Origin of the sequence: Streptomyces sp. NBC_01520, assembly GCF_045040375.1 — a bacterium.
Taxonomy (GTDB): domain Bacteria; phylum Actinomycetota; class Actinomycetes; order Streptomycetales; family Streptomycetaceae; genus Streptomyces.
In genome coordinates this window covers 288,358-749,730 of the sequence record NZ_CP109404.1, presented here as the reverse complement: position 1 = coordinate 749,730, position 461,373 = coordinate 288,358, and the positions used below count along the sequence as shown (strand labels likewise).

The 461,373-nt window shown below is 70.6% G+C and carries 369 protein-coding genes, 31 pseudogenes and 1 riboswitch (1 of these 401 only partly in view); of the genes and pseudogenes, 238 read left to right on the top strand and 162 right to left on the bottom strand.

Features of this window, described 5'->3' with window-relative positions:
• Positions 1-2,025: the 3' portion of a hypothetical protein gene (locus OG524_RS03335; protein ID WP_405393344.1), read on the top strand. The gene continues 249 nt to the left of window position 1, outside the view; only the last 2,025 of its 2,274 coding nucleotides appear in the window; the start codon falls outside the window, past its left edge; the stop codon is at positions 2,023-2,025.
• Here OG524_RS03335 and OG524_RS03330 read toward each other — a convergent pair.
• The 5 genes from OG524_RS03330 to OG524_RS03310 form a co-directional block, all read right to left on the bottom strand.
• Complete coding sequence (locus OG524_RS03330; RefSeq protein ID WP_405808988.1) at positions 1,995-4,430, bottom strand: right-handed parallel beta-helix repeat-containing protein; 2,436 nt, start codon at positions 4,428-4,430, stop codon at positions 1,995-1,997. The two genes, OG524_RS03335 and OG524_RS03330, sit on opposite strands and share 31 nt — an antisense overlap.
• 232 nt (positions 4,431-4,662) lie before the next feature.
• Positions 4,663-5,280 (bottom strand): hypothetical protein, encoded by a 618-nt coding sequence (locus OG524_RS03325; protein WP_405808986.1) that lies wholly within the window; start codon positions 5,278-5,280, stop codon positions 4,663-4,665.
• Positions 5,281-5,413: 133 nt separating this feature from the next.
• The gene (locus OG524_RS03320) at positions 5,414-6,238 is read right to left on the bottom strand and encodes an MOSC domain-containing protein (protein WP_405392481.1); all 825 of its coding nucleotides are present in this window, start codon (positions 6,236-6,238) and stop codon (positions 5,414-5,416) included.
• Positions 6,239-6,285: 47 nt separating this feature from the next.
• Entirely contained in the window at positions 6,286-6,768 is a 483-nt protein-coding gene (locus OG524_RS03315; RefSeq protein ID WP_405392482.1) for a DUF6643 family protein, read from the bottom strand.
• 1,594 nt (positions 6,769-8,362) lie between these two features.
• Positions 8,363-8,800: a recombinase family protein gene (locus OG524_RS03310; protein ID WP_405808984.1), complete on the bottom strand. Its 438-nt coding sequence runs from the start codon at positions 8,798-8,800 to the stop codon at positions 8,363-8,365.
• 577 nt (positions 8,801-9,377) lie between these two features.
• On the opposite strand from OG524_RS03310, the gene OG524_RS03305 reads away from it, so the two are divergent.
• Both OG524_RS03305 and OG524_RS03300 read left to right on the top strand, forming a co-directional pair.
• Complete coding sequence (locus tag OG524_RS03305; RefSeq protein ID WP_405808982.1) at positions 9,378-9,902, top strand: S1 RNA-binding domain-containing protein; 525 nt, start codon at positions 9,378-9,380, stop codon at positions 9,900-9,902.
• Positions 9,903-9,953: 51 nt separating this feature from the next.
• A pseudogene (locus OG524_RS03300) lies at positions 9,954-10,121 on the top strand (ATP/GTP-binding protein); the annotation flags it as partial.
• Positions 10,122-10,301: 180 nt separating this feature from the next.
• On the opposite strand, the gene OG524_RS03295 reads toward OG524_RS03300, so the two are convergent.
• Both OG524_RS03295 and bla read right to left on the bottom strand, forming a co-directional pair.
• The gene (locus OG524_RS03295) at positions 10,302-10,508 is read right to left on the bottom strand and encodes a hypothetical protein (RefSeq protein WP_405808980.1); all 207 of its coding nucleotides are present in this window, start codon (positions 10,506-10,508) and stop codon (positions 10,302-10,304) included.
• Positions 10,509-10,745: 237 nt separating this feature from the next.
• Positions 10,746-11,756: a class A beta-lactamase gene (gene bla, locus OG524_RS03290; protein WP_405808978.1), complete on the bottom strand. Its 1,011-nt coding sequence runs from the start codon at positions 11,754-11,756 to the stop codon at positions 10,746-10,748.
• Between the two features lie 181 nt (positions 11,757-11,937).
• Between bla and OG524_RS03285 the strand changes: the two are divergent.
• Positions 11,938-12,297: pseudogene (locus tag OG524_RS03285) on the top strand (LysR family transcriptional regulator); the annotation flags it as partial.
• A gap of 196 nt (positions 12,298-12,493) precedes the next feature.
• Here the strand turns inward: OG524_RS03285 and OG524_RS03280 are convergent.
• On the bottom strand, positions 12,494-12,964 hold the full coding sequence (locus OG524_RS03280; protein WP_405392486.1) for a MarR family winged helix-turn-helix transcriptional regulator: 471 nt from the start codon (positions 12,962-12,964) through the stop codon (positions 12,494-12,496).
• Positions 12,965-13,097: 133 nt separating this feature from the next.
• Here OG524_RS03280 and OG524_RS03275 point away from each other — a divergent pair, with 133 nt between their 5' ends.
• The 3 genes from OG524_RS03275 to OG524_RS03265 all read left to right on the top strand — a co-directional run bounded on the left by OG524_RS03275 (position 13,098) and on the right by OG524_RS03265 (position 15,045).
• On the top strand, positions 13,098-14,327 hold the full coding sequence (locus OG524_RS03275; RefSeq protein ID WP_405808976.1) for an amidohydrolase family protein: 1,230 nt from the start codon (positions 13,098-13,100) through the stop codon (positions 14,325-14,327).
• Between the two features lie 273 nt (positions 14,328-14,600).
• A complete protein-coding gene (locus OG524_RS03270; RefSeq protein ID WP_405808974.1) occupies positions 14,601-14,831 on the top strand; it encodes a hypothetical protein in 231 nt (76 codons plus the stop codon).
• A gap of 25 nt (positions 14,832-14,856) precedes the next feature.
• Positions 14,857-15,045 carry a hypothetical protein gene (locus tag OG524_RS03265; protein ID WP_405392489.1) on the top strand — a complete coding sequence of 63 codons (189 nt, stop codon included), beginning with the start codon at positions 14,857-14,859 and terminating at the stop codon, positions 15,043-15,045.
• Here the strand turns inward: OG524_RS03265 and OG524_RS03260 are convergent.
• Positions 15,017-15,640 carry a class I SAM-dependent methyltransferase gene (locus OG524_RS03260; RefSeq protein ID WP_405808972.1) on the bottom strand — a complete coding sequence of 208 codons (624 nt, stop codon included), beginning with the start codon at positions 15,638-15,640 and terminating at the stop codon, positions 15,017-15,019. The genes OG524_RS03265 and OG524_RS03260 overlap by 29 nt on opposite strands.
• A gap of 63 nt (positions 15,641-15,703) precedes the next feature.
• On the opposite strand from OG524_RS03260, the gene OG524_RS03255 reads away from it, so the two are divergent.
• The gene (locus tag OG524_RS03255; RefSeq protein WP_405808970.1) at positions 15,704-16,453 is read left to right on the top strand and encodes a TetR/AcrR family transcriptional regulator; all 750 of its coding nucleotides are present in this window, start codon (positions 15,704-15,706) and stop codon (positions 16,451-16,453) included.
• Between the two features lie 35 nt (positions 16,454-16,488).
• On the opposite strand, the gene OG524_RS03250 is transcribed toward OG524_RS03255, so the two are convergent.
• On the bottom strand, positions 16,489-16,728 hold the full coding sequence (locus OG524_RS03250) for a hypothetical protein (protein ID WP_405808968.1): 240 nt from the start codon (positions 16,726-16,728) through the stop codon (positions 16,489-16,491).
• Positions 16,729-17,015: 287 nt separating this feature from the next.
• Between OG524_RS03250 and OG524_RS03245 the strand changes: the two genes are divergently transcribed.
• From OG524_RS03245 to OG524_RS03230, 4 genes and pseudogenes are all read left to right on the top strand, one after another.
• Positions 17,016-18,251 (top strand): IS701 family transposase, encoded by a 1,236-nt coding sequence (locus OG524_RS03245; protein WP_405393345.1) that lies wholly within the window; start codon positions 17,016-17,018, stop codon positions 18,249-18,251.
• A 72-nt stretch (positions 18,252-18,323) separates the two neighbouring features.
• Complete coding sequence (locus tag OG524_RS03240; RefSeq protein ID WP_405392493.1) at positions 18,324-20,063, top strand: serine/threonine-protein kinase; 1,740 nt, start codon at positions 18,324-18,326, stop codon at positions 20,061-20,063.
• A 219-nt stretch (positions 20,064-20,282) separates the two neighbouring features.
• Positions 20,283-21,149 (top strand): LAETG motif-containing sortase-dependent surface protein, encoded by an 867-nt coding sequence (locus OG524_RS03235; RefSeq protein WP_405808966.1) that lies wholly within the window; start codon positions 20,283-20,285, stop codon positions 21,147-21,149.
• 464 nt (positions 21,150-21,613) lie between these two features.
• Positions 21,614-22,299 (top strand): annotated as a pseudogene (locus tag OG524_RS03230) (site-specific integrase); the annotation flags it as partial.
• A 47-nt stretch (positions 22,300-22,346) separates the two neighbouring features.
• Here the strand turns inward: OG524_RS03230 and OG524_RS03225 are convergent.
• Together OG524_RS03225 and OG524_RS03220 are read right to left on the bottom strand one after the other, a co-directional pair.
• On the bottom strand, positions 22,347-23,315 hold the full coding sequence (locus OG524_RS03225) for an alpha/beta hydrolase (protein WP_405808964.1): 969 nt from the start codon (positions 23,313-23,315) through the stop codon (positions 22,347-22,349).
• 105 nt (positions 23,316-23,420) lie between these two features.
• A complete protein-coding gene (locus OG524_RS03220) occupies positions 23,421-23,738 on the bottom strand; it encodes a putative quinol monooxygenase (RefSeq protein WP_405808962.1) in 318 nt (105 codons plus the stop codon).
• 149 nt (positions 23,739-23,887) lie between these two features.
• Here OG524_RS03220 and OG524_RS03215 point away from each other — a divergent pair, with 149 nt between their 5' ends.
• Positions 23,888-24,793, top strand: coding sequence for an AraC family transcriptional regulator N-terminal domain-containing protein (locus OG524_RS03215; RefSeq protein WP_405392497.1), 906 nt, complete (start codon positions 23,888-23,890; stop codon positions 24,791-24,793).
• Positions 24,794-24,952: 159 nt separating this feature from the next.
• Entirely contained in the window at positions 24,953-25,711 is a 759-nt protein-coding gene (locus OG524_RS03210) for an SDR family oxidoreductase (protein ID WP_405808961.1), read from the top strand.
• A gap of 342 nt (positions 25,712-26,053) precedes the next feature.
• Here the strand turns inward: OG524_RS03210 and OG524_RS03205 are convergent.
• A pseudogene (locus tag OG524_RS03205) lies at positions 26,054-28,316 on the bottom strand (Tn3 family transposase); the annotation flags it as partial.
• Between the two features lie 334 nt (positions 28,317-28,650).
• On the opposite strand from OG524_RS03205, the gene OG524_RS03200 reads away from it, so the two are divergent.
• Positions 28,651-29,967, top strand: coding sequence for a TerD family protein (locus OG524_RS03200; protein WP_405812417.1), 1,317 nt, complete (start codon positions 28,651-28,653; stop codon positions 29,965-29,967).
• 25 nt (positions 29,968-29,992) lie between these two features.
• On the opposite strand, the gene OG524_RS03195 is transcribed toward OG524_RS03200, so the two are convergent.
• Positions 29,993-31,174 (bottom strand): glycosyltransferase, encoded by a 1,182-nt coding sequence (locus OG524_RS03195; protein WP_405392500.1) that lies wholly within the window; start codon positions 31,172-31,174, stop codon positions 29,993-29,995.
• 58 nt (positions 31,175-31,232) lie between these two features.
• Here OG524_RS03195 and OG524_RS03190 point away from each other — a divergent pair, with 58 nt between their 5' ends.
• The 4 genes from OG524_RS03190 (at position 31,233) to OG524_RS03175 (ending at position 34,824) form a co-directional block, all read left to right on the top strand.
• Entirely contained in the window at positions 31,233-32,018 is a 786-nt protein-coding gene (locus OG524_RS03190) for a glutamate racemase (RefSeq protein ID WP_405392501.1), read from the top strand.
• A 70-nt stretch (positions 32,019-32,088) separates the two neighbouring features.
• Positions 32,089-32,661 (top strand): hypothetical protein, encoded by a 573-nt coding sequence (locus OG524_RS03185; RefSeq protein ID WP_405392502.1) that lies wholly within the window; start codon positions 32,089-32,091, stop codon positions 32,659-32,661.
• 51 nt (positions 32,662-32,712) lie between these two features.
• Positions 32,713-34,338, top strand: coding sequence for an apolipoprotein N-acyltransferase (gene lnt / locus OG524_RS03180; protein WP_405392503.1), 1,626 nt, complete (start codon positions 32,713-32,715; stop codon positions 34,336-34,338).
• A gap of 9 nt (positions 34,339-34,347) precedes the next feature.
• Positions 34,348-34,824 carry an NUDIX hydrolase gene (locus OG524_RS03175; protein WP_405392504.1) on the top strand — a complete coding sequence of 159 codons (477 nt, stop codon included), beginning with the start codon at positions 34,348-34,350 and terminating at the stop codon, positions 34,822-34,824.
• A gap of 73 nt (positions 34,825-34,897) precedes the next feature.
• On the opposite strand, the gene OG524_RS03170 is transcribed toward OG524_RS03175, so the two are convergent.
• Positions 34,898-36,313 carry an MFS transporter gene (locus OG524_RS03170; protein WP_405808958.1) on the bottom strand — a complete coding sequence of 472 codons (1,416 nt, stop codon included), beginning with the start codon at positions 36,311-36,313 and terminating at the stop codon, positions 34,898-34,900.
• A gap of 654 nt (positions 36,314-36,967) precedes the next feature.
• Entirely contained in the window at positions 36,968-37,531 is a 564-nt protein-coding gene (locus OG524_RS03165; protein WP_405808956.1) for a hypothetical protein, read from the bottom strand.
• Between the two features lie 386 nt (positions 37,532-37,917).
• Here OG524_RS03165 and OG524_RS03160 point away from each other — a divergent pair, with 386 nt between their 5' ends.
• Positions 37,918-39,930, top strand: a complete 2,013-nt coding sequence (locus tag OG524_RS03160) for an APC family permease (RefSeq protein ID WP_405812416.1) — start codon at positions 37,918-37,920, stop codon at positions 39,928-39,930.
• Positions 39,931-40,653: 723 nt separating this feature from the next.
• On the top strand, positions 40,654-41,724 hold the full coding sequence (locus OG524_RS03155; RefSeq protein WP_405808954.1) for an alcohol dehydrogenase catalytic domain-containing protein: 1,071 nt from the start codon (positions 40,654-40,656) through the stop codon (positions 41,722-41,724).
• A 26-nt stretch (positions 41,725-41,750) separates the two neighbouring features.
• Here the strand turns inward: OG524_RS03155 and OG524_RS03150 are convergent, their stop codons facing one another.
• Positions 41,751-42,443 carry a response regulator gene (locus tag OG524_RS03150; protein WP_405392508.1) on the bottom strand — a complete coding sequence of 231 codons (693 nt, stop codon included), beginning with the start codon at positions 42,441-42,443 and terminating at the stop codon, positions 41,751-41,753.
• Positions 42,444-42,648: 205 nt separating this feature from the next.
• Here OG524_RS03150 and OG524_RS03145 point away from each other — a divergent pair, with 205 nt between their 5' ends.
• The 3 genes from OG524_RS03145 (at position 42,649) to OG524_RS03135 (ending at position 46,171) form a co-directional block, all read left to right on the top strand.
• Complete coding sequence (locus OG524_RS03145) at positions 42,649-44,379, top strand: GAF domain-containing protein (RefSeq protein WP_405392509.1); 1,731 nt, start codon at positions 42,649-42,651, stop codon at positions 44,377-44,379.
• Between the two features lie 233 nt (positions 44,380-44,612).
• Complete coding sequence (locus OG524_RS03140) at positions 44,613-45,518, top strand: universal stress protein (RefSeq protein ID WP_405393347.1); 906 nt, start codon at positions 44,613-44,615, stop codon at positions 45,516-45,518.
• Positions 45,515-46,171, top strand: coding sequence for a CBS domain-containing protein (locus tag OG524_RS03135; protein WP_405392510.1), 657 nt, complete (start codon positions 45,515-45,517; stop codon positions 46,169-46,171). The genes OG524_RS03140 and OG524_RS03135 overlap by 4 nt, the downstream gene beginning before the upstream one ends.
• A gap of 64 nt (positions 46,172-46,235) precedes the next feature.
• On the opposite strand, the gene OG524_RS03130 is transcribed toward OG524_RS03135, so the two are convergent.
• The gene (locus OG524_RS03130) at positions 46,236-46,691 is read right to left on the bottom strand and encodes a universal stress protein (protein ID WP_405392511.1); all 456 of its coding nucleotides are present in this window, start codon (positions 46,689-46,691) and stop codon (positions 46,236-46,238) included.
• Between the two features lie 285 nt (positions 46,692-46,976).
• On the opposite strand from OG524_RS03130, the gene OG524_RS03125 reads away from it, so the two are divergent.
• The 3 genes from OG524_RS03125 (at position 46,977) to OG524_RS03115 (ending at position 48,713) form a co-directional block, all read left to right on the top strand.
• Positions 46,977-47,384 (top strand): universal stress protein, encoded by a 408-nt coding sequence (locus tag OG524_RS03125; RefSeq protein ID WP_405392512.1) that lies wholly within the window; start codon positions 46,977-46,979, stop codon positions 47,382-47,384.
• A gap of 275 nt (positions 47,385-47,659) precedes the next feature.
• On the top strand, positions 47,660-47,833 hold the full coding sequence (locus tag OG524_RS03120) for a hypothetical protein (RefSeq protein WP_405392513.1): 174 nt from the start codon (positions 47,660-47,662) through the stop codon (positions 47,831-47,833).
• A 259-nt stretch (positions 47,834-48,092) separates the two neighbouring features.
• Positions 48,093-48,713, top strand: a complete 621-nt coding sequence (locus OG524_RS03115) for a helix-turn-helix domain-containing protein (protein WP_405392514.1) — start codon at positions 48,093-48,095, stop codon at positions 48,711-48,713.
• Between the two features lie 42 nt (positions 48,714-48,755).
• Here OG524_RS03115 and OG524_RS03110 read toward each other — a convergent pair whose 3' ends face one another.
• The 3 genes from OG524_RS03110 to OG524_RS03100 are packed head-to-tail and all read right to left on the bottom strand — an operon-like array spanning position 48,756 to position 51,606.
• Complete coding sequence (locus OG524_RS03110; RefSeq protein WP_405392515.1) at positions 48,756-49,751, bottom strand: Acg family FMN-binding oxidoreductase; 996 nt, start codon at positions 49,749-49,751, stop codon at positions 48,756-48,758.
• Complete coding sequence (locus tag OG524_RS03105; protein ID WP_405808950.1) at positions 49,751-50,101, bottom strand: universal stress protein; 351 nt, start codon at positions 50,099-50,101, stop codon at positions 49,751-49,753. The genes OG524_RS03110 and OG524_RS03105 overlap by 1 nt, the downstream gene beginning before the upstream one ends.
• 44 nt (positions 50,102-50,145) lie before the next feature.
• A complete protein-coding gene (locus tag OG524_RS03100) occupies positions 50,146-51,606 on the bottom strand; it encodes a nicotinate phosphoribosyltransferase (RefSeq protein ID WP_405812415.1) in 1,461 nt (486 codons plus the stop codon).
• Between the two features lie 370 nt (positions 51,607-51,976).
• Here OG524_RS03100 and OG524_RS03095 point away from each other — a divergent pair.
• A pseudogene (locus OG524_RS03095) lies at positions 51,977-52,303 on the top strand (universal stress protein); the annotation flags it as partial.
• A gap of 130 nt (positions 52,304-52,433) precedes the next feature.
• The gene (locus tag OG524_RS03090; RefSeq protein WP_405393351.1) at positions 52,434-52,511 is read left to right on the top strand and encodes a hypothetical protein; all 78 of its coding nucleotides are present in this window, start codon (positions 52,434-52,436) and stop codon (positions 52,509-52,511) included.
• 131 nt (positions 52,512-52,642) lie between these two features.
• Here the strand turns inward: OG524_RS03090 and OG524_RS03085 are convergent, their stop codons facing one another.
• Positions 52,643-53,275, bottom strand: a complete 633-nt coding sequence (locus OG524_RS03085) for a CBS domain-containing protein (protein ID WP_405393352.1) — start codon at positions 53,273-53,275, stop codon at positions 52,643-52,645.
• Positions 53,276-54,373: 1,098 nt separating this feature from the next.
• On the opposite strand from OG524_RS03085, the gene OG524_RS03080 reads away from it, so the two are divergent.
• A complete protein-coding gene (locus tag OG524_RS03080) occupies positions 54,374-55,408 on the top strand; it encodes an alcohol dehydrogenase catalytic domain-containing protein (RefSeq protein WP_405393354.1) in 1,035 nt (344 codons plus the stop codon).
• A gap of 157 nt (positions 55,409-55,565) precedes the next feature.
• Positions 55,566-55,952 (top strand): DUF302 domain-containing protein, encoded by a 387-nt coding sequence (locus OG524_RS03075; protein ID WP_405392516.1) that lies wholly within the window; start codon positions 55,566-55,568, stop codon positions 55,950-55,952.
• Here OG524_RS03075 and OG524_RS03070 read toward each other — a convergent pair.
• From OG524_RS03070 to OG524_RS03060, 3 genes are all read right to left on the bottom strand, one after another.
• Positions 55,945-56,313: a transposase gene (locus OG524_RS03070; protein WP_405808948.1), complete on the bottom strand. Its 369-nt coding sequence runs from the start codon at positions 56,311-56,313 to the stop codon at positions 55,945-55,947. The two genes, OG524_RS03075 and OG524_RS03070, sit on opposite strands and share 8 nt — an antisense overlap.
• A gap of 96 nt (positions 56,314-56,409) precedes the next feature.
• Positions 56,410-57,099 carry a DNA polymerase beta superfamily protein gene (locus OG524_RS03065; RefSeq protein WP_405392518.1) on the bottom strand — a complete coding sequence of 230 codons (690 nt, stop codon included), beginning with the start codon at positions 57,097-57,099 and terminating at the stop codon, positions 56,410-56,412.
• 371 nt (positions 57,100-57,470) lie between these two features.
• Entirely contained in the window at positions 57,471-58,385 is a 915-nt protein-coding gene (locus OG524_RS03060) for a transposase family protein (RefSeq protein WP_405393186.1), read from the bottom strand.
• Between the two features lie 329 nt (positions 58,386-58,714).
• On the opposite strand from OG524_RS03060, the gene OG524_RS03055 reads away from it, so the two are divergent.
• Entirely contained in the window at positions 58,715-61,027 is a 2,313-nt protein-coding gene (locus tag OG524_RS03055; protein WP_405808946.1) for a glycogen debranching protein, read from the top strand.
• Between the two features lie 594 nt (positions 61,028-61,621).
• Here the strand turns inward: OG524_RS03055 and OG524_RS03050 are convergent.
• Entirely contained in the window at positions 61,622-63,184 is a 1,563-nt protein-coding gene (locus tag OG524_RS03050; RefSeq protein ID WP_405392520.1) for an FAD-dependent oxidoreductase, read from the bottom strand.
• Positions 63,185-64,448: 1,264 nt separating this feature from the next.
• Between OG524_RS03050 and OG524_RS03045 the strand changes: the two genes are divergently transcribed.
• Positions 64,449-65,327 (top strand): hypothetical protein, encoded by an 879-nt coding sequence (locus OG524_RS03045; protein WP_405392521.1) that lies wholly within the window; start codon positions 64,449-64,451, stop codon positions 65,325-65,327.
• Between the two features lie 71 nt (positions 65,328-65,398).
• A complete protein-coding gene (locus OG524_RS03040) occupies positions 65,399-65,974 on the top strand; it encodes an adenylate kinase (protein ID WP_405392522.1) in 576 nt (191 codons plus the stop codon).
• 630 nt (positions 65,975-66,604) lie between these two features.
• On the opposite strand, the gene OG524_RS03035 is transcribed toward OG524_RS03040, so the two are convergent.
• A complete protein-coding gene (locus tag OG524_RS03035) occupies positions 66,605-67,723 on the bottom strand; it encodes a fatty acid desaturase family protein (RefSeq protein ID WP_405392523.1) in 1,119 nt (372 codons plus the stop codon).
• Between the two features lie 7 nt (positions 67,724-67,730).
• On the bottom strand, positions 67,731-68,786 hold the full coding sequence (locus tag OG524_RS03030; RefSeq protein WP_405392524.1) for a ferredoxin reductase: 1,056 nt from the start codon (positions 68,784-68,786) through the stop codon (positions 67,731-67,733).
• 86 nt (positions 68,787-68,872) lie between these two features.
• Between OG524_RS03030 and OG524_RS03025 the strand changes: the two genes are divergently transcribed.
• Together OG524_RS03025 and OG524_RS03020 are read left to right on the top strand one after the other, a co-directional pair.
• Complete coding sequence (locus tag OG524_RS03025; RefSeq protein ID WP_405392525.1) at positions 68,873-70,012, top strand: PucR family transcriptional regulator; 1,140 nt, start codon at positions 68,873-68,875, stop codon at positions 70,010-70,012.
• Between the two features lie 565 nt (positions 70,013-70,577).
• Positions 70,578-70,916, top strand: coding sequence for a thioredoxin family protein (locus OG524_RS03020; protein ID WP_405808942.1), 339 nt, complete (start codon positions 70,578-70,580; stop codon positions 70,914-70,916).
• Between the two features lie 95 nt (positions 70,917-71,011).
• Here OG524_RS03020 and OG524_RS03015 read toward each other — a convergent pair whose 3' ends face one another.
• Together OG524_RS03015 and OG524_RS03010 are read right to left on the bottom strand one after the other, a co-directional pair.
• Positions 71,012-71,140, bottom strand: coding sequence for a hypothetical protein (locus tag OG524_RS03015; protein WP_405808941.1), 129 nt, complete (start codon positions 71,138-71,140; stop codon positions 71,012-71,014).
• A gap of 313 nt (positions 71,141-71,453) precedes the next feature.
• Positions 71,454-71,654 (bottom strand): hypothetical protein, encoded by a 201-nt coding sequence (locus OG524_RS03010; RefSeq protein ID WP_405392528.1) that lies wholly within the window; start codon positions 71,652-71,654, stop codon positions 71,454-71,456.
• A gap of 160 nt (positions 71,655-71,814) precedes the next feature.
• Between OG524_RS03010 and OG524_RS03005 the strand changes: the two genes are divergently transcribed.
• Positions 71,815-72,141, top strand: coding sequence for a hypothetical protein (locus tag OG524_RS03005; RefSeq protein WP_405392530.1), 327 nt, complete (start codon positions 71,815-71,817; stop codon positions 72,139-72,141).
• 35 nt (positions 72,142-72,176) lie between these two features.
• Here OG524_RS03005 and OG524_RS03000 read toward each other — a convergent pair whose 3' ends face one another.
• Both OG524_RS03000 and OG524_RS02995 read right to left on the bottom strand, forming a co-directional pair.
• Positions 72,177-73,385 (bottom strand): McrC family protein, encoded by a 1,209-nt coding sequence (locus OG524_RS03000; RefSeq protein WP_405808938.1) that lies wholly within the window; start codon positions 73,383-73,385, stop codon positions 72,177-72,179.
• The gene (locus OG524_RS02995) at positions 73,382-75,556 is read right to left on the bottom strand and encodes an McrB family protein (protein ID WP_405392532.1); all 2,175 of its coding nucleotides are present in this window, start codon (positions 75,554-75,556) and stop codon (positions 73,382-73,384) included. The genes OG524_RS03000 and OG524_RS02995 overlap by 4 nt, the downstream gene beginning before the upstream one ends.
• A 308-nt stretch (positions 75,557-75,864) precedes the next feature.
• Here OG524_RS02995 and OG524_RS02990 point away from each other — a divergent pair, with 308 nt between their 5' ends.
• Complete coding sequence (locus OG524_RS02990) at positions 75,865-76,146, top strand: hypothetical protein (protein ID WP_405392533.1); 282 nt, start codon at positions 75,865-75,867, stop codon at positions 76,144-76,146.
• A gap of 114 nt (positions 76,147-76,260) precedes the next feature.
• Here the strand turns inward: OG524_RS02990 and OG524_RS02985 are convergent, their stop codons facing one another.
• Positions 76,261-76,701: a hypothetical protein gene (locus tag OG524_RS02985; protein ID WP_405392534.1), complete on the bottom strand. Its 441-nt coding sequence runs from the start codon at positions 76,699-76,701 to the stop codon at positions 76,261-76,263.
• A 337-nt stretch (positions 76,702-77,038) separates the two neighbouring features.
• On the opposite strand from OG524_RS02985, the gene OG524_RS02980 reads away from it, so the two are divergent.
• The 3 genes from OG524_RS02980 to OG524_RS02970 all read left to right on the top strand — a co-directional run bounded on the left by OG524_RS02980 (position 77,039) and on the right by OG524_RS02970 (position 79,331).
• The gene (locus OG524_RS02980; protein ID WP_405808935.1) at positions 77,039-77,401 is read left to right on the top strand and encodes a sensor histidine kinase; all 363 of its coding nucleotides are present in this window, start codon (positions 77,039-77,041) and stop codon (positions 77,399-77,401) included.
• 262 nt (positions 77,402-77,663) lie between these two features.
• On the top strand, positions 77,664-78,437 hold the full coding sequence (gene map, locus OG524_RS02975) for a type I methionyl aminopeptidase (protein WP_405392537.1): 774 nt from the start codon (positions 77,664-77,666) through the stop codon (positions 78,435-78,437).
• 85 nt (positions 78,438-78,522) lie between these two features.
• A protein-coding gene (locus tag OG524_RS02970) for an IS5 family transposase (RefSeq protein WP_405808419.1) occupies positions 78,523-79,331 on the top strand; the annotation gives its coding sequence in 2 pieces (ribosomal slippage) (positions 78,523-78,862 and positions 78,862-79,331; 810 coding nt in all).
• A 75-nt stretch (positions 79,332-79,406) separates the two neighbouring features.
• Here the strand turns inward: OG524_RS02970 and OG524_RS02965 are convergent.
• A complete protein-coding gene (locus OG524_RS02965) occupies positions 79,407-79,733 on the bottom strand; it encodes a hypothetical protein (RefSeq protein WP_405808421.1) in 327 nt (108 codons plus the stop codon).
• Between the two features lie 978 nt (positions 79,734-80,711).
• Here OG524_RS02965 and OG524_RS02960 point away from each other — a divergent pair.
• The 3 genes from OG524_RS02960 to OG524_RS02950 all read left to right on the top strand — a co-directional run bounded on the left by OG524_RS02960 (position 80,712) and on the right by OG524_RS02950 (position 82,363).
• On the top strand, positions 80,712-80,981 hold the full coding sequence (locus tag OG524_RS02960) for an Imm21 family immunity protein (protein ID WP_405812414.1): 270 nt from the start codon (positions 80,712-80,714) through the stop codon (positions 80,979-80,981).
• On the top strand, positions 80,900-81,160 hold the full coding sequence (locus OG524_RS02955) for an Imm21 family immunity protein (RefSeq protein ID WP_405808933.1): 261 nt from the start codon (positions 80,900-80,902) through the stop codon (positions 81,158-81,160). Before OG524_RS02960 ends, OG524_RS02955 begins: the two co-directional genes overlap by 82 nt.
• Before the next feature lie 369 nt (positions 81,161-81,529).
• A complete protein-coding gene (locus OG524_RS02950; protein WP_405392538.1) occupies positions 81,530-82,363 on the top strand; it encodes a PIG-L family deacetylase in 834 nt (277 codons plus the stop codon).
• A 179-nt stretch (positions 82,364-82,542) separates the two neighbouring features.
• Here OG524_RS02950 and OG524_RS02945 read toward each other — a convergent pair whose 3' ends face one another.
• Positions 82,543-83,283 carry a hypothetical protein gene (locus OG524_RS02945; RefSeq protein WP_405808930.1) on the bottom strand — a complete coding sequence of 247 codons (741 nt, stop codon included), beginning with the start codon at positions 83,281-83,283 and terminating at the stop codon, positions 82,543-82,545.
• Between the two features lie 405 nt (positions 83,284-83,688).
• Here OG524_RS02945 and OG524_RS02940 point away from each other — a divergent pair, with 405 nt between their 5' ends.
• Both OG524_RS02940 and OG524_RS02935 read left to right on the top strand, forming a co-directional pair.
• Complete coding sequence (locus OG524_RS02940) at positions 83,689-84,879, top strand: hypothetical protein (protein WP_405392540.1); 1,191 nt, start codon at positions 83,689-83,691, stop codon at positions 84,877-84,879.
• A 33-nt stretch (positions 84,880-84,912) separates the two neighbouring features.
• Positions 84,913-85,086, top strand: a complete 174-nt coding sequence (locus tag OG524_RS02935; protein WP_405392541.1) for a hypothetical protein — start codon at positions 84,913-84,915, stop codon at positions 85,084-85,086.
• Positions 85,087-86,224: 1,138 nt separating this feature from the next.
• Here OG524_RS02935 and OG524_RS02930 read toward each other — a convergent pair.
• Positions 86,225-86,839, bottom strand: coding sequence for a GPP34 family phosphoprotein (locus tag OG524_RS02930; protein WP_405392542.1), 615 nt, complete (start codon positions 86,837-86,839; stop codon positions 86,225-86,227).
• Positions 86,836-87,450 carry a recombinase family protein gene (locus tag OG524_RS02925; protein WP_405808925.1) on the bottom strand — a complete coding sequence of 205 codons (615 nt, stop codon included), beginning with the start codon at positions 87,448-87,450 and terminating at the stop codon, positions 86,836-86,838. The genes OG524_RS02930 and OG524_RS02925 overlap by 4 nt, the downstream gene beginning before the upstream one ends.
• A 258-nt stretch (positions 87,451-87,708) precedes the next feature.
• Between OG524_RS02925 and OG524_RS02920 the strand changes: the two genes are divergently transcribed.
• Both OG524_RS02920 and OG524_RS02915 read left to right on the top strand, forming a co-directional pair.
• Positions 87,709-88,248 (top strand): ArsR/SmtB family transcription factor, encoded by a 540-nt coding sequence (locus OG524_RS02920; protein WP_405392543.1) that lies wholly within the window; start codon positions 87,709-87,711, stop codon positions 88,246-88,248.
• Complete coding sequence (locus tag OG524_RS02915) at positions 88,245-89,540, top strand: MFS transporter (protein WP_405808923.1); 1,296 nt, start codon at positions 88,245-88,247, stop codon at positions 89,538-89,540. The genes OG524_RS02920 and OG524_RS02915 overlap by 4 nt, the downstream gene beginning before the upstream one ends.
• An 86-nt stretch (positions 89,541-89,626) precedes the next feature.
• On the opposite strand, the pseudogene OG524_RS02910 reads toward OG524_RS02915, so the two are convergent.
• Both OG524_RS02910 and OG524_RS02905 read right to left on the bottom strand, forming a co-directional pair.
• A pseudogene (locus OG524_RS02910) lies at positions 89,627-90,073 on the bottom strand (Tn3 family transposase); the annotation flags it as partial.
• 46 nt (positions 90,074-90,119) lie between these two features.
• Positions 90,120-91,103, bottom strand: a complete 984-nt coding sequence (locus OG524_RS02905) for a LuxR family transcriptional regulator (protein WP_405392545.1) — start codon at positions 91,101-91,103, stop codon at positions 90,120-90,122.
• 214 nt (positions 91,104-91,317) lie between these two features.
• Between OG524_RS02905 and OG524_RS02900 the strand changes: the two genes are divergently transcribed.
• From OG524_RS02900 to OG524_RS02880, 5 genes and pseudogenes are all read left to right on the top strand, one after another.
• Positions 91,318-92,730 (top strand): aminopeptidase P family protein, encoded by a 1,413-nt coding sequence (locus tag OG524_RS02900; protein WP_405808921.1) that lies wholly within the window; start codon positions 91,318-91,320, stop codon positions 92,728-92,730.
• A gap of 58 nt (positions 92,731-92,788) precedes the next feature.
• Positions 92,789-93,100 (top strand): annotated as a pseudogene (locus OG524_RS02895) (transposase); the annotation flags it as partial.
• Between the two features lie 614 nt (positions 93,101-93,714).
• Positions 93,715-94,590, top strand: a complete 876-nt coding sequence (locus OG524_RS02890; RefSeq protein WP_405392547.1) for an SGNH/GDSL hydrolase family protein — start codon at positions 93,715-93,717, stop codon at positions 94,588-94,590.
• 162 nt (positions 94,591-94,752) lie between these two features.
• On the top strand, positions 94,753-95,337 hold the full coding sequence (locus OG524_RS02885; RefSeq protein ID WP_405808918.1) for a sigma-70 family RNA polymerase sigma factor: 585 nt from the start codon (positions 94,753-94,755) through the stop codon (positions 95,335-95,337).
• Between the two features lie 705 nt (positions 95,338-96,042).
• A complete protein-coding gene (locus OG524_RS02880) occupies positions 96,043-96,963 on the top strand; it encodes a glycoside hydrolase family 2 protein (protein WP_405808917.1) in 921 nt (306 codons plus the stop codon).
• Between the two features lie 68 nt (positions 96,964-97,031).
• Here OG524_RS02880 and OG524_RS02875 read toward each other — a convergent pair whose 3' ends face one another.
• Positions 97,032-97,889: an SDR family NAD(P)-dependent oxidoreductase gene (locus OG524_RS02875; RefSeq protein ID WP_405808915.1), complete on the bottom strand. Its 858-nt coding sequence runs from the start codon at positions 97,887-97,889 to the stop codon at positions 97,032-97,034.
• A gap of 184 nt (positions 97,890-98,073) precedes the next feature.
• On the opposite strand from OG524_RS02875, the gene OG524_RS02870 reads away from it, so the two are divergent.
• Positions 98,074-98,931 (top strand): helix-turn-helix transcriptional regulator, encoded by an 858-nt coding sequence (locus tag OG524_RS02870; RefSeq protein WP_351365037.1) that lies wholly within the window; start codon positions 98,074-98,076, stop codon positions 98,929-98,931.
• Between the two features lie 571 nt (positions 98,932-99,502).
• Positions 99,503-99,853: a hypothetical protein gene (locus OG524_RS02865; protein ID WP_405392552.1), complete on the top strand. Its 351-nt coding sequence runs from the start codon at positions 99,503-99,505 to the stop codon at positions 99,851-99,853.
• Here the strand turns inward: OG524_RS02865 and OG524_RS02860 are convergent.
• The 5 genes from OG524_RS02860 to OG524_RS02840 all read right to left on the bottom strand — a co-directional run bounded on the left by OG524_RS02860 (position 99,810) and on the right by OG524_RS02840 (position 104,122).
• A complete protein-coding gene (locus OG524_RS02860) occupies positions 99,810-100,259 on the bottom strand; it encodes a hypothetical protein (protein WP_405808912.1) in 450 nt (149 codons plus the stop codon). The two genes, OG524_RS02865 and OG524_RS02860, sit on opposite strands and share 44 nt — an antisense overlap.
• 510 nt (positions 100,260-100,769) lie before the next feature.
• Entirely contained in the window at positions 100,770-101,921 is a 1,152-nt protein-coding gene (locus tag OG524_RS02855; protein ID WP_405808910.1) for a hypothetical protein, read from the bottom strand.
• 255 nt (positions 101,922-102,176) lie between these two features.
• On the bottom strand, positions 102,177-102,515 hold the full coding sequence (locus OG524_RS02850; protein WP_405392555.1) for a helix-turn-helix domain-containing protein: 339 nt from the start codon (positions 102,513-102,515) through the stop codon (positions 102,177-102,179).
• Entirely contained in the window at positions 102,512-103,564 is a 1,053-nt protein-coding gene (locus tag OG524_RS02845) for a tyrosine-type recombinase/integrase (RefSeq protein ID WP_405393361.1), read from the bottom strand. The genes OG524_RS02850 and OG524_RS02845 overlap by 4 nt, the downstream gene beginning before the upstream one ends.
• Before the next feature lie 276 nt (positions 103,565-103,840).
• Positions 103,841-104,122, bottom strand: a complete 282-nt coding sequence (locus OG524_RS02840; RefSeq protein WP_405392556.1) for a TetR/AcrR family transcriptional regulator — start codon at positions 104,120-104,122, stop codon at positions 103,841-103,843.
• A 351-nt stretch (positions 104,123-104,473) separates the two neighbouring features.
• Here OG524_RS02840 and OG524_RS02835 point away from each other — a divergent pair, with 351 nt between their 5' ends.
• On the top strand, positions 104,474-104,947 hold the full coding sequence (locus OG524_RS02835) for a Dps family protein (RefSeq protein ID WP_405808908.1): 474 nt from the start codon (positions 104,474-104,476) through the stop codon (positions 104,945-104,947).
• Between the two features lie 149 nt (positions 104,948-105,096).
• On the opposite strand, the gene OG524_RS02830 is transcribed toward OG524_RS02835, so the two are convergent.
• A complete protein-coding gene (locus OG524_RS02830) occupies positions 105,097-106,167 on the bottom strand; it encodes an RICIN domain-containing protein (protein ID WP_405808906.1) in 1,071 nt (356 codons plus the stop codon).
• Between the two features lie 662 nt (positions 106,168-106,829).
• Between OG524_RS02830 and OG524_RS02825 the strand changes: the two genes are divergently transcribed.
• Positions 106,830-107,132 (top strand): peptidase inhibitor family I36 protein, encoded by a 303-nt coding sequence (locus OG524_RS02825; protein WP_405392559.1) that lies wholly within the window; start codon positions 106,830-106,832, stop codon positions 107,130-107,132.
• Between the two features lie 153 nt (positions 107,133-107,285).
• Here OG524_RS02825 and OG524_RS02820 read toward each other — a convergent pair whose 3' ends face one another.
• Positions 107,286-110,387: an AfsR/SARP family transcriptional regulator gene (locus OG524_RS02820; protein ID WP_405808904.1), complete on the bottom strand. Its 3,102-nt coding sequence runs from the start codon at positions 110,385-110,387 to the stop codon at positions 107,286-107,288.
• Positions 110,388-110,627: 240 nt separating this feature from the next.
• Positions 110,628-111,091 (bottom strand): annotated as a pseudogene (locus OG524_RS02815) (DUF5707 domain-containing protein).
• A gap of 540 nt (positions 111,092-111,631) precedes the next feature.
• On the opposite strand from OG524_RS02815, the gene OG524_RS02810 reads away from it, so the two are divergent.
• The 4 genes from OG524_RS02810 to OG524_RS02795 all read left to right on the top strand — a co-directional run bounded on the left by OG524_RS02810 (position 111,632) and on the right by OG524_RS02795 (position 115,974).
• The gene (locus OG524_RS02810) at positions 111,632-112,801 is read left to right on the top strand and encodes a serine hydrolase domain-containing protein (protein ID WP_405392561.1); all 1,170 of its coding nucleotides are present in this window, start codon (positions 111,632-111,634) and stop codon (positions 112,799-112,801) included.
• Positions 112,802-113,405: 604 nt separating this feature from the next.
• On the top strand, positions 113,406-114,245 hold the full coding sequence (locus OG524_RS02805) for an alpha/beta fold hydrolase (RefSeq protein ID WP_405392562.1): 840 nt from the start codon (positions 113,406-113,408) through the stop codon (positions 114,243-114,245).
• Positions 114,246-114,346: 101 nt separating this feature from the next.
• On the top strand, positions 114,347-115,180 hold the full coding sequence (locus tag OG524_RS02800; protein ID WP_405392563.1) for an alpha/beta fold hydrolase: 834 nt from the start codon (positions 114,347-114,349) through the stop codon (positions 115,178-115,180).
• Between the two features lie 446 nt (positions 115,181-115,626).
• Positions 115,627-115,974 carry a MerR family transcriptional regulator gene (locus OG524_RS02795; RefSeq protein WP_405808902.1) on the top strand — a complete coding sequence of 116 codons (348 nt, stop codon included), beginning with the start codon at positions 115,627-115,629 and terminating at the stop codon, positions 115,972-115,974.
• Between the two features lie 363 nt (positions 115,975-116,337).
• Here the strand turns inward: OG524_RS02795 and OG524_RS02790 are convergent, their stop codons facing one another.
• The gene (locus tag OG524_RS02790; protein ID WP_405808900.1) at positions 116,338-117,606 is read right to left on the bottom strand and encodes an MFS transporter; all 1,269 of its coding nucleotides are present in this window, start codon (positions 117,604-117,606) and stop codon (positions 116,338-116,340) included.
• Between the two features lie 89 nt (positions 117,607-117,695).
• Between OG524_RS02790 and OG524_RS02785 the strand changes: the two genes are divergently transcribed.
• Positions 117,696-118,673, top strand: coding sequence for a winged helix-turn-helix domain-containing protein (locus OG524_RS02785; protein ID WP_405808899.1), 978 nt, complete (start codon positions 117,696-117,698; stop codon positions 118,671-118,673).
• Between the two features lie 9 nt (positions 118,674-118,682).
• On the opposite strand, the pseudogene OG524_RS02780 reads toward OG524_RS02785, so the two are convergent.
• Both OG524_RS02780 and OG524_RS02775 read right to left on the bottom strand, forming a co-directional pair.
• Positions 118,683-118,955: pseudogene (locus tag OG524_RS02780) on the bottom strand (IS5/IS1182 family transposase); the annotation flags it as partial.
• A gap of 102 nt (positions 118,956-119,057) precedes the next feature.
• Positions 119,058-119,180 (bottom strand): annotated as a pseudogene (locus tag OG524_RS02775) (IS256 family transposase); the annotation flags it as partial.
• A gap of 2 nt (positions 119,181-119,182) precedes the next feature.
• Between OG524_RS02775 and OG524_RS02770 the strand changes: the two are divergent.
• Positions 119,183-119,941: pseudogene (locus tag OG524_RS02770) on the top strand (sensor histidine kinase); the annotation flags it as partial.
• 165 nt (positions 119,942-120,106) lie between these two features.
• On the opposite strand, the pseudogene OG524_RS02765 reads toward OG524_RS02770, so the two are convergent.
• A pseudogene (locus OG524_RS02765) lies at positions 120,107-120,649 on the bottom strand (MerR family transcriptional regulator); the annotation flags it as partial.
• Positions 120,650-120,737: 88 nt separating this feature from the next.
• Here OG524_RS02765 and OG524_RS02760 point away from each other — a divergent pair.
• The 3 genes from OG524_RS02760 (at position 120,738) to OG524_RS02750 (ending at position 123,235) form a co-directional block, all read left to right on the top strand.
• Positions 120,738-121,355 (top strand): putative immunity protein, encoded by a 618-nt coding sequence (locus OG524_RS02760; protein ID WP_405808897.1) that lies wholly within the window; start codon positions 120,738-120,740, stop codon positions 121,353-121,355.
• Positions 121,352-121,867: a putative immunity protein gene (locus OG524_RS02755; RefSeq protein ID WP_405808896.1), complete on the top strand. Its 516-nt coding sequence runs from the start codon at positions 121,352-121,354 to the stop codon at positions 121,865-121,867. The genes OG524_RS02760 and OG524_RS02755 overlap by 4 nt, the downstream gene beginning before the upstream one ends.
• Before the next feature lie 1,014 nt (positions 121,868-122,881).
• Entirely contained in the window at positions 122,882-123,235 is a 354-nt protein-coding gene (locus OG524_RS02750) for a hypothetical protein (protein ID WP_405392569.1), read from the top strand.
• 278 nt (positions 123,236-123,513) lie between these two features.
• Here OG524_RS02750 and OG524_RS02745 read toward each other — a convergent pair.
• Both OG524_RS02745 and OG524_RS02740 read right to left on the bottom strand, forming a co-directional pair.
• Positions 123,514-123,705: pseudogene (locus OG524_RS02745) on the bottom strand (PaaI family thioesterase); the annotation flags it as partial.
• Positions 123,706-123,792: 87 nt separating this feature from the next.
• Positions 123,793-124,014 (bottom strand): hypothetical protein, encoded by a 222-nt coding sequence (locus OG524_RS02740; RefSeq protein WP_405808880.1) that lies wholly within the window; start codon positions 124,012-124,014, stop codon positions 123,793-123,795.
• Between the two features lie 663 nt (positions 124,015-124,677).
• Here OG524_RS02740 and OG524_RS02735 point away from each other — a divergent pair.
• From OG524_RS02735 to OG524_RS02720, 4 genes are all read left to right on the top strand, one after another.
• Positions 124,678-125,700 carry a helix-turn-helix domain-containing protein gene (locus OG524_RS02735; RefSeq protein WP_405808878.1) on the top strand — a complete coding sequence of 341 codons (1,023 nt, stop codon included), beginning with the start codon at positions 124,678-124,680 and terminating at the stop codon, positions 125,698-125,700.
• 96 nt (positions 125,701-125,796) lie between these two features.
• Positions 125,797-126,270 carry a rhodanese-like domain-containing protein gene (locus OG524_RS02730; protein ID WP_405808877.1) on the top strand — a complete coding sequence of 158 codons (474 nt, stop codon included), beginning with the start codon at positions 125,797-125,799 and terminating at the stop codon, positions 126,268-126,270.
• Positions 126,267-127,460 (top strand): trans-sulfuration enzyme family protein, encoded by a 1,194-nt coding sequence (locus tag OG524_RS02725; RefSeq protein ID WP_405808876.1) that lies wholly within the window; start codon positions 126,267-126,269, stop codon positions 127,458-127,460. Before OG524_RS02730 ends, OG524_RS02725 begins: the two co-directional genes overlap by 4 nt.
• On the top strand, positions 127,457-128,389 hold the full coding sequence (locus tag OG524_RS02720) for a GlxA family transcriptional regulator (RefSeq protein ID WP_405808874.1): 933 nt from the start codon (positions 127,457-127,459) through the stop codon (positions 128,387-128,389). Before OG524_RS02725 ends, OG524_RS02720 begins: the two co-directional genes overlap by 4 nt.
• A gap of 429 nt (positions 128,390-128,818) precedes the next feature.
• Here the strand turns inward: OG524_RS02720 and OG524_RS02715 are convergent, their stop codons facing one another.
• Together OG524_RS02715 and OG524_RS02710 are read right to left on the bottom strand one after the other, a co-directional pair.
• The gene (locus tag OG524_RS02715) at positions 128,819-129,070 is read right to left on the bottom strand and encodes a transposase (protein ID WP_405808872.1); all 252 of its coding nucleotides are present in this window, start codon (positions 129,068-129,070) and stop codon (positions 128,819-128,821) included.
• Positions 129,071-129,151: 81 nt separating this feature from the next.
• A complete protein-coding gene (locus OG524_RS02710; protein ID WP_405392576.1) occupies positions 129,152-129,823 on the bottom strand; it encodes a pyridoxal 5'-phosphate synthase in 672 nt (223 codons plus the stop codon).
• A 342-nt stretch (positions 129,824-130,165) separates the two neighbouring features.
• Here OG524_RS02710 and OG524_RS02705 point away from each other — a divergent pair, with 342 nt between their 5' ends.
• Positions 130,166-130,759 carry a DUF402 domain-containing protein gene (locus OG524_RS02705; RefSeq protein WP_405808870.1) on the top strand — a complete coding sequence of 198 codons (594 nt, stop codon included), beginning with the start codon at positions 130,166-130,168 and terminating at the stop codon, positions 130,757-130,759.
• A 14-nt stretch (positions 130,760-130,773) separates the two neighbouring features.
• Here OG524_RS02705 and OG524_RS02700 read toward each other — a convergent pair whose 3' ends face one another.
• Complete coding sequence (locus OG524_RS02700) at positions 130,774-130,950, bottom strand: hypothetical protein (protein ID WP_405808869.1); 177 nt, start codon at positions 130,948-130,950, stop codon at positions 130,774-130,776.
• Between OG524_RS02700 and OG524_RS02695 the strand changes: the two are divergent.
• Positions 130,939-131,388, top strand: a pseudogene (locus tag OG524_RS02695) (IS30 family transposase); the annotation flags it as partial. The gene OG524_RS02700 and the pseudogene OG524_RS02695 sit on opposite strands and share 12 nt — an antisense overlap.
• Positions 131,385-131,705 (top strand): integrase core domain-containing protein, encoded by a 321-nt coding sequence (locus tag OG524_RS02690; RefSeq protein WP_405808867.1) that lies wholly within the window; start codon positions 131,385-131,387, stop codon positions 131,703-131,705. The pseudogene OG524_RS02695 and the gene OG524_RS02690, both read left to right, overlap by 4 nt.
• Positions 131,706-131,838: 133 nt before the next feature.
• Here the strand turns inward: OG524_RS02690 and OG524_RS02685 are convergent, their stop codons facing one another.
• The 4 genes and pseudogenes from OG524_RS02685 to OG524_RS02670 all read right to left on the bottom strand — a co-directional run.
• On the bottom strand, positions 131,839-131,994 hold the full coding sequence (locus OG524_RS02685; protein ID WP_405808865.1) for a hypothetical protein: 156 nt from the start codon (positions 131,992-131,994) through the stop codon (positions 131,839-131,841).
• Complete coding sequence (locus tag OG524_RS02680) at positions 131,994-132,131, bottom strand: hypothetical protein (RefSeq protein WP_405808863.1); 138 nt, start codon at positions 132,129-132,131, stop codon at positions 131,994-131,996. Before OG524_RS02680 ends, OG524_RS02685 begins: the two co-directional genes overlap by 1 nt.
• A gap of 198 nt (positions 132,132-132,329) precedes the next feature.
• Positions 132,330-132,725, bottom strand: coding sequence for a GNAT family N-acetyltransferase (locus OG524_RS02675; protein WP_405808862.1), 396 nt, complete (start codon positions 132,723-132,725; stop codon positions 132,330-132,332).
• A gap of 41 nt (positions 132,726-132,766) precedes the next feature.
• Positions 132,767-133,078: pseudogene (locus OG524_RS02670) on the bottom strand (transposase); the annotation flags it as partial.
• Between the two features lie 75 nt (positions 133,079-133,153).
• Here OG524_RS02670 and OG524_RS02665 point away from each other — a divergent pair.
• Both OG524_RS02665 and OG524_RS02660 read left to right on the top strand, forming a co-directional pair.
• Positions 133,154-134,068 (top strand): transposase family protein, encoded by a 915-nt coding sequence (locus OG524_RS02665; RefSeq protein ID WP_405393186.1) that lies wholly within the window; start codon positions 133,154-133,156, stop codon positions 134,066-134,068.
• 236 nt (positions 134,069-134,304) lie between these two features.
• Positions 134,305-135,924 carry an IS1182 family transposase gene (locus OG524_RS02660; protein WP_405808860.1) on the top strand — a complete coding sequence of 540 codons (1,620 nt, stop codon included), beginning with the start codon at positions 134,305-134,307 and terminating at the stop codon, positions 135,922-135,924.
• A 28-nt stretch (positions 135,925-135,952) separates the two neighbouring features.
• On the opposite strand, the gene OG524_RS02655 is transcribed toward OG524_RS02660, so the two are convergent.
• Positions 135,953-136,633, bottom strand: a complete 681-nt coding sequence (locus tag OG524_RS02655; RefSeq protein WP_405808858.1) for a hypothetical protein — start codon at positions 136,631-136,633, stop codon at positions 135,953-135,955.
• Between the two features lie 118 nt (positions 136,634-136,751).
• Complete coding sequence (locus OG524_RS02650; protein WP_405808856.1) at positions 136,752-137,840, bottom strand: alpha/beta fold hydrolase; 1,089 nt, start codon at positions 137,838-137,840, stop codon at positions 136,752-136,754.
• Between the two features lie 112 nt (positions 137,841-137,952).
• On the opposite strand from OG524_RS02650, the gene OG524_RS02645 reads away from it, so the two are divergent.
• Positions 137,953-138,678, top strand: a complete 726-nt coding sequence (locus tag OG524_RS02645; RefSeq protein WP_405808854.1) for a TetR/AcrR family transcriptional regulator — start codon at positions 137,953-137,955, stop codon at positions 138,676-138,678.
• Positions 138,679-138,823: 145 nt separating this feature from the next.
• Here OG524_RS02645 and OG524_RS02640 read toward each other — a convergent pair whose 3' ends face one another.
• Together OG524_RS02640 and OG524_RS02635 are read right to left on the bottom strand one after the other, a co-directional pair.
• Complete coding sequence (locus tag OG524_RS02640; protein WP_405812545.1) at positions 138,824-139,177, bottom strand: hypothetical protein; 354 nt, start codon at positions 139,175-139,177, stop codon at positions 138,824-138,826.
• Between the two features lie 51 nt (positions 139,178-139,228).
• Positions 139,229-139,363: pseudogene (locus OG524_RS02635) on the bottom strand (hypothetical protein); the annotation flags it as partial.
• A 313-nt stretch (positions 139,364-139,676) separates the two neighbouring features.
• Here OG524_RS02635 and OG524_RS02630 point away from each other — a divergent pair.
• The 3 genes from OG524_RS02630 to OG524_RS02620 all read left to right on the top strand — a co-directional run bounded on the left by OG524_RS02630 (position 139,677) and on the right by OG524_RS02620 (position 142,579).
• A complete protein-coding gene (locus OG524_RS02630) occupies positions 139,677-140,168 on the top strand; it encodes a DUF317 domain-containing protein (protein WP_405808853.1) in 492 nt (163 codons plus the stop codon).
• A gap of 131 nt (positions 140,169-140,299) precedes the next feature.
• Positions 140,300-141,709 (top strand): IS4 family transposase, encoded by a 1,410-nt coding sequence (locus OG524_RS02625; RefSeq protein WP_405808851.1) that lies wholly within the window; start codon positions 140,300-140,302, stop codon positions 141,707-141,709.
• 177 nt (positions 141,710-141,886) lie between these two features.
• The gene (locus tag OG524_RS02620; RefSeq protein WP_405808849.1) at positions 141,887-142,579 is read left to right on the top strand and encodes a hypothetical protein; all 693 of its coding nucleotides are present in this window, start codon (positions 141,887-141,889) and stop codon (positions 142,577-142,579) included.
• 10 nt (positions 142,580-142,589) lie between these two features.
• On the opposite strand, the gene OG524_RS02615 is transcribed toward OG524_RS02620, so the two are convergent.
• A complete protein-coding gene (locus OG524_RS02615; RefSeq protein WP_405808847.1) occupies positions 142,590-143,543 on the bottom strand; it encodes a peptidoglycan-binding protein in 954 nt (317 codons plus the stop codon).
• Positions 143,544-144,343: 800 nt separating this feature from the next.
• On the opposite strand from OG524_RS02615, the pseudogene OG524_RS02610 reads away from it, so the two are divergent.
• Positions 144,344-144,653, top strand: a pseudogene (locus tag OG524_RS02610) (transposase); the annotation flags it as partial.
• A 971-nt stretch (positions 144,654-145,624) separates the two neighbouring features.
• Here the strand turns inward: OG524_RS02610 and OG524_RS02605 are convergent.
• The 3 genes and pseudogenes from OG524_RS02605 to OG524_RS02595 form a co-directional block, all read right to left on the bottom strand.
• Positions 145,625-145,750 (bottom strand): annotated as a pseudogene (locus tag OG524_RS02605) (IS5/IS1182 family transposase); the annotation flags it as partial.
• Between the two features lie 114 nt (positions 145,751-145,864).
• The gene (locus OG524_RS02600; protein ID WP_405808845.1) at positions 145,865-146,539 is read right to left on the bottom strand and encodes a DUF4232 domain-containing protein; all 675 of its coding nucleotides are present in this window, start codon (positions 146,537-146,539) and stop codon (positions 145,865-145,867) included.
• A 281-nt stretch (positions 146,540-146,820) separates the two neighbouring features.
• Positions 146,821-146,970: pseudogene (locus OG524_RS02595) on the bottom strand (integrase core domain-containing protein); the annotation flags it as partial.
• A 257-nt stretch (positions 146,971-147,227) separates the two neighbouring features.
• Here OG524_RS02595 and OG524_RS02590 point away from each other — a divergent pair.
• Positions 147,228-147,473, top strand: coding sequence for a transposase family protein (locus OG524_RS02590; RefSeq protein WP_405808843.1), 246 nt, complete (start codon positions 147,228-147,230; stop codon positions 147,471-147,473).
• Here the strand turns inward: OG524_RS02590 and OG524_RS02585 are convergent.
• Positions 147,465-148,233, bottom strand: a pseudogene (locus OG524_RS02585) (ABC transporter ATP-binding protein); the annotation flags it as partial. The gene OG524_RS02590 and the pseudogene OG524_RS02585 sit on opposite strands and share 9 nt — an antisense overlap.
• Before the next feature lie 23 nt (positions 148,234-148,256).
• A complete protein-coding gene (locus OG524_RS02580) occupies positions 148,257-148,727 on the bottom strand; it encodes an NUDIX domain-containing protein (RefSeq protein ID WP_405808841.1) in 471 nt (156 codons plus the stop codon).
• Positions 148,728-148,809: 82 nt separating this feature from the next.
• Between OG524_RS02580 and OG524_RS02575 the strand changes: the two genes are divergently transcribed.
• Entirely contained in the window at positions 148,810-149,406 is a 597-nt protein-coding gene (locus OG524_RS02575) for a hypothetical protein (RefSeq protein WP_405808840.1), read from the top strand.
• Between the two features lie 172 nt (positions 149,407-149,578).
• Here the strand turns inward: OG524_RS02575 and OG524_RS02570 are convergent, their stop codons facing one another.
• Both OG524_RS02570 and OG524_RS02565 read right to left on the bottom strand, forming a co-directional pair.
• Positions 149,579-151,102, bottom strand: a complete 1,524-nt coding sequence (locus OG524_RS02570; protein ID WP_405808838.1) for an aldehyde dehydrogenase family protein — start codon at positions 151,100-151,102, stop codon at positions 149,579-149,581.
• Between the two features lie 118 nt (positions 151,103-151,220).
• The gene (locus tag OG524_RS02565; RefSeq protein WP_405808837.1) at positions 151,221-152,474 is read right to left on the bottom strand and encodes a GAF domain-containing protein; all 1,254 of its coding nucleotides are present in this window, start codon (positions 152,472-152,474) and stop codon (positions 151,221-151,223) included.
• Positions 152,475-152,804: 330 nt separating this feature from the next.
• Between OG524_RS02565 and OG524_RS02560 the strand changes: the two genes are divergently transcribed.
• Positions 152,805-154,013, top strand: coding sequence for an oxygenase MpaB family protein (locus OG524_RS02560; RefSeq protein WP_405808835.1), 1,209 nt, complete (start codon positions 152,805-152,807; stop codon positions 154,011-154,013).
• 142 nt (positions 154,014-154,155) lie between these two features.
• Here OG524_RS02560 and OG524_RS02555 read toward each other — a convergent pair whose 3' ends face one another.
• The 4 genes from OG524_RS02555 to OG524_RS02540 form a co-directional block, all read right to left on the bottom strand.
• Complete coding sequence (locus OG524_RS02555) at positions 154,156-155,352, bottom strand: TetR/AcrR family transcriptional regulator (protein WP_405392611.1); 1,197 nt, start codon at positions 155,350-155,352, stop codon at positions 154,156-154,158.
• Positions 155,353-155,597: 245 nt separating this feature from the next.
• On the bottom strand, positions 155,598-156,689 hold the full coding sequence (locus tag OG524_RS02550) for an NAD(P)-dependent alcohol dehydrogenase (RefSeq protein ID WP_405392612.1): 1,092 nt from the start codon (positions 156,687-156,689) through the stop codon (positions 155,598-155,600).
• Positions 156,686-157,183: a DUF4334 domain-containing protein gene (locus OG524_RS02545; RefSeq protein WP_405808832.1), complete on the bottom strand. Its 498-nt coding sequence runs from the start codon at positions 157,181-157,183 to the stop codon at positions 156,686-156,688. Before OG524_RS02545 ends, OG524_RS02550 begins: the two co-directional genes overlap by 4 nt.
• Before the next feature lie 75 nt (positions 157,184-157,258).
• On the bottom strand, positions 157,259-157,999 hold the full coding sequence (locus OG524_RS02540) for a TetR/AcrR family transcriptional regulator (protein WP_405392614.1): 741 nt from the start codon (positions 157,997-157,999) through the stop codon (positions 157,259-157,261).
• A gap of 671 nt (positions 158,000-158,670) precedes the next feature.
• Between OG524_RS02540 and OG524_RS02535 the strand changes: the two genes are divergently transcribed.
• Together OG524_RS02535 and OG524_RS02530 are read left to right on the top strand one after the other, a co-directional pair.
• Positions 158,671-160,503, top strand: coding sequence for an AMP-dependent synthetase/ligase (locus OG524_RS02535; protein ID WP_405392615.1), 1,833 nt, complete (start codon positions 158,671-158,673; stop codon positions 160,501-160,503).
• Positions 160,504-160,851: 348 nt separating this feature from the next.
• Positions 160,852-161,064, top strand: a complete 213-nt coding sequence (locus tag OG524_RS02530) for a hypothetical protein (RefSeq protein ID WP_405392616.1) — start codon at positions 160,852-160,854, stop codon at positions 161,062-161,064.
• A gap of 112 nt (positions 161,065-161,176) precedes the next feature.
• Here the strand turns inward: OG524_RS02530 and OG524_RS02525 are convergent, their stop codons facing one another.
• Positions 161,177-161,698, bottom strand: a complete 522-nt coding sequence (locus OG524_RS02525; RefSeq protein ID WP_405808830.1) for a hypothetical protein — start codon at positions 161,696-161,698, stop codon at positions 161,177-161,179.
• Between the two features lie 361 nt (positions 161,699-162,059).
• Between OG524_RS02525 and OG524_RS02520 the strand changes: the two genes are divergently transcribed.
• The 3 genes from OG524_RS02520 (at position 162,060) to OG524_RS02510 (ending at position 162,886) form a co-directional block, all read left to right on the top strand.
• Positions 162,060-162,299: an alcohol dehydrogenase catalytic domain-containing protein gene (locus tag OG524_RS02520; protein WP_405808828.1), complete on the top strand. Its 240-nt coding sequence runs from the start codon at positions 162,060-162,062 to the stop codon at positions 162,297-162,299.
• Positions 162,300-162,333: 34 nt separating this feature from the next.
• A complete protein-coding gene (locus OG524_RS02515; protein WP_405392618.1) occupies positions 162,334-162,462 on the top strand; it encodes a hypothetical protein in 129 nt (42 codons plus the stop codon).
• Positions 162,463-162,580: 118 nt separating this feature from the next.
• Complete coding sequence (locus OG524_RS02510; protein WP_405392619.1) at positions 162,581-162,886, top strand: zinc-binding dehydrogenase; 306 nt, start codon at positions 162,581-162,583, stop codon at positions 162,884-162,886.
• 129 nt (positions 162,887-163,015) lie between these two features.
• On the opposite strand, the gene OG524_RS02505 is transcribed toward OG524_RS02510, so the two are convergent.
• A complete protein-coding gene (locus OG524_RS02505; RefSeq protein WP_405392620.1) occupies positions 163,016-163,468 on the bottom strand; it encodes a hypothetical protein in 453 nt (150 codons plus the stop codon).
• A 258-nt stretch (positions 163,469-163,726) separates the two neighbouring features.
• Between OG524_RS02505 and OG524_RS02500 the strand changes: the two genes are divergently transcribed.
• The gene (locus OG524_RS02500; RefSeq protein ID WP_405392621.1) at positions 163,727-164,290 is read left to right on the top strand and encodes a dihydrofolate reductase family protein; all 564 of its coding nucleotides are present in this window, start codon (positions 163,727-163,729) and stop codon (positions 164,288-164,290) included.
• 204 nt (positions 164,291-164,494) lie between these two features.
• Here OG524_RS02500 and OG524_RS02495 read toward each other — a convergent pair whose 3' ends face one another.
• Both OG524_RS02495 and OG524_RS02490 read right to left on the bottom strand, forming a co-directional pair.
• Positions 164,495-164,779 (bottom strand): hypothetical protein, encoded by a 285-nt coding sequence (locus OG524_RS02495; protein WP_405392622.1) that lies wholly within the window; start codon positions 164,777-164,779, stop codon positions 164,495-164,497.
• Positions 164,780-164,874: 95 nt separating this feature from the next.
• Positions 164,875-165,321 carry a DUF1772 domain-containing protein gene (locus OG524_RS02490; RefSeq protein ID WP_405392623.1) on the bottom strand — a complete coding sequence of 149 codons (447 nt, stop codon included), beginning with the start codon at positions 165,319-165,321 and terminating at the stop codon, positions 164,875-164,877.
• A 91-nt stretch (positions 165,322-165,412) separates the two neighbouring features.
• Between OG524_RS02490 and OG524_RS02485 the strand changes: the two genes are divergently transcribed.
• Complete coding sequence (locus tag OG524_RS02485) at positions 165,413-165,994, top strand: TetR/AcrR family transcriptional regulator (RefSeq protein WP_405392624.1); 582 nt, start codon at positions 165,413-165,415, stop codon at positions 165,992-165,994.
• A 285-nt stretch (positions 165,995-166,279) separates the two neighbouring features.
• On the opposite strand, the gene OG524_RS02480 is transcribed toward OG524_RS02485, so the two are convergent.
• The 4 genes from OG524_RS02480 to OG524_RS02465 all read right to left on the bottom strand — a co-directional run bounded on the left by OG524_RS02480 (position 166,280) and on the right by OG524_RS02465 (position 167,709).
• Entirely contained in the window at positions 166,280-166,654 is a 375-nt protein-coding gene (locus tag OG524_RS02480; protein WP_405392625.1) for a hypothetical protein, read from the bottom strand.
• Between the two features lie 248 nt (positions 166,655-166,902).
• Complete coding sequence (locus OG524_RS02475) at positions 166,903-167,061, bottom strand: hypothetical protein (RefSeq protein ID WP_405392626.1); 159 nt, start codon at positions 167,059-167,061, stop codon at positions 166,903-166,905.
• Between the two features lie 39 nt (positions 167,062-167,100).
• On the bottom strand, positions 167,101-167,223 hold the full coding sequence (locus OG524_RS02470) for a hypothetical protein (protein WP_405392627.1): 123 nt from the start codon (positions 167,221-167,223) through the stop codon (positions 167,101-167,103).
• Between the two features lie 6 nt (positions 167,224-167,229).
• The gene (locus tag OG524_RS02465) at positions 167,230-167,709 is read right to left on the bottom strand and encodes a hypothetical protein (RefSeq protein ID WP_405808824.1); all 480 of its coding nucleotides are present in this window, start codon (positions 167,707-167,709) and stop codon (positions 167,230-167,232) included.
• A gap of 191 nt (positions 167,710-167,900) precedes the next feature.
• On the opposite strand from OG524_RS02465, the gene OG524_RS02460 reads away from it, so the two are divergent.
• The 4 genes from OG524_RS02460 to OG524_RS02445 all read left to right on the top strand — a co-directional run bounded on the left by OG524_RS02460 (position 167,901) and on the right by OG524_RS02445 (position 170,784).
• Positions 167,901-168,434 carry a GNAT family N-acetyltransferase gene (locus OG524_RS02460; protein WP_405392629.1) on the top strand — a complete coding sequence of 178 codons (534 nt, stop codon included), beginning with the start codon at positions 167,901-167,903 and terminating at the stop codon, positions 168,432-168,434.
• Positions 168,435-168,961: 527 nt separating this feature from the next.
• Complete coding sequence (locus tag OG524_RS02455; protein ID WP_405392630.1) at positions 168,962-169,516, top strand: SigE family RNA polymerase sigma factor; 555 nt, start codon at positions 168,962-168,964, stop codon at positions 169,514-169,516.
• The gene (locus tag OG524_RS02450; RefSeq protein ID WP_405392631.1) at positions 169,509-170,093 is read left to right on the top strand and encodes a hypothetical protein; all 585 of its coding nucleotides are present in this window, start codon (positions 169,509-169,511) and stop codon (positions 170,091-170,093) included. The genes OG524_RS02455 and OG524_RS02450 overlap by 8 nt, the downstream gene beginning before the upstream one ends.
• A 124-nt stretch (positions 170,094-170,217) precedes the next feature.
• Positions 170,218-170,784, top strand: coding sequence for a hypothetical protein (locus OG524_RS02445; protein WP_405808821.1), 567 nt, complete (start codon positions 170,218-170,220; stop codon positions 170,782-170,784).
• A gap of 203 nt (positions 170,785-170,987) precedes the next feature.
• On the opposite strand, the gene OG524_RS02440 is transcribed toward OG524_RS02445, so the two are convergent.
• Positions 170,988-171,695 (bottom strand): 2-phosphosulfolactate phosphatase, encoded by a 708-nt coding sequence (locus OG524_RS02440; RefSeq protein ID WP_405392633.1) that lies wholly within the window; start codon positions 171,693-171,695, stop codon positions 170,988-170,990.
• Positions 171,696-171,863: 168 nt separating this feature from the next.
• Between OG524_RS02440 and OG524_RS02435 the strand changes: the two genes are divergently transcribed.
• From OG524_RS02435 to OG524_RS02410, 6 genes are all read left to right on the top strand, one after another.
• Positions 171,864-172,298, top strand: a complete 435-nt coding sequence (locus tag OG524_RS02435; RefSeq protein ID WP_405392634.1) for a VOC family protein — start codon at positions 171,864-171,866, stop codon at positions 172,296-172,298.
• 623 nt (positions 172,299-172,921) lie between these two features.
• The gene (locus OG524_RS02430) at positions 172,922-174,148 is read left to right on the top strand and encodes an MFS transporter (RefSeq protein WP_405808819.1); all 1,227 of its coding nucleotides are present in this window, start codon (positions 172,922-172,924) and stop codon (positions 174,146-174,148) included.
• 175 nt (positions 174,149-174,323) lie between these two features.
• Positions 174,324-176,174, top strand: coding sequence for an asparagine synthase (glutamine-hydrolyzing) (gene asnB, locus OG524_RS02425; protein ID WP_405392636.1), 1,851 nt, complete (start codon positions 174,324-174,326; stop codon positions 176,172-176,174).
• A 147-nt stretch (positions 176,175-176,321) separates the two neighbouring features.
• On the top strand, positions 176,322-176,540 hold the full coding sequence (locus tag OG524_RS02420) for a hypothetical protein (protein WP_405392637.1): 219 nt from the start codon (positions 176,322-176,324) through the stop codon (positions 176,538-176,540).
• Positions 176,527-177,924, top strand: a complete 1,398-nt coding sequence (locus tag OG524_RS02415) for an amidase (RefSeq protein WP_405392638.1) — start codon at positions 176,527-176,529, stop codon at positions 177,922-177,924. The genes OG524_RS02420 and OG524_RS02415 overlap by 14 nt, the downstream gene beginning before the upstream one ends.
• Before the next feature lie 86 nt (positions 177,925-178,010).
• Positions 178,011-178,838 (top strand): thioesterase family protein, encoded by an 828-nt coding sequence (locus tag OG524_RS02410; RefSeq protein WP_405392639.1) that lies wholly within the window; start codon positions 178,011-178,013, stop codon positions 178,836-178,838.
• Between the two features lie 69 nt (positions 178,839-178,907).
• On the opposite strand, the gene OG524_RS02405 is transcribed toward OG524_RS02410, so the two are convergent.
• On the bottom strand, positions 178,908-180,155 hold the full coding sequence (locus OG524_RS02405; protein ID WP_405392640.1) for a cytochrome P450: 1,248 nt from the start codon (positions 180,153-180,155) through the stop codon (positions 178,908-178,910).
• A gap of 92 nt (positions 180,156-180,247) precedes the next feature.
• On the opposite strand from OG524_RS02405, the gene OG524_RS02400 reads away from it, so the two are divergent.
• Entirely contained in the window at positions 180,248-181,165 is a 918-nt protein-coding gene (locus OG524_RS02400; protein ID WP_405392641.1) for a LysR family transcriptional regulator, read from the top strand.
• Positions 181,166-181,220: 55 nt separating this feature from the next.
• On the opposite strand, the gene fdxA is transcribed toward OG524_RS02400, so the two are convergent.
• From fdxA to OG524_RS02350, 10 genes are all read right to left on the bottom strand, one after another.
• Positions 181,221-181,544, bottom strand: coding sequence for a ferredoxin (fdxA, locus tag OG524_RS02395; RefSeq protein ID WP_405392642.1), 324 nt, complete (start codon positions 181,542-181,544; stop codon positions 181,221-181,223).
• Between the two features lie 50 nt (positions 181,545-181,594).
• Positions 181,595-182,446 carry a VOC family protein gene (locus OG524_RS02390; RefSeq protein ID WP_405392643.1) on the bottom strand — a complete coding sequence of 284 codons (852 nt, stop codon included), beginning with the start codon at positions 182,444-182,446 and terminating at the stop codon, positions 181,595-181,597.
• A gap of 117 nt (positions 182,447-182,563) precedes the next feature.
• Positions 182,564-183,931: a hypothetical protein gene (locus OG524_RS02385; protein WP_405808815.1), complete on the bottom strand. Its 1,368-nt coding sequence runs from the start codon at positions 183,929-183,931 to the stop codon at positions 182,564-182,566.
• The gene (locus OG524_RS02380; RefSeq protein ID WP_405808813.1) at positions 183,931-185,013 is read right to left on the bottom strand and encodes an NAD(P)/FAD-dependent oxidoreductase; all 1,083 of its coding nucleotides are present in this window, start codon (positions 185,011-185,013) and stop codon (positions 183,931-183,933) included. The genes OG524_RS02385 and OG524_RS02380 overlap by 1 nt, the downstream gene beginning before the upstream one ends.
• A complete protein-coding gene (locus OG524_RS02375) occupies positions 185,010-186,341 on the bottom strand; it encodes a SidA/IucD/PvdA family monooxygenase (protein ID WP_405392646.1) in 1,332 nt (443 codons plus the stop codon). The genes OG524_RS02380 and OG524_RS02375 overlap by 4 nt, the downstream gene beginning before the upstream one ends.
• A 65-nt stretch (positions 186,342-186,406) precedes the next feature.
• Positions 186,407-186,775: an aspartate 1-decarboxylase gene (gene panD, locus OG524_RS02370; protein WP_405392647.1), complete on the bottom strand. Its 369-nt coding sequence runs from the start codon at positions 186,773-186,775 to the stop codon at positions 186,407-186,409.
• Between the two features lie 75 nt (positions 186,776-186,850).
• Entirely contained in the window at positions 186,851-188,482 is a 1,632-nt protein-coding gene (locus OG524_RS02365; RefSeq protein ID WP_405808811.1) for a class I tRNA ligase family protein, read from the bottom strand.
• Complete coding sequence (locus OG524_RS02360) at positions 188,479-188,835, bottom strand: cupin domain-containing protein (protein ID WP_405392649.1); 357 nt, start codon at positions 188,833-188,835, stop codon at positions 188,479-188,481. Before OG524_RS02360 ends, OG524_RS02365 begins: the two co-directional genes overlap by 4 nt.
• A gap of 91 nt (positions 188,836-188,926) precedes the next feature.
• Entirely contained in the window at positions 188,927-190,171 is a 1,245-nt protein-coding gene (locus tag OG524_RS02355; RefSeq protein WP_405392650.1) for an NAD(P)/FAD-dependent oxidoreductase, read from the bottom strand.
• A gap of 495 nt (positions 190,172-190,666) precedes the next feature.
• Positions 190,667-191,281 carry a TetR family transcriptional regulator gene (locus tag OG524_RS02350; RefSeq protein ID WP_405392651.1) on the bottom strand — a complete coding sequence of 205 codons (615 nt, stop codon included), beginning with the start codon at positions 191,279-191,281 and terminating at the stop codon, positions 190,667-190,669.
• Positions 191,282-191,706: 425 nt separating this feature from the next.
• On the opposite strand from OG524_RS02350, the gene OG524_RS02345 reads away from it, so the two are divergent.
• On the top strand, positions 191,707-192,987 hold the full coding sequence (locus tag OG524_RS02345; RefSeq protein WP_405392652.1) for an IS701 family transposase: 1,281 nt from the start codon (positions 191,707-191,709) through the stop codon (positions 192,985-192,987).
• Positions 192,988-193,035: 48 nt separating this feature from the next.
• On the opposite strand, the gene OG524_RS02340 is transcribed toward OG524_RS02345, so the two are convergent.
• Together OG524_RS02340 and OG524_RS02335 are read right to left on the bottom strand one after the other, a co-directional pair.
• On the bottom strand, positions 193,036-193,809 hold the full coding sequence (locus tag OG524_RS02340) for an SDR family NAD(P)-dependent oxidoreductase (RefSeq protein ID WP_405392653.1): 774 nt from the start codon (positions 193,807-193,809) through the stop codon (positions 193,036-193,038).
• Between the two features lie 82 nt (positions 193,810-193,891).
• Entirely contained in the window at positions 193,892-194,521 is a 630-nt protein-coding gene (locus OG524_RS02335) for a ScbR family autoregulator-binding transcription factor (protein WP_405808808.1), read from the bottom strand.
• Positions 194,522-194,692: 171 nt separating this feature from the next.
• Here OG524_RS02335 and OG524_RS02330 point away from each other — a divergent pair, with 171 nt between their 5' ends.
• The gene (locus OG524_RS02330; RefSeq protein ID WP_405392655.1) at positions 194,693-195,580 is read left to right on the top strand and encodes a ScbA/BarX family gamma-butyrolactone biosynthesis protein; all 888 of its coding nucleotides are present in this window, start codon (positions 194,693-194,695) and stop codon (positions 195,578-195,580) included.
• 251 nt (positions 195,581-195,831) lie between these two features.
• On the opposite strand, the gene glpK is transcribed toward OG524_RS02330, so the two are convergent.
• The 4 genes from glpK to OG524_RS02310 all read right to left on the bottom strand — a co-directional run bounded on the left by glpK (position 195,832) and on the right by OG524_RS02310 (position 199,212).
• Positions 195,832-197,349 carry a glycerol kinase GlpK gene (glpK, locus tag OG524_RS02325; protein WP_405808806.1) on the bottom strand — a complete coding sequence of 506 codons (1,518 nt, stop codon included), beginning with the start codon at positions 197,347-197,349 and terminating at the stop codon, positions 195,832-195,834.
• Between the two features lie 27 nt (positions 197,350-197,376).
• Positions 197,377-198,222 (bottom strand): MIP/aquaporin family protein, encoded by an 846-nt coding sequence (locus tag OG524_RS02320; protein ID WP_405808805.1) that lies wholly within the window; start codon positions 198,220-198,222, stop codon positions 197,377-197,379.
• Positions 198,223-198,520: 298 nt separating this feature from the next.
• Complete coding sequence (locus tag OG524_RS02315) at positions 198,521-198,913, bottom strand: VOC family protein (RefSeq protein ID WP_405392658.1); 393 nt, start codon at positions 198,911-198,913, stop codon at positions 198,521-198,523.
• Entirely contained in the window at positions 198,910-199,212 is a 303-nt protein-coding gene (locus OG524_RS02310; RefSeq protein WP_405392659.1) for an ArsR/SmtB family transcription factor, read from the bottom strand. Before OG524_RS02310 ends, OG524_RS02315 begins: the two co-directional genes overlap by 4 nt.
• 306 nt (positions 199,213-199,518) lie before the next feature.
• Between OG524_RS02310 and OG524_RS02305 the strand changes: the two genes are divergently transcribed.
• From OG524_RS02305 to OG524_RS02295, 3 genes are all read left to right on the top strand, one after another.
• On the top strand, positions 199,519-199,860 hold the full coding sequence (locus OG524_RS02305; protein ID WP_405393371.1) for a hypothetical protein: 342 nt from the start codon (positions 199,519-199,521) through the stop codon (positions 199,858-199,860).
• 275 nt (positions 199,861-200,135) lie between these two features.
• Positions 200,136-200,654: a hypothetical protein gene (locus tag OG524_RS02300; protein WP_405392660.1), complete on the top strand. Its 519-nt coding sequence runs from the start codon at positions 200,136-200,138 to the stop codon at positions 200,652-200,654.
• Positions 200,655-200,739: 85 nt separating this feature from the next.
• Positions 200,740-201,588, top strand: a complete 849-nt coding sequence (locus tag OG524_RS02295) for a DUF4097 family beta strand repeat-containing protein (RefSeq protein WP_405392661.1) — start codon at positions 200,740-200,742, stop codon at positions 201,586-201,588.
• A 382-nt stretch (positions 201,589-201,970) separates the two neighbouring features.
• Here the strand turns inward: OG524_RS02295 and OG524_RS02290 are convergent, their stop codons facing one another.
• The 4 genes and pseudogenes from OG524_RS02290 to OG524_RS02275 form a co-directional block, all read right to left on the bottom strand.
• Positions 201,971-202,234, bottom strand: a complete 264-nt coding sequence (locus OG524_RS02290; RefSeq protein WP_405808804.1) for a hypothetical protein — start codon at positions 202,232-202,234, stop codon at positions 201,971-201,973.
• A complete protein-coding gene (locus OG524_RS02285) occupies positions 202,231-202,398 on the bottom strand; it encodes a hypothetical protein (RefSeq protein WP_405808802.1) in 168 nt (55 codons plus the stop codon). Before OG524_RS02285 ends, OG524_RS02290 begins: the two co-directional genes overlap by 4 nt.
• A 36-nt stretch (positions 202,399-202,434) precedes the next feature.
• Positions 202,435-202,970 (bottom strand): annotated as a pseudogene (pyrF, locus tag OG524_RS02280) (orotidine-5'-phosphate decarboxylase).
• A 22-nt stretch (positions 202,971-202,992) separates the two neighbouring features.
• A complete protein-coding gene (locus OG524_RS02275) occupies positions 202,993-203,130 on the bottom strand; it encodes a hypothetical protein (RefSeq protein ID WP_405392665.1) in 138 nt (45 codons plus the stop codon).
• A gap of 372 nt (positions 203,131-203,502) precedes the next feature.
• Here OG524_RS02275 and OG524_RS02270 point away from each other — a divergent pair, with 372 nt between their 5' ends.
• Positions 203,503-203,808: a PadR family transcriptional regulator gene (locus tag OG524_RS02270; protein ID WP_405392666.1), complete on the top strand. Its 306-nt coding sequence runs from the start codon at positions 203,503-203,505 to the stop codon at positions 203,806-203,808.
• 228 nt (positions 203,809-204,036) lie between these two features.
• Here OG524_RS02270 and OG524_RS02265 read toward each other — a convergent pair whose 3' ends face one another.
• Positions 204,037-205,308, bottom strand: coding sequence for an APC family permease (locus tag OG524_RS02265; RefSeq protein WP_405808800.1), 1,272 nt, complete (start codon positions 205,306-205,308; stop codon positions 204,037-204,039).
• Between the two features lie 583 nt (positions 205,309-205,891).
• Between OG524_RS02265 and OG524_RS02260 the strand changes: the two genes are divergently transcribed.
• The 3 genes from OG524_RS02260 to OG524_RS02250 all read left to right on the top strand — a co-directional run bounded on the left by OG524_RS02260 (position 205,892) and on the right by OG524_RS02250 (position 207,951).
• Entirely contained in the window at positions 205,892-206,374 is a 483-nt protein-coding gene (locus tag OG524_RS02260; RefSeq protein ID WP_405392669.1) for a DedA family protein, read from the top strand.
• 197 nt (positions 206,375-206,571) lie between these two features.
• Complete coding sequence (locus tag OG524_RS02255) at positions 206,572-207,246, top strand: hypothetical protein (protein WP_405392671.1); 675 nt, start codon at positions 206,572-206,574, stop codon at positions 207,244-207,246.
• A gap of 60 nt (positions 207,247-207,306) precedes the next feature.
• Positions 207,307-207,951 carry a DNA alkylation repair protein gene (locus OG524_RS02250; protein ID WP_405393373.1) on the top strand — a complete coding sequence of 215 codons (645 nt, stop codon included), beginning with the start codon at positions 207,307-207,309 and terminating at the stop codon, positions 207,949-207,951.
• 48 nt (positions 207,952-207,999) lie between these two features.
• Here the strand turns inward: OG524_RS02250 and OG524_RS02245 are convergent, their stop codons facing one another.
• Complete coding sequence (locus tag OG524_RS02245; RefSeq protein ID WP_405808797.1) at positions 208,000-209,340, bottom strand: MFS transporter; 1,341 nt, start codon at positions 209,338-209,340, stop codon at positions 208,000-208,002.
• Positions 209,341-209,805: 465 nt separating this feature from the next.
• On the opposite strand from OG524_RS02245, the pseudogene OG524_RS02240 reads away from it, so the two are divergent.
• The 4 genes and pseudogenes from OG524_RS02240 to OG524_RS02225 form a co-directional block, all read left to right on the top strand.
• Positions 209,806-210,489, top strand: a pseudogene (locus tag OG524_RS02240) (aminoglycoside phosphotransferase family protein); the annotation flags it as partial.
• A gap of 634 nt (positions 210,490-211,123) precedes the next feature.
• On the top strand, positions 211,124-211,342 hold the full coding sequence (locus OG524_RS02235; protein ID WP_405392673.1) for an MbtH family protein: 219 nt from the start codon (positions 211,124-211,126) through the stop codon (positions 211,340-211,342).
• A gap of 392 nt (positions 211,343-211,734) precedes the next feature.
• Positions 211,735-226,254 (top strand): amino acid adenylation domain-containing protein, encoded by a 14,520-nt coding sequence (locus OG524_RS02230; RefSeq protein ID WP_405808795.1) that lies wholly within the window; start codon positions 211,735-211,737, stop codon positions 226,252-226,254.
• Positions 226,251-233,861, top strand: a complete 7,611-nt coding sequence (locus tag OG524_RS02225; protein ID WP_405808793.1) for an amino acid adenylation domain-containing protein — start codon at positions 226,251-226,253, stop codon at positions 233,859-233,861. The genes OG524_RS02230 and OG524_RS02225 overlap by 4 nt, the downstream gene beginning before the upstream one ends.
• Positions 233,862-233,896: 35 nt before the next feature.
• Here OG524_RS02225 and OG524_RS02220 read toward each other — a convergent pair whose 3' ends face one another.
• Positions 233,897-235,450 carry a PQQ-binding-like beta-propeller repeat protein gene (locus OG524_RS02220; protein WP_405392677.1) on the bottom strand — a complete coding sequence of 518 codons (1,554 nt, stop codon included), beginning with the start codon at positions 235,448-235,450 and terminating at the stop codon, positions 233,897-233,899.
• Between the two features lie 345 nt (positions 235,451-235,795).
• On the opposite strand from OG524_RS02220, the gene OG524_RS02215 reads away from it, so the two are divergent.
• The 3 genes from OG524_RS02215 to OG524_RS02205 all read left to right on the top strand — a co-directional run bounded on the left by OG524_RS02215 (position 235,796) and on the right by OG524_RS02205 (position 240,171).
• Complete coding sequence (locus OG524_RS02215) at positions 235,796-238,816, top strand: AfsR/SARP family transcriptional regulator (RefSeq protein ID WP_405808791.1); 3,021 nt, start codon at positions 235,796-235,798, stop codon at positions 238,814-238,816.
• 227 nt (positions 238,817-239,043) lie between these two features.
• Positions 239,044-239,523, top strand: a complete 480-nt coding sequence (locus OG524_RS02210) for a hypothetical protein (RefSeq protein ID WP_405393375.1) — start codon at positions 239,044-239,046, stop codon at positions 239,521-239,523.
• Positions 239,524-239,661: 138 nt separating this feature from the next.
• Positions 239,662-240,171, top strand: coding sequence for a vitamin K epoxide reductase family protein (locus tag OG524_RS02205; RefSeq protein WP_405392680.1), 510 nt, complete (start codon positions 239,662-239,664; stop codon positions 240,169-240,171).
• Here OG524_RS02205 and OG524_RS02200 read toward each other — a convergent pair.
• Positions 240,134-241,453, bottom strand: a complete 1,320-nt coding sequence (locus OG524_RS02200; RefSeq protein WP_405392681.1) for a globin domain-containing protein — start codon at positions 241,451-241,453, stop codon at positions 240,134-240,136. The genes OG524_RS02205 and OG524_RS02200 overlap by 38 nt on opposite strands.
• Positions 241,454-241,783: 330 nt before the next feature.
• Between OG524_RS02200 and OG524_RS02195 the strand changes: the two genes are divergently transcribed.
• Positions 241,784-242,521 (top strand): response regulator, encoded by a 738-nt coding sequence (locus OG524_RS02195; protein ID WP_405392682.1) that lies wholly within the window; start codon positions 241,784-241,786, stop codon positions 242,519-242,521.
• Between the two features lie 44 nt (positions 242,522-242,565).
• Here OG524_RS02195 and OG524_RS02190 read toward each other — a convergent pair whose 3' ends face one another.
• Positions 242,566-244,317: a GAF domain-containing protein gene (locus OG524_RS02190; RefSeq protein ID WP_405812413.1), complete on the bottom strand. Its 1,752-nt coding sequence runs from the start codon at positions 244,315-244,317 to the stop codon at positions 242,566-242,568.
• Between the two features lie 202 nt (positions 244,318-244,519).
• Positions 244,520-247,846: a CHAT domain-containing protein gene (locus OG524_RS02185; protein WP_405808788.1), complete on the bottom strand. Its 3,327-nt coding sequence runs from the start codon at positions 247,844-247,846 to the stop codon at positions 244,520-244,522.
• A 299-nt stretch (positions 247,847-248,145) separates the two neighbouring features.
• On the opposite strand from OG524_RS02185, the gene OG524_RS02180 reads away from it, so the two are divergent.
• The 16 genes from OG524_RS02180 to OG524_RS02105 all read left to right on the top strand — a co-directional run bounded on the left by OG524_RS02180 (position 248,146) and on the right by OG524_RS02105 (position 269,290).
• Positions 248,146-248,676: a hypothetical protein gene (locus tag OG524_RS02180; RefSeq protein WP_405392684.1), complete on the top strand. Its 531-nt coding sequence runs from the start codon at positions 248,146-248,148 to the stop codon at positions 248,674-248,676.
• 97 nt (positions 248,677-248,773) lie between these two features.
• Complete coding sequence (locus OG524_RS02175) at positions 248,774-252,190, top strand: CHAT domain-containing protein (RefSeq protein WP_405808786.1); 3,417 nt, start codon at positions 248,774-248,776, stop codon at positions 252,188-252,190.
• On the top strand, positions 252,187-252,867 hold the full coding sequence (locus OG524_RS02170) for a hypothetical protein (RefSeq protein WP_405392686.1): 681 nt from the start codon (positions 252,187-252,189) through the stop codon (positions 252,865-252,867). Before OG524_RS02175 ends, OG524_RS02170 begins: the two co-directional genes overlap by 4 nt.
• On the top strand, positions 252,867-253,538 hold the full coding sequence (locus tag OG524_RS02165) for an RES family NAD+ phosphorylase (RefSeq protein WP_405392687.1): 672 nt from the start codon (positions 252,867-252,869) through the stop codon (positions 253,536-253,538). Before OG524_RS02170 ends, OG524_RS02165 begins: the two co-directional genes overlap by 1 nt.
• A 64-nt stretch (positions 253,539-253,602) precedes the next feature.
• Entirely contained in the window at positions 253,603-254,712 is a 1,110-nt protein-coding gene (locus tag OG524_RS02160; protein ID WP_405392688.1) for a hypothetical protein, read from the top strand.
• A 146-nt stretch (positions 254,713-254,858) separates the two neighbouring features.
• Entirely contained in the window at positions 254,859-255,125 is a 267-nt protein-coding gene (locus tag OG524_RS02155) for a hypothetical protein (RefSeq protein ID WP_405392689.1), read from the top strand.
• A complete protein-coding gene (locus OG524_RS02150) occupies positions 255,118-255,888 on the top strand; it encodes a vWA domain-containing protein (RefSeq protein WP_405392690.1) in 771 nt (256 codons plus the stop codon). The genes OG524_RS02155 and OG524_RS02150 overlap by 8 nt, the downstream gene beginning before the upstream one ends.
• Positions 255,885-256,703 (top strand): protein phosphatase 2C domain-containing protein, encoded by an 819-nt coding sequence (locus tag OG524_RS02145; RefSeq protein WP_405808783.1) that lies wholly within the window; start codon positions 255,885-255,887, stop codon positions 256,701-256,703. Before OG524_RS02150 ends, OG524_RS02145 begins: the two co-directional genes overlap by 4 nt.
• A gap of 2 nt (positions 256,704-256,705) precedes the next feature.
• Positions 256,706-257,818, top strand: a complete 1,113-nt coding sequence (locus tag OG524_RS02140; protein WP_405392692.1) for a protein kinase domain-containing protein — start codon at positions 256,706-256,708, stop codon at positions 257,816-257,818.
• A complete protein-coding gene (locus OG524_RS02135; RefSeq protein WP_405808781.1) occupies positions 257,806-258,456 on the top strand; it encodes a 4Fe-4S single cluster domain-containing protein in 651 nt (216 codons plus the stop codon). Before OG524_RS02140 ends, OG524_RS02135 begins: the two co-directional genes overlap by 13 nt.
• On the top strand, positions 258,453-259,889 hold the full coding sequence (locus OG524_RS02130; RefSeq protein ID WP_405808779.1) for a hypothetical protein: 1,437 nt from the start codon (positions 258,453-258,455) through the stop codon (positions 259,887-259,889). Before OG524_RS02135 ends, OG524_RS02130 begins: the two co-directional genes overlap by 4 nt.
• A complete protein-coding gene (locus OG524_RS02125; RefSeq protein WP_405808777.1) occupies positions 259,886-262,036 on the top strand; it encodes an AAA family ATPase in 2,151 nt (716 codons plus the stop codon). Before OG524_RS02130 ends, OG524_RS02125 begins: the two co-directional genes overlap by 4 nt.
• A gap of 2 nt (positions 262,037-262,038) precedes the next feature.
• Complete coding sequence (locus tag OG524_RS02120; RefSeq protein WP_405808775.1) at positions 262,039-264,060, top strand: Hsp70 family protein; 2,022 nt, start codon at positions 262,039-262,041, stop codon at positions 264,058-264,060.
• Positions 264,060-265,250 (top strand): hypothetical protein, encoded by a 1,191-nt coding sequence (locus OG524_RS02115; RefSeq protein WP_384493561.1) that lies wholly within the window; start codon positions 264,060-264,062, stop codon positions 265,248-265,250. The genes OG524_RS02120 and OG524_RS02115 overlap by 1 nt, the downstream gene beginning before the upstream one ends.
• On the top strand, positions 265,247-267,733 hold the full coding sequence (locus OG524_RS02110) for a GTPase-associated protein 1-related protein (protein WP_405808773.1): 2,487 nt from the start codon (positions 265,247-265,249) through the stop codon (positions 267,731-267,733). The genes OG524_RS02115 and OG524_RS02110 overlap by 4 nt, the downstream gene beginning before the upstream one ends.
• Before the next feature lie 6 nt (positions 267,734-267,739).
• Positions 267,740-269,290, top strand: coding sequence for a hypothetical protein (locus OG524_RS02105; RefSeq protein ID WP_405392698.1), 1,551 nt, complete (start codon positions 267,740-267,742; stop codon positions 269,288-269,290).
• A 95-nt stretch (positions 269,291-269,385) separates the two neighbouring features.
• Here the strand turns inward: OG524_RS02105 and OG524_RS02100 are convergent, their stop codons facing one another.
• Complete coding sequence (locus OG524_RS02100) at positions 269,386-270,798, bottom strand: lipase family protein (RefSeq protein WP_405392699.1); 1,413 nt, start codon at positions 270,796-270,798, stop codon at positions 269,386-269,388.
• Positions 270,799-271,217: 419 nt separating this feature from the next.
• Here OG524_RS02100 and OG524_RS02095 point away from each other — a divergent pair, with 419 nt between their 5' ends.
• Complete coding sequence (locus OG524_RS02095) at positions 271,218-271,829, top strand: TetR/AcrR family transcriptional regulator (RefSeq protein ID WP_405392700.1); 612 nt, start codon at positions 271,218-271,220, stop codon at positions 271,827-271,829.
• A 121-nt stretch (positions 271,830-271,950) separates the two neighbouring features.
• Here OG524_RS02095 and OG524_RS02090 read toward each other — a convergent pair whose 3' ends face one another.
• Both OG524_RS02090 and OG524_RS02085 read right to left on the bottom strand, forming a co-directional pair.
• Positions 271,951-273,405, bottom strand: a complete 1,455-nt coding sequence (locus OG524_RS02090) for a glycoside hydrolase family 76 protein (RefSeq protein ID WP_405392701.1) — start codon at positions 273,403-273,405, stop codon at positions 271,951-271,953.
• Between the two features lie 139 nt (positions 273,406-273,544).
• Positions 273,545-273,950 (bottom strand): annotated as a pseudogene (locus OG524_RS02085) (hypothetical protein); the annotation flags it as partial.
• Between the two features lie 288 nt (positions 273,951-274,238).
• Here OG524_RS02085 and OG524_RS02080 point away from each other — a divergent pair.
• The 10 genes and pseudogenes from OG524_RS02080 to OG524_RS02035 all read left to right on the top strand — a co-directional run bounded on the left by OG524_RS02080 (position 274,239) and on the right by OG524_RS02035 (position 287,125).
• Positions 274,239-275,225 carry a LacI family DNA-binding transcriptional regulator gene (locus OG524_RS02080; protein WP_405812412.1) on the top strand — a complete coding sequence of 329 codons (987 nt, stop codon included), beginning with the start codon at positions 274,239-274,241 and terminating at the stop codon, positions 275,223-275,225.
• 69 nt (positions 275,226-275,294) lie between these two features.
• Positions 275,295-276,977 carry an ABC transporter substrate-binding protein gene (locus tag OG524_RS02075; RefSeq protein WP_405808770.1) on the top strand — a complete coding sequence of 561 codons (1,683 nt, stop codon included), beginning with the start codon at positions 275,295-275,297 and terminating at the stop codon, positions 276,975-276,977.
• A gap of 79 nt (positions 276,978-277,056) precedes the next feature.
• The gene (locus tag OG524_RS02070; protein ID WP_405392704.1) at positions 277,057-278,034 is read left to right on the top strand and encodes an ABC transporter permease; all 978 of its coding nucleotides are present in this window, start codon (positions 277,057-277,059) and stop codon (positions 278,032-278,034) included.
• Between the two features lie 119 nt (positions 278,035-278,153).
• Positions 278,154-278,222 (top strand): annotated as a pseudogene (locus tag OG524_RS02065) (hypothetical protein); the annotation flags it as partial.
• A gap of 195 nt (positions 278,223-278,417) precedes the next feature.
• Positions 278,418-279,035 carry an ABC transporter permease gene (locus tag OG524_RS02060; RefSeq protein WP_405808768.1) on the top strand — a complete coding sequence of 206 codons (618 nt, stop codon included), beginning with the start codon at positions 278,418-278,420 and terminating at the stop codon, positions 279,033-279,035.
• A 3-nt stretch (positions 279,036-279,038) separates the two neighbouring features.
• Positions 279,039-280,001, top strand: coding sequence for an ABC transporter ATP-binding protein (locus OG524_RS02055; protein ID WP_405392706.1), 963 nt, complete (start codon positions 279,039-279,041; stop codon positions 279,999-280,001).
• Complete coding sequence (locus OG524_RS02050; RefSeq protein WP_405808766.1) at positions 279,998-281,026, top strand: ABC transporter ATP-binding protein; 1,029 nt, start codon at positions 279,998-280,000, stop codon at positions 281,024-281,026. Before OG524_RS02055 ends, OG524_RS02050 begins: the two co-directional genes overlap by 4 nt.
• A 2-nt stretch (positions 281,027-281,028) precedes the next feature.
• Entirely contained in the window at positions 281,029-282,543 is a 1,515-nt protein-coding gene (locus OG524_RS02045) for a glycoside hydrolase family 32 protein (protein ID WP_405392708.1), read from the top strand.
• A gap of 44 nt (positions 282,544-282,587) precedes the next feature.
• Positions 282,588-286,196 carry a GH32 C-terminal domain-containing protein gene (locus tag OG524_RS02040; RefSeq protein ID WP_405808764.1) on the top strand — a complete coding sequence of 1,203 codons (3,609 nt, stop codon included), beginning with the start codon at positions 282,588-282,590 and terminating at the stop codon, positions 286,194-286,196.
• Positions 286,193-287,125, top strand: a complete 933-nt coding sequence (locus tag OG524_RS02035) for a carbohydrate kinase (protein ID WP_405808763.1) — start codon at positions 286,193-286,195, stop codon at positions 287,123-287,125. Before OG524_RS02040 ends, OG524_RS02035 begins: the two co-directional genes overlap by 4 nt.
• 79 nt (positions 287,126-287,204) lie before the next feature.
• On the opposite strand, the gene OG524_RS02030 is transcribed toward OG524_RS02035, so the two are convergent.
• Positions 287,205-287,642: a nuclear transport factor 2 family protein gene (locus OG524_RS02030; protein WP_405392711.1), complete on the bottom strand. Its 438-nt coding sequence runs from the start codon at positions 287,640-287,642 to the stop codon at positions 287,205-287,207.
• A gap of 236 nt (positions 287,643-287,878) precedes the next feature.
• Here OG524_RS02030 and OG524_RS02025 point away from each other — a divergent pair.
• Both OG524_RS02025 and OG524_RS02020 read left to right on the top strand, forming a co-directional pair.
• A pseudogene (locus tag OG524_RS02025) lies at positions 287,879-288,350 on the top strand (Clp protease N-terminal domain-containing protein); the annotation flags it as partial.
• A pseudogene (locus OG524_RS02020) lies at positions 288,350-288,646 on the top strand (DUF1345 domain-containing protein); the annotation flags it as partial. The pseudogenes OG524_RS02025 and OG524_RS02020, both read left to right, overlap by 1 nt.
• Before the next feature lie 68 nt (positions 288,647-288,714).
• Here OG524_RS02020 and OG524_RS02015 read toward each other — a convergent pair.
• Both OG524_RS02015 and OG524_RS02010 read right to left on the bottom strand, forming a co-directional pair.
• A complete protein-coding gene (locus OG524_RS02015) occupies positions 288,715-289,263 on the bottom strand; it encodes a GNAT family N-acetyltransferase (protein ID WP_405392712.1) in 549 nt (182 codons plus the stop codon).
• Positions 289,264-289,460: 197 nt separating this feature from the next.
• Positions 289,461-290,408, bottom strand: a complete 948-nt coding sequence (locus OG524_RS02010) for a methionyl-tRNA formyltransferase (protein WP_405392713.1) — start codon at positions 290,406-290,408, stop codon at positions 289,461-289,463.
• A gap of 245 nt (positions 290,409-290,653) precedes the next feature.
• Here OG524_RS02010 and OG524_RS02005 point away from each other — a divergent pair, with 245 nt between their 5' ends.
• The 8 genes from OG524_RS02005 (at position 290,654) to OG524_RS01970 (ending at position 310,824) form a co-directional block, all read left to right on the top strand.
• On the top strand, positions 290,654-292,006 hold the full coding sequence (locus OG524_RS02005; protein WP_405392714.1) for a lysine N(6)-hydroxylase/L-ornithine N(5)-oxygenase family protein: 1,353 nt from the start codon (positions 290,654-290,656) through the stop codon (positions 292,004-292,006).
• Between the two features lie 163 nt (positions 292,007-292,169).
• Positions 292,170-293,228, top strand: coding sequence for a FecCD family ABC transporter permease (locus OG524_RS02000; RefSeq protein ID WP_405392715.1), 1,059 nt, complete (start codon positions 292,170-292,172; stop codon positions 293,226-293,228).
• On the top strand, positions 293,225-294,286 hold the full coding sequence (locus OG524_RS01995) for a FecCD family ABC transporter permease (RefSeq protein ID WP_405808759.1): 1,062 nt from the start codon (positions 293,225-293,227) through the stop codon (positions 294,284-294,286). Before OG524_RS02000 ends, OG524_RS01995 begins: the two co-directional genes overlap by 4 nt.
• A 40-nt stretch (positions 294,287-294,326) precedes the next feature.
• The gene (locus OG524_RS01990; protein WP_405392717.1) at positions 294,327-295,166 is read left to right on the top strand and encodes an ABC transporter ATP-binding protein; all 840 of its coding nucleotides are present in this window, start codon (positions 294,327-294,329) and stop codon (positions 295,164-295,166) included.
• Between the two features lie 116 nt (positions 295,167-295,282).
• Positions 295,283-296,344, top strand: a complete 1,062-nt coding sequence (locus tag OG524_RS01985; RefSeq protein ID WP_405392718.1) for an iron-siderophore ABC transporter substrate-binding protein — start codon at positions 295,283-295,285, stop codon at positions 296,342-296,344.
• Between the two features lie 46 nt (positions 296,345-296,390).
• Complete coding sequence (locus OG524_RS01980) at positions 296,391-298,178, top strand: ABC transporter ATP-binding protein (RefSeq protein WP_405808756.1); 1,788 nt, start codon at positions 296,391-296,393, stop codon at positions 298,176-298,178.
• Positions 298,179-298,247: 69 nt separating this feature from the next.
• A complete protein-coding gene (locus tag OG524_RS01975; RefSeq protein WP_405808754.1) occupies positions 298,248-309,137 on the top strand; it encodes an amino acid adenylation domain-containing protein in 10,890 nt (3,629 codons plus the stop codon).
• Entirely contained in the window at positions 309,124-310,824 is a 1,701-nt protein-coding gene (locus tag OG524_RS01970; protein ID WP_405392721.1) for an ABC transporter ATP-binding protein, read from the top strand. Before OG524_RS01975 ends, OG524_RS01970 begins: the two co-directional genes overlap by 14 nt.
• Positions 310,825-310,917: 93 nt before the next feature.
• Here the strand turns inward: OG524_RS01970 and OG524_RS01965 are convergent, their stop codons facing one another.
• Entirely contained in the window at positions 310,918-312,030 is a 1,113-nt protein-coding gene (locus OG524_RS01965) for an alpha/beta hydrolase-fold protein (protein ID WP_405392722.1), read from the bottom strand.
• Between the two features lie 600 nt (positions 312,031-312,630).
• On the opposite strand from OG524_RS01965, the gene OG524_RS01960 reads away from it, so the two are divergent.
• Both OG524_RS01960 and OG524_RS01955 read left to right on the top strand, forming a co-directional pair.
• A complete protein-coding gene (locus OG524_RS01960; protein ID WP_405392723.1) occupies positions 312,631-312,843 on the top strand; it encodes an MbtH family protein in 213 nt (70 codons plus the stop codon).
• 269 nt (positions 312,844-313,112) lie between these two features.
• The gene (locus tag OG524_RS01955; RefSeq protein ID WP_405392724.1) at positions 313,113-313,634 is read left to right on the top strand and encodes a GNAT family N-acetyltransferase; all 522 of its coding nucleotides are present in this window, start codon (positions 313,113-313,115) and stop codon (positions 313,632-313,634) included.
• A gap of 214 nt (positions 313,635-313,848) precedes the next feature.
• On the opposite strand, the gene argB is transcribed toward OG524_RS01955, so the two are convergent.
• Both argB and OG524_RS01945 read right to left on the bottom strand, forming a co-directional pair.
• On the bottom strand, positions 313,849-314,745 hold the full coding sequence (argB, locus tag OG524_RS01950; protein ID WP_405392725.1) for an acetylglutamate kinase: 897 nt from the start codon (positions 314,743-314,745) through the stop codon (positions 313,849-313,851).
• A gap of 17 nt (positions 314,746-314,762) precedes the next feature.
• Positions 314,763-314,888 (bottom strand): hypothetical protein, encoded by a 126-nt coding sequence (locus OG524_RS01945; protein WP_405392726.1) that lies wholly within the window; start codon positions 314,886-314,888, stop codon positions 314,763-314,765.
• A gap of 450 nt (positions 314,889-315,338) precedes the next feature.
• On the opposite strand from OG524_RS01945, the gene OG524_RS01940 reads away from it, so the two are divergent.
• Both OG524_RS01940 and OG524_RS01935 read left to right on the top strand, forming a co-directional pair.
• A complete protein-coding gene (locus OG524_RS01940) occupies positions 315,339-316,025 on the top strand; it encodes a hypothetical protein (protein ID WP_405392727.1) in 687 nt (228 codons plus the stop codon).
• Positions 316,026-316,159: 134 nt separating this feature from the next.
• On the top strand, positions 316,160-316,753 hold the full coding sequence (locus OG524_RS01935; RefSeq protein WP_405392728.1) for an isochorismatase family protein: 594 nt from the start codon (positions 316,160-316,162) through the stop codon (positions 316,751-316,753).
• A gap of 127 nt (positions 316,754-316,880) precedes the next feature.
• Here OG524_RS01935 and OG524_RS01930 read toward each other — a convergent pair whose 3' ends face one another.
• Both OG524_RS01930 and OG524_RS01925 read right to left on the bottom strand, forming a co-directional pair.
• Entirely contained in the window at positions 316,881-317,273 is a 393-nt protein-coding gene (locus OG524_RS01930) for a hypothetical protein (RefSeq protein ID WP_405808750.1), read from the bottom strand.
• Complete coding sequence (locus OG524_RS01925) at positions 317,242-317,625, bottom strand: hypothetical protein (RefSeq protein WP_405808748.1); 384 nt, start codon at positions 317,623-317,625, stop codon at positions 317,242-317,244. The genes OG524_RS01930 and OG524_RS01925 overlap by 32 nt, the downstream gene beginning before the upstream one ends.
• Before the next feature lie 146 nt (positions 317,626-317,771).
• Here OG524_RS01925 and manD point away from each other — a divergent pair, with 146 nt between their 5' ends.
• The 4 genes from manD to OG524_RS01905 all read left to right on the top strand — a co-directional run bounded on the left by manD (position 317,772) and on the right by OG524_RS01905 (position 321,581).
• On the top strand, positions 317,772-318,986 hold the full coding sequence (gene manD / locus OG524_RS01920) for a D-mannonate dehydratase ManD (RefSeq protein WP_405392730.1): 1,215 nt from the start codon (positions 317,772-317,774) through the stop codon (positions 318,984-318,986).
• A 29-nt stretch (positions 318,987-319,015) separates the two neighbouring features.
• Entirely contained in the window at positions 319,016-319,186 is a 171-nt protein-coding gene (locus tag OG524_RS01915) for a hypothetical protein (protein WP_405808746.1), read from the top strand.
• Positions 319,187-319,248: 62 nt separating this feature from the next.
• Positions 319,249-319,815, top strand: coding sequence for a PadR family transcriptional regulator (locus OG524_RS01910; protein ID WP_405392732.1), 567 nt, complete (start codon positions 319,249-319,251; stop codon positions 319,813-319,815).
• A 47-nt stretch (positions 319,816-319,862) separates the two neighbouring features.
• Complete coding sequence (locus OG524_RS01905) at positions 319,863-321,581, top strand: acyl-CoA dehydrogenase family protein (protein WP_405808744.1); 1,719 nt, start codon at positions 319,863-319,865, stop codon at positions 321,579-321,581.
• Between the two features lie 48 nt (positions 321,582-321,629).
• On the opposite strand, the gene OG524_RS01900 is transcribed toward OG524_RS01905, so the two are convergent.
• The 7 genes from OG524_RS01900 to OG524_RS01870 form a co-directional block, all read right to left on the bottom strand.
• A complete protein-coding gene (locus OG524_RS01900) occupies positions 321,630-322,814 on the bottom strand; it encodes a 4-hydroxybenzoate 3-monooxygenase (protein WP_405808742.1) in 1,185 nt (394 codons plus the stop codon).
• Positions 322,814-324,049, bottom strand: a complete 1,236-nt coding sequence (gene pcaC / locus OG524_RS01895; protein ID WP_405808740.1) for a 4-carboxymuconolactone decarboxylase — start codon at positions 324,047-324,049, stop codon at positions 322,814-322,816. Before pcaC ends, OG524_RS01900 begins: the two co-directional genes overlap by 1 nt.
• A complete protein-coding gene (gene pcaB / locus OG524_RS01890; RefSeq protein ID WP_405392736.1) occupies positions 324,046-325,413 on the bottom strand; it encodes a 3-carboxy-cis,cis-muconate cycloisomerase in 1,368 nt (455 codons plus the stop codon). Before pcaB ends, pcaC begins: the two co-directional genes overlap by 4 nt.
• Entirely contained in the window at positions 325,397-325,942 is a 546-nt protein-coding gene (gene pcaG / locus OG524_RS01885; RefSeq protein WP_405392737.1) for a protocatechuate 3,4-dioxygenase subunit alpha, read from the bottom strand. Before pcaG ends, pcaB begins: the two co-directional genes overlap by 17 nt.
• Positions 325,939-326,700, bottom strand: coding sequence for a protocatechuate 3,4-dioxygenase subunit beta (gene pcaH / locus OG524_RS01880; protein WP_405392738.1), 762 nt, complete (start codon positions 326,698-326,700; stop codon positions 325,939-325,941). Before pcaH ends, pcaG begins: the two co-directional genes overlap by 4 nt.
• Positions 326,701-326,785: 85 nt before the next feature.
• On the bottom strand, positions 326,786-327,421 hold the full coding sequence (locus OG524_RS01875; protein ID WP_405392739.1) for a CoA transferase subunit B: 636 nt from the start codon (positions 327,419-327,421) through the stop codon (positions 326,786-326,788).
• The gene (locus OG524_RS01870; protein WP_405392740.1) at positions 327,418-328,215 is read right to left on the bottom strand and encodes a CoA transferase subunit A; all 798 of its coding nucleotides are present in this window, start codon (positions 328,213-328,215) and stop codon (positions 327,418-327,420) included. The genes OG524_RS01875 and OG524_RS01870 overlap by 4 nt, the downstream gene beginning before the upstream one ends.
• A gap of 114 nt (positions 328,216-328,329) precedes the next feature.
• Here OG524_RS01870 and OG524_RS01865 point away from each other — a divergent pair, with 114 nt between their 5' ends.
• Both OG524_RS01865 and OG524_RS01860 read left to right on the top strand, forming a co-directional pair.
• The gene (locus OG524_RS01865; protein WP_405808736.1) at positions 328,330-329,979 is read left to right on the top strand and encodes an IclR family transcriptional regulator C-terminal domain-containing protein; all 1,650 of its coding nucleotides are present in this window, start codon (positions 328,330-328,332) and stop codon (positions 329,977-329,979) included.
• A gap of 148 nt (positions 329,980-330,127) precedes the next feature.
• Positions 330,128-331,519 carry a S1 family peptidase gene (locus OG524_RS01860; protein WP_405808734.1) on the top strand — a complete coding sequence of 464 codons (1,392 nt, stop codon included), beginning with the start codon at positions 330,128-330,130 and terminating at the stop codon, positions 331,517-331,519.
• 341 nt (positions 331,520-331,860) lie between these two features.
• Here OG524_RS01860 and OG524_RS01855 read toward each other — a convergent pair whose 3' ends face one another.
• Together OG524_RS01855 and OG524_RS01850 are read right to left on the bottom strand one after the other, a co-directional pair.
• Entirely contained in the window at positions 331,861-332,790 is a 930-nt protein-coding gene (locus tag OG524_RS01855) for a M56 family metallopeptidase (RefSeq protein WP_405392743.1), read from the bottom strand.
• A 5-nt stretch (positions 332,791-332,795) separates the two neighbouring features.
• Positions 332,796-333,200: a BlaI/MecI/CopY family transcriptional regulator gene (locus tag OG524_RS01850; RefSeq protein ID WP_405392744.1), complete on the bottom strand. Its 405-nt coding sequence runs from the start codon at positions 333,198-333,200 to the stop codon at positions 332,796-332,798.
• A 191-nt stretch (positions 333,201-333,391) separates the two neighbouring features.
• Here OG524_RS01850 and OG524_RS01845 point away from each other — a divergent pair.
• The 3 genes and pseudogenes from OG524_RS01845 to OG524_RS01835 form a co-directional block, all read left to right on the top strand.
• Positions 333,392-333,964, top strand: a pseudogene (locus OG524_RS01845) (TerD family protein); the annotation flags it as partial.
• A 166-nt stretch (positions 333,965-334,130) separates the two neighbouring features.
• Complete coding sequence (locus OG524_RS01840) at positions 334,131-335,252, top strand: tetratricopeptide repeat protein (RefSeq protein WP_405392745.1); 1,122 nt, start codon at positions 334,131-334,133, stop codon at positions 335,250-335,252.
• Complete coding sequence (locus OG524_RS01835; RefSeq protein WP_405808731.1) at positions 335,249-336,337, top strand: polyprenyl synthetase family protein; 1,089 nt, start codon at positions 335,249-335,251, stop codon at positions 336,335-336,337. The genes OG524_RS01840 and OG524_RS01835 overlap by 4 nt, the downstream gene beginning before the upstream one ends.
• A 46-nt stretch (positions 336,338-336,383) precedes the next feature.
• Here the strand turns inward: OG524_RS01835 and OG524_RS01830 are convergent.
• Both OG524_RS01830 and OG524_RS01825 read right to left on the bottom strand, forming a co-directional pair.
• Positions 336,384-336,992, bottom strand: a pseudogene (locus tag OG524_RS01830) (DUF6250 domain-containing protein); the annotation flags it as partial.
• 54 nt (positions 336,993-337,046) lie between these two features.
• Positions 337,047-338,897 (bottom strand): annotated as a pseudogene (locus tag OG524_RS01825) (hypothetical protein); the annotation flags it as partial.
• Positions 338,898-339,137: 240 nt separating this feature from the next.
• Here OG524_RS01825 and OG524_RS01820 point away from each other — a divergent pair.
• Complete coding sequence (locus tag OG524_RS01820) at positions 339,138-340,286, top strand: winged helix DNA-binding domain-containing protein (RefSeq protein ID WP_405808729.1); 1,149 nt, start codon at positions 339,138-339,140, stop codon at positions 340,284-340,286.
• A gap of 55 nt (positions 340,287-340,341) precedes the next feature.
• Here OG524_RS01820 and OG524_RS01815 read toward each other — a convergent pair whose 3' ends face one another.
• A complete protein-coding gene (locus OG524_RS01815) occupies positions 340,342-340,656 on the bottom strand; it encodes a DUF6191 domain-containing protein (protein ID WP_405392748.1) in 315 nt (104 codons plus the stop codon).
• A 107-nt stretch (positions 340,657-340,763) separates the two neighbouring features.
• Positions 340,764-341,420: a MarR family winged helix-turn-helix transcriptional regulator gene (locus tag OG524_RS01810; protein ID WP_405392749.1), complete on the bottom strand. Its 657-nt coding sequence runs from the start codon at positions 341,418-341,420 to the stop codon at positions 340,764-340,766.
• A 470-nt stretch (positions 341,421-341,890) separates the two neighbouring features.
• Between OG524_RS01810 and OG524_RS01805 the strand changes: the two genes are divergently transcribed.
• On the top strand, positions 341,891-343,465 hold the full coding sequence (locus tag OG524_RS01805) for an amidohydrolase (protein WP_405808726.1): 1,575 nt from the start codon (positions 341,891-341,893) through the stop codon (positions 343,463-343,465).
• A 117-nt stretch (positions 343,466-343,582) separates the two neighbouring features.
• On the opposite strand, the gene OG524_RS01800 is transcribed toward OG524_RS01805, so the two are convergent.
• Positions 343,583-345,232, bottom strand: coding sequence for an FAD-dependent oxidoreductase (locus tag OG524_RS01800; RefSeq protein WP_405392751.1), 1,650 nt, complete (start codon positions 345,230-345,232; stop codon positions 343,583-343,585).
• Between the two features lie 9 nt (positions 345,233-345,241).
• The gene (locus OG524_RS01795; RefSeq protein WP_405808725.1) at positions 345,242-346,153 is read right to left on the bottom strand and encodes a diiron oxygenase; all 912 of its coding nucleotides are present in this window, start codon (positions 346,151-346,153) and stop codon (positions 345,242-345,244) included.
• 403 nt (positions 346,154-346,556) lie between these two features.
• On the opposite strand from OG524_RS01795, the gene OG524_RS01790 reads away from it, so the two are divergent.
• The 4 genes from OG524_RS01790 to OG524_RS01775 all read left to right on the top strand — a co-directional run bounded on the left by OG524_RS01790 (position 346,557) and on the right by OG524_RS01775 (position 350,342).
• Positions 346,557-346,976: a MerR family transcriptional regulator gene (locus tag OG524_RS01790; protein ID WP_405808723.1), complete on the top strand. Its 420-nt coding sequence runs from the start codon at positions 346,557-346,559 to the stop codon at positions 346,974-346,976.
• A gap of 194 nt (positions 346,977-347,170) precedes the next feature.
• Complete coding sequence (locus OG524_RS01785; protein WP_405808721.1) at positions 347,171-348,502, top strand: extracellular solute-binding protein; 1,332 nt, start codon at positions 347,171-347,173, stop codon at positions 348,500-348,502.
• Positions 348,499-349,458: a carbohydrate ABC transporter permease gene (locus OG524_RS01780; protein WP_405392755.1), complete on the top strand. Its 960-nt coding sequence runs from the start codon at positions 348,499-348,501 to the stop codon at positions 349,456-349,458. The genes OG524_RS01785 and OG524_RS01780 overlap by 4 nt, the downstream gene beginning before the upstream one ends.
• Positions 349,455-350,342 carry a carbohydrate ABC transporter permease gene (locus tag OG524_RS01775; protein WP_405392756.1) on the top strand — a complete coding sequence of 296 codons (888 nt, stop codon included), beginning with the start codon at positions 349,455-349,457 and terminating at the stop codon, positions 350,340-350,342. The genes OG524_RS01780 and OG524_RS01775 overlap by 4 nt, the downstream gene beginning before the upstream one ends.
• A gap of 59 nt (positions 350,343-350,401) precedes the next feature.
• Here OG524_RS01775 and OG524_RS01770 read toward each other — a convergent pair whose 3' ends face one another.
• Entirely contained in the window at positions 350,402-351,250 is an 849-nt protein-coding gene (locus OG524_RS01770) for a UbiA family prenyltransferase (protein WP_405393379.1), read from the bottom strand.
• Between the two features lie 128 nt (positions 351,251-351,378).
• On the opposite strand from OG524_RS01770, the gene OG524_RS01765 reads away from it, so the two are divergent.
• From OG524_RS01765 to OG524_RS01730, 8 genes are all read left to right on the top strand, one after another.
• A complete protein-coding gene (locus tag OG524_RS01765; protein WP_405393381.1) occupies positions 351,379-352,434 on the top strand; it encodes a type III polyketide synthase in 1,056 nt (351 codons plus the stop codon).
• 13 nt (positions 352,435-352,447) lie between these two features.
• Complete coding sequence (locus tag OG524_RS01760; RefSeq protein WP_405392757.1) at positions 352,448-352,975, top strand: isoprenylcysteine carboxyl methyltransferase family protein; 528 nt, start codon at positions 352,448-352,450, stop codon at positions 352,973-352,975.
• On the top strand, positions 352,972-353,985 hold the full coding sequence (locus OG524_RS01755) for an NAD(P)/FAD-dependent oxidoreductase (RefSeq protein ID WP_405392758.1): 1,014 nt from the start codon (positions 352,972-352,974) through the stop codon (positions 353,983-353,985). The genes OG524_RS01760 and OG524_RS01755 overlap by 4 nt, the downstream gene beginning before the upstream one ends.
• A 48-nt stretch (positions 353,986-354,033) precedes the next feature.
• A complete protein-coding gene (locus OG524_RS01750; RefSeq protein WP_405808718.1) occupies positions 354,034-354,798 on the top strand; it encodes a YqjF family protein in 765 nt (254 codons plus the stop codon).
• A gap of 118 nt (positions 354,799-354,916) precedes the next feature.
• Entirely contained in the window at positions 354,917-357,031 is a 2,115-nt protein-coding gene (locus OG524_RS01745) for an MMPL family transporter (RefSeq protein WP_405808716.1), read from the top strand.
• A gap of 57 nt (positions 357,032-357,088) precedes the next feature.
• A complete protein-coding gene (locus OG524_RS01740; protein ID WP_405808714.1) occupies positions 357,089-359,812 on the top strand; it encodes a SpoIIE family protein phosphatase in 2,724 nt (907 codons plus the stop codon).
• A 59-nt stretch (positions 359,813-359,871) separates the two neighbouring features.
• Complete coding sequence (locus OG524_RS01735; RefSeq protein WP_405392762.1) at positions 359,872-360,501, top strand: RNA polymerase sigma factor; 630 nt, start codon at positions 359,872-359,874, stop codon at positions 360,499-360,501.
• Positions 360,498-361,310 carry a hypothetical protein gene (locus tag OG524_RS01730; RefSeq protein WP_405808712.1) on the top strand — a complete coding sequence of 271 codons (813 nt, stop codon included), beginning with the start codon at positions 360,498-360,500 and terminating at the stop codon, positions 361,308-361,310. The genes OG524_RS01735 and OG524_RS01730 overlap by 4 nt, the downstream gene beginning before the upstream one ends.
• Before the next feature lie 171 nt (positions 361,311-361,481).
• Here OG524_RS01730 and OG524_RS01725 read toward each other — a convergent pair whose 3' ends face one another.
• The 3 genes from OG524_RS01725 to OG524_RS01715 form a co-directional block, all read right to left on the bottom strand.
• Entirely contained in the window at positions 361,482-362,135 is a 654-nt protein-coding gene (locus OG524_RS01725) for a class I SAM-dependent methyltransferase (RefSeq protein ID WP_405392764.1), read from the bottom strand.
• A 35-nt stretch (positions 362,136-362,170) separates the two neighbouring features.
• The gene (locus tag OG524_RS01720) at positions 362,171-362,956 is read right to left on the bottom strand and encodes an SAM-dependent methyltransferase (RefSeq protein ID WP_405392765.1); all 786 of its coding nucleotides are present in this window, start codon (positions 362,954-362,956) and stop codon (positions 362,171-362,173) included.
• A 144-nt stretch (positions 362,957-363,100) separates the two neighbouring features.
• Entirely contained in the window at positions 363,101-364,852 is a 1,752-nt protein-coding gene (locus tag OG524_RS01715; protein ID WP_405808709.1) for a lysyl oxidase family protein, read from the bottom strand.
• Positions 364,853-365,303: 451 nt separating this feature from the next.
• Between OG524_RS01715 and OG524_RS01710 the strand changes: the two genes are divergently transcribed.
• The 7 genes from OG524_RS01710 (at position 365,304) to OG524_RS01680 (ending at position 373,832) form a co-directional block, all read left to right on the top strand.
• On the top strand, positions 365,304-366,065 hold the full coding sequence (locus OG524_RS01710) for a DeoR/GlpR family DNA-binding transcription regulator (protein WP_405392767.1): 762 nt from the start codon (positions 365,304-365,306) through the stop codon (positions 366,063-366,065).
• Between the two features lie 119 nt (positions 366,066-366,184).
• Positions 366,185-367,543 (top strand): ABC transporter substrate-binding protein, encoded by a 1,359-nt coding sequence (locus OG524_RS01705; RefSeq protein ID WP_405392768.1) that lies wholly within the window; start codon positions 366,185-366,187, stop codon positions 367,541-367,543.
• A complete protein-coding gene (locus OG524_RS01700; protein WP_405808706.1) occupies positions 367,540-368,502 on the top strand; it encodes a carbohydrate ABC transporter permease in 963 nt (320 codons plus the stop codon). Before OG524_RS01705 ends, OG524_RS01700 begins: the two co-directional genes overlap by 4 nt.
• Positions 368,499-369,374, top strand: coding sequence for a carbohydrate ABC transporter permease (locus OG524_RS01695; RefSeq protein ID WP_405392770.1), 876 nt, complete (start codon positions 368,499-368,501; stop codon positions 369,372-369,374). Before OG524_RS01700 ends, OG524_RS01695 begins: the two co-directional genes overlap by 4 nt.
• Complete coding sequence (locus tag OG524_RS01690) at positions 369,374-370,363, top strand: zinc-dependent alcohol dehydrogenase family protein (RefSeq protein WP_405392771.1); 990 nt, start codon at positions 369,374-369,376, stop codon at positions 370,361-370,363. Before OG524_RS01695 ends, OG524_RS01690 begins: the two co-directional genes overlap by 1 nt.
• Positions 370,360-371,274: a PfkB family carbohydrate kinase gene (locus OG524_RS01685; RefSeq protein WP_405808704.1), complete on the top strand. Its 915-nt coding sequence runs from the start codon at positions 370,360-370,362 to the stop codon at positions 371,272-371,274. The genes OG524_RS01690 and OG524_RS01685 overlap by 4 nt, the downstream gene beginning before the upstream one ends.
• A gap of 92 nt (positions 371,275-371,366) precedes the next feature.
• On the top strand, positions 371,367-373,832 hold the full coding sequence (locus OG524_RS01680; protein ID WP_405808702.1) for a SpoIIE family protein phosphatase: 2,466 nt from the start codon (positions 371,367-371,369) through the stop codon (positions 373,830-373,832).
• Here the strand turns inward: OG524_RS01680 and OG524_RS01675 are convergent.
• Positions 373,822-374,655 carry an alpha/beta fold hydrolase gene (locus OG524_RS01675; RefSeq protein ID WP_405808700.1) on the bottom strand — a complete coding sequence of 278 codons (834 nt, stop codon included), beginning with the start codon at positions 374,653-374,655 and terminating at the stop codon, positions 373,822-373,824. The genes OG524_RS01680 and OG524_RS01675 overlap by 11 nt on opposite strands.
• Before the next feature lie 279 nt (positions 374,656-374,934).
• On the opposite strand from OG524_RS01675, the gene OG524_RS01670 reads away from it, so the two are divergent.
• The 7 genes and pseudogenes from OG524_RS01670 to OG524_RS01640 all read left to right on the top strand — a co-directional run bounded on the left by OG524_RS01670 (position 374,935) and on the right by OG524_RS01640 (position 379,769).
• Entirely contained in the window at positions 374,935-375,360 is a 426-nt protein-coding gene (locus tag OG524_RS01670) for a DUF6221 family protein (RefSeq protein WP_405392776.1), read from the top strand.
• A gap of 105 nt (positions 375,361-375,465) precedes the next feature.
• Positions 375,466-375,783 carry a hypothetical protein gene (locus tag OG524_RS01665; RefSeq protein WP_405808698.1) on the top strand — a complete coding sequence of 106 codons (318 nt, stop codon included), beginning with the start codon at positions 375,466-375,468 and terminating at the stop codon, positions 375,781-375,783.
• Positions 375,784-376,051: 268 nt separating this feature from the next.
• Positions 376,052-376,525, top strand: a pseudogene (locus OG524_RS01660) (lamin tail domain-containing protein); the annotation flags it as partial.
• Positions 376,526-376,834: 309 nt separating this feature from the next.
• Positions 376,835-377,332, top strand: coding sequence for a peptidylprolyl isomerase (locus OG524_RS01655; protein ID WP_405392778.1), 498 nt, complete (start codon positions 376,835-376,837; stop codon positions 377,330-377,332).
• A gap of 126 nt (positions 377,333-377,458) precedes the next feature.
• Complete coding sequence (locus tag OG524_RS01650) at positions 377,459-378,097, top strand: DUF6629 family protein (RefSeq protein WP_405808696.1); 639 nt, start codon at positions 377,459-377,461, stop codon at positions 378,095-378,097.
• Between the two features lie 104 nt (positions 378,098-378,201).
• Positions 378,202-378,992: pseudogene (locus OG524_RS01645) on the top strand (SDR family NAD(P)-dependent oxidoreductase).
• A gap of 78 nt (positions 378,993-379,070) precedes the next feature.
• Complete coding sequence (locus tag OG524_RS01640; RefSeq protein WP_405392780.1) at positions 379,071-379,769, top strand: ribonuclease H; 699 nt, start codon at positions 379,071-379,073, stop codon at positions 379,767-379,769.
• A gap of 47 nt (positions 379,770-379,816) precedes the next feature.
• On the opposite strand, the gene OG524_RS01635 is transcribed toward OG524_RS01640, so the two are convergent.
• Entirely contained in the window at positions 379,817-380,368 is a 552-nt protein-coding gene (locus OG524_RS01635) for an ATP-binding protein (RefSeq protein ID WP_405392781.1), read from the bottom strand.
• Between the two features lie 160 nt (positions 380,369-380,528).
• Between OG524_RS01635 and OG524_RS01630 the strand changes: the two genes are divergently transcribed.
• The 4 genes from OG524_RS01630 to OG524_RS01615 all read left to right on the top strand — a co-directional run bounded on the left by OG524_RS01630 (position 380,529) and on the right by OG524_RS01615 (position 384,054).
• Entirely contained in the window at positions 380,529-381,368 is an 840-nt protein-coding gene (locus OG524_RS01630; RefSeq protein ID WP_405392782.1) for a helix-turn-helix domain-containing protein, read from the top strand.
• 86 nt (positions 381,369-381,454) lie between these two features.
• On the top strand, positions 381,455-381,709 hold the full coding sequence (locus OG524_RS01625; RefSeq protein WP_405392783.1) for a WhiB family transcriptional regulator: 255 nt from the start codon (positions 381,455-381,457) through the stop codon (positions 381,707-381,709).
• A 41-nt stretch (positions 381,710-381,750) separates the two neighbouring features.
• Entirely contained in the window at positions 381,751-382,083 is a 333-nt protein-coding gene (locus OG524_RS01620; protein WP_405392784.1) for a YkvA family protein, read from the top strand.
• 69 nt (positions 382,084-382,152) lie between these two features.
• On the top strand, positions 382,153-384,054 hold the full coding sequence (locus OG524_RS01615; protein WP_405392785.1) for a rhamnogalacturonan lyase: 1,902 nt from the start codon (positions 382,153-382,155) through the stop codon (positions 384,052-384,054).
• Between the two features lie 304 nt (positions 384,055-384,358).
• On the opposite strand, the gene OG524_RS01610 is transcribed toward OG524_RS01615, so the two are convergent.
• From OG524_RS01610 to OG524_RS01600, 3 genes are all read right to left on the bottom strand, one after another.
• Positions 384,359-385,240, bottom strand: a complete 882-nt coding sequence (locus OG524_RS01610) for an IS701 family transposase (protein WP_405808693.1) — start codon at positions 385,238-385,240, stop codon at positions 384,359-384,361.
• Positions 385,241-385,482: 242 nt separating this feature from the next.
• Entirely contained in the window at positions 385,483-385,815 is a 333-nt protein-coding gene (locus tag OG524_RS01605; RefSeq protein WP_079076564.1) for a type II toxin-antitoxin system PemK/MazF family toxin, read from the bottom strand.
• Between the two features lie 212 nt (positions 385,816-386,027).
• Positions 386,028-386,597, bottom strand: a complete 570-nt coding sequence (locus OG524_RS01600; RefSeq protein WP_405393383.1) for a DUF4240 domain-containing protein — start codon at positions 386,595-386,597, stop codon at positions 386,028-386,030.
• A 399-nt stretch (positions 386,598-386,996) separates the two neighbouring features.
• On the opposite strand from OG524_RS01600, the gene OG524_RS01595 reads away from it, so the two are divergent.
• The gene (locus OG524_RS01595; protein WP_405392787.1) at positions 386,997-387,893 is read left to right on the top strand and encodes a LuxR C-terminal-related transcriptional regulator; all 897 of its coding nucleotides are present in this window, start codon (positions 386,997-386,999) and stop codon (positions 387,891-387,893) included.
• A 981-nt stretch (positions 387,894-388,874) separates the two neighbouring features.
• Here the strand turns inward: OG524_RS01595 and OG524_RS01590 are convergent.
• Positions 388,875-389,615, bottom strand: coding sequence for a VOC family protein (locus OG524_RS01590; protein ID WP_405808690.1), 741 nt, complete (start codon positions 389,613-389,615; stop codon positions 388,875-388,877).
• Between the two features lie 213 nt (positions 389,616-389,828).
• Between OG524_RS01590 and OG524_RS01585 the strand changes: the two genes are divergently transcribed.
• Both OG524_RS01585 and OG524_RS01580 read left to right on the top strand, forming a co-directional pair.
• Positions 389,829-392,264 (top strand): GH92 family glycosyl hydrolase, encoded by a 2,436-nt coding sequence (locus tag OG524_RS01585; protein WP_405808688.1) that lies wholly within the window; start codon positions 389,829-389,831, stop codon positions 392,262-392,264.
• Between the two features lie 168 nt (positions 392,265-392,432).
• Positions 392,433-395,759, top strand: a complete 3,327-nt coding sequence (locus tag OG524_RS01580) for a LamG-like jellyroll fold domain-containing protein (RefSeq protein WP_405808686.1) — start codon at positions 392,433-392,435, stop codon at positions 395,757-395,759.
• A gap of 63 nt (positions 395,760-395,822) precedes the next feature.
• Here OG524_RS01580 and OG524_RS01575 read toward each other — a convergent pair whose 3' ends face one another.
• Entirely contained in the window at positions 395,823-398,174 is a 2,352-nt protein-coding gene (locus OG524_RS01575; RefSeq protein ID WP_405392791.1) for an AbfB domain-containing protein, read from the bottom strand.
• An 81-nt stretch (positions 398,175-398,255) separates the two neighbouring features.
• Between OG524_RS01575 and OG524_RS01570 the strand changes: the two genes are divergently transcribed.
• The 7 genes from OG524_RS01570 to OG524_RS01540 all read left to right on the top strand — a co-directional run bounded on the left by OG524_RS01570 (position 398,256) and on the right by OG524_RS01540 (position 406,308).
• Positions 398,256-398,537: a hypothetical protein gene (locus tag OG524_RS01570; protein ID WP_405808683.1), complete on the top strand. Its 282-nt coding sequence runs from the start codon at positions 398,256-398,258 to the stop codon at positions 398,535-398,537.
• Positions 398,538-399,227: 690 nt separating this feature from the next.
• Positions 399,228-400,313, top strand: a complete 1,086-nt coding sequence (locus OG524_RS01565; RefSeq protein ID WP_405392793.1) for an ABC transporter substrate-binding protein — start codon at positions 399,228-399,230, stop codon at positions 400,311-400,313.
• A 101-nt stretch (positions 400,314-400,414) separates the two neighbouring features.
• Positions 400,415-402,082: a sugar ABC transporter ATP-binding protein gene (locus tag OG524_RS01560; protein ID WP_405808681.1), complete on the top strand. Its 1,668-nt coding sequence runs from the start codon at positions 400,415-400,417 to the stop codon at positions 402,080-402,082.
• Positions 402,079-403,095, top strand: coding sequence for an ABC transporter permease (locus OG524_RS01555; RefSeq protein WP_405392795.1), 1,017 nt, complete (start codon positions 402,079-402,081; stop codon positions 403,093-403,095). The genes OG524_RS01560 and OG524_RS01555 overlap by 4 nt, the downstream gene beginning before the upstream one ends.
• Positions 403,092-404,150, top strand: coding sequence for an ABC transporter permease (locus tag OG524_RS01550; protein ID WP_405392796.1), 1,059 nt, complete (start codon positions 403,092-403,094; stop codon positions 404,148-404,150). Before OG524_RS01555 ends, OG524_RS01550 begins: the two co-directional genes overlap by 4 nt.
• Before the next feature lie 56 nt (positions 404,151-404,206).
• Complete coding sequence (locus OG524_RS01545; protein ID WP_405392797.1) at positions 404,207-405,232, top strand: LacI family DNA-binding transcriptional regulator; 1,026 nt, start codon at positions 404,207-404,209, stop codon at positions 405,230-405,232.
• Entirely contained in the window at positions 405,232-406,308 is a 1,077-nt protein-coding gene (locus OG524_RS01540) for an aldose epimerase family protein (RefSeq protein WP_405808678.1), read from the top strand. The genes OG524_RS01545 and OG524_RS01540 overlap by 1 nt, the downstream gene beginning before the upstream one ends.
• 51 nt (positions 406,309-406,359) lie before the next feature.
• Here OG524_RS01540 and OG524_RS01535 read toward each other — a convergent pair whose 3' ends face one another.
• Complete coding sequence (locus tag OG524_RS01535) at positions 406,360-409,380, bottom strand: carbohydrate binding domain-containing protein (protein ID WP_405808676.1); 3,021 nt, start codon at positions 409,378-409,380, stop codon at positions 406,360-406,362.
• Positions 409,381-409,657: 277 nt separating this feature from the next.
• Here OG524_RS01535 and OG524_RS01530 point away from each other — a divergent pair, with 277 nt between their 5' ends.
• Positions 409,658-410,080: an acyl-CoA thioesterase gene (locus OG524_RS01530; protein WP_405393384.1), complete on the top strand. Its 423-nt coding sequence runs from the start codon at positions 409,658-409,660 to the stop codon at positions 410,078-410,080.
• A gap of 15 nt (positions 410,081-410,095) precedes the next feature.
• Here the strand turns inward: OG524_RS01530 and OG524_RS01525 are convergent, their stop codons facing one another.
• Positions 410,096-410,704, bottom strand: coding sequence for a YdeI family protein (locus OG524_RS01525; RefSeq protein WP_405392800.1), 609 nt, complete (start codon positions 410,702-410,704; stop codon positions 410,096-410,098).
• Between the two features lie 138 nt (positions 410,705-410,842).
• On the bottom strand, positions 410,843-411,838 hold the full coding sequence (locus tag OG524_RS01520) for a LacI family DNA-binding transcriptional regulator (RefSeq protein ID WP_405392801.1): 996 nt from the start codon (positions 411,836-411,838) through the stop codon (positions 410,843-410,845).
• A 542-nt stretch (positions 411,839-412,380) separates the two neighbouring features.
• Here OG524_RS01520 and OG524_RS01515 point away from each other — a divergent pair.
• The 4 genes from OG524_RS01515 (at position 412,381) to OG524_RS01500 (ending at position 417,963) form a co-directional block, all read left to right on the top strand.
• Positions 412,381-413,301, top strand: coding sequence for a carbohydrate ABC transporter permease (locus OG524_RS01515; protein ID WP_405392802.1), 921 nt, complete (start codon positions 412,381-412,383; stop codon positions 413,299-413,301).
• A 3-nt stretch (positions 413,302-413,304) separates the two neighbouring features.
• On the top strand, positions 413,305-414,246 hold the full coding sequence (locus tag OG524_RS01510) for a carbohydrate ABC transporter permease (protein WP_405392803.1): 942 nt from the start codon (positions 413,305-413,307) through the stop codon (positions 414,244-414,246).
• 216 nt (positions 414,247-414,462) lie between these two features.
• A complete protein-coding gene (locus OG524_RS01505) occupies positions 414,463-415,803 on the top strand; it encodes an ABC transporter substrate-binding protein (protein ID WP_405392804.1) in 1,341 nt (446 codons plus the stop codon).
• 93 nt (positions 415,804-415,896) lie between these two features.
• On the top strand, positions 415,897-417,963 hold the full coding sequence (locus tag OG524_RS01500) for a beta-galactosidase (protein ID WP_405808672.1): 2,067 nt from the start codon (positions 415,897-415,899) through the stop codon (positions 417,961-417,963).
• Between the two features lie 65 nt (positions 417,964-418,028).
• Here OG524_RS01500 and OG524_RS01495 read toward each other — a convergent pair whose 3' ends face one another.
• Positions 418,029-421,220: an alpha-L-rhamnosidase gene (locus tag OG524_RS01495; protein ID WP_405808670.1), complete on the bottom strand. Its 3,192-nt coding sequence runs from the start codon at positions 421,218-421,220 to the stop codon at positions 418,029-418,031.
• Positions 421,221-421,572: 352 nt separating this feature from the next.
• Between OG524_RS01495 and OG524_RS01490 the strand changes: the two genes are divergently transcribed.
• The 17 genes from OG524_RS01490 to OG524_RS01410 all read left to right on the top strand — a co-directional run bounded on the left by OG524_RS01490 (position 421,573) and on the right by OG524_RS01410 (position 442,953).
• Complete coding sequence (locus OG524_RS01490) at positions 421,573-422,757, top strand: S8 family peptidase (RefSeq protein WP_405392807.1); 1,185 nt, start codon at positions 421,573-421,575, stop codon at positions 422,755-422,757.
• A 388-nt stretch (positions 422,758-423,145) separates the two neighbouring features.
• Positions 423,146-427,438 (top strand): discoidin domain-containing protein, encoded by a 4,293-nt coding sequence (locus OG524_RS01485; RefSeq protein WP_405808668.1) that lies wholly within the window; start codon positions 423,146-423,148, stop codon positions 427,436-427,438.
• A 119-nt stretch (positions 427,439-427,557) separates the two neighbouring features.
• Positions 427,558-428,553 carry a LacI family DNA-binding transcriptional regulator gene (locus OG524_RS01480; protein ID WP_405808666.1) on the top strand — a complete coding sequence of 332 codons (996 nt, stop codon included), beginning with the start codon at positions 427,558-427,560 and terminating at the stop codon, positions 428,551-428,553.
• Positions 428,554-428,732: 179 nt separating this feature from the next.
• A complete protein-coding gene (locus OG524_RS01475) occupies positions 428,733-430,157 on the top strand; it encodes an extracellular solute-binding protein (RefSeq protein WP_405808664.1) in 1,425 nt (474 codons plus the stop codon).
• An 82-nt stretch (positions 430,158-430,239) separates the two neighbouring features.
• Complete coding sequence (locus OG524_RS01470; protein WP_405392811.1) at positions 430,240-431,199, top strand: carbohydrate ABC transporter permease; 960 nt, start codon at positions 430,240-430,242, stop codon at positions 431,197-431,199.
• A 15-nt stretch (positions 431,200-431,214) separates the two neighbouring features.
• On the top strand, positions 431,215-432,171 hold the full coding sequence (locus OG524_RS01465) for a carbohydrate ABC transporter permease (protein WP_405392812.1): 957 nt from the start codon (positions 431,215-431,217) through the stop codon (positions 432,169-432,171).
• Between the two features lie 105 nt (positions 432,172-432,276).
• On the top strand, positions 432,277-433,905 hold the full coding sequence (locus tag OG524_RS01460) for a glycoside hydrolase family 13 protein (RefSeq protein WP_405392813.1): 1,629 nt from the start codon (positions 432,277-432,279) through the stop codon (positions 433,903-433,905).
• Between the two features lie 103 nt (positions 433,906-434,008).
• Positions 434,009-434,326 (top strand): cupin, encoded by a 318-nt coding sequence (locus OG524_RS01455; protein ID WP_405392814.1) that lies wholly within the window; start codon positions 434,009-434,011, stop codon positions 434,324-434,326.
• Between the two features lie 117 nt (positions 434,327-434,443).
• Positions 434,444-435,337, top strand: a complete 894-nt coding sequence (locus OG524_RS01450; RefSeq protein ID WP_405392815.1) for a YihY/virulence factor BrkB family protein — start codon at positions 434,444-434,446, stop codon at positions 435,335-435,337.
• Between the two features lie 46 nt (positions 435,338-435,383).
• On the top strand, positions 435,384-436,028 hold the full coding sequence (locus OG524_RS01445) for a GNAT family N-acetyltransferase (RefSeq protein WP_405808662.1): 645 nt from the start codon (positions 435,384-435,386) through the stop codon (positions 436,026-436,028).
• A gap of 55 nt (positions 436,029-436,083) precedes the next feature.
• Positions 436,084-436,965: an ABC transporter substrate-binding protein gene (locus OG524_RS01440; protein ID WP_405392817.1), complete on the top strand. Its 882-nt coding sequence runs from the start codon at positions 436,084-436,086 to the stop codon at positions 436,963-436,965.
• A gap of 142 nt (positions 436,966-437,107) precedes the next feature.
• Positions 437,108-437,386, top strand: a complete 279-nt coding sequence (locus OG524_RS01435) for a type B 50S ribosomal protein L31 (protein ID WP_405392818.1) — start codon at positions 437,108-437,110, stop codon at positions 437,384-437,386.
• 256 nt (positions 437,387-437,642) lie between these two features.
• Positions 437,643-439,499: an acyl-CoA dehydrogenase gene (locus tag OG524_RS01430; RefSeq protein WP_405808659.1), complete on the top strand. Its 1,857-nt coding sequence runs from the start codon at positions 437,643-437,645 to the stop codon at positions 439,497-439,499.
• The gene (locus OG524_RS01425) at positions 439,496-439,657 is read left to right on the top strand and encodes a hypothetical protein (protein ID WP_405808657.1); all 162 of its coding nucleotides are present in this window, start codon (positions 439,496-439,498) and stop codon (positions 439,655-439,657) included. The genes OG524_RS01430 and OG524_RS01425 overlap by 4 nt, the downstream gene beginning before the upstream one ends.
• Positions 439,658-439,784: 127 nt before the next feature.
• A riboswitch (cobalamin riboswitch) is annotated at positions 439,785-439,973 on the top strand.
• Positions 439,974-440,066: 93 nt separating this feature from the next.
• Positions 440,067-441,077, top strand: a complete 1,011-nt coding sequence (locus tag OG524_RS01420) for an ABC transporter substrate-binding protein (protein WP_405393386.1) — start codon at positions 440,067-440,069, stop codon at positions 441,075-441,077.
• A complete protein-coding gene (locus tag OG524_RS01415) occupies positions 441,074-442,156 on the top strand; it encodes a FecCD family ABC transporter permease (RefSeq protein ID WP_405392821.1) in 1,083 nt (360 codons plus the stop codon). Before OG524_RS01420 ends, OG524_RS01415 begins: the two co-directional genes overlap by 4 nt.
• The gene (locus OG524_RS01410; RefSeq protein WP_405392822.1) at positions 442,153-442,953 is read left to right on the top strand and encodes an ABC transporter ATP-binding protein; all 801 of its coding nucleotides are present in this window, start codon (positions 442,153-442,155) and stop codon (positions 442,951-442,953) included. The genes OG524_RS01415 and OG524_RS01410 overlap by 4 nt, the downstream gene beginning before the upstream one ends.
• Before the next feature lie 138 nt (positions 442,954-443,091).
• Here the strand turns inward: OG524_RS01410 and OG524_RS01405 are convergent, their stop codons facing one another.
• Entirely contained in the window at positions 443,092-444,096 is a 1,005-nt protein-coding gene (locus OG524_RS01405; protein WP_405392823.1) for a PRC and DUF2382 domain-containing protein, read from the bottom strand.
• 142 nt (positions 444,097-444,238) lie between these two features.
• Here OG524_RS01405 and OG524_RS01400 point away from each other — a divergent pair, with 142 nt between their 5' ends.
• Positions 444,239-445,060 carry an adenosylcobinamide amidohydrolase gene (locus OG524_RS01400; protein WP_405392824.1) on the top strand — a complete coding sequence of 274 codons (822 nt, stop codon included), beginning with the start codon at positions 444,239-444,241 and terminating at the stop codon, positions 445,058-445,060.
• 37 nt (positions 445,061-445,097) lie between these two features.
• Here the strand turns inward: OG524_RS01400 and OG524_RS01395 are convergent, their stop codons facing one another.
• The 5 genes from OG524_RS01395 to OG524_RS01375 all read right to left on the bottom strand — a co-directional run bounded on the left by OG524_RS01395 (position 445,098) and on the right by OG524_RS01375 (position 450,698).
• Positions 445,098-446,357, bottom strand: a complete 1,260-nt coding sequence (locus tag OG524_RS01395; protein WP_405808654.1) for a sulfite oxidase — start codon at positions 446,355-446,357, stop codon at positions 445,098-445,100.
• A 41-nt stretch (positions 446,358-446,398) separates the two neighbouring features.
• The gene (locus tag OG524_RS01390; protein WP_405393388.1) at positions 446,399-447,556 is read right to left on the bottom strand and encodes a homoserine O-acetyltransferase; all 1,158 of its coding nucleotides are present in this window, start codon (positions 447,554-447,556) and stop codon (positions 446,399-446,401) included.
• Complete coding sequence (locus tag OG524_RS01385) at positions 447,553-448,914, bottom strand: bifunctional o-acetylhomoserine/o-acetylserine sulfhydrylase (RefSeq protein ID WP_405392826.1); 1,362 nt, start codon at positions 448,912-448,914, stop codon at positions 447,553-447,555. Before OG524_RS01385 ends, OG524_RS01390 begins: the two co-directional genes overlap by 4 nt.
• Before the next feature lie 318 nt (positions 448,915-449,232).
• Positions 449,233-450,105 carry a SigB/SigF/SigG family RNA polymerase sigma factor gene (locus OG524_RS01380; protein WP_405808651.1) on the bottom strand — a complete coding sequence of 291 codons (873 nt, stop codon included), beginning with the start codon at positions 450,103-450,105 and terminating at the stop codon, positions 449,233-449,235.
• 260 nt (positions 450,106-450,365) lie between these two features.
• The gene (locus OG524_RS01375) at positions 450,366-450,698 is read right to left on the bottom strand and encodes a VOC family protein (RefSeq protein ID WP_405808649.1); all 333 of its coding nucleotides are present in this window, start codon (positions 450,696-450,698) and stop codon (positions 450,366-450,368) included.
• A 233-nt stretch (positions 450,699-450,931) separates the two neighbouring features.
• Here OG524_RS01375 and OG524_RS01370 point away from each other — a divergent pair, with 233 nt between their 5' ends.
• From OG524_RS01370 to abc-f, 4 genes are all read left to right on the top strand, one after another.
• Positions 450,932-451,369: a winged helix-turn-helix transcriptional regulator gene (locus tag OG524_RS01370; protein ID WP_405808648.1), complete on the top strand. Its 438-nt coding sequence runs from the start codon at positions 450,932-450,934 to the stop codon at positions 451,367-451,369.
• 180 nt (positions 451,370-451,549) lie between these two features.
• Positions 451,550-452,338 (top strand): GNAT family N-acetyltransferase, encoded by a 789-nt coding sequence (locus OG524_RS01365; protein ID WP_405392828.1) that lies wholly within the window; start codon positions 451,550-451,552, stop codon positions 452,336-452,338.
• Between the two features lie 24 nt (positions 452,339-452,362).
• The gene (locus OG524_RS01360) at positions 452,363-453,583 is read left to right on the top strand and encodes a PP2C family protein-serine/threonine phosphatase (protein ID WP_405808646.1); all 1,221 of its coding nucleotides are present in this window, start codon (positions 452,363-452,365) and stop codon (positions 453,581-453,583) included.
• 327 nt (positions 453,584-453,910) lie between these two features.
• On the top strand, positions 453,911-455,581 hold the full coding sequence (gene abc-f / locus OG524_RS01355) for a ribosomal protection-like ABC-F family protein (protein WP_405392830.1): 1,671 nt from the start codon (positions 453,911-453,913) through the stop codon (positions 455,579-455,581).
• Between the two features lie 21 nt (positions 455,582-455,602).
• On the opposite strand, the gene OG524_RS01350 is transcribed toward abc-f, so the two are convergent.
• Complete coding sequence (locus tag OG524_RS01350) at positions 455,603-456,109, bottom strand: NUDIX domain-containing protein (RefSeq protein WP_405392831.1); 507 nt, start codon at positions 456,107-456,109, stop codon at positions 455,603-455,605.
• Positions 456,110-456,383: 274 nt separating this feature from the next.
• Here OG524_RS01350 and OG524_RS01345 point away from each other — a divergent pair, with 274 nt between their 5' ends.
• Entirely contained in the window at positions 456,384-459,818 is a 3,435-nt protein-coding gene (locus OG524_RS01345) for a phosphodiester glycosidase family protein (protein ID WP_405812411.1), read from the top strand.
• 54 nt (positions 459,819-459,872) lie between these two features.
• Here the strand turns inward: OG524_RS01345 and OG524_RS01340 are convergent, their stop codons facing one another.
• Positions 459,873-461,270: a nucleobase:cation symporter-2 family protein gene (locus OG524_RS01340; protein ID WP_405392832.1), complete on the bottom strand. Its 1,398-nt coding sequence runs from the start codon at positions 461,268-461,270 to the stop codon at positions 459,873-459,875.
• Between the last annotated feature and the right edge of the window lie 103 nt (positions 461,271-461,373).

Genomic DNA, 461,373 nt, shown 5'->3' with positions numbered 1-461,373 from the left:
GTCCGGCTGTACGGAGCCGTGGTGCGGCTCATCGCCCTCAGCCTCACCGTGCTGCTGACCGCCGCCGCCTGCGAGGTGGCCCTCGACCTGGTGGCCTGGCAGTGCGCGGGCGTCGCCGAATGCTCCGGGCGGCGGTCCTGGCTGGGATTCCTCGCCACGGAACAGGGCGGCTGGTGGTCCCAGCCCGGACGCAGGCTCGCCGTCGCGGCGGTCGTGCCCACCGCCCTCGTCGGACTGCTCTGGTACCTGTCCAACCGCACCTGGAGCGCCTACGAATCGCAGCGCCCGCTGACCTGGGACGAACCCGGTGACGACGAGCCGCTGCCCGCGCCGTCCGGTGCCCCCGTCGTGCGCCCCGCACTCGGCAGGCCGGGGTTCTGGTACGGCCGCCGACTGGTCGCCCGGCTGCGCGCCGCGCACACCGCCGCCGGGTTCCTCACCGTCGCCGCCGCCGTCGCAGGTGCGGCCGCCCGGCACGACCGGGCCGCCGACGGCCCCGTACCCGCCGTGCTCGGCGGGCTGTTCGAAGCGGTCCTCGTCCTGTGCGGCCTCGTCGTCGTCGTGGTGGTCTGCCGCCGTGGCCGCAGCGAGCGACGCCTCGACAACCGGCTCGACCGTGCCGTCATCACCTTCCTGCCCGCGGCCGCGCTCGCCCTCCTGGCCGTCGGCACGGTGTACGCCGCCTGGTCACGCCCCGGCTGGGCATCCTCCGGAACCCTCCCCGGAGAGGCCGCCTTCCGTCTCCTCGCGCTCGGCCAGGGCTTCCTCGTCGTCGTCCTCGCGGCAGTGGCACTGAGCCTGTACCGGCGCACACCCGACCCGCGCACCACCCTGCGCGGCCTCGGCGGCCCCGCCGTCGCGATGCTCGCCTGCGCGCTCGGCGGCGTGATGACCGGAGGCGTCGCCCAGCGCGTCGCCGACTGGCTCGACGGCCCCGGCACCCCGGGCATGGGCCGCGGCTCCGCGATCGAGGGCCCGCCCGTGGTCCTCAGCTGGCAGGCCTCCGTCATCCCCGTACTCCTGCTGCTCCTGCTGGTCCCCGTCACCTGGCTGGTCGTCCGCACCGCCCGGCGCGCGCGCCGGATGGGACCCGGGATCGAGGCCGAGTACGAACAGACACGCTCCGACCCCGGCCGCACCCGGCGGATCGCCCGCACGAGGGCCACAGCGGCGCTCACGGACTCCGCGCCCCGGATCGTCGGGCTAGTCTCCGGCGCCACCCTGCTGCTCGGTGCCGGAGCGGTCGCCGGATCCTGGATCAGCGGCGAGGTGCCCGGCCGGGCGATGGACGGCACGAGCCCGATCGTCGAATCGCTCGCCGAGGCCGCCCAGTCGACCGGCTCATGGCTGATCGGCCTCGGCTTCATACTTTTCGTCACCTGGGGACGCCGCGCCTACCGCGACGTCTCCGCCCGGCGCACCATCGGCATCCTCTGGGACGTCGGTACGTTCTGGCCGCGCGCCGCCCACCCCTTCGCGCCGCCCTGCTACGCCGAGCGGGCCGTGCCCGACCTGTCGTCCCGGATGTCCGCCTGGACGGGCCTCACCCGTGGCCGGCTCGTCATCTCGGGACACTCCCAGGGCAGCGTGCTCGCGGCGGCGGCCGTCTGGCAACTGCCCGACGCGACGCGACGCCGGGTGGCACTGCTCACCTACGGTTCGCCGATCGAGCGGCTCTACGGGCGCTGGTTCCCGGCCTACTTCGGCCCCGTCCCGCTGGAAGGGCTCCACCGGTCCGTCCACTGCTGGCGCAACCTGTGGCGCGCCACGGACCCGATCGGCGGTCCCGTCGGCATCGACGAGGGCGGCGGCCCGGAAGTCGACCGGGGCCCGCTGAGGGACCCGCTGGTCTACGGCCGCACCCCGGAACACCCGCTGCCCGAACCGATCCTGGGGCACTCGGACTACCAGGCCGACCCCGACTTCGCCGTACAACGGGCCGCGCTCCTCGAACGGCTCGGACCCGTCCTGCCCCAGCAGACCGGCGCGGAGACTCAGGGAAGCTCGGGCAGGTCCTCCGGATAGAGCAGGGTGAGGTCGTCCGTGCTCGGCTCCGCGAGCTGGGCGACCCGGCCCGCGTGCCGCTCCACCATTGATTCGAAGGTCTGACGGGCCGTACGGCCGTTACCGAAGGCCGGACCCTTGGGAAGCGCTGTGAAGTACTTGAGCAGCGCCTCCCCGGACCCGTCCGCCAGGCTGTACTCGTGCTCCTCGGACTGCTGCTCCACGATCCGCAGCAACTCCTCCGGCACGTAGTCGCTGAACGTGATCGTCCGTGAGAAGCGCGACGCCACACCCGGATTGACCGTGAGGAAGCGCTCCATCTCATGGGTGTACCCGGCCACGATCACCACCACCGCGTCCCGGTGGTCCTCCATCAGCTTCACCAGTGTGTCGATGGCCTCACGCCCGAAGTCGCGGCCGGAGTCCTCGGGCGAGAGCGCGTACGCCTCGTCGACGAACAGCACCCCGCCGCGCGCCCGGTCGAACGCCTCCTGCGTACGGATCGCGGTCGACCCGATGTGCTCACCGACCAGGTCGACCCGGGACACCTCCACGAGATGCCCGTGCTCCAGCACACCGAGCGAGGCCAGGATCTCGCCGTACAGCCGGGCCACCGTCGTCTTGCCCGTACCCGGGGAGCCGGTGAAGACCAGATGCCGGCGCACCGACGCGGCCTTGAGTCCGGCCAGCCGACGCCGACGGCCCACCTCGATCATGTCGGTCAGCGCGCGCACCTCGCGCTTGACGCTGTCCAGGCCCACCAGCGCGTCCAGCTCGCCGAGGACGGCACCCGAATCCCGTACGGGCTCGGCCGGGGCCGGCGGGGCCACGGTCTCCGCCGCCCGCTGCACCGGCATCGCGCTGAGCAGCCCGGGCGTGGACCGGGACGCCGTCAGGACCGCCGGGGCCGGGGGAGCGGCGCTGCGCAACCCGCTCTCGTCGCTGGTGCAGTCCTCCACGACCGGACCGCCGCTGCGCCCCTCGCCGTGGGAGGCGCCGCCGTCGGCGAACTCGTAACCACCGCGCGCACACCGCTCGGTACGGCAGTGGGTCAGCGTGGAACGGCAGCCGTCCATCACATGGAAGCCGTACCCCTCGCTCCCCGTGACCCGGCAGCTGTTGAAGGTCCCGCGACCCTCGGCGGAGACGTAGAAACCAGCCTCGGCGGGCGAGGTGACCGTGCAGCGCTCGATCGTCGGATCGGCGCCCTTGGTGACGATGACACCCGTCTGCGCGGCGTCGATGGTGCAGTTGTTCAGGGTGCCGCCGCTGCCGTGGTCACGGAACCACGCCCCGGTCGACGCCTCACGGATCCGGCAGTCGTCGAGCTGGGCGGTGGCCCCGTCGCTCACCGAGACCGCCGTGTTCCGGATCTGGGACAGATCGCTGTCCACGACATCGGCACGCGAGCCACGGTCGAGGACGAAGAGGGCGTCGGGCACGTCGTGGACACGGCACGAGTCGAGTATGACCGTCGCCCCGTCACTCACCCAGACCGCCGGATAGTCCCCCGTGCTGTCGTGGATCTCGCACTGGTTGGCATCGACACGCGTGCCCGGGTCCCATACCGACAGGCCGTTGCGGCCGAACCTGCGCACGGTGGAACGGGTCAGGGTGAGCACCGACCGGGAGCGGAGGTCCACCGCGTTCTCCGGGATGTCGTGGATGTCGCAGTCGGCGAGTGTGAGGACCGCGTCGGTGTCCAGCGTGACCCCGTCCGCGGACGTGCGGTGCACGGTGCAGTCGGTGAGGTGCGCCGTGCCCCGGGCCGTGATCTGCACCCCGCTGCCCTTGATCTCGTACACCTCGCAGCCCACCGCCTCCAGGCCGCTGCCCTCCCCGGTCACGCTCAGGCCCGCCCCCGACGCGTGGTGGACGCGGCAGCGCTCCAGCCTCGGATGTGCGCCGTCACGCACCGAGATGCCGGACTGCCCCGCCGAGACGACCTCGCACTCCTCGAACACGCCCCCGGCGCCGTCCAGTACGGCGATGCCGACCCCGGCCGGATTGTCGACGGTGCAGCGGCGCACGGTGGGCCTGGCCGCGCCCCGCACCTCTATCCCGGCGGCCGATCTGGTCACGACGCGCAGGTCCGACAGCTCCGGTGCGCCCTCCTCGACGAGCAGGGCGGGCGAGGCTGCGTCCTGGCCCTCCACGTGGAGGTCCTGGATCACGGCGGAGGCGCGGAGGGTCAGGGGGACGCCGTCGACCGGTGCGATCCGGACCGATCCGACGGAGCCCTCGGGACCGCGCAGTGTCACCGCGCGGTGGACGACGAGATTCTCCCGGTAGGTACCGGGGGCGATGGTGAGGACGTCACCTTCGGCCGCGGCCTCCAGGGCTGCGGTGAGGGAGGCGTATTCGCCCGTGCGGCGCCGCCATCGCGATGTGCCGGTGTGCGTCACCTGGACCGTGCCCTGTGCCATGGTGCTGCTGTGCCCCCACCTCGTGCCGTGTGCGCTGCCTCGTGCCTGCCCGCATGCCGAGCGACCGCCGGTGCCGTCCGTCCTGGGCAGCTCCGGGTCCGCCTGCCGAGGAGTCGGGCGGGCCGGTCCACCGTAGCGCGCGCGGCGGACGGGAGTTGACGCGTCGGCCGCGCATGAGCCCTCTTCAGGAGCCCTGCCCGGCGCCCCGGACCGGCTGTCGCGCCCTTCGGGTTCAGCTGCCCGTACCCGTTCTGCCCCAGTCGGGGCCCGTTTCGGCCCAGGCCTCGTCGAGCCGGATGTACCGCCGTTGCATCATGCGCCATACGACCAGCCTGCGGGCGGTTTCCAGCAGACCGGCCGCGAGGAGCGTCACGCCGATACCGGCCAGCACCGCGTGCGTGCGGGCGGTGGAGGGGTCCATGGGGCGCATCGCCGCGCTGCCCGCGGCGTCGGTCCAGATCCGTATACGGGCCCCGGGGGCGGTGGTGCGGGACGCCGTCGCCACCTGTCCCGTACGGGCGGTGCCGTCCGGGGCCTTCCAACGGGCCACCACCGAGGTGCGCGTGGTGCCCGCCGCGACGGCGCTCTCGGGGTCCTGGGCGAAGCGCGACGCACCGGAGGGTTCACGGACCACTACGGCCGTGGTGAGGTGGCGCTGCGCGTGCTGGGTCCGCACCCCCCGCTGGAGGGCGTCGTCGGTGAGGCCGCCGCACAGCCGCCCGAGCGCCGGGGCCGCGACCAGCATCAGCAGCAGCGCCACGAGAGCCACCCGGGCCTCGTGACGATCGGTGGGCCGGCACAGGGGATTGTGCCGCCACCGCCGGATTCCCAGGACCGCTCGCACAGTCACGCACTTCCTTCCGTATCCGTCATAACCCGATACGGCCCCGATCACCTGCCCGGAGCGGCGAAGAGAGAGCAACCTCACTACGTCAACGCCCCGCCCTGCCCCGTGGGTTCCCCGGCAGCCAGGAGCCTTTGGATCAGTCGAGGACCCGCACGGGATCCCCCACCCGGATCACACCGGTCCCGTCGGGGATCAGATTCTGGCCGAAGTGGAGACCCGTCCCCGTCCGGCGATGGCGTGCGAGCGTACGCAACGGCTCCTTGCCGCGCTCCGCCGTCAACTGGTCGGTGGTGGTGACGATGCAGCGTCCGCACGGCTTGGCCACGCGGAAGGCGACCTCCCCGATCGCGATGCGCCGCCATCCGTCCTCGGCCCACGGCGCGGTGCCGTCCACGACCACGTTCGGCCGGAAGCGGTTCATCGGCAGCGGGCCCTCGTCAGCGTGATCGCCCTGCTCCACCAGCGAGTTGAGCGCGTCCAGCGAGGCGCGCGCGGTCAGCAGGAGCGGGAACCCGTCGGCGAAGGAGACGGTCTCGCCGGGGCGTGCGTACGCCGGGTCGATGAGTCTGCGGTGCGACGGCTCGTCGAGATGGACGAGCCGGACCTCCGCACCGAGACGCGCACCGAACCAGGCGTGGGCGGCCCCTGCCGCCTCCACCACCTCGACCTTGCTCCTGAAGAGCTCCGCGAGGACGGTGAAGGCCGGATCGGGCACATCCACGGCCAGCGGCGCACTTCCGGGCGCCGACAGCACCACCCCGCCACCCGGCAGCGGCGCAGCGGACAGCTGTGCCAGGCCGGGCAGCTGACGCTGTGTGACGACCCTGTCCTCGCTGTCGATCAGCATCCAGCGTCGGTCGCCGTCGAGTCCCCATGGCTCGACGACGGCCTCGTCGGTCGTGCACGCGGTCAGTGACTTGACCGGGTGTATGCGGATGGCCCTGAGTACCGGAGAAACCATGCGTCCATCCTGCCAGCCGCCACCGACAGCGGGCTGTTTCGCCCCGCTCAGTACCCCCGGCCCTGGTACGGACGGTTGTACGGGTCCTCGTACGGGGACGGCGCGGGTGCCGGCCTCGGGGACGCCGGGCGCATCGCCTCGTAGCCCGTACCGGGGCGCGGCTGCTGCGGCTGCTGATAGCCACGGGGCGCGGCGGGCTGCTGGGGGATGTACGGGGCCGGTGCGTGCTGCAGCTGTGCGGGCTGCATCATCGGCGCCTGCTGCATTCCGGCGTTCTGGTACTGCGGCTGCGGAGCCTGCTGCGGGTAGCCGTAGGAGCCGTTGTACTGCGACGGGGCCGCGGGCAGGGCCGGAAGCGCCGACGGCAAGGCCGGCAGGTAGCTGTTGCCGGTGTCGTAGGCGGCCGGAACTCGGATCGGTGCGATCTGAGGGGTGCCCCGCTCGGCGACCAGGGAGTCGTAGATCGGGGTGTCGGGGAACGACGGCGCGGCGTAGTAGCCGCCTCCGTAGGTGGAGCGAGGGGAGGTCATGACACATAAGTTAAGCCCACGATGTGCTGATTGGGGAGCCCCAATCTTGGGGCTATCCGTTTTACGCTGCTTTTGTCGGCCCGACGCGCCAAGACATCGTTAAATCCCTCGTTAACAGCGGGGGCTTTTCCGTCGGAGGACGTGGCTAACAAGAAGTGGCGGTCGAGCTACAAAGGGCGACGCCGCGCGGGACTCCCCAGGACTCGCGCTTCGGCCCGGAGCGCCCGGCACCTCACGGTGATCGCCGGGGGTGACCGCGGCCGGCCGCCGACGCGCTCGCCGACTGGCGTGGCCCACCCCTCCGTGCCGGGTGCGGGCGCCCGTGCGGCGGAGATCCACGGTCGCGTCCGCCATTGGATCATTCCCGGCCTCGGCACCGACAAGTGGCCGGCCGGAGCCCCTGGCGGTGAACTGCGACGCGATACGCGGTTTTCGGCAGGGCGCAACGGAAGTTCGGCCGTTTCACACCGGGCCGGGGTGTGCCGGACTCCGTCCGGCGGGCCGTGCGACTCGCCCTGTCGGGAGACGCTTTCGGCCAAAGAGGCGGCCGTCCGGGCGGACGCGGCCCAGGAGGCCGAGGGGCGGCAAGGAGGAGCCGGGGCCACGCCGTGGGGGCGGCGTGCGGTGCGCCTTCCGGAACGGTTCGCCGTGGGCAGGTCGCGACTGCTTTCGCCGGTCCGGCGGCTCGAGCCGGCCTGCGACGGCATGTGGGCCGATCTGCCCTGCCGTCTGCCACTGTGCCCGGTAAGCGGCCGGCCTCGCCGGTCGGGATTCGTCCCACGCCACGTCGTCGGGCCGCTCGTGTCGTCGTGCGGTTCCCGATGAAGCGCCGCCGAAGTGCGTCGCGACCGTCGAATCCGCCACGAAGGGTGTCTGACCTGCGGCTCTGGGCATGCGCATGATGAGGGGTGTCGGCGGCGGAGGCGATATCATCGTGCTGGAGGGGCTCTTGTTCCGGTGATTCGCCAGGTGCTTCGTGCCGCTGTCAGGCGGCCTGCGGGGGTACGGCAGGCCACGTCTGCGAGGTGTGGCAGGCCATCGGGAATGCCGCGGTGCGAGCGGTCATGTTCGGCCACTTGCGGAGCGCGCGCCCTTGGCGGGTTCTTCGGCTTCCGGTGGTGCGCGGGACTCCGGCTCGCCGACCGGCCAAAGTCCTGGTGTCCGAGTCGTGTTGAGCGGGCGATGCCCCGTGAATGGCACCGGTCTTGATCCACTGGCAATGAATTGGCGAGCCTTCAGGTGCGTGCGGTTTCCGTGCCGCATGCAAAAGCCGTGCGGTCTGTCTGCTTCACGATCTCGTCGACGTCGGCCGGCGGCCGGTCGGGAAAAGGGAGCGAATGCCCGCTGTCGGATCGCGGACCGAATCCGCTTCCGCCGGGTGACCATGGATGCCGCCTACAGCTTCTCCACGGCAGCACTCGGAGCCACGGCGGCCGGACGGTTCCACGCCCTGCCCAGCAGGACCCGCCCCGGCGGTTCTCCGGCGACGGACTTCCCGAGGTGCCGAAATGGGCCTCGGTGGCAGTTCCGTGGACCTGCCGATGGCGTCGGGGCGGCCCGGTGTCGGTCATGGGAGGTCCCGTGGCGGGTCGCTTCACGGCTCCGCCCAGTACTCCAGCTGCAGATCGTGATCTTCATACCTGGGCGGCTTGCCGCTGGCAGTGGCTTGTCCGGGATCGGGCCTGGTGGAGGTGTCGCCAGGTGGACCGGTGAGGCGTTCGAGCTGGATGCCGCTCGCCTGGAGCTCGGCGGACAACGTCATCAGCTCGGCCGCGTTCCTGGCCAGCCGCTTCAGCTCGTGCGCCGTGAGAATGACGGGCGGCTCCGGGGCCGCCTCCTTGAACCGGTGGGCCAGCGCGAGGGCCTTCTCCGGCTCGGGCCGCACCTTGACGCGGGTGCTGATCTGCTCCTTGAAGACCTTGTGGCACTCCGCCCGGTGGAGGGCTTCGAGCTGACTCGCCAGCTCGTGCCGCGCGGTCGACGTCCTCGCGTACCCGATCCGTACCGGCCGCTCGGTGCGGGGCGCGGGCACGATGGCGAGCTCCGGGCCCTGCTTCCACGCGGCCCGGGTGCCGGTCGGCGGGGACGGGGATCTCCAGTTCCTCGCGGAGCGCGGGGGCGAGGACGAAGCGGGGGGTGTGGTACTTCGCGGCGGTCTTCCCGCCACGCGTGCGGCAGGCGCTGCCGGCGGGCGCGTCACAGTTCGGGCAGTTGTGATGTTCTACCGCAACTGCCGCCTTATCGGGCGTGAGATCCATGCGGGAAGTCTCTCGGAAGCATCTCGCACAACGTGCGGGTTTCGAGAGGACTTTTGCGAGTGGCCACCTGGCTGCGTAGGTGAGAACCAAGAACGGATGCCGGTGGGTTTCGGCATCATCTGATGCTGGGCCGGCTCTGGAATGTTGCCGAGTTCTGGAATCGCTGGCTGACGCGTGTCGGGCTGTGGCTTCGCCAGGACGACTCGGCCCCACTTGGCAATGGGCGTTGGACCCAGCATCTGGTCTGCCGGACCTTGATCAGCAATGAGCTTTGGCCCCACCTGCGGCGGTTGGTCTCTTTCGCCTGCGGGGTCTGGGGTGAGAGTCTGGGCGGCTCAGGAAGAGGTGGGGATGGCGAAGACGTCCAGAGAGCAGGCGCGCCGGGCGAAGCTGGAGGGGTTGAAGGCGGGCCAGGTCTGCGAAGGCGTCGTTTCAGCGATCGAACCGTTCGGTGCGTTCGTCGACATCGGGGGTTTGGACGGCCTGGTGAACGTGGCCGAGTTGACCTGGGCTCATGCCGATGCGGTGTCGGACATCGTTGAGATCGGGCAGGAGGTGACCGTCGTCGTCCTGGGCGTTGATCTGGACTGGGAGCGGTGCGCGCTGTCGCTCAAGGCGCTCTGTCCTGACCCACTGCCAGAGTTCGCGCGCACGCAACTCGGTCGTGTCGTCGCAGGTCGTGTGGAGAAGGTGGTGAAGATCGGCGCGTTCGTCCGAGTCAATAGGCACTGTGTGGGGCTGGTCCCGTGGCCTGACCTCGCAGGCCACACGACCGATCTACCGGGAAACACCGTGCAGGCCGGCGACGAGGTCGCGGTGGAGGTGGTCGCCATCAACCTTGTGGAGCGTCAGATTCTGCTGTCCCTTCGCCCGTGAGATCTGCATTTGTGCAGTTCAGGACGTCGCCGAAGCCGCCCGGTGAGCACGAGCACCGGGAAGACCATCGCGATCACCCAGCTCGGTCTCGCCCACGAACTGCGAGACCGGGTACGGCACCCAGACGTCGACGACCGAATCCCCGTCGCCTATGTCACCGTCCCGCCAGCTGCGACCCCTCGCATGATCGCGGTCGAGTTCGCCCGATTCCTGGCCCTCGAACGAGTGCCCCGCCCCGTTCCGGAGCTCGGATCCAAAGGCTCCCGGGGCTCGACACCCGGAGCCCAAGACCCGAGCGCAAGGCGCCGGGCACCTTCGCACCGCTCCCCGCCGTGCCGCCCGGGCCGCGCCGAGGGGCGTCGGCCCCGGCGACCGGGACTCATCCGCCGGAGGTGCCGCTCAGCAGCAGACCAGGCCCAGGAACTGGTTGAAGGGGGCGCCCGGCCACCCCCACTGGGTCACTGCCTGACCCGGCTGCAGGACCGCGCACGGGATCTGACCCGACGCGAAGGTCGCCTTCACCCGCTGCTCGCCCGTACAGCCGTTGGTGATCACCGCGCCCATCGGTCCGAACACTTCGGGGATCATCACCGTGCTGACACGCACGGGATCCGCCGCGACCGCCGGGGCCTGGGAAACCGCGCCAGAGTCACGCTGCCGACGGCGACGGCCGTCGCCACGGCCGTCATCTGCCGCATTCTCGCTAACACCATGCGATGCCTCCTTGTAGATGGCATCAGTTCAACGAGCCCGCTCCCGCTCGGGCCAGACCACTTCGAAAGTCCTCACCGAGAGGTCTATCCGGGTCTGTTCGGCCTGGACCGACCCGGAACGGTGCGCAGGTCAGGGGAGCGTGTCGGTGATCACCGTCGCCGCCTCCGCGAGCAGACGGTTGTCGGATGCGGCGTCCGGCGCGCTGCGGTTCGTCAGGATCGCCATGACGACAGGGGCGCTGTCGGGCGGCCACACCACGGCGATGTCGTTGCGGATGCCGTAGTTGTTGCCGCTTCCGGTCTTGTCGCCGACCACCCACTTCCTGGGGACACCGGCCCGGATGGTCTCGTCGCCGGTGGTGTTGGTCCGCAGCCACGTGGTGAGCTGCGCCCGCTCGGGCTCGGCAAGGACGTCTCCGAGGACGAACGCGCGCAGGTCCTGGGCCAGCGCCCGGGGGGTGCTCGTGTCACGTGTCGAGTCGGGGGACCAGTCACTCAGTCCGGGCTCGATGCGTTCCATCCGGGTCATGTCGTCACCGAGCTCTTCAAGGACGGCCTGCAGGCCCTCGGGGCCGCCCAGTTGCTCGAAGAGCAGGTTGGCCGCCGTGTTGTCGCTGAAGCGGACGGCGGCGTCGCACAGCGCCTTCAGGGTCATCCCCGTCTTGACGTGCTTCTCGGTCACAGGGGAGTTGACGACCACTTCGTCCTTCGAGTACGTGATCACCTGGTCCATGCCGTCAAGGGTGTGCTTGCGCAGTACGGCACCGGCGGCCAGCGCCTTGAACGTGGAGGCGAAGAGGAACCGCTCGCTGTCGTTGTAGGCCACCTCGCGCCCGGTGCCCGTGTCGATGGCGTACACGCCGAGCCGTGCATCGTACTTCCGCTCAAGCGCCTCGAACTCCTCCGCGTACGGCAGCCGTTGCGTCTGCGGCTCACCGGCGGCCGTCGAGCCGTCCGTGATGGTGGATGTGGAGGAGGTGGCCGGGGCGTCGTTCTCGGCGCAGGCCACGAGCGGGGCGAGCGTGAGCGTCGCCAGCGCGGCCAGAGCGGCGCGCCGGGCGTGGGTGCGAGTGCTCTGTGGGGGCCAGGTGGTGGGCGGGGGCGGGGGCGCGGGTGTGGGCGTGGGCATCGGTGTGGGCATGGGCCGAACCTCCGGGCGCGTCCCGCATGCGGGACGCGCGTAGGGGATGGGGCAGGGCTGTCCCGGCCCATCCGGGGCGTTTGCGATGTTCTCGGACCACCCTCACCTGCGGAACCCATGCGGTCCAATACGGTTCTGCTGGATTCCATGCCGATCCGGCAGGACGGCGATAGTGCGGGCTGTGGATCCGGTGGGAGCGTGTCGTGCTTTCGTCAGTGTCAGCGAGCGCGGCGGCCTCACCGTCGGCGCCGCCGATGCCCGGATGTCGCAGTCGGTGGCCAGCCGTCGTGTGGCGGCCCTGGAGGAACGCCTCGGTGAGCAGCTGTTCCAGCGCGCCTCGCGTCGGGCCCTCCTCACCCCTTTCGGGCGCGACATGCTGCTGGCGGCCAGGCGCCGCCTCGTACAGGCGGGCGACGTGCTGCTGGTCGAGGGGGAGGCCGTCAAGCTCAAGCCGTGGCGGCTCGCGGTGCCCGGCATCTGCTCCACCTCCGCGCTCGCCCGACTCGTCGCCGACGTGCGGGGCGCGGCGTCACGTGCCGACGACGGGCAAGTTCAACATCACCGACTCGGTGCCGTAGGGGGTGCGGGTGCGGAGGGCGGTCGCCTCTCGGCGGAGAGCTCCATGGGGCTTCAGTCGAACGATCTTCCCCATGCACAAGAAGCTCACCGTCCAGGAGTCCTGCCACAACCTCGCCCGGAACATCTCCTACGGCCCGGGCGTGTCCGTGGCCGGCCGCTCAGGGGGTGGTGCGGGTGCCGAGTTCGGCGGCGGCGTCGGCGTAGTCGACGAGCATTCGGGCGAATTCGAGGCGTTTGGCCTGCGGCCAGTCGTGGGTGATGTGTTCGAAGGCCTGACGGTGCTGGCTGCTGAAGCGGTCGCGCAGTGCGATGCCCGCGGGGGTGAGGTGGAGCACGGTGCGGCGGCCGTCGCGCTGGGAGGCGGCTCGCACGAGAAGTCCTGCGGTGATGCAGTCGCTCACCATCCTGCTGGCGACGGAGGAGTCGACGGTGAGCTGGTAGGCGATGCCGCCGACGGTCATCTCGCCGTCGGCCTCGTCGACGATGTTGATGACCTGGTTGCGGGCCATGTCCTTGCGCGTGACGGGTGGATCGACGTCCACCAGGGCAGTGCGGCGGCGCAGTCGGGCGAACGCCGCGCCGACCGCGTCCAGCAGTGCGTCGTCCTGAGTCTCGTTTCCCTTGGTCACACCTGGCAGCGTAGCTCCAGATCGCTGCGGAACACAATTGTGTGCCATAATGCATGCATCTGCATTTTGCATGATCCTGGTGGAGCCGGAAGAACCGGTGACCGCTTCGGACGGACAACGACAGGAAACAGCCATGAGCACCACGGCCATCATCAACGCACGGGTTTTCGACGGCGTCCGGACACTGGAGGCGCGCACCGTCGTCCTCGACCACACCGGGATTCTCACGGTCGGCGGGCAGGTGCCCGCGGGAGCCGAGATCGTGCATGCGCAGGGCGGGACGCTGCTGCCCGGCCTGATCGACGCCCACGTACACACCAATGCGGAGTCTCTCGCTCTGGCCCTGCGGTTCGGGGTGACGACCGAGCTGGAGATGCAGGGAACGAACACCGCCGACAACCGTGCGCACATCAGCGGTAACGATGCCCTGGCGGACGTGCGCTCCTCCGGATTCGGCATCACCCCGCCCGGCGGCCACCCCAGCGAGCTGTTTCCCGAGGGTTTCCGTCCCGGCCCGCCGCCCGGCACGGCCCGGCCGGCCGGGCCGGCGCCGCTGATGCCGTTCTCGACCACTCCCGAGCAGGCAGTCGGGTTCATTGCGCAGCTGATCGAACGCGGCTCGGACTACATCAAGTTCATGGTCGACGACGGCTCGATCGAAGGCCACCCCGGCCTGCCGATGCTCGATGGGGCAACCCTGAACGCAGGGGTCGCCGAGGCCAAGCGGCTCGGCATGCTCACCGTCGCCCACACACTGACGATCGACGCGACCCGCATGGCGATCGAGGCCGGTATCGACGGCCTGGTCCACCTGTTCATGGACGGCCCGCACACCGACGAGATCATCACACTGATCCGGGACTCGGGCGCCTTCGTCGTGCCCTGCGTCGTGCTGGACGCCTCGATGATGGGCATCAGCGGTGACGAGCTGGCCGACGACCCGCGCGTCGCATCCCGGCTGGACGAGGCCTGGACGACGACGCTGCGCAGCAGCTTCAACCACTACCCGCAGGGGAAGATCACCGACGTGCTGGGGTCCGTGCGCGCGCTGCACGACGCCGGTGTCGACATCCTGGCCGGCACCGATGTGTCCATGGCGATGCCGTTCCTGGGCGGACTCGCCCACGGCGCCAGTGTCCACCACGAGCTGCAGTACCTCGTACGGGCAGGCCTCACCCCGGTACAGGCCCTGCGTGCTGCCACCTCCACCACCGCCCGGCGCTTCGGCCTGACCGACCGCGGCCGTATCGCCGAAGGCCTGCGCGCCGACCTGCTCCTGGTCGACGGCGACCCCACCACCACCATCGGCGACACCCTCAACACCCGGGCCGTATGGCGCCGTGGTACCCGGCTCGAAGGCTGACCGCCGGCTGCCGCCCACCACCCCATGCCGCCGGCGTCAATCCTCCGAGTGGGCCGCGTTGCCGTGGAGCAGAGCCCGCGGGAGAGCGCCGCAGCGAGCGGGCGGTCCCCGGCGGGCATGTCCGGCGCGCCTTATCACATGTGTCCCCAGTGAAAGGCAATTGTCTGTCCGGCACCCGTATCGACGTGCACACCCACTACTTAGGTGGCAGTGTCGCCGCGCTGCTGGCCCGCCCCGGCGCTGGCACCGCACAGTGGAGTCCGCAGCGGGCGCTTGACTTCATGGATCGTCAGGGCATCGCCGCCCAACTGCTGTCCCTGCCGTTCACTCCCGCCCCGAACGTCCGAGGACCCCGGGTTCGCCACCCGCCTGGCCCGCGCGGTGAATGAGGAGTTCGCCGAGCTGGCCGAGCGGTATCCCGGCCGGTTCGGGGCTTTTGCCTCGCTGCCGGGCGACAGTCCCGAGGTGATGCTCGCCGGGATCGACTACGCCCGTCGACACTGACACCGGGGACGTCAGCCCGCCCCAGGTGGAGACGCTGGACGCGATGTGGGCGCGGATCGAACAGGTGGTACCGCGCCAGGAGCCGGCGGCCGCGATTGCCGCGCTGTTCGCCCCTCACATCTCCTCGTTCATGAGAACGGCCGCGCGCGACATCCGCGGCCCGAAGCGGCCCGGTGCGACTGAGCTCACGCCGTGGCGGCGCGGCGCAGCGTGAACCAGAAAGTCGGGACTGGGTTCGTGCCGGGCGTCACGTCGGTCAGCTGCCACCCGGAGAACCTGGTGCTGAGTTCGTCCGCGGTGACGCCGGACCACGTGTCGTTGAACGCTCCGGGCCCGTACCCGAACATCAGCAGTCGTGCGCCGGGGGCGGCACGCTTGGTGAGGCCGGCGGCGTAGGCGTCGCGGCGGTGCGGTGGAATCCCGCAGTAGCAGCTCAGGTCGAAGAACAGGTCGTACGGGCCGGGCACGCCCACCTCGTCGAGTCGGGTGGCGTCCCCGCACAGCACCGTGACGTCCGCTCCGGCCGCGTCGGTCTTCTCCCTCGCCTGCCGGACCGCGCGGTCGACCAGGTCAACGGCCGTCACCCGCCAGCCGTGCCGGGCCAGGTACAACGCGTTGGTCCCGGTGCCACAGCCGAGTTCGAGCACCCGGCCCGCCGTCAGGGCGCCGGGCCCCTCTATCAGGGCCACGAGCTCGGGCGGCGTGACGCCGCTGTCCCACGGCGGCTTGCCGTCCCGGTAGAAGTCCTCCAACACGCGGCGCACAGCAGCCTCTTGGTCGAGCTCCGCAGCCGTCCGAGTCTTACTCATCGCTACCCCTCCAAGAAATTAGAGTTCATCTCTAGTGTCTGACTCTAGAGGTAGACTCCCGGCATGGATGCAGTCAAGGGATCCGACGGACAGAACGTCAAGCGCCCCGACAAGCGGGCCGAACGCTCGCGGCGTACCCGCGAGAAGATCGTTGCGGCGGCGCGGGACCTGTTCGTCGCACAGGGGTACGGCGCGACAAGCCTTCAAGAAGTTGCGGATCGCGCGGGTGTGGCCGTCCAGACCGTGTACTTCGTGTTCCGTAACAAGCGCGCGCTGTTCAAGGACGTCGTCGACACGTCCATCGCGGGCGACGTCGAACCGGTCGCCACGATGGACCGCGACTGGTTCCGCGCCGCGTGCGCCGAGCCCACCGCGGCCGGGCAACTGCGCGCCCACGTACGGGGTGTACGCGACATCCTCGGCCGTGTCGCCCCGATCATGCCGTTGATCGCGGCTGCGGCGGCCACGGACCCGGAGATCGCCGCGCAGTGGCCCGCCGGCCCCGACCCGCGCTATACCGTTCAGCACACCGCAGCGAAGGCCCTGACCTCCAAGCCCGACACCCGCCCCGACGTCGACACCGCCCGCGCCGCCGACCTGCTGTACGGGCTTCTCAGCCCGGAGCTGTACCTGCTCTTTGTCCGCAACCGGGGCTGGTCCCCCGACGCCTGGGAGGAGTGGGCCTGTGCGGCCCTGATTGCCCACCTCTGCACTGACCACGAGGGCCAGAACACCCCGGCACCACAGGGCCGAAGAGGCCGTCCTAGTACTCCAGCTGTAGATCGTGATCGCGGTGCGGCCGCCGGGCGTTGAGCGGTCTCATGCTGGGATGGGCGTCTCGCGGGTCACTAGCTCGGGCCGGCGATGACGATGTCAATGGCGTTGGCGTCTGGCCCCGGTGTGATCACAGGAACGCGTACGTTGAACTGGCCGCGGTCGCCCACTCCGTGTACGAAGCGGGTCTGCTGCTCGACGTCGCCGACTGCGATGCGCCTGTCGGGTAGCAGGAGGGGGCCGTCGCAGACGGTGGTGAACTCCGGGTCCGGGCGTTGGGCCTGCGGGTCATCAGGCGGTGTGAAGAGACGCACCTTGATCAGCCCTCTCCGGGGTCGAACCCCGGACGGCCACGTGGGTGTCGCAACTGGCTGCGGGGGCGGCGTTCAGAGCGAGGGGGAGTGGCACCCGGTCGGTTGCCCCGAGGTGCAGAACGGGGTGATTGACGTAGATGTCGACGCCGGCGATCTGCATGGTGTTCCTCCTGCCCGGTATGGCTGCGGCCACCGTTGATCATCAGTGTGTGAAGACGAACGATCATGCGGTGGCCGCAGGTCACGGCGTAGACCCCGCCCGCCGGCTGGAAGGCTTCGAGGGCATGATGGGGCGCATGGCCGGACGGTTCGCGCGGGTGGAGGCCCGGCGTCGGGCGGGACGGCTGGTGCTCGGGCTGCTGTCGGACCTGCCGCGTAAGAACTGCTGGACGATCGCCGAGTGGGCCGGGGAAGCGACACCGCATGGCATGCAGCATCTGCTGTGTCGGGCGTCCTGGGACGCCGACGCGGTTCGGGACGACGTACGCGACTATGTCGTGGAGCAGCTGCACGATGAGCGGGCAGTCCTCGTCGTCGACGAGACCGGCGACCTGAAGAAGGGCACCCACACGGTCGGGGTGCAGCGTCAATACACCGGCACCGCGGGCCGGATCGAGAACTCTCAGGTCGCTGTCCACCTCATGTACGCGGAAGCGCGCGGACACGCGGCGGTGGACCGTGAGCTCTATGTCCCGCGTTCGTGGACATCCGAGCCGGACCGCTGCCGGGCCGCCGGCCTCCCCGAGGACACAGTCTTTGCGACCAAGCGGGAGCCGGCCGGCCGTATGATCGGCCGGTTTCTCGACACCGGACATCGCTTGGAATGGGTCACGTGCGACGAGGTCTACGGCGGCAACCCGCGTCTGCGGACCGCACTGGAAGAACATGGGGTCGGCTACGTGTTGGCAGTCGTCTCCTCGGCGGACGTCATCACCGGTGCGGGCAAGTTCCGGGCCGACGCGCTGGCTGCGAAAGTACCCAAGCGAGCCTGGCAGAAGCTATCGGCCGGGGCCGGGGCCAAAGGGCACCGCTTCTACGACTGGGCAGTCATCGACTTGGCCGACTCCGGACCGATTCACCACCAACTGCTGATCCGCCGCAACCGCACCACCGGCGAACGGGCCTACTACCGTTGCTCCTCACCTGCTCCGGCACCCCTCGCCACGCTGGTCCGCGTCGCCGGGTCGAGGTGGCGAGTTGAGGAGACGTTCCAGTCGGGAAAAGGTCTTGCGGGACTGGACGAGCACCAGGTCCGCCGCTTCACCTCCTGGTCTCGCCGGGTCACCCTGCTCATGCTCGCGCACGCCTTCCTGGCGGCCATCCGTGCCGCAGAACATGCCCGCCATCCCGCCCCGGACGGATTGATCCCGCTCACCTGCAACGAGATCCAGCGGCTGTTCACGGCACTCGTTGGACCCGTGCCCGATGTGGTCCACCGCCTGCGCTGGTCCCTCTGGCGGCGCCGCCAGAGGGCCCGATCCAGAACCAGCCACTACCACCGACGAACCGCCCATCAGACATGAAGATCACGATCTACAGCTGGAGTACTAGGCTGCTGTCCTGGGACGACGCATCACAGTGGGGGTACAGGGCCGATGAGCCATGCGATGGAAGTCTTCCAACCACTCCAGGCCGACGATCCGACCGCGGTGGCGGGCTACCGGCTCGCCGCGCGGCTGGGCGCCGGCGGTATGGGCCGCGTGTATCTGTCGCACACGCAGGGCGGCCGTCCCGTGGCGATCAAGGTCGTGCGGCCGGAGCTGGCCGACGATCCGGACTTCCGCCGGCGGTTCGGCCGGGAGATCAAGGCGGCCCGGCGGGTCCGGGGGGCGTACACCGCCGAGCTGATCGACGCCGACGCGGACGGCGTACCACCGTGGCTGGCCACCCTGTACGTATCGGGGCCTTCGCTGACGGAAGCGGTGACCCGGCACGGGCCCTTGCCTGTGCCCGCGGTGCTGTGGCTGATGGCGGGGGTGGCCGAGGCGTTGCAGGCCATCCACGCCGAGGGCATCGTGCACCGGGACCTGAAGCCGTCGAACGTGCTGCTGGCCGCCGACGGCCCCCGGGTGATCGACTTCGGGATCGCGCTGGCCGTCGACGGGACCTCGTACACGGCTACGGGCGGCACGGTCGGCACGCCGCACTACATGGCTCCGGAGCAGGCGTCCGGAGGCGAGATCACGGCGGCGACCGACATCTTCGCGCTGGGGCAGACGGCGGCGTACGCGACGCTGGGCAGGCCGCTGTACGGCGACGGTTCGGCCGTCAACGTGCTGTACCGGATCGTGCACTCCGACCCGGACCTGTCCTTGTTGCCGCAGTCGCTGCGTCCGCTGTTCGCCCGCTGCCTGGCCGCCGAGCCGGCGGACCGGGCCACGCCGGCCGAGGTCGTGGAGTGGTGCAGACAGCGGCTGGGGGCTGACGCCGACGGTGGCGGGGGACCTGCGGTGTGGCAGGAGGTCATCGGACCGCAGGCGGTGGTCCCGGCGCCCGTACCCGAGGAGACACCGGCCTACCCGCAGCCGCCGGTACCCGAGTCGACACCGGCACGTTCGCAGCCGTCGGTGCCTGGAGCGACACCGACTGATCCGCCGCCGCGGCCCGCGCCGGTGTACCCGCAGGTGCGGTCCGGGTGGCCGCTGCCGCCGCCGGTGCAGCGGAAGGCCCGCAGCAGGCGGCGCACAGCGCTGATCGCAGCAGGGAGCGTGACGGGAGGCGTGCTGCTGGTGGTGGCACTGGCGTGGTCGCTCATGGACGCGAAGGAACGGCTCGACGACCGTGACACGGCAGGCGCCAGGACGTCCGCCACGGGACCGGCCGCACGGTCGTCGGCATCCGCACCGGGATCCTCGTCGGACTCCTCCTCCTCGGATGCTCCGGATTCATCGGCGGTCGGGGCCGGTGACGGCGCATCCGGGGATGCCGCGTCCTCGCCGGACGTACCCAAGGACCCGCGACCGGAGGGGTTCGTCCTGGTGCAGCTGGACGCGACGAACTCGCTGAGCCTCAAGAGTCCCGAGCCGGGGCTGAAGAACGGCAAGGGTGACGTCCGCTTCGGTTGCGAGTCGATCGGCTGCGAACTGAACAGCGACAGCACCGTGTTCATGCAGATATTCGGGGGTAACGGCACCACCCTCGACGAGTGCCGCCTCATGCTCGGAAGTGCCGCGGAACACACCTGGCCGCTGGCCGCGACGGCTGCCGGTACCGAGATCTGTATGAAGGACACCGAGGGAAACATCGGGCTGTACGTCGTCCAGACGAAGTCGACCGCCATACCGGAGCTCGCCTTCCTGCTGGGAGACCTGACCGTCTGGCGTGACGCGGCCTAAGGACTTGCGCACCGGCCGCGCCTCGGTGGAGACGCCGCGACCGGGTGCCCCGGGCGGGCGGCGCCGGCCGCGTGGTGACGAGCGCCGGGCCGGGGCCGGGCACCACCGTCGGCCGGCGCACGGTCAGGCGGCACCGTCGCCGTCCCGTACCCACGGCCGCAGCTTCTCCGGATTGCGGACCACCCAGATAGGGCACACCAGGTCCCCTCCTACGACGAGATGACCGCCAAGTCGAATGTCGTGTGCGAGTTCGACCAGGTGATGGAACCCGGCGTGGCCTACACGCCCGAGCAGCCCCTCTCCATCAAGGCACTGGGGCACGCGCTCGACGACGACCTGCGCGTGAGCGTCCGGGACACCGAACCGGGGCTGGACGAGGCTGCCACGCCACCGGTGGCCGGGACCGCACCTGCGGTGGAGCTGGTGGAGCAACCGGCCGGGGGCGAGGCCACCGGGAACGCCGTCGACGTGCCGGTCTCCTTCGTCAACACCGCCGACTACCGGGTGACGGGCGCCGACCTGAAGGGCCGCGTCGGCGACACGGTGACGCTGAAGGCGACGTTCACCAACGACGGGCCCGTCTGGACCCTGACCAGGGAGGGGGACTCGCTGCTCAAGGTCCTGATCACACCCCCCGCCGGAACGTCGGTCGTCAAGCCCCACGGGTTCTGCGAGGCCGAGGGCGAGGCGTACGTCTGCGGCACCAGCCAGAGGTGGGTCGAGGAGGGCGGGGGCGAGATGTACACCCTCCAGCTGAAGATCGACAAGCGGGTGGAGGGCGCCAAGGGTTCAGTGGCCCTGAGCAGCGACGCGCGGCCGTTCGACCCCGACAAGGCCAACGACAAGGCGGACATCACGCTGGACGTGACGGGCGGCGGCTCGGCCGGTTCGACGGGGGACTCGACAGACGGCACGGGCGGCGCCGCCGGGTCGGACGGCGGATCTTCGACGACCGACGGCAACCTGGCAGCCACCGGATCCTCGTCGGCGACGCCGTGGATCGCCGGCGTGGCTGCCGCAGTGGTCGTCGTAGGTGTGGGCAGCATCCTCGTCGTGCGCCGCCGCCGTGCCCAGGGCCAGGACTGACGTTCCCGGTTCCCGGTCGGTTCGCCATGCCGCCCGCCCGCCCGCCGGGTCGGGATCCGGTGTCCGCGTCCCGGTGTGCGGCTGGTCGGCCGGCCCTCCGTCAATCTGCGGGCCGGTGCGACCGGTTCGCTTCGCGCAGAGCCGCCCAGGCGTCCCTACGGGACCGACGTGCCCGAGCCTGTCAGGGTTGTTCCCGTCCGGGTCCGTGCATCGTCAGGTTGGCGCAACGCCGGTGCTGTGCAGGTGAGGGGCCGCTCGGACCGATGTCCGGGCGGACCCGGGTTGTCACCCCTTGGAGGGCGGTCTCCCGGATCAGCGGCTCCAACTCCCGCGGCACATAGGTGTCCAACGGTGTCGTCAGGGCACCGTCGATCACCCGCCGCGCCCGGTGCTCCGCCGCGACTCCTTGATCGCTGCTCGGGTTTCCGGCTTCACACCCCCCGCCGCTGATCAGCACCCCGAACTCTGTCCTGGCCTGGGTGAAGCGGATGCCTCCGCCGGACTCGGAGATCCCTGCCCGCTCGAAGATGGCCGTGGACCGGCTGATCGCCCGGCGCGAAGTCCACCTGCGGGAGAAGACGCTGTGGCGAATGCTGGACGAGACCGTCGCGCGGGCGGAGGGGATCCTCGGCGTCAACATCGAGGAGCTGGACCTTGCCGCTCGCAGGGCCCCGGTGAAGGCCAAGGGCTCGAAGCCGCGTACCCGCCGCCGCGGTGCCCCGCGCGAGGACTACGTCATGGAGCCCGTGTACGGGGACGCCGGCACCGCCCGCCTGTTGCCCCGGCTGATCAAGGGCCGCACGCGCGGGCCGGTGTTCGTCACCCACCGCGAGCCGGGTCCCAGCAAGGTCCTCGCGCCGCGTGACGTGTGCCCGGACACCCCGGGCTGGTCCGGCTGTCGTACGGCCAGGCCCGCGCCCTGCTCGACGCCCACACCGCAGTCGGCGGGGTGCCGGGCACAGGCTGGGACCTGCACGAATACCGCCATTCTGGTCTCACCCACCTCGGCGAGGCCGGGGCCGGCCTGCCCATGCTGATGGCGAAGTCCCGGCACACGAAGCCGGAGAACGTACGGTGCTACTTCCACCCCTCGGCGGAGGCGATCGCCGAGGTCACCAGCCTGCTCGCGCCCGGAGACAGCAGACGCTGAGGTCTTAGCCAAGGCTGAAGCGTACGACCGAAACTCGTCGACTTCACCTATGCGGCGGGATTCGTGGGCAAGAGCCGGGCGAGCCAGTCGGTGCGGGTTCGGCGGGCTGTGGCCGAGATGTGTGCCTGCGGGTACAGGGCGTCGAAACCGTGGAAGCCGCCTGCCCAGACGTGGAGTTCGGCCTGGCCGCCGGCCGCCCAGATGCGGGTGGCGTATTCGGTGTCCTCGTCGCGGAAGACTTCGGCGGAGCCGGTGTCGATGTAGGTGGTCGGCAGGCCCGCGAGGTCGTCGGCCAGGGCGGGTGAGACGTATGCGGGTACCTCGTCGTCGGTGAGGTCGCCGAGGAGGCAGCGCCATCCGAATCCGTTCATCTCGCGGGTCCAGACGCCGGGCCCGTTCGAGTACTGGAGGCTGGAGGTGGTGGTGTTGCGGTGGTCGAGCATGGGGCCGATCAGGACTTGGGCAGCGATCGTCGGGGTGCCGAGGTCGCGGGCCAGCAGGGTGACGCCGGCGGCGAGGCCGCCGCCCGCGCTGGCGCCTGCGACGATGATCCGGGCGGGGTCGATGCCCAGTTCGGCGGCGTGGTCGGCGATCCAGAGCAGTCCCTGGTAGCAGTCGTCGACCGGGACGGTTCCGGTGGACTCGGGCGCGAGCCGGTAGTCGACGGAGACCACGACGGCGCCGAACTCGTCGAGCCACTCCAGCGGGATGTCGATCTGTGAGAAGCGGTCGCCCATGACCATCCCGCCGCCGTGCATCCAGTAGACGCAGGGTGCGGCAGCGGTGCGATCGCTGTTCGCGGGGCTGAAGACGGACAAGGGGACCGGGGTGCCGTCCGGACTCGCAACGGTGACCTCGCGCCGGTCGATAGCGCGACCTTCGAGGAGAGGTTCGACGGGCATCGAGGAGAAGGGACGTACCTGCGCCAGCACTTCCGGGCTGAGCTGGGACATCAGCGGAATGTCGGCCAGGAGTTCATGCAGTTCGGGGTCGAGGGAGGGGCGTGCTGTGGTCATGGTCGTTGCCTCTCGTGGGTGGTGGCGGGACGGTCGGGCGAGGACGGGGGCCACCTCGGTGGGCACCGAGGCGGCAGAGGCAGGGGTGTGGGGGTGTTCGGCGGGTCAGAGGGCGGATTTGCCGCGGACCGGAACGTAGTCGGTGTACTCGGAGTCCTTGGCGAGCAGCGGGTCGATCTGCGCCACGATGGCCTGGGCGGTCTTGTCGGCGAAGACGCGGTGGTGGTCCTCCTCGCTGGTCCAGCCTTCGGCGACGTGGACGACGTCGGGGTCGGACGCGGAACGGGAGACGAGGTAGACGAGGCAGTATTCGCTCGTGCCGGGGCTGCCCTCGTTCAGTCCGGTCAGCAGCAGGTCGACGAGCTGGTCGCCCATACCGGGCCTGGCAGTCAGGGTGGCGCTGAAGCCGTAGTTGGCAATCATGGATTTCTTCTCTTCCTCTTCGGTGATGGAGTGCGGTGATTCCATTCAAGCGGGTTGACCTGCGGAAACGTTAGACCGATACTCGTTCGCACTTGCACGATCCTCGCGACTTCGGGAACCGCAGCGCGGAATGGTGCTGCAATGGACGCATGCACCTCGAAGAACTCCGCACCCTGCTGGCCCGCCATGCGCGGCCCGACTGGACCACCGCCGTCGACGGCGTCCTCATCTCGAAGGTCGACCGCCCTGATCCGCCGGCGCCTTCGATGTCCGGCACGCTCCTGGCGGTCATCGCGCAGGGCGCCAAACGCCTCGCCCTGGGTGAGAGGGTGTTCGAGTACGGGCCCGGGCAGTACCTGGTCGCATCCGTCGATCTGCCTGTCACAGGGCAGTTCACCCAGGCCGACCCCAAGCAGCCGGCGCTGGGGTTCGGTCTCGTCCTGGAACCGTCCGCCGTTGCCGAGCTGCTGCTTGAGGCCGGGCCCGGAGACGCCCCCCGGAGCAGCGGGGGCGCGCCGCCGGGGATCGCCGTCAGTGACGCTCCGGCCGCGCTGCTGGACGCGGTGGTCCGGCTGTTGCGCCTGCTCGACGAGCCACGCGACCGGGCCGTACTGGCCCCGCTGGTCAAGCGCGAGATCCTGTGGCGTCTGATCACCGGCGAGCAAGGTGCGACGGTTCGCCAGCTCGGCCTGGCCGACAGCAGCCTCAGCCACATCTCCCGGGCCGTGCGCTGGATCCGCGAGCACTACGCGCAGCCCTTCCGGGTCGAGGACGTAGCGCGGCAGTCCGGCATGGGCGTCTCCGCCTTCTACCGCAACTTCCAAGCGGTGACCGCGATGAGCCCCATCCAGTTCCAGAAGCAGATCCGGCTCCAGGAGGCCCGGCTGCTGCTCGCCACCCACCCCGGAGACGTCACCGGAGTGGGCCACCGCGTCGGCTACGACAACCCGTCGCAGTTCAGCCGGGAGTACCGCCGCCAGTTCGGCGCGCCCCCCAGCCAGGACGCCGCCCGCCTGCGTCAGGCCGTGCGTGCGCCGGCAGGTCTCCTGCCCTGAGCTGGGTGGGCTTTACTGGAGGATCGCGCAAGGAGTAGCGAGGATAGTTCTACTATCTCCGCAGGTCAGAACGATTCAATGGGATCACCGGTTCTCCCGTGGAGCAGGAAAATGCCTGTCCACCCGTATGGATCCCACCACATCGTGAAGGGGCACAACATGAAGACAGTTCTGATCACTGGTACCTCATCCGGGTACGGGCGGGAGACCGCCCTCTACTTCCACTCGCAGGGATGGAACGTCATCGCCACGATGCGGACGCCGCGTACGGATGTCCTGCCCGAGTCCGACCGGCTCCGTGTCGTCGAGCTCGACGTGACCAGGCCTGACACCATCGCTGCCGCGTTGGAGACTGCGGGGCCCGTCGACGTCCTGGTCAACAACGCGGGCGTCCCGTCGATCGGCGCGTTCGAGGGCACCCCCATGGCCCGGGTACGGGAAGTCTTCGAAACCAACACGTTCGGTGTGATGGCGGTGACACAAGCGGTGCTGCCCCAGTTCCGTGAGCGCGGCTCCGGGGTGGTGGTCAACGTGACCTCCAGCGTGGTGCTGGGCCACATGCCGCTCACAGCCGTCTACAAGGCGAGCAAGATGGCCGTCGAAGGGTTCACCGCATCCCTCGCGCTCGAACTCGCGCCTTTCGGCGTCCAGGCGAAGACGGTCCAGCCGGGCGCCTGCCTGACGACGAACTTCGCGGCCAACGCGGCCAAGGCGGCGAACGGGGCGCCGCTGGACGAACTGATTTTGGCGCCCTACGCGCCATGGGCGCAGAAGGCCATGGGCGACTTCACGGCGCAGGACCTGTTCACCAAGGAGAGCGACGTCGCCGAGACAGTGTGGCGAGCCGTGCACGACACGACCGGCCAGCTGCGCTTCCCCGCCGGCCCCGACGCGGTCTCGCTCTCCCAGGCGAAGTGATCAGCCAGCAGGCAAGGTCACGCCGCACTGATACCAGGAGCCGGCCCCGCGCCCACGCACCGGGTCGGCTCGCTGTCGGGCGCTCACCCCGATGAGCGGGAACCTGGCCAACGACGAGAAGCCGGACCGGTTCGCCCTGGGCCACGGTCACCGCCGGGACGCCGTCCACGACCGGCCCCCCTGCCGACAGAAGGCGTACCAGGCACGCCGGGCCGCCGAGCGGATCCGCGAAGCCGTAACAGCTCCGGCCGGTGTGACGGCCCCCGTACCCCTCTCCGGGGCCTGGCCAGCGCAGACGCCTAGGCCAAGATGGTGGCGACCACGACGAGCCATCGTTTGACGTCACTCGTCGTCGGTGGCGTCCATGTCACGTAGCGGGCGCATCCCGCCGGGCAGCTCGGGCAGCTTGAACGAGTACCGGCCGAGCATGTTGATGTGCTGCCGCACGAACGGGGAAAGGCGGGCGACGTCCTCGTCACGCACGTCGAACCCGTCCGTGCGCAGCTGGTTCACAGCGGCGTCCATGTACCGGGTGTTGAAGAGGAGGACGGCGTTCAGGACCAGGCCCAGCGCGCCGATCTGGTCCTCCATGCCGTCCTGGTAGTGCTGGTAGAGCTGCCCGGAACGGCCCTGGAAGATCTTCCGGGCGAGGGAGTGGCGGGCCCTCCTGGAGGTTGGCCTGCGCCTTGATCTGGCGGCGGTAGCCGGGCTCGTCGGCCAGGCGCAGGATGTGCAGGCTCTTGGCGATCCGCCCGTAGTGCGCGATCGCGTCTCCCAGCGGGGTCGGCCGCCCGTCCCGCGACAGCATCCGGATCACGTCCTACGCGCGCACGGCGCCGGTGTGGATGGAGCCGATGATGCGCAGGATGTCCTCCCACTGGCGTTCGATCCGAGTGAGGTCGACCCGGCCGCGGGCCGCTTCCTGGAAGGCGCTGTAGTCGGCGGTGCGGTCGATGTGCCACATCTTCTGGTCCGGCAGGTCTGCAAGCTGCGGCGCGTACGCGAACCCGGCCAGGGTGAGGAGCCCGAAGACGATGTCGGAGTACGAGGCGGTGTCCGTGACGATCGTCTCCGGGCGCTTGCCGCCGTCCCGGTCGTAGAGGACATCGAGCACGTACAGGGAGTCGCGCGGGGTGCCGGCCACCGCCTTCCCGCCGAGCCCCGCCGTCTGGTCGTTGATCATGTTCAGCCACGTCGCGCCGCCCCGGCGCCCGAAGTACTTCGGGTTCGGCCGGGCGTAAACGGAGGGGACGGGGACGACGAACCGCATGCCGTCCACGGAGGCGACCAGCCCGCCGCCCCACACCTGCGCGAGGCCGATGGACGCCTGGTGCTCGATGAGTGTGGCGTTCGCGGCCCGGTAGGTGGCCAGCCGCAGACACGTCTGGTCGACGTGGGACAACCTGCCGTACTTCAGCTCGTCGATCCCGCCGATGACCGGCGTGTAGCCGACGTTGCAGCCGTGCGCGACCAGCAGCGCGGCGACCGTCACGTGCAGGTCCTTCAGCCTGGCCTCGCCGCCGGTGATCGAGGTGAACGCCTGGTCGGCGCCGGTCCACGAGAACACCTCCAGCAGGACTCCGGCAGGTCGACGCGGGGCATCATCGCCTCCACCGCCTTCTGCAGGTCGAGCAGGGAGGCGGGTTCGGGCTCCGGCTCCAGGGCGGCGAAATGGAGGCGGCCGTCGTCGTCGAACACGATTTGGGAGGCCGCCGGCACCCGCCCGGCGACCTCCCGGTACGTGCCGTCCAGCAGCGCGGCCCGCGCCGCCAGGTGCTCACCCGCCTTGCCGGGCAGGTTCAAAGAGGCCAGCACGGTCGGGCGGACTTGCTCCCACGCCTCGCCGTCCAGCAGCTTCGCCCGCGGGTCGCCCCACTTCGAGGAGTTCTTGGCGAACACCTCCCGCCGGCGCGGCAGCCGGAAGGATTCCAGCACGGGAACACGTACGCCTTCCAGTCCACCGTGCCCGCCTCCAGGTGCGGCGCCGCCACGAGCCGACCAGCAGCGACGTGTCGATCTCGTCGGGTCCGACCTTCTTGCGCCCCATCAGGTCGGGCAGCGACTTCAGTGCCTTTAGGACCGTCAGGCCCTCCGGGGCCGCGCCGAAGTCGACGACCTGGACCAAGAGCGCCAGGAACGGCCGTACGGTAGGGAACCGGGTGACCAGCATGGTGCGCCAGGCCGCGTCCGAGTCGATCGGCGGCGCCAGCTCGAACAGCGCGGCGATCGCGGCGGCCAGCTCCTCGCGCGGCACCACCTCCTCGATCCGCTCCCACATCGCCGTCAGCGTCGCCACCTCCGGCGGACCAATCTCCCCGGACTCGGTGTCGACCTGCTCACTCGTGGTGTCGAACACGACCCGGAACGCGGTCGCCAGCCTGATCCCGGCCCGCTCCATCCTCGGCAGCGTCTTCAGCTTCTGCTCTGCCGTCTCCCGCTCCGCCCGCGCGAGCAGCTTCGTCGCGATCAGCACCTCCGGCAGATCCAGCGCGTCGTCGACCGCCCTGCTCGTCAGGTAAACCGCCGTGGCCAGCAGCGTCGCCAGCCTGCGCGAGTCGCCGTGGCGTCGCAGCAGCGACGCCTTGCCGTCCACGCCGTATCGCGACTACTGATCCGCCCCGACCCGTCTCACCCCGAACCACCGACGCACCGACGCCGCACCGGCCCGGTGCGGCGCTCGGGCGCACACAGCACACAGCACACAGCACACAGCACACAGCACACAGCACACAGCACACAGGACGGTGCGCCGGTGCGGTTGATGCTCCGATGCGGGCCAACTTGACGAAATGGGGCAACAGGCGGTGTGGTGATCGTGCGGAGAGCGGATGCACGGGGGGTTGACGACGGATCGCCGGAAGCCGTCCGGGCTGAGCTGTGGGCACCCCGGTCGGCCGGGGATTAGGTTGACGGGAAATCTCCGGGCTGCCGGATTCGTGATGGGGGCGAGCATGACCATGCAAAAGGGAACCAATGTCGCGGTGCCGGCGCAGACCGTGCGGGTCGAACTGGGCTGGCGTGCCTCACCCGGGACACCGGACGTGGATGCCTCGGCGCTCCTTCTCGTATCGGGAAAGGTGCGCAGCGACGCGGACTTCGTCTTCTACAACCAGCCGGCCCACGCATCCGGCGCCGTACGCCACGAGGGCAAGCGGACCGCGGGGGAGAGCGTCACGGACACCCTCACCGTCGACTTCGCCCGCATGGAGCCCGTGATCGACCGTGTGGTCGTCGCCGCCTCCGCGGACGGTGGCAGCTTCGGGCGGGTCACCGGCCTGAACGTACGGCTCGTGGACCCGGCGAACGGCTCCGAGATCGCCCGCTTCGAGAGCACGGACGCGACGGTCGAGACCGCGTTCATCCTCGGGGAGCTCTACCTGCGCCAGGGCGCCTGGAAGTTCAGGGCCGTGGGCCAGGGGTACGGCACCGGGCTGGCGGGTCTCGCGACGGACTTCGGTATCTCCGTCGACGAACCGCAGCAGCCGCAGGCGCCCCAGCAGGCCCCCGCGCCTCAGCAGGCTCCTCCGGCCCGTCCCGCCCCGAGCGCCTTCGTCACGCCCCAGGCAGTCCCCGTCCTCCCGCCCGCGCCTCCTGTCGCACCCCCCGCCGCGCAGCCCGTGCGGCTCACCAAGGTCACCCTGACGAAGGAGACCCCCTCCGTCTCGCTGGCGAAACAGGGCGGCACCTCCGGAGCCCTGCGCGTCAATCTCAACTGGGAAGTGCGCAAGCAGTTCAAGGGCTGGGGCGCGAAGCTCGGCAGGGCCGTCGCCATGCACGCCGACCTCGATCTCGACCTCTGCGCCCTGTACGAACTCACCGACGGAAGCAAGGGCGTCGTCCAGTCCCTCGGCAACGCCTTCGGCTCCCTCGACCGGCCGCCGTACGTCCTCCTCGACGGGGACGACCGCACCGGCGCGCTCTCCACCGGTGAGAACCTGACCGTCAACCTCGACCACAAGGGCCGGCTGCGCCGCGTCCTGATCTTCGTCACCATCTACGAAGGTGCCCGCAGCTTCGCCGATCTGCACGCCACCGTGACCCTCCAGCCGCAGAACGGTGCGGCGATCGACTTCTCCCTCGACGAGTGCACCGTGCCCTCCACCGTGTGCGCGCTCGCGCTCATCACCAACGACGGGGGCGACCTCACCGTGCAGCGCGAGGCCCGCTACCTCGTCCCCCAGCGCGGGGTCAGTCCCCAGCGGACCATCGACGCCGCCTACGGCTGGGGGATGAACTGGACCCCCGGCCGCAAATGACCCCCCGGGCGGATCCAGGCAGGGCTCAGGGCTCCGGTGCGGCTTCGGGACGGGCGTACGTACGCCCCTTCCAGGCCGCACCGCGGCCCCGGTAGTGCTGCACCGCGGAGTCCACCGTCATCAGGAGGTAGAGGACCGCGGTGAACGGCAGCAGCGGGGCCAGCCACAGCGACTGCCGGTAGTACCCCAGCATCGGCATGTACGTGCCCGCCATCACCGCCCACGCCGCCCCGCCCGCCCAGGCCGCCACCGCGTCACCCGTCAGCAGGCCGGCGGCGAGCGTGACGGGTGGTGCCACATAGACCAGGCCCAGCCCCAGGACCGTACCCATCAGCAGCGACGGACTGTGCCGCAACTGCGCGTACGCACTCCGCGAGACCATCCGCCACAGATCCGCGAGCCGCGGGTACGGGCGCACACTGTCCACCCGCTCCGCGAGCCCCAGCCAGATCCGGCCGCCGCCGCGCCGTACCGCACGCGCCATGGACACGTCGTCGATCACCGCCTGCCGGATGGACTCCGGGATCCGGGCCCGCTCGGCCGCTCCGGTCCGCAGCAGCACGCAGCCGCCCGCCGCGGCCGCCGTACGCGACCCCGCCCGGTTCACCCGGCGGAAGGGGTAGAGCTGCCCGAAGAAGTAGACGAAGGCCGGTACGACCAGCCGCTCCCAGGTGCTCGTCACCCGCAGTCGGGCCATCTGCGAGACCAGGTCGAAACCGTCCGCACCCTCCTCGCCCGCCGCCGCGACCAGCTCCCGCAGGCTGTCCGGCTCATGCGCGATGTCGGCGTCCGTCAGCAGCAGGAACTCGGGCTTCCGCTGCCGGGCCAGCGCGATCCCGTGCCGCAGCGCCCAGAGCTTGCCCGTCCAGCCGGGCTCCGGCTCACCCGGAGACACCACCGTCAACGGCAGCCCACCGAGCCGTACGGACAGTCCACGCGCCAGATCGCCGGTGCCGTCGGTGCTGCAGTCGTCGACGAGGAAGACCTCCGCGTCCCCGGGGTAGTCCTGGGCGAGCAGCGACGGCAGGGTCGCCGGCAGGACCTCGGCCTCGTCCCTCGCCGGTACGACCACGGCCACCGAAGGCCAGCGCACCGGCTCCGCACGCCGGGGAAGCCGCTGGTCGGTCCGCCAGAAGAATCCCTGGCCCAGCAGCAGCCACACCCACACGACCAGCGAACCCACGGCGATCCAGGCAACGGCACTCATCCGCCGAAGTCTGCCCCACTTCGGCGGGGCCGCAAGGGGTGTCGACTATGGTGACCGGGTGAAGATCGCACTCATGGACTCGGGAATCGGCCTGCTCGCGGCAGCGGCCGCGGTACGCCGGCTGCGGCCTGACGCCGATCTGGTGCTCTCGTCCGACCCCGCCTCGATGCCCTGGGGCCCCCGCACGCCCGAGGACGTCACCGCCCGGGCGCTCGCCGTGGCACGTGCCGCCGCGGCCCAGCGGCCCGACGCCCTGATCGTCGCCTGCAACACCGCGTCCGTCCACGCCCTGCCCGCCCTGCGGGCCGCGCTGGAACCGGACCTGCCCGTCATCGGCACGGTGCCCGCGATCAAGCCGGCCGCCCAGGGCGGCGCCCCCTTCGCCATCTGGGCCACCCCCGCCACCACCGGAAGCCCCTACCAGCGCGGGCTGATCCATGAATTCGCCCGGTCCGCAGACGTGACGGAAGTACCCTGCCCAGGGCTCGCCGACGCCGTGGAGAACGCCGACGAGGCCGCGATCGACCGTGCGGTGGCCGCGGCCGCCGCCCTCACCCCGCCCGATGTCGAACACGTCGTCCTGGGCTGCACCCACTACGAGCTGCTCGCCGAACGCATCCGCGCCGCGGTACAGCGGCCGGGCCACCCGCAGGTCGTCCTGCACGGCTCCGCCGACGCCGTCGCCGCACAGGCACTCCGCCGCGTCGGTGCCGCAGCCGCTCCGTCGGCCGAACCCGTCGGCACCCTCACCGTCCTCCTCGGCGGACACACCGCCGCCCTCCCGGAACCCGCTCTGGCCTACGCCGAGGGCCTGCTCCTCAAGGCCGTCAGCCCCGCACTCTGACCTGCCGCGGCCCGCCCGAGGTGGTTCCGGTCACCTCCTCGGGGCGCGGAACGTGGGTACGCTGCTTGGCATGACGGACCACCCCGGTAACGCGCGGCACGGTTCGAGCCAGGCCCCGAGCACGGTCTGGACGGGCCGGGCCACCAATCGCTTCCAGTGGCTGCTCGCGGCCGCCGGAGCGGGATGCATGGCCCTCGGCATCGAGCTCGCCGTCGATTCCGCCTGGAGCGCGGGAATCGCCCCGCTCCTCATGTCCGTCATCGGCTGCGTCGCCGCCGGACTGCTCATCCTGTTCGGGACCCTCGCCTTCGTCCACGTGGCCGTCAAGGTCGACGGGGACGCCCTCGAGGTGCGCTGCGGCCACATCGGACTGCCCCGGCGCCGGATCCTGCTCACCCATGTGGTCGGGGCGGACTTCGCGCCCAAGGTCACCCCGCGCCAGTGGGGCGGCTGGGGCTATCGCTGGCGGCCCGAACAGGGCACCGCCGTGGTCGTGCGCCGGGGCGAGGCACTGGTGCTGAGACTGGGCGACGGCAGGACCTTCACCGTCACCGTGGACGACGCGGAAGCGGCCGTACGCTTCATCCGTGACCGCCTGCACCTGAAGGCCGGCGGGAAGCCGGGAGGTCCGGCGGGGGCCTGAACGGCCGGAGGGACTGCCGTTCCCACAGCCCGCCACCGTAGACTCCGCCAGGTGAGCGCCACCATCACCACCGTCGAACCCCCGTCCCCGGCCCCCGCGCCCCGCAGCAGGAAGCTGTGGCCGCGGCTCGTCCGGCCGGCCGCAGCCCTCCTGTCCGGTGCGCTGCTCTACGTGAGCTTCCCGCCCAGGCCCCTGTGGTGGCTCGTACTGCCGGGCTTCGCACTGCTGGGCTGGGTCCTGTCCGCCCGCAGGCTGCGTGCCGCGTTCGGCCTCGGACTGCTCGCCGGCCTCGGCTTCATGCTCCCGCTGCTGAACTGGACGGGGGAGGAGGTCGGCCCGGTCCCGTGGCTCGCGCTCGCCTTCGCCGAAGCCCTGTTCATCGCTGTGGGCTGCGTCGGGATCTCCGCCGTCTCCCGGCTCGCCTACTGGCCCGTCTGGGCCGCTGCCGTCTGGGTGCTGGACGAGGCGGTCCGGGCCCGGGTGCCGTTCGGCGGCTTCCCCTGGGGCAAGATCGCCTTCGGCCAGGCCGACAGCATGTTCCTGCCGCTCGCCGCGCTGGGCGGCACCCCGCTGCTCTCCTTCGCCGTGGTGCTCTGCGGGTTCGGCCTCCTGGAAGCCGCACGGCAGGTCCGCAGGTACCGCACCACCGGCACCGTCCCACGCGCCGCCGTGGTGGCGGCAGCCGTCACCGTCGCCGTGCCCGTCGTGGCCGCACTCGCGGCGCTGCCGCTCGTCGACGACTCGGCCGAGGACGGCACCGCCACCGTCGCCGCGGTCCAGGGCAACGTGCCCCGTCTGGGACTCGACTTCAACTCCCAGCGCCGGGCCGTCCTGGACAACCACGCCGACCGTACGGAGCAGCTCGCCCGGGATGTGAAGGCGGGCAAGGTGGCCCAGCCCGACTTCGTCCTGTGGCCGGAGAACTCCTCCGACCTCGACCCGTACCGCAACGCCGACGCCCGTGAGGCGATCGACCGGGCCGTGCGGGCGATCGGCGTACCCACCGTCATCGGTGCCGTCCTGACACCCGACACCGGAGCGCTCCGCAACACACTGATCGAGTGGGACCCCGACGACGGCCCCGTCGGCACGTACGACAAGCGGCACATCCAGCCGTTCGGCGAGTACATGCCTATGCGGTCCTTCGTGCGGATCTTCAGCAAGGACGTCGACCGGGTGCAGCGGGACTTCGGGTCCGGCACCGAGGTCGGTGTGTTCGACCTGGCGGGCACCAAGGTGGGCCTCGTGACCTGCTACGAGGCCGCGTTCGACGACGCCGTGCGGGACACCGTGAAGAACGGCGGCCAGCTGATCGCCGTACCGAGCAACAACGCGACCTTCGGGCGCAGCGAGATGACCTACCAGCAGCTGGCGATGTCGCAGGTGCGGGCCGTCGAGCACGGCCGGTCCGTCGTCGTGCCCGTCACCAGCGGTGTCAGCGCAGTGATCCGGCCGGACGGCACGATCGTGCAGAAGACCGGGATGTTCACTGCCGACGCCCTGGTCGACGAGGTACCGCTGCGCTCCTCCCTGACCCCGGCGACCCGGCTGGGGACTCTGCCCGAGGGCGTCCTCACGCTGCTCGCGGTGGCCGGCCTCGGCTGGGTCACGGTCCGGTCCGTGCGGGCGAGGAAGGACCGCCGGAACGAGCCGGAGAGCGTCCCGTCGGCCACGTAGGATCGCCGTATGGCTACTCCCGACTTCATCCGCGAGATCCGTGCCACCGCCGGTCATCAGCTGCTTCTGCTGCCGGGCGTCAGCGCGATCGTCTTCGACGACGAGGGAAGAGTGCTTCTCGGCAGGCGGTCCGACACAGGTGAGTGGTCGGTCGTCGGCGGCATTTCCGAGCCCGGCGAGGAGCCGGCGGCGACAGCCGTGCGCGAGGTGTACGAGGAGACGGCCGTGCACTGCGTGGCTGAGCGGGTGGTCCTCACGAAGGCGCTGGCACCGGTGACGTATGCCAACGGGGACGTGTCCCAGTACCTCGACATCACGTTCCGCTGCCGGGCCACCGGCGGCGAGGCACGGGTGAACGACGACGAGTCGCTCGAGGTGGGCTGGTTCGCCCTCGACTCGCTGCCGCCGCTGAGCGAGTTCTCACTGTTCCGGATCAAGCAGTCCGTCGCGGACGAACCCACCTGGTTCGAGCCCGCCGGAGCCTGACGACACAGAGGCCTTCTCCCGCCCGGGTGGCGGGAGAAGGCCTCTACGTGGTCCTGTGCGGTCCGCGGCCGGTTCAGGCCTTGCGTGCCTCGGCGGGCAGCTCGTCCTGCGCGCCGACGGAATCAGTGCGGGGTGTCTCTCCCGCGTCTCCCGGGTCTCCCGCTTCGATGTCCGAGAGGTCCCGGTTCCGGGTCTCCTTGGCGCAGAGGATCGCCACCACCGTGATCAGTGCCGCGGCTATGACGTACAGCGAGATCGGCGTCGAGGTGCCGAAGTCGGCCAGCAGTGCGGTTGCGATGAGCGGCGCCGGGGCACCTGCGGCGACCGAGGAGAACTGGGCGCCGATCGACGCGCCCGAGTAGCGCATCCGCGTCGCGAACATCTCGGAGAAGAACGCCGCCTGCGGTGCGTACATGGCGCCGTGGAAGATCAGCCCGACGGTGACGGCGAGCAGGAGACTTCCGAAGCTCTGGTTGTCGATGAGGGCGAAGAACGGGAACATCCACAGCCCCACCCCGATCGCACCGACCAGATACACGGGCCTGCGCCCCACCCGGTCCGACAGCGCGCCCCACAGCGGGATCACGGCGAAGTGCACGGCGGACGCGACGAGTACGGCGTTGAGCGCCGTCTGTTTGCTGAGATCGGCGGCGGTGGTCGCGTACACGAGGATGAACGCGGTGATGACGTAGTAGCTGATGTTCTCGGCCATGCGCGCGCCCATGGCGATGAGCACATCGCGCCAGTGGTGCCGAAGAACGGCGACGAGCGGCATCTTCTCGGCGGGTGCGGAGGCGGACTTGCGCAGCTCGGCCTGGGCCAGGGCGGCCTTGAACACAGGAGATTCATCGACAGAGAGACGAATCCACAGTCCAAGGATCACGAGAACACCCGAGAGCAGGAAGGGAATCCTCCAGCCCCATGCCTCGAAGGAGGATTCGGACATCAGCGCCGTGAGAGCGGAGAGCACCCCGGTCGCGAGCAACTGCCCGGCCGGCGCCCCCGTCTGAGGCCACGACGCCCAGAATCCACGGCGTTTCGCATCACCGTGCTCCGACACCAGCAGCACGGCCCCGCCCCATTCGCCACCGAGGGCGAAGCCCTGCACCAGCCGCAGGACGGTGAGCAGGACGGGAGCGGCGGATCCGATGGTGGCGTGCGTCGGCAGGAGCCCGATGGCGAAGGTCGCACCACCCATCATCAACAGGCTCAGCACCAGCAGCTTCTTGCGCCCCAGCCGGTCTCCGTAGTGTCCGAACACCAGCGCACCCAGGGGGCGTGCGGCGAATCCGACCGCGTACGTGAGGAAGGACAGCAGCGTGCCGACGAGCGGGTCGGAGTCGGGGAAGAACAGCTTGTTGAAGACCAGCGCGGCAGCCGATCCGTAGAGAAAGAAGTCGTACCACTCCACGGTGGTCCCGACGAGGCTCGCGGCGACGATGCGGCGGAGGTTCGAGGGGGGTGGGGGAGCGGTTGCTGGGGCGGCCATGAATACCACTTCCGGACGGTCGGCGGGGACGTTTCTGTGTCGCCATACCGTAGGAAGGGGCAGGTCAGGGGCGTATGTGGCGGGACACCATAGTTCGGGCAGGCAGTGTGCGGGCGGGCGCTACGGGGAGGCGCTGCGGCCCTGGTTCCGCCTTGTGGGGGTAGGTGGGAGAGGGCTGTCCGAGTTGCGCTGTTCGGCCGTGCGGGCCGGAGTGCTGCCCCTGCTGAGGGCCGAAGACATGAAGGTGTCCGAGTTGCGGCCTGTGCCCGGGGTACGGGCCACCGCTGTGCTCGCCCGGGCTCTGACCACGGTCCTGGAGCCTGGGCTCGGCGAGGTCGAACGCCTCGCCAGGGCCGAGGAACTGGCAGTGCTCCTGGAGACCGGCGACGACGTGCCAGCCGAGCTCCCAAGCCTTCCTTGCCGTCCTCAACGATCTGCTCGCCAGCGACGACACACGGGCGTAGAAGTGAGGCCAGCTTTCCACGGGCTGAACCCCACCGATCCTGCAGGTGGGGTTCACCGAGGCCGTGAGGCGGACTCTTACGAGGCGACCCCTCCGAGAGGGCGGTAGTGGCCACAGCGAGACGCATCCGGGCGGTACGGAACGGGATGGGGCATGGCTTCTCCGGGGCCGTGGGCCGGATCTGCCGGAGATCAGTAGCCGTTGCCGGTGTTGTTCGTGGGCGTGGTGGTGATTTTTTTGCCCTTGGGGTTGATGAGGTACCACTTGGCGCCGAAGGCGTCGACGGCCTGCCCGTTGGTGTCGCCGGCTTTCTGGTCCTCGTCGAACCGGTACAGCGGGTGGCCGTTGTAGGTGACCTGCTTCTTCCCGTCGCTACGGGTCGTCGTCTTCAGCAGTTTCGACTTGACCCCGCTGCCTGCGGTCGGCGCCTTCGTGTCGAGCAGCGGCGGCCATGCCTTGGCGCAGGCGCCGGTGCATGTGGACCTGTTCTTGGTGTCCTTGTCGAACACGTAGAGCGTCCGGTCTTTGTCGTCCACGAGTGACTTGCCGTACGTACCGTCCTTGACGGAGACGGTCGCGGCGGGGGATCTGGACGGTGCGGCGGGCGCATCGACCTGACGGCCGCTGTTCTGGACGCCCGTGTCCGTACCACTGGCGCTGCCACCGGCGGCCCCGTTGTCGGAACATCCGGCTGCCGCAGTTACCGTCAGCAGTGCGGAGGCCAGCACTGCAGCTGTCCTGGTGCGGTATCTCATCAGGAACCCCTCGATCACAGGCCACCCGAGCGGGGCCTCCAGCCCCAGTGGACAGCGGGCATCTGGGGTCGGCCACCTGGGCGAGGCCGACCGGTGCTGTCGTCCTCGACACGAGGCCGACAGTCCTCTTGGAGCTGCCAGGTCCAATGAGTCGCTCGCACCGTGCGGCAGACCTGCGGAGCGGCGACCGCAACTGACAGAGGCGCTGCGCAGCGGTCAGATCGCCCTCATCGACCCTCGCACGCCGCAGGTTGACGTCGTCACGGAGTCCACCGGCCGGAGTGACGCCGCTGGTTCTCGTGCGCCTTGATGCTGGCGGAGTGCTGTGTCGACGCGTTCTGGCTGGTGGGGCGGCATACGCTCGCGCTGTGCTCAATGTGACGGGGATGCTCAAACGGCTGGTGATCGGCCGGGCCATGCGCAGCGAGGAGCTGGGCGGGACGCTGCTTCCCAAGCGCATCGCCCTTCCGGTCTTTGCGTCCGACCCGTTGTCCTCGGTGGCCTACGCGACGCAGGAGATCCTGCTGGTCCTGACGCTGGGCGGTCTGGCCTACCTGCACTTCACACCGTGGATCGCGGCGGCGGTCGTGGCGCTGATGACCGTGGTGGTTCTCTCCTACCGTCAGGTTGTGCGCGCCTATCCGAGCGGTGGCGGTTCGTACGAGGTGGCCTCGACGAACATCAGTCCATCCGCGGGTCTGGTGGTGGCTGCCTCACTGCTCGTCGACTACGTCATGACCGTGGCTGTCTCGGTCGCGTCCGGCGTGGACAACATCATCTCGGCGATGCCTTCGCTGGTGGACTACCGGGTGCTGATGGCGCTTGCGTTTGTCGCGGTCCTGACCGCGATGAACCTGCGGGGGGTACGGGAATCCGGCCGGCTGTTCGCCGCACCGACGTATCTGTTCACCGGCGGCGTGCTGATCATGGTGGGGACGGGGCTGTTCCGCTACCTGATCGGTGACGCTCCGGTGGCCGAGAGCGCCGCGTACGGTGTGGCGCCGGTGCCTGGCGATGCGAACCTGGCGGGTCTGGCCATGGTGATGCTGGTATTGCGCGCGTTCTCCAGCGGCTGTACGGCGCTGACCGGTGTGGAGGCGATCTCCAACGGCGTGCCGGCCTTCCGTAAGCCGAAATCCCGTAACGCGGCGACCACCATGGCCCTGATGGGACTCATCGCCGTCACCATGTTCGCCGGCGTTACGACCCTCGCCATCGTCGCCAAGGTCCACATCACCGACGATGCCTGCCGCCTGACGGGTCTGGCCGGCGACTGCGGCTCCTACACGCAGCGCACCGTCATCGCCCAGATCGCGGCGTCCGTCTTCGGGGGCGAGAACAGCGTCGGCTTCTACTTCATCCAGGCCGCCACCGCCCTGGTACTGATCCTCGCCGCCAACACCGCGTTCAACGGCTTCCCGCTGCTCGCATCGATCCTCGCCCAGGACCGCTACCTGCCACGCCAGCTCCACAACCGCGGTGACCGGCTCGCCTTCTCCAACGGCATCCTGGCCCTGGCGATCGTGGCCGGCCTGCTCCTGTGGGCGTACCAGGCAGAGGTCACCAGTCTCATCCATCTCTACATCCTGGGAGTGTTCACCTCCTTCACCCTCTCCCAGACGGGGATGATCCGGCACTGGAACCGGGAGCTGCGCACCGAGACCGTAGCGGCCGTCCGCCGGCGCCACAGGACGGCCCGGATCATCAACGCCACCGGGGCGCTCGTCACCGGTCTCGTCCTGGTCGTCGTGCTGGCCACCAAGTTCACCCAGGGCGCCTGGCTCGCGGTACTCGCCGCCGGCGTCCTCTGGCTGCTGATGCGCGGTGTGCGCCGCCACTACGACACCACGGCCGACGAACTGGCGGTGACCGGTCTGCACGGCGAAATGTCCCCGCCCTCCCGGGTGCTCGCGATCGTGCTCGTGTCCACCCTGCACAAGCCGACCCTGCGGGCACTCGCCTTCGCCCACGCCTTCAGGCCGGACCACCTGGAGGCACTCACCGTCGCCGTGGACCGCCGTCAGGCCACCGAACTCCAACAGCAATGGGAGGACTTCGGAATCCAGGTACCGCTCAAGGTCCTCGACTCCCCGTACCGCGAGATCACCAAGTCGGCCGTGGAGTACGTCCGATCGGTCCGGCGCGAAAGCCCGCGCGATGTGGTCGCGGTGTTCATCCCCGAGTACGTGGTCGGACACTGGTGGGAAGCCCCGCTCCATAACCAATCGGCGTTGTGGCTCAAGAACCGCCTGCTGTTCACTCCCGGCGTCATGGTGATCAGCGTCCCCTGGCAACTGGCCTCCTCCGCTCACGCCAACCGATCCACCCCACGCGCCCCGGGCTCCGTCCGCCGCGGAGAACCCACCCACAAAAGCGAGCCAGACAGCGCACACCGATAGCTGACCGACTGCCGAGCCCGGGGTGCGCGCCTCGAACCCGTCCGCGCCATCCCCGCAACTACTGGCCTTCCTCGGCCTCGCCGCCGCCCTCTGCTGCTACAAACGACTCCGCCGGCTCACCACATAGGACACGGCCTTGGCTTTAGTCACCGGCTGCGCGGACAACCCGCCCGTCGTTCCGCTCACCAAAAACTGCGCCTCGGCGTGACTACGGTGGTGCCTCACAGGACGGAGCAACGCTCCAGTTCATCGGGTGCCACCTCACTCGCCTCCCGGTATCGGCTCGCGTGTTCGGTTGTCCGGTGGTGGAGGGCCCGGCAACGTCCATGACCGCAGGTTCACGGGCCGTCGTCGTCGGACCACGTCATGGCGTTGGCGGATGCTGCTCCCGCACCGCCTGAAGCTTGCACACGGCGCGGGAGGTCGCGCACGAGGCGACGACGATCCGGTGTCCCCGACGGCCTGGAAAGTTGCGGGAAGGGCCGTGCGGGCCCTCGCCGGGACCGACCGGCCACCCTCGGACCATGACCGCCTTCGCCCGCTCCGCTCTGTGGTCGGAGTGTCCGTCGCGAGAGCTGGTGCTCGGGATCTCCGCAACACAGGGGCGCTTGTTGTGAGGGCCTTGGTGGTCCCGGACAGGTGCCGACCGGCCCAAGCGTGAGAGGGCTCACGGTTGCGAGCCTGGTGCCAGGCGATTCGAACACAGCGGAGAGGGACGACGTCATGAAGGCACTGGTTTTCCAAGGCGAGGGGCGAAAGGCCTGGCAGGACGTTCCTGACCCGGGCGTCGAAGACCCGGCAGACGCGGTGATCCGCGTCGACGCAGTCACCATCTGCGGCACGGATCTGCACATCCTGAAGGGGGACGTTCCCGAGGTGAGCCCTGGCACCGTCCTCGGGCACGAGGCTGTGGGGGAAGTGGTGGAGACGGGGGGTGACGTACGGAGCGTGCGACCGGGTGACCGAGTGCTGATCTCCTGCATCACCGCGTGTGGCCGCTGCCGCTTCTGCCGCGAGAACCGCTTCGGGCAATGCCGGGGAGGAGGCGGCTGGATCCTGGGACACCTGATCAACGGGACGCAGGCCGAGTACGTGCGCGTCCCCTACGCGGATATGTCCGTCCACCCTCTACGCAATTCGGTGAGCAGCGAAGACGCGGTCCTGCTGGCGGATATTTTCCCGACCGCGTACGAAGTCGGTGTGCTGAGCGGGCAGGTGGGGCCGGGGGACACAGTGGTCGTCATCGGGGCCGGGCCAATCGGACTCGCCACCGTGGCCACAGCCCGCCTGTACACCCCGCGCCGTGTGATCGCCGTCGACACCGCGCCGTCCCGCCTGGAGGCGGCGCGGGCCGTGGGCGCGGACGTCACCGTCGGTGCGGACGAAGATTCCGAGGCGCTGGTGGGTGACCTCACCGGCGGCCTGGGCGCGGACGTCGTCGTCGAAGCGGTCGGAGTCCCCGAGACGTTCGAGCAGTGCACGCGCATGGTGCGGCCGGGTGGCCGGGTCGCGAACGTAGGAGTCCACGGGAAACCGGCGACGCTCCACCTGGAGAGCCTCTGGTCGAAGGACGTGACCATCACGACCGGCCTGGTGGATACCTACTCCACACCGCTGCTGCTGGAAATGACGGCAGCCGGGCGCCTCCCTGCGGCTCCCGCACTGGTCACGCACCGCTTCACGCCCTCGCAGATGGAAGAGGCGTACGACGTCTTCTCCAGGGCTGCGGACACCGGCGCGCTGAAGGTGGTGGTCGGTGCGCCTTCACACGACGCGGTATCGCTGCCCGCCTGACCTGGAGGCTTCGGCAGTGGTGCGGATCAGCGCTCTGCCTGCTGGTTGTCGTGTACGTGAGTCGCGATGACCGCGGCCTGCACCCGGCGCTCGACTCCCAGTTTCGCCAGCACGCGGGAGATGTGGTTCTTGACCGTCTTCTCGGACAGGTAGAGCTTCTTGCTGATCTGCCGGTTGGTGAGGCCTTCGCCGATGAGATCGAGGACAGCCTTTTCGCGGTCGGACAGCACGGACAGCCGTTCGTCCTCGGTGTGGGGCTGGGTGGGGGCACGCAGTGAGCGCATGAGCTGCGCCGTGGTAGCCGGGTCCAGCATCGACTGCCCGCTCGCCACCGTGCGTACCGCCGCTACGAGATCGACTCCCTTGATCTCCTTGAGCACATAGCCCGCGGCGCCCGCCATGATGGAGTCGAGCAGGGCTTCCTCCTCGTCGAACGAGGTCAGCATGAGGCAGGCGAGATGGGGCATGCTGGAGCGCAGTTCTCTGCAGACCGTGATGCCGTCGCCGTCCGGCAGCCTGACGTCGAGCACGGCGACATCGGGCCGCAGCGCCGGCCCGCGGGCGATGGCCTGCTGGGCGGTTGCCGCCTCGCCGACCACGGTGAGATCCGGCTCGGATTCCAGTAGGTCACGCAGGCCGCAGCGCACGACCTCGTGGTCGTCCAGCACGAAAACTCGGATCGGTTCCTTCGTGGGCGTACTGGCCGGTATGTCATTCATTGCGGCTCCTGGTACTCATCACGACACACCAGGCGCACTGGGTGCGACCGGGCAGAGCCAGTATCCCTCCGCGAAGCCCGTCCGGCTCGGAGCGGGGATCCGCAGGCCGTAGCCGGCCCGGTCCGGGCGGGCGCGCGGCCTGTCGCTGCGGAACATACCGTGGAACAGGAGACTCTTCCCGTATCCGCACAGGAGGCTGCCTGTCGTGAGCGAGGGCGATCCGGATTCCGGGCTGAAACCAGACGAGCTGCTGAGTCGGCTCCAGGCCCGGCTCGATGCCGCCCGTGGCTCCCAGGATCGCATCCATAGCCTCCTGGAGGCGGTTCTTTCGGTCGGCCGCGACCTCGAACTGGCGCAGGTGCTGCGCCGCATAGTCGAGGCAGCCACCGTCCTGGTGGATGCCGAATACGGTGCTCTCGGTGTGATCGGTGAGGATGACAGGCTCTCGGAGTTCATACCGGTGGGCATCAGCGACGAGCAGTGGGCCGCGATCGGCGCGCTGCCGGTCGGCCACGGCCTGCTCGGTGAGGTGATCCGTCACCCGGAACCACTCCGACTCGCAGAACCGTCCGAGCATCCGGCGTCGTACGGCTTCCCGCCGCATCATCCGCAGATGCATTCCTTCCTGGGCGTTCCGATCCGGGTCCGGGGGTACGTCTTCGGTAACCTCTATCTCACCCAGAAGCGCCGTGCCGCGCAGTTCGACGCAGAGGACGAGTCGGTGTTGCTGACCTTGTCCGTCGCCGCGAGCATCGCCATCGAGAACTCACGACTCTACGAGGAGTCGCGCCGCCGTGAACGCTGGCTGGCCGCGGGCTCGGAAGTCACGAACAGTCTGCTGTCCGGCTGCCCCCGTGCCGAGGTCATGGCCCTGATCCTCGAGCGTGCCCGTGCGAACGTCTTCGCGGACCTCGGGGTGATCGCCGTACCCGTCGAAGGATCAGGGAAGCTTCGGATCGCCCTGGCCACCGGGGAGGAGGGGGAGCGGCTTCACGGGGCGTTCGTGCCCATGCGGGGCGGCTACCTCGGTACCGCTTTCACGTGTGCAGGAGCGTGCGAGAGCCCCGACATCGAGAACGATCCGCGCAGCCGGGAGGACCTGGCACGATGGGCCGGCTTCGGGCCGGCCGTGGCGGTGCCCATCGGATCCGGCGACGTGGTACGTGGCGTACTCCTCCTGACCCGGAGGAAGGGAGAGGACGTCTTCTCCCGCACGGAGTCGGAGCCCTTGACGGCGTTCGCCCGCCAGGCTTCGCTGGCCATGGAACTGGCTGAACGGCGAAAGGACGCCGAACGGACAGCCTTGCTGGAGGACCGGGACCGCATAGCGCGTGACCTGCACGACCTGGCCATCCAACGGCTGTTTGCCACCGGCATGACATTGCAGAGTGCGCAACGGTTCGTGACCCATCCGCAGGGTGAGCAGCGGATCCGCAGGGCGGTCGACGATCTGGACGCGACAATCAAGATCATTCGTTCGACCATCTTCGGTCTCCGCACCCACGAGACAGTCGGCGAGGCCCCACCGGGGCTGCGCAGCCGAATCGCAAGGGCGATCGAAGCGTCCACGACGCTGCTGGGCTTCCCGCCCGCCCTGCGCATCGAGGGGCTTGTGGAAACCCGCGTCCCGATGACTCTTGCCGATCATGTGGAGGCAGTGCTGGTCGAGTCGCTGAGCAACGCCGCGCGGTACGCACGAGCGCGGTCGGTCGACGTGTACCTGCGTGTTACTCCCGAGCGCCTCACGCTCACGGTCACTGACGACGGCGTAGGTATCCCGGGGGGTGCCAGGTTCAGCGGGCTGGACAACTTGGACGAACGTGCCCAGGGGGCCCGCGGAACCCTGGAGATCAGTACACCGGCGGACGGTGGCACCAGAGTGACCTGGTCAGCACCCCTGGCGCGGGAAAAGACCGTCGACCGGTCCGGGCCGTGACCGTGGGGGATCCCCACGGTGAAGGCACCTCAGGGTCCTCCCGCCGCCCAGGACCAGGTGGCTGTCTATCGGCGGGAAGTGCAAGCGCTTCGGTACGTGTCGAGCCCGCCGGTCGCAGGGGCTACGCAGGGCCGCCCGGGCTTCTGTATGGCCCAGTCGGCCCTGGGGCGGAGTGCCCGCCCGGTGGGACGGTGGCAGTACCGGAAGGCAGGAAGTAGAGGGTGGTGAGTGCCATGGGGTCTCGTCCTGTGGTCGTCGGTGTGGACGGGAGCGAATCGAGCCTCCTTGCGGCCGACTGGGCAGCCGATGAAGCGCTCCGGCACGAAGTGCCCTTGCGGCTCGTGTACGCCTCTCTTTGGCATCGTTACGAGGGCGCCGACCTCGCAACCAGCCTCTCGCGGCCTGACGAACAGGTGATGGCCGAGAATATCGTCGGTTCAACAGCTGAACGCGTTCGGCGTCGCGCGCCGAACCTGCGGGTCACGACAGAGGTGGTGCCCGAGGAAGCGGCCGACGCGTTGCTCAGAGAGGGACGGAATGCTTTCGCCCTGGTCACCGGATCCCGAGGGCGCGGTGAGATCGCCGGGTTGCTTCTCGGATCGATCAGCCTGGCGGTCGCTGCCGGGGCACACTGCCCGGTTGTCGTCGTACGAGGAGACAAGGCGGGTCTGGAGGGAGTGCACGGGCGGATCGTGCTCGGTATCGGTGACACCGACGGGAACTCGCCGGCTGTGCGGTTCGCCTTCGTCGAGGCCCGGCTGCGGCACTGTGAGCTGGACGTGGTGCGTGCTTGGCGCTGCCCCTCCCACGAGACGGCGGATCATCCGCTTGTTGCCGGTGAACCCGCTTGCCACCACGAAGCGCGAGCTTCTTCCCTGCTCGACGAGGCGGTGGCGACCGCAGGGGATGTCTACCCGGACGTCGCAGTGCGGCGAGTCACCGCAGAGGGGCCGGCCCGGAAGGTACTCCTCAAACGTTCCGCCGTGGCCGACCTGGTGATCGTGGGGGCGCAGAGACGGCAGAGCCAGGTCGGCATGCAGCTGGGCAGGGTCGCGCACACGGTCCTGCACCATGCGGCCTGTCCCGTCGTCGTGGTTCCTCGCGGAGCCGAGAGCCCTTCGGAGGGAACAACGCCATGAACCCTCCATCACCTCACCATGTGAGCGACGTGATGACGCGGACGGTCGTCGCAGTCGGTCTTGATGCGCGCTTCAAGGAGATAGTGGCCGCTGTCAATCAGTGGCAGGTGACCGCTGTGCCCGTCCTCGAGGGGGAGGGGCGAGTGGTGGGTATCGTCTCCGAGGCTGACTTGCTCGCGAAAGAGGAGCTGCATGACGAGGACGCGACCATGATCGGCCAGCGAGACCGCTTGACGGATTATGCCAAGGCAGGGGCCGTGACAGCCCGGGAGCTCATGTCGGCCCCCGCCGTCACCGTCCCTGCGGACGCAACACTGCCCGAGGCTGCCCGGCTCATGGCACACCACGGGATCAAGCGTCTCCCGGTAGTGGATGGGCAAGGAGTCCTCAAAGGCATCGTGAGCCGCGCCGACCTGCTCAAGGTATTCCTGCGCGCGGACGAGGAACTCGCCGATGAGGTGCGGCAGGAAGTGGTCGACCGTCTCTTTCCTGTCTCACGTCGGAACATTCGCGTAAATGTGAACGAAGGGCGCGTGACGATCGACGGGACGGTCCGCGACGCAGCTCTGATCCCTGTCGCCCAGCGGCTGGCCCGAGCCGTGGAGGGTGTGGTGGATGCGACGTGCCATCTGGAGGCCGCCAGCACACCGTGACGTCGCCGCGGCAGGGCGCGTCAATTCGGCACCAGGGCCGGTCCGCGGCTCGTGCGAGGTCGCGTCAGTGAGCTTCCGAGGCGCCTGCCCGTACGACGACCACCGGGCACTTGGCGTGCTGGGCGCACCGCTGGCTCACAGACCCCAGCATGGCCCGCGCGAAGCCTCCGCGCCCTCGGTTACCGACCACGAGTAGATCCGCACCTTCGGAAGCTCCGATCAGGACTTCGGACGGGTCACCCTGGACCAACATCTCGTGCACCTCGGCGGGCTTGCCGTTGCCGAACACGGCACGGATCCCCTCTGCGAAGCGGAGCCGAGCGCGATCCAGGTCGAAGCCCGCTTCCGTCGCGGGCCCCGCCCAGCCGATCTCCGAGGGGGTGTCCCAGGCGCACACCGCCTCGACGACGGCGCCGGTGAGCTGAGCATGACGCGCTGCCCAGCGAAGAGCCTCCTGCGAGGGGCCGGAGCCGTCGACCCCGACCACGACTCGGGGGGTGGTTTCGGAATCGCTGCCCATGACCGCCTCATCGTTCGTCCGAGTCCTTCACCGCCCACAGTGCCTGCGCTCAGGGTGCCGCGCCAGCGGAGAGCGTGGCGACCGGCGGCGTTGTCCCGAGTAGCCCCGGAGGCCCCTTCGCTGCGGTCACGTGCCCACGCGCGGCTGAACGGGTGAGGTTCCGCGAGGTCGTGGCCTGCCACGGCGACGGGCCGACCGGACCGGATGGTGACCTTCCGGCCCCTCCTCGGGGCCGACGAAGTGGGCAACGCTGGCGGCAGGCCTTGACCTCATGAGGAGCGCACCATGTCCCACACCGTCAGTAGTGCCGGAATCGACAGCTCACGGGAGAGCCTCGCAGCAGCGAACCGGGCAGCTGATGAAGCTCTGCCCCGCGGGTGTCCTCTGCGTCCCCTCCACGTGTGGAGGGACGGCGACGCTCCAGCGGCCCGTTACACAGATCCGGGGACCGAACAGCGGTCGGCGGAAGCGCTTCTGCACAGGGCCGCCGAGCAGGGAGCTGAACCATCCGCACATGCGGATGGAGACGCAGCAACAACCGGGCAACCCCGTAGAGGGACTGCCGGCCACCGGCGAACGATCCGAACCCATGGCCCCTCCGTCTCGCGGGCTATCTGGATTCGGGTCGGTCTCCTTGGCGGTTCTGGCTCGCGCAAGGCGTCCACCGGTCCTGGTGCGCGCGGAATCCCCTGACGACCAGGGCACCCGGTCCTCGGCGGGCGACGTCGTCGTGGGGCTGGATCTGCCGGAGGCCCGCCAGGAGGTCTTGGGATTCGCGTTCGCCGGCGCCCAGAGGTGCGGATGCGGATTGCGGATCGTTCACAGCTGGTCCCTGCCACCGGCGTACGGGCCTGGCACGACAGACGTCGTGCCTGCGCTGATGGAAGAAGTGGCGACCGCACGACAAGAGGAAATGACTCGGGCACCGGGATCCTGGAACGAAAAGTATCCGGCGGTTCCGGTGAGCATTGAATGTCTCCAGGGCATCCGGCGCAGGACTGGTCGAGGCCTCACGCCAGGCCAGGCTGATCGTCCTGGGCCTCCGCCACCGTGCCTCGCACCTGGGCGCCCATGTCCGGCCGGTCGCCCACTCGGCACTGCACCACACGGCGGCGCCGGTGGCCGTTGTTCCGCACGGCTGACAGGAGGCCGCAGGGGGCGATGCGCCATGAACGCTTCCTCGCCATGCGTGCGCACGGCCAGCAGGCGCGGCCGCCGTGGTGCGGCGCTGCCCATCCGTGCCTAGCGTGAACTGACTGGGCTGTCCTCTGCCACACCATCGCGCCTTGGGCAGGGCCCGCTTCGCTGTCGACAGCAGGAAGGCGAACCGTCATGACCGATCGGCCGCAGAAGGACTCGCCCGGGCCCGGTGCCCCGGCAGTGGGGGATTTCGGTAGACGTGTGGCGGAGCGCCGTGAGGATCTGGGACTGTCCCGGGGGGAGCTGGCGCTCCGCACCGCTTCCGCTCCCGGATACATCGAGTACGTCGAAACGCAGCCGGGTTCTCACGGGATGGGATTCATGGTGCGCCTGGCCAACGCGCTCGAAACGACAGTGGACGAACTCACCGGAGGAACGGTCGACCTGCCTCCCGGTGTAGGCCGAGCGGCGTATCATCCGGAACTGGTGGACCTCGGCCAGGAGGAGTGCTGGAAGCTGCTCGGGACCCATGGGGTGGGCCGCGTGGTCGTCAGCGACGGGCGAGGCCCAGCCGTGTTCCCGGTCAACTACGTGTCCACCGGGGGAGAGGTCGCCTACAGGACCTCGCCCGACTCCGGCCCGGCGAACGCGGTCGGGCACGAGACCGCCTTCGAGGTGGATCACATCGACGAAGCCTTCAGCCGGGGATGGAGCGTGCTGGTCGTCGGGGAGGCTCGGATGGTGACCGCGCCGGAGGCTGTCCAGCGTCTCGAGGAGCATAGGTCCGGTACGTCCCCCTGGGCCGGTGGGCAGCGGGATATGTGGATCGCGGTGACATCCGGCAGGGTGACCGGGCGCCGCATCGTGGTCCGCGACCGCTGACGCCACCGCGCGTCCCCGGCGGCGCCCAACGGACCCTCGTCTTCAGGGCGACGTCCCCCGATCGACATCGAGCACATCGCTCACCACGCGACGGGGGGTCGCCGGGACGGCAGGACCGTGCCCCAGCCGGAGCAGCATCTGAGGGAAGGCCGACGCCGGAGGCGAGTGAGGGGCACGAAGGAGCCACCGCAGTTCGGGCCGTTCAAGGGCTTGCGAGTTGAGAGACGTGGACAAGCCGTCCAGCGTCGACTGCAGCAGCACTCTTTCCAAGGCCTGGCCGGCGAGCAGCCAGTCCCGAGGACGGTCCTCGGACGTTCCGAGGACCGCGAGACAGGGAGCCTGTTCGAAATCCGCCGAGCGGCGATCAGGAATCGTGCGCCCGACGGCAAAATCCCGCACCGGTGCCCGACCGCCGTGGTGCCGTGGCCCGAAGGCGTAGGCCGGGATCCCGTCCGGGACTCCGGTGCCGGACCCCGTCCACCGGGTGATCTCTTCGCGGACGTCAGGAGACAGAGTCTCGTCCTGCTCAGCCTCTCTGATCACATCGATCACCGCGTCGACCTGCCAGTCGCCGAGAACGGACATGGCCGCGCCCTCCGCCCGCGCAGCGCCCTTGAGGCCGTCAAGAAGAGCTTCGGGGACCGACTCGTCGGTGAAGGGCTCGCGGCTGGTGTGCCGACGAGCGATCGCTGGGTAGAGGCTGGAGACCGAGTCGTTCCCTTCGCGCTCGGCGAACACCGCGGTGGCTACCAGCGTGGGATCGTCCGGGGCGGGCAGCAATTGGATGTCCGTCGACCATCCGGCGTGTGCGACGGCCACGCGGAGGTTGAACAACGCGGCGCCACAACTGATGTGCATGCTGCGGCGGGTCGGATCCGTACGAGGCATGCAGCGGGTCATATCCATGTGCAGATGGAGAACATTCAACGCCGGCACATAACGGAACTTCCAGGGTTGGGCGTTGTGCATCGACGGCGCCATGGTGGCGTCATCGACCCAGGCGGTTACTGACGCGACGTCAGTGCGGCGGGTCGACATCAGGGGTCCTTTCCCGGTGTCTCGAGCTCGGCCAGAAGAGCCCTGTGAGCGAGACCTTCTCCGGCAAGCTCCTCTGCGACGACCGCCAGGCCGGGCTCGGCCTGTTCGGCAACCCGGGCTGCTTGCTGGAGCAGTTCCTCATACTCCCGGGAACGCTCCGGAGGTACAGGGCCGTCACGAGTGGAACCCCATGCCGCCACGTGTTCCAGGCGCTCGGGAGGAACACGCCATTCCCGCACATGGATGATGCGGAGTGCGACTGCCCGCAGCGCCGCTTCCCGGGCAGCCCACCTGACGGCTGCGACACTCTCCGGAGATCCGTTCACGCCTACTGCCACATTTCCCGTCATGTCGGCTCCCAGAAGCGATTGTGTATCTCTCGGCATCTCGCATATCACCGGCGGTGTCCGCTCTCCGGTGCGCGGGTGCCGCCTTCCGCCTGACCGTTTGCGAGCTTCGGATGTTCTGCAGTTCGCAGGGCCCCAGGAAGGTCCCAGTTCTGCGAGCCGGCCCGTCCGCCGCGCCGCTGCTCGACACCCCTCTCCAGGTGCTGACGGACGTCGGAGGTCAGTGCTGAAAGCTGAGCGGAAACCGTGGGGACAGGCGCCTCGGGGTGTCGGATTCGACGTGTGCGCTGCGGCAGGGCAGCCAGGTCACCGACGAATCGGTCGTGGGCGGCCGCAAGAGTGTCGCGTGTGCGGGTGCGGCGTCCTGCCGACATCACCGTCTGCAACAGCGGCTCCCGGCCACCGGGCACGTCCTCCTCGGCCAGCGCGATCACATCATCCGCACCACCCTCTGCCCGAAGTACTTGCTTGCGCCCGGGTGCGGTCACCTTGGCAGCGGACAACTTCATCACCGGCCGTCCGTCGTATTCGACCAACTTGTAGGCCGAGTCCAAATACGGGGCGTCGGACGATGTCCCCACCTTGGTCCCGACCGCGTACACGTCGATCGGTGCGCCGGAGCGAACCAAGTCCTCGATGCGGAATTCGTCGAGACCACCACTCGCGATGATGCCGACGTCTGGCAACCCTGCTCTGTCGAGGACTGTCCGTGACCGGCGGGCGAGCTCAGCCAGGTCGCCGCTGTCGAGCCGGATCGCGGAGCCGGGACCCCGGTGCAGGGCGTTCAGGACGCGAGCCGCGGTCACGACGCCCTCCACCGTGTCGTAGGTATCGACCAGGAGGGTGATCGGTCCGGCACGGCTGCGCGCGAAGGCCATGAACGCTGCTTCCTCGTCACCGAAGGCCTCGATGTACGAATGTGCCATTGTCCCCGAAGCCGGCGTCTTCCATCGGAGTGCCGCAGCGACGTTACTGGTGCCGGCGAAGCCGACCATCGAGCCGACGCGGGCCGCTTGCATCCCTGCCTCCGGCCCGTGCCCGCGGCGCAGGGAGAAATCGACGACAGGGCGGCCGGCAGAGGCGAGCACGCACCGTGCAGCCTTGGTTGCCACGGTTGTCTGATGGCTGACCTGACTCAGCAGCCACGTTTCGACGAGCTGCGCTTGCGGCAATGGGGCGGTGACTTCCAGCAGAGGCTCTCCGGAAAGGACTATTCGCCCTTCCGGCACGGCTCTGACCTCACCCTCGAAACCGAGCCCGACAAGGGGTTCCGCCTCGTGCGGCGGACGTCCGAGAGCTGCGGCGAAGTCCCGGGCGTCATTCGCGGTGACGCAGAAATCGGTCAGGAAATCGAGAACCGGCTCCAGCCCTGCGCTCACCAGGAAGCCACGGTTCGGGGGGAGATCGCGTACGAAGAGGCTGAACGTGGCGTCCTCGGTCATACCTTCTCGCAAGTAGGAGAGGGCCATCGACGCTTCGTACAGATCCGTGGTCGTGGCTTGCGACATGGCGCTCAACGCCTCTTCCTGATCGTCGGAACCGCCTTCCCGAACCTGGGCGCCTCCCATTCCCCGTAAAGCCTTTCTCGGAGCCACCTCCTGCGGGTAGGGCCGAGTGGGGCACCTTCGGCAACACTCCAGAGGGTTCCGGGGGGACCTTCGGCCCTCGAACGGGACCGCCGTGGCCCTGCCGGCTACTCGCTGGTGAGGCCACCTTGAGAACCGAGCGCATGCGGCCCGAGGAGCGGATCATGAGCACTGGGACGTTCCGGACAGCGCGGCCAGGGCAGGTCGTCGTAGGCATCGATGGTTCCGAACACGCCAGATCGGCTGCTTTCCGGGCGGCGGCCCAGACCGATGCGTGACCGACACCACCCGCATGATCGTGGTCGGCGCCCGGCGGCTCGGTCACGCGGCGGAAAATGCTCAGCACCCGGTCGGTGGCCGCGCCTCTCAGCGCGCAAGCACACTGCCCCGCGGTCGTGGTGAGAGCACCGAGCACACAGCGGAACGCCTGGCTCGGCTGATCGTCGGAGTCGACGGCAGTGCCTCATCGCACGAGGCGGTGAAGTTCGCCCTCGAGGAGGCGGAAGTGCGAAGAGCGTCCCTCCACGCGGTGTGGGCGCGACCCGCCGTCTCGTTCAGGGGAGGCGAGGCCGGACTCGAAGAGCGCACTCGTCTCCTTACCAAGGCGATTGCTGCGTGTTCCACCGGACATCAGGGTGTGAAAACGACCCAGGAGGTGCGTCGGGGGCATCCCGTGGAGAACTCGACGGCGCTCCTCGACCGCGCTCGCAGTGGTCGCAGGAAGGCGTGGCCATGGTGGCCACAAAGGCATGCGCCTCGGGTCGGTGGTCCATGGACTCCCGCACCGAGCCGAGTGCCCAGTGACCACCGTTCCCGGCGAAGCGTGACCATCGGTCCCACACACCCGATCCCGGTTCCGGCGGGTACCTGAGACCTAGGTGGGCGCCGGCGCCCGGAAGACGGGCAACTGGAGCACAGGTCCGGTCCGGTCCTTGCCCGTCACGGGTGTCGGCGTGCCTCACGGATTGCCGAAGTCGAGACGGATATCGACCACACCTTCCACTGCCCGGACGGCTCGAGCGAGGAGCGGGACCAGCGCCCGGTCCGCCAGAGCCCCGCCCAGGGTGACCACCCCGTCGGAGACCCGCACGTCGACGTCTGCCGCAGCCGGGAGTTCGGACAGAACGCTGCGCGCCTCGGCGGCGATGTCACCGTCGGAACGAAGGAAGACTTTCAGGAGGTCACCTCTGCTGATCACTCCTTGAAGCAGTCCACCACTGTCCACCACCGGCAGACGCTTCACGTGGCGTCGTGCCATGATCCGCGCCGCTTCGGCCACTGTCGCGTCCGCGTGCACGGTGACGGCAGGGGTCGACATAAGCTCCTCCACGTATACAGCGTCCGCCTTGGCAGAGTCTGCGAACGGACGATCACTCGGCGCGGAGCTGCCGGTGGGACGGTTCCCCTCCTTCAGGAGGAGATCCGCCTCCGAGACCACCCCGATGACACGTCCTTCGCCGACGAGCACCGGTAGAGCGCTTACCTTCCACTGGTTCATGAGCTTGACGATGTCCTTGTACGAGGCCTTGCTGCCCACGGCAACCGCGGTATGCGTCATCAAGTCGCTCACGGTGTGAGGCGAGGCCGTCATCACAAGCTCCCCTGGTAGGGCACGAGGGTGGGTTTCCGCATCGTCCGGTCGAAGGTCAGGCACGGCGACTCCATTCCGGTTCCACTCTGCTCCATTCGGACTCCCAACCGGTCGCGCGACGCCGGTTGCACACCACTCGTACGCCGAACCCGGCCAGTGCGCCTGCGCCGATGGTGACGGCGGCACTGCTTCCACCTTCCAGCAGTGCTTCGGCCCACACATCGCGGTACCCGTGAGGGGCGGAGGTGATATCGCCTCGGCTGTCCAGCCAGAGTTCTGTTCGTTTCCCGCGCTCGGTCCCTGGTGCGACCAGCACCCTTCCCGTGCCTTCTCCGCCGGTTGCGGTCACCCAGCGGACCGGCACCGGGACGCGTTGGGAACGCCCCGACTCGTCTGCCCACGGCGATGACGCGGCCGCGTCGCGCAGGACTGTAGCGCGTACGAGATGCCGGTTGGCCTGCTCTTCCGCGACGACTGACCGTTCGTGATCGAAGGCTGCCCATCCCTGCGCGATGCCGATCGACGAAGCGCATATGAGGGCCAGCGCCGCAACAAGAAGCCACAGCCGTGCCTCCAGGACGTCGACCTTTCGACGCAGAGGATGCGTACGCCACCGTCGGCTTCCTATCGCTGCGTACATGGAGTCACAGCCTTTCAGGCCACGCTCTGATCTCGGTGGCCCACCTGCGATGGCGGTGAAACGGCCCCTGCGCGGTTGCCGCGCGGGAACCGGACGACGGTGTACTCGACTCCGAGTCTCCGCACACACGCAGAGACGTTGAAGGGCCGTCCGACGCATTCGGCAGGGCCGACTGGACCCTGGCTGCTGCCGCTGACAGTCATCCGGATCGCGGCGCCACGGTCAGAGAGGGGCCGAACGTCCCTGAGGGCTACCCCTTTCGTCTCTCGGAAGCGACCGACCACTAACCGAGACTGAATGGAGGTCGCAAGGGGAAACAGCAGGGCAAGGGGATATCGATCCCTTCCCCTGTATGAGTTGTGCGCGGGAACTGCGGGGCCGTTCTTGGCGAGCGCCCGGGCTGTGGCTGCCGGCATAGGGCCAGCTGCCGTGGAACAGGGAGTGAGGGAGTGAGTACTGTGCACGCATTCGTTTATCACGGCCCCGGCAAAGGACATTGGGACAGCGTCCAGGACCCGGTGATCGAGCAGCCTACCGACGCGCTCGTGCGGGTCGACGCGGCTACGGTCTGCGTGGGTGACCTGCACATGCTCCGGGGGGAGGACAGTGAATTGCAGCCAGGCACGGTTCTCGGGCACGAAGCCGTCGGCGAAATCATGGAGGTCGGCCCCGAGGTGCACGCAGTGGTTCCGGGAGATGAAGTGATCATCTCCTCCATCTCCGCCTGCGGGTACTGCCTGCCATGTGGAGAAGGCGCCTACGGTCAGTGCACGCAGGGGGGTGGGTGGCTGCTGGGGCGCGAAATAAATGGCACGCAGGCGGATTTCGTCCGTGTTCCGTTCGCGGACCACTCGACGCACAAACTGCGGTACGGCCTGGACGCGAATACAGCCGTCCTGTTCTCCGAAGCGCTACCTGCCGCTTTCGAGCTCGGGGTGCGTAACGGTAAGGTGCGTCCCGGTAATGTGGTTGCGGTGGTGGGCGCAGGGCCCGTCGGCTTGGCCGCTGTGAGTATTGCCGATATTTTCAGCCCTTCCCGTGTCATTTCAGTTGACCTGCTGCCTCGCCGCTTGGAGATGGCCGCCGACTTGGGGGCTGATGCCGCAGAACTTCCGGGACGGCTGATAGCGGAGCTGTCGGAGGGCCCTGGAGCGGATGTGGTCATCGAAGCGGCGGGAACTCCTGACAGTTTCACGCTGTGCACGAGATCGGTGCGATCGGGTGGCCACATCGCGAACATTGGTATGCATAATTCGTCAGTCACCCTGCACCTTGAAAAATTGTGGCGCAAGAATGTCACCATCAGCACTGGTCAGGTTGACACATCGTCCACTGGTTGGCTTCTCGATACGCTAACGTCAAAGCATATGCGGCGCCTATCGCGGCTTATCACTCGGGAACTAGAATTCGCTCAGACGGAAGAAGCCTACGAAATTATCGCTACCGCGGCTGAAACGGGAGAATTGAGGACAGCTCTCCGGCGGCCTGGCTGATCTTTACTCCTGGACAATTTCAGTTTTCGGGAGTGCCCGATGGGAAATGTGCGTGAAGCGGTCTCATCGGGACACTCTCGCCATGAGGGTCAGATTTGAGGTAGGGGATCGTGGCTGTTGACGTCGGCGGCCACCGAGAGGAACGAGGTGAAAGGCCGTGCCCTACGACCGCAGTGTGAAGCTCAACGGCACGTTCGAGGAGACCGTGCAAGCCGTCCGCCGAGCCCTCACCGAACAGGGCTTCGGTGTCCTGACAGAGATTGACGTCCAGGCGACGCTCAAGGCCAAGATCGACCACGACATGGAGCCGTACCTGATCCTTGGTGCCTGTAACCCCCCGTTGGCTCGTCGGGCCCTGGAGGTCGACCGGGCGATCGGACTTCTATTGCCTTGCAACGTAGTGGTGCGTGCCGATGGCGCGGAGGTGATCGTGCAGGCGATCGACCCCGGAACCATGGTCGCCCTCACCGGCCTCGACGCGATGGCGCCCGTCGCCGAAGAAGCCACCCGGCGCCTTGACTCGGCTCTCGCGTCCCTCAGGTGAACCACCCGGTGCCGCGATGGTGAAAGCGGTGTTGGCCACTGCTCTGCGCACGAGTGAGCAGACAGCCTCGACGGGGCAGGTCGGGTGCATACGGCGGAAGCCGGACGGTGGTGAGCCAGTCGTGTTCGGCCTCGTACTGCTTCAGCCCCGCGGCCAGGTGGGTGTTGAGATTGTCCCAGGCCACCACGATCGGTCCGTCGAGCTGGATGTGTGCCCGCACCAGGAGGTCGCGACAGTCCTGCCAGGAGAAGCTCTTGCGGGCGCCCTTGAGCAGGAGGTGCGTGCGGGGCCGGTGGATGAGACGGCTCTTCTCGCCGGCCTTGTAGCAGCACAGCGCGGCAACCGAGGTCCACAGCTCCACCGCGTGCTCGTCACGCTCCAGTGCTCTGCGGGCGGGCGCACGAACGCGGCCCCTACCCCGTTGGGCGGGGGCCGCTGTGGTGTGCGAGTCGGTTGGTCACCCCTGTGCCGACGGGGCGTAGTGGGCGGCCCGTACCCGCCGGAGCCATGCCTCGGCCGGCGCCTCGTCGGGCTTTTCGGGCAGCACGCTGGTCGTCGCGTCGAAGAGGGCTTCGTACCGCTGGAGCATGGGCAGGGCGACCATGGCGTCGGCCGCGACCTGCTCCCCGAACTCGTGGTACTCGTCCGGATTCTCGACCCGGATCTGCAGGTGGCCGGTGGAGTACAGCTGGAACCCTTGATGGCAGAGCCGACGCAGGTGGCGGGCGTGCTTCTCGGTGCGCTTCCGCGTGTCGGCGGAGAAGGACCCGTCGCCGCGGTCGTAGAGCCGTCTGAACTGTTGGGTGGCGTAGCCGAGGTAGGCGTCACGGACCCGTTTCGCGGAGAGCAGCGTGGCCCGGATGCCTATGAGTTCGTCACCGAGCGGGGTCCTGACTTCGTACAGGTCGTCGGGTAGCCAGACGAGTTCCATGACGGTCGGGTTCCCACCGAGGGCGAGCCGGCACCACTTCGCGGCTTCGTGGAGTGTCTGGTCGGGGTGGTTGGTGACGTGGGATTCGGTTGGCCGGTGCAGCCCATGAAAGGCGGCGGTGTTGGCGGCGAACAGGCCGAGCCGGTCGATGTCGGATCCAGGGCGGGCCAGGCCGTAGGCGGTCGAGCCGACGATCCCTGAGAGCAGGACATTCACGGGTGTTCCTTTGTTCGTTCGGCCGGCCGGTGCCCCTTGCAGGTGCAGGCGGGGTCCCCATCGCAGCAGAGACACGACTTGTGGTCGAACCGTTTTTCGACGGTGGGCAGTCGAGGGCGCGCGGGCGTGGGTGTCCAGGTGCTGTACCGGGTGCAATACGGGCTGGGCATCCTGGCGCCGCGGTCAGTTGGAGCGTGGGGTGGGCGACTTCACCGCAGCTCGCCCACCTCGCTGCTCCTCTGTGGTCCTTCGGCGGGAGCGGCGGGCTCCCGAGTCGGAGAACCAGCACGATGACAATCAGCCTCACACCGGCCTTGCGAGTTGGTGCGTGATAGCGGGTGAGGCGTGCTGGTCCGTTGGAGGACCGCTGTTCAGGTTTGAGCGGTTCGGTCGGAGACGAGGCCGGCGATGGCGCGGTAGGTGTCGGGCAGGCGGTCGCGGCGATGGGTCCAGCGCGTCAGTTGCTTCCAGCGTTTGTGATCGGCGAGGGCGTGTTCGACGGTGATGCGGTCGGAGGAGTGCCCGTGGCGGTCGCGTTCCCACTGTTCGACTCTGCCGGGCAATGCTCCAGGGCGGGGTTTTCTGGGCGGTGTGATCGCTTGCCCGCGGTGGTCACGGCTCAGGCCGAGGTAGCCGTCGTCCAAGAGGACCTCGACGTCGGGGAAGTGCTGGAAACAGGCGGCGATGCCCTCGTTGCGGGCGGCTGTGGCGTCGTGCATACGTCCGGGACGCAGGGCGTCGGTCCATAGCGTGCGGCCCTGCCAGTCGGCTATCACGGTGGCTTTCATCGTGTTCTGCTTCTTCTTGCCCGAGACGAACGCACGGCGTCCGCCGCGGTTGGCCGGCGGCCTGCGGACCTGGATCTCGGTGGCGTCCAGTCGCAGCTCGACGCCTTCGGCCTGGGCATAGGCGAACACATCCGTCAGCGTCCGAAGACGCAGACCGGGACGGTCGGGGACCGCGCACCCCCGCTCGGCCAGGAGTGTGCGTATCTCTGCGATCGCGCGGGTGATGGTGGAGCGGTCGACGCCGAACAGCAGGCCCAGCACCGAATGCGGCAGGTCGTGCCGCAGATGGATCAGCGTAGCCACCAGCCGGTCGATGAACACCAGCTTATGGCGGGCGCCGGCACCTGCGGCCCGCTTCCGGACTCCTCCTCGTGCAGCATGGCGTCGACTCTCGAGTTCGGCCCCCCACGGAGCAGCCAACTCCTCGACAAGACACGCGAGATGCTCGCGAGAGATCCCAGTGAACAGCTGATGCGCCAGCACTGTCCGATTGACCATGATCACCACACCCGGATCATGCCACCTGCCTGGCGCGACGCCTCACCCGCTATCACGCACCAACTCGTTGGCTGCTACCAGCGGTCGGACAAGCAGCGGGTGCCGATCCACCACGTACGCCAGGCAGGCGAAGGCAGGGGAGGGCGGAGCGCGCCGGAAGTCTTTACACGGACCGGTCGGCCCATTATCTTGCAGCAAGTTACGGCAAGGATTTGCTTGCAGGTTGCAGTGCGGCCGCAGCACTTGCGGCCCCTCCCGGTCGTGAAGGAGCCGCCGTGCGTCCCCCCACCCGTGTCCGTGTCCGAATACGAGGAAAGCTCCGACATGCGGTGCTCGCCATTGTGGTCGTGTGCGCGGCCCTGACCGGTCCCGGTGTCCCCGCTGCGGCCGAGACGACGGCTCCCGTGGTCTCCGCTGCGCGGGACTTGGGGGCGGCCTACGACTCCACCGGGGCGAACATCGGCTTCCGTGTCTACTCGTCACAGGCGACCCGGATCGACGTCTACTTGTACGCGTCCGCCTCCGGTAGCCAGGAGCGGGTCAGTTATCCGCTGACCAAGGACCCCACCGGTGGCGTCTGGTCGGCCACTGTGTCCGTCGCGACGCTGCGCGACCAGTACGGCATCACGGGGGCGGTCTACTACGGCTACCGGGCCTGGGGCCCCAACTGGCCGTACACATCAGCCTGGACGAAGGGGTCGTCCGCCGGATTCGTCTCCGATGTGGACTCCGCCGGCAACCGGTTCAACCCCAACAAGCTCCTGGCAGACCCCTACGCGCGCGAACTCAGCCATGACCCGCGCACGCCCGCGGTGAGCAGCGAGACCGTCTACGCCTCCGGCCCGCAATACCGCGCCCTCGACAGCGGACCGCAAGCTCCCAAGGGCATCGTGCTGCCCAATGACACCACGGGCACCGGCAGCAAGCCCAGTCGCGCCCTGAAGGACGACATCGTCTACGAAGTACATGTCCGCGGCCTCACCAAGAACGATGCCTCCATCCCCTCAGCCAACCGCGGCACCTACAAGGGAGCGGGCCTGAAGGCGGCAAACCTGGCCGCCCTGGGCGTTACGGCGGTGGAGTTCCTGCCTGTGCAGGAACTCCAGAACGACGCCAACGACGTGAACCCGAACAGCACCGCCGGGGACAACTACTGGGGCTATTCGACGCTGAACTACTTCGCACCGGACCGTCGTTACTCATCCGACCAGGGCCCTGGAGGTCCCACGCGCGAGTTCAAGGCGATGGTCAAGGCGTACCACGACGTCGGCATCAAGGTCCTCGTGGATGTGGTCTACAACCACACCGCCGAGGGCGGGCCCTGGAACGCCGCCGACAAGAACACCTACAGCCTGCTGTCCCTCCGGGGTCTGGACAACCCGACGTACTACTCGCTCACATCCGACCGGCAGAACCCGTGGGACAACACGGGCGTCGGCGGGAACTACAACACTTACAATCCCGTCGCCCAGGCCCTCATCACGGACTCCCTGGCGCATTGGAAGGACACCCTGGGCGTCGACGGCTTCCGCTTGGATCTGGCGTCGGTGCTGGGCAATACCTGTCAGCACGGCTGCTTCCAATACAGCAAAACCGATCCGAACACAGCGCTCAACCGGATCACTGCGACCATGCCCGCGCGTCCTGCCCAGGGCGGCACCGGTACTGACTGGATCGCCGAGCCCTGGGCGATCGGTGCCGGCACCTACCAGGTGGGCAACTTCCCGCCCGGATGGTCCGAATGGAACGGGATCTTCCGGGACACCCTGCGCCGCGATCAGAACGCCATGGGCTTCCAGAACGTCACGCCGGCCGAACTCGCCACCCGGTTCGCCGGGTCGTCCGATCTCTATCAGGACGACGGACGGGCGCCCTGGAACTCCGTCAACTTCATGGTCGCCCACGACGGCTTCACTCTTGCCGATCTGTACACCTGCAACGGCAAGAACAACGGGCAGGCGTGGCCGTACGGTCCCTCCGACGGAGGCTCGGACGACAACATCTCCTGGGACCAGAACGGAAGCGCCGCCGACCAGCGAAAGGCCGCCCGCAACGGGATGGCCTTCCTGATGCTGTCCGCCGGCACGCCCATGATGAACGGCGGTGACGAGTACCTGCGCTCCCTGCAGTGCAACAACAACCCTTACAACCTGGACTCGTCGGCCAACTGGCTCAGCACCACATACACCGGCGACCAGAGCACCTTCCGCACCTTCGCCCAGCGCCTGATCGCCTTCCGCAAGACACACCCCGCTCTGCGCCCGGCCGGTTTCTACAGCGGCTCGGACACCAACGGCAACGGCATCCCTCAGATGAGCTGGTACACCCCTGGCGGCTCCGCCCCCGATGCGGCGTACTGGGACAATCCCTCGAACCATGCGCTCGCGTGGCGCATCGACGGAACCGAATTGGGCGATTCGAGCAGCGCCGTGTACGTCGGCTACAACGGCTGGTCGGGTGACGTCGACTTCACTCTCCCGTCCCCGGGGGCGGGCAAGCAGTGGTACCGCGTGACGGACACCTCCGCCTGGGCCGAGGGCCCCGGCCAGATTGCTTCTCCCGGTGCTGAGGCTGTCATCGGGGGCGCTGGCACCAGCTATCGGCTCGGCGGCCGCGCGCTGCTCGTCCTGATCGCGAAATAGCAAGGGTCTTCGCAGGCCGGAGTCTGTCCGGTGACCTCTGATCGAAGGTCACCCGACAGACTCTCGGCCGCGCGCAGCTGCGCAAGGCGGGCCTGGGAGCGATCGCCGACCTCGGTTTCGTCGGTCTGGACGTCCGGGGCGGCTCTCATGGCCGTGGGGTGCCCACAGGGTCGGCGCACGCCGACGAGACGCACACCAAAGCCGTGTTTGTCGGCCGCGCGTTCGCGGCTGACCAGGCGGTTCGCCTCCTTCTGTGCCGCGGTAAGGGGCTTGCCCCGGGCGGCCTTGCGGCCCGGGCTTGCCCCGGGCGGCCTTGCGGCCGGTGATGATCACGGGGTCTTCGGGGTTGTCGCCTGATGAACCATCGGGTCAGTGTCCGCCTCGGTTGTACCTGCATGAGGGGTCCTTGTCCATTCTTCAACGGATGCGCTCACATGTTCGTCCGTCTAAGGCCCCCGGTGCGGTAGGCGGCCGGTGAGCGCTCCGGGCTGCTGCTGGGCCGGGACTGGGGTGCGGGCGGCCGTCACACCGGGTGGGTGCGGCGGCCATGGGTGGAATCGGCCCGTGGTTCGAGTCAGTCGGCAGAGCGGCGGATCAGACCGGCGCCATCGCACCCTCTGGAACTCCGAACCAGTCCCCCAGGGCCTCCGCCAGACCGGCCGTCGACGTCGGCGCCTGCGCCCCTGTGTCGGCCGCCCAGGCCGTGAAGCCGTCAGGACGGACGAGGACCGCCGCCAGTTCCGGGCGGGACGGGCAGGCGGCTGTCAGGGTGTCGACGCGGCCGGCATACCCCGCAGCGAGGGCCCGGAGCTCCGGGTCGTCGGTGAGGTCGAGCAGGAGCGCCCGGCCCCCGTGGAGGTGGTCCGCGAGGCGGCTGCCGTCGGTGAGTTCGAGGTCCGGGGTGCTGCGGCCGGTCAGCGGGTGCTCGCCCGGCAGCTCGTACCGCACCCCGGCACCGTTGAGCCGCGCGGTGAGGTACGTGGTGCCCACGACCGTCCCCGCCAGGTCGCCGACGATCTCGCGCAGGGCCCGGGACTGCGGGTCCGGGCGCATGGCTGCGACCTGGGAACGGGTCCAGTCAAGGACCCACGCACCGACCGGGTGCCGCTCGGAGGTGTACGTGTCCAGCAGCCCTTCCGGCGCCCGGCCGCCGATCACCGCGGCGAGCTTCCAGCCGAGGTTCATCGCGTCCCCGATACCCAGGCTCAGCCCCTGACTTCCGAACGCGGAGTGCACGTGCGCCGCATCGCCCGCCAGCAGCACCCGCCCCTTGCGGTACTCGGTGACCTGGCGTGCGTGATCGGTGAAGCGGGTCGCGGTCCGCACCCCGGTGATCGTGACGTCCACGCCGGAGACGCGGCGCAGCCTCGCCTGAAGGTCCTCGATGGTGACCGGCGCGTCCCGGTCGGCCGGCGGGCCGTCGAACTCCACCGTGACGACGCGGCCCGGCATCGGCCCGTAGGCGTACACCCCGATGTCCGTGGCGGTCCAGCCGACCTTCAGGTCCTCGGCGCCGGTCATCTCCACGACCGCCTGGTGACAGGTGATTTCCGGGTCCGTACCCGGAAATGCGAACCCCGCGAGCTTGCGGACCACGCTGCGGCCCCCGTCGCAACCCACGAGCCAGCCGGCGCGTATCGCCCCGTTGCTCGTCCGCACGGTGACGGCCCCGCCGTCCGCGTCGAAGCCGGTCAACTCCACTCCCCGGCGCACATCGACGCCGAGCTCGTCCGCCCACCCGCCGAGCAGCCGCTCGATGTCCTGCTGCGCCACAAGAGCGATCTCCGCGGCGGGTCCGGCGTCGCCGAAGCCCGGCTCCGTACGGTCGACCAGGTCGGCGCGCAGCATGATCCCGGCGAAGTGCCCGACGAACCCGAGCCCTTGGCCTGCGGCCCCGCCTCCTTCCCCGCCGTTCCGCTCGCGCATGAACGCCTGGAAGCGGTCCATCGCCTGCCGCTGCACCTCGGCCAGCGCGGGCAGCATGCCCCGACGGTAGAGCGCCTCGGCGCTGGGCGTGGTGATCGCCCCGCCCTTGACCGTCGGGTTCACTTCGGTGAGACGCTCCAGGACGGCCACCCGCGCGCCTCCGAGCCGGAGCTCGCAGGCCAGCATCAGTCCGACCGGGCCGCCTCCGGCCACCACTACGTCATAGTCCATGACGCCGACTATGACCGAGGGCCGAGAAGGCCAAAAAGACGCCGCGGTGTCAAGGAGCCAACCCTGCGAGAAGGGACGGGAATTGGGCCATCCGCGCTCCTCCTCAGCTACCTCTCCCGCCCCGCCGGTGTCCCGGCCGGTCCTCGATCGGCTCGATCAGGTGGCCGGGCGGTCAAACGGTCACGACCTTGGACTGGTAGGCGCGCATGTTGAGGCGGCGCGTATTCGTCAGCCGAGGCGTGTTCACGGCCTGAGGAGGTGATGGAGAGTGATGTCTGGGAGTCTCGCTCTCTGCTGTTTTCCTCGCCTTGTGACTGCGAGCTTCCGCTTAACTTCGACCTTGATCGATTCGGGGGTCAGGATGTCGTAGGGTCCCACTCCACGCGGGGCCTGGTGGCGCCGACGGCACGAGCGACGAGGAACTCCGCGAGGTAGCAGCGCAGCGTATTGGTCCGCAGGTCGGACATGCTGAAGCGCCAGAAGTCCAAGACTGTCGCGTCGAGCCTGACGAGCGATTCTCCGCCGTGCCCAGGGGAAGGCTATGTGACCGTCGACGGGGGTCCGGCGGCACGACAGCCAACTCCGTCCCCGGCGCGAGTGGCAACAACACCGGAAACGACGGCGCCGCAGACGTCATCCTGTGGACGAAGGACAAGGTCTACATCTGGGAAGTCAAACCCGGCAACGAGTACGGAAAGAACGACGGCCCCATGGACCTGACACGGTACGTCGAGGGGATGGAAGCCTATTTCGACGCCGAGGGTGACGATCGGGAAGTCGAACGGGGCCGCAGCATGCTCCCCGGCAGGGCGGCATCCCGCGAGGGACTGGTGATCGTCTGGTCCAAGGCGGACTGTCCCGGCATGCGCTTCTACGGGCGGACCAACCGGAAAACCCCGACACCCAAGCCCAGCCCGCTCCCGAGGCCGACCGTCGCAACAAAGGAACCGGTCCCAGAGCCTGCGCCGGGGACTGCCGACGCTCCAATGCCCGTACCGTGCCAGGGGCGACCGGATCGGCCACCCCTTCGAGCGGTACGAGAGGCGGCTTCGAGGTCTCTCCCGAGACACAGAAGGCCGGTGCGGGAGCAGCCATCTTCACCGGGGTTCTGTTCACGGTCGGATTCTTCGTCAACGGGATGACTGGAGGCCTCCTGGCGGGCTGATCCCCGGCCGCCAGAAGCACGCACGAACTCGTCGGCTCTGCCCTATACAGGGTCGAGCCGACACAGAACATCGGGTCGGCACACGCATCAGGAGACGTCGTGAACGACGACACAACCAGCACGGACGTGACCCTGTGGGCCACGCTGGACGAGCAGGCTGCCGGGTACCGCGGAGACCTCCTCGTCCACTGGTTCCGCACCACCATCAACCGTCTCTTTCCCGCGGACGCGAGGGAACTGTCCGACTCCTGGGCACTGGTCACGGAGTCGATCAGCGGCGGGCGCGAGGTCCGGGTTCGGGACGTGCGGGCCAACTGGTCAGTGCTCGCCGACGCGCTGCGACCCTTGCCGTTCTACGCGTCGGCGGGCTTCCACGAGCCGTCCACGGACGAGGACTCCTGGGTCGACGATTTCGGACGCGTCAGCGGCACACAGGTGGGCGGCGCCAGCCACACGGAACTGTTCGCGACTCTCCGGGCCGGGGAGCGGATCGGCAACCCCGCGTTCTGCGCGAGCCTCGTGGACTTCCTGGCCGTGGCTCTTGACGGAGCCAATCCGGCCTTCGCCCGGGTAGACCATCTCAACTTCCACGAGGGCACAGACCTGGAGGCCGCCCTGGGGCGCTCCCGGCGCAAGTCTCGGAAGGAATCCCGCACTCTGCTGCGCGGTTACTCCTGGGTCACGGGCGTCCCCGCCGAACTGGCCGCCCGGCTCGGCGGGGCCCATGCCCTGGAGACGACCGGCGCCTTCCACATCGTGCGAAAGTTGCGCGACGGCGGGCTGCTTCTCCAGGCCACCGAGACGCTCGCCGGATACGACGACGACCGTATGCGCGAGGTCTTCCGCGCTTTGGCACCGGTGCTCCCGCCGGGCATGCCGGGCAGGGACCCTGGTCGGGACGACCTGCGGGTCGTCTTCGAAGACGCCCGACGTGTTCTTCCACCTGGGAGGCGCGGGAACCTGGCATGGACGGATTGATCGTGAAGACGAAGAAGGGTGTGGCTGCTATGAGAGCCGTCTTGTCGGCTCTCTGTGAGGAAGAGGCACACGTGCGCAAGATCGCCCTGTTCGGAGCACCTGCCACGGGGAAATCCACCCTGGCCCGGTGGCTTTCGACAGAACTGGACCAGCCCCACACCGACCTCGACGACCTTCTGTTCACCCCGGACGGGCCGCTGCCGCTGGAGGAGTTCCGCCGGCACGCAGGAGAGATCACCCGCACCAGCGGATGGATCGTCGAGGGCAACTACTCCAAGCTCGCCGACATCGTCTGGCACCGGGCCGACACGCTGGTCTGGCTCGACTTCCCGCTGCCCCTGATCCTGTACCGAATCGTCCGCCGCAGTCTGCGCCAGCTCGCAGGCCACGAGGACAGCGCGCAGGCCAGACGCCTGACATGGGCCACAGCATTCTTCGCCCGTCGATCACTGCTGCGCACCGCCATCCGCAAATACCGGGCCAACCGCCCCCGCTACGCCCGGCAGGTCGCCGAGACCGCCGGGCTGGGCGTCAACGTCGTCAGGCTCCGCGGCCCTCGTGAAGTTCGCCATTGGAAAAGGCAGACAGCGAAAGGGACGGCGGAGAGCCGCTTGCGAGAAGCGCCCCGGCACACCACCGGCCCTTAACCAACATCCTCGGCCGACGTCACCGCCGGCCGAGAAAGCCCCACCGATCGCGGTGGCTGGATCGGTTGCCGACTGAGGACGGGGCCCGGGTGGAGTTCGGCAGCCAGGTGCCGTCAATCGGAGAAGATAGTGAGTATCTCTACTATGTCCGAATCGGTGAAAGTGCTTGAGAGTCGACGTAGGGACGGGTAAACCTGCAGGTCACTGGGTCTGCTCCCCGTGCCCGCGGGGATGGTCCTGACTTGGAGGTACGGGGGTGTGCGGTCCAGGCCTGCTCCCCGCGCCCGCGGGGATGGTCCCCACACCTCACTCGGCGCTGTCGGTGATCCCTTCTGCTCCCCGCGCCCGCGCGATGCCCACCTCGCTGACCTCTTCGACGGCCCGTGCGTGAGGGTGGTCCGTACGGCCCGACCACGGCAGGTCAGCGCACTACAACACATCGCCGGGGGCTGTGTGCTGAGCTCCTGGCGCACGTCCAGGCTGCGCAGCCGGACACCGGGCTGCTCGGATCCCGTTTCCTACGGTCTGATGTCCCACCGCCCACCGCCCACCGCCCACCGTCCGCAACGGATCTCACCGAACCCGGCGGTGCCGCCGGTACGGCCGAAAGATCTGAACCACTACCGGGAATCAGGCCGCGATGAGCTCCTCCTCGCGGTCCCCCGTCTTGACCTTGGGCTTCTTGTTCGGCAGCGAGAGCCGGAAGACCTTGTGCCACGCGGAGAACACCTGCTTGGGCAGCGGCCCGGTGATGTACTCCAGCTCGTACTTTTCGAACAGCGCGCGCACCTTCACCGCGACCTCGGCGTACCGGTTGCTCGGCAGGTCCGGGAACAGGTGGTGCTCGATCTGGTGCGACAGGTTGCCGGTCATGAAGTGCATGGCCCTGCTGCCGCTGATGTTCGCCGAGCCCATCATCTGTCGCAGGTACCACTGGCCGCGCGTTTCGCCCCTGATCGACCGGCGCTCGAAGACCTGCACGCCCTCGGGGAAGTGCCCGCACATGATCACCGAATGGGACCAGATGTTGCGAACCAGGTTCGCGGTGAAAGTAGCGGCGAGCGTTGTGAGGAACGACGGGCCCGACAGCAGCGGGTGGATCACGTAGTCCTTGAGTACCTGCTTGCGGATCTTGCGGCCCACGGCCTTGGCCCGCGCCCGGAACTCCGGGTTCCTGCGGCGGCGCTTGCGCAGGTTCCTGCCGAGCTCCAGGTCGTACGCTGCGATGCCGTACTCGAAGAAGCAGGCGTTGATGAAGTTCCACAGCGGCTGGCCGAGGTGGAACGGGTGCCACCTCTGGTCCTCGTCGACGCGCATGATGCCGTAGCCGAGGTCGTTGTCCTTGCCGATCACGTTGGTGTACGTGTGGTGCAGCTCGTTGTGCGAGTGCTTCCACTGCTCGGACGGCGAGACGTGATCCCACTCCCAGGTGGTGGAGTGGATCTTCGGGTCCCGCATCCAGTCCCACTGGCCGTGCAGGACGTTGTGGCCGATCTCCATGTTGTCCATGATCTTCGCCACGGACAGACCGGCGGTGCCGAGCAGCCACGCGGGCGGGAAGATCGAGAACAGCAGCACGCCCCTGCTGACCAGCTCGAGCTTGCGCTGCGCCGAGATGACCTTACGGATGTAGGCGGCGTCCTTCTCGCCGCGGCTGGCGATCACCTCGTCGCGGATCGCGTCCAGCTCGCGGCCGAGCTCCTCGATCTGCTCCGCGGTCAGGTGGGCGGTGGGGTCGATGGCGGTCAAGGTGCTCCTACCGTTCGATGTCGCAGGGGCCCGCCGCGGCGGACACGCAGGTCTGGATGAGGACGCCCGGCTCGGCCTCGGTGATTTCGCCGGTGCGCAGGTCGCGGACGGCGCCCGCCTTGAGTGGCGTGACACAGCCGAAGCAGATGCCCATGCGGCACCCGGAGGGCATGAGCACGCCGGCCTCCTCGCCGATGTCCAGCAACGGCGTGACGCCGTCCGCGTCGACGGTCTTGCCGGTGGCGCTGAACGTGACCTCGCCGCCGTCGCCGGCGACGACGATGCTGGGGCGGAAGCGTTCGGTGTGGAGGCGCTCTTGTACGCCGTGCTCGCTCCAGTACTCTTCAGCGGCGTCGAGCAGGCCCGCGGGCCCGCAAGCCCAGGTCTCGCGCTCGGCCCAGTCGGGCACGAGTTCGTCGAGACGGGCGATGTCGAGCATGCCGTCTGTGTCGGTGTGCACCTCGGTGAGCCGCAGCTTCTTGTCCTCGACCAGGTCGTGCAATTCGTTGCGGAAGATCACGTCTTGCGGCTGTGGCGCGCAGTGGACCATGACGACGTCGTCGAACTCGATGTCGCGCAGCATGCCCATCACGGGCGTGATGCCGCTGCCGGCGGTCAGGTAGAGCACCTTGGCGGGCTTGGCCTGCGGCAGCACGAAGTCACCGGTCGGCTGGTCGAGCTGGATCAGCGTGCCCGGTTTCGCCCTGCAGACCAGGTGGTTGCTGACCCTGCCGTCCGGGATCGCCTTCACGGTGATCGTGACGCGGCCGTCCTGGCGGTTTGTCGGCGAGGTGATGGAGTAGGCACGCCACAGGCGCACCCCGTCGACGTCGACCCCGATCCGCACATACTGACCGGCCGTGTGGCCACGCCAGCCCCGTCCCGGCCTGATCACGACAGTCGCGGCGTCACCCGTCTCTGGGTGCACGGCCTCGATGCGCCCACGCAGGTCAGCGCCCGCACGCAGCGGGCTGATCAGGTCGAGGTAGTCCGACGGCAGTAGCGGCGTCGTGACCATCTCCAGCAGTTTCCATGCCCTGCTGCGGAGGGCTGCACTCGTCATGACTCCAGCTTGCTGCGCCTCAAGGCGTAAAGTCCTGACCGCAGAACGTAAATCTGGTCGGCTGAATTGTTCGCAGGGAACAAAACGTGAACCATGCAACCCGGAGGGCCAGCGAACTGGCCCTCAATGAGACGACGGTCACCGCACTTCGGGCCGCACTGAAGACCACCGCCGACGAGGTCGTCCAGGCGATCATCGACGAGGTCCCTCCCTACGCCAACGCCCTTTCGGGCAGCATGGGCGGCACCATCCGCCGAGCCGTCCGCACCGCCCTGGGGCACTACCTGGACCTCGCGAGCGGGAACGCTACGGGCGGCGACGCCGGTGACGCAGCCTACGAGCTGGGCCGCGGTGAGGTACGCGACGGCCGTTCGATGGATGCCCTGCTCAGCGCCTACCGCGTCGGCGCCCGCGTGGCCTGGCGATGCCTGGCAGCGGGTGCCGTACCCGCAGGTCTGCACGCCGCTGAGGTCGCCAAGTTCGCCGAGCTGACCTTCGCCTACATCGACGAGCTCTCCGCCGCCAGCGCCGCGGGCCACGCCGACGAACTGGCCGCCCGGGGCAGGGCCCACGAGCGCCACCTGGAACACCTGGCCCGCGACCTCCTCGCCGACGCGAGCCTGGAAGTGCTGCTGGCCTCTGTTCAACGAGCCGGGTGGCAGCCTCCGGTTTCGCTGACCGCGGTCCTGCTGCCCGCCGCCCAGGCCCGGCCTGCCTACCGCGCGCTCGACCCGAGCACCCTCGTCCTCGACGATCTGCCGGACGCCACCGGTGTGCTACTCGTCCCCGATGCCGACCGATCACATCTCTTGCGGCGACTGACCGACCGCACCGCCGTGGTCGGCCCGGCCCGGCCATGGACTCGTGCGTCCGCCTCGTACGCACGAGCCATACGCGCGCGCTCCCTCTCCTCTGATATCCGCGACACCGAGGACCACCTGCCCGAGCTGGTGCTGAGCGCCGACGTGGAGGCGCTCGCAGACCTGCGTGCCCGAGCGCTCGCACCGTTGCGGACCTTGCCTGTCGCGACCGCACGGCGGCTGGAGGAGACGTTGCGGGCGTGGCTGCTCCACCAAGGCAGGCGGGACGAGGTGGCGGCGGCGTTGTTCGTCCATCCTCAGACAGTCCGGTACCGGATGTCGCAGCTGCGGGAGCTGTTTCCGGATCTCGCATCGCCGCACCGGGTCCTTGAACTGATGCTGGCGGTCGGTCCTCGGGTCGGCTGACGTGCACTTCGACGGTCCACGACCGCGTCCGCGAGCGGTCCAGGAATCGTGCCTCGTCCTCGGTGTCATCAGCTGGCGCATGCGGCCAGGGGAAGAGCGGTATTAGCCAGCTGAGACCGGGGGTTGATGTGAACACCAGACAAGGTCTCGGGAAGCCCGGGGGCGCCGTCTCCGAGAAGCGCGGTGGCGGATACGGCTCGACTGGATCCGGTGACCGGTGGATGATGCGCACCGGCCTGCTCGTCGACGCGCTCATCGAGCATCTGGTCGATGATCTGGGCCGCTATGCCCCGGGAAACAGCTTTCATACCCTCTTGGAGGGCACTGTCCTGGCGCGATCTGGCCTACGGGCGCGTGGCGGGCTGCAACTGCGTGACCGGCGGGGCGGCAGGCCGGGGCACCAGGGGGCGGGGGCCGGGCCGCTCGCGCCGGGGACCACCGTGGTTCCGCGACGGCTCCGTGCCTGCCTTCCGACCGGTCAACCGGACGACCGGCCGGGCCGGGCTGGCACACCGCCCGAGGGATGATGGGATTGGAATGACGGAACGTGAGGTCAGGAGATTCCATGACGAAGCGGGTTCACCGACCCCGTGAGGACGCGGAGTTCAATTTCATCCTCGGGATGAGCGGAGTTCCGGTCCTCGCATACTTCACCGGGACATGGCCCAAGGCAATCGAGCCCTGCCGGGTGATGGACCTCGTCGTGGGTGGCATCGCCGACGACTACGCGGGCCGCCTGACGGCCGTCCGCGCCGACATCACGCGCTGCCCGGCCGCAACCGAGCGATACGGGATCCCCGGAGCCCCGTCCTACGTCCTGCTGAAAGAGGGAGAGGTGGTGGCGCACCGCACAGGGCCCATGACCATCACCGAGGTACGGACGTTCCTGGACGGCCACCTCTGAGCGGCCGCTGCGGCACATGGCCGCGACGCCCGTCACGTCTCGTCTGTAGGAGCTGCGCCGCCTGAGACACCTTGGGGCTGCAATACCCTCGTAGGTCACATAACACAGTCGATCACGGTCGCGTCCGGCAGCCGCCCGGCTGCGGTCACGATCTCGCGGAAGACCAGCCCCATGTCAGTGCCCCGGCGTGAGCGCAGCACCACGGTGCCAGCCTCGACGGACAACGCCAACACCCCCTGGCAGTCCGACACTGCCCCATGCAGGCGCCTTGGCCGGGCAGGGAGGCCAAGCTCGCGATGGACGACGGACAACAACCCTGTCGATAACTTCGGCTCACCCGCCCAGCCCGGCTGCAGAGAAGGATCATGCACGGGGGTGGCCAGCATCGGCTCCGGGCGTCCACATCACGCACCATGCCTTCTACCCAGGCCATAGGCCGTCCGGGTGACCGCCATGGCTGGACCGGTCTTGGTCGGGCCCGTGGTCGAGCGCGAGAGGAACCCCGACCATGCCATCTCTGGCAGCGTCCAAGGCTGGTCAGCCGATCACCGGGTCAACCTCGTCCGCCGCCGGGTGCTCCGAGTCGAGTTCCTGGCGCAGGTCCAGGAAGCAGCGCAACCGCACGCCCGACACCCATGCTGCAATTTCCACACAGACCGTCGGGTGGCGGTGCGGGAGTTCCGAGATCCTGCGCGCCCTCATCCGCCTGGCTGACGGCACCGACGCCGTCACTGCCATCCTCCAGGCGCTCCTTCTCCGTGCGGCATCACCGAGCCTGGTCCGGGTGTCCTTGCTCTAGATGACCGCGAGCGGCAGCCACAGGTGGTTGGCCTTCTTGCCCCGGGTCAGGCCCGGATCGGTCGCGAAGGCCTTGGCGCCGTTCCTGTACAGCAGGCTCATGTCGCAGCTCATCCCCTGCGAGGCGGCGATCGTCGTGGCGTACCCCAGCGACGGATCCCCGGAGGTTTATGCCGAGCGGGCGGGGCAGGGGCCGTCGGTGTCGTGGGTCTTCTTGACGGGCGGCGGCTGCACCATGGAGTGGTACGTCTCGCTGGTAGCCGTTGAGCACCCGGTGCCGCTCTGGGATGCCGACGGCTGGGAACCGGACTGGGGCCAGGACCCTCATGACGGCCTGCGGTATGCGGCGCCGTCACTGCGGCAGTCGTTGTGGACCTGGGCAGACGGCGGCAACGTTTGGGACGATGCGCCGGCGCAGCTCGATTAAGGGCTGCTCTGCCTCCGGGGCCTGGTGAGGCGAACTCACGCGGGGGCGGCCGTCGCTGTTCTTGCGGCCAGGGCGGCCACCTGCGCCAGGATCCCGGCCGGGGGTTCGTTCAGGTTCAGGGCGTGGGCGGTGATCGTGACGGGGGAACTGCGGATCACGTGGTCGGTGGGCGACGTGCCAGGGCTGGTCGCCGCATAAATAAGGTGGCCGTGACTGATGCCCAGGGCGGTGCAGTAGGCCAGGAGTTGGTAGAGGTGTTCCACAGGCGGGGCCGTGACCTTGAGGAACGTGTACTTCGCGTCCATCACCGAGATCGGGCCGCCTCCGCGGTACAGGACCAGGTCAGGGCGGAAGGCGGCCCTTCGCGCCTCGTCCAGGCGGTGGACGTCCTGGGGAGCGCAGCGGATGCCGTGGCGGGCCAGAGCCTCGCCGAGTGTCACCGTCACGAAGCGTTCGAAGACCTTCGGCAGGTCGAGCAGGAAACCGTCCGCCGGGGTCGGTGCGCCGCTCTCAGGCCGTATTGAACGGCCGGACAGAAGCAGTTCCGCCAGTCTGAGGGCTGGGACGTAGCGGGCGTTGAGGCGCGTCCGGGTCCAGGCGGGAAGTGGCTCGCCGGGGTGAGGGCGGCGGACGCCGGGAAGGCGGTCCGCGAGGTGGCGGAGGGCCAGACGGGTCGGGTGGGGGACGCCCGGCAGGTGGGCGGCCATATGCAGCGCGGCGAGCAGGATGCGGTTCTCGGGGATGTCGGGGGTGTGGTCGTCGTACTGGACCGATATCGGCAGCGGCAGACCGGTGCGGCGGAGCTGGGCCGTGGTGCGGATGCGGCCCCTGATCAGGGGGAGGTCGTCAGCCACCTCGCGGTAGCCGTGCAGAACACCAGCTACCAGCGTGCCGCGGGCGGTACGGGCCAGCAGGTCGGCAAGGGCGGGAACGAGGTCGTCCGTCGTGGCCGCTGTGACCGGCTCCGGGTGCCAGGGGTCGGTGGAGGAATAGGAGAGAAGGAAGAGGAGGTCCCTGATGCCTAGTTTGGGCTGCAGACGCAGATGGATCGCCCCGCCGGATCGTGTGCGCAGACGGATCAGGCCCACCTTCTGATTGCCACGCACGCTCCAGCGCCCGCCCGGCGCCGGGGTCAGCCGTACAAGATCCGGCACGGCGACCAGGGCCGCCACCTGGTCACCGGTCAGCTCGTACGGGGAGCCAGGGCCGGTCTCCCGGACGGTGAGGGTGAGGTCAGGGTTCACGGTCGGACGGCCGGGGGGACTGCCGACCGATCCGGCGGGGCGAGGGCCTGGGACGGGACACCTGCCGACGAGTCCGGTGACCCGACGGCCGAGTGCAAGGATTCGAGGCCGTACTCCGCCTCGACGTCGACGCCCGTGCCGTGGAGCTGATCCTCCAGAAGCGGAAGGATCTGGGTGCGCCAGATGAGGTCCAGGCCTCCGGGCCGAGCCACTGCGGGCTTCATCAGGTACGACGGGCCGATGGCGCGGTCGGCGTCGCCGAGGCGGGAATTGAGCTCGTCCAGAAGCCGGGCGGCGGTGTCCGGAAGGCCGCGGGCATGCAGCCAGCGAGTCAGCAGACCCTGCACCGGTGGCTTCTCGGGGGAGAGCCGGCGGAAGGCGAAGCGGCGACGCATCGCCGCGTCGACCAGCGCGATCGAGCGGTCGGCGGTGTTCATCGTGCCGATGAGGAAGAGGTTGCCGGGCAGATGGAACGGGTCGTGCGGGCTGTACTGCACGGTGATGGGTTCCTCGCGGTACTCCAGCAGGAAATACAGCTCGCCGAAGACCTTGGCCAGGTTGGCCCGGTTGATCTCGTCGATGATCAGGAAGTACGGGTTCGCCGGGTCCTTCCGCGCCCGCTCCGCCAGCAGTCTGAACGGGCCCGGCTGCACGTCGAACATGACCGAGCCGCTGTCTCCCTTCACGGGACGGAAGCCCTCGAAGAAGTCTTCGTACGTGTAAGAGGGATGGAACTGGACCAGCTGTACTCGGTCCGGACCCGCCAGATGTCTGGCGAGCGCACGCGCCACGTGGGTCTTTCCGGTGCCGGGCGGACCGTGCAGCACCAGCTGGAGCTGGTCCTGAAGCTGTTCGGCGGTTTCCTGCAGCCATTCCAGCGGCATGAGCAGCTCGTCCGCCAGCTCCTGGGGGACCGGCGGGAATTCCAAGGGCGTGGTCACATCGACCTCCGCGAGTACGTCGGTGACCGCGTCCTCCAGGCCTGCACGTTCGGCGAGCTCGGCCGCCACGCCGCTGATGTCGTACACCGCCGGCGGCAGCGGCAACCGCGCCTGGACCTTCTCGGGGAGTTCGGCCCGCACGAGGGGCCGTTCGGCGGTGACCCAGCGCACCGGACGGCGGCGGGCGTTGTCGAGGCCCTCGGAGGGGTCGTACGCCGGCGGGCCCTGGACGGTGCCCACATGCACCTCGTCCGGGGTGACGGTTACGACCAGGTCGCCGGGCTGCATGACGGTCAGGAAGACGTGGAGCTGGTAGGCGGCTGCTCCGCGCATCTGGGTGGTGGCTTCGGGCATGGCCTCGGCGACGGCCTGCCGGATTTGCTGCTTCGTGGCACCGGCGGCAAGCTTCGGCGCTTCCCTCCAGGAGAGTGAGCAGTAGCCCTGGCTGAGCCACGCCGGGATGAAGTCGTGCCCGTCCACGTTGTTGCCGCGGACCAGCCAGCCGCGCTGCTCGTGTTGCACGGCGCCCTTGCGCCAGCGGCCGACCCAGGGCTCGTCGTAGAAGTCGACGGACTGGCCGATCTGGACCTCAAGGTTCCTGCTGAGCGTCAGCAGGTCCTTGTCATCGTTGCCGGTGGGGTTCGGAAGCTCGTCCGCGAACGCCTTCAGGATCAGGTGTTTGTGGTGGGCGCTGGCGATGGGCTGGAATGTGTCAGGGAAGAGCGTGAACAGCAGTACATGAATCTGGGCGCGACCCTTCTTGTGGCCGACCGACTCCTGGAGGTCGAAACAGAGGGCCCGGAACCGCCAGGGGTCCAAGAAGAGTTCCTCCCGCTCCGAGGGATCCGTCCTGGCCAGTCGCTCCACCAGGAGGACCAGGATCTGGAACTGCGCCCAACGGTAGTTGAGGAACCCCTGGCCACCGTGGAGGAAGCCTTTCAAGGCGGGCTCCAAGTCCGGGTGCACGTCCATACGGCCGTCGGCCCAGGACAGTACCTCGCGGAGGACCTGGAGCTTCTTCGGAAGGCCGATCTGTTCGGGGACCAGCGGAGCCATGTTCACGAAGAGCAGTTCGGCGGCCAGGACGATCGTCTCGTCGGGGGCACCGGTGAGTTGCCGGCGAAGCTTGACGAGGAAGGTGTCCGACGATTCGTCGGGCCGGTCGACGAAGCGGGCGCGCAGATCGGAGGCGGTCGCGTCGGTCCAGACGGCAAGATCCGGCTGGAACACCGACTTCCCGCTCCGCAACCCACCATGGAAGATCCGTTGCACCACCGACGCGACTTCAGCACCGTCCGGCCGTCTCGCCACAGTTCCACCCGCCCCTCGTATGTCACGAAGTGCCCACCCTAGTAAGAGAACCGGACCTGCGTGACGGACAACGAGCAGCCGCCCCGTCTGCCGAGCGGCTGGGTCGCGCCGGCATCGACCACCAGGGCACGGATCAGGCACGACAACCGCCTCGACGCGATGAGGTCCGTCCAGAGCCTGTGGCAGCTCACCTCGGACCCTGGCAGGCCCTCCCGGCCTGGTCGGCCTTGTCCGGATCTGCCCGCCACCCGGCAGCGCCGCCGCCACGATCCCCGCCCCTGCGACTGCTCGCCGAAGTCGCCGCCGCCGATCCGGCGGCCGTCACCCCGGCCATGCCCGCTCTGCACGCCCTCCTGGACACGGACGAACGTCCCGTACGCCATGACCAATGGGGTGCCGTCCGGGACGACGGCGCCGTGCGTGCGGCGGTCGGAGCAGTACTGGATGCCGCTGCCGCGAAGGACGCCACCACAGCGGACGCCGTGGGCGAGCAAGTGCCGGGAACCTGACACCACATGGCACCTGCTGAACAGGGCCTTGGGCGTGTGGGTCAGCTCGTGGCAGCACAGGCCGGTGTGGGCCGACGGTTCAGCTCGACGCGAGTGTGCGCCGGTGGTCGCCGGTCAGCGGCGGCCGGTGGCCAGGATGACGAGGAACTGGCCGCCGCCCGGCTGGATGTCGGCGGTCACCGGCAGCCCCGGTACCAGTCGGGAGAACCGGTCCACCAGCCAATCCGCCGCCGCTTGGGCGTCCCGCCTGGTCGGACAACGACCCACCATCTCGCGGCCCCCCTTGCGCTCCAGCCTCCCGGCAACGCTGATCAGCGACGCGGGTTCGACCACGTACAGGCGGTCCGGCCAGGCGATGACCACCTTGACCGCGCCCTTGCGGGTGTTGCATCCGCGATGCGCGAGCCGTTCGGCGACCTTTGCCTTCCGGTCGGTGGTCCGACTGTCGACGCTGGGCCCCCGCGGGTCGTTCACCGATTCGTCGGGGTCGACCGCTTCGTCACACACCCAGCAGCGCCAGCCGTCGCGCGCGGCCACATCATCGAGGAGACTCATCCGAGCAAACTAGCCTGCTCGGCCGCCACCCCGCGCACCAGGGCCCCGGGCGGAGGTGTCGGCCGAACAGCCACCACTGACAACCCGGCGCGGCCGGTCCGGACGGTGTCGCCGCAGACGGGCCCGACTCTCGGAGTCAGGCCCTGGCTTCTTCTCTTCCGCGGGGACGTCACAGCAGGCGCTTGCGGCCCCAGAAGATGATGAAGGTGACGACGACGCTGGTGACGGATCGCCCCATGCGATCGCGGACCGACAGCCCGAACTGAGGCCGCCGGCACTGCGGCGGACCGAACAGGCGGGCTCTGAAGCGCTCACCTCCACGCGGCACGTGGTGGGAATGCTGCGAGACGCCGACGAAGAAGCGCTGCCGCCGCTCGCGGGTATCGGCGAAGTGCGTTCGCTCGTCGAGGAGTTCTCGGCCGTCGGCGGCACCCGGGCCCGGCTCGATCCGGAAGGGAACTTCGACGACCTGCCGGTGGAGGTGACCACGGCCGTACACCGGGTGGTGATGGTGGCCCTCACCAACGTACGCAAACACACCCATGGGTACACCGGGGTGCGGGTGCGTGTGGACCGCTCGGGAATCCGGCTCACCGTACGGGGCAGCGACGACGGCCGGCCGCGCCATGTCCCCCGGAGCGGCTTCGGGCTGAGAGGGCTGTCCGAGCGGGTGGGCCTGATCGGCGCAAGTGTCGGGTAGTGGTGGCGCTGGGGGGCCCGGCCCCATGTGAGCTGCTCTGCGTAGCGGGGCGCCTTTGCCGCGGCACGGGCTCCACGTAGAAGCCGGGTCAGCCAGTGGCGAGCGCGGTTTGTCGCGGCGGGGCCACCTCGGCACCCCGTTCTCCGAGGTGCCGACCGTGTGTGACCTCTGCGGGCGTGGACGGCCGTCCGACCGTGACTCCAATTCTTTTACCGGTATAGTTTGACCGGTATAGTTATTGGTTCCGTGAGGAAAGTGGCACATGATCGAGATCCTGAACCCCGCCCTGCTGGCCCGAGCGAGGGACACAGGCGCCCTGGTCGCAGACATTCTGCAGGCACTGAAGGGCCGCAGCGTGATCGGCACGAACCTCCTGGACATCGACCGGTGGGCCAAGGCCATGATCGTCGAGGCGGGAGCCCTGTCCTGCTACGTCGACTACGCGCCATCCTTCGGACGCGGCGCATTCGGTCATTACATCTGCACGGCAGTCAACGATGCCGTGCTCCACGGGCGGCCCCACGACTACACGCTCGCCGACGGTGATCTGCTCACGCTTGACCTTGCCGTCTCCCGGCGTGGAGTCGCCGCGGACGCCGCCATCAGCTTTGTCGTGGGCGATGCGCAGCCCTCGGAGAGTGTCGCGATGATCAGGACGACCGAGCGCGCACTGGCCGCAGGGATCGCCGCCGCCGGACCCGGAGCTCGTATCGGCGACATCTCCCACGCGATCGGTACGGTCCTCGGCCAGGCCGGATACGAGATCAACACCCAGTTCGGAGGACATGGCATCGGGTCGACGATGCACCAGGACCCGCACGTCGCGAACACCGGACGGCCCGGCCGTGGATACAAACTGCGTCCCGGGCTGCTGCTGGCACTGGAGCCGTGGGTCATGGCGGACACCGCCGAACTCGTCACCGACGCCGACGGATGGACGCTCCGAAGCGCGACGGGCTGCCGGACGGCACACAGCGAGCACACGATCGCGATCACCGAGGACGGAGCCGAAATCCTCACGTTGCCGAAGCCGTAAGGCCGGAACCCTCTTACTGATCGTTTCAGAATGAGTTGAGCCGTGGGTCTTGCGCTCGACGATCTTGGTCGGCAAGGTGTCCGGCGTGCGTGCTGATCTTGTTCCTGACGACCTGTGGGAGCGGGTGGCCCCGTTGCTGCCGCCCGCCCCCGAACGGCGCCATCGCCACCCGGGGCGGCTGCGTGTTCCCGATCGAGTGGCGCTCGCCGGCGTCATGTACGTGCTGCGGACCGGTGTCGCGTGGCGTGACGTCCCCGCGGAGGCGGTGGGCTGTTCCGGGGTGACGGCCTGGCGCCGACTGCGGGACTGGACCGAGGCCGGCGTCTGGCTGCGCCTGCACACCGCCCTGTTGATCGAGCTTCGTCGCGCCAGCCTGCTGGACCTGGACGACTGCTCCGTGGACGGATCGCACGTCCGGGCGCTCAAAGGGGGGACCACGTCGGACCCTCGCCCGTCGATCGGGCCCGCTCTGGCTCGAAGCACCACCTGATCGTCGACCGTAACGGAACCCCGCTCGCCGTCACGCTCACCGGTGGCAACCGGCACGACGTCACCCAGCTCCTGCCCCTGCTCGACGCCGTTCCGTCGATCCGGGGTCTGCGGGGGCGTCCCCGCCGCAAGCCCCGGCGTCTGTATGCCGACCGGGGCTACGACTTCGACAAGTACCGCCGCCTGCTGTGGAAGCGCGGCATCAAGCCGATGATCGCCCGACGCGGCGTCGCTCACGGCTCCGGACTGGGCAAGGTGCGCTGGGTGGTCGAGCGCGCCTTCGCCTGGTTGCACCAGTTCAAACGGCTCCGAACCCGCTACGAGCGCCGCGCCGATCTCCACCAGGGCCTGCTCGAACTGGCCTGCAGCCTCATATGCCTGCGCCGCCTCCGAACTTCATTCTGAAAGATCAGTATGGGGCGACGCATCGAAGTTGGTGGCAGGGTAGCGAAGTCGGGTTCCTGCCCTTGCGAGCTGAACTCAGGTGAGGTCGAAGGTGACACTCGCGGAGCCGTCCCAGTCCGGTGCCTCCACGAGCGTGAGGGTTCCATCCTCGGCCTCGACGACTCGCACCGTGATCCCGCCGCAGTCCTCACCTGGAAACGCAATGGAGAAGTGGGGATCCATCTCCATGAGGAAGTCCCAGCCTTCGCGTTGGGTTGCGTCAAGGGCGTTGGCATGCCGACCGGTCGCCCGCCACTTGCCGACCGCGTCGAGAGTGGCAGTGATGTTGATGTCGTACATCTCAAGGCAAATCGACTGATTAACCCACCATTCGAGGCGGCCCTGACCCACGAATCGATCCATGAGCACACTATGCAACTGTGCAGGCCGACCGGGCGAGCCTGCACAGCTGCCGGCCGTCGTGGGGCAGGCCGCGACACAGAACTGCATGGGGCAGACCGGACGGGGCCTCGCCTCATCCGGCGGGCACCCCACACGCCTTCGCCGCCTTGCGACCTCATTCTGAAACCATCAGTTACTCCCTTTCCATGTTCGGTGAGTACGTACGGCATCGAAGCATGCTGCCGGTCCGAGGAGGGCGTGGGTTCCGCTGATCGGTGCTGGTCTGTCAACTGCACTGTCGGGCGGAACTGCTCGCCCCGGGGCCGTGATTCGTGAGCATCCGGGGATGCGCGAGACTCTTTCGCCTCATCACGATCTGATCGACGGGCGGGTACGGCTGCCGCGGGTAGGGCAAATGGTGTCGGGTCCGATGCCGTAGCTGCCGTAGCTGCCGTGGGTGCGTGGCGGATGCCGCCGGGTTCTTCTCTGCACCAGGTCAAGTGGCGTGTCCGTCGGGCCTCAAACGGTTCGTGGGTGCCAGTCATCTGTATTGCGGTGGCAGCCGAGTCCGACTGCGGAGAGTCGACGCAGCGGACCGGTCGTGGCACTTCACGCTGTACCTCAACGCCACCGGGACCGCGCTCTTGGCGTGCGGCGGCGTCAAACGTGAGCGGCCTTCGAAGGTGGGCGGTCAGAAGCTCCAGCTGTAGACGCCGCCACCCGTGTTCACCGCAGACGTCTCGAGCCGGGGATCCTCTGCAGGACAGCCGGTAGATCATCGCCGGTCATGTCGTCCCCGTCCTCGGACCGGAGTCGCGTGGTCCAGCGGCCTGCGAGCTCTTCGAGTGGGGCGGAACTTGCGTTGGCCGGCGCTCGGGTCAGCCGCTTCGGCAGAGCGAACACTTCAACGCCATCGTTCAAAGGGGCCGTGACCCACTCCGGCCACGCCCACCCGAGGAGCTGTTGAAGCGGCGGGGCCTCGACCGAAGGCTCCTCGAAGTGCATGTCCTACTCGGCGATGGCGCAGTCCGGCTCAATGAGGGAACGGAGGGCGACTACGACCGGGCCTGCGCGGCCATGTACCTCGTCGGAGTCCTCGAACTGCCTGAAGGGGGTGAAGCGCTCGTCCTCAGGGACGAACCGCTCTCCACCGCCTGCCTTCCCGCGCACCGATTGCTTGTTCGCTGGTGCTACGCGGAGAGTGGAAGGGCGTCGCTGAGATCATCCTGGCGGGGCTTCCGACCGCCGAGTGGGACGAAGGGCCCGTGATGAGCACCACCGGCGACCTTGTCATGTTCGACGCCACCTACTTCGGCACTGAGGCCGGGACGCTCACGGAGCGCATCGTTCCCGACCTCCGCGCCGGCCGCTACCGGGTGGACTCGGCAAGCATCGAACCCGACCGGCTGCCGTCCTTTCGCATCCACCGATTCGTCGAGCTGACCTGACCCGACGCTGCTGTGGAGAAGGACAGCACCGCAGCAGGGCCGAGCCGGTCACTGCCCGCGGAGGTAACTGTCGGGGAGCTGTCGTCGACCTCTCGCCGTGCAGGATGTCGGTCCGCAGAGGCCGACGTGGCGCCGAGGGACGCGGATCGCGCTTGTGCCCCGTGCGCGTCGGGACCTCCGACGCCTGGAAGACCCGTGGGCTGCGCCGGGAACAGCCGGTCGGGTCGGCACGGTTGCATCGACCGAGGGATCGGCCCCGTACGGGCGGAGACCACAGGACCGGCCGTCCCACCGGGGCCCGGGCTCCGAGATCGCGGCGCGCCCGCCGCGCATCCGGACCAAGACGTATTTCTGCAGGAGGATTGTTCCATGACTGACAGGCCGTTGACGCTCATGGCGGTGCACGCTCACCCCGACGACGAGGCCACCGGAACCGGAGGGGTCCTCGCGCGGTACGCGGCGGAAGGCATCCGCACCGTTCTTGTGACATGTACCGACGGCGGTTGCGGTGACGGGGCGGGGGGTGCCAAGCCGGGCGATCCCGGGCACGATCCGGCGGCCGTCGCCCTGATACGCCGTCGAGAACTCGAGGCGAGCTGTGACGTCCTGAAGATCAGCGATCTGGAGATGCTGGACTATGCCGACTCCGGAATGGTGGGCTGGCCGAGCAACGACGCCCCCGGATCCTTCTGGCAGACCCCTGTGGAGGTAGGCGCGGCCCGGCTTGCGGAACTCATGCGGCACTACCGGCCCGATGTGGTCGTCACCTACGACGAGAACGGTTTCTACGGTCACCCCGATCACATCCAGGCCCACCGCATCACGATGGCGGCTCTGGAGATGACCGAGCTGACGCCGAAGGTGTACTGGACGACGATGCCCCGCTCGATGATGCAGAAGTTCGGGGAGACCATGCGCGAGTTCCATGAGGACATGCCGGAGCCGGATCCTGCCGAGGCCGCCGCGATGGCCGAGATCGGCCTCCCCGACGACGAGATCACCACATGGGTGGACACCACCGCGTACAGCGGTCAGAAGTTCGATGCGCTGGGTGCGCACGCCAGTCAGGGCGAGAACATCTTCTTCCTCAGGATGGGCAAGGAGAGGTTCGGCGAGTTGATGGGCGTGGAGACCTTCGTACGTGTGAAGGACGCCACCGGCGCGGCCGTCCCCGAGAACGATCTCTTCGCCGGACTGCGCTGACCTTTTCGTCCGACCGGGGTGCGGGCCAGCTCATGTGCCGGTCCAGGCCGGTGGCAGGTGTGGGATGAGGTCCAGGGCCTGGAGGAGGGAAGGGCCAGGCCCTGGCAGGAACTCCTGGGCGAGTTCGTCCGCCTCGCCGGGTCCGGAGGGCCGGAGAGCGGTTGCGTACGGCGACCGGGTCAGGCTCGGCAGAACGGCATGCTCCGTACGTAACCGCCGAGGTTCTCGTCCTCGGTGCCTAGCAGGGCATCGGCGGACCCGGGCAGACACTCCACCGCCTCGACCTTGTACTGCCGGAACGTCCCGAGCACGGTCCGGGGCGCGGCGAGGGTGACGCGTACCCGGCCGTCAGCCGACACGGACACCCGGCCTGCTTCGCCGATCGCGGAGTCGAACGGGCCGTCGTCACCGGCGTCCGCCGCCGAGCTCACGATGATCCGGCCGGAACCGGTCACCGAGATGTCGGAGATGTGCCGGGTGCCGTCGCCGGTCGGGTACGCCGCCGTGTAGGCCCGGCGCGTCACGGCACCGAACAGCGGCTGTCCCCACGAGGCGAAGGTCAGGGGTGCCGCGTACAGCGTGGCTGGACGATCCGCGCCGGCACCGCGGTCCGCCCACAGCGCGGCGAGTTTCCCGTTCCGGGCGACGAGCGCGAAGCTCTCGAAGTCGTCGCCCTCACCGATCGACGGCAGCGGCGTGTAGTCGATGACCGTCGCCGTGGAGCCGGTGACCTCCAGACGGTAGACGATGCCCCGGCCGGTGAGTGCCAGGTACTGTCCCGGCATCCCGGGGACGGCCTCGATGGCCTCCAGATCGACGGGTTCCGGCCCGTCCCAGGTCATCGGGGAGATGCGGTCGGAGTCCTCCCGGTGGGTGATCCGGGACAGACGCTGCTGCCCGGACCTCTTGTTGTCGTGCACGACCAGCAGGTACACCCGGCACCGTCGCCGGTACGGCCCTCGTACGCGAGGCCGCTGATACCGCTGCGGGCGTCGCTGCCGGCCTTCTGCCATTCGCCGCCGCCGCCGGCCGGGGCGGTGCCGAGCGTCGTCAGGAGCGCGGTCGCCGTGGTGAGCCAGGCCATGCGCTGCAACACAGGGAGATTCACCGGGGCCGCTCGCCTTCTCTGTTCGACAGGCGGGCAGTTGCGTGCCGGGCGTCAGGTTATTGATCAAGACCAGCGGGGCCCAGCAGCCGTTACGCCATTCGCCGGAGCGCGAAGGCGGACTCGGCGGGCGCACGCACCGGGACACACCTTCGGACGCCCACGATTCCGGACCTCGGGCGGTCTGGTGAGAAGCGACCGTGGGGCGGAGACTTCGGGCATGAGCGAACCGCGGGTGAGTGAGGGTGAGGGGCCGGATCGCCGGCCCGACACGGGGGAGGTCCGGCGGGAGGGTGGCGGGCAGGCCGGTATCGACTGGGATCGCTGGGTTCCCGAGCGGACGAGCTATGCCGACTACGCCCGTGAGTACGTCCAGGAGTTGCTTGACGAGGGCCGGATCGAAGAACTGCGGTCGGCGGCGCTCACAGGGACGGCTCTGGCGGGCGTACGGCTCGCCGAGCTCTACGCCACGCAGGGCCGGATCGAGGAGTTGCGTGTGCTCGCCGGCACCAAGAACGCGCGCCTGGCGCTCCTGCTGGCCGACACACTGGCCGACACGGCGGCCGGGCGGGACGGATCCGAAGCGGCGGTCGCCGTGATGAAGATGCGCCTGGAGATCCTTGAGGCGGACGCCCGTAGCCAGGTGATCGAGCTGCTTCGCGCACAGGGCCGGATCGAGGAGGCCATCACCTTCCTCCAGGCGCGCCCGGACGAGAACGATTACGCGGGTTGGCACCTGCTGGTCCATCTGCTTCTCCTCCAAGGGCGTGTCGAGGACGTACGGGCGATGGCCGGCGACAGCAAGCGTTCCTATGCCCACACATCGGTGACGGGCATCCTCGCCGAGCAGGGGCGGATCGAGGAGTTGAGGGCACTTGCCGCTCCCGGCCCTCTGCTGGCCCGCGCGCTGGTCGGGCTGGGGCGCGTCGATGAAGCGATCGCTGTGATGCAGGAGGGCGTCGACGCCGACGAACCGCACGCCCGCGACCTCCTGATCGATCTGCTGGTGGAGCAGGGGCGGGCCGATCAGGCCCTGACCGCCCTTGAGGCCAGGCCGCACAACCCGTACGAACGGGTGTCCACCGCTCCTGTGAAGGTGGCCCGGCTCCTGGACGAGCAGGGCCGGGCCGAGGACGCGATCAGGATCCTGCGGACCCGCGGGCACGCACCTCGGCAACTCGGTGCGCTTCTGGCTGGGCAGGGCCGCACCGACGAGGCTGTCGAGGTCCTCGACCGCGCGATGGCCGACGCCAAGCATTCTGCCGTTATTGCGGAGTTGGCCGAGGCCCAGGCCGACCTGCTCGTCGAGCACGGCCGGATCGATGAGCTGCGCGCCCGTGCCGGCCTGGGCCACCGTGTGTACGGTGCCCGACTGGTGGCGTATCTGGCGGAGACCGGCCGGACCGGCTGAGCGCCCGGAGGCGGCACGAGACTGGTCCACATCGTGGACCGGCACCCCGAGCGCGCCTCCGCGCTGGCCGCCCCCGCCGAAGGCGCGACCTGGCCCACCGACCTCGCGGCCGCCCGGTCCGACGACATCGACGTCACCGCTGTCTGCACCTCCCCCGAGTCGCACGCCGACCTCTTTCCCGCCAGGTCGGCGGCCCGGCCGGACTGACGGCGCTGCGACGGCTGTTCACCGAGTTCTGCGAGGACATCCGCCACGGACGCACACCGCTGGTGACGGCGGCCGACATCCACGCGGCCGTCGCGGCGGTCGTGGGCGGACTGTCCTCCGCCCACCTGGACGGAGCTCCGGTCAACCCCGCTGTGCCGCGCAGGTGAAGGAAGTGCTGTCCTGGGCCCTGCCGGTGGGGCGGTGCGTCGTGCCGTCCGCCCTCGACCGCGGACGGGCGGGCAGGACTCCTTGTACCGGCGGTCCTGAGGTGGGAGAGAATGAGGCATGGCGAAGTGCAAGAAGTGCGGTGCGGGAAAACGTCGTTGGTCCCGTTCCTGTCCCCGGTGCCGTTCTGGGTCCGACCGGGCGGACGCGGCTGCGGACGCTGCCGAGCTGGCCGTGGAGACAGGACTGCTCGGGTGGATCGGGCGCGGAGCCATCGCAGTTGTGCGGGTGATACTGCGCGCGGTCAACTGACGGTGCCCGGCGAGGTCCGGTCGCTGTGGGGGAGTTGCCGGGCGGCCCACATCTGTGTCGTGTCCGGGGCTGTGTGGGCTGCCCAGCCCCGCTGGACGCATACCTGGCGCACCCGCGCCGATGTCCTGCCCGACATGCTCGTGCACCTGCGCACCCTCGCCGCTGAGCCCACCCGCCCTGACGGCGCGTTGCCCGCAGGCGCGGCGGGGCGGCGGACGGCCTGGCCGCCGCCGAGGAGGCGGCAGGCTACTACGGCGGCCTGTGCACGGGAGAGCCCCGGGGCCTTCGACCACCTGCTCACAGAGGCAGTCGGCTCCGGGGAGCACTCACCTCACGACGCTCCGCCGCGCCCTGGCGAGGTCGGCCGACAACTCGGCATGGGTCCGGTGCTCGTGTGCACGACACACCCGTTTGACCGGGACCGCTGCCGCCACCGCTCGCTGAGCGGGCTGTTGCCGACGGTGTCGCATCATCACCACCACGCGTGATGCGGGGAGCCTGGGACAGGTCCGGATCCCGAACGCGTCAGCTTCTTCAGGCGCCGCCGGGTCGGGCGTACCCGGCGGCCTTCATCGTTCGGGCGCACGTGGACACGCCAGGGGCGTCGCCCGACGACCGGGCGACGCCCCTGACCGCGGTCGGCCTCGACCGCGGACGTGACTCACGGGCCGCGCCAGAGGTTGGCGAAGGCCGAGTTCTCGATGGTCCGCCTCTGGCGTACGGCCTCCAGCTCCATCACCGCGTCGTGGACGGCCGCCACCACGGTCGTCACCGCCTCGTCATCGAGGTCGGGCTCGTCGTCGGAGCGTGCGTCGTCGATGCCCACCACCGAGGCGAGGGCGACCAGGACGGGCTCCTGCCCCTCCCGGCGTTCGACTGCCCTGCGGCGGCCCGGCGTATCGGCCGGCTCGACGTGTTCCGGGCCGAAGGGCAACCGGCCGCTGCGCTTCCGCGTCAGCTCGCCGTCCTCCTCCAGCACGGCCTGGTACGCGGCCGAGAGGTCTCGGCCCCGGCGCCACAGCCAGTCCTCGATCCGCTCGTAGGGTGGTTGCCGGGCGGCCTGTGCCGCGGCCTCGCCGAGCAGCCGATCATCCGGCTTCGGCGCCCCGTCCGGCCCGCCCGGCGCGATGCGGTCGCCGTCCAGGGTGACGGCCCCTGCGCCGATGAGATCGATCAGCTCGGCCCCCGCGAGGGCGAGCGACAGATCACCCTGCCCCACGGCGTGCTCCGGCTTCGGGTCCAGGGTGATGATGAACAGGTCTCTCGCCGTAGTCATGAACGGCTCCCCTCGAAGACATCGACAAAGGTGCGCCCCCGCCCACCGGCCCGCGTCCGGAGCTGGTTCACGGCGACGCGACTGTCACGATCAGTATCACCTCCGCGCGTTCGCCCGAAGACCTCTCGCAGGACCCGTTCTGGCCGATGCTGTTCAACAACGTCACCCTGTGCCTCCTGGGCAGCGACGACTTCCCCGCCGACGCGATAGCGGCAGGCCGCCCGTGATCTGACCGCGGCGGCAGCCGTCGGCGCCCTCGCCAGGTTCTCGTGCAGCGAGGTGAAGCCGATGCCGCGCTCGCGCAGCTCGGCGACCATGTTGATGAGGTCTTGGAGGCTGCGGCCGTAGCGGTCGAGCGAGGGGACGACAAGCGTGTCGCCGGCGTCGAGGAACGCGTGGCACGCCTTCAGCTCGGGACGGAGCGCGTCCTTCCCGGACTTCTTGTCCGCGAAGATCTTCCGGCACCCGGCGGCGGTGAGAGCGTCGAACTGCCGCTCCGGTTTCTGCCCGCCGGTAGACACCCGGGCGTACCCGATTTTGGTCTCGGTGCGCACGAGCGGCTCGGTGACGAGCGCGTCCGCGTCGTGCGCTGGCTCCTGAGTGGTCGTCATGGCCCCGGACCATGTCAGAAAACGGAGGTCCGGGGTTCTCGAACACCCGAGGTCTTTGAAGGGCTTTTTGAAGGCTCCGAGGAGGCTGGGCAACCCATCGGGAGAGATCTTCAGAAAACGAAGGCTCCCCGACAGGTCCCCGGATCGGCAGCGGGTGGGGGGGCTTTGACGGACGGTCTCGCGCGCCGGACAGCAGATTCTGGAAGTCCGTGCGAAATCCCCTTGCTCAATGGTCAAGAATCGTTGACCATTGCTCCCATGCCTACCGACGATCTTCCCGAGACGTTTTCCGTCACCACTGACGAGCAGCTGCGCGCCGTCTCCAATCTCACGCGCCACCGGATCATGGCCGTGCTCCGCTTCGAGCCAGCGACGATTACGCAGATCGCCGAGCGGGTGGGCCTTGCGAAGGGGAGTTCCAGCTATCACGTGCGGCTGCTGGAGCGGGCCGGCCTGGTGAAGGTGGTACGGACACGGAAGGTGCGGGGGGTCACCGAGCGCTACTACGCGATGGCCGCGCGGGCGATCGCGCTGCCGGATCCGGGCGAGGGAGGGCCGGATGTGCTGATGCGGCATGCGGTGGCGGACCTGGAGGCGTCGCCGGCGGACGGCGAGCGGCACGTGCGGATGGCGCATCTGCGGCTCACCGAGGAGCAGTTCGCGGAGCTGGGGGCGCGGCTGCAGGCATTGGCGGACGAGTACCGGGAGCTGTCCGATCCGTCGCTGCCGGACGCGTCACTCGTCTTCGCACTGTTCCACCCGGCATCGCGCGAGCGGGCCGAGGGGGGCGCCAAGTGACCTCAGATGTTCGGAAGTTGCCGACCGGGTTCGGACGGCTGTGGACTGCGCAGACGGTGTCCTCGTTCGGTGACGGGGTGTCGCATGCCGCGCTGCCGCTGCTCGCGTTGACGTTGACGCGGGACCCGATGGCGCTCGCCGCCGTCACGGCCGCCGGGACGCTGCCGTGGCTGCTCTTCGGGGTGCTCGGCGGTGCGCTGGTGGATCGCTGGGACCGTCGGCGCACGATGTGGGTCGCGGACGCGGCGCGTGCGGTGCTGCTCGCGATACCGGCGGCAGCGGCCGCGCTCGACGTGCTGAGCATTTCGCTGCTCGCGGCCGTCGCCTTCCTGCTCGGCCTCGGCGGACTCTTCTTCGACACGGCCGCCACGGCCTACCTGCCGGATCTGCTCGGCCGCGACCCCGCACTCCTGGAGCGAGCCAACTCTCGCTTGCGCGGAGCCCAGACGGCCATGTCCGGCTTCGCGGGGCCGCCTGCGGGCAGTGCGCTGCTCGCACTCGGGCGGACCGTTCCGCTGCTCGCCGACGCGGTGTCGTTCCTGTTGTCCGCGCTGCTTGTCCGTACGCTGCCCGCCCTGCCCCGGCCCGTTCCGGAGGTCCGCGAGTCGCTGCTTCGGCAGGCGCGGGCCGGGGCCTCGTACGTCTTCCGGGACCGGGTGCTGCTCGGGCTGGCGCTCCGCCCGGCGGTCGGGAACGTCGCCTTCGTCGCTGTGGAGACCGTCCTCGCCCTCTTCGCGCAGGACCGCCTGGGCATCGACACCTACGGCTTCGGCCTGCTCCTCACAGCGGAGGCCACCGGCGGCCTGCTCGGTGCAGGCATCGCCTCCTACCTTGGCCGACGACTCGGCACCGGCACCGCACTGACCTGCACAGCCGCCGTCGAAGGGCTTGCCATCCTGGGCCTGGCCGCTGCCCCGAACCCGTACGTCGCCGGGCTGGCGCTCGCCGTCTGCGGGGCCGGCATGGGCGCCACGATGGTGCTCGCGCCCTCCCTCCGGCAGGCGATCGTCCCCGCCCACCTGATGGGCCGGGTCGCCTCCACCTCCCGCATGCTGGCCATGTGCGCCGCCCCCGTCGGGGCCTTCCTCGGCGGCTGGCTGGCCACCACCTACGACATCCGCACCCCGCTCTACGCCGCCGCTGGTCTCCTCCTGGTGATGACAGCCGTCACAGCATCCATGACCAGCAACCGCCGGGTCGAAGCGGCGCTGCGTGCCGCCGCCCCAGTCGGCGGTCCGGATCACCCGGCATCCAAGGACCCCGCCGAGGAGAGTGCACCCGACTTGTTGTGACGCCTGCCGCGAATGCATCACAACTAGTCGGGTGCCAGGCCCCCGCGGGGCGCAACGAGTGCTGGGGCGGTCGGTGGTGCCGGCCGTCAATCCTCGTCGTCCTCGGAGGCGTCCGGGTCCAGGAAGGGGCGCAGGCCCTGGCCGGGACCGCTGGCTTTGATGTTGAACAGGTAGCGGCCCAGGAAGTTGATGTGCCGGTCCTTGAGCGGGGAGAGGCGGGCGACGTCTTCGTCCTTGATGTCGTGACCCCCGGCACGGAGCCGGGCAACGGCGGCGTCCAGGTAGCGGGTGTTCCACAGGGCCACGGCGTTGAGGACCAGGCCGAGAGCGGCAAGCCGGTCCTCCTGGCCCTCCCGGTACGCCTGGCGGATCTGGCCGCGGCCGCCGTGGCAGGTCGCGCGGGCGAGGCGATGGCGGGATTCCTGCACGGTGAGCTGCCGGTTCATCAGCCGCCGGTAGGTGTCATCGACCGGGTCGGCCAGGGCGAGCAGGTGCATGGTCCTGTCGATGTGCCCGTACTCGGCGAACGCGGCCCTGCGAGCGAGGGCGGCCACCGTGGGACCGGGCGCAGTGGCCCGGTCACAGCCATCCGCTGCGCTGGGCCTGCAAGGCCATCTGGAAGCGGTTCGCGGCGCCCAGCTGGGCCATCAGGATCTGCAGGCGGCGGAACAACGTGCGGCGGCTGATTCCCAACTCGCGGGCGATGACGTCGTCGCTCGCGCCGCCCGCGAGGAGCCACAGCAGGCGGCGGTCGGCGGGCGGCAGGCCGCCGGGGCGAGTGGTGCGGCCGTGGAACGGCAGGGCGTTCTGCCAGGACTGCTCGAACAGTGCCATGAGTGCGGAGAGCAGACCGCACGGCTGCACGACGAGCATGGTGTTGTGTACGTCCGCCTCCTCGATCGACAACGACACCAGTGCGTACGCGTCGTCGATGATCACGAGTTTGACCGGCACCGACGGCAGCACCCTGGCCTGTTCACCGGCCCTGACGCACGGCTCGATGACCTCCTTCAGGTGGCCCGGGTGTTCCAGCGACTCCCGCGAGTACACGACACGCTGCGTCACACCGCGGGCGAGCGTGGCCAGCGCGTCGTCCGTGGCGTCGGCCAAGGGGAAGTACGGCGGTGACTCGAACTGCCGGATCTGATCGCGGGCACTTGCCCACGCGTGACGAATCCTGGGGCCGATGGCGTCGCCGGTGACGACCTCGACGAGATGGTCGTTGTACGCGGCGAGCCGATGCCGCCGGAACGACTCGAACGCGCCCCCGACGGTGATGCGCGACTCCTCGACCTCGGCCGCACGGCGCCGGGCGAGGATCTCGAGGCCCGCGGTCGGCGGAACCGGGGCCACCACGTCCCCGCTCTCCCCGGCGGCACTGGCCAGACCGGCGTCGACCAGTGCGCCGTACGCCGTGGCCAGTTCCGCGTCGTCCAGGCCGGCCGCGGCCGCGATCGCACTCAGCGGAGCGGGGGCAAGTTCGAGGAGTGCCAGGTAGACCTGGCCCACCGCGTGACCGATGCCCAGGAGCCGAAGGGCCTCGCCGAGTTTTGCGTTCGTCATCCGACGCATTATCGACGGCTCCGGTCGGGACTGTGGCCGATCTGTGCCAGTGGCACTCCTGGGCACCGGGCGCGCGCCGTACGGGATAGCTTCCGGGAGCCGCCGACGACCGGCGGCGGCGAGGGGGCACGAGCCGAACCCGGAGCAAGCCCGTCCGTACGGTCCGCCTCTGCCCAGCGCCACCGAGGAATCCATCCAGAAGAAGGTGTACGCCGTGGCGAAGGGCCGAAAGAACGCTCTCTACTCAGGGATCTCCGAGGAGCTGTCCGCTCTGATGCGGACGGGGTGGGCGGACACGGAGCGGCCCGGCCTGCGGCTCGGTGAGCAGGCTCCGTACGCGGCCCGCCGCCGCGCCTCGCTCTCCGCACGCTTTCCGGGCGAACGCCTCGTGATCCCCTCGGGGAACCTCAAGGTCCGTTCGAACGACGACACCTACCCGTTCCGCCCGTACTCGGGCTACGCGCACATGGCCGGAGACCGGGCCCGGGACGGCGCTCTCGTCCTCGAACCCCGGGCGGACGGCGACCATGACGCCTACTGCTACCAGCTGCCGCGGGACAGCAGGGACAACGACGAGTTCTGGACCGGCGCCACGGCGGAGCTGTGGATGGGCCGGCGCCGCTCCCTCGCCGAGTCGGAGCTCGTGCTCGGGCTGCCCTGCCGGGACGTCCGCACGGCGGCCGGCGACCTGGCCGCCGCCCCCGCTGCACCGACCCGGATCGTCCGGGGCATCGACCCGTCCCTGGAGGCCGGCGTCACCACCGATGAGGAGCGCGACGCCGAGCTGGAGGAGGCGCTCAGCGAACTCCGCCTCGTCAAGGACGACTGGGAGATCGCCGAGCTCCGCAAGGCCGTGGAGTCCACGGTACGCGGATTCACCGATGTGATCGGTGAGCTCTCCCGGGCGATCGCGTCGTCCGAGCGGTGGATCGAGGGCACCTTCTTCCGCCGTGCACGCCTTGAGGGCAATGCCGTCGGTTACGGCTCGATCTGCGCCGCGGGCGAGCACGCGACGATCATGCACTGGACGGACAACGACGGTCCGGTGCGCCCGGGGGACCTGCTCCTGCTCGACGCCGGCGTCGAGACGCACACGCTCTACACCGCCGATGTCACCCGCACGCTGCCCATCAGCGGCACCTTCACGCCTGTGCAGCGCGAGGTCTACGACGCCGTGTACGAGGCCCAGGAAGCCGGCATGGCAGCCGTCAAGCCGGGTGCCGCGTACCGCGACTTCCACGAGGCGTCCCAGCGGTACCTGGCGGCACGGCTGGTCGGGTGGGGCTTCATCGAAGGCCCGGCCGACCGCGCGTACGAACTCGGCCTCCAGCGCCGCTTCACCATGGCGGGAACCGGTCACATGCTCGGACTGGACGTGCATGACTGCGCGCAGGCCCGGAACGAGGAGTACGTCGACGGCGTGCTGGAGCCAGGCATGGCGCTCACCGTCGAGCCCGGCCTGTACTTCCAGCCGGACGATCTCACCGTGCCCGAGGAGTGGCGCGGCATCGGCGTCCGGATCGAGGACGACCTGGTCGTCACCGACGACGGTCACGAGAACCTGTCAGCGGGCCTGCCGCGGTCGGCGGACGATGTCGAGGCGTGGATGGCCCAGTTCGCGGGTTGAGCGCGCGTGGGGGAGGGGGCCTGGTGCGGGGTCACCCGGATCCGGACGTCGAGCTGAAGCCGGGTCCGGCCGCCTTGCCGGCTTCGGCGGCGTCGCCCCCGTGATTCGTGACCCCGGCAAGATCAAGTGGCAACCTCCGTCGGCCATGGCGCTACAACCGCCGCCTCCCACGAGTCCTCTACGTCTCCGCGTTGTTCAGCATCCGCCATTGCGATGAGTCGCGCCGGTTCTACGAACGCAAGCGAGCCGAAGGCAAGCGCCACATCCAGGCCGTCCTCGCTCTGGCCCGCCGCCGCGTCAACGTTCTCTGGCCCTCCTCCGCGACGGACGCATCTACGTACCCGTGCCACCCACCGCTCTCGCGGCCTGACAGACCGCATCAGGAATCAGTGGCCGGCGTGTCGTCGCAGGTAGCTCCGTGGTCGGTGCGGACACGGGCCAGCAGCGAACGCAGGGTGTCGCGCTCCTGCGGGGTGAGGTCGGCGAAGAGTTCGTCCTCGACGGCGGATGGCGATGTCCAGCTTGGAGACGGCGGCCGTGCCCGCTTCGGGCGGGCCCGGAGGCCACTGCGCGTCCGGTGCCGCGATCGTTGATCCTCGTCGAGATCAGCGCCGGCAGGCCATTGCTGGCGACCATGCGTCCGGCCGGTGCCGAGTCGCATCAGGGCGGGGCCAGCACCCTGCTCGGCGGGACCGTCCCGCCGGGCAACGTGGCTCCTCGCCCGCTGACGGCGGCCACGGGATTCGCGCAGTGCCGTCACATCGCAAGGCCCACCGCGCGTACGAGCACCGCGTCAGCATCCTTACGCAGAACGGCCCATGATCGTTCGCAGTAGCCACAAGGACGCGATCCGGTAAGCGCGCTCGCCGGACGTGAACCCGGTGGGTGCCGCTGTCGTTGAGACGAAAGACACGCCCGCACGCGTCGCGTGCGCAAGGGCAGGCCGGCGACCTGTGCGGCCTCTTTCCATCTCAAGGGGATTTCATGGTCCTTTCTCACCCGTACTCGACGGTCCGCAAGGGGATGGTGACGGCTGCTGTGCTCACCGCCTCGTTGCTGACTTCCGGAGCCGCTCCGGCCACCGCGGCCGATGTCTCCGGGCAGCGATCCGTCAACCATTACGTGGCCCTCGGCGACTCCTACGCCGCAGGAACAGGCCTGTCCCAGCAGACGGACGCGGAGTGCATGCGTTCCAAGGGCAGTTACCCGGCGTGGATCGCCGAGACGTACAAGCCTTCCGTCTTCAAGGACGTCACGTGCAGCGGGGCCACCACGCGCTCGTTGTGGAATCACGAGGGATCGTCCGCGCCCCAGGTCAACGCCCTCACCCGGGACACGGACCTGGTGACCGTCACGCTCGGCGGCAACGACCTCGGCTTCTCCGACGTGATCACCAGGTGTGTCCTGGCCGGTCTCACCACCCGGGAGGGGACTCCCTGCCGGGACAAGGCGGCGAAGGAGGTGGACTCGGGCTTCGCGAGGCTGAACACCCGCCTGCCCGACATGCTCGCCGACATCGAGCGGCGCAGCCCACAAGCGCGGGTCGTCGTGGTCGGGTATCCCAACCCGTTTCCGGCCGACGGGAGTACCTGCGGTTCCTCCGTGCCCCTGGCCAAGGGTGACGTTGCCTGGCTCCATCAGACCACCAACCGGCTGAACTTCATGCTGGAGCTGGTAGCTCTCACGAAGCATGCCGAGTTCGTCGACACCTCGTCGGTGTTCCGGGGCCACGACATGTGCCGACCCTCCTCCGGGCAGTGGATCAACCCGCTGCTGCCGCAGACGTCCGGATCGGCACATCCCAACGCAGTCGGCCACCTGATCACAGCGGTCGAGGTGTACGAGCGGCTCGAGAAGTAGTCACTCCCTCTTTCCGGGGGGTCGGAGCAACACTCCGGCCCCTACGGAACGGCAAGAGAGCGACAAGGTCTCGCCAAGGGCTTCCGGCGAGTGTGTGAGCCGTTCGTCCGCGCATGCGGCCGAGCACGCCACGGAACACTTGGACAGGATCGAGCGCCACGCATGAACGGGATCATGGAAACGCGGACCACTGCCTCCGCTCCGACCTGGTCGCATGATCGGAACCTCGCACCCGACGCTGACTGCGACGCCTTCATCAGAGACATCTACGACCAGTACGGCCCTCTGCTCGTCCGGTACGCCGCGCGCCTGCTGGACGGTGACTGGCACAAGGGGGAGGACGTCCTCCAGGAGACTGCTGCCCGCGCCTGGAAACACGCCCGTCTCCTGGGCACCCGCAACGAAAGCCTCAGACCGTGGTTGTTCACCGTGACCAGGAATCTCGTGATCGACCATCACCGGGCGCGTCAGGTGCGGCCGTTGGAGCACATGTCCGTCGAGGAGCTGGACGTCTCCAGCAGCGACAACACGGCATCCACGATCGACTCCCACGTGGTGTCGCAGGCCCTGGGAGAGCTGAACGAGCAGCAGCGAACCGTCATCCTCCTCATGTACTACCTGGAATACAGCGTTGCCCAAGCGGCCGAGCACCTCGGCATACCGGCGGGCACCGTCAAGAGCCGTGCCTTCTACGCCGTGCGGGCGTTGCGCAAAGTGCTGGAAAAGCAGGGGATCCTGGGGGTGTGACCATGGCGCGGCCCCGGTCGCACGGTCGTCAACGGGGCCTGTAGTCCAGACTGGGAAGCACGACGGACCTGAAGTAGGCGAGCAGGTGGGTCGTGTCGGGGTCTGCCCCCGTCACTGCCCGCTGCGACAACATCGCACCGAGCACCAGCTGGGGGAAGTAGGCGATGGCAGGACAGTCCCTGGAGACTTCCCCCCCCCCGCTCAACCGCACGGCACAGCAGCAGACGCAGTGCTTCCAGACGCCCTTCGACGACATGTCTGCGCAGGGCTTCCGCGAGATGGCCGTCGCCGCGTACCGCGTGCGTTGTCGAGGAGAGCAGACGGACGGTTTGCCCCCCGTCTGCTCCCGCCCTCACGGCAAGGCGCGCAGGTTCCAGGAATCCTGAGCGCCATGCCGCAGGAACCCGTACGGGAGTCCGTGAATCATAGGGTCTCGCGTACGGGTTGGGGGCGGCGAATCAGACGTCACCGGGGGCATCTGGGTGGACCGGGCACGGCCCGAAGTCTGAGCCCTGGCTGGCCGGGTGCAGATGCCGACGGTGGACGCGAAGTAGAGTTCGTCACCCAGCATGGTCCACCGTGCTCAGGCTTGCGCGGCCGAACCCTCCCGCTCTCCGTGCGCGATCAGCAACTTGTCGCCAGAAGGCGCGGGTTGGGTGAAATCGCCGCGCGGGAAGCTGGGTCAAGGAGTGGCCCATCGGCCTGGTGTGGAACCACCACGACTGGCTGGAGCGCGGCGGACAGAACCCGCAGGGCTACCGGGCCGCCATCGACGAACGGCTCGGCGCGTCCTCCTCGCTGGACGAGTTCAGCGCGAAGGCCCAGTTCGTCAATTTCGAGTCGATGCGGGCCATCTTCGAGGCGTGGAACGCCAACCTGTGGAACGACGCCGGCGGGCTGCTGCTGTGGATGTCCAACCCCGCGTGGCACAGCACCGTGTGGCAGACGTACGACTACAACCTGGATGTGAACGGCACCTACTACGGGGCCCGGGCCGGCTGCGAGGCCCATCATGTGCAGGCCGACCAGGTGGACTGGAAGGTCCTCGCGGTCAACCACACCGGGGAGGAGCTGCGCGGCGCGGAGGTGCGCGCCGAGGTGCTAGACCTGTCCGGACGTCCTCTGGCCGATCGGCAGCGGCGGAAGGTCGACATCGCCGCCTCCGCGACGGCGCAGGCCTTCGCGGTGCCCCGGCCCGACGGCGACCACCCCCTGCACCTGGTGCGGCTGCGTCTGACGCACGCCGACGGACGGACGCTGTCGCAGAACACGTACTGGCGCTACGAGCAGCCCGAGGACATGCGGGCCCTGAACGACCTCACCGACGCCCGACTGCAGATCTCCGGAGCCCGAACGGTCCGCCGCGACGGCCGGCTCATCCTCTCCGTCACGGTGCGCAACAGAGGTCGTGTCGTCGCGCCCATGGTGCGCCTCGCGCTGCGCGACCACCGCTCGGGGAAACGGGTGCTGCCCGCACGCTACTCCGACAACTACCTGTGGCTGCTGCCCGGCGAGGAGCGTGACATCACGGTGTCCTGTCCCCTCGGCAGCCACGACCGCGGCGACCTGGAGGTGACCGCGCAGGGCTACCGCACGTCCACGGTCTCCACCCGCGGCCGGCGCTGAGCCGTCGACGGCACCCGGCGCACGTCACCATCCGGCGGCCGCCGGACCACAGCCTCTGCGCGGATCGCTCAGGCGTCGGTTCCGGTGAGAGCGGCGGTCGCCTGCCAGAGCTTCCCGGCGACCGCCAGGTCCAGGCCCGCCCGGCCGGGCTTGCGGATCAGCGGGTGGCCCGTGAAGCTGAACAGCCCGTCCGGTCCGACGTAGGCGTTGCCGGGGACGTCCTGCGTGGCCGCGTACATGAGCGGCAGCGCTCCGCGCTCGGCGTCCTGCACCAGGAACGGGAGCCGGTTGACGAATCCCAGCGGCGAGTGCGTGACCAGTCCGGTGCGCGCGATGCCAGGGTGAGCGACGACCGAGCGGACACGGCTGCCCGAGTCGGTCAAGCGGCGCTGCAGTTCCAGCGAGAACAGCACGACGGCGAGCTTGGACGACTCGTACACGGCCAGCCCGTTGTACTTGCGGGAGCGCCAATCGAGGTCGTCGAGATCCAGCTTGGCGAAGCGGTGCAGCTGACTGGAGACCGTCACCACGCGGTCGGTCAGCCGCGGCAGCAGCAGGTTGGTGAGCACGAACGGCCCGAAGTAGTTCGTCGCGGTCTGCACGTCGAGACCCTGCGCGGTCCGTGCCGCCGGGATGTCCATCACCCCGGCATTGTTGATCAGCACATCGATGTCCCCGGTGTACGACCCTGCGAACGCGTGCACCGAGTCCAGGTCGGCGACATCGAGTCGCCGGACATCGAACTCTCCACGCATCCCGTCCACCGCCCGGCGCGTCTTGTCGACGTCGCGCACGGCCAGCACCACATGGGCGCCGGCCCGGGCGAGTTCACGGGCGGTCACCAGCCCGATCCCCCCACCCCCACCGGTGATCACCACCGTCACGCCGGCCATGTTCGGCAGCTGGTCCGCGGTCCATTTGGCCATACGAAACTCCTCCAGAGGCGGGCTTGCCCGATTCCTGACATCGCCCAGTAGAAACGGACCGTGCCGACGGATGAAGGACATGCCCAACCACTGAACGGCAGGGCGTGGCTAACCGTGCGCACGTGCCGGACCATGAGGTGGCGGCATACGACATACGGCACGAGGCATTCGAGGCGGGAAGCTGATGGTGGACACGACACTGGATCGCGACGGCCTGGCCGGCTTCCTGCGCGGACGCCGGGAGTCCCTGCAACCCGAGGACGTCGGGTTGCGCCGCGGCACACGACGGCGCACGGCCGGGCTGCGCCGCGAGGAGGTCGCCGAGCTGTGCGACATGTCGGCCGACTACCTGGCCCGGCTCGAACGCGGTGGTGGTTCCCAGCCGTCGCAGCAAATGGCGGCAGCCATCGCCCGGGGCCTGCGCCTGACCCCGGACGAGCGCGACCACTTGTTCCTGCTGTGCGGGCACCGCCTTCAGACACGGCAACTGCGCGAAGCACACATCAGTCCCGGGCTGCTGCGCGTCATGGACCGGCTGCAGGACACCCCGGCGCAGATCGTGGGCCCGGTCGGCGAGACGCTGCAGCAGACGCCGCCGGCCGTGGCGCTGCTCGGCGACGAGACGCGTCACACCGGCCCGGCGCGCAGCGCCCTCTACCGGTGGTTCACCGACCCCGCCGCCGCCCGCCATCGGTACCTGCCGGACGACCACGACCTGCACAGCCGCGTCTACGTCGCCGTCCTGCGCGCCAGCGCCACCGCGCAGGGGCCCGGGTCGCCGGCCGCCTCGCTGGTGGCCGACCTGCAGCACAACAAGGAATTCGCCGAGCTGTGGAACCGCCAGGAAGTGGGACTTCGGTGGAGCAGCGCCAAACGGTTCGTCCACCCCGAGGTCGGACGCATCGACCTGTACTGCCAGACACTGCTCGACCCCGACCAGGGGCAGTCCCTGCTCATCTTCACCGCCACGCCCGGCACCGAGAGCCACGACAGACTCGCCCTGCTGACCGTGCTCGGCGCCGACACGTTCACAGGTTCCTGACGCACATGAGGTCTTTTTCGGAGCCGAGCGCCTTTCGACGCGGCCGTCGCGTGGAGAGCGGGACAGGACACGGCGACCGGCACCACACTCTCGGTACTTCCTGCGCGCAGCCGACGCCTCAGGGAACCGACGGGGGTGACGGCCACGCGAGCGGCTGGTGCGTGGACGCTGGATCTTCAAACGGCCCGCACTGTGGCCCTCATCGGCGTGGCTGGTTGGAGGAAGGGGCCGGAAAGCAGGCGAGTGGGGTGCGGATCGACATCCAGGTGAAAGTGCTGGGCTTGGGTGGCCAGGACAAGCACCGCCTCGACCTGGGCAAAACGTGCTACGGAACAGCCGCAGGGTGCGGTCTTCGGTGCGATGGTGCAGGACGGACTTGTTGCCGTGGGTGGGTACCTGATCCGTTCCTTCGCTGCCCCCTCGCCGGTGAAGTGCACATGTTCGCCGGTCCAGCCGTCGAAGATGCCGGCGGGCGTTGTGAACAGGAAGACGTTCTGGGTCGTTCGGGAGGGGCTGATGCGCGGGTGGATTCTTCCGCCGTAGCGTCTCCGCGGGCGACCTCCTGGTGAAGGTGACCGGGGAGAAGAACCCGACGGAGGTCTCCGTACGTCGCTATCCCCAGGAGCACGACTTCCTCGGCCTCGGCAGCCGTGAGAAGTACGCGGCGGCCGTGCGGGAGACGAACACCGTCCTGCAGCAGTGCGCCTTCGACCTGCTGGCCGGCATAGCCACCGCCGCCCGGCTCCCCGACGGCGGCGTCCTCGTCCTGGCGAACGACGAGGACGAGGACACCCCAGGTGGAAGGTGCTCACCCTGCCGGAGTTCGAGGAGCTCGAACCCGAGGACGAGACCTGAGCCCCCCTGCGCCGTCGCTCGACTCATCGCGGGAGCTTCGCAGTGCGCTCGGGATGAGCCGCGGTGACGTACCGCATCGCGGTGTCGGAGCTGATGCCGAACAGACGCATCAGGTGCAGCGGGTCCTCGACCTCGAACGCCTCATCACGGATCCGGTCCTGCCGCAGCGTCGTCATCGTGAGTCCAGTGGGCCGGAAGACCTTGTTGAACGTGGTTCCGCTGATGACCGAGTGCGTCGTGTCGACTGCGGACCAGCGGGTGATCAGCAGATGCGGATTGCTCGTGACCGGCCATCGACGGTGACGTTCGCGGATCCAGTCAGAGGCGCAGCGATAGGTGAACTCGTCCAGGTAGATGATGTGCCGTTTGCCGGGGCGCCGGACGACGAGACGCTCACGCGACAGGTCAAGGTCCGTGAGCAGCAGCCGGCGCAGATCGGTGCCGTTGAGCGCATGGACGCAGACCAGCACCATCACGAAGCGCTCGAAGTCGTCCTTCGCGTGGCTGAGGACCCCCGCCAGCCGGTCCGAGGGTACGGAAGGGGGAGGCTTCTGGATCCCGGCGAAGATGAGGCCACGAGTGGGGGTCCTTGAAGATCACTCGCTCTTGCCGCAGGGCCCGGAAGACGTTCCGCAGGACGATGTGGATCGTGCGGGCGGGCGTCCCCTTGCGTGTGGCGATCGCATCCTTCACGTCGTCGCGGCTGATTTCCCGGAGGCTCTCGACACCGTCCGCCAGCCATCCTTGAAGGATCGGCTTGAAGACATGGAAGTACCGGAAGATGCTGCGGTAGGTGCGGCCGGAGTGCTCCCACTTGCCCTCGCCTCGCACCACCTTGATCCAGACGGCCACCTCTTCCGCGATCGTCTCGGGCAGCGCAGCGAGCTCCTCCTTCAGTCTCACCTCATGCGTGTCTCTGCGGAATTCCGGATCCGGGACCAGGAGCTCGCGGGCCTCCAGGAACTGGGAGACCCGCCGGCCGGTCACTCGCCGACTCGTCTCCACGAGGGCCCGGATGTCGGACTCCAGCAGGGGGCATCGGCACCGAGCCAGGACACCAAGATGTTCAAGGTGCGCCGTGTTGTGAAGGCCGGGCCCTTGGCCCACATCTCCTCCTTCATCACGCGGTCCAGGTCGGTGAGCAGTTGCTGAGCGGAGGTGGTCAGCGACGGCAGGTTCTGCAGGCCGAGTTCCACGACCGGCCGCCAGTTGCGTCGGATCTCGAACAGCGGCTGCTGCCCGGGAGCGGCCAGGTGTTCGGAGACAGGTCTGGGTGGCGCAGCAATGCGGGTTTCGTCCTCACGGCGTGGGCCCCCGTGTCGCGCCGGAACCGGTGCGCCTAGCAACAGTTGGGTCCAGGGCTGGGTGTCGATCTCACGGCCGTGGATCACCATGTGCACGCGGCATCCGCGGCAGAGTCCGCCGGCAAGGGGCAGGTCGGCACGTCGGCAGCGCTCGCACGTGCCGGTGGAGGCTTCGAGTCTCTTCCTCTTCAGGTGCGTGAACGCCTCGCAGGTCAGGCAGACCTGGCGCAGTTTCGCTGAGAACCAGCAGCCGCAGTGTCGGCAAGACCGCGGGGTTTCCGGGTGGCTCGGCCGGGGCCGGCGCGGGCGGCCGGTGGTCCTGGGCTTTTGCCGCTCACGGGGCTCGTGCGGTTCCTCCCAGGCCCGCAGCATCCCGGCGCGCAGAAGGATCTCGCGGACAGATCGGGTGTAGTTGGGTATGTCGTTGAGCATCAGCTCGTCGACGTGGTCGTCGCCATCGGCGTCTCGGACGGCGAGCGCCAGGCGCAGCATCTCGAGCAGCTTGCGCTGCATCGGCTTGCTGACGCCGGTCTCGGCCGCGAAGGCCGCGGTGTGCTCGACGAGTTCGGCATAGCCGGTCAGCGGGCGCTGCAGAATGCGGCGGCAGATGTCGATGGACAGCATCCGGCGCACGGGGAAGAGCGGCAGCTGCCCCGGGAAGGCGGGCGGAAGCACTGCAGGATCGTTTCGCGTCGGCGCCTCCGCCGCCGCGCGAAGGTGTTCCACCCAGTGCAGCCGCTCACGCTGGTCGGCGCCGACGCGGCCCGTGCGGCGGCCGTACTTCCTCAGCGGCTGGGCGTAGCTGGGAGCGAGGCCGTAGTAGAGCAGCATCAGCTGGCGGCTGCGCGGGGGGCTCCTTTCTGGATCGGTGACCCACGCCGCGTCTTCCTCGATCCTGACCGCGTGCAGGCACGCCCGGCACAGGACGTCGGAGTTGAGGAATCCCGCATGCCGGCACCGCAGGCACGGTCCTTGCTCAGGGTGGTTCTTCCGCCACTCCGTACACCCCTGGCACGTCGCCGACCCGAGCATGCCCCAGCCCCGGCAGTCCGTGCACTCCGCCGGGGTTGCTTTCGTCCCCATCCGTCAGTTCGGGGGCAGTGAGCGCGGTCCGCTCGTCCGACGCGGCGTGGGCCGCACGGGCCCGCCTCCGCTCTCCTCGGCTCCCACGGCCTTGCGCAGTTCCTCACCCTCGCTCGCGCTCGCAGCGAGCGGCTCGGCCTGGAGCAGGTCGCCGACGGTGCAGTTCAGCACCGCGCACATCTTGTCCAGATCGTCGAGGCGCACCGTGACCGGCGTGCCGCTCCACATCGCGGCGACCTTACTCAGCGACGGTGTGAAGCCGACCGTCTTGAAGGCCTCCAGCAGCTCGGTGGGACGCCACAGATCCCGCTGGGCCGCCACCATCCTCAAGTTCCACTTCACCGAAGGTTCCCCTTGTCCATCACCAGGCGCTGGGCCGCCCGCGAGCTCGAAGCAACATTGGCATGCTCGGGGTCGGCTTGGGCAGTCGCCATGTACCGAAGAGTCGTGGTTGCCCATTCGTGGCCCAAAACCCGCTGGACCTCCCACAACGTCATCCCGCGCTCGTAGTTGTGGGTCGCGCAGGCGTGCCGGAGGAGGTGCGGGAAGAGGTCGGTGACCGGGCCGGTCAGGTAACTGGCGGCCGCGGCGTGCAGCTGTCGGCGGAACGTCGACGGCGTGATCGCCGGAGCGATCGGCAAGTTGAGTGCCGCCACCGCCTTCGGCTTCCGCTCCGACGGCCACAACGGTGCCGACGTATGCTCTACGTCGTCGCCGAACTCCGCCCGGACCTCTTCGATGTACCACCACAGCAACTCCCGTCCCTCGCGGAAGAGATACGCCTCGCGTTGCCTTGGCCCCGACCCTCGGGATCCCTTGCCGTCCACGACGAACCGGCCCCACTGGCCGTGCTCCCAGTGGATATCCCCGATCGTCACCGGGCACAGCTCGGCCGCCCGGACACCCGACAGGTATGCGACCTTGGTCATGACGTAGTCGCGGCAGGCGACCGGGTACTTCCGCGCATACGGCAGCTGCTCGCGCCAGCGCGCGAAGAACTCCTTCATCGCCGTCTGCGAGGGCGGGATCCTCAGCCCAAAGTCACCGCGATGATGCGGCCTGTTGAACGGGTCGATCGGCGACTCCACCGCCGCCCCGAACCGCATCATGATCTCGTGGGCGTAACGCTGCTCGAGGAACGCGAAGAACGCATCGATATGTTGCAGTTTCAGCTGGTTGGTGCGGTGGGCGCGCTTCCCCGGGCCGGCGAAGTACTTGTCGACTTCGCGCGGGGACAGCTGCCAGGGAACGGTGCCGTAGAAGTCGCAGACCTCGATGACAGGCTTGATCAGCTGGTCGATCGTCGACGGCGCCAGCCCGGCAGCGTCCCGGGCCCACTGGTACTCGGTGAGCGCGTCGACGAAGAAGCTCTCCTCGTCCTGTGCCGACATCCGTGCTTGGCGTCGCCGTTGAAGGGTGACGACGTCGGCCAAACCGGTCTCGATCGGCCCAGACTCCTCCTCCACCGCGCTGCGGGGCGGCACGAGCGTGAGGGTGCGACCTTCGGAATCTGACACAAGCACAGAGATTACTGGAGAAGCTCAGGAGTTCTCATAGTTACTCGCAAATTCCTGGAGACCGCGAAATGGCGACTGGACGTGCCTCTGACCTGCTCAGGATCCCCTTCAGCATCCTGGAGGGCGCTCCGGGAACCCGCGCGTCATCCACTAGACCTCGTCCAGGTCGCCTGCGAGAGTGCCGGTGTCGACGGCGTCGATGTGGATGTGTTCGCTCTGTTCGAGGGCCGCTGCCACCAGCTGAGTCTTGTGCTGCCACCGGCGGTAGAGAGTTGCCCTGCTCGTGCGCGCCTCCGCGCTGACCATGTCGATCGTCAGTGCTTCGAAGCCCACGTCTTTGAGCACTTCCCGGACCGCCGCGAAGATGATGCGCCGGCGTTCTTCGCTCAGCCGGGACGGACCTGGGGCTGGAGTTGCCGGTGTCGTCTGCATGAGGAATTCCACTTTCGGTAGCGGTAGCGGTAGCGGTAGCGGTAGCGGTAGCGGTAGCGGTTGTCGGGACTCGTGACGGGGCGAGGGCTGAGCCGGGGCGCGGTCGGCTGCGGTCACGGACGCATGGACGTACGGGCTCTGCCCGGGGCCCGTCGTCCCCCGGGCAGAACCCCGCACGCTCGATTCGGAATCACGTGCCGGACGAGCTGAACCCAAGGAGGGCTCCCGCCGTTCCTAGCCTCGGGCTCATCAACGCCCCACAGAAACGAGCTGCGGCACGTTTCTGCGAACGGCAGTCGCCGACGTCCGCGACCAGGACGCCGGCGCCACTCACGAAAGGACCGCACACCTATGCCGGTCATCAACAACTCTCTGCCGGAGCCCGACCGCGAGACCGCGGGTGCGGCGCTGCAGGCGACCCTGGCCGACCTTCTCGACCTGTCCCTGGTGGCCAAGCAAGCCCACTGGAACCTGTACGGCCCGCGCTTCCGCTCGGTTCACGTCCAGCTCGACGAGGCCGCCACCATCGCCAGGAACCACGCCGACACGGTGGCCGAGCGCGCGGCCACACTGGGCGTCAGCCCGGACGGACGGGCCGCGACCATAGCGGGAACCAGCGGGGTGCCCGCCTTTCCGTCAGGCTGGACCAAGGACAGCGACGCCGTCGAGGCCTTGGTGCACGCGCTCTCGGCAGTGACCGAGAGACTGCGTGAGCGCATCGTCGAGATCGGCCCGGTGGATGTCGTCACCGAGGACCTCCTCATCGGACTGGCGGCCGATCTGGAGAGGCAGAGCTGGATGTTTCAGGCGGAGAACCGGGTCTGACCGGTCCTCCTGCGGCTGACCGCTCGGCGTACGTCCTGTGAGCCGGGGCTGCTCGGCGTGGCGTCCGCACAGGGCGAACGGACGGTTCCTGCGAGGCGATCCTCGCCCTGCGCTCCTGGTGTCGGGCGAAGATCGCCTCGTCGTCCCGGTCATGGGAGGGTCCAGGTCTGGTTCGCGGCACCGGTGCAAGGCCACAGGACGGCTCGGGTTCCGTCGGCGGACCGGCTGTCGTAGACATCCACGCACTTGGCGGCGAAGCGGGCCACCAAGTCGTCGGTCGCGTTCAGATCGAACTGCTGAGCGGCTGCGCCGGTGCAGGACGCCACCCGGACGGCTGTGCCGTTGTCCTTCGAGGCGCCGACGAGATCCATGCACAGGCCCTGCGAACGGACCGTACCGTCCGAGCGGAACTCCCAACGCTGATCGGCGGAGCCGTCACACGTCCGGATGGTCAGCTGAGCCCCGGCGCCTCCTCCGGAGAGGCACTTGCCCGACTGCCGGCCGGTCAGCGTTTGCCCGGTCACCGTACCGTCCTTGCGGTCAGGGGCCGCCTCGTCGCCGGACGTCTTCGCACCGGCTCCTGAGGCAACTCCTGAGCTGTCGGACACGGCCTCGCCGACGTCTTCGGGCGCATGGGCCCCGCTGGTGTTCTTCCCCTTCTCCTGGTCCTTCTCCGCGCCGTCCGGCGGGACCTCCCCGGTGTTGCCGGCCTTCCGCTTCTCCTCCGCGGACTCCGCGCTGTTCTTCGCCCCCTCGTCGGAAGGGGCGGCTTCGGAACGGGTGCTTCCGGCCCGCGGGTTCTCGCCGGCGAGATGGGACGCGGTGGGGGTTCTCGGGTCGTCGCCGAGACCTGGCAGCAGGAGCGCCCCGAGAAGCAGTAGGGCGCCGGCGATCGCCCCGACGAGGACCCGTGTGCGCGGAAGGCGGGACGGCGATGTCGCACTCTCCTCAGGCGGGCGGCCGTGCGGCGGGGGTGTGCTCCCGGCACCGGAAGGGCGAGCTGCGGGGACTGGTGTGCCGGACGTACCGGACGCCGCACGGCGGGTCGCCCGCAGCGCCCGGGCGACATTGGCGCGTTGCGCCTCGTCCGGTGTCCGGGTCTCGCCCGACGTCTTTGCCGGGTCCGTCGACGGCTTCCGGACCGGCAACGGGATGGGCCCGGGGCCTGTCTCGCCACCCGCCGGGATGCCGGCTGGATCCGTGCTGTCCGTCTGTGGCATCGTTCTTGCTCTCATTCGTCCGAGGAGTCAGGGGTCGGGTCGGGAGGTGGGGCCGGCGGACGGCCGCCCGGTGCGGAAGGCTGACGGGTTCGAGAACGGGCCCGAGGACGACGTCGGCGGCTGCTCGGCCCGGGATGTCCGAACTCCGTTCGGTGCCCCGGTACGTGAAGACGCCCTGGTCCAGGGCCGGCCTGTGCCTCGAACAGACACCTCGCCGAGACGGCAGAGGCACGGTTCGACCACTCGGTTGCCGACGGCCGGGCGGCGGACATACGGCCTCTCCTCGGATGAGGACGAGTGAACGGCAGGATCGGTTCACGCACGGACCCGTGCGGAAGCCTAATGCCCTGGAGGAAACGACCTCGCCCCGTCGGACGCTGTGTTCACCTCCGGCAACGGCAACATCGAGGTGCTTCTCGGTGATCACCTGCACCCTCGTGCGTCTCCACACGCGCAGGTGAACCGGCGCCTTGTTCCGGTCGTTCACAGCGGAGGGACACACGTTCGGTGATCATGGCGCGCAGCTCCGCGACGGACGCTCCACCGCGCCTTCCGAGGGCGAGGTTCCGAACATGGTGTCCCGGCGAGTTCGCCCGTGACGGAACGAAGAGGAACATCTGCGATCGGTTCACGGCTCCGCCGCGTCCTGCTGTCCGGAGCCAGTGCTGGCAGGCGCCCTGGTGACGTTCAACGCCCCAGCCACGCAGGCGCACTACAGCCAGTGTCCTCCCGGGCACTTCTGCATCTGGCAGCACAGCATCTACGAAGGCCGCTTCTTCTCCAGCCCGAACAGCAGGCCCAACGTCGGCAGCTACATGAACGACCGTACGTCTTCGGTCTGGAACCGGACCAGCCGCACCGTCTGCATGAACCGGCACGAGGGCATGAGGTGTTACCGGGCCGACGGCTCGACCGGCGTCATGCCCATCCACAACGATCAGTTGACCAGCTTCCAGCTCGTGTAGTCCTCACCCGTCGGGGGATCTTGCCGCACTGGCCGTCCTCAGGCGTCGGGGCAGATGCTGTCCCGGACAACCCAGCCGGTGGCCGGAGCCGTCCGGGACAGCTGAGAAGTCCCGCACTCCGACCGGTCCGCCGGACCATCCCGGCCAAGGCTCTCAGAGCGCAGGACCCTTACTCCTCGGAACCGGGAGCTTGTGCTTCCCGACCGCCCTCTCCGGCACGGTGGGCGCGGGGTCCTCATCCATGTCGAGGGCGGTGAGCCGGTCACGGACCTGCTGAGCGCTGTGTGCCATCTTCCGCGCTTCAGCGTTTTCGAGGGCGTCGGCCCAGTCCGTCCGTGCGCCTTCCCGGTCGCCCATGGCCAGCCGGGTGTCGCCGAGCCGCATCAGTGTGCCGGTGGCGTTCCTGTGGTCCCCCAGTTCCCCGAACGCCCTCGACGCACGCTGGTACGTGGTCACCGAGTCCTCGTAACGGCCGAGAAGGCGGAGGTTGTGGCCCAGAATGTCCCACCCCTGGGCGAGCTGCCAGGGCGCGTCGAGGCGGTGGAACAAGGCGATGCCCTCCTCGCTGTACAGAAGGCTCTGCTCGAGGTTCCCCAGGTTGGAGTGGAACCAGGCGAGTTCGAGGAGGCACTCGGCCAACCACAACTCTTCGCCTGTCTCACGGGAGAGCTCCAGTCCTCGCTCGGAGGCCGCCACAGCTTCCGCGGTCCGCCCGAACAGGAACAGCGCACAGGCCGTGACGTAGTGGGCCCGTGCCTGTTCACCGATGTCGTCGAGCTCTTCGAAGATCGTTGTCGCGTGTTGCAGCTGGTGCAGAGCTTGCTCCTGATGGCCGAGGTAGCCGTGGATGCCACCCAGGTGCCGTAGGCAACGGCCCTCTTCGAGGAGGTTGTTCCGACGTCGGGCCACTTCGAGGGCGGGGGTCAGCGCGGTGATGGCTTCGGGCCAGAACTCCTGACGGTTGAGGTATTCCTTGAGTGACCAGGCGAGCCCGGTGGTGTGAGGGTCGAGCTTCTGGCTGACGGCGGTGTGGAGCAGGCCGGTCAGCACGTGGTGTTCGGCGGTGAGCCATCGGGTCGCCTGCTTGACGGTGGTGAGTTCTTCCGGAGTGACGCCCGAGCGGGGTGCACCGAGTTCGAGGTCGTGCGATGTGTCCTGTTTGAGGAACCGGTTCGCCTCGCAGGCCGTGAACATGTAGTGGTCCAGGACCCGGAGAGTGGCGTGATGACGACCCTGGCCGGTGTCGTGGGCGTGAGCGAGCTCGGTGGCGTAGCCGCGTAGGAGGTCGTGCAGGCTGTAGCGACCGGGCAGCGGTTGTTCCACGAGGCAGGAGCTGAGCAGTTCGGCGAGTGCGCGGCGGGTCCGGGAGAGGGGAAGGCCGGCGAGGCTGGCTGCGGCGGGGGCGGTGATGTGGGGGCCGGGATGCAGGGCCAGCAGGCGGAAGAGCCCGGCGGCGTGCTCATCCAGTGACTGGTAGGACCAGGAGAAGACGGTGCGCACGTCGGTGGTGGTGTCGAAGCCGGCGAATGCTTCGAGTCCGCCGTGGGTGTGTTGCAGGTCGTCGACCATGGCGTGGAGGGGGAGCGAGGGGTCGAGTTCCGCGCGGGCAGCGACCACGGCCATGGCCAGGGGAAGCCGTCCGCACAGACGGATGATGTCGGCTGCGGCGGTGGGCTCGGCGGCGAGTCGTTCGGTTCCCAGACGCCGTTCGAGGGCCTCGTGCGCCTCGGTCGGTGAGGGCAGAGCGAGCCGGAGGGGCTTGGCACCGTCGGTGGTGATGAGGCCGGGCAGTTGGTTGCGGCTGGTGATCAGGGTGAGGCAGCCCGCTCCTGCGGGAAGCAGGGGGCGCACCTGCTGCTCGTCGCGGGCGTTGTCCAGGACGAGGAGGATCTGCCGGTCGGCGAGGAGACTGCGGAAGAGCGTGCTCCGGTCGGCGGTGTCTTCGGGGATGCGCAGGGCGGGGACGCCCAGGGCGGTGAGGAAGCCGTGCAGGGCGCTACCGGGGTCGACGGCGGGTGCGTGCGGGTGGAATCCGCACAGGTTGACGAAGAGCTGCCCGTCGGGGAACGAGGAGGCGACGCGGTGCGCGTGGTGCACGGCGAAGGTTGTTTTGCCGACACCGGGAGCACCGCTGATGACCACAGCGGGGGCAGTGGCGGGCCCGGGGCGGCCCGGTGCACCGCTGACGGCGGACAGCCACGCGCCTTCGGCCGCTCGTCCCGCGAACACCGGCAGGCTACGCGGCAGTTGCGCCGGACGTGCCAAGGGCAGAGGCAGGGACGCGGTTCTCCCGCCGTCCGCGACCGCTGCACCACGTGCGTCGGACTCGGCTTCCGCGTCGTCGGGTCCGTCGGCGGCCGGGCCGGTCGACGAGGTTGCCTCGCCCCCGCCCGGCGCCCCGGTCGTGGTGGTCCCGCTCCAGTGGCGGCCGTGCTGGGTCACCGTGTCGGTCGTCCGGTCGGCCGGGTGCAGGGGCGGCAGGTCATGGTGGAGGATGCCCTGGTGCAGGGCGCGTAGAGCCGGGCCCGGTTCGAGGCCGAGCTCGTCGGCGAGGTGCCGGCGCACGTCGGTGTAGCGCTGCAGCGCTTCGGGGTGCCGGCCGGCGAGGTACAGGGCTCGCAGCAGCAGGGCCCAGCCGGTTTCCCGCAGGGGGTGCTGCGCGGTTATCTCCTGTGCCGCGTTGAGGGCTTCGGTGATCCGGCCTTGCAGGAGGAGGCCAGTGGTGCGGATCTCGCGGGTGGTCTGCCGCAGTTCTTCCAGGCGTGCTGTCTCCTGGACGGCGAACAGATGGTGTGCGGCGTCGGCGAACGCCGTGCCGCGCCACATGTCCAGGGCCTTCTGGGCCTCTTCCACGACGCGATCGGGTCGGCCTTGGTCCATCAACCGGTGTGTTTGGGCGACGGAGCGCTCGAAGCGCACGGTGTCGCGGTTCTCGGGCGGCACACGCAGGGCATAGCCCAAGGGTTCGGTGACCAGCATCTCGAAGGCCCCCTGGCGGCGAAGATGCTGGGGTTCCAGGGTCGCGCGTACCTTGCTGATGTGGGCGTGCAGGGAGCTCAGCGCTGCGCATGGTGCCCGCCCCGGCTGCTGCGGCCACAGTTCCTCGCACAGAGTCTGCGGAGAGACCGCCAAGCCGTCGGCGAGCAGCAGGCGAATCAGCAGCAGTCGCTGTCTGCGCCGACCCGGGTCGAGTACCGCCCCCGCCCGCCGTACCTCCAGCGGACCCAGCAGCCCGAAGTCGAGACCTTGTCCCACAGCTGTCACCGTACCCAACAGAATCTCACTTGGCGGCGTCACCCCTGGGGCACACACCTGGCCAGGATCCGGCACACGGACAACAAGTTCGCGCGGCGACGGAAGCCGGCCTCGACTCCACCGGCACCCACAGGAATGTTGTCGCGGCGGCTCTGGGGACAGGAGCGACGAGGACCCCGTTGTCCGCTTCCCGCATATCGGACAGGATATTAGCAGGACGTCGTCCGGCGGCAGGATTTGTCAACTGCGCGATGCGCCGACGTGACGAGGGAGCCCCGCCGCCCGGGATGCCGGTGGTGGGTCAGCGGGCCAGGTCGAAGATGGCGGTGTGGGGCAGGTCGAAGATGGCGGGGTGGGGCAGGAACACGGTGTCCCCGTCCTTTGCCGTCGCCGGCGTCGAGATGTACCAGGTGCCCCGGTCCAGCTCTGCCGCCTCCTTGGCTTGGCGCCGACTTTCCGTGAGTAGACGCAGCGAGCGGTTCTGTCAGCAGTGCTGCGGCACGTGGCGCTCTCCACGTCGCGCATCTCCGCCTCGGTCGGATCGAGCTCGGCATCGCCGGCCATACGAGGACCTTGAGGCCGCGGACGCCCGAGGCGTCGTGCACCTCTGCCGAGAATGTGAGCGACCCGGCGTGGCTGCCCGTCGGAGCTACGTAATGGGGCGAGTCAACCTTCACGGTCGGTTTCGTGGCGGGGGAGGCCATGGCGAGGCCACCGGCGGTCACCGCGCCGATGACGGCGACGGCGACGGCGACGAGGGACGAGGGACGAGAGAAGGACGCTCTTGGACATGGGAGGTTCTCCTGGTTCATGCGGGAGCCGGCGTGGTGTGCCTGGCGATTCGGACAGGAGAGAGGGGCGAAAAGGACGGTGCCACCGTCTGCGGAGCTGCCCCGGGGCTGCCTCCCCGATGTTTTCGAGACTGGGGCCCGAGGCCCGGTCCGGTCCGGTCCTCAGGAGGCTGGATGATCGTCGTGTGCAACCAGGTGGAGAAATCTCCCGCCCGTCCACCGACAGGTCGCCGTTGCCCGCGAACCCGCAGACGGGAGCCCGCGTTGTCCGGGTCCGAACGGCTCGTGAAGAGCGCGTCCGGCACGCGTCCGCTCCGGGATAGCACAGCAGAGCGAGAGCCTTGCGGACGGGCTCAGTAACCGGCCCTTGCGGGAGCGGCATGTGAGCAGATGTCATGACCTGCGGCGATGCATGAACCGCTGTGGATTTCAGCCCGTTGAGTGAGCGAACGGTTGTCGTCCAGAGTGGAGAAGAACATGGTCGTCGAGGGAACGAGCACTGACCGGTTCGAACCGGTTCGAGCGGCGCTGGCCGCGCACCTCGAAGCCGGCGAGGAGTTGGGGGCGTCGATCGCCGTCGATGTGGACGGGGTCATGGAAGTCGATCTGTGGGGTGGCCACGCGGACGAAGCGCGGACCGTGCCGTGGCACCGGGACACGTTGGTGAGCATGTGGTCGACCACGAAGACCCTCACCAATCTCGCGGCTCTCGTCCTCGTCGACCGGGGCGCACTGGATCTGTACCGCCCGGTCGCGCACTACTGGCCCGAGTTCGCCGCCCAGGGAAAGGAGCACATCGAGGTGCGGCACGTCCTGGCCCACACCTCGGGACTTTCCGGCTGGGAGCAGCCCTTCTCCATGGATGATCTGTACGACTGGCCCACCGCGAGCGCCCGGTTGGCCGCGCAGGCACCCTGGTGGGAGCCGGGCTCCGCTTCGGGCTACCACGTGCAGACTCAAGGACAGCTGGTGGGAGAGCTTGTCCGGCGGGTCAGTGGCCGCACCCTGAGGGAGTTCGTCGACACGGAGATCGCCAAGCCGACGCAAGCCGATGTCCAGATCGGTGCGCGCCGGGCCGACTGGCCGCGCATCGCCGATCTGGTGGCCCCTTCGCAGCTCGCCGGTATACCCACCGGTCTTGATCCCGACGGGATCTTCACCAGGACGCTGCTCGGAAGCCCCGCACGTGACGAGCACGTCGACACCTCGCGGTGGCGCTCCGCCGAACTCGGAGCCGTCAACGGGCACGGCAACGCACGGGGCCTGGCCCGTGCCCTCTCGGTCATCTCACGGCGCGGCCGGATCAACGGTCTCCGGCTTCTCTCCGCAGAGACGGTGGACAAGGTGTTCGACGTCCAGGCCGACGGGGTCGACCTGTTCCTGGGCGTCCCCGTCCGCTGGGGCATGGGCTACGCACTCGCCGATCCGAGGACGATGCCGCACATGCCCACCGGGAGGATCTGCTTCTGGGTCGGTCGGGGCGGTTCGATCGTCTTGATGGACCTCGACCGGCGCGTCACGTTCTCGTACACGATGAACCGGGTGGGCGACGGGATCCTCGGCTCGGAGCGCACCCACAGCTACCTCAGGCACGTCTACGAAGTCCTGGAGTCCACCGGCTGAGGTGTAACCCGCGGGCTCGGCCGGGGGCTCCGTGCGCGGCGCTGTCGGCCCGGTGGGTCAGGGCGCCGTCTCCGGGGTGCGCCCCCGCCGCAGGGCGCCGGGCGCACCACCCGATGACCAGGGCGTTGACCAGGGCACCGAGAACGATGGAGAGGTAGAACGTCCGCACCACGGTGCGACGCGGCAATCGTCCCGAAGCGTGCGCGCCGCGGCATCTCCTCGGCCACAGGCTCGATCACGTCGGGAAACCGCTGTCCGCGGCGCCCCGCACAGCCATTGCAATGTCCGCGAACGAACAGTCCGTTATCGGGTGAACCGGTTCGGTCGCCCCCTCGTAGGACAGGACGAAGGACGCTCCTCACCCGGCGACCGGGCGAGGGCAATGCCTCAGGGCCACTCGGGCCGCATCCCGGCAACCGCTCTCCGGGCCGCTGCCGACTGCCGCCCACCAGCGGTCCGATCCGTGCTGCTCACGCGGCGCAGACGGACGCACGTCAACTCAGTCACCGGCGAAGCAACTCGGGGCCCCGTTCCCCGGACGCACCTGGTACTTCGCTTGCACGGTCCGTCGAGGGCCATCAACCAACCAAGAGGGATTCCACGCATGCGCATCACCCGCCTCGTCCGTCCGAGCCGCAGATCCGCGCTGCTCGGTGTCACCGCGGCCGTAGGACTGTCCGTCGCCGCCGTCACCCTGCCCCCTGCAGCCGGCGCGGCACCCCACCACTCGATACGTCCGACGATCGTGCTGGAACACGGCGCGTTCGCCGACGCCGCGAGCTGGGACGGTGTCGTCACCCGGCTGCAGCGCGCCGGCTACCCGGTGGTGTCCGCCGCCAACCCGCTGCGTGGTCCGGCGACCGATGCTGCTTACCTGCGCAGCATCCTCGACCATATCGACGGACCCGTGGTCCTGGTCGGGCACTCCTACGGCGGTACCGTCATCAGCCAGGCCGCCGCGGGCCTCGAGGACAAGGTGAAGGCGCTGGTCTACATCGCGGCGTTCCTGCCCGACACGGGCGAGAGCTCGATCGGACTGACCGACAAGTTCCCCGGCAGCACCCTCGGCCAGGCCGTCGAGTCCGTCAACTACTCCCTGCCCGACGGTGGTCAGGGCGCGGACGTGTACATCAAGCCGGAGAAGTTCCGCAGCCAGTTCGCCGCCGACGTACCGGCGGACAAGGCCAGGATCATGGCGGCCGGGCAGCGTCCCGTCGCCGCCGCCGCTCTGGAGGAGAGGTCCACCGAGGCCGCCTGGAAGACGATCCCGTCCTGGTCGCTGGTCACCACGGAGGACCGCAACATCCCCGTGGCCGCCCAGCGCTTCATGTCGACCCGCGCCAAGGCCCGCACGACGACCATCGACGCGTCGCACGCGGTATCCGTATCCCGCCCCGAGGCCGTCACCCGCATCGTCGAGCAGGCGGCCCGCACGGTCCGATGACCGACGGCTCGGCCCTGTCGCTCGTCGCACCTCATCGCACAGCCGTGCCCGATCGGGCACTTCACCATCAGACGCATTCACACCGGAAGGCAGCAACCACCATGGCGTTCATCACCGTCGACCACGAAAACTCCACCAACATCGAGCTGTACTACGAAGACCACGGCACGGGGCAGCCGGTCGTGCTGATCCACGGATTCCCGCTCGACGGCCACTCCTGGGAGAAGCAGTCCGCCGCACTCCTGTCGGCCGGCTACCGCGTGATCACGTACGACCGGCGCGGTTTCGGCCGCTCCAGCCAGCCCACCACCGGCTACGACTACGACACCTTCGCCGCCGACCTGAACATAGTCCTGGAGACCCTCGACCTCAACGACGCCGTTCTGGTGGGCTTCTCCATGGGCACCGGTGAGGTCGGCCGTTACCTGGGGACCTACGGCTCCGCCCGGATCGCCAAGGCCGCCTTCCTCGCCTCGCTGGAGCCCTTCCTCCTCAAGACCGATGACAACCCCGGCGGCGTCGACGGCACCATCTTCAAGGACATCGAAGGTGCCGTCACCGCCGACCGCTACGCCTATTTCACCGAGTTCTACGAGAACTTCTACAACCTCGACGAGAACCTCGGTACCCGCATCAGCGAGGAAGCCGTCCGTAACAGCTGGAACGTCGCCGCCGGCGCCTCCTCGTACGCCTCCCTGGCCTGCGTGGCCACCTGGTCCACCGACTTCCGTGCCGACCTGCCCAAGATCGACGTCCCGGCACTGATCCTGCACGGCACCGCCGACCGCATCCTGCCCATCGAGGCCACCGGGGAGCTCTTCCACCAGGCTCTCCCGCAGGCCGACTACGTCGTCATCGAAGGTGCACCCCACGGCCTGCTGTGGACCCACGCCCGGGAAGTCTCCGAAGCCCTCCTCGCGTTCCTCGCCAAGTGACCGGCGGCCGACGCCTCACCTCCCGCGAGGTGGCACGCGGCCGGTTACGCATCGGGCGGGAAGCTGAGCCGTACTCCCGCCGCTGCACGGCAGGACCGTGAACCGCGCGAGACATGCCGTCGAGCCGACGACAGTGGTCGACGCGCACCACGGCGGCAGTACGACCGGTCAGCCGGGCAGGGACCTTGTCCGGCCAGACTCTCCGGCGAGACGCCCGTCCGAATGGCCGGGCGGGCGTCTCGCCGGAGACGGCAGGGGGGTGGGGCGTCGAGGTGGGTCACCGGACACCACCGGCAGGTATCGGGGCGGGGATCACGGGTGAGGGCCCGCATGTACACCGTTCGCCGTGGGCACCTCGACGTGGCGCGGGGTGACAGCCCGTGCCGCGTTCCACGTGGCACGGGTTCGGTACTGGACCTTGCAGCCGCTGCAAGGCCGAGGATGGCATGTTGTCGATCAGCGATTTCGGCGAGATGTGCGACCTGCCGGCGCGGACACCTCGGTACTGCCACTCCGAAGGCCTGCTCGTTCCGGCCGGTGTCGACGAGCGGACCGGCTACCGCTCCTACAGGTTCGGGCAGGTCGAACGGGCCCTGCTGATCACTGTCCTGTGTGGCACGGGTATGAGCGTGACGCTCGTCCGACGCGCTCTCGACCAGCCGGACGAGGCACTGATCCTCTTGCGGCAGCACGTGACGGCGATGCGACGGCAGCGTCAGGCCCGGGACGAGGCGATCGGAGACGCGCGCGCGAACTCCTCGCTCCGCCTCCCGAGTCGGTCCTGCGCCACGTGAAAGGACGACCGTGGTGTCGAAGCCGGTGCCGGACCCGCCCTCCGGGCGCGACCGTTACGACTGGAACGCCGCCGGCGCCGCGGTCACTGCCGCTGTTCAGGACGTGGTGAGGACCGTGGAGTCGGTACGGAGGCGCGGTGGCGGGGACGCCTTGGCGAACCCTGGCCGCCGAGACCCTGGGGGAGAAGAGCCGAATCCTCGCCGGCGAGGGACCGCGCTGGCTGGTCAAGGTCCCTGCTGTCGGGAATGCCTGTCTGCCAGAGAGACGTGGGGGTGGGGTGCCTGCCGGCTCGTGGCCGACCCGACCGGCGGCGGTTACTGCGCAGGAGAACTACGTGCATGCTGTTCGGTGCCGTTCTCCGATCACGTTGAGCAGTTCGGGGCGGGGGCCGGGGAGGTGGGCGGGCGCCAGGTGAGGATCCAGCCGGCGGTAAGCGCCGCCGCGCCGCCTGCCAGGGCGATTGCGCCGCCTGTTCCGATGGCTGCGGCCACCGAGGCGAAGCAGGCCGGCCCGACGCCCTGCAGCGTCATGCCGCCGGAGCCGAGCAGACCGAATGCCTGGCCCTGGCCATCCTGCGGCAGAGCGTCCAGGAACGGCCGTTGCAGGCCGAGACCGTAGGCGAATCCGAAGCCGCAGAGCAGCAGCAGACAGGACGAGACGCCCACTCCGGGCTCGGCAGCGAAGCCGACCAGCGGCAGCCCCATCAGCGCAATCAACGGGACCACCAGTCGCTCCCGGGTGGGTGGCCGTAGGAGTCGACCCACCAGCAGGTCGCCGACAAGCATGCCGACCGGCAGACAGCCCATCAGCACCGCGTACCAGCCGGGCGCGAAGTGGCGTCCTCCCGCGTAGGCGACGATCAGGGCTTCCGCGCCCGCTACGAACGCGGGCGGTAGCCACTGGGCCAGCATCAGTCGTCGTACCGTGCGTCCGCGCAGCAGCAGGCCGGCACCATGCAGGCTTGCCCGGACGGCCCCGCCGTCGCCCCGAGCGCTGCCGGGTGTGCCGCCGAACTCTCCCAGCTGCAGCCGGGGTAGCCGGACGCGGATAGCGAGCGCGCAGCCGAGGTAGAGGGCGGCGCTTACCGCGAGCGCCCGGTGCGGGCCGAGTGCCGCGACGGCCGCACCTCCCAGCGCCAGACCGAACAGTTGCGCGCCGGAGGCAGCGATGTTGTTCAGTGAACGGCCCAGCACATAGGCGTCGCCCTCCAGCCACTGTGCGACCAGCCGACTCGACGCGCCGCTGAACACCGGTGTGACGAGGGCGACCAGCGCCACGACACTGAGACTTACCGCGATCGGCATCCGCACCAGGGCGAGCAGCAGGGCGGCGGCGCACTCCAAGGCGTAGCCGCCGGCGATGAGCGCGCGGGGCGGCAGTCGGTCGGACAGTGAGCCCAGCAGCAGCGAGCCGAACAACTGCGGGAGAAAGCCGATGCCGAAGGCCAGTGCGCTCAACAGCGCGGAGCCGGTGGCCGCGAAGACCAGCACCGAGAACGTGGTGATCCGCAGCGAGTCCGCAGTGATCGCGACGGTGCGGGTCGAGAAGAGCAGCCGGAATCGCGGCTCGGCCAGCACCTCCCGGTAGGTGGCACGGTGGTTGACCTGCGCGGGTTCGGCGGTTGGGGTCATGACGCCCAGCCTCGCCGTGGGCCCACACCACTCACCAATGATTCGTCGCTGGACGAATCTGAACAGACGTCCCGCGGTAGCCTGGCAGGGTGCTCCGCTTCGAAGTCTCCGTCGAGGACCTGCTGCGCAGCCGTTTCGCAATGTCGCCCGCGATGGACCTCGTCCTGCTGCTACGCTCGCTCGCCGGCCAGGAGCGGCCGCTGCCGCGAGCCTGGGCCGCCCGGCTCCTGCCGGCCTTTGAACGGCTTCGCCGCGAGACCGAACTGAACGCCGTCCTCGCGATGCAGACCCCGCAAGGCGGACCGAACTTCGTCGCCCCGCCCCCGCGCGGCTTCAACCAGACCTGGGCGGACGACCTGGCCATGATCCGGGCCACACCGCTGGAAGCGGCCCGCCACGAATTCGCCACCACTGCGACCGGCCCGTCCGCCCGCGATCCCCGCGTACGCGCAGTGCTGGACTCACCGGACGCCGTCTCCAGGATCGCCGAGGCGATGGAGCAGGCATGGCACGAACTGCTCGCCACGGACTGGCCGCAACTGCGCGCGATCTGTGAGCGCGATGTCGTGCACCGGGTGGGCGTGATCGGCGAACACGGCTGGGCCACGACCATCGAGAGCCTGCACCCGGGCATCGCCTGGCGCGCCGGCGGAATCGAGATCGGCTTCTTCCGAGGCGGAACAGTCCGCCTCGTCGGCGACGGGCTCCTGCTGATCCCTTCGGTCTTCGTCGGGCATATCGCCGCCCACCTGGAAGACCCTTGGCCCCGGACCTTGATCTATCGTGCCCGCGGCACCGCCGCCCTGTGGGGCGAACAGGAGACCGTCCCCCAACGGGACGCGCTGACCGCTCTGGTCGGCCGGGCCCGAGCCCGCCTGCTGTTGGCGCTGGACGCCCCGGCCAGTACCAGCCACCTCGCCCGAAGCCTTGCCATGGCACCCGGCGCGGTAGGAGACCACCTCGCCATCCTGCGAGGCGCGGGGCTGCTCGTCCGCGCCCGGTCCGGACGGTCGGTGCTCTACCGGCGCACCCCGCTCGGCGAGGCGCTGGTCGCCGGTTCGGGCTGAGGGCTCGGATCAGCACTGTTTTTTGAGGCGCCGCCAGCAGATGATTGCGCAGCCGAGGGTGAGGAAGGCCCGGTGGATGTCGGCGCGGATCTCCCAGCGGATACGGAGTCGGCGAAACCAGCGCAGAAGTGCGAAGGCCGCTTCGACGACCCAGCGGTTCTTGCCCAGGCCGCTTCCGTGCTTGGTGCCGCGCCGGGCGATGAGCGGGCGGATGTCCAGGTCACGGACCTGGCGGCGGTAGACGTTGTGGTCGTAACCGCGGTCGGGCAGCGGACGTCGGGGCGCTGACACGTGGTTCACAGAAGCCCTGCGCGCCAACACCCGCAGCAGTCCCGCATGCAGTAGTCCCTCGCCTGACGGTCGCTCCGATCCTCGCGGCCTCGATCACGCCGCGAGGGTCTCGGAGCGTTCGACAAGGTGGCCGCCCTCGAAGCGGGCTCCGGCGCGGACAAGGGCGACGAGATGGGGAGCGTTCACCGCCCGCCAGCGCGCCTGCGCGGACTCGACGCGAAGCCATCCACGTACTCACCGCCTCCGTCACCGCGAGCGACCCCCGCGGACGCGTCACCGTCCCCGCCACGGGACACGAGATCACCGCCCTGGCCACCACCATCAACACCACCCTCCAACGCCTCGACAGCGCCGCCGCCCAGTAACGCCGCGTCGTCGAGGATGCCGCCCACGAACTACGCAGCCCCCTCACCACACTGCCGGCCAGCCTGGAAGTCGCACTCGCCCACCCGGAACGCACCGACTGGCCCGCCGCGGCCACCACCGCCGCACAACAGACCCGCCGTCTCCACGCCCGCGCCGAAGACCTGCTGCTCCTCGCCCGCCTGGACACCCACACCCCCGTACCAGCCCCGAAACCGTCGACCTGACAGCCCTGGCCACCCGGCTGACCGAGCAACACCCCCTCGCCGAAGGACCGTTGACCCTCACCTGCGACAGCACCGCCCCCGCACACGCACACGGAAATCCCGACGAATACGAACGCCTGCTGCGCAACCTCATCGACAACTCCGCCCGCCACGCCGCACACCGCATCCAGATCACCGTCCGGAACCAGGACGACTGGGTCGTCCTCACAGTGCACGACGACGGACCGGGCGTGCGTGCCCACCGAGGACGCCGAGCGAATCTTCGAACGGTTCGTCCGACTCGACGACGCCCGCTCCCGCGACCACGGCGGCACCGGCCTGGGCCTGGCCATAGCCCGCGACCTGGCCCACCGCCACCGAGGCACCCTCACTCTGCTCCGGGGCTGAGCCAGTTCTTGCCGAGCCGTCCAAGGAGTCGAGGTAGATGGAGAGCTGACCGGCGGCGTACAGCTGGGCCATACCGCGGGACGTGAGGTCGCGCCGCCACCCTTCCAGGGCTCCGGCCAGCGCATCGAGGCTGCCGGCGACGCGGAGTTCTCCGAGGACGGTGGCGATGGTGTCCAGGGGCTGGCCTCCCCGGCGCAGCAGGTGCGCCAGTTCGGCGTCGCGTATGTCCTGTGCGAGGTACTGGCGGTGCCCGCGTGGGTCACGTTGTGGCGTGAGGACTCCAGCGCGTTCCCAGGCGCGCAGGGTGGCCGGGTTGAGCGTGAGGTAGCGGGCGAGTTCACCGATGCTGTGGGGCGTTCGAGCGCTGGTCGCCGCATCCGGGGTTGCGGTTTCGAGGTGTGAGAGCGCGGTTTCGACGGTTCGTAGCGTGTTGCGGTCGCGAGCCAGGAGTGCGTGCCCGTCGTCGACGTACTCCAGTGCTTCGTCGATCTGGCCGCCGGTGACGGCATGCATGATGCGTCGGCTCGTCGAGTAGCCGAAGGCAGGGACGAGCGCCAGGTAGGCGGCGAGGCCGGCGGCATGGGCGGCGGTGTAGTCCCGGTACCCCGTCCGGCTGCGGTGGGCCGGCGGGATGATGCCGGCGTCCTCGTAGTTGCGGACCGACTGCGTGGAGAGGCCGTGGCGGCGGGCTAGGTCCACGGGCCGCATGTGACCTCCGATTGAGGGTTCCGACGTAGGTGAGCGGAGTATTCGTCGCAGAGTCTCCACCCGGCGTTCAAGGTTACGATTCAGAGGTATGGCAAAGAGCACGCACACCGTGTCCGGAGACTTCGAACTGACGATGGGCGAGCTGCGCGTCGTGGCGCGTTACGTGGTCCGGCACGCAGAGGACGTCCTGTCGGTCTTTGAGCAGGCTGTTCCCGATGATCCGCGCCCCCGTGCGGCGATCGATGCGGCCTGGGTGTTCATCGGCGGTGCCAACAGGACGAGATTGCAACGCGTCACGTCCTTCGACGCTCATCGGGCCGCCCGGTCGGCGCCCTCCGAAGCCGCGCGACTGGCTGCGCGATCCGCCGGTGACGCCGCGGCGGCCGCATATTTGCACCCCATCGCCCAGGCCGGTCAGGTCGGCCACGTGCTGCGGGCCTGCGCGAGTGCTGCGTGCATCGGGGAGATGGCGGCGGGCGGCGATCCCGCAATCGGGGATGCCCTGCTGGAACGGTCGCGGCAGCGTGCGTCACCGGTGCTCATCGATGTGCTCTGCCGCTACCCGCCCGCGACAGGCGGCAGCAGTCGTGCCGCCCGGCTGATGCGCACTCTGGATCATTCCCTGCGCCAGGCGGCTGACCGGCCGCCGGGGCACACCTCAGCGAGCGGCACCGATGCGGTGGCTGGGAGTGAGTGCACGTCATGATCCTCCCGAAGGTCCGCGACCCTCGCTTCGTGACGATCCGCCGCGGTGGGACTCTCACTGATGCGGATCACCGTCTCCTCGCTCTATGGGCTGCCGCCTGCGCAGAGCACGTCCTTGGCCTCTTCGGATCGGCCCGGCCTCGGGACCCGCGACCGAGTCAGGCGATCGAGCATGCCCGGGCCTGGGTGCGTGGTGAAGTCAAGATGATGCAGGCTCGCGCGGCGGGCGGCCATGCGATGGGGGCAGCCAGAGACCTGCGTGGGGCAGCACGGCATGCCGCGTACGCCGCCGGGCAGGCCGGGGCCGTCGCCCATGTCGCCGCCCATGAGCTCGGCGCGGCCGCCTATGCGATCAAGGCCGCACGTGCGGCGGCACCGGAGGGCGAGAGCGAGAGTGCGGGACGACTCGAGTGCCAGTGGCAGCGCGATCAGCTCCCGGGGGCGATCCGCGAGCTGGTACTTGATGACCAGCGGCTGCGCAACGACATCTGTTGGTCGGTGTTCGACTGCTGAAGCCGAACGTGCACGGCCCCTCGTGGTCGGCCCAGCGGGATCACCGTCCAGTTGTGTGGGAACGCGGGGGACGCGGAGCCGTTCGAGGTCGGGGATGTGGTTGCAGAGGGTGATCATCCGCACCGGATGGCCGTATACACCGTGGTGCCGGGCAGCGAGAGCTACGACAGACTGCCGCCTTCTCGCGGTCGTCGGCTCGCAGGCGCTGCGCTGACCTGTTGGGGACGGTCGCGCCGAAACGGAGGGGAGGCGTGTAGTGGCCGACGCGGTTGAGGCGGCTCGCGTCCGCGGGAATCTACCGCAGCCCATCCGTCGACCTGGTGCTCGCCGCGCGAACGGGAGGGGAGCAGCGGGTGATGAGGCCGATGGCACCGACGGTTCCGTGCTCTCCGCGTGAGCGGAGGTGAGCCGATGTCCCGGGCTTCGCCTCGGACGCCGTCCGGTGCTCCCATCGGGTCGACCTCCATGGCCCGTTCCGGGGGAGTGCCCGGCGGCTGGCGCCGTAGGTTCCGCGGCATGACGGCTGTGCTGACGTGGAGGGGTGCGGCAGCGGCTTGAGCAGGAGGAACGTGCGGAGCTGTTGCGAAAGGGAGCTGGCCGGTACGGAGGCCCGGCCGGCTTGCCTCGGACTACGACAGCGGGGTCGCGCGGCTGTCCGGCATGGCTGGAGGGTTGGGGAGATGGGGGACCTTCGGTGCTTCGAACAGCTATGTCGCGAGCCGTTGAACCGCCTGCTGTGATGTGCGACGGCGCTCCCTCCGCAGCCAAGGATCTCCGCCCCTGAGCACGGAGGCACACGCAGGTTGAGGCCAGCCGGGCGCGCCCCGAAGTCGCCTCGCGTCCCTGCTGCCGAAGCGTCCTTGGTTTCAGCAGAATTTCATCGGTTTCGCAGTGCCCCGGGAGAGGCTCAGTGATGCTGCGCCAGGCCGCGGTCAGTGAGCGCTTCCCACCTCGCGGGGAGCTGTTTCTGCCGTACTCCCCAGTGCCAGGCATGAGTTGGAAGGCAAGGCGTCCATGACCACGACAGGAAACCCGGAGAGAAAAGTTGGCCAGTGGGGCTGCGTGTCCGTCATCGTGCTCGTGTTGTTGACGGCCGGGATCTGGGTCGGGCTGGTGGGCAAGGACATGATCGTCGACGAGCCGCCGGCGCTCTGCGGTGGCCAGATCATGGAGGAGGGCCAGACGTGTGAGAGCTACTCCCGGTCCTCCGGCAGGACAACCGACACGTTCGGTGCCGAGGAGGCCGCAAACCGGCAGGACACAGCAAAGGACCTCTTCGGGTGGGTCGTCGTCGTCATCGGAGGCACCCTGGCCCTGGCCGGAGGGGGACTCGCGGTGATGGCGGTCAAGTACCGGAAGGACGACTGACCGAGGGGTGAGCGCCCTTCGCCTGCCCGGTATGCGCTACCTGGACCGGAAGGTCGAGGCGGGGCCGGTCAGCACGTCGAAGCCGTACTGGCCATCCGAGACGAGAACAAGTCCCTGGTCGAGGCCCTGATCATCACACGCGTACCTGTGAGATTCGCGTAGCCATGGTGGAGCCTCTGGCCCCTTCGGACCCCCGGCGCATCGGCCTGTACCGGCTCGGTCGCTTCGTGCCCCGCCTGCGGTGGTACGCGGTCGCCGCGAAGAGCCCGCCTGCGGTGTTACGCGTTCGCCGCAAAGGGCATGCAACTGCTCGTGGCGTGGGCGAGCAGGCGGTCCTCCGCGTCGACCAGCTGAGCCTGGGCGAGAGCGATCCGACGACCGGCATTGAGCACCGTACCGATGGCGCGCACCCGGCCCGTGTCCATGGTGATCGGCCGCAGGAACTTCACGGTCAGGTCGAGAGAGGTGTAAGGGGGCGGTTGTCGCATTTCACATGCTCAGCAGCCCGCTGGCCAGGAATCCGGCTGACGGGCTGCGCGCGGTGTACGGGTCCTGACTCAGTCGAAGACGTAGGTCGCGCCGAGAATCGCCGCGTGCTCCAGCACGTCTTCCAGCGGGTCGTCGATGTGCCCGGTCTGAATAAAGCTCACGCGGGGGGCGTTGTGCGAATTGGAGTGCGTCTCGTCCGCGTTCGCCGAGCCAGTCGGCGCCCCCACCGCCATGAGAACTGCACCTGACCCGATGAACCAACGGGTCAGATTCCGTGCCTGCAGCAGCATCGTGACAAAAGAGCGTCGAGCTGCGACCCCACCTCGCCCCTCAGTCGCCCTGAGACCTCCTGGCGCCGATCTCGTGAGCGGTTGTTGTCGCGGTTCTAGGCGATCGACCGGCCCTCGGTCGCTGAGAAGCACCGGAAGGGCCGCAAACGAACCCCGTACAGGTACTGGAATCGCGGTCTGAACGACAAATGGTTGCGACACTCACAGAGGAGTCATCCTGTCCGAGGCCGTCGACGCATCGCAGGTCGCGGCCGGGCTGCAAGCTGGCGGGCGGGTTCCGGCGGGGGCGTACGACGACGGCCCGGTGACGGGCGGGGCCCGGCTCAATGCCGACTGTTCCTTCCGCTTACCGAGGTTTTCGACTACGAGTAGGCGCTGTGGAGTGCAGAGCGCATGAGGCGTACGCGAATGACCAGGGCCCGGAATCGCTGATCGCGGACTCGGTCGCGTTCAACCGGTTCAAGAGCGGCAAGGACCGGCGAGTGGATGCCCTCGGATGGCTACCACTGCACGCATACCGCGAATTGAGTGAGGACGAAGCTGCGCTGGGACCTGGCCGTCCACGACGACGTCCGCCAGGCCCTGCTGGGCGTACGTGGGTGTTGCGCACGCAACACGGGACATCGTCTGGACTGCGTGACGACGGACGTAGCCTGGCTCATTGTGGACACTGACAACGCGCCCTTCGGGCGCTCTCATGTCATCGCGGCCCTGGTTTACGACGGGATGGCTCCATTCGAGCTCGGGATCGTCGTGGAGATCTTCGGGCTGCGACGCGCCGAGCTGGATCTCCCCTGGTACGAGCTGCGGGTTTGTGCCGCTCGCCGGGGTCCTTTCCGGATCGCGGGCGGCATGACGGTGGAGGCCGATCACGGCCTGGAGGTGCTAGATCTCGCCGACACCGTGATCGTGCCCGGCGCTGACGTTCTGGGAACGACGCCGGAAAAGGTAAGGGACGCTCTGCGACGCGCCCACCAGCGAGGTGCGCGCATCGTATCCATCTGCTCGGGCGCGTTCACCCTCGCCGACGCGGGGCTTCTGGACGGGCTGGATGCCACGACGCACTGGAAGTTCGCACCACTTCTCGCCTCACGCTATCCCGCGGTCCGGGTGGACCCGAGCGTGCTGTATGTGGATTCCGGCCAAGTCCTTACCAGCGCCGGTTCGACGGCGGGTATCGACCTGTGCCTGCACATTGTGCGGACCGACTTCGGCGCGGTCGCGGCGAACACGGTCGCGCGGCACATGGTGGCTCCGCCGCACCGCGAGGGCGGGCAGGCCCAGTACATCGACGCCGCGGTGCCGGCGCCCAGGCAGGACGATGCGGTGGGCCGGGCGATGGGCTGGGCCCTTGAGCACCTGACGGATACTGTCACCCTGGACGATCTGGCCGGGCAGGCGAACATGAGCCAGCGCAGCTTCGTGCGGCACTTCCAGAAGCGCGCCGGCACCAGCCCGATCAGATGGCTCGTCGATCAGCGGATCCGCGCCGGCCTGCCGTTGCTGGAAGGTACGGACATCCCTGTGGAGAGGGTGGGGGCCGCGGTGGGATTCGACAGCCCCGCCACCTTCCGGCATCACTTCCATCGGGTTATGGGTACCTCTCCGACCGCGTACCGCAGGGCCTTCGCGCACGGGAAGCAGTCGGCTCCGGCTGCTCTCCATGTGGCGGGAATTGCACGGTAACCAGCAATTTCGCCACTGTCGGAGGCAGGGCCAGGCATCGGAGGATCACGGAAGGCGCCGTTTCGGCGTCCCGTTGCACTTTCGAAGGATCCACCCATGTCCCTGGTCAAACGTGCTCTTCCCCCGTCCGGCGACACCGAAGCCGTAGCTGCCCGCTTCGCAGCGCAGCTGGCGGTTCACGCCGACGTCCATGACGTCGCCGCCGATCTGGAGGCCGGTGTCGACGGCCTCGTCATCATCGACACCAGGCCGTACGAGAACTGGCGGCAAGGGCATCTGCCCGGCGCCGTCCCGATGCGGGCCACGTCCGTGGCGACGGACGCGGCAGGCCGCGTGCCCGTCTCCGCCGTGGTCGTCACCTACGGGTGGGGGCCCGCCTGTGACTCCGGTACCCGTGCCGCCGAACAGTTCGCCCTGCTCGGATATCCGGTCAAGGAGATGCTGGGCGGCTACGAGTACTGGGTGCGCCGCGGTCTGCCCGTGCAGACGCGCACGGGCATGGTCAGGAGCCGGCCGGACCCGTTGACCGGCTCCGTGTCCGCTCCTTCGGCCGAGGGAGAGGCTGGATGAGCCGGGATCATAGGGACGATGATGCGCTGCAGACCCGCGCCGTCCACCCACCGGAACACCGGTCCGGCTTGCTGGGCCGGCCCACGGCCACTCCCGTGCACCGCACCGCCACCTTCACGTTCGACTCCTCGGACACGTTTGCCGCGGTCATGGAGGACCACACCCGGGGCTACGCGTACAGCCGGATCGACAACCCCACCAGCGACGGGTTCGCCCGGGCCGTTGCCGCACTGGAGGGAGGTCAGGCGGCCCAGCCCTTCGCCTCGGGCATGGCCGCCATCACGACCACGCTGCTCGCCTTTCTCTCCTCCGGAGACCACATCGTGGCGCAGCGGCAGCTGTACGGCGGCACGCACCACGTCCTGACGCGCGTGCTGCCCCGCTGGGGGATCCGCGTGTCGTTCGTCGACTCACCGCAGGAAGCAGTGTCGGCGATGACGGCGACCACCCGGCTGGTGTGGTGCGAAACGATCTCCAACCCGACGTTGCGGGTGGCGGACATTCCCGCCTTTGCCGCGGTGGCACACGACGGGGGAGCGCTGCTGGTGGTCGACTCGACGTTCGCCACGCCGGTGGTGTGCCGCCCGCTGTCCCTGGGCGCGGATCTGGTCGTGCACTCCGCCACCAAGTACATCGGCGGACACAGCGATGCCACGGGAGGGGTCGTCGTCGGTGACGGCCGGCATCTGGAAGACGTGCGCGCCCTGCGCACGGATCTGGGTGGTTCGCTGGCACCCGATGAGGCGTTCCTCCTGCTACGGGGGCTGCAGACCCTTCCGCTGCGGGTAGAGCGGCAGAACCGGACCGCCGCTCGACTCGCGGAAGGACTCGTGGCACACCGCGCGATCGAGTCGGTCGACTATCCGGGCCTGCCCGGGCATCCGGACCATGCTCGTGCGGCTGCCGTTCTGGCGCCTGGCCTGTTCGGTGGCGTCGTCACCCTCACTCCTCGTGGCGGGAAGGACGCGGCTCTGCGGCTCTGCGACAGTCTGCGGCTGTGCCACATCGTCACCTCGCTGGGCGGGACGGCCACCGGTGTGTCCCACGTCGCCTCGACCAGCCACCGCCAGCTCGACGATGCCGCACTGGCCGCGGCGGGCATCTCCCCAGGGGCTGTTCGTGTCGCCGTGGGGCTGGAGGGCCCGGACGACCTGCTGGCCGACTTCACCACCGCGCTGGACAGAATGTGACCGGGCAGAGGCCCGGCGAGCAGGCGCCTCATCGGGTCGCCCTGGTCGTCCTGCCCAATCTGGTTCCCCTCGGCCTGGCCGTGCCGATGGGAGTGTTCGGCCCGAAGCCGGATCTCGACCGGCCGTTGCCCAACTTGGACCTGGCCCCCTACGAGACCCAGCTCGTCGGGGCGGCCGGTACGGCGGGCGCACTCGGCAACTGGATGGCGATGAGGGACGTCCGGCCGCCGGAGTCGTTGACCGAGGCGGACACGGTGATCGTGCCGGGCATGGGTGACCCGACGGCACCGATCGATCCGGAACTGCTGGCTCAGATCGGCGCTGCGGGCCGGCGGGGCGCCCGCATGGTGAGCATCTGTACGGGCGCGTTCGCCCTGGCCCAGGCAGGGGTCCTGACCGGGCGGCGGGCAACCACACACTGGATGTTCTCGCGTCTGCTGCAGGAGCGGCACCCCGATGTCCGGGTCGTCGACCACCACCTCTTCATCGACGACGGCCAGGTGCTGACCTCGGGCGGAGTGATGTCCGGCATGGACCTCTGCATGCACATCCTCCGTCGCGACCTGGGCACCGAACGGGCCGACCGGACGGCCCGCATCCTGGCGTTCCCGCCCCACCGTGACGACGGCCGGTCCCAGTTCGCGTCGCGCGCGGGGACCTCGGACTCCAAGGGTCTCGGCGACACACTGGCTTGGATGCGCGAGAACCTCGACCGCTCGCTCACGCTGGGCGACGTGGCCGCGCACGCCCACATGAGTGTGCGTTCCCTGAGCCGGAAGTTCCGTGAGGTCACCGGCCGCACCGTCGTGACGTGGCTGAGCGAGCAGCGCATCGAGCGGGCCAAGCAGATGCTGGAGACCGGCGACCTGGCGGTGGGGCGGATCGCCGAACGCGTCGGCTTCGGTACCCACGAGGCTTTCCGACTGTAGTTCGCGCGCCAGGTGGGAGCTACCCCCACCGCCTACCGCGCCACGTTCCGTACCGGCTCCTAGGCGGTGTCGTCAAAGTGATCTTGAGTGATGGATCATGGTCGGGTGATACGCCGTCATGAACTTTCCGACGCTGATTGGCAGCTGTTGGAACCTCTGCTGCCAAAATCGGCATAGGGCCGGGCCGTCCGCGGCTGGACGGCCGAACGGTGCTGAACGGGAGCGTGGGGAAGTACCGGACCGGGGTTGCCTGGCGGGACGTGCCCCTGGCCGCGCTTTTCCTGTCGGCCTGACTCTCGATAGCGTCACCCGTGGGGCCAGGAGGACGCGCGTGACCGTGTCCAAAGCGTCGCGGATGAGGTGTTCCCAGCCGCTCGCCGGAAAGTCGATAGAATCGACGGATGGATACCTCAATCCATCCCTGAAGAGTCAATGCAGGTCCTTCGAGACATGGAAGCTCTTCCAACCTGACGAGTGGTTGGGCCGGCAGTCCCGGCGGCGGGCATGAAGAAAGGCCTGCTTGACCCAGTCCCGCACCGCGGTCTCGGTCAGTTCGAAGTCCTTGGCGACCTGCCCGACCGAGCGGTCGCCTCGTCTGCACAGCCCGACGATCTCGGCCTTGGACTCCGGCGTGAACGAACGGCGAGGGCGGCGAGGCTTCTTCTTCCCCATGCTCTCCATGATGGACATCCTCCCGGGGCTGGACCCCTGATCTCGAATGTCCGTCAAAGCGGATCAAGCCCAGTCGGGAGGCGCCGGGGGTCACGGCCAGAGCAGCTGCTTGTCCCAGCCGTCGTCGGAACGGAGGTAGGTGAGCCGGGTGTGCTTGCGCTGCTTGTCGCCCTGCCAGAACTCGACGCTGTGAGGAGCCAGGGTGTACAGGGTCCACTCCGGCACCACCAGGTCCGGTTCGCGTTCCAGCCGGGAGAGCGACTCCTCGGTCGCCGCCGAGACGCTCTTCGGGTCGTCCAGCGGCCTGCTCTGCATACCGGCCAGCGCCTCCGCGCGGGACCCCAGTGAGCGGGCGAGGAAGTCCTGGGCGCTGAGCTCCGGGCTCTCGGGCGCCACCGCGCCGCGAACCCGCACCTGGCGGGCCTGCAGCGGCCAGTAGAACGTGAGAGCGGCCGCCGGAGTGGCCGCCAGATCCTGGCCCTTGGGGCTGGCCGCGTGGGAGGCGAAGCTCCAGCCCGCCGGGCCGACGTCCTTCAGCAGTAGCACCCGGGCCGACGGGGTGCCGTCCTGCCCCGCCGTCGACAGCGTCATGGCGTGCGGTTCGCGCACGCCTGCCGCGATGGCCTCCGTCAGCCACTCGGTGAACAGGTCCTGCGGTGTGTCCGGGGTGTCCTGCGGACCGAACCGGGGCAGGACGCCGGCGAACACGTCAAGACTCCGGAGCACCTCACGCACGGTGGGTGACTTCTGCTCAGTGGCCATGTGTCTCGCTTCTCCACTCGGGGTTCGCAGGATCTTCAAGGACGGGGTGAACGGTACCGGGCGGCTCCGGGAGGGCCCGGCGGAGCATGCCGTGCGTCCGGCCGGATCCGCCCCGGCGGCGAGGGGCACGTCGCGACCGGCAGCGGGTCGTGCGCAGGGGCGCGGGCCCCCGGCGGGCCGGCCACAGCGGGGTTCGCGCAGGTCCGCGGGGCGCAGACCTCCGGAAACGTACTTCATCCGCACAGCGAAGACCAACTACGGCCGCCAGCAGGCCAGATGAAGCGTACGACGGGATGGCCGGATTGCGGCAGAACCATGATCGGAAAGGGGTAATGTCGTCCCATGCAGGCGAGATTCACTCCAGGGCAGGTCGTCGCGAGACGAGAGATGCTGGACGGCCGGGAATGGCTGCTCTACCCGGTGCGGGTGGTCGCCGACGAGGGTGATCTGGTGGCCGTCTACCTCTCCGAGCGCACCCCGCTCACCTTCGGCGCCGGTGAGTTCAGCTGGGGGCCGCACCCCTGGAGCCTGCACGACCCGGTCTGGCAGTCCGACGGTGTCCTCCAGATCCAGCGCGCCTCCGACACCTACGCGGTCTGGCAACGCCGTAGTGGCGACGCCTTCGAGGGGTGGTACGTGAACTTCCAGCAGCCCCTGCGGCGTGGCGTACACGGTTTCGACACCCTCGATCTCGAACTCGACCTTTGGATCCCGGGCGACGGTTCCCCCTCCCTATGGAAGGACGTCGAGGAGTTCCACGCCCTGGAGCGCAGCGGCGCCCTCTCCGCGGAGCAGGCAGCCCAGGTGCGCCGCGCGGCGGCCGATGTGACGGATCTGGTCAGCCGCGGAACCCCCTGGTGGGAGCGGTGGCGTGACTGGCGCCCCCCGGAGGACTGGGAGGTGCCCGGCCCGATCGGGCCGGGCACCCTCCGGTGAACGGTGGCCCTCGCTCACCGGCCCTCCGGCGCGGTGACGTCCGGCCAGAACCCCTTCAGCCACAGCAGGATGTCCTGCGTCACGTGATGGTTCTGATGCGGCCGTAGTGCCCCCAGCTGGAAGAACATGACTCCCTCGCTCGGCGGACCGAGCAGGGTGAGCCGGGTGTCGGTGCGGCCGTCCGCCTGCACCGGATGGAAGGCTTCGGCACCGAACCACGCACCAAGAACGGGCCCGCGCTGGCCGGCCGCGGCGCCGAGGCCGTGAAAGACGCGATCACCGCCACCATCACGACCTTGCCCGAGCAACTGCGCAGGTCTCTGACGTGGGACCGGGGCACGGAACTGGCCCAGCACGCCCAGCTCCGCGTCGATGCCGGACTCCAGGTCTACTTCGCCGACCCCCACAGTCCCTGGCAGCGCGGCACCAACGAGAACACGAACGGTCTGCTGCGGCAGTACTTTCCGAAGGGCAGGGACCTGTCGCGCTGGGGCATCGACGAGCTCCAGGCCGTCGCCTTCACCCTCAACAACCGCCCCCGCAAAACCCTCGCCTGGAAGACCCCCGCCGAAGCCCTCAACGAGCACCTACTATCCCTCCAGGAAGCTGGTGTTGCGACGACCGGTTGAGTCCAAGCAGTACACCAGTCTCCGTCTCGCCACCCACCTGGCCGCCGAGCAGATCGCCGCGTCCATCGGCACTGTCGGGGAACGCCCTCGACAACGCCCTGATGGAATCGACCATCGGGCTCTACAAAACGGAACTCATCAAGCCGCAACGGCCCTGGAAGGCGCTCAGCGACGTCGAGTTGGCCACCACCGCTGAGTACATCGACTGGTACAACCACCGTCGGCTTCACGGTGAGATTGGACACGTCCCACCCGCCGAATACGAAGCCACCCACTACCAGAACACGCAAGAACCCCAGGTCACAGCCACAATCTAGAGTCTCTATCGAATCCGGAACGGTTCACCTTGTCCTTGCGAACCCCGGAATTCTTTGCCGAACTCCGACTCCCTTTCCCCAGCGGGACGACCGTAGGCAACACCTACTACGCCACCCCATCGCAGGCTCACCGCTACGTCTGCAGATCAGCTTCACAGACACGATGTACAGGAATACGTACGGCGATCTGCGCCTGGCAGTGATGCACACGGACCGAGGCAGGATCGATGCCGTAGCACTCAGCTTCGCCGACCACGACACCTTCCGTCGCCGTGAAGGCCAGCTGCATCAAAGCAACATGCCGGACACCTTCAACATCACGTACGCCAGACCGGGCCAGCCCTCATGGGAGGGGGCCGACACCACGGGCCTGCGCGAGGCCATCGAGAAGTACGCCAGCATCTGGTTCCCCGATGCCTGGGCCACGCCGGCGCGCACCCGCACGGCAAGCCGCACCGCCCTCAAGGCGGCTGCTCCGCACGCCATTCGCGGCGGTGCCCGCACCCGCTGGCTTTGTTCACCGGTTTCGGTTCTGGCTCAGGTTTTGTGGTGCCGACACGGTGAGTGCCAGCTGGGAATGAGTGGGGCGGTGTGCACCGGGGCTGAGGGGGTCGGGCCGTGGTGTTACAGGGCGATCAGCCCTGCTGCTGTCTCCCGGAAGCCACAGGCGTCGAAATAGAACGAGCGCAGATGTTCCTCGAAGTCGACGTGGAGCCACTCGCACTTCGCGGCGCGGGCTTCTTTGGCTGCGACTGCAACAAGCGCGGCGCCAACCCCTCTCGACCGAAGATGCCGGGCGATCACCGTGTCCAGAATGAAGGCGTGTGCTCCGCCGTCCCAGACAACGTTGACGAATCCGATCAGATTGCCGTTTTCCCTCGCGCAGACCCAGCCAAGGCTGTGGCGCTCAAGCCGTGCTTGCCAGTCGGTCTGAGCGACCGGGGAGCCGAAACCGTCGGCGTGCAATCTGTTGAGGGATGCGTTGTCGAAGTCGCCTTGCCACTCATACTTGATCGCCACGTCCAGATCCTAGTGTCCAGAGGGTACTTGGTCCGCATCGACTACTGGGCGAGGAGAACCCGCTTCCGGAGGAGATGGAAGCCGGCACGGCCGAACATCTGGCGCTTGAGCATCTTGATCCGGTTGACATGGCCTTCGGCGACACCCGAGCTCCAGGGGAGGGTCAGGCCGGCGATGACGGCGTCACGGGCGCGGTCGATGCCCGCGGCGAGGGTGTGGAGGCTAGGGAGATCGTCTTGTCTCACGACGGTGAGCCAGTCCGGCAGGAGCTCGCCCTGGCGCTCGGTGAGCATGGTGGCGAAGGACCGGACGTGCCTGGTGAGTGCATCGATTTCGGGACAGTTGGCCCGGACGTGCTTTACGAGTTGGTGCGTGATAGCGGGTGAGGCGTCGCGCCAGGCAGGTGGCATGATCCGGGTGTGGTGATCATGGTCAATCGGACAGTGCTGGCGCATCAGCTGTTCACTGGGATCTCTCGCGAGCATCTCGCGTGTCTTGTCGAGGAGTTGGCTGCTCCGTGGGGGGCCGAACTCGAGAGTCGACGCCATGCTGCACGAGGAGGAGTCCGGAAGCGGGCCGCAGGTGCCGGCGCCCGCCATAAGCTGGTGTTCATCGACCGGCTGGTGGCTACGCTGATCCATCTGCGGCACGACCTGCCGCATTCGGTGCTGGGCCTGCTGTTCGGCGTCGACCGCTCCACCATCACCCGCGCGATCGCAGAGATACGCACACTCCTGGCCGAGCGGGGGTGCGCGGTCCCCGACCGTCCCGGTCTGCGTCTTCGGACGCTGACGGATGTGTTCGCCTATGCCCAGGCCGAAGGCGTCGAGCTGCGACTGGACGCCACCGAGATCCAGGTCCGCAGGCCGCCGGCCAACCGCGGCGGACGCCGTGCGTTCGTCTCGGGCAAGAAGAAGCAGAACACGATGAAAGCCACCGTGATAGCCGACTGGCAGGGCCGCACGCTATGGACCGACGCCCTGCGTCCCGGACGTATGCACGACGCCACAGCCGCCCGCAACGAGGGCATCGCCGCCTGTTTCCAGCACTTCCCCGACGTCGAGGTCCTCTTGGACGACGGCTACCTCGGCCTGAGCCGTGACCACCGCGGGCAAGCGATCACACCGCCCAGAAAACCCCGCCCTGGAGCATTGCCCGGCAGAGTCGAACAGTGGGAACGCGACCGCCACGGGCACTCCTCCGACCGCATCACCGTCGAACACGCCCTCGCCGATCACAAACGCTGGAAGCAACTGACGCGCTGGACCCATCGCCGCGACCGCCTGCCCGACACCTACCGCGCCATCGCCGGCCTCGTCTCCGACCGAACCGCTCAAACCTGAACAGCGGTCCTCCAACGGACCAGCACGCCTCACCCGCTATCACGCACCAACTCGTAAGCTTGACTCTGTCGGGGATCTTGGAGTTTCCCAGTGCGGCAGCATGATCAGTGGGCATGCTCGGGGCTGTTCCGAAGACCGATGCAGCTATCGAGGTGTGAGTTGTCGCTCCGTCCCGTTCCGGTGAGCAGATCCGGTCTCTGACAGTGCAGATCGCGCGGGCGAGCAACCCGGGCGGTATGACAGCGATGTGGGTGAGAGACCGGCTGGACGGGCTGTGGTGTGACGAGGACTTCGCGGGCTGGTACCCGCGCGACGGGCGTCCGGGCATCTCGCCCGCCCAGCTTGCCACCGTCTGTGTGCTGCAGTTCCTGCGTGATTTGTCGGACCGTCAGGCCGCCGAGGCGGTCCGCTGTCGCATCGATTTCAAGTACGCCATGGCCATGGAACTGGACGATCCCGGCTTCCACCACAGCGTGCTGGGCGACTTCCGCGAGCGTCTCGCCCAGGACGACCGCCCCGACCGCCTCCTCGATCTGGCGCTCGCTCGCCTGAAAGAGGCCGGACTTGTGCGCGAGCGCACCACGCAGCGCACCGACTCCACCCATGTCCTGGCCGCAGTGCGCGACCTGACCCGTCTGGAACTCGTCACCGAGGCCGTCCGCGCCGTGCTGGAAGAAGTGGCCCGCACCGCATCCCACCTGCTGACCGACCTCGTCGACGAGGACTGGGGGCGCCGCTACGGACGTCAGGTCCGCCTGGGCAAGAATCCCACCCGGCCCAAGACTAGAATCCTCGCCGCCGGCGACGACGCCTGCCGGCTGCTGGAGCACCTCCACCGGCACGGGCCGGGCTACCGGCCCGGCCCTCAGGCCGAGGCCCTGCGGCAGACCGTCGTGCAGAACTACTACCGCGACGCGGCGGGCCGCCTGCGCTGGCGCACCGCCGACAACGGCGGGCTGCCGCCATCCTCCTCGGCGGTCGTCTCCCCCTACGACGCCACGGCGCGCTATGTCCGTCATGGGCACATCATCCGCTGGAAGGGGTTCGCCGCGCATGTCACCGAGACGTGTGCCTCCGACAGCGTCAACGTGATCACGGACGTGGCCACCACCTCGGCCGCCACCAACGACGGCCAGGCCCTGCCCGGCATCCACACCCGCCTGGCGCGTCGCGGACTGCTGCCCGCCGAGCACCTGGTCGACGGCGGCTACGCCTCCCTGGTCCATGTGGAGCAAGCCGCCCGCGAACACCGGATCACCGTCAGCGGCCCGCTGCCGGGCAACCCCACCCGCCAGCACCGCAAGAACGAAGGCTTCGACCGGGACGACTTCCACATCGACTTCGACCGCCGACAGGTCACCTGCCCCCAGGGCCAGGTCAGCGCAGGCTGGCACGGCCCCTACCCGACGTCCTCGCCCACCGCAGCCCCGCTGATCGTGGCCCGGTTCACCAAAGGCCAATGCAGACCCTGCCCCGTCCGCACCCGCTGCACCACCACCGCCGGCAGTGCCCGGACCGTGGGTTTTCCCCCACGAGAACTCCGCGACCTGCAACTCCGTGTCCGAGCCGAGCAGCAGACACCCCACTGGAAGGCCCGCTACGCGGTCCGCTCCGGAGTCGAGGGCACCATCAACGAGTTCGCCCACGGACACGGCATGCGCCACTGCCGCTACCGAGGACAGCCCAAAGCCCACCTGCAACACGTACTCACGGCCATCGCCGTGAACATCGAACGACTCAGCAGCCGGTCGGCGACCGACGAACCCTCTTCATCGAGACCGCCGACCGCCTTCCAGGCCTTCCTGGACCAGAATGACATCCCCCGGTCGAAGTCCTGGCGAACCCTCGGCACCTGAGCCAGACCGTCCAAGATCCCCGACAGAGTCAAGCTAAGCGGAGGTGTTCAGTCTCGGAGAGGCTTTCCGGTCGGCGGAGGACCCACCCGGCGACGATCCGGGGCGAAGGCGGACGGGCCGTCACCGGCCCTGGTGAAGTGCGTTTCTGGCGGAGGTAGGCACGAACCCGTTGGTAGCTGCCCGTGTAGCCGAGCGGAACGATCTCCTCCCACAGCTTCCAGGCGTTCGTTCCGCCCTCGTTCCAGCGGTCGTCGAGATAGGGCTTGTACTCGTCGAGAACCGAGCGCCTTGTTTGCCACTGACCGGTGAAAAGATCTTCTGGCCTGGCAGCGTCCGCGTACCGTTTGACGGTTCGGCTGGTCATGCCGAGCTGCCGCTGGATCGCGCGACGGCTGTGCCCCGCCTCCACCAAGGCGTGGACCGTGGCGTGAACGGTCGGGGTTCGGTCGGCGAACCGGTGGCCGGTCGGCCAAGGCGAGTCGGAGGACTCCTGCACAGGCCCTGGCTCCGTCTCGGGCGTTTCAGGTGTCTCGGGCACCAGGACACGCAGGCATCGGCGGTGCTGGGCGATGCTCCGCTCGGCTGCCTCACTGAGGTTGTGCCAGAGGTGCCACCGGTCTGCGACCTGTACGGCCTGCGGGGCGCCGACGGCGGTGCCTTCGGCGAAGAACGGGGCGCGGTCCTGATGGCGCTCTTTGAATCTCCCCACGCGTCGCTCTTCAGGTGGCCAAACCTGCTCGGGTGATCTCCCCACACTTCTGATGCTTTCTGGCCTGTCCGGGTGGCTCGATGCGGCCCGGACAGCTGGGCGTCTGGCCGGCACCCGGTCAGACGCCTGCCGCAGGCGACGCGCTGACGACCACCGGACGCACATGAGCCAGCAGAAATTCCAGGAACCGCTCCGGCCGTCGGAACGCCGCGAAGTGGCTGCAGTCCTCGATCAACGCGAAGCCCTTGACGGGCGCCTGGACGTCGTCAAAAAAGCGGCGGGCGAGCTCCGGTGACGTAAGCACGTCCTTCTCGCCCTGAACGATGAAGAAGGGGAGTTCGAACTTGGTCCCGTCCGCCCAGTCGTCGGACCCGGCGGTGGCGTGAGTGATCTGTTCCGAGATGGTCATGCCCTTCACGAAGCGCCCCAGTTCACGCAGCGAGTGCAGCGGCGAGAACCACAGGGACCCCATGACGACCTTCTTCATCGTGTCCAGGGTCAGCGGGTCGCTGGTGGCCAGCAGCTTGGCGTGCATCGCGCGCTCGCGGGCCGTCCACCGCCGCTCGTCGGGATGGAGCGCCTCGACTACCGCCAGCTCCTTACGCTTTCCGGCCGCGCGCAGCCGGGTGAGCAGGGCTTGGTGTACGGAGTCGTCGCGGCCGGCGTCGTGGATGTTCTGGTCGGTGCCGACGTATGCGGAGTAGCGCTCGGGGAACTCGCGGGCGAGCCGCAGGCCGAAGGCACTTCCGTAGGAGAGGCCGAGCAGGACGATCTTGTCGGCGCCCAGGCGGGTGCGTATGTGGTCGGTGACTTCGATCGCGTCGCGGTAGATCCGGTCGAAGGTCATTTCGCCCTGTCCTTCCGGACCGCTGCGGCCGAGGGTCTTGAGGGCACCGCGCATGTCCCAGCGGACGATCGTGAAGTGCTTCTCCCAGGATCTGGTGCGGGGTCCGAAGATCGCGGTCGAGGCTCCGGGGCCGCCGTGCAGTTCCAGGACGACCGGGTTCGAGAGATCCTCGCCGCGTACTGAGATCCACTGTTCGATGCCGCCGATGCGGACGAATCCCTGCTCGTCGATGCCGTTCGGGGTGTCGATCTTCATCAGTGAAGCGTTGCGGGATCGCTTGAGGGCGCGGTGGCCAAGGACACCGGCCGCGGGTGCGGCGAGGAGGGCGGCTGCGGACGTGGCGGCGATGGTGGCGATCATGACGACTCCCTGGGTGTCCCGTTCGAGAAAACTGTATATGCCGTAAGCGGTTAGCTATACGTTATAAACAGTTAGGGTGGGGTGTCAACGGGGATCGGTAGAGGAGGCGCGGGTGGCCGCGAAGAAGGTCGGGAAGCAGGCTGACGTGAAGGCGAGCTTCGCGCTGCTCTGGGGCGAGCAGGAGCTGCCGAGCAGGGGACCGAAGCCCTCGCTCAGCGCGGGCCGGATCGCGGAGGCGGCTATCGGGATCGCCGACAGGGAGGGCTTGGACGCGGTCTCACTGGCGCGGGTGGCCAAGGAATTCGGCGTCACCGCGATGGCGCTCTACCGGTACGTTCCCGGCAAGACGGAACTCCTCGACCTGATGGTCGACCTCGCGATCGGCCCCCCGGCCCTGGTCGCCGACATCCCCGGCGGCTGGCGCCCGCAGCTGACCGAGTGGGCCCGACAGTGCCTGACGATGTACCGCCGCCACCCATGGGTCCTGACGGCGACCGGCATGCGCCGCCAGATCATGGGCCCACATCAACTCGGCTGGCTCGACTCGGCCTTGGCCGTACTGGCCGGTACGGGATTGCCGGCCACCCAGCGGCATGACACGTTCCTGCTGCTCGTAGGCCATATTCGCAATATCGCCCAGCAGTACGTCGACCACGACGCGGCGGCGAATGAAGAGTGGGTGCACCTGACGGCCGAGGTCTTGCAGCGGCACGAGGAGCGCTTCCCCGCCCTGACGGAGGCGATCGCGGCGGGCACCTTCACTCCGCAAGATGGGAACCCGCTGGACTTCGGCTTGGAGCGGATCCTCGATGGGGTGGCAGTCCTGATCCCCTCGTGAGCTGGTCTGGAACTGTCAGCACTTGAGCACTCACCGACCAAGCGATCGTGAGCTCTTCTCCCGTCTCCCCTATTCCCCCCAGTTGGTTCACTTCGAGAACCAACTGGGGACGAAGAGCAGCACTGGGGAGAATTCGAGATCGGCATCAGTCCCGGCAGACCACCTCGATTCCGGGCCGCTGGGCCAGCCACGCAGGGGTCGACGACTCCCGGTCAGGCAGCAGGTCGATGGGCCGGCGGGTCTCGACGTCCACAAGAACGGTCCCGTAGTGGCGGCCCCTGCGGGTGGCGTACTCGTCGACGCCGACCACCCGCGGAGCGGGAACCTCCGGCTCGGGAAGCGCGTCGACCAACCGCAGGACCGTGCTGCGGCTGACCGCCCCTCCCACGGTGGCAGCCAGGCGGGCACCGGCCCGGCCGGCCAGGGCAAGACCGATCGAGGCCAGGGTCGAGCGGAGCCGCTCGGTCCGCTGACCATTTCTCCGGGTCAGGCCGGGCATCTGCTCGACGAACGTGCGACGTCCGCACTCAACGTTCCCGCAGGTGAACCGGCGGACCCGCAACTGGAGAATCACGCTTCGTCCCGCGCTCGGAACACCATCGGGAAATCGCAGGCAGGAGCCGTGCACCTTGGCTGACCATGCCCCACAACCCGGACACGAGGCACCAGCTGCGGTGCACCGCACATCAACACGCACTCTCGCGATGTTCACGTCTACCGACAGCACCGCGACGTCCGCGATCGACGGGAACAACAGCTCCTCCAGCCGGAACAAGATCTCATTCACAGCCACGAACTATCGGCCCAGCCACGCATGCCACTGCTCGTTTTGAGGCAACTTACCTGGCCGCCCCAGGGAGTTCAGTCGTTACTCACAGTGCACGGACCACACAACCTGAGCCAGAACCCGTTCTCGCGGACAGAGCCACACCCGCTGACTTCTCGCCCGATGTCCCCGGCACCACATCCCCGCGGCCTGCCAACTGGAGCCTCCCCTCATGCCTCCCACCTCGTTCCCCGATCCTTTCAAGGATCTCGACCCGGACCGGACCGTAAAGGTCCTCCCGCGCCACCTCGCTGGCCCTGGCATGGCGGACCTTCACACGATCTGGCCCTTCCCCTTCGATGACGGCTGGCACCTTCACCCGGCGGACGAAGGGCTGGTGTTCGCCAGCAGCCCCTGCGCCCGGCTGTGGACCCGCTTCGCACCCGCCCCCGAGCGACAGGGCAAAGGGACGTGGACCATCGGCGCGAACCGTGTCCCCTTCGGCACAAGAGCCTGGGAGATCAGCTTCGATGCCACCACCCCCGCCGAAGTCCTGCACGACGTCCATGCCGAACTGCTCGATCTCTACCTCGAAGGCCGTAGCAGCGCTCCGGACCGTCGGAAGTTCACGGTGTTCACGCGAAGGCGACTTGATCAGACAGACGGTGGCAGACTGACGGCACATCGGGGCTCCGGTGATCGGGCGACTTGGAGGTCCCCTTGATCATCGGAGCTTCGTTACGTCAACACCGTTGCGTTTGAGTCTTGAGCCGCAGGTCAAGCCCTGGTGAATGACGCAACGGGACGTCCTGATAGATCAACTTGTGTCGAGCAAGAAGATCGTCGGGAGTCCCGTTGCAGGAGAAGTCTGTCATCACGCGCACGGTCGAGGCGGCCGGGGGTGTGTACGCGCCCGGCCACCTGGGCGAGTTGACCCAGATCGTGGACTTCGAACTGGTGGACGCGGTGATCGAGGAGACCGGGTCACGTGAGAAGCGGCTGCGGCTGCTGCCGTCCCGGGTCGTGGTCTATTTCGTCCTCGCGCTGGCCCTGTTCGAGGACTGCTCCTACCAGGGCGTGTGGGGCAAGTTGACGGCAGGGCTGGAGGGACTGCCGTTGGTGCGGCCTACGGTCTCCTCGCTGTCCAGGGCCCGACGGCGAATAGGAGCCGCACCACTGCGGCGGCTGTTCGAGATCCTCGCCGGGCCCGTCGCCCACCTCGGGCAGCCCGGTTCGTTCTATCGAGGGCTTCGGACCGTGGCCGTGGACGGCACCTTGCTGCACGTGCCCGACGAGAAGGCGCTCACCTGGCGCTATCCCAAGCGAGCGGGCGAAACCATGGAGTTCGGCTACCCGCTGCTGCGACTCGTAGTCCTGGTCGAGTGCGGCACCCGTGCCGTGCTGGCTGCTGCTTTCGGCCCCGAGAGCGACGGCGAACTCACCTACACGACACGCCTGTTGAAAGCACTGGACCGCTCGATGCTCCTGCTGGCCGACGCCGGCTTCGACGCCAACGAGTTCGCCCGGGACGTCCAGGCCACCGGAGCCCAGTTCCTGGTGCGCTCCTCCGCCCGCCGCATCCCCACCCCCTTCCGGCACCTGGGCGACGGCTCCTACCTCGCCCGGATCGGCTACGGAGTCCTGCCCGTCCTGCTGAGCGTCCGCGTCATCGAGGCGTCCGTCACCGCAACCCTGGCCGACGGCACCGTCCGCACCCAGCAGTGGCGCCTGCTCACCAGCCTCCTCGACCCGGCCGCCCACCCAGCCGCCGCTCTCGTGGATCTCTACCACGAGCGGTGGCAGTCGGAGACGACGTATTTCTCGATCAAGGCGACCATGCTGGACGGCCGTGTCCTGCGCTCCCGCAGTCTGACCGGCCTTGACCAAGAGGTCTACGCCCTGCTCACCACCTACCAGGCCCTGATCCGCGCCGCCGCCGACACCGCCTGCACCCGGCCCGGCCTGGACATGGACCGCATCAGCTTCACCGTCCTGCAAACCACCGCCGGCGACACCGTCACCACCGCGACCGGAATCCTGCCCCCGGCCGGACCCGCCGACCTCGTCGGCACCATCGGCAGGGCCGCCCTCGAGTCCCTGCACCCCGCCCGCCACCGACACCGCGTCAAGGCCCGCACCCGCAAGAACCCCACCAGCAAGTACGGACCGAACGCCGGACAACACCCCACGACCAGCCAGAACTACACCATCCACACCGTCATCACGTGCTTCGAGCACGGACTTGCGAACCGCTCACGGAAGTAAACGCAACGGTGTTGTTCGTTACGTGCGGAACTGGTGGAGTGAAGGTCCGCCACATGCCTGTGACCTGCCGATTCTCCAAGCAGTCAGGACTATGAATCAGCCCTGGCCAGGGCGCCGAGACCGGCCGCGCGGCTCATCGGCTGGCAGTCGACCCGCCGTCAACAGATCGCGGACGCGATGCCCGACCTCGTGGCCGCCTACGAAGAGCGGCAGGGCACCCGCCGGGGGAGCGGGCCGCCTACGCGCTGGACTGCCAGGCAGCCGACCGGACGCGCCCGCCCAAGCGCACGGTGGCACGGTCGCTGTCGGAGCATCTGGGCGTTCGGCGCCTGCACCGTCTACCGGCTCGCCGCGCGGGCGGCGGCCGCGGCGGTGTGGGCGCGGGTCCGGCCGGTGGTCGACATAGCGCTGGCGGCCGTCGATGTCGCAGCCGTGGTGTACGTGATGCGCGGCGCGTTCAAACGCCGGCACCTGCTCGCCGAAACCAGCCGCCACCTCGCCTACGTCCTGCGCGGCCGACCCCACCAGCCCGGCCTGGACGAACAGATCGTGCAGGCGGTTGTCGACGATTACACCCGCCCGGCCGGGCGCCGGATGATAACCGCCGACCTGCGCGCGCTGTACCCATGCGAGGCACCGCACGATGTTCCGCATCCCGTGCCCGATGCACGACATCGGATGCGGAACATCCGATGCCCGCCACCCGGTGGACTCCACCATGGCGGGCACCCCATGCCAATGCCCGGCACTCCGGCGCGGACCACGATGTCGCGCCGCACCGGCGCGCACCACCCGACGATGCCCGGCACCCTCGCGCGCACACGATGCCCGGCACTCAAGTGGAACTCGGCCGGCGGAGTTGGGCCGTGACTGCCCTGCGTCAGGCGGTGCAGCCGCTGGTCGGCAGAGCGCCGAAGCTGGGCGGCGTCAGGCCGTCGTAGATCGCCAGCAGATACTTCTGCGGGCAGTGCGCCACGCCGTCGCTCGTCCTGATCTCCACATGAAGGTGCGGAGCGCCGGAGTTGCCGGTGTCGCCGGTGGTGCCCAGTCGTGTGCCGTCCGATACCTGGGCGCCATCGGCGACCGAGCGTTCGCTGAGGTGGCAGTATACGAAGCGCGAACCATCCGGCTGGAGCAGTCGGATTCCGATGCCGCAGGACGTGCTGCTGTAGTGGTCGACGACGCCGCTCTTGATCGCGTACGTCGGGATGTAGTTCACGATGAGATCGACGGCCGGGGTGGAGTTCCAGTGCGAGGCCCCGTAGGCCGCCCGGCTGACGGCGCTCCGGGCCAGCGGCAGCGAGTAACCGGACGGGCTGCTGCCGCCACCGTTACCGCCGATGAGGCTCTGCCAGGTCTGTGGGGCGACCTGACCGTCGACGGCGAGGCCGTGGGAGCTCTGGTAGGAGCGCACGGCCTGGTCGGTAGCGGGTCCGAACTGCCCGTCCACTGATAGGCCCGCGCCGTACACGTTGAGCTGGGTCTGCGCCGCCCGCACTGCCTCGCCGCTCGCCCCCTGGCTTACGGAGGCGATCAGGTGCGGCCACGTCTGCGAGCCGATGACACCGTCGGCGGTCAGTCCGCGGGAGGACTGGAAGCTGATCACGGCGGAGTGGGTGGCCGGCCCGAACTGTCCGTCTGCCGCGATGCCGTACCCGTGGTGCCGCAGGAGGTACTGAGCCGTCTGGGTGTCAGCGCCACTGGCGCCCTGGCTGATCGACGGCCAGGCGGGCAGGGCCGCACTGGCCTGGGTCGCCGGTATCAGGACGATGAGTAACGCGGTCACCACGGTCAGCACGGTGACTCCGATGGAACCAATTCTCCCTGAGGGCATGGAAAAGCCGTTCGTCGATGGAGGATGATCGTGCCACAACAGGGTATGGACGGTCCTGGGTACGGTCTAGAGGGCGGCTGACCGGTCATGTGACTCTTCAGGGCAACACCCGTTGCCGTGAACAGAGATCTCGGTCGCAGATCCGCCGGACGTGCTCCAGGGCCGGCTGTCAGTTCTGCGGTGTAGATCGTCTGCCAGGGGTGGTTTTGCGGATTCCTGCCCGTCGTCGCAGGGGCCGCAGCACGGACGGCCACTGGAGGCGAGCCGTCCACGGTCCCGGTTGGTCCGCCAGCGCAATCGCGGCGGCCGAACCGAGCAGCGACCCGCGGGTGTGTCCCCCGCCCGCACGGCCGGCTCGTACTCTTCCGCCCGCGTGCCGCCCACGACCAGCGCGAGCATCCCAAACGACATCACACCAGCCCCCCGACCAGCCACTTCAAGATGCTGCGGCTTCAATCGGTGCCCGGAGTCCACCAGTCCCAGGGATCGCAGAGGTCTTCCACGCACACTTCACCGGCCACGCGTAAGTTGACGGCGGGTCAGGGCCGAAGTAGGCCGTAGCAGAGGAACGTGGCCTCGCCGCCCGGGAGTTTGTGATGACCCGTCGTCTGCCGTGTCCGCCCGCTCCGGGCCCGCTGGAAGCCTACGCCGCACGCTTCGATGACCTCTTCTCCACACTGGCAAGGCCCCTCTTCGGTTTCCTCTTGAACGATCAGCTTGGTCAGCAGCCGCAGCATGTAGACCGCAAAGGTATGCCGGGTGTCGTGGATCCGGACCTCGCGCGGCATGACGATGTCGACAGGCGGGCCCGCTGCGAGGACCGGATCCGAAACGCCCGCGACACCGGCCTGCGCAACCTACCTCTGCACGACACCGCGCAGAACCAGATCTGGTTGGAGATCATCTCCCTCGCACTCGACCTCCTCGCCTGGATGCCGATGCTCGCCCTGACCAGCAAAACCCGCCGCTGGGAACCCAAGAAGCTCCGCCTACGGCTGTTCTCCGCTGCTGCCCAACTGGTCACCGCTCCGCTTCACCGCCCGATGGCCCTGGACAGACGTCATCACCCACGCGATCCAACGACTCACAGCCCTGCCGAACCCCGGCTGACCAGCAACTCCGACCGCCCCGAGGAACCACAGCAGCATCCCGGAACCGTGGAACCCTGCGCCCACCCGACGCGACTGCCGGGCCGCCAACCTGCCTCAGCCCCAAAAATTCCGTACTCGCAAGCACAGAGCCCCGTCAGCGAACCGACGAGGACTCACGAAGGATCGAGGTCAGGTTGTCCGGCGGACCACGTGCGGAGCGGGCGACGGATCGCTGCGACAGCGCCGACAACTGGCTGCATTCGGCCCGGGTAGTTGCCGCGTGGGCACAGGGGACTGCTTGATCTCTCCTGGGACGGGCGCGGTGGATTCTGGATCCGCTGGCGGGAGTTGGTGCCTTGCGCTTTGGAATGTCGCCCTGAGGTATTGGCGGCGTTGGACGGAGCCATCGCGTACTGCTCGTACATCTTGGGCGGCGGGGTCGGTCTCGGGGATTACCAGACCGTAGGTGTGGTGGGGATCTACGAGGAGGATTCCGGTCTGGTCGGTGTGGCGACAAGAGTGTGGCGTGGCCGCAAGTGGTGCTGCGGGGCTGGAGTTGAGTGCGCGGGTGCCGTCCGAGGTGTGGGCGGACCTCCGGCAGTTGCCCGGGAGGAAGACGCGATCGTCGGCACGAACTGGAGTGGTGATCCGGAGGCACCGACCTGGGGGTGTCGATGGGTACGGCGCGGAGCGGTGATTCGGTCAGTCGAACCGGGCCGCAGTCCATGGACCGCGCCCCTGGACGCGCTCCGCCTGGCACCCGGCGACGACACCGCCACGGTCACCGGCCCCGCAGCTGCGCGATCTGCTGCAGGCATCCTCCCGGTTCGGGGAACCGGCCATGTTCCCCTCATAGTGGGCAGACGTCACGCCCTCGAACGGGCTTTTCGGCCCGTTGATGGTCATGGGGCCGCCGTCCTTGCTGGACTGCTCCAGTTCGGCGATCGTGCGGGAGGCGGTGCCGGCCAGTACGTCGAGCCGGTCCCGCTCCGCGACCAGGGCACGCTGGTGCGGTGGGAGCTTGCAGCGGCGGTCACCCTCACTGGTGACGATGAGCATGGTGGCCCACTCGACCAGGGCGTGGGGCAGGTCGAGTGCGGCAGGATACGGAACCAACGTGGCTCCTGCGCCTGGAGGTTGAGACTTCGAACACATCCCCCAGCGGCACAGGAGCCTCGTGCGTCGCGGACGTCGAGCCCGTCACCCGATCAGGGGCCACGCTGAAAGAGCTCAGTAGGTCAGCGCGTCCTCGGCGGTACCGAAGAAGCTGGTGACCTGGCTGTCGTTGACCGTGACGGGGCCATCGTTGACCGGAACGGTCATCGGGCTTTCGGAAGCGGCGAGTGCCACTTCCACCTTGTCGGCGCTCTTGCCACCCGCGGTGTCGGCGCGCGAGAACATGATCCCGGCATACGCGCTCTCGCCGGGCTTCAGAATCCAGTCCTTGCCGTCGGGTCCCATGTGCCCGGCGGCGCCGTCGAGGCCAGGAATCGTGATCACCAGCTCGTTCGGCGACAGCAGACAGGGGTTGCTGCCTTTGTTGCTGGCGGTCAGCAAGGCGTGGTTGACAGGCCTGGACGCGACGGTGACGTTGTAGGTGAGGTCGGCTGTCTCGCACATGCCGACACCTCCGTCCTGATCGTCGTCGGCCCCGGGCTTCGGCGACGACGGCGGGGTGCTGGGGCTGTCGGAGGACTTCCCGCTGCCGCCGCCACCGTCACCTGGGTCGGCCGACGAGGGCATGTCGGTGCTCTTGTCCGTACCCGTAGCGGAAGGGCTCGCGTGCGTGGCCGGGGTGGCCACGTCGTTCTCGGCGTCACCGTTGCATGCGGTCAGGGCCAGGATGCCGATCGACAGAGCGGCGAGTGCGGCGGTGGTACGGCGTGAACGAGCTGTGTGAACCATGAGAAGTCCCCCGGGAGTCGGAATGTCCCGGTGATCGTGCCTCATGGGAGCGGTGCTGACGACTGATCGCACCGAGCGAGAGCGGTCTTCGAACAGGTTCGTGACATTGTGACGGTGGCCGTGGCCGTGGCGAGGGAGTACCCGGCATCGAGCGGTGGCCGTACACGCGGCCGGCCCGGCTCGGCGAGGCCCTGAGCAGGGTGAGGCCGGCGTTCACGGCGGCGCGGTCGAGGTCGAGGCCGTTGCAGAAGCTGTGAACCGTTCCGGATTCGGTAGAGACTCTAGATTGTGGCTGTGACCTGCTGTTTTTGTGTGTTCTGGTAGTAGGTGGCTTCGTATTCGGCGGGCGGGACGTGGCCTATCTCACCGTGGAGTCGTCGGTGGTTGTACCAGTCGACCCATTCGGCGGTGGCCAACTCCACGTTGCTCAGGTCCTTCCAGCCCGCGTTCCGCGTAATTCGCCACGCCTACTACTCCAGTCGTAGATCGTGATCTTCATGCCCGAGTGGCTTGTTGTCGGTAGTGGCTGGCCTGGGATCGGGCCTGGCCAGGGCTGATTCATAGTCCTGACTGCTTGGAGAATCGGCAGGTCACAGGCATGTGGCGGACCTTCACTCCACCAGTTCCGCACGTAACGAAGCTCCGATGATCAAGGGGACCTCCAAGTCGCCCGATCACCGGAGCCCCGATGTGCCGTCAGTCTGCCACCGTCTGTCTGATCAAGTCGCCTTCGCGTGAACACCGTGAACTTCCCGGCATGGCGGCGCGGCTGGCCTCCCTGCCAGATCCACGCGCCCGGCGGGGCCGACGTCATAGCCTCGCCTCGGTGTTACTGACCGCCGCGTGCGCGGTGCTGGCCGGAGCCCGCTCCTATATCGCGATCGGGCAGTGGGCCCGCCACGCGCCCCAGGACACCCTCTCCCGCCTGGGGTGAGGCGGTGCGTTCGGTGAGGAGGTTGCCGATGAGGTGGCTGGCCCGCAGGTGCTCGATCCAGCTCATCACCGACACGTAGCGTTCCTGTGCCACCCGCATGGCGCCCCACCCGCGGGGTGCGGCGATGACCAGCAGCATGGGCAGCAGTGCCGGATGCAGGATGGTGAGCACACCGGCCGTGGCGATCAGCGAGATACTGCTGTTCAGCGCGGAGACACAGGCGCCGATCATGCGGCGCGCGGAGGCGGGCCCGTATTGGGCGATGTCGATCAGACGACGGAAGTCCGGGTCGCCGATGGCTTCGAGTTCGACGGCGGTGGCCGCGGCCAGGTACTGGGTGGTGGCGATCCGCTCGACCTTTGGGCTCCAGGCGGCCGGCCCGAGAGGTCGACCAGCCGGCCAGGGCGGAGTTGACGACGGCTACGCCTGCGGCGGCGAGCAGTCCCGGCAGCAAGGCGTGCAGCCGCTCGACAGCGTCTCCGGCCCCTAACAGCGCGTGCATGACCGCGTTGATGGCAAGCAGCCCGACTGCGGCGGCGATGCCCTGGCCGAGTTCGCTGATCGCCACTGCCATGAGCGCGCGGCGATCCGCGCTCCAGGCCATCCGCAGGGCAGCGCCGACGAGTCTGGGCATCTGGCGCAGCGCTGATCGCATGGTCAAGTCCAGGCCCGCGTGCTCATGTTGGGACCAGCCCATGTCGTAGCGCAACGGCCCGCCGAAGAGCTCGCGTTCTGCCTCGGATACCTGGGGCTCCGCCATGCGGACCTTGCCGAAGAATCGCTTCACTCGCTGCCTCCCTGCGTCGGCCAGTTCAGAGCCCGGTAGGACGGGCCGTGGGTGATCATGTGGAAGATGGCGGTGGTGTATGGGTGGCAGTCCGGCGAGGGCTTCTCCAACGACACCCAGAACAAGTCCTCGTGCTTGTCCAGCTCGGCATTGTGCGGCTTGCCCGCCCACGACTGGGCGACGAAGACGGCGGTGATCCGGTCCGGGCCATCCGCGGATTCATGGTGGTGAATGAGGCCGCAGAACTCCTGTTGCTCGGCGCTGATGCAGACCTCCGTCTCTTCTTCCGCTTCGCGCCGCGCGGCGTGGTGGAGCGGTTCGCCGGCTTCCAGATGGCCACCCACAACGGTGAGTTGTCCCGGTGCGAGCGCCACCCCCGGTTTGCGACGTACGCACAGGGCTGCGCCGCTTGCGCGGAGCAGGACTTGGGCCACGTCAGCGATCAGCAGGTGAGGCGCGTGGCTCACAGGCGGCCCTCCTGCAGCAGGCGTTCCCGCTGTTGGCAAACAACAGGGCCGGGGACCGCACCTTGAGGCGTTCTTCCGCTGCATGTACTACGCAGCCATGCGTCCGGCGGAGGTCATCCACCTGCAGATCTCACAGTGCCATCTGCCGAAGAGCGGCTGGGGCATGCTCAACCTGAGCGGAGGTGTCGTCACGGCCGGCAAGGAGTGGACGGACGATGGCGCGGTCCACGAAGTGCACTCCTTGAAGCGGCGGGCCGTCAAGGCCACACGTCCCGTGCTGATACCGCCGTCGTTCGTGCACACACTGCGAAAACACGTCGATCGCTTCGGCGTCGCGCCCGATGGCCGAGTGTTTCGCAATGAGGCCGGCGGCTACGTTGATGCAGCGGCCTACGGCAAGACGTGGGAGCGGGCCCGTAAGAAGGTCCCTGCTCCCAATGAGCAGCCGACGCTGATCGCCAAGAGGCCCTACGCCCTCCGGCACGCCGGGATCTCGTTCTGGCTGCACTCTGGTGTAGATCCTGCCGAATGCGCGCGCCGGGCTGGCCAGAGCATCCAAGTGCTCTTCCAGTACTACGCCAAGTTCCCGGACGGTCTTCAGGAGCATTCCAACCGGCTCATCGAGGAGTCGATGCAGGAGTGGAGCCGGCGCAGCGAGGACAGCAGCGCCAAGGGCTGAGCCGCAATCTGGCCCGTGTATGGCCCGGAGCTGCTGGTCAGGACTGGGATACGGGTGGGATGAACTGGAAGAAGAGGAGTATTTCGACGCCTCCTCCATGGAAAGGCTCGAGCGCTCCAAGAAGGCACCTGGCCCGGGGAAAACCCCAGGTCAGGCGCCTTCTTCCGTGCCCCTAGAAGAAGCCGAGCTTCTTCGGTGAGTAGCTCACCAGCAGATTCTTCGTCTGCTGGTAGTGCTCCAGCATCATCTTGTGGTTCTCCCTGCCGATGCCCGACTGCTTGTATCCGCCGAAAGCGGCGTGGGCCGGGTAGGCGTGGTAGCAGTTCGTCCAGACCCTGCCCGCCTTGATGGCCCGGCCCGCCCGGTAGGCGGTGTTGGTGTCCCGGGTCCATACGCCCGCGCCGAGCCCGTACGGCGTGTCGTTCGCCGTCCTGATTCCTTCGTCGAAGTCCGAGAAGGACGTCACGGCGAGCACGGGGCCGAAGATCTCCTCCTGGAAGACCCGCATACGGTTGTCACCCTCGAAGATCGTCGGCTGGACGTAGTAGCCGCCCGCCAACTCGCCCCCGTGCTCGACAAGTTGACCTCCGGTCAGGACCTTCGCACCCTCCTGCTGCCCGATTTCGAGGTACGAGAGGATCTTCTTCAGCTGCTCGTCGGAGGCCTGCGCGCCGATCATCGTGTCGGTGTCCAGCGGGTGCCCGGGCACGATCTGTTCGGTGCGGGCGATGCCCGCTTCCAGGAACTCGCCGTAGTGTCCGCGCTGGATCAGCGCCCGCGATGGACACGTGCACACCTCGCCCTGGTTGAGGGCGAACATGGTGAAGCCCTCGAGCGCCTTGTCGCGGAATTCGTCGTCCAGCGCCCAGACGTCGTCGAAGAAGAGGTTCGGCGACTTGCCCCCCAGCTCCAGCGTGACGGGCTTGAGGTTCTCCGAGGCGTACTGCATGATCAGGCGCCCCGTCGTGGTCTCGCCCGTGAAGGCGATCTTCGCGACCCGCGGACTGGAGGCGAGCGGCTTGCCGGCCTCCGCGCCGAAGCCGTTGAGGATGTTGACGACGCCGGGCGGAAGCAGATCCGCGACGAGGCTCATCCACAGATGGATCGACGCGGGGGTCTGCTCGGCCGGCTTGAGGACGACCGCGTTCCCGGCGGCCAGCGCGGGGGCGAGCTTCCAGACGGCCATCAGGATGGGGAAGTTCCACGGAATGATCTGAGCCACCACACCCAGCGGCTCGTGGAAGTGGTACGCGACGGTGTCGTCGTCGATCTCGCTGAGGGAGCCCTCCTGGGCGCGCAGCGCACCCGCGAAGTACCGGAAGTGGTCGATGGCCAGCGGAATGTCCGCAGCCAGCGTCTCGCGCACCGGCTTGCCGTTCTCCCAGCTCTCGGCGACCGCCAGCTCCTCCAGGTGCTCTTCCATGCGGTCGGCGATCCGGTTCAGGACGATCGCACGGTCACCCGCCGAGACGGCGCCCCAGGCAGGGGCCGCGGCATGGGCGGCGTCCAGGGCGCGCTCGACGTCGGCCTCGGTGCCGCGGGCGATCTCCGTGAAGGGGCGGCCGTTGACGGGGCTCGGGTTCTCGAAGTACTGACCACGGGCCGGCGGGACGTAGGCGCCCCCGATCCAGTGGTCGTAACGGGACTCGTACGAGACGATGGCACCCTCGGTGCCCGGCGCGGCGTAACGGGTCATCTCTGTGGCCTCCCGGATCCGGTGCCGCCCGCCGTTGGACGGCCCTCGGTGTGAAGCTAGGCCGCACGACGTTGCAACGCCGTTGCACGGACCGTTCCGGGCGCTCCCCGTGAGCGGACTACGCGCGCTGCTCCGCGTCGAGCACCCGGGCCCTGGCCAGTAGTGCCGCCCGCCGCTCCCGGGGTGCAGCCACGGCGAGAGCCCGCCAGACCGGGAGGTCCTCCGCACCCCACGGGCTGTACGCCCAGTCGGCCAGCAGCCCCGGATCGCCGCGCGCGATCAGCGCGGCCCGCAGCTCGTCGGCGATCCGGTGCCGCAGCCGGACGACCGCCGGTGCCTGCGAACGCGGCAGCAGGGGGCCCGCGTACGCCCCGAGCGCTGCCGCCACCGCCCCGGACTCCAGCCTGCGCGCGACGGTGTCGAAGTCCGCGTCCACCGGCGTGCCGAGCCGGTACGGACGCGAGCGCAGCAGCTCGGGTCCCAGAAGCCGCCGCAGGCGGGCGAGTTCGGCACGCACCGTCACCGGGGGGACGGACTCGTCCTCGTACAGCTCGATCAGCAGTTTGTCACCGCCGAGGCCTTCCGGGTGGAGGGCCAGCGTCACCAGGATCTCGCTGTGGCGTCTGCTGAGCCTGATCCTGCGCCCGCCCAGGATCAGGAGCGCCTCGTCGCGGCCGAGCGCGGAGAGCTGAGCCGTCCCGTCGGCGGACCGCGGCGCGACGAGTGCGAGCTGGGACTCGGCGGCGCGCGCCACAGCCTGTACGAACGCCAGGCTGTGCGGATGCGCGAGTCCGTTCCCGCCGGTGATGTCGACGGCGCCGAGCACCCGGCCCGTGTGCGGGTCGTGCAGCGGGGCGGCGGCGCACGTCCACTGCTGGACCGGCCGGAGGAAGTGCTCGGCGGCGAACACCTGGACCGGGCGGTCGATCGCGAGAGCGGTGCCGGGTGCGTTCGTCCCGGCCTCCGACTCGGCCCAGCGGGCACCTTCCACGAAATTCATCCGCTCCGCGCGCCGACGGGCCCGCGCATGCCCCTCGACCCACAGCAGCCGGCCGTGGGCATCGCAGACCGCGAACAGATGCTCACCGTCCATGGCGTAGGCACTCATGAGTTCGCGGATCATCGGCATGACGTGAGCCAGGGGATGCGTGTTCCGGTACGGTCCGAGTTCGTCCGGGCGGAGCTCGACCAGTGCCGCACCGTCGGGGCTGACCCGCGCCCGGGCGGAACGACGCCACGACTGGCCCACCACGGAGCGCACCGGTGTCTCCAGTCGTCCGTCGGAGGTGAACACCTCGTGCGCGCGCCGCAGTTCGCCGAGCCGTGCGCCGGGATTCGCGTCGGCGGCCGGGGCCACCCAGGGATCCGTCAACTCGCCCTCCCGTCCGCGGCGGCGTTCCTCCCCATCGTCAGGGCAACGGGCAGCCTGCGACAACCGCTGGGTGCGGGGCAATCACACGACGACCGGTGGGTGCGCGGCGCGAGGGCCGGGCGGGGGAGGGGGGCCGAGTGGCCGACGCGGTTCCAGGACGACGTCGGCGACGAGACCCTCGGTCACCACCATTGCCGACGATGACATGGCTCGCTATGTTAATGGAAAATCACATCTCTACGAAACGGCTCACCACGCATCGGCCGCTCAACCGGCAGGACGGCAACAGGACATGGAACCGTCCTGCCCATCAGGGAAGCAGGTAAGTCAATGGAGAATCTCAGTAGGCGAAAGGCCCTGTCCCTCGGCGTCGCACTCGGCCTCGTGGGCGTGGCGGGCCCCGCCCAGGCGTGGGCGTCGACGGGCTCGGTGACCGGGGCGGACGCGGGGACCGGTCCGGAGTGGATCTGGGACGACGCGGCGGACCCTCTGATGGTTTCGATGCTCGACAACGGTCATGTGCCCGCGATCAACACCGCCTGGGCGTCGTGGGTGAACAACAACGACCCGCTGCCCACCGGCCTGCCGGCCGAATTCAGCGCATACCTGGGGCAGGTCAACCGGCTGCCCTCCTGGGCCGACCCCACCAAGCTGGCCCGCGCCGCAGACTTCAACCGGCGCAGGGACACGTATCTCTTCATGCTGTACGGACTCGGCAGCGGAATCATGAGCACCGTGATCCCACGCGAGGCCAAGAGCGTCTACTGGTCCGCGGGCGGCGCCCAGATGCAGGACCGTGCGGCCAAGACGTTCACGTTCGGCTACGACCTGTCCCAGCTGGGAGCCTTCGAGCCCACGGGACAGTTCGTCGTGACCGCCAACAAGACGCGCGTGGTGCACGCCGCCGTGCGTCACCTGCTGCCGCAGTCGCCGCACTGGCGGGCGGTCGCCGACGAGACCGTCCCCATCAGCGCTGCCGACATCCTGGTCACCTTCCACAGCCTGGGCACCTACGTACACAGGAAACTGCTCGACTGGAGGATTCCGTATCCGGCCGCGGACCAGGAGGCCTTCCTGCACTCGTGGCAGGTCGCGATCAACCTGCTCGGCGTGCCGTACGAGCACATCCCCCTGACATGGGCTGCCGCCGAGAAGCAGTCGGCACAGGTGCTCACCCCGATTCTCACCCCGTCGACCGAGGGCATCGCACTGGCCGAGGACCTGCTCGGCCTGACCGCACAGATCGACCTCGGCGTCACGCGAGGGTTCATCAACGAGTTCGTGCGCTACGTCCTCAGCGACGAGGTCGGAGACTGGCTGGGGCTGAAACGCGACTACGTGTCGGCGGCCCTGGTCCGTACCGCGTGGCCGGCGTACGTCCTGTTCCGGGAGGGGCTGTCGCCCGTCATGCCCGGCACCTTCTACATGTTCGACCAGTTCGTGCGCGCCCTGGCCATGCTGTTCCTCAACAAGGGTTCCTCCGGGACCACCACCCCCATCACGATCCCCACCGGGAACCGGGCGAACCGGGTGGGTTGAGCCGCCGATCCGGTCCCACCTGTGTCCGCCCTGCGGCAGACGCGCCGAGGGCGGGCAGTGGGGTGGCTTTCACGCGAGGCGCTTCACGACGGCGGTATCCACGACGGCGGCATCTCGTCGAGTGCCGGGTTCCGGCAGCCGCTCAGAGACCCAGAGCATCCACGACCAGAACGGTCACGGCCTCACGATGGGCAGGGCTGTCCCGCCACCGCAGCCTGCGTCCGGCCTCGACCACGACACCGAACCCCGCATGCACCAGCACCCGGGCCTGGCGCGGGTCCAGCTCCGGACGGGCCAGCCGCAACTGCTGCTCCCAGACGGCTATGTGTTCCCGCTGCGCGAGGACCACGGGCCGACGCGGGCCGGCCGGCAAGCCGGCGAGCTCGGCCTCGGCGACACTGTTGAGCTCGGTGTACTCAAAGCTGTACGCCACGTACGTCGCCGCGAGCGCGATGACGGCCTCCTGCGGGCCGGCCACCTCGTGCAGGCTTCGCTCCACACCCTGCGCCAGCAGTCCCGCCGCCTGGAGGCACGCCGCCGCCAGGATGTCGATCTTGCCGGGGTAGTGGCGGTACAGCGCGGACGGGGTCAGTCCCACCGCCTCCGCGATCTGTCCGTTCGTGACGCCGGTGAAGCCGTCCCGGGCGAAGAGCGGGATGGCGGCCGCGAGGATCTCGGCGCGCCGTGTGCGCGGCACCGGCTGGGCGGGCAGCTCGACGGGGCGTGCGCGCAGCCGGCCCGCCGCGGAATCGCTCGCGGCCACGCACAGCGCGGACGCCAGCAGCAGTTCCCCGGCCCGGCGTTGGGCGATGGAGGTGTGATGCATGGTGATGGACGCGATCGCACCGAGGGCCGCTGTGGCCCGGAGGTGACTGTCAGGCAGTGGGTGCTCGCGCCGCACCGCCTCGTCGACCCGCTCGACCAGGTGACCGAACTTCGCCCCGAGACGCCTGCGGTCCTCGCGGTTGAGATACCGGGCCTCCCATCGGTACAGGCCGCCGGACGCGCGATGCGCGACGGTGATCCGGGTGACGGCGGTGAGCACATCCCTCAACGCCGCTCCGGACGGCACCTCGTCGAGCGCGGCGACAAGTCCGTCCACCATGACGTCGGCGCACTCGGTGAACAGCGCGTACTTGTTCGGGAAATGCCGGTACAGGGCCGCCGCGGTGATACCCACGACGGCGGCGACCTCCTCCATGGACGCCGCGTGGTAGCCACGCTCGCTGAAGACCCGCCCGGCCGCGTCGACGATGAGCTGCTTGCGGTTGCGGGGCCGAGTGGCCGCGGCCGGATCGGTGGGCGCGGCCGAACGGGCGGACGGGGAGGCGGGGGCCATGCGGATCAGTCAATCACACGTCGTCAGGAGGCCGGAATTCCTCGGCGCGGACCGCACGGGACGTGATTCCCGAATCACTTCGCACGTGAGTTCCGGGATGTGAACAGCTCGTGTCGGCGGCCGACGGCCGGATCGCGGCAGGCGACAGAGGGATCCGGCAGACGGATGCCGACAGTCGCCTGTCCCAGGTTTGACCGGGCCCGCTCCGGCACCGCCGTTCCCGGTGCGTGCCGGAGCGGGCCCGGTCAGGTGAAGGTGAGGACCGGCTTGACCACGCTGCCGTCCCGCATGGCCGCCACGGCCGCGCCGATGTCCTCGAACGGGAACGTGGTGACCAGCCGGTCGACCGGGAAGAGGCCACGTCCGTACAGGCCGATCAGCTCGGGGATGAAGCGGCCGGGGTCGGAGTCCCCCTCGATCACCCCGTGCACGCGGACGCCCTTGGCGAGCAGGCCCATCACGTCGAACGTCACCTCACCGCCGAGGCCGAGGAGGGCGACCGCCCCGCGCGGGCGCAGCGCGCCGACAGCCTGGCGGGCCATCTCCGGACGACCGGTGGTCTCCACGACGTGGTGCGCACCGCCGCCGGTGAGATCGCGCAGCGCCGCCGGCAGTCCGTCCCCGGGGGCGATGGCAGCCTTGGCGCCGAGTTCGGTGGCCAGGGCACGGCGGGAGGCGACCGGGTCGACGGCCACCACCGGATCGCACCCCACGGCCACCGCGGCCATCAGCGCGCTCAGGCCGACCCCGCCCGCGCCCAGGACGACCAGCGAGGTACCCGGCTCGGGGCGCAGCCGGTTGAGTACGGTTCCCGCGCCCGTCTGGCCGCCGCAGCCCAGCGGCGCGGCCACCGCGGCCGGCAGGTCGTCGGGCACCCTGACCACGCCGCGCTCGTGGACCACGGCATACGTGGCGAAGCTCGACTGGCCGAAGAAGCCGGCGCGGAGCGGCGCGCCGTCGAGAGAGAGCGGAGTGGTGCCGTCCCCGCGTCCACCGGAGAAGTTCAGGGCCTGCGCGGCGTGACAGTAGGCCGGGTGGCCCGCCGCGCACTGCTCGCAGGCGCCGCAACTGGCGAAGGTGAGGCAGACGTGGTCCCCCGGCGCGACATCGGTCACCTCCGCGCCCACCGCCTCGACCCGGCCCGTGCCCTCGTGGCCGAAGACCATCGGGGTGAGCTGCCGGGGCCAGGTTTCCCGCATTCCCAGATCGGTGTGACAGACGCCGACCGCCGTCATTTTCACCAGCACCTCGCGTGGCCGCGGGTCACCGATGTCCACGTCGCGGAGGGTGAACGGTGCGCCCGGGACCTCGGTGACCGCGGCGCGGACGCGCCTCACGAGCCCTCTCCGGCAAGCGCGGCCCCGGGGGCCCGATCGAGGAAGAAGTAGAAGAAGGGGCCATCGGCGGGGACACCTTTGCCGTTCATGATCCCCATCAGCGTGGTGTCGTCCACCCGCTTGAAGTGGTCGAGGACCGGTCGGCCGTCGTAGATCATGGTGGCCGTCGCCTCGCCGCGGAACTCGACGGTCCACAGACTGGCCTCGCCCTTGCCGAGCTCACGGTTGGAGTACAGCTCGCCCGCCGCGTTCCGGCAGACCAGCGGCTTGGCGTCGTGCACGGCGGCGAACGACTTGCCGTACCAGTCGGCCTTCTCCAGCGTGCCGTCGAGGGGGTGACCTGTGCGGAACTCGCCGCCCTTCCAGTCGCCGAGTATCTCCTCGGGGCGGACCGTGGCCAACGCCGCCCAGACCTCGTCGAGTTGAAGGGTGGGAATCAGACCGTCCTGCTCCCGGAGCTCCTGGAACCGGGCGCGGGCCTCGAATAGGTCCATGAGGTGTCCTCTCGTCGGTGCTGACGCCACGGAGGTGAATCGTCAGGATGTTGTCGAGCCCCGTGCCCCGCCGATTCACTCCGGGGTGCGCGGAGCGGAACCCCGGGCGCCGGAGTGAGGGCGCAGGGGGAACCGCACCGGGAACCGGAGGGCGGCCGGATCGCCCGTGACCGCGCCGGGGTGGCCCACGGTGCCGAGGCTCAGCAGTACGTGGCGTTCGGCTACCTCCTCCGCCGTGAGCGGGCCGTCCGCGCGGAACCAGTTGGCCACCCCCTGGCACATGATGAGCACCGAACGCACCGCGTCGGCCGGTATCGGCGTGGTGAACACGCCCTGGGCGCGGCCCGCCCGGACCGTGTCCAGCAGCATGTGTTCGAGATAGTCGCGCAGTGCTACGTAGCGGGCCCGGTTCTGTGGCTCCAGGCTCCGTATCTCGGTGTCCAGGAAGGCCAGTTGCTGCCGGTGGGCCATGTAGAGCACGATCGACTCGACCATGCCGCAGAGCCGCGCCAGCGGATCGTCCCCCGCCTCCCCGGCCGCCGCCCGACAGCGGTCCAGGACGTCCTTGATGGACGTCTCCAGCAGGGTGGCCAGCAGAGCCTGCTTGTTGTCGTAGTGGTAGTACAGGGCGGGCACGGTGACGCCGACCCGGCCCGCGATGTTCCGGACCGAAGTGCCGTGGTAGCCGAACTCGTTGAAGGCCTCCATGGCATGCAACAGGATCGGGTGCAGGTCGAGCGGTCCGTAGGAGCGCCAGTGCTCAGCTGGTGGCGTGGTGGTGTCCTGGCTGTCCTGGCTCAGCTCGGTGCTGCTCAACGACTCTCCTCGGGACGGGCGGCGATCGGCGACATCGTACGGCGGTCGTGACTCCCGAACGCCTCCTCCGGACTGCTTAGCGATCGATCAGGAAGACCTGGCGTCCAGGATCCACTCTGATCTCACTTCCCTGGTAAAGCTCCACGAAAACTCTTCATGCACAGGGAGTTGACCGGCCGTAGAGGTACTCCTACCTTCTTAGCGAACGCTCAGTAAGGTCCTGGTTGAGTAGCGGCGAGCCCGTTGTGCACCGAGAGGGGGAACCCTCCCGTTGTGCACCGAGAGGGGAATCCATGAGCCATCACTGCCCCGGCCCTCCCGGCCGCAACGTGTCGCGCCCGTCGACCGGCGGGCTGCTCCCGGCCGAGGGTGAGGCGCCGGCAGCGGCTCGCCGACCGGTAGAGGCTTCCCGGCCGGTATCGGCCTCCCGCCGTGGATCGGCGGCGTGGTGCGGTACATGAACGACTGCGAGGGCTGAGCACACCCGCCCGGTTCCCGTACGCAGGACTGCCGCCCTCCCTCGTGGTCCGGTCACGGGCAGGCCACGCGGGCAGATCGCCCCACTTGCTGTCCGGCCCGGACCAGCCCCACCCCGCCCGGCACACCCGCCGGGGCTTCCCCACCGCCCCGGCCTCCCCAGACGTTCCTTTCCGACACGCAAGGAGGCCCCGATGACATCGGCACCCCGCACCACCGGAGACCTGCCCGACGCCCCGGCCGACCGGACCCTGCCGCAGCTGCTGGCCCGCAACGCCCGCGAACACCCCCAACTCCCCGGCCTGTCCTGGCAGCCGGCGGAGCCGGCCGGCGACTGGAAGACGTTCAGCTGGGCGGAGGTCCACGAGCACACCCGGAGCCTCGCCGCCGGTTACCGGGCCCTCGGTGTCGGGCGCGGCGACCGCGTACTGCTGATGATGTCCAATCGGCCCGAACACTGGCTGTCCGACCTGGCACTGGTCCGCCTCGGCGCGGTCCCGGTCAGCGTCTACGGCACCGCGGCCCCCGAGCAGATCACCCACATCGCCCGCAACTGCCGGGCCCGCCTCGCCGTCGTGGAAGCGGCGGCCCAGGTGGCGGTGTGGGAGCCGCTGCTGGCCGACGCCGACACCCCGCTGGAAGGTCTGGTGGTGGCCGAGAAGGGCGCGGAGGGCGGCCATTTCCCGTACGCCGCCCTGCTCCGCGAGCCCGTCTCCGAGCAGTTCGCCAAGGAACTGGACGCCGCCCGCCCCGAGGACCCGCTGACCATCGTCTACACCTCCGGAACCAGCGGCGAGCCCAAGGGTGTCGTCCTGACCCACCGTCAGGTGATGTCCAACGCCCTGGCGCTGGACGCCGTGGTGGAACTGCCCCGGCACGTCGAGCACATCTGCTACCTGCCCTTCGCCCACATCGCCGAGCGGATGCTGGGCATCTACCTGCCCTGCCACCGGGCCTCGCACGTCTACCTCTGCGCCGACCCGGCGGGCGTCTCCGCCGTCGTGCGCAAAGTGCGCCCCGCGCAGTTCTTCGGTGTGCCGAGGATCTGGGAGAAGCTGTCCGCCGGTGTACGGGCCATCCTCTCGCTCATGCCGGCCGAGCAGCGGGCGGTCATCGACCGGTCGTTCGAGGTCGCCCGCGAGCACGTCGGGTACCGCGAGCGGGGCGAGACCCCGCCCGCCGAGCTGGAGGAGCGCTACGCCCGCGCCCGCGAGGACGTGCTGCTGCCCCTGCTGGCCGCGGGTGGTCTGGACCGGGTGACCTGGTCGGCCAGCGCGTCGGCGCCGATGTCGGTCGACGTGGTGAATTTCTGGGCCGGCTTCGGCTTCGTCATCATGGATGCCTGGGGGCTGACCGAGACCACCGGCGTCGCGACCAGCAACAGCCCGCGGACCGGCTTCAGGCTCGGCTCGGTGGGGCGGCCGGTGGAGTCCGTGGAGGTCCGCGTCGCCGAGGACGGCGAGATCCTGGTGCGGGGCTCGTCCGTCTTCTCCGGCTACCTCCAGCCGGACGGTTCGGTGCGGTCCGCCCTGGATGCCGACGGCTGGCTGGCCACCGGTGACATCGGCCGGATGGACGAGGACGGCTACCTCTGGCTCACCGACCGGAAGAAGGAGATGATCATCACCTCCACCGGCAAGAACATCTCCCCGTCCCTGGTGGAGAACGCGCTCAAGGGACACCCGCTGATCGGCCAGGCGATGGTGCACGGCGACAACCGCTCCTACGTGGTCGCCCTGCTGGTGCTCGACGCGGAGGCCGCACCCGCCTGGGCGGCGGCCAACGGCGTCGAGGCAGAGGGGGGACCGGCCGGGCTGGCGGATCACCCCGCCGTCCGGGCGGAGGTGGACCGGGCGGTCGCCGCCGCCAACTCCCGGCTCAACCGCAGCGAGCAGGTCAAACGGTACGAGTTGCTGGCCGAGGAGTGGGGGCCGGCGACCGGCGAGCTGACGCCGTCGCTGAAGATGCGGCGCCGGGTCATCCGGGACAAGTACGCCGACTCACTGTCCGCGCTCTACGAGGACTGAACCGGGCGGCCCTTTTCCTCATGGCCGGGGCGGCACCGTGGACGCGGAGAAGCCCGTCGCGCCGGGTGGAGCAGGGCGAAAGGACTGGCCCGACGCCTGTGGACTGGTCAGCGCCGAACTTCTCTCCGGACCCGGCCCGGGCTACGTCACATTGCCCGTGTCATCGAGCCGTAAGGTGCTGGGCACGAAACTGCCCCGCCCGAGCAGCTGCCGATTCGCCACGGAATCCGGATCCGATGACGACATCCTCTCCGTCACCGTGCGATGGGTGGCTCCTGACGCGAAGGCCGCCGACACCTGTGCGACGAGCGGAATTCCCTGGGGCTGCGCCCCTCGTTGGGCGGTTGCGTGACCGCCGAGACCACGAAGCCCCGGCGCGGCGTCTATCTGTACATCTACAGATCGGGCCCGCACCAACTCCCCGTCGCTCACGCGGCCGTGGTGTCGGGGCGCCATGTCTTCGGGATCAGCGCGGGCAGCAACGAAGCGCGTACGCGACAGTTGATACGGCGCGTCGCGCAGCACCTCGCCGATCAGGGCGAATCCGGCGCGCGGGGGTGAGGGGCGGGCCGTCGTGGGCAGTGTGGGTCACGAGCCGGTGGTCCGCCCGGCCGGGGACAGTGCGCGCCCTCTGCCGGGCGCGCATCACAGGGTGGCCCCTACGCCCTTCCCCCTACCAGCCGACCTTCACCGCGTTGTAGGCCTGCCGGCAGTCGGAGTTGGTGGCCTGGGTCTCCAGCTTCTGCATGGAAGTTCCCCAGACCTTCTTGGCGACCTTCTCCAACTCCCGCGTCGCGCTCGGGACGTCGGGTGCGTACTTCTTGATCGTCGCGAGGGCGGACCGGGCGAACTTGTTGCACACCGGCCCGGCGGCGTTCCGGTAGCGGGTGTCCAGGTCACCTGCCACGGCCTTGCCGTTCGTGGTGGCCCAGTTGTTCCAGGCCGTGCACGCAGCCTCCGTGAACGCCGCCTGATCGGCATCGCTCAGGTTGAGGACCTCGACCAGCACGACGTTCTGGACCTTCTCGGGGACCGTGAAATCCACGACCGGGAACTTGTCCAGCGTCTCGAGCAGGGCCGTCTGGCAGGCAGGCGGCAGCTCGGCCGCCTGCGCGGGGGCCGGCACGGTCAGTGCGGAGGCGGACACGATCACTGCGGTGAGAGCGGTGCGCTGGACGGTACGCGAGAGGATCATGGCGGGTGGTACTCCTTGGAAGGTCGGCGGGGAAGGCCGGCTCTTGGGATCGGCTCCTGGAGTCGGCTCCTGGACGGGCGGGAACGACGGCCCGGCTACAGAACGATCAAGGGCTTCCCGGGTCACGGCGTCCGGCGTGAGGGGCGGCCAGGAGACTCGTGCTGAGCCGCGCACGCCGGAGCGTGTTTGCGGGGCGGCGTTTTGCGATGGCGCTGACCTCGATGTGAGGGAATGCGGAATCGGCGAGACGGTTGCACCGGGCTGTGAAGGCAATGGGTGTCTACGACTTCGGCAGTCCGGAAGCTCTGCGTGTCCTGGAATTGCCCGAACCGCAGGCCGGCCCCGGTGAGTCCGTATCCGCGTGCACGCGGCCGCAGTGAATCCGGCCGATGTCCCGCTGCGGACCGGTGGTCACGTAGTCCGTATGCCCGACCGCGAGCCCTCGTTCGTGCCCGGCATGGACGCCGCCGGCGTGATCGACCAGCTCGGACCCGGGACCGACGGACGGCTTGCCGTGGGCCAACGGGTGCTCGCCATGGTGCTGTTCACCGATCCGCACGGCGGAGCGTACGCCGATCAGGTCGTGATGTCCGCCGCCTGAGGGGGCGGACCTCCACGCGGCGTCCACCCTGCTGATGAACGCCATGACCGCGCGCCTCGCCCTGGACACGCCGGCCGTGCCGCCCGGCGGAACCGTGGCCGTGACCGGTGCGGCCGGTGCCGTCGGTGGGTGCGCGATCCAGCTGGCCAAGGCCGTAGGCTGACGGTCATCGCGGACGCCGCCCCGCACGACACCGACCGAGTGCGCGGATCCGGCGCCGACCACGTCGTCGAGCGCGGCACCGGTGTTGCCGCTCGCATGCGCACGCCGCTCCCGACGGTGTGGCCGGCCTCGTGGACGGCTCGGCGCAGACCACCGAGACCCTGCCGGCCATCGCCGACGGCGGGACGCCGGCCGAGCTACGGGCCTGGTCCGGCCCGGCCGAGCGCGGCATCAGTGTGCGCCCCGTGTCGGTGACGGACGGCGTCACCGACACGGGGCGGCTGAACCGGATGTGCCGCCAGGCCGAGCAAGGCGTCCTGACCCTGCACGTCGCCGACGCGCTGCCCGCCGGCCAAGCGGCCGAGGCCCACCGCCTGCTGGAGGCGGGCGGCCTGCGGGGCCGGTTGGTGCTGGACTTCTCCTGACGGTGCGTGTGCGAGTTGCGTGCCGGTGCCGTCTGCTCGTGCTTCTGCGGATCGCGGCCCCTGTGTCCCAGGAGCGCCGTCGCTCATACGCCCGATCCCGTGCGTACGGATGACGGGCCTTCCAGCGAGTCAGTTGCAGAAATGGGCCCACGAGTTGTTGGGACGCCAGATCTTCTCGCCGGATGCCGCACCCTTCCAGCTGAACGTCGCTACCACGCCGAAGCTCGACCGTGGCCAGTTGCACGGGTTGACGGTGGTGGTGCCGGCCAAGTCCTGGGTGCCGTGCCAACCGTCGCCGTCCTTCGCGGTGCGCAGCGTCACCCAGTCACCGTTGCTGGTGAAGCGCTGAAGCCTCACATTGGTGACCTTGACCTGGTAGCTGCCGCCACCGGCGACGTCCGTGATCTTCGCCCGCGCCCGGTAGGTGTCGGCGGCCTCGTCCCACCAGACGGTGGCGCAACGCTTGACCGCGGTGCCGTAGCAGTGCCACTCGCTCGCCGCGGACGCCGACGACGGGGTGAGGACGATCGACGTGCCGAGCGCCGCAGCGGCCAACGCGCCGGTGGTGCTGAATTGGCTCATACGCTTGAGACTCATGAAGACCCTTCTGATCGCCGGTGATTCGGGGGAACCGTATCCAGAAACTCTGGACAACTGCTGAGGCGTGCGGAGCGGTTGCGCTGCTGTGACAAAGTCAGAATTCGGCCCCATTGAGGCAATGAGATCTTCTTGACGGATGATGTCTTGAGGTGACTCGGCCCAGGGAATCCCGCGAGCCGCGACGAGTCCTGCCGCGTCCGGCGGACATACTGTCGAACCCGTTCCCGAGGAGGACTTCTGATGCGCAGCGTGACCTATTCGATGAGCATGTCGCTCGACGGCTACATCGTCGGGCCGGACGGCGACTTCAACTGGACGGCTCCCGTGGAGGAGGCCTTTCGCTTCTGGATCGACGAGATCCGAGGGGTTGGCGTCCACCTTTTGGGGCGACGGCTGTACGAGACGATGCTGTACTGGGAGACCGCCGACCAGGATTCCACGCTCGACGAATCGGAGCGCGAGTGGATCTCGCTCTGGAACCCGCTCCCCAAGGTGGTGTTCTCCAAGACGCTCTCGGAGGTGCAGGGCAACGCCCGCCTGGCCTCCGGCGACCTGGCGACGGAGATCGAACGGTTGCGGGCCGAGCCGGGTGAGGGCGACATCGCGATCGGTGGCGCAACTCTCGCCGCCGAGGCTGCCGAGGCGGGTCTGATCGACGAGTACCAGGTCATGGTCTACCCGGTGCTGGTCGGCGGTGGGATTCCGTACTTTCCTCAAGGCGAGCGTCGGGTGGATCTCGAACTCGTCGAGACCCGCACCTTCGGCTCGAAAGTCGTATACCTCCGTCACCGCGTGGTGCGTTAGGGCGGTCGTGGCGCGCCGGTGACATGACTGCGGAAGTCACAGGACCAGGCGCGTGACCAATTCCGAGAACGTAGGTGCTACGACCCGCCACTCGCGCAGAAGGGTCCGCCCAGTAGTCACTGCCGACAACGCGGGGATCTGAGGGATCAGTCCGGTATTCGAGCGCCAGGGCTTCGTCATCACCGGGGTTGCGAGTGATGGCAATCAGCACTGCCTGTTCAGCGTCGAGCCACGGCAGTTCGAGCGGGTGATACCGCTGCTTTCGCGTGCCTGGCGAAAACAGGCGGAGTGCGGATCGTCGGCGAACATGTCCGTCGATCGGGACGCGAAGGCCATCTGCTCCGGGTTCGACACGAAGACGAGTGGGTCCTCGAACCACGGGATGACCTTCGCCGGCACCCCGTCCCCCGGGTGTTGCCAGAGGTCGTGATCGATGAGGGAGGTCAGTGGGGCGGGCAGGGGAAGTCCGCGGACTGCCGAAGGCACCATGGTTCAAGGCTTGGCACGGCAGGACATGACCAACGGACGCCCGGCCCGGGGAGCGGGGAATGCGCGCCACCGGTGTGGTGTGTCGGCCTGTGGGCTCAGGCGAGGGCGGTGACCAACAGGGCGAAAGCGGCGATGATGACGGCGACGCGTACGTAGTGGAAGCGGTCCCAGCGGTTCATCTGCTCCTTCCAGTCCTCGGGCCGGTTCTCGGTGGTCCACGTCTTGCTCTGGTTGTTGATCGGGACGAGCAGCAGGATCGACATGACCACGCTGACGATCAGCAGCGCGCCGGCGGTGACGACGAGTCCTGCGCCGTCGTGGCGCCATCCGGCGAGGGCCCAGACCGCGACGAGGACGAGCGAGCCGATGTACCAGACCGGCATGACGGCGCCGAGCATCCGGCCGCCGTGGCTTCGGCCGCGTTGGCTGCTGTCGTCAGGGAGGGCGTTGAAGATCGGGTTGATGACGAAGGCGACGGAGAACTCCACTCCCACCATCAGGCCGACGATCACGGTGGTGACGATCTCAAGTGCGTTGAGCATGGCTACCCATCCTGGAATCTAGTGTCGCTAGGTGATGAGGCAACGCTAGCGCTGTTGCCGCTTGATTGTCTAGCGATGCTAGGATCGAATTATGTCGGTACAGGAACGCAAGGAGCGCGAACGGGCGGTGCGTGAGCGCCTCATCGTGGCGACGGCCCGCGAACTCGCCGAGCAGCAGGGCTGGGACGCGGTCACCACCCGCCGGCTCGCCGAGAGCATCGAATACAGCCAGCCCGTCCTCTACAGCCACTTCCGTGGCAAGCGCGAGATCATCGGCGCCGTCGCCCTCGAAGGCGCCGCCGAGATGGCCGTGGAGCTGCGGGCCGCGGCGGCCTCCGCTGCGGACGGCCCGCGCGCCAGGGCCGCTGCCCTAGCCCGCGTCTACCTCGGCTTCGCCGCACGCAACCCGGCGGTCTACGACGCCATGTTCCAGCTCGACGGCGGTCTGGCGTTCGCGCACGAGGACACCCCGGAGCCTCTGAAGGACGCCTTCGCCGCCCTGCTGGAGAGCCTTGGCGAGGTTGCCGGGGAGGGCGTCCACCCGGGACTGTTCACCGAGGTGTTCTGGGCGGCCCTGCACGGGTTGGCGACCCTGACCCGGGCGGGACGGCTGCCGCCGGAGGACACCGAGCGGAGGACGGAACTGTTGGTGGACCGGCTCGCCATGCTCTGACGCACCGTTTCGGCGGGCGCACAGCCGGGGCCCTCGGGCCCGGCCGCTGCCTGCCTGCGGTATCGCGTCCGGTCACTCGCGCCCACACGGCGCAGCCGCGGATCGACCACCCGGTACGTGCCCTGGCCGGTTCGTCCGCCGAGTCCCGGGAAGAACGGGCCAGTCGGTGCCGTCTTCTCTGCGGAGATCAATTCCAGTGCCGTCCTGACGGCGACTCGCCAGCTCCGGATCGCCTGCTGACCTGCCTCATCCAGGTGGGCCCGATGTCGACGCGAGGCCTCCAGATCAGCGGGTCAGCGTCTCGAAGCCGGAATCTCCGCAGTACTGCACGACGCGCCCCTCCGCCTCGGAGTCGCTGTTCTTCATCGCTGCCGCCGTGGCCTCCGCCAAGGTGCGGCCTCCGCCGACGGCCTCATCCCCGAGCGGTCGCATCGCGAGGAGGGCATCCTGAGCGACGGCCCCGACCTCGTCGAACCCTGATGGATCCGGCGTGTCCGTGTCCGCCGCGTTCCGTGCCTTCTGCCACTTGCCCAACTGCGTGCAGTACTTCTCCCGCTGCGAGTTGAGCCGTTCCTCGTCCTTGCTCTCGGACGAGGAACAGCCCGCCGCAACCACCATCAGAGCGAGGACCGGGATTATTGCCCTCAGCGCGCGCACCATGTGTCCCCCGGTTGTTTCTGCGTCGAATCGTCCTTGCCACCTGCAACTCCCGCAGCAGGATACCCACGTCGGATGCCTGGGCCGCCTCGGAGTTCGCTGTCTTCGGGGCATGTGGGGGGGCAGGCTTTCGCGCATTCCGAGCACGAGCACTCGGCCGGCCTTGCGAGGAGGTCGGGGTGAGTGTGTTCGCGTCGGCCATCCTCAGTTCGAGGCCGTGTGTTGTGGCGGGTCGCGCCGACGCCGTCCGGTCACTCGCTCTCGCTCTCCCTGTAGTTCATGAACCAGTGGGTATCGAAGTAGCCGGCCATCGTGAACGGGTGGTGCGGGTCGATGAGGATGTGACAGACGAGCTCCGCAGCCTGGCAGTCGAAGGGGACGTACTCGCCGTCGGAGGACCGGACGACCACGGGCCAACGGTCGGGATCCTCGCCGTCTGTCCTCCAGCACTACAGGTCCTCGTGCTCGGTGCCCGCCCAGATGAGCAGACCGTCTTTCCGGAGCCCCGTCCACGGCACCTGGTTCAGGTCCAGGAATCCGTCGAAGGCGCCCGCACCGAACGTCTCGACCATGTGCCTTTAGTCGCTCGGCAGTGGGGTGCCCAGACGTGACTCCACCTCGGCCCAGTCCACGTGCGGCCGCTGGGCGGGCAGTGTCCGGCCGGTGATCCGTATGAGCCGGTCGATCCAGTCGACGTTCTTCTCGTCCGGACCGACTGCCAAGGGGTCCGGCACCTTCCTGCGGGCGACCGCCAACACCGGCCGCTCGACCCCTTCGGCGTCCCGCACCGTACCCGTACCGACCCATTCATTCCCGTACGCCCACGCCGCTATCGTCACGGCCCGGTCCTCGAAGGGGGCGAGAAGAGCAGCGCCCCCGGACTCGTCGACCGTCGGATCGGTGAAGCTGCCGAGGACAAGGGCGCGCGGGGCACCGTACCTCGCGCCGGGCAGGTCGGTCGGCTGCTGCGGGTCAAGGTCGCCGGACACGTAGATGTAGCCGTCTCCCTGGCCGATTTGGGCCAGCGGATCGTCGACGGTCCCTTGTGTGAGCTCCATGACAGAAAGTGAAGCGCACGGCACTGACAATCGACATGCTCACAGGCGCACCTGACATCGACGTACCGGCGGAGGGGGAAGCACGAACTGCGTGATCGAGCCGATTCTCCGACGGGCGCAGGGTGAGGCGGCGTGGGTGCCTCGCATAGGCTGACCGTTTCATCCGACCCACCGCGACGAGGAACCAGCCCATGCGCAGCGGCACCAGGATCCGCCTGATCGAGCCCACCGACGCGGCCCCGATCGCCGAGCACCGGGTGCGGGACTTCGAGGCTTTCCGGCGGTGGGAACCGGCTCAGCCGGCCGCCTTCTTCACCCGGGAGGGTCAGGCGGAACGGATCGACAGTCTGCTGGCCGGATATCGTGCCGGTACGGTCTGGCCGGGCGTGGTGCTCGCCGATGACCAGGTGATCGGCCAGGTCACCGTCGGAGGCATCCTGCCGCAGCCACACCTCCTCCGCGGCTCCGTCGGTTACTGGATCGCCGGTGTCGCCCAGAATCAAGGCCACGCCGGGCACGCCGTCGGGCTCGTCCTCCAGGTGATGACGGACGAACTCGGTCTGCACCGCGCCGAGGCGTCCACCAATCTGGAGAATCTGCCGTCGCAGCGGGTACTACGCCGCAACGGGTTCACCCCGTACGGCGTCGCGCACTCCTCGATCCTTCTCGACGGGAGCTGGCGGGACGGGCTCCTGTGGGAGCGGATCCTCGGCGACCAGGCTTGAGATTCCCCTGCGCGCCGGCGCCGCGGGTGCGCGAACACCAGGAAGGCGAACCGTGTGCAGCAGGGGAGGAACGGTCGGGCGTGTGTGCTGCATGCCCGCACTCGCCGCGTCGACCTCTTGGGGGTGGCCGGATGCGGACGCGACGGCCGCGGTGATTCACCTCCGCGCCCGACAGCCGGTCCGGCGGTCACCGCTACCCGGACCACGCTCCCTACGGCCACGCGGCGACGGCGTCTACTCGACCACGGCCCGCCCGCCTCGGCAGCGAGAAGGGGCCTCGACCGAGATCTCGACGAGGAGAACCGGCGGTACAGGAAGACGGCCGTTCAGACCGACCGGAAGATCCCCGGTTCCATGCCGAGGCCGACCCCGACGGTGTGCATCCGGCCTGCGACGGCGGCGACTGCACCACCGGATGACGAGCGGGATTCGGCGGCGCCGGGGCGAGGCCGGACAGGGAGAACCACATGCTCTTGTGCGGCGAGGGAGCCGGATGGCACCGTGCCGCGTGAGAGGAGAGGCATGGCATGCAACCACCAGATGAACCGCCCAGCGGCCGGGGTGTGGACGAGCACGAGTTCGACGCCTTCTACGCCGCGAGCGTCGGACGGCTCATCGGCCAGCTGTACGCGATGACAGGCGACCTCGCCGAGGCACAGGACGTCGTCCAGGAGGCCTTCGCGCGGGCCTGGGAACGCCGGGCCGAGCTGGACCTGAACGGCGCCCCCGAGGCGTGGGTGCGTACGGTGGCCTGGCGGTTGGCGGTCAGCCGGTGGCGGCGGGTGCGTACCGCGCTCGCCTTCGCCCGACGACAGGGCCCGCCGGCCACGGTGCCGCCACCGGAACCACACCATGTGCTGCTGGTTCAGGCTCTGCGGCAGATACCCGAGGCTCAACGACGGGCCGTGGTGCTCCATCACCTGTGCGACCTGACGGTCGAACAGGTGGCTGCCGAGGCCGACTGCCCCGTCGGTACGGTCAAGGCACAACTGAGCCGGGGGCGGGCGGCGCTGGCACGGCTGCTGGCCGAAACCGAGCTGGATCCGCGGACGACCCGCGTGTCGGAGGTGCGGAATGGCTGACGAAACCGGGCTGGACGACCACCTGGCCGCCCTCGCCGAGTCAGGCCGGCGGCACGTGGCGCCGCTTGCCCCGGAGCGGATCCGGGCGCGCGGCGAGCAGCGTGTACGCCGCAGGCGGGCCGCTCTCGTGTCCGGCGGCACCCTGCTGGCCGCGGCTGTGACCATGGGCGGCCTGTCGCTGGCCGGGGCCCACCGGGGGCCCGAGCCGCCCGCCGTCATCCCGACGCCGATCACTTCGCCGTTCGTGCCGCCGATGCCCGCCGCGGGTGAGGAATACGCAGGCGAGCTGGGCTATGTGTACGGCGCTGTGGCGAAGGGGGACACGGTGCAGGTCACGGTCCAGCAGCTGCGCACCGTGCGGGGAACCACGGTCTCCGCCGGTGTGGTGCACCCGTTGACCCTGCCGCGGGGGACGCTGGTCGAAGTACGACAACTGGGCGGCGGGAACCCTGCGGACGTGCAGTTGGGCGGGCTGGTGGGCCGACTGGCCGCCGGGCCGCAGTGGGTGTTCGCGATCGACTACGACAGCGAGGGCCGCGTGCACTCACTGCGGGAGGCGTACTGGCTCGCCGAGTGAGCCCGCAGAGGAACTCTCGGGCGGGCCACGAGAAATGAAGCGGCTCAGGGTGCAACCCGAGGGGTGTGCCGGCGCGTAGAGACCACGTAGCCAGAACACACCTGATTCTTGGGGGATCTTGACCATGCGCGTCTCACACTGTCCGGCCGCCGTGCGCTGCCTCACCGCTCTCGCCTTCAGCCTGGTCACCCTGACCGGGTGCAGCGGCGAGGGCGACGGCCAGGCGGCCGACACCGCACCCGTGACATCGGCGGCGCCTTCCGCGTCGGCCGACGGGACGGCCGCGAACACAGGGGCGGACGGCGGGGCGAAGCCGGACGGCACGTCGTCGACCGCTGCGGCCCCCTGGGCCGGCACCAAGCAGTTCGTGCAGATCGATGACGCCCGGACCGGCGACGGAGGGACGTACCTGTCGGTGCGGCCCGCCCAGAAGAAGGCCCACCCCCAATTCGAGGCATGGGTGATCGTCCCGGGCGAGGGGCCCTACACCGAGGTGCGCATGACAGAGGACGCCAAGGTGACGCTGTCGGTCCCGCTCGGCGACGAGAAGCACCCCGCGTCGTACTCCCAGGCCGATTTCGTCAGCCGGCTCACGGCCCGGCCGTCCTCGGCCCGCTCGCCCCTCGGGTACGACCTGAGTTTCGACGGGGAGGGGAGGGTGACCAGGCTGCAGTCGCTGTACACGCCCTGAACGCGGGGGCCGAGGACGGCCGTTGCCTGACCACGAGCACCGGCCGCGCGGTTCGGAGCCGCGGGTGCACGTGGCGATGATCGCGGTGTGACCGGGCCGCCGGGAGGTGGTCCGGTCACCAGCCGTGAGAACGCTGCCGGTTGCCCGGTCCTCAACACCCGGGCAACCGGCTCCGAAGACGGACCGCCCGGTCCACCAGCAGGTCAGATGGGGGCGTCGTCGCCGGTCCCTGAAGGCGCGGCGCACCGACGCAGGACCATGAGCGAGTCCTCCAAGGCCGCCACCATGGCGAAGGGGAAGCGGTCGAGCTCCACACAGAGTGCGACGTCGTCGGGATGGACCCCTTGACGCACCCCCTCCCTCAGCTCGGTGGCCGCCCGAGACACGGCAGCGCGGCGGAGGTACTCAGCAGCATCCGCCGTTCCGGCCTCGGTGGCTCTCCTGGCGATGTACTGGGCGCACGCCAGATCTTCATCGGCCTGTCCGTCCTCGCCGGTGACCACGAACGTGACACTGTCACCTCCGCGTGTCCGGAGAAGCCGAGCCGTTGCCTCCGCCACGACGAAGCCGGCGCACAGCACCAACCGCGCCTCCTTGACCGCCAGCGCGCCGACCGTCCCTGCCGTGGTCTTCTGCACGACGGTGCGTCCGCCGAGGTCGACGGACCGCAGCAGGCCGGGCGAGTTGACGGCGTCGAACCCGGGCGCGGGCGGACCGTCCTTGAGCGCCACCCAGTCCGGGTGGCGGGCCTTGAGCGCCAGGGCTTCGTCCAGCGACTCTGCAAGGACGATCTTTTCCGCCCCCTGGGCGAAGGCCCAGGCAGCCACGGTGAAAGCACGCATGACGTCGACCACGACCGCCACGGAAGGGGCCTCGACCAGATCAGGGATGCCGAGGAAACGAGTGTCCATTCCGGTCACGATCGCGCATGCCCGGCCCGAGGCACCGGGAGAGTGGCGCGCATCACGTCGGTGGTCGTCGATGGATGATTCGGTGAGGTCGCAGCGATGGGGACGATGCCGGGCAGATGCGGCCCGGCCCGCGGGGGCGACGGAAGTGCCCGCCTCTATGCTGGCCCGATGGTGTTGATCAGGCAGATCCAAGTGACTTTCGACTGCGCGGAACCGGAGCGCGTCGCGCGTTTCTGGTGCGAGGTGCTGGGGTACGTCGTACCGCCGCCTCCCGAGGGGTTCGCTACCTGGGACGACTTCGATCGGACACTGCCGCCGGAGCGCCAAGGGGCCTCGTTCGCCTGCCAGGACCCCTCAGGTGCCGGCCCACGGCTGTACTTCCAGCGTGTTCCCGAGGGCAAGGTCGTCAAGAACCGGGTGCATCTTGACGTGCGGGTCGGTACCGGGCTCGTGGGTGACGAGCGCCTGGCCGCACTCGAGTCCGAGTGCGCGCGGCTGGTCCCGCTGGGCGCGGTACGGGGGCAACTCCTGCTTGCCGACGGCGAGAACGAGTCGTGCCTCCTGATGCAGGACATCGAGGGCAACGAGTTCTGCCTCGACTGAGTGGCCGCCCCACGTGGCACCTCCGCGCGATTCTCCATCCGGGCCCTCGTCGCCGACACGCCTGAGCGCGTGCCGGTGACGAGGGCCGCTCCGTCATGCTCGGCGAGGAGCGAGGAGCGAGAGGCCGACCGGCGGGCGCCGCTGCGCTCCAACCGCCGGTCGAGAGCATTTCCGCTGAGCCAGGCGTTGTGCGCCCGAGCACCCCGGTGAACCCGCGGCGAGGATTTCCGAAGCGGGCAAGCGGTCCGAGTTGACTGTTTCCTTTCTTGTTCATGCACTTTTGATGGAAGAAAGTAAAAATTCGAACGCGCCGATCCCGTGCCCTCTCTTTGCGTGGGTCCGCCTTCCCTGCGTTCCCCGCCTTCCCCGTGTTCGCCGACTTGACGAAGTAGTGCGGACTTGCCGCCCGGATGAGGGGCGTACCGTCACCGGCTCCCGAGCCCGTCCGAGCCGCCTGAACAGCCGGAACGCCGGGCTTTCCGGTGCTGACGCAATTCGGCCGACGGGTCGGCGGGGTGGCCGGGCGCTCTTGTTGACGTCGGAAAACTGCCAGAAGGTGTCTCCTGTCCCTGCTGCAATAGTGCTCACAATCATTTGTGAGGCCCCACAACAGGACGGGATTCGTGTCCACAGCAACGACTACTTCCATCGACCCCGCTGAACTGCCGGCCAGGTCGCCACTCGTCTCGTGGCTGGCCGTTATCTCGGTGATGCTGGGTATTTTCTCGATCGTCACCACCGAAATCCTGCCGATCGGCTTGCTTACCTCCATCGGGTCGAGTTTCACCATCTCCGATGGAATGGCCGGCCTGATGATGACCATGCCGGGCTTCCTGGCTGCCATCTCGGCACCTCTGGTCACCGTGGCCACAGGGCGCATCGACCGGCGTCTCATGCTGGGGGCGTTCATCCTCCTGCTGGCGCTTGCGAACTTCCTGGCGGCAGCCGCTTCCAGCTACTGGCTGGTCCTGGTCTCCCGGGTGATGGTCGGCATCACCATCGGAGGGTTCTGGTCGATCGGGGCGGGGCTGGCCGGCCGGCTGGTGCCCCCGGAGTCGGTCGGCCGCGCCACAGCGGTGATCTTCTCCGCGGTGCCGCTCGGATCCGTGCTCGGCGTACCGATGGGCACGTTCATCGGGGACGTCGCGGGGTGGCGGACAGCCTTCCTGGTCATGGGAGTCCTGACCCTCGCCGTATTCGTCCTGCTGATCCTGGTGGTCCCGTCCCTGCCCGCGGAGGAGCCCACACGCCTGCGCGTGCTCACCGGCATGCTGAAAAGCGTCAACACCCGGTTCGCGCTGGTGATCACCTTCCTGGTCGTGCTCGCCCACTTCGGGGCCTACACCTACGTCACCCCCTTCCTGGAACAGGTGACACAGGTGGGCGCCGGGCTCATCACCGTGTTCCTGCTCATCTACGGGGCAGCCGGCATCGCCGGGAACTTCCTGGGCGGATCACTCGTGGCACGCCATCCGAGGGCCACCTTCGCGGCAGCCGCCGCGATGATCGCCGGGGCGACCCTGCTGCTCCCGGTGCTCGGCGGTAGCCGGCTCGGGGCGGTGAGCCTGCTGATCCTGTGGGGCATCGCGTACGGGGCCGTTCCGGTCTGCTCCCAGACCTGGTTCGTCAAGGCCTGTCCCGATTCCCCCGAGGCCTCCTCGGTGCTCTTCACGGCATCGTTCCAAGCCACCATCTCGATGGGCGCCCTGGCCGGAGGCGTGGTGGTCGACCGATCCTCCCCGTCCATGGTCATGGCACTCGCCGGTACGGCCGCGGTCCTCACCGTGGTGGCCATCGGCGTTCACCACGCCCGAAAGGTCACATGGCCCGAGCCGGCTCACCAGCCGTAGGGCGACCGCTCCTCACACGGGGCTTCTGCCCGACGTCCGGTCCGTCGCAGCCACCCCGCCGCGACGGGCCGGACCGGTGACCTGCACACACATCCCTTGTCCCACGGACACGGGCGCCCGTATCAGGCAGGCGTCCGCCGTTCTTCCGTTCAACGACCGAAGGAGTACGTCGCTTATGTGCGGCATCGCGGGCTGGGTAGATTTCACGCGCGACTTAGGACAGGAGCGCGCCGTCGTCGACGCCATGACGCGGACGATGGCGTGCCGCGGCCCGGACGACGAAGGGGTGTGGATCGACCGGCATGCCGCGATCGGCCACCGCAGGCTTTCGGTCATCGACCTGGAGGGCGGCCGTCAGCCCATGACGGCCGAGGAGAACGGACGCACACTCGCCGTCCTGACCTTCAGCGGCGAGATATACAACTACCGCGAGCTCCGGTCCGACCTCGCCTCCCGGGGACACCACTTCCGTACCCGCAGCGACACCGAAGTGGTGCTGCGCGGCTATCTGGAATGGGGGGAGGGGCTCGTCGACAAGCTCAACGGCATGTTCGCGTTCGCCGTCTGGGACGTCCGCAGCCAGGAACTGCTCCTCGTGCGGGACCGGATGGGCGTCAAACCGCTGTACTACTACCCGACGGCCGACGGGGTCCTGTTCGGCTCCGAGCCCAAGACGATCCTCGCGCACCCGGGCATCCCCCGCCGGATCAACACCGACGGCCTGCGTGAACTCCTCGACATGGTCAAGACCCCCGAGCACGCGATCTTCACCGGGATGTACGAGGTCCGGCCCGGCCACACCGTCCGGGTCCGCCGCGAGGGTCTGGTCAGGCGCTGCTACTGGGCGCTGGAGGCCAAGGAGCACACGGACACGCTGAAGCAGACCATCGACACGGTCCGCGGCCTGCTCGAGGACACCGTGAGCCGCCAGCTCATCTCCGACGTGCCCCTGTGCAGCCTGCTCTCCGGCGGACTGGACTCCTCCGCGATCACCGCCCTGGCCGCCAAGGCACTGGCCGCCGAGGGGGCGGGTCCGGTCCGCTCCTTCTCCGTCGACTTCGTCGGAGCCGAGGAGAACTTCGTCCCCGACCCCCTGCGCAGTACGCCCGACGCGCCCTTCGTACGGGACCTCGTCCAGCACGTGGCCGCCGAGCACAAGGAGATCCTCCTCAACAGCGACGATCTGAGCGACCCCGGGGTCAGGGCGGCCGTCCTCGCCGCCACCGACCTGCCCCCCATGTGGTACGGAGACCTGTGGCCCTCCCTCTACCTCCTCTTCCAGGCGGTACGGGAACGCTCCACGGTCGCACTCTCCGGCGAGTCCGCCGACGAACTCTTCGGCGGCTACAGCTGGTTCCACGACCCGGAGGTCCTCACCGCCGAGACGTTCCCCTGGCTGACCACGACGCCGGGGCCGTTCTACGACGGCACGCCGCTGTTCGACGGCGGCCTGCTGGGAACCCTCGACATCCCCGCCTACCGGCGCTCCAGCTACGGCGACGCCATCGCCGAAGTCCCGGTCCTGGCCGGTGAGACCGGTCTGGAGAAGCGCATGAGGGAGATCAGCTACCTCAACCTCACCCGCTTCCTCAACACCCTCCTGGACCGCAAGGACAGGATGAGCATGGCCGTCGGACTGGAGGTGCGCGTCCCGTTCTGCGACCACCGTCTCGTCGAGTACGTCTTCAACGCCCCCTGGGCCATGAAGACCTTCGACGGACGTGAGAAGAGCCTGCTGCGCGCCGCCACCCGCGACGTGCTTCCCGAGTCCATCGCACAGCGGGTGAAGGCGCCCTACCCCAGCACCCAGGACTCGGGCTACGAGAAGAAGCTCCGGGACAAGCTCGCCGAGGTCATCGGTCAGGGCAACGCGCCGATCCTGCCGCTCCTCGACCTGGAACGGACCCGCGGCCGCCTCGACGGAAGCATCAGCACGGCCAGCACGCAGATCACCCGCATCGACCTGGAAGTACCGCTCTGGCTCAACGCCTGGCTGGAGTCGTACGACGTCTCGATCGACCTCTAGCACCGCCAAGTACCGCTGGTACCGCGCTCCTGTCCGTGGCCGGCCCCCCTGAAGGCCACGGACACCCGTACCCCCGGCGGCCCTTTCCATCCCCGAAGGGCCGCCGGGCTCCTCCCTGCCCGCACAGCCTCGCGTAAGGAACCCTCGATGGCTTCCTCGTACGGTCCCCGTCCGCCCGCGGCACCGCAGGAACCCGCGCCCGAAGCCGGCTGGACCGACCGGGTGTCGGAACTGGCCGGTTGGCTCGACGGCATCCTGGCCGGGCTGCACGGGCTCGACCTCGAAGGTGTGGCACCGTCGTCGGCGTACAGCGCCGCAGGCACCGACTTCCGTACCGAGGCCGGAACGTCCCATGCTGCCCTGTGAGTTGACGGTCGAAGAGGCCGCTGCCGCCGTCGGCGGGCGCGAGTTGTCGCCCGTCGAGCTCGTCGAGTCCGTCCTGAACCGCTGCGAGGCGAGCGAAGAACGGCTCAACGCCTACGCCACCGTGGACGCGGACGGAGCGAGGAAAGCCGCCGCACAGGCGGAGCGCGAGATCCGCGAGGGTGACTACCGTGGCCCGCTGCACGGCATCCCCTACGGCCTCAAAGACGTGATCGACACCGCCGGGATACCGACCACGGCCGGTTCACGGGCGTGGGAAGGCCGTGTACCGGGCCAGGACAGCACGGTGGCCGCCCGGCTCGCGCGGGCCGGTGCCGTGCTGGTGGGCAAGACCCAGACACATGAGTTCGCCTACGGCCTGCTCACCCCGCAGACGTTCAACGCCTGGCGGGCGGAGCGTACGGCCGGTGGATCCAGCGGGGGATCGGCGGTCGCGGTGGCCGCCGGTTCCGCCCTCTTCGCCCTCGGCACGGACACGGGAGGCTCCGTACGGGTTCCGGCGGCGCTGAACGGCGTCGTCGGCCTCAAGCCCACCTACGGGCTCGTCCCCTGCGCCGGGGTCGCCCCCTTGTCATGGTCCCTGGACACCGTCGGCACGCTGACCCGGACGGCCGAGGACGCCGGCCTGGTGCTGCGGGTCCTCGCGGATCAGGTGCACCAGGCCCCAGGGACACCGCGCCGGTCCGCCGGGACGCGCGGTGACCTGCTGGGCCTGCGCGTCGGCGTCCCGGCCGCCTTCTTCTTCGAGCACGTCGATCCGCAGGTGGAAGGGGCGGTCCGGCAGGCCATCGAAGACCTCCGGGCGCTGGGCGCCACGACCGTGCCCGTGGTCCCGCCCCTCACGGAACACATGGAGGCCACCCACTGGGGGCTGATGGCTCCGGAGGCGTCAGCCGTCCACGAGCGCGGACTGCGGGAGGTGCCCCACCTCTACGGGCCGGACGTACGTCTCCTGCTGGAGGCGGGAGCGCACATCCGGGCCCAGGACCATCTCCGCGCCCAGCGCTCCCGCACCCTGATCCGTCAGGCCTGGCTCGGCCTGTTCGACGAGGCCGACGTGATCGCCGCACCCACCGTGCCCCTGACCGCGGTGCCACGGGACCAGGACACCGTCAACTGGCCCGACGGCTACACCGAATCGGTCACCTCCGCGTACGTACGGCTCTCCGCACCCGGCAACGTGACGGGGTTCCCCACGCTCTCCGTGCCCGTCGCGCGGGACTCGGACGGCATGCCCATCGGCATGCAGCTGATGGCCCGCCCGTTCGACGAGTCCACCCTCCTGCGCACCGGTTCCGTATTCGAGAGGTCCCGGGACGACACGGGACGGCCAGCCCCCGCGAACGGGACCGGAACACATCGCTGACAACCGCGTACGCATCGCCCACTGCACACCGCATACTGCCGCTACGCCCTCGCCGAACGGGCACCGAGCACCGAAAGGGACCCCGCATGAACACCGGACCGTCGCCCCTGCCCGCCACGACGGCGAACGCCTTCTACCACGACCTGGGCGACGGCCGCTTCGCGAGCACAGCGGCCACGGCGGGACCCTGGAGCGCCAAGACCCAGCACGGCGGTCCACCCTCCGCACTCATGGGCCGAGCCATGGAACAGCACGCCCCCCGGCCCGGGATGCGCATCGCCCGCGTCACCGTGGAACTCCTGCGCCCGGTGCCCGTCGCGGATCTGGAGATCCAGGTGCGGACCGTCCGCTCCGGCGGCCGTACGGAGATCCTGGAGGGCGAGATGACGTCGGAGGGCGCCCCGGTGCTGGTGGCACGCGCCTGGCGGCTGGTCACCAGCCCACCCGAGACGCCGTCACTGTGCCCCGCGCCGGCGGCGCCGGAACGGCCGGGCCCGCAGGCGCCGCACACCATGGCCGACGCCCACCTCGACGGCTATGTCGCGGCCATGGAGTGGCGCTTCGAGCCCGGCAAGGGTTTCGACTCGCTCGGTCCCGGGACCGCCTGGGTGCGCCAGCGCATCCGGCTCGTCGAGGGCGCACAGGACACCCCGTTGACACGGGCACTCACGGTGGCCGACAGCAGCTGGGCCGTCGCGTTCGAACTCGACCACCACGCGGGACTCGTCATCAACACGGACATCACTCTCGCCCTGCACCGCGACCCGGTGGGCGAGTGGCTGTGCCTGCGCTCGGACACCGCGGCGAGTCCCGCCGGTTCGGGCCTGGCCCTCGGGCAGCTCGACGACGCCACCGGCGACTGCGGCCGGGTCCTGCAGACCCTGCTGGTCACTGAACGCGGGACCCGCAGCTGAACAGGGGGCGCCTCGGCGCGGCCGGCTGCGGGACAGGGCCCGCAGCCGGCCGCGCCGACGTGTCGTGGCTCAGCCGGGCCAGTCGACGAGCAGGCTCCGGGGCCCGCGGAACGAGACGTTGGCCGGGAAGTCGAAGTCCTGGTCCGCCACCATCCGTACGTCCGGGGCACGCTGGGCGAGCAGGTCGAGCGCGATGCGCGCCTCCATCCGCGCCAACGGGGCGCCGATGCAGTAGTGGATGCCCTTCCCGAAGGCGAGATGGCGTCGGGCGTCGCCCCGGGTGATGTCGAAGCTCTCCGGTTCCTCGAAGTGCTTCGGATCCCGGTTGGCCGCTCCGAGGAGGATCAGGACCTTGGCCTCGGCGGGGACCCGTACGCCGCCGACATCGACCGCACGGGTGGTGATCCGCCGCCACGCGGGAATGCTGCTGTCGTAGCGCAGCAGTTCCTCGATCGCCTTGGGGATGAGCGAGCGGTCCGCGCATATGGCGGACCACTGCTCCGGGTCGGACAGCAGCTGGCGTATCGCGTTGCCGGTGAAGCTCGTCGTGGTCTCGTGGCCGGCGAAGCTCAGGCCGTACGCGACGTTGGTGATGTCGGCCAGCGACAGCGCGTCCGGATCGGCCAGGTGGATCCGGATCAGGTCGCTGGTGAAGTCGTCGACCGGCTCCGCCGCCCGCCGGGCGACGAAGTCCTCGCAGTACTTCCAGTAGTGCGTCATGTTCGTCGCGATCTCACGCTGCTCGTCGGCGCTCGGACGGCCCCAGCTGAACGCGATGCGATTGCCGCACCAGCCCTTCAGCATGTCCATGTCCTCGTCGGGGAACCCGATGAAGGTGAAGATCATGTACGCGGGCAACGGGTAGGTCAGCGCCGCCACCAGATCCACCTGACCGGGCTCGACGGCATCCACCAGCTCGGTCGCCTTGGCCCAGACCTTCGGTTCCAGGGTGGCGATGCGACGGGGGGAGAAGCCCGTCATGTTGTGCTTCCGGATGCGTGTGTGGCGGGGCGGGTCACAGTCCGACATCACCGGGTAGGCGTGGAAACCCTCCTTGAGGATTCCCTGCGCCTCCTCCGACATCGGAAAGACAGGGCGCTGCCCCACAGCCGCGGAGAATGTCCCCGGGTCCTTGAGGACCGCCTCGATGTCGTCGTACCGAGTGATCACCCACATGTCGATCGCCGCGGCGTAGAAGGCCGGAACCTCTTCACGTACAGCGGAATGAATCGGGTAGGGGTCCGCGATATACGGTTCGCCCAGCGGGTCGAAACTGTGATGTACCGGGCACGATGCCGCCGTGTTGGTCGATGTCATTGCACAACCTCCTGGACTCGGTCATCCAATTGTCTTGTGTTTCATCGGACTTGAAAACGTCATAATGGTGAACCCCGTTATAGGATTTGCTCATGACCGACAGAATCAGTCTGCGTCAGCTGCACTACTTCGTGGCCTGCGCGGAGGCCGGGACCATGACCGGGGCGGCCCGCCATCTGTACGTGTCCCAGGGCGCCGTGTCCGTCGCCATCGCACAGCTGGAAACCCGGATCGGCGTACAGCTGCTGCTCCGCTCCAAGGCCAAAGGGCTGGCCCTCACCGAAGCCGGACGGCATCTCCTCCCGGAAGCACGCGCGCTGCTCGCCCGCACCGACGAACTCCAGTCCGGCATGCGGGACATCGGCCAGGCGCCGGCCGGGCGGCTGGTGATCGGCTGCTTCACCACGATCGCGCCGTTCCTGGTCCCCGGGCTCCTGGAGGAGTTCCAGGCCGCCCACACGCGGGTGACGCTCGACTTCGTGGAAGGCTCCCTCACGGACCTGCAGGGCCTCCTGCGTGAAGGGCGGTGCGAACTGGCCGTGCTGTACGGCGTGGACATCCAGCCCGGGGTCGACTTCGACACGCTCTACGAAACACGGCCCCACGTGCTGCTTCCCTCCGGGCACCCCCTGGCGGAGCAGGAGGAGATCCGGCTCGCGGATCTCGCCGGCCTCGACATGATCGCGCTCGACGTCCCGCCCAGCCTGAGCTACTTCACCGACGTACTCGCCTCGGCCGGCGTCACCCCGGTCGTACGGCACCGCACGGAAAGCTTCGAGATGGTCCGCAGTCTCGTAGCCCGGGGCGTCGGCTACTCCCTGCTGATCCAGCACCCCAGGCCCGACGTCAGCTACGAAGGGCGCGCGCTGGCGGTCCGGCGCATCAAGGACACGGTGCGCCCGCTGCCCGTCGTGCTGGCCCGCCCGACGGGCAGCAGACTGACCCGCCGGGCCGCCGCCTTCGCGGCGTTCTGTCATGCAAACGCCTCCGCCTACGCGGCGGCTGTCTGACAGGGGGAACGCGTGGCACAGGGATTTCGCCCGGAATCCTCTTTCGGTGACTTTCTCAAGCGGGAGCCTGAAGAGGCTCGGCCTCGACCACTGCGTGATCCCTGGAAAGCGTGTCGTGTTCGCGTGAACCGCCGGGAGATCCCAGTACGTCGAAGATCTCGCGGTCGGCGACACGGTAGGAATGCATTTCCTCGGGAAGATCGTCCTCGTAGAAGACGGCCTCCACCGGGCAGACCGGTTCGCACGCCCCGCAGTCGACACATTCGTCGGGGTGGATGTACAGCTTGCGGGGACCCTCGTAAATGCAGTCGACAGGGCATTCGTCGATGCACGCCTTGTCCTTGATATCGACGCACGGCTGGGCAATCACATAGGTCATGACTCGCTCCGGATTCGACGGACCGGACGGCTGACGGGCCGGCCGGAAATTCACGGTCCAGGTGTCGCCGCCGGACGCAGGCCGACGGAGGCGTCCCACACCTCGGCGAGCGTGCCGTCCCGGAGCACCACGAGGTGGCGCCCGGCGGAGGCGGAACCGTCCAACGGCACCGGCACGCCGTACGCGCGCTCCAGCGGAACGGTCGTCACCAGAGCCAGGCCGACGTCCGCACTCCGGGTGAACTCCGGGCCGTCGGTGCCGACGACCAGGAGACTGCCGACGGTCGCCAGCTCGACGGGGAAGGCGCCGTCCAGCCGGATGCGGGTGTCACAGCGGGTGCCCAGGGCCGTCTCGTACAGGGCGACGGCTGCCGGGAACGCCGAGGCACTCACCACCCTGCGGACGAGCAGGACCGGCTCCGCACCGCGGACCGCAGGGCGGGAGGAGGGACGCGGACGCTCGCCCGGCTGCGGCCGGTGCTCGACCAGCTCGGCGACGGTCCCGTCGGGGTAACGCACCCGGGCACGACTGCCGGGGAGGATCGTCTCGGGCGGTTCGAGGACCGTGGCCCCGGCATCACGCAGACGGTCCAACTGCCGCGTCAGAGCAGGCACGATGACGGAGTGCGCGGTCCGCCGCTGGATGTCGGTGAACGGCCTGATGCTCGCGATCAACAGCATGTTCCCCACCGCCGCGAGTTCGAGGCCGCCGAAATCCGGGATGGGCATACGAAGATCCGCGGCGGTCCCGGTCAGCTCCTCGTAGAAGCCGATCCGCCCGTCGAGGTCGGTGAGGTGGATGAGGGAACGGGCGAGCAGACGGGGGCGGGACAGCACGGCGGAGTCCGGGGTAGCCCGGAACCACCGCTCAGGCAGGGGAGTGGTCTTGGGTGCTGCCGACATGAACCGGTACCTTCTCTCTTCGGTCGGACCGGGCGAACCGCAGGGGCGGCAGGTACGGGAGGACGGGCGGAGCGCGGGCAGCCCCGTGCCGCGCCCGGCACCTCCGTACGAGGCCCCCTAGGCATCCCGCGCGTGCGGGGTCGGCCCGGCGCCCCACCACCGGTCCGCACGCAGCCCCCAGGCGGACAGTTCCTCGCCCACCAGGCGGGCCAGGGACGAGCCGTCACCGAAGTGGTCCGGCATGCCGGTGACGGTCACCGCCATCCTGTCGCCGGTGCGGACCAGACACAGCGACGCGCGAATGCGGGCCCGGTCCGCCACCACACCGGGCACGTTCATGGTCCGTACGGCGACGCCGTCCGCCGGCCGCCCGGTGAAACGGGCCACCGCGTCGGGCGTCCGGCCGAAGTTGGAGGCGACGACATCGGTCTGCTGCGCCCCCGGTCGCAGCAGCCGGTGAGAGCGCCCGGCCGGAAGCAGATGCCACAGGGCCTCCGGGACCAGAGTGCTGCCCCGCTCTCCCGTGCGGCTCAGCAACTCCCTGGTCGCGTCCCGGGTCCGTCGGAGGCCGGAGTGCCGCGGGGGGCCGCCCTGGACCGTCAACGGCAGGACGACCAGGGCATTGGCCCGCCCGTCGTCCTTCGATTCCCGCAGGGTCATCGGCAGCCCCACCTCGATCGGCGTGGGGGCGCCCGTGCGGACGGCGGCGCGGACCAGATTGGCGGCGATCTCGATGAACAGGCTGTTCACCGTCCCGCCCCGGGCGCGGGCCTTCTCCTCCCACGCGATCGCGTCCGTCTCGACGATCAGCGACGTGAAGAAGCGCGGTTCACCCGCGACCGGCGGACCCGCCGGAGGCCGGCGCAGTGCCGCGGCCAGTCCGGCCCGTTCGGCGGGACTGCCCAGAAGGCGCGGCAGCCACCGAGCGGTGTCGACGCCGGCACGTGCGGCCTGCCGCAGGACGTCGACCGCGTCACCCAGCGGGCCTGAAGCGTCCGGCGGGCGGCCGGAGGCGATGGCGGCTTCAGGCACGGTCCGGTCCGGCAGACCGCCGGAGGCGATGGCGTCGAAAATGCCCAGTCCGTCGCAGCGGAAGTGCGGCACGGCCAACGAGACGACGCTGCCGCTGCCGTACGGTGCGGCGGCCAGCCGCCACAGCGCGCTCGATCCGGGCGGCAACGGAACCCTCACCTCCCGGTCGGCCCATTCCATCAGCGTGTCGGCCGTCACCGGTCGCGCGGTGGTGTCCAACCGCTCCGTGTTGTGGGCCCGGACCCAGCTGCGCCGCGCTCCCGGGACCCGTGAGAGGGCCGCCCGGCGGCTGAGACGACCCTGGTCGAGGCGCTCCCATTCCGCTTCGAGCGTGTGACGGGGCACCGGACGGTCGAAGGACCACAGGACCTGCACGATCCGGCTGGAGCCGAGGGTGTCGGCCGCGGCGTGCAGCATTTCGTCGGTGGGGTTGAGGCGTACGGCGCCGGGCATCAGGCCATCGCCTCCCGCAGCAGTCCGGCGGCGCGCTCGCCGACCGCGGGCGCCAGTTTGAAGCCGCCGCCGTTCCAGCCCGTCGCGGTGACCAGGCCGTCCACCTCGGACCGTACGCCCACCGAAGCGGGCCCCTCCGGAGACATCGCGTCGTAGGCCGCCACGCCGCCCACGGCCGAGGCTCCGGCCAGTTGAGGGAAACGCGGAAGCAGGATGTCGCGGACCCGTTCCACCTCCTCGTGCGGAACGTCGCCGCGCACCGTGGCGGGCACACCCGTCAGCGGCGAGAAGGCACCCGCCAGCACGACGGACGCGTTGTCCCACGGGCGCAGCCACGCACCGGTGGCCCGGTCGACGACCGCCGGCAGCGCGAGGGACGACGCCCCGTCCTGGAGCCGGAAGAGGCAGTAGCCCACCGCCCGGGTGTGCAGCGGCAGATGGACGCCCACGCCCGCCGCCAAGGGAGTGCTGCCGGTACCGGCCGCGAGCAGGACGGCCCGTGCCCCGACCGTGCCGGTGTCCGTCCCCACTCCGACCACGCGGGCACCCGAGGTGAGCAGGTGCGTGGCACGTGCTCGTAGAACACGCAGGCGCGTCCCGGCGTCCTCGACCATGGCGGCGGCCACGTCGTGCACCGGCAGCCAGCCGGCCTCCGGCTCGTACACGGCGTACTCGCCCGGGACCGCGCGCAGCCCGGGGAAGCGCACGCCGATCCTGTCGGCGGCGAGGATCTCCGCCCGGTTCCCCGCTCCCAGGAGCGATGCCACCCGGGTGAGGGCCGCCGCACACTCGCCGGGCGCGAGGAAGGTGAGGCTGCCCCGGCCCCTTACGGCGGGCCATCTGCCGTGCCATCCCCGCCTCCGGTAGACGGCCAGTCCGGCGGACGCGAAGTCCTCGTCGCCGTCGGACGGGGCGAAGGCGCGGACGAGACCGCCGGAGACACCTGTGGCGCCTCCGGCGATGCCGGCCTCGTCGACCACGGCCACGCTGAGGCCGGCGGCGGTCAGCCGTTCGGCCGTGGCCAGCCCGATGATGCCCCCGCCGACGACGGCGACGTCCGCGGTGACGCCGGGGTGGCTCACGGGGAGGTCCCGGAGGCCACTAGTTCCTCGTGGTCGCGCACCAGGTCACGCTGGAGCGAGTCGGCGATGTCCGTCGCCCGGACGGACAGCATGGCCAGGGCACCGGCGTCACCCATGCCGTGGCTCGCCTCGCAGAGCCCGTTCAGATAGATCCGGAGCGGTTGCGGGCTGTCCGCAGGGGACTTGAGCTCGATCGAGTAGTCCCGTGCGACCACGGGGACGCCGTCCTCGTCGAGCGGCAACCGATGCGCGATGCCCTCCAGGAGTGGGTGGTACGGCTCGTCGCCCTGCTCACTGCCGAAGTCCCGGAAGCCGGTGGCCAGGATGACCACATCCGCGTCGAGGGTCTCCTCGGTGAGGTGGTTGACGTCCCGCAGCAGCAGACGCTGTCCCTGTCCTTCGGGCCGGCTGACGACCACCTCGGAGAAGGGTTTCATCAACAGCCTTTCGGAGCCAGTCAGTTCGTACTCCCGCTGTACGCCGGCCAGGCGGTCGATGACGTCCTGGTCGCAGGCGGCGTAGTTGACGGAACGCAGCTCGTCGCGCAGCCTGCGCTTCTTCGCGCTGGACAGGGGGTGGAAGTAGTCGACGAACTCGGGCAGGAACACCCTTCGGCTGTACGGGCTGGTGTCCTTGAGGCGGAACCCGATGTTGCGGTGGACGGAGACGACCTGCCGTATCTGAGGGCGCGCCAGCAGATCGAGGATGATCTCGATCGCGCTCTGGCTCGCACCGACCACCACGACGCGCAGGGGCCTGTCGCCCAGTTGCCCGAGGGACGAGAGGTATCGCGTGGAGTGGAAGACGCGCGGCCCGAGACTGCGCTGGAAGGCGGGCGGGACACGGGGCGACCGGCCGGTGCCGACGGACACCGTCCGGCCGAGGTATTGGCCGCCGTCGTCCGTCTCCACGCGGAACACCTCCCCGCCGTCGTCCCCCTGGACGAGGGAGAGCCCGACGGCCGAGCGGCCGTAGTCCACCTGCTTCCGGAAGGCGCCGGCGACCCAGGTGAGGTAGTCGGCGTACTCGCGGCGCAACGGGAACTTCGCGTTCAGATGCAGATAGTCCGTCAGCGAGCCCCGGGACGCCAGGTATTTGATGAAGGTGTGCGGGCTGGCCGGATTACGTGGCATCGCAAGATCGCGAAAGGGATTGTTCTGGATGTCCGCCCCGGACAGCAGTTGCTCGCGCTGCCACTGGAAGTCGGTGGACCGTTCGATGAAGTGGGCGGTCCCGGCGCGGTCGCGCTCCTCGAGCGCGACCGCCAGCGAGAGGTTGGCGGGCCCGAACCCCACTCCCAGTACCGGATGGATCGTTTGGCTTGTCACGGTTCACGCATCCTCGACTTGTCGTGTATGCAGGAACGTCGTACGGCATCGGTGAACTGCGCCGGTCAGGTGCTCAGGAGCGCCGTCTCGGTGATGAGGTTGGTGCCGTCCACGTGGACGACCCGGGACTTGTGGTCGGCGACCTCGTCCGGGGTGAGCTGGGCGTAGCTGATGATGATGACCTTGTCGCCGGTCTCGACGAGGCGGGCGGCGGCCCCGTTGACGACGACCTCGTTGGCGGCAGGCCGGCCGAGGATCGTGTAGGTCTCGAAGCGGGCGCCGTTGTTGATGTTGACGACGTGGACGAGTTCGTGGATCCCGATGCCGGCCGCGTCGAGCAGTTCGGGGGAGATGGTGATGGAACCGACGTAGTTGAGATTGCTGTCGGTGACGGTGGCCCGGTGGATCTTCGAGTTCATGAAGGTGCGCAGCATGGTGGAACTCCTGTCGGTGGGAGGAGAGTTGGCGCGAGGGGTGTTCAGGTGGTGGCCGATCGGCGCGAGGGCCGCTCAGGTGGTGGCCGGCTCCGCGGCCGGGATGCCGGCGGCGGTGGGGGTGGGGGCGGGCGGCACGGTCAGGCCGTGGAACGCGCCCACCGGTGGTGTGGCGAGGTCGGAGAGGAGAGGCGGCTTGCCGATGGTGGACTCGGCCGAGAAGGCCGTGGAGATGTGTTCGCTCAGGTCGGGGGTGACCGGCCAGCCCAGGGTGCGCAGCGTCCAGAGGAACTGCAGCGCTCCGGCCACGTCGCTCTCGTCGTCGGGCCGGATCCCGTCGCAGCGCAGTGCCAGTACCTCCAGATGCAGGGCCACGGCCTCCGCCGCCCGTCGCACGCTGAAGTTCTCCAGCCGGTAGGCGTCCTCGAACCGGCCGCGTGACGCCTTGGCTGCGGCGGCCCACCAGGGTGAGGGGGCCGCGCCGATACGCCGGCCGGTCAAGGGCTTGAGGGCGTCGACGATGGCGCGTAGCGGGGCGTCGTAGCGGGCCTCGATCGTCGCGGCGGCGATGGGTTCGCTGAACTCGGCCTGCTGGAGCTCCGGGCTCGTGAGGCCGAGCACGAAGCGGGCACGGTCGCGCCCGACGGTTTCGAGGTAGTCCTTCGCCCACCGCACGTCGCCCTTGCTGGTGGAGAACTTGCGGCCCTCCAGCATGTAGTACTGGTTCGTGACGGTCCGGGTCCTGGGCAGCGAGATCGACATGCCGTGGCGGGCGGCGAGCATCGCGAGAGTCACGTACACGAAGGCGTTGTAGAAGCCGTTGTCGATGCCGATGAACTGCACGAGCTCGTCGCACGGGGCGAACGGGTCCATGCGGGCCTGCTGCAGCCAGTACACGTGCCCGACGTAGATCTCCGGCCAGGCGTTGATGGCCTGCGGCTGTACGTCGGGCCCGTCCCAGTCCACCGTGATTCCCCAGGCGGTGGGGTAGGTGAGGGGGATGTAGGGAAGACGGCTCGCGAGGGTGTCGGAGACGACCTTCGCCAGGTCGGGGCGGAGCTCCACGTCTGTCGTGCGGTACCAGTTGGTGATCATCGACCGGTACCGTTCGAGATCCAGGACCCAGACGGAGACGGCCTTGGCCGGCAGCGCGGACGCCGTGTCCGCGACCGGGAGCAGGGCTCCGGGCAGGTTGTAGAGGCCGCAGGCCTCGCACACTCCGGCGCGTGCGTGGGCCAGGCAGGTGGGGCAGCGGCCGGTGACGAACGCCTCGGCCTTGTACTCGCCGGTCTCCGCGTCGTACGGCAGCTCGATCTCACGCAGGTCGAAGGCGCCGTGCTCCCACAGGAGGGTGAAGAAGCCGCGTACGAAGGCGGTGTACTCGGCATCCGGCCGTTCGAAGAGGTCGACATCGACGCCGGCGAGATCGAGGGACCGGGTGACGCTGTCCAGCGCGTGCTGGATGAGGGCCTCGGGGATGGTGCCGAGCCGTTCGGCCGTGGTGACGACATAGGTCTGGTTGTCGTCGGTGCTCGTTGCGAAGGCCACGTCGTGCCCCAGTATCTTCTGGGACCGGGCGCAGACGTCGCTGTTCAGCACGGGTCCTGCCAGATGGCCCAGGTGCAGGTCCCCGTTGGGGGTCGGAGGAGAGAAGGTGACGTTGATGCGCCGCTGCGGGGACGGGGCGCCGTCGGAGGGATCGGTCATCGTGCGTCCTGCTTCTCGTCCGCGGGCTGGAGCCAGTAGATGCTGACGAACGACAGCGGCTGGGAGCCGCTGGTGTTCGTGACCACGTGGTCGGTGCCGTGCGGGATGTAGACGACGTCTCCGGGCGTGATCGTCCGCTCCTCGGTGCCGACCCGCAGGTACCCCTCACCACTGATGAAGATGAACGTCTCGTCGGTGGCGTGGCCGTGCGGCGTGCTGGACTCGGTGGGGCGGATCGAGCACAGGGTGCTGTTCCAGGGCGGCGTGACGACGTCGTTCCAGGGATAGAGCTCACGGATGTCGCAGCCGTTCTTACGGATCCGGAGGTCGTCGGCATCGGTCTTGACGTGCATGAGTGGTTGCCTTCCTTCTCGGTACGGCGGTACGGCGGTACGGCGGTACGGGCGGGCGCCCGTGGTGTTCCGGGGCGGATTTCGGGGCGGACTATTTCAGCGCGAACAGCCGCTGAATGGTCTCGGGTGCGAACGATTCGTCGGGGACGCCGAAGGCCCCCTGGAAGGTGGCGAGCCGGGAGCCTGCCAGGACCGGGTCGGTGGGCCAGGCCTTGGCGTACGTCTTGCGGCGGGCCGCGCCTTCGGGGCCGAACGTCATGTACATCGTGGTCCTGACCGCTCCGGAGATACGCAGTCGGCGCATGCGCTCCTCGCGTTCCTCCCGGTACGGGGCCAGCGCCTCGGGCGACCAGACGGTGTGCGAGCGCAGGGCGTCCCGTACCAGGCGGGCGTCCCGCAGCGCGATGGACAGGCCCTGTCCCACGACCGGATCGCTCCACCCGGCCGCGTCACCGATCAGGACGCCGCCGGGCACCACGGGCGAGTCGGTCCAGGCGTCGTTCATCGGGTAGAAGGCGCAGGACTCGGAAGGGGTCGCCGAGGCGAACATCCCGCTGTCGGGTATGCAGCGGAACCGGAAGGCCTCCAGGAAGTCGGCCTGGCGGTTCGGACCCGAGAAGCGGCCCTTCTGCGCGACGTCGTGCAGCAGATACAGCCGCGCCCGCGCACCTTCACGGGGGAACACGAAGTAGAGGAGGTCCCCCTCGGTGCCGATCGAGGTGACGTTGACGGGCCAGTCGTGAAGGTCCTCGACGAGCATGCCGCCGCCGAGCGAGTTCGGTGGTGTCTGGGTCAGGGATACACCGAGCTGGCGCCGTACGGTCGAGGTGCGGCCGTCCGCGCCCACGATCATCCGGCACGGTACGTCGTACTCGACGTCGTCGTACTCGTAGCGGACGACGGGATTCGCGCCGCCCGTCACGGTGACGTCTCCGATTCCGCGCACGACCGTGGCGCCCGCTTCGGACGCGGCGGTCGCAAGGGCCTCGCAGGCCTCGGGGTGGCCCACGTCGAGCACCCCGCGGATACCGGGAATCATCTGGTCCAACGGGATGGCGTTGGCCTGTGCGACCTCCGGGTCGACGATCTCGTCGTAGCCGACGAAGCGGTCGACGTAGGTGCCGCCGGCCTTCAGGAGGCATTCCTCCAGGCCGAGTTGGAGCAGCTCCACGACACCCCAGCAGTTGATCACCTCGCCGCGGACCTTGTCCCGGTAGACGGTCTGCCGCTCCAGGAGCAGCACCTGGTACCCGTCTCCCGCCAGTGCCGCCGCGAGGGCGGAACCGGCGATACCGCCTCCGACCACCACCACGTCCATACGTTCGGCTGTCGCCATGGAACCCTCCACAGAAGACTTTTCAAGGCGTGACTGCGCGGGCTGCCCCGAGGGCGGGCAGCCGGAAATCCGAGCTGGTGGAACCGATGGGGCTGTCCCGGGCGAGGCCGTGACGGAGCATGGCGCGAGGGCTGCGTCGGGCGGCCTGCCCTGCGGTACGGGCACGGGCAAGCAGTGGACCAGCGGTGGGAGACCCTGGTCCCGTTACGGGAAGGCGGCTGTCAGCTCGGCCCGGAAGAGCCGCGCGGCTGCTTCCCGGCTTCCCTCACACCGCCGGTCGTAGCGGATCCGCGGCGAGGACCGCAGGGGGTGCGACGGCGGACCGTGTCCGGTGAAGTCCTGCTCATAGGATCCGTCGCCACCACGCTCACTCCTCGAAGGTGTGTCGTTCGCGGTGTCCACAATCCGGGTCGCGGTCCGGGGCGGCAATGCCGACTTGCCTAAATCGTCCACCGATTTCGCACTGCAATACGAATGGCTGGCATCTTTGATCGATCAGGGTCCGGAGGCCGGGGGACGACAGATGCCGTACTGGATCATGTCCCAGACCTGCTTGAGCTCGTCGGCCGTGCTCGGTTCGCGGTCCCTGGCCGGCGGGTCCTCATGTTCGGCGCGTGCACGGCACTCGACCCCGACCGTGAGGTACGTCGACAGCGACACCAGTGACGCGGGACGCACCCCCGCGTTCAACTGGCCCTGCAGATAGGCGTCTTCGAACAGATCCTGCGCAGAGATCATCCAGGAGGCCGTCCACGACAGGTTTTGCTCCGGGCGCTCCCGGCTCAGCCGGGCCGCGGAGCGCACGGTCGACTCCGCCTCCAGTAACCGGGCGAGTTCGAGCATGAGGTCGATGGCACGGTGAAGCGCGGGAGCCGGGCGGGCCGGCATGCTGTCCAGCGCCGCCCGGGTGATGATCCGCCCCTGCGACTGAACGGCGTCCGCCAGCTCGGCCTTGGTCGAGAAGTGAAAGGTCAAGGCGCCGATGGTGATTCCGGCGGCGCGGCAGACCCGGTTGAGCGAGGTTCCCTCGTAACCATGCCGGTCGAACTCCTCCGCGGCGGCGTCCAACAACGCCTGCCGGGTGCGTACGGCACGTTCCTGCCTCACCATGCGTGTCTCCGCCTGTGCTTGTCGGCCATGGGAAAGAGGTCGCCGCCTTCCGTCGCCGCCCCAGGCGCGGTGACACGCCGCGGGTGGGGCGCCACCGCGTTCCGCGAGGCGGGCCGAGTCCGGCCGGTGCTGTCCCGTGGTGCACGGCTGCGAAGCCGCCCGTGGGAGGGCCGCACCGGTGGAGTCCGTCGCACGGACCGCGACTATGGGCCGATCCCGGTGTCCGGTTGTCGTGGCGGACAGTGTGCAGCCGCAGGTCAGCCACATCAAGGGAGGTGATTCGGGTTGGCTGGTTCATGTACGTGGTGTGGGGGAGAGGGGGTGCCGGGTGGTCGTGTCGTCGGGGTTGGCTGGTTCAATGCGATAAAAGAATAGCGAACTCTATTATTCTTTGGTCGCCCTGAGCCGTCAAAGAGGGGAACACCATGACCGGCCCCGTATACGAGTCAGACCACACATCCGTCCTCGCAGCCGGACGGAAGGTCACCCAGTTCGCCGATCAGGTCTTCACACATCTGCCCAGAGCGGATCAACGCCGCTGGGCCGCAGCCTACTTACTCGGCCTGCTCGCCGTGTCGGGCAGGAAGTCCGTACGCAGTCTCGCGGCCGCGGTGACCGACTCGCCGACCGCCTCCCAGTCGATGCACCGGTTCGTCAACGCCAGCCCGTGGGAATGGCAGCCCGCCCGTGCCGAGTTGACCCGCTGGACCGAGCGGCGGCTGAGGCCGACGGCTTGGACCGTCGGCACCGCCGTCGTGCCCAAACGCGGGAATCAGTCATGCGGCGTGCACCGCCGCTTCGACCCCGTGGCGGGACGGTCCGTCAACTGCCAAGTGGCTACAGGGCTGTTCCTGGCAGCCGGGCGTGTGCAGATCCCCGTCGACTGGCGCCTGCACCTTCCCGGCGAGTGGTCCGACGAACGCCTGCGCCGCCGCGCACGCATCCCGGAGTCGGTGCAGCCGGTCCCCGAGTGGGTGCACATCCTCGACCTGGCGGACACCCTGGCCCCCTCCCTCCCCACCCCCCTGCCCCTGGTGGCGGACCTACGGGCGTACGAGCAGCCTGACCGGCTGCTGCACGGATTGCGGCAGCGCGGTCACGACTTCGTCGTGACCGTCCCCGACACGCTGCCGGTGGTGCTTCCGCTGGTGAACCAGGGCGCGCGCGGGATCGATGCCGCCCCCCTGGTGAGCGCACGCCGCTTCCTCGATGCCCACGGCGAGGTCCTGCGTACCGTTCTGGCCTCCCCGCACGGCGGCGCGGCAGGAGCGAAACGCATCGTGACCGCCGTGGCCAGTCTGCCGCGCGGGCCCCGTGCCCAGCGCTTCTGCCGGCTGTTCGCCGAATACCGGGCCGACGGCCGGGGAGCGCCGTCGCTCTGGATGACCACCCTGGTGCACCGGCCCGTGGAAGAGCTGATGGAGCTGGCCGGGGCCCATGCCTGGACGCCGGGCGCGTTGCGCCGCATGGAAGGAAGCTTCGGCCTCCAGGATTTCGAGGGCAGGTCGTTCCCGGGCTGGCATCGCAACGTGACGCTGGTGTCCGCCGCCTGTGCGTACAGCAGGCTGGCCGAGGCCGAGCCGGCACCGAAGGCCTCCGCAGGACCGAACGCGGCCTGGCTCCACGACGGGCCCCTCGCCCCACCGCCCCGATTGCCGCAACCGGCACGCGCGGGCGCCCTGTCCGCACCGGGCCGAAGGTCGTGAGCGGCACCGCGGAGCCCCGCCCTCCGGCCCTGAAGCCTCGGCCGGCGGTCACACCGCGCTCCAGCCCCCGTCGACCGGAACGGCACCGCCGGTGACGAACGAGGCGCGGTCGCTGCAGAGCCACGCGGCGACCTGCGCGACCTCGTACGGGTCGGCGAGCCGCTTCTGTATCGCCCTCCGGGTCATCCCCACCTCGACTTCGGGGGCGTTCGCGATGTAGGGCTCCAGCAGGTCGGTACGGGTGCTGCCCGCCATGAGCGCGTTCACCCGTACCCCCCTGTCGCCGTACTCGGCGGCGGCCGCCCGGGTGAGCCCGAGGACTGCGTGCTTGGCCGCTACGTAGGGTGCGCTCGCCCCGGTCGCGGAGTGTCCGGCGACGCTCGACATGTTGACGACGGCACCGCCGTCCTTCTGGCCGAGCATGACGGGAATCTGCGCACGCATGCAGTTCCAGACTCCCCGTACGTTCACGTCCATCGCCATGTCGTAAGCACTGTCGTCCAGTTCGTGAAGAACGGCGCCCACCGAACCCCAGCCGGCGTTGTTGAACGCGGCGTCGAGGCTGCCGAAATCCTCCACGGCCCGCGCGACCGCCCGGGCCACGTCGTCAGGTCGTCGTACATCCCCGGGAACCGATATCGCGCGGCCCCCTGCGGCGTTGACCTCCTCGGCCAGAGTCTCCAGCCGGTCCTTGCGGCGTGCCATCAGGACGACGGAGGCGCCCTCGTCGGCGAAGAGCCGGGCGGCGGCCGCCCCGATGCCCCCCGAGGCTCCCGTGATCATGACTGTCCTGCCCGGTAACATCCCAGAAACGTTATCCATGGGCAGATCCAACCGTACGGGGCCCCTTCGTGGACTCCTGCGAACAAGCCGGAATCAGCGGCTTCGCGCGTTCACCGCACGGTCACGTGCCGGACGGCCGCAGGGGTTCGGCGATGTGCACGGTGCTCTTCCCGGTCGCTATCAGCGGCAGCAGGAACTGCCACATCTCCCTGACTCTGTCCGGGAGATGACGTCGCCCGGTGGAGAGCTGTTCGTTCATCTGGAGACCGGTCACCGCGTTGACCACGAGCCGCGCCAGCGCCTCCGGGGCCACCTCGTCCCTCAAGTCGCCGTTGTCGGCGGCCTCGTGCAGGAACGGAAGCAGCACGTCCACCCACTGCTGGTACGAATTGATCTCGTGCGGATCGACGAAGTACTCCTGATCCATCACCAGCCTGGCTCCCGCGAGCAGTACGGGATCCTCCAGGAGGCGGGTGGCCCACAGGACCGAGGTGTCGACCGCCGCCTGGAGGCCACGTGCGTCGGGAGCCACCGGGACCTGCGTCGGCTGGGCGCGCATGATCTCCCGGGCCAGCTCTTCCTTCGACTGGAAGTGGAAGTAGAGCGCGCCCAGCGTGAGGTCGGCGCGGCGGGCGATGCGGCTGACGCTCGCACCCGCGAAACCCGCCTCGGCGAACACCTCGGCGCCGGCCCTCAGGATGGCGGCGCGGGTGCGCGTGCTGCGCTGCTGCTTCAACTCGCGTGGTGCCACACAGGTCTCCACTACCCCTCGACAATGAAAATAGTAATCTCTATGTTACTTCATGCGATGACTCGAACGAGTGCGTTGTAGCTGACCCGCCCAACGACCGTACGGCTTCCGGGGGGAACCCGAATGACAGTCACGACTGGCTCAATCATGCCCACCGTCAGTATCCAGCCGGTGTCAACACATCTGGCTCGCAAGGCACTTACCGACCAGGTATTCCTCACCGGCTGGGGCAGTCACGGCGACGGTGTGTCCCATACCGTTCTCGCCGCATGGCCCTCGCACCACGCCTTATACACCTCGCACCGCGACGTCTACCACCCGTTACTCCTCGCCGAGACGATCCGTCAGGCACTGACGATGCTGTCCCACACGGTCCACGGAGTGCCGCTGGACCACCGCTTGGGGTGGGAGACCTTCGACACCTCCGTCGTCACCGCGGCACTGGACGCACGCCCGGGTCCGGGCACCGTTCGCCTGACGATCACTCACACGGAGGTGGAGCGACGCAGCCGGGGCTCCGCGAGACTCACCGCGCAGATCATGGTCACGCGTGACGACGAACCCCTGGGGATAGCGAGGGTCCGCTACATCGCGCATCCTCCGGCCATCTACGACCGGCTGAGAGGGACCCACGCCGACGCCAGGACCGCGACCCTCCATGCCCTGCCTCTCGGTCCGGCTCTCGACCCCGCCGTACGCGGCGACCAGACCCCGCTCGACTTCGCCGCCCTGACTCCGCTCGGTGAACCCCATCGGTGGCAGCTGAGGGTCGATGTGACGAACCGTGTCTTCTTCGACCACGATCACGACCACGTCCCGGGCTTTCTCCTGCTGGAGGCGGCCGCGCAGGCAGCCCATGCCGAGTCGGGTGCGGCCGAGACGCTGCCCACCAGCTTCGACGCGCATTTCACGCGGTACGTCGAGCTGGATGCCCCGTGCTTCATCGAGTCCGTCCCGGTGCGCAGGAGGGAACTCGGCATCATCAGCACCCTGGTCACCGGTCACCAGAACGGGCAGGAAGTCTTCTCCGTCCGCGTCACCGCGGCCGAGCGCACCTGACCCCGCCCGGTGAGACTGCCGCAGGCCTGGCCTGATCGAGTGCGGTCGCGGACCGGGAGATCGCGAAGCGTCCGCGCACGGATCATGGCCGGAACGGGACGGAGTGGAACGGAGCACCGGCGCCGGGGGCCGAAGTCTGGCCGCCGGTGCCGGTGCTCTGTTCCGGTCGGGGCCGGGCGTGGGGAGTGGACGGCGCCCGGCCGCCCGGAGGGTGGGCCGAGCTCTCACGGAAATCGGCAGAGGCGGGCCGGCTAGGGGACGTTCACCCAGTCGAGTGTGCGCTCCACCGCCCTCTTCCAGCCCGCGTAGCCCTCCGCGCGCTCTTCCTCGGACCACTGGGGGGACCACCGCTTGGACTCGTCCCAGTGGGTGCGCAGTTCGTCGGTGTTCTGCCAGAAGCCCGTGGCGAGCCCCGCCGCGTAGGCGGCGCCGAGCGCCGTCGTCTCCGCGACGACGGGACGGCTGACGGGGACGCCGAGGACGTCCGCCTGGATCTGCATGCAGAGGTCGTTGGCGGTGACACCACCGTCGACCTTGAGCACGTCGAGGTGGACGCCGGAGTCCCGCTCCATCGCCTCGACCACATCGCGGCTCTGGTAACAGATCGCTTCCAGGGTCGCCCGTGCCAGGTGGGCGTTGTCGTTGTACCTGGCCAGGCCGACGATCGCCCCCCGGGCGTCGGAACGCCAGTACGGCGCGAACAGACCCGAGAACGCGGGCACGAAGTACATTCCGCCGTTGTCCTCGACCGTACGGGCGAGTTCCTCGCTCTCGGCCGCGGACTTGATGATCTTCATCTGGTCGCGCAGCCACTGCACCGCGGAGCCGGTCACGGCGATGGAGCCCTCCAGCGCGTAGACCACCGGGCTGTCGCCGAACTGGTACGCCACGGTGGTGAGGAGACCGTGCTGGGAACGGACCAGTTCCGTACCGGTGTTGAGCACCAGGAAGTTGCCCGTGCCGTAGGTGTTCTTGGCCTCGCCCGGCGAGAAGCAGACCTGCCCGACCGTGGCCGCCTGCTGGTCGCCGAGGACGCCGCCGATGGGGATGGCCGCCCGTAGCGGCCTCGATGTCCGGGTCGATCCGTACGCCTCCGGGTGCGACGAGGGGTTGATCTTGGGGAGCATGGCCCGGGGGATGCCGAAGAAGCCCAGGAGTTCGTCGTCCCAGTCGAGGGTCTCCAGGTTCATCAGCATGGTACGGCTCGCGTTGGTCACGTCGGTGGCGTGGATGCCGCCGTCAGGACCGCCGGTGAGGTTCCACAGGACCCAGGCGTCCGTGTTGCCGAAGAGCGCGTGGCCGCCTTCCGCCGCTTCCCGTACACCGTCGACGTTCTCCAGGATCCACTGGATCTTTCCGGCGGAGAAGTAGGTCGCCGGCGGCAGCCCGGCCTTGCGGCGGATGACGTCGCCCTTGCCCGTGCGTTCGAGGTTCGCCGCGATGGCGTCGGTCCGGGTGTCCTGCCACACGATGGCGTTGTAGTAGGGCCGGCCGTTGCGCGGGTCCCAGACCACCGTGGTCTCACGCTGGTTGGTGATGCCGATCGCCGCCAGGTCGGCCGCCGACAGGCCGCCGTACCGGAGGGCGTTCTGCATCACCGAGTTGGTGCGCTCCCAGATCTCCACCGGGTCGTGCTCCACCCAGCCGGAGCGCGGGAGGATCTGCGCGTGCTCCAACTGGTGCTTGGCGACCGCGTTGCCGCCGTGGTCGAAGATCATGAATCGGGTGCTGGTGGTCCCTTGGTCCACCGCGCCGATGAAGTCCGCCATGATGTGTCACCTCTCCGGCCGGGGTGGTCAGTCGTTGGGGGCGGGAACACGTCCCGGCGGTTCGGGTACCGCGGAAGGCAGGAACCGGCCGATCATGGCCTTGTACAGACCCGCGCCGAGCAGACCGCCGATCAGCGGGGCCACGATGGGTACCCAGAAGTAGAGGTTTCCGTACTGGTCCCGCCACGCTCCGCCGTACCCGGTGATGAAGCTCGCCAGCCGGGGGCCGAAGTCCCGGGCCGGGTTGATCGCGTACCCGGCGTTGGTTCCCCAGGCCATCCCGATCGCCACCACGACCAGGCCGATGACGAAAGGGCCCAGATTGGCGCCGGGCGGTGTGTTCAGCATGTCGGTGATGGCCATGATCAGCAGCAGCAGGATGGCGGTGCCGATGACCTGGTCGCGGAACGCGCCCCATTCATGGACCGGCAGGGCGGGGTTGCCGTTGGCGGGGAGCGTCGAGAACACCGTCTGGGTCTTGACGGTGTGTCCCGGGTCGGCCTTGGCCAGCGCCTCGCTGTAGTTCCAGCGGACGAGGAGGGCGGCCACGAACGCCCCGGCCGTCTGGGCGAGTGCGTACGGAGCCACCTTGCCCCATGCGAACCCCTTGAACGCGGCGAGCGCGACGGTCACCGCGGGGTTGAGATGGGCTCCACTCAGCCGTGCCGCCACGTAGACGCCCAGGGTGACACCCAGCCCCCACGCCCAGGCGATGCTGTCGTGGTCCCCGAGCCCGCCGGGCGGATCCGTCAGCGCCCCGCCGGCGGCCACCTGGGCCACCACACCGCACCCGAAGAGGATGAGGATCATCGTGCCCGCGAACTCGGCCGACAACTCGCCCAGCAATCCGGACCCTGTACGCCGCCCAGCCATGGAAGCTCGCCCTCCGCCGGCAGGACCGGCTGTCGACTACCCGAGCAATACGAGCAGGCTAGGGCGCTTCGCATAAGTGTGCATATCAGGGCGATTTACTTCTGTCAGCCGCTCGGCCGCATCGCCGGGCCTTCGGAGACGCCCTGACCGGTGACCTCGCGGCCCCCGGACACGGTGCTCGCCGCCGGCCGCACGCGACGGGCGGGCCACCGCTCGGTCTCCCCGGACGCCGCCGTACGGATCCGGGCTGGCCGGAACCCGTGGGTGGGGCATCCGGCGCCCGTGTGCGTCCGGCCGCCTACCGAGGCTGTGTCGCGATCTGGATCAGGTTGCCGCAGGTGTCGTCGAACACGGCGGTGGTGACGGGGCCCATCTCCAGGGGTTCCTGGGTGAAGCGGACACCGAGGCCCCGCAGGCGTTCGTACTCCGCGGCCACGTCTTCGACGGCGAACTGGGCGAGCGGGATGCCGTCGTCGACGAGAGTGTCCCGGTAGGTCTTGACGGCCGGGTGGCCGGCGGGCTCCAGGAGGAGTTCGGTGCCGCCGGGCTCGTCGCGGGAGACGACGGTGAGCCACCGGTCCTTCTCGCCCACCGGTACGTCGTGCTTCTTCACGAAGCCGAGGATCTCGGTGTAGAAGTGCAGGGCCTTGACCTGGTCGTCGACGAAGACACTGGTCAGGTGGATCTTCATGGGATGTTCTCCTTCGGTCCGGATGTGCCGCGCACGGGCCATCGCTCGGCGATCTGCCGCAACTGGGCCGTGTTCATGTCGTGGAACTTGTAGCGGCCCTCCCGCCTGGTCTCGACGAGCCCGGCGGCCTCCAGTACGGCCAGGCGCTGGGAGGCCCCCTGGCGCGAGATGCCGGGCTGGTGCTTCATGCTCAGTCGCGCGCAGATCTCGAACAGTGTCTGTCCGGACCTCTCGCTGAGCTCGTCGAGGATGGTGCGGCGGGTGGGGTCGGCCAAGGCTTTGAAGAGGTCGTCGGCCACGGCCACAGGACAGGCAACCATTCTTGCCTGTCAGGTCGGGAGCGGGCGGATGCCGAGGGGCGCTGTCGGAGTGGGAGCGTCCGGCTCGGCCTGGGCGCCGGTCCGGGTCCTGGCCGCTCCGGTCGCCGCTGATCGGTCGCGCGTGAGCCCGGTCGTACCGAGGCAGGGTGACGGTGTGCTTCGAAGACGGGAGAAGTCGGCCGCTCCGCCCCTCCCGTAACTTACTCTCGGGTAAGTGTTGTTGCCGGCGGATCGAAGGTGATCCATGCCCCGGACCACGGGCTCCCTCTTCTCCTCGCTGGACTGATGGCCGGAGCCGGGCTGCTGCACTTCACGGTTCCCAGGGAGTTCGACCCGATGGTGCCGAGGGTCCTGTCCGGTGCGCCGCGTACGTGGACGTACGCGAGCGGAGTGGTCGGGTGTGCGCTCGCCGCCGGACTCGTGCACCCCCGGACCCGGCGTGCGGCGGCCCGCGCGACCGCCGGTTTCCTCGTCGGCGTGTTTCCCGCGAATGTCCAGATGGCCGTCGACCGGCGCCGGTGCCCGGCGGTTCCGCGGGCCGCGGCCTTCGGTCGGCTGCCCTTGCAGATTCCCCTGGTCCTGTGGGCCCGCAAGGTCGCCCGCGCGAAGGGTGCCGCGCGCGGCTGACGCGCCTCGGGCACCGCCGGTCACCCGGATCTGGCCGACGTCCCGCCCGGTGGTGCGCGTGAGACGCTGCGCGACGGCGCGGTGTCGGGTGGCGCGGATTGGTGCCACCTGGCGCCACTCGGGCGTCCTTGCGTGTCTGGCAGTGTGTGGTGCCATATGTCCTCCGGATGGGTGTCATCATGTTTGTGCAGGTCAGGGAGATTTTTCCGCGCGGCGGCCCGACTGTGCCACTAGGTGACTTGCATGGTGAGCCAATATGGTGCCATCATGGCGTCATGGACCTCACGCCGTATATCGACACCCTCCGCCGCGACCTCGCGGTGGCCGCCGAAGCCGGCGGTGACGAAGCCCGCGAGCTGGCAGCGAGGCTCACCGCTCCGCTGGAGTCGGCGACCCGGCTGGCCATGCTCAACGTGCTTTCCGCCGCCGCGGACGAGATCACCCGCGAACTCGCCCCCGGCTCGGTCGACGTACGGCTGCGTGGGCTCGACCCCGACTTCGTGGTGACACCGCCGCCCACCGACGGTGGCGTCCCGGCGGAGCCGGTCGCGCCCGCCGAGCCGCTCAGGGCCCCGGCCCCTGCCGACGGCGACGAGGGCGGCACCGCTCGCGTCAACCTTCGTCTGCCGGCCCACCTCAAGGTCCGTGCCGAGGAGGCCGCGGCCCGCGAGGGCCTGTCGGTCAACGCGTGGCTGGTGCGCGCGGTGGCGGGCGCGGTCGACGGCGGCACCCGACCGCGTACGACGGAGAAGGCGCAGACCATCGGACAGAGCTTCACGGGCTGGGTGCGCTGACCGCGTACCGCCAGCCCGCACCACTTCGCCCACATCACGTCCCACCAGCGGGGACGATCCGAAGACCCAAGAGGACGGGACAGCCATGCCTTCTTTCGACACCCCCGAACCGATCTCGGCCACGGCGCACGTGGAGGCCGGTTCCATCCAGTTCACGGCGGGCGACCGCCTCGACACCGTCGTCGAGGTGCGGCCCCGCGACCCGAAGAAGGACCAGGACGTACGGGCGGCCGACCAGACCGATGTCACGTACGCGAGTGGCGTACTGACCGTCAGGACGCCCAAGGCCGGTCTGCTCGGTCTCGGCCGCACCGGCACGGTCGACGTGACCGTCGAACTGCCCACGGGCTCGCGCGTCGACATGACCGGCGCCTGGGCGCAGGTGCTCGGCGAGGGCCGGCTCGGCGAGGTCCGCGTGAAGACCTCGTCCGGCGACGTACGCCTCGACACGACCGGCCCGCTGAAGCTGACCGCCTCGCACGGCTCGATCACCGTGGACCGGGTCGAGGGCACGGCCGAGATCACCACCAGTTCCGGCAGCCTGCGCGTGGGCCTCGTCGACGGCCCCGCGGTCCTGAAGAACTCGCACGGCACCACGACCGTCGGCGCCGCGACCGGCGAGCTGCGGGTGAGCGGCGCCAACGGTGACGTCGAGATCCGGCGCGCCGAGGACTCGGTCACCGCCACCACCGCCCACGGCACCCTGCGCGTGTACGAAGTGGCCCGAGGCACCGTCCAACTGGAGACCAACTACGGCGCGATCGAGCTCGGCGTCCGTGAGGGCACGGCTGCCTGGCTCGACGTCAGCTCCGGATCCGGCCAGGTGCGCAATACGCTCACCGCGTCCGAGGGCCCGGAGAAGGCCGAGGACACCGTGAAGATCCGCGCCCGCACCCGGCACGGCAACATCGACATCCGCCGCGCAAAGGTCTGAGCGCCTTTCGGGCGGAGCCGCCTCGGCGCCGGCGGATCGGGCCGTGAGGTCAGAGGAGGTGTCCCGGCCTCGGCGTACGAGTGCCTGTGGGGCGGGCCGGGGCGAGTGGAGCGGCTGGGCCACGCGAGTGGTCGAGGGCCAGGTCGGCGGGATGGTCAGGCGGAACGGTCGGGCCCCGCCGACTCGGGGCGGGGTCGCCGAGGCGCAGTTACGCGGGCCGGTGCGTGGCTGTCCGTGCCCGCACACCACCACCGTGTCCCCGGCCTCGACGACGTGCATGCCCAAGCCGTGGTCGGCGCACTTCGGCCACACGTGCCAGGTCTGCCGCAGCAGGTCCTCGTGGACTGCGCGCGCCACCGCCGCGACGGCACCGACCAGGTCGTTACCCGTTGCACGGGTGCGGACTGCCCTCGCCGTCGAGCCGCCGTCCGTCAGCCAGTACCACCCTCGCTGCCAAGGGGAAGAGGCGCTCCCTGACCACCAGCCGCGGTTCGCCGACGATGCCCGCTGCGGGCAGGTCACCGGCCACGGTCCGCAGCGCGAGGCGCAGCACGTCCAGTCGCTCGGGCGCCAGGTCGAAGCCGGGATCGAAACACGTCCACGTCAGTATCCGCCCGGCCAGGTCGGCCGTCTCCTGTGCGGTCACGTGAGCGGGTGCCGCTCCACCACCTCCCGCGCGGCATCGAACTCGCGCCCCTGATCCATCAGTTCACACGAAAGCTCGATCACGTCCCGCGCGGCGAGCCGTCCTTCGCGCAGGCCGACGTAGGCGCGAGCGCTCGACCGGTCGACCACGGACTCCGAATCCACCAGCTCGGTATGCCTGTTCCCCTCCGCCTGCCATGCTCACCCGTCAAGGTCGGCGCGGACGAGCCGCAGCGCGGCCACCGGGTCCGCGGCACGGGTGACGGTCCGGCCCACGACGACATGGGAGGCACCGGCGGTGATGGCGGCACGCGGAGTGCCGGAGCGGGCGTGCTCGGCCGGGGATTCACCGGGAAGCGTGACTCCCGGTGTGACGATCAGGCTGTCCGGTCCCAGTACGCCACGCAGCCGCGCGGCTTCCTGCGGCGATGCGATCACCCCGTGGCATCCGGCGCCTTCCGCCAGCCGGGCCAGCCGCAGCACCTGCGCCTGGGGCGAGACCTCGACGCCGATGTCGGCGAGGTCGGAGCCGGTCATGCTGGTGACGACGGTCAGGGCGAGCACTCGAAGGCGCGGGTAGTCGCGGGCCGTAGCCACGGCGGCGGCCATGATGCCGGTGCCACCCATGCTGTGGACGTCACCATGGAGGCACCCAGGGCGCCGGCGGCGCGGACCGCACCGGCCACGGAGTTCGGGATCTCGAAGAGCTTCAGGTCCAGGAACACGTCCTTGCCCATGGCCACGAGCCGTTCGATCAGGTCAGGTCCTGCCGCGGTGAGTAGCTCCAGCCCCGACCTTGTAGACGCGGCACTCGTCACCCAGCCGGTCGACGATCTTCTCGGCGTCCCGGCGGTTGTCGAAATCCAGAGCGACGATGATCCGACTGTTTGATTCCACGGCGCCATTGTCGCCCAAGCGACACCGGTGCTGTGACCTGGCGCCGTAGTTGGCCGGTGCGAACGTTGAAGGTGGCCGCAGGCGGTGATGGGGGAGTGTTCGGTGGTGGTTCTCCCGAATTCGTGCCGCCTTCTCCGGCGCGCAGGCGGAGACGGAGCGGACGGGGCCGGACTCCTCTTGCTGGCGGGCGAGATCGAGCGCCCTTGCCGGCACCGCGTTTCAGGCTGGGGCTTCGGATTCGTCCCCGGAAACGGGGAGGGGGGAGGCGCAGGCCGTGCTTGCCGTCCTGGCGCTCGGGCCGCGTACACGCGAGTGCCGCTCCACGTAGGATCGGATACCGATATCGGTTTCGTCACTGTCGGAGGTGTCCAGGTGCGGGAGTTCCAGCGGGGTGCGGTGCGGCTGCACATCCTGCACCATGCGGCCGAGGAGGAGATCCACGGGGCGTGGATGACCGAGGAACTGGCTTCCCACGGCTACCGGATCAGCCCCGGCACCCTGTACCCGACACTGCACCGGCTGGAGGCGGACGGGCTGCTGGTCTCCGAGCAGCGGGTGGTCGACGGCCGCACCCGGCGCGTCTACCGGGCGACCGAGGCCGGGAAGAAGGCCCTGGCCGAGGACCGTCGGGCACTCAAGGAGCTGGCCCGCGAGGTACTGGGCGACGGCGCGCCGTAGCGCCTGGCCGGTCGGCGGCGCGCGGGGTCACCAGGCCGGATTCGGCCATCGCCGTGGGGATGGCCGCAACGGTCCTCGCGGTGCTGCACCCGGCCACCTCCCGCGGGGGCCCGGCACCGGCAACCGGCTCGTCGGAGCCGTCCCGCCGGGTCCGGGCGGTGTGTTCATCGGCAGCCTGGCGCTGACCCGCCTCCGCCGCACCGGCCGGATGACCGTCCGACCGCCGGGTCACGGTGTGCGTGCGGCCACCGCGCGCCGGACCCCGTAGGCGGCGGCGCCGAGGGCCAGGACCGCGGCACCCCAGATCACCGAGGACACCGGGAGGGCGAACGCCAGGACGAGGCAGCCGGTCAGCCCGAGGACAGGGATCACCCTTGCCGGGCGGCCCTCGTCCGGGGTGAGGGTCCAGGCGGAGGCGTTGGCGACGGCGTAGTAGGCCAGGACGCCGAAGGAGGAGAACCCGATCGCCCCGCGTACGTCGGTCGTCGCGGCGACCACGGCCACCACCGCGCCCACCAGGAGCTCGGCCCGGTGCGGCACCTTGAACTTCGGGTGGACCGCAGCCAGACCATGGGGCAGGTGCCGGTCGCGGGCCATGGCCAAAGTGGTGCGTGAGACGCCCAGGATCAGCGCGAGCAGCGAGCCGAGCGCGGCCACCGCCCCACCGACGCGCACGACCGGCACCAGCCAGTCGGCGCCCGCCGCCCGGGCCGCGTCCGACAGGGGCGCGGCGGCCTGCGCCAGACCCTGCGGGCCGAGGACGCTCAGCACGGACACGCCGACGACGGCGTAGACGGCCAGGGTGATACCGAGCGCGATCGAAATACCCCGGGGGATGGTGCGCTGCGGATCGCGGACCTCCTCGCCGAGAGTGGCGATGCGCGCGTATCCGGCGAAGGCGAAGAACAGCAGGCCCGCCGCCTGGAGCATCCCGCCGAAGGTCGCGTCGTCCCCGATGGCGAGCCGGGCCGCGGCCGCCGCGGAGGAGGTCAGAGCGGCGACCACCACGGCGGCAAGCACCGCCAGGACCACGGCCACGATCACCCGGGTCAACATCGCCGACTTCTGCACCCCGGCGTAGTTCACCGCAGTCAGCGCCACCACCGCCGCGACCGCGACCGCGTGTTCCTGGCCGGGCCATATGTACGAGCCCACCGTGAGGGCCATGGCCGCGCACGAAGCGGTCTTGCCCACCACGAACGCCCACCCGGCGAGGTAGCCCCAGAAATCACCGAGCCGCTCGCGGCCGTAGACGTAGGTTCCGCCCGAGGCCGGGTAGCGGGCGGCGAGCCGGGCGGAGGAGGTGGCGTTGCAGTACGCGACCACCGCGGCCAGGGCCAGGCTGATCAGCAGCCCGGAGCCGGCCGCGTGCGCGGCCGGTGCGAGTGCGGCGAAGATCCCCGCACCGATCATCGACCCCAGGCCGATCACCACGGCGTCGGACACCCCCAGCCGCCGACGCAGCTCCTGCGGCCCGGCGCCCGTCGATGACCTGCTCATGGATCCACTCCTCGGCAACACAGCGCATCTCTAACGGACTCCGATATCGGCTGACGATATATGAGCGGACGCACCTCCGTCACCGCACCTCAGGAGACCGCCCTCAGCGAAAGCCTCAGCCCCAGCCCCGGTCCCACGAACACGGAGGCCCGCAGGAGCCAGACGCCGTGGCCGATCGCACGCCACCGAGCACGCTCACCCGCCAAGCCGACGACGTGGTCCTCGACGCCTCCGCCCCTCTCGAAGAGCCTTGGCGTCGGAATGGCCTGGCCAACTGAGCCGCTAAGCCACAGGTGCATGTGACCGAGCAGCCCGGTGGGCGCGCACCTGTCGCTCCCCGGGCAACCAGGTGCCCTGTGTCCGCTGTATGCACGTTCGGTTAGGCTGACCTTGCCTGGCGTGGGGGCCCGGGCGTGCGGGTTCCGGTGCCGCAGGTGGGAACCCAGCGGACAGATCAGCAGAGGCGGGGCACAGGTGAGAAACGGTGACCGGGCTCGTGCGCGTCGTGCGCCCGGCGGGGCGGGACCGACCATGCGGGTAACGGGGGACGCGGGTTTCGGCCCGGTGCCCGGGACGAGGCGTCGTGGATAAGATCGCGCTCACGGCCGGAGCCCTGTACGCCATCGTCCTGCTCCGTGCCGGAGGGACGTTCGCCGTCGGGTGGCTCGCCGGCGCCGGTGCCCGGCGCAGCAGGCTCGCCGGGAGGATCTCCTCGGCGAAGTTCCGGCGCGCCGAGCGGGCAATCCAGCGGTGGGGCGCGCCGGTGGTGGCCGTCTCCTTCCTGACCGTCGGCTTCCAGACCGCCGCCAACTTTCTCGCGGGCAGCATGCGTATGCCGTTGCCGCGCTACCTCCCTGCCCTGCTCGTGGGCGGAGCGGCCTGGGCGCTGATCTACGCGACCGCGGGGCTCGGCGTGCTCGAAGTGCTGGGCAGGCTCTTCGCCGAGCGGACGGCCCTCGGGGTGTCCGCCGTGGCCGTCATCCTCTTCGCGGTGTGCGGGGTCGTGGTGTACCGCAGAAGGAGGGCGGTCCCCTCCTCCGCCGACACCACGGCCGACGCATCGTGAACCCCGTCCCGCAAGGCGGATTCCGCGCCGGGCGAGATGTACGCGCGACCTCAACTCTCCCCGGACGGGATCCGTAGGGCGGCGGCAGGTGCGAGCATCGAAATCGGCGGCAGGGTACGGGTCCGGACCCGTACCCTGCCGTATGTGATCCTCTGCCGGCGCTCCGCTCCTGAGGCGCACACGGGGGAGGAACGCTCATGGGGTACGAGCTTCGCGCAGCCTTTGCTGCCGCGATACTGGTCACGGCTTCGACAGGCTGCTCGGGTGGCAACGGGAGCCCCGCGAGGCCGTCGGCCACCCACGCCGCCGCCTCGATCGCCTCGCCGGCACCCTCGCCTCCGGATCTGACCGAAGTGATCAACCGGACCCGCGCCACCCTGATGACCTCGGGGGCGGTGGGTACCGACGCTCCGGGTTCTCAGGGCCTGATGCCGGCCCAGGCCTGGCCGACCGGCGCCGCCTTTGTCTGGGAGACCCGCGACCAGCGGCTGTGCTGGGCGACGGCCGCCGAAACCGGGATCTCCGAGCGAGCCTGCACCCTCGAACCCGTGGCCATCGGAAAATCGAGGCGGGTGCACCCGCTCGCGACCCTCTTCACCGATGGCTGGGTTCAGCTCTTCGCCACCGACCACCAGCAGTTGACCTCCGCGACCTGCGGCGGCAAGCCCCTGGAGGTCCGCCGTGTCGGCACCGTCGCGCACGGTGCCCGGACGCTGTACGCCGTGTGGTTCCCGGACTACACCAAGGGCAGCGTCGAGTTGCTGCTGAACCACGACGGCACGACGTCCCGGGCCCCGCTCCAGCTAGGCGACCTCGGCGACCGCAGCTGCGCCGCCTCCTGGCGGAGTCCAGGAGCCGGACGTCCGTCGTAGGCTGAATCCCGCACATGGGGACAGGAGGCGGACGTGGCCGGGACGACGGTGGCCGAGGTGATGGCCGAGCTGGCCGAGCTCGAGGACCCGAAGGTACGCGCGGTGAACGCCAAGCACGGTGACGATCACGGTGTGAACCTCGGGAAGCTGCGCGCGCTCGCGAAGCGGCTGAAGACGCAGCAGGAGCTCGCGATCCGACTCTGGGGGACGGACGACACCGGGGCGAGACTGCTGGCGCTCCTGATCTGCCGCCCCAAGGCCTTCGGGCGTGACGAGCTGGACGTCATGCTGCGCCAGGCGCGCACACCCAAGGTGCACGACTGGCTCGTGAACTACGTCGTGAAGAAGAACCCGCACTCCGAGGAACTGCGCCCGGTCTGGTTTGCCGATCCGGATCCGGTGGTCGCGAGTGCCGGCTGGGCGCTGACCACCGAACGCGTGGCCAAGAAGCCCGAGGGCCTCGACCTCGCGGCACTGCTCGATGTCATCGAGGCGGACATGAAGGACGCCCCGGACCGCCTGCAGTGGGCGATGAACCACTGCCTGGCCCAGATCGGGATCGAGCACGCCGAGTACCGCGTCCGTGCGATCGGTATCGGTGAACGCCTTGAGGTGCTCAAGGACTATCCGACCTCCCCGGGCTGCACCTCTCCGTTCGCGCCCACCTGGATTACCGAGATGGTGCGCCGACAGCACGACGAGTAGCGACACGTAGGACGGTCCACGCCCACGCCCGTACCCCTCCTGCACCGGCTACGCGCTGGGAAGCCGGTCGCCCGGTGTGACGGCGGGCCCCGTGTCCGTCGTCTCCTGCACGCCTCCTGTCGCGGCGGCGTGGGCCGTGCGGCGGCGCTGTGCGTCCTCGTCGGTCCGGGCGTCGTACGTCAGGAGCCTGGGCAGCGCCGTGGCGAACAGGCCCACCGTGGCCACGCACGCGAGGCCGCCGGTCCAGACCGCCGGGCGGGCTCCGGTCCAGCCCGCCATCGCGCCCGCGCGCACCTGGCCGAGTTGCGGGCCGACGCTGTAGGAGAGGACCTCGATGCCGGCCAGCCGGCCGCGCAGTTCGTCGGGGATGGTCTGGTTCCAGATGGTCGATCGGCCCAGACCGCTCAGCATGTCCCCCGCGCCGGCGAGGCCCAGGCACACCAGCACCAGCCAGACGTTCGGGATCCAGCCGGCCGCCGCGATGGCCAGGCCCCAGCCGGCGGCGCCGAACACCACCAGCAGTCCATGCCGCTGCATCCGGGACACCCAGCCACTGGTCAGGCTCACCAGCACCGAGCCGACCGATCCGGCCGCGTACATCAGCCCCAACGACCAGTCGGCGTCCAGCTCGTCGGCGAGGAAGGGGAAGATCGTGTTCGGGAAGGCGAAGAACATCGCCGCCATGTCCACCGCGTAGGTGCCCAGCAGGACCGGGCGTGACCAGGCGTAGCGCGCGCCCTCCGCAATGCCGCGCAGGGACGGCTTGTCGGCGTTCTCGGCGGGGGGCACGGGCGCGAGCCGGAGGCACATCGCCACCGACACGGCGAAGCAGGCCACCGTCGTCGCGTACGCGGGAACATTGCCGGCGTACGCCACGACCAGCCCAGCCAGCGCGGGTCCGGCGATCGCACCGGCCTGCCAGCGGAAGGCGTTCAGCGCTGCCGCCGCCGCGAGCTGGTCGTGCGGGACGATCCTGGCCAGCAGCGAGTCCAGCGCGGGCCGCTGGAGTCCCGCCAGCGCCGCTACACCGGCCGCCACCACGTAGAGCGGCCAGAGCATCGGTTCCGGCAGCATCGCGTTCACCAGCAGGACGCCCGCCAGCAGCCCGAGCCCGGCCTCGGTGAGCAGGATGACCTTGCGCCGGTCCACCGCGTCCGCGAGTGCCCCGCCGTACAGCCCGAAGACCACCAGCGGCACCAGTTCGACAGCGCCCATCGCGCCCACCGCGAGGGGCGACCCGGTCAGGTCCTTGATCTGGAGCGGCAGGGCGACCAGAGCCATGAAACTGCCGAACGTCGTGATCAGCCCCTGTCCCCACAGGAGCCGGAAGTCACGGGAGGAGTGCCAGGGCGAGAGGTCGGGCAGCACCGCGGAAAGCTTCGAGTTCATGGCCTGTGACTCTCTGCCGGTGGGCATGCCGAGGGCAAGCCGATTACGGACCGCGGCGCGGCGGCGGTCGGCGGCCACTGAGGGTATCCAGGCACGTCGAACTCCAGGTTGCGGGTGTCGGAGGTGACGGTCCACCGACGCCCGGGCACCCGGGAATCCACCGTGGAGTGTGTACACGACCTGCTAAGCGCTTAGGGCTGCCTTACTTCTACGCGGTGCAGTGTAGGAGAGCGCTCACCGGTGTCGCAATCGATGATTCGGGACACCTCGTGCAGCGATCGGGGCATCTACGTACGGAGGCGGACCGCACGCCCTGTTCGGGCGAGACCCGCGTGACGCGGGTGGCCGCTTGCGGAGGAGTCGCCAGGACTTGAATGGTGATGCCTTTCCCATGGGCCGCCCGGATGCCGTGGGCGGCCCATGGCAGGGCTGGGGGCCTACAGGAGACGGCCCCGGGGATCACGTCCGGAGGACGCCGGCGTGCTTCCCCGGTGGCAGGGTCCGGACCAGGCCGACATCGAGTCCTTCCTCCGGCTGGCCGGGACTCTGGACGTCTCCGTCCCGTCCGGGGCGCCCGGCGAACTCGCCGGCCTCGTGCACCGGCTCGGCCAGGCTCCGGGGCATGCCCTTCTCCACGGGGATCCCCGTCCCGGCAACGACCTCCACACCGACGCGGGAATCAGATTCATCGACTTCGAACAGGCGTCACCGGGCAGCGGCTTGATGGAGCTCGCCTACCTGCGCATCGGATTCCCGACCTGTTGGTGTGTCACTTCCGCGGCGGAGCCACTGCTGGCCCGGGCGGAGCGCGCCTACCGCGAGGAGTGGCGCACCAGGACCGGATCCGAGGTCCAGGACGGTCTTGCCGACGCGTGTGCCGGCTGGCTGCTCCGCGGCGACGCGCTGGTCGAGCGGGCGCGCCGCGACAGCACGGATCACCTGGCCCGTATTCCGGACCGGGACTGGAAGTGGGGCACCGCGACCGCCCGGCAACGGCTCGTCCACCGGCTCGGGGTCGTCAGCAGGATGACCGCCGGCCACGCCTCCCTCGGTGGTGTGAGCGGCCTCAGCGGCGCGATGCGTCAACGCATGCTCGCGCGCCGGCCCGCCGCGCTCCGGCCCGTCCCCGCGAAGCGTCCGTCGGCGTAGAGGCGGCCGGCACCCTCCGGACGGTCGCCGAGGCACGGCGTACGGCCTCGGTTCACCGCTGTACGCCGTCAGTTCCGTGTGTGCGAAGTCAGCCCTGACGCGCCGTCGTGCGGCCCCACGGAGGCGGCGGTCACCGTCCTTGTCCGGCGCAGGTTACGCGTGGCACGGGGCGCGTACCCGGCGCATGGGAGCGCGTTGAAATCTCCGTGTGACATTGAGTCAGCGGGCGCACTCCGGCGGCTATCCGGATTTGTACGGGTCGTATTCAACGATACGTGCACAATCGGGACATGGGGTGGCTGGATACTTTTGGGGAAGGCCGATGGGCATATGTCTCGGGCGCAGCTGTTCCTTTCTTGTTCGATTGAGCGTTCATGAGGAATGGGCTGAAATTGCGTCTTCGGCCGCTGAAGGTCCTCTAGTGTGATTGGTGTGAACGGGGGAGCCGGGGATCCCGGCTCGGATGACGGTGTACCGCCGGTATCCGGAGGCGTGAAGTATCTCCGATCTGCGTGGCCGATATTGCACCGCGAGGGGGCTCGGCGGTGTGGCTGCGGGGGATGACGGGTGCGGCACGCCTGGAAACACATGATGACCATGCCGTGGGAAGAGTGAGAACAAATGGGGGACGGTCGTGACCAATCCTTTCGATGATGAGTCGGGGCGGTTCGTGGTGCTGGTGAACGGCGAGAAGCAGTATTCGCTGTGGCCCGCGCATATCGATATCCCGGGCGGCTGGCGCGTGGACGGCCCGGAGGGGTCGCGTCAGGAATGTCTGGACGCGGTCGAGGTGGCCTGGACCGATATGAGGCCCGCCGGACTGGTGCGGGCGACGGAGGCCGACGCCGGATAGCCCGGCGAGGGGTCGTTGAAGGCGCGACCGCAGGCCGGTGGTGTCCCGGTGCTCCCGTCTGATCGAATTCGCTCCCGTTCGGGCGGAATCGATCAGACGCGGGCAGCTGTCGGTCGCTTCTCGGCCGTACGTGCTCATGCTGCCTTCATGTGGCATGCATAAACCTTCGATGGACTGCCTCGTAACTCGCCTTCGGCGCGCGAAAGGCAACGGGGATCCCTTTCGGGTGAGTGTGCCCGTAGGGCTCCGGTAGCGCTTGATGTCACGGGTGCGGCGATGTTCTTCGTCGCTTTCCCCTGCCCTTGTCGGCGATCGATGATGCACCGGCGTGGTCGGCTTCGCCATGCCTTCTTCGCCGTCCCCGAAAACTCTCCCCAAAGGTGTGAATCGGCATGCACGAAAATGGCTCCGACCCTTCCCGTGCGGTTCCCGAAGAGTTCTTCGGGATGACCATGGCTCAGCAAGGTGTGCGGTACGGGCAACTGATCGATCCGGACAGTCCGAAATACAACATCGGTGAATGCTTCGAGATCCATGGAGACCTCGACGAGAGACTGTTCGCCGCAGCGCTCGACCGGGCCGCCGCTCTGTGCGACAGCCTCAACATCGAGTTCGTCTCCAGCGGCGATACGGTCCGTCAGCATGTCGTCCGTCGCCCGCCGGGCGAATCCAGCCGGCTCCGCGTGTTCGACCTGTCCGGCGCCGACGATCCCGTTGCCACGGCCGAGCGCTACCTGGCCGACGACATGGCCACCGTCGACAGGCTCGACGCCCCGCACCACCACTTCGCACTGCTGCGTCTCGGCCACCGGCTGCATTACTGGTACGTCCGCTTCCACCACATAGCCGTCGACGGACTCGGCGGCGCCGTCTTCGCCCGCACCGTGGCCGACCTCTACGGGCGCGCCGTGCGTGGCGAGAACCTTGACGCCGTCGAACCGCCCGCCGCACCCCTGCGTGAACTCGTGGCCGACGAAACGGCCTACCTCGGCTCGGACCGCTACGAGGCCGACCGTGCCTACTGGACCGGAAAGTTCGCGGACCTGGCCGCCGACCGGACGGGGGACACGGCCGGGGACGACACGGACGGCATGGACGTGGACGCCCACGGCGGCAGGGCGCTCATCCGTCGGCGCACCGACGCCCCGTCAACGGCCGTACCCGACGGGACGGACGTGCGGCTGCACACCGGCGAGAGCCTGCCCGCCGCCGTGTTCGACAGCCTGCGCGGACTCGCCGCCGCCCACCGCACGAGCTGGACCGCCGTTTTCGTGAGCGCGGTCGCCGCCTACGTCGGTCGGGTCACGGGCTCTCAGGACGTCGTCGTGGGCCTCGCCTCCAACGGCCGTCACGGGGGACTGCGGCGCATCGTCGGCATGACGGCCAACATCCTGCCGCTACGCCTGACCGTCTCCGCCGACATGACGGTCGGCACCCTGGTCCGCGCCGTGGCCGCCGAGATGCGGGGCGCCCTGCGGCACCGCCGCTTCTCCCGCGAACAGCTCGCCCGCGAACTGAACATGGCCGACGGTGCGGCGCGCCTGACCGGTGTCGTCGTCAACATCATGGGATACGACTTCGACCTCGACTTCGCCGGCAGCCCCGGCGCCTCCCGCGTGCTGTCCATCGGTCCCGTCGACGACGTGTCCCTCTTCGTCTCCGAACGGGCCGAGGGCAAGGGACCGTTGATCGGCTTCGACGCCGACCCGGAGCTGTACCGTCCCGAGGACCTGCGGCTCCACCAGCAGGCCGTCGTCTCCTTCCTGTCCGCCCTGGCCGACGCGGACGCCGAACTGCCCCTGCGCGACCTGCCGTTCCTCGACGACGCAACCGCCGAGGCCCTGTTCGCGCACGGACGCGGTGCCGATCTGCCCCCGGAGGCTGTCGCCGCCGGGCTGCCGGAGGCGTTCGCCGCGCAGGCACGCCGCACTCCGGACGCCCCGGCGGTGGTGGACGGCTCGGTCACGCTCTCGTACCGGGAGCTGGCGCGGACGGCGGAGGACCTCGCCGGAGCACTCGCCGGCCGGGGCATCGGTGCCGAGGACGGCGTCGGCGTCCTCGTGGGCCGCTCGGCGGCCATGGTGTCCGCCACGCTCGGCGCGGTCGGCGCGGGCGCGGCGTACGTACCGATGGACGCCACCTGGCCGGACGAACGGCTCGGCCGCGTCGCGGAAGTCGCCCGCGTCCGCGCCCTGGTGGTCGACGAGGCAATCGCCGGCCTGTCCTGGGTGCGGAAAGCGGCCGACACCCTGCCGGTGCTCGTCGTCGACGCTCTCGGCCGCGTCGTGGACGGCGCCCCGCCACGGCCGGGCCCGCTGCCTGGCGCGATCCGGGGCGACCGGCTCGCCTACGTGATGTTCACGTCGGGCTCCACCGGTCTGCCCAAGGGCGTCGGGGTCACCCACGCCGACGTCCGCGCACTGGCAGCCGACACCACCTGGACCGACGAGGTGTCCGACGCGGTGGTGCTGCACTCGGCCTACGTGTTCGACGCCGCCACGTTCGAGATCTGGGTACCCCTCCTGAACGGCGGCCGTGTGCTGGTCGCACCCGGCGGAGTCCTGGAGGCACAGGTCCTCCGGGACATGGTGGACCGGCACGGGGCGACCGGACTGTTCCTGACGACAGCCCTGTTCAACGTGATGGCCGAGGCGGGCCCCGCGGTGTTCGCCGGGCTGCGCCTGGTCGCAGCGGGTGGCGAGGCGGCGTCCCCGGACCTCATGCAGCGGGTGGCGGCCGCCGCGCCCGGCACGCGCGTCCTGCACGTGTACGGTCCCACGGAGACCACGACCTTCGCCGCCCGCCACCCGGTCGCCGCAGCCGCGCCGGGCGTGCCGCCCATCGGCCGGCCCCTCGACGGGATGCGCCTCCACGTGCTCGACGGGCACCTCGGCATGGTGCCGCCGGGCGTCGTGGGCGAGCTGTACGTGAGCGGTCACGGCGTCGCCCGCGGTTACCAGGGGCGCGCCGCCCTGACCGCGACCCGGTTCGTCGCCGACCCGCACGACGCCCACGGCGGCCGTATGTACCGCACCGGTGACCTCGTGCGCTGGACCGCGCGCGGCGACATCGAGTACGTCGGGCGCGCGGACGGCCAGATCAAACTTCGCGGGTTCCGCATCGAACCCGCCGAGATCGAGAACGTCCTGCTCACCGATCCGGCCGTGCGAGCCGCCTGCGTCCTGGTCCGCGAGGACGTCCCCGGTGACCGCCGGCTCGTCTCCTACGTCGTACCCGCCCCCGGCGCCCGGCCCGACGAATCGGGCCTGGCCCGCCGTGTCGGGCGCGCCCTGCCCGCGTACATGGTTCCCTCCGTGTTCGTCGCCCTCGACACCCTGCCCCTGAACCCCAACGGCAAGGTGGACCGCAACGCCCTGCCCGTGCCCCGCGCCGTCGCCGCCACGGGCCGCGCCCCGCGCACCGCTTACGAGGAGGTCCTCGCCGGCCTGTTCGCAGACGTCCTGGGTGTGCCCGCGGTCGGCATCGACGACAACTTCTTCTCCCTGGGCGGCCACTCGCTGCTCGCCACCCGCCTCACCGGCCGGGTGCGGGCGGCTCTGAGCGTCGAAGTCGGCCTGCGTACCCTCTTCGACCACCCCACCGTCGCCGCTCTGGCCGCCGCCCTCGACACCGCAGGGGCGGCGCGGCCCGCCCTCGTCCCGCACCGGCGGCCCGAAGCGGTCCCGCTGTCCTTCGCGCAGCAGCGCCTCTGGTTCCTCAACCGGGCGGAGGGCCCCGGTGACACCTACAACGTCCCGCTCGTCCTCGAACTCGACGGTCCCCTGGACACGGATGCCCTGCGCGGCGGCCTCGCGGACGTGGTCGCCCGGCACGAGAGCCTGCGTACCGTCTTCGTCGAGCATGACGGCATCGCCCGCCAGGACGTCCGCGCCGCGGGCGCCGCGGCCTCACTCGTCCCCCTGGCCGTCGAACTGCCCCCGGCCGAGGAGCCCGTCGACGCCTGGGCCGAGGAGACCGTGCGCCGCCTGACGGCCGCGCCCTTCGACCTCACCGGCGACACCGCCGTCCGCGCCCACCTGCTCCGCATGGGCCCCGACCGCCACGTCCTGGTGCTCGTCCTCCACCACGTCGTCGCGGACGGCTGGTCCCTCGCCCCGCTCTGCCGTGACCTCGGCGCCGCCTACCGCGCCAGGACCGAGGACACGGGGACGCCCGAACGGGCCCCGTTGCCCGTGCAGTACGCCGACTACGCCCTCTGGCAGCGGCGGCTGCTGGGCGACGACGGCGATCCCGACAGTCTGGCCGCGCGCCAGCTCGCCTACTGGGAGGAGGCGCTGCGCGGCGCCCCCGACCTGCTGGACCTGCCCCTCGACCGGCCCCGCCCGGCCGTGCCCAGTCATCGGGGCGGCGCCGTCCCCTTCGAACTGCCCGCTCCCGCGCACGCCGAGCTCACCCGGCTGGCCCGTGCCGCCGGCTGCACGCCCTTCATGGTGCTCCAGGCGGCCCTCGCCGTGACCTTGCACGCCCACGGCGCCGGCACGGACATCCCGCTGGGCACCGCGGTGGCAGGGCGCAGCGACGAGGTCCTGGACGATCTGGTCGGGTTCTTCGTCAACACCGTCGTCCTGCGTACGGACCTGTCCGGCGACCCGTCCTTCCGTCAACTGCTGGACCGGGTCAAGGAGTTCGACATCGCGGCCCTCAGCAACGGTGACGTCCCGTTCGAGCGGATCGTCGAGGCCCTCAACCCCGAGCGGTCCGGCGACCACCATCCGCTCTTCCAGACCATGCTGGTCCTCCAGAACCAGGAACGGGCCGAGCTCGACCTGCCGGGCGTCACCGTCCACGACCGGTCCCGGCACACCGGGATCAGCAAATTCGACCTGACGTTCTCGCTGACCGAGCTGACCGAGCTGACCGAGCTGACCGGAGCCGTGGGGCCAACCGGAGCCGTGGGACCCGCCGAGCCCACCCCCGCCGGTATCGGTGGCTACCTTGAATACGCCACCGACCTCTTCGACGCTGCCACCGCCCGCGCCCTGTGCGTCCGCTTCGCCCGCGTCCTCACCCAGGCCGTGACCGACCCCGACCGGGCGGTCGGCGACCTCGACCCGCTCGCGCCCGGCGAGCGGGACCGCCTCCTCGACCAGGGACGCGGTGCGGAACGGCCGCTGCCCACCCGTACCGTCCCCGAGGCGGTCCGGGAGCAGGCAGCGCGCACCCCTCACGCGGTCGCCGTGCGCGACGCGCACAGCAGCCTCACCTACGCGGAGCTCGACGCCCGCGCCGACGCCCTCGCCCACGTGCTGCGCGAGCGCGGCGCGCACCGGGAGGGCAGGGTGGCCATCGCCGCGCCGCCGTCCGTGGACACCGCCGTCGCCATGCTGGCCGTGCTGCGGGCCGGGGCCGCCTACGTGCCCGTCGACCCGGAGTACCCGCCCGCCCGCATCCGGCACATGCTCGACGACGCCCGGCCCGCCCTGCTGCTCACCACCACGGCCGTCCACCCCGGTCTGCCCGACTGCGACGTACCGTGGCTCGCCCTCGACGACCCGGCCGCCCGGTCCACCGGCCCCCTCGTGCCCCTCCGGCACACCCCGCACCCGGCGGACCCCGCGTACGTCATCTACACCTCGGGCTCCACCGGCCGTCCGAAGGGCGTGGTCGTGCCGCACACCGCCCTGGCCCATCACATGGCCTGGATGGCGGGTCACCTGGCCGTCACGCCGGACGACCGGGTCCTGGCCCGCACCTCCACCAGCTTCGACGCCTCCGTGTGGGAGCTGTGGCTCCCGCTGATGAACGGTGCCGAGGTCTGTGTGCTGCCCCACGGAATCAACCGCGAACCCCGCGCCCTGGTCTCCTGGATGAGCCGATTCGGTGTCACCGTGGCCCAGTTCGTGCCCTCGCACCTCGCCCTCGTCCTCACCGAGGCGGCACACGCCGCACCGCTCCCCGCCCTGCGCGCCGTCCTGTGCGGCGGCGAACCGCTGCCGCGCGCCCTCGCCGACGACGTCGCCGACCTGTGGCAGGCCGAGGTGCACAACCTCTACGGGCCGACCGAGACGGCCATCGACGCGACCGCACACCGCGCCGACCGCCCGGGGAACGGCGGACAGGACGGCTGCGGCACCCCGTCCGAGACCGTCCCGATCGGCCGCCCCGTCGACACCATGCGCGGCTACGTCCTCGACAGCCGGCTGCGCCCCGTACCGTCCGGTGTCACCGGGGAGCTGTACCTCTCGGGCCCCAACCTCGCCCGCGGCTACCTGGACGGCCCGGGCCTGACCGCCGCACGGTTCGTCGCCGACCCGTTCGACGCCACCGGCGCCCGCATGTACCGGACGGGCGACCTCGTACGGTGGAACGGGCACGGTCTGCTCGACTACGTGGCCCGCGCCGACGACCAGGTCAAACTCCGCGGCTTCCGCATCGAGTTGGGCGAGGTCGAGGCCGCACTCCTGGCGTGCCCCGGTGTCACGGCCGCCCGCGCCGTCATCCGCGAGGACGTACCCGGCCTGCGCCGCCTCGTCGCCTACGCCGTCACCGGCGACCCGGCCCCGCGCCCGGTCGCCCTGCGCGACGCCCTCGCCGAGACCCTCCCGCACTACATGGTGCCCGGCGCCGTCGTCGTCCTGGACGACCTCCCGCTCCTGCCCAACGGCAAGGTGGACCGGCGCGCCCTGCCGGAGCCCGAGCCGGACACCGACTCCTCCGCCGGACAGGGGCCGCGCACCCTCCAGGAGGATCTGCTCGCCGGTATCTTCGCCGACGTCCTGGACCGGTCCCCGGTGGGCCCGCACGACAGCTTCTTCGACCTCGGCGGGCACTCGCTCCTCGCCATGCGCGTCGTCAGCCGCGTCCGCGCGGTCCTGGGCGTCGAGATCGCCGTACGCACACTCTTCGAGCAGCCGACCGTGGCCGGTCTGGCCCGCGTCCTCGACGCTCCGGGCCGGGCCCGTCCGCCGGTGGTGCCCGTGGCACAGCGGCCCGATCCGCTGCCGCTGTCCTCCGCGCAGCAGCGCCTGTGGTTCCTCAACCGCCTCGAAGGCCCCAGCTCCGCCTACAACATCCCGCTCGTGCTCGAACTCGAAGGCGCCCTGGACACGGACGCCCTGCGCTCGGCCCTGCGCGACGTCGTGGAACGGCACGAGGCACTGCGCACCCTGTTCCCCGAACAGGACGGCGTCCCCCGTCAGTCGGTCCTCGCCACCGATACCGCCACGCCCCCGCTGCCCGTCGTGAGCACCGCTCCCGGCGGTCTGGAGGCGGCCGTTCTGGCCGCCGTGTGCGAGCCGTTCGACGTCGTCGTCGACCTGCCGCTGCGCGCCCTGCTCCTGCGCTCCGCACCCGGCCGTCACGTCCTGGTGCTCGTCCTGCACCACATCGCGGGCGACGGCTGGTCCCTCGCCCCGCTCGCCCGCCACCTCGGCGACGCCTACCGGGCCCGGCTCGCGGGACGGGAGCCCGAACCGGCCTCCGGCACCCCGCTCCAGTACGCCGACTACACCCTCTGGCAGCACGCCGCCCTGGGCGACGACGCCACCCCGCAGAGCCTGGTGCGGCAGCAGCTCGACCACTGGCACACCGCCCTCGCGGGCCTGCCGGGACTGATCGACCTGCCGCTGGACCGGCCGCGCCCCGCCGAGACCGATCCGAAGGGAGCGGTCCACACCTTCGACGTACCGGCCCCGCTGCACGCCCGGCTCCTGCGCCTGGCGCGGGAGTCCGGCAGCAGCCTGTTCATGGTGCTCCAGGCGGCCGTGGCCACCCTGCTGCACCGGCACGGCGCGGGGGACGACATCCCGCTCGGCTCACCCGTCGCCGGCCGCACGGACGAGGCACTGGAGGACCTGGTCGGGTTCTTCGTCAACACGCTCGTCCTGCGCACGGACCTGTCCGGCAATCCGACCTTCCGTGAACTGCTCGTACGTGTACGCGAGTTCGACCTGGCCGCCTTCATGCACCAGGACGTGCCCTTCGAGCGTCTCGTCGAGAGTGTCAACCCCGTCCGGGCGCGCAACCACCACCCGCTGTTCCAGACCATGCTGGTCCTGCAGAACCAGGAGTCCGTCCGCCCCGAACTCCCGGGTCTCACCGTCGAGGACCGTCTCGTCCACAACGGCCTGAGCAAATTCGACCTCACCTTCGCCTTCGCGGAGGAGCAGGCGGAGGAGCAGGCGGAGGAGCGGACCGGGGAACAGGCCGGGGAGCAGGCGGCCGAGGGCGGTCTCACCGCCGGGATCGAGTACGCCACCGCGCTCTTCGACCGGAACACCGTCGAGACGCTCGCCGCCCGCCTGGTCCGCCTCCTGGAACAGGTGGCGGCCGACCCCGGCCTGCCCCTGGCGGGCTACGACCTGATGACGCCGCAAGAGCACGCCCGCGTCACCCACTGGGGCACCGGCCGCGGCCTGCCCGCAGCCGCCGCGGACACCGTGGACGCCACGCTGCCCGCGCTGTTCGCCGCCCAGGCGCACCGCACCCCTGACGCCCCGGCAGTCACCGGCGACGGCACCACTCTCACCTACGCCGGACTCGACCGGATCTCCGCCGACCTCGCCGAAGCCCTGGCGGGCCACGGAATCGGCCCCGAGTCCGGTGCCGGCGTACTGCTCACGAGGTCGCCCGCCGTCGTGGCCGTGTCCCTCGGCACGGTCCGCGCGGCCGGTGCCTACGTACCGCTGGACGCGCGCTGGCCCGAGCAACGGCTCGACCAGGTCGCCGGAGTGGCGGACGTACGCGTCCTCGTCGTCGACGAGGCAGCCCTCCTGGCCCCCTGGGTGTCCGCGACCGCCCGCCGGATGCCCGTCGTGGTCGTGGACCGGCTCGGCCGGATCCTGCGCGGCGCGCCCGAGCGGCCGGGCCGCCCGGCCGCCGTGCCCGGCTCCCAGGCCCTCGCCTACGTCATGTTCACCTCCGGCTCGACCGGCCTGCCCAAGGGCGTCGGGGTCACACACGCCGACGTGGTCGCGCTCACCGCCGACTCCGCCTGGGACGACGGCCGCGCCGACGCGGTGCTGATGCACTCGGCGTACGTCTTCGACGCCTCCACCTTCGAGATCTGGGCCCCGCTCCTGCGCGGCGGCCGGGTCGTCGTCGCACCCGACGGCGCCCTCGACGCCCGGGCCCTCGGCGATGCCGTACACGAGGAGGGAGTGACCGCGGTCTTCCTGACGACCGCCCTGTTCAACGTGATCGCCGAGACGGACCCAGGCGCCTTCGACGGACTCCGGCTCGTCTGCGCCGGAGGGGAGCCGGCCTCCCGGGACGCGATGCAGCGGGTCGCCGGCACCGCGCGCGGCGCGCGCGTCCTCCATGTCTACGGGCCCACCGAGACCACCACCTTCGCCACCCGCTACGACGTGCCGGCCGACCTGCCGTCGGGCCCGCCGCCCGTCGGACGCGCCCTGGACGGCATGCGCCTGTACGTCCTGGACGGCTCCCTGGGCCCGGTCCCGCCGGGCGTCGTGGGCGAGCTGTACCTCGCCGGACGCGGGGTGGCACGCGGGTACACCCGGCTTCCGGGCCTGACCGCCGCGCGCTTCGTGGCCGACCCGTTCGACCCGGCGGGCGGGCGCATGTACCGCACCGGCGACCTCGTCCGATGGACCCCGGACGGGCAGATCGCCTACGTCAGCCGCGCCGACGGCCAGGTGAAGCTGCGCGGCTACCGCATCGAACTCGGCGAGATCGAGGGCGTGCTGGCCTGCGGCGACGGAGTCGCCGACTCCTTCGCCGTCGTCCGCGAGGACACCCCGGGCGACCGGCGGCTCGTCGCGTACGTGGTGCCCGCCGCCGGTGCGCGGCCCGACCCCGGCGACCTCGCCCGAACTGTCGGCCGGTCCCTGCCCGCCTACATGGTGCCCTCCTCGTTCGTGCTGCTCGACGCACTGCCGCTGACCCTCAACGGCAAGGTCGACCGGCGCGCCCTGCCCGCGCCCGGGCAACACGCCCCGGTCCGCGGGCGCGCGGCCCGCACCGCGCGCGAGGAGATCCTGTGCGGGCTCTTCGCCGACGTGCTCGGCCTCGACGGAGCGGGCGTGGACGACGACTTCTTCCACCTGGGCGGCCACTCCCTGCTCGCCACCCGCCTGGCCGCACGCATCCGCACGAAGCTCGCCGTGGAGGTCCAGGTCAAGGCCCTCTTCGAACACCCCACCCCGGCCTCGCTCGCCGCCGTACTGGACGGTGCCGACCGGGCGAGAAGACCCCTGGAACGCGCCGGGAGCCGCCCCGATCCGCTGCCACTGTCCTTCGCCCAGCAGCGCCTGTGGTTCCTCAACCGGCTCGAAGGACCCGGCGCCACGTACAACGTGCCCCTCGTCCTCCGCCTGGACGGCCCGCTCGACGCCGAGGCCCTGGAGAGCGCCCTGGCCGACGTCGTCGAACGCCACGAGAGCCTGCGCACCGTCTTCCCCCAGACGGACGGCGTGGCACGCCAGCTCGTCCTCCGTGCCGACGGCGCCGACCTCGACCTGACGCCCCGTGACACCGACCCCGCCCGCCTCGACGAGGTCCTGGCCGCCGAGGTGGCGCACGCCTTCGACGTGAGCACCGAACGGCCCGTACGGGCCCGGCTGGTGCGGCTCGGCGCGGAGGTCCACGTCCTGGTGCTGGTCATCCACCACATCGCCGGCGACGGCTGGTCCCTCGCCCCGCTGGCCCGTGACCTGGGCCGTGCGTACCGGGCACGTGCCGACGGAGAGGAACCCGCCTGGACGGAACTCCGCGTCCAGTACGCGGACTACACCCTGTGGCAGCGCGAGCTCCTCGGAGCCGAGGACGACCCGTCCAGCCAGGCCGCCCGTCAACTCGACTTCTGGCGCACCGCACTCGCCGGCGCGCCCGACGTGCTCGACCTGCCCTGCGACCTGCCGCGCCCCGCCGTGACGGCGTACAGCGGCGACGCGTTCGCCTTCCCCGTCGGTGCGGACACCCACCGGGCACTGGTGGGTCTCGCCCGCGTCCACGGATGCAGCCTCTTCATGGTGCTCCAGGCCGCGCTGTCGGTCCTCCTCTCCCGGCACGGCGCCGGTGAGGACATCCCGCTCGGCACCGCCGTCGCCGGACGCACCGACGAAGCCCTCGACGACCTGGTGGGCTTCTTCGTCAACACCCTCGTCCTGCGCACCGACCTGAGCGGCGACCCCACCTTCGGTGAAGTGATCGACCGCGTCAGGGAGTTCGACCTGGCCGCCTACGCTCACCAGGACGTGCCGTTCGAGCGGCTCGTCGACGCGCTGAGACCGGTCAGGGCGCAGAACCACCACCCGCTGTTCCAGACCATGCTCGTCCTCCAGAACCACGGGGACACCACGGTCGACCTGCGCGGTCTCACGGTGACGCAACAGCCCGTGCACACCGGCATCAGCAAGTTCGACCTGACCTTCACCTTCACCGAGACGCACGACGGCTCGGGCCGGCCCGCCGGTCTCGACGGCGTCCTGGAGTTCTCCACCGAACTCTTCGCCCATGCCACCGCGCACGCGCTGGCCGCCCGGCTGACCCGCCTGCTCTCCTCGCTCGCCGCCGACCCGGGCCGGCGCGTCCACACCGTCGACGTCCTGGACACGGCCGAGCGGCAGCACCTGGAACGCGCCGCGTACGGCCCGGAACGGCCGGTGACGGCCCGTACGGCGCCCGAGGCGTTCCGCGCGCAGTGCGCCCGGACGTCCGCGGCGATTGCCGTACGGGACGGCGGGCACCACCTCACCTTCGGTGAACTCGACGTGATCTCCGACGACTTGGCGTACCACCTGTACGACCGGGGCATCGGCCGCGGCGATCTCGTGGCCCTCGCGCTGGACGGCACCGCCGACCAGGTCGTCGCGATGCTGGCGGTGGCCAAGGCCGGGGCCGCCTACCTGCCGGTCGACCTGGAATACCCCGAGGCGCGCATCACCCACATGCTCGACGACGCCCGCCCGGCGCTGCTCCTGACCCACGGCACGGCCCGCGCCGCGAGGTACGGCCACACCGTGCCCTGCCTCGCGCTCGACGACCGGGCCGGCTGGTCCACCGGGCGCTGCGCACCGCCTGCCGCCGCACCGGAACCGCGCGACGCGGCGTACGTCATCTACACCTCGGGCTCCACCGGCCGCCCCAAGGGTGTCGTCGTCACCCACTCCGCCCTGACCAACCACATGGCGTGGATGGCCGGCCACCTCGGCCTCACCGACGACGACCGGGTCCTCGCGCGCACCTCGCCGAGCTTCGACGCCTCGGTCTGGGAGACCTGGCTGCCGCTGCTGCACGGCGGCTCCACCTGCCCCGTGCCGCCGGCCGTCAACCACGACCCGGCCGGACTGCTGGCCCGGATGCGCGACGCGGGTGCGACCATCGCCCAGTTCGTGCCCTCGCACCTCTCGGTCGTCCTCACCGAGACCGGCCCCGACGAGACGCCCACGACCCTGCGGGCCGTCCTCTGCGGCGGCGAACCCCTGCCCCGGTCCCTGGCAGCACGCGTCGCACGGGACTGGCGGGCCGAGGTGCACAACCTGTACGGGCCGACGGAGGCGACCATCGACGCCACCGCCCACCACCTGCGGCCGGACACACCCGCGGGGGAGGGGAGCGTCCCGCTCGGCCGCCCCGTCGACAACACCCGCGCCTACGTCCTGGACGGCGGCCTCCGGCCCGTGCCGCCGGGCGTCACCGGCGAGCTCTGCCTCGCGGGCGAGGGCCTCGCGCGCGGCTACCTCGGCCGCCCCGGCCTGACGGCCTCACGGTTCGTCGCCGATCCGTACGGCCCGGACGGGAGCCGCATGTACCGCACGGGCGACCTCGTCCGCCGGGACGCCGACGGACTGCTCACCTATGTCTCCCGCGCCGACGACCAGGTCAAGCTGCACGGCTTCCGCATCGAACTCGGCGAGATCGAGGCGGCTCTCACCGCGCTCGACGGCATCGCCGCCGCCTGCGCCGTCGTCCGCGAGGACCGGCCGGGGGAGCGGCGCCTGGTCGCCTACACCGTCGCCGACCCGCGCGGCGGCACCACGCCACTCACCGACAGTGAGCTGCGCGCCCGGCTGGCGTCTGCCCTGCCGCCGTACATGGTGCCCGTCGTGCTCGTCGCCCTCGACGGGCTGCCGCTGCTGCCCAACGGCAAGACCGACCGGCGTGCCCTGCCCGTGCCCGTACGCCCCGCCACCACCCGGCCCGGCGGGCAGCCGCGCACACCGCAGGAACACGTCCTGTGCGACGTGTTCGCCTCGGTGCTGCGCACCCCCGCCGTCCGTACCGACGACGACTTCTTCGCACTCGGCGGCGACAGCATCCTCTCCATCCAGCTCGTCAGCCGTGTACGCGAGGCCGGTCTCGGCGTCACGCCGCGCGACATCTTCGTCCACCGCACGCCGGAGGCCGTCGCGGCCGTCGCCACCGCCCTCCACGGGGCCACCGCCGCGCCGGCCGAACAGGGCACCGGCGAGATGCCGCCGACGCCCATCGCCGCCTGGCTCCTGGCCCGGTCCGGCACCGACGGCTACAACCAGTCCGGGGTGCTGTACACACCCGCCGGCGCCGACGAGGACACGCTCGCCGCCGCCCTCCAGGTCGTCGTCGACCACCACGACATGCTCCGCATGCGGGTCACCCGCCCCGCCGGGGGCGAACCCGTCCTCGAAGCACTGCCACCCGGCGCCGTGCGCGCCCGCAGCCGTCTCACCCGGGTCGACGTCACGGGCCTCGACGCGGACGCCGTCCGCGCCGCCGTCACCGACGCGGGTGAACAGGTCCGCGGCCGGCTGCGGCCGGCGGACGGACACGTGGTCGAGGCGGTCTGGTGCGACGCCGGACCGCACGCCCGCGGACGTCTGCTGCTCGTCGTGCACCACCTGGCCGTGGACGCCGTGTCCTGGCGCATCCTCGCCGCCGACCTGGCCACCGCGTGGCACGCCGTCGCCGACGGCGGGCACCCCGCCGCGGCCTCGGTACTGCCCGCCGTCACCACCCCGTACAGGAGCTGGGCGCGACTGCTCGCGTCGCAGGCGCGGACCGCCGCACGCGCGTTGGAACTCCCCCTGTGGGAAGAGGTGTCGAGCACCCCCGACCCGCAGCTGGGATACCGCCCGCCGGACCCCGACCTGGACACCGCCGACCGGACGCGCACCCTGGTCACCCACCTGCCCGCCACCTGGACGAAGCCGCTGCTCACCACCGTCCCCGGCGCCTTCCACGCCGGGGTGGACGACGTGCTGCTCACCGGTCTCGCCCTCGCCGTCCGCTCCTGGCGCGCGGAACGGGCCGTCAGGGCGGGCGGGCCCCGGCCGGACGGCACCGGCGTCCTCCTCGACCTGGAGGGCCACGGCCGCGAGCAGATCGCCGAGCACATCGACCTGTCCCGCACGGTCGGCTGGTTCACCAGCCTCTACCCGGTCCGGCTCGACCCCGGCCCCGTCGACACCCGCGGCCTTGGACACTTCGACCCGGCTCTGGTCGAACGCGCCGTCAAACGCGTCAAGGAGCAGCTGCGGACCGTGCCCGACCACGGCGTCGGCTACGGAATGCTGCGCCACCTCAACCCGGCGACCGGCCCCCGGCTGGCCGCCGCGACCGAACCCCAGATCGGCTTCAACTACCTCGGCAGGTACGCCGCTCCGCACGCGGACGGGGGCGCGGTCGCCGACTGGGACGTACAGCTCGACGGCGGCGGGCCGCGCAGCCAGGACCCGGACATGCCCGTCCACCACGTCCTCGACATCAACGCGCACACCGAGGACCTGCCGGACGGCCCGCGCCTGGTGACCCGCTGGACCTGGCCCAGCGACCTCCTGAAGGAGGAGGACGTGGGCGCCCTGACCGAGACGTTCACCCGCGCACTGCGGGCCATCGCCGAACACGCCGAACGGCCCGACGCGGGCGGCTGGACGCCGTCCGACCTCCCCCTGGTCTCGCTCGACCAGGCCCAGATCGACCGACTGCAGATCAAGTGGGGTGGACGCAAGTGACCGGGTTCCGACTCGAGGACGTACTGCCGCTGACGCCGTTGCAGGCAGGCATGCTCTTCCACGCGCTGTACGACTCCCACGCCGTGGACGTCTACACCGCGCAGTTCGTCTTCGACCTCGAAGGCCCCGTCGGGGTCCCCGCGCTGCACGCGGCCGTCGGCGGATTGCTGCGGCGGCACGCGAACCTCCGGGTCGGCTTCCTCCACGAGGGCCTGGACGAGCCCGTGCAGGCCGTGGCCGCCGACGTGCCCGTACCGCTGGAGGAGCTGGACCTGACGGGGCCCGACGGCACGGGCACGACGGAGGAACGCCTCGCCGTGTTCCTCGCGGCCGACCGCACCCGTCGCTTCGACCTCAGCACCCCGCCGCTGATGCGGTTCACCCTGGTGCGCACCGCGCCGCTGCGCCACCGGCTCGTCATGACGAGTCATCACATCCTGCTCGACGGCTGGTCGATGCCCCTCCTCGTACGGGAACTGTTCGAGCTGTACGCGAGCGGGGGCGACGACGGCGCACTGCCGCGTGTCGCCCCCTACCGCTCCTACCTCGTCTGGCTGGCCAGGCAGGACCGCCCCGCCGCCCTGGACGCCTGGCGCACCGCCCTGGCCGGAATCGAGGCCCCGACCCTGCTCGCCGGGCCCGGCGGGACGGACGCCCAGGGGACCGGTGAACTGCCCGAGACCCTGGTCCTCGACCTGGACCCGGCCACGACGCACCGGCTGCGCGAGACGGCCCGCGCCCACCGGCTCACCCTCAACACCGTGGTGCAGGGCGCCTGGGGCCTGCTGCTCGCCCACCTCACCGGCCGCGCCGACGTGGTGTTCGGCACCACCGTGTCCGGTCGCCCGCCGGAGATCCCCGGCGTCGAGTCCATGGTCGGCCTGTTCATCAACACCGTGCCCGTACGGCTCCGCCCGGAGCCCGGCGAAACCCTGGCCGCACTCCTGGCCCGGCTCCAGGAGGAGCAGGGCCGGCTCCTGGGCAGCCAGCACGTGGGCCTGACCGAGATCCACGGCGTCACCGGCCTGGACCGACTCTTCGACACCCTCGCCGTGTTCGAGAACTACCCGATGGACGACGAGGCCCTGCGCAGTGCACAACGCGGACTGCCCGGCCTCGCCGTCACCGGGTTCAGCGGTACGGACGCGGCCCACTACCCGCTCACCCTCACCATCGCCCCGGGTGACGCCCTGAGGATCACCTTCGGCTTCCGGGCCGGCGCCCTCGACCGCGCGGAGGTGGGCCGCACGGTCGACCGTACGCGGCGGCTGCTCACGGCCATGGCGCACGGGCTCGACCGCCGTGTCGGCGCCCTCCCCCTCCTCCTGGACGGCGAACGCGAGACGCTCGTCGCCCGGGGGAACGGTGCCGGACTCCCCGTCGGCGCAACGGACATGAGCGTCCCGGACGCAGTGTCCCGTCATGCCGACCGCCGCCCGGAGGCGGTGGCCGTGACCGGCGCGGGCGAGCCGCTGACCTATCGTCAACTGCGGGACTTCTCTGATGCGCTGGCCGGCACCCTGACCGGGCTCGGGACCGGCGTCGAGGACGGCGTCGGCATCCTGCTGGGCCGCTCGGCAGCCCAGGTCACCGCCGCCCTGGCAGCCCTGCGCGCGGGCGCCGCCTACGTGCCCCTCGACCCCGGCTGGCCCGCCGAACGCCTCGCCCGCGTCGCGGAGGTGGCCGCCCTGCGCACCCTGATCGTCGACGGGACCACCCGCACGCTCCCCTGGGTACGCCTGCTCGGCCCCGATGTCGCCCTTGTGACGGTCGACGCCGCGGGCCGGGTCCAGGACGGCGGACCGGCCACCCCCGGAGCCCTGCCCACGGTCACGGGCGGCGCCCGCCTCGCGTACGTGATGTTCACCTCCGGCTCCACCGGCCTGCCCAAGGGTGTCGGCGTCACCCACGCCGACATCACCGCCCTCGCCGCCGACCGGAGATGGGGCGACGGCGCCGCCGACGCGGTCCTGCTGCACTCCGCGTACGTCTTCGACGCGTCCACCTTCGAGATCTGGGCGCCCCTCCTCAACGGCGGACGGGTCGTCGTGGCCCCCGGCGGCACGCTGCAGCCCGCCGTGCTCCGGGACCTCGTCGACCGGTACGGCCTGACGGCGGCGTTCCTGACGACGGCCCTGTTCAACGTCGTCGCGGACACCGACCCCGGCGCCCTCGGCCTCCTGCGCCTGGTCGCGGCCGGCGGCGAGGCCGCCGCGCCCGGCGTCCTCCAGCGCCTGGCCGCCGCCCACCCCGGCACCGCCGTCCTGCACGTCTACGGGCCCACCGAGACCACCACGTTCGCCACCGTCCACCGCGTACGGCCCGACGACGACCCCAAAGCCGCCGCCCCGATCGGCCGGCCGCTGGACGGCATGCGCGCCTACGTCCTGGACGCGGCCATGCGGCCCGTGCCGTCCGGCGCGGAGGGCGAGCTGTACGTCGCGGGAGCCGGTGTCGCGCGCGGCTACCTGGGGCGCCCCGGCCTCACGGCCACCCGGTTCGTCGCCGACCCGTTCACCGGTACCGGTGCGCGCATGTACCGCACCGGGGACCTGGTGCGCCAGGGCACCGACGGCACCCTGCGGTACGTGGCCCGGGCGGACCAGCAGGTCAAACTGCGCGGCCACCGCATCGAACCGGCCGAGATCGAGACGGTGCTCCGCGCCGACCCGTCCGTGCACGCCGCCTGCGTGACGGTCCGTGAGGACCTGCCCGGCGACCGCACCCTCACCGCCTACGTCGTCCCCGCACCCGGACACGTACCCGACCCCAGCCCGCTCGCCGCGCACGTAGGCCGTCATCTGCCCGCCTACATGGTGCCGGCCGTCATCCAGCCCCTCGACGCGCTGCCGCTGACCCCCAACGGCAAAATCGACCGGGCGGCCCTGCCCGCACCCGTCACCCCGTCCGGCATCGCGGGCCGGCCGCCGCGCGGTGCTCTGGAGGAGATCCTCGCCGGACTGTTCGCCGACGTGCTCGGTGTGGCCCGCGTCGGCATCGACGACAGCTTCTTCGCCCTGGGCGGCCACTCGCTGCTCGCCACCCGCCTGGTGAGCCGCGTCCGCACCGCACTGGACACCGAGACCGAGATCCGCACCCTCTTCGAGAACCCCACCGTCGCCGCCCTCGCCACCGCCCTGGAGCACGCGGGCCGCCCCGCCCGCCCCGCCCTCGTCCCGCAGGAACGCCCCGCCACGCTCCCGCTGTCGTACGCCCAGCAGCGGCTGTGGTTCCTCCACCGGCTCGAAGGCCCCTCCGCGACGTACAACATCCCGTTCGCGGTACGCGTCGACGGGCCGCTCGACACGGAAGCCCTGCGCGGCGCACTGCGTGACGTCGTGACCCGGCACGCGGCCCTGCGCACCGTGTTTCCCGAGGGCGTCCACGGGCCGCACCAGGTCATCACCGCCCCGGACGACGTCCGCCTCCCGTTCGCCCTGGAAGCCGTCGACGAGGACGAACTCGCCGACCGGCTCAGGGCCGCCGCGACCGAACCGATCGACATCGAGCACCGCCCCCCGCTCCGGGCGACCCTGTTGCGACTGGCCGAAGACACCCACGTCCTGGTGCTCGTGATCCACCACATCGCCGCCGACGGCTCGTCCCTGGCGCCGCTCGCCCACGACCTGGGCATCTCCTACCGGGCCCGCGTCCGGGCCGAGACCCCCGTCCTGGCCCCACTTCCCGTCGACTACGCCGACCACGCCCTCTGGCAGCGCCGCCTGCTCGGCGACGAGCGCGACCCGGAAAGTCTTCTGTCAGCCCAACTCGCCCACTGGAAAGACGCGTTGGCCGGGATGCCGGAAATGGTCGAGCTGCCGTGGGACCGGTCGCGCCCCGCCGCCCCCCGGCACTCCGGCGCCACCCACGACTTCACCGTCGACCGCGCCACCGCCCGCCGGATCGCGGACCTCGCCCGCGCCCGCGGTTGCAGCGTCTTCATGGTGCTCCAGGCCGCCCTGTCGACCCTGCTGTCCCGGCACGGCGCCGGCGACGACATCCCGCTGGGCACGGCCGTCGCGGGACGGACCGACGAGGCCGCCTCGGACCTCGTCGGCTTCTTCGTGAACACCCTCGTGCTGCGCACGGACCTGAAGGGTGACCCGACCTTCCTCGAACTCCTGGACCGAGTGAGGGAATTCGATCTCTCCGCCTACGCGCACCAGGACGTCCCCTTCGAGCGCCTGGTGGAACTGCTCAACCCCGCACGCTCGCAGAACCACCATCCGCTCTTCCAGACCATGCTCGTCCTCCAGAACCACACCCCCGCCGCCGGCCTCGACCTGCCCGGCCTCACCGTCGGCGGCGTACCGGTCGACCCCGGGGTCAGCAAATTCGACCTGTCGTTCACCTTCGCCGAGACGTACGACGACAGCGGTGCGCCCAGCGGCATGCGGGCCGCCGTCGACTACGCCACGGAACTCTTCGACGCCGCGACGGTCCGCGACCTCGCCGACCGGCTCGTCCTGCTGCTCGACGCCGTCACCGCCGACCCCGACCGTCCCCTGCGCACCTACGACGTGCTCACCTCCGCCGAGCGCACCCGCCTCGCCGCCTGGGGCACCGGACCGGCCGACGGCCTGCCCGGGGCGACGGTCCCCGCGCTCTTCGAGCGGTGGGTCAGGCGCACGCCCGGCGCCCCGGCGGTCCGTGACACCGCCACCACCCTCACCTACGGCGAGCTGAACACCCGCGCCGACGCCCTCGCCCGCCACCTCGCCGCGCGCGGGATCGGCCCGGAGGACCGGGTCGCCGTCGCCCTGCCCCGCACCAACGACCTCGTCGTCGCCCTGCTCGGCGTCCTCAAGGCCGGGGCCGCCCATGTGCCGCTCGACCCCGACTACCCCGCCCGGCGTCTGTCCTACATGCTCGACGACGCCGCGCCGCGGCTGCTCCTCACCACACCCGCCGTCCACCGCCGGCTCCCCGGTTCCCCGGTGCCGCACCTGTACACCGGCGACCTGGAGGACAGCGTCGGCACACCTGTCCCGTCCCCGCTCCCGGCGCACCCGGCGTACGTCATCTACACCTCCGGCTCCACCGGGCGACCCAAGGGAGTCGTCGTCACCCACCGGGGTGCCGGCGCCATGGCCCGCACCCAGAGCGAACGGCTGCGCGTCACCCCGGACAGCAGGGTGCTGCTGATGGCATCCGTCAGCTTCGACGCCGCGTTCTGGGAGCTGTGCATGGGACTGCTCTCCGGGGCATGCCTGGAGATCGACGAACGCGACGCCCTGCTGCCCGGCCCCGCCCTCGCCGGCCTGGTCCGCGACCGGGGCATCACCCACCTCACCCTGCCGCCCGCCGCACTCGCCGTGATGCCGCCCGGCTCGCTGCCCGCCGGCACGACGATGGTCCTCGCCGGTGAGGCGTGCCCGCCGGCCCTGGTGCACGCCTGGGCGCGGGACCGCTTCCTCGTCAACGCGTACGGCCCGACCGAGACCACCGTCTGCGCCACCATGAGCGGCTTCCAGCACGCGGACGGGCCGCTCGCCCCCGACCGCACCGTGCCCATCGGCGCCCCCGTCGACGGCACCCGGGTCCATGTCCTGGACGACAGGCTGGAACCCGTGCCGCCCGGTGTCGTCGGCGAACTGTACGTGTCCGGCGAGGGAGTGGCCCGCGGCTACCACGGCCGTGCGGCCCTGACCGCGTCCCGCTTCGTGGCTGATCCGTCCGACCGGGCGGGCGGGCGCATGTACCGCACCGGCGACCTGGTGCGCTGGACGGCGGACGGCCAACTCGTCTACGTCTCCCGGGTCGACGACCAGGTCAAACTCCGTGGCTTCCGCATCGAACTCGGTGAGATCGAGGCCGCGCTCGGCGCCCTGCCGGGTGTCGCCGCGGCCTGCGCCGCCGTCCGCGAGGACCGGCCCGGCGACCGGCGCCTCGTCGTGTACACCGTGGCCGCGGACGGTGAGCCGGGCCCCGACGGGGCCGAGGTGCGCGCGCACCTCGCCGCGACCCTGCCCGAGCACATGGTCCCCGCCGCGCACGTACGTCTCGACGCCCTGCCCGTCACCCCCAACGGCAAGACCGACCGACGGGCCCTGCCCGCACCCGAGCATGCCGTACCGGCCGGAGGTCGTGCGCCGGGCACCGCGCGCGAGCGCGCCCTGTGCGAGGTGTTCGCGGAGACGCTCGGCGTGCCCGAGGTCGGCGTCACGGACGACTTCTTCGCGCTGGGCGGCCACTCGCTGCTCGCCGTGTCCCTGGCGCGGCGGATCGGGGAACGGTGCGGTCTTCGCCCCTCCCTGCGGGCCCTGTTCGCGGCGCCCACCGTCGAGGGCGTCGATCGCCTGCTGGCGCGCACCGCGGGGGAGGTGAACCAGGACCGCCGTGCCGCCGTGCCCGACCTGGCCGCCGAGATCCGGCTGGCGGCGGACATCACCGGCACGGGCCGGGACGGTGCGTCCGGCACCCGGCTCCGCCCGGCCGAGGGCGTCACGGGACAGGCCGCCGTGCCCGCCCCCGCCCGCAGGCCCTCCCGTCCCACGGCCAGGCCCCTGCTGACCGGAGCATCCGGCTTCCTCGGCGCCTTCCTCCTGCGCGACCTGATCGAGGCCACCGACGGGCCGGTCGACTGCCTCGTACGGGCCGAGGACGAGCGGAGCGCGGCGTACCGGCTGCGGGCCAACCTGGAGCGCTACGGTCTGTGGCGCCCCCGGTACGCGGACCTGGTCCGCCCCCTCCCCGGCGACCTCGCCGCCCCCGGCCTGGGCCTGTCGCCCGAGGACCGCACCGCCCTGGTCCGCCGGCTCGGCCCCGTCCTGCACAACGGCGCACGAGTCAACTTCGCCGCCGCGTACGGTGATCTGCGCGCCCCCAACGTGGCCGGCACCGAGGAACTGCTGCGTCTGCTCGCCGACTCCGCGTCACCCGGGATGCACTACATCTCGACCACGGGCGTCTATGCCCCGGCGACCGGCCCCGACCCCGTCACCATCACGGAGTCGACGCCGACCGGCCCCGCGCCCGGCCTGCCCGACGGGTACGCCCGGAGCAAGTGGGTCGCCGAGGGGATCGTCGGCCTGGCCCGCGAACGCGGCCTGCCGGTGACCGTCCACCGGCCCGGCCGCATCAGCGGCGACACCACGACCGGTGCCTGCCAGGAACGCGACCTGCTGTGGCAGCTCGTCAAGGGCTGCCTCCAGGCGGGAGCGGTGCCGGACCTGCCGTACGGGACGACCGACTGGGTGCCGGTGGACTACGTCAGTGCCGCGGTGGTGGCGCTCTCCCTGTCCGGCCGGGAGGGGACGCAGACGTACCACTTCACCAACCCCGAAGCGCCGGGCCTGGACCGGGTCTTCGAGGCGGCGGCCCGCCTCGGCCACGAGCTGCGCACCGTACCCGCGGCGGACTGGCAGGCCCGCGTCGCGGCGCGACCCGACAACGCGGCGCAGCTGTTCCTCGGCGACGAGGGCGGGCGGACCGGGCCCGGGGCGACGGACCGGCGCCGTTTCGACTCCGGCCGGACGGCCGGGGCCGTGGCGGCCCTGGGTGTCCGGCAGCCGCCCCTGACCGACGAGATCCTGGACCGCTACCTGACCTATTTCCACGGCACCGGCTTCCTGCCCGCCCCGGGGACGGCGCCTGCCACGTCGTAGCCTGCCGTACCCGCCTCCCCGTCCCCCTGACGTCCTCAGGGGGACGGAGGGGCGGGGGCGAAGGACAGCATGGCGGCTCCGTGCTGTGCGTCGTCACCGCTCACGGTCGCCGGTGTGATGACGATCCGGCCGTTCGCGTAGCCCAGGTGCCCGGCGAGCATCGGGTACTCCGTGGCCCTGGCCGATTCGGGATGCCGCAGCACCTGCTCGTCCGTGTCCACGCCACCCGGGCCGAACCTGATGATCCGTCCGGGCCGGCTGAGCGTGGGCGCTTCGTAGACGAGCCCGGTCGAGTCGCTCTCCGCGTGCAGGGGGAACAGGGTGCTGCCCTCGGACTTCACACCCCAGGCGAGCTTCCCGGTGTCCAGGTCGTAGGCACCCACCTGGTTGGTGCCCCCCAGGTGGACGGCGTCCTTGCCGACGGCGGTGCCAGGGCAGTTCTGGATGTTCTCGCCCGGTTCCCCCGTGTCGGCGCAGTACGTGAAGCCCTTCGGCCTGGGATCGATGGTGGTGCGGACCTTTCCGCCCGGACCCAGGGCGACGATCCGCCAGTTGTCGGTGCGCTCCTCGGCGTGGAGCATGGTGAGGACGACAGGATCGACGGAGAGCACCCTGCCGACCTTCCAGCCCTGCTCGGTCCGGAAGCGCCAGCGCACCTTGCCGGTACGCGGGTCGATCTCGCGGAGCTGGCTGTAGTTCTTGCCGCGGTCGACGTCGATCGCGCAGTCGGAGCTCACCAGCAGCCGGGAGCCGCCCGCCACGTCGTCCGGATAGCAGTTGCCGGTCTTCTCCCCGAGGATGTCGTAGAGCCTGGTGCCGTCACCGACCCGGTACGCGGCGGCCCTCATGCTCTGGGTCACCGCGACGACGTCACCGCTGATGGCGGTGTTCACGATGATCGTGTCGTCCGAGGAGCCGGTTTCGGTGAGCTCCCTGTGCCACCCTGCCTTCCCGGACCGCAGGTCGATCATCTGGAGCTGGTTGCACCGGTTCCCGCTCCGGGCCTGGGTGCTCTTGTACACCAGGACGACCTTGCCGTCCGGGGTCGGATCGACCGGCGTCTCGCAGACGGGCGCGGGCAGCGGCACGCTCCACACCTCGACGCCGTCCGAGAGGCGGTGGGCGGTGACCTTCCTGTGCACGGCCTGGACGGCGACGTCGCCCGCGATCCACAGGTCGTAGACCTTGATCGAGCGCCGGGGCAGATCGGTCCGGTCGTCGACGACCCACGCCGTGGCATCTCCCGGCTCACGCCCGGCGTTGATCTCCTTCGACGTCGGGATCCGCTTCGCTTCGCTCGTGGGGGCCGCGGGCGTCCGGGGACCCGTCGGCGTCGCTGAGGGGTGAGGTGTCTCCTTCGCCACGGGTGCGGCGGACCCGCCCCACCCGCCGTCTGCCACGGCATACACCCCCGCCCCTGCCACCAGGGCCGGCAGGACGACGACAGCGGCGATCACCAGCACCTTGCCGAAGCGCCGGTTGGGGCCCGGCGGGACGGGCGGGCGGTGGCCCTCCGTCGCGTACGGATTGCCCGGCAGCGGACGATGCTCCGGGGGCGGTACGTCCCACGGCTGCGGTGGGTTCGGCATCAGTTCCACCCTCCTCGCGCCGGCCCGGACCCCGCAGGGGGTTCGGGCGGCTCCTCACCACGGCCTCTCGCGACCGCGGCGCTCATCGGTACGGGCAGGCGGCACGGCCGCCCTCGGAACGTCACGGAATTCCCTCTCCCACGATGCTTATGTCATGCGCATATTTGATTCCTCGACCCGGCCCCACGCAGGGCCGGTTCGCTCTCTGTGCAGGCCGTCGGCACCGACACGACTTGGCAAACCCTGCCGTCACGCGCTGCAATGCCGATGAAAACTTGCTGAAGCAGGACTGGGGAACGGCGCGGGTACTTCTCGCGCACGGAAACGGGGGACTTCGACGTGGGCGTGCATTCAGCGCATTCGGGTGCGGGGCCGGCCGATTCGGGCGGGCACCTGCGGATCGACCTGCTCGGGCCGGTCAGGGCAAGCCGAGACGAAGTGCCGCTCGCACTCGGACCGCTACGCCGGCAGGCGGTCCTGGCGGCCCTGATCCTGCGCGCACCGGCCTTAGTGACGTACCGGCAACTCCTCGACGACGTATGGGGGACGGAACCCCCGGGCACGGGCCACCGGGTCCTGCCGAGCTACGTCTACTCCCTGCGCCGGGCACTGGACGGAGGGACGGGCACCGGGCCGGCCCCGTCGGTGATCGAGGGCGGACGCGGCGGCTACCGATTCGTGCCCGACGGGACGCGGACCGACCTCGCCGACCTCGCCGAGCACATCGCCCACGTCCGGCGCGCGAAGGCCGCCGGTGACCTCGACGCGGTGGTCGACCACGGCGGCCGAGCCCTGGAACTCCTCCGGGGAGAGCCGCTCGCCGGTCTGCCCGGGCCGCTCGCCGACACCGAACGTCAACGCCTCGCCCGGCAGCGGCGCACGGTGCACCAGGACCGGGTGGAGTGCCTGGTGCTGCTCGGGCGCCACCCGGAGGCGCTGGACGCCCTCATGGCGGCACCCCCGGCCCGGCCGCACGACGAACCGCTCGCCGCCCTGCGGATGCGCGCGCTGTACGGCAGCGGCCGACAGGCCGAGGCACTCGCCGTCTACCAGGAGACGCGGCGCGGACTCCTCGAAGAGCTGGGCATGGAACCCGGCGAGGAACTGCACCGCGTACACCAGGCGGTCCTGCGCCGGGACCACCAACTGCTGCTGGGTCCGGTGGCCTTCGACCCCGAGCGCGATCAGCCCGAGGACTCCCCGGCCGAACACGCCCCTCCCGGCGGGCCCGATCACGCCCCCCGTCGTCGCCGCCGGAACGACCTACCCGGCGACACCGCCTGCCTGGTCGGACGGGAGAGGGAACTCGCCCTCCTGACCGCCCCCGTCCCTCCGAACGCGGTGTCCGTGGTGGCCGTCGACGGCACGGCGGGCGTCGGCAAGACCGCCCTGGTGGTGCGCGCAGCCTGGGCACTCGGCGACGCCTACCCCGACGGCTGCCTGTTCGTGGACCTGCACACGCACGGCGCCGCCCACGAGGGCGTCACTCCGCAGCGGGCCCTGCGTCGGCTGCTGCGCGCGGTCCGCGACGGCGACGGCGAATTCCCGGACGCCGCGGACGACCTGGCGGACCTGGTCACGGCCTGGCGGGCGGCCACGAGCGGGCTGCGGCTGCTGCTCGTCGTCGACGACGCCCGCAGCGCCGAGCAGGTCCGTCCGCTCCTGCCCGCCGGACCGGGGAGCCGGGTCCTGGTGGCAGGCCGGCAGCGACTGCCCGGCCTCGACGCCGTCCTGCGGCTCACCGTGGAACCACTGGACACGGAAGACGCGGTCGGCCTGCTCCGTGAGCTCGTCGGGGAGTCCCGGGCGGACGACGAGCCCGACGCGGCACTCGACCTCGCCCGGCGCTGCGGCGGCCTGCCCCTCGCACTGCGCATCGCGAGCGCCCGGCTGCAGAACCGGCCGTCCTGGACCCTGTCCTTCCTGGCCGGCCGGATGTCCGACGACGCGCGCAGCCTCGGCGAGCTGCGGGCCGAGGACCGTAGCGTGGAGGCCGCCTTCCGGATGTCGTACGACCAGCTCGCGCCCGAACTGCGGCGCGGCTTCCGGGCGTCGGGGCTGGCACCGACCGCCCGCTTCGACGGCCTCACCCTCGCCGCCATGCTGGGCGACTCCCGTGAGGACGCCGAGGATCTCCTGGAAGGCCTGGTCGACGCGAGTCTGCTGCAGCAGCCGAATCCCGGCCGCTACAGGATGCACGATCTCGTACGGGCGCACGCGCGACGGCTCGCCGCCGACGTGCCCGAGGAGGCCGCCGCGGACCGTACCGCCGTGCTGAGCCTCTACACGTCCGCGGGTCGCCTCGCCGGCGACTGGGGGCCCGTGGCGTTCCCGGCCGGCGCCGACACCACCGGTTCTCCCTTCCCCAGCTGGCGGGAGGCCTCGGCCTGGCTGAACGCGGCCGGCGGCGAACTGGTGGACGTGGTGGCGTACGCGGCCACCGCCGGCCGGTTCGACGACGCCTGCCGGCTCGCCGAAGCGCTGGTCGACCACCTGGGCCGGCAGGGGCACCACCACGAGTGCCGGGCGGCCCTGGACCTCGCGCTGCCGTGCGCGGACCTGGCCGCCGACCGGCGGATGCCCTCCGCGCTGCGCAACTGCATGGGCATGGTCGACATCTACCAGGGGCGGTTCCGGCAGGCGCACACCTGGTTCACCGAAGCGCTGCGCCACAACTGCGCACCGGGCGATCCGCGGGAGCGGGCACGGGCGATCACCGGAATGGGCACCGCGGAGTGGATGCTGGGCGACATCGAGGACGCGGTGGCCCACCTGCGCGAGGCGGTGGAACTGGCGGAGCGGCTCGACGACGACTGGCTGACCGGGATAGCCACCCTCAACCTGGGCGCGATCCGTTCCCGGCAAGGGCAGCACGAGCAGGCCCTCGATCACTACCTCACCGCCCTCACCATCGCCGAGAAGAGCGAACGGCCCAGGACGATCGGCAACGCCCTGTGCTTCACCGCCGACGCCCTCCTGGCACTCCGCCGCCACGCGGAGGCGACCGACCTGCTGCGGCGAGCGGCCGGACTGGCCGCCGAGGCCGGGGACCCGCCCCTGCGGGCCGCGACCCTGTCCAGGCTCGCCACGGCGGAACACCTCCAGGGCCGGCTGGACTCCGCCGTCGACACCCACCACGCGGCCCTGGCCACGCTCACCCGGCACACGAGCACCTGGCTGGAGATGGAGGTACGCACCCGGCTCGGCAGCACCTACGCGGCGGCGGGCCGTCACACCGAGGCACGGCAGGAGTTCCGCTCCGCCCTCTCGCTGCCCGGAGCCGGTGACCACCCCCGGCAGTACGCCATGGCACGCGACGGTCTGAACGACACCGGAGCCGGCCGCCCGGCCGGGGAGAACACCTGACGGGGCATGTCTCCGCCGCCGTACGCAGCCGTGCGGCGGCGGGCCGCCGTACGGCGACACGGCCGAACGGACCGGGGCCGAACGGCCCTGTCCGGGGCGGGCCTTATCCGGATTCACTACGCGTATCGCATGCCGCGGACCGGCCCGACGGCGGCAACATGGCCCGCCCGCGGCATGCGACGCGTTTCGCCGGACGGCGGACCGCGGACGTGCGGAAGGAGAACACGGTGATCGCGGTCGTCGGGCACAGAGACCTCAGCGGCAGGACCCTGGAACTGGTGGAGGCCGAACTGAGGGCGCGGCTCGGCCGTCTCGCCGAAGGCGCGGCCGCCCTCGTGCGCGCGGGTGCGGGCCTGCCCCTGGTGTTCGGGCGGGCCGCCCGGGAGACAGGCCGGAAGCTGACCGTGCTGCTGCCCGCCCAGGGCACGCTGCCCGCGGACCTGCCGGAGCCGGACCGCAGGGCCGCGGGCGAACTGCTGGTGCTGGCCGAGCACGTACAACTGCTGGGCTTCGACCCGGCGGACCGTGACGCCTGCGTCAGCGCCGACGAGAGCCTGGTCAGGGCGAGCCGGACCGTGTTCGCCGTGTGGGACGGTTCGCTCTCCAACGGCCGGGACGCCACCGCCCACCTGGTCGCCTTCGCCCGCACACGGGGGATCCAGGTCGAGATCGGCTGGCCCGAGGGCTCCGTACGGGGGCGGGCGTGACAGCGGTGCGGCAGGCGCCGGTGAAGGCAGTGGCCCCCGGACGCGGCGGCCCCGACCCCCACACGTACGTCGGGGCACACCGGGGGCTCGGCCTGCTGCTCGTGATCACGGCCCGTCCTCGGGCTGCTGGGATCCTTCGTGATCACCGTGGACAAGTTCGAACTGCTCGCCGATCCCGGCTTCGTCCCCGCCTGCTCCCTCAACCCCGTGCTGTCGTGCACGGATGTGATGCGCAGCGAACAGGCATCGGTGTTCGGCTTCCCCAACCCGCTCATCGGCCTGATCGCCTTCGGGGTCGTGCTCGGGGCCGGTGCGGGCCTGCTGGCGGGAGCGCGCTACCGGCCCTGGTACTGGCTGGGGCTGAACCTCGGCACGCTGGCAGGCGCCGCCTTCTGCATGTGGCTGATGACGCAGGCGCTGTACGACATAGGCGCGTTGTGCCTGTGGTGCGTGCTCGTGTGGGTGGCCACCGTCCTCATGTTCTGGCACACCACCCTGCACAATCTGCGCCACGGGGTGCTGCGGGCACCGCGGGCCCTGGTGGCGGCCGCACCGGAGTTCCCGCTGGTGGTGCCGGTGACCTGGTGTCTCGCCATCGCCCTGCTGATCCTCATCCGGTTCCGGACGTACTGGCAGACGCTCCTGTGACGTCCACGACCCCGGAGGCGTCCTGGTGGACCTGCGCAGCCGGCAACCCGGCGGCGGCCAGGCAGGCCGCCACGGTCAGTGCGGGCTCGGCCATGGGCGCCTCGGGGGCCAGAGCCACGAAGGCGTGCGGGGGTACGGGGCCCGGATACGGCGCGAGCACCTCGTCAAGGACCCGCAGCACGCCTCCCGCCGCGTGTACCGCCGGACGGGTCGGCAGGACGGTCAGCCACGGCCGGCCCCGCCGGAACGCCTCCAGGCCGGCCGTGTCGTACACGCCCGTGCCCGAACCGAACTCCTCCGGGGCGCCGGTCTCCAGCAGCAGCCACACCCGCGTCCGGGGCGTGGCGGCGGCGTCGATCTCCTGGAGCAGCGCCTTCATCGGGGCCCAGCCCGTACCGGAGGCGATCAGCAGGACGCCGGAGGGCAGCGCCCCGCCTGGCAGCGTCAGACCGCCGCGCGGAGTGCCGAGCCGCAGGGTGTCGCCCGTCCGTGTCCCGTGCACGAGCGCGTCACTCACCCCTCCGGCACGGCCGGCCCGCACATGGAACTCGAGTTCGCCGTCGGCGTGCGGGGCCCGCGCCAGGTAGTACGGGCGCCAGGCCTGCTCCAGCAACGGCGTCTCCACCGAGGCGTACTGTCCGGCACGGAAGGAGTAGGGCTGGTGCGGCCGTACCCGCAGGACGGCGAGACCGGGGGTGCGGAGCTCATGGGCCGTCACCGTCGCCTCCCAGCTGGAGGGTTCCGCTATCGCGTCGTTCTCGCCCCGGACCATGGAGGAGACCGCGAGCCGCAGCATCCGCAGCCAGGCGTCCTCCAGCGGCACGGTCCAACGGGCCCCCGCACGTGCGCGCAGCGCCTCGACGAGCGCCCCCTCGAACGCGGCGAAATGCGCCGGGCGCACACCGAGCTTCCGGTGGTCGCGCCCCAACTGCGCGAAACGCTCGGCCACCGCGTCCGCGCGGTGCAGATTCCCGATCAGGTACCGGAAGGCGGACGCCAGATGCGCCTGCTGGAACGCCATCGACTCGGGGAACAGCGACCGCAGATACGGATGCCGGTCGAACAGCACCCGGTACAGATCCGCGATCAGTTCCTCCAACGGGCCCACCGACGGCAGGAACTCACCGATCAGTGACTGGTCCGCCGTACCGTCGTACGGCTGCGGGGCGGCGAGGCGCCGGGCACCACCGGTGCTGCCCTCCGGCCTCAGGATGCGCCGTCGCAGCCGCATCGCGTCATGCCGGGCGAGCAGTGCGTGGTAGTCCTCGCTCGGGGTGTTCATGGGCAGGTGGCTCCTCGGGGACGGCACGGCGGGGTGCGGGACGTTCCCCGGCGGACGGACGCCGGCAGCGGAATCCCGCGGCGCGGTCGACACGTCCGACGGCCGGGGACGGCGGGACGGGCCTCGGCCGCACAAGGCGTCCGCGGCCTGCGGACGTGTCGGCGGCGCCAGTATGGCACTGCGTGCCTCCTGCTGACCGGCCCTGGTCACAGGGCCTTTCGGCCCCTTCCGTAAGGCGGTCCGGCATGCCTCGGCACCCTGTCGCGGACGCCTTCGCGAGCGACCGCATACTGGTGCGGTCCGCCCCGCTCCCCGACCGATCGAGCATCTGTGAACGACGATCCCGCACCGACCCCGACGAGCACGCCACCGGAACGGCCCGCCTCCCCGGTGCGCGTCTTCATCCTCGACGACCACGAGGTCGTTCGACGCGGCGTACGCGACCTGCTGGAGGCCGACGGCGGCATCGAGGTCGTCGGCGAGGCCTCCGACGCCCGGGAGGCGCTGGCCCGCGTACCGGCCGGACGGCCCCACGTCGCCGTGCTGGACGTACGGCTCGGCGGCGACACGGGCGGCGACCACGCCGGCATCGAGGTCTGCCGGGAACTGCGCGCCCGGATGCCCGGCCTGGCCTGCCTGATGCTGACGTCGTTCGACGACGACGAGGCACTGTTCGACGCCATCATGGCCGGAGCCGCGGGATATGTGCTGAAGCAGATCAACGGGGCCGACCTCGTCACCGCCGTGCACACGGTGGCGTCGGGCACGTCCATGCTGGACCCGCGCACGACCGCCCGCGTGATGGCGAGACTCCGAAGCCCCCGGAACCCGCCCGCCGCCGAGGCGTCCGAACTGGACAGGCTCACCCCTAGGGAACGTCAGATCCTGGATCTCATCGGCGAGGGGCTGACCAACCGGCAGATCGCCGAACGCCTCTTCCTGGCCGAGAAGACCGTCAAGAACCGCATCTCCGCGATCCTCGCCAAACTGGGCGTCGGCCGCCGCATCCAGGCCGCCATGCTCGCCCGCCGGATCCGGGAACGGCAGGGGCAGAACCTGTCCCGATGACGCTGACCCACCGCGGGCGGGCCGTGGGCGGACGGGGCGGCGGGTCAGTCGAGCGGAGCGCTCCAGCTGATCCGGGTGCCGCCGCCCACGGGCGCCTCGACGGTCAGGGTCCCGCCGCACAACTCGGCCCGCTCACGCATGTTGGCCAGACCGCCGCCGCGCCGCGCCCTGCGCACGTCGGTATCCGTGGCCGTGCCGGAAGCGGGTCCGTGCACGGACGCGGAGGCGGTGGCGGTCCGGGCGCCCGGACCGATGCCGTCGTCCGTGACCGTCAGAGACACCGACTCGTCGGCGGACAGCACGATGTCGATACGGCTCGCACCGGCATGGCGGGACGCGTTGGACACCGCCTCGGCGGCGACCGCCGCCACGTGCTCCGCCAGATCGTCCGGGACCACGGAGTCCACCGGCCCGTCGATCCGCACCGAGGGCCGGAAACCGAGGGCGCGGGCCGCCGTACGGGCCGTCTCCGCGATCCGGTGCCGTAGCCCCCCGTGGCTCGAACCGTCCGTCCGCAGATCGAAGATGGTGGACCGCACGATCCGTATCGTCGTGTCCAGGTCGTCGACCGCGCGTCTGACCCGCTCCGCCGCCTCCGGGCGGTCGGCGATGGCCCGGGTGGTGCTCTGCAGCGTCATCCCGGTCGCGAACAGACGCTGGATCGCCAGGTCGTGCAGATCGCGGGCGATCCGGTCCCGGTCGTGCATGACGGCGAGCTCCTCGGACCTCGCCTGCCCGCGCGCCAGTTCGAGGGCGATGGCGGCCTGGTCGGCGAAGCCGGAGACGAGCGACACCTCCGTGTCGTCGAACGAGGGACGGCCCACCGGGCGCCCCAGCCGCAACGCGCCCATGGCTCCCGAACCCACCCGCAGCGGCACGGCGACCACCGGCCCCAGGCCCTCCTCGGCACCGCCGCCGAGCGGGTGCGCCCGGGGATCCGTACGCACGTCGGCACAGTGCACCGGCGTGCCCGTACGGGCGGCGAGCCCGGCCAGTGACCCTGACGCGGGGAGGGACAGACCCCGTACCCGGTCGGCGTCCCGGCCGTGCGCCACGGCGACGGTGAGCCGGGCGAGGTCTGCCGGTCGCTCGGCTGCCTCCTGCCCGCAGAGCGCGTCCGGCCGGGAGTCCGCGTACGGCCGGGAGTCCGCGTCCGGACGCGGCGGGGGCAGCAGGACGGCGGCCCGGTCGGCCCCCGCGACCTCCATCGCCCGCTCGGCGACCAGGTGCAGCACCTCGTCGGCGTCCGTCCCCGAGAGCAGGGCGCGGGTGATCTCACCCAGCGCCTCCAGCCGCTGCTCCCGGCGGCGGCTCTCCTCGTACATCCGGGCGTTGTCGATGGCCACCCCCGCGGCGATCGACAGGGTGGTCAGCAGTGCCTCGTCGTCGGCGTCGAAGCTGTGCCCGCCGCGCTTCTCGGTGAGGTACAGATTGCCGAAGACCTGGTCACGCACCCGCACCGGGACACCGAGGAAGCTGTGCATCGGAGGGTGGTGGGGCGGGAAGCCGAAGCTGTGCGGATGGCTGCTCAGATCGGTGAGCCGCAGCGGTTCCGGATGGTGGATCAGCTCACCGAGGATGCCCCGCCCGCACGGTGTCTGCCCGATGCTGACGGTCAGATCGTCCGGCATGCCGACCGTCAGGAACTCCAGCAGTGTCCGGTCGTCCCCGACGATCCCGAGCGCCCCGTACTCCGCGTCCGTCAGCGTCACCGCCGCCTCCACGATGCCGCGCAGCACCTCCGGCAGCTCCAGCCCACGTCCCAGACTCATCACGGCGTCCAGCAGGCCGCGCATGCGGTCCGGCCGGCTGCCGGTACCCGCACCCGTGCCGGCGGGGGTGTCCCGGACGGGGCACCGGGATTCCGGGGCGGGGGAGGAGGCGCCGGGGGAGTGCCGCTCCGGGCATGCTGCTTCTGTCATCGGGGCGCGCTCTCCGGGTCCGTGCGGGTAGGCCGGGTCACCGGCTCACCGCGGGCTGGGACCGTTCCACGGGTGGTCAGTTTACGGCAGCTCCCGACGGCGGTGGCGCGGACGGACCCGGATGACCCTGGTGGATGAAGGCGGCCCAGGCCGTCAGCCGTTCCAGCTTCGGCCCCTTGTCCAGCTCGTCGAGGAGCTTGCCGGCGAGTGACCCCGGATTCCTGCGATGCGGGTCGAGCATCCACATCTGCGCGGCCCGCAGCGCGTCGACCGGACTGAGCCCGTCGACGGCCAGACAGTGGTGGAACACGCCCATCATCAGCGCCGATGCCGAGTCCCGGGTGGCCCACCGCGATCCGACCACGTCCCGCGCCCCGCTCGCCACGAAAGCGGTCGTCAGCGTCAGCGCCTCGTCGTGATCGCGTTTGCTCAGGTCCGTCTCACAGGCGCTGAGCACGACCAACGGCCCGTCGGCGGCCCCCTGCCCACCCGCCGAGCGGCTGAGCAGCCGGGAGACGGTCAGCGTGCCGGTGTCCGTCTCCCCGCGCTGCCCGTCCGAGTCCGGCGGCTGTCCCGACGGGCCGACGGGTGCCGCCAGTTGCAGCACGGACGCCGTCGGGCTGGTCCCGGCCGAGCCGTGGCACGCCAGGTGGACCAGCGACGGAGCACTGCCGAGTGCGTCGAGGAGATCGTCCGGAGTGCCGGCTCCCGCCAGTTCGGCAGGAGGTTCGTAGAACTCCCCGAACAGGCGCGCCCCGGGGTACAGGGACTGCTGGAGCGCCGCCACCTCCAGCTCCGCGTGCGTCAGGGTGATGGTGGGGTCGGCCAGCAGGACGGGGGAGGCGGCAGGGGCGCGCCGGGCGAGCCGGACCGTGTTCAGGAACTGGCGGCCGGACGCGGCGTAACTGATCACCATCGCCTGACAGACGTAGTCGTGCGGTGCCCCGGCCGGCAGGCGGGCCGCGTGCCAGGGGACGAGGCCGAGGCGGCCACAGGGCACCAGCACGATCCTCGGCGGGCCGGGACGGTCCCTCCGCCGGCTCCTGTTGGCGGCGAGCCGTTCGGCGACGCCGGACATCACCGGTGCGATCACCGCCCCCGTCGCCCAGGCGCACAACTCGGCGAGGGCGTCTTCCCACGCCTCCACGGCGGAGGGCTCCCCGGGCCGGTTCCCGTACTCGCCCGCGGCATCGACGTAACGCTCCAGGGGGCCGCTCTCCTCGCCGGACAGGAGCGGCAGGGCCCGGACTCCGGTGCCGGTGTCCGGGCCCACCACGATCGCCATGCCGGGCGTGGCCCCCTCGCCGGCGAGCAGATAGACCAGTGCGTCCGCCTCGGCCTCCGCCACCCCGGCCTTGAGTTCGTCGACCGTGGGGGTGTGGAACAGCACGCCGCCGGGCTCCCGGTGACCCAGCGCCTCCAGGGCGCGGCGACGCAGCGAGCTGGGCAGTGCGCGGGGCAGCACGTCGGGCTCCCCGCCGGCTCCGCCACCCTTCGCACGCCACGCCCGCGCGAGCTCGTGGTGGCCGCGCGCCTCCAGCAGATCGGGAACGGCCTGCGAGGTGGACGCGGCCTGCAGCACCAGGGCCCGGCCCAGCTCCAGCGCGGCCACACTGTCCTCGACCCGCCCCTCGGAGGCGGCCCAGACGGCGGCCCGCATGCCGCGGTCGGCCCCTGACCGGGCGGCCAGCAGGCCGTGATCGGGGCCGGACTGCAGGACGACGTCCCCGGCGAGCGCCTGCAGGGACTCCAGCGCAGACTCCGTGGCGGCGTCCCGGTCCGCCGTGTCCCCGGTGAGGCGCAGCCGGAGGCGGTGGTTCTCCGCGAGCTGCCACAGGGCGTCGGCGGCGACCTGCGGCCACCGGCCCTGCCGGACACGGTCGCGGACCTGCTCCAGCTCGTCGATGGCCGTGTCCAGGTCGGCGGGGTCATGGGTGACCGAGTGCCGGAGGGTCGCCGAGAGGGCGGAGAAGTAGCGGGTGTCCGTGGAGGCGTCGGGAGGCAGAGGAACACGCTCGGGCAGCAGGTCCGGGGTTTTTCCCGTCACGGCCCTGGCGGCCTGGAGCCCCTCCCGGGTCGCAGCGAGAAGCGACTCCGGGATGCCGAGGTCCCCCGCCGACACGTCCGTCAGCGCCTCTTCCTGTTGGGCCAGGCCCCGCATCAGCAGCTCGCTGTCGCGGGTGCGCCCGCCGAGCGAGGTGAGCGCGGTGCCCTGCGCGAGCAGCACCAGCGAGCGGAACGGGTGGCCGGCGGGGGTGGACTTCTCCAGCGCGTCGAGTTCGGCCACCAGGCCCAGGAGGTCCTCGCCGTTCTCCGCCTCCTCGGCCGCGCGCATCCGGGTGAGCAGATTACTCGCCCGCAGCCCGACGGCGAATTCGGCCGTGGCGGGATCGTCGGCAGCCAGCCGCTCGTAGTGCTCGTTGACCGACTTCGTGTGCTCGCGGGCGACGGTCCCGTCCACGCGGCTGCCGCCGAGCGGCTCACCCGTCTGCAGCACCAGCCGGATCACGTTCTGGACCTCGGAGGCCCGGCCGTGGCCGTCCGGCAGCTGGTCGAGATCGCCACCCAGCCGCTGGAGAAGCCGGCTGAGGGCCTCGGGATCCCCGGTCCGCAGGGCCTCCGAGGTGCCGAGCATCGCGGCGAGCCAGGCGCCGTTGACCGTGTTGTCGGCCTCCGGGTCCTGCTCCGCCTCCTGGGCGCAGGGCTGTGGTTCCGCGGCGTCCGGCAGGGCCGTCAGCAGGCCCAGCAGCATGCGCAGCTGCTCGGTGAACGGGAAGTTCGCGGGCAGCATGGTCAGCAGCTTCCCGGGATCGGAGAAGTCGCCCCGCGAGGCGTACGAGAGCATGTCCTGCATCTGCCCCAACTGTGCCTGGACATCCGGCGATATCGTCAGCTGCCGGGCCTCGGCGGCCAGCGCCGCGAGCTCCGCCGCCTCCGCCGGCCCCTCGTCGGGCCCGGCCTCCCTGGACCGGTCGAAGGCGGACCAGAAGTCCGGTGGCGCCCCGGCCGCCCCGCCCGGCGCCGGCCGTCCCGTCACCATCAGCAGGAACATCGCCGCCCACTGCCTGCCCTGCTCGGACACCGCCTCCCCGGCGGCGGTCGTCGGATCCCGGACCTCGTCCAGCAGGCCGAGGGCCTCGTCCCGGTCCTCGGGCGAGCCGTGCCCGGAGACGTGCCGTACGGCGAGCAGGGCCCCGAGCCCCAGGGTGACCCTGCCGAGCAGCGCCCGGTCGTGGTCCAGCAGGTGGCGCAACTGGGTGAGTTCGGCGACCGGACCGTCGAACTCCTCGGCGGACACGCTGCCGTTTCCCACCCGGTGGATCAACGCGCCCGCCCGTTCGGTCGCGCCGGCGGCCCAGAGCCGCAGTCCCCGGGCGCCGTCGCTCTCCTCGTCGCCCACCATGTGTCCACGCCCCGTCCGCCGCGGTCGAATGCTCCGGTCGTCGCTCCGAGGCCATAATGGCCGCGCGACCCCGCCCGCCGTGCGCGGTTCCCGGCAACTGCCCCTCGCGCAACCAGAACTCGCCCAGCGGGACCGGCCGGGGCGTCCGTGTGCCTGTCCGGCCGGCTGTCCGCCCGTCTGGCTGGTCGGCGACAGGGCGAACCCCGGGCGGGCTCCGGACCGGGGGTTCCCCGGCCCGGATTGGCCTGCTTCGCTGGTGGGGTGACGGAACGACGGACGGGGGCAACGTGGATGCCGGTTTGGCGACCGCTTCGGTGGTCGCGGTCGTCGGAGTGGCCGGGACTCTGCTGTCCGCGCTGCTGACCCAGCGCGCCGCCGACCGCAGCCGCCAACGGGAGCAGGAGCGTGCCGAGGAGCTGTGGATGAGGCGCAGCGAGGCACAGGAGCTGCGGGCCTGCTACGTGGCGCTCAACACCGCCGCCCGGCACTACCTCGCCGCGCTCACCGACCAGTTGCACGCGCTGGGCCGTGACACCGACCTGCCGGTCGTCCGGCCGAGGCTCACCGAGGCACGCGACCAGCACCGGGAGGTGTACGCGGAGGCCCAGATGCGGCTGCCGGAGCGGGTACTCGGCCACGCGGGCGATGTCAGCCACGACCTCGGGGCCGTCTACGGCATGGTCCGGCGACTGGACGACGGCGCACGGCGACCGGGGGACTCGCCCGCCGCCGTCCAGGAGAGTGTCGACGCCCTGTGGGACCGACTGCGAGAGATGCGCTACGAGATGCGGGCCGATCTGGGCGACTCCCGGGCACAGTCCGGGCGTTGAGCGGGAGAAGCGCGGAAGTCGCCGCCACGCGCGCGACAGATCGGCATAGTGGAACGACTTCGAAGGCGGTCGGGATTTCGGGAGAGGCAGGGCGCCGGTGAGCCAGGAGGAGAGCGGTGGCATTCAAGGTCTGCGAGCCTGGGCCCGGGACGCCGCGGAGCGGGTGAAGCGGCTGATCGCCGGGCTGGGAGGCGGCGCGGTGCCCTCGGGTGCCCACGACGCCTCGGTCGCCGAACTCGAACAGCTGGCCCAACTGCTGGATCAAGAAGCTGACGTGCGCGGCTCGGTGGACGTATGGCTGGCCGGTGCTCTCACCATGCGGCATGCCGAAGGGAAAGGCGCACCGGCGGACCGGGTCCGGGCCGAGAAGCTGTTGCGGGACGCCAGGGACCGTACGACGCCGTCGGGTGCGACGGTGAGCGAGGAGGACCGGCGGTGGGCGGCGCTGTTCCTGCTGACGCACGTCTCGCCGATCCAGCCGCAACAGGGCGCAGCCGGCGGTGCGCCGGATCTGTCGGCGTTCCTCGACTGGGCCACGCGGACGGGTCCCGCGGGGATGACGACCGTGGTGCTCGAGATCAAGGCACTGATGGCGGACGTGGTGGAACTCCCGCTGCCCCACGACTTCCTGCGGCAGCTGCGTCAGTTCGAGGACCTGCTCTCGGCCCCCACCGGGCCGGGACTCTCCGACCTGCTGACGGGGATGATGCCGGCCGGCTCGGTGTTCACGGACCAGCTGAGGCGGGTGACGGACCGGATCTCCACAACGGCCGGGACTCCCACGGTCGAGCGCGCGGACGTGCCCGGAGCCGTCGAGGCCCCGGACCCCGCACCCTCCCCGGACCCCGAACCCTCCCAGGAGCAGGAACAGACGTCGGCATCGGCTCCGGAACCGGCTCCGGAGAAGGGTCGGAAACCGAAACTCACGCCCGACGACCTCCGCCACATGGTCACGGCCATGGACGCCGTCCACGCGACCACCACGGGGCTCGACGACGTCCTGAAGAGCGGCGACCCCGAGGCGCTCAACGAGCTGCTCGGCAGGCTGCGTTCGGTGCAGGACCTGCCGCTGGTGGGGGAGAACTCCGCCTCCGCCCTGGAATCCCTGCGGGCGCTTCTGCTCGCCGTCAGTCCGGGCGTGGGCGGCACCTTCCAGGACCGGTCGGCCGGCCGCGCCCGGATGGACACGATCGTCGGCCACATGGAGAAGATCGCCGGATCGTTGCCCCCGGAGTTGGGCGACCCGACCATCCTCGGCCGCGTACTGGAGCTCTACAGCAAGGTCCTGGAAGCCGGGGAATCGGAGGACACCGAGGCACTTCGGGGCCTGGTGACCGAGGCCGAAACCCTCGACAGGAGTGTCCCCGAAGGGCAGCCGTTCCGGTTTCTGGCCGACTGGGCCCTGGGCGCGGCCTACGGGAGGCTCGGCGCGGTGACCCGGGACAAGGACATGCTCCTGCGGTCCCTGCCCTTCCTCGAGAAGGGGGCGGCAGGTGCCGAGGCGAGCGGCCTCCCGCTCGGCGACACGTCGCCCCTGCCGAAGATGCCGGACTTCGACCTGCTGCGCGCCGGTCTCACCGGTGAGCCGGTCCCGGTCCCCGACCATGTCCCCCCGCCCCCGGGAGCCTCGGCCGACGAGCTCTACCGGTCGACGCTCTCCTTGAGCCTGCGCGTCGGCCTGGACCGCGACCCCGCCGTCCTCGACGTCCTCATCGGCGAACTGGAACGACTCAGGGACGAGGTACGGCAGGGACGGGCGCCGCGGATCGCGGCCGACGCGTTGTGGCAGCTCGCCGAGGCGTACCACCTGCGCAGGATCCTCAAGGAGGACACGGGGGACACCGCCTCGCTGGAGGCCGTCAAGGAGGCCCTGGTGGCCCTCGCGGCCGACGTCCTCCTCCAGACCGGCGCCGAGCACGGGCTGCTGGCAGCCCGTGCCGGGGCGAGCCGGGGGGTACGGGCCGCCCGGTGGGCGGCCTCGCACGGGAAGCTGCACGAAGCCGTGGCCGCACTCGAACTGGGCCGGGCCCTGGTACTGCAGGCGGCGTCCACCTCCTCGGCCGTGCCCGAGCTCCTCGAAACGGCCGGGCGCGGTGACCTCGCCGAAGCCTGGCGGGCGGCCGAGTCGCGCCGGCCCCCCGAGTCGCCGCAGACACCCGTGCCCCCGGGCCCCGGGCCGGCCGACCCGGGGGAGGCGCCCGGCATGCTGCCGAGCACCCTGCGACGGCAGGCCCTCGACGCCCTCGGCTACCGCGGGGAGGGCGGCCTGCTCGGCACCCCCACCCTGAGCGAACTGGCGGACGGGGTCGCGGAAGCGGGCGCGGACGCCCTCCTCTACCTGGTTCCCGGCGAGGACGAGGAGCCGGGCCTGGTCCTCGTGGTGGCCCCGGAACTCGGGGCCGCCGTGGGCGCACTGCCGTTGCTGTCCGGCAGCGGGAGCGGCCCGCTGGAGCGGTACCTCGACGCGGCGGCGCTCCCACAGGAACAGCCCGGCGACGAATCGGCCGCGAAGGCCTGGGAGGAGGCTCTCGAGGTCATGTGCGACTGGGCCTTCCAGGCGCTGGCCCCCGTACTCGGCGGCATCGAGGACAGGCTCACCACCGACCGGGACTGGGACGACCAGCCACTCAGGGTCGTTCTGGTGCCCTGCGGGCGGCTCGGCGTCGTCCCCTGGCACGCCGCGCGCTTCCCGCCCGAGGCGGCCCACGACCACCTCTGCCGGACCACGGTGATCAGCTACGCGGCGTCCGGCAGCCAGTTCCTGCGTACGGTGCGCCGCGCGCCCCGCGACCCGGTGTCCGCCCCGGTGCTGGTGGCCGACCCGCTGATGGACCTGACGTACGCCGAGACCGAGGTCACCGCCCTGCGGGACGCCTTCTATCCGCAGGCCCGGCTGTGCGGCGAGCTCTACGACGCGCCCCCCGGGAAGCTGATGCCGGGCACCCCTGACGCCGTCCTCGGATACCTCGCCGACGGTGCCTCGCTGCTGCACGTGGTCTCGCACGGATCGGCGGGCACCCGCCCCACGGTCTCGGCCCTGGACCTCGCGCCCGCCGAGGGAGGCGGGACGGGCAAGCTGACCGTGACCCGCCTGCTCGACCATGAGGAGCGGCACGACTCGGCCGACGGGCCGTTGATCGTGCTGAGTGCCTGCCAGACCGACCTCAGCAAGCGCGACCACGACGAGGCACTGACGCTCACCACGGCGTTCGTCGCCGGCGGGGCACGGGACGTCGTGGGATCACGATGGCTGGCCCAGGACAGCGGGTCCGCCCTGCTGATGGCGGTGTTCCACCACTACCTGGTGGTCGACGGGTTGAGCCCCGGGGACGCCCTGAGAGCCGCGCAGCTGTGGATGCTGGACCCCTCCCGGGAGAACCCGGGCTCGCTCCGGGGCGAGCTCCTCAGGGAGATGCGACGACCGGGACTGGACCGGATCGGGCTCTGGGCCGCCTTCATCCACCAAGGACATCCCGGCCCGGGAACAGCGAGGAAAGGAGAAGGGACAGCATGAACGAGGAGGGCCGCGGCCAAGCCGCGGAGCGACTGCTCGCCCTGATCGGTGAGCACAGGACCACCATCCGCGAGGCGCTCGACGACGCGCAGCACGCGCTGCTGATCACCCGGCTGACCGCGCTCGCAGAAGCGCCGCCGGACGAGGACCGAGCGGTCCGCAGAGCACTCCAGGGCGTACGGCTCGCCGTACTGCCACTGCCGCTCGACCACCCGGTGCGCGTCGCGCTGGCCTCGGTGCGGCTCGTCGCCGCACCGCCCGGACCGGCGACCGTGGCGGACGCGCGGGCGCTGATGCACCTGCTGGCCGCCGCCCCGGCACCCGATCCGTTCGGCCCCGGCGGCGCACAGGACCCGCTGCTCCGGACGCCCGCCCTCTCGGCGGCCGAGGCGAGGGCCCGCTGCGGTGGCACGCCTCCACCCGAACTGATCAGACTGCCGGACCCCCGGGACGGCGACCGTTATCCGGATTTCCAGTTCCCCGCGGTCGGCGGCACCCCGCACGACGTCGTCCTGGAGGTCAACCGGCTGCTCCTGGCGGACATCGACCCCCGGGGCGCGGCGTCCTGGTGGCTCAGCGGCAACAGCTGGCTGGGCGGAACACCCGCGTCGCTCCTGGGACGGCGGCCCGATCACGAACTGGTCGGCGCCGCCACCACACTCGTGGAGGGGGAGTGATGAACGGCTTCTTCCCGATGATCACCTGGGAACTGCGCCCCCACCGTGAGGTGATCCCGGCCGGCACCGAGCTGTGGCGCGTGCACAAGTCGAGGTACGCGGCACATCAGTTCAACCCGACACTCGCGGACATCCACTTCGACGGGGGCCGCTTCGAAGGCACCCGGCTGGACCCATACCACAGCCTGTACGTGGCCGACACGGCCGTCACGGCCCTCGCGGAGAGCGTGCTGCGCTCCCAGCCCTACGCGTCGTCGTCCGGAATGAGGGAGATCCCCTTCGCCACGGTGTCCGGACGGTCGTTGAGCGTGCTGCGCACCACGCGTGAGCTGACCCTGGTCTCGCTGATCGAGGAGAAGGACCTGGCAGCCGTCCGGCAGAACTCGACCCTCCTGGAGGACGAGCGCAACTACGCGAAGTCACGGCGCTGGGCCAGTGAGATCCGCGCCCAGGCCCCCGACGCGATGGGCCTGATCTGGCAGTCCCGGCGTGACCGCCCCCGGAACGCCATGGTCCTCTTCCAGGACCGCTGCGAGGACCAGGAAGGCACGCCGCTGGAGGTGCTGCCGGAACGGGGCATCACCGATCTCGGCTCCAAGGAGGGGGTCGCGCAGGCCGACAAGCTTCTCGAACCGCTGTGGGCGGAGATCTCGAAGCCCGTGGGGTGGTGACGCGCGGCCGGGCGGTCCTGCCCTCGGCTTGTCCGTCCATGAAGAGTGGTGCCATGGTGGTCGCATGGCATCCTCCAACCTTGACTACGGGTCAGTTCTGCCTGAACTGAAGGAAGTTCGCCGCACGGGACTGGTCCGGCTGCGAGGGCGCGCGCTGCCCGCGCTGGAGTCGGCCGCCGAGGCGGTGACCGCGGTCACCGCCCGGACGCCGGGCGCGGCCGTGGAGGCACTGCTGCGCCTCGCCGTGTCGCGCCTGGACGCGGGGACGCTGCGCATCGCCGCCGAGTACACGCTGGGCCTGGCACAGGGCACCAAGGACTGGCCCGCGTCCTCCCGCCGGGCCAGGGCGGCCTCGGTGTACGGGGTGAGTGTCGAGCGCTTCCGCAAGGACCACGAGGTGATGGTCCTCGGCCAGATCGCCGAACACATCGTGCGGCTGCTGGCGGAGGAGACCGAGGCGCCGACCGGTGCCGTGGGGGACGGGTGGGGCGCCGGAACCCATCGGACCGTGGAGGCCTGGGCCGGTGACCGGCCCGTCAGGTTCAGCGTCCATGTCCACCCCGTGGACATGCTGCGTGACGTGGACGTGGTCGTCTCCCCGTCCAACGTCCATCTCGCGCTGCCCGAGCCCTACAAGGCGTCGATCGCCGCGTCGCTGCGCCGCGCGGCCTCCGTGCGCGGTGTGACGGGGGCGGTACTGGAGGACCCGCTCCCCCAGGAGCTGCGCGAGTGGGCGGTACGGCACGGCACTTCGGGGCGCGCGGTGCTGCCCGGCACCGTGGCGGCCACCGGATCCGGAGCCCTGGCCGGACAGGGGGTGCGGCGGATCTACCACGCGGCGATCGCCGTCCCCCGGGCCGGAACGAACGACTACAACGTGCTGCCGGCCGACGTGACCCGGTCGGTGTCCCGGGCGCTGGCCGTGCTCGCGGAGGAGAGCGACCGCCATACTCCGCCGCTGCGCTCGGTGTGTTTCCCGCTGCTCGGCTCGGGGCGCGGAGGGCTGTCCTACCAGGTCAGCCTGGCCGCCGTATGGGCCGCCGTGGAGGCGGAGTTGGCCGGCGGGGCGCGCTGGGACGTCCACTTCGTGGTGCGTACCGCCGAAGCGGCCGAACTCGTCGAGCGCATCGCGGCCGGAATTCGACCGGTCCGCGACCGGCGGCCGACCGGCTGATCCGCTGGAATGGAAGGGCGCCTCGGTCTGCGCGCGGGAGCTCACGGGGGCACGGGGGGCGCAGACCGAGGTGTCCTGGACATCTACTGACAATCAATTTCTTCTGTGGCCCGCGCAGTTGACGCGGCGTCACCTACCTTGGGCGCATGAGTGGCGGGATGGATGAATGGGGTCATGGGGCAGCGGGCCGGATCGTCACCTGGCCGGCTCCCGATGCGTACGTACTGGTCGAAGGCGTGCTGCTGCGCATGCTTCCGGACCCCCCGGGGATGCCACCGGGAACGGAGGTCGTCGTGCGCTACGACGCGGCACGGCAGGGACTTGTCGCGTTCGACGCGGCATGGCAGGGGCACGGAGCGTCCGACGCGGCACGGCAGGAGCACGGAGCGTCCGAGGCGGCAGAGGATGAGTGAGTACGGCTTCGGCCTCGCGGAGGGTTACGACGAACGGCAGCCCGTCGTCCTGCTCCTCGACACGTCGGCCTCCATGGGCCGGCCGGTCGGGAGCCCCCGGATCGACGAGCTCAACGAGGCACTGGTCCGCTGGTTCGACGGGGTGCGGGCGGAACCGAGACTGCGCGCGCGGGTGGAGGTCTGCCTGATCACCTTCGACTCCCACGTGAGGGTCTTCGACCCGGCCCGGGAGCTGTTGGTGCCGGTCGAGGAAGCCGCGCCGGACCGGCTCTTCGTGCCCGTGGACACGATGCGCCCGCCCCGGCTCGAGGCATCCGGGCTCACCCGGATGACGGAGGCCGTCGAGACGGCGCTCGATCTGGCCAGGGCGCGGCACCAGGCCCTGCAGGCCGCACAGGTCCAGGTGCGCCGGCCGTTCCTGTGGGTCCTGACGGACGGGGCGCCGAGCGACGGGAACGGGGATCGGATGGACCCCGCAGCCCTGGCCGGTACGGCGGCGAAGGTGCGCAGGGGCGAGGAACGGGGCGAGTGCGTACTGCAGGCGATCGGGGTGCGGGGCGCCGACCTGGAACTGCTGCGCGTCCTCGCGCCCAAGGGTGCGCTGATGCTGGAAGGGCTCGACTTCGGACAGATCCTCGATCTGCTGTTCCAGAGCTCGGACCGGATCGGGGCGGTTCAGGCCGCCGACGAGATCCACGGACAGGTGGCCGGTCTCGTGGAGCGGCAGCGGCGCCTGCGCCTGCTCGAGGAGAGACACCAGTGATCATCGCCGGGGCCGTCGTCCAGGGGACCGGGCACCTGGCCGCGGGACTGGGGTGCCAGGACGCCTTCAAGGCGGTCGATCTGGGCGCGACGGCGGTGCTCGCCGTCGCGGACGGCGCCGGAGGCCGCGAACGCAGCGCCCTCGGCGCGCACATCGCCGTGGACACGGCCTGCCGGGTCCTGGCCGAGGACATACCCGACGCGGACGACCCCCCGGAGGTGTGGACCCGGTGGACCGTCGCGGGAGGTGCCCGGGTGGTCGCGGACTATCTGCGGGCCGTCGAGGGCGTTCTGAAGGCGACCGCCCCGTCGGAGCCGGTGGAGGCCGGTGCGCTGGCCGCCACGATGGTCGCTGCGGTCGTACGGCCACCGTGGGCGGCCTTCGTCTCGGTCGGCGACTGCTTCGGCACGGTGCTGACCCGCGGACCCGCCGGGACCGGGAACGCGCAGCGGGAGGGCGAGCGATGCCACCTGGTCCTGCCGCCGCCCGCCCCCGGAACGCCGGGACCGGTCTTCCTCTCCTCGCCCGGAGCCGCCCTGCGGGTGCGGACGTTCGTGGTGTGGGAGCCGGAACTCAGCGGGGTCGTCCTCGCCACGGACGGCTGCGCGGCGCTGACCCTCGATCACCCCTCCGCCCGCGAACTGCCACCACAGGCAGGCCCGTTGCCGTCCGAACGCTTCTTCTGCGGGCTCGCCGCGACGCTCCGCGCGAACGGTGGCGACGCCGCACCCCTGCGTGCCCTGCTCTCCGGACCGCAGGCGGCACGGACCGGCGACGACCTGACCGTGCTCTGCGCCCTGACGGAGGGAAGCTGACGGTGGCCCTCACTGTGATGTCGGAGAACGGACGCGCTTGGTCCCTCACCGAGCGGATCGGCAGCGGCTCCGAAGGCGTCGTGTACGCCGTCGACGAGGCACGCCCCCTGGTCGCCAAGCTCGTCCCCGAGCCGCCCGACCCGCAGGCCTACCGCCGCCGCATCGCCCGCCTGGTCCGGCAGCGCCGCGAGCCGCGCACCGTCCGGCTGCTCTCCGCGACCCCGGCCAGGGTCGCCTGGCCGATGATCGGGGTACGGGCGGGGAGCCAGGGCGCCGACGGGATCGACGGCTATGTGATGACCGACATGCGTCACGCCCACCAGCCGTTCGTGCACCTGCTGACGCCGGACGCCCGCCGTGTGCTCCTGCCCCGGGCGACCTGGGCCACCGGACTCGCCGCGGCGCTCTCACTGGCCCGCCTCCTCGCCGACCTGCACACCGAGGGCTATGTGGTGGGCGACCTCAAGCCGGACAACCTCTGGGTCGACGCGGACGGCGGGGTCGGCATCGCGGACGTGGACTCCTGGCAGTTCACGGACGGCGGCGAGACGTTCCCCGGACGGATGGGTTCCCCGGGCTACACGGCCCCCGAACGGATCGGCGCACCCGCCGGCACCGCTCCGGACGCGGCCTCGGACGACTTCGTGCTCGCCGTGCTGGTCCACCAGCTGCTGATGTGCGGACTCCACCCCTTCGCCGGACATCCCGCGGACGGCGCCGACTACCTCTCGTACGACGACAACATCCTGCACGGCCGGTGCCGCCTGCTCGACCGGGCCTCGGTGGTCCTGCCCAGGTCGGCGCCGCCCGCCGACCTGCTGCCGCGACGGATCGGGGACCTCCTCAGGGCCGCCTTCGGCGGGGTGAGGCCCACCGCGGCGGCCTGGGCCGGGGCGCTGGCGGCGGAGTCGGCTCCCGGGCGGCTGAGGACCTGCGGGACGAACCCCCTGCACACGCACACGGTGGAACGGCCGTGGTGCCCCTGGTGCGACCTGGCCGAACGTGCCGCCGACAGCTGTCCGGCCCGGCCCGCACCCCACCGGCGCGACGGGACGAAGGACGTGAAGGACGTGAAGGAGAACTCCGTGGAGGAGAACGCCGCATGGCAGAGCTGACCCTTCTCTCGGTGGCCAGGAGGCTGGACCGTTGTACCGTCCTGGGCCCGGGATCCCGAGCGGTGATCTGGGTGCAGGGCTGCCCGCTGCGCTGCCGGGGCTGCGTGGCCGCGGAGACGCTGCCGTTCGAGGGCGGAACCACCCACACCGTGGCCGAACTCGCCGACTGGCTCTGCGGGTTGCCCGACGTGGAGGGCGTCACCCTGTCCGGCGGAGAGCCCTTCAGCCAGGCGGCCGGCCTGGCCGAACTGCTCGACACCGTCCGTACCCGCCGCCCCGACTTCAGCGCGATGGCGTACTCCGGGTTCCGGCACGAGGCACTGCGCAGGGGCGGCCCGGAGCGCCTCGCGCTGTTGCGACGCCTCGACCTGCTCGTCGACGGCCCGTACGTGGCGTCACTGCACGGCGGGCTGCGTTGGCGGGGTTCGTCCAACCAGCGCATCGTCGCCCTCACCGACCGCTACGCCTCCACGGCGACCGAGCCGGACATCAGCGCCGGCGTCGAACTGTCCGTGGAGGCCGACGGATCACTCTCCTGGGCGGGGGTGCCCCCCGCTCCCGGCTTCCGGGAGGGGTTCGAGCGACAACTCGCGGCGCGGGGCTTCGTGCTGCACACCGAAGCACGGAGGGAATCATGAGCGGATCACCGAAGTACGCCACGGTCAGGGTCTCCCCCGCCTACGCGCGGCGCGAGGCGGAACGGCGCCGGGCCCAGGCGGCGGCACGCCAGCGGCGGGACGCCCAGCGCGCCAGGGAACGGGCCGAGCGCGCCGCCCGGCGGGCCGAGGAGATGGCGGCACGCAGGGAGAAGGCCCTGGCGGAGGCCGAGCGCAGGAAGACCGAGCTGGTGAACCGGCGGACGGCCGAACAGCAGGCCCACGTCTCCCGGATACGCCAGGAGCAGGCCGGTGCCGAGGCGCGCCGCCTTGCCGAAGTGCGGGACCTGCTGGCCCGGGCCGGCGGATCCGGCCCGGAAACGGCCCAGTTCGAGCAGCAGCTGGATGCCCTCCAGAGCAGGATCGACCGCGCGGAACAGATCGACGGGGCGATCGAGGAGCTGCGCGGCCGGGTCGTCCTGCTGAGCGGCGGCGGGGAAGCCCCCGGGCGGGGCGCAGACCACGGCGCCGTCCTGGCCGGACTGGAGGCGAGGCTCGCCGGGATCGGGCCGGACGCCGGGCAGCACGACCCGGACGGGCACAAGCGCTGCGTCGACCTGCTCGGTGAACTGCGTGCCGCGGCGGGCCCCGGCGCGGAGACCCGCTTCCAGGCACTGCTCGGCACGGTGGAACACGCACTCACCCGGCTCGCTGCGACCGCGGCGCAGCGGGCGGCCGACGAGCAGCGGCAGGCACAACAGGCGTACGAGGCGCGGCGGCAGGCGGAGGAGCAGGCCGCCGAGGAGGAGGCCGCGCAGGCCGCGGCCCAGGAGGCGGAGCACGAACGGCTCGCGGCGGCGCTCGCCGAGGCGACGGACCGGCTGGGCGTCGTGCGCAGCTCCGCCCAAGCGGCGGCGGACGAGGCCCGCGAGCTCGCCGACCCCGAACTCGCCGAGCGGCTGGAGACGGCACTGAGCGCCGTCACCCGCCCGCTCGAGGCGCACGCGGCCGACGCCGCGCTCGCCGGGGTCGCCGCGCTGGAGGAGCTGCTGCCCGGCGCCGAACTCAGACTGGACGAGCTGCAGTTGGCCCTCACCCGGCGGATGGATCTCGCGCAGGCGCTGCAGGACGCCATGGTCGGCGAGGGCTTCGCGTTCGTCAGCGGCGAGGAGGAGGGCGAGCGCGTGGTGCTCAGCTTCGAACGCCCCGGCGGAGCGACGTACGAGACCACGATCGGCACGGACGACGGAGGTACCCCCGTCCTCGTCTATCACGTCGACGGCGAGCCCGACGTGACGCTGCGTCCCGAGCCGGGCGCCGCGGTCTGCGACACCACGGAAGAGCTCCTGGAACGGGTGCACGAAGCGATCGTCGAGCGGGACGGCTTCGTCCCCGACGAGCTCACCTGGCAGGGCAAACCGCCGTCGCGGCGCGCCGAGCCGCTGCCGGGCGCGGAGTGGAAGTGGACCCGGTGAGCACCGTCGAATGGTCCAAGCAGGCGAACGGGGTCGGTGGCACGGAGCGCCCCGGGCGTACGGACGGCCGGAGCTGGCCCGCGGGGGAGGGGCAACCGGCCGCCGCGGACGCCATGATGCCGCTGTGGGCCGTGTCCCTGGGCTGGGAGCTGCGCCGCGGACGCCAGGTGATCCTGAACGGACAGATCAGGGACCGCTGGTGGTTCGAGGACCGGCCCGCCTCCTTCCGGGCGGTGGTCGCCGGAATGCTGGAACTGCGCGGGGCGGAGGTCGTCGGCTGGTGGGACCCGGTGGACGGGCTCACCTTCCCGATCCCGGGCCACGCGGAGCGCTTCGACCGCCTGCGGGACGCGCGACCGCGGGAGGGAAACCGCGGCGAGGCGGCCGGCACGACGACGGCCGGGACGACGGCGGACGACGCTGGAGGACGGCCCTGGGAGCGACGGGGTGTGCCGGACGGATCCCAGGCCGGCCCGGCGGCGGAACGGCCCGGGGAGGGACAGGAACCCGCGGACCAGCCGCACGACGACGGGACCGGCGCGGCCCGCACCCGGCGCGGCGACGAGCGGCAACGGGGCCGGGAGCGCCTGCTCACCCCTCGGCCGTCGGGACGGCCCCGCTCCTTCGAGGACGTCGTCGCCGTCGTGCAGCGTCTCGTCTCCTCGCCGGACGCGGCCACCGCGTTCGTCTTCGAGGACGTCGACCACCACCTCCCGCCCGGCCGGCCCGAATCACACCTGGGCTACCTGCGGCTGCGCGCCGCGATGACGGACGCCGTGACCCCGCACTCCGCCACGGGCGGGGGACCGCACGCCCGCAACACCGTGCTGTGCGCGGTGGGCGACGTCGGGCGGCTGCCCGGCTGGTTCCACCTGGAGGACCCGAGGATCGCCACCCTGCACATCGGCCCGCCCGACCCGAGCGAGCGGCGGCTGTGGCTGGCCTGGCTGCAGCGGCACTTCAACGGGGCGCAGCACGCCTCACGCGCCGATCTCGAAGGCCTCGTGGGGGCCACCGACGGCATGGCGGGCTGGGACATCGAATCCCTGGCCAGGACTTCGTGGCTGCGCAACGCCCCCTTGCAGAAGCCGGACAAGCTGCTGGAGATGCACCGGCTCAACGTGAGCGTCGACCCGTGGACCCAGCTCGACCGGGAGACCGTCGCGCGCGCCGCCGACGTCCTCGGGAACCGGGTCGTCGGCCAGTCCACGGCCGTGGACGCCGTCGCGTCGGCCCTCCAGTCCGCCTTCGTCGGCGTCGACTTCGGCAACTCAGGGACCGCGCGCCCCCGGGGAGCCTTCTTCTTCGTGGGCCCCACGGGCGTCGGCAAGACCGAACTCGCCAAAGCCGTCGCCGAGATGATGTTCGGCGACCAGGGTGCCTACGCCCGCTTCGACATGAGCGAGTACCAGCAGGAGCACGCCGCCGAGCGCCTGGCCGGCGCGCCCCCGGGCTACATCGGCTACGAACAGGGCGGGGAGCTGACCCGCAGGGTGCAGGAACGGCCGTTCAGCGTGCTGCTCTTCGACGAGATCGAGAAGGCGCACCCCAAGGTGCTGGACAAGTTCCTTCAGGTCCTGGAGGACGGACGGCTCACCGACGGGCGGGGCCAGACCGCGTACTTCTCCCAGTGCCTGATCATCTTCACCTCCAACACGGGGGCGGATGCGCTGCAGAGCCTGCTGGAGGAACGCGACGAGCTCTCGTACGCCGAACTGGAGACGCACTTCACCCGGGCGGTGGAGGAGAAGTTCCGGCAGATCGGCAGGCCCGAGATCTACGGACGGCTCAAGCCCGGCGTGGTCGTCTTCGACATGCTGCGACGCGAGCACGTCGTCAGGATCGCCGACCGGCTGCTGGCGCAGCTCACCGAGTCGGTCCGCGAACGCCACCGGGTGGAGCTGGTTCCCGACGCGGACACCCTGCACCCGTGGATCAGCGAGCGGATGTCGGACCCCGAGCACCAGGCGTACGGCGGGCGGCAGATCCGCAACGAACTGGAGCAGGTGCGGACGGCCGTCGTCCGCCATCTGCTGGAGCACCGGCCGGCCCCGGGCGCCCGGCTCCGGGTGGGCGTGGGGCCCGAGGGCACGGTGCGGGTCACGGCCGACGGCACGGGCCCGTCCGTCGCGGAAGGGAGCGGGTGAACATGATCGCCATCGACCTCGGACACCGTTTCGGGCGCATCGGACGGATCGGTCCCGACGGCCGGCCGGACGTGACCGCGACCGAGCTGGAGGGAACGGACGGCGTCCTCGACCCGGGCCGGGCACTGCCCCAGCTGTTCGGGCCCGCACCGGACGGATCGGCGGCCGCGGCGGCCGAGCCGGACCGGACGGTCGTCCTGGGTGTGCCCGCGTCCGGTGGGCGGGAGGACGAGCTGCGGCGCGCGGCGGAGAGCGCCGGTCTCGACGTCGAGCGTGTCGTACCGGCCCCGGTGGCCGTCGCCCTGCACTACGGGGCGGTCGCCGAGGGCGTGGACCACACGGTCCTGGTCTGTGACCAGGGGGCGAGGACGCTGGACCTGAGCGTCCTGGCCATCGCCCCCGACCTCACCGTGCACGTGGTGCGGACACACAGCCTGCCGATCGGCGGGGACGACTGGGACGCCGCGATCGCCGCCGAACTCGCCGGCCGGGTGCCGGACGGGGTGGACCCGCGCCGGGCTGCCGGGCTCCTACGGCTGTCGCTCGGCACATCGGACTCCGTCACCGAGTCCGTGAGCGATGCCGAGGGAGGCCGGCACGCCCTGACCCTGGACCGGGCCACCTTCGAGCGGGCGGTGGCGCCGCTGCGGGAGCGCGCGCTCGCCGCTGTGACGGAGCAACTGTCCACCGCCGAACCGGCGGTGGGAGCCGTGCTGCTCGCCGGTGGTCTGTGCGCCATGCCGGGCCGCCGGGCCGAGATCGAGGGGATGCCGGCCGCACAGGGTCTGACGGTGCGCTGCCGGTTCCCCGAACTCGCCGTCATCCGCGGCCTGCTGGAGCTGCGCGACTTCGGAGTCCTGCGCGTCATCACCGGCCCTGCTCCGAGGCAGGTCCGCGCCGATGCCGGATACGGCGGGGCCGACGCCGGATACGGCGGCGCGGCGGGCGGACACCCCCGTGCGGACGTGGGTGACGTCCGCACGGACCCCCTTCCCCCCGACTCCGTCACGGACCCGGACCCGGACCCCCGTACCGGGCACGCGCCGGAGGACCCCGACCCCGAAACGCGGCCGGACGACACCCCGACCGCGACCGACGCCCGGCACCAGGACGCGGCAGCGGACCCGGGCAAGGCCGCCCCGCACACGGAAGCCCCGCACACCGGGGGCGGGCCCACCACGGTCCCCGGCCCCCGGCGGACACCGGAGCCGCCGCCGCCCTCGACCCCCGAGGCCGGACCGGCCCCCGGACGGGCCCCCGGACGGGCCTCCGGACGGGCCTCCGAACCAGCTTCCGAAGAACCCGCCCCCGAGCCACCGGAACAGTCCGCCCCGGCCTCGGACGACACCGCCGCCCCGCGCCCGTCGCAGCCCTCCGCCGATCCGCAGGCACGCTTCGCCGTACCCGTCGGGGAGCTCCAGGCGATCCGGCGCGGGGGCCATCTCCTGGTCCTGTGGGCCTGGCCCGACGGCGCGCTCACCGCGCGGGTCCGCTGGCGGCGGGAGGGCGGCTCCGCGGGGCAGGGGCCCGACGACGGGGACGTCGTGTGCCGCCGCCGGGTGTACGAACACGACGGCGGGTTCGACCTGGCCGTCGGCCGAGGGGCGGTCACCGTCACCGTGGAGGCCCTGGTCGCGGACCTCGGCAGGGACTGCGAGGGGGCGTCGTCCCTGCTCGTTCCCACCGAGCCGCCCGTGGTCGAGTACGAGCCGACCGTACGCAGGCGCCTCAGAGGCCGGACGGCATCCGTCACCTTCACCTCCCGGACCGCCTGTGACCTGCCCGGTCTCCATCTGGTGCACAGCCTCGGCCGGTTCCGCCCCACCAGCACGGCCGAGGGCACGGTGCTGCACGAGGTACCCGCGCAACGACTCTCCGCCGGCACCCCTCTGACCGTGGAATTCCCGCTGCCCCCCACCCGGGGCCCGTCGTGGCTGGTCTGCTTCCCCGCGGACGCGAACGCGGGCACCGACTCCGGCATCGACATCCGCCCGACGGCGCTGCACAGACTGCGAGTGACCTGATGACCAGACGCCTCACCTGCCCCTACTGCTACGAGAACTTCGCCCCGCGCGAGATCCGGTTCCGCTGCAACAGCCGCCTGAGCAGGACCGGTAAGCAGTGCCAGAACCGCCGCGACGAGGTGCTCGACCAGCGGATGGGCCCGCGACGCAGCCACGACCTCGGCCCGGACTTCGCCGCGGACGGCCGCAAACCCACGGCCGTCTGCCCGGACTGCGACGGCTCGACCACCTACCGGATCTGCCCGGTGTGCCACTCCGGGCTGCCCGTCCAGTTCGGCATGGTGGACAACCGCCTGATCGCCATGGTCGGCGCGAAGGCGACCGGAAAGACCGTCTACATGACGGTGCTCCTGCACGAGATGCGCAACCGGGTGGGCGAGGCGTTCGGGGCCGCCCTGACAGGCCTGGACGACGCCACGATGCGGCGCTACAGCTCCGACTACGAGGACCGTCTCTACCGCGACAACCAGATGTTCCCCGGCACCCAGACCGCCTCCACCAGCCTCAACCGGGTCGACCCGCTGGTCTTCCGCTTCGGTCTGCGCCGGCGCACCCTGCTCGGCGACCGCCCGCAGCACTCCGTCCTGTCGTTCTTCGACACCGCAGGTGAGGACTTCAGCTCCCGCGAGAGCGTGGAGCTCAACACGCGCTACCTGACCGGAGCCGACGGCATCGTCCTCCTGCTCGACCCGCTGCAGATGCCCGGCGCCCGGGACGGGGCACTGCCGGGCACACCGCTGCCCGGCGCCGAGGGACTGGATTCCCCCATCAACGTGCTCTCACGGGTCACCAACCTGCTGCTCGCACCCCGCAGCGGCCGGTCCGCGCAGAAGATCGACACGCCGATCGCCGTCGTCTTCTCGAAGATGGACGCCTTCTGGCACCTGCTGGAGCCCAGCAGCCCGCTGCGTGACTACGCGCCCGCGCGCGGCCGCTTCGACGTGAGCGACAGCCTCAGCGTCCACGAGGAGGTGCGCCGGCTCCTGAAGGACTGGGACGGCGTGCCGATCGATCACCTGCTGGACAACCACTACTCCCGCTACCGGTACTTCGGCGTCTCCTCCCTCGGCCGCAACCCCACGTCCGACGCCCGGGTCGCCCCCACCGGCATCCAGCCCTACCGGGTTGCCGATCCGCTGCTGTGGCTGCTCAGCGAGTTCGGTTCGGTGCCGAAGGCCGGCCGCGGATGACACACTTCCAGCAGCTGTACTACACCTCGTGCGAGCACGGGCTCAGCGGGTTCTCCGGATTCCAGTTCAACGCCGTCAGCGCGGGTGTCAGCGCCGAGACCCGGCAGGCCGCGGAGGCGCTGGCCGGGTACGAGCCGCCGCGCTCGATGGCGGAGTCCGACACCCCGGAGCTGCTGGAGCGCTGCCCGGTCAACCTCTGCCACCAGCCCAACGACCGGGCGGGACACAGCGCCACCACGCTGTGCGTGCGGTACGTGGGCCGGGACTCGGCCCGCCGCTTCGGCAACTACTTCGCCCACGCCCTGCACAGCGAGAACTTCCGGGCGGACGCGGGCGGGATGCTCGGGATCGAGCTGTGGAACTCCCCGGTCTGGACCCGCACGGTGTCCCCGAGCACGGAGATCCCCGCGCTCGCGCGACCTCCGCGCGGCCCGCTCGACGCCCGGACGGTGCGCGACTTCCTGCGCGGCCATGCCCACGCGGACCAGCTGCCCAATCTGCTGGCCGCCGTGTTCGCCGCGCTGATCGAACACGGCTCGGTGGTGGTGATCGACCACTCGACCGAGCGGATCGCGCGCTGGTTCGCCGCCGTGTCCTACCTGCTGCCGCCCCCGCTCGCCCGCCGCCTCTCCTTCGCCACCTACGTCTTCCGTCCGGCCCGCAGCAGACTGCACCTGATCGGCACGGTGCCCGAGGCGCAGCTCGACTTCGGGCCGGACGACGAGGCCGCCTACACCGTGTTCGACTTCTCCCGGGGCGTCTTCCCCGAAGTCACCGTCCCGGGCCTGGTGCTCCTCCTCACCCGGATCGGGGTCGGCTCCGTCCGGCCCGTCTGGTCGTGGACGGCGGACTACGTCCGGGGCGCCGAGGAGACCCCGGACGACTGGTACGCCCCCGTCGCCGCGGCGGCGGCCTCGGGAGACATCGCGCTCACCACGGCCGACGTACGCCAGGTGATCGACTGGCTGGCCGACGCCGACCACCTGGGACCGCGCCGGGCGGCCGTCGCCGCGGACATCCACCGCAAGCACCGGGACCTGGACGACGGACGGCTGGCGGCGCTCAGCGCCGCCGCGAAGGCCGGTGGTGACTCCGAGGTCCACCAGGAGATCGAGGGGAAACTGCACGGGGCTCGCATGCGCTCCTTCATGACCGGTGCCGAGGACGCCGTCGAACCCGTACCGATCTCCGACCGTGCCGTGCGCGAACGGGCCACCGCACTGTGGGAACGACTGCTGGAGACCGAGGTGCGGAACAACCGCCAGCGGGCGCGGCTCCTGCTCTGGGCGCTCGGGGCAGGACTTCCGACGGCACCGGAGACCTTCGCGCGCGAGACGCTGACCCTGACCCGCACCCTGCTCGGAGCGTCCACCGCACCCGGATTCCGCCAGGAGGTGGCCGAACTCGTCCGCGTACTGCCCGAGATGAGGGAAGCCCTGGCCGTCGCGGTGGAGGAGGCGCTGGAGCGACCTGGTGGACAGGAACAGCTCTTCTCGCAGTTCCCCGCCGAACTCCTCGACGAGCGGGACCTGGGAGGCCGCCCCACGCTCCTGGAGCACCACCTGCGTGCCAGGGCCGAACGGGAACCCCAGAGCACCGTCGCCATCCTGTTCAAGATCCTCAAGGTCCGCGAGAACCCCTCGCCCGACGAGGACCTGCTGCATGCCCTGTGGCGGCACCCCTCGCGGATCTGGACCCACAAAGAGGCCACCCTGATCGCCGAGGGGCTGCCTGCCAAGGCCCCCGTGGACGGGGCGGTCGGCCAGTGGTTCGACCGCGCACTGAACCAGCCGATCAGGGACGACGCCCAGCTCTCGGCCTGTCTGCACCTGTGCCGCGTGCTGTCCCACCGTGGCCGATTCGCCTGGTTGCCGTCGCTCACCCAGGACCGCGTCCTGACCACGATCGACCTGGACACCGCGCTCCGCGAAGCCCGTGAGGCCACGGAACTGGTCAAGGCGTTCTCGGTCCCGGGAGCCGGCCTGCACGCGGCGCCGCAGGCACTCAAGCGGTACCGCCTGGTGCCCGTGGTGCTGAGCCTGCCCGCGGACATCGGCCGGCTCCCCGACCTGATGGTGAAGGCGGGCCACTCCACCCTGGACCAGTACCTCTCGGCGGTGCGCAACGTGGTGACGGGAGGCGAGAGTTTCGACGACGCGCTGATCGATCACGTGGCAGCCGTCGCCGCGATGTCCACACTCGGACTCTCGCAGGCCCACCGGGAGTCCGTCTTCGAGGTCCGTCGCCATTCCGCCCACCACTGGCGGCTCGCCGACGTGAAACGGCTGGCGAGCAGGCTACGGCCCCACGACGCCGCGCTCGCAGAGGAGTACGACGCGAAGGTCGAGGACCGGACGAGCGGTGCGCGGAAGCTGGCCCGGAAGCTCCCGTTCCTCGGAACCCGCGCCCCGTCCGCCCGCGACGACGGGACACCGAAGACCTCCCAGCAGCCGAAGAACTCCCAGAAGAAGAAGGGGGAGTGACACCCCGTGGCCGAGATCATCGCCTACGTCCTCATACCCATCCTCTACCTCGGCGCGCTCTGGGTGTACCTGGGCATCGCCCCGTTCATCGCGGCCCTGCGGGGTCTCGCACTGGTGATGCAACTGCTCGCCGGACACGGACGGCTCCTGATCGGCGTCCTGCACCGGCGCACGCCCGAATTCCGGACGCTGCCGCCCTACCTTCCGCAGGACGAGGAAGTGAAGGCATACCGCAACTACTTCTTCGGCCCGGCGTTCCGGGATCTGCGCCAACTCCTCACGCTGGAACGGCGGTCGTACGTGAGGGTGGTCGGTGACTCCTTCCGGACGGTGACCTCGCGGCAGTTCGCCGCCCCGGTACGGAGCCGGGCCATCACCGTGCCGTACGGCCTGACGCTGTACGCCGGCCTCGGCACGGGCGCCGCACTGGCCGTACCCCTGATCGGTCTGCTCCTGCTCCTGCACGCGCTCGTCGTGGTGCTGCTGATGGGCGGTGCCCGGTTCGTCGCGGGCACCCTGCGGGCCGTCGACCGGACCGTGCTGTGGATGAAACGGCTGCGCACCGGGATGCTGTGCCCGCACTGCTTCGAACGCGTCCCCTACCCGGCGTACGACTGCCCCCGCCCGGTCTGCCGGCGACGGCACGCGGACATCCGGCCGGGGACGTACGGCATCTTCCGGCGCCGCTGCGAGTGCGGGGAGCGCATGCCGACGCTGCTCATGCTGATGAGCAGGGACGCACGGCTCCAGGCGTACTGCGTCTATCCGCCCTGCAGGAAGCCGATGAACGCGGACGCCGGCCACATGCCGGAGGTGGTGCTCCCGCTGATCGGCGGACAGGCGGCGGGCAAGACGCAGCTGATGGCGGCCATGCTGCTGTCGATGGAGAACGCGGCGGCGCGCGGCGGGCCGTCGATCACCCTCGCCGACGCGGACTCCGAGGCCAACTACCAGGTGCTCCGGGAGGTCCTGCGGATGCGGGGACACACCCGCGCCACCCAGAAGGCACTGCCCCGGGCGCACTCCTTCGTCCTCGGAAGCGGTCGTTCCGAGCGGCTGGTCCACCTCTTCGACACGGCCGGCGAGCGATTCGTCGACCGCGACGAGACCGACGCACTGCGCTACGCCCAGGCAGCGCACACCTTCGTCTTCGTCCTGGACCCGATGGCCGTCAAGGATTTCTGGACCACTCTGGAACCGTCGCCCGGCGCCGTGCCGGACCGCACCCTCGCCTCCACCGTCGACCCGGAGGAGGTCTTCGGCCGGTCGGTCCACGCGGTGGCCGCGATGGGCGCCCCGCTGAAGCGCTCGCGCCTGGCGGTCGCCATCAGCAAGACGGATCTGCTCGCCGAGCACGGGCTGGTGCCCGATCGCCTCGACGACAGCGACGACGCCCGTGCCTGGCTCCGTGAAGGGCTCGGCCTGTCCAGCTTCGTACAGGCGATGGAACTGGAATTCCAGGAGGTCCGCTTCTTCTGCACGGCCGCGGTGGCGGACGAGGACGCCCAGGTGGACGGCAGCATCACGCGGTTCGTCGACTGGTGCCTGCAGAGCTGACCGGACACCGTGCGCAGGACCCACGGGCCGAGCACCGCGTCCACCGGGGCGACACCCCGGTGGACGCGGTGGAACGTGTCGGAGCGGGTGGCAGGTCAGGGCTGGAAGGGCATCGTCCAGCAGTTGGAGGTGGCCGGTTTGCCGGCGAGGCGGTCCGTCAGCCACGAGACGGCGTCGCCCTGGTCGGTGACGAGGGGCACGAGGTGGTTGGTGAGTATCTTGTCGCCGAGGTTCGGCAGCTTGATGGCGTCGTACGTGACGTTCGCGCCCTTGTCGCACCAGTCGGCGGCCAACTGACGGGCCTGCGCGTGGGGGACGATGTCGTCCTGGACGCCGGTGGCCAGGCGCACCGGGCCGGCGGGCTTGAGCGCGCCGATGCGCTGCTTGTCCAGGGCGGCCTTCGCGCGGGGCTCGGCGGCGATGATCTCGCCGATGGACTTGCCGCTGGTGGTCCACTTGTTGCTCTTCGTGAAGCCGTAGCCGAACAGCGCGTCACCGACACACATGGTCGACGCGTCCTTCAGCGCGGCCTTCCCCGAGGCGCTGATGTTGGCCTCCACGACCGCCCGCAGGTCGGGGTCTGCCTGGGCGAAGCCACTGATCGACCAGGCCAGCGCACCGGCGAGCGCGCTGCCGTCTATTCCCTTCATGACGGAGGTCAGGTCCGCAGGCGGCGCGCCGGAGTAGGTTCCGGAAAGGGGGACGTCGGGCGCGTAGGAGGGCTGGAGTTCGGCGGCGGAGGCGCTGGCGCCGCCGCCCTGGCTGTAGCCGTAGAGACCCGTACGGGAAGCGGCGGTGACCGATGCGCCGGGCACGGCGCGGGCGGCGCGGGCCGCGTCCAGCAGGGCGTGTCCCTGGTCGAGGCGGTTGACGTAGGTGTGCAGCCGGTCGGTGGCGCCGAGGCCGACGTAGTCGGTGACGACGACCGCCGCTCCGGTGGCCAGGATGCGGTAGATCGCCAGGGCCTCGTAGCCCACCGACACGGTGTCGCCGTTGAGGGTGAGCGGGTGCTGCAGCGCGAACGAGGGCGCGCACTGGTCACCCTGGCCCATGGTGCCGGAGGCCAGCGCCACCAGAGGACGCGGTCCCGTGCCCTTCCACGCGGCGGAGGGCTCGATGTAGGCACCGGTGACGGCGACGGGCTGTCCGGCCGAGTCGGTGGACCTGTACATCAGTCGGGTCGCGGTGCCCGGCATCGGCCGGCCGTTCAGACCGGGAATGCTCAGCCCGAGCGGCAACGGCTCGGTCCGGATCAACGCGCCGTTGGCGGACGGCAGTTCGGACGGCGGGTTGTAGAACGTGGGGATGGTGACCCCACGGGAGACGACGGGCTCCGTACCGGCCGCGGAGGCCGGTACGGCGGACAGGCCCACGCAGACGGTGCCGGCGACGACGCCGGCCAGCAGACGCAGCCCGGTCGGTGCGCTGCGGCGGCCGGCCTGTGCGGCCCAAGGTGCGGCGGATCGGTCCGCGACGGCGGAGGCGGGACGGGTACTCCTGCGGCTCATGGTGTGCTCCTCGTTCGTCGATCAGCTGGTTCTGTCGATGTCGTGCGCGGTGACGGCGTCCGGCGCCCGTTCGGCGGACGCCGCGTCGGCCCTGTACGCGCAGCCGTACGGAGTGGGCACGAGCGGCTCCTTGACGAGGGTGGGAACGCCGTCCGGTCGGTGTGGGTCGGCCGATCTGCCCGGACGTGCTTCGCAGTTGGCGGCACCGAACCGATCGTGCCGACAGGTGCATGCCAAGAATGTGCCGGCAGCGATGGGGTTACTCGCCGGTACTTACGGCAGAGTAAGTCTGTGTGTCACTCAGTGACAAGATGTCTGCATGTGCCATTTCCGGCTCGCTCGCTATGCTGCGACGACCGGAGACAGAGGGCGGTGGGGCGAGGGTGTGCGAAGCGCCATCCGCGGAGCGGGGACGGACGATGCGAGCGGATGACGGGCCGTCGCTCGCCCAGCGACGCAGAGAGGCTCTCCGCTTCGACATCGCACGCGAAGCCGTCCGCCTCTTCGCCGCGCAGGGCGTCACCTGCACGACGGGTGAGCAGATCGCCCAGGCCGTGGGCATCTCCGCCCGCACACTGTGGCGCCACTTCCCCACCAAGGAGAGCTGCGTCCTGCCGCTTCTCGCGGCGGGGCTCGACTTCGCCATGGACCAACTGCGCCACTGGCCACCGGAGACGGGCCTGCTGGACTTCTTCACGGAATCCTGCCGGGGCGGCGGGCTGCATCCCGCGGACCCCGCCATCCTCGACCTGATCCGCATGACCTCCACCGACCCGGCGCTGCGCGCCGTCTGGCTCCAGGCCCACGACGACGCCCTGCCCGTCCTCGCGGCGCTCCTCGCCCGGCGGTCCGGCGGCGACGCCGACGACCTGAGGGTGAAGGTGCACGCGGCGACCATCAACGGAGCCCTGCGCGCGGCGACGGAGGACTTCGCCCGGCGGTTCGCGGATGACCCCGGGGCGGCGGACAGCGAGATCGTCACCTGCATCCTCGCCGCCCTGCGAGCGGCGTCGGAGGGCTTGCCCTACTGACGGCCGCGGAGGCGGGACGCGCGCGGCCGGTGCGGTGATCCCCGCGGGGGAATCCGCACCGGCCGCGCGAACGGCATGAGCGCCGCCCGTCGAGGGACGGATCGTGCGCACCCGTCCGGACTCAGCTGCCGGCGTCGGCGTTGAGGAGATCGAGGGCGCTCTGCTGGCATCCGTAGTCGGTCGTGCCGCCGCCCCCGACCCAGTGCGGGCCGTACTGATCGAGCGCGTTGCGGTTGCGGTCGTAGGCGCTGTTCGCCCAGCGCTTGATCGTCGTGGCATAGGGATGGTCGGACAACTGACGGTTGAGCCTGCCGAGTCCTCGGGCGTAGGCGCCCTTGAACGACGGGCCGTCCCCGGTGCAGGTGTCGCCCTCGCCCGGTTCGCGGAGCACGCCGTCCGTCTGGAGCTTGACCGTGGAGGCATCGGCCAGTGAGCGGGCCGTCGACAGCAGGCCGGTGTCGCCCGTCGCCCGGTACAGCTCGGTCAGCCCGCCCAGGACGACGCCCTGGTTGTACGTCCAGGTCGGCTGGCCGTTGTTGGCGCAGGAGCCGTCGAGACCGTCGTTGATCATCCGGTCGCCGTTGATCATGCCGCTGTTCCGGAACCAGTCCCAGGTGCGCTTCGACCGGTCCAGATAGGTGGTGTCACCCGGAATGCGGTTGTGCAGGGCCGCGTTGAGCTGCAGGAAGAGCTCGTTGGTGATGGCGTTCTTGTAGTTCCCGCCGGTGTTCCAGCGGACACCGCCGCCGCACGTGCTGTTCCAGTTCGCGTTCATGTGGTCCGCGTCCGCCCTCGCGGTGTCCAGATAGCGGCCGTCGCCCGTCAGGTCGTACGCGTTGATCCAGGCCAGCCCCCACCATCCGGTGTCGTCGAGGTACTCGTTCCTGAACTGCCCCTGCTGCGCGCCGATGTTCTTCTCGTAGGTCTCGGCGATCGCGTACGTGTAGCTGCCCATCCCGCTGATCCGGATGTTGTCGGTGAGGGCGGTGAGCGAGTTGGCTGCGGTCCACCAGCCGTTGCCGCCGAAGAGTTTGCTGCCGCGGTCGAACGACATCATCAGGGCGGTGGCGGCCGCGGTGCTCCTGGTGCCGGCGTTCCAGGTGGTCCGGGCCCAGGACGTGCACGCGACGCCGCCGCCGGCCGGCTGTCCGCAGGCCCGCAGGGCACCGACGCCCCGGGTGTTCCAGTCGTCGACGTTGTACATCTGGGTACGCCAACCCCGGCTCCCGGACGGCACGGTGGTGTCGCCCAGGAGGCTGCCCGACGACCAGGTCCGACCGCCGTCCATGGACCGGTCCAGCCACACCCTGTCACCCGGTCCGCCGTTGTCGATGGACGCCCAGCCCATCGCGTCGGCGTCGTCGAAGTGCAGCGCGAGGGTCCGGGAGGAGGCCCCGGCGGTCACGGCCACCCGGTCCTCGGGGCTCAGCGACGGGTCCCGCGCGTCACAGTGCTTGTTGCACACGGCCGCGGGCGCCGCCGACGCGGTGGCAGGTGTCCAGCCGACGGCGAGGCTCGCGGATAACGTTGTCAGGGCTGCGAGAAGTGCGACGGACGCAGATCTGCCTGGCTTCATGGAGAGGGCTCCTGAATCCTGGACGGTGGGGGGACGCTCCGCAATGCGGGGGCGAGCGCTCTCAGAAGTTAGCCATGCGCGGTCGAGGCGTCAATGGGCCGGAACGGGGGGCGCGCCCCCCGTTCCGGAGGTGCGGTGGTCAGTGCCCCTTCACGCCGCTCAGCTCGTTGGGGGCCTCGGCGAGGGTCGTCGAAGCCACCTGCTTCCCGGTCCCGATGTCGATGGCGGGCAGCTTCCTGGCCGACGGGTCCGAGACGTACGCGGTGTGGTCACGGACGAACAGTGCCGGGCGGGGCTTCTGCCGGTCCAACGGCTCCTGCCGCGAACCGGGCGCCGGAATCCGCTTGGTCACCTTGCCCGTCCCGGGGTCGATGACATGGATCCTGCCGTCGGTCCCCAGGACGAGTGCCTCACCGTGCGGACCGGGGCGGCGAACGGAAGGTGTAGCTGGTCCCGATGTCGACGAGACGCATCGTGCCGGTCTCCGTGTCGATCAGCGAGACCTGCTCGGGGCGCTCCAGCTCGGCGTCCGGGTCCTTCTTGAAGCAAATCCGGCGACTGCCCCGTCGCGGCTGAGCGGCGTGCCGCGCCCATCCGTACGGGCAGGGCGACGGACCTTTCGTAGGTCTCGCCGGTCCGGGTCCTCCGGCACTCCCCGCGAGTGCCGGAGACTCTGGCTGCCGAACCTCTTGACATAGCTGATCAACTGCTCGTAACTTGCGTGCAACATAGTACTAACGCGCGTTACTAAAGCGCGTAACCGAGCATGGCCCGCCAGTGGCGGGACGCAGGGAGCAGGCAAAGTGGCCACGAGCAAGGCGCGTCGCGTGACGATGAGTGAGGTGGCCGTCCGGGCCGGCGTCTCGCGTACCACCGTCTCCTTCGTCCTCAACGGGCGCGCCGACGTCGCCATCCCCGAAGACACCCGGGCCCGGATCCGGGCCGCCATCGAGGAGCTCGGCTACCGGCCCAACGCCGGGGCCAGGGCGCTCGCCGCCAAGCGCAGCGAGTGGTACGGGCTGATCACCGAGATCGTCACCGCCCCGTTCGCCGTGGACGTGATCAAGGGCGCGCAGGACCGGGCCTGGGCGGACGGGAAGTTCCTGCTGATCACCGCGGGCGACAGCGACCCCGCCATGGAGGCCGCCGCCTTCGACAAGCTCCTGGAGCAGCGGGCGGAAGGGCTGCTGTACGCCACCACCTGGCACCGTGCGGTGAAGCTGCCGCCCGCCGCACGCGAGGTGCCGGTCGTCCTGGTGAACTGCTTCGACGCGGACGGCGCACTGCCCTCCGTCGTCCCCGACGAGGCGGCGGGCGGGCACACAGCCACCCGACGCCTGCTCGACGCGGGCCACCGGCGCATCGGGTTCATCAACCTGGACACCGGTATCCCGGCAGCGGTGGGTAGGCGCCGGGGCTACGAGCAGGCGCTGCGCGAAGCCGGCCTGGACGTCGACGACAGCCTGGTCGTGCCGGGCCATGCCACCGCCGACGGCGGATACGCCGCTGCCTGCTCACTGCTCGACCGCACCGACCGGCCGACCGCGCTGTTCTGCGGCAACGACCGGACCGCGATGGGCGCCTACGACGCCATCAAGGAACGTGGACTGCGGATCCCGGACGACATCGCCGTCATCGGATTCGACAACCAGGAGCTCATCGCCGCCTACCTGCGGCCCGGCCTCACCACGGTCGCCCTGCCGTTCGAACTCATGGGAGCCAGGGGCGTCGACATGCTCGGCGCTCTCACAGCGGGACAGCCGCTCACCACCACACAGGTGACGGTCGACTGCCCGCTGATCGAACGCTCGTCGGTCTGACTGCGAATCAGCCCGACGGGAATCCTCACCCGTCTTCGGTCAATGTGAAGAGAGAGAAGAGACATCATTATGGCACCGTCGATACGTGCCCGGCGCTTCCGGACGGCCGCACTGGTCGCCCCCGTCGTCACCGCGGCCCTGCTGCTCTCCGGCTGCAGCGGTACCGGAACCGCCGCGGCGGGGGACACCTCCGGCAAGCAGCTCCTCACGATCCCCCGTGAGGACTTCGCCACCTTCACCCGCAACTTCAACCCGTTCGCCCCCGGCCAGGTGATCGCACCGCTGACCACCCAGGCCGTCTACGAGGCGATGCTGGTCTACAACCCGGCCAACGGCAAGGCCACTCCGTGGCTGGCCACCTCCTGGGAGACCACGCCGGACGGGAAGACCGTCACCTTCACGCTGCGGGACGGCGTCAAGTGGTCCGACGGCAAGCCGCTGACCGCCGAGGACGTGGCGTACACCTTCGGCCTCCAGAAGAAGCTGCTCGGCGGTTACGAGTTCCTGAAGACGGCGAAGGCCGAGGGCACGAACAAGGTTGTCTTCTCCCTCACCAAGCCCTACTCGCCGGGCGTGTTCGAGCTCGGCAAGCAGGTCATCGTGCCCAAGCACGTGTGGGAGAAGGTCAAGGACCCGGCGAAGGACACCAACCCGAACCCGGTCGGTTCCGGCCCGTACACCAAGGTCGCCAACTTCCAGAGCCAGTCGTACGAGCTCCGCAGGAACCCCGAGTACTGGCAGCCGGAGAAGCAGCGGATCGAGGGCATCCGGGTCCTCGGCTTCTCCGGCAACGACAGCGCCAACCTGGCCTTCGTCAACGGTGAGGCGGACTGGACCCAGTCGTTCATCCCGGACATCAAGAAGAGCTTCGTCGCCAAGAACCCCCAGCACAACAAGTACTGGTACCCGAGGACCGGGTCCATGATCGACTGGACGATGAACACCACCAAGGCGCCGTTCGACGACGCCGCGGTGCGCAAGGCGCTCAGCCAGGCCGTCGACCGCGAGAGCGTCACCAAGGTCGGCATGAACGGCTACACCGCGCCCGCCGACTGCACGGGCCTGTCCGGTGGTTACGACAAGTGGCGTGACACCGCCGTAGCGGGCTCCTGCACCTGGACGAAGCACGACGCGGCCGCCGCCGGAAAGGCGCTGGACGCGGCGGGCTACAAGAAGGGCTCCGACGGCAAGCGCAAGCTCAAGAACGGCAAGCCGTTCGCCTTCGACATCTCCGTCGGCTCCGCCTCTTCCGACTGGCTGTCCGTCGCCAACATCATCAAGCAGAACCTCGCCGAGATCGGCGTCACCGCCACCGTGAAGTCCCCCGACTGGGCGGCGGTCGTCAGCAGTTACGAGACGGGCGAGTACGACACCGGCATCGTCTGGAGCGACAACGGCGCCACGCCCTACCAGTTCTACAAGACCACGATGGGCACCGAAACGGTCAAGCCCGTCGGCACCAGGGCGCTGAACAACTACCACCGCTTCGGCGACAAGCAGGCCGACACGCTGCTGAACGAGTTCGCCGCCGAGCCCGACGCCGCAGGGCAGCAGAGCAAGGCCACTGCCCTGCAGAAGCTGTTCGCAGAGAAGGCGCCCGTCGTGCCGCTCTTCCCCGGCCCGGAGTGGGGCGCGTACACCGACAGCCGGTTCACCGGCTGGCCCACGGAGGACAACCCGTACGCCACGCTCACCAACCGCGGAGACACCACCGTCCTCGTCCTGACGAGCCTGAAGCCCGTCAAGCACTGACACCCCGTCACTCCGGTGGCCCGCCCGCGCCGACAGCACGGCGGGCCACCGGCCCCTCACAGAACCGAAAGAGGGACCAGTGCGTTACATCCTGCGCAACCTGGGCTTCTACCTGCTCGCCTTCTGGGCTTCCATCACCCTGAACTTCCTGCTGCCCCGCTTCATGCCGGGCGACCCCGTCTCCCGGATGTTCGCCCGCTCGCAGAGCCAGATGCAGCCGGAACAGATCGACCAGATCCGCCGGCTCTTCGGCCTCGACCACCGGCCGATGTGGGAGCAGTACATCGACTACATCAAGGATGTCTGCACCGGGAACATGGGCATCTCCCTGTCCCGCTTCCCGACGCCCGTCTCCGAGGTCATCGCCTCCCAGATCGGCTGGACCCTGCTGCTCGGCGGTACCTCGCTGGTCATCGCCGTCGTCATCGGCAACCTGCTGGGCATTCTTGCCGCCTGGCGCCGCGGCGGCGTCCTCGACTCGGTGTTCCCGCCGCTGCTCGTCTTCGCCGGCTCGTTCCCTTACTTCTGGCTCGCCATGGGCGCGCTCTATCTGTTCGGCATGACGCTGGGCTGGTTCCCGATGCGGCACGCCTTCGACGTCGGCTTCACCCCCGAACTGTCCTGGGCGTTCATCTCCAATGCGGCCACACATCTCGTGCTCCCCGCACTGACGATCGTCCTCGTGTCGATCGGCGGCTGGATGCTCGGCATGCGTAACACCATGATCGCGACGGTCGCCGAGGACTACATCACCATGGCAGAGGCCAAGGGTCTCAGCCCGAACCGGATCATGTTCCGGTACGCCGCACGCAACGCGATGCTGCCGTCCGTCACCAACTTCGGCATGGCGCTCGGATTCGTGGTCGGCGGCGCGCTGCTCACCGAAGTCGTCTTCGCCTACCCCGGCGTCGGCTTCCAGCTGCTCGCCGCGGTCCAGGGCCTCGACTACCCGCTGATGCAGGGCATCTTCCTCACCATCACCGCCGCCGTGCTGGTCGCCAACTTCCTCGTCGACCTCGTCTATGTCCGTCTCGACCCGCGTGTGCGCGTCCGCTGAGCGGCTGAGAAGGAGAAGACCCCCATGAGTGTCCTCGACTCCCACACGGAGCAGGCCGCACCGCCGGCCGGCACACCCTCGGCCGATATCCCGGCCACCCCCGGCGCGGCCGCACCGGACTGCTGCGCGCGCTCCTGGCCAACCGCAAGGCACTGTTCGGCGCCGTCGTCCTGGTCCTGTTCGTCCTGCTCGCGCTGCTGGCCCCGCTGATCGCACCCGGCGACCCGTCGAAGATCAACAGTCAGGGTGCATCGGCCCCCTCGGCGGAGCACCTCCTCGGCACGACCGCCAAGGGCCAGGACGTCCTCGCCCTCACCCTGTGGGGCGCGCGCAGTTCGCTGTTCGTCGGCTTCTCGGTCGGCCTCGCGGCGACCGCACTCGCCGTGCTCGTCGGCATGGCCTGCGCCTACTTCGGCCGGATCGTCGACGACGTCCTGTCGCTCGTCACCAACATCTTCCTGCTGGTGCCCGGCGTACCGCTGCTGGTGATCCTCGCCGCGTTCATGCCGCCCGGCACCGCGACCGTGATCCTGGTGCTGGTCGTCACCGGCTGGGCGGGCTCCGCCCGGGTGCTGCGCGCCCAGGCCAAGTCGATCCGCGGCAAGGACTTCGTCGCCGCCTCCGTCGTCACCGGTGAGAGCGCCGTACGGATCATGTTCAGGGAGATCCTGCCGAACATGGCCTCCGTCGTCATGACGACCCTGCTGGGCTGCGTCATCTTCGGCATCGGCGCCCAGGCGGGCCTGGAGTTCCTCGGCCTCGGTGACGCGAGCGTCGTCAGCTGGGGCACCAACCTCTACTGGGCGGGCAACGACGGTGCGCTGATGACCGGCGCCTGGTGGGTGTTCGTCCCTTCCGGTCTGTGTATCGCCCTGGTCGCCTTCGCCCTCGCGATGGCCAACTACGCGGTCGACGAGATCACCAACCCGAGGCTGCGCGCCCGCCGCACCAAGACCACCAAGACCGCCAAGTCCTCCACGACTTCCTTGAAGAAGGGCTGAACGATGACTTCGTCCTCTCACCAGCCTGTGCTGGATGTACAGAACCTCCGTGTCGAGTACCGCGGTGACGGCCGCAGCGTCGTCGGCGCCGACAACGTCTCCTTCACCATCGGAGCCGGCGAGATCTTCGGACTCGCGGGGGAGTCCGGCTGCGGCAAGTCGACGGTCGCCAACGCCGTGATGCGCCTGCTGAAGCCGCCCGCGCAGATCACCGGATCGGTCACTTTCAAGGGCCGCGACATCCTCGCGATGGACGCGAAGGAGCTGCGCGCGTTCCGCTGGCGGGAGATCGCCATGGTGTTCCAGTCCGCGATGAACTCGCTCAACCCGGTCCTCACCATCGGCGAGCAGATCGGCGACATCTTCACCACCCACGAGCGGATGAAGAAGCGCCACGCCCGGGAGCGCTCCGGCGAACTCCTCGAACTCGTCGGCATCGACCCGGCCCGGCTGAAGTCCTATCCGCACCAGCTGTCCGGCGGGATGCGCCAGCGCGTCGTCATTGCGATGGCCGTAGCCCTGAAACCGTCCCTGCTCATCATGGACGAGCCGACCACCGCCCTCGACGTCGTGGTCCAGCAGGAGATCATGGCGCAGATCGGCGATCTCCAGCGCGAGCTGGGGTTCTCCGTTCTCTTCATCACCCATGACATGTCACTGATGGTCGAGCTCTCCCACCGGATGGGCGTCATGTACGGGGGCCGGCTCGTCGAGCTCGCGGCGGCGAAGGAGATCTTCGCCGATCCTCTGCACCCGTACACCCGGGCGCTGATGAAGGCGTTCCCGCCGCTGACCGGTCCGCGGACCGAGCTCACGGGCCTCGCCGATGTGCCGCGTACGGGACAGAGCTGCGGCTTCCACGCCCGCTGTCCCGACGGCCGCTCGGACTGCTCGACGAACATCCCCGACCTGCGCGAGGTGGCCACCGGCCGGTTCGTCGCCCAGACCAGTGGAGGCGCGCGATGACGCCCACGGCCACCACGACCCGTGCCCCGCTGATGAGTGTGCGCGGGCTCACCAAGGACTTCCGGATGGGCGGACTGTTCTCCCGCGACCGCCACCGGGCCCTCAACGCCGTCGACCTGGACATCCCGCACGGCCGGATCGTCGCCCTCGTCGGCGAGTCCGGCAGCGGCAAGTCCACCCTCGCCCGCTGTCTCGCACGGCTGGAACAGCCGAGCGCGGGGCAGGTCCTGCTCGACGACCAGGACGTCCTCAAGACCCAGAAGCGGGGCGCCTCGCGTGCGTACCGCGGCGCGGTCCAGATGGTGTTCCAGGACCCCTTCGGTTCCCTCAACCCCGTCCACCGCGTCGAGCACTTCCTGCGCCGCGCCCTGCTCGTGCACGGGCGCCCCGCCGGGGAGAGCGAGCTGCGCGAGCTCATGACCACGGTCGGTCTCACCGAGGACATGCTCCAGTCCTATCCGCACGAACTCTCCGGCGGTCAGCGCCAGCGTGTCGCCATCGCCCGCGCCCTCGCCGTCGATCCCCGGCTCGTCCTCGCCGACGAACCGACCTCGATGCTCGACGTCTCCGTACGCGTCGGCATCCTCAACCTGATGCGACGGCTGCGTGACGAGCACTCCATCTCGATGCTCTACATCACGCACGACCTGGCCTCGGCCCGCTATGTCGCCGACACGACCCAGGTGCTGTTCGCCGGTGAACTCGTCGAGGGCGGCGACTCGCTCGCCCTGATGGACCAGCCCGCCCACCCGTACACCCAGCTCCTGCTCTCCGCCGTGCCCGACCCCGAGCGGACCGAGCCCTACGACCCTGCCCTGCGGGCCAGGCTGCGCGCCGCCGTACTGACGCCGGAGACCTGCCCGTACGAGGACGAGGGCACCTGCAGCCGCACGGAGCCCGTCCGCCATGTCGTCGGCGAGGACGACGAGCAGCCGCACTGGGTGCGCTGCCACCTGTATGCCCCCGCCACGCCCACCGCGCGCCGCGTCCTGACCGCGGCCACCCCGGAAGCCGAGAACGTCTGATCATGACCCACGACCTCACCCTGCCCCGCGCCCGCCACGAGGACGCGCCGAAGGGCCTGGCCGAGCGTGCGGCCCTCGACCCGCACCGGCCCCGCTTCCACTTCACCGCCCCCGGCGGCTGGCTCAACGACCCCAATGGACTGTCCCATTGGGACGGCGTCTACCACCTCTTCTACCAGTACAACCCCCTCGCCGCCGCCCACCACCGCATCCACTGGGGCCACGCCACCAGCCGCGACCTCGTCACCTGGACCGATGAACCCGTCGCGCTCGTCCCCGGTACGGAAGGCCCCGACCGCGACGGCTGCTGGTCCGGTGTCCTCGTCGACGACGGCGGCACCCCGACCCTCGTTTACTCCGGCCGGCACGGGGAGCACGAACTCCCGTGCGTGGCCATCGGATCGCCCGATCTGCGCAGCTGGCGCAAGGACCCCGCCAACCCGGTGATCGCCGCCCCGCCGGAGGGCGACATCACCGCCTTCCGCGACCACTGCGTCTGGCGCGAGAACGGCGTCTGGCGCCACCTCGTCGGCTCCGGTATCCGCGGTACCGGCGGCACCGCCTTCCTGTACGAGTCCGAGGACCTGCGCGACTGGCGGTACGTCGGCCCCCTCCTCACCGGCGACGCGAGCACCGGCACGGCCGCCGACCTCGACTGGACCGGCACCATGTGGGAGTGCGTCGACCTCTTCCGGCTCGACGGGACCGACATCCTCGCCTTCTCCGCGTGGGACGAGGGCACCACGCACTACCCGCTCTACTGGACCGGCACCTACGAGGGCGACACGTTCGTCCCGCGCGAGCTGCACCGGCTCGACTACGGGCAGCGGTACTTCTACGCCCCGCAGTCCACCCGGGACGCACTCGGCCGCCGCATCATGTTCGGCTGGCTCCAGGAAGGACGTGACGAGGACGCCATGGCCGAGGCCGGCTGGTGCGGGGCGATGTCCCTGCCCCGCGTCGTCACCCTCGGCAGCGACGGCAGCCTGGTGCAGGCACCCGTCCCCGAGCTCGCGCGACTGCGCCGCGACGCCGTACGCACCGGCCCGTTCACGGTCACCGACGGCACCCGCGTACAACTCGACGACGTACGCGGCGACCAGCTGGACATCGAGACGACCCTGCGGCTCGCCCCGGGCGCCGTCGCCCGGCTCGTGGTACGGGAGTCCGCCGACGGCTCCGAGCGGACAGTGATCGAAGTGGCGCGCGCCGAGGACGGCGCGGGCACCCTGCGGCTGTGCCGCGAGGCGAGCAGCCTCGACTCGTCCGTCGACGCCGAACCCCGGTACGGGGAGCTGCCGTTGAACGGCGACGGCGTGGTCGACCTGCGGGTGCTTGTCGACCACTCTGCGCTGGAGATCTTCGCCAACGGCCGGGCGCTGGCCGCCCGGATCTACCCGACCCTTCCCGATGCGCTCGGCGTGGGCGTCGCAGCAGTCGGTGAAGTCGCCGTGGAGCGGCTCGACGCCTGGCAGATGGCCGCCGTCTTCGACGGCCCCCGCCCGCTCTGGCCGTGACACCTTTCCCCCTTCTTCGCTGTACTTCACCTGAGGAGACGACGATGTCCATCTCTCGGCGTGCGATCCTGTCGACGGTCGGCCTGACGCTGCTGACCCCGCTGGCCGGAGTGGCCGGCCCGGCCTCGGCTTCCCCATCGGCTTCGGCTTCGGCCAAGGCCCGCCTGACATCGCTGACCGGTGATCTTGCGGCGATCCCCGATCCGCTCGCAGTCACCGGCACCTGGTCCCGTACCGCAGACGGCGGACAGCGGGTGGTGACGGGGTCCGACCGCAATGCTGTCGCCCTGTCCGAGCAGCGCATCGGAGCCGTCGCCGGGTACACGGCCCGCATCACCGTCGACGCCGGATCGCCGCAAGCGGTCGGCTCGTTGGTCGTCCGGGCCACCGACGACGGCTCCGCCGGATACGCGGCGAGCCTCGACCCCCACCTGGGCCGGGTCCGCCTCTTCGACCTGGCGACCGGCCGCGATCTCGCGCCGCCCGCCGAGGTCACCGCCGTGCCCGGCACCGGCTACTTGCTCGAAGTCACGCTGGACGGCCCGCAGTTGACGGTCTCCGTGGACGGCGTCCAGGTCATCGCCGCGCAGGACACCACGTACGAACACGGAGCCGCCGGGCTGCACGCCTACAACGGCACCGTGCTCTTCGGGGTACCCGGCGTCCGTACCGTCACCACCACGGCCACCGGCTGGACCACAACCGGTGGCACCTGGAACGCCACGGCATTCGGCTGGCTCGCCCAGGCCCCCGCCGACACCAACACCCGTGCCATGGCGGCCACCCGGGTGTACGACACCTCCTACCAGGCCGACGTCCAGATCCACGATCCGTACGCCGTCGCCGCCCTGCTGCTGCGCACCGACGCGGGGGGCACCTCCGGCTACGGCGTCCAGATCGACCCGAACCAGAACCGGCTGCGGCTCTACCGCATCGACGGGGACACCACCCTCGGCACCTACAGCACACCCATCGAGGCCGGGAAGGTCTACCGCATCCTGGTCAGGGCGGACGGGAAGCGGCTCACGGTCCGCTGGCAGACCGACTTCATCGCCCCCGACGGCTACGCACCGGTGATCACGGCCGAGGACGCCACGCACACCGCCGGGCGGCTCGGCGTCCAGGCGTACAATGGCTCGGTCTCCTTCGAGAACGTCGCCGCCACCGACCTGGTGACGGACCTTCAGGGCTGGTCGGCCGTGTCCGGCCGCTGGACCCCCGACCTGCGTGGCATCCGGGCCGAGGGCGCCGGTGCGCTGCGGATCGCACCCTTCCCGGGCGGCGACACGCTGCTGAGCGCCGATGTCCTCCTGGCGGGGGCGGCGACAGCGGGCCTGGTGGTCCGTGCGGACCGGACGGGTGCGGGAGGCTACGAGGTACGCCTCGGCGCGAACGGTGTACGCCTTCTGGACCGCAAGGACGGAAGTGTCCTCGCCCAGGCCGCACCACCCGTACGCCCCTTTGCTGCAGGCTCCACCTACCGCACCGAGGCACGCGCTCTGGGCAGGAGACTCACCGTGACGGTCGACGGCGTCCAGGTCCTGACCGCCACCGTGTCCCGCACCGGCGGAACCGCCGTCGGGCTGGCGGTGACCGGGGGAACGGCCGTCTTCCAGGAGGTCCGTGCGCGCACTCCGCAGACGTACTACACGGACGCCTACCGGCCCGCGTACCGCTACACCCAGCTCGCCTCGCGCACCAGCGACCCCAACGGACTCGTCCGGTACAAGGGCGAGTACCACCTCTTCCACCAGGACGCCGGCCAGTGGGCGCACGCCGTGTCCACCGATCTGCTGCACTGGCGTGCCCTGCCCGTCGCCCTCCCCGTCTCCGAATTCGGCCACACCTGGTCCGGATCCTGCGTGGTCGACGCCGACGACGCCAGCGGACTCTTCGGGGGCCGCTCCGGGCTGCTCGCCTTCTACACCAGCTACCACCCGGACAAGCCCGGCGGGAACCAGTCGGTGCGTCTTGCCTCCAGCAAGGACAAGGGCCGCTCCTGGCAGTGGTACGGCACCGACCCCGTCGTACAGAATCCGGGCGGCCCGGACGGCGGCTGGGACTTCCGTGACCCGAAGGTCGTCCGCGACGAGGAGCACGGCCAGTGGGTGATGGTGGTCTCCGGCGGCGATCATGTCCGCTTCTTCACCTCCACCGACCTGCTGCACTGGACCCACAGCTCCTCCTTCGGCTACGGGGACTGGGTCGTCGGCGGCGTCTGGGAGTGCCCGGACCTGTTCCCGCTTCCCGTCAACGGCGAGCCGGACCGGGTGCGTTGGGTGCTCGCCCTGTCCACCGGAGCGGTCCGCGGGACGGACGGCTCGGCCGCGGAGTACTTCCTCGGCGACTGGGACGGCGCCACCCTCACCACCACCAACACGGCGGGCACGCCGCTGCGCGCCGAGGCGGGCCGCGACTACTACGCCGCCATGACCTTCGCCGGACTGCCGGACGGCCGACGCGTCCAGCTCGGCTGGCTCAGCAACTGGGACTACGCGTTCAGCGCACCTACCGGCGAGTGGAACGGCCAGCTGTCCATTCCGCGCGAACTCACCCTCTCCGACAAGGGACTTGTCCAACACCCCGTCGCCGAGACCGAGACCCTGCGCAAGGACAGCACCACCGTCAGGGGAGTCACCGTGCGCCCCGACTCCGCGAACCCGCTCGCAGCCGTCCGCGGGCGCTCGTACGAGATCGAGGCCGAGATCGCCCTGCCGGATACCGGTTCCGCCACCGAATTCGGCTTCCGGCTCCGGACCGGGGGAGACCGGCGGACCGTCGTCGGTTACGACGTCGCCGCCGGCCACCTCTTCGTGGACCGTACGGCCTCCGGCATCTCCGATTTCACGGAACACTTCGCGGGGCGGACCACCGCTCCGCTGCCGCTCGACACCACCGACGGTGAACGACGCCTGCGCATCCGGCTGTTCATGGACACCTCCTCGGTCGAGGTGTTCGGCGGCGAAGGACAGGTCACGATCAGCAGCCTCCTCTTTCCCGAACCGGACGACCGGGGCATGGCGTTCTATGCCGGCGGAGGCTCCGCCCGCATCGTCGCGCTGACCGTGCACCGGCTGGCGGACGTCTTCCGGGTGACGGACACCGGAGAGGAGACCGACGCGAGCCCCGGCGGCGGAGAATTCCGCAGCAGTGGACTCGGCGACCTCACCGTTGTTCCCGCCGGGCACTGGGAGACCACCGGCGCCGGCCGCACCGGGGTTTTCGACCGGGACTCGACCGCCGTCTCCACCACCGAGTACGGCGATCTGGAACTGACCACGCTGGTGCGGTTCGGCGGACCGGACGGGACCAGCGGCGCTGGTTCCGTACTGCTGCGCGCCTCGCCCGACACCACCGACGGGTATGCCGTCAACCTCGACCCGAACCTGCGGACGGCCCGGCTGTTCCGCAAGGACGGCGGGCAGACGACCGTACTCGCCGAAGTGCCCCTGCTGCTGCGCACCGGAACGAGCCTTCCGCTGCGGATCAGGGCCCGGGGCAGCCGGATCGAGGTGTCCATCGATGACCGGCCGGTCATCGATGTGACGGACACCCGGTTTACACGCGGCAGGATCGGGCTCAATGTGTTCGGAGGCCGCACCGCCTACCAGGACACCTTCGTCACAGCACTCCAGGAGACCCCAGCCTCATGACCGACAGACTCGACCTGCTGGTCATCGGCGAATGCGTCGCCGACATCGTCCGGCTGCCGGGCGCGGCCGATCAGGTCCACCCGGGCGGCAGCCCTGCCAACGTCGCCTACGGTCTGGCCAGGCTCGGGCGGAACACCACCCTGCTCACCCAGCTCGGCCCGGACGACAACGGGCGGCTGATCAGGAACCGTCTGACAGCCGCCGGGGTGGAGGTCCGCAGCGACGGCGCCACCGCGCCCACCCCGTCCGCCGCCGTCACCCTGGACGACGGCGGCCGGGCCACGTACGTCTTCGAGATCACCTGGACCCTGGCCCCCGGGACACCCCCACGGTCGCCGCACCACGTCCACACCGGTTCCGTCGCGGCGGTGATGGAGCCGGGCGCCGCGTCCGTCCTGGCCGGCGTCAAGGCCCTGCGGGAATCCGCGACGGTCAGCTACGACCCCAACGTGCGCCCGGAACTGATGGGCGACCACGCCACCGCCGTACGCGGGGTCGAGCGCCTTGTCGCGCTCAGCGATGTCGTCAAGGCCAGCGACGAGGACCTGGAGTGGCTGTATCCGGGGGAGGATCCCGAGGACGTCGCCGAGCGATGGCTCGCCACCGGCCCGGCCGTCGTCCTCGTCACCCGCGGGGGAGACGGCGCCCTGGCCGTCCTCCCCGGCGGGCCGGTGGCGGTCGGCGCACCGCGCACGGACGTCGTGGACACGGTCGGGGCGGGCGACGCGTTCATGTCGGGCACCCTGCACGCCCTCGCCTCGCACGGGCTGCTCGGCCCGGACGGCCGGGAGCGCTTGCGAGCCCTGGACCGGGCCACCGTCACCGACGTCCTGCGCCACGCCGCGGCCTCCGCCGCCGTGACCGTCGCCCGGGCCGGTGCCAACCCGCCGGACGAACCGGAGCTCCGGGCCGCACTCGCCCGGTTCTGATCCGGACGGGCAGGACGGTGTCACCTCCCCGCCCACCGTGGAGGGGCGTGACACCGGGCGCGCGCCCTCGTGTGCGTCGTCACGGGGTGCAGGCCTCGGCGATCGACAGGCTGTTCTCGTAGAGGTGGTGCCGGGTGATCCGGCCGTCCTCGGCGGTGAGGTGCAGCGCGAACGGGCCCTCGAAGGACTTTCCCGTCGCGCGTACGGTCCCCGCCAGACGCCCCAGCAGGACGGCCTCGGTGCCGTCGATGAGGAAGGTGTCCACACAGGCGCGCGCGTCCTCGGGCACACAGTGCTCCATCAGCTCCGTGAACTGCGCCGCGCAGTCGGCGGCGGTGGACCGCGGGCGGATCCACGGGACGCCGGGGTTCTCGGCGAGCAGCCAGTCGACCTCCTCCGCGAACAGCGCGACGAGCCGCCGGGTGTCCCCGGCCAGGCGGGCGGCGAGGAAGTCCCGTACGACGGTCCGGGTGGCCTCGGCGACGGAATCCGGGGCGGTGGTGGGCGTGACGGACATGGCGCTCTCCGGGTGGCTGCGGACGGATCCGGCGGGGGTTCCCGTGGATGCGCCCGATCCTGCCGGGGGACGGGAGGCCGGTCGATTACCTGCGGGGTAATGAGCCTCCGGGAGGCGCCGCCCCTAGGCTCCCCGCGCGCCGTGACAGCTGGGGCGACGGCCCTACCCCCGGTCTGCGGAGCCGTCGACATCGCGTTCCGGTGGAGGGCATCCCCTCACACGCACCAGGAGCCGGCGTGTCGATGGCGTTCGCTTCCCCGTCCGGCCCGTCCGATCCGTTCGGTGACCTGCTGAACAGGTTCTTCGGCATGTCGCCCGCCTCCTCGCCACCGGCCGTGCAGCGGGTGCCGATCGGGCGGCTCCTGACCGAGTAGTCGCACGAACCCCTCGGTCTCGCCACCCGGCGGGCCGTCGAGGACGGCACGTCCGACCTCGACACCGAGTACCTCCTGTGGGCTGCCACGCCGGTCGAGCCCGCGCGGAGGCTGATGTCGGAGGGCGGCGCGGACCCCGACACGCCGGCCGCCCGGATCGCCGAGGTGCTGCCCCGGGAGCCGAGTCCTGCGAGCCGTCCTCGGAACCGGGCCTCACCCCGGCGGCGAAGCACACCCTCGCCACCGCCTACGCCCATTCCCAGGCGGCGGGGTGTCCTGCATCGGACCCGAGCACATCCTCGGCGCACTCCTCGGCGACGCCGACTCCGGTGCGCCCTCTGCGGTGTGTTCATGGCCTGGGCGGCGCTCCACCTGATGTACGTCACGCGGTACGCGTACATCTACTACCTGCCGGACGGGGGCGGGATCGACTTCAACACCGACGACCCGCCCCGGTACAGCGACTTCCTCTACTTCAGCTACAACCTCGGGATGACGTACCAGGTCTCCGACACCGACGTCTCCAGCTCCACGATCCGCGCGATCTCCCTGCGGCACTGTCTGCTGTCCTACGTCTTCGGGGCCAGTGTCCTGGCGACCACCATCGATCTCGTCGCGGGAATCGTCACGCGCCGACCGGGGGAGGGAGCCCTCGCGTCACGGTGCCGTATACCCACCCGCTCTCCGGCCGGTGACGCTCAACCGGACGGCGTGGCCGGGGGCCGAACCCCGAACCACTGCGCGGCGCCGAACTCCTCGAACCGCTCGGCCTCGGCGAATCCCAGCTTCGCCGCGAGGCGCATGGAACGGTCGTTGGCGAACTGGGTGCAGAGCACCACCGGCTCGCCGGGAAGTGCCTCGGTGAACCAGGCGAGTGCCGCCCCGCACGCCTCGGCCGCGTACCCGCGCCCCCACGCCTCCGGCAGGAACATGTACCCGAGCTCGGCCTCCCCGGCATCCGGACGCAGGTGCCCCGGGCGCCCGGCGTCACGTCGATCGAGCGAGACCGTGCCGATCATCGCTCCGTCGAGATCGATCACGAAGAGGCCCGGGCGCTGCCCGGGGACCCCGGGCACCGCGCGTTCGAGCTCGTCACGCGGCCGATGGCCACCGAGGTAGGTGCCCACCTCCGGCGAGGCGAACAGCTCGACGAACGCCGCACGGTCCCGGGCCTCGGACTCGCGGAGCACGAGCCGTTCGGTCCGTATCGGGGCAGGTGGCCAGGTGACGGGTCCCAGTCCGGTCATGGCGGGCAACCTATCGCACGGTCCGGAACAACGATGGCGCCCGGGCCCCGATCGCCTCGGCGGCGACAAGGCGTGAAACTCCCGCCGCAGGGCCGGGGATTCGGTTTCACGATCGAGCGCCGATGCCTCCCCGGGGCCACCGGCCTGTCCGGCGCGATCTGCCGGACAGGCCGGTGGCGACCGGCACGTCGCAGCAGTCAGGGTTGGGGGGTGAGGTATCCGCCCATGGTGGTGAAGTATTCGGTGGCGGGGAGTTCCTGGCCGTTGTGGGTGCGGACTCGTGTGATGGCGAGGCCGTGGTTGTTGCCGGTGCGGGCGTCGTTTCCGGTGACGATGACGACGCCGTTGTTCTCGCGGTAGAAGATGCGGCCGGGGGTGCCGCCGTAGCGGTTTTCGGAGACGGTGGCGGTGAGGATTTCGAGGCGTTGGCCTTTGTGGAAGGTGTAGGCGGTGGGGTAGGGGTGGGACTGGGCGCGGACGAGGCGTTCGAGGTCGTGGGCGGGCCAGTTCCAGTTGATGCGGATGTCTTCGGCGGAGCGTTTGTGGAAGAACGTGGCTTTGGTGCGGTCCTGTTTGGTGAATTGGGTGTGTCCGGCGGCGATGAGGCTGAGTGCGCCGGTGGTGACGGGGCTGATGAGGTCGACGGTTTTGTGGAAGAGGTCGGTGGCGGTGTCGGTGGGGGCGACGGGGATGGCTTCCTGGAGGACGATGTCGCCGGCGTCGAGTTCGTCGTCCATGAGGTGGGCGGTGACGCCGACTTCGGGTTCGTTGTTGATGAGGGCCCAGATGAGGGGGGAGAACCCGGCGTATTTCGGCAGGAGTGAGTCGTGGATGTTGAGGGTGCCGTGGCGGGGGAGGTTGAAGATGTGCGGGGGGATCCAGGTGCGCCAGTTGTTGGCGACGATGATGTCGGGGTCGGCTCCCTTGAGGCGTTCGAGGAGTTCTTCGTCGTCGGGGCGGTTGCGGATGAGGACGGGGATGCCGTGTTCCGCGGCGAGGTCGGCCACGGAGTCGGACCAGATTTTTTCGTAGGCGTGTTCGCTCTTGGGGTGGGTCACGACCAGGACCACGTCGTGCTCGGAGTCCAGGAGGGCTTGCAGGGTGCGGTGGCCCCAGGTCTGGTAACCGAACATGACGACCCGCATGGGTTCTCCTCAGCGTAGGAAATGACCCGAGACAGTAAAGCAAGGCTTACCTAAGGATGCAACGGCGGTGCGAACTGCCCCAGTTGGCGCCCTTCGGTGACCCGCTCGTCCGCTCTGTCCTATCGACAGCTTCGAGAGATTAGCTTAGGCTCACCTAAATTGCAGTGGGCCGCTCCGTCGGCGTGCCCGTCTATCGCACCTTCCCCCACGCCTGACAGGCGGCTTCCCCGCACGATGGGAGTGACATGTCACAGGTTCTTCCTGGCGACGCACCACTGGTACACGACCTCATTGGCATCGGCTTCGGGCCGTCCAATGTGGCCATGGCGATCGCGATCAGCGAGCACAACGCGCGTGCTGGCACGCAGGAGGCAGTCACCGCTCACTTCTTCGAGCAGCAGCCGCAGTTCGGCTGGCACCGCGGCATGCTGATCGACGACGCCACCATGCAGGTGTCCTTCCTCAAGGACCTGGTGACGCTCCGGAACCCGACCAGTGAGTTCAGCTTCCTCTGCTACCTGAAGAGCAAGGGGCGGCTGGTCGACTTCATCAACCACAAGAACCTCTTCCCGCTGCGGGTCGAGTTCCACGACTACTTCGAGTGGGCCGCGGCCCAGGTCGACGACATGGTCTCCTACGGCAACGAGGTCGTCGGGGTCACACCTGCCGTGCGTGACGGTGTCGTGGAGTACATGGACGTGACGGTCCGGTCGGGCGAGGGTCTCGAGGTCCACCGGGCCCGCAACCTCGTCATCGGCACCGGACTGCGCCCCCTCATGCCGGAGGGCATCGAGCGCGGCGACCGCGTCTGGCACAACTCCGACCTGCTGGCGAAGGTCGCCGGGCTGGAGGGCACCTCGCCCTCCAGGTTCGTCGTCGTGGGCGCCGGGCAGAGCGCCGCCGAGAACGTCGCCTACCTGCACCGCGTCTTCCCCGAGGCCGAGATCTGCGCGGTCTTCTCGCGCTACGGCTACAGCCCCGCGGACGACAGCAGCTTCGCCAACCGGATCTTCGACCCCGAGGCGGTCGACCAGTACTTCACGGCGCCGGACGAGATCAAGCGCAAGCTGATGGACTACCACGGCAACACCAACTACGCCGTGGTGGACATCGACCTCATCGACGACCTGTACCGCCAGGCGTACCAGGAGAAGGTCCTCGGCACCGAGCGGCTCCGCTTCCTCAACGTGTCCCGGCTCGCCGGGGTGGAGGAGACGCCGGAGAAGGTCCGGTCCACCGTGAAGTCCCTCGTCACGGGTGAGGAGACCGATCTGGACGCCGACATCGTGGTGTTCGCCACCGGCTACAGCCCCGTCGACCCCCTCGGCCTCCTCGGCGAGGTCGCGGACCGCTGCCTCCGCGACGACGCGGGCCGGGTCCGCGTCGAGCGCGACTACCGCATAGCGACCGACTCCGACCTGCACTGCGGCATCTACCTGCAGGGCGGCACGGAGCACACGCACGGCATCACGTCGTCCCTGCTGTCCAACACCGCGATCCGGGTCGGTGAGATCCTGGACTCACTGCTCGACCGGGGCGTCAAGTCCGCCCCCGACGAGGCCCGGCGTGTCGAGGAGACCGGCAGCGCGGCCCGCTAGTCCGCCGGCGAGTCCAGTTCCCCGCCCGCCACCGTCGCGTACGCCGGGCGGAGCTCCGGATCCGCGCCGCGAACGCCCTGCCGGGGGACCGGGGCCGATGCGGGTACGAGGTGCCCGACCGGCCGTGCGCCCCCCGCGGATCAAAGGGATAACGTACGTCGACATGAGCACGACTGCAGTTGAGCGCCCTGCGCAAAAGGGGCCAACAGAGGCCCGCCGGAGGCGGGTTGTGGGTCTGATCGCACTGGTGGTGATCCTGGTGGCGGCAGGGGCGGTGTCGTTGGCCGTCGGTGCGCGCGCGCTGAGTCCCACCGAGGTGTGGCACGGGCTGTTCGCCGCGCCGGAATCCGACCAGCGGCTCACCGAGATCAGGCTCATCGTGCAGACCGTACGGGTGCCCCGGACGGTGCTCGCGATCGTCGCCGGCATCGCTCTGGGCGTCGGCGGGGCACTGATCCAGGGGTACACACGCAATCCGATCGCGGACACGGGCCTGCTCGGGGTGAACTCCGGTGCCTCGTTCGCCGTGGTTTCGGTGATCGCGGTGTTCGGGTTCACCGATCCGTTCCAGTACGTCTGGTTCGCCTTCCTGGGGGCGGCGGCCGCCGGTGTCGTCGTCTTCGGACTGGCGAGCATCGGCCGCGGAGCCGGCAACCCGCTGACGCTCGCACTGGCCGGGCAAGGGGTCACGGTATTCCTCGCCGCGATGACCACGGCCGTCTCGCTGACGGACCGTAAGTCGCTCAACGCTCTGCGGTTCTGGAACGCGGGCTCCGTGGACGGTGTCGGATTCGACATCATCTGGCCGGTGACCGTGTTCATCGGGGCAGGGCTGCTGCCGGCGCTGATCATGCTGCCCACCCTCAACCTGCTCAACCTGGGTGACGACGTGGCACGGGGCCTCGGTGTGAACATCGCGGTGAGCCGGACCGTCGGCATCGTCGCCATCACACTGCTGGCGGGCGCGGCGACGGCGGCCTGCGGTCCCATCGCGTTCCTCGGGCTCATGGTGGCCCACGTGGCGCGGTATCAGACCGGGCCGGACTACCGCTGGCTGGTGCCCTACGCGGGTCTGCTCGGGGCCATCGTCCTGCTGGTCTGTGACATCGTGGGCCGACTGGTGGTGCGGCCGGGCGAGTTGGACGCGGGGGTCGTCGTCGCACTCCTCGGCGCCCCGTTCTTCGCGGTTCTGGTGTGGCGAGGAAAGTTCAGGAACGCATGAACAAGACAGATGTGAAGCGATCGGTGGCGCCAGGTGTGCGCCTCGGCCCGGTGTCCTTCGTGTGGCGTCCCTGGCTCGTGTTCCTCACGGTGCTGCTGACGGCGGGGACCTTCCTGCTGTTCTGCCTCTCCGTCAGCATCGGGGACTTCCCCATCGGACTGTCCCGGGTCGTCGCCACGGTCCTCGGCCGGGGCGAACAGTTCGACGAGTTCATCATCATGGATCTGCGGATGCCGCGCGCCATGGCCGGGCTCGTCGTGGGCATCGCGCTGGGAGTGTCCGGGGCGATCACCCAGTCCGTCGCGCGCAACCCGCTGGCCAGTCCCGACATCCTGGGGATCACGACGGGCGCCGGAGCGGTCGCGGTGTTCCTGGTGACGGTGTCGGGTGGCGCCGCCGCGGCGGTCGTCAGCGCCGTGGGCATGTCCGCCGCGGCCCTCGCGGGCGGTCTCGGCACGGGGCTGCTGGTGTACTTCATGGCGTGGCGGCGCGGGATCGACGGCTTGCGGCTCATCCTCATCGGCATCTCGGTCAGCGCCGTGATGCAGGCGATCACCACCTGGCTGCTGGTCACGGCCGACATCAGGGACGTGGCCCGGGCCCAGACCTGGCTGGTCGGCTCGCTGGACAACCGTTCGTGGGACGAGGTCGGGATCGCGATCCGGTGCACGCTCGTCCTCATGGTCGTCATGGCGGGCGCCGCCTTCCAGTTCAAGCCGCTGCACCTCGGCGACGAGGTCGCCGCGGGCCTGGGCGTCCGCTACACGACGGTGCGCGCGATCCTGCTGCTGTGCGCGGTCCTGCTGGCCGCGGTGGCGGTGAGCGCGGCGGGCCCGGTCCCGTTCGTCGCCCTGGTGGCGCCGCAGGTGGCGATGCGTCTGGCGAGGTGCCCGACGCCGCCGATGGTGGTCTCCGGCCTGGTCGGAGCGCTGCTGCTGATCGGTTCGGACCTGGTCGCGCGTACGGCACTGCCGGTGACCCTCCCCGTCGGTGTGGTCACCGCCGCGATCGGCGGCCCCTTCCTCGTGTACCTGCTGGTGCGCGCGAACCTCAGATAGATCATGCGAAGGCTTCCGCAATCCGAACAGAGGGGGGCACGTGTCCGCTCGAACCATCACCGAGATCGCGTCCGGGACAGATGACGTCGCACGGCTGGCAGCCAAGGGCGTCACGGTCGGGTACGGCAGCCGGACCGTCATCGACGAACTCGACGTGGCGATCCCGTCCGGGGTGATCACCACCATCATCGGCCCCAACGGCTGTGGGAAGTCGACCCTGTTGCGCACCCTGACACGGCTGCTCAAGCCCGCCGCCGGCTCGGTCGTGCTGGACGGCGAGGACATCGGCAGGCTCAGGACCCGGGACGTGGCGAAGAAGCTCGGCCTGCTGCCCCAGGCGCCGGTCGCGCCGGAGGGGCTGACCGTGTCCGACCTGGTCGCCCGGGGGCGCCACCCGCACCAGAGCTGGCTGCGGCAGTGGTCCTCGGACGACGCCGACGTCGTGGAGCGCGCGCTGGCCATGACCGGGGTGTCCGAACTGGCCGACCGCCCGGTCGACTCGCTGTCCGGCGGACAGCGTCAGCGCGTATGGATATCGATGACCCTGGCTCAGGGCACCGACCTGCTGCTGCTGGACGAGCCGACCACCTATCTGGACCTGGCGCACGCGATCGACGTCCTCGACCTGGTGGACGACCTGCACGAGTCGGGTTGCACGGTGGTCATGGTGCTGCACGACCTCAACCTGGCGACGCGCTACAGCGACAACCTCGTGGTGATGAAGGCGGGTTCGATCCTCGCGCAGGGGCACCCGCGTGAGGTGATCACCGCCGAGCTGCTGCACGAGGCGTTCGGGCTGCGCGCCAAGGTGATCGACGACCCGGTGGGCGACCGTCCGCTGATCGTTCCGATCGGCCGTACGCACGTCCAGATCAACTGAGCTACGAGTAAAGGAAATAGCCATAGTTAGGCTAGGCTAACCTCACTGCCGCAGGATAAGGTTTGGCTGCCCTTAGACGGGGGCACGTGGACAGCGCGAAAGCAAGGGATTCCCGGATGCTCCTCCATAGAACGACGACGGTTACGAAGTCCTGGCGGCGGTTGGCGGCAGTGGCGTCCGCCGCGGCGCTCGGCGTCGGCCTCCTCGCCGGATGTGGTTCCGGCACCTCGGACAAGTCGAGTGACAAGGCGAGCGAGAAGGCCCCGGCCGCCGCCGGCGTGTTCCCGGTCACCGTGGAGCACGCGTTCGGATCCACGAAGGTCGAGAAGACTCCCGAGCGAGTCGTCACCGTCGGCTACACGGACGACCAGACCGTCCTGGCGTTCGGCATCAAGCCGGTGGGCATGGTCGACCAGTACCCGAACCCGGCGGGTCAGTCGCCCGACATCAACACCCAGTGGCCCTGGGTGAAGGACAAGTGGGGCGACGCCCGCCCCGAGGTCGTCATGAAGAACGGCGACGCGGGCCCCAACTTCGAGAAGATCGCCTCCCTGCGGCCGGACCTGATCCTCGCGGTCTACTCCGAGGTCGACCAGGCCGCCTACGACAAGCTCTCCAAGATCGCTCCCACGGTGGGCCGCACCAAGGGTGAGAAGGACCTGTTCAGCGCACCGTGGCAGGACAACGCGGTCCACATCGCCAAGGCGCTCGGCAAGGAGGCGCAGGGCACCGCGCTGGTCAAGGAGATCCAGGGCAAGCTCGACGTGGCTCGCGAGGCCAACCCGCAGTTCGGAAAGGAGACCGCTGTCGCGGTGTCCTGGTACAAGGACTCCATCTCGGCCTTCACCACCACCGACGTGCGCGGCCGGCTGCTGACGGGCATCGGCTACAAGGGTGCGACCGAGATCGACAAGGTCGCCGACGGCGAGTTCTCCACCGCTCTGTCCCCCGAGCGCGTCGACCTGATCGACGTCGACCGCATCGTCGTCATCAACGACAAGGCGGACACGGACGCGCTGAAGAAGTTCGAACTGTTCAACAACCTGTCCGCGGTCAAGGCCGGCAAGGTCTCGTACCTGCTGGACAGCGAGGGCCCGGCGGTCGGTGCGGCCCTGTCCCAGGGCACGCTGCTGTCCATGCCGTACGGCATCGACGAGCTCGTCAAGTCGGTCGAGTAGAAGTGGTGATCACCCTGTTCCGCCCCTGGCCCGAACCGGTCCGCGCATGAGTGCCACCGACACGCGCGTCGCACCGGCGACCCTTCGCACGGCGACCGGACGCGAGGGTGCCCGATGGGTCGCGGCGCACTGCCGCGAGTTGCCCTGGCTGTCCTCTGCCACCGTGTTCACCACGGTGGCGGGGGCGGCGCTCCAGGTGCTCCCGGTACTCCTGCTCGGCCAGGTGGTCGACGGGGTGGTCGAGGGTGAGTCACGTTCGGTCCTGGTCACGATCGGGGCGTTGATGGTGGCCGCCGCGGTGTTCGGCGCGGCGGCCACCGCGATGTCGACGTACCTGATCGGGCGGCTGGGCGCGGATCTGCTCGCGCGGCTGCGGGAAGGCGCCGTCCGGGCGGTGCTCGGGATGCCGAGCGCCCGGATCGAGCAGGTCGGCCGGGGCGATGTGCTGTCCCGGGTCGGTGACGACGTCGCCGTGCTGTCCCGGGGCATCCGGACGGCCATCCCCACCGTGTTCTCGGCGGGAGTGCTCGTCGCCATCGCCACCATCGGCATGTTCGGCCTGGACTGGCGGCTCGGGCTGGCGGGCGCCGGCGCACTGCCGGCGTACGCGCTGGCCCTGCGCTGGTACCTGCCCCGGTCCGCCCCGCTCTACCGGAAGCAGCGGGTGGCCCAGGCCGACCGCGCGCAGGCCCTGATCAGCGGTCTGAACGGGATCGACACGGTCCGGGCGTACGGCCTGGAGGGCGCCGTCCGCGAGAAGGTCACCGACGAGTCGTGGCGGGTGCGGAACCTGGGCATCGAGGTGTTCCGGTTCTTCGGCCGGTTCGTCGGCAGGGAGAACCGCGCCGAGTTCATCGGGCTGGTGCTCATCCTCGTGGTGGGTTATGCCCTGTTGGAGTCGGACGCCGCCACGCTGGGCGAGGTGTCGGCCGCCCCGCTGATGTTCCATCGGCTGTTCACGCCGCTGGGCGCGATCATGTTCACCTTTGACGAGGCGCAGAAGTCGGGCGCCAGCCTGACCCGGCTGGTCGGGGTGCTGGGGGAGGACGCCGAGGACCGGCTGGTGGGCGACACCACCGTCGCGCAGGCGGAGGCCGCCCCGTACCCGGTGAAGGTGGAAGGGCTGACCTTCACCTATCCCGATACCGAGGACCCGGTCCTCAGGGACGTCGACCTGACGATCCCGGCGGGTGGTTCGCTCGCCCTGGTGGGGGCGACGGGCGCGGGCAAGTCGACCCTGGCCGCGCTGATCGCGGGCATCGGGACCCCGCAGGCCGGGTCGGTGCGCATCGGGCCGAACGACCTCGCCGAGCTGGACGAGGCGGGGGCGCGCGCCCTGGTGAGCATCCTGACGCAGGAGACGCACGTCTTCTCCGGTCCGCTCGCCGACGACCTGCGGCTGGCCGCGCCGGACGCGACCGACGCCGAGCTGATGAGCGCGCTGCGCACGGTCGGCGCCGACGCCTGGGCCGACGCGCTGCCCGAGGGGCTGCACACCAGGGTCGGCGAGGGCGGAGAACGGCTGGACGTCACCAAGGTCGCCCAGATCGCCCTGGCCCGGCTGGTGTTGGGCCGGGCTCCGGTGGTGGTCCTGGACGAGTCGACCGCGGAGGCCGGCAGCGAGGGCGCCGCGGAGCTGGAGCGGGCCGTACTGGCCGCGTGCGCGGGCCGCACCACGTTGTTCGTCGCGCACCGGCTGACGCAGGCGATGGCGGCGGACCGGATCGCCGTGCTGGACGCGGGCCGGGTCGTGGAGGAAGGGACGCACGAGGAGTTGGTGGCTCTCGGCGGCAGGTATGCGCGACTGTGGCGGGCATGGCGAGAGGGTAGTTAGGCAGTAGTTAGGCAACCCTTAGTTAGGCTAGGCTAAGCGTTATACCTTGGAAGGGAAGCGGAGTCTTCGATGATGGAACCGAGCGCTCGTCCCGTACGGCTTTCTCCCGCCGGCCTGGCCGGCCTGCGCCGCCGGACAGGCAGCTATTCCGACAGGACCATCGCCGAAGCGTGCGCCATCGGCCTGTCGTACTGGGCGACCGGCCTCGGCCCCGACGGGATCGACCTCGCCCCCGGCACCCTGTTCGCCGACGTCCTCGGATGGGTCGACAACGGCGGTGCCGGGAGCGGCGGTTGGGAGATCGGTGCGGACGGCCGCAGCATCTTCCTCCCCGAGGGCGTCCGGCCGGCCGACGCGCAGCTCGCCCTGGACGACCTCGCGGACTTTCCCGACCGGCCCATCGGCAGCATCGGTCCGTCCAGCGCGGCCGCGCGGCTGGAGACCCTGGCCGGGTGGAACGACACGGACGCCGACCGGGCCCGCCCGACCCTGGTGGAGATGTTCCGCGAGCAGGCACGGGCCAGGCCCGACGCCGTCGCCGTCGTCGACGAGCACCGTTCGCTGACGTACCGTCAAGCTGCCGAACTGTCAGGTCAGTTGGCGCATCACCTGATCGAACGCGGACTCACCGCCGAACAGGTAGTCGGCATCTCGCTCGGCCGCTCCGCCGACATGGTGATCGGCCTGCTCGGCGTACTCCAGGCGGGCTGCGCCTTCGTGCCGCTCGATCCGCAGTGGCCCGCCGCACGCCGGGCCGTCGTCGTCGAGGACGCGCGGGTCGTCCTGCAGCTCAACAGCTCGGGCGAACACGGCCCGGGTGAACCGGAAGCCGTCGCCGTCGACCTCGGCGACTGGAAGTTCGGCTCCCACCCCGCCGAGGGCCCCCAGGTCACCGTCCCCGGCGCCGCGCTGGCCTACGTGATCTTCACCTCCGGATCCACCGGACGCCCCAAGGGCGCGATGATCCGTCACGAGGCGATCAGCGAGCGCCTGCTGTGGCAGGTCGACGAGATCCTGGGCTTCGGCCACGACGACGCCTCCCTCTTCAAGGCCCCGCTGTCCTTCGACATCTCCATCAACGAGATATTCCTGCCCCTGGTGTGCGGCGGCCGGCTGGTCGTCCTGCGGCCCGGCGGCGAACGGGACCCGCACCACCTGCTGAGCGTGATCGCCGAACAGCGCGTCACGTTCACATACCTGGTGTCGTCCATGCTGGACGTCCTGCTGGAGATCGCCGGCGACTCCGGGCGGCTGGACAGCCTGCGCCACGTGTGGTGCGGCGGCGAAGTGCTGACCCCGGAGCTCTACGAGCGGTTCCGCACCCGGCTCGACATCCCCATGTACCACGGCTACGGCCCCGCCGAGACGACGATCGGCGTCTCGCACGTCATCTACCGGGGCGAGGCCGAACGCCTGTCGACGTCCATCGGCAAGGCCAACCCCAACACCCAGCTGTACGTGCTCGACGACGAGCTGCGCCCCGTCCCGGTCGGCGTCGGCGGCGAACTGTACGTCGGCGGCTTCCTCCTGGGGCGCGGCTACGTCAACGCCCCCGGTCTGACGGCTTCCCGGTTCGTGGCGAACCCCTTCGCGGCGGACGGTTCCCGGCTGTACCGGACCGGTGACCTCGCGCGGTTCGTCCCGGACGGTTCGCTGGACTTCCTCGGCCGGGCCGACAACCAGATCAAGATCCGCGGCATGCGGCTGGAGATCGAGGACGTCGAGGCCGGACTCGCGGAACACCCCCGGGTACGGCACACCTGCGTCGTCGCGAAGAAGAACACCGCGGGCGGCACCTACCTGGTGGGATACGTCATCCCCGCCACCGGGAGCGAGGACCTGACAGCCGACGAGGTCAGGGCGTGGGCCGTCGAGCACATGGTGGAGTACATGGTGCCCACCCACACCGTCGTGATGAAGGAGTTCCCGCTCACCGCGAACGGCAAGCTCGACCGGGCGGCGCTGCCGGAGCCCGTGATCGGGGGCTCGGTCGTCGCACCCGTCACCGAGAACGAGCGCCTGGTGTGCACGGCCGTCGCGTCGGTGCTGCGGCTGGACGAGGTCGGCGTGGACCAGGACTTCTTCCGGCTCGGCGGAGACAGCATTCTGGCGATCTCGCTGCTGAGCGCGCTGCGCGAAGCGGGCGTCTACGTCACGGCACGGCAGATCTTCACCAACAGCGTCGTCGGCGCCCTGGCCGCCGTGGCGAGCCGTGAGGACGTCTCCACCGTCGAACACGCCGACGTGGCGACCGGATCCGTCGTGGGATCACCCATCGTGCAGTGGCTCGGCGAGACCACGGACGCCATCGACGGCTTCGTGCAGTCGATGGTGCTCAACACCCCGGCGGACCTGACCGCCGACGCCCTGGGCACGATCCTCACCACGGTCGTCGGACGGCACGACATGCTGCGGGCCCGGCTGGTGCGCGGTGACCGCTGGAGCTTCGACATCCCTGCCGCGGACCGGACCCTCGCCGGGTGGCAGGAGAGCGACCTGGCGCTCGACGCGTGCGTCGCGCTCGCCACCGAGGCGCTCGACCCCGACAATGGCGTGATGCTGCGCGCCGTCTGGCGCCAGGAGGCACGCCAGCTGGTGATCGTCGTCCACCATGTGGTGATCGACGGCGTGTCCTGGCGGGTCCTGATGGAGGACCTGGCCACGGCCTGGCGGCAGTACGCCTCCGGCGCCCGGGTCGAACTGCCCCCGGTGGGCACGTCGTTCCGGCGCTGGACAGAACTGCTCGGGCAGGCGGATTTCGACGCCGACCGTGCCTACTTCCGGCGTCCCCTGCCGGGAGCGGACGGACCGGTGGGCAGGCGCCCGCTGTCCGAGGCCGACACCGTCGCCCGGGAACGGACCCGGACCGTCTCGGTCGGCGCCGACGTCACGGCCGCGCTGCTCGGCGAGATCCCCGCGAAGTTCCACGCGGGCGTCAACGACGTCCTGCTGACCGCGCTCGCCGTCGGCCTCGCCCGGTGGCGCCGCGACCTGGGCCAGGACCAGACGTTCGCGCACATCGAGCTCGAAGGCCACGGACGTGAAGGCCGGTTCGTGGCGGACGCCGCGGGCTTCGAGCCGGAGCTGTCACGGACCGTCGGCTGGTTCACCACCCTGTTCCCGGTGACCGTGGACCCCGGCGCGGCAGCCGATCCCACCGCACCGGAGTACCTGGCCGCGGCGCTCAAGGCGGTCAAGGAAGACCTCGCCCGGGTGCCGGGCAACGGTGTCTCCTACGGCGCCCTGCGCTACCTGTCCGACACCGCCTTCGACGCGCCCGCACCCCAGGTGCTGTTCAACTACCTGGGCCGCTTCGACTCGGGCGCGTCCGGCGACTGGCAGCCCGCCGGTGCCACGGGGCAGTTGGGCGAGAAGCGTGACCCGAGGATGCGACTGCCGCGCTGCCTGGAGTTCAACGCCATCGCCGAACCCGCGGCGAGCGGCGAGTACGAGCTGGTCACCACCCTCTCCTGGCCCGACGGGATGTTCACCGACGAGGACATCACGACCGTCGGCGCCCACCTGCGCGAGGCCCTCGCCGGGCTGGCAGCCCTCGGCCAGGGAGGTCACTCTCCCAGCGACTTCGGCCCGCTGCCGCTCACACAGGCCGACGTCGACGCCCTGGACGGCCCCGAGCTGCGGGACATCCTGCCGCTGACCCCGTTGCAGGAGGGCCTGTACTTCCACTCGGTCTTCGACGACGACTCGGCGGGAAGCTACGTCGAACAGCAGCTGCTGACGCTGGACGGCGAGGTGGACGCCGGCCGGCTCGCGGCGGCGGCCACCAGGCTGCTGGAGCTGTACCCGAACCTGGCCGCCCGGTTCGTGGCCCTCGCCGACGGCCGGGTGGTCTCCGTGCTGGAGAGCGGCGCCGAAGCGCCCTTCACCACACTGGACCGCCCCGGCATCACCGACGCCGAGATCCGCGACCTCGCCGAGCGGGACCGCCGAGCCGGGTTCGACCTGGCCACCGGCCCGCTGATGCGGTACACACTCGTCCGCGCGGGCTCCGGCCGGAACGTGCTGGTGCAGACCGTGCACCACATCATCGCCGACGGCTGGTCGGTGCCACCGATGCTCCGCACCCTGCTGGCCGAGTACCACCGGCCGGGGACCGCCTACCGGATCGGCGGCTTCCCCGACTACGTGCACTGGCTCGCCGGACGAGACGAGGACGAGAGCGACCGCGTGTGGCGCGACCAGCTCGCCGACCTGCCCGGCCCGTCGCTGGTCGCCGAGGGCCACAGCCCCTCCGACCGGTTCGCCGACACCGCGGCGGAACCGGTCGACGACATCGACGCCGCCGCCCGCTCGGCCGGCGTGCCCCTCAGCGTGGCCGTGCACAGCGCCTGGGCGGTGACGCTGGGAGGCATCCTGCGGGGCAGGGACGTGGTGTTCGGCTCCACGGTGTCCGGGCGGGACGCGGACGTGCCCGGCATCGGGGACATGGTCGGCCTGTTCATCAACACGATCCCGGTGCGCGCCAGGTGGACCGGTGCCACCACGGCGGGCGAACTGCTCGCCTCGGTACGGGGACACCAGAGCGCCGTACTGCCGCACCAGCACGTCTCGCTGGCGAGGATCGGCAGGCAGTCCGGGCCCGGTGCCCGATTCGACACCCTCGTGGTGTTCGACGTCGCCACCGACGTGGACGCGCTGCGGACCCCCGGCGACGAGCTGGTCATCACCGACATCGTCAACGAGGGTGCCCCGCACTACCCGTTGACCCTGGTGGTGGAGCGCGCACTCGACGGCCGGCCCCGGTTCAACCTGATCTACGACGGCGAGCTGCTGCGGGAGACGACCGCCCAGGCCGTCCTGCGCACGTTCACCCGCACCCTCACCGGCCTCCTCACCCGGCCCGACGCCCCCGTCGGCGACCTGGCGGCCGACGACGCCCGGCGTCCCGCACGGATCACCCCGACGACCCTGGGCGGCCTGTTCGACGCCGCCGCGCACCGCGACCCGTCAGCGACCGCCGTCACCCGGTGCGGTCTCGACGGGGCCACCGCGTCAATGACCTACGGCGAACTGAAGGCGGCGAAGGACGAGCTGGCCTCGGCCCTGCGAGCCGCCGGGGTCGGCCCGGGCCGCCGCGTCGCCGTCGCCGTCCCGCGGTCCCTGGAACAGGTCGTCGCCCTCGTCGCGATCGTCTCCGCGGGCGGCGCCTACGTACCGCTGGACCTGGCGTACCCGGACGAACGGCTGGAGTACGTCCTCGCCGACGCCGCTCCGCAGGCCGTGCTCGTGGACCGCGAACAGCGGGACCGCTTCACGGAACTCCTGAGCCGGCTGCCGGACGTGGACGCCCGCGTGCTCGTGCTGGGCGACGAACCGCCGCAGGCGCCGCTGGAGAACCCCGGAGCGGAGGCGGCCGGCTGGCACGACCCCGCGTACGTGATCTACACGTCCGGGTCGACCGGCAGGCCCAAGGGGGTCGTCGTCCCGCACTCCAGCGTGGTGACGCTGCTCGCCAACACGCGGCCCGACATGGACTTCGGCCCGCAGGACGTGTGGGTCCAGTTCCACTCCTACTCCTTCGACTTCGCGGTCTGGGAACTGTGGGGCGCGCTGGCGCACGGGGGTGAGCTGCTGGTCCCGGACTACGCGCTGACCCGCTCCCCGGTCGACTTCCACCGGCTGGTCCGGGAGCGCGGCGTGACCGTGCTCAACCAGACCCCGTCGGCGTTCTACCAGTTCATCGAGGCCGACCGGCACGCCGACGGGCCGGCCACCGCACTGCGCCGGATCATCTTCGGGGGCGAGGCGCTGGATCCCGTACGGCTGCGCGGCTGGGCCGAGCGGCACGGCACCGCCTCACCCGAACTGGTCAACATGTACGGCATCACCGAGACCACCGTCCACGTCACCCACCGGGTGCTCACCGACGAGGACCTGGGCCACGAGGCCAGCCCGATCGGCGGCCCGATCCCGGGCCTGGTCACCTACCTGCTCGACGACCGGCTCCGGCCGGTGCCGCCCGGCAGGGTCGGGGCCATCTACGTAGCGGGCGACCAGGTGTCCCTCGGCTACCTGGGCAGGCCCGGGCTCACCGCGGGCCGGTTCGTGGCGAACCCGTTCGCCGACGACGGCTCCCGCATGTACCACACGGGCGACCTCGCCCGCCGGACGCTCGACGGTGAGCTGGAGTTCACCGGCCGCGCCGACGACCAGGTACAGCTCAAGGGATTCCGCATCGAGCTCGGCGAGGTCGAGTCCGCGATCAGAGAGCTCGACGGCGTGGTCGACGTGGCCGTCACCGCGGCGACCGGCGGCGACCACCTGGTCGCCCATGTCGTGGGCCGGGTGCCCGGCGACCTCACCGCGCTGCTGTCCGCGAAGCTGCCCGTGCACATGGTGCCGGGCCGGGTCCTGACGGTCGACGCGCTGCCGCTGACGGTCAACGGCAAGCTGGACCGCAAGGCCCTGACCGAAAGCGCCGTGCAGGACGACACCCCGGTGGCCGCATCGAGCGACTCCGCGCTCGGCGCGCTCGTCGGCATCTTCGCCGAGATCCTGCCGGGCGCCGCCGCCGACGGCGACACCGACTTCTTCATGGCAGGCGGCGACAGCATCGTCGCCATCACCCTCATCAACCGGGCCAGGGCGGTCGGCCTGGCCGTCGCGCCCCGGGACGTGTTCCTGCTCAAGACACCGCGCGCCCTGGCCGAACACCTTCGGACGCGCGCTCCGCAGGCCGCCGCACCCCTGCCCGCCCGCCGTGAGGACGGCCCCCTGACGCCGACGCCCATCATCCTGCGGCAGCGTGAACTGGGCGGCTCGCTCGCCCGGTTCGCCCAGGCCAGGGCACTGGTGGCGGCCGAAGGCACCACGTTCACCGATGTCGAACGCGCGGCGAACGCCGTCGTGGCCGCCCACCCGGCCCTCCGGCTGCGGCTGCGCGTCACCCACGGTGTGTGGGCCCTGCGCACCGAACCGGCCCGCGAGGTCACCGTCGTCCGGGCGGACACCGCCGACGTGACGACCGCGGCGAACGAGGCCGCCGGGCTCCTCGATCCCGAGGCCGGGGACGTCATCGCGTTCTCCTGGCTGGCGGCGAGCCGGACCCTGGTGGTCACCGTGCACCACCTCGCCGTCGACGCGGTGTCCTGGCTGGTCCTGCTGGACGACCTCGCCGTCGCCCTGCGCGGCGCGCCCCTCGCCCCGCCGACCACGTCCTACGCCGAGTACGCCGAGGCGCTGAGCTCCGTGTCCACCGGCGCGACCGACGACCTCGGCCACTGGATCACCACGCTCCAGGCCCCCGCGCTGCTGCCCGCCGTCACGGGGCTGCGCGAGACCACCGTCGTGCTCGCACCCGACGTGAGCGACCGGGTGACCCGTACCGCACCCGCCGTACTGGGCGTCGGCCTCACCGAACTGCTCTGCGGCGCACTGCGGACCGCGCTCACCCACGTCCAGCCGGCACCCACCGATCTCGCGATCGAGCTGGAACGGCACGGCCGGGTCCCGGCGCTGGAGCACCACGACTACAGCCGCACGGTCGGCTGGTTCACCTCCATCGCGCCCGTACGCCTCACCGCGCACACCGACCCCGTCGAGGCGGCACGCGAAGTCGCCGCACGCCAGCCGGACGAGCAGGGGCACGTCGGCTACGGCAGGCTCAGGTACCTCGACCCGCAGACGGCCCCGCTGCTGAACGCCCGCCCGCAGGTGCTGTTCAACTACCTCGGCAGGGGCGGCGAGTCCCAGGCGCTGCACCTCACCGGCGGGGACCAGGGCAGCCCGTACGCCGTCGAGGTCAACGCGTGGACCGACGACGCCACCGGAAGCCTGCACACCGCCTTCACCCTCGCCGACGGCATCCCCGACGAGATCGCCGGGCACTGGCGCGACGCCCTGGAACGCCTCGCGGACGCCTCCGCGACGGCCGAACGCACGGCACCGGTCACCCCGCTCCAGCGGGGCCTGTTCTTCCAGGCCCAGATGGCGGGCACGGCCGGACACTACGTCGCCCAGAGCTACTTCACCTTCGACCGGCGCCTGGACACCGACGCACTGGCCGAGGCGATGGCGTACGTGATCGCGCGGCACCCCGTGGTGGGCGCCGGCTTCACCACCGACGACGACGGAAACCCGGTCCAGGTCCTCAAGGCCGGCCGGCGGGTCGACGTCCGCACCGTCCTCCTGGAGACGGACGAGGAAGCCGAGGCCCTGCGTGTCCGGGACCGCGACACCGGCTTCGAACCGGACGAGTCACCGCTGATCCGGCTGACCGTGGTGCGCCTGCCCGACGACCGTGACGGCCTGCTGCTCAGCTACCACCTGCTGCTGTGGGACGGCTGGTCCCGGGAGATCCTGCTGCGGGACCTGTTCGACGCCTACCGGGCCGTCCTCGCCGGCGAACCGCTGGACGCCACCCCGGCCACGCCGAGCTTCGAGGACTACGCCCGGACGCTCGACGCCAGGGCCCCCGCCGTGTCGGAACGCTTCTGGGCGAAGCACCTGGCAGGCCTCACCGGCCCCACGCTCCTCGCCGGACCCAATCCGCCGCTCACGGACGACCTGCCGCGCGCGCTCGTGCACCAGCTGTCCGCCGAGCGGTCGGAACTGCTGCGGGAGGCGGCCAGGACGCACGGCGTCACACTGAACTCGGTGCTGACCGGCGCGTTCGGCCTCATGCTGGGCGCCCGTACGGGCCGCAGCGACGCGGTGTTCGGCGTGACCGTCTCCGGCCGTGAGGGCGAGGGACTCTCCGGCATCGTCGGCGTGCTCCTCAACACCGTGCCCATGTGGACCCGGGCCCGTCCGGACGACACGGTCCGCGCGTACCTGTCGGCCGTCCAGGCGGCCAGGGTCGAGGCGATGGAGCACGAGCACCTGGGACTCGGCGAGATCCAGCGGGCGAGCGGGCACGACAGCCTCTTCGACAACCTGTTCGTGCTCCAGAACTTCCTGGACATGGACGCGTTCGCCGAGATGAACGCCCGGCACGGCATCACCTCGGTGAAGGCCGACGACTCGACGCACTACCCGTTCACCTGGGTCGTGACCCCCGGCGACCGGCTCACCGTGAAGCTGGAGCACCGCGACGACGACACGGAGAACGCCCGCCGCCTCCTCGACGACTACCTGCGCGTGCTCGACGACCTGGCCCGCTCCACCGGCCCGGTCGGCGCACTGCGGGGCGTCGGCCCGGAGCCCGGGCCCGCCGAGCGCACCGAGGTCGGCACGGACACCGTCGTCGACCGGTTCGACCGGGCGGCCGACCGTGACCCCGAGCGGGTCGCCCTCGTCGCGCACGGCTCGACCACGACCTTCGCCGAACTCCGCGACCGCAGCCGCGCGGTGGCGGGCGTACTCGCCGCGCGCGGCCTCGGCCCGGAGACGACCGTGGGCCTCGCGATCCCGCGTTCGCCCGACTGGATCGTGGCACTGTTCGCCGTGCTGCGCGTCGGCGCCGCCTACGTGCCGCTGGAGCTCGACCACCCGGACGAGCGGATCGCCGCGATCGTCGACGGCGCCCGCCCGGACGTCATCCTCACCGTGAGCGCCGTGGCACCCCGGCTGACCGGCGACCTGATCGAGCTCGACCGCCCGCTGCCCGAGGCCGAGCCGTTCGTGACGTTCGCACCGGACGACCCGGACCGGCTGCGGCACCCCGCGTACACGATCTTCACCTCCGGATCGACCGGAAAGCCCAAGGGCGTGGTGACCGAGTACGCCGGTCTCACCAACATGCTGATCAACCATCAGCGCCGCATCTTCGAGCCGGTGCTCGCGGAGCACCGGAACCGGGTCTTCCGGATCGCGCACACCGTGTCCTTCGCGTTCGACATGTCGTGGGAGGAACTGCTGTGGCTCGCCGACGGCCACGAGGTGCACATCTGCGACGAGGAGCTGCGCCGCGACGCGCCCCGGCTGGTCGAGTACTGCCGTGAGCACGGCATCGACGTCATCAACGTGACCCCGACCTACGCGCAGCAGCTGGTGGCCGAGGGACTGCTCGACAATCCCGCACGCCGGCCCGCACTGGTGCTGCTGGGCGGCGAGGCCGTCACCCCGCGGCTCTGGCAGCGACTCGCCGAGACCGAGGGGACGGTGGGCTACAACCTCTACGGACCCACCGAGTACACCATCAACACCCTCGGCGTCGGCACCTTCGAATGCCAGGACCCGGTGGTCGGCGTCGCGATCGACAACACCGAGGTGTACGTGCTGGACCCATGGCTGCGGCCCGTGCCGGACGGGGTCCCCGGCGAGCTGTACGTGTCGGGCGTCGGCATCGCGCGCGGCTACCTGAGCCAGCCCGCCCAGACCGCGCACCGGTTCGTCGCGTGCCCCTTCGGCGCACCCGGCGAGCGCATGTACCGCACCGGCGACCTGGTGCTCCGCCGGACCGACGGGAACCTGATGTACCTCGGCCGCACCGACCAGCAGGTCAAGATCCGGGGCCACCGGGTCGAGCTGGGCGAGGTCGAGGCCGCGTTCGCGGCGCATCCGGCGGTGCGGTTCACCGCCGCGGTGGCCCAGCCCGCCCCGGAGGTCGACGGGGCGTACCGGCTGGCCGCCTACCTCGTGCTCGACGGCTCCGACCTGGCGACCGTCGCCGCCGAAGTGGGCGCCGGACTGCCGGACTTCCTGCGGCCGACGCACTACTCCCAGGTCGACAGCATCCCGCTGACGGTGAACGGCAAGGCCGACACCAAGGCGCTTCCCGAGGCCAAGCCGCTCGGCGTGCTGACCACGGCGGTCGAACGCGGCCCGGGGACGGAGACGGAGACCGTCGTCTGTGAATTCTTCGCCGAGGCACTGGACCTGGACGACGACGAGGTGAGCGCGGTGAGCGACTTCGTCTCCCTCGGAGGACACTCCATGCTGGCGGTGCGGCTGATCGGGCTGCTCCGCCGGGAGTACGGTCCTGTGATCACGATCCGCGACCTGCTCACCCTGCGAACCCCGGAAGCGATTGCCAGCCACCTTGATGACCACTCCTGACCCGCAGCGGCCCCGCCAGGGGGCCGACATCCTCCGGACCGCTCTGCGCCGCAACGTCGGCGCCATGACCCGGGGCACCGTCCTCATGGGCCTGTACCAGGCCGGTGAGACCGCCTTCCCCATCGCGCTCGGCCTGATCGTCGAACACTCCCTCCAGGAGCGGAGCCTCGGCTCGCTCGGCCTTTCGATCGGCGCGCTGGCCGTGATCATCACGACGGTCTCGCTGTCGTGGCGGTTCGGGATGCGCGTCCTGCAGGCGGCCAACACGACCGAGGCGCACCGCTGGCGGGTGCGGGTCGCGGCCTGCGGTCTCCAGCCGGTGGCCAGAGACGTCGACCTGAAGTCCGGCGAGGTGCTGACCATCGCCACCGAGGACGCCGACCAGACCGCCGACATCATCGAGGTGGTGCCGCTGCTGATCAGCTCGCTGGTCGCGGTGCTGGTCGCGGCGATCGCGCTGGGCCTGGCCGACCTACGGCTCGGCCTGCTGGTGATCGTGGGAACGGTCGCGATCCTGTCGGTCCTGAGCGTGATGTCCGGACGGATCGGCGCCAGCACCCAGGAACAGCAGGCCAGGGTGGCACGGGCCGGCGCGAAGGTCGCCGACCTGATCACCGGACTGCGCCCGCTGCACGGCTTCGGCGGCAACCACGCGGCGTTCGCGTCCTACCGCAGGGTCAGCACGGACGCGAAGCATCAGGCGATCACCGTCGCCAAGGTGAACGGCGCGTACGCGGGCACCGCACTGGCCCTCAACGCGGTCCTCGCCGCCGCCGTGACCCTGACGGCCGGCTGGCTGGCCTTCGAGCGACAGATCACCATCGGCGAGCTCGTCATGGCCGTCGGGCTGGCGCAGTTCATCATGGAACCGCTCAAGCTGTTCTCGGAGATGCCGAAGTACGTGATGATGGCGCGCGCGTCGGCCGAGCGGATGGCACTGGTGCTCTCCGCGCCGCCGGTGACGAACCCGGGAACGGGACTTCCGGCCGAGGGCGGGGACCTGGAGATCGACTGCGTACGGTACGGCTCGCTGCGCAGGCTGAAGTTCCAGGTGTCCGCCGGTGAGTTCGTGGCCATCGCCGCCTACCAGCCGCGCGCGGCAGCCGACTTCGCGTCGATCCTGGCCGTGAACATCCCGCCCCACGCGTACGAGGGCGCGATCCGGGTCGGCGGGCAGGACCTCACGGACCTGGCGATCGAGGCGGTACGCGAGCACATGCTGGTGAACCCGTACGACGCGGAGATCTTCGCAGGCACCCTCCGTACGAACATAGACCCGTCGGGCACCAGCCGGATGATCCCCGAAGCCGTCGAGGCGTCCATGCTGACCGACGTCGTGGCCCTCCACCGCGAAGGGCTCGACTACGGCGTACGCGACCGCGGGGCGAACCTCTCGGGGGGACAGCGGCAACGGCTGTCCCTGGCCCGCGCGCTCGCCGCCGACAGCGACGTCCTGGTCCTGCACGACCCGACCACGGCAGTCGACGCGGTCACCGAACAGCTCATCGCCCGCAACATCGCGAAGATGCGCCGGGGCCGCACCACCGTCGTGATCACCAGCAGCCCGGCCGTCCTGGACGCCGCCGACCGGGTGCTCGTCCTGGACGACGGAGTCATCACCGCCGAGGACACCCACCGCAACCTCCTCGCCACCGACGAGGCGTACTGCCTCGCCGTGGCCCGGTGAGCGGTGGGGTGTCCCGTACGGGCGGAGGACCGGGCCCCTCGTTCGGATCATGCCGGGCTCGCGGCGTCTCCGGCGTGATCCGAACGAAAGACCCTAGGCGAGCGTCCAGGCGACATCCCTGAGCAGGGCGTGCCGCCAGCCCGCCCGGTCGTGGTGCGACGCGGACCGTGAGACCCGCACGGTCGCACCGGCCTGCGCGGCGAGGGCTTCGGCGGGTTCGCAGTGGGGCAGCATGCGCGTCTCGTGTTCCCCCACGTCGAACGCGATCCGCAGGCCGGACAGATCGGGGCGCTCCCGCAGGCGCGCCGCGACGGTGCCGCCCGGCGGACCGCCCAGCGGGTCCGCCCGCTCCAGCGCGTCGGGGGTCCACCAGAACGACGCCGACTGGCAGGCGACACGGGACACCAGGTCCGGGAACTCCAGCGCCGCGTACATCGCGCTCAGCCCGCCGAGGCTCTGCCCGGCGACCACCAGCCGGTCCAGGTCGGCGGGTACACCGGACTCCGCCACCAGCGGCAGCAGTTCGTCCCGGACCGCCTCCCACAGTTCGGGCCCGCACCCGAATTCGGCCTCCCTGTCCTTCGTGGGTACGAAGACGAGCGTGACGGGCGGCATGTCGCCGGCGGCCACGGCCGAGTCGAACGCGGCCATGGCCGGGTGCAGGTACAGCCAGTCGTCCCCGTCGAGCAGCAGGACCACCGGCCCGCCGCCGCCCGCCGGATGGACCCGCACGGTGCGCCGCCCGCCGAGCCGCGCGCTGGTCCACCGGAGCCGGGTGCGGGGGAGGGGCAGGACGCCGTCGGCGCCCACGACGGGCCAGTGCGGCTGGTCCGGGGCGTCCGGGGTCGCGGCGATGGAACGGTCGGCGCCGGCGCCTGCCGGGTTGAACGGGTCGGCGTACGCCGCGTCGTCCGCGAGGAACTGATAGGTCACCCGCAGCCGTGCCGGCATGGGCACTTCGGCGTACCAGCAGTCCGTGTCGCCCCACCGGCGCAGGGGGACCGGCTCCGACCAGCTCTCGAAGCCGATGCTCGCCGGGGACCCGCGCCGGAGGAACAGGGTCACCCAGCCGCCGTCGTCGGCGGGTACGGACGCGGGTGTCCGTACCGCTGCCCAGAAGGCGTCGGTTCCCGGTGCGCCGGGGAGTCCGAACCCGGCGAAGGGGTTCTCCGGGCCGGCCGTGATGCCGGCTGCGGGACCGGTCATGGCCGGCTGGTGAGGTCGTCGGCCATGGTCCGGCCGAGCTCGCCGACGGGCACTTCGGTTCCGTCCTCGGAGCGGACCCGTTCGATCACCAGGCGCATGAACGTCTCCTTGTGAGAGGGAAGGGGAAAGGCTAAGCTCGCCTCAATTAGGCGAGCCTAACCTAATCGCGGCTTTCGCTTCCATCCCCGATCCACCTCCTGAACGGGCCCTCCATGTCCCTTGCCGAGCACCACGTCCACGGCCTCGTCGGCATAGGCGGGACCGTCCGGCCCCGGCCCGGTGGCCGTGTGGAGCGAATGCCGGGCGCGGGCCGCTGACCGGGCGTCAGTCACCGTGCACGGCGCCCCGGGGACCTGCCGACGGCCGGCCCCTCGCCGGTCGTCGCCACCGGACGGCCGGAAATCGCGATCCGGCCCGCCTTCGTCGCGACCCGCGGCACCGGCCGGCCCGGTGCGGGGAACCGCCGTACGGCGGGCCCGGGAACGGCCTTTGTGCCGGGTGCGGTTCGCCCGCGTACCCGGCACACCCTCGCCGACGTCCTGAAGAACACTCCCGGCACGGCTGCCATCGGCCGTGCCGTACCCGAGGAGGCACTGACACATGAGCACCAATCCGTTCGACGACCCCGACGGCCGATTCCTGGTCCTGGTGAACGACGAGGGTCAGCACTCGCTCTGGCCGGCCTTCGCCGAGGTGCCCGGAGGGTGGACGACCGTCTTCGACGAGAACAGCCGGGAGGCGTGCCTGGAATTCATCGAGGCCCGCTGGACGGATCTGCGCCCCCGCTCCCTCGCGGCGTCCACGGACGCCTGACCCTCCTTCGTACTGCGCTGTCGGCCGAGGCCGGTGCCGGAACGCCCGCCCGGCGCTCCCGCACCGGCCTTCGGCGTTTTCTGGCGGAACGTTTCCTGGCGGAACGTCAGACCTGTTGCGGGCCGTGGAGTTGCAGGCCGCGCGCCGCCGCTGCGGAAGGGTCCTGCGGCACTCGATCCCCGCTGGACGTCCGATTTAGGTAAGGCTAACCTTGGCTCGCTCGTTTCGTTGGAGCCGCTCTTCGTTCGTGGAACCGAGGAAGGAAAGCCTTGATCACGGCTACGCCGCGTCCTGCCCCGCTGCCGCATGCGCTCCTCGCGCCTGCACCCTCCGTGCGCTTCGCCCGCGTGGAGGACGCCGCAGAACTCGCCGACCTGTCCCAGCCCTTCATGCGCTCGGGTGCGCTGCGGGAGCGGCCCGCGTCGCTCTACGCCACCCGCACGGCCGACTTCCTCGTGGCGGAGGGCCCAGGAGGCCGCCTCGAAGCCTGTGCGGGCCTGTGCGTGCACCCCGCCGACCCGGGAGAGGACCGCGGACCCGCAGGCGTTCTCTACAACTTCTGCGTGGCCGGGCACAGACAAGGGTGCGGCGTGGGGGCGGTGCTCCTGCGCGCCGCACTGTCCGTGGCGCGCGCCCGGTCGCTCGGCGCCCTGTTCACGGCGACGACCGGCGGTGGCGGCCTCTTCCTGCGCTACGGGTTCGCGCCCGCGACGGCACGTCAGGCGCCGCGGTCCTGGGCGGAGTCGCTGGACCCCCGTCGCAACGCCCGCATCCTCGCGAGGCCCCTGTGACCGTCCACCCTCATGTACGTGCGTTCCGGTGGTCGTCGGCGGAGTCCGCGTATCCATGACGGGACCGGGCCCACCTCGTGCCGAATCCCGCCCCGGACAGGTGTCCGGGGCGGGGCGGGATTCGGGGTCCTGCGGGCCTTGTGCCGGCGGCGCGTCCTCCGACGGGTCGGGCCGGGGGCGCGAATCGGGGTCGCGGACCGGAATCGGACGGGGGTCAGACCGGGGCCAGGCCGTGGGCCGGGCTGGTGTCGGGCACCACGGTGGTGCCCGGTCCGGACTCTCCGAGGACGCCTCGCAGCACCGCGTGCGGCACCCGGCCGTCGAGGACGTGCGCGCTGCGCACGCCACCTCGGACGGCGCGCAGGCAGCCTTCCATCTTCGGCAGCATCCCGCTCGCCAGGCCCGGCAACAGCTCGTCCAGCGCGGCGGCCGTCAGGCGCTCGATCACCTCGGTGCTGTGCGGCCAGTTCGCGTACAGCCCCTCCACGTCGGTGAGCACCACCAGCCGTTCCGCTCCGAGGGCCACGGCCAGGGCCGACGCCGCGAGGTCGGCGTTGACGTTGTAGACCTCCCCGTCCTCGCCGCGTGCCACGGGGGAGACCACCGGGATGTGCCCCTGCTCCAGGAGGGTGCGCACCATGCCCGGGTTCACGTCCACGATGTCGCCGACGAGGCCGATGTCCACCGGCCGGCCGTCCACCCGGGCCTGCCGCCGCACAGCCGTCATGGTGTGCGCGTCCTCGCCCGTCATGCCCACGGCGAAGGGCCCATGGGCGTTGATGTGGCCGACCAACTCCCGCTGGACACTGCCGGACAGGACCATGCGCACCACGTCCATGGTCTCCGCCGTGGTCACCCGCAGCCCCGCCTCGAAGCGGGTCTCCAGGCCGAGCCGGTCGAGCATCGCGCTGATCTGCGGCCCGCCCCCGTGGACGACGACCGGGCGCAGGCCCGCGCGCCACAGCTCCACGACGTCCTGGGCGAACGACCGTTGCAGGCCCGCGTCCACCATGGCGTTACCGCCGAACTTGACGACGACCGTGCCGCGTCGCGGTTCCTCCGGCCGTGGCGGTGGCTCCGCCTCCGCGCGCTCGCCGGTGACCTGCCCCATGTCCGTCCCCACCCCGTTCACAGGCCGTGCCCGCTGTCGTGCGCGGTCGTCGTGCCGATCCCCACATCCGGATGCGACAGCCGGCGAGGGGTCTCCCCGCCGGTCGTGTCACTGGATCCGGCCTCCGCGGCCCGTACGGTCATGGTCTCCGTCTCTCATGGTGTCGGTGTGCATGACGTGTGCCGCTCGCGACGCGGTCACGCGTTCTTCGGCTCCCTGCACAGGAGAAGGCCGCGCAGCAGCCCGTCCGTCGCGCAGACCATGCCGCTGCGGGGCCCGGAGAAGCGCCAGGGCGTGTTCCTCGCCGGAGAAGTCGGCTACCGGCGACGTACGCGCCGTGGGGTCCGAACTGCCAAGAGTTCTTTAACTTAGCCTAACCTAAACAACGTGGTTCCTGGCGTCGGTCCGCCTGCCTTCCCCGGGGTCGTACGGAGTCAACTGCCGGGGCGCCGGGCTGACTCGTGCCCAGGTTCGGGAAATGAACGGAAGCAACTCGTTCTCCCTGGGCCGTCCCTAGGATCGATCACGGCTCCCGCCGCGGGGCGCGGGGGAACGACAGGAGGAGGGGGCCATGTCGAACATGTCCAGACACGGTGGACTGGCACGCCGTGCCGGGCCCGCCCGACCGGTACGAGCCGGATCGTGTCGCCGCGGGGCTGCGCACCCTGGCCGCCGCGACGAATCAGGTCCAGGCGGCCCGGGCCGGCTCGCTCCTGGGCTGTGGCGGCATCGTGCACGATCACAGCGGAGAGGTGTTCCCTGCGGCGGCCGAGGCGGCTCCGCTCCTCCTCGACATCGCGCGGCACGGGCACGTCGCGGCTCGGGACGCCGCGTTGGGGCTGCTGGACGAAGCGCTGTCCTTCGTTCCGCACCCCGCGTACGCACGGGCGGCGACACCCCACGGCGAGACGGTCCGGATCTGCTGCGCCGTAGCCGGTCATGTGCGGTCCCGGGCCGGCTTCCTCGCAGGTCTGGGGCGTACGGGCAAGGTGCTGCTGGCCGACGCGGCGGCGCACTGGCGCTTCGACGTCGAGGAATCAGTCGCCGACGGTGACGGCACGGCGGCCTTCGGACGTCTCGCGGGACGCCTCCCCGCCGGTACCCAGGCGGCGGAACTGCACAGGGACGGTTCCGTCACCGTCCTCGGCGCGGTGACCCTCGCCTATCCGTCGGGGCAGGACGGCCAGGAGAACTGTCTGCGCGTCATCGGCCTGCGACCCCGTGAACTGCTCCCTGGCGCACGGCTGTTTCCGGTGCGGTGCGAATCGTTCCTGCGGTGAATGTCCTGGGCCGTCCAGGTGAGCGACGGTTGTGCGGTCACCGGCGGGGGCCGGGGCAGCCGGTAGAACGCGGAGGGCCGGATCAGATGTCCGTTGCGGTACTTCCCGTTCGTACCCAGTGAAAGGTGTTCGTGATGAGCCGAGGACTGATCGTCGTGGATGTGCAGAACGACTTCTGCGAGGGAGGCAGAATTCCCGTCGCGGGCGGTGCGAGGATCGCGACGGCGATCGCCGATCTGGTGGAGCGGAGCGCGGGGGACGACTACCGGTACGTCGTCGCGACCCGGGACCACCACATCGACCCCGGGAGCCACTTCTCCGCGAACCCCGACTTCAAGGACAGTTTCCCCGTCCACTGCGTGGCAGGAAACGAAGGCGGTGAGTTCCACCCCCACTTCGCCCCCGCCGTCACCGGAGGCAAGGTCGACGCCGTCTTCTTCAAGGGTGCGCACAGCGCGTCCAAGAGCGGCTTCGAGGGCGCGGACGCGGAAGGTACCTCCCTGGCAGACTGGTTGCGTGCCCGTGGAGTGGAGGACGTCGACGTCGTGGGCATCGCAACGGACCACTGTGTGCGTGCCACCGCGCTTGACGCCGTCGCGGCGGGATTCCGGGCCCGCGTACGCCTGGACTACTCGGTCGGGGTCGCCCCCGACACGACCGCCGCTGCCGTGGACGACTTCCGCAGGGCAGGCATCGCGGTGTCCGGGGAGGCGCCCGTGGCGCGCTAGTCCACGGCACCGCGCCCGACACGGTGGACCGGCCGGCAGAGGCCGGTCCGCCACGGGGCAGGAAACCCGGTTCCCGGAGAGCTCGCCGCCGGGCGGCACGGGGCCGGCTGAACCCGTCCCGGCGTTATCACGCCCGGGACGCGCGGGCGTCTTCACGCCCGGAAACGCGGCGCCGCCACCGGTGCGGCGCCACCAGGACCACGACCGTCACGGCACCCACGGCACCCACGGCCCACACGACGGGGTCCCGGTGGGGCCGGCAGGGCAGGGCGGGCGACGCGTCGAGCGGGATGACCGCCAGGTCGTTGCCGGCGGTGCGGTCGTAGCGGTTGTACGTGCGGATGGTGCCCCGTGCGCCGGGTACCTGCCGGTCGATGCGGAAGTCGATGGCGGTCGTGCCCCCTTCGTCCAGCACCTCCATGAAGCCGCCTTGGCCGATGTCGCAGACGAACGCCCCGTCCGGGTTCTCCGGCCGGTCGCACGCCCATTCACCCTCCGAGTTCTCGAAGGTGTAGGGCACCGAGGTGACGGTGGTCCCCTCCGGCGGGACCACCTCGAAGCCGCCCAGGGTCCGCCCGTGCCACTTCCTCCAGCCCCGACGTGTCCACGGTCACCTTGACGTTGCGCTCCGGGCCGTCGCCGGGCGCGACGGCGACGGGTACGACGAAGTCGCTGTTCACGGCGGCGGCACCCTCGTCGGCGTCGTACACGCGGAAGTCCGCCGGGACTCCGAGCCGCAGCGCGACCCCGTCCGAGCCGTCGGCCGCCGCGGGCGCCGGCATCGTGGCGAGGACGGCGGCGAGAACCGCCGCCAGGGCGTCCGGGCGCCCGGTGACCGGTATCCGTATCCGTATCCGTATCCGTCGGAGCATGCGGGCACCTACGGCAGTTGACCCCGACGGTCCGGGTGTTCACCCGCCCCGGCGGACCGGCTGCGCACCGTGTGGTGCAGGGTTGACGTCGGCAGCCCGGAGGGCGATCCGGCCCACCGCACCCACCGCACGGGGAGAGCATCCGCATGAAGATCGTCGACGCGACGGTGGTCGTCACCGGCCCCGGCCGGAACTTCGTCACACTGAAGCTGACGACCGACGAGGGCCTCACCGGCCTGGGTGACGCCACACTCAACGGCAGGGAACTGGCCGTCGTCAGCTATCTCACCGACCATGTCGCCCCCCTGCTCATCGGTGGGGACCCGCACCGCATCGAGGACACCTGGCAGTTCCTGTACCGCGGTGCCTACTGGCGGCGCGGACCGGTGACGATGGCCGCCCTCGCCGCCGTCGACGTCGCGCTGTGGGACATCAAGGCCAAGGCCGCCGGACTTCCGCTGTACCAGCTCCTCGGAGGCGCGAGCCGCGAGCGCGTCCGTACGTACGGGCACGCCAACGGCCGCGACATCCCCGAACTGCTCGACTCCGTCAGCGCGCGCCTCGCCGAGGGGTACCCGGCGGTCCGCATCCAGTCGGGCATCCCCGGCCTGAAGGCCGTGTACGGGGTGCACAGCACGGACCGTGAAGGCGCGCCGGTGCTCCACCAGCAGGCCCGGCCCCTGGTCGAGGACTGGGACTCCGAGGCCTACCTCCGCCATGTCCCCGCGGTCTTCGACGCCGTCCGCGCGGAGTTCGGCGCCGAACTGCCGTTGCTCCACGACGTGCACCACCGGCTCACGCCGGTCCAGGCCGCCCGGCTCGGCAAGGACCTGGAGCCCTACCGGCCGTTCTGGCTGGAGGACTGCACGCCCGCGGAGAACCAGGAGGCACTGCGCACGGTCCGCCGCCACACCACCACACCGCTGGCCGTTGGCGAGGTCTTCAACACCGTGTACGACTACCAGACCCTGATCACCGAGCAGCTGATCGACTACGTGCGGTCCGCGGTCACGCACTTCGGCGGCGTCACACCGCTGCGGAAGCTCTTCGACTTCGCCGCGCTCTACCAGATCAGGACGGCCGTGCACGGCCCCGAGGACATCTCCCCGGTCGGAATGGCGGCGGCCGTCCACCTCGACCTCGCCGTCCACAACTTCGGCATCCAGGAGTACTCGGGCCACACAGCGCTCACCGAGGAGGTGTTCCGGCACGCCTACACGTTCACCGACGGACACCTGCACCCGGGCGAAGCACCCGGAATCGGCGTGGAACTCGACGAGCAGGCGGCGGCAGCCCACCCGTACGAGGCGGCCTACCTGCCCGTGAACCGTCTGCAGGACGGCACCGTCCACGACTGGTGAGCCCCCGGGTCGCGGGGGAGGTGCGCCCCATGCGCTCATGGAGCCTGGACGACATGCCCGACCTCTCCGGTACGACCGCGGTGGTCACGGGCGCGAACAGCGGGATCGGCGGGGTGACGGCGCCCCCGCACGGTGGCGGCCCGTCCGCCGGTGTCCCGTGCCTCGGCGCGGAGCCGCCCCGCCGCCTGCCGGCGCCGTGAGCCGTGTCTCACCCGGGCGGCGTGGCTTGCCTATGCAACCAGTTGCATAGAACGATCGGGGTATGGCGCTCGAACACGCGATCCTCGTCTCCCTGCTGGAGCAGCCGGGTTCCGGCTACGAACTGGCCCGGCGGTTCGAGCGGTCCATCGGCTATTTCTGGACCGCCACCCACCAGCAGATCTATCGCGTCCTCAAGCGCATGGAGGGCGACGGCCTCCTCGACGTCCGCGACGTGCCGCAGGAGCGCCGGCCGGACAAGAAGGAGTACTCCGTCGCCGCCCCCGGCCGCGACGCCCTCTCCCGGTGGCTGCACGAGCCGATCGAACCCGAGAGCATCCGGCACGACCTCGCCGTGAAGATCCGCGGCGCCGCCTTCGACGACCCGGCCGCGCTGGTCCGCGAGGTCGAACGGCACCACCGGATCCACAGCGACCGGCTGGCGCACTACCTCGCCGGCGAGATCCGTGACTTCACCGGGCCGGACGCCCCCGCGCCCTTCGACGCCGGCCAGGAGCTGCAGCACGTCGTGCTGCGCGGCGGCATCGCGTACGAGCGGATGACGATCGCCTGGCTCGACGACGTGCTCGCCACCCTCCACCGCATCGCCGGTGATCACCCACGCACCTGAACCGTTCCGTACCCCTCAAACCCCCGACTCCCGGAAGGCGGACCTCGATGACCGACCCGCTGCTGTTCAACCCGCGCACCTACGACCCGGCACACTTCGACCCCGAGACCCGCAGGCTGCTGCGTGCGACCGTCGGCTGGTTCGAGGACCGCGGCAAGCGCCGGCTGATCGAGGACTACCGGTCCCGTGCCTGGCTTGGGGACTTCCTCGCCTTCGCCGCAGAGGAAGGGCTGTTCGCCACCTTCCTCACCCCGTCGTCCGCCGCGGACCGGGAGGACCAGCGCTGGGACACCGCCAGGATCGCCGCGCTCAACGAGATCTTCGGGTTCTACGGTCTCGACTACTGGTACGCGTGGCAGGTGACCGTCCTCGGCCTCGGCCCGGTCTGGCAGAGCGAGAACAAGGCCGCCCGCACCCGCGCGGCGGAACTCCTCTCCCAGGGCGAGGTGTTCGCCTTCGGTCTTTCCGAGAAGGCCCACGGCGCCGACATCTACTCCACCGACCTGCTCCTGGAGCCGGCCGGCGACGGCGGCTTCCTGGCCACCGGCTCCAAGTACTACATCGGCAACGGCAACGCCGCCGGGCTGGTCTCCGTCTTCGGCCGCCGCACCGACGTCGAAGGCCCGGACGGCTACGTCTTCTTCGCCGCGGACAGCCGCCACCCCGCCTACCACCTGGTGAAGAACGTCGTCGACTCGTCCAAGTACGTCAGCGAGTTCCGCCTCGACAACTACCCGGTCGGCCCCGACGACGTCCTGCACACCGGCCGCGCCGCCTTCGACGCCGCGCTCAACACCGTCAACGTCGGCAAGTTCAACCTCTGCACCGCCTCGATCGGCATCTGCGAGCACGCGATGTACGAGGCCGTCACCCACGCGCACAACCGCGTCCTGTACGGCCGCCCCGTCACCGCGTTCCCGCACGTGCGCCGCGAACTGGCCGACGCCTACGTCCGGCTCGTCGGCATGAAACTGTTCAGCGACCGCGCCGTCGACTACTTCCGCTCGGCCGGACCGGACGACCGCCGCTACCTGCTCTTCAACCCGATGACGAAGATGAAGGTGACCACGGAGGGCGAGAAGGTCATCGACCTGATGTGGGACGTCATCGCCGCCAAGGGTTTCGAGAAGGACACCTACTTCGCCCAGGCCGCCGTCGAGATCCGCGGGCTGCCGAAGCTGGAGGGCACGGTCCACGTCAATCTCGCGCTGATCCTCAAGTTCATGCGCAACCACCTGCTGAACCCGGCCGAGTACGCACCCGTGCCGACCCGCCTCGACGCCGCCGACGACGCGTTCCTCTTCCGCCAGGGACCGGCCCGCGGCCTGGGCTCCGTACGCTTCCACGACTGGCGCCCCGCCTACGACGCGTACGCCGACGTGCCCAACGTCGCGCGCTTCCGGGAGCAGGCGGACGCCCTGTGCGACTTCGTCGCCGACGTCGCACCCGACGAGGAGCAGAGCCGCGACCTCGACTTCCTGCTCTCCGTGGGCCAGCTCTTCGCACTCGTGGTGCACGGACAGCTCGTCCTGGAACAGGCCCGTCTCACGGACCTGGACCAGGACGTGCTCGACGAACTGTTCGCCGTGCTCGTACGCGACTTCTCCGCCCACGCGGTGGAGCTGCACGGCAAGGAGTCGGCCACCGGCGCGCAGCAGAGCTGGGCACTCGGCTCGGTCCGGCGGCCCGTCGTCGACGCGGCCCGCTCGGCACGCGTCTGGGAGCGTGTCGAGGCCCTGTCCGGGGCGTACGAGATGGCGCCGTAACCACGCGGACCGGGTGCCCGCCGGGATCCGGCGGGCACCCGGTCCCGCTCAGCGGGGGAGCGGCAGGCCCGTGTAGTTCTCCGCGAGCTCCGCCGCCGCGTGCGGCGAGGTGGCCACACGTTCCAGCTGCGCCAGTTGGAGGCGGGTCTCGAACGCCGACTGCGCCTGGTCCGTGTGCAGTGTCGTCGTCATGAAGTACGAGAAGTGCTCCGCCCGCCACACCCGGCGCAGGCACGTGTCCGAGTAGGAGTCCAGCAGGCCGGTCGAACCGGTCTCCTGCCACGCCGTCAGTGCCCGGGCCAGCACGATCACGTCAGCGGCGGCGAGGTTCAGCCCCTTCGCCCCGGTCGGCGGGACGATGTGCGCCGCGTCACCCGCGAGGAAGACCCGGCCGTGGCGCATGGGCTCGGTGACATGGCTGCGCATCGGCAGCACGGCCTTCGAGGTGATCCGGCCGCGCGCCAGCTTCCACCCCGGGGCGTCGTCGGTCGCGAAACGGGCGTCCAGCTCGTCCCAGACGCGTGCGTCGGACCAGTCGCCGGGATCGGTGCCGTTGGGGACCTGGAGGTACAGGCGGCTCACCGACGGGGAGCGCATGCTCGCGAGGGCGAAGCCGCGCTCGGAGTGAGCGTAGATCAACTCGTCGTACACGGGCGGTGCGTCGGCGAGGATGCCGAGCCAGGAGTAGGGGTACGTCCGCTCGTACACCGTCCGGACCGACTCCGGCACGGCGTCGCGCGCCACCCCGTGGAAGCCGTCGCAGCCGACGACGTAGTCACAGGTCAGCGTCTCCTCCCGGCCTTCGTGCCGAAAGCGGACGACAGGGCTGCCGGTGTCGGCGCCGTCGATGCCGGTCACCTCCGCTTCGAACAGCAGGGGGCCGCCCTCCGCCAGCTGGAGGGCTGTCAGGTCCTTGACGACCTCGGTCTGCGCGTACACCATCACGCTGCGCCCACCGGTCAGGGCCGGGAAGTCGATGCGGTGCGCGCGACGGCCGAAGCGGAGCTCGATGCCGTCGTGGGGCATGCCCTCCCGGTCCAGCCGCTCCCCGGCACCGGCCTCGCGGAGCGCGTCCACGGTCGCCTGTTCGAGGATCCCGGCACGCTGGCGCCGCTCGACATAAGCGCGGTCGCGGCGCTCCAGCACGACGCTCTCCACGCCCGCGTTGTGCAGCAGCCGGGCGAGCAGCAGCCCGGCCGGCCCGCCACCGATGATGCCGACGGTGGTGCGCATCAGTTCCCCTTCGGTTCGTCGAGTTCCCCGGGTTCTCCGAGATCCCCGAGTCCCCCGGAATCCGTGAGTCCCCCGGAATCCGTGAGTCCCCCGGAATCCGTGAGTTCCGTGAGTTCCGCGAGGACGCGATCCGCCACCGCGAAGGCCGAGTTGGCCGCCGGCACCCCGCAGTACACGGCGGACTGCAGGAGGACCTCGCCGATCTCCTCCGGAGTGAGCCCGTTCCGCACGGCCGCCCGGACATGCATGGCCAGCTCGTCGTCGTGCCCGCCGGCGACGAGCGCCGTGAGGGTGACGCAGCTGCGGGTGCGCCGGTCCAGGACGTCACCGGACCAGATCTCGCCCCAGGCGTACCGGGTGATGAAGTCCTGGAAACGCGCAGTGAAGGGTGTGGTCCGGGCGATCGCCCGGTCGACGTGCGCGTCGCCGAGGACGGCGCGGCGGACGGCCATGCCGGCCGGGCGCGGCTCTCCCAGATGGGCCCGCAGCGCGCTCAGCACGGCCTCCGGCCGTTCGACGCCCGCCAGGTGCGCGGCGCGGGGGAGCTCGACGAGGTGGGCGTCGCGGATGCCGTCCGCGAGCGCGCGGGAGTGCGCCGGCCCGGTGGCGCGGTCGTCCCGGCCGCCGATGACGAGCGCGGGCGCGGTGACGCGGTCCAGGTCGGCGCGGAGGTCGAGGCCGGCCAGCACCTCGCAGCACACCGCGTACGCCTCCGGGTCGACGGCGAGATGGTCGGCGACGAGACGGCCGGCGACGGGTGCGCCGGACTCCGTGAACGCCGGGGTGAACCACCGCTCCGGCGCGGTCGCGGCGAGCGGTCCGGTGCCCTCCGCCCGGACCCGCCCGGCCCGCTCCAGCCACGGCCCCGGCTCCCCGAAGCGAGCGGACGAGCAGACCAGCACGAGGGAGTCGACCCGCTCGGGGCGGTGCGCGGCCAGCCAGGTGCCGACGGCACCGCCGAGGGAGACACCGGCGTACGCGAACGACCCGATGCCCAGCGTGTCGGCGAGGCCGAGGACGAGCTGCCCCAGGTCGGCGACGGTGGACCCGGCGGGGAGCAGCGCGGCGGGGGAGCCGCCGTGGCCCGGGAGGTCCCAGCGGACGACGCGCCACCGCCGCGCGAGCGCCGGGACCTGGGGGTCCCAGACGGACAGCGACGTCCCCAGGGAGGGGCCGAGCACGAGGACGGGGGCGTCGGCGGGGCCGTCGACACGATGGTGCAGCAAGGGCGTCATGAGGATTCCTGGATCCTGGGAAGGGGGCGGGTCGAAGGGGTGCCGGAACCCGGCCCGGACCCGCGGGAAAGGGCCCGGTCGACCAGGGCCGGGGCGGAGCCCAGGTAACCGGCAGGCCGGGCGAGATCGCGGAGGGACTCCGCGGACAGCAGCGACGTCAGTTCCGGGTCCAGGAAGACGTCCGTACCCTGGTGCGACGCACGGCGCGCAGCCTCCGTCACCACCCGGCGGGCCTCGTCACGGCCCAGCACCGGGGCGAGTTCGGCCAGTACGCGCTCCGTGAGCATCAGCCCGTGCGTCAGACCGAGGCTCGCCCGCATGCGGTCCGGCCGCACGGTCAGTTCCGTGCAGAGCCCGGCCGCCTTGGACGCCGCACCGCCCGTCAGCCGCAGCGCCTCGCGCAGCGGCAGCCACTCCGCGTGCCACGCCCCCGCCGGGCGTTCGTCCTCGGCGGCCAGCGAGCCCAGGAGCACCGACGCGAGCGCCGGAACCTGACGGGCGGCGGACGCGACGAGCGTGGCCCGAACCGGATTGCTCTTGTGCGGCATCGCGGAGGAACCGCCGCCCGAGCCCTCGGCCACCTCGCCCACCTCGGTACGGGACAGCACCAGCACATCGGCGGCGATCTTGCCCAGTGCGCCGGCGCAGAAGGCCAGCGCCGCACCCAGGTCCGCGACCGGCGTACGCAGCGTGTGCCAGGGCAGTTCGGGTTCGGCCAGGCCGGTTTCCCGCGCGAAGGCAGCGACGAGGGACAGACCCTCGTCGCCGAACGCCGCCAGCGTCCCCGCGGCGCCCCCGAGCTGCGCCGGAAGGGAACCCCGTACCCGTGAGACCCGGTCCAGCGCGTCCAGCACCAGCGCACGCCACCCCGCCGCCTTCAGGCCGAACGTCGTGGGCACGGCGTGCTGGGTGAGCGTACGGCCCGCCATCGGCACCTCGCGGTGCCCGGCCGCGAGGGTGTACAGCGCCCCGGCCGTCCGTTCCAGGTCCGCGGCCAGCAGGTCCAGGGCGCGCGCCGCGACGAGCATGAGCGCGGAGTCCAGGATGTCCTGGCTCGTGGCGCCCCGGTGCACGAACTCCCCGTGTTCCGGGGACCGTTCGGCCACGGCGGCCCGGAGATCCGCCACCAGCGGGATGACCGGGTTGCCGCCCGCCCCCGCCCGCAGGGCCAGGGACCGTGCGTCGAATCCGCCGGAGCACGCCACCGCGGTGACGGTGACGCCCGCCGCCGGATCCTGCGCCCGCGCCAGGGCGGCCTCGGCGTCCAGCATCGCCCGCAGGAAGGCGTGGTCGCTCGTGGCGGCCTCCACCGCGCTGCCCGCCCACACCGGGGCGAACAGCCCGACGTCATCCGTGGAAGTCAAGGAACACCGTCTCCTTCCCGCCCTGCACGCGGATGTCGAACCTGTACGAACGCTCGCCGTCCGGCACCGCGACCAGGGTGCTCCGCCGCTCCGGCGGCAGTCCGTCGAGCAGAGGATCGGTCACGGCCTCCGCGTCCGCGAGATACGCCCGCGTGAACAGGTGGTGCATCAGCCCGCGCGCGAACAGACACACCGAAAGGTACGGCGTGTCCGAGGGCGGCAGCGTCCGAATCGCCCAGTGTCCGTCCGCGTCGGTCGGCACCCGCCCGAAACCGGTGAAGTCCACGCCGTTGCGGCCGAGGAATCCCCCAGTGACCGGATCCCGGCGCATCGAACCGGGGCGGCCCCCGCCCTGCCAGACCTCCAGCAGCGCGTCGGGCACGGGGTCGCCGTTCCCGTCGGTCACGTATCCGTGCACCGTGATCGTGCCGGGATGCCCGGCGGGGGCGATCTCCGCACCCCCGGGGAAGGGGAGCGCGTACCCGTAGAAGGGGCCCACCGTCTGCGAGGGCGTCGGCGGAAGACTCACTGGTTCTCCTCGGGGTCCGGAAGCGTCGCGGCCGGGCCGTCGAGCACTATGTCCCAGCGGTAGCCGAGCGACCATTCGTGGGTGGACAGTTCGTGGTCGTACGCGGCCACGAGCCGGGCACGCGCCGCCGGGTCGGTGACGGACTGCAGGATCGGGTCGTACGGGAAGAGCGGGTCGCCCGGGAAGTACATCTGCGTGACCAGGCGCTGGGTGAACGACGTGCCGAACAGCGAGAAGTGGATGTGCGCGGGGCGCCAGGCGTTCGTGTGGTTCCGCCACGGGTACGCCCCGGGCTTGACGGTCGTGAACGAGTAACCGCCCTGTTCGTCGGTGAGACAGCGGCCGACACCGGTGAAATTCGGGTCCGGCGGCGCAGGGTGCTGGTCGCGCTGATGCGCGTACCGGCCCGAGGCGTTGGCCTGCCAGATCTCCACGAGCTGACCGCGCACCGGCCGGCCGGCGCTGTCCAGCACCCTGCCGCCGACGGTGATGCGCTCGCCGAGCGGCTCGCCGGCGTGACGGCGGGTCAGGTCCGCGTCGAGCTCCGTGACGTCCGTGACCCCGAAGACCGGCCCGGTCAGCTCGGTCGCCTCCGGGTCGCCGCCCACCGCGACCAGCGGCTGTCGCGGGTGTCGCAGGACGCTGCTGCGGTACGGGGCGAAATCGCGCGCCGGGTGGTGCGGTACCGCGTCGCCGGCCGAGGCCTTCCGGTGCGCGGCGGCGATCTCCGCGCTGATCTGCTGCTGGTCCGGGATCATCGGGCCGTGTCACCTTCCGGGACGGAAACGTGCGCCCGGCGTACGCCGGTGCGGGGGATGGTCGGGTGCGCCCCGCGTACGCGGGTCACGTCAGGTCCTTCACGGGTGCGGCCGTCCGTGCGCGCACCTCGTCGGGTGTGACGCCCGGCGCGGTCTCCAGGAGCGCGAAACCGTCGGCCGTCACGTCGAACACCCCGAGGTCCGTGATGACACGGTGCACGCACGCCGCGCCGGTGAGCGGGAGCGTGCACTCCTGGACCAGCTTGGGGGAGCCGTCCTTCGCGGTGTGCTCGGTCAGGACGAGGACACGGCGGGCCCCGTGGACGAGATCCATCGCACCGCCCATGCCCTTGATCATCCGGCCGGGCACGGACCAGTTGGCGAGGTCGCCGTTCGCCGACACCTGCATGGCACCCAGGACGGCGGTGTCGATGTGGCCGCCGCGGATCATCCCGAAGGACAGCGCGGAGTCGAAGAACGCGGCGCCGGGCCGGACCGTGACGGTCTCCTTCCCGGCGTTGATCAGGTCGGGGTCGATGTCGCCCTCGTACGGGTAGGGCCCGACGCCGAGGATGCCGTTCTCCGAGTGGAGGACGACCTCCCGCCCGGCAGGGAGGTGACCGGGTACGAGGGTCGGCAGCCCGATCCCGAGGTTCACGTACGAACCGTCGGTCAGCTCGGCCGCCGCGCGGGCGGCCATGTCGTCGCGGGTCCAGCTCATCGCTGCCGCACCGCCTCTCGCGTGGTCGCGTGCGCCGGGGGCGCGGATGTCGTGCGGTGCTCGACGGCCTTGTCCGCGGCCTGCTCGGAGGTCAGCGGCACCACGAACCGGACGAAGACGCCCGGCAGGTGGATCGCGTCCGGGTCCAGCTCGCCGGGCTCGACGAGCTCCTCGACCTCGGCGATCGTCACCTTGCCCGCCATGGCCGCGAGCGGGTTGAAGTTTCGCGTCGCCTTGCTGAAGACGAGGTTCCCGTGCCGGTCGCCCCTGGCCGCCCGCACCAGGGCGAAGTCGGTGGTGATGCCGTGCTCCAGGACGTGGTCGCGGCCGTCGAACGCCCTGATCTCCTTGGCGGGGGAGGGGAGCGCGACCGAACCGTCCGGGGCGTAGCGCCAGGGCAGCCCGCCCTCGGCGACCTGGGTGCCGACGCCGGCCGGGGTGAAGAACGCGGGTATTCCGCAGCCTCCCGCGCGCAGCCGCTCGGCGAGCGTGCCCTGGGGGACGAGCTCCACCTCCAGCTCCCCGCCGAGGTACTGGCGGGCGAACTCCTTGTTCTCACCGATGTACGAGCCGGTGACGCGTGCGATGCGGCCGGCGGCGAGCAGGACACCGAGCCCGCGGCCGTCGACACCGCAGTTGTTGGAGACCACGCCGAGCCCGCCGACGCCGCGGTCGTGCACCGCGTCGATCAGTACGTTCGGGACGCCGCTGAGACCGAAGCCGCCGACGGCGAGCGACGCGCCGTCCGAGATGCCCGCCACCGCTTCCGCGGCGGAGCGTTGGACCTTGTCCATGGAGGTTACCGACTCCCGTCCTCGCTTGTGTTCGTCAGGTGAACTACAGTTCACTCTGACTCGCCCTGAGTGTGCGTGCACCTGGCACGCATGTCAACGTCCTGGAGGACACCGATGCCGGACACACTTCCCACCGAGGCCGTGGGTCCGCTGCTGCGCGGGATCGCCGTGCTGCGCGAGATCAGCGACGCCGGCGGCGGGGCGAGCCTCGGCGATCTCGTCCGGGCCACCGGGCTCGCCCGGTCCACGGTCGACCGGGTCGTGGCGACGCTCGCCCGCATGGGATACGTACGGCTCGACGGGAACGGGGCGTGGCTCGCACCGCGGCTCATGGAGCTGGGCAACGCCTATCTGGCCGCCCTCCGCCTGCCCGCCCGGCTCGGCCCGCCGGCCGAGCGGCTCGCCGAGGAGCTCGACGAGTCGGTCTCGCTGGCCGTGCCCGACGGGGACGGCATCCGCTTCGTGCACCAGACCACCCGGCGCCGTGCCATGTCGCTGTCGTTCAGGATCGGCGACCTGCTGCCCGCCGAATCCACCGCGCCGGGACCGCTGTTCGCCGCGGCCGGCTGGTCCGCGCAGGACTGGGCGGCATGGCGGGCGCGCCGGGCCGCCGCCCCGGCGTCGGCCCGCAGCCCGTACGCCGTACCGCCACGCCCCGCCGACGGCGACACTCCGTCCTTCGAGGAACGGGCGGCCCGGGCCGCGAAGGACGGCTGGGCGGTGGACGACCAGAACATCGAGCCGGGCCTGATCGCCGTCGCAGTACCGGTGCGCGACCCCCACGGAGAGATGGTCTGCGCGCTCAGCGTGGTCAGCCACACCAGCCGCCACAGCGCGGACTCGCTCAGGCGGACGGTCCTGCCCCCGGCGCGGGCCACGGCGGCCGTGATGGAGCGGGAACTGCGCGGGGCGGACCCCGCCGCGCAGGCCCGTGCCGCCGGCGGTCTCGCCCACTGGACCGGTGCCTCCAAGCAGGAACTCGGCGCGGAGTTCGTCGAGTCCCTGGCCCGCGGACTGACCGTCGTCACGGCTTTCGGGGAGGGCCGGGCGGAGCTCACCCTCGCCGCGGTCGCCGAGACCACCGGACTCGCCCGCGCCACCGCCCGCCGTGCCCTGATCACCCTGGAACACCTCGGCTACGTGACCTCGCGGGACCGCCTCTTCCGGCTGACCCCGCGGGTGCTCGGCCTCGGATATCCGCCGCTGTCGCGCACGGCCCTCCCCGAGATCGCCCTGCCGTACATGGCCCGGCTGGGCGGGCGCCTCCACGACTCCGTCTCCCTGGCGGTCCTCGACGGCGACGACATCCGTTACACCGCGCGCGTCGCCACCGAACGCGTCATGAGCGTCAACATCACCACCGGCACGCGCTTCCCCGCCCACGCCACCTCGATGGGCCGGGTCCTCCTCGCCGGTCTGCCCCGGGAGGAGCGGGCCGCACGGCTCGGCCGGACCGGGCTGCCGGCCCTCACCCCCCACACCCTCACCGATCCCGCCGCACTCGCGACCGGGCTGGAAGAGGTGGCGCGGGAGGACCACGCCCTGGTCGACGGGGAACTGGAGGAAGGGCTGCGCTCCCTCGCCGTGCCCATTCGTGACCGTTCGGGCACCACGGTCGCCGCCCTCAACGTGGCCATGCACGTCAGCCGCCGCACCGTCGCCGAGTGTCTCTCCGAGGTCCTCCCGGAACTGCGTGCCGCCGCCGGCCTGATCGAATCCGACCTGCACGTCGTGGGCCGCTTCAGCCGGGTCTCCGCCTCCTGACCCCTGAGGGCGGCCGTGGCCGGCTGAACAGGAAGGCCGGGCGGCACGTATCGAGGGGCGGGCACCGGTCTCCACGGTCCCCGGCGTCGGTGACGCCGTGTCAGGGCGGGTGCGAGGGGGGCGGCGGACTATGCGCGGACGACGGACGATGCGCGGTCGGCGGGGTCTGCGACGGATCGCGCGGCTGGTGGCCGTCGGCGGGCTGCTCTGCGCCTGGCCGACGGCGACGGGTGCTACGGCGAGCGCCACGGCGAACCTACCGGGGGCCGACGCGGTCGACGTACCGGGGAGCACCACGACGAACGTGCGGGCGAACAGTTCCTCGGCCCCGGTGGCAGGCGGGGGTGGCGGCGCGCCTGCCTCCGACCTCGGCGCGCGTCTGGTCTCACAGCTCGGCCCTTCGCGTACGGCGGGCAGCTGGATCGGCTCCGACGGCCGCACGGTCGTGGCCGTGACCGACGAGGGGGCCGCGGCGGAGGCCGAACGGGCGGGGGCCCGCGCCCAGGTCGTCCGCCACAGCCTGCGCCGCCTCCGCTCCGCCACCGAGGCCCTGGGCGGAACACCCCGGGTGCCCGGCACGGCCTGGGCCGTGGACTACGCGTCCAACCGGGTCGTCGTGCGCGCCGACAGCACCGTGTCCGCCGCCGACTGGTCACGCCTGTCCGGCCTCGCCGAGGAGACCGGCAGCTTCGTGCACATGCGGCGGACCTCCGGCTCCCTCTCCACCAGGATCAGCGGCGCCGACCCCATCTTCGGTCGCGCAGGCCGCTGTTCCGCCGGCTTCAACGTGACCGACGGACGGCAGGACTTCGTGCTGACGGCCGGTCACTGCGGTCCACCCGGAACCACATGGTTCGGGGACGCGACGGGCACCCGGCCCGTCGGAACCACGACGGCCGGAAGCTTTCCCGGGGACGACTTCTCCGTCGTCGCGTACGGGAGCGGCGACCCGTCCGGTGCGCGGGGCGTCGTGGGGATCGGCGGCGGCCGGGAGGTGCGGATCGGAGCGGCGGCCGACCCCGTCGTCGGCCTCCAGGTGTTCCGCAGCGGCAGCACCACGGGGACGCGCACCGGCCGGGTGACCGCGCTGAACGCGACGGTGAACTACCCGGAGGGCACGGTCACCGGCCTGATCGAGACGACGGTGTGCGCCGAACCCGGGGACAGCGGGGGCCCGTTGTTCGCACAGGGGCTGGCCCTCGGTGTGACGTCCGGCGGCAACGGCGACTGCACGGCCGGCGGAACGACGTACTTCCAGCCCGTGACCACGGCGATGGCGGCCCTCGGCGTGCGGCTGACCGCGGCCGTCGCCGGGGCCGACCTGGGCACCGTCCCGCAGCCGTCCGCGGCGGGAGCCGTCGCACCGGGGACGCCCGGACCGCCGGGGACGCCCGGACCACCGGCCGCGTCCGGCGGAGTCCTCGGCCTCCGCCCCCTCGCCCCCGGACCGCTGGTCCTCGCCGCGAGCCTCCTCGTACCGGTGGCGGCCGGAGCGATCCGGTCGGTCCGGAGGCGGAGACACCGCCGCCGGTACACCTGACCACGCACGAAGGCCGGTGCCGTACCCCAGCCTCCGACGTATCCGCGTGAGCCCGTCCTGGCCGGCCGGTCGACGACCAGCACGCGTCCCGAACACGGTTCGTCGGCAACGGACTTCGAGCCCCCCACGGTGGGCGCGGCCCTGGTGACCTCGCCCCTGCGCAGGCCTACGACCGGGACGGTGCCCGTCGTGTGGTCGGCGGTGCAGGCCGCACGGCCCTTCGCGGACAGGGCGATGGAGAGCGGTCCGTCACCGGCGGGGATGAGCATCGAGGTACCGGAACCGCACGGTACCTCGATGATCCGGTCGTGGGTGACGTCGGCGGCGCCGCGGCCCGGGTGTCACAAGGGTGTGGCGGTCTTCAGCACGAAGAAGAGGGTGACCGCCGCGTTGGCCGAGGACAGGGCGGAGACCGTGGTGCCGACCGCCGCCGCCCAGGCGGCCAGGCCGACCGCGGTGAAGACGGGCGGCCAGGCGCGGGCGGCCGGGGCAGGTCCGAGCAGCGCCGCGACCCGCCGGGGAACCGGCCCCGGGGCCGCCAGCCCGGCGAGCGTCACCCCGGGCGCGCCACGGGAGACGAGCGCGGCCCTGCCGATCGCGCGGGCCACCACCCGCCGGCTGCCGACGGCCGCGGCGGCGTCCTCGTCCGCCCACCGCTCCGCGGTGTACGCCACGGCGGTGCGCAGCGGCCGGAGGAACGGATTGGCCCGCGCGGCCAGCTGCACGGTGAGCAGGAACCGGTGGTGGAGGCCGGCCAGATGCGCCCGCTCATGGGCGAACAGCGCCCGGCGCTCCGAGGAGTCCAGACACCTCAGCAGGGACGTCGACACCACGACGCGCCCCCGGGAGCCGGGTAGCGCGTAGGCGTACGGCACCTCGTCCGGCAGGACCGCCACGGGTGTGTCGGGGAGCCCGGTCAGGGCGCGCTCGGCGCCGCGCCGCACCCGGTGGTGCCGCCACGCCGCGGCCACGCACGCCGCGAGTACGGCGACCAGGGCGGGAATGGCCGCCTTGCCCGCGACCTCGTCGTACGGGACCGCCTCGCGGACCTCCGGGTCCGACCACGCGTCGGGCAGCGGGTTCCCGGGCAGCTGGGCCGTGCCGACCACCACGAGCAGGGCCAGACACAGGGTGCTGCATATCGCCAGCACCGCCGCGACCGCCGACAGCAGCCGGGTCGCGGTGCGCGGGTGCAGGTGGTGGGCCGCCAGCCTGGCCACGGGCCAGGCGGTCAGGGGCAGCACCAGCGGCAGGAAGACGAAGACGCCCATGACCCCTACAGTTCCGGCTCGTCGTCCGCCTCGGCCAGGAGGTCGCGCAGCAACTGTTCGTCGCCGGGTGTCAGCGTGGTCAGGAAGCTGGTCAGGACGGCCTCCCGGTCGCTCTCGCCGTCCAGCACGCGCCGCATGCGCAGCGCCGCGAGGCCGGCCTCGTCCGAGCGCGGCGTCCACCGGAAGGACCGGCCCTCGCGCTGCCGGTCCACCGCGCCCTTGGCCTGCAGGCGCGTGAGGATCGTCATCACCGTGGTGTACGCGACCCCGCCGCCCAGCCGTTCCTGCACCCAGGCCGCCGTGGCGGGCCCCTGGGCCCGGCAGAGCGTGGTCAGCACCTCCGCTTCCAGTTCGCCCTGGCCGCGCCGACGGGGGTGCTCGTCCGGACCGCCCTCGCCCTGATCCGTCATGTGCGTCTCCTCCCTGTCGTGGTGCCGCCCCGCGTGCGGGCGGCGAGCGGTTCATCGTACTGAGTTCCGGTGCGGCGGTACGGGGCCGCTCCCGCCCAACTTCTACAGTGATGTAGATGTCAGGGGTCGGCCGTCACGAGCCCGGACGGCCCCCTTCGGGGGCCGTCCGGGAACAGAGGAAGGGAAACGGCATGGGTGTGAGTCTGGCCAAGGGCGGCAACGTCTCGCTCAGCAAGGAGGCTCCGGGGCTGACCGCGGTGCTCGTCGGACTCGGCTGGGACGCGCGCAGCACCACCGGAACCGACTACGACCTCGACACCGGCGCGCTGCTGGTGGACGGCGGCGGCAAGGTGATCTCCGACCAGCACTTCGTCTTCTACAACAACCTCAAGAGCCCCGACGGCTCGGTCGAGCACACCGGCGACAACCTCACGGGTGAGGGCGAGGGCGACGACGAGTCCCTCAAGGTCGACCTGACCACCGTCCCCGCCGACGTGGCGAGGATCGTCTTCCCGGTCTCCATCCACGACGCCGACAACCGCGGACAGAGCTTCGGGCAGGTCCGCAACGCCTTCATCCGCGTGGTGAACCAGTCGGGCGGCGCCGAGCTCGCCCGCTACGACCTGAGCGAGGACGCGGCGACCGAGACCGCCATGGTCTTCGGTGAGCTGTACCGTCACGGCGAGGAGTGGAAGTTCCGCGCGGTCGGCCAGGGATACGCCTCCGGGCTGTCCGGCATCGCGGCCGACTTCGGCGTCGGCGTCCGAGGGACGCCGTACCCCGTACGTCCAACTGACGAATTCCGTACCCCTGTTGTAGCTCTTGGGGATGACCCGCGGACACATACGGAGAGGGATTCGCGCAGGCCCCGCCTCCTCGTACCGTCGTGATCGACCAGGAACGACCGAAGACGGCACGACGGCGGGGCTCATGGCACAGACGGCACAGATGGCACAGCAGGGAACGGTCCAGGGGGACGCACGGCAGGACAAGGCGTTCGCCCCCGAATACCAGGGGGCCCTCGGCTCCCTCTCGGTCAACGCGTCGCTCACCGACGTGCTGGCCAGGGGGAGGGAGGAGCTGCGCGCGGCGGAGGAGGCCGGCGACCGCTCGGAGGCGGCCCGTTGCGGGCTCGCCGTCGCGGAGGCCTGCCGACGGCTCGGGCGCAACGAGGAGGCCGAGCGGGCGTGGCGGGCGAGCTACCGCGCCGCCCGGTCCGCGCAGGACGTCGGGGCCATGGCCTGGGCCCTGTGGAGCGGCGGCACGCTCGCACGCCAGCGAGGCGCGCTGCCGCTCGCCTACCGGCTCCTGCGACTGGCGGCCGAGCTGGGGGAGCGCGGCGGCGACGTGGTCGTACGGGGCTACTCGCTCGCCGGTCTCGCCGAGACCGGGCGTATCCAGGGGGACTACAAGGCCGTCGGCGAGCTGCACGAACAACTCCTCGCCGAGGCCCGCCGCCGCGGCGAGGCACGGCACACGGTGTGGGCGCTGGAAGGCATAGCCCAGATGCACCGGAACACGGGCTCGTACGACACGGCCCTCACGCTCTTCGAGGAGGCCGCCGAGACGGCGGCCCGGGCCGACGACCGGCGGGGCCGGGCCTGGGCCCTGCGCGGCATCGCCGACGTGGTGTCCGTACGGGACGGGGGGGTGGACCGTGCCCTCGACCTGCTCTCCGAGGCCGAACACACCTGCCGCGAGATGCAGTTGTCCAGCGCCCTCGCCTACAACCACAAGATGCGCGGCAACGTGCTCTACCGGGCCGGACGGTACGCGGAGGCCCGTGAGAACTACGCACAGGCACTGGCCGAGTTCGTCGAGATGGACGAGTCGCGCGGAACCGCGCTCGCCCGCCTCGGGCTCGCCAAGACGCTCGCCCGGCTGGGACGCGACCGGGCCGAGACGATTGCCGAGCTCGCCGGACTGCGGCGCGCCCTGGAACGTCTCGGCCTGCGGCACGCCCGGGACATGATCGACCGCGCGGCGGCCGAGCTGGGGGTGGGGGAGGTGCCCGACACACCGCGGCCCGTCCTCGAAGGGACGCCGCGATGAGCTTCACGACCTCCCCCACGCAGGCCTCCCCGCCCGGAACCGGCTCCGCGCCGACCGCCGCCACGCCCCTCACCCTCGCCCGCTGCCGCGCACTGGTGCGCCCCGCGCTCGTGGACGCCGTCGGGCGGCTCCATCCGTGGCCCGGCGAGATGGCGGCCTTCGCGCTCGGCTGGTGCGGCACGGGCGGTGCCCCCGACCCCGGCGCCTCCCAGGGCAAGGGCGTACGGCAGGCCCTCGCCGTCCTGGGCGCCGAAGCCGTCGGAGCGTCCGGGGAGACAGCGGTCCCCGCAGCGGTCGCCGTCGAACTCGTCCACGTCTTCTCGCTCCTGCACGACGACATCATGGACGGCGACGAGACACGGAGGCACCGGGAGACGGTGTGGAAGGCGTACGGCACCGGGCCCGCCGTCCTCGCGGGCGACGCGCTGCTCGCGATCGCCCTGCAGACGCTCTCCGAGACGCCCGGGGCACTCGGCGGAGCCGCCGTACGGCAGCTGTCCGCGACGCTGACCCGGCTGGTCCGGGGCCAGGCCGAGGACCTGCTCTTCGCGGACCGGCCCTGGACGGGACCCGGCGCGGTCCGGCCCGACGCCTACCGGGCCATGGCCGAGGACAAGACGGGCGCGCTCCTCGGCTGCGCAGCCGGACTCGGAGCCCTGCTCGGCGGGGCGCCCGCAGGCACCGTCACCGCACTGGACCGGGCGGGCCGTCACCTCGGCGTCGCCTTCCAGGCCGTCGACGACCTGCTCGGCATCTGGGGCGACCCCGCACGGACCGGGAAGCCCGTCCACGGAGACCTGCGGCAGCGGAGGAAGACCTACCCCGTCATCGCCGCCCTCTCCTCGGAGGGGCGCCCCGCCCGCGAACTCGCCGCGCTGCTCGCCTCCCCGCTCCCGCTCGACGAGTCCGCAGCACTCCGTGCCGCCACGCTCGCCGAAGCGGCCGGCGGCCGGGCGGCCACCCTCGACGAGGCCCGCCGCCATCTCGACGCCGCCCACGCCTGCCTGCGTGGCGTCGCGCTCGCACCGCGCACGGTGCGGGAGATCGAGGGACTGCTCGACCACCTGCTCCACCGGAACATGTGACAGCGGCGGGCGGCTGCGCCGGGGCGCAGCCGCCCGCCACCCGCCGTCAGCCGCGGCCCGGCGGGCGCCAGACCGTGAAGTCACTGATCCGGAAGTGACTGGTGACGGTGCGGAACGCGAAGTGGCCGCTGGTGTAGGCCTCCGGATCCCGGTGGTCGAAGACCAGCCGGCCGTTGTCCCACCACTGCACCTTCGAACCGTCCGACACGATCCGCACCCGGTTCGGCTCGTTGGCCGTGAGCAGTGGCTGCGTGTAGTCGTACAGCAGCGGGCGGTTGTCCGGGTCCCCGACGTAACGGCGCAGCCGGGTCGTCGTGTTGCCGTTCGCCCCGTAACCGACGTAGTACGTCTTCAGGTAGTTGTACTCCCCGAGCGCACCACCCCTCGGGGTGGCGAACAGGTCAAGCGGGGAGCGTACGTCCGTCGCGTTCCAGAAGTTGTTCAGATCGGACACCCGGTCGTTGGGGCCGCCCTCGGAGACCGGCGTCGCGGTGTACTCGATCTCGTACGGGCCCTTCAGCTTCTGCCCGAACCAGACGGTCGCGCCGCTCGGGACGTCGATGTCCAGGACACCGTCGGCGGCGGTCACCGAACCGCCGTCCTGGAGTTCGGAGCGCCACTGCGCGGTGCCGGAGCGGAAGGAGTCGGACGCGATCGGGGTCCAGGCGCGGTCGGGACCGGTGTCCGTACGGATCGCGGGCTTCGCCGGGTTCCTCGAACCGAAGCCGAGGTAGTAGTCGGTGAACGTCGACTGGAGGTAGCCGCGTACCGTCCAGCCCAGCCGGTAGGCGGGGTTGTGGGCCAGTGTGTACAGCCGGGTGCTGGTGGGCTCGGTGGTGGTGTAGAGACGCAGGGCGGTGTGGTCCGCCGTCTCGGCGAGGATCTCCTCGCGCCAGTCGCCCAGGATGTCGCCGTAGAACGGTGTCGCGTTACGCGCCCCGGAGACGACGCCCGACGGGTCGAAGATCCGCTCGGAGGTTTCGGAACTCGGGTCCCACTTCTCGACGTACGTCTTGTCCAGGAGCTCGGCGCCCTTGTCCCCGTCCCACCAGATGCGGAAGTTGACGCTCGGGGTGGTCGTGGACACCTTGCCGTCCCGGACGTTGCGGACACCCGCGCCCGGGGCCGTGACGTCGGCGGTCGAGGTCCAGTACTCGAGGCCGCGGTGGCGCGGGTCGATGTCGGCGGCCGTGCCGCGGCCGACGTCGAGGTCCGCCTCGCCCGACGGGTTCTGCGGGTGCGTGCCGGTGGTCAGCCGCTCACCGGTGTCCGCGTCGTAGTAGTACCAGGGGAAGGCGGAGACGACACCGAGCTCGGACTGCTGGATCGCGAACCCTTCGAGCCCCGGGCGCTCCGGGTCGAGATCGGCGATGTGGAAGCGGTCGCCGTGCCCGGCCCCGTCGACGACATAACGCAGCGTGCCGTCGCTGTTGACGACGTAGTTGCCGTCGGCGATCTCGTCCTTGCCGTCCTGATCGACGTCCACGACACGGATCTGGTGGAAGCTCGTCGCGCCGCTCAGCGGGTCGGCGACGTACTTCCAGCGCTTCGTCAGTTCACGGCCGTCGAAGTCCCAGGTCTGGAAGAGGGTACGGAAGGAACCGCGCTTGGCGCCGACCCTGGTGACGAGCTTGGTGACCAGGCTCGGGTGCACCCCGTCGAGGTACGCGACACCGAAGTGCCCGCCCGAGGGACCGTCCGCGGTGAAGTCGTCGGGGACGGGCTCCCGGGTACGTTCGGTTCCGCTCTCCCCGTCGACGACGGAGACGAACTGCCGTGCCGGCGAGTCGGCCTCGACCTTCGCGCCGTCGGCGAAGATGGTGCCGTCCGCGGTGTGGACCAGGACCTCGGCCTTGCCGTCGCTGTCCAGGTCGTAGACGGTCACGTTGTCGTCGTTGCGGTAGCCGCCGATGGGGGTCGACCCGCTGACCGCGGCGGGCGCGGGGTCGTTGGCCCCGTTGCCGCCCACCTGCGTGTAGGAGCCGGGCCCCTGGTCGACGCGCCACAGCCGCTTCCCGGCGAGGGTGTAGGCCTCCAGCAGGTCCGGCCTGTCCCGGGTGGTGGCGAGGCGGCTGACGACCAGTTCGTAACGGCCGTCACCGTCGAGGTCGCCCGGCCAGGCGTGCTGCACGGTGTAGTCGCCGTCGACCGCGGCGAGCGGTATCTCCGCGTGCCCCCCGGCGAAGGAGAGCGCGGGTGCCCCGGCCTTCCTCTCGCTGCCGTCCACGACGGCACGCACGGTGTACGTGCCGCCGCCCCGGCTGTCGTCCTGATACGTGGTCGACGCGGTGACCGGCTTTCGGTTGAGCCGCTTGCCGCCCTTGTAGACGTTGAACGCGATGTCCGAACCGTATTCGGTGCCCAGCAGCCGCCAGCTCAGGAAGGTCCCACGGCCGGACGGGACCGCGACGAGCCCCCGGTCGAGGTTCTCCAGGATGCGGCGCGGCCGGTCGGGACCGCTGTGGCCGGACGCGGCCGCCGGCGCGGACAGGAGTCCGGCCAGGACCGCGGCGGCACTCACCGCGGCGATTCTTCGATAGCGGGAACGGAAGGCGTGCATGACGATCGGTGCTCCTTGGTACGGGGTGCGCGAGGGCAGGGGCCGAGAGATCGGCAAGCGCTTGCTCGACCCGGCGGGATCCACACTGCGGTCCCGGACGGCATCGTGTCGACGTCTGCGGGAGTGGTGCCACATGATCGAAACGCGGTGCTCACAAACAGGGCGGGACGTCGTACGGGCGTCACACCGGGCAATTCGGTGACGGGCAGTGAGGCTGCTCCGGCAGGGAACAATGCGCGGATGGACATCACCGCACAGGCGCTCAACCGCGCCACGCTCGCCCGGCAGCTGCTGCTCCACCGCGAGGAACTCGACGTCGAGGACGCGGTACGACGCGTGGTCGCCCTGCAGGCACAGCAGCCCGCCTCGCCCTACATCGCCCTGTGGAACAGGCTGAGCGGCTTCGACCCGGCCCGCCTCGACGCGGCGGTGGCCGGGCACCGCACGATCAAGGCGACACTCATGCGGCTCACCCTGCACGCGGTCCACGCCGAGGACTACCCCGGCTTCCGCGAGGCGATGGAACCGGTACTGCGCGGTTCCAGGCTCGGCGACGCGCGCTACACGGCGTCCGGGATGACCCCGGACGCCACCGGTGCGCTGGTCGAGGACCTGCTCGCGTACGCCGACCGACCGCGCACCGCAGCCGAGTTCGGCGCCCGGATCGAGGAGCGGCTGGGCGCCCCGATGGACTCCGGCGCACAGCGGATGCTGCGCCAGTACGTGCCGCTGTGGCACGCGGGCACGGGAGGGCCGTGGTCGTACGGCAACCGGCCGTCGTACGTCGCGGCGGGCCTACGGCCGCGGCCGGCGGATCCGGAGGTCGCCGCCGAGGGACTGCGCACACTGGTACGCCGCTATCTGGAGGGATTCGGGCCGGCGTCGGTGGCGGACATGGCCCAGTTCGCCATGGTCCAGCGCCTCCGGGTACGCACGGCGGTGCACACGCTCGCCGGTGAACTCGACCAGTTGGAAGGCCCCGACGGTACCGCGCTGTACGACATCCCCGGCGCTCCCCGTCCTGCCGGGGACACTCCCGCACCGCCCCGGCTGATGGCGATGTGGGACAGCGTCCTGCTGGTCTACTCCGACCGCGGCCGCGTCATCCCGCCCGCGTACCGCAAGCTCGTGATCCGCGTCAACGGCGATGTACTGCCCACACTGCTGGTCGACGGCTACGTCGCCGGTGTCTGGCGTCCCGGCGACGGCGGAATCGAGGCCACGGCGTTCCACCCTCTCCCGGATCATGTCTGGGAAGGGCTGGCAGCGGAGGCGCGAGCACTCGTGGCGTTCCTCGCCCCCCGCGACCCCGGCGTCTACGGGCGCTACGACCACTGGTGGGACAAGGGGATGCCTGCCGCGGAGACCCGGATACTCCCCGGCGGCTGAGCACGCTCCGGGGCCGCCCGTCCGCCGACCGCCCGTCCGCCGGCCGGCCGGATGCTCAGCCGCGCGGGATCCGGACGACCGCGGTACCGCCGTCGAGGTCCACGGTGGTCCGGTTCGGCGGCGCCCCGTCCTCCTCGTCGTCCCGCATCAGCAGGGCCGACTGCCGTTCCTTGAGCTCGTTCTGTTTCCCGGGGGAGTAGTCCGCGTGCAACTGCTCGAACCCCGTGGCCGAAATCTGGCCCTGGCGGGCCGCGTTGCGCCCCGGGAGGACGCCCGCCCGTCCGGCACGCAACAGCAGCTGATCGACGAAGGCCAGTGCGGTCAGCAGGAGGACCAGCCCGGGCAGGGGCATGAGGACGGCGAATTCCACCCGCCCAGTATGCGGCGCGGAGCGCCCGTGGCGTCCGGCCGGATCCGGAATGACGGGGCTTCGCTCCCGGCGACGCTCACCGCTTCTCGCTCCTCGTCGGAGTCCGGTCAGCTGCCGGGGGTGCCGTCCCCGGCCGGGCCGAGGCGCCCGTGGACGCGCCGCAGCAAGGCGGCGAACTGCGCACGTTCCGCCTCGTCCAGGGGAGCCAGAAGGTCTTTGTCGATCGAGGCGACTTCGTCGTTGAGGCGCGACAGGACGGAACTGCCCGCCGGTGTCAGCGCGACCTCGATGCGGCGACGGTCCGCCGGGTCACGGGTGCACGCGACGTGGCCGGCCTTGTCCAGGTCCTGGACCGTCCTCGCCAGGTCGCTCTGGTTCATGTCCAGCCGGGACGCCAGATCCCCCTTGGACCGGGGGCCGACATCGGCCAGCATGGTCAGCACGGTCAGGTGCCACAGGCGCAGCCCGTGGGGCGCCAGCGCCTCGGTGAGTCTTCGGCGCGCGGCCTTCCCCGTCGCGTACACGAGGTACGCGTTGAGGTTCAGCACCCCCGGGGGTGTCGTGCCCGTGGGCGGTGGGCCGGTGACCTCCGCGCTCGGCACGGCAGGGCGGAGCCCCCTCGCCAACATCTCGACGTGCGGACCGCCGTCGGCGAGTGCCCGGAATATCCGGGGCCAGTCGGTCGGTCCGCTGGAGATCCCGACGATCGTGTATCCGGCGTCCGACGGGTTGTCGGTCGTCCCCGGGGAGGCCGGCGGTTCCATGGTTCTTCCTAACGGTGGCGATGGCCGGAGACGGTTCGACGGGTTTCGGAGACGTGGGGGTTGGGGGGTGAGGTATCCGCCCATGGTGGTGAAGTATTCGGTGACGGGGAGTTCCTGGCCGGTGCCTGTGCGGGCGTCGTTTCCGGTGCGGATTCGGGTGATGGCGAGGCCGTGGTTGTTTCCGGTGCGGGCGTCGTTTCCGGTGACGATGCCGTTGTTCTCGCAGTAGAACAGTAGTAAGTAAAGCAAGCCTTACCTAAGGATGCAACGCCCGCTGATTTCGGTGGTGTTCATGGTCGCGGACTCCCCGCTTGTCCGTTTTGCCAGGTCGACACGCCTGCATGATGAAGTTAGCGTTCCCTGAGTTCCGCCGGGCGTCGATCGGCAGGCATGCCCTTTCCGGCAGCGGGCACCGACCCCGCCGGCGGACCGCACCGTTTCGACGACCGCCTAGGGAAACGGAACTCCCCATGCTCTGTACGAGGCTGACGAACGCCCACTTCATCACCATGGACCCCGATCATCCCGTCGCCCACGACCTGGGCATCTGGCACGGCCGGATCGTGGGCCTGGACGCGGCGGTGACCTCGCTCCCGGCCCGTGAGGTGATCGACCTCCAGGGTGCGACGGTGCTGCCGGGATTCATCGACAGCCATGTGCACCTGGCCTGGACCGGGCTGCGTGCCAGGACCCCGAGCGTGGCCCCGTGCGAGCGCGTCGACGACGTGCTCGCCGTCGTGGCCGAGGCCGCAGCCCGGCAGCCGCCCGGCTCCTGGGTGTCCGTCTGCGGATACGACCAGCGAGGGCTGGGACGCCATCTGACCGCCGCCGAACTGGACCGGGTCAGCGACGGCCGCAAGGTGTTCATGACGCATGACTCGGGACACGCCTGCGTGGTCAACAGTGCCGTGCTGGACCTGCTGCCCGCCGACGTCCCGCACACCGAGGGCTACCTCGCGGAGGGCGCCATGGGCGCCGCCCGCAACCTCCGGCTGCCCTACTCCCAGGCCGAGCTCGCGGACGCCGTCGCGGACGCCGCCCGGACCTGCCTGGCGGAAGGGGTGACGGCCTGCGCCGAAGCGGGCATCGGCGGCACCATGTTCGGCCACAGCCCGCTGGAGCTGGCGGCGTATCAGCTCACCCGGGAGCAGGGGCGACTGCCCCTGCGGGTGCAGCTCATGGTCTCCGCCGACAACCTGCGTCCGGTCACCGGACACGCCGACGACGGGATACCCCGGGGCCTGGACCTGGGCCTGCGGACCGGCTTCGGTGACGACCGGCTCTCGGTCGGCGCGCTGAAGATCTGGACCGACGGCGGCATGATGGCCCGGACGGCCGCGCTGAGCACCCCGTACGAGGGCCTGGACCACGCGGGCGAGTTGCAGGGTGATCCGGAGGCACTCACGGACACCATCGTGGACGGTCATCTGGCCGGCTGGCAGCTCGCTGTCCACGCCATCGGGGACCGCGCCGCCGACCTCGCACTGGACGCCCTGGAACGGGCCCAGCGCCTACGGCCGCGCCCGGACGCCAGGCACCGCGTCGAACACGCCGGGCTGATCCGGCCCGACCAGCTGCCGCGCTTCGCGCGCCTGGGCGTGATCGCCGTGATCCAGCCGAACTTCCTGCGCTACTTCGGGGACGACTACGCCCGCATCATGGGCCCGGACCGGGCACCCTGGCTGTACCGGGGCAGGGGATTCCTCGACCACGGCGTCACTCTGGTGGGCAGCTCCGACCGGCCCGTCACACACGGATCGCCGCTGCGGGCCGTCCAGTTCATGGTCGAGCGGTCCTCCGAGTCGGGTCTGCGGATCGGCCCCGACGAGGGCATCACGGTCGACGAGGCGCTGCGCGCCTACACCGTCGGCGGAGCCTTCGCCTGTCACTGGGACGACACCGCGGGCAGCCTCACACCCGGCAAGCGCGCCGACCTCGTCGTGCTGGGCGACGACCCGCGGCGCGTCGACCCTTCACGTATCGGCGACATCGAGGTGGTCACGACCTTCGTCGACGGCAGGGAGACGGAGAAGGAGCCGGTGTGAAGACGACGGACACGGGCGGGACGGCGTGAAGTCCCGCGCAGAAGCGCTCGGGGCGGCACGGTGACGCGTGGGGCGGGCCCGTCCGGACCCGCCCCACGGCGGCACAGGCGCGGCGCCTCAGCGTGAGGGCTTCCAGCGGCCGCCCCGTGCCGCCGCCACCAGCTCCTGAACCGTCGCGAGCTTGACGCGGGCCCGGCCCTCGCTGGCTCCGAGGGCCAGTTCGGTACGCTCGATCTCCGCCAGACCGCGGGCGTCGACGATCCGGCGGTTGCGGCGCCGCACCAGTCGGCGGAACTCCTTCGGTCCGTGTTCCGGCGTGGGCAGCGTCCCGGCGACGGCGTCCCCCAGCAGGGTGCCGACGGTCTCGGCGGCGCAGGTCCGGTTGGCGCCGATGCCGCCCGAGGGACCCCGCTTGATCCATCCCACGACATACGTACCCGGCAGGCCCGTCACGCGTCCGCCCTCGTGCGGAACGGTGCCGGTCGCCTCGTCGAACGGCAGTCCCGGCACCGGCACACCGCGGTAGCCCACCGCCCGCAGCAGCATTCCGGCCGGGATCCCGGTGTCATCGGCCCCGTCCGTGACGCGCACGGCACGGACCGCGCCGTCGCCGAGCGCTTCCACGGGCGCGGAGTGGAAGCGGAGCACGATGCGTCGGCCCGCCGTCGGCGCGGCGGCCCAGTCGACCCGCTCGCGGGCGACGCCTCGCAGCACCGCGGCCTTGTCGCGTGGACCGGCGGCGTCGATCGCCGCGCCGGTCCGCGGGTCGTGGTCGTCGACGACCAGCTCCACGCCGGGCAGGTGCTTGAGGGCGAGCAGCTCGGGCCTGGTGTACGCCGCCTCCCCGGGACCCCGCCGTCCGAGCAGCACCACCTCGCGCACCCCGCCGGAGCGCAGGGCGTCGAGCGCGTGGCCGGCGATGTCGCTGCCCGCCAGCGTGTCCGGGTCCGACACGAGGATCCGGGCGGCGTCGACGGCGACATTGCCGTTGCCGACCACGACGACCCGTTCCGCCGACAGGCCGACGGCGTCCGCCGCGACCTCCGGGTGGGCGTTGTACCAGGAGACGAACGTCGTCGCCGAGATGCTGCCGGACAGTTCCTCGCCCGGGATCCCGAGCCGGCGGTCGGCGCCTGCGCCCACCGCGTAGACCACCGCGTCGTGGTGCGCGGCGAGCTCCTCCCGTGTGATGTCCCTGCCCACGTCGAGACCGAGGAGCATGCGTACCCGCGGATGCGTGTGGAAGCGGGCGAAGGCGTCGCCGGCCCTCTTGGTCGACGGGTGGTCCGGTGCCACCCCGTAGCGTATGAGTCCGCCCGCGACGGGCAACCGGTCGACGAGCGTCACCGCGGCATCCGTGTGCAGCAGCAGGTCCTCGGCCGCATACATGCCTGCCGGGCCCGTGCCCACCACCGCGACCCGCAGCGGGGCGAAGTCGGACGGGAGGCTGCGCTCGAAGGCGGGCTCGCTCCACGCGTGGAAGTTCGGTCCCGTGACGGCGGGTTCGGGCTCCCGGTCCTCGAAGTACGCCGCGTTGACCGCGCCGTACTCCCGCTGCGCGCCGGTCAGGCTCTCCACCGGGAAGACCGCGTCCACCGGGCAGGCGTCCGCGCAGGCACCGCAGTCGATGCAGGTCTTCGGGTCGATGTACAGCATCTCCGTGCGGCCGAAGTCCCGTTCCTCCGGCGTCGGATGGATGCAGTTGACGGGGCACGCCGCGATGCAGGTGGCGTCACCGCAGCACGTCTGGGTGATGGCGTAGGTCATGTCGTCCGCTCAGATCAGGTGGGCACGCTTGTAGAACACCAGAGCCGGCCTGGTGAGCAGACGGGCGGAGGCCAGGAACTCCATCAGGCCCGAACAGCTGGAGCGCATCATCGACTTGTGGTGCTCGTTGGCCTTCGCCTCGCCGACGGCGCGTTCCCTGTCGAGTCCCGCGTTGGCGTAGACGTCCTTGTTGACCATGCTGGTGACGATGACGTAGGACGCGACCGCGATGACGAACGCGTGGATCTGGCGGCGTATCCGCCCGGCGCCCGCGAGGTGCCTGCGCGTCTCGGCGCGGGCGAACTTCATGTGCCGGGACTCCTCGACGACATGGATGTTGTTGATGGTGCGGACGAAGGGCACGACCCGCTCGTCCCGCATCCAGTCGCGCTGCATGACGTCCAGGACCTCTTCGGCGACCAGGATCGCCGCGTACGCCGCCTCGCCGAAGGCCACGGTCTTGAAGGCCCGGCCCAGCTCCACGGCGAGCCGGCGCGGCCGGTACGCAGGGGCACCCAGCTTCTGGGCACCGCGGGCGAACATGATCGAGTGCCGGCACTCCTCGGCTATCTCGGTCAGCGCCCACTGGACGTCCGCGCCGGTGGGGTCCTTCGCGTAGATGTCGCGCAGCACCATCTGCTGCAGGATCATCTCGAACCAGATACCCGTGCTGGCCACCGACGCGGCCTCCTGCCGGGTCAGTTCCTTGCGCTGTGCGTCGGTGAGCTCACCCCAGTACGCCGTGCCGTACAGCGTGCACCACTCCGGGCTCGCGCCGTGGAAGTCCTTGTCGAGCGGAGTCTCCCAGTCGACTTCCGTAGCCGGGTCGTACGCCAGCTTCGCCGCCGAATCGAGCAGTCGACGGGCGACCTCGTGCTCGTGCGGTTCCTGTGCCTCGGGTCGAACGGTGCTGCTTGCCATGGTGCGGCTCCTCGGTTCGCGCGTGACAGATGCGGCTGAGGTGACGGAGTGTCACCTCCCGTTGGTACGGCCTGCCGTGGTGGCGGCCGTGGGGAGTCTGTGCGGTGCCTGCCCGGTGGCGGAGGCGTGGGTGGACGCGGAGCCGTGGGTGATGGCGGTGCCGGGCCCGCGTCCGTACGGCCGCCACGACCGACACCTCCGGTGGAACACGAGAACGGGTCGCCCGCCACCGCTTGTTAGACGCAAGGTATAACAAGGGTGCGGCGTGAGCCTACCCCCGAGTAAGAAGTGCGTACGTTCCTCCGCGACATCTCCTCCCTTCCTGCGTGCCCCGTGCGCGCTCCGGCCGAACGGCGGGCCCGGGGCTCGACCTGGAGTGGGCTCCAGGCCGCAGAGTGGAGGGATGAGCGATCCGATTCTTCCCGGAGTGCCGGTCGAGGTGCCGCCCGAAGGGCTGCTCATCGGCGAGGCGGCGGCGGTCTGCGGCCTGAGCGTCGACGCGCTGCGCCACTATGAGCGCGAGGGGCTCACCCTGCATCCGGCGCCCCGGTCCCCCTCCGGCCGGCGCCGCTACGGTCCGCGCGATCTCGCGTGGCTGGGCGGTCTGGTCATGCTGCGGCGGACCGGGATGCCGATCGCGGCCGTCCGCGAGTACGCCGCGCTCGCCAGGGAGGAGGGGACCGACGCGAAGCGGCTGGACCTCCTTGAGCGGCACCGGGCCGAGGTGGTGGAGCGCCTGGAGCGGACGCGGACCGGCCTCGCCGCGATCGACCGGAAGATCGCCTCCTGCCGGAACGCCCTCGGCATGGACGCGGACGCCTGAGAAGTGCCGGTTCGGGCACTGGACGTTCGTCATCCCGAACATCGTTCGCGATTTCAGTGCGAGTCATTGACGCCGCCATGCGCCGCGCCTACGGTCCCGTCCGAAGTGACGGGCAGGCGTCGAAATATCGAACGTACGTCAGGGATTCCTGCCCTCCTTCTCGCTGTCCACAGACGAAGGAGCCGCGAGCCGCCATGTATCCACCCCACCTCAGCCGGCGCCGTGCCCTCGCGGGAGGCGCCGGCGCCCTGGCCGCGGCCGGAGCCCTGTCCGGCTGCGCCGCGCCCGCAACAGCCGTCGGGCCCGGCCGGACCCGCCTGCGGTACTGGCACCTCTTCGGCGGCGGCGACGGCGTCAACATGCAGGCGATGCTGGACGACTTCCGGGCCGGCCACCCGGAGATCGCGCTGGAGGCCGCGACGCTGCAGTGGGGAGCCCCGTACTACACCAAGCTCGGCATGGCCGGAGCCGGCGGCAGGGCGCCCGAGCTCGCCGTTCTGCACCTCGCCCGGCTCGCCGGGTTCGCCCCCGGCAGGCTCATCGACCCGTTCGACCTGGACCTGCTGGCCGACCACGGCGTGCGGGAGCAGGACTTCCCTCCGGAGATCTGGCGCCGCGGCCGGGTGGGCGGCAAGCAGTACGCCGTACCGCTCGACACCCACCCCTTCGTCCTCTACTACCAGAGCGAGGTGTGCGAGAAGGCCGGGCTGACGGAGGGCGGAAAGCTCAAGCCGATGGACGGTCCTGACGAGTTCGCCGACGCCCTGCGCGCGGCGAAGAAGGTGACCGGCCGGCCGGGACTGGTGACCGAGACGCTCGGCCCCGACTGCATCACCCCCTGGCGGCTCTTCTCCACCTTCTACGCCCAGACCGGCGGGACGGTCCTGTCCGCCGACGGCAAGCGCCTCGCGCTCGACGACGCCAAGGCCCTGCGCGTCCTGGAGTACCTGGCCACCCTCGCGGAGGAGGGTCTGATGGTGCGCCGCGCCGACTACGGCGCCTCCGTGGGCATCTTCAACGGCGGGCAGACCGCCTTCCACCTCAACGGCGAATGGGAGATCACCACCTTCCGGACCGCCGGACTCCCGTTCTCCATGACCCGCGTGCCCGCGCTTTTCGGCAGCGCCGCCACACAGGCCGACTGCCACACCTTCGTCCTGCCGCACCAGGCCGACCGCGGCGGCGCGCCGAACGAGGCCGCGCACACCCTCGTCGCCTGGATGCTCCGCAACTCCGTGGCCTGGGCCGAGGGCGGTCATGTCCCCGCCTACCTGCCGGTGCTCGAGGATCCGGCGTACCTCCGGCTGAAGCCGCAGTCCGAGTACCGCGACGTGATCGACGACGTGGCGCTGGACGAGCCCGCGTGGTTCGCCGGCTCCGCCTCCCGTCTGTGGATCGAACTCGGCGCCGTCTTCTCCGGCGTCCTCACCGGATCGCGCACCCCCCGCGGCGCGCTCACCGAGGCCAAGGCCCGTCTCCGTACCCTCCTCGACACCCGCAACCCCCTTCCCGGAGCCGTGTCATGACCTCCACCACCGCGGCGCCGCCCCCCGTCGCCCAGCAGGTCGGGGCCGTGTCCGCCCGCCAGGCCCGCTCCGTGCGCAGGAGCTGGACCGAACACGGCCTGGTGTTCATCGCCCCCTTCCTGCTCGTGTACGCCGCGTTCCTGATCTGGCCACTGATCTCCGGTGTTGGCATGAGCCTGACCAGTGAGAACATCACCGGCACCGGCGGTGAGTTCGTCGGCCTCGACAACTACGCCGAGGCGATGGGCGACCCCGAGGTGTGGTCCTCGCTGTGGAACACCGTCTGGTTCACCGTCCTGTCCACCGTCCCGCTCGTCCTCGTCGGTCTGGGGCTCGCACTGCTGGCCCATCAGCTGAGCGTCGTGCAGTGGGTGTGGCGGCTCAGCTGGTTCGCGCCGTTCCTGCTGCCGTCCGGTGTCGTCTGCCTGCTCTTCGGGCAGATGATCTTCCCCTCCGGCTTCGGTCTCGCCGACCAGATGCTCGCCGCCGTCGGCCTGGAACCGGGCATCGGCTGGCTGAGTGACGAGCGGTACGCCATGCTCTCCGTCGTCGCGACCACCGTCTGGTGGACCGTCGGCTTCAACTTCCTGCTGTACCTCGCCGCACTCCAGGCCATTCCCGCGCACCTGTACGAGGCCGCCGAACTGGACGGAGCCGGGGCCCTGCACCGGCTGTGGCACATCACCCTGCCGATGCTCCGCCGCACCACCGGACTCGTCGTGGTGCTCCAGGTCCTCGCCTCGCTGAAGATCTTCGACCAGGTCTACATCATGACCGGCGGCGGCCCGGACGACTCCACCCGGCCCATCCTGCAGTACGTCTACCAGCAGGGCTTCACGGGCTACCGCATCGGCTACGCGTCCGCCGTCTCCTACATCTTCTTCGCCCTGATCCTGACCGTCTCCCTGGTGCAGCCGCTGCTGTCCCGGCGCCGAGCTGAGGAGGCCGCGAAGTGAGCGGTTCCGCCACCGTCACCACCCGCCGCACACCGCGGTCCGCCACCGGGGGCCGCCGCCCGCGCTGGACCCCCGGCAGGATCGTCCTGCTCGCCGTCGCCCTGGTCCTCACCGCGGCCTGGCTCGTCCCGCTCGCCTGGGCCGTCGCCACCTCCCTGAAACCGGAGGGCGAGACGACGAAGACCCCGCTCGCGTGGATCGGCTCACGCGTCACCTTCGACGCGTACGCCAAGGTCTGGGAGTCCGGCGAGCTGATGCGCTGGCTCATGAACTCGGCGTACATCTCCCTCATGACGACGCTGCTGACCGTCGTGACCTGCGCGATGGCCGCGTACGGATTCACCCGCACCGACTTCCGGGGCCGCCGGCTGCTCTACGGGCTGGTGCTCGCCGGCATCATGGTGCCCCCGCAGGTGCTCATCGCGCCGTTGTTCCACGAGATGGTGCAGCTCGGACTCGTCGACACCTACTGGGGTGTGATCCTGCCCCAGGCCGCCGTGCCCGCCATGGTGTTCATCCTCGTGAAGTTCTTCGAGGGCGTGCCGAGGGAGCTGGAGGAGGCCGCCTTCGTGGACGGCGCCGGGCGCTGGCGGGTGTTCTGGACGATCGTGATCCCGCTGTCCCGGCCCGTGCTCGCCGCCGTGGCGATCTTCACCTTCATCTCCACCTGGAACAACTTCCTGTGGCCGTTCCTGGTGACCACCGACCCGGGCGGCATGACCCTGCCCGTCGGCCTCGTCAACGTCCAGTCGTCCTTCGGTGTGCGGTATGCGCAGATCATGGCGTCCCTCGTCATCGCCGGACTGCCGCTCCTGGTCGTGTTCGCGCTGTTCCAGCGGCAGATCGTGCGCGGCATCGCCCACACCGGTCTCGCCGGCCAGTAGGGGCTCCCGGACGCGCCCGTACGGAAGCCCCGGCGACCGTACGGGCCGCGCCGGCCGGGTCAGCCGGCCGCCGTGCCCCGCGCCAGCAGCAACGCCACATCCACCGCCGCCACGGCCACCGTCCCCGCGAGCGCCGCCTTCCGCCTGAACCCGCCCCGCGCGAGCCCGGCCGCGGCCGCGGACACCGCCACGGCGAGGGCGACCGCCCCCCACCCGCCCGCCGGCCCCGAGGGCCCCAGGACCAGCACCGCCGACGCCGCCACCAGCGGGACCGGCAGCAGGAGCCGGGTGCGGGCGGCGCCCCACCGCTGGGGCAGGCCGCGGATTCCGGCCGCCAAGTCCGCGTCGATGTCCGGCAGCACATCGGCCAGATGGGCCGCGACACCGAGCAGCGCCCCCGCCGTCACCGCCCACCATGCGGGCCAGGGGCGGCCGGGCAGGCTCAGGGCGACCAGGCAGGGCAGGCTCGCGAAGCCGATCGCGTACGGGAGCCAGGACAGCGCCGTCGCCTTCAGCCCCAGGTTGTAGAGCCAGGCCGCCAGGACCCCGGCCAGATGCGCCGCGCCGGCGGCGGGGCCGCACGCGAGCGACAGGGGCACGCACAGCACCAGCGACGTGACCGCCGCGTACCGGACCGTGCTCCGGTCCACCACGCCCCGGGCCACCGGCTTGTCCGTCCGCCCGGCCTCGGCGTCGCGCCGGGCGTCCAGGGCGTCGTTGCACCATCCCACCGAGAGCTGCCCGGCCAGTACGGCGGCGGCGATCACCGCGCACCGGGCGGACCCCGCCCCGGACCCGGCGGCCAGGACGGTTACCAGCACGGTGACCGCCGCCACCGGCCCGGGATGACAGGACAGCGCCAGCCCCGCCACGGGGCGCGCGGGCCCGTCGGATACCGGCCGTTCCATGGTGTCCACCGGGCGATCGTAGACACCGCGGATCGAGCCAACACGGCAGCCGCGCGTCTCATTTGCAGGGATTTATCGTGAGTCATGGGCAGGATGTGGGTCATGACCTCTCCGAAGCGGGAACGCGGATGACCCGGATCGCCGCCGTGCACGGGGTCCTGCCACCGCACCGCCACACCCAGCAGGAGGTCACCGACATGGTGGCGCGCACCTGCCTGCCCGCAGGGGCGGACCGCCGCGTGCTGGACCGGATCCACGGGAACGCCCGGGTCCGCAGCCGGAACATGGTGCTGCCGCTGGAACGCTACGGCGAACTGGACGGATTCGGGGCGGCCAACGACGTGTTCATCGACGCTGCCGTCGACCTGGGCGCCCTGGCTGTGCGCGAGGCGCTGCGGAAGGCCGGGCTGCGGCCCACGGACGTGGACCTGCTGCTGTTCACCTCCGTCACGGGCGTGGCCGCCCCCTCCGTCGACGCCCGGCTCGTCGGCCGCCTCGGCCTGCGCCCCGACGTGAAACGGCTCCCCGTCTTCGGCCTGGGCTGCGTCGCCGGAGCCGCCGGAGTGGCCCGGCTGCACGACTACCTGCTCGGCCGGCCCGGACAGGTGGCCGTACTCCTCTCCGTCGAACTCTGCTCGCTGACCTTCCAGCGCGACGACGCGACCCCCGCCAACCTGGTCGCCACGGGCCTGTTCGGCGACGGCGCGGCGGCCGTGGTCCTCGTCGGAGGCCGGCACGCGCGGGCGGAAGGCCCCGAAGTGGTGGACACCCGCAGCCGGCTGTACCCGGACACCGGACACGTCATGGGCTGGGACATCCGGAGCTCCGGCTTCAAGGTGGTGCTCGACCCGGCCGTCCCCGACGTCGTACGCCGGTATCTCGCCGACGACGTCCGCGGATTCCTGGAGGAGCACGGGCTCAAACCGAAGGACATCGCCCACTGGGTGTGCCACCCCGGCGGGCCCAAGGTCCTGGAGGCCGTCACCGACGTCCTCTCCCTGCCCGAGGGGGCGCTCGACATCACCTGGCGGTCACTGGCCGAGGTGGGCAACCTGTCGTCGTCCTCGGTCCTGCACGTCCTGCGGGACACCCTGGAACAGCGACGGCCCGAGCCGGGAACCCCCGGCCTGCTGATGGCCATGGGGCCCGGCTTCTGCTGCGAACTGGTGCTGCTGCGCTGGTAGTCCGGAGGAACACGTGATCTGGTACACCACCCTGGTGCTCGCAGTCGCCGCCGAGCGCCTCGCCGAGCTCACCGTGGCTCTGCGCAACACCCGCTGGAGCCTGGACCGCGGCGGCATCGAGTCCGGGCGCGGCCACTATCCGGCGATGGTGGCCCTGCACACCGGTCTGCTCGCCGGATGCCTCGCCGAGACCTGGTCGGCGCAACGCCCGTTCGTACCCTGGTACGGCTGGGCCATGGTCGCGGTGGTGGCCGCCGCGCAAGGACTGCGCTGGTGGTGCGTACGCACTCTCGGGCACCGGTGGAACACCCGGGTCATCGTCGTCCCCGGGCTGCCCCCGGTGACCGGCGGGCCCTACCGGTGGCTGCGCCACCCCAACTACGTAGCGGTCGCCACCGAAGGCCTCGCCCTGCCACTCGTCCACGGTGCGTGGGTGACCGCCGTCGTCTTCACCCTGCTGAACGCGGCGCTCATGGCGGTACGCATCCGCTGCGAGGACGGCGCCCTGGCCCGCCTCCCGGAAGCGGGAGCCCGCGCGTGATCGACATCCTGGTGGCCGGCGGCGGGCCCGCCGGACTCGCGGCTGCCATCCGCGCCGCCGCGGCCGGCCGCGAGGTCGTCGTGGTCGAACCCCGTGCCGCTCCCGTGGACAAGGCCTGCGGCGAGGGCATCATGCCCAGCGGCGTGGCCGCCCTGCGCGCGCTGGGCGTCACGGTCCCCGGCAGCGAACTGCGCGGCATCCGCTACGTCGAGGGCGCCCGCAGCGCGGAGGCGTCCTTCCGCGGCCCGCCCGGCCTCGGCGTACGCCGCACCGCACTCCACGACGCACTGCACCGCCGGGCCCTGGGCCTCGGCGTACGGATCGTCGCGGGCCGGGTGGGGGAAGTGCGGCAGGGACACGACAGCATCGGCGCGGCGGGGCTGACCGCACGCTGGCTGATCGCCGCCGACGGCCTGCACTCACCGCTGCGCCGCGCCCTCGGCCTCGACCGCCCCGTCTCCGCCCCGCGCCGCTACGGACTGCGCCGGCACTACCGGGTCGCCCCGTGGACCGATCTCGTCGAGGTGCACTGGTCACGCCGTTGCGAGGCGTACGTGACACCCGTCGGCGACCAACTCGTGGGTGTCGCCGTACTCAGCGGCGACCGCCGCTCCCACACGGACCACCTGGCCGCGTTCCCCGCCCTGGCCGAGGCCCTCCGCGACACGGAGGCCGGTCCCGTACGCGGCGCCGGGCCCCTGCGGCAGTCCGCGCGCAGCCCACGGGCCGGACGGGTCCTGCTGGTCGGCGACGCGGCCGGCTATGTCGACGCCCTCACCGGGGAGGGCATCGCCCTGGCCACGGCGACCGCGGCGGCGGCGGTCGACTGCCTCACCGCGGGCCGCCCCGACACCTACCCCGCACGCTGGGCACGACTGACCCGCCGTCACCGGCTGCTCACCCAGGGGCTGCTGGCCGCAGCCCGGCACCCACAGGCCGCCCGGCTGATCGTCCCCGCCGCCCACCGCCTGCCCACGGTGTTCGCCGCGGCGGTACGCGCCCTGCAGTAGCGCCCCCCCCCGTGTCCGACGGCCGGGCCGCTCTGCGATCCTGACAGGGTGCCGCCCCTCCCCGTGACCCCGCAGGCCATCACCCCCGACTCGCCGTACCCCGCGCTGAGTTCCCTGATGACCCAGTCCTGGCTGGACCTGGCCTTCCTGCACTGGGCGGCCGACCCCGCGGACGTGGCACCGCTGCTGCCCGCCGGGACGGTCCCCGACACGCTCAACGGCGTCACCTACGTCGGACTCGTGGCCTTCCGGATGCACCGGGTCGGCTGGTTCCGCCTGCCCGGCGTCCCCTACCTCGGCACGTTCCCCGAAACGAACGTGCGGCTGTACTCGGTGGACTCCCAAGGGCGGCGCGGAGTGGTCTTCCGCTCGCTGGACGCCTCCCGGCTGATCCCCGTGGCCATGGCACGGACGATGTTCCGACTGCCGTACGTATGGTCCCGGATGGACGTCAGGCAGGACGCCGACACCCTCACGTACACCAGCAGGCGGCGGTGGCCCGGACCGCGGGGCGCGCACAGCCGGATAGTGCTGCGCATAGGCGACCGTGTCGAGAACCCCGACGCCCTCGAACACTTCCTGACCGCACGCTGGGGCATGCACAACACCTTCTTCGGACACCGGACCTACCTCGCGAACACCCACCCCCGCTGGCCCCTGCACCGGGCCCGGCTCCTCGAATGTGACGAGAACCTGGTGACGGCGGCGGGCCTGGCCGCGCCGGAGGGCGAGCCGGTGAGCGTGCTCTACTCGCCGGGCGTCCCCGTCCGGTTCGGCCTCCCGGCCCGCCCCGGAGGCATCCCGACCCCCTGACACCGCCGGGGTGCTCCGACCGAGGTCCGGCACGGTGCTCCACGGCATGTCGCCGCCCGTTCCGGCCCGGGGCCGCTCTACTGTCGCCGCCACGGACGGACCGAACGGTGGGAGCGACATGCGCGGAGTGGCCCGGCTGATCTGCGGACGACGCACCAAATGGGCGGTCGTGGCCTTCTGGCTCCTCGTCCTCGTCCTCGCCGCACCACTGGCCGGGAAGCTCATGGGCGCCCAGGACAACGACGCCGCGTCCTGGCTGCCGAGCAGCGCCGAGTCCACCCAGGTCTGGGAGGAGTCCAAGGAATTCCGGCCCGAGATCATCACCGCGATCGTCGTGTACGCCCGCGAGGACGGCCTGACGGGCGCGGACCGCGCGCGGATCGCCGAGGACAAGCGGCAGCTCATGACGCTGAGCGCGCACGGCGTACGGGGCACGGAGACCCGGGGCCCCCTGTACAACAGCCGGACCGCGCCGGCCGCCGCCCAGATCTTCGTCCCCATCACGATGGACGAGGAGGGCTGGGAGCGCATCGGCCCCGCCGTCGACTCCGTGCGGGACGTCGTGGGCAGCGGCGGCGGAGGACTCGCCGTCCACATCTCCGGACCCGGCGGGGTCGCCGCCGACTCCGCCGACGCGTTCTCGGGCATCGACTCGACCCTGCTCCTCGCCGCGCTCGCCGTCGTGGTCGTGATGCTGCTGATCACCTACCGCAGCCCGAGCCTGTTCCTCCTCCCCGTGATCTCCGTCGTCGCCGCACTCCTCACCGCCCAGGCCGTCATCTACCTCCTCGCCGCACACGCGGGCCTCACCGTCAACGGACAGAGCGCGGGCATCCTCACCGTGCTGGTCTTCGGCGCGGGCACGGACTACGCCCTGCTGCTCGTCGCCCGCTACCGGGAGGAACTGCGACGCCACGAGGACCGGCACGAGGCCATGGCCCGCGCACTGCACCGGGCGAGCCCCGCCGTGCTGGCGAGCAGCGGCACCGTGGTGCTGAGCATGCTCGTCCTGCTGGTCGCCGAGATGAATTCGACCCGCGGCCTCGGCCCGGTGGCAGCGATCGGCGTGGCCGTCGCCCTCGTCGCCATGCTCACCCTGCTCCCGGCCCTGCTGGTGATCTTCGGCCGCTGGGTCTTCTGGCCGGTGGTACCCCGCCTCGGGACGCCCGAGCCCACCGAGCACGGCTTCTGGGCCCGTACGGGACAGCGGCTCTCCACCCGCCCCCGCAAGGTCTGGGTGGCCACCTCCCTCGTACTCGCCGCCCTGTCCCTGGGACTGGTCCAGCTGCGCGCGGCGGGGCTCAGCAACGCCGATTCCTTCCCCGACAAGCCGGACTCGATCGTCGGCCAGGAGATCCAGCACCGGTACTTCCCGGCGGGCAGCGGCAGCCCTCTGGTCGTCATCGCGGCAGCGGACCGGAGCGCGCAGGTGCGGACCGCGGTGGCACAGACACGCGGCGTGGTGCCCGGCTCACTCGTCGTACCGCCCGGCGCCGAGCCGGAACACGACGGCCGGGTCATCTTCGAGGCGACCATGACCGACCCCGGGGACAGCGAACGCGCCGAGCAGACCGTGCAACGGGTACGGGACGCCGTCCACCGGGTGCCGGGAGCGGACGCCCAGGTGGGGGGAGACACCGCGGCACTGCTCGACATGGACACCGCCACCCGGCACGACAACCTGGTCATCATCCCCCTCGTCCTGCTGGTGGTACTGATCATCCTGACGCTGGTGCTGCGCGCCCTGGTGGCGCCGCTGCTCCTGATCGCGACGGTGGTGCTCTCCTTCGCCGCCGCGCTGGGCGTCAGCGCGCTCGTCTTCCGGTACGTCTTCGACTACGCGGGCGAGACGACGGACTTCCCGCTCTTCGTCTTCATGTTCCTGGTGGCGCTCGGCGTCGACTACAACATCTTCCTGACCACCCGGATCCGCGAGGATGCCCTGCACCGGGGCACCCGCGCGGGCGTGGTGACGGGGCTCGCCGCCACCGGCGCGGTGATCACCTCGGCGGGCCTGGTCCTGGCGGGCACCTTCGCCGTGCTGGGCACCCTGCCGGTCGTGGCCTTCGCGGAGATCGGCTTCGCCGTCGCCCTGGGCGTGCTCCTGGACACCCTCGTCGTACGGTCCGTGCTGGTCACCTCCCTCTTCCTGGACATCGGCCCGCGCGTCTGGTGGCCGCACCGGCTCGCCCGCGAGGACGGCGGCCAGGCGAAGGAGTCGGCAAGGGCCTGACGGCCGGGCCGCCCGTACCGCTCGCCCGGTGTAGGGCAAGGGTGTAAAAAGGGGGGCATGGCCGGACGCTACGGCCGCCCGCGCTCGTTTCTCCGAATGAGAACCGTCGCAGGTCAGGTCTTTCTCCTGCAGGTGGCGATCGTGGTGTTGCTCGTCACGGCTGCCGTGGCAGCGCTTCTGCTGCAGTCCAGGGCTGCCAGCGAACGGGAGGCACGCAATCGCTCGGTCGCCGTGGCCGGAACCTTCGCGAACTCCCCCGGCATGGAGGCGGCCCTGGCGAGCCCCGACCCCAGTGGCTTGCTCCAGCCCAAGGCGGAGGCGGCCCGGAAGGCCTCCGGGGTCGACTTCATCGTCGTGCTGAACCTGGACGCCGTCCGCTACACCCATCCGCTGCCCGACCGGATCGGGAAGAAGTTCGTCGGTGACGTGGAGCCCGTGCTGAAGGGCGAGGTCGTCACCGAGAAGATCATCGGGACCATCGGGCCGCTGATACAGGCGGTCGTGCCGGTCTTCGGCGCGGACGGCAAGGTCATCGGCATGGTTTCCGCGGGCATCACCATCGCCCGGGTGAGCGGGGTCTCGGAGGACCAGTTCCCCCTCCTGTTCGGCGCCGCCGCGGGAATCCTGGTCCTCACCGCAGGCGGTACGGCGCTCGTCAGCAGACGGCTGCGGCGCCAGACCCACGGCCTCGGCCCGACCGAGATGACCCGGATGTACGAGCATCACGACGCAGTCCTGCACGCAGTGCGGGAGGGCGTGCTCATCATCGGCGGCGACGGGCGGCTGCTGCTGGCCAACGACGAGGCACGAAGGCTCCTCGGACTCCCCACGGACGTCGAGGGCCGCTCCGTCACGGAGCTGGGGCTCGACCCCGTCACCAGCGAGCTGCTGACCTCGGGACGCGTGGCGACCGACGAGGTCCTCTCCGTGGGGCACCGGGTGCTGGCCGTCAGCCAGCGCGCCACGGACCGGAACGGCGGGCCGCCGGGCAGTGTGACGACCCTGCGCGACACCACGGAGCTGCAGGCACTGACCGGCAAGGCGGACGTGGCACGCGGCCGGCTGAAACTGCTCTACGACGCGGGCACGGAGATCGGCACCGCCCTCGACGTCGTACGGACCTGTGAGGAGCTGGCGGACTTCGCCACGGCCAGATTCGCCGATTTCGCCACCGTCGACGTGGCCGAGACCGTGCTGCACGGGGAGGAGCCGACCGCCGCCCGCGCGGTCAGCGACATGCGGCGCACGGCGTTCAGTGGCCTCCGCCACGACACGGGTCTCTACCCGCGGGGGTCGGTGATCCGCTTCCTGCCGAGCACCGTCATCGGGAGCCGCCTGGTCAGGGGGGAAGCGGTCCTGGACACCGATCTGCCCCGGCTGTCCGGATGGCAGCAGCAGAACCCGGCGCGGGCCGAACAGATCGTGGCCTGCGGCTTCCACTCGATGATCGCCGTCCCGATGCGCGCCCGGGGCGTCATCCTGGGCGTGGCCACGTTCTGGCGCGCGGGGAAGCCCGAACCCTTCGAGGAGGAGGACCTGTCCGTCGCCGAGGAACTCGTCGCCCGCGCCGCCGTGAGCATCGACAACGCCCGCCGCTACTCGCGCGAGCACAACGTCGCGATCACCCTGCAGCGCAGCCTGCTGCCGCGCGGCCTCCCCGACCAGAGCGCCATCGACGCCTCCTACCGGTACCTGCCCGCGCAGGCCGGGCAGGGCGGGCTGGGCGGGGTCGGCGGCGACTGGTTCGACATCATCCCGCTGCCCGGCGCCAGGGTCGCCCTCGTGGTCGGGGACGTGGTGGGCCACGGACTCCACGCCGCCGCCACCATGGGGCGCCTGCGCACGGCCGTCCACAACTTCTCGACCCTGGACCTGCCCCCCGACGAGCTCCTGTGGCACCTGGACGAGCTGGTCGCCCGCATCGACCGCGACGAGACGGCCGACGGCGGGGAGGGCGGTGTCACCGGAGCCACCTGCCTGTACGCCATCTACGACCCGGCGACCGGCCGCTGCACCATGGCGCGGGCCGGCCACCTCCAGCCGGTCGTCATCAGCCCCGACGGCACCGCGGCGTTCGCCGACGTACCCGGCGGACCGCCGCTGGGCCTGGGCGGCCTCCCCTTCGAAACCCTGGACATGTACCTGCCCGAGGACAGCCGGCTGGTGCTCTACACGGACGGGCTCGTCGAGGACCGGCACCGGGACATCGACGAAGGGCTGGAGATGCTGCGCTCCACCCTCGAAGGACATCCGGACCGGACCCCGGAGGAGATCTGCGAGACGGTCCTGCGGGTCCTCGTGCCCGCGCGGGCACGCGACGACATCGCGCTGCTGGTGGGCCGCACGCGCCGGCTCGCCGCCGAGAACGTGGCCGACTGGGAGGTCGACTCCGACCCCGCCGCGGTGTCCGGCATACGGGCCGAGGTGTCCCGCACCCTGACCGAGTGGGATCTGACCGAGGAGGCGTTCACGACCGAGCTGATCCTCAGCGAACTGGTCACGAACTCCATCCGCTACGCCACCGGCCCGATCCGCGTCCGGCTGGTCCGTGACCGCACCCTGATCTGCGAGGTGTCCGACCGCAGCAGCACCTCGCCCCACCTGCGGCAGGCGGCCACCACGGACGAGGGGGGCCGCGGTCTCTTCCTCGTCGCCCAACTGGCGGAACGCTGGGGCGCCCGGTACACCGACGACGGCGGCAAGGTCATCTGGACCGAGCAGCTACTCCCGGGGGCGACACCCCCGGACGATCCGGCGGTCGGCAACCCGCGACAGTTGTGACGTTTCTGTGAGTCCTGACGCAGAGGGTAAGAGGTGCCGGGGCGACCGAAGAGGACTGTGTGCACAGGGGCGGGGAGCATCGTCGTACGCAGGTGCACGACGTGCGGCTCCGCGAGGCCGTCGAGCGTGCCCAGCAAGGGGACGAGGAGGCTTTCGGTACGGCCTACCGGATCGTGCACCCCGGACTGCTGGGCTACGTACGCGGGCTGGTCGGGGACGACGCCGAGGACGTCGCCTCGGAGGCGTGGCTGGAGATCGCCCGCGACCTCGGGCGGTTCCGCGGTGACGGCGCCGGGTTCCGCGGCTGGACGGCGACGATCGCCCGCCACCGGGCGCTGGACCACCTGCGCAGGCAGAAGCGGCGGCCCGTGATCTCGCTGACCGAGCACGACGCCCTGGACCTACCCGGGCAGACGGACACCGCGGGAGCGGTCCTGGAGTCGCTGGAGACCCGCCGGGCACTCGAACGCATCGCGCGGCTGCCGCCCGACCAGGCCGAGGCGGTCCTCCTGCGCGTGGTCGTCGGGCTGGACGGGCCCGCGGCGGCGCGGGTGCTGGGCAAACGGCCGGGTGCGGTGCGGACGGCCGCGTACCGGGGGCTGAGGAGACTGGCCGAGCAGATGGCCTCGGAGGGCCGGGCGGACACGGTGACGCCCGCCGTGCCGCGCACGCAGGGGGACGAGACATGAGACGCGAAGAGCGGGATCCGGACGAGGCTCTGGTGACCCCGGACATCGAGGCGCTGGCCGACGCCGTACGGGGCCGCGGCACGGCGGCGCGGGAGGCCGAGGCCCTCGCGGCGTTCTGCCGGGCGCACGACGCGGGAACCCCCGCCCGTGCCGGGCGAAGCCGCAGGCGGGACGACTGGCGCCCGGCCGCCGGGCGGCGGAGCGCCGGGACGCCATGGAAGGCGGCACTCGGCGCGGTCGTCGCGTCGGCGGCGCTCGGCGGGGTGGCGATGGCCGTGGGCGTGGTCCCCGTCCCGTTCGACCGCGACCCCGGTCCCGCACCGACGGTGGACGCCCCCCGCGGTCCGGCAGGACCCCCTGCGGTCGTACCCGTACCCGGTACGACGCAGGAGTGGCGCCCGCAGCCGGCGGCACCGTCCGCCTCGGCGCACGGTCCGGCCGATCCGGGCCTGGTGGGGCTCTGCCGCGCCCGGAGCGCGGGGGGTGGCGCCGGCTCGGACCAGGCGTCCGGGCGCCTCGCGGAGGCGGCGGGAGGGCAGGACGGCGTGGACGAGTTCTGCGACCGGGCGCTGGAGGAGAGTGGCGCCGGGGGGCCGTCGAAATCCGCGAAGCCGTCACCATCCGTGAAGCCGTCGAAGTCCGCCAAACCGCCGAAGTCCGCGAAGCCGTCGAAGTCCCCGAAGTCCGCGAATCCGCCGAAGTCGGCGAAACTGTCGAAGGAAGCGAAGGCCGCCAAGTCGCCGGAGCCTTCGAAGTCGCCGAAGGCCGCCAGGACCACGAAGGCTGCCGAACCAGCCGGTACCGCGTAGGCCGCCGACGGCCCGCAGGCGCGTGGCCGGGGCCGTCCCGCCGCCAGGCGGGCGGGCGCCCGGCGCGTCGGGAGCGGCGAGCGGTGTGCGCCCGGCAGTACGGCAGACCCGCACTGCGGCGCCGCCGAAGCCGGTCTCCCGCACCGGCAGGCCGTCACCCCGATCCGCTCGTCAGCCGGATGCCGCCGGCCCCGGGTCCCGCCGGCAGTGCAGGAACACATGGGGCTCCGGCGCCGCCTCGGGGTGGGACGGGGTGAAGACCGTGTGCTCCTCCCACAGGACCGAGAGCCCGGCGCCGGCCGCGAGCGCCGCGAAGGCCTCCGGGGCGAAGCTGGTCACCCGTACCTCCTGGCCCATGAAGACCGCGGTCACGCCCTCCACGTCCAACGGCACCGTGGCCAGGACCATCCGGCCACCGGGCCTCAGGGCCCGCGCGAGCTTCCGTACGAGGGCGGCCTGTTCGTCACGGGACATCTGCAGGAGCGAGAAGTAGACGCAGACCGCGTCGAAACCGGCCTCCTGCAGGGGGAGTTCACGGATATCGGCGCAGCGGAAGGACGCCCCGGGAACCTGGCGGGACGCCAGGTCCACCATCACGGGTGAGACATCGACCCCCAGCACCTCGTGCCCGGCGCCGGCCAGGACCTGGGCCGTGGGCCGGCCCGTCCCGCTGCCCACGTCCAGGATCCGGCTGTGCGGTAGGAGCTCCTCCAACAGCCTTGTCAGGGAGGCATGATGGGCGGCCGAAGCCGCGAAGGCCCGCTCGTAGTCGGCACCGATGGCGTCGAACGCCGCCGCCGCCGGGTGCTGGTGCTCCTCGCTCATGGAGACGTCCCTTCCGTTGATGTCGGCCCCGGGGGTCACGGGACGCGGGCGACCGCGACGTACAGGCCGCTCTCCTCCGGCCGGGGAACGTCGGAGCCGTGGAACCACTCAGGGGCCGTCACCAGGCCCGGCTCGACGATGTCCAGACCCTCGAAGAAGCGGGCGAACTCGGCCCGGGTGCGCAGGGCGAGGCGGATGCCGCCCTTGCCGTACTCGGCCGCGCCCTCCTCGCCGCGCTCGGGATTGACGTCCGACGCACCCTGGGACAGGACCACGTAACTCCCCGGGCGCAGCGTCGCGACCAGCGTGCGCACGATGCCGTACGGGTCCTCGTCGTCGGGCAGGAAGTGCAGGAGGCCCAGGAGCGAGAGCGCGACGGGGCGGTCGAAGTCCAGGACCTCGCGGGCGGCCTCCACGATCGTGCCGGGCTCACGCACATCGGCGTGGACGTAGTCCGTCACGCCTTCCGGGCGGCTGATCAGCAGGGCTTCCGCGTGCCGGAGCACGATCGGGTCGTTGTCGCAGTAGACGACCCGTGACGCCGGATCGATCTCCTGGGCGATCTGGTGCAGATTCGGGGCGGTGGGAATCCCCGTACCGATGTCGAGGAACTGGTCGACGCCCTCACCGGCCAGCCAGGCGGTCGCGCGGTTCATGAACGCGCGGTTCTGGAGCGCCCCGGTCCTCGCCTCCGCCGGCAGGTGCTCCGCAACCGCCTGGTCCACCGGGTAGTTGTCCTTGCCGCCGAGGAGCGAGTCGTAGACGCGCGCCGAGTGGGGCCTGCTGGTGTCGATCGGGGGCTGAGGTATCGCCGGCGTCATCGCGAGCTCCGTTGCTGATGTGGTGGACCGCTCCACCTGCGGATTCTGCCACAGCAACTCCACCGCGACAGGGCGGAGTCGAGGCCGACACGCGACAGGCGCGGGCCCCGGGAACACTTCCCGGGACCCGCGCCGAGGCTGTCGTCAGCCGGCGTCGACCAGGCCGTGCGCGGGCACGGTCACGGTACGGGCGCCGGGCTTGCCGCCCAGGACGACCTTGCGCAGCGCGCTGTTGTTGGTGAGGTCGGTCTCCTTGAGGCGCTTCTCCGGGTTGGCGAGCACCTGGATGTAGTAGGTGCCGTTCGCCAGGCCGGTGATGTCGAAGGACTGGCCGGGCAGGTCCTGGGTGTACGTGTCACCGGAGCCGACGTCGAGCACCTCGCGCACCGAGATCGAGTTCTCCTGACCGCACGCCGTGGACAGATCGGTGTTGTCCGGGTGCCAGTTGGCGTTCTTCACCGTGTAGTCGACCGCGTCGGTGTTGGCCAGGCAGAAGGCCTCCTTGCCGCTGCGCACGGTCTCCTTCCGGTCGGCCTTCAGGAGCCGGTAGCTCGCGAAGTCGGTGAAGTGCCAGTGCTCGTGACCCGGGCGGGGGTCCCACTCCATGGTGCCGGTCGGGGTGTAGCCGACCTGCTTGCCCGAGGCGTCGTAGAAGTACTGGTAGGCGTCCATCAGCTCCTTGCCGGGTGCGCGGAATCCGTCGACCACCAGCTGCGCCGGTCCGGCGTTCCACACGTTGGCGCTGAAGGCCAGGAAGTCCTTGCCCGGGGCGCTCCCGTCGCCCTCGCTGACGGTGATGCCGTAGGCGGGCAGCGAACGCAGGTCCGGCTTGGGCACGTTCGGCACCTTGGCCTTGCCGGTCGGACGCTTCGCCAGGGGCTGCGCCGCAGGGGCCTGCCGTGATCCGTCCGTGCGTCCCGGGCCGTCCCCAACCTGAGCAGCCCGGAGGCTCTGCCGCTTGAGCGCCCAGGGGAGGGCGGCAGGAGCGGGTGCGTGCGGGCCGTGGCCCACGTTGTACGCGGGGCCGGCGCCGTTGGTCGACGAGGCCGGGGCAGGTGAGCGTGGCGCGACGTGACCGGCGTGTCCGGACGGCTGCGCGGCCTCGTGGCCCGACGAGTGGCCGGCCGCGTGTCCGGCCGTGTGGGAGCCGTGTGCGCCGGCCGACCGGGACGCGACGCCCGCGCCCGCCTCCTCGTCCCCACGCTCGCGCACGGTCACCTTGACCGTCTGCGGCTTGTCGGCGATCTTGAAAAGGTCGCGGTAGCGCTTGGTCACGGACACCTTGGCGGTGTACTTGCCGACGCCGAGGGCGACCGGCTCGGAGTAGTAGCCCGAGTAGGTGTTCGACGCCCAGCCGTTCTCGACACCCCATACGGAGCCGAGCGTGAACGGGTTCACGGGGCAGCTCTCGGGGTACTTCGAGATGGACGGAGCGTCGGGGCGGATCCTGCCCGACGCGTTGTTCGGGCAGAAGGACTCCGTGCGGTTCAGCACGGTCCTGCCCGCCGCGTTCTTCACCGTGACCTGGAGGAAGCCAGGCAGGCCCGAGAAGTCCTTGACGAGGCCCGCGGGGAGCTTCCTGGTCACGGTCTTCTTCCCCTGGCGGATCACCTGGGTGGCGACGACCGGGTCCTTGTAGGACTTCCGGGTCACCCGCAGTTCGAACGGGGAGTTGCCGGCGGTGAGGTACGTCCCCAGATCCAGGTAGACGCCGGGGTCGTCCTTCCACGAGTCGAGCGTCACCGATCCCGAGGCGGCGATCAGGCCGAGCTGCGCTGGCGGCACCGCCTTCCTGCCCTCGGGGGAGGCGGCGGCGACTCCGGCGATCACGGCGATCGCCGCACCGGCGGCCACCGCCGGACGCCACAGCCGGCTGCGGGGGGTTGTGGTGGTCATCGTTCCTCGATTTCCGAATGCCCGGTCGGGCGGCGGAGGGGCTTTGCCCGTGAGAGGCGAGGAACGGCACCGGAGGTTGTCCGCAGACCCATGAGTCACGAATCGTTGGCTGAAAACCGGTCTTACGGTGCGGAATGAGACGTTGTCGCGTTGTTTCGGCACCGAATGGGGTGCGGTTGTGCTACACGGGCGCCTGCCGACGGTGCGCCGCGACCGCGAACGGGCGCGATACGGGCATCGCGTCGAGCGAAGCGGGCAGGGAACCCCTGCCCCGCAGTCACCGGAGTGCGGTACCACCAGTACCGTACGCCGTGGTGAAGCGGGCATGAACGGGCACAGGAGGAGCCGCGAATAGCCTGGTCCGATACGTGTACCTGCTTGTACAACCTATGCGTGGGCCCGAACGGACGCCGGGCCATGGCAGATTCGCACCTAGTACAGGGATGGTGTCGTGGGCACCGAGGAACGCCGACGGGGAATTCTTGAAACGGCCCGATGTGACGGTTCGGTCGATGTGAACCGGTTGGCCGAACGGTTCCAGGTGGCGAAGGAGACCATCAGGCGCGATCTGCACACCCTCGAGGAACACGGTCTGGTCCGGCGTACACACGGTGGTGCGTACCCGGTGGAGAGCGCGGGCTTCGAGACGACCCTGGCGATGCGCACCACCCACCACGTACCGCAGAAGTCACGGATCGCGGCGGCCGCCGCCGATCTGCTCGGTGACGCCGAAACGGTCTTCGTCGACGAGGGATTCACCCCCCAGCTCATCGCCGAGGCCCTGCCCCGTGACCGTCCGCTGACCGTGGTCACAGCCTCCCTGGCCGTCGCGACGGTCCTCGCGGACGCCGAGAAGATCGCCGTGCTCCTGCTCGGGGGACGCGTTCGCAGCAGCACCATGGCCACGGTCGACCACTGGGCCACCCGCATGCTCGCCGACTTCGTCATCGACCTGGCGTACGTCGGCGCGAACGGCATCTCCCGTCAGTACGGACTGACCACACCGGACCCGACCGTCGGCGAGGTCAAGGCGCAGGCCATGCGCAGCTCCCGCCGCCGGGTCTTCGCCGGCGTCCACACGAAATTCGGGGCGGTGAGCTTCTGCCGCTTCGCCGGTGTCGGCGACTTCGAGGCCATCGTCACCGACACCGGGCTCCCCTCGGCGGAGGCCCAGCGCTACTCCCTCCTCGGCCCGCACGTCATCCGCGTCTGAGACACCCGCAGGTCCCGAGCCCTGCCTCCCCAGGAGGCCGCAGGGCAGCCCCACCATGCCCGGATCCGGAGCCTCCCGGCCGGCGACACACGAGCCGCTACGACCCATCAGGAGAACATATGCCCCACCAGCAACGACGCTGTGGGATCCGCGTGCGGGCGGTCGCGGGCACAGCAGCGCTGACGCTCCTCACCGCAGGATGCGCCGGAGCCGGCGGAACCTCCTTCGGAGGAGGTGACGCACTGAACGTACTCATGGTGAACAACCCGCAGATGGTCGAGCTGCAGAAGCTGACCGCGGAACACTTCACCGAGGAGACCGGCATCAAGGTCAACTTCACCGTGCTGCCGGAGAACGACGTCCGCGACAAGATCAGCCAGGACTTCTCCAACCAGGCCGGTCAGTACGACATCGGCACCATCAGCAACTTCGAGGTGCCGTTCTTCGCGAAGAACGACTGGCTGCACCCCCTCGACACGTACGCCGCGAAGGACACGGCCTTCGACCAGGACGACATCCTCAAACCCCTGCGGGACTCGCTCACCGCCGAGGGCAGGCTCTACGCCGAACCCTTCTACGGCGAGTCGTCCTTCCTCATGTACCGCAAGGACGTCTTCGAGGCGAAGGGGCTGAAGATGCCCGCGCGACCCACCTGGAAGCAGGTGGCCGCACTCGCGGCGCGGGCGGACGGTGCCGAGCCCGGCATGAAGGGCATCTGCCTGCGTGGACTCCCCGGCTGGGGCGAGGTCGTCGCACCGCTCACCACGGTCGTCAACACCATGGGCGGCACCTGGTTCACCGAGGACTGGGAACCGCGGCTCACCTCCCCGGAGTTCAAGGAAGCCACCCGCTTCTACGTGGACCTCGTACGCAAGCACGGGGAGCGCGGCGCCTCCCAGTCCGGGTACGCCGAGTGCCTCAACAACATGACGCAGGGCAAGACCGCCATGTGGTACGACGCCACGGCGGGCGCCGGATCGCTGGAGGCGGCGAAGTCCCCGGTGAAGGGGAAGATCGGATACGTGCCCGCACCGGTCGAGAGGACCAGGAGCTCGGGCTGGCTCTACACCTGGGCCTGGGGCATCCAGAAGGCCTCCAAGAAGGCCGACAACGCGTGGAAGTTCGTCTCCTGGGCCTCCGGCAAGGAGTACGAGTCGCTCGTCGGCGAGACCAGCGGCTGGGCCGACGTGCCCGCCGGCAAACGGGCCTCCACGTACGACAACCCCGCATACCTCGAGGCCGCCGGGGCGTTCGCGGACGTCACCGAGCAGGCCATAGCCGGCGCCGACCCGCTGAACCCGGGCACCCAGCCGCGCCCCACGGCCGGCATCCAGTTCGTCGGCATCCCCGAGTTCACCGATCTCGGCACCAAGGTCGCGCAGGAGATCAGCGCCGCCATCGCCGGCCGCCAGTCCGTGGACCAGGCACTGGCCGCCTCCCAGAAGCTGGCCGAGCAGGTCGCCAAGGAGTACCGATGACCACAGCAGTCAGCACCTCACCCGTGACCCCACCGAAGCCACCGGCCACGGCGACCCGCAGGAACGGCCCACGGGCCTGGGCCACCCGGGCACCGCTCCTGCCCGCGCTGGTCTTCCTGATCGTTGTCACCCAGCTGCCGTTCGTGGCGACCCTGGTGATCTCCCTCTTCGACTGGAACTCCCTCAACCCCGACAAGCGCAGCTTCAACGGCCTGGAGAACTACGCCTCCGTCTTCACCGACGCGGCGCTGCGCGACTCGGTCCTCACCACGGTCCTGCTCACCGCGAGCGTCGTCATCGCCACCGTGGTCGCCGGACTGGCGCTCGCCCTGCTGCTCGACCGCACGTTCTTCGGCCGCGGCCTGGTCCGCACCCTGCTCATCACCCCGTTCCTGATCGTCCCCGTCTCCGCCGCGCTGCTGTGGAAGCACGCGCTCTACAACCCGGAGTACGGACTCCTCAACGGCGCGCTCAGCTGGGCGGGTGAGCTCTTCGGCGACACGTCCCCCAGCCAGCCCGACTGGATCGCGGACATGCCGCTGCTCGCGGTCGTTGCCGCACTGGTCTGGCAGTGGACGCCGTTCATGATGCTGATCCTGCTCGCGGGACTGCAGAGCCGGCCCGCCGAAGTCGTGGAGGCCGCGCGGCTCGACGGCGCGAGCGCCTGGCAGACCTTCCGCTACCTGACCCTGCCGCACCTGCGCAGGTATCTCGAACTCGGTGTCCTGCTCGGCGCCGTCTACATCGTGCAGAACTTCGACGCGGTGTTCACCATCACGGCCGGAGGCCTCGGCACCGCCAACCTCCCGTACACGATCTACCAGACCTTCTACCAAGCCCATGAATACGGACTGGCGTCCGCCGCGGGAGTCGTCGTCGTGATCGGCACGATCATCATCGCCACCTTCGCGCTCCGGACCGTCTCGTCCCTCTTCAGTGAGGAGGCGAACCGCGCATGACCGCTGCCACCGTTCCCGCCACCGCGTCCGTCCCGCGTGCCCTGCGGCGGGCCAAGCGCCGCTCCACCGCACTGGGCCTGCTGGCCTGGGCGGCAGGACTCGCCTTCTGCCTGCCCGCGCTCTGGATGCTCCTGACCTCCCTGCACGCGGAGTCGGACGCGGCGACCAACCCGCCCTCCCTCACCGCACCGCTGACCCTCGACGGCTACCGCGCCTTCTTCGGCGCCGACACCGGCGTGACCCCGTGGCCGCCCCTGCTCAACTCCCTGGGTGCCTCGTTCTTCTCCACCGTCCTGGTGCTCCTGCTGGCACTCCCGGCGGCCTACGCGCTCTCCATCCGGCGTGTCCGCAAATGGACCGACGTCATGTTCTTCTTCCTCTCCACGAAGATGCTGCCTGTCGTCGCCGGCCTCCTGCCCGTCTACCTGTTCGCCAAGAACGCCGGGATGCTCGACAACATCTGGCTCCTCGTCCTGCTCTACACCTCGATGAACCTGCCGATCGCCGTCTGGATGATGCAGTCCTTCCTCGCGGACGTGCCGGTCTCGGTCATCGAGGCCGCCCAGGTCGACGGTGCCCGGCTGCCGACGGTCCTGGTCCGCGTGGTCGCGCCGATGGCCGCCCCCGGGATCGCCGCCACCGCGCTGATCTGCTTCATCTTCAGCTGGAACGAACTGCTCTTCGCACGGGTGCTCACCGGCGTCGTCGCCCAGACCGCACCCGTCTTCCTCACCGGATTCGTCACCAGCCAGGGCCTCTTCCTCGCCCAGTTGTGTGCCGCGTCCGTCGTCGTGTCCCTGCCGGTGCTCGCCGCCGGCTACGCCGCCCAGGACAAGCTCGTCCAGGGCCTCTCTCTCGGAGCAGTGAAATAATGCGGGCAGCGATCGTCGAAGCCCCCGGCAAGGTATCCGTCACCACCGTCCCCGACCCCACACCGGGCCCCCGCGACGTCGTCGTGGCCGTCGCCTCCTGCGGACTGTGCGGGACCGATCTGCACATCCTGCAAGGGGAGTTCGCACCCACCCTGCCCATCGTCCCGGGCCACGAGTTCGCCGGCGAGATCGTCGGCATCGGGCGTGACGTCACGGAGCTCGCCGTCGGCGACCTGGTCGCCGTCGACCCCTCGCTGCACTGCCACGAGTGCCGTTACTGCCGCATCGGACGCGGCAACCTCTGCGAGCGATGGGCGGCCATCGGCGTCACCGAGCCGGGCGGCGCCGCCCAGTACGCGGTGGCCCCCGTCGCCAACTGCGTCCGGCTGCCCGAGCACATCGACGTGAAGGACGCGGCCCTCATCGAGCCGCTGTCCTGCGCGGTCCGCGGATACGACGTCCTGAACAGCACCCTCGGCGCCGAGGTGCTGATCTACGGCTCGGGCACCATGGGCCTGATGATGCTGGAACTCGCCAAGCGCACGGGCGCCGCGGCCGTCGACGTCCTGGACGTCAACCCCGACCGCCTCGCCACGGCGGGCCTCCTGGGCTGCTCCCGGTCCGCCGCCGGGGCCGACGAGCTGGACCGGCCCGGCGGCTGGGACGTCGTCATCGACGCGACCGGAAACGCCGGCGCCATCCAGGACGGACTGGGACGCGTCGCCAAGGGCGGCACCTTCCTCCAGTTCGGCGTGGCCGACTACGCGACGACGGCGGTCATCGAGCCCTACCGCATCTACAACCAGGAGATCACCATCACCGGTTCGATGGCGGTGCTGCACAGTTACGAACGCGCCGCCGCGCTCTTCGCCACCGGAGTGCTCGACCCGGCCGTCTTCATCAGCGACCGGCTGCCCCTGGAGCAGTACCCGCAGGCCATCGACCGCTTCAAGTCCGGCATCGGCCGCAAGATCGTGGTGCAGCCGTGACGGGTGGGCCCGGCCACGTCCTCGTCGTCGGCGAGGCGCTCATCGACCTCGTACCGGTGGAAGGGGACGGCGACGTCCTGGCCGCGCAGTCCGGCGGAGCACCCGCCAACGTCGCGGTCGGGCTCGCCCGGCTCGGCACACCGACCTCGTTCGCCGGCGGCCTGGGCGGCGACGGCTTCGCCCGCACCATCGAGGAGCGCATGCGGACGGCGGGAGTGGATCTCGCCCTCTGCGCCCGGTCCGCCCTGCCGACCGCCCTGGCCGTCGCCGACCCCGGAACCGAAGGGACCGGCTACCACTTCCACCTCCGGGACACCGCCACCTTCCGGCTGCCGGACCTCTCGGCACAGGCCGGCCGCTTCGGCGCCGTGTACGTCGGCGGCCTCGCGGCGGTCGTGGATCCCGGGGCGGGGGCTGTACGGGCGACCGCCCGCGCGGCGGCCGAGCACTCCCTGCTCGTCGTGGACCCCAACGTCCGGGAGGACCGCACCCTCGACCCGGAACGGAGCCTGGCGGCGCTGCGTGAGCTGTGCGGCCTCGCCCATGTCGTCAAGGCCAGCGACGAGGACCTGGCGCGCCTGTGGCCGGGCGCCGACCCGGAGGAGACCTGCGCCGGCCTCGCGGCCGGCGGCCGGCTCGTGGTGATGACCAGGGGCGCCCGGGGCAGCACGGCGTACACCTCCACCGCACCGCCGGTGTCGGTGGCGGCCACCCCGGTCGAGGTGGTCAACACCATCGGAGCGGGGGACGCCTTCCTCGCGGGACTGCTGAACCGGTTGGGCGCGGGCGGCTCCTTCACGGGCACCCCCGGCGTCCAGGGGGCACACGACATGCTGGCCTACGCCTCCGAGGTGGCCGCTTCGGTGTGCGCCCGGGCGGGCACCGAGCCCTCGGCCCCCGCCCGCACCTGACGCTCCCGTTCGACGGGAGCCACCCCACGGGCCGCGCCCGTGCGCACCGGTGCGGAGGTGCGCGCGGGCGCGGAGTTGCGCATCCTGACTGTGTGACCTGGAGACCGCACGGCAGCCGAGCACCCGACGGACTGTCCTTGGTGCTCGCCCAGGCGGTGGTGAGCGCCATCGACGCCGTCGGCGGATACGCCGGCGGCGTCTACCTGCGCTCACGCACCCCCGGGCTCCTGCTGATGGCGGTCCTCGCGGGGCTGCCCGCCCCGCTCATGCGCCCGTGGTGGCGCATGCACGTGAACCGGCCCTTCCCGGTGGCCGAGGCCTACCGCTCGGGCAGACCCGTCTACCTGGGCGACGCCGAGGAGGCCATGCGCAGGTTCCCGCAGCTCATGGCGGGACTGCCGTTCCCCTTCGGGTCGCTCTACGCACCCGTCCTGAGCGGGCGCACCCCCGTGGGCGTACTCGTCGTGCTGCGCTACGCCACTCGCGGGGTACCCGTCGGCGGGGCCGACCGCCGCAAGTTGGAGGACCTCGCGCAGCAGCTCGGCGCCGACATCGCCGCACTGGAGGAGAACGGGCCGCCCGTCGCGTGGGAGGGCGAGCCGATGCCCGTCAGGCTGCCCGCGGACACCGCACCGCCGATGCGGGTCGGGCACTTCGACTGGGACCCCGTCGGCGGGGCCCTCGTCGCGGACGACGATGCGTGCGTGATCCTCGGCATCGGCCCCGCCGACCCCCGGCCGGACACCATGGAGGCGCTGGCGGCCCGGCTGCTCCCCGAGGACGTGTACGGGCTGCTGACCCTGGGCACCAGGGCCGCACGCTCCGCGGAGTCGCAGCCGCGCCGGATGCGGCTGCGCGGCCCCGACGGCAGATCGCTCCTGGTCGAGCTCTGGGCCCGCGGACCCGCCGGACGACCCGGGCGGCTGACCGGTGTCCTGATCGACCCGGGCGCCGCGCCGATCGTCGCCCAGGCCGCGGACCGGATCCCGCGCGGCATGCTCTCGCACGACCGGCTCGGACGGATCACCTACGTCAACCGTCTGGCCGAGGAGGTCCTCGGCCGCAGCCGGGCCGAGCTGATCGGCCGGATCCTGTGGGAGGCGCTGCCCTGGCTCGCCGACCCCGCCTACGAGGACCACCACCGGGCCGCGCTGTTCTCCGACGACCCCGTGTACTTCCTGGCCAGACGGTCCGCCACGGAGTGGCTGAACGTGGCGATGTTCCCCGGCCGGGACGGGGTCACCATGACGCTCAGTGACGCGAGGCGCCCCGACTACACCCCGGAGTCCGTCGACGCCGAGGGGGCGGGACTCGGCTCCCCGGCCGACCGCGCGGCCGTCCTGTACCGGCCGGTCGCCCTCGCCATCGCGCTGACCGAGGCCGTCACCGCCCGCCAGGTGTCCGCGGTCGTCACCGAGGAGCTGCTGCCCGCGTTCGGCGGCAGACAGCTGGCCATCTACCTGCAGAGCGAACGGCACCTCTACCTGTCCTGGGAGACCGGCTTCCCCAAGGGCTTCCTTGACCGGTTCGACGGCGTCGGCCTCGACGCCCGCATCCCCGGTGTGGAGACGCTCACGACCGGCAGACCGCTGTTCTTCGAATCCATGGAGAAGCTCGCCGACGCCTACCCCGGCATCCCCATGGACACCGACGTCGGCGCCCGGGCGTTCCTGCCGCTGATCGCCTCCGGGCGTCCCGTCGGCTCGTGCATCCTCGGCTTCGACCAGCCCCGGGACTTCAGCCCCGAGGAGCGCACCGTGCTCACCGCCCTGGCCGGACTCATCGCCCAGGCGCTCCAGCGGGCCCAGCGCTACGACACCGAGGCCGCCCTGGCCCGCGGGCTGCAGGACGCCCTGCTGCCGCACCGGCTGCCCGTCGTCGAGCACGTCGACACCATCGGGCGCTACCTCTCGGGTACCCAGGGCATGGAGGTCGGCGGCGACTGGTACGACGTCATCGAGACCGGCAGCGGGCTGGTCCTCGTCATCGGCGACGTCCAGGGCCACGGCGTCGCCGCGGCCGCGACGATGGGCCAGCTCCGCAGCGCGGTACGCGCCTTCGGGCTGAGCGGGTACGACCCGCAGGAGATCATGAGCGCCACCAACCGGCTCCTCATCGACCTCGATCCGGGTCAGTTCGCCAGCTGCTGCTACGTGGTGCTGGACCCTGCGACGGGGTTCGCCCAAGCTGTACGGGCCGGCCACCCCCAGCCGGTCCTGCGGCACCCGGACGGCAGGACCGAAGTCCTCGACCTCCCCGGCGGCGTCGTCCTCGGCGTCGACCCGGAGGCCTCGTACCCCGTCACCGACCTGCGGCTGGAACCGGGCGCGGTCCTGGCCCTGTTCACCGACGGGCTGGTGGAGAAGGCGGGAACGGACATCGACGAGGGGATCGAGCGCCTGCGCAGCACCCTGGCCGAGGTCGGTCACGCACCCCTCGCCGAGACGGCGGACCGCGTCATCGGGCGGGCGGGCCAGGACGAGGACCGTCCTGACGACATCGCGCTCCTGCTCGCCGCCCGCCGGGACGGGCCCCGCACCCCGACCGTCACTTCGTGACGAATTCCAGCAGCGCCGGGTTGACCACCTCGGGGTGGGTCCAGGCGACGTTGTGGGGCCCGCCCTGGACCGTTACGAACGTGAGGTCCTCGATGAGCGCCGGAAGCCGCGCGGCCGTGTTCGGGTACGGCAGGATGCGGTCCGCGTCCCCGTGGATGAGGAGCGTGGGGACGTCGAACTTCGGCAGGTCGTCACGGAAGTCCGTCAGCCAGGTGTCCACGCAGGCGTACGCGCCGAACGGGGACGCGGCGACCGCGACGTTGAAGCTGTTGTTCCACGCCTGGTCGCTGATGCGCGTACCGCGGTAGGTGTCGACGTTGTAGAAGTTGTCGAGGAAGTCCTTGAAGTACGCGGGACGGTCGGCGACCACCGCTTCCTTGATGCCCTCGAAGACCGACCTGTCGACCCCTTCGGGATTGTCCTCGGTCTTGAGCAGGAACGGTGGGACGGCCCCCATCAGCACCGCCTTGCCGACCCTGCCCGACCCGTACGTCCCCAGGTACCGGGTGACCTCACCCGTCCCCATGGAGAAGCCGCACAGGATCACCTCGGACAGGTCGAGGTGGTCCAGCAGGGAGTTGAGGTCGGCGGCGAAGGTGTCGTAGTCGTACCCGACGGTGGGCTGGCTGGACCTGCCGAATCCCCGGCGGTCGTAGGTGATGACCCGGAACCCGGCGCCGAGCAGGACGCGCTGCTGCTTCTCCCACGAGTGCCCGTCGAGAGGGTAGCCGTGGATGAGGACGATCGCGGGACCGCTCCCGTGATCCTCGTAGTAGATGTCGATCGACGCCGTGTTCTCCTGGCCGACGGTGACGAAAGGCATGGGTATCCTGCTTTCCGCGATCTGGGGGAGTCCTTCGTGCGGGTGGAATGTGACGTGAATGCGCGCAAACCAGTGAACACCCGGAGATTTGGCGCCGCCACCCGGGCGATTCCGGTGCCGCACGAGGCCGTGGGGGGTGTCCGTCATGCGGACCGCGCGGGGTGCGGACTGCGCCGGGCGCCCACCGGTGAGGCATCCTTCGCTGGTCGGGTAGACCGGGCCCGTGGCGGTGGGCGCATGACCGCTGCCGGCCTGTGACGGAGAAGGATTCGGAACCAGATGGCAGACAACTCGGACCTGTTGGCCTTCGTGCGGGCGCGCCTCGCGGAGGAGGAGCGGATCGCCAGGGAAGCGGGCGGTGACGGCTGGCGGTGCCCGCCCGAGGCCCCCGGCGAAGTACACGACCGCACGGGCGGCATCGCCTTCGTCGTACGGTCCCGCGGCTACGACCGGCACATCGCACGCCAGGACCCGGCGCGCACCCTGCGCCGCATCGAGACCAACAGGGTCCTCCTGGACGAGTACGAGGAGATCTCGTCCCGCGACACGGACCGGCCCGAACAGGACTTCGCCTCGGGGCGTGCCGTGGGGCTGGGATTCATCGTCCGGCAGATGGCCGGCGAGCACGCGGGACACCCCGACTACCGGGTGAAGTGGCTGCCCCGGTTCTCCCACTGGGGGCCTTCCGGCACGTCGGAGGCCTGACCCGGACCCGGTGGTCGAGTGCGGTGAAGCGGCGGACAGGTGAGTACGGGGGAACGGCGGAACTGAGTACGTCACCCGATCCCGGGGCGGGCCGCCGCCGGTGGAATGGGAGTCATGCTCCCCGACGCGCAGCGGCACCCCCGCATCCAGAACCTCACCACCGCCGGCACCGCGCTGGCCGTCACCCTGCTCCCGCTGGCCGTCGGTGTGCTGCTGGCGAGGTCCATGGCGCTGGATCCGCTGACCCCGGTGAACGCGCTGGTCACCAGCGGGGGTCAGCGCGCCCGCCTCGCCCCGGCTCGATGGGCACTACAGGCTCGAACGCGTGGCCTGATTTCCAGGGGTAATGGCACTCCTGTCCAGGAAAGCGCTGTCGCTTTTGTTACGCGGATGCGAGCGGTCCGGCAGGGGGTGCGCGGGTAGTGGGGTGAGGCGCGTAGGGAGCGTGGTGACCTGGGGGGCGGTAGCCGGAACGGGTCCGTGCAGCGATCAACGGTTGACAGGTCTACGACCGGGTGGATCCGTGCCGGATGCAGTCGTGTGTGACAGGAATGTCCGCATTTTGTCACGCGGACCAGGGCGCCTTTCCAGCCACCCCGAAAGCGGGACAAAGTTTGCGTTCCCGGCACGACGCCGGGGCCGAACAACGCCCGGCACTTCCGTTCCGGGCCCCGCACGATGAGGGGTTTCCATGTCCCGTTCCGCACGACGGATCACCGCCACCGTTCTCGCCTCAGGAGCTCTGCTCGCCGCAGCGGCTCTCCCGGCCACGGCTGATGGCTGGGACCACGGCCAGAACCGGCCGGCCCAGCGCTCGGCGGTCGTCCTGGGCGAGATCCAGTACGACAGCCCGGGCCGCGACAACGGCTCCAACCGCAGCCTGAACGCGGAATGGGTGACCGTCACCAACACCGGTCGCCGTGCCGTCAACCTGCGCGGCTGGACGCTCACCGACGAGAGCCGCCGCACCTACGAGTTCGACCTCCGGCTGCCGGGCCGTTCCTCCGTCCGCGTCCACACGGGTGTCGGCCGCGACACCCGTCACGACGTCTACCAGGACCGCCGCCACTACGTCTGGGACAGCAGGGACACCGCGACGCTCCGCGACAGCCGCGGGCACAAGGTCGACTCCGAGTCCTGGGGCCGGCACCATGACGGAGGGCGCGACAACGGCCGTGACGGAGGGCGCGACTACGGCCGTGACGGCGGTCGTGACAACGGCCGTGACGGCGGTCGTGACTACGGCCGTGACGGCGGTCGTGACAACGGCCGTGACGGTGGCCGTGACGGCGGGCACCGCGGCGGCAACCGCTGACGCGCCGCTAGCGGCTGACGGCGTTCTTCCGTGACAACGCGGCGCACCACGGCCCACGCCGTGGTGCGCCGTACCGCTGTCCGCCCGGAACGTTCCGGGCGGACGGTGTGGAACGGGGTCCGTGCAACGGCGGGCCGCCAGTGATGTCAGGATGGTCCCATGACCATCAAGGCGTATTTCGACATCACCATCAACGACCAGCCCGCCGGGCGGATCGTGTTCAACCTTTTTGACGACGTAGCACCCAAGACCGTGGAGAACTTCCGCGCGCTGGCCACCGGCGAGAAGGGCTTCGGCTACGCCGGTTCGCCGTTCCACCGCGTCATTCCGGACTTCATGCTGCAGGGCGGCGACTTCACCCGCGGCAACGGCACCGGCGGCAAGAGCATCTACGGCGAGAAGTTCGCCGACGAGAACTTCACCCTGAAGCACACCAAGCCGGGCCTGCTGTCGATGGCCAACGCGGGCCCGAACACCAACGGTTCGCAGTTCTTCATCACCACCGTCCTCACCCCGTGGCTGGACGGCAAGCACGTGGTGTTCGGCGAGGTCGCCGACGAGCCCAGCATGGAGCTCGTCCGCAAGATCGAGTCGTACGGCACCTCGGCCGGCACGACCAAGGCCAAGATCGCCGTCTCCGAGTCCGGCGTTCTCTGAGCCGACCTTGATGCGGGGCCCCGGCCGGCCGGTAACGGCGGGGCCGGGGCCCCGCACACGCCCGTGGGCACCCCGTGGCCGCCGTGTCGGCCGGTACGGCAGCGCGTCGGACCGTAGCGTGACGCCATGTGCTGGAGCGCGACCGCCGATCTCGTCGCGGGCACGGGCATCGCCGCCGTCGGGGTGGCCTGCGTCGCCCGCCCCTGCCGACCCCGTGACCTGCCGCTCGCGGCACTGCCGCTGCTGCTCGGGGCGCACCAGATCATCGAATCCGTGATCTGGCGCTCCGGGGGCGGCAGCGGACCCGCCACCGTCGCCTGGGCGGTGGTCGCCCTTCCCCTGCTGGCCCTCTGGGTGCCGCTCGCCGTGCTGTGCGCGGCCCCGCCCGACGCCCGCCGCCGCCTGGCGGTGCCCGTCGCGGCCGGCATCGCGACCTCGGCGGCTCTTTCGTACAGCCTCGCCACGCGTCCCGTGACAGCCGACATCCGCGGACACACCGTCGGTTACGTCGTCGGCCTCCCGTGGCCGGAACTGCTCGGCGCGGGCTACCTGCTCGCCACCGTCGGATCCCTGCTGCTCTCGGGCGACCGCGTCCTCGTGCTGCTGGGCGTCCTGGCCACCGTGGGGGCGGCGGTCTGTGTGGCGCTGTGGAGCACGGAGTTCGTCTCCACGTGGTGCGCCGTCGCGGCCGTGTGCTCGGTCGTCCTGCTTGCCTGGACCCGACAGCGCCCGCGCTCCGGACGGCTCGCGGAGCGGCCCGGGTGATCCGCGCACCGGCCGGTGTGCCTCCGGAAGGCGTCCGGGTCCCGGGAGTGCCAGGGCGGACACGATCCCGTACACCGTGGACGTGGGACGAAAGGACCGCAGGGGTGCGCACCGATCTCGCCGGGAGGACCGCGGTCGTCACCGGCTCCTCGCAGGGCATCGGCCTTGCCGTCGCCACCGGGCGCGTCGGCGCGGGAGCCCGCGTCGTACTGACCGGGCGTGGCAGGGACCGGCTCGAAACGGCCGCGGACGTCCTGCGCGGCGCCGAGCCCGACGCGGACGTCGTCACGGTCGTCTGCGACCTGACCACCGAGCAGGGGGCGGCGGAACTGTACGAGGAGGTGCCCGCAGCGGACATCCTCGTCAACAACCTCGGCATCTTCGGGTCCAGGGCCGCCCTGGAGATCACCGACGAGGAGTGGCGCGCGTACTTCGAGACCAACGTCCTGGTCGCCGTCCGGCTGATCCGGCGGTATCTGCCCGGGATGACCGAGCGGGGCTGGGGGCGGGTGCAGAACATCGCGAGCGTCTCGGCGATCGTGATCCCCGCCGAGATGATCCACTACGGCAGGTCGAAGCCCGCGCTGCTGGCGGTGTCGCGAGGCTTCGCCAAGGAGGCCGCGGGCACCGGGGTGACCGTGAACTCGGTGATCGCCGGGCCCACACACCGGAGGCGTCGAGGACTTCGTCGCCGAACTGGTGGGCACGGACCCGCCGTGGGAGGAGGCGCAGCGAGTTCATGCGGCTGTACCGGCCGCAGTCCCTGCTGCGGCGGCTCATCGAACCCGAGGAGATCGCCCACCTCGTCGTCTACCTCAGCTCCCCGCAGGCGTCGGCCACCACGGGGGCGGCGCTGCGGGTGGACGGCGGATACATCGACTTGATCGTGCCCTGAGGTCCTGAAGCCCTGAGGCCCTGTGCCGGCCTGGGCCTCGGTGCCGGCCAGGGTCTGCGTGCTGGCATGATCAAGGGTATGGACGAGCGCATCATCGCCGCGTGTGACGGGGCATCGAAGGGAAATCCGGGGCCCGCGGCCTGGGCCTGGGTCGTCGCCGACGAGCAGGGGAGGCCCCAGCGGTGGGAGGCGGGCCCGCTGGGCACCGCCACCAACAACATCGCCGAGCTCACCGCGCTGCTGGAACTGCTGAGGTCCACCGATCCGGCCGTGCCCGTCGAGGTCCGCATGGACTCCCAGTACGCGATGAACGCGGTGACCAAGTGGCTGCCGGGCTGGAAGCGCAACGGCTGGAAGACGTCGGCGGGGAAGCCGGTCGCCAACCGGGAGCTGGTGGTCGGCATCGACGAGCTGATGGGGGGCCGCAGCGTCACCTTCCGCTACGTGCCCGCGCACCAGGTGGACGGCGATCCGCTGAACGCGCTCGCCGACCAGGCCGCGAGCGAGGCCGCCGTCTCGCAGGAGGCGGCGGGGACGTCACACGGTGCCACCGCACTGCCGGTGCCGGCTCCTGCCCGCTCGACGAAGAGCAGGGCGGGCGGCACGGCGGGTGCCGGCGCGGGCACGGGCTCTGCCAGGACCTCACGTCCCGGCGGGACCATCCGCGCGAAGTTCGCGGGCCGGTGCCACTGCGGCAAGCCCTACGCGGCCAAGGACATGATCGCGAAGAATCCGAACGGCTGGGGCCACCCGGAATGCCGGGCGGCGGCCGCCTGAGCCACAGGGAAGGCGCTGGGGCCCGTTCCCGGGGGCGGGGGGAGCCGTCAGATGTCGGCCCAGACCAGGCGGCCCGACAGGCTGGTGCGGGTACCCCACCGCGTCGCCAGCGTGTCCACGAGCATCAGACCCCGGCCGTCCTCGGCGAGTGACGCCAGGTCGAAACCCTCCAGGCAGTCCAGGTCGGCCATCGCCACCGGGCCAGGACCCTCTGTGCTGCCCGGGTGGTGCGGGCCGTGCGGCATCTCCCCGGGGCGGTGCGAAAGCTCCGGGCCGTGCGAAAGCTCCGGGCGGTGCGACAGCTCCGGTCGGCGCGGCAGGGGGGCCCGGGCGTAGGCGGCCGAGCCTGGATCCATCGGGCGGGACGGCGCGGGTACGCGGCGCCTGCCGTGGTTCCACACACAGATGCGGACCCTGCTCGGGGAGCGCAGGACACGACACCGGATCTTCCGGCCCGCCGTGTGCTGCACCGCGTTCGTGACCAGTTCGGTCACGACCAGGGCAGCCGTGTCGACGCGGTCGTCCGGCTCCCCCCAGTCACGCATGACTGCCTGCACCCGATGCCTGGCTTCAGGCACGCACTGGGCGAGACGGGGCATCCACCAGCTCCGTGCGCTCCGGCCGCCCGCGTCCTCCGAGACGAGTCGTGCGCAACTGACTATTTCCGACATGTATGTACTCTCGGCGCAAAGTGCATACTTTGCAAGCGACAGAATGCCTGAAAGGCTCCGAATCGGAATCCACGAGGAAGGTGCGAGCATGCGGCCCCGATCCGGTCCCACGGTCGAGCACCGTGTCCTTGCCGCGCGTCTGCGCATGCTGCGCGAGCGCGCGGGCGTCAGTCTGCAGGCGGCAGCCGCGGCACTGGATGCCCACCCGGCGACCGTACGGCGCATCGAACGCGCCGAGACCGGACTGGACGCCCGCCAGGTCAGCGTCCTCCTCGACCGGTACGGGGTCCCCGAGGCCGAGGCCGAGCCGATCATGGCAGGTCTCGGCGCCGCGAACCTCCCCGGATGGTGGCATCGGTGGCGGGACACCATGGAGCCGTGGCAGCAGGAGGTCATCGGCATCGAGTCCTCGGCCGGGCTCGTCCGGACCTGGCACCCCGCGCTGGTCCCCGAGCTGCTGCGCACCCCGGACTACGCGGCGGCCCTGTGCCGCACCCTGTACCCCGGCGACAGCCCCGGGCAGCGGGAGGGGCGCGTCGAGCTGCTGGGGGAGCGGCAGCGGCGGCTCGCGGAGCGCGGCGCGGCCCTCTGGGCGCTGTTCCCCGAGGCCGCGCTCCACACGCGCGTCGGCGGCCCCGAGGTGATGGCCGGCCAGCGGGCGCTGCTGACCGAGGCCGCGCACCGGCCGCACGTCACCGTGCAGGTGGTCCCCCTCGACTTCCCGCCGCACCCCATGACGGGCGTCCCGCCTCTCCACCTGATGCGCGTCCCGGCCCCGGAGATCGGCGACTGCGCCGTCCTGGAGACGCCGGGCGCCCGGGTGGAGATCATCGACGAACCGGACACGGTGATGCGCTACCGCATCCGGCTGGACAGTGCCTGTGCGACCGCCCCGCACCCCGGCTCCCCGCTGCCCGGAAACGGATAGGGCGCGTCCCGGGGGTTTCGATCACCCGGAAGCCGGTCACCCGCAAGGAGACAACCGACCGGTACGCAGCAGAGGAGTGGACAGCCATGGACAACTGGCGCATGCACGCGGCCTGCCGCGACGAGGACCCCGACCTGTTCTTCCCCATCGGCAGCACCGGGCCCGCGCTCGTGCAGACCGAGGACGCCAAGGAGGTGTGTGCCACCTGCCCCGTACGGGAACAGTGCCTGGAATGGGCCCTGGAGAACGGGCAGGAATCGGGCGTGTGGGGAGGCCTCGGGGAGAGCGAACGCCGGACGCTGAAGCGCCGCACCCGCAGGCAGGCCAGGAGTCACGGGTGACGCCTGTGCGCTCCGGCCGCCCTACGGGTGGACGATGAGGCATGGACACCTCGGTCTGGCTCGTCATCGGCGCGATCGCCGCCCTTCTCGTCGCGGGCACCGCCGCCGTTCTCCTGGTACGGGTGTTCCGGGCCAGGAAACTGCTTCTCGACGCGGGAATCCCGCTGCGCGACAAGGCGCTGGTCTGGGCCGCGATCATCTACACCGTGTCGCCCGTCGACCTGCTGCCCGATCCCGTCTACCTCGACGACATCGGCTTCCTGCTGCTCGCCCTGCGTTCGCTGCACACCGCCGCGCACGCGGCCGGAGTCCGGGTGCGGCCGGCGGACGCGCGGCGGGCCGGGATCGGGCAGGCCGGAACGGAATCGGAATGAGGGGCAACCTTTCGGCCTCCGGCGACGACTGACGTCTCGTAAGCCGTCCCCGGCCAGAAGGTGTCTCTCGTGGAGCCTCCGCTTCCCCACCCCGCACCCCGCTCGCGCCGTCGGCGCCGTATCACCCGCAACCACGCGCTGATCGGCTCGCTGGCGGCCGGACTGCTCGCCGCCGGCGGGATCGTCGCCCTCGGCCCGGCCTCGCAGGCCGCCACCGTCCGGCAGGCCGAGGCGCTCGACCGCGGCGTCGTCAGCGTGCACACCGACAGCGGTAACCTCGTCAGCTGGCGCTGGCTGGGCACCGACCCCGACGACGTGTCGTTCAACGTCTACAGGGCCGGCACCAAGGTCAACGCCACGCCCGTCACCGCCTCGACGAACTACTTCCACACGGGCGCACCCGCCACCGCCGACTACACGGTGCGCGCGGTCGTCGGCGGTGTGGAGCAGAGTGACTCCGTGCACGCGATCCAGTTCCGGGCCGGCTACAAGGACGTGCCGATCAGCCCGCCCGCGGGCGGCACGACACCCGACGGGGTCGCCTACACCTACGAGGCCAACGACGCCTCGGTCGGTGACCTGGACGGCGACGGCGCCCTCGACTTCGTGCTGAAGTGGCAGCCCACCAACGCCAAGGACAACTCCCAGTCCGGCTACACGGGCAACACGATCATCGACGGGATCCGGCTCGACGGCACCCGGCTCTGGCGGATCGACCTGGGACGCAACATCCGCTCCGGCGCGCACTACACCCAGTTCCAGGTGTACGACTACGACGGTGACGGCCAGGCCGAGGTGGCGACGAAGACCGCCGACGGCAGTGTCGACGGTGCCGGAAAGGTGATCGGCAGCTCCTCCGCAGACCACCGCAACTCCTCCGGCTACATCCTGTCCGGACCCGAGTACCTCACGATGTTCAACGGCCGGACCGGCGCGGCGATGGGCACCGTCGACTACGTCCCGGCGCGCGGCACCGTGTCCTCGTGGGGCGACTCGTACGGCAACCGGGTCGACCGCTTCCTCGCAGGCACCGCCTACCTGGACGGGGCCAGACCGTCGCTGATCATGGCGCGCGGCTACTACACGCGCAGCGTCATCGCAGCCTGGGACTGGCGGGGCGGCGCCTTCACCCGGCGCTGGACCTTCGACACCAACAGCTCGACCAACTCCGGCAAGGGGTACGACGGTCAGGGCAACCACCAGCTGTCCGTCGCCGACGCCGACGGTGACGGCAAGGACGAGATCATCTACGGCGCCATGGCCGTGGACGACAACGGCAGCGGGCTGTGGACGACGAAGAACGGCCACGGGGACGCCATGCACGTCGGTGACCTCGACCCCTCCCGGGCGGGACTGGAGGAGTTCAAGGTCGACGAGGACAGCTCGAAGCCGTCCTCGTGGATGGCGGACGCGAAGACCGGCCAGATCCTGTGGTCCACCCCCGCGAGCGGCGACAACGGCCGCGGCGTGGCCGGTGACATCTGGTCCGGCAGCGCAGGCGCCGAGTCCTGGTCCTCCGCCGTCTCCGGGGTGCGCAACCCGCAGGGCGCCGTGGTCACCAGCCGGAAGCCGTCCAGTTCGAACTTCCTGTCCTGGTGGGACGGCGACACGACCCGTGAACTCCTCGACGGCACCCACATCGACAAGTACGGCACCTCGGCCGACACCCGCCAGCTGACCGGTGCCTCGGTGCACTCCAACAACGGCACCAAGGCCACGCCGTCGATCTCCGGAGACCTCTTCGGCGACTGGCGCGAGGAAGTCGTCTGGCCGACGACCAACAACACGGCGCTGCGGATCTACTCGACGCCGTACGAGACCGGCACCAGGATCACCACGCTGCTCCACGACACCATGTACCGCACCGCGCTGGCCTGGCAGAACACCGCGTACAACCAGCCGCCGCACCCCAGCTTCGCCATCGGCAGCGGCATGGCCACCGCACCGCGGCCGACGATCACCACACCGTAGCTGCGGAAACGTCGGACTGCCGCTCACGAATCGGCGACTGCGAGTGATCCACTTGCAGTCGCCGTTCCGATGGCTGGACGCCTCCAGGGAGGACACCCGGGGAGATCTGACGGGAGCCGATGCAGCTCTGTGTCTGCCCGGCATCTCCGGATCATTCGCACACAGACCTGATCCAGTGAGCTGTCGCCGAGTCCTCTCGCGAGGCCGGACACACGAGCGATGAGGCGGAGACGAGGGCGTCACATACCTGCTCGGTCACGTCGCACAATCCGCACCACCTGCCGTGGCCGCCCGTTCAAGATCCTCATCGCGCGGAATCGACGAGCAGTACCACGCCCAGCAGCGGAAGATGTCCCTCGGCCGGCACACGCGGGAGCACCCCGGAGAAGAGCAGTTTTGCACCCTCCCCGCAGGAGATCCGCTCCCAGGCATCGGCCGGAGCTCCGGTCAGGACGTGGTCGATGCGCCAACTCCCGGCCGGCGACTTGACCTGCTGCGACTTGGGCACCGCCAGGACGTAGCCCACCCCGGTCTTTTCCAGCATTCGGCGGAAGTGCTGCTCCTGCCCGTAGGCCGCATCCGCAGTGACCCAGGCGATCGGCAGGGCGGAGTCCAGCGCCCGCTGGACCATGGCGCGTGCAAGTTCCGGCTTGGTCGCGAAGGACTTGCCCTCGGGGATCCGGGCCGCGCGGCAGCGATCGGGGTCCTCGGTCCATGACCTGGGCAGGTAGAGCTCGCGATCCACAAGGGCCCGACCCTTGGCAGAGGCGTAGGCGGCGAACACCCCGATCTGGCAATTCTCGGTGCGGCCGGCGGTGCCGGAGTATTGCCGTTGCACCCCGGCGGAAACGGCGCCCTTCTTCAGGAATCCGGTGTCGTCGACGATCAGCACACCGTCCGGCCGCCCGAGCCGCTCGGCCACGTAGTCCTGCAGATCGTCGCGGATCTCGTCCGGATCCCACCGGCACCATGACAGCAGCCGCTGCAACCCGTACGGGGTGTCGTGGCCCGCGTGCTCGGCTATTTGCCAGCTGTTCTTGCGGCCGACGGGGCCCAGCAGGCCGCGCGCACAGTCCCGCATCCGACGCCGCGGCTCGACCCGGCCGAACCGCTCGCCAACCCGCAGCAGCAACGACTGCAACTCTGCTTCCCACAGCCCTACTTCGACATCACTCTCCATCTCCATGACTGGTTCAACGCACCCCGATCGGGTGAGTCACGAACCTCCGCCCACCTGATGGAGCGTCAGCCAACCAGACTCCAAAAAGACCCTGCGACCAGGACAAATGAAGAAGCACGGCTGGAGTACTAGTACTCCAGCCGTAGATCGTGATCTTGTGAGCGGGGGCGCCGCTGATATGGCGCGGCCACCATTGACCATCTCGACGAGACCGGCCCGCGCCATCTGCGGCATCCACCCCTCTCTGCCTACTTGAGTCCACCGAGACGAAGGGCATCCTCGATCTCGCTGAGCTTCGCGGACGGCAGGACGCCCGCCTGCCCAATCAGGTCTTCCCTGGCCAGGGTGACCAGCCAAGTGCAAGGGATGAGGTCGGGACGTGGAAGTGCGACTCTCAGGACGCCTTCGAGAGGCAGTCCTTCGGGGGCGCCTACTGCCACCTCAACGGCCACGCCGCTGAGATCGGTGCCCGCGGGAGCGACGACCTGCATCGCCAAGAAACCGGACGCCTCTTCTCCCGACAGCAGTACGACTGCCCGCTGCTCGTTGAAATCTGCCCACCAGACTTCGCCACGTCGCATATGTCCTCCTGATACGGGACGGCGCGCCTGCGTCGCCCCTTCGACCGCCGCCTACTCCAGGCACTCGAATGCGTCCTGCCAGCGGGCGGGGTCTACGCTGTGACCTGCGGCCACCGCGTGATCGTTTGTCTTCACACACCGATGATCAACAGTGGCGGCACCCACGTCCGCACCGGCCCCGCCGGCGTGATCAGGATCCACCCGCCGGAGTATCAGTCCAGAAAGATTCCGGCGAGGCGTGGCAGGCGGCGACGCATCTCATCGCCGTCGGCGACGTCCCACCGAACTCCGGCCGGCTCGGTAATAGCGCTGAGCGGGCCAGCTTCCGGGGAAGCCTCCAGCGCCTCGTTGAGCCCGTCCGCCTCACCCGTGAGACGTTGGTAGGCCCGGTGGGCCACCTGGTTGAAGTCCTCGTTCCCGATGAGCACGTCCCCGCCGTCCCGCACAGCCGGATGGTCAGCGAGAGAGTCCGGATCGGCGAGCGCGCGCTCGTACCAGTGCCGGCCGAGCGAGATGAGACCCTCACGGAAGTCCATAAACCCGTCGTCGGACCACCAGCCTTCGATGAGGAACGTCGCCGCCCACAGGTCGTACCGGTAAGCATGGTCGCGCAGCTGCCACTGGCGCAGGGAAAACTGGACGATCTCGGCAGGCGTGCGGCTCGCAAGCCGCTTCTCGCACGCGCGCTCGATCGCGTTGCGCCGATCGTCGAAGTCCAGTTCCAGCGCGTCAACCTCGGCGCATGCCTTGTCTATCAGGGCCCAGAACTCCTCGACATCCATCACGGCCTGAGTATGCCAGGCGCTTCGAAACCCCACGCCTGGTTGCGTGATCAATCCCGCGGGACGCGGCGGCCGGAACAAGATCTCCGGTGCGTGTGTTCGCTTAATTACCTACATGTGCTGAGTCGTCCCGGCGGACCTACCGTCGGAACCCGTTGAGCTTCAGCATCGGTTCGGACCGGCCTCGCCCGGCCCCGTGCACAGGAGTGTCAGACCGTATGGACGTCATCCCGGACAGCCCGTGGGCTGCAGCCGGTCTGGAAGCAATCAGCGGACGGGTGCTTGAGCACCTGGTGGGTGCGCCGTCGGCGGACGCGGCCACGGTCGCGGAGGCCACCGGAATCTCGCCGCGCGAGGCCGAGGAGGCGCTGCGGCGGCTGGAGGGCGCCCGCCCTGCTGGTGATACGGCTCGACGGGCGGCCGGTGCGCTGGGCCGCGAGTCCGCCGCGCTCGTCGCTCGGCGCGATACTTGCCCGCCGCCGGGCCGAACTGGCCGAGGCCGAGAGGTTCTTGGAGCGGCTCCAGGAGACGTACGAGGCGATATCAGGTCCTCGGGCGGCGCACCTGATGGAGGTACTGGAGCACGAGGAGGAGGTGTCTGCGCGCTACATCCAGCTCCTGAAGCAGAGTTCGGTGCAGGTGCTGCACCTGGCGAAGCCGCCGTACGTGACGGGCGCCGAGGTGTCCTCGGGCGATCTGGGCGTGGTGGCGGGGGTGCGGCTGCGTTCGGTGTACGAGACGGACGGGTTCACCGACGCGGTCTCGCTGGAGACGGCGCTACGGGGTACGGCGGAGGGCGGGGAGCTGCGCCTGGCCTCGTGGCTGCCGGTGAAGCTGGTGATCTTCGACCGGACGGCGGCGCTGCTGCCGATGCGCAGCGACCGGCCGGAGGCGGGGTCGCTGGTGGTCCACTCCTCCGCACTGGTGGAGACGCTGGCGGCGCTGTTCGAGAGCGTGTGGGCGGCGGCTACGCCGGTGTCGTTGGAGAGCCGGGACGACTGGCCGGTGCCGGGCGGGGTGAACGGCCCCGGTGGCGCGGACGGTTCAGAGGACCAGAGCCGCCCGGACGGTCCGGACGTGCCCCGGGTCGACGAGCGGACACGTGAGATCCTCCGGCTGATGGCCACCGGCCTGAAGGACGACTCCATCGCCCGGGTGCTGAAGGTGAGCCGCCGCACCGTGCAGAAGCACGTCACCGACGCGGGCAACGCGCTGGGCGCGAAGACCCGCTTCCAGATCGCACTGCGTGCGGGTCGACGCGGGTGGCTGGGGCCGGAACACGGGGCAGGCGGCTGAGGCCCGCGAGGCTCGGCCGTCCGCACGCGCGCCTACCTGTCGGATGGTGCCTGCTAGGACGCCGTTGGGTTGTCCTGATCCCGGTGTCGTGTGTTGTCGGGGAGAGCTGCTAGCAGGTGGTGCAGCTGCTCCGAAGTCCCAGCCCCGGATACCGCACATCTGCTCCTCCCGGATGAACACCCGCCCCGGGTGGCGCAGGAGGAGTGCGAGCAGGTCGAACTCCCGCAGGGTGAGCACCGGCGCATACCCTCCCACGTCGCGCGTCTGGTCACAGGGTCGAGGCCGAGAGCCGCGCTTTCGAGCAGTGCGGAGCTCCCGGTGGGTGTTGCGGCCGCCCTGACGCGGCGCAGCACGGAGTCGGCGCGCAGGACGAGTTCGCGGGGGACTGAAGGGCTTGGTCACGCAGTCGTCCACCCCGTCTCCAGACCGAGGTGATCAACGTCCCGGCCGACGACGACAAAGACCTCCAGGCGTAGACCGGCCGGTGGGCGCAGTCCGTGGACGCGGAGATCGAGTGCCGGACCGGGCGCGCATGACGCTCCTCTTACGGACGGAGACCTCCATCGTGACGAAGATTCCTCTGCCTTCGCATCGGCGCGAAGCTGTCGACGCGGTCCTGTGCGCCCTGGAGTTGGTGCCCGGCACACGTTTCCCGGTGCTGGAGGCGGGCGATGGCCTTGCTCACCCCGGCGGTGTCGGCCGTCGGGCGCCGGCCAGTACGAGTGGCGGCCGTCCACCAGTTGGCGGCTGACGCAGCCGAGTGGCTGCAAGGATTCCGGTGTTGCCATGCGCGGGCCGGGTTGTCCGGCACCCGGCAGGCCTTGGCTGTGGAGGTGTTCCGTCTCCGATGCCTGGCGGCACTCAGCGGAGTGGCCGGTTGCGTAGCGCGGCGACCAGCGACAGACCAGCACCGTCGCGAACTACTGGAGCAAGATTAATCTGCGCAGCAGTTCAAATCCGGCTCGGCCGAAGGACGCCCGGTCAGTCGCCCGTCACCGGGTCGCGCCGCGTGAGGCAGTAGACGCCGCCGGCAGGGTCCCGCAGCACTGTCCACGCGGGGCCCTGGCGGACGAGCGTGGCGCCGCACCGCTCGTGCCAGGCCTGTCCCGCAGCGAGGTCGGGGCAGGCGATGTCCAGGTGCGCCGAGGCAGGGCGGGCCTCGTCCAGGCGCTGGAGCAGCAGGTGCACCGGCAGGTCCAGGTGCGGGCGCAGCGCGTGGAACTCCTTGTGATCACCCGGAGTCGACTCCCATTCCGTCAGAGCCGCCCAGAAGGCGACCTCGGCATCGAACGCGGCCGGTGCGACATCGAGGCAGAGCTGGTCCAGCCGGCTCTCGGGACCCCCGCGGGCGGCGAGGACCGGCGGGCGCACCTTCTGGCCACGCCAGGGAACGACACAGAACCGCTGACCGCCGGGGGAGCGCAGCACATTCAGCCCCGGCTTCCGTGCTGCCACCACGGCGCCCAACTCGGTGGCCCGCGCGGTGAACGCCGGCAGGTCCTCGACCGCCAGATCCGGATGGGCGCCGCCCGCCCCGCCGACGGCCTGCACCGCCAGGCAGGCGTCGGCCCCGTCGGTTCCGTCGGGGAGCAGCGTGGTGAACTCGCCCCGGTCGCCCCACGGCGCGGACTCGTGCGTCCCCGTGACCTCGGCCCAGAATGCGCGGGCGAGGCCGACAGCGGCTGTCGGGCGGTCGATGAAAGCGTAGGTCCAGCGAATCACGTCGCTCCTTCGGGAAGTCGGGTTCATGGCAGGCGCTGCCACCGTGCCAGGGTGCCCGCCCGGCCGGTTCGTTCACCACTCGTTCACCGGTGGGAGTCCGCGCAGGGCTTTCCCCCGGGCCGGCGGGGACCTACGCTCGGCCGCGCAACGATCAACGTGGGGGCGCCGGAGAACGACGCCCGACAACGTTGTCCACCCTGCGGAAGGTATGACATGCCCCCCAGACCGCCCGCGGCCCGGCGCTTCGGTGCGCGAGCCGCCGCGATCGTCATCACCGGCGCCCTGGCCGCTGCCGTCACACCGCCGGCCGCACAGGCCGACGCGCTCGTCACCCGACCCACCGCCTATGTGGACCCGCTGATCGGCAGTGCGAACGGCGGCAACACCTTCCCGGGCGCCACCCTCCCGTACGGCATGATCGCCTGGTCCCCGACCAGCACGACCGGCGACCAGACCAGCACCGGGGCGGCGAACGGTTACGAGTACGGGGCCACCCGCCTGCGCGGACTGAGCCTCACCCATGTCAACGGTGCCGGGTGCAATCCGGGCGCCGCGGGCGATGTGCCGATCATGCCGTTCGTCGGAGACGTCACCACGTCGCCGTCCGCCGATACGAAGGACGCCGTGTACGCGGCGAACTTCTCGCACGACAACGAGCGTGCGGTGCCCGGCCGTTACACCCTCGGCCTGGACTCCGGCGCCTCGGCCGACCTCGCGGTGAGCAAGCGCGCGGGCGTGGCCGACTTCAGCTTCCCGGCCGGCAAGCCCGCCAACCTGCTCTTCCGGGTGTCCAACTCCCTCAACGGCAGCGAGGACGCCGAGGTCGAGATCGACACCGCACACCGAAAGGTGACCGGTTCGGTGCTGACCGGGGCGTTCTGCGGACGGCGCGCCAACGGTGGCACCAACAACCGCAAGAGCTACTACCGGCTCTACTTCAGCGCCTCCTTCGACCGGGACTTCGCCTCCACCGGTACCTGGAAGGACGGCACCCTCGCACCCGGCTCGACCACCGCGAGCGGCGGCGAGGGGTACGCCACCGGGGCCGACCGGGCCGGACGCGGGTCCGGCGGATGGGTCGGCTTCGACACCACCGCCGATGACGACGTCCGCATGCGGATCGGGATCTCCTACGTCAGCCAGGCCGGAGCGGAGGCCAACCTCCGCAAGGAGATAGCGCCGAAGTCAGGCGTGGACGATGTCGCCCGGGCCGGATCCCGTGCCTGGGACCAGGAACTGACCTCCGTACGCACGGGCGGCGGGACCGACGCGCAGCGCACCACCTTCTACACCGCGCTGTACCACTCGCTGATGCAGCCCAACCTGATCAGCGACACCGACGGCCGCTACCCGGGCATGGACGGGAAACCGCACCGTGTGACGCGCGGGCAGGGGGCGCAGTACAGCAACTTCTCCGGCTGGGACCAGTACCGCGCCCAGATCCAGCTCCTCGCCCTCCTCAAGCCGAGGATCGCGGGCGACTTCGCCCAGTCCCTGTACAACTTCGCCCGGCAGAACGGCGGGGTGTGGGACCGCTGGGTGCACGTCAACGGTGCCACGCACGTGATGACGGGCGATCCCACGGCGGCCACCCTCGCCACGTTCTACGCGATGGGCGTACGCAACTTCGACTACGAGGGCGCCTTCGAGTCCCTGGCCCGACAGGCCACGGTGCCCCACCCCGACGGCCTCTCGGACGCCGGGTGCCCCGGCCAGTGCACCGGCCAGCGGCCCAACCTCGCGCAGTACCTGGAGTCCCACTACGCACCCCAGGACGTCTGTCACTGCTGGGGCGGCGCCGCCGAGACGCTGGAGGACGCGGTCGCCGACGCCGCACTGGGCCGCTGGGCCCGGCTGCTGGGGCGTGACGAGGAGGCCGACGTCTTCGACGCGCGCGGCCGTTGGTGGCGCAACGTGTTCAACCCCGAGGCCGGCGACGGCGCAGGGACGACCGGCTACATCCAGGCACGCAACCTCGACGGCTCCTGGGTGACCCCGTTCAGCCCCGGCAGCGACCGCGGCTTCGCCCAGGGCACCAGTGCCACGTACACCTGGATGGTCCCGCAGGACGTGCAAGGGCTGGCGGCCGCGATGGGCGGCCGGGACACCGCGGCCAAGAGGCTGGACGCCTTCTTCCACAAGGCGGACGGCTCCTGGTCGGTGAAGGGCGGCGACGCGCTGCGCTACGACCCGACCAACGAACCCGGCATCCACGCCCCTTGGCTCTACAACGCCCTGGGGAAGCCGTGGAAGACCCAGGAGACCGTGCGGGAGATCGTGAACACGGTGTACGGGACCGGTCCGCGCGGTCTGCCGGGCAACGACGATCTCGGCACCATGTCCGCCTGGTACGTGTTCTCGGCCCTCGGCATATACCCGCAGACGCCGGGCAGCGCCACGATGCTCCTGGGTGCCCCGCTCTTCCCGGCCGCGGTGATCGACCGGCCCCAGGGCAAGGACATCGGGATCACGGCCCCGGAGGCCGACGCGACACATCCGTACATCGACGCGGTCACGGTCGACGGACGGCCGGGCGACAGGTCCTGGACCGACGCGCGACTGGTCACCAGGGGCGGGTCGTTGACCTACCGGCTGGCCGACCGGCCGAACACCACGTGGGCCACCGGACCTGCGGGTCTGCCGCAGTAGCGGAGCGACGGGCCCCGGGCCCGAGCCCGGTGGGCGGCGCGCCGCCCACCGGGCTCGGCCTGCCCGCCGGGGCCGGTGGTGGGGAGCGAATTTTCTATCGTTGAAAATTCTGCGTGCACGACCGTTGTCAGGTGTTTGAGGCTGTGGCTCAATGTTCGACTATGTGCAGTGCTTCGCGGTTCGGAGCACTTCGGCTTCTTCGACGAGGACGACGCCTTGATTCGACAACTAGTCCGCCCCCGCACGCTTTTCAGAACGCTCGCCTGTACCGCGGCGCTGCTGCTTCCCGTCGGGGCCACCCTGGTCCCGGCCGCCGCGGCGGCCCCCGCCGAAGGGGCCGCCACCGCCTCGGCGTTCGTGAAGGAGGACCCCTCCACCGAGCCGCACGGTCTCAAGGGCGAGTACTTCGCCATGTCGGCCCCGGGCGCCCGTGACTTCGCGAAGCTCGGAGCCGTGGCGCTCGACCCGGAGATCAACTTCCCGGGCCTGACCGGCGCGTTCGAGTCGGCCACCGGAAGGACCGAGCACACCACCGCCCGCTGGACGGGGCAGATCGAGGCCCCGGAGACTGGTGACTACACCTTCTCCGCCATCGGCGACAACGGGTTCCGGCTCTTCATCGACGACAAGCCCGTCATCGACCACTGGGTACCGGACTGGGACAAGGAGCAGACCAGCTCTCCGGTCGCGCTGAAGGCGGGCGAGCCGCACACGTTCCGCCTGGAGATGTTCCAGGACATCGGCGGGGCCAACATGTTCCTGCGCTGGTCCAGCGCGAAGCTCGCCAAGCAGATCGTGCCCGAGTCCGCGTTCACACCGCCCGCGGACTTCGAGGTCTACCCCGTCGCGCTGAGCGTCGCCGAGGACGGCCAGAAGCTGCAGGCGACCTTCGACAACGCTGTCAGTGACATCGAGGGCGTCAAGGACCACCTCACCGTCGAGGCCGACACGACGCCGATGCCCGTGAAGTCGGTGTCCGCGGTGAAGGGCAACCCCAAGTCGCTCATGGTCACGCTGGGCGCAGCCGTCCAGAAGAGCCAGCAGGTCAGGTTCGCGTACGACGGTGAGGGCGGCCTGAAGGCCGGCGACGAGACCGTCCCGGAGATCAGCCGCAGGGCGAAGAACCTCTCCACGCACCGGCTGCTCACCCCGTGGGGCGAGAAGGCCGACCGCAAGAACCCGCTGCCCGAGTACCCCCGCCCGCAGCAGGTGCGCGACGACTGGAAGAACCTCAACGGACCGTGGGAGTTCGCGGGAGCCACCGCCGGTGAGCAGCCGGTCTTCGGCAAGTCGCTCGACGAGCGCATCACCGTGCCCTACCCCGTCGAGTCCCAGCTCTCCGGACTCGAGCGCCACGAAGACCACATGTTCTACCGCAAGCTCGTCACGGTGCCCAAGAGCTGGTCGGCCGGCAAGCGGAGCAGCGACGACCGTCTGAAGCTCAACTTCGGCGCAGTCGACTACCAGGCGCGCGTCTGGGTCAACGGCAAGCAGGTCGCCGAGCACACCGGCGGCTACACGGCCTTCAGCGCCGACATCACCGATGCCCTCAAGGGCAGCGGCCCGCAGGAGATCGTGGTCGCGGTCACCGACACCACGGGAGCCGACCAGCCCACGGGCAAGCAGTCCGCGAACCCCAGCGGCATCTTCTACACCGCCACCTCCGGTATCTGGCAGACCGTCTGGATGGAGCCCGTCGCGCCCGCCGCGGTCGACTCCCTGACGACCACGCCCGACATCGACAAGGGCAGGCTCGCGCTGAAGGTCAACTCCGACGACGCCTCGAAGTCCGCCCGGGTCACCGCCGTCGCCCGCGACAGGAAGGGCAAGGTCGTCGGCACCGTCACCGGTGCGGCCAACAGCGAGCTGAGTCTCCCCGTCGCCGGGCAGCACCTGTGGACGCCGGACGACCCGTACCTGTACGACCTGGAGGTCACCCTCAGGGACGGCCGCTCCAAGGACACCGTCGACAGCTACTTCGGTATGCGCTCCTTCGCGGTCGCCGAGGTCGGCGGCTACCAGAAGCTCGTCCTCAACGGGAAGCCGTTCTTCTCCCTGGCCCAGCTCGACCAGGGCTTCTACCCCGACGGCCTGAACACGGCGCCCAGCGACGCCGCCCTGGTCTTCGACCTGAAGACGCAGAAGGACCTCGGCTTCAACTCCGTCCGCAAGCACATCAAGGTCGAGCCCGCGCGCTGGTACTACCACGCCGACAAGCTGGGACTCCTGGTGTGGCAGGACTTCGTCTCCGGCAACATCACCAACGAGAAGGGCCAGAAGGCCTTCCTCGACCAGGGTGCCGAGATGATGCGGCAGCTGCACAACTACCCCTCGATCGGAGCCTGGATCGTCTTCAACGAGGGCTGGGGCGAGTGGGACCGCGTCGAGACCGGCAGGATCACCGAGAACGTCCAGGCCGCGGACCCCTCGCGTGTCGTCAGCGCCCACAGCGGTGTCAACTGCTGCAACTCCAAGGGTGACTCCGGCAAGGGCGACATCATCGACCACCACGACTACAACAACACCGATCCGGCCTTCCCGGACGACACCCGCGCTGCCATCGACGGCGAGCACGGCGGCTTCACCCTGCGGATCCCCGGCCGCATGTGGCCCGGTGCGCCCACCGCGATCTACAGCGGTGTCGCCGACAAGGACGCCCTGACCGCGAAGTACGTCGAGAACACCCGCACGCACTACCTGGCGGCGGCCGGAGCCGAACTCTCCGGCTCGATCTACACCCAGGTGACCGACCTGGAGAACGAGCTCAACGGCCTCTGGACGTACGACCGCCGCGAGATCAAGGTCGACCCGGCCAAGGTGCGGAAGATCAACCAGGAGGTCATCGCCGCCGGTGCAGCCGCAGGCGAGCGCGACGAGATCAAGGGCGGCGGCGCCTGGTCCCTCGACGAGAACAAGGGCACCCGGGCCGCCGACAGCGGCCCGAACCACAAGGACCTCGCCCTCTCCGAGGGGACGTCCTGGACGCCCGGGGTGCAGGGCTCCGCGCTGAAGTTCAACGGCCAGGGTCAGTACGCCGAGACCGACGGACCGGTCGTCGACACCACCGGCGACTACACCGTGTCGGCCTGGGCCTCGCTCGACGCGCTCCCGGGCAACTACGCCACCGTCGTCAGCCAGGACGGCCGGCGCCAGGAGAACCCCTTCTACCTCCAGTACGGGCAGGGCGCGTTCGCCTTCTCCACCCCCGGCGGCAACCGGGCCCGGTTCGAGGTCCAGCCCGAACTCGGCCGGTTCTACCACGTGGTCGGCGTACGCAGCGGTGACGAGATCAAGCTGTACGTCGACGGCGAGCTCGCCGCGACCGCGGCGGCCGGTGCCGCCGATGTCAGCACCGGCGCACTGTCCGTGGGCCGCGCCAAGTGGTCGGGCGCCAACACCGACTTCTGGAACGGCTCCGTCGACCAGGTGAAGGTGTACGACAAGGCGCTCACCGACCAGGAGGTGACCGCGCTCCACGACGGCGAACAGCCGTAGGAACGGCGAAGGCCGGCCCGGCAGCACACGCTGCCGGGCCGGCCCCGTTCACCGGGGGTCGGATCACGGTGCCCAGGGCGCGTCCACCGCCCAGGTCGTGTCCTCGGTGAACGTTGCCGGGTTGTCCCAGGCATGACCGCCCCCGGGACTGGCCAGCCATACCTCGGAGTCGATGTGGCGCAGATAGCTGCCGGGCAGATTGGCGCTGGACAGCCGCACCCCGTTCGTACCCGCGACCGCGCACCAGGTGGCATCGGCCTTGAACAGGGCGGAGCCGTCGTTCGCGTCGCGCCGGACCCGGAAGTCCTGGTGGCGCAGGTATTCACCGGGATAGTTGCGGGACTCCAGCGAGTAGCAGTTGCTGTTCGCCAGACCGGTGACGATCTTCCAGGTGGCGTCGCTCTTCAGCAGCGCGCTGCCGGCGGCGTCGACTACAGCGGTGTAGGCGAGCTGCTGCTGGTGCCGCAGGTACTTGTTGGTGTGGCCGGGCGTGGTGACCCGTAGGGACTTGTACTGGCCGGTGGGCAGGGTGACCGGCGGGGCGGGGGTCTTCGACGCCTGGATGAGGGCCTGGTTGGCGGCCTTCACCCGTGCGGTGTCGACCTTGACCACCTGGCGGTCGTAGGTGAGCAGCCCGTTCGCCTCGTTCTCCACGTCCGTGATCTCGGTGTAGACGGACGCCGAGAGCCCGGCCGGCAGCTGGCCGACGCGAATGCTGTCCAGCAGTCCGACGAAGCGGTTGTTGAGCGCGGAGATGCTCGCCTGGTCCTCGTAACTGAAACCGCCGCCCGGATACCACTCGTGGCCGGGGACCTTGTATCCCAGACCGCCGAACTCGCCGAGGACGGCAGCCCGGGTCGCGGTGGGCGCGGTGTTGCCGGGGCCGACGTAGATGTGGTTGTCGACCACGTCGCCGTTGCCGCCGTCCACGGAACCGCAGCAGTTGACCCCGCTCATGTTGTTGACCAGCCGTGACGGGTCGTACGCCTTTACCTCGTCGGCGATCCTGGCCTGGTCGTACTGCCCCCAGCCCTCGTTCTGGTTCACCCACATGACCACGGAGGGCGAGCTGCGGTGCTGGTCGATGACGGCGTGGTATTCGGCCTCCCACTGGGTGCGGGCCGCGCTGTCGGGTGTCTTGCCGGTGTCCATCGCGGGCATGTCCTGCCAGACGAGGAGCCCCAGCCTGTCCGCCCAGTAGAACCAGCGCTGAGGTTCGACCTTGATGTGCTTGCGGACCATGTTGAATCCGAGGTCCTTGTGAGCCTGCAGATCGGACTTGAGGGCGGCGTCGGCCGGCGCCGTGTAGATGCCGTCGGGCCAGTAGCCCTGGTCGAGCGTGCCGGTCTGGAAGACGAACTTCCCGTTGAGGACGGGCCGCAGGACGTTGTCGACCTTCGCGACCGCGATCGACCGCATGCCCGCGTAGCTGCCCACCGAGTCGACCACGGCTGTCCCGTCGAGGAGCTCGGCGCGTACGTCGTACAGATACGGGTCGTCCGGGCTCCACAGCCTGGGGTTCGGTACGGCCACGGAGATCTCCGAGCCGGGTGTTCCGGTCGCGCTGCCCACCACCGTGCCCCCGCTGGAGACGGTGACCCGGGCGGTCCGTCCGGACGCACCGGCCGCCCGCACCTCGACCCGTAGCGTGCTGTCGCCGAGGTTCGGCGTCATGTCCAGGCGGGTGATGTGCGCGGCGGCGACGGGTTCCAGCCAGACGGTCTGCCAGATCCCGGAAGCGGCGGTGTAGAAGATACCGCCGCCCGGGTGCGGGTCCACGTCGTTGATCCGCTGCTTGCCGACGGCCTGGCCGCCGGTCTGCGTCGGGTCGTACACCGAGACCACGACAGTGTTCGTACCGCCGTTGAGCCGGGGCGTGATGTCGTACGCGAACGAGTCGAAGCCGCCCTTGTGCGCCCCGACCTGGGTGCCGTTGACCCAGACCGTGGTCTGCCAGTCCGAGGCGCCGAAGTGGAGCACGGTCCGGCGGCCGTTCCAGTCCGCCGGCACCGTGAAGGTGCGCTTGTACCAGAGCTTGTCGTTCTCGGTGATCTTCCGCTTGATGCCCGAGAGCGCCGACTCCGCGACGAACGGGACCCGGATCTGTTCGGAGAACGCCGAGGGCTGCCCGGCGTCGCGGCCGGTGACCGCGAAGTCCCAGATGCCGTTGAGATTCGCCCAGTCGGGACGGGTCAGCTGGGGGCGCGGGTACTCGGGGAGCGGGTTGTCCACCGGCACCTGACCGGTCCAGGGTGTCGTCATGGGGGAGGGCTTCGGCGTCCAGGCGGCGGCAGCGGCCTGGGACGGCGCCGATCCGGCCCCCACCAGGGCGGTGGCGACGAGGGCCGGCAAGGCGATCGCGGCGGCTAACCTCCGCCACCAGGGCCCGCGGCCCGGGACACGTGGAGAGTTCATCGGTCCGACTCCTTCACAGAGGGAAACTCCCCCGCACCGGGGCGGTGCGGGGGAGCGGTACGTCAACTGCGTCCGGAACGCGTGTCAGAGCAGCTGCCAGGGGTGGCCATCGGTGCCGTCGTCGGCGAACCGGACGACGTGGGCGCTGTCGGCGGTGGACATGGCATCCACGCCCAGGACCTTGTGGGAGTGGCGGTGGAGGACGCGGTGCCGGCCGTCGCCGTCCGGGGCGAACTGCCGGGGTGGTCGGCGGTGGACATGCCGTCCACGCCGAGGACCTTGTCCGCGTGCGGATCGCGGATCCGGTACCGGTGGTCGGCGAGCCGCGGCACGCCCTGGGGCCCGTTGTGGGGAACGAGATGATGCGGAGGCCGGGCGGCAGCCATCGGCAGGAGCGTGACCTCCTCCACCGGCCCGGTGCTGCGCGCCGGGGCCCGGCCGGAGCAGTGGCCCGCGCGCGGGGGAGGCCTGGCGGCCGGCGGCGGTCGCGGTGGCCAGGGCGGGGGTCGGGGCCCGGCGGCCGGTCGCGGCGGCGCTGGTCAGGGTGCCGGCCGGGACATGACTGTGGTTCAGGAGCATCGTGGGGGCTCCGCTTCTGCTCTGCCGGACAGGGACGGGACCGGCCCGGACGCGCTCCGGTGCATGGCGAAGTCGGCTGCCGCGTACGGGCGCCCCGGCGCGACACCATGCTTGCAACGTTAGAAAACTGATGTCGGCGGTATGACAGCACGCCGTCCGGCCGGTGTCCAGAGGTGGCGCAACAGCTGGTGCCATCCGGTCCCGCCCGCGGTGCGCCGGGGCCCGGACCCCGGGCGACATATTTTGGAAACGCATCGACAACTCTCTTGCCGCCTGCGCCACCTCGCCTATATAACGTTGTAAACCGAGCCGCCGAGAGGCCGCACAGGCACTCACGACCACAGTTTGCGCAGCTCGTAGAGGGGTCGTGAGGAATGCAGTGCCATCTGCCGCCGAGCGGTGGATGCATCGTCCAGCCATGCCCGACCGCACGCCGAACGGCGTGCCGTCATCCCGCCAAGGAGCGTCCCGCGCATGATGACCCAGCGTCGATCCCGTACCCTTGCCGCGGCCTGCCTGCTGGCCGCCACCGCCACGCTGGCCGTTTCCGGCTGCTCGAAGTCGGAGACCACGAGTAACGCCGGCGGTGACAGCAGCCAGGGCGCCCAGGCGGCCAAGACCCCCGAAGCGAGCTCCGGCGCCGGCTGTTCGCTGGAGACCTACGGCGCGCCGAAGTTGGACCTGAAGGACGCGGTGGTCGGCTTCTCCCAGTCGGAGAAGGAGGCCAACCCGTTCCGCATCGCCGAGACCCGGTCCATCAAGGACGAGGCCAAGAAGATCGGCGTCAAGAAGCTCCTCACCACCAACGCGCAGTCGCAGCTCTCCAAGCAGATCAGCGACATCCAGGACATGCTGTCCCAGGGTGCCCAGTTCCTCATCATCGCCCCGCTGAACTCCGACGGCCTCGAGCCGGCGCTCAAGGCCGCGGCGGCGAAGAAGGTCCCGGTCCTCACCATCGACCGCAAGGTCAACTCCACGGCCTGCAAGGACTACGTGGCCTTCCTCGGCTCCGACTTCGTCGAGCAGGGCAAGCGGGCCGCCGACGCGATGATCAAGGCCACCGGTGGCAGGGGCAAGGTCGCCATCCTCCTCGGCGCCTCCGGCAACAACGTGACGACCGACCGCACCAAGGGCTTCGTCGACCAGATCGAGGCCGAGGCGCCCGGCATCGAGATCGTGGCCCAGCAGACCGGCGAGTTCGCCCGCGACAAGGGCCAGCAGGTCATGGAACAGCTCATCCAGTCCAAGCCCGAGATCACCGCCGTCTACGCGGAGAACGACGAGATGGGCCTCGGCGCCGTCACCGCGCTCAAGGCGGCCGGCAAGAAGCCCGGCAAGGACGTGAAGATCGTCTCCGTCGACGGTACGCGCAACGCCGTGCAGGCCCTCGTCAACGGCGAGTACAACGCCGTCATCGAGTCCAACCCGCGCTTCGGCCCGCTCGCCTTCGCGACCGCCCAGAAGTTCTACGGCGGCGAGGAGATCCCCGAGAACGTGATCATCACCGACCGCGAGTACGACGAGAGCAACGCCAAGGCATCGCTCGGCGGGGCGTACTGACCCGCCCAGGTCCCCAACGGCCCCGGCCGCCGTGGCACTCGCAGGAGTCCACGGCGGCCCCGGGCCCGCCCCGTCGGAACAGCGGAAGGCCACGACCACCCATGGCACCACCCGAAGCAGTACCTCAGGCACCGGAGGCGGCCGGATCCACGGCCCCCGCCGTGCTCGAAGCCCGCTCGGTGAGCAAACGGTTCCCCGGCGTCGTCGCCCTGGACGACGTCTCCTTCTCTCTGCGCGCGGGGGAGACGCACGCGCTGGTCGGCGAGAACGGCGCCGGTAAATCCACCCTCATCAAGGTCCTCACCGGGGTGTACCGGCCCGACGGGGGAGACCTGCGGATGACGGGAGAACCGGTGCGGTTCGCCCGGCCGTTCGAGGCACAGCAGGCCGGGATCTCCACGATCTACCAGGAGGTCAACCTCGTCCCGCTGATGAGCGTGGCGCGGAACATCTTCCTCGGCCGCGAACCCAGGAACCGCCTCGGCCTCATCGACTTCTCCCGCATGCACCGGGAGACGACGGAACTGCTCGACGGATTCGGCGTACGCGTCGACCCCCGCCGTCCCCTGCACACCCTCGGGATCGGCACCCAGCAGATGGTCGCCCTGGCCCGTGCCGTGTCGGTCAACGCCCAGGTCGTCATCATGGACGAACCGACCTCCTCGCTCGAACCACGCGAGGTGGAGACCCTCTTCCGGGTCATCGGGAACCTGCGCGGCCAGGGCATCGCCGTCCTCTACGTCAGCCACCGCATGGACGAGCTCTACCGGATCTGCGACCGCGTCACCGTGCTCCGCGACGGCCGGCACATCCACACCGGAGACCTCGCCGACCTCGACCGGATGCAGCTCGTGTCGATGATGCTCGGCCGCGACCTGGCCGAGGTCCGCCGCTCCGGCGTCACCAGCTTCGCCGCGGAGGGGCACGAAGCGGCCCGTACCCCGGTGCTCACCGCGACCGGCCTCTCCAGTCGCCACCACCTCCACGACATATCCCTGTCCCTGTACGCGGGCGAAGTGCTCGGCCTCGGCGGACTCCTCGGCTCCGGCCGCAGCGAGACGGCGAAGGCCCTGTCCGGCGCCCTGCCCCTGGACGCGGGCGCGCTCACCGTCGACGGAACCGCCCTGAACCGTCTCACCCCGGCCGCCGCCATCCGCGCCGGTATCAGCCTGCTGCCCGAGGACCGCAAGGCCGAGGGAATCGTCCCCGGCCTCTCCGTCCGCGAGAACATCGTGCTGGCCGCCATGCCGCGCCTGTCCCGGGCCGGTGTCGTCTCCCGCGCCAAGCAGGACCGGATCGTCGACATCTTCATGAAGCGCCTGCGGATCAAGGCGTCGAGCCCCGAGCAGAAGGTCGGGGAACTCTCCGGCGGCAACCAGCAGAAGGTCCTGCTCGCCCGCTGGCTCTGCCTCGAACCCAAGGTCCTGCTCCTGGACGAACCCACCCGGGGCATCGACGTCGGCGCCAAGGCCGAGGTCCAGAGCCTCATCGACGACCTCGCCCGCGAGGGCCTGGCCGTCCTGCTCATCTCCTCCGACATCGAGGAGCTCATCGAGGGCGCCGACCGGATCGTCGTCCTGCGCGGCGGAGCTGTCGCGGGCGAGCTGGCCGGCGACGACGTGGCCGAGGGCCGGCTGCTCGAAGTACTCGCCGACCACGCACCGGCGCCTGACGTACCGGCGCCTGACGTACCGGCGCCTGACGCACCGGCGTCTCATGGACCGGCGCCGGAGGACAAGGCCCCGGCCGCACAGGAGGACCCCCGATGACCCAGGCCGCCGTCTCCCCGCCCGTGGGGCCCGCACAGCCCGCCGATCCCGGAAAACCCGCCAGGTCCACAGGCCAGCTGGCCCGGCTGCGTGACCCGGCCTGGTACCAGGAGTACGGCGTGTACGTCGCCGTGGCGGTGGTGCTGCTCTTCAACGCCCTGTTCACCGACCACTTCATGACGGCCGACAACTTCCGCACCCAGCTCGTCCAGGTCGCCCCCATCGTCATCGTCGCCCTGGGCATGGCCCTGGTCATCGGCACCGAGGGCGTCGACCTGTCCGTCGGCTCGACCATGGCACTGGCCGCCGCCTTCCTGCCGCTCTACCTCGGATACGGGCTCGTGCCCGCGCTCGTCGTCGCGCTCCTGGCGGGCGCCGTCGTCGGAGCGGTCAACGGAACCCTGGTCTCCCTCATCGGGCTGCAGCCCATCGTGGCCACACTCGCCCTGTTCGTCGGCGGCCGGGGACTGGCCCTGGTCATGGCCGACGGCCAGCTCAAGCAGATCGTCAACCCCGACCTGCTGTCGCTGGGAACGGGGTCCTTCCTCGGCATCCCGCTCGTCGTCCTGATCGCCGGGGTGCTCGCCGTCGCCGTCGCCTTCCTGGTGCAGCGCACCACCTTCGGCCGGCAGATCGTCGCCGTCGGCGGCAACCGCTCCGCCGCGGCCCTGGCGGGACTTCCCGTCAAGCGCGTCCTCATCGGCGTGTACGTCCTGTGCGGTGTCCTCGCCGCCCTCGCCGGCATCCTCGCCACGGCAAGGCTCACGGCGAGCGACCCGTCCTCGCTCGGCACCCTCATGGAACTCTCCGCCATCACGGCCGTCGTCGTCGGCGGCACACCGCTCAACGGCGGATCCATCCGGGTCCTCGGCACCGTGGCCGGAGCGCTGCTGATGCAGTTGCTGCGCGCCACGCTCGTCAAGCACGACCTGCCCGACTCCACCGCACAGATCGCCCAGGCGGCCATCATCATCGCCGCCGTCTACGTCGCCCGGGAGCGTCGGTCCCGATGAACGAAACCACACCCGCACCCGCAGCAGCGCCCGCGGTTCCGGCCACGCGGAAGACGGCAGCACCCGGCGAGGGGCCCCGCCCCACCGCCTCCGGGCCGAACACCAGGGCGCGCGTCGCCGAACTCCTCCAGCGCCAGGGCGTGCTGGCGGTCCTGCTGACCGTCGTCATCGCCGCCTCGTTCATCTACCCGACGTTCGCGTCCCTGGACAACGCGCGCGGCATCACCATCCAGGCGTCGTTCCTCGCCGTGGTCGCGCTCGGCATGACGATGGTCATCATCACCGGCGGCATCGACCTGTCCGTCGGATCGGTCTTCGCCCTCGGAGGAGTCCTCGCAGCATGGGCCTCGCAGTACGGCTTCCTCGCCGCACTGCTCGTCCCCCTCGTGGCGTGCGGCGCGATCGGACTGCTCAACGGGCTCCTGATCGCGCGGGGCAACATGGCACCCTTCATCGTCACCCTCGCCACCCTGCTCGGCGCCCGCGGCCTGCTGCTCGCCATCACCGACGAGGGCGCCACCACCTACCTGGTGCCCAAGGACTCCGCCTTCGGCGAGCTGGGCCAGGGCAGCGTCTGGGGCTTCGGCCACCCGATCCTCATCGCACTGGTGCTCTTCGGGGCCGGCGGGGTCGTCCTCCAGCGCACCTCGTTCGGGCAGACGCTCTTCGCCGTGGGCGGCAGCAGCGACGCGGCCACCCTGATGGGCCTGCCCGTCGCCCGCACGAAGATCCTCGTCTACACCCTCAGCGGCCTGCTGGCCGGCCTCGCCGGCGCGCTGAACGCGGCCAGGCTCTCCTCCGGCGTCACCATCGTCGGCGTGGGCATGGAACTCGACGCGATCTCCGCCGTCGTCATCGGCGGCACCCTGCTCATCGGCGGCGCGGGCTCGATCAGCGGCACCCTCTGGGGCGTCCTGCTGCTCGCCGTCATCCAGAACCTGATCAATCAGATCGGCTCGCTCAACTCCTCGTACCAGTCGGTGGTCAGCGGAGGTTTCCTTATCGTTGTCGTGGTGGCCCAGCGCTATCTGGCGCGCAGTCGCAGAAGCACCTGACGACGGACCAGCTGTGCCGAACCGAACCATCGAGCCGAGTCGATCCAAGGAGTGCCGTGGGCGTCAGCCTCAAGGACGTTGCGCAACGGGCGGGCGTGTCCATCAAGACCGTGTCGAACGTGGTGAACAACTATCAGCACGTCACACCCGCGATGCGCGCCAAGGTTCAGCAGGCGATCGACGAGCTCGGTTACCGGCCGAACCTCACCGCCCGCCACCTGCGCAAGGGCCGCACCGGCATCATCGCCCTCGCCGTACCCGAATTCGGCAACCCGTACTTCGCCGAGCTCGCCGGCGCGGTCGTCGACGCCGCCGCGCGGCACGACTACACCGTCCTGGTCGACCACACCGCCGGCCTCAGGGAGAAGGAGCTCCTGGTCAGCCAGGGATTCCGGTCCCATGTCATCGACGGCCTCATCCTCAGCCCCATCCATCTGGAGACCGAGGACCTCATGGCACGTACCGAGACGGCACCGCTGGTCCTGCTGGGCGAACGCGAGTACGAGGCACCGTACGACCACATCGCCATCGACAACGTGGCGGCGTCCCGTGCCGCCGTACGCCACCTCGTCGGCATGGGCCACCGCAGGATCGCCTTCCTCGGCTCCCGCACCGGCCGGGAGCGCCAGCCCGCGCACCTGCGCCTGCGGGGCTGGCGCGAGGAGCTCGCCGCCGCCGGACTGGAGGCGGACGAGTCCCTGGTCGTGGTCACCGACGGCTACGGCCGCGCGGACGGGGCCACGGGCATGGCCGCCCTCCTGGACCGGGGGGAACGCCCCGACGCCGTGTTCGCCTACAACGACCTCATCGCCATCGGCGCGATGCGGACCATCACCGAACGCGGACTGCGGATCCCGGCCGACATCGCCGTCGTCGGCTTCGACGACATCGAGGAGAGCAGCTACGGAACCACCACACTCACGACCATCGCCCCGGACAAGGAAGCCATTGCCCGGCTCGCCGTCGACAGCCTCGTCGAACGGCTGTCGGGAAAGCCGGTCGCCGAACCACGCAGGCCGCGCCCCGGCTACCGCCTCATCGTCCGGGAATCCACCGCGCCCGTTCCCCCCAAGGACCTCTGATGCCGCGCCCCACCGTGCACCGCACACCGTTCGGCTCCGCCCACGGGACCGGGACCGGCCTGTGGACCCTCGACTCCGGAACGGGCGTCCGGGCCGAGGTACTCACCTACGGCGCCTCCCTGCACCGCCTGACAGTGCCCGACACCGCGGGCACCGCGGCCTCGGTCGTCCGCTCGCTCGCCACGATCGACGACTACACCGGGAAGCACCCGTACTTCGGCGCCGTCGTCGGCCGCTACGCCAACCGCATCGCGCACGGCCGCTTCTCCCTGGACGGGGCCACGCACCACATCCCCGCCAACGACCGCGGCCACGCACTGCACGGCGGCCCCGACGGCTTCCACACCAAGGTGTGGGACGCCACCGGCGACAGCACGGACACCACCGCGTCCGTACGGCTGACCCTGCACAGCCCCGACGGCGACATGGGCTTCCCCGGAGCCCTGGACGTCACCGTCACGTACACCCTCGACACCACGGGCGCGCTGGCCGTCGACTACGCCTCGGTCACCGACCGCGCCACGGTCGTCAACCTCACCAACCACGCCTACTTCGACCTGGCCGGCCGCGACGACGTCCTCGGCCACCGGCTGGAGGTCGACGCCGACACCTATCTCCCGGTGGACGGCGACGGCATCCCCCTGGGACCGCCGGCCGGGGTGCGGGGCACCGCGTTCGACCTCACGGCGGCGCGCGTACTGGGGGAGCGGTTGGCGCTGGACGACGAACAGCTGCGCCTGGCGGGCGGCTTCGACCACTGCTGGGTGCTCCGCGAGCCCGGCGCCGGACCGGTCGGCGGGCTGCGCCGCGCCGCCCGGCTCACCGCCCCCGGCGAGGCCCGTGTCCTGGAGGTGTGGACGACGGAGCCCGGCATCCAGGTCTACACCGCCAACCGGCTCGACGGCTCGTTCACCGACGCGGACGGCCGGCGGCAGGAACGCCACGGCGCGGTCTGCCTGGAGACCCAGCACCTGCCCGACTCGCCCAACCGGCCGGACCAGCCCAGCACCGTACTGCGCCCCGGCGGGACCGCGCGGAGCCGTACCGAGATGCGCTTCCCGCACCTGGGGCTCTGAACCGGGAAAGGCGTGACGGGCGCGCACACGGCGCACCCGTCACGCCCGGCGTCACTTCAGGTACGTACCGTCCGTCCCGGTCTTCCCCGGGGCCGCGTTCCTGCCGCCGAGGTCGAGGACGTACACCCGCAGATTGCCCTTGCCCGGGGCCGCTACGGCTAGGGTGCCGCCCGTCACCACCTTGGTGTCGCCGGTGACGGCGTCCTTGTACGTACCGTTGGGGATGCCGGTGTACGTGGCGCCGCCGGAGACCGTCACGAGCGCGAAGCTGTCCGTGCCGCTCGCCGCGTCCGTGTAGCGGCGCTTGTACGCCATCGAGCCGGAGATGCCCTCCGTGGAGTACTGGCCCATCTGGAGGGCGGGTACGGCACGGCGGATCTCGTTGAGCCGCTGCACGTGCTTGACCAGCGGCTTCGAGAGGGTGTCCGCGACCGCGCCGTCGGCCGAGGAGACCTTGCTGAAGTCGGACGCCTGGACGTCACCGGCGAGGTGCCCTCCGAAGTACGCCCGCCCCGTGGACTCCAGCGGGCAGCTGGGCCCGCAGTCGGTCTTCTTGCCGGCCTGGAACTCGATCTCGGAACCGTAGTAGAGCGTGGGGATGCCCCGGAAGGTCCACATCAGGGACATGTTCTCGGCCCAGGCGTCGGTGCCGCCCGAGTACCGCTCGCTGCTCTTGTTGGGCCCGTAGTCGTGGCTGTCGACGTAGACGACGTTGTAGGTGGCGTCGTTGTAACTGTCGTCGGAGTCCTTGCCGTTGCTGTACGCGTTGTTGGCGTCACCGAAGTTCATGTGCATGCGCATGTCGATGACGTTCATGCCGGAAAACCTGCTGTGGTCCGGTGCGTGGTAGGTGTTGCCGTTCAGGAAGGCGTTGGTGGAGGTCGGCTGGGAGCCGGTGCCCTGCTGCTGTTCGTAGTCGTACATCTCCAGGGCGGCCTTCTCGTCGTCCGCGTCGTACTCCTTGCGTTCCTTCCAGGTGTAGAACTGCGCGGAGTGGTTGACCGAGCCGCGGTTCCACTTGTCGTTGACGAAGGCGGCGACCTCACCGAACACGAAGAAGTTCTTCGCGGCCTCGGCGCCGAACTGCTGGGTGACGCGCTCCTGGATCGCCGGCAGGAAGCGGCGGTTCCAGGTCGTACGGGGGATGTGCACGGCGGTGTCGACCCGGAAGCCGTCCACACCCATGTCGATGTACTTGTCGTAGGCGCCGATCAGGTAGTTCTGCACGGGCGCGCTCTCGGTGTTGAAGTCGGCGAGGTCGTCGTGCAGCCAGCAGCTGCGGGAGTCCTCGCCCTCCCAGTTCCCGATCCAGCAGTTGTGGTAGTACGCCTTCGGGAACATGCCCGAAGTGGGGCTGGGCCACTGGCAGTTGTAGATCCGGTACCCCTCGGGCGAGGTGTACTGGGTGGGCGTGCCCCAGTTGACGCAGGTGTTGCCCGAGGGCTCGGCGGTGGACCACAGGTCGCCGGTGTAGTACGACTTCCCTGACTTGGGCTCGACGGTCAGGCCGTCGTACTCGAAGCCGTCGTTCCTCTCGTCGTAGTACCAGCTCCACTGGGTGTCGCGGACGCCGTACACCTTCGGGGTGAACAGGCCCTTGGCGCCCCAGCGGGAGGAGTGGTTGTAGACCACGTCCTGGTAGATCTTCATGCCCTTGGCGTGGGCCGCGTCGATCAGGTCCTGGTAGGAGGCACCGGCGGACTCGAGCCGGGAGTCGACCTCGTAGAAGTCGTAGCCGTGGTACCCGTGGTAGTCGTAGTCGGACCGGTTCAGCACCACCGGGGTGATCCAGACGGCCGACATGCCGAGGCCCTTGATGTAGTCGAGCTTGTTGACCAGGCCCTTGAAGTCACCCCGGAACATGGGGTCGTCGTTGGCCGCGTTGCCCGACTTCGTGTGCTGGCTTCCGCCCCGGTTGTTGGACGTGTCACCGTCCTCGAAGCGGGCGGTGAGCACGAAGTAGATCGGGTCCTTGCGGGGATCGGTGCCCAGCGGCCTCCCGGAGGCCGGTGCCGTCGGCTTCTCCCCGGTGGTGGCGGTGGCGGCGGCCGAAGCGGCGGAGACGTTTCCGGCCGCGTCCACGGCCTTGACCGTGTAGCTGTAGGCCGTCTTCTCCTCCAGCCCGGTGTCGGAGAACACGGTGGAGCCGACATCGGTCACCGCGGTGCCCTTGGTGCCGCCGGTCCGCGTCACCTGGTACTTCGTCACCCCGCGGTCGTCGGTGGACGGGTCCCAGGTCAGCACGACCGCGACACCGTCGGCGTCGGCGGTCACCTTCGTCGGTGCGGTCGGGGCCTCGGTGTCCGGTTCCTCGGCCGCGCACGGGTCCTTCGCGCCGACGGTGACCTTCCGGTCCTTCACCGTGCTGAGCCCGGAGGGGAGCGTGTAGTCGCTGCCGTTGTTGTTGTCCCAGACCCCGTTGCCGTTGTTGAAGGTGGCCTGCAACGTGGTCGCGGTGCCGAGGTCGACCGACTTCTTCACCCAGCCCGTACAGGCGGCCTCCATGCCCACTCCGGGCACGGTGGTCCAGGTGCCGCCCGTCGGCCGGTAATGGAGGTTGGTGGTCGTCCAGCCGACCGTCGCCGTCGAGTAGTAGACCGACGCGGTGTGGGAATCACCCGGGCCGGGGCTCGGCTCCGGTTCCGTACCGGCGCACGGGTCGCTGTGGGCCACCACGCCGTCCTTGACGGTGATGTTCCCGGTGCCCAGGGCGTAGTTCTTGCCGGTGTTGTTGTCCCAGACGCCCGAGCCGTTGTTGAACGTCGCGGCCAGACCGGCCGCGCCGCCCAGACTGACCGTCTGCTTCACCCAGTCCGTGCACGCGGCTTCCATGAGCACACCGGGCACGGGGGTCCAGGAACCGCCGTCGGGGGCGTAGTGGAGCCGGTAGGAGGACCAGTTCTTGGTCTTCGTGTAGTAGAAGACGGTCGCGGTGGATTCCGAGGCGGCCACGGGCTCGGCCGACACGGCTCCGGGTGAGTCCGGGACCGCGGTCAGGAGCCCCAGCATCACGGTGGCCGCCACGGCCGCCCCCAGGGGGCGTCCGAGCAGCCGGGTGGGGGTACGTCTCATTCGTGTGTCTCCAGGGGAGGGCCGCGAGCGGGTGGACCGCGGCTGCCAACAGCACATCCGCTCCGCGAGCGGATGCGAGGATCCCGCCGGAGAACCCGGACGCGCCCCAGGTTCGGCGAGCAGTGCGTTCTGACGGCAAGATCTGTCAGAATGTTTCTGCAATCTTTTGCGGTGAGGAAGTTACCTGCGCATGACAGGTTCGTAAAGAGGTCGCGCGGAGGCTGCTCGCGGTGACCGATCAGGAATGGCGGACCCGCCGGCCCGCGTTCTCCTCGGCATGACCTTCTTCGTCGATGTCACGGTGCGCGGCTACGAGCTCGACACCCAGGGCCACCTGAACCAGGCCGTCTACCTCCAGTACGCGGAACACGCCCGGTGGGAGCTGCTGCGGGCGGCCGGAGTCCCCCAGGAGAAGCTGCTCGCCGGTGGGGTCGGCCCCGTACAGCTGGAGGTCACGGTGAAGTACCTGCGCGAGCTGCGAGGCGGGGAACGGGTGCGGGTGAGCTGCGCGTTCGTCTACGGGGCGGGCAAGACCTTCCGGGTCGAGCAGCGGATCCTCAAGGAGGACGGCACACCGGCCGCCGAGATCAGCGGTGTCGGTGGCATGCTCGACCTCGAGGCCCGCCGTCTGATCGCGGACCCGGCCGGCCATCTCGCCTCGCTCGCGGACAGTCCCGGACTTCTCGGCATCGGCGTCTGACGGGCGCGGGGCGGCTCAGCCGGCCTCGCCGCCGGACTCCAGCTCCGCCATCAGGCGCGCGAGCCGTGCGGCCCGGACCTCGGGCGTCCTCGCCTTGAGGAGCTGGAGGACCATCTGGTACCGGGCCGACCTGCCGAACTGCTCGAACCGCCGTGCCGCCCGGGGGTCGGAGGCCAGTGCGGCCGTGAGATCGTCGGGCACGGTGGCCTCCTTCTGCGAGGGGTACGCCGCCGCCCACCGCCCGTCCGCCTGCGCGGCCCGTACTTCGGCCAGCCCGGACTCCCGCATCCGGCCGGCCGCCGTAAGGGCCTCGACCTTGCGTACGTTGACGAGGGACCACAGGCTGCCCTTGCGGCGCGGTGAGATCCGCTGAAGGTAGAACTCCGCGTCCAGGGCCCGGCGCTGGCCGTCGATCCAGCCGAAACAGATCGCGGCGTCGACGACCTCGTCGGGCCCGACGGACTCGATGCCCGTGCTCTTCTTCGCGAGCTTCAGCCACAGGTCGGAGCGCGTGCCCTGATGGCCCTCCAGCCAGGACTCCAGCCCGGCGAGCCGTTCGAAGAACAGCGGCCGCGCGAGCGTCCCGTCCACGGCTGTGGGCTCCGGGCCGTCGGGCGTCGTCATGTCGTTCTCCTTCGGCGTCGGTTCCTGACGCACCGTCATGAACCGTTGTCTGCCTACGCATACGTCCGGGCGCGGGCGCCGGGACGGAACGGTACGCCCTGCGCGGGGACGGGACCGGCCCTGCGTACCGGAAGGGCGTCAGGAACCGGCCGCCGCGGGCGGCGGGGCCGTGCTGTCCCGGACGACCAGCCGGGTCGGGACCAGGGTAGTACCGCGTTCGGCCGTCTCGTTGCGGATCTGCCGCAGCACGCCGTCCACGCACAGCCGCCCCACCTCGGCGAAGTCCTGGTGCACGGTCGTCAGCGGCGGAACGAACGAGCTGGATTCGGCGATGTCGTCGAAGCCGACGACGCTGACGTCATCGGGCACGCGCCTGCCCTTCTCGTGCAGGGCGCGGAGGACGCCGAGCGCCATCTGGTCGTTGGCCGCGAAGACCGCGGTGCAGGAGGGATCGGCCGCCAGGACGAGCCCGGCCTCGTAGCCCGAGGCCGCCGACCAGTCGCCGCCCACCGGGTCCGGGACAGGGCGTCCAGCTTCCTCCAGCGTCTGCCGCCAGGCGTCGGCACGGCGCTGCGCGGCGAACGACTCCGTGGGGCCGGCGACATGCACCACGGTGCGGTGCCCGAGGTCGAGCAGGTGCTGGACGGCTGCCCTGGCACCGCCGGACTGGTCGGTGTCCACGACGCTGTAGCGGTCGCCGGCGTCGGAGTCCGCCACCACGACATGTGTGTGCGGCGGCAGGGAGACGGCCGCGTCCAGGAGATGAACCTCCATGATCACGATGATGCCGTCCACGACCTGCTCGCCGAGCACGGTGAAGGCCCCCCGGACGCCCGTACTGGTGGGCGTCGCGACGGGCAGCAGGGTGATGGCGTAGCCCTGGTCCGCCGCGGAGGTGGAAATGGCTTCCAGCGTACGGACGTTGCCCGTCGTGGCCAGGGTGAACAGGATGACGCCCAGGGTGCGGAACTCCCCGCTCTTGAGGGCGCGCGCGGCACTGTTGGGCCGGTAGTCGAGCTCCTTCATGGCGGCGAGGACGCGCCGACGGGTCTCTTCCGTGACCGCCGAATGCCCGTTGGACACACGGGAGACCGTCTGCGAGGAGACACCGGCCAGGCGTGCGACGTCGGCCATGGAGGTCCCCCTGCGGCGAGGCCGTTCCGCCGCTTCGGCGGCCCGTTCCACGGCACCCGTGGATACGGCATCCGTGGACGCGGCGTCCGTGGCCTCTTCCCGTCCGTGCACTTCGCCCCGCCTCCGTCGTGTTCCTGTGAGCCTTTCGCCGTGTGGGAGGGCCCTGTCCCGCCCGATGGGCCGTCGGGCACAGCGTTCCCTTGAGGGTGTTCCGCTCGGGTGTCTGTCCTGTCCCGCGCCGCCCTCGGCTCGTGCCGCATGACGGGCCGAAGGTCCCGGACCACCGATATTCCTACCACTTCCGGAGGTCTGTTGCCGACACGGCCGTGCGGGACCGCCGGCCGGCCGGACAACCCCACAAGTCCGCTTGTACCAGGTGGAACACGGGCCTTGACGGTGGCGGGTCGGGCGTGTAGACATCACGTCAACCGATCGTTGTTTACGTAAACATCGGAATTCTGAAACGCAGCGCCTCCACGATGTCCGGTGTCTCCCTCCGGCCGGGGCCATGCACAATGCCGGACCAGTAGGAGTACCAAGACATGACGGCTGTTACGCCGCTCACCACCGGACGCCGCCCACCACCGCGAGGCACCCGCGCCCGGCGTGGACGGGTCGGGTGGATCTTCGTCGGACCGTTCATGGCCGTGTTCGCCCTGGTGTTCCTCGCCCCGGTGGCCTACTCGCTGTATCTGAGCTTCTTCCGGGACCAGCTCGTGGGCGGAACCTCGTTCGTCGGCCTGGAGAACTTCCAACGCGCCTTCGAGGACGAGAAGTTCTGGGAGGCCGTGGGCCGGGTCGCCCTCTTCCTCGCGGTGCAGGTGCCCGTCATGCTCGGCCTGGCCCTGCTCGTGGCCCTGGCACTCGACAGCGGCAGGATCTACGGCAAGAGCTTCTTCCGGATATCGGTCTTCCTGCCCTACGCCGTACCCGCCGTCGTCGCCACACTGATGTGGGGGTTCATCTACGGAACCCGGTTCGGGCTGGTCGCGAACATCAACGACTCGCTCGGCGTCTCACTGCCCGACCCGCTCTCGCCCTCCCTGGTGCTGGCCAGCATCGGCAACATCGTCACCTGGGAGTTCGTCGGCTACAACATGCTGATCTTCTACTCGGCGCTGCGTGTCGTCCCCAAGTCCCTCTACGAGGCGGCCGAGATCGACGGAGCCGGCCAGTGGCGGATCATCGCCGCGGTCAAGATCCCCGCGATCCGCGGCGCGCTGGTGATCGCGACGATCTTCTCGGTGATCGGCAGCTTCCAGCTGTTCAACGAGCCGAGCATCCTGCAGAGCCTGGCGCCCAACGCGATCACGACCTACTTCACCCCCAACCTCTACACCTTCACGCTGTCCTTCTCCGGCCGGCAGCAGAACTACGCGGCCACGGTCTCCCTCGTCATGGGCCTGGTCACGATGATCATCGCGTACGCGGTCCAGCTGCGCGGCATGCGAAAGGAGGCGTGAGCGATGAGCGCACCTTCCTACACCGCCGAGCAGACGCCCCGGCGAGTCAACCACCGTGCCCCGACGTCCCGGCGCGCCGCGCGCAGACGCCACACGGCCGACCGGCCGCGCCGCAGTGTGCTGCTCACGGCGCTGATGGGGCTGACCGCCCTCTACGCGCTCCTGCCCCTGGCCTGGCTCGTCATCAACGCGACCAAGACGCAGAAGAGCCTCCTCGACTCCTTCGGCCTCTGGTTCAGCGGTGACTTCGCCCTCTGGGACAACATCTCCGAGACGCTCACCTACAACGACGGCATCTTCGTACGCTGGTTCCTCAACACCCTGCTGTACGTGGTCGTAGGGGCCGGCGGAGCCACCTTCCTCGCGGTCCTCGGCGGCTACGGACTGGCCAAGTTCGACTTCAGGGGAAAGCGCGCCGTCTTCGCCACGGTCATCGGCGCCGTCGCCGTGCCCGCGACCGCCCTGGCGGTGCCCACCTTCCTCATGTTCAGCAAGATGGGCCTCACCGACACGCCGTGGGCCGTCATCATCCCCTCCCTCATCTCTCCCTTCGGGCTCTACCTCATGTGGGTGTTCGCGGCCGAGGCCGTCCCCACCGAGCTCCTGGAAGCGGCCAGGGTGGACGGATCCGGAGAGCTGCGGACCTTCTTCCGGGTGGCGCTCCCGCTGCTGAGCCCGGGCATCGTGACGGTCCTGCTGTTCACCATGGTGCAGACCTGGAACAACTACTTCCTGCCGCTGATCATGATCAAGGACCCGGACTGGTACCCGCTGACGCTGGGCCTGAACGCCTGGAACGCACAGGCGTCCACCGCGGGCGGCCAGCCGGTCTTCAACCTGGTCATCACGGGTTCCCTGCTGACGATCGTGCCGCTGATCGTCGCCTTCCTCCTGCTCCAGCGCTACTGGCAGTCCGGACTGGCAGCGGGCAGCGTCAAGGAGTGACAGGGCTCCATCGGCCCGCCCGGGCCGGTCTACGGCCCTCGTCGGCCGACTACCGGCCCGCCCAGGCCACCCACCGGCCCTCGTCGGCCACCCAATCTCCGTGCTCCGAGGGCGGCTTACCCCGCCCCCGGTCCGCGCGGCGTCCCACCTCCGCACGCGCCTGTGCGGACGCTCGACGGTTCGTGTACCACCCTCACCACAACGGAGTGAATCGATATGAGAACCATGACCAGACGCGCGATGCGCGGCGTCGGCCTGCTGTGTGCGGCGGCGCTGAGCCTCACGGCGTGCGGGTCCTCCGACGACACCGGTTCGGGAAAGACCGTATCGGGTGGTGATCTCAGGGAGGCCCTCAAGGAGGGCGGCTCGATCACGGTGTGGGCCTGGGAACCGACGCTGAAGCAGGTGGTCAGCGACTTCGAGAAGGAGTACCCCAAGGTCAAGGTGAAGCTGGTCAACGCCGGTACCGGCAACGACCAGTACACCGCCCTGCAGAACGCCGTGCAGGCCGGTTCAGGGGTCCCGGACGTCGCGCAGATCGAGTACTACGCCCTCGGCCAGTTCGCCCTCGGCAAGTCCCTCGAGGACCTGAGCGGATACGGCGCCGCCGAGTTCAAGGGCGACTACTCGCCGGGCCCGTGGAACGCGGTCGCCACCGACGACGCCGTGTACGCGCTGCCCATGGACTCCGGCCCGATGGCGCTCTTCTACAACAAGAAGGTGCTGGACAAGCACCAGATCGCCACGCCCACCACCTGGGACGAGTACCTGGAGGCGGCGCGCGCCCTGCACGCCGCGGACCCGAAGGCGTACATCACCAACGACACCGGTGACGCCGGGTTCACGACCAGCATGATCTGGCAGGCCGGCGGCAGCCCGTTCAAGTCCCGCGACACCAGCGTCACGGTCGACCTCACCGCGGACAAGGGCGTCACCGCCTTCACCAAGGTGTGGCAGAAGCTCATCGACGAGAAGCTCCTGGCGCCCATCAGCTCCTGGAGCGACGAGTGGTACAAGGGGCTGGCCGACGGCACCATAGCCACCCTCGCCACCGGCGCCTGGATGCCCGCGAACTTCGTCTCGGGTGTCGAGTCGGCCTCGGGCGACTGGCGTGCGGCCGCCCTCCCGCAGTGGGAGAAGGGCGGTGAGGTCAGCTCCGAGAACGGCGGCAGCTCCCTCGCGGTGATGAAGGCGGGCAAGAGCAAGGACCTCGCGTACGCGTTCAACGAGTACGCCAACCACTCGGCGGGCGTCCAGGCCCGCGTCGAGGCAGGCGCCTTCCCCGCGACCACGGCGGACCTGACCTCCACGACGTTCCTCGACACGCCCTTCCCGTACTTCGGCGGCCAGAAGGCGAACGAGATCTTCGCCCGCTCCGCCAGCCAGGTACCCGAGAACTGGTCCTACCTGCCCTACCAGGTCTACGCGAACTCCGTCTTCAACGACTCCGTGGGCAAGGCGTACGTCTCCGACACCACGCTGGCCGACGGTCTGAAGGACTGGCAGAAGGCCGCTGTCGACTACGGCAACGAACAGGGCTTCGACGTCAACAAGTGACGTCGCACCACTGAATTGGCACAGGGGCGGTCGCCCGTCGGACGGGCGCCGTCCCTGTGTCGTGCTCGCACCTCCGTATCCGAAAGGATCTTCATGACCCCCGCTTCCGAGCGCACCTGGCTGCGCCCGACCTCCGACGACCGCACCGTGCGATTCGCCTACGGGGCCGACTACAACCCGGAGCAGTGGCCACGAGAGGTGTGGAAGGAGGACGTCCGGCTGATGCGCGAGGCGGGAGTGACGGTCGTCTCCGTCGCGATCTTCTCCTGGGCCCGTCTGCAACCCGCCGAGGACCGGTGGGACTTCGAGTGGCTGGACGAGGTGCTCGACCTGCTGCACAGCAACGGGATCGCGGTCGACCTCGCCACCGCCACCGCCTCGCCGCCGCCCTGGCTCACCACCCTGCACCCGGAGATCCTGCCGGTCACCCGCACCGGCGAGACCCTCTCCCAAGGCGCGCGACAGCACTGGCGGCCCACCTCCCCGGTCTTCCGCCGGTACGCCCTGAAGCTCGTCGAGGCCATGGCCACCCGCTACGGCGACCACCCCGCGCTGACCGCCTGGCACATCTCCAACGAACTCGGCTGCCACAACGTCTACGACTACTCCGACGACGCCGCCCTGGCCTTCCGCGACTGGCTGCGCGCCCGCTACGTCACCCTCGACGCGCTCAACAGCGCCTGGGCGACCTCCTTCTGGTCGCAGTACTACGGCGAGTGGGAGCAGATCCAGCCGCCGCGACTCGCCGCGAGCCACGCCAACCCGGCCCAGCAGCTCGACTTCAAGCGGTTCTCGTCCGACGCGCTGAAGGAATACCTCCGCGCCGAGCGCGAGATCCTGCGGCGCATCACCCCCGAGATCCCCGCCACCACCAACTTCATGGTGATGGGCGAGACCAAGGCCATGAACTACCCCGAGTGGGCGGCCGAGATCGACTTCGTCTCCAACGACCACTACGCGCACCCCGGACCCCAGCGCCTGGACGAGCTCTCCTTCTCCGCCGGCCTCACCCACTCCATCGCGGACGGCAAGCCGTGGTTCCTGATGGAGCACTCGACCAGCGCCGTCAACTGGCAGCCCGTCAACCTCGCCAAGAGCCGGGGCGAACTCGCCCGTGACTCCCTGGTCCACGTCGCCCACGGCGCCGACGCGGTCTGCTTCTTCCAGTGGCGCCAGTCCGCCGCGGGCGCCGAGAAGTACCACTCCGCGATGGTCCCGCACGCGGGCCCGGACAGCGATGTGTTCCGTGCGGTGACCGCTCTCGGACGCACGCTGGAGGCACTCACCCCGGTCACCGGCTCCGTGCGCGAGCCCGCGCGCGCGGCACTCGTGTACGACTGGGAGTCCTGGTGGGCGGTCGAACGCGACTCCCAGCCGACCTCCCTGCTGCGCTACCGGCAGGAAGCCCTCGACTGGTACTCCGCCTTCCTGGCCCTGGGCGTCCGGGTGGACGTCGTCACCACCGCGAGCGACCTCACCGGGTACGACTTCGTCGCGGCCCCCATCCTGCACGTCGTCCCCCAGGCCCTCGCCGCCCGGCTGGACGCCTACGTGCGCGGCGGCGGTCACCTCGTCACCACCTACTACTCGGGTGTCGTCGACGAGAACGACCACGTCTACCTCGGCGGTTACCCCGGCGCGCTGCGCGATCTGCTGGGCATCCGCGTCGAGGAGTTCGCACCGCTGCGGGACGGCGTGGACGTACGCCTCGACAACGGCCTCACCGGCACCCTGTGGACGGACCAGATAGGTGTGACCGATTCCGAGGTCACGGTCCTCGCGCGTTACGAGAACGGGGACCACGCGGGGCGCCCCGCCATCACCCGGCGCGCCGTGGGGGACGGCGGCTCCGCCGCATACGTCTCCACCCGGCTGGGCAGCCACGGACTGCCCGAGGTGCTGGGGGCACTGCTGTCCGGTGCCGGTGTGACCAGCGAACTGCCCGAGAGTGCGCGCGGGCGGGTGGAGCTGACCGTGCGGACCGACGGCTCGGACTCGTACTGGTTCCTCGTCAACCGTACGGACGAGGACGTCACGTTCGACGCGGTGGCCGGGGAGGCCCTGACCGGGCCCGCGCCGACCGCCGACGGAGGCCTGGTGCTTCCCCCGCGTGACGTCGCCGTACTCCGCGTGGCAGCAGGGATGCCGCTCTTCAGTTAGCGCCGTGTGTGCCCTGCGGGACGGGAACGTCCCGCAGGGCACACGTGCGTTCGGGCCGGGAGGGCTCAGGCGGAGGCCCTGAAGCGGTGGGTGCCCGACCCCGCGGCGAACACCGCGCACCCGTCGTCCGTCCGCAGGAACCCCGCCGATCCCTCGACGGCGCTGCGCCTGTCGCCGCCGGGGACCCACACCTCGGCGGTCGTGTTCGGAGGCAGCACGACCCGGAGCGCGAAACCGTCCGCGTCCTTCTTCCAGCGTGTGGTGACCGGCCCGTACCGGGAGTCGAACCGGCCCTCGGCCCGGGTGACCCCGCCGCCCGGACGCGGCCGCACGACGACCTTGCGGAAACCGGGGCTTCCCGGAGCGATGCCCGCGATGTTCGCGTACATCCACTCGCCCACCGAACCGTAGGCGTAGTGGTTGAAGGAGTTCATCCCGGCGTCCTGGAAGCTGCCGTCCGGCCGGACGGAGTCCCAGCGCTCCCACATCGTGGTGGCGCCCCGGTCGATCTGATAGCCCCAGCTCGGGAAGGTCCGCTGCGTCAGCAGCCGGTACGCGACATCCGTGTGCCCCGTGTCGGTCAGCACCGGCAGCAGCCGCGGGGTGCCGAGGAACCCCGTCGACAGGTGCCAGTCCTTCGCCTCGATCAGCGCGACCAGCCGGTCGGCCGCCGGACCGCGGTCGCCCTCCGCCAGCAGATCCATGGACAGGGCCAGCACGTACGCCGTCTGGGTGTCGCCCTTCACCCGGCCGCCCGTGGTCACATACGCCGCCCGGAACGCGTCGCGCACCTGGCCGAACAACGAACGGTAGGGCGCGGGGTCCTTGCCCAGCACCTCGGCTATCCGCGCCACGAGATCGGCGCTGTGCGCGAAGTACGCCGTGCCGATGACGTCCTTGGGCGTCTCGTCCCCGATGTTGAGCCAGTCGCCGTACCCGTCGGCCGGCCGCAGGAGCCCGCTGCTGTGCTCCTCCAGATAGGTCAGCCACCTCAGCATCGAGGACCAGGACTGCTCCAGCACCCGCTCGTCGCCGTACGCCTGGTAGAGCGCCCACGGCACGGTCACCCCGGCGTCGCCCCAGCCCGCCGCACCGCTGCCGACACCCGGGAGGTCCGGGGCCACGTTCGGGAAGGCGCCGTCGGCCACCTGGTCGTCGCGCAGGTCGAAGAGCCACTTGGAGAGGAACCGCGCCGACTCCATCGTGTAGGCGGCGGTGGGCGCGAAGACGTTGATGTCCCCGGTCCAGCCGAGGCGCTCGTCACGTGCGGGGGTGTCGGTCGGGATGGAGAGAAAGTTGCCGCGCTGCCCCCAGGTGATGTTGCTGTGGAGCTGGTTGAGCATCGGCACATCAGTCGTGAAGTCCATCGTGAACGGCGCGGAGGTGTGGATCACCCGGCCCACGACCGCATCCGGGCCCGGCCTGCCCGGATAGCCCGTCACCTCGACGTAGCGGAAGCCGTGGAACGTGAACCGGGGCTCGTACGTCTCCCGGCCACCGCCCTTGAGCGTGTACGTGTCCGTCGCACGAGCGGTGCGCAGGTTGGCCGTGTAGAGGGTTCCGTCCGGGTTCAGGACCTCGGCGTGCCGGAGTCGCACCTTCGTGCCGGCCGGTCCGGAGACGGTGAGCCGCGGGGTGCCCACCATGTTCTGGCCGAGGTCGAACACGAACACACCGGGCTCCGGCTCGGTCACCTCACGGGCCGTCAGTTCCCGCTCGACACGGCACGCCCCGTCCACCTCGGCGACGAGCGCCGCCGTGACACCGTCGACCGGATCGGCCGCGAGCCACCCGGACGCGTCGAAGCCGGCGCGGGTCCATCCGTCGGTCTCCAGCCGGGCGTCGTACTCCTCGCCCGCCATGAGGTCCGCACCGGTCACCGGCCCGGTCGCGGCGCGCCAGTCGGCACCGGACACCACCCGCTCGGTCGAACCGTCCGTGAAGGTGACCTCCAACTGGGCCAGTACGGCAGGCTGTTCACCGTACTGGTGAGGGCCGAACCAGGCGATGTTCCCGGCGTACCAGCCCGTCGCGAGCGTGACCCCGAGCGCGTTGCCGCCCGGTGCGACCAGCCCGGTCACGTCGTACGTCTGGTACTGGACGCGCTTGTCGTAGTCCGTCCAGCCGGGGGCGAGCCGGTCCTCGCCGACGCGCTCGCCGTTGAGGAACACCTCGTACAGGCCGAGCGCCGTCGCGTACAGCCGGGCCCGCGCCACCCGCTTGCGGCCCAGCCGGAACTCCCGGCGCAGCTGGGTGGCGGGGGAGTGGGCCACCCGCACCTTGCCCCAGGGGCCGGAGCCCCACGGGGCCAGGACCCTGGCGGCGGACCAGGCGGTGTCGTCGTAGGTGCCGGAGTGCCAGTCGCCCGTCGGCTCACGGTCGGTGGACCGCCAGCCGGCGTCGGTGACGAGGGTGACCACCCCGCCCGCGGTGGTCAGCTCCAGTGCGCCGAGCAGGCCGGCCGGTCCGGCGACCGCGTTGGTGGCCGATACGGAGATCACCTGGACGCCGGGGGACAGGTGGGCGGTGACGTCGGTGAGGACGGGCCGCTGCCAGTTCTGCGCGGGGCCGTCCGCCTCGGTGTGCGCCACCTCCACACCGTTCACACGGGCGGTGAAGCCGTCGTCGGCCGTCATGACCAGACGGGCACGGGTGACGCCCGCCGGAATGTCCACCCGGCCCCGGAACCACCGGGTGGCCGCGGGTGCGCTCGCGGCCGGATCACCCTCGGGGAACCAGATCCAGGAGGCGTCGTCCAGCGCGGGCGTGCCGGTGAGCGCGGCGGGCGCGCCGATCCACCCGGCCGTCCAGTCGGAGTCGGCCAGCAGCCCGGTCTCCCACCAGGAGGGCTCACTCCAGGCGGATGCCCGGCCGGCGGCGTCCCAGACACGCACCGACCAGTGGTAGCGCGTCCGGGACGCCGGCTCCGGGCCCGTGTACGGGACGAGCACCGACTGCTCGGACACGACCTTGCCGCTGTCCCAGACATCGGGCTTCGCGAGGCGGTCCGGGGAGGTGGCGACCCGCAGCTGGTAGGCGGTCTGGCGCATACCCGGGCGGTCCGACGCCATGGGCCAGCTGAGTCTCGGCCGCGGGGTGTCCAGGCCGAGCGGATGGCGTACGTACTCGACGGTCGGCCCGGTGACGCGGGCCCGGCCGGCGGCCTGTGCCCCGGCGGCGTGGGCGGAGGGCGGGGACACCGCGGCGAGCGCTGCGGTGGCGGCGGTGGTGCTGAGCAGTCGTCTTCTGCTGATCACAACTCGGCTCCGTAACGACGCGTTGATGAATCGTTTCAGTTCGTGTGAAGCTAGAGTTATGACTGGTCCCTGTCAAGGGATCGTTCGCGATCGAGCTGTTTCTGGCTTGATGGTTGAAAGTCCGCTGTGTGCGGCATTGACGCCCCTGTCGGGGCGGGTTTATGTTCGCCCGCGGCGGTGTGTTGAAACCTTTCACAGGATCAGTCGAATGGGCCTGCCCTGTACCGATCGTTGCGCTGTCCGGCTGACGTGGCTCAAGGCCCCCACCGGATGTGGACGAAGGGTCAGGTGTTCGCACCTCGCGGGCCTGTCCTGGGTCCGCGATCGGCTCCTCCGTACCAAGGGAGAACGCATGGGCCTGCGCGCCCGCTGGGCACCAGCCGCTCTACTGCTGATCGCCCCCCTGATCGGCACCACCCCGGCCACGGCCGACACCGGCGAGACCCTCGTGCCGGTGCAGAAGTCGTCCCGGGCCGTGCCCGGTCAGTACATCGTCACCCTCTCGTCCGGGCAGACGCCGAGCGCCACGGCCGAACAGATCGGGGTCACCCCCCTGTTCACCTACCGCAAGGTCCTGCACGGATTCGCCGCCTCGCTCACCGCGGCCCAGCTGGAAAAGGTGCGCGGCACCGCGGGCGTCCAGGCCGTCGAGGAGAACAGCGAGGCATCCGTCGCCCCACCCGCCGTCAAGGGGAAGCCGAAGGCCCGTGCGGTGGCGGAGAGCTGGGGGCTGGACCGGATCGACCAGCGGACGCTGCCGCTGGACGGCGCCTACGACGTGGCCGGGACGGGCCAGGGCGTGACCGCCTACATCCTGGACACCGGCATCGAGTCCGCGCACAGTGAGTTCGGCGGCAGGGTGGGCGCCGGTTACGACGCCATCGGTGACGGCCGCAACGGCGAGGACTGCAACGGCCACGGCACGCACGTGGCCGGTACGGTGGCCGGCGCGACGTACGGCGTCGCCCGCTCCGCCTCGCTCGTCCCGGTGCGGGTCCTGAACTGTGAGGGCTCGGGCACCTGGGCCGGGGTCATCGCCGGCCTCGACTGGATCGCGGAGAACGCCGAGCAGCCCGCCGTGGTCAACGCCTCCCTCGGCGGCCCCTCCTCGTCGGCCGTCGACGACGCGTTCGACGCGCTCGCGGACCAGGGCACCCTGCCCGTCGTCGCCGCGGGCAACGAGAACCAGAACGCCTGCAACGTCTCCCCGGCGGGCGCCGACGGCGTCGTCGCCGTGGGCGCCAGTGACGACCAGGACCGCCAGGCGACGTTCAGCAACTGGGGCACCTGCGTGTGGCTGTACGCCCCCGGGGTGGACATCGTCTCGGCAGGGCTCGGCGGAGGACCCTCGACGCTCAGCGGTACGTCCATGGCCGGCCCGCACGTCGCCGGAGTCGTCGCCCTGTTCAAGGGGCAGAACCCCGACGCGACGCCGCAGGAGGTCACCGACTGGCTCGCCGCCGAGGCGACCACCGATGTGCTGACCGATCTGGGTACGGGCTCGCCCGACCTGCTCCTGCACGCCGGGGAGCTCTGACCGCGTCGACGGTTGCTGGTGAGCGGGGTCCGTGTTCGCGGGCCCCGCTCCGCGCTGTGCCGTGGAACAGGGGCTTTCCATAGGCTTCCAGTTCTACGCAAACAGCTTGCGTTTCTTGCGATCCCCTTTCGTTGCCCGACCTCGGCTCCTCAATGCGCTGACTGGCGCTGGTGCATTACCTGTTGGTGTATCCCGACCCATCACCCCGGGGCTCCGGGTTCTGTCTGAACAGTGGACGCTCTCGCATTCCTCTGCAATTCTCTGACCGCCAAGCGCAAAACTAAGCTTGGTTCATGCGGAAATAGCTATCGCAGAGCCGCACAGGCAGACCTCACAGACAGAGCCGCGCCCTCGGCACCCCCGTGCCGAGGCGGGAGATCGGGGACCCATGAGAGTCCAACGCTGGAGACGGCGGGCCGTTTCAGCAGCCGTCACCACCAGTCTTCTGATGATCGGATGGCCGTCGCTCGCCGCCGCGGCGGCCGACGGTCCCAGCATCGCCGCGGGCCGGACCGCGGCGGCGAGCAGCGCCGACGGCGAGTACGCCGCCCGGAACGTGACGGACGGCGACCGGTCGACGTACTGGGAAGGGGCGGGTGACTCGCTGCCGCAGTGGGTGCAGACCGACCTCGGTCCGGACGGTGCCCGGATCGACGAGGTGACCCTGAGACTCCCCGCGGGATGGGAGAGCAGGAAGCAGACGCTCTCCGTCCGGGGGAGCGCGGACGGCACGAGCTTCTCGACCCTGAAGACCTCGGCCACGTACACCTTCGGGCCCGGCGCGTCCAACACCGTGACGATCCCGTTCCCGGCCACGAAGACCCGCTTCGTACGGGTACACGTCACCGCCAACACGGCGGGACGCAACGCCCAGCTCGCCGAGCTGGAGGTCCGTGAGGCCGAGGAGTCGTCGGTCGACCTCGCCGCCGGCAAGACCCTCACGGCGAGCAGCCACACCGAGACGTACGTGGCGGCCCACGGCAACGACGGCAACCGGGCCAGCTACTGGGAGAGCCGCAACAACGCACTCCCGCAGTGGATCCAGGCGGACCTCGGAGCATCCGTCCGGGTGAACCGGGTCGTCCTGCGCCTGCCCGACGGCTGGCCGCAGCGGACCCAGACGCTGAAAATCCAAGGCAGCACCGACGGTTCGGACTTCAGCGACCTGACCGCGGCCGAGGCGTACGGCTTCGACGCCGCGGGCGGACAGTCGGCGACCGTCTCCTTCGACGCGACCACGACCCGCCACGTACGGGTGCTCGTCACCACCAACTCGGTGCAGCCGGCCGCGCAGGTCGCCGAACTGGAGGTCTACGGGCCGGAAACCGGGGACACGCAGGCACCCACCACCCCCGCCGACCTGGCCTTCACCGAGCCGTCCACCGGGCAGATCAGACTGACCTGGAAGGCGTCCTCGGACGACACGGGGGTCACCGGCTACGACATCTACGCCGGGAACACGCTGCTGACCACGGTGGCGGGCGACGTCACCACCTACACCGACACCCGGCCCGCCGGCGAGAGCGTCTCCTACCACGTCCGCGCGAGGGACGCGGCGGGCAACGTGTCGGGCAACAGCGACACCGTCACCCGCGAGGGCGACCCGGGTGACACGCAGGCGCCCACCGCCCCCTCGGGGCTGGCCTTCACCGAACCGTCCCCGGGACAGATCAAGCTGTCCTGGCAGGCGTCCTCGGACGACAAGGGCGTGACCGGCTACGACATCTACGCCGACAACGTGCTCCGCAGGAGCGTGGCCGGTGACGTCACCACGTACACCGACACGCAGTCCACGGCCACGACCGTCAGCTACGTCGTCCGGGCCAAGGACGCGGCCGGCAACATATCCGGCGCCAGCAACACCGTGACCCGCAACGGCTCGACGAACGCCGCCTCCAACGTGGCCGTCGGCAAGCCGATCACCGCCTCGTCCGTGGTCCACACGTACGTCGCGGCCAACGCCAACGACAACTCCCTCACCACCTACTGGGAGGGAGCGGGCGGCAGCTACCCCAACAACCTGACCGTGAAGCTCGGGTCCAACACCGACACCGAGAGCGTCGTCGTGAAGCTGAACCCCGACAGCAGCTGGGGCGCGCGCACCCAGAACATCCAGGTCCTCGGGCGGGAGCAGGACGCCACGTCCTTCACGAGCCTGGCCGCCGCCAAGGAGTACGCGTTCAGCCCCGCGACGGGCAACACGGTGACGATCCCGGTCGCCGCCAGGGTTGCCGACGTCCAGCTGAGGTTCACCGCCAACAGTGGGTCCGGAGCCGGCCAGGTCGCCGAGTTCCAGGTGCTGGGCGCGCCGGCCCCCAACCCGAACCTGCAGGTCTCGGCCGTCAACGCCTCCCCGGCCACGCCGGTGGAGTCGGACGACATCACACTCTCGGCGACCGTACGCAACACGGGCGCCCTCGCCGCTCCGGCGGGCAGGCTCGACTTCGAACTGGGAGGCTCCAAGGTCGCCACCGCCTCGGTGGGCGCTCTCGCCGCCGGGGCCTCCACGCAGGTCACCGCCGGTATCGGAGCACGTGACGCGGGCAGCTACACGCTGGGTGCGGTCGTCGACCCGGCGGGCGAGATCATCGAGCAGAACGAGACCGACAACCGCTACACCGCCGGCACCCCGCTGGTCGTGAAGCCGGTCTCCAGCTCGGACCTCGTCGCGAGCGCGGTCACCACCACCCCGTCCTCCCCGGCCGAGGGTGACACCGTGACCTTCTCCGTCGCCCTCAGGAACCAGGGCACCGTCGCCTCCGCGAGCGGCAGCCACGGCATCACCCTCAACCTGGTCGACGCCAAGGGCGCCACGGTGAAAACCCTCACCGGAGCGCACAACGGGGCCATCGCCGCGGCCTCCACGACGGCGGCCGTCCCCCTCGGCACCTGGACGGCCGTCAACGGCTCGTACACGCTGAAGCTGGTGGTCGCCGACGACGCCAACGAACTGCCGGTGAAGCGCGAGAACAACACCCGCACCGAATCGCTCTTCGTCGGGCGCGGTGCCGACATGCCGTTCGACATGTACGAGGCGGAGGACGGCGTCACGGGCGGCGGCGCCGAGGTGGTCGGCCCCAGCCGGACCGTCGGCGACGTCGCGGGCGAGGCGTCGGGACGCAAGGCGGTCACGCTCGACAGCACGGGCAACTACGTCGAGTTCACCACCCGGGCGTCCACGAACACGCTGGTCACCCGGTTCTCCATCCCGGACTCCGCAGGCGGCGGCGGCATCGAGTCGAAGCTCAACATCTATGTGGACGGCACCTTCCTGAAGGCCGTCGACCTCACCTCGAAGTACGCGTGGCTGTACGGGAACGAGACCGGACCCGGCAACTCCCCGGGCGCCGGAGCACCCCGGCACATCTACGACGAGGCGAACGTCATGCTGGGCAGGACCGTTCCGGCCGGCAGCAGGATCCGGCTGCAGAAGGACGCGGCCAACACCAGCACCTACGCGATCGACTTCGTCAGCCTGGAGCAGGTCTCCCAGGTCGCCAACCCGGATCCGGCCACGTACACCGTGCCCGCCGGTTTCACCCACCAGGACGTGCAGAACGCCTTGGACAAGGTCCGCACGGACACCACCGGAACCCTGGTGGGCGTGTACCTGCCGGCCGGTGACTACTCCACGGCCAGTAAGTTCCAGGTCTACGGCAAGGCGGTGAAGGTCGTCGGCGCGGGTCCCTGGTACACCCGCTTCCACGCCCCGTCCACGCAGGACAACACCGACATCGGGTTCCGTGCGGAGGCAAGTGCGAAGGGTTCGTCGTTCTCGAACTTCGCGTACTTCGGCAACTACACGTCCCGCATCGACGGGCCGGGCAAGGTGTTCGACTTCTCCAACGTCTCGGACATCGTGATCGACAACATCTGGAACGAGCACATGGTGTGCCTCTACTGGGGTGCGAACACCGACAACGTCACCATCAAGAACTCCCGGATCCGGAACATGTTCGCCGACGGCATCAACATGACCAACGGATCCACCGACAACCACGTCACCAACAACGAGGCGCGTGCCACCGGGGACGACAGCTTCGCGCTGTTCTCGGCGATCGACGGCGGCGGCGCGGACATGAAGAACAACGTGTACGAGAACCTGACGTCCATCCTCACCTGGCGTGCCGCGGGTGTGGCCGTGTACGGCGGGTACGACAACACCTTCCGCAACATCCACATCGCCGACACCCTGGTCTACTCCGGCATCACCGTCAGTTCACTGGACTTCGGCTATCCGATGAACGGATTCGGGACCGGTCCCACCGCGATCGAGAACGTGTCGATCGTACGGTCGGGCGGGCACTTCTGGGGGTCGCAGACCTTCCCGGGCATCTGGCTCTTCTCGGCCTCCAAGGTCTTCCAGGGCATCCGGATCTCCCATGTGGACATCGTCGACCCGACGTACAGCGGGATCATGTTCCAGACGAACTACGTCGGCGGGCAGCCCCAGTTCCCGATCAAGGACACGGTGCTCACCGACATCTCGATCACCGGGGCGCGCAGGAGCGGTGACGCGTTCGACGCGAAGTCCGGATTCGGGCTCTGGGCCAACGAGATGCCCGAGGCGAGCCAGGGCCCCGCGGTCGGTGAGGTCACGTTCAACGGGCTGGAGATGAGTGGCAACGCCCAGGACGTGAAGAACACCACCTCCACTTTCAAGATCAACATCAATCCGTAGGGAGCGGGTGCGGGGGTGGCCCGCTATATCCGCGGGCCACTCCACCTGCACTCCGATCCCCGTACGCGCCTTGCAGCGGGAAGTCGGGAGTTTGCAGGAATTGCGCTAGCGTTGCGGTCATGACGCGACGACTTGCCCAGGTGGCGAAGCAGGTAGGGGTCAGTGAGGCCACGGTCAGCCGCGTGCTCAACGGCAAACCCGGAGTCTCCCGGACCACCCGGCAGTCGGTGCTGACCGCACTCGACGTGCTGGGCTACGAACGGCCGACCCAGCTGCGCGGCGAGCGGGCCCGGCTCGTGGGGCTGGTCCTGCCCGAGCTGCAGAACCCGATCTTTCCGGCCTTCGCCGAGGTGATCGGCGGCTCCCTCGCGCAGCAGGGCCTCACGCCCGTGCTGTGCACCCAGACCAAGGGCGGCGTCTCCGAGGCCGACTACGTCGAACTGCTCCTCCAGCAGCAGGTGTCCGGCGTCGTCTTCGCGGGAGGGCTCTTCGCCCAGGCCGACGAACCCCACGACCACTACCGTCGGCTCGCCGACCGCCGCATCCCGGTCGTGCTCATCAACGCCCCCATCGAGGGGCTGGACTTCCCCTGCGTGTCGTGCGACGACGCCGTCGCGGTCGAGCGGGCGTGGCGCCATCTGGTGTCCCTCGGCCACGAGCGCATCGGCCTCGTCCTCGGGCCCTCCGACCACGTGCCCTCCCGGCGCAAGCTCGCCGCGGCGCTCGCCGTCGCGGGAGCGCTCCCGGCGGACCGTGTCGAGCGCTCCCTGTTCTCCCTGGAGGGCGGCCGTGCCGCGGCCTCGCGCCTGCTGGAGCGGGGTGTCACCGGGATCGTCTGCGCGAGCGACCCGCTGGCCCTGGGTGCCGTGCGGGCCGCCCGCCGGCGCGGCCTCGCGGTCCCCACGGACGTATCGGTCGTCGGCTTCGACGACTCCGCCTTCATGAACTGCACCGACCCGCCTCTGACCACGGTCCGTCAGCCCATCGAGGCGATGGGACGGGCGGCTGTCGAACTGCTCTCCACGCTGATCCAGGGCGGCGCCGTACCGCCCGGCGAGCTCCTCTTCGAACCCGAGCTGGTGGTCCGGGGATCGACGGCGAAGGTGCGCCGCTGAGGGGTCCCGCGGCGGCCGGTGCGCGGGCGTGCGCCACGCGCCGGATGCGGAGGGCTGTCAAACATTTACGAAAAGTGCGCGAGATATTGCGTTCACATGTCGGCGGTGGTTGAGTGAGCCGCGCCCCGGCAGAGAGTTCGCCGAGGGCCTTCCATGCTCATGCCCGAAGGGGACCACCGATGAGAAGTGCTGGCTTCCGCCGATCTCGCACACGTCGAACCTCCGCCGCCGCGCTCGTCACCGCCCTCGCCCTGACTGCCCTTGCCTCCTGCGGCACGAGCAGCAGCAACAGCGAGGAAGGCGACAACGCCTCAGGTAGCGGCTCGTCCGATCCGTCAGCACCGCTGGACCCGAAGGCCGAGGTGACGCTGTCGATCGACTGCATGCCGCCGGCCGCGAAGGCCGCGGAGCTGCGGGAGTGGAAAGAGGACATCAAGGCGTTCGGCAAGATCTACCCGAACGTCAAGATCAACGGGAAGTCCACGCCCGGACAGTGCCTGGAGCCGCCGCGCTTCACGGCGATGCTCAAGGGCAAGTCGCAGCCCGACGTCTTCTACGCCTACTTCACCGACCTCCAGCAGGTGCTGGACAACGACGGGGCGGAGGACATCTCCGCGTACGTCACCGACAGGACCGTCCCCGCGCTGAAGGACATCCAGCCGCAGGTGATCGACGTCGCGCGCAAGGACGGCAAGCTCTACGCCCTGCCGACCAGCAACTACACCATGGGCCTGATCATCAACCGGAAGCTGTTCACGCAGGCCGGCCTGGACCCGAACACCCCGCCGTCCACATGGGAAGAGGTCCGCGCGGCCTCCAAGAAGATCGCGGCGCTCGGCAGGGGTGTCGCCGGCTTCGGCGAGTACAGCGCCGGCAACAACGGCGGCTGGCACTTCGCCGCCACGCAGTACGGCCTCGGCGGTGACGTGGTGGACCCCAGTGGCAGGAAGGCTGCCTTCAACGACGACAAGGGCAAGCAGGTCCTCCAGCAGCTGCACGACATGCGCTGGAAGGACGACAGCATGGGGCAGACCCAGCTGCTGAAGTGGGGCGACCTGCAGAAGCAGATATCCACCGACAAACTGGGCATGTTCCTCGCCGCGCCCGACGACATCGCCTACATGGTGCAGCAACTCGGCGCGAAGTACGAGAACTTCGGACTCGGCCCGATCCCCGGAGCACAGGGCACCCTCTTCGGCGGCAACAACTACATGATCAAGAAGGGCAGTTCGCCCGACAAGATCAAGGCCGCCGTCGCCTGGCTGAACTTCAAGAATCTCAGCCCCGGCAAGGGACAGTTCGACTGGGCGCGCACCAAGGCCGACCAGCTGCCCGTCGGTCTGCCGCAGCCGAACTTCTTCACCGGCGAGAGCAAGACCACGGACGACGCGGCACGTGCCGCGAACGCGACCATGCCGGTCGAGAACTTCAAGGCCTTCATGGACAACCCCGTCCAGGGCAAGGCCGAGCCCCCGAAGGCCCAGGAGATCTACAAGATCCTCGACGTCGCGATGTCAGGAGTCCTGACCAACGAGGACGCCGACATCGACAAGCTGCTCGACACCGCGGAGCAGCAGGTCAACCAGGTCCTGGCGAATCAGTGACGGACGCGCGGGGCCGGGCCGCCCGGCCCCGCGATCCGGACCGCCCGACCGCGAGTGACCGAACCGGCACCGAGGAGACACCATGTCGGCCCCCACCCTGTCCACGAGCAAGCCGAGCCCGGCACCCCGTGGACACCACCGCCCGGCCGGGCGGGACGCCGCCCGCGAGGAGTTCGTGCGCGCCCTGCGCCGTAACCTCTCCGCGCACGGCTTCCTGATCGGCGCGGTTCTCTGCTTCTCGTTCTTCTCCTGGTACCCGATGGTCCGGGAGTTCTTCCTGGCCTTCCAGAAGACCGAGGACGGACGTACGACCTGGGCCGGCTGGTCCAACCTGAGCTACGTCTTCAACGACCCGGCTTTCTGGCAGGCCTGGCGCAACACCCTGCTCTTCACCGTGCTCGCACTCGTCCTGGGCTTCGCGGTCCCGTTCGTCATCGCCGTCGTGCTCAACGAGTTCCGGCACGCCCGGGGATACCTGCGACTGCTGGTCTACCTGCCGGTCATGCTGCCGCCGGTCGCGTCCGTCCTGCTCTTCAAGTACTTCTACGACCCCGGCTACGGACTCTTCAACCGCATCTTCGAATTCCTCCATCTGCCCGCCCAGCAATGGCTCCAGGATCCCGATACCTCGATGCTGTCCGTCGTCATCGCGGCCACCTGGATGAACATGGGCGGAGCCACCCTGATCTACCTCGCCGCCCTCCAGGGAATCCCGGGCGAGCTGTACGAGGCGGCCGAGCTCGACGGGGCCGGTCTGCTGCGCAAGATCTGGCACGTCACCATCCCGCAGACCCGGCTCATCCTGTCGCTGCTGCTGCTCATGCAGATCATCGCGACGATGCAGGTGTTCACCGAGCCCTTCCTGCTCACCAACGGAGCGGGTCCCGAAGGCTCCACCACGACGGTCGTTTACCTCATCTACCAGTACGCCTTCAACTTCAACAACTACGGCGGCGCGGCGGCTCTCGGACTCGTCCTGCTCGTCGTACTCGCGGGATTCTCCGCCGTGTACGTACGCCTCAGCCGCAGCAGCGAAGACTAGGACGGGAGCACAACGATGGCATCGAACACGCTTGTCTCCCGGCGCGGGACCGGAGGGCCGCGCGCCGGCCGACGCCGGAGCCGTGAGACCGACCAGGGCCGCCAGCGCACCCTGATCTCACCGGCCCAGCTGGGCCGCCGCCGCGGAAAGGCGGTCTACTGGATCGTCTTCGCCCTGGTCCTCGTCGGCTTCACCCTTGCCTTCCTCGGCCCCCTGTACTGGATGGTCACCGGCGGCCTGAAGACCACCCAGGAAGTCGTACAGAGCCCGCCCACGGCCTTTCCCACCTCGATCCACACGGAGAACTACTCCCAGGCGTGGAACGTGATGGACCTGTCCCGGCTGCTCTTGAACACCCTGTACTACGCGTTCGGCGCGCTGGCCTTCCAGCTGGTCTTCGACGTGGCCGCCGCCTACTCGCTGTCCAAACTGCGGCCGCTCTTCGGCAAGGTCATCCTCGGCATGATGCTCGCCACCCTGATGATCCCGGCGACCGTCCTCGTCGTCCCGCAGTACCTCACCGTGCTCGACGTGCCGATCTTCGAGCGCAACCTGCTCAACTCGCCCTGGGTGATCTGGCTCCCCTCCGTCACCAACGCCTTCAACATCTTCCTGCTGAAGCGGTTCTTCGACTCCATCCCGCGCGAACTGCTGGACGCCGCCGCCATCGACGGCGCCTCACCCCTGCGCACCTTGCGCTCGGTGGTGCTGCCCATCTCCCGGCCGATCCTCGGCGTCGTCTCCATCTTCGCGGTCGTCGGGGTGTGGAAGGACTTCCTCTGGCCCATGCTCACGCTGCCCGACCCGGGCAGACAGACGCTCAACGTGGGCATCTACTCGCTGGCCAGCGGAGTGCCGGAGAACGTCCTCATCGCCGCGCTCACCATCGCGTCCGTCCCGACCCTGCTGATCTTCCTGCTCTTCCAGCGCAACATCATGAGCGGTCTCACCGCGGGCGGCCTCAAGGGCTAGCAGTACCCCGCCGTCCCCACCAGCACTCCGCCGCCGGTCCTCCCACCACGCGCCCCGCGTCCGGGGCCGGCGGCGGAGTACCTCCCTGCCCGAAAGGAACGTCACGTGGCAGCCATCCGTCCGACCGAGGCCACCGCACCCTGGTGGCGCGACGCCGCCATCTACCAGATCTACGTACGCAGCTTCGCCGACGGCGACGGGGACGGCACCGGCGACCTCGCGGGAGTGCGGGCCCGGCTGCCCTATCTCGTGGAACTGGGCGTGGACGCCCTCTGGTTCACCCCCTGGTACCTCTCACCGCTGGCCGACGGCGGCTACGACGTCGCCGACTACCGTGCCATCGACCCCGCCTTCGGCCACCTCGCCGAGGCGGAGAAGCTCATCGCGGAGGCCCGCGAGCTGGGCATCCGCACCATCATCGACATCGTCCCCAACCACGTCTCCGACCGGCACAGCTGGTTCCGCTCGGCCCTCGCGGCAGCCCCCGGCAGCCCCGAGCGCGACCTCTTCCACTTCCGGTCAGGGCGAGGCGAGCACGGCGAGATCCCGCCCAACGACTGGGTATCCGAATTCGGCGGCACCCCCTGGACCCGGCTCGACGACGGCCAGTGGTACCTCCACCTGTTCGCCCCCGAGCAGCCGGACCTCAACTGGGCGCACCCGGCGGTCCGCCAGGAACACGAGGACGTCCTGCGCTTCTGGTTCGAGCGCGGCGTCGCCGGTGTACGGATCGACTCGGCGGCCCTCCTCGCGAAGGACCCCGCCCTGCCCGACTTCACCGAAGGCGTCGACCCCCACCCGTACACCGACCGTGACGAGCTCCACGGGATCTACCGCTCCTGGCGCGCCATCGCGGACGAGTACGACGGCGTCTTCGTCGGTGAGGTCTGGCTCCCGGACTCCGAGCGCTTCGCCCGCTACCTGCGCCCCGACGAGCTGCACACCGCCTTCAACTTCACCTTCCTGGCCTGCCCCTGGGACCCCGCACGGCTGCGCTCCGCGATCGACGACACCCTCGCCGAACACGCCCCCGTCGACGCCCCCGCCACCTGGGTGCTGTGCAACCACGACGTGACCCGGACCGTCACCCGGTACGGACGCCAGGAGACCGGCTTCGACTTCGCCGCCAAGGTCTTCGGCACCCCGACCGACCTGGAGCTGGGCACCCGCAGGGCCCGCGCCGCCGCCCTGCTGTCGCTGGCCCTGCCGGGCGCCGTCTACCTCTACCAGGGCGAGGAGCTCGGCCTGCCCGAGGCCGACATTCCCCGGGAGCGGATCCAGGACCCGATGCACCTGCGCTCCGGCGGCATCGACCCCGGGCGCGACGGCTGCCGGGTGCCGCTGCCGTGGTCCGGCCGGGAACCGTTCGCGGGATTCGGCTCCGAGACCGAACCCTGGCTGCCGCAGCCCGCCTCCTGGCCCGCGTACGCCGCCGACGCGCAGAGCACCGACCCAGGGTCGATGCTCGCCCTCTACCGGGAGGCCCTGCGCCTGCGCCGCACCGCACCGGGATTCGCCGCAGCCCCGGGGGAGACGGCCGACGGCCGGCTGAACTGGCTGCCGTCCGGCCCCGGGGTGCTCGCCTTCGCCAGGAACCACGGGCTGGTCTGCGTCGTCAACCTGTCCGGCGGCCCGGTCCCGCTCCCCGCCCACACCGACGTCCTGCTGAGCAGTGGCCCGCTGGACGCGGCCGGCCTGCTGCCCGACGACACGGCGGTCTGGCTGCGGAGCTGACACCACCGCCGGAGGGCGGCCCGCCCCGGGCCGCCCTCCGGCACGGGTCCCGGGGTGGCCCGGCGGAGGAGCGGGGGAGCGGCGCCTGCGGCACAGTGGTCCTATGGACGATCTCAACGCTCTCGCCGACGAGCACCTGACCGCGGCCCGTGCGAACGCGCACGGACGCAGCGCGCACCTGCTGCTGCGGCAGGAACCGCTGCGGCAGACGGTGATCGCACTCACCTCGGGATCCGCCCTCGACGAGCACAACGCGCCGCCCGCCGCATCGCTCCAGGTGCTGCGGGGCTCGGTCCGGCTCACCGCCGCCTCCGGGGACGTGGAACTGCGATCGGGCGTGCTGCACCCGATTCCCCAGGAGCGGCACGGACTGCTGGCCCTGGAGGACGCCGTGGTGCTGCTGACCGCGGTGAACGACTGAGGCCACGGGCAACCCGCATACACCGGCGGGAACGAGGCATGAGAGAAAGGTGGCAGCCGGGCGTCCCACGACGGCACCCGGCCCACCGATCCATCCCTCGTCCCCCGGAGTACCAGCGTGCCCAGCAGGACCGACGCCCCCACCGCGGAACGCACCCCGCCCGCGCCGGGGCAGGCCCCACCGAACTGGCGCACCGCCCTGCGCCGGACCCCGGTCTCCCTCTGGAACGACGACCTCTCCGACTGGGCGGCGGCCCTCACGTACTACGCCATCCTCGCCCTGCTGCCCGCGCTCCTGGTCACCGTCTCCGTCATCGGCCTCGCGAACCCCGGCGCCACCAGCACCCTGATCACCGACATCACCGCCTTCGCGCCCGCCGAGTCCGGAGCGGCACTGCGCCAGCCCCTGGAGGCGGCCACCCACGAGCGCACCGCGGTGTGGCTGCTCGTGGCCACCGGCAGCGTGAGCGCCGTCTGGTCCGCCTCCAGCTATCTGGCGGTCTTCCGCAGAGCGCTGCACGCCATGCACCGGGTGAAGGACACCAGGCCCCCGCTGCGCCAGGCGCACATCATCGTGGCGTCCGCGATCGGACTGCTCGTCCTGCTGATGGCCAGCGCCTTCGCCCTCGTCCTCACCGGCCCGCTGGCACGCTGGTTCGGGGAGCGGACCGGACTCACCCGGGCCGGGGCGACCGTGTGGGAGGGCCTCAAGTGGCCCGTCCTGCTCTTCCTGGTCGCCTGCCTGATCCTGGTCCTCTTCAGCACCGGCCCGCGTACCGCCCGAGGCATCAGGCGAGGGCTGCCGGGCGGGGTGCTCGCCGCGTTCCTGTGGCTGTTCGCCTCGGCCGGATTCGCGCTGTACGCCACGCACGTCGGCAGCTACAGCCGGCTCTACGGATCGCTGGCCGGTCTGGTCGTCTTCCTGATCTGGATCTGGTTCGCCAACCTGGCACTGCTGACGGGCGCCCAGTTCAACGTCGAACTGGCCCGCACGGAGGAGGCCGGCAGCTGAGCCGCCGGCCCTTGTGGGAGCGCTCCCAGATGGGCAGGATGGAGCGATGACCAAGGCTGCGCACGTACGTGCCTACCGCCCGGGCGACCGCGACGCCCTCGCCGACATCTGTATCCGCACGGCCGACAACGGTGGAGACTCCCGGCACCTGTACCCCGACCCCGGGCTGATGCCGGCGCTGTTCGCCGAGCCCTACGCCCACCTCGAACCCGAGCTCACGTTCGTCCTGGACGACGGGACGGGGCAGGCGGTCGGCTACATCCTGGGAACGGCGGACACCCGGCGCTTCGCCGACGCGTTCCGCGAGGTCTGGCTCCCGCGGGTGACGGAGCGCTTCCCCGAGCCCGGCGGGCCGCCGCGCACGCACACCGAGGACATGACCGCCCTCCTGTACGACCCCGAGCGCATGATCCTGCCCCAGCTGGACGGGCATCCGGCGCACCTGCACATCGACCTGCTGCCGCCCTGGCAGCGCAAAGGGTTCGGACGGGAGCTGATGGGGACCTTCCTGGGCGCGCTCCACACCCTCGGGGTCCCGGCCGTCCACCTGTCCATGCTGACGGCGAACACCCCGGCCAGGGCGTTCTACGACCGGCTCGGTTTCCACGAGATCGCGGTTCCCGACCCCGGGCCGCTCACCTTCCTGGGACGCCCCACGGAGGGGTGTGGCGGCCGAGGGGTGGGCAGGTAGTGGGATGCGACCTCGGGAGAGGGCCGAGGCACGGGTGCGGAGGGGTGAGTGAGACGTGAGGGAACAGAGCGCATGGAGGTTCACGGACGACCGCGGGCGGCTGACCGCGGTGGACCCGCGCCCGTCGCGGGTCCTCGCGTACGTCCAGGCGGGGGCGACGCTGTGGGACCACGGGATACACCCGGAGGGGATCTTCGGTTCCGGTCACGACGGCCCGGAGCCCGACCCCGCGAAGACCGGCACGCTCGCACCGGGCGCAGTGGACTACCGGGGTGCGGGTGACGGCCTGGACGTGGAAACCCTGTTACGCGGCGGCCCGGACCTGGTCGTGGCCGTCAGTTACGGACACGGCCAGATCTACGGGCTGGACCCGGACACCGCCAAGCACCTGGAGGAGCGGGTCCCGGTCGTCGTGATCGACGTGGGCCAGGCCCGCACCCTGGACCGGGTGTCCGAGCGGTTCGCGGAGCTGGCCCGCTCGCTCGGCGGTGCACCGGCGCCGGCCGCCGTACACGACCTCCGGGCCGCGCGGGAACGGCTCCGCGATGCGGCGGGCGCCTCGCCCGACGGCCCCCGGGTGGTGGCGCTGTCGCCGGCCGGGCAGGAGCAGGCACACGTCGCCCGCCCCCGGATGTGGCCCGAACTGCGGGTGCTGGCCGAGCTCGGGGTCACCCTGGTGTCCCCGGCCGAGGGTACGGGGGTCAACTGGTCCACCACCGGCTGGACGGACGCGGCGGAGCTCCGGCCGCACATCGTCCTCACGGACATCCGGTCCAACGCGACGCCGCTCGACGAGATCGACGCCCCCGCCTGGTCGGCGGTCGCAGGGGGAGCCCTGACCGTGCCGTGGAACCCGGAGCCCGTGTGCAGCCCACAGGCCCACGCGCGCTTCCTCGGACTCGTGGCGGACGCGGTGGAGGCGGCGACGGGCGGCTGACGCGGACGGACCGCCCGGTCGGCAGACAGGCCGACTGCTGCTCCGTACGGACGTGCCGGATCGCGCCCGTCACCGCGGTTCGCGAGGCTGGCCCGGATGCGGGGACACGCGATCCCCCGTACCTCCGAGGGCAGGAGCAGGAATGCAGCAGGACAAGCACCCGTCGTACCGCCCCGTGGTCTTCCGCGACCGTTCCGCCGGCTACGCCTTTCTGACCCGGTCCACCGCGTCGAGCGACCAGACCATCGACTGGGACGACGGCAACAGCTACCCCGTCATCGACGTGGAGATCTCGGCGGAGAGCCACCCGTTCTTCACGGGCAAGGCGCGTGTGGTCGACACCGAGGGACAGGTCGCCAAATTCGAGCGCCGGTACGGGGACGAGTCAGGCAAGGACGAAGGGGGCAAGGGAGCCTCCTGATCCCTTACCTTCCCGGGACGCACGCCCCTGCGCGGGAGACGGGCCCGATGCCGCGCCTCCGGTGACCCGGGCCACGAACGGGGCGTGCGCGGTGCTCCCGGACGCGGTGCCGTGCACGGCCGGGCACCCGCCACGGCCGGGCCCGCGCACGGCTCCGTGCCCCGCGTACCGTCACCCGGGTTCGTACAGGTCTGACCAGCACACCTGTACCCGGGTGGTGAGTGTCCTCGCCCCCGCCCCGGTCGTTTAGATCTGCATGACCGTGCCCCTTACCGACACCGCCCCACTATCCACCGTCGATCTGCTGACCGGCGTCCTCCTGGGCGCCGGCTACCGCCGCGAGCACGGCTTCTGGCAGCGGCTGATCAGTACAGAACCGTTCCGCCGCCCCGCGGGCGGGACCCCCGAGGAGCGCCTGGGCCTCGCCTACGAAAGGCTGCGCATCCTCAACCGCTCCCTCGACAGCGGAGCACGCCTCGCCGCCGACCCGCGCGCACTCGCCGCCCTGCACGAATGGCTGGGCCCGGTGGACCCCGCGCTCACCACCGTGGCGGGCATCCACTACAACCTCTTCCTCGGCAGCCTCCTCGACCACGACGCCGTCGGCAGCCGCGACCTGTCGGACCACCTGACGATGCGCCGCGTCGGCACCTTCCTCTGTACGGAGGTGGCGCACGGCAACGACGCGGCGGCCATGGAGACCACCGCCACGTACGACCGCGCGCGCGACGGCTTCGTGCTGCACACTCCGAACGCGGGTGCGCAGAAGTTCATGCCCAACACCAGCCCGGCGGGCGGGCCGAAGTCCGGACTGGTCGCCGCGCGTCTGATGGACGACGGCGAGGACCACGGGATCCGCCTCTTCCTCGTACCGCTCACCGACGACGTGCGGGCTCTGCCCGGGGTACGCGTGCGGCGTCTGCCCGCCAGGATGGGCAGCCCCGTGGACCACTGCCTGACCGCGTTCGACCAGCTGTTCGTGGAGCGGTCCGCGTTGCTGGGAGCGCGGGAGGGAGGCGGCGGGCAGGGGGACTTCAGCAGCACGCGGGCCGATCGCCGGCGACGCTTCCTGACCTCCATCGGCCGGGTCGTTCCCGGCCGGATCTCCATGAGCGCCTGCGCCGCGGGCTCGGCCAGGGCCACCCTCGCCGTCGCCGTCCGCTACGGCGGGCACCGGATGATCTCCGGTGCCCGGGGCGCCCGTACCGTCCCCGTCAACGCCCACCGGACCCACCACGGGCCGCTCGCCTCGGCCATGGCGACGGTGTTCGCCATGAGTCTTCTGCACCGCCGGGCGCTGGACCGGTGGGAGGTCTGCACCGAGGAGGACCGGGCCGCGGCGGAACGGCTCGTCGCCGTCGCCAAGGCCTGGATCACCTGGCAGGCACGCGCCGTCATCGTCCAGTGCCGTGAACGCTGCGGTGCGCAGGCGTTGCTGGAGAACAACGGCATGACCGAGCTCGTCACCGGCGTGGAGGGCGCCATCACCGCGGAGGGCGACAACGTCGCCCTGTACAGCAAGGCGGCCGCGGACCTGCTCCTCGCGGCCGACCCCGACCGGTGGGACACCCCGCTCGACCGCACCCCCGGTGACCTGGCCGATCCGTACTTCCTCGGCAGACTCCTCGCGGCCGTCGAGAAGATCTGGTTCGGCCGGGCCAGGGAGCGGTTGCTCTCGGCGATCCACGACGACAGGCTCGCACGGTGGAACGCGGGCTCCGGGCCCGCCCTGCGCGGAGTCGAGGCCCACGCCTACCGGCAGGCCGCCGAGGCCTTCGCGCAGGCACGCGCCGCGCTGCCCGGCGGGGCCGCGCGGGAGCGGCTGACGGAGCTGGAGCGGCTGTTCGCCCTCGAATGGGTGGCCCGCAACAGCGGCGACCTGCTGGCCGCGGGTCTCCTGAGCGCCGATCAGGTCGACCAGTTGCCCGACGCCACCGAGGAGCTGATCGCGGCCGTCGCCGCGCACGCCCCCGAACTGGCCGAGTCCTTCGCGCTGCCCGCCGAACTGCTCGCGGACTGGCCGATCGCGGGACCCGACTACGCCGACGCGTACGACGACCCCGAGGGGCCCTGGCAGGCCGGGGCGGCGCTCGCGTCGGCGGGCACGGTGTGAGCGCCGAACGGGCCGTTCGCGGACGCCCCGGCACCACCGTCCCGGGCCGCCGGGGTGTGCGCGAGACCATGGAGATCCTCGGTCTGCGGGCCGTTCTGCTGGCGTACTGGGGCACCACATCCCTGCTCGCCCGCCGCACGAAACCCCAGGCCGGTTGAGGCGAATCGGTTCGCCGCACACCCTGACGGCACGATGGGCAACCAGTGGGCGAGGGAGGTGCGCGGGGGTGTGCGGCAGATGCCTGTGCACCCCCTCCCGGCGCGTGCGGGCCGCCCGATCGCTGCGTGATAGCTTGCAGACGCCAGTCGCACTCCACGTGGAGTCAGGGAATCCGGTGAGAGTCCGGAGCTGACGCGCAGCGGTGAGGGGGACGGGCGGGGCCAACAGCCACTGGGACACTCTCGGGTGCCCCGGGAAGGCGTCCCGTCCGGACGAACCCGAGTCCGAAAACCTGCTGGCACCCCGCTTCCGTACCGGGAGCGGTATTCCGTACGGGCTTCGCGCAAGAGCCCAGAGACGCAGAGGGATTCCGTGCCGTCCATACCCAGTGCCGTACGCCGAACCGTCATGCTCACCGCGGGACTTGTCCTGATCGGTGCCTGCGGCGGCGGGAACACGAGCCCGTCCGGAGAGGCCGCGAAGGACGGCGGTGCCGGATATCCGGTGACGCTGAAGAACTGCGGTCGCACGGTGACGGTCGGGGCCGCACCGCGCCGCGCGGTCTCCCTGAACCAGGGATCGACCGAGATCCTGTTCTCCCTGGGCCTCGCCGACCGGCTCGTGGGCACCGCGACCTGGACCGACCCGGTGATGAAGGGCCTGGAGAAGGCCGACGCCGCGGTACCCCGCATCGCGGATAACAACCCCTCGTCGGAGAAGGTCCTCGACAAGGAACCCGACTTCGTCAGCGCCTCGTTCGAGTCGACACTCGGCAAGGGCGGTGTCGCGCCCCGCGAGCAGTTCGAGAAGCTCGGTGTGCCGACCTACCTCTCGCCGACCGACTGCACGGCCAAGGACAACACCGGCAGCAGCGACGGCTCCCGCACGAAGCCCCTCACCATGGACAGCGTCTACGGCGAAGTCCACGACCTGGCGAAGGTGTTCGGCGTGCAGGAGCGGGGCGACGCACTCGTCGCCGATCTCCGGAAGCGGATCGGGACGGCGACCGCGGACATCGACGCCTCCGGCACCACCCTGCTCTACTGGTTCGCGAACTCCGAGGCCCCCTACCTGGCCGGCTGCTGCGGAGCGCCCGGCATCATCACCAAGGAACTCGGCGCGAAGAACGTCTTCGACGACACCCACGAGGAATGGCCCCAGATCAACTGGGAGACCGTCGCCGACCGCAACCCCGACGTCCTCGTCATCGGCGACCTGACGCGCAAGTCGCAGACCGCCGAGAGCGCCGAGAAGAAGATCGAGTTCCTGGAGACCAACCCCGCCACGAAGAACATGGACGCGGTCCGGCACAAGCGCTACGTCCTCCTCAGCGGCCAGGCGATGAACCCGACCATCCGCACCGTCGAGGGCGTGGAGGCGGTCGCCGCCGGGCTGCGCTCCTTCGGGCTCGCCGGGTGACCGTCACCCGCGGAGCGACCGTCACCGAACAGGCCCCGGGCGTACTTCCGGACAGAGCGCCCGCCCGCGTCCTGCGCGACGGCCTGCTCTGGAGCGGCGGTGTCGCCCTGCTGCTCCTGTCCGTCGCGGTCGCCGTCACGATCGGGCCGGCCCGCATCTCCGTCCCCGACGTCTGGTCCGCGGTGGCCTCCCACCTCGGTCTGGGCGACACCCGGCTCACCCCGATCCGGGACGGCATCATCTGGAACCTGCGCATGCCCCGCACCCTGCTCGCCGCGGTCTGCGGGGCGGGGCTCGCCGTGTGCGGAACGGTGATGCAGTCCCTGCTGCGCAACCCGCTCGCCGACCCGTTCGTCCTCGGCGTGTCCTCCGGGGCGTCCACCGGAGCGGTCGTCGTCGTCGTCCTCGGGGTCGGCGGGGGAGCGGTGTCGATCTCCACCGGGGCCTTCGTCGGTGCCCTGTGCTCGTTCGCCCTCGTGCTCCTGCTCAGCCACACCCTCGGCGGATCGACCGACCGGGTCGTGCTGTCCGGGGTCGCCGCCATGCAGCTGTTCTCCGCGCTCACCTCCTTCGTCGTGATGACGGCCGCCGACGCCGAACAGACCCGGGGCGTGCTGTTCTGGCTGCTGGGCTCCCTGAGCGGGGTCGGCTGGACCGATGTGTGGATGTGCTCCGCGGTGCTCGCCGTGACGCTGCTGATCTGCCTGGGACACGCCCGTACCCTCGACGCGTTCGCGTTCGGCCAGGACGCGGCGGCGGCCCTCGGCATCCATGTCGCCCGTACCCGGATCGTGCTGCTCTGCACGACCGCGCTGCTCACCGCGGCGCTCGTCAGCTCGGCCGGCGCCATCGGGTTCGTCGGCCTCGTCCTGCCGCACGCCGCCCGCGCGCTGACCGGCTCGGGACACCGTCGGCTGCTGCCCGTCACCGCGCTCGCCGGGGCGGTGTTCCTGGTCTGGGTCGACACACTGGCCCGGACCGTCCTCGACCCGCAGGAGGTGCCGGTCGGTGTGTTCACCGCCCTGATCGGCGTGCCCGCCTTCGTCCTGGTCCTGTACCGCACCCGGAGGAGCACATGACGGACACCGGCCTGCGGGCCGAGCGGGTGACCCGCGAGGCGGGCGGACGGATCGTCCTCGACGGCGTGAGCATCGCCCCGCCGCCCGGCGCCACGGTCGGGCTCCTGGGCCCGAACGGCTCGGGCAAGTCCACGCTGCTGCGGGTGATGGCCGGGGTCCTCACCCCGGGCGCGGGCGTCGTCACCCTCGACGGCCGCACACTCGCGGACACCGGCCGCCGCACGGTGGCCCGGCGCGTGGCCGTCGTCGACCAGCACGCCGTCACCCAGGTCGAGCTGAGTGTGCTCGACGTCATACGACTCGGCCGCATCCCGCACCGGCGTGCCTGGTCCGCACCCGGCCCCGAGGACGAGGCCGCCGTGCGCGAGGCACTGGCGCGCACCGGACTGGCCGACCGTGCCGGGCAGTCCTGGCACACCCTGTCCGGGGGTGAGCGCCAGCGGGTCCAGATCGCCCGCGCCCTCGCGCAGCAGCCGCGCGAACTCCTGCTGGACGAGCCGACGAACCACCTGGACATCCAGCACCAGCTGGAGCTGCTGTCCCTGGTCGCCGAGCTGCCCGTCACCGCGGTGATCGCACTGCACGACCTCAATCTGGCGGCCATGTTCTGCGACCGGGTCACCGTCATGAGGGAAGGCCGTGCGGTGGCCGCGGGAACACCCTCGGAGGTGATCACCGAGGAACTCATCGCCGAGGTCTACCGGGTCCGGGCCGTCGTGACGCCGGACGGGCCGGACGGCAGGCCCTCGGTGCGCTTCCTGCCGGGCGCGGCCGGCCGCGCCCCCGGTACCGGGTGAGTCCGGCGGCACGTGGACGGGCGCGCCCGGCATTCGGGCCGGCCGGATCCGTGCGCGGACGCGAAGGGGCGGGCCCGCAGAACGTCCGGGTCCGCCCCTCGCTACTGCCGCGAGGCCTGTCGCCGCCGGGTGAGGGGGTCAGCGGCGACGACCCTGGCCGTACTCGCCGCCCATGTCCTTGCCGCTGCCCATGTCCTTGCCGTCCGCGTAGTCGATCTTCTCCTTACGGATCTCGGCGGAGACTTCCTTCTGTTCGGTGACCTTGTTGGTTTCGAGACGGACCCGTTCCACCGGGACGGCCTCCTTGCGAACGGTGGCGCGCTCGGCGTGCAGGGTGACCTCGACGTCCTGCTCACCGATGTTCGTACCGGTCGACTTCTCGTCCGGCCGCAGAGGTTCGCGCACCACGCGCACCTCCTCGTGGGACACGGGCACCGTCCGGGTGACGTGCTCGGTCACGACGTACTTGTGCAGGCGTGCCCTTCCGCTCTCGTACTCCTCCGTACCGACGAGGAGCTGTTCCTCGGAACGGACCATTTCCTCCCGGCCCGCGGCACCCGCGGCGGACCGTTCGGCCCCGGCTCCGGCGAGCGGACGCGAGGTGGAGGACGCCTCCGTGTCGCGGTGCCTGCCCATCCCGGCGCCCTTGGTGGCCGCGGTGCCCGGCGCACCGGTCGTCGTCGTCTTGCCGGTCCCGGAGGTGCGGGCCGTTCCCGCCGCCGCTCCGGCTCCCGCTCCTGCCCCGGCGGCGCCCATGGCTGCCGTTCCGGTTCCGGACGTGGTGCGTGCGTCGCCGCCCGCGCCCGCGTTGCCCGCGGCCTTCCTGGTCAGGCCGTAGTGCCGGTAGAGCTCCTCCTCCTCGGCTACGGAGAGATGCGCGTCGGCGTCGACCCGTGGGGCGTCCTTGACGCGGTCCTTCGTGTGCGAGACGTGCAGGTCGGAGCTCACACGACGGGCTCCGGCAAGTGGTACGAAGCTCTCCTTCATGCCGAACATGCCGGTCTTGACCGTGATCCAGTCGGGCTTGCCGGTGTCGTCGTCGACGTACACCCGCCCCACACTGCCGACCTTCTCGCCGTCGCTGTCGTAGACAGTCAGACCGTCGAGTTCTCCGGAATCCGTGAAACCGTCAGCGGCTCCCATGGCCGATTCCTCCTCGCCCGGGCGCGTCCTGTGGGTGTGTCCATCAGGGGAGGCGCGTCCGGATTCCATCGCGCCTCACCCGGTTGGACGGTGCAACCTCCCGGCCCCGGCGGCGGACGGCCCAGGACACCCCGGGTGGGCGGTGGCCCCGCACAACGCCTGTATCGGCCATCTCGACGGACTACGCCATTCGGGTGACCACCTCCATGGGTGCGCCGGGGATGCGGCCCCGCCGCGCACGTATGATCGACGCGCCGTCGCCGGCCGCCGGCCGGCCTGCCAACGGGGGTGCACCATCGGATCCGTACGCGTCCGCCTGCCCGGACAGCGCGGCGAGCTGCTGGCCAGGCAGGAGGAGGGCATCGGCCTCCACCACCTGGTCTGGCGGCTGGGACCCGGCTGGCGGGTGTGCAGCAGCGCCGTACTCGGCGGCGGGCTCGGCCCGCGCGTATGGATCCTCAACGCACAGGTACCGGGCGGTTACCCCCGGCTCGACCCCGACCGCCACCTCGCCGGGATCGCCGCGGCCGAGGGCCTTCGTGGCCCCGGCGCCGGACTGATGACGGCCGCGGACGTCACCGCGCACACCGTCGCCGAGGACGGCGGTGCGACCGCCACCGTCACCAGTGGTCTCGGCGTACGCGGATGGGCCGCCGTACCGGCCCCGGGCACCGAAGGGCCGCTGCCTGCGGGCACCGTCAACATCGTCGTCACCCTTCCCGTGGCCCTCTCCGACGCGGCCCTGGTCAACGCGGTCGCCACCGCCACCGAGGCGAAGGTCCAGGCCCTCGTGGAGGCCGGACTCGACTGCTCGGGCACCCCCACGGACGCGGTGTGCGTCGCCGCCCACGATCCCGGGGCCGGGACGGGCGAGCCGTTCGCCGGCCCGCGCTCGCTCTGGGGCGCACGACTCGCAAGAGCCGTGCACCGCGCCGTCCTCGACGGCGCGGTGCGGCAGTCCTGAGTCCCGCCCACCCGAGGGGAGTTCCCGGCGGGCGGCGTCAGACGACCGTCACCGGGTGCCTGACCACCGCGTCGAAGAGGTAGCCCTGCGTGTTGTGGGCCGTCGTCGCCGGCTGGGTGCGGCCCTTTTGGTCCGTCGCCCGCGCGAGCAGCACGGCCGGGCCCGGCTCCCGCGGCACCCAGTCGGCCGACCAGCGGACCCAGCTCCCGCCGCGCGGCTCGTCACGCAGCCGTGCGGGCCGCCACCGGGCGCCCCCGTCGGTACTGACCTCGACCGAACGCACCGGTGCGCCGCCCGACCACGACCGGCCGGTGAGCACCTGCCTGCGACGGGCGGTGAACGTGGCCCCGGGTGCCAGCTCGAACGCGCTCTTGAGGGTCTGCCGGGACAGGGGCGCGCTGCCCTCCGCCGGATATCCGGGACCGAACAGCCGGTACAGGCCCGTGTTCCACGGGCTCAGCAGCGGCTCGGCGCTCACCTCGATGTCACCCACCCACTTGATGTTCGCGATGCCCACCCAGGACGGCACGATCAGCCGGACCGGATGCCCGTGGTCGGGCGGCAGGGGCTCGCCGTTCATCTCGTAGGCGAGCAGGACGTCGTCCAGCGCCTTCACCACCGGCAGCGGCCGGCGCACCCGGCCCAGATTCGTCCCGTCGCTGACGACCTCCGCGTCCAGGCCGCGCGGCAGCACGTCGACCGCGTCCCGGCCGATCCCGGCCAGCCGCAACACATCGGCGAGCCGTACCCCGCGCCAGCGTGCCGTGCCGATCGCGCCCAGCGTCCAGGCGGTCCCGCTCACCTGCTGGCCCTGCTGGGAGGTGAAGTAGCTCCGGCCGTTGCCCGCGCACTCGACGAACGCGGTACGGGTGACGGAGGGCAGGGCGCGCAGCGCCTCGTACGAGAAGTCCACCGGCCCGCCCGTCAGTCCGCTGCCCCAGACCGTCAGCTTCCAGTCCGCCGCGTCGATGCGAGGGGTGGCCGTGTGGTTGCGGACGAAGAAGCGGTCGGCGGGCGTGAGCAGCCCGGTGCCACGCAGCGCCTCGAACTTCGTCTCGGCGTTGGTGCCGCGCACGGTGAACAGTTCCGGCGGCAGCGGCTTCACCACTCCCGCCAGGCTCCCTGCCGCGCGGGCGGGCCCGGCGACGGCCGGGACGAGCGGGGCGGCCACCGACGCGGCGGCGACCAGCCGCAGCAGATCCCGGCGGTCGATCCCGGCCGATCTCGCCCGGCCGCGGGACCACTGCCGCAGCCGCATCAGGTCGTACGCGGCTTCCGACGACGCTACGGAACTCATGGGCACTCCAGGGTGAAGGGAAGGGACAACAGCGGTCACCGTCACGGCGCAGGAAGCAACTCCCTCACGAGACCGCCCACATGGCCGGTCTCGATGAGGAATCCGTCATGCCCGTACGGAGATTCGATGATCCGCGGACGGTCGGCGCCCGGCAGCAGCGCCGCCAGTTCCGCCTGCTGGGGCGGCGGGTACAGCCGGTCCGACGCGATGCCTGCGACCAGTGCGGGCATGCCCGCGCGGCGCAGGGCCCGCGCGGCCCCGCCGCGGCCCCGGCCCACATCGTGACCGTTCATGGCCTCGGTGAGCGTCACATAGCTGCCCGCGTCGAAACGGCGCACCAGCTTGGCGGCGTGGTGGTCGAGATACGACTCCACCTGATAGCGGCCGCCCCGCGAGGGAAGCTCACCCTGCTGCGCCGCCCTGCCGAACCGTGCCTCCAGTTCCGCCTCACCGCGATAGGTGACATGGGCGATCCGCCGGGCCTGCCCGAGCCCCCGGTGCGGTCCCGCACCCGGCGGCGAGGCGTGGTACCGCCCGCCCTGCCATCCCGGGTCGTCACGGATCGCGGAGATCTGCACACCACCCCAGGCGATCTGTCCGGCCGAGGAAGCGGCCGGGGCGGCGAGCACCAGCAGCGATCCCGTACGGTCCGGCCGGCCCACCGCCCATTCGAGGGCGCGCATCCCGCCCATCGAACCGCCGATCACCGCGGCCCACCGGCCGATACCGAGCGCGTCGGCGAGCCCGGCCTCCGCCGCCACCTGGTCACGGACCGTCAGATACGGAAATTCGGCACCCCAGTGCGTGCCGTCGGGCCGCCGGGAGGACGGACCCGTGCTGCCCTGGCAGCCGCCCAGGACGTTCGGGGCGACGACGAACCAGCGGTCGGTGTCGAGGGCCCGGCCCGGCCCGATCAGCGCGTCCCACCAGCCCGGGGCCGGATGCCCGGGGCCCGCGGCGCCCGCCGCGTGGCTGTCTCCGGTCAGCGCGTGCAGGACCAGTACCCCGTTGCCGCCGTCCGGTGCGGGCCGGCCCCAGGTCTCGTACGCCAGGCGCACGTCCGGCAGCGCGGCACCGGACTCCAGCCGGAGCGGGCCGTCCAGCGTCACCCACGAGCGGCGGCCCGGCGGATCCCCCTCCCGCCAGCCTCCGGCGGCCGGCGGGAGGGGGAGTGCGGGGGCCGTGGCGACCCGGTTCAGGACGCCGCCTTCGCGGCGCGGAACCCCGCCTCCAGATCGGCCTTGAGGTCGTCCACGTTCTCCAGGCCCACCGAGAGCCGCACCAGCCCCGCGGTGGCACCGGTGGCGGTGAGCTGCTCCTCGGTCAGCTGGCTGTGCGTCGTGGACGCCGGGTGGATGATCAGGCTCCGTACGTCACCGATGTTGGCGAGGTGGCTGAACAGCTCGACCGCGTCCACGAACCGCTTGCCCGCCTCCACACCGTCCCGCAACTCGAAGGAGAGGACGGCTCCGGCGCCGCGCGGCAGGTAGCGCTGCCCGGCCTCGTACCAGGGACTCGACTCCAGCCCCGCGTAGTGCACGGCCGACACCTCGTCGCGGCCCTCCAGCCACCGGGCGAGCTCCCGCGCGTTGGAGGTGTGCCGCTCCAGGCGCAGGCTCAGCGTCTCCACGCCCTGGAGCAGCAGGAACGCGGAGTGCGGGGAGAGCGCGGGCCCGAGGTCGCGCAGCAGCTGGACCCGCAGCTTCACGGCGAAGGAGCCGTGGCCGAGGTCCGGCCAGTACCGCAGGCCGTGGTAGCTGGGGTCGGGGGTGTGGAAGTCCGGGAAGCGGTCCGCGTGCGCACCGAAGTCGAAGGTGCCGCCGTCCACGACGACACCGCCGATCGTGGTGCCGTGCCCGCCCAGGAACTTCGTCGCCGAGTGGATCACGATGTCCGCGCCGTGCTCCAGCGGCCGCAGGAGGTACGGCGTGGGCACGGTGTTGTCGACGACGAGAGGGATCCCCGCCGCGTGCGCCACGTCCGCCACCCCCCGGATGTCCAGCACGTCGCCGCGCGGATTGCCGAGCGTCTCCGCGAACAGGACCTTGGTGTTCGGGCGGATCGCCGCCCGCCACGCCTCGACGTCGTCGGGGTTCTCGACGAACGACACCTCGATGCCGAACCGCGGCAAGGTGTGCTTGAACAGGTTGTACGTACCGCCGTACAGCGAGGTGGAGGAGACGATGTGGTCCCCGGCGCCGGCCAGCGTCAGCAGCGCCAGCGTCTCGGCGGCCTGACCGGACGCGAGCGCGACGGCGGCGACTCCGCCCTCCAGCGCGGCGATGCGCTGCTCCAGGACGTCCTGCGTGGGGTTGTGGATCCGTGTGTAGATGTTGCCGGGCTCGGCCAGCGAGAACACGTCGGCCGCGTGCTGGGTGTCACGGAAGACGAACGAGGTCGACTGGTAGATCGGCACCGCGCGGGCACCGGTCGTGGGATCCGGGACCGCCCCGGAGTGGATCTGCTTGGTCTCGAAGGACCAGGCGGCACCGGCGTCCTGCCGGTCGTGGTCCTCGGGGGTGTGTCCTGCGGTGACGGAGTCGACGGGCTGGCTCATGTCTTTCCTCGCACGGTGGTTCGGTGGCGGGTTCGTACGCGCAAGCCCGGACGCACCGCGGCGGCGACGGACTGGTTACGGACCGTAGAAGGCGCACGCCCGGGAACGGAAGCGGGACGCCCGAGTGGCCACGAAGCTGCAATGCGGCGGCAACAGTCGGTGCTCGCCCGGAACGATCCCGTCGCCCCCCGTCCGCACCGGTGCGTCGGGGCGGTCACCTGGGTGGGTGCGGGGGCGCCGGGGTGGCCGGGCCCGCCCGACCGGCCGTGACGTCCGCGAGGGCGGGACCGTCAGTCCTGCGAAGGAAGGGCCGGACCGTCAGTCCTGCGTGAACATCCCGCTGCGCAGCTTGCGCAGGAGACGGCTGAGCAGCCGGGACACATGCATCTGGGAGATGCCGAGCTCCTCGCCGATCTGAGCCTGCGTCATCTCCTGGCCGAACCGCATCTCGATGATGCGGCGCTCACGGTCGTCGAGATCGTCCAGCAGCGGCGCGAGGGTGTGGAGGTTCTCCACCGTCTCCATGGCCGGGTCCGGCTCACCCAGTACGTCCGCGAAGGTGCGCCCGCCCACGGCGCGGCCCGCCTGGTCCGCCGTATCGGTCGGCATGTCGAGCGAGCCCGCCGTGTAGCCGTTCGCGGCGACGATGCCCTCGGTGATCTCCCCGTCGTCGAGGCCGAGATGCTCGGCGAGCTCGTGCACCGTCGGGTCCCGGTCGAGGCCGGCCGCCAGTGACTCCTTGGCCTTCGCGATGTCCACCCGCAGCTCCTGCAGCCGCCGGGGCACATGCACGGACCATGTGGTGTCACGGAAGAACCGCTTGATCTCACCGACGATGTACGGCACGGCGAACGAGGTGAACTCGACCTCGCGGGAGAGGTCGAAACGGTCGATGGCCTTGATCAGACCGATCGTGCCGACCTGGACGATGTCCTCCATGTCGCCGCTGCCCCGGTTGCGGAAGCGGCCCGCCGCGAACCGTACGAGGGACAGGTTCATCTCGATGAGCGTGTTCCGGGCGTACTGGTGCTCCGGAGTGCCCTCATCGAGTACCTGCAGGCGGTCGAAGAACACCCTGGACAGTGTCCGAGCGTCCTGCGGGGCGATCTTTCCCGCGTCCTCGATCCACGGAAGGCCGTCCGCGGCGCCTGCTCGTTCCGCACCGGCGGTCTGCGCAGTGTGCGCCGTCATCTCGTCACGCTCCCCTGGTCGTAGTCCATGAGGTGTAGGCGCCTGCCCGTGCGGAGGCAACTCATGCGTGGAGGAGCTGATTTGAGCCGTATCCATGGCGGTTATGGCCGGGAATCGCCACGATAGCCCTCCGTGGTCACGGTGGGAGGGGGCCGTCGGAGCCGACGGAAACGCAGAACCGCCCCACCGGTACGGGGGAGCCCGGTGGGGCGGCCGTACCCAGGGTGCCACAGCGAGAGGCACGTTGGGGCCGGATCCGCTCAGCGAGCCACGATCCGCCGGACCAGTTCCGGCACCCACTCCACGTACTCCACCTCCGCACCGCCCGCGTGGCGCGCGTAGAGGAAGCGGCCGGTCGGCCCGGCGGCCGGCGGGGTGGTGATCACGGCGCCGTGCTCGGCGAGGGTGCCGATCACCGCGTCGAGGTCGGCGACGACCACCGCCCCGTGGCGTGGGCGTACCGCGCGCGCTCCTGCGAAGCCCGCCAGCACGGGGAAGTCACCGATGGCCGCCAGCTCGATCTGCTCGAACGCGAGGCGTAGGCCGGGCTCGGCGCCCACGAGTTCACGCAGCAGCGGCAGGGTCGCGGCCATGTCGTCGACCCAGAGTCGCGCATAGGTCTTCCAGGATGGTCATACGGTCCTCCTCTTTCCGGCACACCCGCACACCGGACCGGCCCTGGAACAGGGCCCGTCATCCGCGGGTTACCCCGAAACGTAGAAGAGCGGCCGGACGGCCGGAAGGAGGCACTTTCAGGAGAGCGCGGCACCCCGAGGTGACCGAACCTGCCGTACCTGCCGTATCCGTCGTACCTGTCGAGGCTGCCGTGAGCGTCGTGTTCGCCGAAGCCTCCGTGCTCCGTACCCACTCGCTGGCACGCGAGATCTTCACGTCCGTCGCCGGCAAATGGGCCCTGACCCTGATCAACGCACTCGCGGGACGCACGCTCCGCTTCACCGAGCTGCGCGCCGAGGTACCCGGAATCAGCCAGAAGATGCTCACCCAGACCCTGCGCGGACTGGAGCGGGACGGCCTGGTGCGGCGCACGGTGTATCCGACGGTTCCGCCGCGCGTCGAGTACGCCCCCGCGGACGCGGGCCGGGCGCTGCGGTCCCGGGTGAACGGGGTGTGCGACTGGACGGGGCAGTATCTCGACGACATCGAGACCGCCCGCGAGCGGTACGACGCGGCGCCGGTCACGTACGGGACGGAGCAGGGCCAGACCTCGTACGACGAGGCGCCGGGTGCGGGCGGGGCTCGTTGATTGCGCGCGCGTGAACAGTCCGGCGTCCCGGGAATGCGTGCAGGGTGAATCAGCTTTCCCCACCTGTCGGAGCCACCTAGGCAGACCGCAGTTGAGGGAGCTCATGCCCAACACCCACGCATTCGACCGCACCGCGCCGAGACGACGCACCCGCAGCAGGACCGTGAAGGAGGTGGCCGTATGACCGCCCCCGGCCGCCTGCCGTCCACGGAGGACTCCGGCGCTGCCCATCCGCTGGACAACCCGGCCCGCGCCGCCCTGACCGGGCCCCATGCGCACTTCGCCGAGCGGCGCGGCCGCATCCTGCGCTATCCGGTCGACGTCACCCCGTGGCTGGCCCTCCCGGACACACCCGACGTCCAGGACTGGGCCGATGTCGCCGCCCTGGCGGGGCCGGGTGCGTCCGTCACCCTCACCGCCTTCCGCGAGCCGCCGCCGGCCGGCTGGGAGATCGTCTTCCAGGGGGAGGGTGTGCAACTGGTGGACGACGGCGTGGACACCGCCCCCGACCCGGAGGCCAGGCGCCTCGGCCCCGCCGATGTCCCGGAGATGCTGGAACTGGTCGCCCGCACCCGCCCCGGACCCTTCCTGCCCCGCACCGTGGAGCTCGGCACCTACCTCGGCATCCGCCGCTCGGGTGTCCTCGTCGCGATGGCCGGGGAGCGCCTGCACCCGCCCGGCCACACCGAGATCAGCGGTGTCTGCACCGATGAATCCGTCCGTGGCCAGGGTTTCGCGTCCCGCCTGGTCCGAGCCGTCGCCCACGGCATCAAGGAGCGCGGCGAGACACCCTTCCTGCACGCCTCCGCGTCGAACACCGGCGCCATCCGGCTCTACGAATCCCTCGGCTTCCGGCTGCGCCGCCGGACATCCTTCTTCTCCGTGATCATTCCGGTGGAACCGGACCCGTGGACCCACGCCAGGACCCCGGTGCCGGGGGCGGGTAGGTTGGAACAAGTGAGGCATTAGCGACGAACATGCGGGAGGCGTGCCGTGGCCATGGGATTCCGCCGCCCAGCAGCGAGCAGGACACCGCTGCCGGGGACGGACCCGGAGGTGGAGGCGGCGGGCGCCCCCCGGATCGGGAACCGGGCGCTCGCGCTGTGGCTGTTCCTGCTGACCGCGGCGGTCGTCCTGCTCGACGCCCTCACCGGTGACGACCTCCCCGTCGTTCCCCTCCTGGTCGTCATGCCCGCGCTGGCCTCGGTCTTCTGCACCGTGCGCCAGACCGTCTGCGTGGCGGTCTGGGTCACCCTGGTCGTCGTCGGCTCCCGTGTCCCGCAGACCGGCGCCTTCTGGGACGTCGCCTTCCTCATCGGCTTCGCGGTCATCGCCAGCGGCCTGGGGGTCGTCGCCTGCGCCGCGCGCATCCGGCACGCCACCGAGATCGCCCGGCTGCGGTCGGCCGCCGTCGCCCTCCAGCGGCAGATCCTCCGACCGCTGCCCATCGCCACCCGGCAGATCAGGGCGGACGGGATCTACGAGCCGATCGAGGAAGACCGTCTCGTCGGCGGCGACATCTACGAGGTCGTGGATTCGCCGTACGGGACCCGGGTGATCATCGGAGACGTGCAGGGCAAGGGCCTGCCCGCGATCGGCGCCGGCTTCGCCGCGCTCGGCGCGTTCCGTGAGGCGGCCATCCGGGAGCCCTCGCTCGCCTCGGTCGCGGACATGGTGGAGGACGCGGTCGCCCGGCACAACGCGTTCTCTGCGGAGACCGGCGAGACCGAGCGCTTCGTCACCGCCCTGCTCCTCTCCTTCGACGGGGACGACCGGGTGCGGGCCGTGAACTGCGGGCACCTGCCGCCGTGGCTGCTGCACGACGGCACGGCGTCGCCGGTTCCCCTGCACCTGACGTCCGTACCCCTGGGCATGGCGGACCTCAGTGGTGAGGCACGATCCGCCGAGTGGTTCGGCTTCCCGGCCGGCGCGTCCATCCTGGCGTTCACGGACGGAGTGACCGAGGCCCGCGACGCGACGGGCGCCTTCTATCCGCTCGACGAGAGGATCGCCGCCTGGGCGCGCCGCGAGCCGCGGCAGGTCCTGGCGGCACTCCAGGCCGACCTGGACGCGTTCTCCGGCGGAGTGCGACGCGACGACGTGGCGGTGCTCGTCCTCAGCAGACGGCAGGACGGCGGCGGCGACCCGCGGCGGGAGGCCATGGCCGAGCACCCGGGGGCCGAAGGGGCGGTCGGGGCCCGGGGCCGGGCATAGCACGGAATCGCCCGGGGCGTGCGCAGGCACAGGCGCCGGTCACCTGCGCGCCACCCGGCGCCATCGAGAAGTCGTCGCCGTCGGGAGACGCCGCGGCGGGCACCGCAGACCGTGAACCCGCTGTGGTTACACTGGGTGCCATGGGTTCGTACTACTTCTTTCTCTGATGTCCGGCCAGGACGCCGCCGCGTGACGCCGAGCGTCGCCGCCTGACCCGACCGGGTCGTGCCGCGTGCCGCAGTCCTTCCCGCCGTCCGGTACCCATGCCCCGCCGTGCGCCTCTGCGGTGTGCGCGGCCGAGGGCCTGTCACCTCAGGGAAAGTACCCATGTCCTTCCAGCGCCACAGCGCCCAGCTGACCATGAACGACGTCTCCAAGGCCTACGGGGACCGATCCGTCCTCGACCAGGTGTCCCTCACCGTCCGCCCGGGCGAGCGGGCCGGCGTCATCGGTGAGAACGGCTCCGGGAAGTCCACCCTGCTCCGGCTCATGGCCGGGGCGGAGGCTCCGGACAGCGGTGACGTCACCGTCCACTTCCCCGGCGGCACCGGCTACCTCACCCAGACCCTCACGCTCGACCTCGCAGGCACCGTCCAGGACGCCGTCGACGCCGCCCTCGCCGAGCTGCGCGAGCTCGAACACCGGATCCGCACGGCGGAGACGGCCCTGTCCGAAGGAGACCCGACCGACGCGCAACTCGCCGCGTACGGAGACCTCCTGACGGCGTACGAGGAGCGCGGCGGATACCAGGCGGACGCCAGGGTGGACGCGGCCCAGTACGGCCTCGGCCTCGGGCACCTCACCCGCGACCGCCGCCTCGGCACGCTGTCCGGCGGCGAGCAGTCCCGGCTCGCCCTCGCCTGCGTGCTGGCCGCCGCACCGGAACTCCTGCTGCTCGACGAACCCACCAACCACCTCGACGCCGCCGCCGTCACCTGGCTGGAGGACCACCTCCGCACCCACCGCGGCACCGTCGTCGCCGTCACCCACGACCGGGAGTTCCTGGAGCGGACGACCACCGTGATCCTGGAGGTCGACCGGGACCTGCGCGGTGTCTCCCGCTACGGGGACGGCTGGGACGGCTACCGCACGGCGAAGGCCGCCGCCCGCCGCCGCTGGGCGCAGGACCACCAGGAATGGCTGGCCGAACTGGCCCGTACCGAGGAACTGGTGAGCGCGGCGGGCCGACGCCTCGCGGGTACCGGCAAGGACCCGGGGCAGGGCTTCGGCAAGCACCGCAGGTCACACGAGGCCAAGCTGTCGGGGCAGGTCAGGGCGGCCAGGACCCGGCTCGAAGCGCTGCACCGCGCACCCGTTCCCGCACCTCCGCAGCCCCTGCGCTTCACCGCCGGACTCCTGACGGCCGGTGCCCCGGACCCGGCGGGGGACCTGCGCGGCGAACCCCTGGCCGTGCTGGAATCCGTCGTAGTGGGCGACCGGCTGGACCTGCCCGCACTGCGCGTCCGGCCCGGGCAGCGCCTCCTGGTCACCGGACCCAACGGTGCGGGCAAGACCACACTGCTGCGCGTCCTCGCCGGTGACCTCGCACCGGACGCCGGGACGGTCCGGCGCCGGGCCCGCATCGGATACCTCCCGCAGGAGCTCCCCGTCAGGCCCACACGCCGTTCCCTGCTCGCCACGTTCGCCGCGGGGCGGCCCGGATTCGCCGACGAGTACGCCGAGGAACTGCTGGCCCTCGGCCTGTTCCGCCCGGACGACCTGGCCGTGTCCGTGGCCGCGCTCTCCGTCGGCCAGCAGCGCAGGCTGGCCCTGGCACGCCTGGTGACCCGGCCGGCGGACGTGCTGGTCCTGGACGAGCCGACGAACCACATCGCGCTGAGCCTGGTGGAGGAGCTCGAAGCCGCACTCGCCCGGTACGAAGGAGCCGTTGTCGTCGTCTCGCACGACCGCAGTTTCCGGGGCCGCTTCACCGGCGACCGCCTCGAACTGCGCGCCGGCCGCCCGGTGGCGGAGACAGGAGTCGCGGCCCGCGGCTGAGCGGCGCACCGGTCCGGGCTCCTACGGCTCCGGGGGCGCGCCGCCGTCCCGCAGACGGGCGCGGAGCCGGTCGACGAACACCTGCTGGCCCGCCACCAGGCGTTCCGCCGCCTCCTCGGGTGTGCACCAGGCGAACCGGTCCATCTCCGGGAACTCCTGCTGCACACCGGACCCTCTGGGCCACTCCATGGTGAACGTCCCCGGGACCGCGAGAGCGGGATCCAGCTCGGCCTCCAGGGCCCATACGGTCACGGTCTTGCCGCTCGGCTGACGCGCCTCGCCCAGCGGCACCCAGGGGCCGTCCGGCACGGGCAGCCCCAGCTCCTCCTCGAACTCCCGGCGGGCGGCCGCCGCGGGCTCCTCGTCGGGTTCGTACTCACCCTTGGGTACCGACCAGGCCGCCGTCTCACGACCCGACCAGAACGGTCCGCCCATGTGCCCGATCAGCACCTCGGCGTCTCGCCCACCACCCTCCGTGCGGGTGATCCGGTAGAGCAGAAGACCCGCACTGCGCTTCGCTGTCGACATGTCGTCAAGTGTGCAGGAGCGGGCCGCGCGGGACCATCAGCCCCGGCCCGTCCGGCCGACGGAATCCCCGGCGCCGCCGAGGTCACCCCCTCGCCGCCCGCTGTTCCCTTTGATGTCCTCGTCGTCCTCTGGTGCGTCTGGGTGCGCCCGGCCATGCTGTCCGCCGACAGCACTTACCGCGCGACCAACCCGCACTGCACCAGGAGGACTTGTGGGCCTAGGCTCCCTCGGCACCGCCCTGCGGCCGCTCGTACTGCTCGCGACGGCGTCCGCGATGACGCTCGCGGCCGTGGCCCCCGCGACCGCCGACCAGTATCCGGACCCGCGCCCGCACACTGCCGCCGAGGTCCTCAGACCCGTCGCCCCGCCGGCGGCGAGCGGTGCGGCCGGCGGGGCGAGATCCGTCGTGGACGGCGACGGCATCGAGACGGCCCGCACCTCCCGGCCGCTCGCCCCCGGCGTCTCTCTGAGCTCGTACGACCGGCTCGAATCCGACAAGTGGCTGCGGGTCGACACCCTCTCCGTCGACCTGGACGGCAGCGGCGTACGCGCCGACTACCTGTCCAGCGGCAAGGTCGCCGACCGGCGTACGGTCTCCGAACTCGCCGCACAGCACGACCCGGGCAAGGGCCGGCGCACCGTCGCCGCGATCAACGCGGACTTCTTCGACATCAACCAGACCGGAGCACCGCAGGGCCCCGGCATCAAGGACGGACGGCCGGTCCACTCCCCGGCCCCGGGCGTCAACCGCGCGGTCGGCCTCGGGCCCACGAGCGCCGGACGCGTCCTGGAACTGTACTTCGAGGGCACGCTGACCCTCCCGGACGGCGAGCACCCGCTCGCCGCGTACAACGCCGCCAACGTGCCGGCCGGGGGAGTGGGTGCGTACACCTCATCCTGGGGCAACGCCGACCGCGCCCTGACCGTCGACGCCGCGCGGCCCGTCGCCGAGGCGACCGTGCGGGACGGCAAGGTCGTCGCCGTGTCGGACGTCCCCGGAACGGGCCCCGTGCCCGACGGCACCACCGTCCTCGTCGGACGCGAGGCCGGAGCCACCCTGCTGGCCGCCCTGGAACCCGGTGACCCGGTCGCCATGGAGTACCGCGCACGCACCGACGACGGCGGGGCCGTGCCGGACACCGCGGTCGGCGGCCGGGAACTCCTCGTCGTCGACGGCGTCGCCCAGAACCACGACGGTGAGGGCAACAACACCGCCGCACCCCGCACCGCCGTCGGGTTCTCCCGGGACGGCCGCACGATGCAGGTGGTCACCGTGGACGGCCGCCAGGCCGACAGCGGCGGAGTCACCCTCACCGAGCTCGGCCTGATGATGCGCCGGGCCGGTTCGTACAGCGCACTCAACCTGGACGGCGGCGGCTCCTCGACGCTCGTCGCCCGTGAGCCGGGCAGCGACGCACTCCAGGTGGAGAACAGCCCGTCCGACGGCAGCGAACGCACCGTGCCCAACGGCCTCGCCCTCACCGCCCCGGACGGCAGCGGCCGGCTGGAGGGCTTCTGGGTGCGGACCCGTACCCCGGCCGGCGTCGCACCCGGCACCGACCCCGTCGCGGGCGGCCACCCCGAACGGGTCTTCCCCGGCCTGACCCGGCGGCTCACCGCCGCCGGGCACGACGAGACGTACGGTCCCGCCGCGGGCACCCCGCGCTGGCGTGCCGTCAGCCCGGCGGTGGGCGGCGTCGACGCCCACGGGACCTTCACCGCCCGCCGCGGCGGCACGACCGACGTGCGGGCCGAGCGGGCCGGAGCCCACGGCAGCACCCGGCTCACCGTCCTCGACCGGCTCGCCCGGATCCAGCCCACCACCGCACGCGTCGGCCTCGCCGACAGCACGGCCACCGGCGCCTTCGGCATCGTCGGACTCGACGCCCACGGCACGAGCGCCCCCGTCGAACCGGCCGACATCACCCTCGACTACGACCACGCGCTGTTCGCCGTCGCCGACGACGGCCAGGGTTCCTTCACCGTCAGATCCCGCACCGGCGGCGGGGCGGGACAGATCAAGGCCACCGTCGCGGGCACGAGCACCACGCTCGCGGTGAGCGTCGGCCTCGCCGAACAGGCCGTGTCGGCCTTCGACGACGCCGGATCCTGGAAGTTCAGCCAGGCCCGGGCCGCCGGCTCCCTCGCCGCGACACCCGACGGCCACACCGGCACCGGACTGCGGCTCACCTACGACTTCACCAGATCCACCGCGACACGCGCCGCCTACGCGGCCCCGCCGCAGCCGGTCGTCGTGCCGGGCCAGCCGCAGTCCTACACACTCTGGATCAAGGGCGACGGCAACGGCGCCTGGCCCACGCTGCACCTCAAGGACTCGGCCGGTTCCGACCAGCTGCTGCGCGGGCCCTACGTCACCTGGACCGGCTGGCGCCAGGTCACCTTCGACGTACCACCGGGTGCCGCGATGCCGCTGTCCGTACACCGCTTCTACCTCGCCGAGACTGCGGCGGCCCGGCAGTACACCGGTGAGATCGTCATCGACGACCTGTCCGCGCAGGTGCCACCCACCGTGGACCTGCCCGGACAGCCCGTCCCTGCCGACCCGTTGATCGATCCGGCCGCGGAGACCGAGCGCCGGGACTGGCAGTTCGCGGTGATGTCCGACGCCCAGTTCGTCGCCCGGGACCCGGACAGCGCGATCGTCCGGCAGGCCCGCCGCACCCTGCGCGAGATCAAGGCCGCCGAGCCCGACTTCCTCGTAGTCAACGGCGACCTCGTCGACGAGGGATCACCCGCCGACCTCGCCTTCGCCCACCAGTTGCTCGACGAGGAACTCGGTGACGCACTGCCCTGGTACTACGTGCCGGGCAACCACGAGGTGATGGGCGGGAAGATCGACAACTTCGTCACCGAGTTCGGTCCCGCCCGGCGTACGTTCGACCACAAGGGCACCCGTGTCATCACCCTCGACACGTCCAGCCTCAGCCTGCGCGGCGGCGGCTTCCCCCAGATCAAGGAGCTGCGCGCCCAGCTGGACGCGGCGGCGCGAGACCGGTCCGTCGGCTCCGTCCTGCTCGTCGAGCACGTACCGCCGCGAGACCCGACCGTGCAGAAGGGCAGCCAGCTGGGCGACCGCAAGGAGGCGGCCCTCGTCGAACAGTGGCTCGCGGACTTCCGCCGTGCGACGGGCAAGGGCGCGGCCCTGATCGGCAGTCATGTCGGGGTCTTCCACGCCTCGCGCGTCGACGGGGTCCCATATCTGATCAACGGGAACTCCGGCAAGTCGCCGGCGGGACCCGCGGACGAGGGCGGATTCACCGGCTGGACCCTGATCGGCGCGGACCGCGTCGCGCCCGGCGAACAGGCGTTGGCGCGCCACCGGCCGTGGCTGGGCGGGCCCGACTGGGTGTCCGCCCAGACCCGTGCCCATGTCGACGCGCTGACGCTCGACGCACCGTCCGTGATCGGAGCGGGCGAGGACACGCGGGTCGGCGCGAGCGTCACCCAGGGGACGCGGACCGTGCCGGTAGCCTTCCCGCTCAGCGCCGACTGGACGGGCTCCCCGAACCTCCACATCGGCGATCCGGACGACGCCCGTCGGCGCCACACCGCGGTGCTGGATCCGGTCACCGGAACGCTCACCGCACTGCGGCCCGGCACGGTCACGCTCGCGGTGACCGTGAACGGCACGACCCGGCAGGCCCGGATCGAGGTCGCGGCGGGGGCGGTGGTGGCCCCGGCGGCCTGAGGCACGGCGGAGCCCCCGGCGTATCCCGCCGGTGGCTCCGCCGTGCACGGGGGTTCAGGCCCGCTTTCCGCCTGCCTCCTCGACAGTGCCCTCGCCCAGGGCGGCGGGCACGTCGGGCGAGGCCGCCGCCGCGTCCGGCGCCGGACCCGCCTTCGAGGGAAGGTGGTTGAACACGATGTTCAGCACGATGGCCGTCAGGCAGCCCGCACTGATCCCGCTGTGCATCACCGTCTGGAACCAGGCCGGGAACTGGTCGTACAGCGTCGGCACGCCGACCGGCAGCACTCCCATCGCCACCGAGACGGCGACGATCGTCAGGTTGTTGTTGCCCTTGAAATCGACCTGCGCCAGGGTACGGAGCCCGCTCGCCGCGACCGTACCGAACATCACGAGGCCCGCACCGCCCAGCACCGGAGCCGGAATCGCCGCGATGACGGCCCCCAGCTTGGGCAGCAGACCGAGCAGGACGAGGATCCCGCCCGCCGCAGCGACCACCCAGCGGCTACGGACCCGGGTCATGCCGACCAGGCCCACGTTCTGGGCGAACGCCGTGTACGGGAAGGTGTTGAACACGCCGCCGAGGACCGTGGACAGACCGTCGGCCCGCAGGCCGTCCGCCAGCGCGCGGGGCTCGACCTTGCGGTCGGTCATCTCGCCGACGGCGATGAAGTCGCCGGTCGTCTCCGTCATCGTCACCAGGGCCACCACCAGCATCGCGATGATCGCCGAGGCGTGGAAGGTCGGAGCGCCGAAGTGGAACGGCGTGCTGATGCCCACCCAGTCCGACTCGCCGACCCCGCCGAAGTCGGTGAACCCGAACGGCACCGACACCGCCAGGCCCACCGCGATGCCGATCAGCACGGCGATCCGGCTCAGGAACGGCGGTGCGAAGCCCTGGACCGCAAGCACGACGACCAGCACGAACGCCGCCAGTGCCAGGTTCTTCGGGGCGCCGAAGTCAGGCGCACCCGCGCCGCCGGCCACCCAGTTGCCGGCCACCGGCAGCAGCGAGACACCGATGATCAGGATCACGGTGCCCGTCACGAGCGGCGGGAAGAAGCGGAGGAGCCGGCCGAAGACCGGGGCGAGGAGGACGATCGCGAGTCCGGCGACGATCACCGAGCCGTAGATGGCGGGCAGACCGCCACCCGTCGTGCCGATCAGCACCATGGGCGAGACGGCGGCGAACGTACAGCCCTGCATGATCGGCAGACGTACACCGAAGCGCCAGAAGCCGACGCACTGGATGAGGGTCGCCACCCCGCAGATGAGCAGGTCGGCGGTGATCAGATAGGCCAGATCGGCGGGCGGCAGCTTCATCGCGCCGCCCACGATCAACGGCACGGCCACCGCGCCGGCGTACATCGCCAGCACATGCTGCAGCCCGAAGGCCGCCAGCATGCGTATCGGTGGGACCGCGTCGACGGGATGTACGGGTGTTGCGGACACCATGGGGCGCTCCAGGGACGTGCGGGCGGGGACGTAGACGGTCCAACAGCACGAGACCGTAAGCTCTTTAAACAATTTGTTGATTTCGTGTCTGTTGCGGGGAGGT

Excerpts from the sequence above, each read along its gene's own strand:
- OG524_RS01800 (WP_405392751.1), bottom strand. The coding sequence starts at position 345,232 with ATGACCTACGCCATCACCCAGACGTGCTGCGGTGACGCCACCTGCATC.
- OG524_RS02445 (WP_405808821.1), top strand. The coding sequence starts at position 170,218 with ATGCGCGTCTCACACTGTCCGGCCGCCGTGCGCTGCCTCACCGCTCTC.
- OG524_RS01605 (WP_079076564.1), bottom strand. The coding sequence starts at position 385,815 with ATGCGACGTGGCGAAGTCTGGTGGGCAGATTTCAACGAGCAGCGGGCA.
- OG524_RS01625 (WP_405392783.1), top strand. The coding sequence starts at position 381,455 with ATGGACAACTGGCGCATGCACGCGGCCTGCCGCGACGAGGACCCCGAC.
- OG524_RS01485 (WP_405808668.1), top strand. The coding sequence starts at position 423,146 with ATGAGAGTCCAACGCTGGAGACGGCGGGCCGTTTCAGCAGCCGTCACC.
- OG524_RS02650 (WP_405808856.1), bottom strand. The coding sequence starts at position 137,840 with ATGATCGCCACCATCGCCGCCACGTCCGCAGCCGCCCTCCTCGCCGCA.
- OG524_RS02840 (WP_405392556.1), bottom strand. The coding sequence starts at position 104,122 with ATGCAGACGACACCGGCAACTCCAGCCCCAGGTCCGTCCCGGCTGAGC.
- OG524_RS02480 (WP_405392625.1), bottom strand. The coding sequence starts at position 166,654 with ATGGTGCGCGCGCTGAGGGCAATAATCCCGGTCCTCGCTCTGATGGTG.
- OG524_RS02835 (WP_405808908.1), top strand. The coding sequence starts at position 104,474 with ATGCCGGTCATCAACAACTCTCTGCCGGAGCCCGACCGCGAGACCGCG.
- OG524_RS03150 (WP_405392508.1), bottom strand. The coding sequence starts at position 42,443 with ATGAATGACATACCGGCCAGTACGCCCACGAAGGAACCGATCCGAGTT.
- OG524_RS02165 (WP_405392687.1), top strand. The coding sequence starts at position 252,867 with ATGAACGGCTTCTTCCCGATGATCACCTGGGAACTGCGCCCCCACCGT.
- OG524_RS01795 (WP_405808725.1), bottom strand. The coding sequence starts at position 346,153 with ATGGCAAGCAGCACCGTTCGACCCGAGGCACAGGAACCGCACGAGCAC.
- OG524_RS01445 (WP_405808662.1), top strand. The coding sequence starts at position 435,384 with ATGACCAAGGCTGCGCACGTACGTGCCTACCGCCCGGGCGACCGCGAC.
- OG524_RS01675 (WP_405808700.1), bottom strand. The coding sequence starts at position 374,655 with ATGCCTTTCGTCACCGTCGGCCAGGAGAACACGGCGTCGATCGACATC.
- OG524_RS01575 (WP_405392791.1), bottom strand. The coding sequence starts at position 398,174 with ATGAACTCTCCACGTGTCCCGGGCCGCGGGCCCTGGTGGCGGAGGTTA.
- OG524_RS03215 (WP_405392497.1), top strand. The coding sequence starts at position 23,888 with ATGCACCTCGAAGAACTCCGCACCCTGCTGGCCCGCCATGCGCGGCCC.
- OG524_RS02160 (WP_405392688.1), top strand. The coding sequence starts at position 253,603 with ATGGCATCCTCCAACCTTGACTACGGGTCAGTTCTGCCTGAACTGAAG.
- OG524_RS02750 (WP_405392569.1), top strand. The coding sequence starts at position 122,882 with ATGACCACGACAGGAAACCCGGAGAGAAAAGTTGGCCAGTGGGGCTGC.
- OG524_RS02545 (WP_405808832.1), bottom strand. The coding sequence starts at position 157,183 with ATGGACCTATTCGAGGCCCGCGCCCGGTTCCAGGAGCTCCGGGAGCAG.
- OG524_RS02755 (WP_405808896.1), top strand. The coding sequence starts at position 121,352 with ATGATCCTCCCGAAGGTCCGCGACCCTCGCTTCGTGACGATCCGCCGC.
- OG524_RS03060 (WP_405393186.1), bottom strand. The coding sequence starts at position 58,385 with ATGGTCAATCGGACAGTGCTGGCGCATCAGCTGTTCACTGGGATCTCT.
- OG524_RS02055 (WP_405392706.1), top strand. The coding sequence starts at position 279,039 with ATGACTTCGTCCTCTCACCAGCCTGTGCTGGATGTACAGAACCTCCGT.
- OG524_RS02305 (WP_405393371.1), top strand. The coding sequence starts at position 199,519 with ATGGCCGGAGCCGGGCTGCTGCACTTCACGGTTCCCAGGGAGTTCGAC.
- OG524_RS02230 (WP_405808795.1), top strand. The coding sequence starts at position 211,735 with ATGCACGAAAATGGCTCCGACCCTTCCCGTGCGGTTCCCGAAGAGTTC.
- OG524_RS03185 (WP_405392502.1), top strand. The coding sequence starts at position 32,089 with ATGACGGACCACCCCGGTAACGCGCGGCACGGTTCGAGCCAGGCCCCG.
- OG524_RS02855 (WP_405808910.1), bottom strand. The coding sequence starts at position 101,921 with ATGCTGCTCTACTACGGCCTCGCTCCCAGCTACGCCCAGCCGCTGAGG.
- OG524_RS02150 (WP_405392690.1), top strand. The coding sequence starts at position 255,118 with ATGAGTGAGTACGGCTTCGGCCTCGCGGAGGGTTACGACGAACGGCAG.
- OG524_RS01995 (WP_405808759.1), top strand. The coding sequence starts at position 293,225 with ATGAACAAGACAGATGTGAAGCGATCGGTGGCGCCAGGTGTGCGCCTC.
- OG524_RS02620 (WP_405808849.1), top strand. The coding sequence starts at position 141,887 with ATGCCCGACCTCGTGGCCGCCTACGAAGAGCGGCAGGGCACCCGCCGG.
- OG524_RS03235 (WP_405808966.1), top strand. The coding sequence starts at position 20,283 with ATGACCGCCAAGTCGAATGTCGTGTGCGAGTTCGACCAGGTGATGGAA.
- OG524_RS01635 (WP_405392781.1), bottom strand. The coding sequence starts at position 380,368 with ATGCCCCGTCTCGCCCAGTGCGTGCCTGAAGCCAGGCATCGGGTGCAG.
- OG524_RS03005 (WP_405392530.1), top strand. The coding sequence starts at position 71,815 with ATGTCGCAGCTCATCCCCTGCGAGGCGGCGATCGTCGTGGCGTACCCC.
- pcaH (WP_405392738.1), bottom strand. The coding sequence starts at position 326,700 with ATGATCCCGGACCAGCAGCAGATCAGCGCGGAGATCGCCGCCGCGCAC.
- OG524_RS02185 (WP_405808788.1), bottom strand. The coding sequence starts at position 247,846 with ATGGTGGGCGACGAGGAGAGCGACGGCGCCCGGGGACTGCGGCTCTGG.
- OG524_RS02155 (WP_405392689.1), top strand. The coding sequence starts at position 254,859 with ATGAGTGGCGGGATGGATGAATGGGGTCATGGGGCAGCGGGCCGGATC.
- OG524_RS02985 (WP_405392534.1), bottom strand. The coding sequence starts at position 76,701 with ATGAGTCTCCTCGATGATGTGGCCGCGCGCGACGGCTGGCGCTGCTGG.
- OG524_RS01510 (WP_405392803.1), top strand. The coding sequence starts at position 413,305 with ATGAGCGCACCTTCCTACACCGCCGAGCAGACGCCCCGGCGAGTCAAC.
- OG524_RS02295 (WP_405392661.1), top strand. The coding sequence starts at position 200,740 with ATGCCTTCTTTCGACACCCCCGAACCGATCTCGGCCACGGCGCACGTG.
- OG524_RS02090 (WP_405392701.1), bottom strand. The coding sequence starts at position 273,405 with ATGAAGCCAGGCAGATCTGCGTCCGTCGCACTTCTCGCAGCCCTGACA.
- OG524_RS01350 (WP_405392831.1), bottom strand. The coding sequence starts at position 456,109 with ATGTCGACAGCGAAGCGCAGTGCGGGTCTTCTGCTCTACCGGATCACC.
- OG524_RS02685 (WP_405808865.1), bottom strand. The coding sequence starts at position 131,994 with ATGCAGCTGGCCTTCACGGCGACGGAAGGTGTCGTGGTCGGCGAAGCT.
- OG524_RS02005 (WP_405392714.1), top strand. The coding sequence starts at position 290,654 with ATGTCACAGGTTCTTCCTGGCGACGCACCACTGGTACACGACCTCATT.
- OG524_RS01910 (WP_405392732.1), top strand. The coding sequence starts at position 319,249 with ATGGCGCTCGAACACGCGATCCTCGTCTCCCTGCTGGAGCAGCCGGGT.
- OG524_RS02870 (WP_351365037.1), top strand. The coding sequence starts at position 98,074 with ATGGTGGACACGACACTGGATCGCGACGGCCTGGCCGGCTTCCTGCGC.
- OG524_RS01820 (WP_405808729.1), top strand. The coding sequence starts at position 339,138 with ATGGACATCACCGCACAGGCGCTCAACCGCGCCACGCTCGCCCGGCAG.
- fdxA (WP_405392642.1), bottom strand. The coding sequence starts at position 181,544 with ATGACCTATGTGATTGCCCAGCCGTGCGTCGATATCAAGGACAAGGCG.
- OG524_RS01585 (WP_405808688.1), top strand. The coding sequence starts at position 389,829 with ATGCCCCCCAGACCGCCCGCGGCCCGGCGCTTCGGTGCGCGAGCCGCC.
- glpK (WP_405808806.1), bottom strand. The coding sequence starts at position 197,349 with ATGGCGGACTTCATCGGCGCGGTGGACCAAGGGACCACCAGCACCCGA.
- OG524_RS01970 (WP_405392721.1), top strand. The coding sequence starts at position 309,124 with ATGACCACTCCTGACCCGCAGCGGCCCCGCCAGGGGGCCGACATCCTC.
- OG524_RS01745 (WP_405808716.1), top strand. The coding sequence starts at position 354,917 with ATGCGCGGAGTGGCCCGGCTGATCTGCGGACGACGCACCAAATGGGCG.
- OG524_RS01560 (WP_405808681.1), top strand. The coding sequence starts at position 400,415 with ATGGCACCACCCGAAGCAGTACCTCAGGCACCGGAGGCGGCCGGATCC.
- OG524_RS03030 (WP_405392524.1), bottom strand. The coding sequence starts at position 68,786 with ATGACGAGTGCAGCCCTCCGCAGCAGGGCATGGAAACTGCTGGAGATG.
- OG524_RS03050 (WP_405392520.1), bottom strand. The coding sequence starts at position 63,184 with ATGGACTATGACGTAGTGGTGGCCGGAGGCGGCCCGGTCGGACTGATG.
- OG524_RS02415 (WP_405392638.1), top strand. The coding sequence starts at position 176,527 with ATGCTGCCCTGTGAGTTGACGGTCGAAGAGGCCGCTGCCGCCGTCGGC.
- pcaC (WP_405808740.1), bottom strand. The coding sequence starts at position 324,049 with ATGACGCCCTTGCTGCACCATCGTGTCGACGGCCCCGCCGACGCCCCC.
- OG524_RS03130 (WP_405392511.1), bottom strand. The coding sequence starts at position 46,691 with ATGGGCAGCGATTCCGAAACCACCCCCCGAGTCGTGGTCGGGGTCGAC.
- OG524_RS03330 (WP_405808988.1), bottom strand. The coding sequence starts at position 4,430 with ATGGCACAGGGCACGGTCCAGGTGACGCACACCGGCACATCGCGATGG.
- OG524_RS01780 (WP_405392755.1), top strand. The coding sequence starts at position 348,499 with ATGACCTCCACCACCGCGGCGCCGCCCCCCGTCGCCCAGCAGGTCGGG.
- OG524_RS01765 (WP_405393381.1), top strand. The coding sequence starts at position 351,379 with ATGACCCGGATCGCCGCCGTGCACGGGGTCCTGCCACCGCACCGCCAC.
- OG524_RS01655 (WP_405392778.1), top strand. The coding sequence starts at position 376,835 with ATGACCATCAAGGCGTATTTCGACATCACCATCAACGACCAGCCCGCC.
- OG524_RS02630 (WP_405808853.1), top strand. The coding sequence starts at position 139,677 with ATGCCTCCCACCTCGTTCCCCGATCCTTTCAAGGATCTCGACCCGGAC.
- OG524_RS02875 (WP_405808915.1), bottom strand. The coding sequence starts at position 97,889 with ATGGCCAAATGGACCGCGGACCAGCTGCCGAACATGGCCGGCGTGACG.
- OG524_RS02795 (WP_405808902.1), top strand. The coding sequence starts at position 115,627 with ATGTTGTCGATCAGCGATTTCGGCGAGATGTGCGACCTGCCGGCGCGG.
- OG524_RS02570 (WP_405808838.1), bottom strand. The coding sequence starts at position 151,102 with ATGACCCGTTACGCCGCGCCGGGCACCGAGGGTGCCATCGTCTCGTAC.
- OG524_RS02450 (WP_405392631.1), top strand. The coding sequence starts at position 169,509 with ATGGCTGACGAAACCGGGCTGGACGACCACCTGGCCGCCCTCGCCGAG.
- OG524_RS03125 (WP_405392512.1), top strand. The coding sequence starts at position 46,977 with ATGTCCCACACCGTCAGTAGTGCCGGAATCGACAGCTCACGGGAGAGC.
- OG524_RS02320 (WP_405808805.1), bottom strand. The coding sequence starts at position 198,222 with ATGGCTGGGCGGCGTACAGGGTCCGGATTGCTGGGCGAGTTGTCGGCC.
- OG524_RS01530 (WP_405393384.1), top strand. The coding sequence starts at position 409,658 with ATGACCTTCTTCGTCGATGTCACGGTGCGCGGCTACGAGCTCGACACC.
- OG524_RS02100 (WP_405392699.1), bottom strand. The coding sequence starts at position 270,798 with ATGAGCCGCAGGAGTACCCGTCCCGCCTCCGCCGTCGCGGACCGATCC.
- OG524_RS02800 (WP_405392563.1), top strand. The coding sequence starts at position 114,347 with ATGGCGTTCATCACCGTCGACCACGAAAACTCCACCAACATCGAGCTG.
- OG524_RS03315 (WP_405392482.1), bottom strand. The coding sequence starts at position 6,768 with ATGACCTCCCCTCGCTCCACCTACGGAGGCGGCTACTACGCCGCGCCG.
- OG524_RS01525 (WP_405392800.1), bottom strand. The coding sequence starts at position 410,704 with ATGACGACGCCCGACGGCCCGGAGCCCACAGCCGTGGACGGGACGCTC.
- OG524_RS01865 (WP_405808736.1), top strand. The coding sequence starts at position 328,330 with ATGCCGGACACACTTCCCACCGAGGCCGTGGGTCCGCTGCTGCGCGGG.
- OG524_RS01935 (WP_405392728.1), top strand. The coding sequence starts at position 316,160 with ATGAGCCGAGGACTGATCGTCGTGGATGTGCAGAACGACTTCTGCGAG.
- OG524_RS02130 (WP_405808779.1), top strand. The coding sequence starts at position 258,453 with ATGAGCGGATCACCGAAGTACGCCACGGTCAGGGTCTCCCCCGCCTAC.
- OG524_RS03110 (WP_405392515.1), bottom strand. The coding sequence starts at position 49,751 with ATGTCGACCCGCCGCACTGACGTCGCGTCAGTAACCGCCTGGGTCGAT.
- OG524_RS02860 (WP_405808912.1), bottom strand. The coding sequence starts at position 100,259 with ATGGTGCTGGTCTGCGTCCATGCGCTCAACGGCACCGATCTGCGCCGG.
- OG524_RS01375 (WP_405808649.1), bottom strand. The coding sequence starts at position 450,698 with ATGGCCGCGACCCTGCCGCTGCTGCGTGAACTCGTGGGCGCCGAGCCC.
- OG524_RS01945 (WP_405392726.1), bottom strand. The coding sequence starts at position 314,888 with ATGACCGTACGGGCCGCGGAGGCCGGATCCAGTGACACGACCGGCGGG.
- OG524_RS02830 (WP_405808906.1), bottom strand. The coding sequence starts at position 106,167 with ATGCCACAGACGGACAGCACGGATCCAGCCGGCATCCCGGCGGGTGGC.
- OG524_RS02950 (WP_405392538.1), top strand. The coding sequence starts at position 81,530 with ATGACTGACAGGCCGTTGACGCTCATGGCGGTGCACGCTCACCCCGAC.
- OG524_RS03090 (WP_405393351.1), top strand. The coding sequence starts at position 52,434 with ATGCGCCTCGGGTCGGTGGTCCATGGACTCCCGCACCGAGCCGAGTGC.
- OG524_RS03010 (WP_405392528.1), bottom strand. The coding sequence starts at position 71,654 with ATGGCAGTGACGGCGTCGGTGCCGTCAGCCAGGCGGATGAGGGCGCGC.
- OG524_RS01960 (WP_405392723.1), top strand. The coding sequence starts at position 312,631 with ATGAGCACCAATCCGTTCGACGACCCCGACGGCCGATTCCTGGTCCTG.
- OG524_RS01555 (WP_405392795.1), top strand. The coding sequence starts at position 402,079 with ATGACCCAGGCCGCCGTCTCCCCGCCCGTGGGGCCCGCACAGCCCGCC.
- OG524_RS02360 (WP_405392649.1), bottom strand. The coding sequence starts at position 188,835 with ATGCACGTCAAGACCGATGCCGACGACCTCCGGATCCGTAAGAACGGC.
- OG524_RS02250 (WP_405393373.1), top strand. The coding sequence starts at position 207,307 with ATGGCCGAGCTGGCCGAGCTCGAGGACCCGAAGGTACGCGCGGTGAAC.
- panD (WP_405392647.1), bottom strand. The coding sequence starts at position 186,775 with ATGCTGCGCACCTTCATGAACTCGAAGATCCACCGGGCCACCGTCACC.
- OG524_RS03100 (WP_405812415.1), bottom strand. The coding sequence starts at position 51,606 with ATGTCGCAAGCCACGACCACGGATCTGTACGAAGCGTCGATGGCCCTC.
- OG524_RS02470 (WP_405392627.1), bottom strand. The coding sequence starts at position 167,223 with ATGGTCGAGACGTTCGGTGCGGGCGCCTTCGACGGATTCCTGGACCTG.
- OG524_RS03210 (WP_405808961.1), top strand. The coding sequence starts at position 24,953 with ATGAAGACAGTTCTGATCACTGGTACCTCATCCGGGTACGGGCGGGAG.
- OG524_RS03175 (WP_405392504.1), top strand. The coding sequence starts at position 34,348 with ATGGCTACTCCCGACTTCATCCGCGAGATCCGTGCCACCGCCGGTCAT.
- OG524_RS02790 (WP_405808900.1), bottom strand. The coding sequence starts at position 117,606 with ATGACCCCAACCGCCGAACCCGCGCAGGTCAACCACCGTGCCACCTAC.
- OG524_RS01475 (WP_405808664.1), top strand. The coding sequence starts at position 428,733 with ATGAGAAGTGCTGGCTTCCGCCGATCTCGCACACGTCGAACCTCCGCC.
- OG524_RS01835 (WP_405808731.1), top strand. The coding sequence starts at position 335,249 with ATGAGCTTCACGACCTCCCCCACGCAGGCCTCCCCGCCCGGAACCGGC.
- OG524_RS02435 (WP_405392634.1), top strand. The coding sequence starts at position 171,864 with ATGGTGTTGATCAGGCAGATCCAAGTGACTTTCGACTGCGCGGAACCG.
- OG524_RS01870 (WP_405392740.1), bottom strand. The coding sequence starts at position 328,215 with ATGGACAAGGTCCAACGCTCCGCCGCGGAAGCGGTGGCGGGCATCTCG.
- OG524_RS02555 (WP_405392611.1), bottom strand. The coding sequence starts at position 155,352 with ATGGCCCCCGCCTCCCCGTCCGCCCGTTCGGCCGCGCCCACCGATCCG.
- OG524_RS01785 (WP_405808721.1), top strand. The coding sequence starts at position 347,171 with ATGTATCCACCCCACCTCAGCCGGCGCCGTGCCCTCGCGGGAGGCGCC.
- OG524_RS03140 (WP_405393347.1), top strand. The coding sequence starts at position 44,613 with ATGGGGTCTCGTCCTGTGGTCGTCGGTGTGGACGGGAGCGAATCGAGC.
- OG524_RS02315 (WP_405392658.1), bottom strand. The coding sequence starts at position 198,913 with ATGAAGATCCACCTGACCAGTGTCTTCGTCGACGACCAGGTCAAGGCC.
- OG524_RS02905 (WP_405392545.1), bottom strand. The coding sequence starts at position 91,103 with ATGACGAACGCAAAACTCGGCGAGGCCCTTCGGCTCCTGGGCATCGGT.
- OG524_RS01670 (WP_405392776.1), top strand. The coding sequence starts at position 374,935 with ATGGCAGACAACTCGGACCTGTTGGCCTTCGTGCGGGCGCGCCTCGCG.
- OG524_RS02845 (WP_405393361.1), bottom strand. The coding sequence starts at position 103,564 with ATGTCGGCACAGGACGAGGAGAGCTTCTTCGTCGACGCGCTCACCGAG.
- OG524_RS02355 (WP_405392650.1), bottom strand. The coding sequence starts at position 190,171 with ATGGCGACAGCCGAACGTATGGACGTGGTGGTGGTCGGAGGCGGTATC.
- OG524_RS01500 (WP_405808672.1), top strand. The coding sequence starts at position 415,897 with ATGACCCCCGCTTCCGAGCGCACCTGGCTGCGCCCGACCTCCGACGAC.
- OG524_RS01715 (WP_405808709.1), bottom strand. The coding sequence starts at position 364,852 with ATGACCACCACAACCCCCCGCAGCCGGCTGTGGCGTCCGGCGGTGGCC.
- OG524_RS02075 (WP_405808770.1), top strand. The coding sequence starts at position 275,295 with ATGGCACCGTCGATACGTGCCCGGCGCTTCCGGACGGCCGCACTGGTC.
- OG524_RS02730 (WP_405808877.1), top strand. The coding sequence starts at position 125,797 with ATGTCCCTGGTCAAACGTGCTCTTCCCCCGTCCGGCGACACCGAAGCC.
- OG524_RS02525 (WP_405808830.1), bottom strand. The coding sequence starts at position 161,698 with ATGATCCTCTCGCGTACCGTCCAGCGCACCGCTCTCACCGCAGTGATC.
- OG524_RS03240 (WP_405392493.1), top strand. The coding sequence starts at position 18,324 with ATGAGCCATGCGATGGAAGTCTTCCAACCACTCCAGGCCGACGATCCG.
- OG524_RS02190 (WP_405812413.1), bottom strand. The coding sequence starts at position 244,317 with ATGCGCGGCCTGCTGGACGCCGTGATGAGTCTGGGACGTGGGCTGGAG.
- OG524_RS02760 (WP_405808897.1), top strand. The coding sequence starts at position 120,738 with ATGGCAAAGAGCACGCACACCGTGTCCGGAGACTTCGAACTGACGATG.
- OG524_RS02885 (WP_405808918.1), top strand. The coding sequence starts at position 94,753 with ATGAACGGGATCATGGAAACGCGGACCACTGCCTCCGCTCCGACCTGG.
- OG524_RS01665 (WP_405808698.1), top strand. The coding sequence starts at position 375,466 with ATGGGAGTCATGCTCCCCGACGCGCAGCGGCACCCCCGCATCCAGAAC.
- OG524_RS01365 (WP_405392828.1), top strand. The coding sequence starts at position 451,550 with ATGACCGCCCCCGGCCGCCTGCCGTCCACGGAGGACTCCGGCGCTGCC.
- OG524_RS01565 (WP_405392793.1), top strand. The coding sequence starts at position 399,228 with ATGATGACCCAGCGTCGATCCCGTACCCTTGCCGCGGCCTGCCTGCTG.
- OG524_RS03225 (WP_405808964.1), bottom strand. The coding sequence starts at position 23,315 with ATGACCACAGCACGCCCCTCCCTCGACCCCGAACTGCATGAACTCCTG.
- OG524_RS02135 (WP_405808781.1), top strand. The coding sequence starts at position 257,806 with ATGGCAGAGCTGACCCTTCTCTCGGTGGCCAGGAGGCTGGACCGTTGT.
- OG524_RS01860 (WP_405808734.1), top strand. The coding sequence starts at position 330,128 with ATGCGCGGTCGGCGGGGTCTGCGACGGATCGCGCGGCTGGTGGCCGTC.
- OG524_RS01720 (WP_405392765.1), bottom strand. The coding sequence starts at position 362,956 with ATGACGCCGGCGATACCTCAGCCCCCGATCGACACCAGCAGGCCCCAC.
- OG524_RS02255 (WP_405392671.1), top strand. The coding sequence starts at position 206,572 with ATGGGGTACGAGCTTCGCGCAGCCTTTGCTGCCGCGATACTGGTCACG.
- OG524_RS02710 (WP_405392576.1), bottom strand. The coding sequence starts at position 129,823 with ATGGCCACTGAGCAGAAGTCACCCACCGTGCGTGAGGTGCTCCGGAGT.
- OG524_RS02485 (WP_405392624.1), top strand. The coding sequence starts at position 165,413 with ATGTCGGTACAGGAACGCAAGGAGCGCGAACGGGCGGTGCGTGAGCGC.
- OG524_RS02600 (WP_405808845.1), bottom strand. The coding sequence starts at position 146,539 with ATGGTTCACACAGCTCGTTCACGCCGTACCACCGCCGCACTCGCCGCT.
- asnB (WP_405392636.1), top strand. The coding sequence starts at position 174,324 with ATGTGCGGCATCGCGGGCTGGGTAGATTTCACGCGCGACTTAGGACAG.
- OG524_RS02495 (WP_405392622.1), bottom strand. The coding sequence starts at position 164,779 with ATGGTGCCTTCGGCAGTCCGCGGACTTCCCCTGCCCGCCCCACTGACC.
- OG524_RS02265 (WP_405808800.1), bottom strand. The coding sequence starts at position 205,308 with ATGAGCAGGTCATCGACGGGCGCCGGGCCGCAGGAGCTGCGTCGGCGG.
- OG524_RS02035 (WP_405808763.1), top strand. The coding sequence starts at position 286,193 with ATGACCGACAGACTCGACCTGCTGGTCATCGGCGAATGCGTCGCCGAC.
- OG524_RS01770 (WP_405393379.1), bottom strand. The coding sequence starts at position 351,250 with ATGGAACGGCCGGTATCCGACGGGCCCGCGCGCCCCGTGGCGGGGCTG.
- OG524_RS02940 (WP_405392540.1), top strand. The coding sequence starts at position 83,689 with ATGAGCGAACCGCGGGTGAGTGAGGGTGAGGGGCCGGATCGCCGGCCC.
- OG524_RS01340 (WP_405392832.1), bottom strand. The coding sequence starts at position 461,270 with ATGGTGTCCGCAACACCCGTACATCCCGTCGACGCGGTCCCACCGATA.
- OG524_RS01900 (WP_405808742.1), bottom strand. The coding sequence starts at position 322,814 with ATGCGCACCACCGTCGGCATCATCGGTGGCGGGCCGGCCGGGCTGCTG.
- OG524_RS01640 (WP_405392780.1), top strand. The coding sequence starts at position 379,071 with ATGGACGAGCGCATCATCGCCGCGTGTGACGGGGCATCGAAGGGAAAT.
- OG524_RS02405 (WP_405392640.1), bottom strand. The coding sequence starts at position 180,155 with ATGACATCGACCAACACGGCGGCATCGTGCCCGGTACATCACAGTTTC.
- OG524_RS02400 (WP_405392641.1), top strand. The coding sequence starts at position 180,248 with ATGACCGACAGAATCAGTCTGCGTCAGCTGCACTACTTCGTGGCCTGC.
- OG524_RS02245 (WP_405808797.1), bottom strand. The coding sequence starts at position 209,340 with ATGAACTCGAAGCTTTCCGCGGTGCTGCCCGACCTCTCGCCCTGGCAC.
- OG524_RS01610 (WP_405808693.1), bottom strand. The coding sequence starts at position 385,240 with ATGGAGATGGAGAGTGATGTCGAAGTAGGGCTGTGGGAAGCAGAGTTG.
- OG524_RS03165 (WP_405808956.1), bottom strand. The coding sequence starts at position 37,531 with ATGAGATACCGCACCAGGACAGCTGCAGTGCTGGCCTCCGCACTGCTG.
- OG524_RS01395 (WP_405808654.1), bottom strand. The coding sequence starts at position 446,357 with ATGAGTTCCGTAGCGTCGTCGGAAGCCGCGTACGACCTGATGCGGCTG.
- manD (WP_405392730.1), top strand. The coding sequence starts at position 317,772 with ATGAAGATCGTCGACGCGACGGTGGTCGTCACCGGCCCCGGCCGGAAC.
- OG524_RS01965 (WP_405392722.1), bottom strand. The coding sequence starts at position 312,030 with ATGACCGGTCCCGCAGCCGGCATCACGGCCGGCCCGGAGAACCCCTTC.
- OG524_RS02385 (WP_405808815.1), bottom strand. The coding sequence starts at position 183,931 with ATGCCCGGCGCCGTACGCCTCAACCCCACCGACGAAATGCTGCACGCC.
- OG524_RS02170 (WP_405392686.1), top strand. The coding sequence starts at position 252,187 with ATGAACGAGGAGGGCCGCGGCCAAGCCGCGGAGCGACTGCTCGCCCTG.
- OG524_RS02440 (WP_405392633.1), bottom strand. The coding sequence starts at position 171,695 with ATGGACACTCGTTTCCTCGGCATCCCTGATCTGGTCGAGGCCCCTTCC.
- OG524_RS01630 (WP_405392782.1), top strand. The coding sequence starts at position 380,529 with ATGCGGCCCCGATCCGGTCCCACGGTCGAGCACCGTGTCCTTGCCGCG.
- OG524_RS01540 (WP_405808678.1), top strand. The coding sequence starts at position 405,232 with ATGCCGCGCCCCACCGTGCACCGCACACCGTTCGGCTCCGCCCACGGG.
- OG524_RS03255 (WP_405808970.1), top strand. The coding sequence starts at position 15,704 with ATGGATGCAGTCAAGGGATCCGACGGACAGAACGTCAAGCGCCCCGAC.
- OG524_RS02590 (WP_405808843.1), top strand. The coding sequence starts at position 147,228 with ATGTGCCGTCAGTCTGCCACCGTCTGTCTGATCAAGTCGCCTTCGCGT.
- OG524_RS02345 (WP_405392652.1), top strand. The coding sequence starts at position 191,707 with ATGACCGGCCCCGTATACGAGTCAGACCACACATCCGTCCTCGCAGCC.
- OG524_RS01405 (WP_405392823.1), bottom strand. The coding sequence starts at position 444,096 with ATGGGAGCCGCTGACGGTTTCACGGATTCCGGAGAACTCGACGGTCTG.
- OG524_RS03170 (WP_405808958.1), bottom strand. The coding sequence starts at position 36,313 with ATGGCCGCCCCAGCAACCGCTCCCCCACCCCCCTCGAACCTCCGCCGC.
- OG524_RS01905 (WP_405808744.1), top strand. The coding sequence starts at position 319,863 with ATGACCGACCCGCTGCTGTTCAACCCGCGCACCTACGACCCGGCACAC.
- OG524_RS03200 (WP_405812417.1), top strand. The coding sequence starts at position 28,651 with ATGGGGGCGAGCATGACCATGCAAAAGGGAACCAATGTCGCGGTGCCG.
- OG524_RS02050 (WP_405808766.1), top strand. The coding sequence starts at position 279,998 with ATGACGCCCACGGCCACCACGACCCGTGCCCCGCTGATGAGTGTGCGC.
- OG524_RS02340 (WP_405392653.1), bottom strand. The coding sequence starts at position 193,809 with ATGGATAACGTTTCTGGGATGTTACCGGGCAGGACAGTCATGATCACG.
- abc-f (WP_405392830.1), top strand. The coding sequence starts at position 453,911 with ATGTCCTTCCAGCGCCACAGCGCCCAGCTGACCATGAACGACGTCTCC.
- bla (WP_405808978.1), bottom strand. The coding sequence starts at position 11,756 with ATGCCCACACCGATGCCCACGCCCACACCCGCGCCCCCGCCCCCGCCC.
- OG524_RS01810 (WP_405392749.1), bottom strand. The coding sequence starts at position 341,420 with ATGGAACCGCCGGCCTCCCCGGGGACGACCGACAACCCGTCGGACGCC.
- map (WP_405392537.1), top strand. The coding sequence starts at position 77,664 with ATGATCGAGATCCTGAACCCCGCCCTGCTGGCCCGAGCGAGGGACACA.
- OG524_RS02465 (WP_405808824.1), bottom strand. The coding sequence starts at position 167,709 with ATGGAGCTCACACAAGGGACCGTCGACGATCCGCTGGCCCAAATCGGC.
- OG524_RS01515 (WP_405392802.1), top strand. The coding sequence starts at position 412,381 with ATGACGGCTGTTACGCCGCTCACCACCGGACGCCGCCCACCACCGCGA.
- OG524_RS01410 (WP_405392822.1), top strand. The coding sequence starts at position 442,153 with ATGACGGACACCGGCCTGCGGGCCGAGCGGGTGACCCGCGAGGCGGGC.
- OG524_RS01695 (WP_405392770.1), top strand. The coding sequence starts at position 368,499 with ATGACCGCTGCCACCGTTCCCGCCACCGCGTCCGTCCCGCGTGCCCTG.
- OG524_RS03085 (WP_405393352.1), bottom strand. The coding sequence starts at position 53,275 with ATGACGGCCTCGCCTCACACCGTGAGCGACTTGATGACGCATACCGCG.
- OG524_RS03260 (WP_405808972.1), bottom strand. The coding sequence starts at position 15,640 with ATGAGTAAGACTCGGACGGCTGCGGAGCTCGACCAAGAGGCTGCTGTG.
- OG524_RS01790 (WP_405808723.1), top strand. The coding sequence starts at position 346,557 with ATGAGCGATCCGATTCTTCCCGGAGTGCCGGTCGAGGTGCCGCCCGAA.
- OG524_RS01455 (WP_405392814.1), top strand. The coding sequence starts at position 434,009 with ATGGACGATCTCAACGCTCTCGCCGACGAGCACCTGACCGCGGCCCGT.
- OG524_RS02040 (WP_405808764.1), top strand. The coding sequence starts at position 282,588 with ATGTCCATCTCTCGGCGTGCGATCCTGTCGACGGTCGGCCTGACGCTG.
- OG524_RS03105 (WP_405808950.1), bottom strand. The coding sequence starts at position 50,101 with ATGACGGGAAATGTGGCAGTAGGCGTGAACGGATCTCCGGAGAGTGTC.
- OG524_RS03275 (WP_405808976.1), top strand. The coding sequence starts at position 13,098 with ATGAGCACCACGGCCATCATCAACGCACGGGTTTTCGACGGCGTCCGG.
- OG524_RS03245 (WP_405393345.1), top strand. The coding sequence starts at position 17,016 with ATGGGGCGCATGGCCGGACGGTTCGCGCGGGTGGAGGCCCGGCGTCGG.
- OG524_RS02030 (WP_405392711.1), bottom strand. The coding sequence starts at position 287,642 with ATGTCCGTCACGCCCACCACCGCCCCGGATTCCGTCGCCGAGGCCACC.
- OG524_RS02390 (WP_405392643.1), bottom strand. The coding sequence starts at position 182,446 with ATGTCGGCAGCACCCAAGACCACTCCCCTGCCTGAGCGGTGGTTCCGG.
- OG524_RS01915 (WP_405808746.1), top strand. The coding sequence starts at position 319,016 with ATGCGCTCATGGAGCCTGGACGACATGCCCGACCTCTCCGGTACGACC.
- OG524_RS02615 (WP_405808847.1), bottom strand. The coding sequence starts at position 143,543 with ATGCCCTCAGGGAGAATTGGTTCCATCGGAGTCACCGTGCTGACCGTG.
- OG524_RS01975 (WP_405808754.1), top strand. The coding sequence starts at position 298,248 with ATGATGGAACCGAGCGCTCGTCCCGTACGGCTTTCTCCCGCCGGCCTG.
- OG524_RS01380 (WP_405808651.1), bottom strand. The coding sequence starts at position 450,105 with ATGACGGCGCACACTGCGCAGACCGCCGGTGCGGAACGAGCAGGCGCC.
- OG524_RS02725 (WP_405808876.1), top strand. The coding sequence starts at position 126,267 with ATGAGCCGGGATCATAGGGACGATGATGCGCTGCAGACCCGCGCCGTC.
- OG524_RS01730 (WP_405808712.1), top strand. The coding sequence starts at position 360,498 with ATGAGACGCGAAGAGCGGGATCCGGACGAGGCTCTGGTGACCCCGGAC.
- OG524_RS02420 (WP_405392637.1), top strand. The coding sequence starts at position 176,322 with ATGGCTTCCTCGTACGGTCCCCGTCCGCCCGCGGCACCGCAGGAACCC.
- OG524_RS02500 (WP_405392621.1), top strand. The coding sequence starts at position 163,727 with ATGCGCAGCGTGACCTATTCGATGAGCATGTCGCTCGACGGCTACATC.
- OG524_RS02010 (WP_405392713.1), bottom strand. The coding sequence starts at position 290,408 with ATGCGGGTCGTCATGTTCGGTTACCAGACCTGGGGCCACCGCACCCTG.
- OG524_RS01985 (WP_405392718.1), top strand. The coding sequence starts at position 295,283 with ATGCTCCTCCATAGAACGACGACGGTTACGAAGTCCTGGCGGCGGTTG.
- OG524_RS02660 (WP_405808860.1), top strand. The coding sequence starts at position 134,305 with ATGACAGCGATGTGGGTGAGAGACCGGCTGGACGGGCTGTGGTGTGAC.
- OG524_RS01535 (WP_405808676.1), bottom strand. The coding sequence starts at position 409,380 with ATGAGACGTACCCCCACCCGGCTGCTCGGACGCCCCCTGGGGGCGGCC.
- OG524_RS01420 (WP_405393386.1), top strand. The coding sequence starts at position 440,067 with ATGCTCACCGCGGGACTTGTCCTGATCGGTGCCTGCGGCGGCGGGAAC.
- OG524_RS01505 (WP_405392804.1), top strand. The coding sequence starts at position 414,463 with ATGAGAACCATGACCAGACGCGCGATGCGCGGCGTCGGCCTGCTGTGT.
- OG524_RS01600 (WP_405393383.1), bottom strand. The coding sequence starts at position 386,597 with ATGGATGTCGAGGAGTTCTGGGCCCTGATAGACAAGGCATGCGCCGAG.
- OG524_RS02640 (WP_405812545.1), bottom strand. The coding sequence starts at position 139,177 with ATGCCCGGCCTGACCCGGAGAAATGGTCAGCGGACCGAGCGGCTCCGC.
- OG524_RS02925 (WP_405808925.1), bottom strand. The coding sequence starts at position 87,450 with ATGACGACCACTCAGGAGCCAGCGCACGACGCGGACGCGCTCGTCACC.
- OG524_RS02015 (WP_405392712.1), bottom strand. The coding sequence starts at position 289,263 with ATGACCGGACTGGGACCCGTCACCTGGCCACCTGCCCCGATACGGACC.
- OG524_RS02110 (WP_405808773.1), top strand. The coding sequence starts at position 265,247 with ATGACACACTTCCAGCAGCTGTACTACACCTCGTGCGAGCACGGGCTC.
- OG524_RS01650 (WP_405808696.1), top strand. The coding sequence starts at position 377,459 with ATGTGCTGGAGCGCGACCGCCGATCTCGTCGCGGGCACGGGCATCGCC.
- OG524_RS02365 (WP_405808811.1), bottom strand. The coding sequence starts at position 188,482 with ATGACCGATCCCTCCGACGGCGCCCCGTCCCCGCAGCGGCGCATCAAC.
- OG524_RS02300 (WP_405392660.1), top strand. The coding sequence starts at position 200,136 with ATGGACCTCACGCCGTATATCGACACCCTCCGCCGCGACCTCGCGGTG.
- OG524_RS02410 (WP_405392639.1), top strand. The coding sequence starts at position 178,011 with ATGAACACCGGACCGTCGCCCCTGCCCGCCACGACGGCGAACGCCTTC.
- OG524_RS02115 (WP_384493561.1), top strand. The coding sequence starts at position 264,060 with ATGACCAGACGCCTCACCTGCCCCTACTGCTACGAGAACTTCGCCCCG.
- OG524_RS01385 (WP_405392826.1), bottom strand. The coding sequence starts at position 448,914 with ATGAGCCAGCCCGTCGACTCCGTCACCGCAGGACACACCCCCGAGGAC.
- OG524_RS01490 (WP_405392807.1), top strand. The coding sequence starts at position 421,573 with ATGGGCCTGCGCGCCCGCTGGGCACCAGCCGCTCTACTGCTGATCGCC.
- OG524_RS02805 (WP_405392562.1), top strand. The coding sequence starts at position 113,406 with ATGCGCATCACCCGCCTCGTCCGTCCGAGCCGCAGATCCGCGCTGCTC.
- OG524_RS02200 (WP_405392681.1), bottom strand. The coding sequence starts at position 241,453 with ATGAACACCCCGAGCGAGGACTACCACGCACTGCTCGCCCGGCATGAC.
- OG524_RS03305 (WP_405808982.1), top strand. The coding sequence starts at position 9,378 with ATGGCGAAGACGTCCAGAGAGCAGGCGCGCCGGGCGAAGCTGGAGGGG.
- OG524_RS03220 (WP_405808962.1), bottom strand. The coding sequence starts at position 23,738 with ATGATTGCCAACTACGGCTTCAGCGCCACCCTGACTGCCAGGCCCGGT.
- OG524_RS02930 (WP_405392542.1), bottom strand. The coding sequence starts at position 86,839 with ATGACTACGGCGAGAGACCTGTTCATCATCACCCTGGACCCGAAGCCG.
- OG524_RS01980 (WP_405808756.1), top strand. The coding sequence starts at position 296,391 with ATGAGTGCCACCGACACGCGCGTCGCACCGGCGACCCTTCGCACGGCG.
- OG524_RS02455 (WP_405392630.1), top strand. The coding sequence starts at position 168,962 with ATGCAACCACCAGATGAACCGCCCAGCGGCCGGGGTGTGGACGAGCAC.
- OG524_RS02715 (WP_405808872.1), bottom strand. The coding sequence starts at position 129,070 with ATGGAGAGCATGGGGAAGAAGAAGCCTCGCCGCCCTCGCCGTTCGTTC.
- OG524_RS01700 (WP_405808706.1), top strand. The coding sequence starts at position 367,540 with ATGACCACAGCAGTCAGCACCTCACCCGTGACCCCACCGAAGCCACCG.
- OG524_RS02460 (WP_405392629.1), top strand. The coding sequence starts at position 167,901 with ATGCGCAGCGGCACCAGGATCCGCCTGATCGAGCCCACCGACGCGGCC.
- OG524_RS03020 (WP_405808942.1), top strand. The coding sequence starts at position 70,578 with ATGACGAAGCGGGTTCACCGACCCCGTGAGGACGCGGAGTTCAATTTC.
- OG524_RS01850 (WP_405392744.1), bottom strand. The coding sequence starts at position 333,200 with ATGACGGATCAGGGCGAGGGCGGTCCGGACGAGCACCCCCGTCGGCGC.
- OG524_RS02120 (WP_405808775.1), top strand. The coding sequence starts at position 262,039 with ATGATCGCCATCGACCTCGGACACCGTTTCGGGCGCATCGGACGGATC.
- OG524_RS01465 (WP_405392812.1), top strand. The coding sequence starts at position 431,215 with ATGGCATCGAACACGCTTGTCTCCCGGCGCGGGACCGGAGGGCCGCGC.
- OG524_RS02575 (WP_405808840.1), top strand. The coding sequence starts at position 148,810 with ATGTACTACGCAGCCATGCGTCCGGCGGAGGTCATCCACCTGCAGATC.
- OG524_RS02965 (WP_405808421.1), bottom strand. The coding sequence starts at position 79,733 with ATGGATCGATTCGTGGGTCAGGGCCGCCTCGAATGGTGGGTTAATCAG.
- OG524_RS02920 (WP_405392543.1), top strand. The coding sequence starts at position 87,709 with ATGCCTACCGACGATCTTCCCGAGACGTTTTCCGTCACCACTGACGAG.
- OG524_RS01430 (WP_405808659.1), top strand. The coding sequence starts at position 437,643 with ATGACCGTGCCCCTTACCGACACCGCCCCACTATCCACCGTCGATCTG.
- OG524_RS01855 (WP_405392743.1), bottom strand. The coding sequence starts at position 332,790 with ATGGGCGTCTTCGTCTTCCTGCCGCTGGTGCTGCCCCTGACCGCCTGG.
- OG524_RS02980 (WP_405808935.1), top strand. The coding sequence starts at position 77,039 with ATGCTGCGAGACGCCGACGAAGAAGCGCTGCCGCCGCTCGCGGGTATC.
- OG524_RS03195 (WP_405392500.1), bottom strand. The coding sequence starts at position 31,174 with ATGAGTGCCGTTGCCTGGATCGCCGTGGGTTCGCTGGTCGTGTGGGTG.
- OG524_RS01805 (WP_405808726.1), top strand. The coding sequence starts at position 341,891 with ATGCTCTGTACGAGGCTGACGAACGCCCACTTCATCACCATGGACCCC.
- OG524_RS02740 (WP_405808880.1), bottom strand. The coding sequence starts at position 124,014 with ATGCTGCTGCAGGCACGGAATCTGACCCGTTGGTTCATCGGGTCAGGT.
- OG524_RS03155 (WP_405808954.1), top strand. The coding sequence starts at position 40,654 with ATGAAGGCACTGGTTTTCCAAGGCGAGGGGCGAAAGGCCTGGCAGGAC.
- OG524_RS03160 (WP_405812416.1), top strand. The coding sequence starts at position 37,918 with ATGCTCAAACGGCTGGTGATCGGCCGGGCCATGCGCAGCGAGGAGCTG.
- OG524_RS01345 (WP_405812411.1), top strand. The coding sequence starts at position 456,384 with ATGACGCTCGCGGCCGTGGCCCCCGCGACCGCCGACCAGTATCCGGAC.
- OG524_RS01480 (WP_405808666.1), top strand. The coding sequence starts at position 427,558 with ATGACGCGACGACTTGCCCAGGTGGCGAAGCAGGTAGGGGTCAGTGAG.
- OG524_RS01925 (WP_405808748.1), bottom strand. The coding sequence starts at position 317,625 with ATGCTCCGACGGATACGGATACGGATACGGATACCGGTCACCGGGCGC.
- OG524_RS01840 (WP_405392745.1), top strand. The coding sequence starts at position 334,131 with ATGGCACAGACGGCACAGATGGCACAGCAGGGAACGGTCCAGGGGGAC.
- OG524_RS01550 (WP_405392796.1), top strand. The coding sequence starts at position 403,092 with ATGAACGAAACCACACCCGCACCCGCAGCAGCGCCCGCGGTTCCGGCC.
- OG524_RS02350 (WP_405392651.1), bottom strand. The coding sequence starts at position 191,281 with ATGGTGAGGCAGGAACGTGCCGTACGCACCCGGCAGGCGTTGTTGGAC.
- OG524_RS02665 (WP_405393186.1), top strand. The coding sequence starts at position 133,154 with ATGGTCAATCGGACAGTGCTGGCGCATCAGCTGTTCACTGGGATCTCT.
- OG524_RS02515 (WP_405392618.1), top strand. The coding sequence starts at position 162,334 with ATGAACGCCATGACCGCGCGCCTCGCCCTGGACACGCCGGCCGTGCCG.
- OG524_RS02890 (WP_405392547.1), top strand. The coding sequence starts at position 93,715 with ATGGTCCTTTCTCACCCGTACTCGACGGTCCGCAAGGGGATGGTGACG.
- OG524_RS01705 (WP_405392768.1), top strand. The coding sequence starts at position 366,185 with ATGCCCCACCAGCAACGACGCTGTGGGATCCGCGTGCGGGCGGTCGCG.
- OG524_RS02560 (WP_405808835.1), top strand. The coding sequence starts at position 152,805 with ATGGAGAATCTCAGTAGGCGAAAGGCCCTGTCCCTCGGCGTCGCACTC.
- OG524_RS01875 (WP_405392739.1), bottom strand. The coding sequence starts at position 327,421 with ATGAGCTGGACCCGCGACGACATGGCCGCCCGCGCGGCGGCCGAGCTG.
- OG524_RS02505 (WP_405392620.1), bottom strand. The coding sequence starts at position 163,468 with ATGAGCCAATTCAGCACCACCGGCGCGTTGGCCGCTGCGGCGCTCGGC.
- OG524_RS02000 (WP_405392715.1), top strand. The coding sequence starts at position 292,170 with ATGAGCACGACTGCAGTTGAGCGCCCTGCGCAAAAGGGGCCAACAGAG.
- argB (WP_405392725.1), bottom strand. The coding sequence starts at position 314,745 with ATGGGGCAGGTCACCGGCGAGCGCGCGGAGGCGGAGCCACCGCCACGG.
- OG524_RS02705 (WP_405808870.1), top strand. The coding sequence starts at position 130,166 with ATGCAGGCGAGATTCACTCCAGGGCAGGTCGTCGCGAGACGAGAGATG.
- OG524_RS01520 (WP_405392801.1), bottom strand. The coding sequence starts at position 411,838 with ATGGCCGACGTCGCACGCCTGGCCGGTGTCTCCTCGCAGACGGTCTCC.
- OG524_RS01620 (WP_405392784.1), top strand. The coding sequence starts at position 381,751 with ATGGACACCTCGGTCTGGCTCGTCATCGGCGCGATCGCCGCCCTTCTC.
- OG524_RS01690 (WP_405392771.1), top strand. The coding sequence starts at position 369,374 with ATGCGGGCAGCGATCGTCGAAGCCCCCGGCAAGGTATCCGTCACCACC.
- OG524_RS03320 (WP_405392481.1), bottom strand. The coding sequence starts at position 6,238 with ATGGTTTCTCCGGTACTCAGGGCCATCCGCATACACCCGGTCAAGTCA.
- OG524_RS02095 (WP_405392700.1), top strand. The coding sequence starts at position 271,218 with ATGCGAGCGGATGACGGGCCGTCGCTCGCCCAGCGACGCAGAGAGGCT.
- OG524_RS01740 (WP_405808714.1), top strand. The coding sequence starts at position 357,089 with ATGGCCGGACGCTACGGCCGCCCGCGCTCGTTTCTCCGAATGAGAACC.
- OG524_RS03135 (WP_405392510.1), top strand. The coding sequence starts at position 45,515 with ATGAACCCTCCATCACCTCACCATGTGAGCGACGTGATGACGCGGACG.
- OG524_RS02535 (WP_405392615.1), top strand. The coding sequence starts at position 158,671 with ATGACATCGGCACCCCGCACCACCGGAGACCTGCCCGACGCCCCGGCC.
- OG524_RS01435 (WP_405392818.1), top strand. The coding sequence starts at position 437,108 with ATGCAGCAGGACAAGCACCCGTCGTACCGCCCCGTGGTCTTCCGCGAC.
- OG524_RS01470 (WP_405392811.1), top strand. The coding sequence starts at position 430,240 with ATGTCGGCCCCCACCCTGTCCACGAGCAAGCCGAGCCCGGCACCCCGT.
- OG524_RS02220 (WP_405392677.1), bottom strand. The coding sequence starts at position 235,450 with ATGCCGAACCCACCGCAGCCGTGGGACGTACCGCCCCCGGAGCATCGT.
- OG524_RS02080 (WP_405812412.1), top strand. The coding sequence starts at position 274,239 with ATGAGTGAGGTGGCCGTCCGGGCCGGCGTCTCGCGTACCACCGTCTCC.
- OG524_RS01725 (WP_405392764.1), bottom strand. The coding sequence starts at position 362,135 with ATGAGCGAGGAGCACCAGCACCCGGCGGCGGCGGCGTTCGACGCCATC.
- OG524_RS02490 (WP_405392623.1), bottom strand. The coding sequence starts at position 165,321 with ATGCTCAACGCACTTGAGATCGTCACCACCGTGATCGTCGGCCTGATG.
- OG524_RS02045 (WP_405392708.1), top strand. The coding sequence starts at position 281,029 with ATGACCCACGACCTCACCCTGCCCCGCGCCCGCCACGAGGACGCGCCG.